421 protein-coding genes, 1 other RNA gene, 5 pseudogenes and 3 riboswitches (1 of these 430 only partly in view) are annotated in these 444,313 nt (G+C 35.0%); of the genes and pseudogenes, 199 read left to right on the top strand and 228 right to left on the bottom strand.

The window, feature by feature from the left end; genetic code table 11:
• Nucleotides 1–235 precede the first annotated feature (235 nt).
• The 8 genes and pseudogenes from DFQ03_RS10540 (at nucleotide 236) to DFQ03_RS10505 (ending at nucleotide 6,930) form a co-directional block, all read left to right on the top strand.
• A complete protein-coding gene (locus DFQ03_RS10540) occupies nucleotides 236–1,015 on the top strand; it encodes a hypothetical protein (protein ID WP_133673123.1) in 780 nt (259 codons plus the stop codon).
• Nucleotides 1,016–1,281: 266 nt separating this feature from the next.
• On the top strand, nucleotides 1,282–2,148 hold the full coding sequence (locus DFQ03_RS10535) for an SDR family oxidoreductase (RefSeq protein WP_133673122.1): 867 nt from the start codon (nucleotides 1,282–1,284) through the stop codon (nucleotides 2,146–2,148).
• A gap of 10 nt (nucleotides 2,149–2,158) precedes the next feature.
• Nucleotides 2,159–2,923, top strand: coding sequence for an SDR family NAD(P)-dependent oxidoreductase (locus tag DFQ03_RS10530; RefSeq protein ID WP_133673121.1), 765 nt, complete (start codon nucleotides 2,159–2,161; stop codon nucleotides 2,921–2,923).
• Nucleotides 2,924–2,932: 9 nt separating this feature from the next.
• Nucleotides 2,933–3,844, top strand: coding sequence for a helix-turn-helix domain-containing protein (locus DFQ03_RS10525; RefSeq protein WP_133673120.1), 912 nt, complete (start codon nucleotides 2,933–2,935; stop codon nucleotides 3,842–3,844).
• Nucleotides 3,845–4,009: 165 nt separating this feature from the next.
• Nucleotides 4,010–4,855, top strand: coding sequence for an SDR family oxidoreductase (locus DFQ03_RS10520; RefSeq protein WP_133673119.1), 846 nt, complete (start codon nucleotides 4,010–4,012; stop codon nucleotides 4,853–4,855).
• A 111-nt stretch (nucleotides 4,856–4,966) separates the two neighbouring features.
• Nucleotides 4,967–5,116, top strand: a pseudogene (locus DFQ03_RS19255) (Atu4866 domain-containing protein); the annotation flags it as partial.
• A 16-nt stretch (nucleotides 5,117–5,132) separates the two neighbouring features.
• Nucleotides 5,133–6,047, top strand: a complete 915-nt coding sequence (locus DFQ03_RS10510; RefSeq protein ID WP_133673118.1) for a helix-turn-helix domain-containing protein — start codon at nucleotides 5,133–5,135, stop codon at nucleotides 6,045–6,047.
• A gap of 262 nt (nucleotides 6,048–6,309) precedes the next feature.
• The gene (locus DFQ03_RS10505; protein WP_133673117.1) at nucleotides 6,310–6,930 is read left to right on the top strand and encodes an SRPBCC domain-containing protein; all 621 of its coding nucleotides are present in this window, start codon (nucleotides 6,310–6,312) and stop codon (nucleotides 6,928–6,930) included.
• Nucleotides 6,931–7,071: 141 nt separating this feature from the next.
• Here the strand turns inward: DFQ03_RS10505 and DFQ03_RS19075 are convergent.
• Nucleotides 7,072–7,176: pseudogene (locus DFQ03_RS19075) on the bottom strand (IS110 family transposase); the annotation flags it as partial.
• Nucleotides 7,177–7,185: 9 nt separating this feature from the next.
• Between DFQ03_RS19075 and DFQ03_RS10495 the strand changes: the two are divergent.
• From DFQ03_RS10495 to DFQ03_RS10470, 6 genes are all read left to right on the top strand, one after another.
• Entirely contained in the window at nucleotides 7,186–7,386 is a 201-nt protein-coding gene (locus DFQ03_RS10495; protein ID WP_133673116.1) for a hypothetical protein, read from the top strand.
• A 195-nt stretch (nucleotides 7,387–7,581) separates the two neighbouring features.
• A complete protein-coding gene (locus DFQ03_RS10490; protein ID WP_133673115.1) occupies nucleotides 7,582–8,622 on the top strand; it encodes an alkane 1-monooxygenase in 1,041 nt (346 codons plus the stop codon).
• A gap of 312 nt (nucleotides 8,623–8,934) precedes the next feature.
• Nucleotides 8,935–10,068: an amidohydrolase gene (locus tag DFQ03_RS10485; RefSeq protein WP_133673114.1), complete on the top strand. Its 1,134-nt coding sequence runs from the start codon at nucleotides 8,935–8,937 to the stop codon at nucleotides 10,066–10,068.
• A gap of 33 nt (nucleotides 10,069–10,101) precedes the next feature.
• Nucleotides 10,102–11,664: an arylsulfatase gene (locus DFQ03_RS10480; RefSeq protein ID WP_133673113.1), complete on the top strand. Its 1,563-nt coding sequence runs from the start codon at nucleotides 10,102–10,104 to the stop codon at nucleotides 11,662–11,664.
• Between the two features lie 226 nt (nucleotides 11,665–11,890).
• Complete coding sequence (locus tag DFQ03_RS10475; RefSeq protein ID WP_133673112.1) at nucleotides 11,891–15,082, top strand: glycoside hydrolase family 2 TIM barrel-domain containing protein; 3,192 nt, start codon at nucleotides 11,891–11,893, stop codon at nucleotides 15,080–15,082.
• A 49-nt stretch (nucleotides 15,083–15,131) separates the two neighbouring features.
• A complete protein-coding gene (locus DFQ03_RS10470; RefSeq protein WP_208295905.1) occupies nucleotides 15,132–16,265 on the top strand; it encodes a formylglycine-generating enzyme family protein in 1,134 nt (377 codons plus the stop codon).
• A 12-nt stretch (nucleotides 16,266–16,277) separates the two neighbouring features.
• Here DFQ03_RS10470 and DFQ03_RS10465 read toward each other — a convergent pair whose 3' ends face one another.
• Entirely contained in the window at nucleotides 16,278–16,973 is a 696-nt protein-coding gene (locus DFQ03_RS10465; RefSeq protein ID WP_133673111.1) for a LytR/AlgR family response regulator transcription factor, read from the bottom strand.
• 221 nt (nucleotides 16,974–17,194) lie between these two features.
• Here DFQ03_RS10465 and trxB point away from each other — a divergent pair, with 221 nt between their 5' ends.
• Entirely contained in the window at nucleotides 17,195–18,172 is a 978-nt protein-coding gene (trxB, locus tag DFQ03_RS10460) for a thioredoxin-disulfide reductase (RefSeq protein WP_133673110.1), read from the top strand.
• A 71-nt stretch (nucleotides 18,173–18,243) separates the two neighbouring features.
• Here the strand turns inward: trxB and DFQ03_RS10455 are convergent, their stop codons facing one another.
• The 7 genes from DFQ03_RS10455 to DFQ03_RS10425 all read right to left on the bottom strand — a co-directional run bounded on the left by DFQ03_RS10455 (nucleotide 18,244) and on the right by DFQ03_RS10425 (nucleotide 24,606).
• Complete coding sequence (locus DFQ03_RS10455; protein WP_133673109.1) at nucleotides 18,244–18,690, bottom strand: hypothetical protein; 447 nt, start codon at nucleotides 18,688–18,690, stop codon at nucleotides 18,244–18,246.
• Between the two features lie 131 nt (nucleotides 18,691–18,821).
• Complete coding sequence (locus DFQ03_RS10450) at nucleotides 18,822–19,862, bottom strand: aminotransferase class I/II-fold pyridoxal phosphate-dependent enzyme (protein WP_133673108.1); 1,041 nt, start codon at nucleotides 19,860–19,862, stop codon at nucleotides 18,822–18,824.
• Nucleotides 19,862–20,875, bottom strand: a complete 1,014-nt coding sequence (locus DFQ03_RS10445; protein WP_133673107.1) for a dipeptide epimerase — start codon at nucleotides 20,873–20,875, stop codon at nucleotides 19,862–19,864. The genes DFQ03_RS10450 and DFQ03_RS10445 overlap by 1 nt, the downstream gene beginning before the upstream one ends.
• Before the next feature lie 90 nt (nucleotides 20,876–20,965).
• Entirely contained in the window at nucleotides 20,966–21,697 is a 732-nt protein-coding gene (locus tag DFQ03_RS10440; RefSeq protein ID WP_133673106.1) for a head GIN domain-containing protein, read from the bottom strand.
• Between the two features lie 113 nt (nucleotides 21,698–21,810).
• Nucleotides 21,811–23,601, bottom strand: a complete 1,791-nt coding sequence (locus tag DFQ03_RS10435) for a PspC domain-containing protein (RefSeq protein ID WP_133673105.1) — start codon at nucleotides 23,599–23,601, stop codon at nucleotides 21,811–21,813.
• Nucleotides 23,602–23,603: 2 nt separating this feature from the next.
• Nucleotides 23,604–23,939, bottom strand: coding sequence for a PadR family transcriptional regulator (locus DFQ03_RS10430; RefSeq protein ID WP_076550581.1), 336 nt, complete (start codon nucleotides 23,937–23,939; stop codon nucleotides 23,604–23,606).
• 184 nt (nucleotides 23,940–24,123) lie between these two features.
• Nucleotides 24,124–24,606, bottom strand: coding sequence for a DUF4870 domain-containing protein (locus DFQ03_RS10425; RefSeq protein WP_133673104.1), 483 nt, complete (start codon nucleotides 24,604–24,606; stop codon nucleotides 24,124–24,126).
• 194 nt (nucleotides 24,607–24,800) lie between these two features.
• Between DFQ03_RS10425 and DFQ03_RS10420 the strand changes: the two genes are divergently transcribed.
• The 4 genes from DFQ03_RS10420 (at nucleotide 24,801) to DFQ03_RS10405 (ending at nucleotide 27,519) form a co-directional block, all read left to right on the top strand.
• On the top strand, nucleotides 24,801–25,262 hold the full coding sequence (locus DFQ03_RS10420) for a DUF4442 domain-containing protein (RefSeq protein WP_133673103.1): 462 nt from the start codon (nucleotides 24,801–24,803) through the stop codon (nucleotides 25,260–25,262).
• Nucleotides 25,263–25,267: 5 nt separating this feature from the next.
• Entirely contained in the window at nucleotides 25,268–25,777 is a 510-nt protein-coding gene (locus DFQ03_RS10415; protein WP_133673102.1) for a hypothetical protein, read from the top strand.
• Between the two features lie 67 nt (nucleotides 25,778–25,844).
• A complete protein-coding gene (locus DFQ03_RS10410) occupies nucleotides 25,845–26,642 on the top strand; it encodes a TIGR00266 family protein (protein WP_133673101.1) in 798 nt (265 codons plus the stop codon).
• Between the two features lie 223 nt (nucleotides 26,643–26,865).
• Nucleotides 26,866–27,519, top strand: coding sequence for a DUF2461 domain-containing protein (locus tag DFQ03_RS10405; RefSeq protein WP_133673100.1), 654 nt, complete (start codon nucleotides 26,866–26,868; stop codon nucleotides 27,517–27,519).
• Here DFQ03_RS10405 and DFQ03_RS19070 read toward each other — a convergent pair whose 3' ends face one another.
• Together DFQ03_RS19070 and DFQ03_RS19065 are read right to left on the bottom strand one after the other, a co-directional pair.
• Complete coding sequence (locus tag DFQ03_RS19070) at nucleotides 27,520–28,110, bottom strand: MlrC C-terminal domain-containing protein (protein WP_243834477.1); 591 nt, start codon at nucleotides 28,108–28,110, stop codon at nucleotides 27,520–27,522.
• A 96-nt stretch (nucleotides 28,111–28,206) separates the two neighbouring features.
• Nucleotides 28,207–28,976 (bottom strand): annotated as a pseudogene (locus DFQ03_RS19065) (M81 family metallopeptidase); the annotation flags it as partial.
• Nucleotides 28,977–29,414: 438 nt separating this feature from the next.
• Between DFQ03_RS19065 and DFQ03_RS10395 the strand changes: the two are divergent.
• From DFQ03_RS10395 to DFQ03_RS10380, 4 genes are all read left to right on the top strand, one after another.
• Nucleotides 29,415–31,115: a GMC oxidoreductase gene (locus DFQ03_RS10395; RefSeq protein WP_133673099.1), complete on the top strand. Its 1,701-nt coding sequence runs from the start codon at nucleotides 29,415–29,417 to the stop codon at nucleotides 31,113–31,115.
• 3 nt (nucleotides 31,116–31,118) lie between these two features.
• Nucleotides 31,119–31,712 carry a gluconate 2-dehydrogenase subunit 3 family protein gene (locus tag DFQ03_RS10390; RefSeq protein ID WP_133673098.1) on the top strand — a complete coding sequence of 198 codons (594 nt, stop codon included), beginning with the start codon at nucleotides 31,119–31,121 and terminating at the stop codon, nucleotides 31,710–31,712.
• A gap of 119 nt (nucleotides 31,713–31,831) precedes the next feature.
• Nucleotides 31,832–32,413: a GDP-mannose pyrophosphatase NudK gene (gene nudK / locus DFQ03_RS10385; protein ID WP_133673097.1), complete on the top strand. Its 582-nt coding sequence runs from the start codon at nucleotides 31,832–31,834 to the stop codon at nucleotides 32,411–32,413.
• A gap of 24 nt (nucleotides 32,414–32,437) precedes the next feature.
• On the top strand, nucleotides 32,438–32,938 hold the full coding sequence (locus DFQ03_RS10380; RefSeq protein WP_133673096.1) for a peptide-methionine (S)-S-oxide reductase: 501 nt from the start codon (nucleotides 32,438–32,440) through the stop codon (nucleotides 32,936–32,938).
• On the opposite strand, the gene DFQ03_RS10375 is transcribed toward DFQ03_RS10380, so the two are convergent.
• The gene (locus DFQ03_RS10375) at nucleotides 32,939–34,207 is read right to left on the bottom strand and encodes a D-alanyl-D-alanine carboxypeptidase/D-alanyl-D-alanine-endopeptidase (protein WP_133673095.1); all 1,269 of its coding nucleotides are present in this window, start codon (nucleotides 34,205–34,207) and stop codon (nucleotides 32,939–32,941) included.
• 144 nt (nucleotides 34,208–34,351) lie between these two features.
• On the opposite strand from DFQ03_RS10375, the gene DFQ03_RS10370 reads away from it, so the two are divergent.
• Together DFQ03_RS10370 and DFQ03_RS10365 are read left to right on the top strand one after the other, a co-directional pair.
• Nucleotides 34,352–34,549: a hypothetical protein gene (locus tag DFQ03_RS10370; RefSeq protein WP_133673094.1), complete on the top strand. Its 198-nt coding sequence runs from the start codon at nucleotides 34,352–34,354 to the stop codon at nucleotides 34,547–34,549.
• 76 nt (nucleotides 34,550–34,625) lie between these two features.
• The gene (locus DFQ03_RS10365) at nucleotides 34,626–35,045 is read left to right on the top strand and encodes a hypothetical protein (RefSeq protein WP_133673093.1); all 420 of its coding nucleotides are present in this window, start codon (nucleotides 34,626–34,628) and stop codon (nucleotides 35,043–35,045) included.
• A 4-nt stretch (nucleotides 35,046–35,049) separates the two neighbouring features.
• Here DFQ03_RS10365 and DFQ03_RS10360 read toward each other — a convergent pair whose 3' ends face one another.
• The 3 genes from DFQ03_RS10360 to DFQ03_RS10350 all read right to left on the bottom strand — a co-directional run bounded on the left by DFQ03_RS10360 (nucleotide 35,050) and on the right by DFQ03_RS10350 (nucleotide 37,128).
• Nucleotides 35,050–35,985, bottom strand: coding sequence for a LysR substrate-binding domain-containing protein (locus DFQ03_RS10360; RefSeq protein WP_133673092.1), 936 nt, complete (start codon nucleotides 35,983–35,985; stop codon nucleotides 35,050–35,052).
• A gap of 81 nt (nucleotides 35,986–36,066) precedes the next feature.
• A complete protein-coding gene (locus DFQ03_RS10355; protein ID WP_133673091.1) occupies nucleotides 36,067–36,486 on the bottom strand; it encodes a DUF2141 domain-containing protein in 420 nt (139 codons plus the stop codon).
• A gap of 156 nt (nucleotides 36,487–36,642) precedes the next feature.
• Entirely contained in the window at nucleotides 36,643–37,128 is a 486-nt protein-coding gene (locus DFQ03_RS10350) for a DoxX family membrane protein (RefSeq protein ID WP_133673090.1), read from the bottom strand.
• A gap of 233 nt (nucleotides 37,129–37,361) precedes the next feature.
• Here DFQ03_RS10350 and DFQ03_RS10345 point away from each other — a divergent pair, with 233 nt between their 5' ends.
• Nucleotides 37,362–38,414 (top strand): NAD(P)-dependent alcohol dehydrogenase, encoded by a 1,053-nt coding sequence (locus DFQ03_RS10345; protein ID WP_133673089.1) that lies wholly within the window; start codon nucleotides 37,362–37,364, stop codon nucleotides 38,412–38,414.
• A 48-nt stretch (nucleotides 38,415–38,462) separates the two neighbouring features.
• On the opposite strand, the gene DFQ03_RS10340 is transcribed toward DFQ03_RS10345, so the two are convergent.
• Together DFQ03_RS10340 and DFQ03_RS10335 are read right to left on the bottom strand one after the other, a co-directional pair.
• The gene (locus DFQ03_RS10340; protein ID WP_133673088.1) at nucleotides 38,463–38,957 is read right to left on the bottom strand and encodes a CIA30 family protein; all 495 of its coding nucleotides are present in this window, start codon (nucleotides 38,955–38,957) and stop codon (nucleotides 38,463–38,465) included.
• A gap of 103 nt (nucleotides 38,958–39,060) precedes the next feature.
• Nucleotides 39,061–39,669, bottom strand: coding sequence for an FMN-binding negative transcriptional regulator (locus DFQ03_RS10335; protein ID WP_133673087.1), 609 nt, complete (start codon nucleotides 39,667–39,669; stop codon nucleotides 39,061–39,063).
• 126 nt (nucleotides 39,670–39,795) lie between these two features.
• Between DFQ03_RS10335 and DFQ03_RS10330 the strand changes: the two genes are divergently transcribed.
• Nucleotides 39,796–40,629 (top strand): alpha/beta fold hydrolase, encoded by an 834-nt coding sequence (locus DFQ03_RS10330; RefSeq protein WP_133673086.1) that lies wholly within the window; start codon nucleotides 39,796–39,798, stop codon nucleotides 40,627–40,629.
• An 87-nt stretch (nucleotides 40,630–40,716) separates the two neighbouring features.
• Here DFQ03_RS10330 and DFQ03_RS10325 read toward each other — a convergent pair whose 3' ends face one another.
• Nucleotides 40,717–41,553 carry an endonuclease/exonuclease/phosphatase family protein gene (locus DFQ03_RS10325; protein WP_243834475.1) on the bottom strand — a complete coding sequence of 279 codons (837 nt, stop codon included), beginning with the start codon at nucleotides 41,551–41,553 and terminating at the stop codon, nucleotides 40,717–40,719.
• Between the two features lies 1 nt (nucleotide 41,554).
• Nucleotides 41,555–43,582, bottom strand: a complete 2,028-nt coding sequence (locus DFQ03_RS10320; protein WP_133673085.1) for a S9 family peptidase — start codon at nucleotides 43,580–43,582, stop codon at nucleotides 41,555–41,557.
• 139 nt (nucleotides 43,583–43,721) lie between these two features.
• Between DFQ03_RS10320 and DFQ03_RS10315 the strand changes: the two genes are divergently transcribed.
• Nucleotides 43,722–44,102 carry a glyoxalase superfamily protein gene (locus tag DFQ03_RS10315; protein WP_116769432.1) on the top strand — a complete coding sequence of 127 codons (381 nt, stop codon included), beginning with the start codon at nucleotides 43,722–43,724 and terminating at the stop codon, nucleotides 44,100–44,102.
• A gap of 38 nt (nucleotides 44,103–44,140) precedes the next feature.
• A complete protein-coding gene (locus DFQ03_RS10310; protein WP_133673084.1) occupies nucleotides 44,141–45,124 on the top strand; it encodes an SDR family oxidoreductase in 984 nt (327 codons plus the stop codon).
• Nucleotides 45,125–46,377: 1,253 nt separating this feature from the next.
• Here DFQ03_RS10310 and DFQ03_RS10305 read toward each other — a convergent pair.
• The 9 genes from DFQ03_RS10305 to DFQ03_RS10265 all read right to left on the bottom strand — a co-directional run bounded on the left by DFQ03_RS10305 (nucleotide 46,378) and on the right by DFQ03_RS10265 (nucleotide 60,416).
• A complete protein-coding gene (locus DFQ03_RS10305) occupies nucleotides 46,378–47,883 on the bottom strand; it encodes a M28 family peptidase (protein WP_133673083.1) in 1,506 nt (501 codons plus the stop codon).
• A 54-nt stretch (nucleotides 47,884–47,937) separates the two neighbouring features.
• A complete protein-coding gene (locus tag DFQ03_RS10300; protein ID WP_243834474.1) occupies nucleotides 47,938–48,564 on the bottom strand; it encodes a Pycsar system effector family protein in 627 nt (208 codons plus the stop codon).
• Nucleotides 48,565–48,706: 142 nt separating this feature from the next.
• A complete protein-coding gene (locus DFQ03_RS10295) occupies nucleotides 48,707–50,551 on the bottom strand; it encodes a DUF885 domain-containing protein (protein WP_133673082.1) in 1,845 nt (614 codons plus the stop codon).
• 43 nt (nucleotides 50,552–50,594) lie between these two features.
• Nucleotides 50,595–51,635, bottom strand: a complete 1,041-nt coding sequence (locus DFQ03_RS10290; protein ID WP_133673081.1) for an adenylate/guanylate cyclase domain-containing response regulator — start codon at nucleotides 51,633–51,635, stop codon at nucleotides 50,595–50,597.
• Between the two features lie 4 nt (nucleotides 51,636–51,639).
• Nucleotides 51,640–52,014: a response regulator gene (locus DFQ03_RS10285; RefSeq protein ID WP_133673080.1), complete on the bottom strand. Its 375-nt coding sequence runs from the start codon at nucleotides 52,012–52,014 to the stop codon at nucleotides 51,640–51,642.
• 39 nt (nucleotides 52,015–52,053) lie between these two features.
• Nucleotides 52,054–55,707, bottom strand: a complete 3,654-nt coding sequence (locus DFQ03_RS10280) for an ATP-binding protein (protein WP_133673079.1) — start codon at nucleotides 55,705–55,707, stop codon at nucleotides 52,054–52,056.
• Between the two features lie 6 nt (nucleotides 55,708–55,713).
• Nucleotides 55,714–57,873, bottom strand: coding sequence for an ATP-binding protein (locus tag DFQ03_RS19060; RefSeq protein WP_243834473.1), 2,160 nt, complete (start codon nucleotides 57,871–57,873; stop codon nucleotides 55,714–55,716).
• 492 nt (nucleotides 57,874–58,365) lie between these two features.
• Nucleotides 58,366–59,058, bottom strand: a complete 693-nt coding sequence (locus DFQ03_RS10270; protein WP_133673078.1) for a Type 1 glutamine amidotransferase-like domain-containing protein — start codon at nucleotides 59,056–59,058, stop codon at nucleotides 58,366–58,368.
• Between the two features lie 50 nt (nucleotides 59,059–59,108).
• On the bottom strand, nucleotides 59,109–60,416 hold the full coding sequence (locus DFQ03_RS10265) for a DEAD/DEAH box helicase (RefSeq protein ID WP_133673077.1): 1,308 nt from the start codon (nucleotides 60,414–60,416) through the stop codon (nucleotides 59,109–59,111).
• A gap of 444 nt (nucleotides 60,417–60,860) precedes the next feature.
• On the opposite strand from DFQ03_RS10265, the gene DFQ03_RS10260 reads away from it, so the two are divergent.
• Nucleotides 60,861–61,097 carry a hypothetical protein gene (locus DFQ03_RS10260; RefSeq protein ID WP_133673076.1) on the top strand — a complete coding sequence of 79 codons (237 nt, stop codon included), beginning with the start codon at nucleotides 60,861–60,863 and terminating at the stop codon, nucleotides 61,095–61,097.
• A 195-nt stretch (nucleotides 61,098–61,292) separates the two neighbouring features.
• On the opposite strand, the gene DFQ03_RS10250 is transcribed toward DFQ03_RS10260, so the two are convergent.
• From DFQ03_RS10250 to DFQ03_RS10230, 5 genes are all read right to left on the bottom strand, one after another.
• Nucleotides 61,293–62,843, bottom strand: coding sequence for an NAD(P)/FAD-dependent oxidoreductase (locus DFQ03_RS10250; RefSeq protein WP_133673074.1), 1,551 nt, complete (start codon nucleotides 62,841–62,843; stop codon nucleotides 61,293–61,295).
• A 70-nt stretch (nucleotides 62,844–62,913) separates the two neighbouring features.
• Nucleotides 62,914–63,525 (bottom strand): alpha-ketoglutarate-dependent dioxygenase AlkB family protein, encoded by a 612-nt coding sequence (locus DFQ03_RS10245; RefSeq protein WP_133673073.1) that lies wholly within the window; start codon nucleotides 63,523–63,525, stop codon nucleotides 62,914–62,916.
• A 125-nt stretch (nucleotides 63,526–63,650) separates the two neighbouring features.
• On the bottom strand, nucleotides 63,651–64,130 hold the full coding sequence (locus DFQ03_RS10240; protein WP_133673072.1) for a hypothetical protein: 480 nt from the start codon (nucleotides 64,128–64,130) through the stop codon (nucleotides 63,651–63,653).
• Nucleotides 64,131–64,237: 107 nt separating this feature from the next.
• Nucleotides 64,238–64,612 carry a hypothetical protein gene (locus DFQ03_RS10235; RefSeq protein WP_133673071.1) on the bottom strand — a complete coding sequence of 125 codons (375 nt, stop codon included), beginning with the start codon at nucleotides 64,610–64,612 and terminating at the stop codon, nucleotides 64,238–64,240.
• Between the two features lies 1 nt (nucleotide 64,613).
• Entirely contained in the window at nucleotides 64,614–66,086 is a 1,473-nt protein-coding gene (locus DFQ03_RS10230; RefSeq protein WP_133673070.1) for a potassium/proton antiporter, read from the bottom strand.
• Nucleotides 66,087–66,768: 682 nt separating this feature from the next.
• Here DFQ03_RS10230 and DFQ03_RS10225 point away from each other — a divergent pair.
• Nucleotides 66,769–67,038 (top strand): ArsR/SmtB family transcription factor, encoded by a 270-nt coding sequence (locus tag DFQ03_RS10225; RefSeq protein WP_116769419.1) that lies wholly within the window; start codon nucleotides 66,769–66,771, stop codon nucleotides 67,036–67,038.
• Between the two features lie 45 nt (nucleotides 67,039–67,083).
• Nucleotides 67,084–68,100, top strand: a complete 1,017-nt coding sequence (locus DFQ03_RS10220) for an LLM class flavin-dependent oxidoreductase (RefSeq protein WP_133673069.1) — start codon at nucleotides 67,084–67,086, stop codon at nucleotides 68,098–68,100.
• A gap of 12 nt (nucleotides 68,101–68,112) precedes the next feature.
• Here the strand turns inward: DFQ03_RS10220 and DFQ03_RS10215 are convergent, their stop codons facing one another.
• On the bottom strand, nucleotides 68,113–69,087 hold the full coding sequence (locus DFQ03_RS10215; protein WP_133673068.1) for a carbon-nitrogen hydrolase family protein: 975 nt from the start codon (nucleotides 69,085–69,087) through the stop codon (nucleotides 68,113–68,115).
• 143 nt (nucleotides 69,088–69,230) lie between these two features.
• Entirely contained in the window at nucleotides 69,231–70,100 is an 870-nt protein-coding gene (locus DFQ03_RS10210) for an AraC family transcriptional regulator (protein WP_133673067.1), read from the bottom strand.
• Nucleotides 70,101–70,271: 171 nt separating this feature from the next.
• Here DFQ03_RS10210 and DFQ03_RS10205 point away from each other — a divergent pair, with 171 nt between their 5' ends.
• From DFQ03_RS10205 to DFQ03_RS10160, 10 genes are all read left to right on the top strand, one after another.
• The gene (locus tag DFQ03_RS10205; protein WP_133673066.1) at nucleotides 70,272–73,763 is read left to right on the top strand and encodes a PVC-type heme-binding CxxCH protein; all 3,492 of its coding nucleotides are present in this window, start codon (nucleotides 70,272–70,274) and stop codon (nucleotides 73,761–73,763) included.
• Between the two features lie 14 nt (nucleotides 73,764–73,777).
• Nucleotides 73,778–74,638, top strand: coding sequence for a sugar phosphate isomerase/epimerase family protein (locus DFQ03_RS10200; protein WP_133673065.1), 861 nt, complete (start codon nucleotides 73,778–73,780; stop codon nucleotides 74,636–74,638).
• A gap of 20 nt (nucleotides 74,639–74,658) precedes the next feature.
• Nucleotides 74,659–75,780, top strand: a complete 1,122-nt coding sequence (locus DFQ03_RS10195) for a Gfo/Idh/MocA family protein (RefSeq protein WP_133673064.1) — start codon at nucleotides 74,659–74,661, stop codon at nucleotides 75,778–75,780.
• Between the two features lie 193 nt (nucleotides 75,781–75,973).
• Nucleotides 75,974–77,296 (top strand): 2TM domain-containing protein, encoded by a 1,323-nt coding sequence (locus DFQ03_RS10190; RefSeq protein WP_133673063.1) that lies wholly within the window; start codon nucleotides 75,974–75,976, stop codon nucleotides 77,294–77,296.
• A 22-nt stretch (nucleotides 77,297–77,318) separates the two neighbouring features.
• Nucleotides 77,319–77,771 carry a pyridoxamine 5'-phosphate oxidase family protein gene (locus DFQ03_RS10185; RefSeq protein ID WP_133673062.1) on the top strand — a complete coding sequence of 151 codons (453 nt, stop codon included), beginning with the start codon at nucleotides 77,319–77,321 and terminating at the stop codon, nucleotides 77,769–77,771.
• 143 nt (nucleotides 77,772–77,914) lie between these two features.
• The gene (locus tag DFQ03_RS10180) at nucleotides 77,915–78,199 is read left to right on the top strand and encodes a 2TM domain-containing protein (protein ID WP_133673061.1); all 285 of its coding nucleotides are present in this window, start codon (nucleotides 77,915–77,917) and stop codon (nucleotides 78,197–78,199) included.
• An 18-nt stretch (nucleotides 78,200–78,217) separates the two neighbouring features.
• Nucleotides 78,218–78,508: a 2TM domain-containing protein gene (locus DFQ03_RS10175; protein WP_133673060.1), complete on the top strand. Its 291-nt coding sequence runs from the start codon at nucleotides 78,218–78,220 to the stop codon at nucleotides 78,506–78,508.
• On the top strand, nucleotides 78,499–78,837 hold the full coding sequence (locus tag DFQ03_RS10170; RefSeq protein WP_133673059.1) for a 2TM domain-containing protein: 339 nt from the start codon (nucleotides 78,499–78,501) through the stop codon (nucleotides 78,835–78,837). The genes DFQ03_RS10175 and DFQ03_RS10170 overlap by 10 nt, the downstream gene beginning before the upstream one ends.
• Entirely contained in the window at nucleotides 78,818–79,204 is a 387-nt protein-coding gene (locus DFQ03_RS10165; protein ID WP_166637459.1) for a 2TM domain-containing protein, read from the top strand. Before DFQ03_RS10170 ends, DFQ03_RS10165 begins: the two co-directional genes overlap by 20 nt.
• A gap of 35 nt (nucleotides 79,205–79,239) precedes the next feature.
• Nucleotides 79,240–80,004, top strand: coding sequence for a LytR/AlgR family response regulator transcription factor (locus DFQ03_RS10160; RefSeq protein WP_133673057.1), 765 nt, complete (start codon nucleotides 79,240–79,242; stop codon nucleotides 80,002–80,004).
• A gap of 24 nt (nucleotides 80,005–80,028) precedes the next feature.
• Here the strand turns inward: DFQ03_RS10160 and DFQ03_RS10155 are convergent, their stop codons facing one another.
• Complete coding sequence (locus DFQ03_RS10155; protein WP_133673056.1) at nucleotides 80,029–81,234, bottom strand: LETM1-related biofilm-associated protein; 1,206 nt, start codon at nucleotides 81,232–81,234, stop codon at nucleotides 80,029–80,031.
• Between the two features lie 201 nt (nucleotides 81,235–81,435).
• On the opposite strand from DFQ03_RS10155, the gene DFQ03_RS10150 reads away from it, so the two are divergent.
• The 3 genes from DFQ03_RS10150 (at nucleotide 81,436) to DFQ03_RS10140 (ending at nucleotide 84,348) form a co-directional block, all read left to right on the top strand.
• A complete protein-coding gene (locus tag DFQ03_RS10150; protein WP_133673055.1) occupies nucleotides 81,436–82,146 on the top strand; it encodes a DUF4331 family protein in 711 nt (236 codons plus the stop codon).
• 21 nt (nucleotides 82,147–82,167) lie between these two features.
• Nucleotides 82,168–82,938: a DUF4331 family protein gene (locus DFQ03_RS10145; protein WP_133673054.1), complete on the top strand. Its 771-nt coding sequence runs from the start codon at nucleotides 82,168–82,170 to the stop codon at nucleotides 82,936–82,938.
• 132 nt (nucleotides 82,939–83,070) lie between these two features.
• Nucleotides 83,071–84,348, top strand: coding sequence for a tetratricopeptide repeat protein (locus DFQ03_RS10140; RefSeq protein ID WP_133673053.1), 1,278 nt, complete (start codon nucleotides 83,071–83,073; stop codon nucleotides 84,346–84,348).
• Between the two features lie 340 nt (nucleotides 84,349–84,688).
• Here the strand turns inward: DFQ03_RS10140 and DFQ03_RS10135 are convergent, their stop codons facing one another.
• Nucleotides 84,689–86,932, bottom strand: a complete 2,244-nt coding sequence (locus tag DFQ03_RS10135; protein ID WP_133673052.1) for an efflux RND transporter permease subunit — start codon at nucleotides 86,930–86,932, stop codon at nucleotides 84,689–84,691.
• Between the two features lie 142 nt (nucleotides 86,933–87,074).
• Nucleotides 87,075–87,863, bottom strand: a complete 789-nt coding sequence (locus DFQ03_RS10130; RefSeq protein ID WP_133673051.1) for a DUF547 domain-containing protein — start codon at nucleotides 87,861–87,863, stop codon at nucleotides 87,075–87,077.
• Between the two features lie 212 nt (nucleotides 87,864–88,075).
• Here DFQ03_RS10130 and DFQ03_RS10125 point away from each other — a divergent pair, with 212 nt between their 5' ends.
• Together DFQ03_RS10125 and DFQ03_RS10120 are read left to right on the top strand one after the other, a co-directional pair.
• The gene (locus DFQ03_RS10125; RefSeq protein ID WP_133673050.1) at nucleotides 88,076–88,780 is read left to right on the top strand and encodes a glycosyltransferase; all 705 of its coding nucleotides are present in this window, start codon (nucleotides 88,076–88,078) and stop codon (nucleotides 88,778–88,780) included.
• Nucleotides 88,773–89,819 carry a VOC family protein gene (locus DFQ03_RS10120; protein ID WP_133673049.1) on the top strand — a complete coding sequence of 349 codons (1,047 nt, stop codon included), beginning with the start codon at nucleotides 88,773–88,775 and terminating at the stop codon, nucleotides 89,817–89,819. The genes DFQ03_RS10125 and DFQ03_RS10120 overlap by 8 nt, the downstream gene beginning before the upstream one ends.
• A 19-nt stretch (nucleotides 89,820–89,838) precedes the next feature.
• On the opposite strand, the gene DFQ03_RS10115 is transcribed toward DFQ03_RS10120, so the two are convergent.
• The 9 genes from DFQ03_RS10115 to DFQ03_RS10075 form a co-directional block, all read right to left on the bottom strand.
• Nucleotides 89,839–90,021, bottom strand: a complete 183-nt coding sequence (locus tag DFQ03_RS10115; RefSeq protein WP_133673048.1) for a hypothetical protein — start codon at nucleotides 90,019–90,021, stop codon at nucleotides 89,839–89,841.
• 68 nt (nucleotides 90,022–90,089) lie between these two features.
• Nucleotides 90,090–90,884 carry an anti-sigma factor gene (locus DFQ03_RS10110; RefSeq protein ID WP_133673047.1) on the bottom strand — a complete coding sequence of 265 codons (795 nt, stop codon included), beginning with the start codon at nucleotides 90,882–90,884 and terminating at the stop codon, nucleotides 90,090–90,092.
• Between the two features lies 1 nt (nucleotide 90,885).
• Nucleotides 90,886–91,422, bottom strand: a complete 537-nt coding sequence (locus tag DFQ03_RS10105) for an RNA polymerase sigma factor (RefSeq protein WP_133673046.1) — start codon at nucleotides 91,420–91,422, stop codon at nucleotides 90,886–90,888.
• Between the two features lie 74 nt (nucleotides 91,423–91,496).
• Nucleotides 91,497–92,093, bottom strand: a complete 597-nt coding sequence (locus DFQ03_RS10100) for a superoxide dismutase family protein (RefSeq protein WP_133673045.1) — start codon at nucleotides 92,091–92,093, stop codon at nucleotides 91,497–91,499.
• 152 nt (nucleotides 92,094–92,245) lie between these two features.
• Complete coding sequence (locus tag DFQ03_RS10095; RefSeq protein WP_133673044.1) at nucleotides 92,246–92,881, bottom strand: YceI family protein; 636 nt, start codon at nucleotides 92,879–92,881, stop codon at nucleotides 92,246–92,248.
• A gap of 28 nt (nucleotides 92,882–92,909) precedes the next feature.
• Nucleotides 92,910–93,635, bottom strand: coding sequence for a DUF2490 domain-containing protein (locus tag DFQ03_RS10090; RefSeq protein WP_133673043.1), 726 nt, complete (start codon nucleotides 93,633–93,635; stop codon nucleotides 92,910–92,912).
• A gap of 34 nt (nucleotides 93,636–93,669) precedes the next feature.
• Nucleotides 93,670–95,589 carry a S9 family peptidase gene (locus DFQ03_RS10085; RefSeq protein ID WP_133673042.1) on the bottom strand — a complete coding sequence of 640 codons (1,920 nt, stop codon included), beginning with the start codon at nucleotides 95,587–95,589 and terminating at the stop codon, nucleotides 93,670–93,672.
• Between the two features lie 33 nt (nucleotides 95,590–95,622).
• Nucleotides 95,623–98,859, bottom strand: coding sequence for a VPS10 domain-containing protein (locus DFQ03_RS10080; protein ID WP_243834472.1), 3,237 nt, complete (start codon nucleotides 98,857–98,859; stop codon nucleotides 95,623–95,625).
• Nucleotides 98,860–99,505: 646 nt separating this feature from the next.
• Nucleotides 99,506–100,099, bottom strand: coding sequence for a methyltransferase domain-containing protein (locus tag DFQ03_RS10075; protein WP_133673041.1), 594 nt, complete (start codon nucleotides 100,097–100,099; stop codon nucleotides 99,506–99,508).
• Between the two features lie 154 nt (nucleotides 100,100–100,253).
• Between DFQ03_RS10075 and DFQ03_RS10070 the strand changes: the two genes are divergently transcribed.
• The 7 genes from DFQ03_RS10070 (at nucleotide 100,254) to DFQ03_RS10040 (ending at nucleotide 109,866) form a co-directional block, all read left to right on the top strand.
• A complete protein-coding gene (locus DFQ03_RS10070; RefSeq protein WP_133673040.1) occupies nucleotides 100,254–103,484 on the top strand; it encodes a S41 family peptidase in 3,231 nt (1,076 codons plus the stop codon).
• Between the two features lie 160 nt (nucleotides 103,485–103,644).
• Entirely contained in the window at nucleotides 103,645–105,360 is a 1,716-nt protein-coding gene (locus tag DFQ03_RS10065; RefSeq protein WP_133673039.1) for an amidohydrolase, read from the top strand.
• Nucleotides 105,361–105,707: 347 nt separating this feature from the next.
• Nucleotides 105,708–106,817 (top strand): alpha/beta fold hydrolase, encoded by a 1,110-nt coding sequence (locus DFQ03_RS10060; protein ID WP_133673038.1) that lies wholly within the window; start codon nucleotides 105,708–105,710, stop codon nucleotides 106,815–106,817.
• 153 nt (nucleotides 106,818–106,970) lie between these two features.
• Nucleotides 106,971–107,489 carry a RidA family protein gene (locus DFQ03_RS10055; protein WP_133673037.1) on the top strand — a complete coding sequence of 173 codons (519 nt, stop codon included), beginning with the start codon at nucleotides 106,971–106,973 and terminating at the stop codon, nucleotides 107,487–107,489.
• Nucleotides 107,490–107,649: 160 nt separating this feature from the next.
• Nucleotides 107,650–108,585: a hypothetical protein gene (locus tag DFQ03_RS10050; protein ID WP_133673036.1), complete on the top strand. Its 936-nt coding sequence runs from the start codon at nucleotides 107,650–107,652 to the stop codon at nucleotides 108,583–108,585.
• Nucleotides 108,586–108,903: 318 nt separating this feature from the next.
• A complete protein-coding gene (locus DFQ03_RS10045; RefSeq protein ID WP_133673035.1) occupies nucleotides 108,904–109,446 on the top strand; it encodes a pyridoxamine 5'-phosphate oxidase family protein in 543 nt (180 codons plus the stop codon).
• Nucleotides 109,447–109,470: 24 nt separating this feature from the next.
• On the top strand, nucleotides 109,471–109,866 hold the full coding sequence (locus DFQ03_RS10040) for a VOC family protein (protein WP_133673034.1): 396 nt from the start codon (nucleotides 109,471–109,473) through the stop codon (nucleotides 109,864–109,866).
• Nucleotides 109,867–110,096: 230 nt separating this feature from the next.
• Here DFQ03_RS10040 and DFQ03_RS10035 read toward each other — a convergent pair whose 3' ends face one another.
• Nucleotides 110,097–110,573: a Dps family protein gene (locus tag DFQ03_RS10035; protein ID WP_133673033.1), complete on the bottom strand. Its 477-nt coding sequence runs from the start codon at nucleotides 110,571–110,573 to the stop codon at nucleotides 110,097–110,099.
• Between the two features lie 198 nt (nucleotides 110,574–110,771).
• Between DFQ03_RS10035 and DFQ03_RS10030 the strand changes: the two genes are divergently transcribed.
• From DFQ03_RS10030 to DFQ03_RS10020, 3 genes are all read left to right on the top strand, one after another.
• The gene (locus DFQ03_RS10030) at nucleotides 110,772–111,674 is read left to right on the top strand and encodes a sterol desaturase family protein (RefSeq protein ID WP_133673032.1); all 903 of its coding nucleotides are present in this window, start codon (nucleotides 110,772–110,774) and stop codon (nucleotides 111,672–111,674) included.
• A gap of 135 nt (nucleotides 111,675–111,809) precedes the next feature.
• On the top strand, nucleotides 111,810–113,075 hold the full coding sequence (locus DFQ03_RS10025) for an NAD(P)/FAD-dependent oxidoreductase (RefSeq protein ID WP_133673031.1): 1,266 nt from the start codon (nucleotides 111,810–111,812) through the stop codon (nucleotides 113,073–113,075).
• Nucleotides 113,076–113,142: 67 nt separating this feature from the next.
• Nucleotides 113,143–113,766 carry a DUF998 domain-containing protein gene (locus DFQ03_RS10020; RefSeq protein WP_133673030.1) on the top strand — a complete coding sequence of 208 codons (624 nt, stop codon included), beginning with the start codon at nucleotides 113,143–113,145 and terminating at the stop codon, nucleotides 113,764–113,766.
• 165 nt (nucleotides 113,767–113,931) lie between these two features.
• Here DFQ03_RS10020 and DFQ03_RS10015 read toward each other — a convergent pair whose 3' ends face one another.
• The 4 genes from DFQ03_RS10015 to DFQ03_RS10000 form a co-directional block, all read right to left on the bottom strand.
• On the bottom strand, nucleotides 113,932–115,176 hold the full coding sequence (locus DFQ03_RS10015; RefSeq protein ID WP_133673029.1) for a metal-dependent hydrolase family protein: 1,245 nt from the start codon (nucleotides 115,174–115,176) through the stop codon (nucleotides 113,932–113,934).
• Between the two features lie 13 nt (nucleotides 115,177–115,189).
• The gene (locus DFQ03_RS10010; RefSeq protein ID WP_133673028.1) at nucleotides 115,190–116,620 is read right to left on the bottom strand and encodes an amidohydrolase family protein; all 1,431 of its coding nucleotides are present in this window, start codon (nucleotides 116,618–116,620) and stop codon (nucleotides 115,190–115,192) included.
• A gap of 34 nt (nucleotides 116,621–116,654) precedes the next feature.
• Nucleotides 116,655–117,422 carry a CDP-alcohol phosphatidyltransferase family protein gene (locus DFQ03_RS10005; RefSeq protein WP_133673145.1) on the bottom strand — a complete coding sequence of 256 codons (768 nt, stop codon included), beginning with the start codon at nucleotides 117,420–117,422 and terminating at the stop codon, nucleotides 116,655–116,657.
• Nucleotides 117,423–117,558: 136 nt separating this feature from the next.
• Nucleotides 117,559–118,140: a YdeI/OmpD-associated family protein gene (locus DFQ03_RS10000; protein ID WP_133673027.1), complete on the bottom strand. Its 582-nt coding sequence runs from the start codon at nucleotides 118,138–118,140 to the stop codon at nucleotides 117,559–117,561.
• Nucleotides 118,141–118,266: 126 nt separating this feature from the next.
• Here DFQ03_RS10000 and DFQ03_RS09995 point away from each other — a divergent pair, with 126 nt between their 5' ends.
• Nucleotides 118,267–121,662, top strand: coding sequence for a ThuA domain-containing protein (locus DFQ03_RS09995; RefSeq protein ID WP_133673026.1), 3,396 nt, complete (start codon nucleotides 118,267–118,269; stop codon nucleotides 121,660–121,662).
• A gap of 69 nt (nucleotides 121,663–121,731) precedes the next feature.
• On the opposite strand, the gene DFQ03_RS09990 is transcribed toward DFQ03_RS09995, so the two are convergent.
• The 9 genes from DFQ03_RS09990 to DFQ03_RS09950 form a co-directional block, all read right to left on the bottom strand.
• Nucleotides 121,732–122,199 (bottom strand): GAF domain-containing protein, encoded by a 468-nt coding sequence (locus DFQ03_RS09990; protein ID WP_133673025.1) that lies wholly within the window; start codon nucleotides 122,197–122,199, stop codon nucleotides 121,732–121,734.
• A gap of 11 nt (nucleotides 122,200–122,210) precedes the next feature.
• Complete coding sequence (locus tag DFQ03_RS09985; protein ID WP_133673024.1) at nucleotides 122,211–122,846, bottom strand: YqiA/YcfP family alpha/beta fold hydrolase; 636 nt, start codon at nucleotides 122,844–122,846, stop codon at nucleotides 122,211–122,213.
• A gap of 107 nt (nucleotides 122,847–122,953) precedes the next feature.
• Nucleotides 122,954–123,559, bottom strand: coding sequence for a YkgJ family cysteine cluster protein (locus DFQ03_RS09980; protein ID WP_133673023.1), 606 nt, complete (start codon nucleotides 123,557–123,559; stop codon nucleotides 122,954–122,956).
• Nucleotides 123,560–123,704: 145 nt separating this feature from the next.
• A complete protein-coding gene (locus DFQ03_RS09975) occupies nucleotides 123,705–124,820 on the bottom strand; it encodes a DUF2914 domain-containing protein (protein WP_133673022.1) in 1,116 nt (371 codons plus the stop codon).
• A gap of 106 nt (nucleotides 124,821–124,926) precedes the next feature.
• Nucleotides 124,927–126,534: a M1 family metallopeptidase gene (locus tag DFQ03_RS09970; RefSeq protein WP_133673021.1), complete on the bottom strand. Its 1,608-nt coding sequence runs from the start codon at nucleotides 126,532–126,534 to the stop codon at nucleotides 124,927–124,929.
• An 18-nt stretch (nucleotides 126,535–126,552) separates the two neighbouring features.
• The gene (locus DFQ03_RS09965; protein WP_133673020.1) at nucleotides 126,553–127,884 is read right to left on the bottom strand and encodes a M28 family peptidase; all 1,332 of its coding nucleotides are present in this window, start codon (nucleotides 127,882–127,884) and stop codon (nucleotides 126,553–126,555) included.
• Nucleotides 127,885–128,039: 155 nt separating this feature from the next.
• Nucleotides 128,040–129,224: an MFS transporter gene (locus tag DFQ03_RS09960; RefSeq protein ID WP_133673019.1), complete on the bottom strand. Its 1,185-nt coding sequence runs from the start codon at nucleotides 129,222–129,224 to the stop codon at nucleotides 128,040–128,042.
• A 4-nt stretch (nucleotides 129,225–129,228) separates the two neighbouring features.
• A complete protein-coding gene (locus DFQ03_RS09955; protein ID WP_133673018.1) occupies nucleotides 129,229–130,752 on the bottom strand; it encodes a nuclear transport factor 2 family protein in 1,524 nt (507 codons plus the stop codon).
• A gap of 27 nt (nucleotides 130,753–130,779) precedes the next feature.
• Complete coding sequence (locus DFQ03_RS09950) at nucleotides 130,780–132,993, bottom strand: bifunctional alpha,alpha-trehalose-phosphate synthase (UDP-forming)/trehalose-phosphatase (protein ID WP_133673017.1); 2,214 nt, start codon at nucleotides 132,991–132,993, stop codon at nucleotides 130,780–130,782.
• A gap of 103 nt (nucleotides 132,994–133,096) precedes the next feature.
• On the opposite strand from DFQ03_RS09950, the gene DFQ03_RS09945 reads away from it, so the two are divergent.
• On the top strand, nucleotides 133,097–134,899 hold the full coding sequence (locus DFQ03_RS09945) for a glycoside hydrolase family 15 protein (RefSeq protein WP_133673016.1): 1,803 nt from the start codon (nucleotides 133,097–133,099) through the stop codon (nucleotides 134,897–134,899).
• Here DFQ03_RS09945 and DFQ03_RS09940 read toward each other — a convergent pair.
• The 6 genes from DFQ03_RS09940 to DFQ03_RS09915 form a co-directional block, all read right to left on the bottom strand.
• Nucleotides 134,888–136,324, bottom strand: a complete 1,437-nt coding sequence (locus DFQ03_RS09940; RefSeq protein ID WP_133673015.1) for a pyridoxal phosphate-dependent decarboxylase family protein — start codon at nucleotides 136,322–136,324, stop codon at nucleotides 134,888–134,890. The genes DFQ03_RS09945 and DFQ03_RS09940 overlap by 12 nt on opposite strands.
• Before the next feature lie 100 nt (nucleotides 136,325–136,424).
• Entirely contained in the window at nucleotides 136,425–138,236 is a 1,812-nt protein-coding gene (locus tag DFQ03_RS09935) for an acyl-CoA dehydrogenase family protein (RefSeq protein ID WP_133673014.1), read from the bottom strand.
• A gap of 76 nt (nucleotides 138,237–138,312) precedes the next feature.
• Nucleotides 138,313–139,503 carry an acetyl-CoA C-acyltransferase gene (locus DFQ03_RS09930; protein ID WP_133673013.1) on the bottom strand — a complete coding sequence of 397 codons (1,191 nt, stop codon included), beginning with the start codon at nucleotides 139,501–139,503 and terminating at the stop codon, nucleotides 138,313–138,315.
• A gap of 100 nt (nucleotides 139,504–139,603) precedes the next feature.
• Nucleotides 139,604–142,009 (bottom strand): 3-hydroxyacyl-CoA dehydrogenase/enoyl-CoA hydratase family protein, encoded by a 2,406-nt coding sequence (locus DFQ03_RS09925; protein WP_133673012.1) that lies wholly within the window; start codon nucleotides 142,007–142,009, stop codon nucleotides 139,604–139,606.
• 33 nt (nucleotides 142,010–142,042) lie between these two features.
• Nucleotides 142,043–142,474 carry a MarR family winged helix-turn-helix transcriptional regulator gene (locus DFQ03_RS09920; RefSeq protein ID WP_133673011.1) on the bottom strand — a complete coding sequence of 144 codons (432 nt, stop codon included), beginning with the start codon at nucleotides 142,472–142,474 and terminating at the stop codon, nucleotides 142,043–142,045.
• Nucleotides 142,475–142,775: 301 nt separating this feature from the next.
• Nucleotides 142,776–144,548: an AMP-dependent synthetase/ligase gene (locus DFQ03_RS09915; protein ID WP_133673010.1), complete on the bottom strand. Its 1,773-nt coding sequence runs from the start codon at nucleotides 144,546–144,548 to the stop codon at nucleotides 142,776–142,778.
• A gap of 254 nt (nucleotides 144,549–144,802) precedes the next feature.
• Here DFQ03_RS09915 and DFQ03_RS09910 point away from each other — a divergent pair, with 254 nt between their 5' ends.
• Nucleotides 144,803–147,400, top strand: coding sequence for a DUF6923 family protein (locus DFQ03_RS09910; protein ID WP_133673009.1), 2,598 nt, complete (start codon nucleotides 144,803–144,805; stop codon nucleotides 147,398–147,400).
• A gap of 79 nt (nucleotides 147,401–147,479) precedes the next feature.
• On the opposite strand, the gene purL is transcribed toward DFQ03_RS09910, so the two are convergent.
• Nucleotides 147,480–151,202: a phosphoribosylformylglycinamidine synthase gene (gene purL / locus DFQ03_RS09905; RefSeq protein WP_133673008.1), complete on the bottom strand. Its 3,723-nt coding sequence runs from the start codon at nucleotides 151,200–151,202 to the stop codon at nucleotides 147,480–147,482.
• A 276-nt stretch (nucleotides 151,203–151,478) separates the two neighbouring features.
• Between purL and DFQ03_RS09900 the strand changes: the two genes are divergently transcribed.
• Entirely contained in the window at nucleotides 151,479–151,853 is a 375-nt protein-coding gene (locus tag DFQ03_RS09900; protein ID WP_133673007.1) for a winged helix-turn-helix transcriptional regulator, read from the top strand.
• 170 nt (nucleotides 151,854–152,023) lie between these two features.
• Complete coding sequence (locus DFQ03_RS09895) at nucleotides 152,024–153,616, top strand: amidohydrolase (RefSeq protein ID WP_133673006.1); 1,593 nt, start codon at nucleotides 152,024–152,026, stop codon at nucleotides 153,614–153,616.
• A 76-nt stretch (nucleotides 153,617–153,692) separates the two neighbouring features.
• On the opposite strand, the gene DFQ03_RS09890 is transcribed toward DFQ03_RS09895, so the two are convergent.
• Entirely contained in the window at nucleotides 153,693–154,907 is a 1,215-nt protein-coding gene (locus tag DFQ03_RS09890) for an RsmB/NOP family class I SAM-dependent RNA methyltransferase (RefSeq protein ID WP_133673005.1), read from the bottom strand.
• Nucleotides 154,908–155,064: 157 nt separating this feature from the next.
• On the opposite strand from DFQ03_RS09890, the gene DFQ03_RS09885 reads away from it, so the two are divergent.
• Nucleotides 155,065–156,087 carry a WD40/YVTN/BNR-like repeat-containing protein gene (locus tag DFQ03_RS09885; protein WP_133673004.1) on the top strand — a complete coding sequence of 341 codons (1,023 nt, stop codon included), beginning with the start codon at nucleotides 155,065–155,067 and terminating at the stop codon, nucleotides 156,085–156,087.
• Here the strand turns inward: DFQ03_RS09885 and DFQ03_RS09880 are convergent, their stop codons facing one another.
• The 3 genes from DFQ03_RS09880 to DFQ03_RS09870 are packed head-to-tail and all read right to left on the bottom strand — an operon-like array spanning nucleotide 156,088 to nucleotide 157,600.
• Nucleotides 156,088–156,525 carry a hypothetical protein gene (locus DFQ03_RS09880; protein ID WP_133673003.1) on the bottom strand — a complete coding sequence of 146 codons (438 nt, stop codon included), beginning with the start codon at nucleotides 156,523–156,525 and terminating at the stop codon, nucleotides 156,088–156,090.
• Nucleotides 156,518–157,024: a hypothetical protein gene (locus DFQ03_RS09875; protein WP_133673002.1), complete on the bottom strand. Its 507-nt coding sequence runs from the start codon at nucleotides 157,022–157,024 to the stop codon at nucleotides 156,518–156,520. The genes DFQ03_RS09880 and DFQ03_RS09875 overlap by 8 nt, the downstream gene beginning before the upstream one ends.
• A gap of 33 nt (nucleotides 157,025–157,057) precedes the next feature.
• Nucleotides 157,058–157,600: an RNA polymerase sigma factor gene (locus DFQ03_RS09870; protein ID WP_133673001.1), complete on the bottom strand. Its 543-nt coding sequence runs from the start codon at nucleotides 157,598–157,600 to the stop codon at nucleotides 157,058–157,060.
• A 140-nt stretch (nucleotides 157,601–157,740) separates the two neighbouring features.
• On the opposite strand from DFQ03_RS09870, the gene DFQ03_RS09865 reads away from it, so the two are divergent.
• Nucleotides 157,741–158,415: a hypothetical protein gene (locus tag DFQ03_RS09865; protein ID WP_133673000.1), complete on the top strand. Its 675-nt coding sequence runs from the start codon at nucleotides 157,741–157,743 to the stop codon at nucleotides 158,413–158,415.
• A gap of 85 nt (nucleotides 158,416–158,500) precedes the next feature.
• Here DFQ03_RS09865 and DFQ03_RS09860 read toward each other — a convergent pair whose 3' ends face one another.
• The 4 genes from DFQ03_RS09860 to DFQ03_RS09845 are packed head-to-tail and all read right to left on the bottom strand — an operon-like array spanning nucleotide 158,501 to nucleotide 163,606.
• A complete protein-coding gene (locus DFQ03_RS09860; RefSeq protein WP_133672999.1) occupies nucleotides 158,501–160,327 on the bottom strand; it encodes an ABC transporter ATP-binding protein in 1,827 nt (608 codons plus the stop codon).
• Nucleotides 160,327–162,036, bottom strand: a complete 1,710-nt coding sequence (locus DFQ03_RS09855; RefSeq protein WP_133672998.1) for a phospho-sugar mutase — start codon at nucleotides 162,034–162,036, stop codon at nucleotides 160,327–160,329. Before DFQ03_RS09855 ends, DFQ03_RS09860 begins: the two co-directional genes overlap by 1 nt.
• Before the next feature lie 42 nt (nucleotides 162,037–162,078).
• Nucleotides 162,079–163,038 (bottom strand): glycosyltransferase family 2 protein, encoded by a 960-nt coding sequence (locus DFQ03_RS09850; RefSeq protein WP_133672997.1) that lies wholly within the window; start codon nucleotides 163,036–163,038, stop codon nucleotides 162,079–162,081.
• Nucleotides 163,039–163,084: 46 nt separating this feature from the next.
• Nucleotides 163,085–163,606 (bottom strand): DUF4199 domain-containing protein, encoded by a 522-nt coding sequence (locus tag DFQ03_RS09845; RefSeq protein WP_133672996.1) that lies wholly within the window; start codon nucleotides 163,604–163,606, stop codon nucleotides 163,085–163,087.
• 179 nt (nucleotides 163,607–163,785) lie between these two features.
• On the opposite strand from DFQ03_RS09845, the gene DFQ03_RS09840 reads away from it, so the two are divergent.
• From DFQ03_RS09840 to mtaB, 3 genes are all read left to right on the top strand, one after another.
• Nucleotides 163,786–164,058: a type B 50S ribosomal protein L31 gene (locus DFQ03_RS09840; protein ID WP_133672995.1), complete on the top strand. Its 273-nt coding sequence runs from the start codon at nucleotides 163,786–163,788 to the stop codon at nucleotides 164,056–164,058.
• A 142-nt stretch (nucleotides 164,059–164,200) separates the two neighbouring features.
• Nucleotides 164,201–165,376, top strand: coding sequence for a GlmU family protein (locus tag DFQ03_RS09835; protein ID WP_133672994.1), 1,176 nt, complete (start codon nucleotides 164,201–164,203; stop codon nucleotides 165,374–165,376).
• Between the two features lie 84 nt (nucleotides 165,377–165,460).
• Complete coding sequence (mtaB, locus tag DFQ03_RS09830) at nucleotides 165,461–166,789, top strand: tRNA (N(6)-L-threonylcarbamoyladenosine(37)-C(2))-methylthiotransferase MtaB (RefSeq protein WP_133672993.1); 1,329 nt, start codon at nucleotides 165,461–165,463, stop codon at nucleotides 166,787–166,789.
• 34 nt (nucleotides 166,790–166,823) lie between these two features.
• Here the strand turns inward: mtaB and DFQ03_RS09825 are convergent, their stop codons facing one another.
• On the bottom strand, nucleotides 166,824–167,120 hold the full coding sequence (locus DFQ03_RS09825; RefSeq protein WP_133672992.1) for a GNAT family N-acetyltransferase: 297 nt from the start codon (nucleotides 167,118–167,120) through the stop codon (nucleotides 166,824–166,826).
• A 177-nt stretch (nucleotides 167,121–167,297) separates the two neighbouring features.
• Here DFQ03_RS09825 and DFQ03_RS09820 point away from each other — a divergent pair, with 177 nt between their 5' ends.
• Nucleotides 167,298–167,960, top strand: coding sequence for an alpha/beta hydrolase (locus DFQ03_RS09820; protein ID WP_133672991.1), 663 nt, complete (start codon nucleotides 167,298–167,300; stop codon nucleotides 167,958–167,960).
• A gap of 65 nt (nucleotides 167,961–168,025) precedes the next feature.
• Nucleotides 168,026–168,982 carry a lytic transglycosylase domain-containing protein gene (locus tag DFQ03_RS09815; RefSeq protein ID WP_133672990.1) on the top strand — a complete coding sequence of 319 codons (957 nt, stop codon included), beginning with the start codon at nucleotides 168,026–168,028 and terminating at the stop codon, nucleotides 168,980–168,982.
• Nucleotides 168,983–168,984: 2 nt separating this feature from the next.
• Here the strand turns inward: DFQ03_RS09815 and DFQ03_RS09810 are convergent, their stop codons facing one another.
• Nucleotides 168,985–169,500: a DUF2892 domain-containing protein gene (locus DFQ03_RS09810; protein ID WP_133672989.1), complete on the bottom strand. Its 516-nt coding sequence runs from the start codon at nucleotides 169,498–169,500 to the stop codon at nucleotides 168,985–168,987.
• 253 nt (nucleotides 169,501–169,753) lie between these two features.
• On the opposite strand from DFQ03_RS09810, the gene rpmH reads away from it, so the two are divergent.
• Together rpmH and carB are read left to right on the top strand one after the other, a co-directional pair.
• Entirely contained in the window at nucleotides 169,754–169,921 is a 168-nt protein-coding gene (gene rpmH, locus DFQ03_RS09805) for a 50S ribosomal protein L34 (RefSeq protein WP_027067351.1), read from the top strand.
• 89 nt (nucleotides 169,922–170,010) lie between these two features.
• Nucleotides 170,011–172,863: a carbamoyl-phosphate synthase large subunit gene (gene carB / locus DFQ03_RS09800; protein ID WP_133672988.1), complete on the top strand. Its 2,853-nt coding sequence runs from the start codon at nucleotides 170,011–170,013 to the stop codon at nucleotides 172,861–172,863.
• Nucleotides 172,864–172,910: 47 nt separating this feature from the next.
• Here the strand turns inward: carB and DFQ03_RS09795 are convergent, their stop codons facing one another.
• A complete protein-coding gene (locus tag DFQ03_RS09795; RefSeq protein WP_133672987.1) occupies nucleotides 172,911–174,536 on the bottom strand; it encodes a long-chain fatty acid--CoA ligase in 1,626 nt (541 codons plus the stop codon).
• A 215-nt stretch (nucleotides 174,537–174,751) separates the two neighbouring features.
• Between DFQ03_RS09795 and DFQ03_RS09790 the strand changes: the two genes are divergently transcribed.
• A complete protein-coding gene (locus tag DFQ03_RS09790; RefSeq protein ID WP_243834471.1) occupies nucleotides 174,752–176,029 on the top strand; it encodes a hypothetical protein in 1,278 nt (425 codons plus the stop codon).
• A gap of 67 nt (nucleotides 176,030–176,096) precedes the next feature.
• Entirely contained in the window at nucleotides 176,097–177,317 is a 1,221-nt protein-coding gene (locus tag DFQ03_RS09785; protein ID WP_133672986.1) for a Pycsar system effector family protein, read from the top strand.
• Between the two features lie 5 nt (nucleotides 177,318–177,322).
• On the opposite strand, the gene DFQ03_RS09780 is transcribed toward DFQ03_RS09785, so the two are convergent.
• From DFQ03_RS09780 to gndA, 3 genes are all read right to left on the bottom strand, one after another.
• The gene (locus DFQ03_RS09780; protein WP_133672985.1) at nucleotides 177,323–177,661 is read right to left on the bottom strand and encodes a GIY-YIG nuclease family protein; all 339 of its coding nucleotides are present in this window, start codon (nucleotides 177,659–177,661) and stop codon (nucleotides 177,323–177,325) included.
• A 65-nt stretch (nucleotides 177,662–177,726) separates the two neighbouring features.
• On the bottom strand, nucleotides 177,727–178,266 hold the full coding sequence (locus DFQ03_RS09775; protein ID WP_208295904.1) for a DUF3124 domain-containing protein: 540 nt from the start codon (nucleotides 178,264–178,266) through the stop codon (nucleotides 177,727–177,729).
• A gap of 10 nt (nucleotides 178,267–178,276) precedes the next feature.
• Nucleotides 178,277–179,677, bottom strand: a complete 1,401-nt coding sequence (gene gndA / locus DFQ03_RS09770) for an NADP-dependent phosphogluconate dehydrogenase (protein ID WP_133672984.1) — start codon at nucleotides 179,675–179,677, stop codon at nucleotides 178,277–178,279.
• A 185-nt stretch (nucleotides 179,678–179,862) separates the two neighbouring features.
• Between gndA and zwf the strand changes: the two genes are divergently transcribed.
• Together zwf and pgl are read left to right on the top strand one after the other, a co-directional pair.
• Nucleotides 179,863–181,395: a glucose-6-phosphate dehydrogenase gene (gene zwf / locus DFQ03_RS09765; protein ID WP_133673142.1), complete on the top strand. Its 1,533-nt coding sequence runs from the start codon at nucleotides 179,863–179,865 to the stop codon at nucleotides 181,393–181,395.
• A gap of 30 nt (nucleotides 181,396–181,425) precedes the next feature.
• Nucleotides 181,426–182,151: a 6-phosphogluconolactonase gene (gene pgl, locus DFQ03_RS09760; RefSeq protein WP_133672983.1), complete on the top strand. Its 726-nt coding sequence runs from the start codon at nucleotides 181,426–181,428 to the stop codon at nucleotides 182,149–182,151.
• Here the strand turns inward: pgl and DFQ03_RS09755 are convergent.
• The 6 genes from DFQ03_RS09755 to DFQ03_RS09730 form a co-directional block, all read right to left on the bottom strand.
• A complete protein-coding gene (locus DFQ03_RS09755) occupies nucleotides 182,132–182,677 on the bottom strand; it encodes an acyl-CoA thioesterase (RefSeq protein WP_133672982.1) in 546 nt (181 codons plus the stop codon). The genes pgl and DFQ03_RS09755 overlap by 20 nt on opposite strands.
• Before the next feature lie 29 nt (nucleotides 182,678–182,706).
• The gene (locus DFQ03_RS09750; RefSeq protein WP_133672981.1) at nucleotides 182,707–183,072 is read right to left on the bottom strand and encodes a 6-phosphogluconate dehydrogenase; all 366 of its coding nucleotides are present in this window, start codon (nucleotides 183,070–183,072) and stop codon (nucleotides 182,707–182,709) included.
• A 35-nt stretch (nucleotides 183,073–183,107) separates the two neighbouring features.
• Nucleotides 183,108–184,457: a DNA recombination protein RmuC gene (gene rmuC, locus DFQ03_RS09745; protein ID WP_133673141.1), complete on the bottom strand. Its 1,350-nt coding sequence runs from the start codon at nucleotides 184,455–184,457 to the stop codon at nucleotides 183,108–183,110.
• Nucleotides 184,458–184,568: 111 nt separating this feature from the next.
• Nucleotides 184,569–185,288 carry an ABC transporter ATP-binding protein gene (locus tag DFQ03_RS09740; RefSeq protein WP_133672980.1) on the bottom strand — a complete coding sequence of 240 codons (720 nt, stop codon included), beginning with the start codon at nucleotides 185,286–185,288 and terminating at the stop codon, nucleotides 184,569–184,571.
• Nucleotides 185,289–185,367: 79 nt separating this feature from the next.
• Entirely contained in the window at nucleotides 185,368–186,399 is a 1,032-nt protein-coding gene (locus DFQ03_RS09735) for a FecCD family ABC transporter permease (RefSeq protein ID WP_133672979.1), read from the bottom strand.
• Nucleotides 186,400–187,548, bottom strand: coding sequence for an ABC transporter substrate-binding protein (locus DFQ03_RS09730; RefSeq protein WP_133672978.1), 1,149 nt, complete (start codon nucleotides 187,546–187,548; stop codon nucleotides 186,400–186,402).
• A gap of 70 nt (nucleotides 187,549–187,618) precedes the next feature.
• Nucleotides 187,619–187,875: riboswitch (cobalamin riboswitch) on the top strand.
• A gap of 71 nt (nucleotides 187,876–187,946) precedes the next feature.
• Between DFQ03_RS09730 and DFQ03_RS09725 the strand changes: the two genes are divergently transcribed.
• Nucleotides 187,947–189,818, top strand: coding sequence for a TonB-dependent receptor plug domain-containing protein (locus DFQ03_RS09725; RefSeq protein WP_133672977.1), 1,872 nt, complete (start codon nucleotides 187,947–187,949; stop codon nucleotides 189,816–189,818).
• 57 nt (nucleotides 189,819–189,875) lie between these two features.
• Here DFQ03_RS09725 and DFQ03_RS09720 read toward each other — a convergent pair whose 3' ends face one another.
• Together DFQ03_RS09720 and DFQ03_RS09715 are read right to left on the bottom strand one after the other, a co-directional pair.
• Nucleotides 189,876–191,345, bottom strand: coding sequence for a S41 family peptidase (locus DFQ03_RS09720; protein ID WP_133672976.1), 1,470 nt, complete (start codon nucleotides 191,343–191,345; stop codon nucleotides 189,876–189,878).
• 27 nt (nucleotides 191,346–191,372) lie between these two features.
• Entirely contained in the window at nucleotides 191,373–192,905 is a 1,533-nt protein-coding gene (locus DFQ03_RS09715; protein ID WP_133672975.1) for a S41 family peptidase, read from the bottom strand.
• A 220-nt stretch (nucleotides 192,906–193,125) separates the two neighbouring features.
• Here DFQ03_RS09715 and DFQ03_RS09710 point away from each other — a divergent pair, with 220 nt between their 5' ends.
• From DFQ03_RS09710 to DFQ03_RS09685, 6 genes are all read left to right on the top strand, one after another.
• Nucleotides 193,126–193,635 (top strand): RNA polymerase sigma factor, encoded by a 510-nt coding sequence (locus DFQ03_RS09710; protein WP_133672974.1) that lies wholly within the window; start codon nucleotides 193,126–193,128, stop codon nucleotides 193,633–193,635.
• Nucleotides 193,622–194,059 (top strand): hypothetical protein, encoded by a 438-nt coding sequence (locus tag DFQ03_RS09705; protein ID WP_133672973.1) that lies wholly within the window; start codon nucleotides 193,622–193,624, stop codon nucleotides 194,057–194,059. Before DFQ03_RS09710 ends, DFQ03_RS09705 begins: the two co-directional genes overlap by 14 nt.
• A gap of 1 nt (nucleotide 194,060) precedes the next feature.
• Complete coding sequence (locus DFQ03_RS09700) at nucleotides 194,061–194,615, top strand: DUF4252 domain-containing protein (protein WP_133672972.1); 555 nt, start codon at nucleotides 194,061–194,063, stop codon at nucleotides 194,613–194,615.
• Nucleotides 194,616–194,728: 113 nt separating this feature from the next.
• Nucleotides 194,729–195,271, top strand: a complete 543-nt coding sequence (locus DFQ03_RS09695) for a DUF4252 domain-containing protein (RefSeq protein ID WP_133672971.1) — start codon at nucleotides 194,729–194,731, stop codon at nucleotides 195,269–195,271.
• Nucleotides 195,272–195,334: 63 nt separating this feature from the next.
• Nucleotides 195,335–195,874 carry a DUF4252 domain-containing protein gene (locus tag DFQ03_RS09690; protein ID WP_133672970.1) on the top strand — a complete coding sequence of 180 codons (540 nt, stop codon included), beginning with the start codon at nucleotides 195,335–195,337 and terminating at the stop codon, nucleotides 195,872–195,874.
• Nucleotides 195,875–196,037: 163 nt separating this feature from the next.
• Entirely contained in the window at nucleotides 196,038–196,847 is an 810-nt protein-coding gene (locus DFQ03_RS09685; protein WP_133672969.1) for a mechanosensitive ion channel family protein, read from the top strand.
• 108 nt (nucleotides 196,848–196,955) lie between these two features.
• Here the strand turns inward: DFQ03_RS09685 and DFQ03_RS09680 are convergent, their stop codons facing one another.
• The 3 genes from DFQ03_RS09680 to DFQ03_RS09670 all read right to left on the bottom strand — a co-directional run bounded on the left by DFQ03_RS09680 (nucleotide 196,956) and on the right by DFQ03_RS09670 (nucleotide 199,999).
• The gene (locus tag DFQ03_RS09680) at nucleotides 196,956–197,837 is read right to left on the bottom strand and encodes a mechanosensitive ion channel family protein (RefSeq protein WP_133672968.1); all 882 of its coding nucleotides are present in this window, start codon (nucleotides 197,835–197,837) and stop codon (nucleotides 196,956–196,958) included.
• A gap of 126 nt (nucleotides 197,838–197,963) precedes the next feature.
• Complete coding sequence (gene purB / locus DFQ03_RS09675) at nucleotides 197,964–199,307, bottom strand: adenylosuccinate lyase (protein ID WP_133672967.1); 1,344 nt, start codon at nucleotides 199,305–199,307, stop codon at nucleotides 197,964–197,966.
• A 125-nt stretch (nucleotides 199,308–199,432) separates the two neighbouring features.
• Nucleotides 199,433–199,999 carry an adenylosuccinate lyase gene (locus tag DFQ03_RS09670; RefSeq protein ID WP_133672966.1) on the bottom strand — a complete coding sequence of 189 codons (567 nt, stop codon included), beginning with the start codon at nucleotides 199,997–199,999 and terminating at the stop codon, nucleotides 199,433–199,435.
• A 34-nt stretch (nucleotides 200,000–200,033) separates the two neighbouring features.
• On the opposite strand from DFQ03_RS09670, the gene DFQ03_RS09665 reads away from it, so the two are divergent.
• Nucleotides 200,034–200,507: a heme-binding domain-containing protein gene (locus DFQ03_RS09665; protein WP_133672965.1), complete on the top strand. Its 474-nt coding sequence runs from the start codon at nucleotides 200,034–200,036 to the stop codon at nucleotides 200,505–200,507.
• On the opposite strand, the gene DFQ03_RS09660 is transcribed toward DFQ03_RS09665, so the two are convergent.
• Nucleotides 200,476–201,162 carry an SIR2 family NAD-dependent protein deacylase gene (locus DFQ03_RS09660; protein WP_133672964.1) on the bottom strand — a complete coding sequence of 229 codons (687 nt, stop codon included), beginning with the start codon at nucleotides 201,160–201,162 and terminating at the stop codon, nucleotides 200,476–200,478. The two genes, DFQ03_RS09665 and DFQ03_RS09660, sit on opposite strands and share 32 nt — an antisense overlap.
• A gap of 48 nt (nucleotides 201,163–201,210) precedes the next feature.
• Between DFQ03_RS09660 and DFQ03_RS09655 the strand changes: the two genes are divergently transcribed.
• The 3 genes from DFQ03_RS09655 to DFQ03_RS09645 are packed head-to-tail and all read left to right on the top strand — an operon-like array spanning nucleotide 201,211 to nucleotide 202,804.
• Entirely contained in the window at nucleotides 201,211–201,867 is a 657-nt protein-coding gene (locus DFQ03_RS09655; RefSeq protein ID WP_133672963.1) for a TrmH family RNA methyltransferase, read from the top strand.
• A 41-nt stretch (nucleotides 201,868–201,908) separates the two neighbouring features.
• Nucleotides 201,909–202,436, top strand: a complete 528-nt coding sequence (locus DFQ03_RS09650) for an SRPBCC family protein (protein WP_133672962.1) — start codon at nucleotides 201,909–201,911, stop codon at nucleotides 202,434–202,436.
• Nucleotides 202,437–202,438: 2 nt separating this feature from the next.
• The gene (locus tag DFQ03_RS09645) at nucleotides 202,439–202,804 is read left to right on the top strand and encodes a VOC family protein (RefSeq protein ID WP_133672961.1); all 366 of its coding nucleotides are present in this window, start codon (nucleotides 202,439–202,441) and stop codon (nucleotides 202,802–202,804) included.
• A 14-nt stretch (nucleotides 202,805–202,818) separates the two neighbouring features.
• Here DFQ03_RS09645 and DFQ03_RS09640 read toward each other — a convergent pair whose 3' ends face one another.
• From DFQ03_RS09640 to DFQ03_RS09620, 5 genes are all read right to left on the bottom strand, one after another.
• Entirely contained in the window at nucleotides 202,819–204,510 is a 1,692-nt protein-coding gene (locus tag DFQ03_RS09640; protein ID WP_133672960.1) for an alpha-amylase family glycosyl hydrolase, read from the bottom strand.
• Nucleotides 204,511–204,561: 51 nt separating this feature from the next.
• Nucleotides 204,562–205,332, bottom strand: a complete 771-nt coding sequence (locus tag DFQ03_RS09635) for a carboxypeptidase-like regulatory domain-containing protein (protein WP_133672959.1) — start codon at nucleotides 205,330–205,332, stop codon at nucleotides 204,562–204,564.
• Between the two features lie 74 nt (nucleotides 205,333–205,406).
• Nucleotides 205,407–207,230: a DEAD/DEAH box helicase gene (locus tag DFQ03_RS09630; protein WP_133672958.1), complete on the bottom strand. Its 1,824-nt coding sequence runs from the start codon at nucleotides 207,228–207,230 to the stop codon at nucleotides 205,407–205,409.
• 159 nt (nucleotides 207,231–207,389) lie between these two features.
• On the bottom strand, nucleotides 207,390–208,034 hold the full coding sequence (locus DFQ03_RS09625) for a DUF4337 domain-containing protein (RefSeq protein ID WP_133672957.1): 645 nt from the start codon (nucleotides 208,032–208,034) through the stop codon (nucleotides 207,390–207,392).
• On the bottom strand, nucleotides 208,024–208,608 hold the full coding sequence (locus DFQ03_RS09620; RefSeq protein WP_133672956.1) for a non-canonical purine NTP diphosphatase: 585 nt from the start codon (nucleotides 208,606–208,608) through the stop codon (nucleotides 208,024–208,026). The genes DFQ03_RS09625 and DFQ03_RS09620 overlap by 11 nt, the downstream gene beginning before the upstream one ends.
• 59 nt (nucleotides 208,609–208,667) lie before the next feature.
• Here DFQ03_RS09620 and DFQ03_RS09615 point away from each other — a divergent pair, with 59 nt between their 5' ends.
• The 6 genes from DFQ03_RS09615 (at nucleotide 208,668) to DFQ03_RS09590 (ending at nucleotide 214,344) form a co-directional block, all read left to right on the top strand.
• Nucleotides 208,668–209,120: a methyltransferase family protein gene (locus DFQ03_RS09615; RefSeq protein ID WP_133672955.1), complete on the top strand. Its 453-nt coding sequence runs from the start codon at nucleotides 208,668–208,670 to the stop codon at nucleotides 209,118–209,120.
• 97 nt (nucleotides 209,121–209,217) lie between these two features.
• On the top strand, nucleotides 209,218–209,823 hold the full coding sequence (locus tag DFQ03_RS09610) for a SatD family protein (protein ID WP_133672954.1): 606 nt from the start codon (nucleotides 209,218–209,220) through the stop codon (nucleotides 209,821–209,823).
• Nucleotides 209,824–209,825: 2 nt separating this feature from the next.
• The gene (locus tag DFQ03_RS09605) at nucleotides 209,826–210,521 is read left to right on the top strand and encodes a DUF3307 domain-containing protein (protein WP_133672953.1); all 696 of its coding nucleotides are present in this window, start codon (nucleotides 209,826–209,828) and stop codon (nucleotides 210,519–210,521) included.
• Nucleotides 210,522–210,532: 11 nt separating this feature from the next.
• On the top strand, nucleotides 210,533–211,321 hold the full coding sequence (locus DFQ03_RS09600; protein WP_133672952.1) for an alpha/beta fold hydrolase: 789 nt from the start codon (nucleotides 210,533–210,535) through the stop codon (nucleotides 211,319–211,321).
• A gap of 140 nt (nucleotides 211,322–211,461) precedes the next feature.
• On the top strand, nucleotides 211,462–213,354 hold the full coding sequence (gene serA, locus DFQ03_RS09595; RefSeq protein ID WP_133672951.1) for a phosphoglycerate dehydrogenase: 1,893 nt from the start codon (nucleotides 211,462–211,464) through the stop codon (nucleotides 213,352–213,354).
• Nucleotides 213,355–213,525: 171 nt separating this feature from the next.
• On the top strand, nucleotides 213,526–214,344 hold the full coding sequence (locus tag DFQ03_RS09590) for a type IV pili methyl-accepting chemotaxis transducer N-terminal domain-containing protein (RefSeq protein WP_133672950.1): 819 nt from the start codon (nucleotides 213,526–213,528) through the stop codon (nucleotides 214,342–214,344).
• 24 nt (nucleotides 214,345–214,368) lie between these two features.
• Here the strand turns inward: DFQ03_RS09590 and rlmH are convergent, their stop codons facing one another.
• A complete protein-coding gene (gene rlmH / locus DFQ03_RS09585) occupies nucleotides 214,369–214,842 on the bottom strand; it encodes a 23S rRNA (pseudouridine(1915)-N(3))-methyltransferase RlmH (protein ID WP_133672949.1) in 474 nt (157 codons plus the stop codon).
• A gap of 65 nt (nucleotides 214,843–214,907) precedes the next feature.
• On the opposite strand from rlmH, the gene nadC reads away from it, so the two are divergent.
• From nadC to priA, 4 genes are read left to right on the top strand one after another with little or no spacing between them, the layout of a single operon-like run.
• Nucleotides 214,908–215,765, top strand: coding sequence for a carboxylating nicotinate-nucleotide diphosphorylase (nadC, locus tag DFQ03_RS09580; RefSeq protein WP_133672948.1), 858 nt, complete (start codon nucleotides 214,908–214,910; stop codon nucleotides 215,763–215,765).
• The gene (locus DFQ03_RS09575; protein ID WP_133672947.1) at nucleotides 215,766–216,734 is read left to right on the top strand and encodes a YihY/virulence factor BrkB family protein; all 969 of its coding nucleotides are present in this window, start codon (nucleotides 215,766–215,768) and stop codon (nucleotides 216,732–216,734) included. It abuts the gene before it with no gap.
• Nucleotides 216,735–216,781: 47 nt separating this feature from the next.
• Complete coding sequence (locus DFQ03_RS09570; RefSeq protein ID WP_243834470.1) at nucleotides 216,782–217,171, top strand: DUF2147 domain-containing protein; 390 nt, start codon at nucleotides 216,782–216,784, stop codon at nucleotides 217,169–217,171.
• 2 nt (nucleotides 217,172–217,173) lie between these two features.
• Entirely contained in the window at nucleotides 217,174–219,630 is a 2,457-nt protein-coding gene (gene priA / locus DFQ03_RS09565; protein WP_133672945.1) for a replication restart helicase PriA, read from the top strand.
• A 55-nt stretch (nucleotides 219,631–219,685) separates the two neighbouring features.
• On the opposite strand, the gene DFQ03_RS09560 is transcribed toward priA, so the two are convergent.
• Entirely contained in the window at nucleotides 219,686–220,378 is a 693-nt protein-coding gene (locus tag DFQ03_RS09560; RefSeq protein WP_027067302.1) for a LytR/AlgR family response regulator transcription factor, read from the bottom strand.
• A gap of 231 nt (nucleotides 220,379–220,609) precedes the next feature.
• Between DFQ03_RS09560 and rpsF the strand changes: the two genes are divergently transcribed.
• From rpsF to DFQ03_RS09520, 8 genes are all read left to right on the top strand, one after another.
• Entirely contained in the window at nucleotides 220,610–220,951 is a 342-nt protein-coding gene (gene rpsF / locus DFQ03_RS09555; protein WP_027067301.1) for a 30S ribosomal protein S6, read from the top strand.
• Between the two features lie 5 nt (nucleotides 220,952–220,956).
• Nucleotides 220,957–221,253, top strand: a complete 297-nt coding sequence (gene rpsR, locus DFQ03_RS09550; RefSeq protein WP_027067300.1) for a 30S ribosomal protein S18 — start codon at nucleotides 220,957–220,959, stop codon at nucleotides 221,251–221,253.
• Between the two features lie 14 nt (nucleotides 221,254–221,267).
• Entirely contained in the window at nucleotides 221,268–221,720 is a 453-nt protein-coding gene (gene rplI / locus DFQ03_RS09545) for a 50S ribosomal protein L9 (protein WP_133672944.1), read from the top strand.
• Nucleotides 221,721–221,823: 103 nt separating this feature from the next.
• Entirely contained in the window at nucleotides 221,824–224,931 is a 3,108-nt protein-coding gene (locus DFQ03_RS09540; RefSeq protein WP_133672943.1) for a TonB-dependent receptor, read from the top strand.
• A gap of 61 nt (nucleotides 224,932–224,992) precedes the next feature.
• Nucleotides 224,993–225,469, top strand: a complete 477-nt coding sequence (locus DFQ03_RS09535) for a DUF6495 family protein (RefSeq protein ID WP_133672942.1) — start codon at nucleotides 224,993–224,995, stop codon at nucleotides 225,467–225,469.
• An 82-nt stretch (nucleotides 225,470–225,551) separates the two neighbouring features.
• Nucleotides 225,552–226,931, top strand: a complete 1,380-nt coding sequence (hisS, locus tag DFQ03_RS09530; protein WP_133672941.1) for a histidine--tRNA ligase — start codon at nucleotides 225,552–225,554, stop codon at nucleotides 226,929–226,931.
• Between the two features lie 137 nt (nucleotides 226,932–227,068).
• Nucleotides 227,069–227,839, top strand: a complete 771-nt coding sequence (locus tag DFQ03_RS09525; protein ID WP_133672940.1) for an SDR family NAD(P)-dependent oxidoreductase — start codon at nucleotides 227,069–227,071, stop codon at nucleotides 227,837–227,839.
• A 77-nt stretch (nucleotides 227,840–227,916) separates the two neighbouring features.
• Entirely contained in the window at nucleotides 227,917–228,351 is a 435-nt protein-coding gene (locus tag DFQ03_RS09520) for an RbsD/FucU domain-containing protein (RefSeq protein ID WP_133672939.1), read from the top strand.
• Between the two features lie 31 nt (nucleotides 228,352–228,382).
• On the opposite strand, the gene DFQ03_RS09515 is transcribed toward DFQ03_RS09520, so the two are convergent.
• Both DFQ03_RS09515 and DFQ03_RS09510 read right to left on the bottom strand, forming a co-directional pair.
• The gene (locus DFQ03_RS09515) at nucleotides 228,383–228,937 is read right to left on the bottom strand and encodes an NUDIX hydrolase (protein ID WP_133672938.1); all 555 of its coding nucleotides are present in this window, start codon (nucleotides 228,935–228,937) and stop codon (nucleotides 228,383–228,385) included.
• A 42-nt stretch (nucleotides 228,938–228,979) separates the two neighbouring features.
• Entirely contained in the window at nucleotides 228,980–230,068 is a 1,089-nt protein-coding gene (locus DFQ03_RS09510; RefSeq protein ID WP_133672937.1) for a M42 family metallopeptidase, read from the bottom strand.
• A gap of 104 nt (nucleotides 230,069–230,172) precedes the next feature.
• Here DFQ03_RS09510 and DFQ03_RS09505 point away from each other — a divergent pair, with 104 nt between their 5' ends.
• Entirely contained in the window at nucleotides 230,173–230,865 is a 693-nt protein-coding gene (locus tag DFQ03_RS09505; protein ID WP_133672936.1) for a DUF4294 domain-containing protein, read from the top strand.
• Here the strand turns inward: DFQ03_RS09505 and DFQ03_RS09500 are convergent.
• The 10 genes from DFQ03_RS09500 to DFQ03_RS09455 form a co-directional block, all read right to left on the bottom strand.
• Nucleotides 230,862–231,101 (bottom strand): DUF6095 family protein, encoded by a 240-nt coding sequence (locus DFQ03_RS09500; RefSeq protein WP_133672935.1) that lies wholly within the window; start codon nucleotides 231,099–231,101, stop codon nucleotides 230,862–230,864. The two genes, DFQ03_RS09505 and DFQ03_RS09500, sit on opposite strands and share 4 nt — an antisense overlap.
• Complete coding sequence (locus DFQ03_RS09495) at nucleotides 231,088–232,008, bottom strand: DUF4249 family protein (RefSeq protein WP_133672934.1); 921 nt, start codon at nucleotides 232,006–232,008, stop codon at nucleotides 231,088–231,090. The genes DFQ03_RS09500 and DFQ03_RS09495 overlap by 14 nt, the downstream gene beginning before the upstream one ends.
• 3 nt (nucleotides 232,009–232,011) lie before the next feature.
• Nucleotides 232,012–234,411, bottom strand: coding sequence for a TonB-dependent receptor (locus DFQ03_RS09490; RefSeq protein ID WP_133672933.1), 2,400 nt, complete (start codon nucleotides 234,409–234,411; stop codon nucleotides 232,012–232,014).
• A 194-nt stretch (nucleotides 234,412–234,605) separates the two neighbouring features.
• On the bottom strand, nucleotides 234,606–236,822 hold the full coding sequence (locus tag DFQ03_RS09485) for an NADP-dependent isocitrate dehydrogenase (protein ID WP_133672932.1): 2,217 nt from the start codon (nucleotides 236,820–236,822) through the stop codon (nucleotides 234,606–234,608).
• Between the two features lie 642 nt (nucleotides 236,823–237,464).
• Entirely contained in the window at nucleotides 237,465–237,815 is a 351-nt protein-coding gene (rplS, locus tag DFQ03_RS09480; RefSeq protein ID WP_133672931.1) for a 50S ribosomal protein L19, read from the bottom strand.
• Nucleotides 237,816–237,951: 136 nt separating this feature from the next.
• Entirely contained in the window at nucleotides 237,952–238,626 is a 675-nt protein-coding gene (gene trmD, locus DFQ03_RS09475) for a tRNA (guanosine(37)-N1)-methyltransferase TrmD (RefSeq protein ID WP_133672930.1), read from the bottom strand.
• Between the two features lie 17 nt (nucleotides 238,627–238,643).
• Entirely contained in the window at nucleotides 238,644–239,108 is a 465-nt protein-coding gene (locus DFQ03_RS09470; protein WP_243834469.1) for a GNAT family N-acetyltransferase, read from the bottom strand.
• A gap of 14 nt (nucleotides 239,109–239,122) precedes the next feature.
• Nucleotides 239,123–239,746: a tRNA (guanine-N1)-methyltransferase gene (locus DFQ03_RS09465; RefSeq protein ID WP_133672929.1), complete on the bottom strand. Its 624-nt coding sequence runs from the start codon at nucleotides 239,744–239,746 to the stop codon at nucleotides 239,123–239,125.
• Nucleotides 239,747–239,891: 145 nt separating this feature from the next.
• Nucleotides 239,892–241,340 carry a glyceraldehyde-3-phosphate dehydrogenase gene (locus DFQ03_RS09460; RefSeq protein WP_133672928.1) on the bottom strand — a complete coding sequence of 483 codons (1,449 nt, stop codon included), beginning with the start codon at nucleotides 241,338–241,340 and terminating at the stop codon, nucleotides 239,892–239,894.
• A 117-nt stretch (nucleotides 241,341–241,457) separates the two neighbouring features.
• Nucleotides 241,458–242,849 carry a S1C family serine protease gene (locus DFQ03_RS09455; protein ID WP_133672927.1) on the bottom strand — a complete coding sequence of 464 codons (1,392 nt, stop codon included), beginning with the start codon at nucleotides 242,847–242,849 and terminating at the stop codon, nucleotides 241,458–241,460.
• Nucleotides 242,850–242,976: 127 nt separating this feature from the next.
• On the opposite strand from DFQ03_RS09455, the gene dapF reads away from it, so the two are divergent.
• The 4 genes from dapF (at nucleotide 242,977) to DFQ03_RS09435 (ending at nucleotide 246,091) form a co-directional block, all read left to right on the top strand.
• A complete protein-coding gene (dapF, locus tag DFQ03_RS09450; protein WP_133672926.1) occupies nucleotides 242,977–243,753 on the top strand; it encodes a diaminopimelate epimerase in 777 nt (258 codons plus the stop codon).
• On the top strand, nucleotides 243,747–244,271 hold the full coding sequence (locus DFQ03_RS09445; RefSeq protein WP_133672925.1) for a GNAT family N-acetyltransferase: 525 nt from the start codon (nucleotides 243,747–243,749) through the stop codon (nucleotides 244,269–244,271). The genes dapF and DFQ03_RS09445 overlap by 7 nt, the downstream gene beginning before the upstream one ends.
• Nucleotides 244,271–245,314, top strand: coding sequence for an endolytic transglycosylase MltG (gene mltG / locus DFQ03_RS09440; protein ID WP_133672924.1), 1,044 nt, complete (start codon nucleotides 244,271–244,273; stop codon nucleotides 245,312–245,314). The genes DFQ03_RS09445 and mltG overlap by 1 nt, the downstream gene beginning before the upstream one ends.
• 147 nt (nucleotides 245,315–245,461) lie before the next feature.
• Nucleotides 245,462–246,091 (top strand): hypothetical protein, encoded by a 630-nt coding sequence (locus tag DFQ03_RS09435; protein WP_133672923.1) that lies wholly within the window; start codon nucleotides 245,462–245,464, stop codon nucleotides 246,089–246,091.
• Between the two features lie 57 nt (nucleotides 246,092–246,148).
• On the opposite strand, the gene DFQ03_RS09430 is transcribed toward DFQ03_RS09435, so the two are convergent.
• The 3 genes from DFQ03_RS09430 to dnaA are packed head-to-tail and all read right to left on the bottom strand — an operon-like array spanning nucleotide 246,149 to nucleotide 248,761.
• Complete coding sequence (locus tag DFQ03_RS09430) at nucleotides 246,149–246,871, bottom strand: SAM-dependent methyltransferase (protein ID WP_133672922.1); 723 nt, start codon at nucleotides 246,869–246,871, stop codon at nucleotides 246,149–246,151.
• Nucleotides 246,872–247,324, bottom strand: coding sequence for a low molecular weight protein-tyrosine-phosphatase (locus tag DFQ03_RS09425; protein WP_133672921.1), 453 nt, complete (start codon nucleotides 247,322–247,324; stop codon nucleotides 246,872–246,874). It abuts the gene before it with no gap.
• 12 nt (nucleotides 247,325–247,336) lie between these two features.
• On the bottom strand, nucleotides 247,337–248,761 hold the full coding sequence (dnaA, locus tag DFQ03_RS09420) for a chromosomal replication initiator protein DnaA (RefSeq protein ID WP_133672920.1): 1,425 nt from the start codon (nucleotides 248,759–248,761) through the stop codon (nucleotides 247,337–247,339).
• A 202-nt stretch (nucleotides 248,762–248,963) separates the two neighbouring features.
• Between dnaA and DFQ03_RS09415 the strand changes: the two genes are divergently transcribed.
• Complete coding sequence (locus DFQ03_RS09415; protein WP_133672919.1) at nucleotides 248,964–249,362, top strand: acyl-CoA thioesterase; 399 nt, start codon at nucleotides 248,964–248,966, stop codon at nucleotides 249,360–249,362.
• A 3-nt stretch (nucleotides 249,363–249,365) separates the two neighbouring features.
• On the opposite strand, the gene DFQ03_RS09410 is transcribed toward DFQ03_RS09415, so the two are convergent.
• From DFQ03_RS09410 to ribD, 4 genes are read right to left on the bottom strand one after another with little or no spacing between them, the layout of a single operon-like run.
• Nucleotides 249,366–249,968 carry an IMPACT family protein gene (locus tag DFQ03_RS09410; RefSeq protein WP_133672918.1) on the bottom strand — a complete coding sequence of 201 codons (603 nt, stop codon included), beginning with the start codon at nucleotides 249,966–249,968 and terminating at the stop codon, nucleotides 249,366–249,368.
• 17 nt (nucleotides 249,969–249,985) lie between these two features.
• Nucleotides 249,986–250,870 carry a DMT family transporter gene (locus tag DFQ03_RS09405; protein WP_133672917.1) on the bottom strand — a complete coding sequence of 295 codons (885 nt, stop codon included), beginning with the start codon at nucleotides 250,868–250,870 and terminating at the stop codon, nucleotides 249,986–249,988.
• Nucleotides 250,871–251,473, bottom strand: a complete 603-nt coding sequence (locus DFQ03_RS09400) for an HAD family hydrolase (RefSeq protein ID WP_133672916.1) — start codon at nucleotides 251,471–251,473, stop codon at nucleotides 250,871–250,873.
• Nucleotides 251,466–252,572 (bottom strand): bifunctional diaminohydroxyphosphoribosylaminopyrimidine deaminase/5-amino-6-(5-phosphoribosylamino)uracil reductase RibD, encoded by a 1,107-nt coding sequence (gene ribD / locus DFQ03_RS09395; protein ID WP_317128171.1) that lies wholly within the window; start codon nucleotides 252,570–252,572, stop codon nucleotides 251,466–251,468. Before ribD ends, DFQ03_RS09400 begins: the two co-directional genes overlap by 8 nt.
• Nucleotides 252,573–252,649: 77 nt before the next feature.
• On the opposite strand from ribD, the gene DFQ03_RS09390 reads away from it, so the two are divergent.
• Genes DFQ03_RS09390 through DFQ03_RS09365 form a run of 6 tightly spaced genes read left to right on the top strand, consistent with a single transcriptional unit; the run spans nucleotide 252,650 to nucleotide 258,129 of the window.
• Entirely contained in the window at nucleotides 252,650–253,135 is a 486-nt protein-coding gene (locus tag DFQ03_RS09390) for a GNAT family N-acetyltransferase (protein WP_133672915.1), read from the top strand.
• A 2-nt stretch (nucleotides 253,136–253,137) separates the two neighbouring features.
• Complete coding sequence (gene prmC, locus DFQ03_RS09385; RefSeq protein ID WP_133672914.1) at nucleotides 253,138–254,007, top strand: peptide chain release factor N(5)-glutamine methyltransferase; 870 nt, start codon at nucleotides 253,138–253,140, stop codon at nucleotides 254,005–254,007.
• Nucleotides 254,004–254,585, top strand: coding sequence for an LOG family protein (locus tag DFQ03_RS09380; RefSeq protein WP_133672913.1), 582 nt, complete (start codon nucleotides 254,004–254,006; stop codon nucleotides 254,583–254,585). The genes prmC and DFQ03_RS09380 overlap by 4 nt, the downstream gene beginning before the upstream one ends.
• A gap of 5 nt (nucleotides 254,586–254,590) precedes the next feature.
• Nucleotides 254,591–256,582 (top strand): NAD-dependent DNA ligase LigA, encoded by a 1,992-nt coding sequence (ligA, locus tag DFQ03_RS09375; RefSeq protein ID WP_133672912.1) that lies wholly within the window; start codon nucleotides 254,591–254,593, stop codon nucleotides 256,580–256,582.
• Nucleotides 256,583–256,588: 6 nt separating this feature from the next.
• Complete coding sequence (locus DFQ03_RS09370; RefSeq protein WP_133672911.1) at nucleotides 256,589–257,827, top strand: cation:proton antiporter; 1,239 nt, start codon at nucleotides 256,589–256,591, stop codon at nucleotides 257,825–257,827.
• Nucleotides 257,824–258,129: a hypothetical protein gene (locus DFQ03_RS09365; protein WP_133672910.1), complete on the top strand. Its 306-nt coding sequence runs from the start codon at nucleotides 257,824–257,826 to the stop codon at nucleotides 258,127–258,129. Before DFQ03_RS09370 ends, DFQ03_RS09365 begins: the two co-directional genes overlap by 4 nt.
• Nucleotides 258,130–258,137: 8 nt before the next feature.
• On the opposite strand, the gene DFQ03_RS09360 is transcribed toward DFQ03_RS09365, so the two are convergent.
• The 8 genes from DFQ03_RS09360 to DFQ03_RS09330 form a co-directional block, all read right to left on the bottom strand.
• Nucleotides 258,138–259,037, bottom strand: a complete 900-nt coding sequence (locus DFQ03_RS09360) for a helix-turn-helix domain-containing protein (RefSeq protein ID WP_133672909.1) — start codon at nucleotides 259,035–259,037, stop codon at nucleotides 258,138–258,140.
• Between the two features lie 446 nt (nucleotides 259,038–259,483).
• Nucleotides 259,484–260,098 (bottom strand): fumarylacetoacetate hydrolase family protein, encoded by a 615-nt coding sequence (locus tag DFQ03_RS09355; protein ID WP_133672908.1) that lies wholly within the window; start codon nucleotides 260,096–260,098, stop codon nucleotides 259,484–259,486.
• A 122-nt stretch (nucleotides 260,099–260,220) separates the two neighbouring features.
• Entirely contained in the window at nucleotides 260,221–261,063 is an 843-nt protein-coding gene (gene blaOXA / locus DFQ03_RS09350) for a class D beta-lactamase (protein WP_133672907.1), read from the bottom strand.
• Between the two features lie 86 nt (nucleotides 261,064–261,149).
• Nucleotides 261,150–262,400 carry a hypothetical protein gene (locus tag DFQ03_RS09345; RefSeq protein WP_133672906.1) on the bottom strand — a complete coding sequence of 417 codons (1,251 nt, stop codon included), beginning with the start codon at nucleotides 262,398–262,400 and terminating at the stop codon, nucleotides 261,150–261,152.
• Between the two features lie 104 nt (nucleotides 262,401–262,504).
• Nucleotides 262,505–262,645 (bottom strand): hypothetical protein, encoded by a 141-nt coding sequence (locus DFQ03_RS18810; protein WP_166637458.1) that lies wholly within the window; start codon nucleotides 262,643–262,645, stop codon nucleotides 262,505–262,507.
• Between the two features lie 216 nt (nucleotides 262,646–262,861).
• Nucleotides 262,862–263,311 (bottom strand): GNAT family N-acetyltransferase, encoded by a 450-nt coding sequence (locus DFQ03_RS09340; RefSeq protein ID WP_133672905.1) that lies wholly within the window; start codon nucleotides 263,309–263,311, stop codon nucleotides 262,862–262,864.
• A 14-nt stretch (nucleotides 263,312–263,325) separates the two neighbouring features.
• Complete coding sequence (locus DFQ03_RS09335; protein ID WP_133672904.1) at nucleotides 263,326–264,231, bottom strand: bifunctional metallophosphatase/5'-nucleotidase; 906 nt, start codon at nucleotides 264,229–264,231, stop codon at nucleotides 263,326–263,328.
• A 1-nt stretch (nucleotide 264,232) separates the two neighbouring features.
• Complete coding sequence (locus tag DFQ03_RS09330; RefSeq protein WP_133672903.1) at nucleotides 264,233–265,018, bottom strand: 5'-nucleotidase C-terminal domain-containing protein; 786 nt, start codon at nucleotides 265,016–265,018, stop codon at nucleotides 264,233–264,235.
• 45 nt (nucleotides 265,019–265,063) lie between these two features.
• Between DFQ03_RS09330 and DFQ03_RS09325 the strand changes: the two genes are divergently transcribed.
• The 13 genes from DFQ03_RS09325 to DFQ03_RS09265 all read left to right on the top strand — a co-directional run bounded on the left by DFQ03_RS09325 (nucleotide 265,064) and on the right by DFQ03_RS09265 (nucleotide 277,565).
• Nucleotides 265,064–265,597, top strand: a complete 534-nt coding sequence (locus DFQ03_RS09325; protein ID WP_133672902.1) for a DUF6913 domain-containing protein — start codon at nucleotides 265,064–265,066, stop codon at nucleotides 265,595–265,597.
• Nucleotides 265,598–265,599: 2 nt separating this feature from the next.
• Complete coding sequence (gene dapA / locus DFQ03_RS09320) at nucleotides 265,600–266,490, top strand: 4-hydroxy-tetrahydrodipicolinate synthase (protein WP_133672901.1); 891 nt, start codon at nucleotides 265,600–265,602, stop codon at nucleotides 266,488–266,490.
• 119 nt (nucleotides 266,491–266,609) lie between these two features.
• Nucleotides 266,610–267,437: an outer membrane protein assembly factor BamD gene (locus DFQ03_RS09315; RefSeq protein WP_243834468.1), complete on the top strand. Its 828-nt coding sequence runs from the start codon at nucleotides 266,610–266,612 to the stop codon at nucleotides 267,435–267,437.
• Between the two features lie 17 nt (nucleotides 267,438–267,454).
• Complete coding sequence (locus DFQ03_RS09310) at nucleotides 267,455–267,781, top strand: DNA-directed RNA polymerase subunit omega (protein WP_133672899.1); 327 nt, start codon at nucleotides 267,455–267,457, stop codon at nucleotides 267,779–267,781.
• A 5-nt stretch (nucleotides 267,782–267,786) separates the two neighbouring features.
• Nucleotides 267,787–268,992: a bifunctional phosphopantothenoylcysteine decarboxylase/phosphopantothenate--cysteine ligase CoaBC gene (gene coaBC / locus DFQ03_RS09305; protein ID WP_133672898.1), complete on the top strand. Its 1,206-nt coding sequence runs from the start codon at nucleotides 267,787–267,789 to the stop codon at nucleotides 268,990–268,992.
• Entirely contained in the window at nucleotides 268,985–269,878 is an 894-nt protein-coding gene (gene porD / locus DFQ03_RS09300) for a type IX secretion system protein PorD (protein ID WP_133673138.1), read from the top strand. The genes coaBC and porD overlap by 8 nt, the downstream gene beginning before the upstream one ends.
• Nucleotides 269,879–269,933: 55 nt before the next feature.
• Nucleotides 269,934–271,601 carry a DNA repair protein RecN gene (recN, locus tag DFQ03_RS09295; RefSeq protein ID WP_133672897.1) on the top strand — a complete coding sequence of 556 codons (1,668 nt, stop codon included), beginning with the start codon at nucleotides 269,934–269,936 and terminating at the stop codon, nucleotides 271,599–271,601.
• Nucleotides 271,602–271,762: 161 nt separating this feature from the next.
• Entirely contained in the window at nucleotides 271,763–272,569 is an 807-nt protein-coding gene (locus tag DFQ03_RS09290) for an enoyl-ACP reductase FabI (protein ID WP_133672896.1), read from the top strand.
• A 55-nt stretch (nucleotides 272,570–272,624) separates the two neighbouring features.
• Complete coding sequence (locus DFQ03_RS09285; RefSeq protein WP_133672895.1) at nucleotides 272,625–273,632, top strand: glycosyltransferase; 1,008 nt, start codon at nucleotides 272,625–272,627, stop codon at nucleotides 273,630–273,632.
• A complete protein-coding gene (locus tag DFQ03_RS09280; protein ID WP_133672894.1) occupies nucleotides 273,632–274,597 on the top strand; it encodes a CdaR family protein in 966 nt (321 codons plus the stop codon). Before DFQ03_RS09285 ends, DFQ03_RS09280 begins: the two co-directional genes overlap by 1 nt.
• Nucleotides 274,594–275,178, top strand: coding sequence for a dephospho-CoA kinase (gene coaE / locus DFQ03_RS09275; protein ID WP_133672893.1), 585 nt, complete (start codon nucleotides 274,594–274,596; stop codon nucleotides 275,176–275,178). The genes DFQ03_RS09280 and coaE overlap by 4 nt, the downstream gene beginning before the upstream one ends.
• Before the next feature lie 83 nt (nucleotides 275,179–275,261).
• Nucleotides 275,262–276,845 carry a sensor histidine kinase gene (locus DFQ03_RS09270; protein WP_133672892.1) on the top strand — a complete coding sequence of 528 codons (1,584 nt, stop codon included), beginning with the start codon at nucleotides 275,262–275,264 and terminating at the stop codon, nucleotides 276,843–276,845.
• A 6-nt stretch (nucleotides 276,846–276,851) separates the two neighbouring features.
• Nucleotides 276,852–277,565 carry a response regulator transcription factor gene (locus DFQ03_RS09265; RefSeq protein WP_133672891.1) on the top strand — a complete coding sequence of 238 codons (714 nt, stop codon included), beginning with the start codon at nucleotides 276,852–276,854 and terminating at the stop codon, nucleotides 277,563–277,565.
• A 52-nt stretch (nucleotides 277,566–277,617) separates the two neighbouring features.
• Here the strand turns inward: DFQ03_RS09265 and DFQ03_RS09260 are convergent, their stop codons facing one another.
• The 7 genes from DFQ03_RS09260 to DFQ03_RS09230 are packed head-to-tail and all read right to left on the bottom strand — an operon-like array spanning nucleotide 277,618 to nucleotide 283,818.
• On the bottom strand, nucleotides 277,618–278,106 hold the full coding sequence (locus DFQ03_RS09260; protein WP_133672890.1) for a gluconokinase: 489 nt from the start codon (nucleotides 278,104–278,106) through the stop codon (nucleotides 277,618–277,620).
• Nucleotides 278,099–279,019, bottom strand: a complete 921-nt coding sequence (gene miaA, locus DFQ03_RS09255) for a tRNA (adenosine(37)-N6)-dimethylallyltransferase MiaA (RefSeq protein ID WP_133672889.1) — start codon at nucleotides 279,017–279,019, stop codon at nucleotides 278,099–278,101. The genes DFQ03_RS09260 and miaA overlap by 8 nt, the downstream gene beginning before the upstream one ends.
• Nucleotides 279,012–279,869 carry an ion transporter gene (locus DFQ03_RS09250; RefSeq protein WP_243834467.1) on the bottom strand — a complete coding sequence of 286 codons (858 nt, stop codon included), beginning with the start codon at nucleotides 279,867–279,869 and terminating at the stop codon, nucleotides 279,012–279,014. Before DFQ03_RS09250 ends, miaA begins: the two co-directional genes overlap by 8 nt.
• A 1-nt stretch (nucleotide 279,870) precedes the next feature.
• Entirely contained in the window at nucleotides 279,871–281,238 is a 1,368-nt protein-coding gene (locus DFQ03_RS09245) for a 3'-5' exonuclease (RefSeq protein ID WP_133672888.1), read from the bottom strand.
• A 40-nt stretch (nucleotides 281,239–281,278) separates the two neighbouring features.
• Nucleotides 281,279–281,932, bottom strand: a complete 654-nt coding sequence (locus DFQ03_RS09240; protein ID WP_133672887.1) for a YggS family pyridoxal phosphate-dependent enzyme — start codon at nucleotides 281,930–281,932, stop codon at nucleotides 281,279–281,281.
• 24 nt (nucleotides 281,933–281,956) lie between these two features.
• A complete protein-coding gene (locus tag DFQ03_RS09235) occupies nucleotides 281,957–282,847 on the bottom strand; it encodes a 3-hydroxybutyryl-CoA dehydrogenase (RefSeq protein WP_133672886.1) in 891 nt (296 codons plus the stop codon).
• Nucleotides 282,844–283,818, bottom strand: coding sequence for a Gfo/Idh/MocA family protein (locus DFQ03_RS09230; RefSeq protein ID WP_133673136.1), 975 nt, complete (start codon nucleotides 283,816–283,818; stop codon nucleotides 282,844–282,846). The genes DFQ03_RS09235 and DFQ03_RS09230 overlap by 4 nt, the downstream gene beginning before the upstream one ends.
• A gap of 146 nt (nucleotides 283,819–283,964) precedes the next feature.
• Here DFQ03_RS09230 and DFQ03_RS09225 point away from each other — a divergent pair, with 146 nt between their 5' ends.
• A complete protein-coding gene (locus tag DFQ03_RS09225) occupies nucleotides 283,965–284,606 on the top strand; it encodes a protein-L-isoaspartate(D-aspartate) O-methyltransferase (protein ID WP_133672885.1) in 642 nt (213 codons plus the stop codon).
• On the opposite strand, the gene smpB is transcribed toward DFQ03_RS09225, so the two are convergent.
• Both smpB and DFQ03_RS09215 read right to left on the bottom strand, forming a co-directional pair.
• On the bottom strand, nucleotides 284,603–285,064 hold the full coding sequence (smpB, locus tag DFQ03_RS09220) for an SsrA-binding protein SmpB (protein WP_133672884.1): 462 nt from the start codon (nucleotides 285,062–285,064) through the stop codon (nucleotides 284,603–284,605). The two genes, DFQ03_RS09225 and smpB, sit on opposite strands and share 4 nt — an antisense overlap.
• An 80-nt stretch (nucleotides 285,065–285,144) precedes the next feature.
• Nucleotides 285,145–285,687, bottom strand: a complete 543-nt coding sequence (locus tag DFQ03_RS09215; RefSeq protein WP_133672883.1) for a SixA phosphatase family protein — start codon at nucleotides 285,685–285,687, stop codon at nucleotides 285,145–285,147.
• An 84-nt stretch (nucleotides 285,688–285,771) separates the two neighbouring features.
• Here DFQ03_RS09215 and DFQ03_RS09210 point away from each other — a divergent pair, with 84 nt between their 5' ends.
• Nucleotides 285,772–287,409 carry a PorP/SprF family type IX secretion system membrane protein gene (locus DFQ03_RS09210; RefSeq protein WP_133672882.1) on the top strand — a complete coding sequence of 546 codons (1,638 nt, stop codon included), beginning with the start codon at nucleotides 285,772–285,774 and terminating at the stop codon, nucleotides 287,407–287,409.
• Between the two features lie 58 nt (nucleotides 287,410–287,467).
• Here the strand turns inward: DFQ03_RS09210 and DFQ03_RS09205 are convergent, their stop codons facing one another.
• The gene (locus DFQ03_RS09205; protein ID WP_133672881.1) at nucleotides 287,468–288,061 is read right to left on the bottom strand and encodes a TetR/AcrR family transcriptional regulator; all 594 of its coding nucleotides are present in this window, start codon (nucleotides 288,059–288,061) and stop codon (nucleotides 287,468–287,470) included.
• 111 nt (nucleotides 288,062–288,172) lie between these two features.
• Nucleotides 288,173–290,773: an ATP-dependent chaperone ClpB gene (gene clpB / locus DFQ03_RS09200; RefSeq protein WP_133672880.1), complete on the bottom strand. Its 2,601-nt coding sequence runs from the start codon at nucleotides 290,771–290,773 to the stop codon at nucleotides 288,173–288,175.
• Nucleotides 290,774–290,931: 158 nt separating this feature from the next.
• Here clpB and ytxJ point away from each other — a divergent pair, with 158 nt between their 5' ends.
• A complete protein-coding gene (gene ytxJ, locus DFQ03_RS09195; protein WP_133672879.1) occupies nucleotides 290,932–291,327 on the top strand; it encodes a bacillithiol system redox-active protein YtxJ in 396 nt (131 codons plus the stop codon).
• Between the two features lie 29 nt (nucleotides 291,328–291,356).
• Here ytxJ and DFQ03_RS09190 read toward each other — a convergent pair whose 3' ends face one another.
• A complete protein-coding gene (locus DFQ03_RS09190) occupies nucleotides 291,357–292,541 on the bottom strand; it encodes a hypothetical protein (protein ID WP_133672878.1) in 1,185 nt (394 codons plus the stop codon).
• Nucleotides 292,542–292,789: 248 nt separating this feature from the next.
• Between DFQ03_RS09190 and glyA the strand changes: the two genes are divergently transcribed.
• Nucleotides 292,790–294,064: a serine hydroxymethyltransferase gene (gene glyA, locus DFQ03_RS09185; RefSeq protein WP_133672877.1), complete on the top strand. Its 1,275-nt coding sequence runs from the start codon at nucleotides 292,790–292,792 to the stop codon at nucleotides 294,062–294,064.
• A 28-nt stretch (nucleotides 294,065–294,092) separates the two neighbouring features.
• Here the strand turns inward: glyA and DFQ03_RS09180 are convergent, their stop codons facing one another.
• The 8 genes from DFQ03_RS09180 to DFQ03_RS09150 form a co-directional block, all read right to left on the bottom strand.
• Entirely contained in the window at nucleotides 294,093–294,731 is a 639-nt protein-coding gene (locus tag DFQ03_RS09180; RefSeq protein ID WP_133672876.1) for a hypothetical protein, read from the bottom strand.
• Nucleotides 294,732–294,888: 157 nt separating this feature from the next.
• Entirely contained in the window at nucleotides 294,889–295,557 is a 669-nt protein-coding gene (locus DFQ03_RS09175; RefSeq protein WP_133672875.1) for a response regulator, read from the bottom strand.
• A 39-nt stretch (nucleotides 295,558–295,596) separates the two neighbouring features.
• Entirely contained in the window at nucleotides 295,597–297,672 is a 2,076-nt protein-coding gene (locus DFQ03_RS09170; RefSeq protein ID WP_133672874.1) for an ATP-binding protein, read from the bottom strand.
• Nucleotides 297,673–297,762: 90 nt separating this feature from the next.
• Nucleotides 297,763–297,939 (bottom strand): hypothetical protein, encoded by a 177-nt coding sequence (locus DFQ03_RS18805; RefSeq protein WP_166637457.1) that lies wholly within the window; start codon nucleotides 297,937–297,939, stop codon nucleotides 297,763–297,765.
• A 139-nt stretch (nucleotides 297,940–298,078) separates the two neighbouring features.
• The gene (locus tag DFQ03_RS09165) at nucleotides 298,079–298,810 is read right to left on the bottom strand and encodes a LytR/AlgR family response regulator transcription factor (RefSeq protein ID WP_133672873.1); all 732 of its coding nucleotides are present in this window, start codon (nucleotides 298,808–298,810) and stop codon (nucleotides 298,079–298,081) included.
• Nucleotides 298,811–298,954: 144 nt separating this feature from the next.
• Complete coding sequence (locus tag DFQ03_RS09160) at nucleotides 298,955–300,499, bottom strand: hypothetical protein (RefSeq protein ID WP_133672872.1); 1,545 nt, start codon at nucleotides 300,497–300,499, stop codon at nucleotides 298,955–298,957.
• 25 nt (nucleotides 300,500–300,524) lie between these two features.
• Nucleotides 300,525–300,911 (bottom strand): acyl-CoA thioesterase, encoded by a 387-nt coding sequence (locus DFQ03_RS09155; protein ID WP_133672871.1) that lies wholly within the window; start codon nucleotides 300,909–300,911, stop codon nucleotides 300,525–300,527.
• Nucleotides 300,912–300,915: 4 nt separating this feature from the next.
• The gene (locus DFQ03_RS09150) at nucleotides 300,916–301,971 is read right to left on the bottom strand and encodes a glutaminyl-peptide cyclotransferase (RefSeq protein WP_133672870.1); all 1,056 of its coding nucleotides are present in this window, start codon (nucleotides 301,969–301,971) and stop codon (nucleotides 300,916–300,918) included.
• 133 nt (nucleotides 301,972–302,104) lie between these two features.
• Between DFQ03_RS09150 and ffs the strand changes: the two genes are divergently transcribed.
• Both ffs and DFQ03_RS09140 read left to right on the top strand, forming a co-directional pair.
• Nucleotides 302,105–302,203, top strand: an RNA gene (gene ffs, locus DFQ03_RS09145) — signal recognition particle sRNA small type.
• A gap of 89 nt (nucleotides 302,204–302,292) precedes the next feature.
• A complete protein-coding gene (locus DFQ03_RS09140; protein ID WP_133672869.1) occupies nucleotides 302,293–303,099 on the top strand; it encodes an SDR family oxidoreductase in 807 nt (268 codons plus the stop codon).
• 14 nt (nucleotides 303,100–303,113) lie between these two features.
• Here DFQ03_RS09140 and DFQ03_RS09135 read toward each other — a convergent pair whose 3' ends face one another.
• The gene (locus DFQ03_RS09135; RefSeq protein ID WP_133672868.1) at nucleotides 303,114–304,496 is read right to left on the bottom strand and encodes a transaldolase; all 1,383 of its coding nucleotides are present in this window, start codon (nucleotides 304,494–304,496) and stop codon (nucleotides 303,114–303,116) included.
• Between the two features lie 179 nt (nucleotides 304,497–304,675).
• On the opposite strand from DFQ03_RS09135, the gene DFQ03_RS09130 reads away from it, so the two are divergent.
• The gene (locus DFQ03_RS09130; RefSeq protein WP_133672867.1) at nucleotides 304,676–306,298 is read left to right on the top strand and encodes an ABC-F family ATP-binding cassette domain-containing protein; all 1,623 of its coding nucleotides are present in this window, start codon (nucleotides 304,676–304,678) and stop codon (nucleotides 306,296–306,298) included.
• Between the two features lie 32 nt (nucleotides 306,299–306,330).
• The gene (locus DFQ03_RS09125; RefSeq protein ID WP_133672866.1) at nucleotides 306,331–307,455 is read left to right on the top strand and encodes a hypothetical protein; all 1,125 of its coding nucleotides are present in this window, start codon (nucleotides 306,331–306,333) and stop codon (nucleotides 307,453–307,455) included.
• An 11-nt stretch (nucleotides 307,456–307,466) separates the two neighbouring features.
• Here DFQ03_RS09125 and DFQ03_RS09120 read toward each other — a convergent pair whose 3' ends face one another.
• Nucleotides 307,467–308,189: a hypothetical protein gene (locus DFQ03_RS09120; protein WP_133672865.1), complete on the bottom strand. Its 723-nt coding sequence runs from the start codon at nucleotides 308,187–308,189 to the stop codon at nucleotides 307,467–307,469.
• 206 nt (nucleotides 308,190–308,395) lie between these two features.
• Between DFQ03_RS09120 and DFQ03_RS09115 the strand changes: the two genes are divergently transcribed.
• On the top strand, nucleotides 308,396–308,968 hold the full coding sequence (locus tag DFQ03_RS09115; RefSeq protein WP_133672864.1) for a fasciclin domain-containing protein: 573 nt from the start codon (nucleotides 308,396–308,398) through the stop codon (nucleotides 308,966–308,968).
• Here the strand turns inward: DFQ03_RS09115 and pheT are convergent, their stop codons facing one another.
• The gene (pheT, locus tag DFQ03_RS09110) at nucleotides 308,969–311,398 is read right to left on the bottom strand and encodes a phenylalanine--tRNA ligase subunit beta (RefSeq protein WP_133672863.1); all 2,430 of its coding nucleotides are present in this window, start codon (nucleotides 311,396–311,398) and stop codon (nucleotides 308,969–308,971) included.
• A 127-nt stretch (nucleotides 311,399–311,525) separates the two neighbouring features.
• Here pheT and DFQ03_RS09105 point away from each other — a divergent pair, with 127 nt between their 5' ends.
• On the top strand, nucleotides 311,526–312,749 hold the full coding sequence (locus tag DFQ03_RS09105) for a TlpA family protein disulfide reductase (protein ID WP_133672862.1): 1,224 nt from the start codon (nucleotides 311,526–311,528) through the stop codon (nucleotides 312,747–312,749).
• Between the two features lies 1 nt (nucleotide 312,750).
• Here DFQ03_RS09105 and leuB read toward each other — a convergent pair whose 3' ends face one another.
• Together leuB and DFQ03_RS09095 are read right to left on the bottom strand one after the other, a co-directional pair.
• Nucleotides 312,751–313,869: a 3-isopropylmalate dehydrogenase gene (gene leuB / locus DFQ03_RS09100; RefSeq protein WP_133672861.1), complete on the bottom strand. Its 1,119-nt coding sequence runs from the start codon at nucleotides 313,867–313,869 to the stop codon at nucleotides 312,751–312,753.
• A 2-nt stretch (nucleotides 313,870–313,871) separates the two neighbouring features.
• Nucleotides 313,872–315,044, bottom strand: a complete 1,173-nt coding sequence (locus tag DFQ03_RS09095) for a 2-isopropylmalate synthase (protein ID WP_133672860.1) — start codon at nucleotides 315,042–315,044, stop codon at nucleotides 313,872–313,874.
• Nucleotides 315,045–315,189: 145 nt separating this feature from the next.
• On the opposite strand from DFQ03_RS09095, the gene DFQ03_RS09090 reads away from it, so the two are divergent.
• On the top strand, nucleotides 315,190–316,734 hold the full coding sequence (locus DFQ03_RS09090) for a hypothetical protein (RefSeq protein ID WP_133672859.1): 1,545 nt from the start codon (nucleotides 315,190–315,192) through the stop codon (nucleotides 316,732–316,734).
• A 15-nt stretch (nucleotides 316,735–316,749) separates the two neighbouring features.
• Nucleotides 316,750–317,610: a DMT family transporter gene (locus tag DFQ03_RS09085; protein WP_243834466.1), complete on the top strand. Its 861-nt coding sequence runs from the start codon at nucleotides 316,750–316,752 to the stop codon at nucleotides 317,608–317,610.
• 9 nt (nucleotides 317,611–317,619) lie between these two features.
• Here the strand turns inward: DFQ03_RS09085 and DFQ03_RS09080 are convergent, their stop codons facing one another.
• From DFQ03_RS09080 to panB, 4 genes are read right to left on the bottom strand one after another with little or no spacing between them, the layout of a single operon-like run.
• Nucleotides 317,620–318,150 carry a DUF4252 domain-containing protein gene (locus tag DFQ03_RS09080; protein WP_133672858.1) on the bottom strand — a complete coding sequence of 177 codons (531 nt, stop codon included), beginning with the start codon at nucleotides 318,148–318,150 and terminating at the stop codon, nucleotides 317,620–317,622.
• 30 nt (nucleotides 318,151–318,180) lie between these two features.
• Entirely contained in the window at nucleotides 318,181–318,879 is a 699-nt protein-coding gene (locus DFQ03_RS09075) for an RluA family pseudouridine synthase (protein ID WP_133672857.1), read from the bottom strand.
• Nucleotides 318,880–318,912: 33 nt separating this feature from the next.
• Nucleotides 318,913–319,410: a signal peptidase II gene (gene lspA, locus DFQ03_RS09070; protein WP_243834465.1), complete on the bottom strand. Its 498-nt coding sequence runs from the start codon at nucleotides 319,408–319,410 to the stop codon at nucleotides 318,913–318,915.
• Between the two features lie 14 nt (nucleotides 319,411–319,424).
• Entirely contained in the window at nucleotides 319,425–320,243 is an 819-nt protein-coding gene (panB, locus tag DFQ03_RS09065) for a 3-methyl-2-oxobutanoate hydroxymethyltransferase (protein WP_133672856.1), read from the bottom strand.
• Nucleotides 320,244–320,378: 135 nt separating this feature from the next.
• Between panB and DFQ03_RS09060 the strand changes: the two genes are divergently transcribed.
• Entirely contained in the window at nucleotides 320,379–320,846 is a 468-nt protein-coding gene (locus DFQ03_RS09060) for a nuclear transport factor 2 family protein (RefSeq protein ID WP_133672855.1), read from the top strand.
• Nucleotides 320,847–320,857: 11 nt separating this feature from the next.
• Here the strand turns inward: DFQ03_RS09060 and DFQ03_RS09055 are convergent, their stop codons facing one another.
• On the bottom strand, nucleotides 320,858–321,901 hold the full coding sequence (locus DFQ03_RS09055) for a ThuA domain-containing protein (RefSeq protein ID WP_133672854.1): 1,044 nt from the start codon (nucleotides 321,899–321,901) through the stop codon (nucleotides 320,858–320,860).
• A gap of 160 nt (nucleotides 321,902–322,061) precedes the next feature.
• Here DFQ03_RS09055 and DFQ03_RS09050 point away from each other — a divergent pair, with 160 nt between their 5' ends.
• Nucleotides 322,062–322,592 (top strand): hypothetical protein, encoded by a 531-nt coding sequence (locus tag DFQ03_RS09050; RefSeq protein ID WP_133672853.1) that lies wholly within the window; start codon nucleotides 322,062–322,064, stop codon nucleotides 322,590–322,592.
• 15 nt (nucleotides 322,593–322,607) lie between these two features.
• Here DFQ03_RS09050 and DFQ03_RS09045 read toward each other — a convergent pair whose 3' ends face one another.
• Entirely contained in the window at nucleotides 322,608–323,648 is a 1,041-nt protein-coding gene (locus tag DFQ03_RS09045; RefSeq protein ID WP_166637456.1) for an alpha/beta fold hydrolase, read from the bottom strand.
• A gap of 317 nt (nucleotides 323,649–323,965) precedes the next feature.
• Here DFQ03_RS09045 and DFQ03_RS09040 point away from each other — a divergent pair, with 317 nt between their 5' ends.
• Entirely contained in the window at nucleotides 323,966–324,970 is a 1,005-nt protein-coding gene (locus DFQ03_RS09040) for a sugar kinase (protein ID WP_133672851.1), read from the top strand.
• 45 nt (nucleotides 324,971–325,015) lie between these two features.
• Here the strand turns inward: DFQ03_RS09040 and DFQ03_RS09035 are convergent, their stop codons facing one another.
• The 3 genes from DFQ03_RS09035 to DFQ03_RS09025 all read right to left on the bottom strand — a co-directional run bounded on the left by DFQ03_RS09035 (nucleotide 325,016) and on the right by DFQ03_RS09025 (nucleotide 328,143).
• A complete protein-coding gene (locus DFQ03_RS09035; RefSeq protein WP_133672850.1) occupies nucleotides 325,016–325,426 on the bottom strand; it encodes an OsmC family protein in 411 nt (136 codons plus the stop codon).
• 471 nt (nucleotides 325,427–325,897) lie between these two features.
• Entirely contained in the window at nucleotides 325,898–326,674 is a 777-nt protein-coding gene (locus DFQ03_RS09030; RefSeq protein WP_133672849.1) for a TIGR03915 family putative DNA repair protein, read from the bottom strand.
• Between the two features lie 209 nt (nucleotides 326,675–326,883).
• A complete protein-coding gene (locus DFQ03_RS09025; protein WP_133672848.1) occupies nucleotides 326,884–328,143 on the bottom strand; it encodes a putative DNA modification/repair radical SAM protein in 1,260 nt (419 codons plus the stop codon).
• A gap of 139 nt (nucleotides 328,144–328,282) precedes the next feature.
• Here DFQ03_RS09025 and DFQ03_RS09020 point away from each other — a divergent pair, with 139 nt between their 5' ends.
• A complete protein-coding gene (locus tag DFQ03_RS09020) occupies nucleotides 328,283–329,050 on the top strand; it encodes an XRE family transcriptional regulator (protein WP_133672847.1) in 768 nt (255 codons plus the stop codon).
• A gap of 9 nt (nucleotides 329,051–329,059) precedes the next feature.
• On the opposite strand, the gene DFQ03_RS09015 is transcribed toward DFQ03_RS09020, so the two are convergent.
• Entirely contained in the window at nucleotides 329,060–329,485 is a 426-nt protein-coding gene (locus DFQ03_RS09015; protein ID WP_133672846.1) for a GNAT family N-acetyltransferase, read from the bottom strand.
• A 111-nt stretch (nucleotides 329,486–329,596) separates the two neighbouring features.
• Between DFQ03_RS09015 and DFQ03_RS09010 the strand changes: the two genes are divergently transcribed.
• On the top strand, nucleotides 329,597–330,667 hold the full coding sequence (locus DFQ03_RS09010; protein ID WP_133672845.1) for a transporter substrate-binding domain-containing protein: 1,071 nt from the start codon (nucleotides 329,597–329,599) through the stop codon (nucleotides 330,665–330,667).
• On the opposite strand, the gene DFQ03_RS09005 is transcribed toward DFQ03_RS09010, so the two are convergent.
• From DFQ03_RS09005 to DFQ03_RS08990, 4 genes are all read right to left on the bottom strand, one after another.
• The gene (locus DFQ03_RS09005; protein ID WP_133672844.1) at nucleotides 330,664–331,260 is read right to left on the bottom strand and encodes an LURP-one-related/scramblase family protein; all 597 of its coding nucleotides are present in this window, start codon (nucleotides 331,258–331,260) and stop codon (nucleotides 330,664–330,666) included. The genes DFQ03_RS09010 and DFQ03_RS09005 overlap by 4 nt on opposite strands.
• 51 nt (nucleotides 331,261–331,311) lie before the next feature.
• Complete coding sequence (locus DFQ03_RS09000) at nucleotides 331,312–332,013, bottom strand: hypothetical protein (protein WP_133672843.1); 702 nt, start codon at nucleotides 332,011–332,013, stop codon at nucleotides 331,312–331,314.
• 74 nt (nucleotides 332,014–332,087) lie between these two features.
• Nucleotides 332,088–333,779, bottom strand: a complete 1,692-nt coding sequence (gene ggt / locus DFQ03_RS08995) for a gamma-glutamyltransferase (protein ID WP_133672842.1) — start codon at nucleotides 333,777–333,779, stop codon at nucleotides 332,088–332,090.
• Nucleotides 333,780–333,841: 62 nt separating this feature from the next.
• Nucleotides 333,842–334,438: an acyl carrier protein phosphodiesterase gene (locus DFQ03_RS08990; RefSeq protein WP_133672841.1), complete on the bottom strand. Its 597-nt coding sequence runs from the start codon at nucleotides 334,436–334,438 to the stop codon at nucleotides 333,842–333,844.
• 95 nt (nucleotides 334,439–334,533) lie between these two features.
• On the opposite strand from DFQ03_RS08990, the gene glmM reads away from it, so the two are divergent.
• Nucleotides 334,534–335,922: a phosphoglucosamine mutase gene (gene glmM / locus DFQ03_RS08985; RefSeq protein ID WP_133672840.1), complete on the top strand. Its 1,389-nt coding sequence runs from the start codon at nucleotides 334,534–334,536 to the stop codon at nucleotides 335,920–335,922.
• 69 nt (nucleotides 335,923–335,991) lie between these two features.
• Here glmM and DFQ03_RS08980 read toward each other — a convergent pair whose 3' ends face one another.
• A complete protein-coding gene (locus DFQ03_RS08980; RefSeq protein ID WP_133672839.1) occupies nucleotides 335,992–336,888 on the bottom strand; it encodes a lysophospholipid acyltransferase family protein in 897 nt (298 codons plus the stop codon).
• Between the two features lie 57 nt (nucleotides 336,889–336,945).
• Here DFQ03_RS08980 and DFQ03_RS08975 point away from each other — a divergent pair, with 57 nt between their 5' ends.
• Entirely contained in the window at nucleotides 336,946–337,596 is a 651-nt protein-coding gene (locus tag DFQ03_RS08975; protein ID WP_133672838.1) for a rhomboid family intramembrane serine protease, read from the top strand.
• Nucleotides 337,597–337,723: 127 nt separating this feature from the next.
• The gene (locus tag DFQ03_RS08970) at nucleotides 337,724–339,379 is read left to right on the top strand and encodes an LVIVD repeat-containing protein (protein WP_133672837.1); all 1,656 of its coding nucleotides are present in this window, start codon (nucleotides 337,724–337,726) and stop codon (nucleotides 339,377–339,379) included.
• 67 nt (nucleotides 339,380–339,446) lie between these two features.
• On the opposite strand, the gene DFQ03_RS08965 is transcribed toward DFQ03_RS08970, so the two are convergent.
• On the bottom strand, nucleotides 339,447–340,565 hold the full coding sequence (locus DFQ03_RS08965; protein ID WP_133672836.1) for a TlpA disulfide reductase family protein: 1,119 nt from the start codon (nucleotides 340,563–340,565) through the stop codon (nucleotides 339,447–339,449).
• Between the two features lie 103 nt (nucleotides 340,566–340,668).
• On the bottom strand, nucleotides 340,669–341,148 hold the full coding sequence (locus tag DFQ03_RS08960; protein WP_133672835.1) for a hypothetical protein: 480 nt from the start codon (nucleotides 341,146–341,148) through the stop codon (nucleotides 340,669–340,671).
• Between the two features lie 90 nt (nucleotides 341,149–341,238).
• Here DFQ03_RS08960 and DFQ03_RS08955 point away from each other — a divergent pair, with 90 nt between their 5' ends.
• Complete coding sequence (locus DFQ03_RS08955) at nucleotides 341,239–344,154, top strand: FAD-binding and (Fe-S)-binding domain-containing protein (protein WP_133672834.1); 2,916 nt, start codon at nucleotides 341,239–341,241, stop codon at nucleotides 344,152–344,154.
• Between the two features lie 3 nt (nucleotides 344,155–344,157).
• Here the strand turns inward: DFQ03_RS08955 and DFQ03_RS08950 are convergent, their stop codons facing one another.
• The gene (locus DFQ03_RS08950) at nucleotides 344,158–345,027 is read right to left on the bottom strand and encodes a UDP-2,3-diacylglucosamine diphosphatase (RefSeq protein WP_133672833.1); all 870 of its coding nucleotides are present in this window, start codon (nucleotides 345,025–345,027) and stop codon (nucleotides 344,158–344,160) included.
• 228 nt (nucleotides 345,028–345,255) lie between these two features.
• On the opposite strand from DFQ03_RS08950, the gene aroC reads away from it, so the two are divergent.
• A complete protein-coding gene (aroC, locus tag DFQ03_RS08945; RefSeq protein WP_133672832.1) occupies nucleotides 345,256–346,320 on the top strand; it encodes a chorismate synthase in 1,065 nt (354 codons plus the stop codon).
• Between the two features lie 61 nt (nucleotides 346,321–346,381).
• Complete coding sequence (locus DFQ03_RS08940; protein ID WP_133672831.1) at nucleotides 346,382–347,683, top strand: dicarboxylate/amino acid:cation symporter; 1,302 nt, start codon at nucleotides 346,382–346,384, stop codon at nucleotides 347,681–347,683.
• A gap of 6 nt (nucleotides 347,684–347,689) precedes the next feature.
• Here DFQ03_RS08940 and DFQ03_RS08935 read toward each other — a convergent pair whose 3' ends face one another.
• From DFQ03_RS08935 to DFQ03_RS08920, 4 genes are all read right to left on the bottom strand, one after another.
• Nucleotides 347,690–348,481 carry a DUF1206 domain-containing protein gene (locus DFQ03_RS08935; RefSeq protein WP_166637455.1) on the bottom strand — a complete coding sequence of 264 codons (792 nt, stop codon included), beginning with the start codon at nucleotides 348,479–348,481 and terminating at the stop codon, nucleotides 347,690–347,692.
• Nucleotides 348,482–348,491: 10 nt separating this feature from the next.
• Nucleotides 348,492–349,577, bottom strand: a complete 1,086-nt coding sequence (locus DFQ03_RS08930) for a DUF748 domain-containing protein (protein ID WP_317128169.1) — start codon at nucleotides 349,575–349,577, stop codon at nucleotides 348,492–348,494.
• A gap of 139 nt (nucleotides 349,578–349,716) precedes the next feature.
• Entirely contained in the window at nucleotides 349,717–350,121 is a 405-nt protein-coding gene (locus DFQ03_RS08925; protein ID WP_133672828.1) for a thiol-disulfide oxidoreductase DCC family protein, read from the bottom strand.
• 158 nt (nucleotides 350,122–350,279) lie between these two features.
• Nucleotides 350,280–352,451, bottom strand: coding sequence for an endonuclease MutS2 (locus DFQ03_RS08920; RefSeq protein ID WP_133672827.1), 2,172 nt, complete (start codon nucleotides 352,449–352,451; stop codon nucleotides 350,280–350,282).
• A gap of 195 nt (nucleotides 352,452–352,646) precedes the next feature.
• Here DFQ03_RS08920 and DFQ03_RS08915 point away from each other — a divergent pair, with 195 nt between their 5' ends.
• Entirely contained in the window at nucleotides 352,647–353,312 is a 666-nt protein-coding gene (locus tag DFQ03_RS08915; RefSeq protein WP_133672826.1) for a uracil-DNA glycosylase, read from the top strand.
• A gap of 80 nt (nucleotides 353,313–353,392) precedes the next feature.
• Complete coding sequence (locus DFQ03_RS08910) at nucleotides 353,393–353,821, top strand: response regulator (protein ID WP_133672825.1); 429 nt, start codon at nucleotides 353,393–353,395, stop codon at nucleotides 353,819–353,821.
• A 1-nt stretch (nucleotide 353,822) separates the two neighbouring features.
• Here the strand turns inward: DFQ03_RS08910 and DFQ03_RS08905 are convergent, their stop codons facing one another.
• The 6 genes from DFQ03_RS08905 to DFQ03_RS08880 form a co-directional block, all read right to left on the bottom strand.
• Entirely contained in the window at nucleotides 353,823–354,668 is an 846-nt protein-coding gene (locus tag DFQ03_RS08905) for a substrate-binding domain-containing protein (protein WP_133672824.1), read from the bottom strand.
• A complete protein-coding gene (ppk1, locus tag DFQ03_RS08900) occupies nucleotides 354,655–356,691 on the bottom strand; it encodes a polyphosphate kinase 1 (protein ID WP_133672823.1) in 2,037 nt (678 codons plus the stop codon). Before ppk1 ends, DFQ03_RS08905 begins: the two co-directional genes overlap by 14 nt.
• 54 nt (nucleotides 356,692–356,745) lie before the next feature.
• Nucleotides 356,746–357,612 carry a nucleoside phosphorylase gene (locus DFQ03_RS08895; protein ID WP_133672822.1) on the bottom strand — a complete coding sequence of 289 codons (867 nt, stop codon included), beginning with the start codon at nucleotides 357,610–357,612 and terminating at the stop codon, nucleotides 356,746–356,748.
• 1 nt (nucleotide 357,613) lies between these two features.
• Complete coding sequence (locus tag DFQ03_RS08890; RefSeq protein ID WP_133672821.1) at nucleotides 357,614–358,546, bottom strand: DUF1835 domain-containing protein; 933 nt, start codon at nucleotides 358,544–358,546, stop codon at nucleotides 357,614–357,616.
• A gap of 109 nt (nucleotides 358,547–358,655) precedes the next feature.
• Nucleotides 358,656–358,985: a translation initiation factor gene (locus tag DFQ03_RS08885; protein WP_133672820.1), complete on the bottom strand. Its 330-nt coding sequence runs from the start codon at nucleotides 358,983–358,985 to the stop codon at nucleotides 358,656–358,658.
• Nucleotides 358,986–358,990: 5 nt separating this feature from the next.
• Complete coding sequence (locus DFQ03_RS08880) at nucleotides 358,991–359,941, bottom strand: isopenicillin N synthase family dioxygenase (protein ID WP_133672819.1); 951 nt, start codon at nucleotides 359,939–359,941, stop codon at nucleotides 358,991–358,993.
• 122 nt (nucleotides 359,942–360,063) lie between these two features.
• On the opposite strand from DFQ03_RS08880, the gene DFQ03_RS08875 reads away from it, so the two are divergent.
• The 10 genes from DFQ03_RS08875 (at nucleotide 360,064) to DFQ03_RS08830 (ending at nucleotide 369,212) form a co-directional block, all read left to right on the top strand.
• Complete coding sequence (locus tag DFQ03_RS08875) at nucleotides 360,064–362,040, top strand: alpha-ketoacid dehydrogenase subunit alpha/beta (RefSeq protein WP_243834464.1); 1,977 nt, start codon at nucleotides 360,064–360,066, stop codon at nucleotides 362,038–362,040.
• A gap of 147 nt (nucleotides 362,041–362,187) precedes the next feature.
• On the top strand, nucleotides 362,188–362,667 hold the full coding sequence (locus DFQ03_RS08870; protein WP_133672818.1) for a membrane lipoprotein lipid attachment site-containing protein: 480 nt from the start codon (nucleotides 362,188–362,190) through the stop codon (nucleotides 362,665–362,667).
• A 27-nt stretch (nucleotides 362,668–362,694) separates the two neighbouring features.
• Nucleotides 362,695–363,387 (top strand): OmpA family protein, encoded by a 693-nt coding sequence (locus DFQ03_RS08865; RefSeq protein WP_133672817.1) that lies wholly within the window; start codon nucleotides 362,695–362,697, stop codon nucleotides 363,385–363,387.
• A gap of 81 nt (nucleotides 363,388–363,468) precedes the next feature.
• The gene (locus DFQ03_RS08860) at nucleotides 363,469–364,590 is read left to right on the top strand and encodes an NAD(P)/FAD-dependent oxidoreductase (protein ID WP_133672816.1); all 1,122 of its coding nucleotides are present in this window, start codon (nucleotides 363,469–363,471) and stop codon (nucleotides 364,588–364,590) included.
• Nucleotides 364,590–365,297: a methyltransferase domain-containing protein gene (locus DFQ03_RS08855; RefSeq protein WP_133672815.1), complete on the top strand. Its 708-nt coding sequence runs from the start codon at nucleotides 364,590–364,592 to the stop codon at nucleotides 365,295–365,297. Before DFQ03_RS08860 ends, DFQ03_RS08855 begins: the two co-directional genes overlap by 1 nt.
• A 24-nt stretch (nucleotides 365,298–365,321) precedes the next feature.
• Nucleotides 365,322–366,377, top strand: coding sequence for a type III polyketide synthase (locus DFQ03_RS08850; protein WP_133672814.1), 1,056 nt, complete (start codon nucleotides 365,322–365,324; stop codon nucleotides 366,375–366,377).
• Between the two features lie 18 nt (nucleotides 366,378–366,395).
• Entirely contained in the window at nucleotides 366,396–367,178 is a 783-nt protein-coding gene (locus DFQ03_RS08845) for an SDR family oxidoreductase (RefSeq protein ID WP_133672813.1), read from the top strand.
• A 12-nt stretch (nucleotides 367,179–367,190) separates the two neighbouring features.
• Nucleotides 367,191–367,640, top strand: a complete 450-nt coding sequence (locus tag DFQ03_RS08840; RefSeq protein ID WP_133672812.1) for a 3-hydroxyacyl-ACP dehydratase FabZ family protein — start codon at nucleotides 367,191–367,193, stop codon at nucleotides 367,638–367,640.
• On the top strand, nucleotides 367,633–368,910 hold the full coding sequence (locus DFQ03_RS08835; protein ID WP_133672811.1) for a beta-ketoacyl-[acyl-carrier-protein] synthase family protein: 1,278 nt from the start codon (nucleotides 367,633–367,635) through the stop codon (nucleotides 368,908–368,910). Before DFQ03_RS08840 ends, DFQ03_RS08835 begins: the two co-directional genes overlap by 8 nt.
• A gap of 47 nt (nucleotides 368,911–368,957) precedes the next feature.
• Nucleotides 368,958–369,212, top strand: coding sequence for an acyl carrier protein (locus DFQ03_RS08830; protein WP_133672810.1), 255 nt, complete (start codon nucleotides 368,958–368,960; stop codon nucleotides 369,210–369,212).
• 24 nt (nucleotides 369,213–369,236) lie between these two features.
• Here the strand turns inward: DFQ03_RS08830 and DFQ03_RS08825 are convergent, their stop codons facing one another.
• Entirely contained in the window at nucleotides 369,237–370,175 is a 939-nt protein-coding gene (locus DFQ03_RS08825; protein ID WP_133672809.1) for a TerC family protein, read from the bottom strand.
• Nucleotides 370,176–370,599: 424 nt separating this feature from the next.
• On the opposite strand from DFQ03_RS08825, the gene DFQ03_RS08820 reads away from it, so the two are divergent.
• Nucleotides 370,600–370,941: a hypothetical protein gene (locus DFQ03_RS08820; RefSeq protein ID WP_133672808.1), complete on the top strand. Its 342-nt coding sequence runs from the start codon at nucleotides 370,600–370,602 to the stop codon at nucleotides 370,939–370,941.
• 12 nt (nucleotides 370,942–370,953) lie between these two features.
• Here the strand turns inward: DFQ03_RS08820 and hpf are convergent, their stop codons facing one another.
• The gene (gene hpf / locus DFQ03_RS08815) at nucleotides 370,954–371,256 is read right to left on the bottom strand and encodes a ribosome hibernation-promoting factor, HPF/YfiA family (protein ID WP_133672807.1); all 303 of its coding nucleotides are present in this window, start codon (nucleotides 371,254–371,256) and stop codon (nucleotides 370,954–370,956) included.
• A 233-nt stretch (nucleotides 371,257–371,489) separates the two neighbouring features.
• On the opposite strand from hpf, the gene DFQ03_RS08810 reads away from it, so the two are divergent.
• From DFQ03_RS08810 to DFQ03_RS08800, 3 genes are all read left to right on the top strand, one after another.
• A complete protein-coding gene (locus DFQ03_RS08810) occupies nucleotides 371,490–371,822 on the top strand; it encodes a hypothetical protein (RefSeq protein WP_133672806.1) in 333 nt (110 codons plus the stop codon).
• A 117-nt stretch (nucleotides 371,823–371,939) separates the two neighbouring features.
• On the top strand, nucleotides 371,940–372,266 hold the full coding sequence (locus DFQ03_RS08805; RefSeq protein WP_133672805.1) for a hypothetical protein: 327 nt from the start codon (nucleotides 371,940–371,942) through the stop codon (nucleotides 372,264–372,266).
• Between the two features lie 55 nt (nucleotides 372,267–372,321).
• The gene (locus tag DFQ03_RS08800; RefSeq protein WP_133672804.1) at nucleotides 372,322–372,864 is read left to right on the top strand and encodes a DUF4251 domain-containing protein; all 543 of its coding nucleotides are present in this window, start codon (nucleotides 372,322–372,324) and stop codon (nucleotides 372,862–372,864) included.
• Nucleotides 372,865–372,894: 30 nt separating this feature from the next.
• On the opposite strand, the gene DFQ03_RS08795 is transcribed toward DFQ03_RS08800, so the two are convergent.
• Entirely contained in the window at nucleotides 372,895–374,403 is a 1,509-nt protein-coding gene (locus DFQ03_RS08795; RefSeq protein WP_133672803.1) for a TolB family protein, read from the bottom strand.
• A 252-nt stretch (nucleotides 374,404–374,655) separates the two neighbouring features.
• Here DFQ03_RS08795 and DFQ03_RS08790 point away from each other — a divergent pair, with 252 nt between their 5' ends.
• From DFQ03_RS08790 to DFQ03_RS08780, 3 genes are all read left to right on the top strand, one after another.
• Nucleotides 374,656–375,084, top strand: coding sequence for an FKBP-type peptidyl-prolyl cis-trans isomerase (locus tag DFQ03_RS08790; RefSeq protein ID WP_133672802.1), 429 nt, complete (start codon nucleotides 374,656–374,658; stop codon nucleotides 375,082–375,084).
• 91 nt (nucleotides 375,085–375,175) lie between these two features.
• Complete coding sequence (locus DFQ03_RS08785; RefSeq protein WP_133672801.1) at nucleotides 375,176–375,682, top strand: peroxiredoxin family protein; 507 nt, start codon at nucleotides 375,176–375,178, stop codon at nucleotides 375,680–375,682.
• 20 nt (nucleotides 375,683–375,702) lie between these two features.
• On the top strand, nucleotides 375,703–376,923 hold the full coding sequence (locus DFQ03_RS08780; RefSeq protein WP_243834463.1) for a hypothetical protein: 1,221 nt from the start codon (nucleotides 375,703–375,705) through the stop codon (nucleotides 376,921–376,923).
• On the opposite strand, the gene DFQ03_RS08775 is transcribed toward DFQ03_RS08780, so the two are convergent.
• Complete coding sequence (locus DFQ03_RS08775; protein WP_133672799.1) at nucleotides 376,916–377,380, bottom strand: FKBP-type peptidyl-prolyl cis-trans isomerase; 465 nt, start codon at nucleotides 377,378–377,380, stop codon at nucleotides 376,916–376,918. The two genes, DFQ03_RS08780 and DFQ03_RS08775, sit on opposite strands and share 8 nt — an antisense overlap.
• Nucleotides 377,381–377,906: 526 nt before the next feature.
• Here DFQ03_RS08775 and DFQ03_RS08765 point away from each other — a divergent pair.
• Nucleotides 377,907–378,101 (top strand): cold-shock protein, encoded by a 195-nt coding sequence (locus DFQ03_RS08765; RefSeq protein ID WP_133672798.1) that lies wholly within the window; start codon nucleotides 377,907–377,909, stop codon nucleotides 378,099–378,101.
• Nucleotides 378,102–378,412: 311 nt separating this feature from the next.
• On the opposite strand, the gene DFQ03_RS19250 is transcribed toward DFQ03_RS08765, so the two are convergent.
• The 11 genes from DFQ03_RS19250 to DFQ03_RS08715 all read right to left on the bottom strand — a co-directional run bounded on the left by DFQ03_RS19250 (nucleotide 378,413) and on the right by DFQ03_RS08715 (nucleotide 386,692).
• Nucleotides 378,413–378,568: a helix-turn-helix domain-containing protein gene (locus tag DFQ03_RS19250; protein WP_133672797.1), complete on the bottom strand. Its 156-nt coding sequence runs from the start codon at nucleotides 378,566–378,568 to the stop codon at nucleotides 378,413–378,415.
• 192 nt (nucleotides 378,569–378,760) lie between these two features.
• Entirely contained in the window at nucleotides 378,761–379,360 is a 600-nt protein-coding gene (locus DFQ03_RS08755) for a DUF6642 family protein (RefSeq protein WP_133672796.1), read from the bottom strand.
• Nucleotides 379,361–379,490: 130 nt separating this feature from the next.
• Nucleotides 379,491–380,066: a hypothetical protein gene (locus tag DFQ03_RS08750; RefSeq protein ID WP_133672795.1), complete on the bottom strand. Its 576-nt coding sequence runs from the start codon at nucleotides 380,064–380,066 to the stop codon at nucleotides 379,491–379,493.
• A 20-nt stretch (nucleotides 380,067–380,086) separates the two neighbouring features.
• A complete protein-coding gene (locus DFQ03_RS08745) occupies nucleotides 380,087–380,818 on the bottom strand; it encodes an NAD(P)-dependent oxidoreductase (RefSeq protein ID WP_133672794.1) in 732 nt (243 codons plus the stop codon).
• A 127-nt stretch (nucleotides 380,819–380,945) separates the two neighbouring features.
• Nucleotides 380,946–381,995 carry a serine hydrolase domain-containing protein gene (locus tag DFQ03_RS08740; RefSeq protein WP_133672793.1) on the bottom strand — a complete coding sequence of 350 codons (1,050 nt, stop codon included), beginning with the start codon at nucleotides 381,993–381,995 and terminating at the stop codon, nucleotides 380,946–380,948.
• Nucleotides 381,982–382,125 carry a hypothetical protein gene (locus DFQ03_RS18800; RefSeq protein WP_166637454.1) on the bottom strand — a complete coding sequence of 48 codons (144 nt, stop codon included), beginning with the start codon at nucleotides 382,123–382,125 and terminating at the stop codon, nucleotides 381,982–381,984. The genes DFQ03_RS08740 and DFQ03_RS18800 overlap by 14 nt, the downstream gene beginning before the upstream one ends.
• A 109-nt stretch (nucleotides 382,126–382,234) precedes the next feature.
• Nucleotides 382,235–382,999 (bottom strand): phosphoribosyltransferase family protein, encoded by a 765-nt coding sequence (locus tag DFQ03_RS08735; protein ID WP_133672792.1) that lies wholly within the window; start codon nucleotides 382,997–382,999, stop codon nucleotides 382,235–382,237.
• 3 nt (nucleotides 383,000–383,002) lie between these two features.
• The gene (locus tag DFQ03_RS08730) at nucleotides 383,003–384,004 is read right to left on the bottom strand and encodes a hypothetical protein (protein WP_243834462.1); all 1,002 of its coding nucleotides are present in this window, start codon (nucleotides 384,002–384,004) and stop codon (nucleotides 383,003–383,005) included.
• A gap of 12 nt (nucleotides 384,005–384,016) precedes the next feature.
• Nucleotides 384,017–385,471, bottom strand: coding sequence for a nicotinate phosphoribosyltransferase (locus DFQ03_RS08725; protein WP_133672791.1), 1,455 nt, complete (start codon nucleotides 385,469–385,471; stop codon nucleotides 384,017–384,019).
• A gap of 10 nt (nucleotides 385,472–385,481) precedes the next feature.
• Entirely contained in the window at nucleotides 385,482–385,919 is a 438-nt protein-coding gene (locus DFQ03_RS08720; RefSeq protein ID WP_133672790.1) for a nucleoside 2-deoxyribosyltransferase domain-containing protein, read from the bottom strand.
• A gap of 98 nt (nucleotides 385,920–386,017) precedes the next feature.
• A complete protein-coding gene (locus DFQ03_RS08715; RefSeq protein ID WP_133672789.1) occupies nucleotides 386,018–386,692 on the bottom strand; it encodes an NUDIX hydrolase in 675 nt (224 codons plus the stop codon).
• A gap of 203 nt (nucleotides 386,693–386,895) precedes the next feature.
• Nucleotides 386,896–386,989, top strand: a riboswitch (TPP riboswitch).
• Between the two features lie 105 nt (nucleotides 386,990–387,094).
• Between DFQ03_RS08715 and thiS the strand changes: the two genes are divergently transcribed.
• Genes thiS through thiH form a run of 5 tightly spaced genes read left to right on the top strand, consistent with a single transcriptional unit; the run spans nucleotide 387,095 to nucleotide 390,529 of the window.
• Nucleotides 387,095–387,298, top strand: coding sequence for a sulfur carrier protein ThiS (gene thiS, locus DFQ03_RS08710; RefSeq protein ID WP_036158226.1), 204 nt, complete (start codon nucleotides 387,095–387,097; stop codon nucleotides 387,296–387,298).
• 36 nt (nucleotides 387,299–387,334) lie between these two features.
• Entirely contained in the window at nucleotides 387,335–387,976 is a 642-nt protein-coding gene (locus tag DFQ03_RS08705; RefSeq protein WP_133672788.1) for a thiamine phosphate synthase, read from the top strand.
• Nucleotides 387,977–387,990: 14 nt separating this feature from the next.
• Nucleotides 387,991–388,644, top strand: a complete 654-nt coding sequence (gene thiE / locus DFQ03_RS08700) for a thiamine phosphate synthase (protein WP_133672787.1) — start codon at nucleotides 387,991–387,993, stop codon at nucleotides 388,642–388,644.
• Nucleotides 388,592–389,410 carry a thiazole synthase gene (locus DFQ03_RS08695; protein WP_394346265.1) on the top strand — a complete coding sequence of 273 codons (819 nt, stop codon included), beginning with the start codon at nucleotides 388,592–388,594 and terminating at the stop codon, nucleotides 389,408–389,410. The genes thiE and DFQ03_RS08695 overlap by 53 nt, the downstream gene beginning before the upstream one ends.
• A gap of 6 nt (nucleotides 389,411–389,416) precedes the next feature.
• Nucleotides 389,417–390,529 carry a 2-iminoacetate synthase ThiH gene (thiH, locus tag DFQ03_RS08690; RefSeq protein WP_133672785.1) on the top strand — a complete coding sequence of 371 codons (1,113 nt, stop codon included), beginning with the start codon at nucleotides 389,417–389,419 and terminating at the stop codon, nucleotides 390,527–390,529.
• Nucleotides 390,530–390,539: 10 nt separating this feature from the next.
• Here thiH and DFQ03_RS08685 read toward each other — a convergent pair whose 3' ends face one another.
• The 5 genes from DFQ03_RS08685 to DFQ03_RS08665 are packed head-to-tail and all read right to left on the bottom strand — an operon-like array spanning nucleotide 390,540 to nucleotide 394,185.
• On the bottom strand, nucleotides 390,540–391,004 hold the full coding sequence (locus tag DFQ03_RS08685) for a cupin domain-containing protein (protein WP_133672784.1): 465 nt from the start codon (nucleotides 391,002–391,004) through the stop codon (nucleotides 390,540–390,542).
• A 7-nt stretch (nucleotides 391,005–391,011) separates the two neighbouring features.
• Nucleotides 391,012–391,749, bottom strand: a complete 738-nt coding sequence (locus DFQ03_RS08680) for a carboxymuconolactone decarboxylase family protein (protein ID WP_133672783.1) — start codon at nucleotides 391,747–391,749, stop codon at nucleotides 391,012–391,014.
• A gap of 27 nt (nucleotides 391,750–391,776) precedes the next feature.
• Nucleotides 391,777–392,250: a cupin domain-containing protein gene (locus tag DFQ03_RS08675; protein ID WP_133672782.1), complete on the bottom strand. Its 474-nt coding sequence runs from the start codon at nucleotides 392,248–392,250 to the stop codon at nucleotides 391,777–391,779.
• 11 nt (nucleotides 392,251–392,261) lie between these two features.
• The gene (locus DFQ03_RS08670) at nucleotides 392,262–393,374 is read right to left on the bottom strand and encodes an alpha/beta hydrolase (protein ID WP_133672781.1); all 1,113 of its coding nucleotides are present in this window, start codon (nucleotides 393,372–393,374) and stop codon (nucleotides 392,262–392,264) included.
• A gap of 49 nt (nucleotides 393,375–393,423) precedes the next feature.
• Nucleotides 393,424–394,185, bottom strand: a complete 762-nt coding sequence (locus tag DFQ03_RS08665; RefSeq protein WP_133672780.1) for a hypothetical protein — start codon at nucleotides 394,183–394,185, stop codon at nucleotides 393,424–393,426.
• Nucleotides 394,186–394,335: 150 nt separating this feature from the next.
• Here DFQ03_RS08665 and DFQ03_RS08660 point away from each other — a divergent pair, with 150 nt between their 5' ends.
• On the top strand, nucleotides 394,336–395,250 hold the full coding sequence (locus DFQ03_RS08660) for a helix-turn-helix domain-containing protein (RefSeq protein ID WP_133672779.1): 915 nt from the start codon (nucleotides 394,336–394,338) through the stop codon (nucleotides 395,248–395,250).
• Nucleotides 395,251–395,280: 30 nt separating this feature from the next.
• On the opposite strand, the gene DFQ03_RS08655 is transcribed toward DFQ03_RS08660, so the two are convergent.
• From DFQ03_RS08655 to DFQ03_RS08635, 5 genes are all read right to left on the bottom strand, one after another.
• Nucleotides 395,281–396,531, bottom strand: coding sequence for an NAD(P)/FAD-dependent oxidoreductase (locus tag DFQ03_RS08655; protein WP_133672778.1), 1,251 nt, complete (start codon nucleotides 396,529–396,531; stop codon nucleotides 395,281–395,283).
• A 47-nt stretch (nucleotides 396,532–396,578) separates the two neighbouring features.
• Complete coding sequence (locus DFQ03_RS08650; protein WP_133672777.1) at nucleotides 396,579–396,743, bottom strand: Lacal_2735 family protein; 165 nt, start codon at nucleotides 396,741–396,743, stop codon at nucleotides 396,579–396,581.
• A gap of 239 nt (nucleotides 396,744–396,982) precedes the next feature.
• The gene (locus tag DFQ03_RS08645; RefSeq protein ID WP_133672776.1) at nucleotides 396,983–397,759 is read right to left on the bottom strand and encodes a hypothetical protein; all 777 of its coding nucleotides are present in this window, start codon (nucleotides 397,757–397,759) and stop codon (nucleotides 396,983–396,985) included.
• Between the two features lie 103 nt (nucleotides 397,760–397,862).
• Nucleotides 397,863–398,759 (bottom strand): hypothetical protein, encoded by an 897-nt coding sequence (locus DFQ03_RS08640; protein ID WP_133672775.1) that lies wholly within the window; start codon nucleotides 398,757–398,759, stop codon nucleotides 397,863–397,865.
• A gap of 179 nt (nucleotides 398,760–398,938) precedes the next feature.
• Complete coding sequence (locus DFQ03_RS08635) at nucleotides 398,939–399,676, bottom strand: DUF5995 family protein (protein WP_262711560.1); 738 nt, start codon at nucleotides 399,674–399,676, stop codon at nucleotides 398,939–398,941.
• 416 nt (nucleotides 399,677–400,092) lie between these two features.
• Between DFQ03_RS08635 and DFQ03_RS08630 the strand changes: the two genes are divergently transcribed.
• The 5 genes and pseudogenes from DFQ03_RS08630 to DFQ03_RS08610 all read left to right on the top strand — a co-directional run bounded on the left by DFQ03_RS08630 (nucleotide 400,093) and on the right by DFQ03_RS08610 (nucleotide 406,106).
• Nucleotides 400,093–400,470: a response regulator gene (locus DFQ03_RS08630; RefSeq protein ID WP_133672773.1), complete on the top strand. Its 378-nt coding sequence runs from the start codon at nucleotides 400,093–400,095 to the stop codon at nucleotides 400,468–400,470.
• Between the two features lie 727 nt (nucleotides 400,471–401,197).
• Nucleotides 401,198–401,301, top strand: a riboswitch (SAM-I-IV-variant riboswitch).
• Nucleotides 401,276–401,590: pseudogene (locus DFQ03_RS19055) on the top strand (Na+/H+ antiporter NhaC family protein); the annotation flags it as partial. (Overlaps the previous riboswitch by 26 nt.)
• 311 nt (nucleotides 401,591–401,901) lie before the next feature.
• Nucleotides 401,902–402,762: an outer membrane beta-barrel protein gene (locus tag DFQ03_RS08620; protein ID WP_133672772.1), complete on the top strand. Its 861-nt coding sequence runs from the start codon at nucleotides 401,902–401,904 to the stop codon at nucleotides 402,760–402,762.
• Between the two features lie 258 nt (nucleotides 402,763–403,020).
• Nucleotides 403,021–405,048: an NADPH-dependent 2,4-dienoyl-CoA reductase gene (locus DFQ03_RS08615; RefSeq protein WP_133672771.1), complete on the top strand. Its 2,028-nt coding sequence runs from the start codon at nucleotides 403,021–403,023 to the stop codon at nucleotides 405,046–405,048.
• Nucleotides 405,049–405,413: 365 nt separating this feature from the next.
• Nucleotides 405,414–406,106, top strand: a complete 693-nt coding sequence (locus DFQ03_RS08610) for a nitroreductase family protein (protein WP_133672770.1) — start codon at nucleotides 405,414–405,416, stop codon at nucleotides 406,104–406,106.
• Between the two features lie 174 nt (nucleotides 406,107–406,280).
• On the opposite strand, the gene hxlA is transcribed toward DFQ03_RS08610, so the two are convergent.
• Both hxlA and hxlB read right to left on the bottom strand, forming a co-directional pair.
• Nucleotides 406,281–406,910 carry a 3-hexulose-6-phosphate synthase gene (hxlA, locus tag DFQ03_RS08605; RefSeq protein WP_133672769.1) on the bottom strand — a complete coding sequence of 210 codons (630 nt, stop codon included), beginning with the start codon at nucleotides 406,908–406,910 and terminating at the stop codon, nucleotides 406,281–406,283.
• Between the two features lie 50 nt (nucleotides 406,911–406,960).
• Entirely contained in the window at nucleotides 406,961–407,545 is a 585-nt protein-coding gene (gene hxlB, locus DFQ03_RS08600) for a 6-phospho-3-hexuloisomerase (protein WP_133672768.1), read from the bottom strand.
• A gap of 226 nt (nucleotides 407,546–407,771) precedes the next feature.
• Here hxlB and DFQ03_RS08595 point away from each other — a divergent pair, with 226 nt between their 5' ends.
• From DFQ03_RS08595 to DFQ03_RS08580, 4 genes are all read left to right on the top strand, one after another.
• Nucleotides 407,772–408,614, top strand: a complete 843-nt coding sequence (locus DFQ03_RS08595) for a helix-turn-helix domain-containing protein (protein ID WP_133672767.1) — start codon at nucleotides 407,772–407,774, stop codon at nucleotides 408,612–408,614.
• 425 nt (nucleotides 408,615–409,039) lie between these two features.
• Nucleotides 409,040–409,900: a sigma-70 family RNA polymerase sigma factor gene (locus tag DFQ03_RS08590; protein ID WP_133672766.1), complete on the top strand. Its 861-nt coding sequence runs from the start codon at nucleotides 409,040–409,042 to the stop codon at nucleotides 409,898–409,900.
• A 471-nt stretch (nucleotides 409,901–410,371) separates the two neighbouring features.
• Nucleotides 410,372–413,002 (top strand): PAS domain-containing sensor histidine kinase, encoded by a 2,631-nt coding sequence (locus DFQ03_RS08585; RefSeq protein ID WP_133672765.1) that lies wholly within the window; start codon nucleotides 410,372–410,374, stop codon nucleotides 413,000–413,002.
• 16 nt (nucleotides 413,003–413,018) lie between these two features.
• On the top strand, nucleotides 413,019–413,417 hold the full coding sequence (locus DFQ03_RS08580) for a response regulator (RefSeq protein ID WP_133672764.1): 399 nt from the start codon (nucleotides 413,019–413,021) through the stop codon (nucleotides 413,415–413,417).
• 294 nt (nucleotides 413,418–413,711) lie between these two features.
• Here DFQ03_RS08580 and DFQ03_RS08575 read toward each other — a convergent pair whose 3' ends face one another.
• The 3 genes from DFQ03_RS08575 to DFQ03_RS08565 form a co-directional block, all read right to left on the bottom strand.
• Nucleotides 413,712–415,043: a DEAD/DEAH box helicase gene (locus tag DFQ03_RS08575; protein WP_133672763.1), complete on the bottom strand. Its 1,332-nt coding sequence runs from the start codon at nucleotides 415,041–415,043 to the stop codon at nucleotides 413,712–413,714.
• A gap of 206 nt (nucleotides 415,044–415,249) precedes the next feature.
• On the bottom strand, nucleotides 415,250–416,290 hold the full coding sequence (locus tag DFQ03_RS08570; RefSeq protein ID WP_166637453.1) for a leishmanolysin-related zinc metalloendopeptidase: 1,041 nt from the start codon (nucleotides 416,288–416,290) through the stop codon (nucleotides 415,250–415,252).
• Nucleotides 416,291–416,420: 130 nt separating this feature from the next.
• Nucleotides 416,421–417,629, bottom strand: a complete 1,209-nt coding sequence (locus tag DFQ03_RS08565; protein WP_133672761.1) for a patatin-like phospholipase family protein — start codon at nucleotides 417,627–417,629, stop codon at nucleotides 416,421–416,423.
• A 244-nt stretch (nucleotides 417,630–417,873) separates the two neighbouring features.
• Here DFQ03_RS08565 and DFQ03_RS08560 point away from each other — a divergent pair, with 244 nt between their 5' ends.
• The 6 genes from DFQ03_RS08560 to DFQ03_RS08535 all read left to right on the top strand — a co-directional run bounded on the left by DFQ03_RS08560 (nucleotide 417,874) and on the right by DFQ03_RS08535 (nucleotide 422,760).
• Nucleotides 417,874–418,458, top strand: a complete 585-nt coding sequence (locus DFQ03_RS08560; protein ID WP_133672760.1) for a TetR/AcrR family transcriptional regulator — start codon at nucleotides 417,874–417,876, stop codon at nucleotides 418,456–418,458.
• A 1-nt stretch (nucleotide 418,459) separates the two neighbouring features.
• Complete coding sequence (locus tag DFQ03_RS08555) at nucleotides 418,460–419,131, top strand: NAD(P)H-binding protein (protein ID WP_133672759.1); 672 nt, start codon at nucleotides 418,460–418,462, stop codon at nucleotides 419,129–419,131.
• A 10-nt stretch (nucleotides 419,132–419,141) separates the two neighbouring features.
• Nucleotides 419,142–419,774, top strand: a complete 633-nt coding sequence (locus DFQ03_RS08550) for a nitroreductase family protein (protein WP_133672758.1) — start codon at nucleotides 419,142–419,144, stop codon at nucleotides 419,772–419,774.
• 50 nt (nucleotides 419,775–419,824) lie between these two features.
• On the top strand, nucleotides 419,825–420,982 hold the full coding sequence (locus DFQ03_RS08545; RefSeq protein WP_133672757.1) for an iron-containing alcohol dehydrogenase: 1,158 nt from the start codon (nucleotides 419,825–419,827) through the stop codon (nucleotides 420,980–420,982).
• A gap of 144 nt (nucleotides 420,983–421,126) precedes the next feature.
• Nucleotides 421,127–422,026 carry a DMT family transporter gene (locus DFQ03_RS08540; RefSeq protein ID WP_133672756.1) on the top strand — a complete coding sequence of 300 codons (900 nt, stop codon included), beginning with the start codon at nucleotides 421,127–421,129 and terminating at the stop codon, nucleotides 422,024–422,026.
• Between the two features lie 122 nt (nucleotides 422,027–422,148).
• Entirely contained in the window at nucleotides 422,149–422,760 is a 612-nt protein-coding gene (locus DFQ03_RS08535; protein WP_133672755.1) for a DEAD/DEAH box helicase, read from the top strand.
• Between the two features lie 17 nt (nucleotides 422,761–422,777).
• Here the strand turns inward: DFQ03_RS08535 and DFQ03_RS08530 are convergent, their stop codons facing one another.
• From DFQ03_RS08530 to DFQ03_RS08475, 12 genes and pseudogenes are all read right to left on the bottom strand, one after another.
• Nucleotides 422,778–423,539 (bottom strand): patatin-like phospholipase family protein, encoded by a 762-nt coding sequence (locus tag DFQ03_RS08530; protein ID WP_133672754.1) that lies wholly within the window; start codon nucleotides 423,537–423,539, stop codon nucleotides 422,778–422,780.
• Nucleotides 423,540–423,569: 30 nt separating this feature from the next.
• Nucleotides 423,570–424,154 (bottom strand): DUF6134 family protein, encoded by a 585-nt coding sequence (locus DFQ03_RS08525; RefSeq protein WP_133672753.1) that lies wholly within the window; start codon nucleotides 424,152–424,154, stop codon nucleotides 423,570–423,572.
• A gap of 195 nt (nucleotides 424,155–424,349) precedes the next feature.
• Nucleotides 424,350–424,940, bottom strand: coding sequence for a DUF6515 family protein (locus tag DFQ03_RS08520; protein ID WP_133672752.1), 591 nt, complete (start codon nucleotides 424,938–424,940; stop codon nucleotides 424,350–424,352).
• 181 nt (nucleotides 424,941–425,121) lie between these two features.
• Nucleotides 425,122–427,026, bottom strand: a complete 1,905-nt coding sequence (locus DFQ03_RS08515; RefSeq protein ID WP_133672751.1) for a monovalent cation:proton antiporter-2 (CPA2) family protein — start codon at nucleotides 427,024–427,026, stop codon at nucleotides 425,122–425,124.
• A gap of 61 nt (nucleotides 427,027–427,087) precedes the next feature.
• On the bottom strand, nucleotides 427,088–427,618 hold the full coding sequence (locus DFQ03_RS08510; protein WP_133672750.1) for an NAD(P)H-dependent oxidoreductase: 531 nt from the start codon (nucleotides 427,616–427,618) through the stop codon (nucleotides 427,088–427,090).
• 44 nt (nucleotides 427,619–427,662) lie between these two features.
• A complete protein-coding gene (locus DFQ03_RS08505; RefSeq protein WP_133672749.1) occupies nucleotides 427,663–428,286 on the bottom strand; it encodes a MarC family protein in 624 nt (207 codons plus the stop codon).
• 203 nt (nucleotides 428,287–428,489) lie between these two features.
• Complete coding sequence (locus tag DFQ03_RS08500) at nucleotides 428,490–429,608, bottom strand: esterase-like activity of phytase family protein (RefSeq protein WP_133672748.1); 1,119 nt, start codon at nucleotides 429,606–429,608, stop codon at nucleotides 428,490–428,492.
• A 156-nt stretch (nucleotides 429,609–429,764) separates the two neighbouring features.
• Nucleotides 429,765–431,411: an FAD-dependent oxidoreductase gene (locus DFQ03_RS08495; RefSeq protein ID WP_133672747.1), complete on the bottom strand. Its 1,647-nt coding sequence runs from the start codon at nucleotides 431,409–431,411 to the stop codon at nucleotides 429,765–429,767.
• Between the two features lie 140 nt (nucleotides 431,412–431,551).
• A pseudogene (locus tag DFQ03_RS08490) lies at nucleotides 431,552–432,385 on the bottom strand (DUF4437 domain-containing protein).
• 92 nt (nucleotides 432,386–432,477) lie between these two features.
• Nucleotides 432,478–433,152: an NAD(P)H-dependent oxidoreductase gene (locus DFQ03_RS08485; RefSeq protein ID WP_133673131.1), complete on the bottom strand. Its 675-nt coding sequence runs from the start codon at nucleotides 433,150–433,152 to the stop codon at nucleotides 432,478–432,480.
• Between the two features lie 209 nt (nucleotides 433,153–433,361).
• On the bottom strand, nucleotides 433,362–433,661 hold the full coding sequence (locus DFQ03_RS08480) for a putative quinol monooxygenase (RefSeq protein ID WP_133672746.1): 300 nt from the start codon (nucleotides 433,659–433,661) through the stop codon (nucleotides 433,362–433,364).
• A 61-nt stretch (nucleotides 433,662–433,722) separates the two neighbouring features.
• On the bottom strand, nucleotides 433,723–434,013 hold the full coding sequence (locus DFQ03_RS08475; RefSeq protein ID WP_243834461.1) for an alpha-ketoglutarate-dependent dioxygenase AlkB: 291 nt from the start codon (nucleotides 434,011–434,013) through the stop codon (nucleotides 433,723–433,725).
• A gap of 127 nt (nucleotides 434,014–434,140) precedes the next feature.
• Here DFQ03_RS08475 and DFQ03_RS08470 point away from each other — a divergent pair, with 127 nt between their 5' ends.
• Nucleotides 434,141–435,037, top strand: coding sequence for an AraC family transcriptional regulator (locus DFQ03_RS08470; protein WP_133672745.1), 897 nt, complete (start codon nucleotides 434,141–434,143; stop codon nucleotides 435,035–435,037).
• On the opposite strand, the gene DFQ03_RS08465 is transcribed toward DFQ03_RS08470, so the two are convergent.
• On the bottom strand, nucleotides 435,034–435,789 hold the full coding sequence (locus tag DFQ03_RS08465) for an aspartate/glutamate racemase family protein (protein WP_243834460.1): 756 nt from the start codon (nucleotides 435,787–435,789) through the stop codon (nucleotides 435,034–435,036). The genes DFQ03_RS08470 and DFQ03_RS08465 overlap by 4 nt on opposite strands.
• Nucleotides 435,790–436,028: 239 nt before the next feature.
• Between DFQ03_RS08465 and DFQ03_RS08460 the strand changes: the two genes are divergently transcribed.
• From DFQ03_RS08460 to DFQ03_RS08445, 4 genes are all read left to right on the top strand, one after another.
• Nucleotides 436,029–436,769, top strand: coding sequence for an SDR family oxidoreductase (locus DFQ03_RS08460; RefSeq protein ID WP_133672744.1), 741 nt, complete (start codon nucleotides 436,029–436,031; stop codon nucleotides 436,767–436,769).
• Between the two features lie 23 nt (nucleotides 436,770–436,792).
• Complete coding sequence (locus tag DFQ03_RS08455) at nucleotides 436,793–438,187, top strand: NAD-dependent succinate-semialdehyde dehydrogenase (RefSeq protein WP_133672743.1); 1,395 nt, start codon at nucleotides 436,793–436,795, stop codon at nucleotides 438,185–438,187.
• Between the two features lie 232 nt (nucleotides 438,188–438,419).
• Nucleotides 438,420–439,418, top strand: a complete 999-nt coding sequence (locus tag DFQ03_RS08450; protein WP_133672742.1) for an NADP-dependent oxidoreductase — start codon at nucleotides 438,420–438,422, stop codon at nucleotides 439,416–439,418.
• Nucleotides 439,419–439,459: 41 nt separating this feature from the next.
• A complete protein-coding gene (locus tag DFQ03_RS08445; protein ID WP_133672741.1) occupies nucleotides 439,460–440,137 on the top strand; it encodes a type 1 glutamine amidotransferase domain-containing protein in 678 nt (225 codons plus the stop codon).
• Nucleotides 440,138–440,209: 72 nt separating this feature from the next.
• Here the strand turns inward: DFQ03_RS08445 and DFQ03_RS08440 are convergent, their stop codons facing one another.
• On the bottom strand, nucleotides 440,210–440,752 hold the full coding sequence (locus DFQ03_RS08440) for a dihydrofolate reductase family protein (RefSeq protein WP_133672740.1): 543 nt from the start codon (nucleotides 440,750–440,752) through the stop codon (nucleotides 440,210–440,212).
• Nucleotides 440,753–440,896: 144 nt separating this feature from the next.
• Here DFQ03_RS08440 and DFQ03_RS08435 point away from each other — a divergent pair, with 144 nt between their 5' ends.
• A complete protein-coding gene (locus DFQ03_RS08435) occupies nucleotides 440,897–442,423 on the top strand; it encodes a tetratricopeptide repeat protein (RefSeq protein WP_133672739.1) in 1,527 nt (508 codons plus the stop codon).
• A gap of 67 nt (nucleotides 442,424–442,490) precedes the next feature.
• On the opposite strand, the gene DFQ03_RS08430 is transcribed toward DFQ03_RS08435, so the two are convergent.
• The 3 genes in view from DFQ03_RS08430 to DFQ03_RS08420 are tightly spaced (at most 2 nt apart) and all read right to left on the bottom strand, a layout consistent with a single transcriptional unit that may run on beyond the window.
• Entirely contained in the window at nucleotides 442,491–443,165 is a 675-nt protein-coding gene (locus DFQ03_RS08430) for an SCO family protein (RefSeq protein WP_133672738.1), read from the bottom strand.
• Nucleotides 443,162–443,782, bottom strand: coding sequence for a toxin-antitoxin system YwqK family antitoxin (locus DFQ03_RS08425; protein ID WP_133672737.1), 621 nt, complete (start codon nucleotides 443,780–443,782; stop codon nucleotides 443,162–443,164). The genes DFQ03_RS08430 and DFQ03_RS08425 overlap by 4 nt, the downstream gene beginning before the upstream one ends.
• Nucleotides 443,783–443,784: 2 nt before the next feature.
• Nucleotides 443,785–444,313, bottom strand: partial view of a YHYH protein gene (locus DFQ03_RS08420; protein ID WP_133672736.1) — the 3' portion only. 266 nt of this gene lie beyond the right edge of the window; the window shows 529 of its 795 coding nt (coding positions 267–795); its start codon lies beyond the right edge, outside the window — the gene reads right to left on this strand; its stop codon occupies nucleotides 443,785–443,787.

Genomic DNA, 444,313 nt, shown 5'->3' with positions numbered 1-444,313 from the left:
TGTCGAAGTCTGAAGCTTCACCGTATATAGTAACCTTAATTCTCTCTTTTGTTCTTTCTGATTTATATCCTAAAAGTTAGGGAATCAAACTTAAGACGTATATAAAAAATAGCGGTTTAATCGCTTAATCGAAAGAAAATGAATATATTAAAGGTTAGTTATAATCCGAAAAGTTAGTGCTTAAAATCCGCTACTTTTCATATACAAGACCGTTGCCATTAATTTGAACCAAACAATGAAAATATCGATTTTAGCAATATTATTTCTTTCAATTAATTCTGTTTTTGGACAAAATAAAGAAGTTGAATACAATGAAATAATTCCAGAATATATAATTGCTGTTTGGGAAAATAACGGAAAATCAAATAATTCGGAATTTAATGCACCTGAATTAAATCAGATTAAAGATTTTTTTGTCGAATTAAGCAAAAGAAAAAACAACATAACCTCAAATCAGTTTTTAAGAAAACCGACTGACAATACTCTCGTTGCTCATTATCTGAATACTAAACTTAAATGGAATTCATTTAATGGACCACACGTTGGACTAAAAAAACTATCAACCAAAAAGGTCGTTAAGAACTCAATAAAAGACTTACCGACAAGGAATGAACTTCTAGCATTTTATTACAGTTCGATTTTCATTGATGTTCTGAATAAACGAAAACCTATGGATTTAGCGGAAAATAATATTGATTTGGAAAATCTAAATCTTGATAGCGATACGGAAAAAGCAATACTTTTTTTAACTGCAATGCGACACGTTGGAAATCAAGTAACTTCTTATTCAACAACTCGATTCCCGAATAACTGCTTCAGAGCAAAAGAATATGTGGAAAATATGCCAAAGTTTAATGGAAAAGCATTTCATGAGTTTGACTTGCCAAAATTCGAGGATTTTAAAATAGAAGTTGATAAACGAAAACCAAAAATGAGCTTTAAAGAAAGATACGTTCCCGAATTTGAAAATGCGAAACTGGGAATGGAAAAATGTTTAGCGGAAGAAAAAAACTAATGGCAACACCGTATATAATTTATTGCTAGTTCTAGCCTACTTACGAAAATCCTCGCAGATTTTCTATTAGGTTTGTATTTGCTAAATTAGGTGCTTAAAACACGCAACAAACCATATACAAACACGTTAGCTGTAATGCAAAAAAAACTTGCTGCCAATTAACAAAATTCAGTCATTTATCCGATTTGGCTGATACAAAGATAGATTTGACTACATAACTATTGTTTAGCTATTTGACCTTTGTACTTCACTTAAAAAATTGGAAAATGAAACAAATATTAGTTACTGGTGCAACTGGAGAATTGGGCACTACAGTTGTTGAAACTTTACTAAAAACTATGAAAGCCGAAAATATTTCGGTTCTCACAAGAAAGGAAGAAAGTAAAACCGAATTCGAACAAAAAGGATTAAAAGCTTTTATTGGACAATATAGCGATGTTGAATCGCTTGAAAAAGCGATGGACAATGTAAATACTGTTTTGCTTATTTCTTCGGGAGACCAAGGCGACAGAATGCAAGAACATAAAAACGTAATCAATACCGCAAAAAAGAAAGGCGTTAAAAACATTGCTTACACAAGTCGTTCCTTAAAGGACAAAAACACGTTAGTAAATAAACTAATGATGGAGCATTTCTTAACCGAAGATTATATTAAAGAAAGCGGATTGAAATATATCATTTTCAGAAATGCTTTGTATATGGATGTATTACCACTTTTTGTTGGCAAACACGTTTTTGAGAAAGGCATATTACAACCTGCTGAAAATGGTAAAGTGGCTTATGTTTTGAAAGCTGAACAAGCAGAGGCAATGGCTAATGTTTTAATGAACGAAAATTTCGAAAATCAAACGTTTAACTTTACGGGTTCTGATGCATTTTCCTTTTATGATGTTGCGTCTGTACTTACAGACCTTTCGGGCAAAGAAGTAATTTACAAAACCATAGAAGTTGAGCCATTTAAAAAAATAATGCTTAACAATGGAATTCCTGAACCAATGGTGAAAAAAATAGTTGATTTTAACCTTGATATTAAAAACGGACAGGAATCAACAGTCACAAATGAATTGCAACATTATTTAGGACGTAAACCCAAAGACCTGAAAGAAGGTTTGAAATTATTGTTCAATTTATAAAAACAAAGAAATGACAAACAAAATAAAAATTGCTTTAGTAACTGGTGGAAGCCGTGGATTAGGGAAAAACATGGCTTTGGAATTAGCAAAAAAAGGACTTCATATAATTCTAACTTATAACAACAACGAAGAAAAAGCTAAAGAGGTTATCAAAGAAATTGAGCGTTTAGGACCACAAGCAATTGCGGTTCAATTAGACATAGAAGACTTCCAAAATTTCGAAGAATTCTTTGATACTCTTAAAAGGTCTATTAAATCCAAATTTGGAGTTGAGAAAATTGACTATCTCATAAATAATGCAGGTATTGGAATAAATTCACCATTTGTTAAAACAACTGAAGAACAATTAGATACAATTTATAATATTCAGTTTAAAGGTACTTATTTATTAACCCAAAGTGCATTGAACCTTCTAAATGACGGTGGAGGAATTGTTAATGTATCAACGGGGCTCACTCGTTTTACCATAAACGGATTTTCAGTTTATGCATCTATGAAAAGTGCTATTGAAACATTAACAAAGTATCAAGCAAAAGAATTAGGCGAAAGAAAAATTCGGTCAAATGTAATCGCACCAGGTGCTATTGAAACTGATTTTGGTGGTGGAGCTGTAAGGGATAATGAAAAAATGAATAGTTTTATTGCGTCAAACACTGTTTTGGGACGTGTAGGATTACCAGATGATATCGGAAGTGTTGCTGCCTTTTTATGCACCGATGATGCAAAATGGATAAATGCACAACGCATAGAAGTCTCTGGCGGACAAATGATTTAAAACAAACTAATGTCTATACTTCACATTAAAAATATCACCGAATATCATAGATTAATGCAGTTGCCAAAACCACAGCATCCTTTGGTTAGCGTAGTTAATTTTGCAGATATTAAAAGAAAAGAAAATATAACGGTTTCAAGTTTTACTCACGGTTTTTATTCTATTGCCTTAAAACAGGTGTTTAATGGAAAGATGAAATATGGACAACAGGAATACGACTTTGACGAAGGTGTGTTGGCTTTCATCGCCCCAAATCAAGTAATGCGTATTGAAGTAGAAGATGAACAAAAACTAAATCATTCGGGAAGGTTGCTTATTTTTCATCCCGATTTTCTTTGGAATACATCTTTAGCGCAAAAAATAAAGCAGTATGACTTTTTTGGTTATGAATTAACAGAAGCATTGCATCTTTCGGACAAGGAACAAAATACGTTAACCGATTTGATGCAAAATATTAATCAAGAATATAATTCCAATATTGATAAATTCAGTCAAGATGTTCTCATTTCACAATTGGAATTATTACTCACGTATTCAGAACGGTTTTATCATCGTCAATTTATCACTCGAAAAAAATCAAACCATAGAATTCTTGAACAATTCGAAACACTTTTAAATAATTATTTTAAAAGCAAAGACCTACAAGAAAATGGATTGCCAACAGTTAATTATCTGTCTGCTTCATTGAACTTATCATCCAATTATTTAAGCAGATTATTAAAAACAATAACAGGCAAAAGTCCCCAAGAATATATTCACGAAAAACTAATGCAATTAGCTAAAGAGAAACTCTCGACTACCGAGTTAACCGTAAATGAAATTGCTTACAGTTTAGGATTTGAACACCCACAATCATTTGGGAAATTATTCAAGAAAAAAACGGAACTGACACCATTGGAATTCAGGAAATTATATAATTAAACAGTATTTCGGAACACTACAGCTAACAATTGATCTAAAAACGTTAGCGGTAATACGACCAAAAATCATCGCATAAAGTAGATTTGACTATACCTTTCTCAGATTTGGAAAAGCGAAAAACTCTTAAATGAGCCAATTTTGTATCATAATCTCAATTCAAAGAATATGAACACAAAAAAAGTATGGTTTATTACAGGAGCATCGAAAGGTTTAGGATTAATCTTAACCAAAAAGCTTCTTTTACAAGGCTGTAATGTTGCCTCTACCTCAAGGAACAAACAATCCTTAATTAAAGAAATCGGAGAAGAAAATGAAAATTTCTTACCAATCGAAATGGATTTAACAGAAAATGAAAATGTTAAGAAAGCTATTGAAACTACAATTAGTCATTTTGGTAGAATTGATGTTTTAGTTAATAACGCAGGCTACAGTCAAATTGGAACTTTAGAAGAGCTTTCAGAAAAAGAAGTGGAAGACAATTTTAAAGTAAATGTGTTTGGTTCTTTAAACGTAATTAGAAATGCTACACAATATTTACGTAAACAAAAATCTGGACACATATTTAATATTTCTTCTATTGGCGGTTATACAGGTAATTTTGCAGGTTTTGGTATTTATTGTTCTACAAAATTTGCTGTTGCAGGTTTTACAGAGGCTATAGCCGAAGAAATGAAATCATTTGGAGTATATACAACCTTAGTATATCCAGGTTATTTTAGAACCAATTTTTTATCAGAAGGTTCTGTCAAAACCCCTAATAATCCAATTGAAGGGTATAAAACAGCTCGTGAAATGGAACAAGTACATTTAAAGGATATAGATGGTAATCAACCTAATGACCCAGAAAAAGGAGCAGCAGTATTAATCGCTTTAAGTAAACAAGAAAATCCACCAGTACATTTTTTTATGGGTAAAGATGCATACCACTATGCAAACCTTAAAATAGAGACGATACAGAAAGCTATGAAAGAAAATATAGCTTTGGGAACATCTACAGGGTTTAAAAAATAAATTTTAAATCAAATGACAATAGGAGAATCAAAACAATATACTGGAATGTGGATGACAGTAGATGGAAATATCCATCACGAATTACTTCCAAACAATTGATATGACGAAGCGAGAGGAAATCAAAAAAGTGCTTATCAAGGAAGTTATCAAGTAACAGGAAATCAAATTGATTATAAAGATGATACAGGATTCACAGCAGATGGAGAGTTCAGAAATGGAATCCTTTATCACGCAGGAATGGTATTATTTAAAGAAAATTAATTCTTAATTTAAAAGAATGAAAGAAATCCATCGATTTAAATCTATATGTGAATTTCATAACTATAGTAATTTACCTAAGTCAGAACATCCACTTATTAGTTTAGTAGACTATAGTAAAGTAAATTATGCAACTGATTCAGATAAAATTAAATGGATACAGGACTTTTATTCTATTGGTTTAAAAAGAAATGTAAGTGAGAAATTTAATTATGGACAACAAAAATATGATTTTGACGAGGGTATATTTTCATTTGTTGCACCAAAACAAATATTAACGATTACAATAAATCAGAACATAAAAGTAAATCCGTCTGGATGGCTACTTCTTATCCATCCAGACTTTTTATGGAATACACCTTTAGCTAAATCTATTAAAAATTATGATTTTTTTGGTTATGATGTGAATGAAGCTCTTTTCCTTTCTGAAAAAGAAGAAAACATTATTGTAGAACTCTTAAAAAATATAGAAAGAGAATATCAATCTAATATTGATAAATTCAGTCAGAATATTATCATTTCACAAATTGAATTATTGCTCAATTATGCTGAACGTTATTATGAAAGACAATTTATTACAAGAAAAATCAGTAATCATCAAATTCTTATAAAACTGGAACAAACTTTAAACAACTATTTTAATAATAGAGAAACACTTATTAATGGAGTTCCTTCTGTTGCTCAAATTTCAAATGATTTAAATTTGTCTCCTAATTACCTAAGTAACATATTAAAAATAATTACTGGACAAAGTACCCAACAGCATATTCAGAACAGAGTAATTGATAAAGCCAAAGAGAAATTATCAACTACGGAATTAAGTGTGAGTGAAATTGCTTATGAATTAGGCTTTGAATATCCTACTTCATTTAGTAAACTATTTAAGAATAAAACTAATATTTCACCTATTGCATTTAGGCAATCTTTTAATTGAATAAAAAGTACTAGAGCTAACAAAGATGTATAAAAAACATAGGCAATTGTGTTAACTCCAAAAGGTCTGAGAATACTCGAAAAGTCCGCTAAATATAAAATTTAGCGTTTATAGCAGAAAAGATAAAAGCAAAATATTAATTTTTAGCTAAGTAATAAACCGAAACGACAGTGCTTATCACTTGCCCTATGTCTCTTAACGAACATGCAGGAAAAGAAAATAAATCAAAAACCATTAGCTTAACTTTAAAATCATTAGTAAAATGAATTGTGAGACATCATATTTAAATATAAAGAAATTTACCCTTCTTCAGAGTTTGTCATTTATAGTTATTCTACCCTTTATATTTATGGGGTGTGGTAGTAAAGTCAAAACAGAAAGTACCTCTAATACATCAATCAAACCTATCGAAGAAGTATCAATAAAGGAAATTGATGAGAATCATTATTCTTTAGTTACATCAATAACAATTGATGCGGCTACAAGTGAAGTTTGGGAGGTATTGACAGACTTTGAGAACATGTCCAATTGGAGCTCTACACTTCAAAAAATTGATGGAATTAAGATAGAGAATGGGCAAGATGTAAATATAGTCTACAAAGTAGATGGGCAAAATCAGATAATCCCACATAATCTCATCTATTCTGAAAATAAATATTACGGTTGGTCTGATACTATTGCCGTATTACCTGGAGTAATTGACAGGCACTTATATGAGATTCGGAAAAATGGAAAATCCCGCACGAAATTTATTCAGTCAGATGAATTTAGAGGATATAACCCTAACAGAAGCAATATCGATTTAGCGAGATTTGTACTTCCACAATACTTGACTTTTAATAGAGAACTTAAAGCTGAAGTAGAGCGAAGAACTAATAATTGAACAAGAAGTAAAGCACGACATACAACAAAGAACTGAGGTAAAAAACAAACAAATTCTTCTTTAATCTGAGACAATATTATTCTAGGCTCATGGATTCTAAAATCAGATTCTTGAGCTTTTTTTATTCAATTTATCCGCTATTTATCTAGGCAATACAGAAACGTAGGTTTCATCATATGGTCTGCCAGATTTTGCGATAGCAAAAGACTGTTTGAGTAGTTTATTGGCAACTGCTATCAATGCCAGATAGAAAAAATGGAAAAGAAGAATACATTAGAAATCATCGGATTCACACTTATCATAATTGGAGCCTTATTTTTCATATCAAAAAATTACTATATAATTGAAGCGTTAAGTTCAGTTTACGAATCTCGCGATATTATATTACCCTTGGGTCTATTTATTTGGGATATTGGTTACATGAAAAAGGCAAAGGAAATGAAAGCTGAATTTTAGTTTTAATAAGTACGACGAACTTTTCTAGATATTTTTTGCATTAATGAATGGTCTTCCAAAAGGGGATTATCGTAAAAATTTATTTTTTCAAACTTAATTACTTAATTTTAGTACGCTGTGGTTTTGTTAATTACAGTTTAAAATGAAAATCATTTTAAGTTGTATTTTTTAAATGAAATAAAAGATTATCCCCCTATGAAAGACTTGAAATATCTAGCAGCATTTTCATTACCCTTAGTTACTTTTATTGGTTTATTCTTTAAAGAAATTTTTACTTTTCTAACGCCTTTTTATGCATTTGTAATTATACCTATATTAGAGCTTTTACTACCAGTAGAAACTTCCAATTTAGATGAAAACGAGGTAGAAGATAAGTTAAAACGAAAAGTTTTTGATTGGCTTCTCTATCTCAATTTACCAGTTATTATTGGGTTGTTACTTTGGAGTTTTTACACCGTGTATACTCAAAACCTAGCTACTTATGAGTTTATAGGCTTAATTTTCTCCGTAGGTATTGTTTTGGGTACTAACGGAATAAATGTAGCCCATGAACTTGGTCATCGACAAAGTACCAACGAACGTTTTATTGGTAAGGCTTTGCTATTACCTAGCTTTTACATGCATTTTTATATTGAACATAATTTTGGGCATCATTTGCATGCTGCAACACCCGAAGATCCAGCCACTGCCAGATATAACCAAAGCGTTTATTCTTTTTGGTTTACCTCAAGCATTCGTCAATATTTGAATGCCTGGAAAATTCAGAAAAGATTATTGAAGAGTCACAATCAAGGGTTTTTGTCTGTTAAAAATGATATGCTTTGGTATACTATATTCCAAATGATGTACTTAGGTGCTATTTTGTATTTCTTCGGTCCAACAGTACTACTATTCGGACTTTTAGCGGGTATCGTTGGTTTTATTATGCTAGAAACGGTAAATTATATCGAACATTACGGTTTATTACGGCATAAAACCAAATCTGGTCGATATGAGCGTGTTCGCGAAATGCACTCTTGGAACTCCAACCATGTAGTTGGGCGAATTGTTTTATATGAGTTAACTAGACACAGCGATCATCACTATAAATCTTCAAAAAAATATCAAATTTTAGATTGTCACGATGAGAGTCCGCAAATGGCTTATGGGTATCCAACATCTATGGTTTTGACTTTATGTCCGCCATTATGGTTTGCAATAATGAATAAGAGAATACCAAAAGATATGATAGTATGATAATATTGGTCTGCCGAACCTCTGAAATAAGGGGATAATTATTTTCGATATTAATACGAACAACTAATCTTATGGAGGTTAGCCCTAAAAAAGAAAAAAAATGAACATCAAACACATTTCTTTAACGGTAAGTCTTCTTGGGCTTTTAATACTAATTTGAACAATGGTTTTTTATCACCTTTAGGTATGGGATTATGCTCTGTTGCTCTTATATTATATGCTGTCTGCGAATTGAAAAATAACGGTAGGATTAAGCTTTAAAATGCAATTCGTTATTTCTAGTCTAGTAATAATCAAGCTATATTTATAGTTATGAATAAAACCTTGGTTCAACTTAGAAAAGAACTACACCAACACCCTGAACTCTCAGGGAAAGAATATACTACAGCAAAACGTATCATAGAATTTGTTAAGAAATATCATCCCACAGAAATTATAAAATATATAGCTGGGACAGGGGTAGCAGTTGTCTATGAATTTGAAGAAAGCGGACCAACCATTGCTATTCGTTGCGAGTTAGATGCCTTACCGATAATTGAAGAGAATACATTTTCGTATACATCTCATAATTACGGAGTGTCGCATAAATGTGGTCATGATGGTCATATGAGTATAGTAGCGGGTTTAGCTGAGTGGTTGTCAGTGGCTGAGTTCAATAAAGGAAAAGTGATTTTACTTTTTCAACCGGCAGAAGAAACAGGTAAAGGTGCTGCTAAGGTGTTAGAAGATGAGCGATTTCTAAACCTTGATCCTGATTATGTTTTTGCGCTTCATAATTTTCCTGGAGAAAAGATGCATTCTGTCATTGTAAAACCCGGTTTCTTTACAGCAACGGTTCAAAGCTTCAGAATTCAAATAAAAGGAAAGAAAGCTCATGCTTCTGAGCCAGAAAACGGAGTGAACCCTGCAATGGCGGTAGCAGAATTAATTCAAGTATTAAATGCGTTTGCAAACCCAAATTCTAACAGTAAAAATTTTGTGCTGCTGACGCCCATATGTATAGATTTAGGGGATAAGAACTACGGCATTTCTCCAGAAAATGCAGAATTACATTACACTATTCGCACATGGAGCGGCGAAGTAATGACTGTTTTAGAAGATAAAATAAAACAAGCCGTAAGTGAAATTTCCAGTGTACATCAATTAAAAGCAGAAATAGATTGGTTTGAGTTTTTTCCGGCTTCTGATAATAATAGCGAGTGTGTTGCTTTGATTGAAAAAGTAGCGAAGCAGCAGAGTATTGAGTTGGTTGGGCATCCAAGGTCATTAAAATTCGGAGAAGATTTTGGGTGGTATTCATCAAAATATAAAAGTGCCATTTTCGGATTAGGGGCAGGAGAACATCACCCAGCATTGCATCATTCCGATTACGACTTTCCCGATGAGCTCATAGATACAGGGCTTTTGATGTTTAAAGGTTTGGTTATCGATATTTTAGGAAAATAGGTATCTTTAAGACAACCATCCTATCCGACCAAAATGAAAAATATCTTCCTTTTACTTTTTGTAGCTATTCAGCTTTTTTCCTGTCAAGATGAAAAGAAAATTGAGGAGCCAAAACCACAAAAACCAAATATCATTTACATTCTGGCCGACGATTTAGGGTATGCTGAAATAGGTGCTTTTGGTCAAGAGAAAATAGAAACGCCAAACATTGATGCATTATCAAAACAAGGCATGATTTTTACACAGCATTACTCCAGTGCTCCCGTTTGCGCACCTGCCAGATATATGTTTTTGACCGGTAAGCATGCAGGAAACTCTTTTATTCGTGGTAACGATGAGTGGAACGACCGTGGCGATGTTTGGAACTATAAAGCAATGGCAAAAGATTCAACTTTAGAAGGGCAAAGACCTGTTCCAATAGGTACCAAGACCATTGCCAATTATTTAAAAGATGAAGGGTATAAGACGGGTTTAGTTGGTAAATGGGGATTAGGCGCTCCGCACACGCACTCCATACCCAATGAAATGGGATTTGATTTTTTCTACGGATTCAATTGTCAGCGACAGGCACATACGTACTATCCGTTGCATTTATATAAGAATAGAAACCGCGTGCATTTAGGGAATGATACCGTTGCGCCAAGTTCACCCTTCCCTAAAGGATTAGATCCAAATAACCCAGAAAGCTATAAAGAGTATACCCTAAAAGATTATGCTCCCGATTTAATGTTTAAAGAGCTTACGGGTTTTGTGGCAGAAAATAAAGACAGTTCGTTTTTCTTGTATTGGGCAACTCCAATTCCACATGTGGCATTGCAGGCACCACAGCGTTGGGTCGATTATTATATAGAGAAGTTCGGGGCTGAAGAGCCCTATTTATCTGGTAATGGAAACGGTTATTTTTCGCACCAAAATCCGCATGCGGCATATGCAGCCATGGTTTCTTATTTTGATGAGAATGTGGGTAAACTGATTAAGCAATTGAAAGATGAAGGTATTTATGAGAATACCTTAATTGTATTTACGTCAGATAACGGACCAAGTTATGCAGGGGGTGCAGATCCTATATTTTTTGAAAGTGCCAAACCGTTTGATGGAGTGTATGGTAGGGGTAAAGGATTTGTGTATGAAGGCGGAATTAGAGTACCTACATTCTTTACCTGGCCAGGCAAAATAAAGCCGGGGACAACAAGTGACCATGCTTCTGCACATTACGATATGTTGGCAACCTTTGCTGACATTATTGAAATAGAGGCACCCTCGGATACAGACGGAATTAGTTTTTTACCCACATTATTGGGTGAAGAGAACCAAGTAGGGCATGAGTTCATGTATTGGGAATTCCCCGAATATGGGGGACAAGTAGCTATTAGAATGGGCGATTGGAAAGTAGTTCGGCAGCATCTAAAAGATAACGAGCTACCAACTTTAGAGTTGTATAATTTAAAGGACGATCCTACAGAAAAGAACAATATAGCTTCAGATCATCCTGAGATTTTAGAAAAGGCGGCAGCAATATTCAAAAAAGAACACACCAGGCCAGAGACCGAGCGTTTTCAAATTCCGCTGTTAGAAAACGGATTATTAAGTGATTAGGATTATCGTACCTACTGGTTCATGATTTTATATGGTCTACAACTAATTTTACTTTTCAAATTCGCTAGTTTAATTGTATTTTGCAAAGATGGAATATTTGGTACTATCTTAATTATTTAGGTGCTAAAATGTGAATTTCCATAAACTATATCATTTGAAATGCGAAATCATTAGTACCTGAAGATTTTGTGTTAGTATAGAATTACCAATAAAGAACTATTTGAACATGAAAAACAGTATTAAATTTTGTCTTACGGGCTTCTTTTTATTCACGGTATTAGGTTACGCACAAGCACCAAAATGGGAAAATCCGGAGTGGGAGAATCCTGAAATATTTCAAATTAATCGCGAAGATCCAACAGCATCTTTATATCGTTATGAAAACGCAAAACTGGCTTTAGCAAATGAAAGTTGGGAAAATTCATCATTCTATCAGTCTTTAAACGGGGAGTGGGATTTTAATTATGCAGCAAGTGTACCACAACGCCCTACAACTTTTTTCAAAGCAGATTTCGATACATCAGGCTGGGATAAAATTACGGTACCATCTAATTGGGAACTCAAAGGTCATGGTACACCGATTTATACAAATGTAGTGTATCCTTTTCCGAAGAACCCACCATTTATTCCTCACGATATCAACTCCGTAGGAAGCTATAAGCGAATTTTTGAAACCCCTAAAAATTGGGATGGCAAAGAGGTGTATTTACATTTTGGCGGTGTAAGCGGTGCCATGTATGTATATATGAACGGACAAATGGTCGGGTATAGCGAAGGCAGTAAAACGCCTGCAGAGTTCAATATTTCGACATACCTGAAAGAAGGCAAAAATGACTTATCTGTTCAAGTATTACGTTGGTCGGATGCCAGCTATTTAGAAGATCAAGATTTTTGGCGTTTAAGCGGTATAGATAGAGATGTGTACTTATATACGACCAATAAGGCAACCATAAAAGATTATACGGTGGTGGCAGATTTAGATGATACATATACTAGGGGTAAATTCAGTTTAGACCTAAAACTGGCGAATACAGGCAAGAAGCAAAAAGGTGCTCAGATAGAAGTTACGATGTTAGATGGTGCTATAGAAGTATTTAAAGTAGACCAGAAAATAGATGTGGTAGAAGGCACAACTACGGTGAAATTCGCTCAAGAGATTCCCAATGTAAAAACATGGAATGCTGAAAAGCCGAATTTATACACGTTACTATTTACGTTCAAGGATAAAAAAGGAAGTACTACCGAAGCTATTAGTTCTAAAATCGGATTCAGGAAAATTGAAATCAAGAATAATCAGTTTTTAGTAAACGGTATGCCCGTATTAATAAAAGGGGTAAACCTTCATGACCACGACGAAGTAACCGGTCACGTTATTAGCGAAGAAGTTACCTTAAAAGATATGGAAGTAATGAAACAAAACAATATTAATTCCATACGCTGTAGTCACTATCCTAAAAATGAGTTTTTCTATAGAATGGCAGATAAGTACGGCTTTTATGTGGTTGATGAGGCAAACATTGAAATTCATGGTATGGGAGCTACAAACCAAGGTTTAGACGGTGATGAAGAAGCAATAGCCATACACCCTGCATATCGCCCAGAGTGGAGAGAAATGCATTTAGACAGAACTATCAGAATGTTCGAACGTGATAAAAATTATACCTCTATAGTTACTTGGTCATTAGGAAATGAAGCAGGTAACGGTCAAAATCTTTTTGATACATACGACTGGTTAAAGGCTCATGATACTACCAGACCTGTACAGTACGAAGGGGCAACTAATTTTTCGAATACAGATATACAAGCGCCTATGTATGCAAGAGTAGATCAGACAATTGCTTATGCTGAAAATAACCCTAATAGACCTTTGATTCAGTGTGAATATGCACATGCGATGGGAAACAGCGTTGGTAACCTTCAAGAGTATTGGGATGCTATCGAGAAGTATGATGTATTACAAGGCGGATTCATTTGGGATTGGGTGGACCAAGGTTTAAAAGCTACCAATGAAGACGGTGTGGAGTTTTATGCCTTCGGTGGTGATTTAGGCGGAGCGGAATTACAGAACGATAATAATTTCTGCTTGAACGGTTTGGTAAATCCTGATCGATCAGCGCATCCGGCTTTATATGAAGTAAAGAAGGTGTATCAATATGTAAAGTTTAGGGCTGAGGATCCGAAATCAGGAAAAATTAGTTTAAAGAACATGTATGATTTCACCAACTTATCTGAATATTCTTTTTCATGGAAATTATTAGAAAATGGGGTAGAAGTAGGGCAAGGTAATTTGGCAGATGTCGATATCGCCCCATATGAAACTAAAGAAGTTCAAATAGACTTGCCAAAACTAATAAATGAAGGCTCTGAATATCATTTGAATGTCTATATGACTACAAAAAATGAAAGTGCATTAATACCGAAGCACTACTTATTGGCTTATGAGCAGTTTCAATTGACAGAATTTAAACCATCTGTTTTTGAAGAAAATATTGAGGGCTTAAAGGTGACTAAAATTGATGAAACTATTATGGTAAAAGGTGATGGATTTGAAATCGGATTTAACAGTAAAGACGGTACCTTATCATCTATAGATTACGGTCAAGGCAATCTTTTACAAAAAGGACCGACCGTAAATTTCTGGAGAGCGCCAAACGATAATGATTATGGTTACAATATGCCTAATCTTTTAAAGAAATGGAAAGAAGCTACCGATACACAAAATATAATGAGTTTAGAAGTCAACTCAAATGAAGGAAAAAAAATTATAGATGCTGTAAAGCTAACTGCTAATCCGTTTAAAATCAGAAAAGATTTAAAGCTAAGTGCAGATTATGAATTACCTTCTGTCAAAGGTCAGGTAAATGTGACGTATACAATTAATAACAAGGGTGAAATTTTGGTGAGTAGCGAGTTAAAAGGTATCAGCAGCGATTTACCGATATTACCAAGATTCGGTAATAATTTAATTATTGATAACAGCTACGACCAAGTAGAATGGTATGGTAGAGGTGAGCATGAAAACTACCAAGATCGTAATACCTCTGCTTTGGTCGGTGTGTATGATGCCTATGTTTCCGATTTGTATTTCGAATATATTCGTCCGCAAGAGAACGGGAACAGAACAGATGTCAGAACCTTGTCATTCGAAAATAATAACGGAAAAGGAATTAAAATTACTGCTCCAGAATTATTTTCTTTCAGTGCGCACCATCAGTTGAACTCAGATTTTGATGAAGGCATGCAGAAAAGACAGCAGCACACCTATGATATACCTACAAGAGAGTTAATAAATATCAATATTGACCATAGCCAAATGGGTGTTGGCGGTGATAATAGCTGGGGATTACTTTCGATGGAGAAATATCAGATTCAGCCTGAAAACCTTTCTTTTGAATACGTAATAAGTCCTATTCGTTAAAATCTAGGCAATAGAGTAGAATTTAAAGAAGAGAAAGTATATTTAAAGCATGAATAAAAGTGTACAGTTTTTAAGTTTGGGTTTACTGATATCAGGAATGGTAAATTGTAAGTCAGATCCCAAAGAAAACAAAGCCCAAGATAAAGTTGTAGTAGAAGTTGAAGAAACTGCACAGGTAGTCGATCATACATTACTAAGCGAAAAACCGTTAGAAGTTTCTGCTCCCGATGGTATGGTTTGGGTTTCTGGGGCAACTTTTGAGCAAGGTGCGGTTAGTAGTGATGAAACCGCAATGCAGCATGAAAAGCCAGCAATTAATGTAACAGTTGACGGATTCTTCATGGATGCTACAGAAGTTACAAATGCCCAATTTGCGGCATTTGTGAAAGCAACAGATTATATAACGGTTGCCGAAAGGGGAATTGATTGGGAAGAACTTAAAAAACAAGTACCACCAGGTACCGAAAAACCGAACGATTCTATATTACAACCAGGATCATTGACGTTTAAGAAAGCGAAATCAACAGTCCCGAATCTATATGATTTTTCACAATGGTGGAACTGGACGATTGGTGCAGATTGGAAACACCCAAACGGACCTAAAAGTAGCATTAAAGGCAAAGACAATTACCCTGTAGTACAAGTATCTTATGAAGATGCATTAGCGTATTGCGAATGGGCAAATAGACGTTTACCAACAGAGGCAGAGTGGGAGCTGGCTTCTAGAGCAGGTTCTTACGGTACTATTTATAATTGGGGTGATGACGAGTCCGTTTTAAAGGAAAAAGCAAATACTTGGGAAGGTGAGTTTCCCGTAGAAAATACAATAGCAGATGGGTTCGAGTTACGTGCTCCTGTAAAATCATATCCTCCAAATGCATATGGGCTATACGATATGGCAGGCAATGTTTGGGAATGGACAAGCGATTGGTATAATACCAATTACTATAAAGAGATAAAGAATAGAAATACGATTTTGGTAAATCCTACAGGAGCAGCAGCTCCGTTTACACCAAATAATCCGCTTGCAAAAGAACGCGTAATAAAAGGCGGTTCTTTTTTATGTAGTGCATCGTATTGTGCTAGTTATCGTGTGTCTGCAAGAATGGGCTCTAGTATGGATTCCTCGTTAGAGCATACTGGCTTTAGAACCGTAGCAACTGTAGCTATGCTGAAAGAATAGATATCTACGATATTAATCCAAGCAGTTTAGTAGTTGGTCCAGTTCAGTAATTTTGGCTCGGCTAATAGGTATTTTCTTATTCTTGATTTCTATGAACTCGTGGTTATAGCGTTCGACCATTTTTAAATTAACGATGTACGATTTATGTATTCTAATGAATTTATCTGCCTCAAGTCTTTTATTGAAAGCACTCATGGTAGATAGAATAACGTAATTACGCTCGTCTGTCACCACTTTTACATAGTCGCCCAAAGCTTCGACGTATAAAATACCGTGTACATTAAGTTCAACTTGCTTCAGATTGTGTTTTACCACCAGTTTGCTTTCGGGTTGTTTCTTTTTTATCGATTTTACCTTGTCGATTGCTTTAGTAATGGCAGCTTCGAACCTACTATTGCTAAAGGGCTTTAAAAGAAAGTCTGTAACATTAAACTCAAAAGCGTCAAGGGCATATTTCTGATTCTGACTTGTAATAATTACCTGCGGATGAATTGTTAGTCCGGCTAAAAATTCGAATCCGTTCATGACGGGCATTTCAATATCAAGAAATAAGAAATCTATGTTCAAAGCATTTACCTCTGACAAGCTTTCAGTACTTGCGCTTGAAGAATGCAATAGTGTTAAGTTTTTATTTTTGTCAATAATTTGCTCAAGAAGTTTTCTTTGAGTGTTAGAATCTTCTATTATAGCACATTTAAAGGTTTTCATTCAATAATGATATAGGTTCTATTATACATACGTAAAGAATGGGGGAAAGTTCATTTTTCTTCATTTAATTCTAAACTTAAAGTTAGAAAAACTAACGAAAATTAGTAAATAGTTATCTTCATAGCTAATATTCGTATAAAAACTTTTGATAACTATATTGTAAGTTTTTAGCTCAAAAACCTACTTTTGTTATAGAGAATTTAATAGAACCACTTGATATTATGTCTGATAAAATAGAACGTGTAAAAACATTGATTATAGGATCTGGTCCTGCAGGGTATACAGCGGCAATTTATGCTGCCCGTGCAGATTTAAAACCTGTCATGTATACAGGTATGGAGCCAGGGGGTCAATTGACCACCACAACTGAAGTAGATAACTTTCCAGGATACCCAGAAGGTATCGACGGACCTACGATGATGGTACAATTGCAACAGCAAGCTGAACGTTTTGGTACCGAAGTTAGAATTGGTATGATTACATCGGTTGAGTTTTCAAAAGAAAAAGGAGGCATTCACAAAGTAGTTGCCGATGGTGAAAAGCAAATAGAAGCTGAAACTATTATAATTTCTACAGGAGCTTCTGCTAAATATTTAAATATACCTAGTGAGCAACGTTTACGTGGCGGCGGAGTATCTGCTTGTGCGGTTTGTGACGGCTTTTTCTATAAAGGACAAGATGTAGCTATTGTTGGTGCGGGTGATACTGCAGCAGAAGAAGCATCGTATTTGGCTAACATATGCAACAAGGTAACCATGTTGGTGCGTAGAGATGAAATGAGGGCTTCAAAAGCAATGCAACACAGAGTACATAGTCTTAAGAATATCGATGTACGTTATAATACTGAAGTTGATGAGATTCTTGGAGAACAAGTTGTTGAAGGTTTACGTATGGTAAACAATCAAACAGGCGAGAAAGAAGAAATTGCTATTACGGGTATATTTATTGCTATCGGACACAAACCGAATACAGATATATTCAAAGGTCAATTAGATATGGATGAAACAGGTTACCTTATTACTCAAGGTAAGTCTACTAAAACTAATTTACCAGGGGTCTTTGCTAGTGGAGATGCTCAAGATAAAGAGTATAGACAAGCGGTTACAGCTGCTGGGTCAGGTTGTATGGCTGCATTAGATGCAGAGCGTTACTTAGCATCAATTGGTTCTGTTGAAGAGGCAATTGCAGATAAATACTAGTATATAATAAAGAATAAAATACAAAAGCGCCCATTCGTAAGAATGGGCGCTTTTTTCTAACATGAATTGAGTTAATCTATTCTTACATAGTTTTCAGAGAATGTTCTGTTACCTTCTTCATCTAAACTTATTTGACTGAATCTGTTGTCGTTAAGTTGAAGTTCAAAAGTGAAAATCCGCATCGTATCCATGGCTTGAATCATTTCATTATCGCCATATTCTAGAGTTTCTATTAGTCTGTCGTCAGTAATATTGTAGCTTCCGTAGCCGAATCTGCCAACTTTATCTACTGGCACATATCTCGTCCACATAATTTTACCGTTATAATACATTTTCACCTGTCTATACCCATCGGCAGTTGGTACAGTGTCAATGACTTGTTGTCCGTCATAATTATAAAAACTTTCCAGTTCCCAGGTACCTTGAATAGTATGCATGTAATTCTCGTTGATCGAATTTGTTGAGGCAGCTGATACCAATATGAGCATCAACAATACCAATCCTATAATTTTTTTCATAGTGGTAAGGTGTTAGTTAATAAAAGAGTTGAATGTGTAGTAAAAAGATACGAATTAAATATTAGAATTTAACAAAAAACAAACTCTATAATTACGAATAATATAATGAAAACTAGATATTTACAATGTAACTATGATTTTATGGGGAAGGATTTGAGAATATTACAAAGCTTTAAAATGTCTTCTTTTGTATGGGAAGCGCTTATAACAATACGGCTCATTAAAGAATCATTTTCTGTAGGATACCTGAAATTAGTAACTAAAATTCTATTTTCTTCCAGATAATTAGCAAGTGGTTCATTTTGAAAATTGAAAGTAGGATGCCCTTGGACATAGACAAAAAGAGACCTGTTTGACAGGTTTTTCAAAAATAGATTCATATTTTTTGCTAATTGCATTCTTTTGGTTGCGATAAGAGAACTAGCATCTCTTAAGGTTGCTAAAGAAGCTGGCGTTGCGGGACTTGCACCGCCGAAAAACTTTGTGTCTTTTAGGTTCTTGATCATATTTTTGCTACCAAATATTGCACCGACTTGAATACCAAACCCTTTTCCTAAAGAGCAAGAAACCAATAATCCTTTAGGTGTAAAGGATTGTAAAACACTGAAACTACCCCTACCATCTTTTCCTATAATCCCAATTCCGTGAGAATCATCTACAACAAGTATAATTTTATGTAAAGGAAGTTTTTTTAGGAAACTATAATCAGGATAATTATCGCCGTGGAAATCAATACTATCTAAAAAGAGTACAGGTGTTTTGTTGGTATTAGTTTTAATCGCGTTTTCAAGCGCTGTCCAATTTTGAAATACTTTCTGTTGATTTCTATATAATGCAGAATGGGTATTTGGGGCATAAAATAATTGATAATCAGCATTACTGAAGTAATCACATATCAATTGTCCCGCGAGGTAACCAGAAGACATAGTAACACAAGCCTCACTACCAGCTATTTCTGCCAGGTGGGCATCTACTTCATCAAATATGGAAATTCTGATATTAGATTTGCGGGAAGCACTGTAAGCAGTACCATATTTCTTAATATTCTTGATGAACAATGATTGAAAATCGGCATCGGTCTGTAAACCTAAATAAGAAGTGCCGCCAAAGTAGAGGTGTTCTTTACCATCAATGGTAATGGTTCTATCGGGAAATTCATCAATAGTAAACATTAATCTAAAAGTTGAACACCGCTACCGGCAAGTTTAGGAAATATAACTTTTCCGTCAGGATCAATTTGTACTCCCGTTGCAATATCACTTTTCAATAACAAAGCACCGTCCATATCCACATAATCTAATTGCGGAATCAACTGAGCTATCGCAGAAATGCCCACTGTAGATTCGGTCATACAGCCAACCATAACACTTATGCCTAATTCTTTAGCTTTTTTTATCATGCGTAGGGCAGGGGTGAGTCCGCCGCACTTGGTCAATTTAATATTTATACCACTAAAATGAAGCGCACATTTTTCAACATCACTCTCTACAATACAACTTTCATCTGCGATTACCGGTAACACGCTATGGTGCATGACCTCTTCCATACCCGACCAATCATCTGCCTTTAATGGCTGTTCTAAAAATTCTACTCCCAATTCTTTTAAAAGTGGAGCATTGTGTATGGTCTCTTGTGCCGTCCAAGCGCAGTTGGCATCTATTCTAAAAATGGCATCGGTATGATTTCGTAGTTCACGAACAATAGCAACATCATCGCTAGTACCTAATTTTATTTTATAGATAGGCCATGGCATCTCTTGCATTTTAGCTAACATAATGTCAATAGAAGCAATACCAATAGTGTAATTTGTGGTTGGGTATTTCTCAATGCTGGTACCCCAAATTTCATATAACGGTTTACCTAGTAATTTTCCATAAAGATCATGGGCAGCCAAGTCTAAAGCACAAATGGCAAAATTTGATAAACCCTTACTTACTAAAAACGCGTGAAAAACTTCAGGTTTCGTGAATTCAAAATTTTCAATTTCAGACGATATGGCGTTGATTTCGTCCATCATGCTCTGAGTAGTGATATTGTAGTACGGGTTAGAGGTTGCCTCTCCATAACCTGTTTTTCCGTCTAAAGTTAAAGAAACAATCATTGTATCTTGAAAATCATGAGATTCTCTTGAGATGCTGAAGGTGTGCTTTAACGGTAATGTATATTTTTTTACTTGTACTTGCATACCACTAATATACAGATTAGGCAAAGACTACAAAATGAAAACCCACTGATATTTCAGTGGGTTTAAAAGTTGAATTGATTGATGTGATTTTTAGTATTTGTGCACGCTACCAGAAACTGATTTGTTCTTTTGTACAGATGGGTCACCTTTATATGAGATATTACCACCACTAGAAGCTTCTGCGGTTAAATTCTCGGTAACATCGATACTTATATTTGCACCACTACTGGCATCTGCCGTTGCTACTAGAGTTGATAAGTCTTTAGCTCTAATATTTGCACCGCTACTTGCGTCTACATACACTTCTTTTGCTGAACCTTCTAAAGATATATTTGCACCGCTACTGGCATCTATATCCATATTGGTTACAAATACATTTGCATTGATAATGGCACCGCTACTAGCATCGACCTCTAATTTATCTGACTGAATTTTATTTTCGGTAGTTAAGTGAGCACCGCTTGATGCAGACAATGAAGTTACATTAGGCATCGTTACATATATCTTTTTAGTAGAGCGACCAATGTTTTCGATACAGTGAATTCTTAATTTTCCATTTTTAATATCTGTACCAATTAGGTCAATGATGTTTTCATCTGCTTCAACTGCAATGTCAAAATCAGGACCTTGGGTTATGAAAACTTCTAAACCTTCAGAGCTAGAAACTTCTGTAAAATCGCCTGTGATCTCTCTGGTCTCTTCAACGACTACGCCATTACCTTTTTCGCCAGATCCAAAATCTCCGAAGTTGATATCAAAGCCACAAGATGAAAGTAATAGGGCTAATACGAGTGCTACTGTTATTCTTACTAATGTTGTCATGATTGTTCGTTTATTGATTGATTACTATTTTATGATGATGTAAAAATGATTGTTTTTAAATTCCTCTACGATTAATAAATACTGAATTGTCGTTTTAGATGTGTGAACTGTAATTAGTTGATACTATCGTTAGTATCCACCTTCACGCCATTTTGATCCAACTTCATTTTAAAAGATTCTCCATTATCATTAACGTCTATGTCAATTCCGTTTTCGTTGATGATGATTTTCCCTTTATCGCCATTATCATTAATATTGATATCGATACCATTTTCATTAATATTGATACGATTAGAGCTGTTATCCTCTTCATCGCTCATTTCAATGAACTCCGGACAATCTTGACATTCTAGCTCTCCGCTTTCGGTCATTTTCCAAATATATCCTTCTAGACCTTCAACATCTCTATCGGTATTAACGGTCGTAATCCAATCTCTAGAATTTGTCTGGTCGTAGGTTAAAATGGTACCAACTGGCAAAAATATATTTACGCGAACCTCTTGATCTTTGAACTTAGGCCCTTGTGTGGTCAAATAATCATCAAACGAAATGGTATTACCGTTTACTTCATATTCATAGATAATTTGACTAGCAATATCCTTTGCTTCTCTATTCGATGGTCCGTCAGCTTCTCTTCTAATTTGAACCCGAACTAAGGTATCTTTCGATTTACGAATACGAAATCTTACATCATCAGAAACCAAAACCTTGTTACCGGCTTCGTCATAAGAAATAAAGGTGTCGCCCATGTGCATATCCTTTTCATAATCGTACTCATCTGTAGAAACTAATCTAATATTCAAAGTATCTGATGGGATCACTGTAGTAATCTCTTGTTCAACAGATGTGCTACCAGTGTACGCATGTGCTGCAGCTTCTCTAATACCAAAGATGACCAAACATATAATTGAAATTAGCCATAAGCCTAACAAAGAGAATTTTGCAACGGTACCAATAGATTTCAAATTGTTTACCAATATTTTTAATCCTAAATACATTAAGAAGAAAAACGGAATACCGATGGCAAAAAATGCAAACAACGATACTACCCAAATCGGTAAGTTGGTAGAGTTGACCACATTATAAAAATCAATGCCAGGTACATGAATAATGTCTAAAATACCAACGGTAAACATACCCACAAAAAGCCCTATCAATGTTGCGGCACCAATGATAACTAAAAGAATACCAATGAATTTACCGAAGATTTTGAAAAGGAACATTACAATATCACCAAAGGTGTCAAAAATTGTTTTACCTCCTTTTTTGACGGTGTCTCCTACTTTTTCATAGTCCACACTTTTTACACGATCCGCTACGTCATCAAAACCCTCTTTAACCTTACGCTCAATATTACTGATATTGACCGTTTCGCCGCTCATATCCAATTTTTGAGCAGTAGTTTTTGCTTCAGGAATAAGAATCCAAAGTAATCCGTAAATGAAGATAAATCCTCCCCAAGTGAAAATGGTCAAGAAAATCCAAAGTAAGCGAATCCATAAAGGATCAATACCGAAATAGTGTGCTAAACCGGCAGATACGCCAGCAACATATTTCTTTTCTGTATCTCTGTATAATTTTTTTACTCTACCCTTAGTAGAAGAAGATTTAACTCTAGGTTCATCTTCAAATATGTCTTCGTCTACCATATAATCTTCAGGTTGCCCCATTATGGCGATAACTTCGTCTACTTCTTTTTGAGTGATTACCTGTCTTTCATTCTCTAGTTTGTCATGAAAAAGTTCGGCTATACGGGCTTCTATATCGGCAATGATTTCATCGCTGCCCGGTGTGTTGGCAAAAGAACGTTTTACAGATTCTAAATACCTACGCATTATGTTATATGCCTCTTCGTCGATATGGAAGAGCATGTTCGCTAAATTTATATTTACTGTCTTGTTCATGATTAGCTGTTTTTTGAGTTGGTTACCAGGTTGGTGGCTTTTCTTAATTCGTCCCAAGTGGTATCTAATTCTTTAAGGAATATTTTACCGGTCTCGGTTAATGTATAGTATTTTCTTGGTGGACCAGAAGTAGATTCTTCCCAACGGTAGTTTAGAAGTCCTGCATTCTTTAATCTGGTCAGCAGTGGATAAATGGTACCTTCCACTACAAGCATTTTTGCATCTTTCAGCGTTCCTAAGATTTCAGAAGCATATTTATCATGACCATTTAAAATGGACAGGATACAATACTCCAAAACCCCTTTACGCATTTGTGCTTTTGTATTTTCTACATTCATAATCTCTTTTTGCTTTTTATGCAGTCCCGCTTTCGGAGGGGATTGCTCCATCGTGTCTGTTGTCTGCATAGGTTAACTGTTCGTTTTTTGTTCGATGAATAAACATCCTGATTGATTTTTTTGATTGATAAATAAACTCTTAAGGGTGTGATGAATACCCGATATATAATGTAAACTGATAATTCTATTTAATAAATTTAATAGTGAAGGGATATTCAAAAACTTCACCTTCATTTGTTTTTATAGTTGCTAATATGGTGTACACGATATTGATAATAAATAAGGCAGATTGAGCCAGACCTAGTAACCCTACCGGTATCATCCATGGACCAAAAAAGTCGTCGGAATCAAAATTGAAATTAATATTGTTGAAACTGTGTACGTTTGAAAAACCAAAGTGATCAAAGTCAAATATATTAGGTAAAAATCCTCCTAAGAAAAAAGGGATACTTACCATACCTACAAGAATAGAGTAGAGTAGTATGCTAATTTGAAAGTTCAATGCTTGCTTTCCATTATGGTCTACGAATTCATATTCCTTTTTATTTGCAGTCCATAATACAAGAGGAATGATGAAGTTCCCGAACGGAATAAAGAATTTAGAAAACGTACTTGCATGTATAAGTGCAGAGAGATTTCTTTCGTGCTTTGTTACTGATTCTGTCATGATAGTTTCGTTGATGATGATGATTGATTTTATTACTATGTAAAAGCCAATTACGTTGATTACCTATTAACTTCCTATGCAAATATATGGCTAAAAAAAGGTACTATGTAACGCATAGTACTAATATTTAACAATATTTTAACATTTTAGTATGGTGTAAATAATAGCTACTTTTATCAAAATTATTATATAAGATGGCGGTAACACCTAGTAAAATCAACATGTTCTCATTTTTTAAACTACCGTCTGCATGGTGGTGCGGGGTACGTTTAAGAGAAATAGATAAAAACAGGTCTGTGGTAACGGTAAAGCATAGATGGTTTAATCAGAACCCGTTTAATTCTATGTTTTGGGCAGTGCAGGGAATGGCAGCAGAATTAACAACAGGGGCTTTAATGATAGACCAAATTGAAGCCACAGGGAAGAAGATTTCTATGCTGGTAGCAAATAATACTGCAAACTTTTCTAAGAAAGCTACAGGTAAAATCACGTTTACTTGTGAAGACGGACACTTAATTAAAGAAGCTTTAGATAAAACGATTGCTACAGGAGAAGGACAAACCATTTGGATGAAATCTGTGGGAGTAAATACAGATGGAGTAGTGGTAAGTACCTTTAAGTTTGAATGGACTGTGAGGTTGAAGAGACAAAAATAGTCAGCATGAAGGAAAGTCTACAGTTTAAAGAAACACAAAAATTCACACAATGGTGGTTGTGGTTGATTATACTGGCGCCAATAATTTTAACAGTTTTTAATATTTTAGGTAGTATTCTAAATGTATTTGGCGGTTACACTCCTGATGATTCAGGTAATGCAAGCATATCATGGATATCAGGTAGAATATCTATATTTCAATTTATATTCGTACTAATTTATATCCTTACCATTTTATTTTTGGCATTATCTAAACTTAAAGTTGTAGTGTTAAACAATGAAATTAGAATTCGTCATCTATTATTCTTTAAAAAAGTAATTAACCTAAGTGATATTAATGAGACTAAGAAAATCGATTATGATTTTGTGGGATACGGGATCAGAAAAACTAAAAAGTACGGTACGGTCTATAATGTAAAGGGTAAAAAAGGAGTTGCTTTAACTCTAACTAATGGTCAAAATTACCTTATTGGATCGCAAAAGCCGGAACAATTATTAAAATCTCTTTCAAAATAATAAAGCTTAGCTGTAACAAACCATTCCTTTAGTCAACTTATAAGCATCAATCAAAAACAAAATACACATGAACGCACACGAAATAGATTACGAGATTTTTGGAGAAGAAATGCAATACGTTGAAATTGAGCTAGACCCGCAAGAGGCAGTTGTTGCCGAAGCAGGTAGCTTTATGATGATGGATACCAATATTAAAATGAATACTATTTTCGGTGATGGAAGTAATCAAGATAATAGCGTTTTAGGTAAAATATTTTCTGCAGGGAAAAGAATGTTGACAGGCGAGAGTCTCTTCATGACAGCATTTTTAAATATAGGGCAAGGTAAAAAGAAAGTAAGTTTTGCCTCTCCATATCCAGGTAAAATTTTAGCAATTGATCTTTCTGAAATGGGCGGCCGCTTCATTTGCCAGAAAGATGCGTTTTTATGCGCTGCACAAGGGGTTTCGGTAGGTATAGAATTTTCGAAAAAACTAGGTCGTGGTTTGTTTGGTGGCGAAGGCTTTATCATGCAAAAGCTAGAAGGCGATGGTATGTCGTTTATACATGCTGGTGGAACCTTAGCTAAAAAGACCTTGGCTCCCGGTGAAGTCTTAAAAGTAGATACAGGCTGTATTGTTGGTTTCACCAAAGAAGTAGACTACGATATTGAATTTGTTGGCGGAATTAGAAATACTGTTTTCGGTGGAGAAGGATTGTTCTTCGCAACCCTAAGAGGACCAGGTACTGTTTACATTCAATCATTACCATTTAGTCGTTTAGCAGGTAGAGTTCTAGCTTCTATACCAAGAGGAGGAAAAGATAAAGGAGAAGGAAGTATTCTTGGTACTTTAGGAGATATTGTTGGTGGAGATAATCGATTTTAAGATATAAGTAAGTACAAAGTAGATAGTAAAAAGTATTAAGTAGAAAGTACTAAGTAATAAGAAAAAGAGTATAGACTAATTTTTGAGGGTATTTGGTAAAGTCATAAGTATTAAGTTTGAATAGGAAGACGAAGTACTAATTAGGAAGTACATTTGGACTTGACACTTGAACTTGAATTTGATTTATTCCAACAACCAACTACCGAGAAACAAGAACCAACGAATGAGTTTCAAAAACCAAATAGAATTCCTCAAAGAATTACAGAAAAACAATTCTAAAGAATGGATGGATGCCAATCGTAAATGGTACCACCAAGTACGCGATGAATATATCGATTGGCTTAATAGTATGAATACTAGATTGTCTTATATAGATGACGAATACTATGATACTCCCGGTAAAAAAGGCATTAATAGAATCAACAATAATTTAATGTTTCATCCGAATAAGCCCGTATATAAAGACCATTTTGGAGCGGGATTCGACAAGAAGCCAAAAACAGCGGATTTCTATTTTGAACTGGGCATAGACCGATGCATTTTTGCCGGCGGATTATGGAGACCAGAACCAAAAGTATTACGAAGCGTTCGTGATGCCATTGATTATGACGGAGAAGAATTAGTGAAAATTTTAAATAAAAAGTCCTTCAAAACTCGTTTTGGAGGACTATATGAAGACGTTAAGCTTACCAATGCACCAAAAGGATTTGCCAAAGACCACAAGCATATAGAATTACTTAAAAACAAAACCTTTGCCGTTTTTAATGAGTTTGATACTAAGGAAACTAACAAGGTCAATTTTGACGACGATTTAGTTAATGCCTACAAAGAAATGCTCCCTTTCAGACGTTACGTAAATAAGGCAATAACTGTATAATTATTTAGAATCGGCAGCAGGTATAAGTCTAGCTTTTAAGTTAGGTTGCGTCATAGCACTATCTATAGGAAACATAGGTCTATTGATTCTTTTATATCCTAATCTGTTCAGGTCTTGATCAACTCCTCCAGGAGTTAATGCCATAGTCCAATCGCCACGCATATCATACAATTCAGGAACTAAATATCCAATTTTAACCACCACAATGTCTGTGTTTTTAGGGTCTAATCCTAAATTGGTAAAATCGCTAAGGTGGTGGTAGGGCTTTCGTTTTTTGGTAACTATAACATCAATATTGCCCACTTTCACCACTACTTCAATCTCGGCATTTACATCGCCCTCTTTTATGGCGGTAATAGTCCCTTCTAAGGTTAAAGGACCGGCAAATCTATTATCAACGGTAGCTCCAGCTTCCGCTTTAATTTTTCCGCCAACACCGATTTCCATTGCTTTTTCAACAAATTCAGGTCCAGGTATAGAGGCATAGATTAGAGATTTGCCTTTCGTTGATTTAAACTCCGGTCTTGCCAATAATTCTTTTAAGGTCCAAGTAACATCACCAGCACCTCCAGCGGTAGGGTTATCTCCCATATCACTGATTATATAAGGTTTTTTATCACTCTCTAGAGCTAATTTTAAGCTTTCCTCCAGAGTTGTAGTAGGCGCTACGAATTCGAACTCATTACGTACATCCCAAAAGCTTTGCGCTAATTGCTCGGCACCTTTTTCAACCTTTTCTTTATTATCACCGGTAACCATTACAGCTGCATGGTTTCTAGGTTCGTCTGCCCAAGCATACCCAATCCAAACGGCAGCATCGATTACCCCTTCTTGGTCTGCCACGGTAGGTACTTTTGCATAAAGACTTTTGCCAGGTTCAAACGGGTACTCGTTTTTTCACCGGGCAGCAAAATCGGTACAGGAACCCATGCTTTAAATGCAGGTTTTCCTTTACCGCTTTCAAGCCGATCGATCAAATTGGTGACCGCTCTCTTTTTAGATTCAATAGCATCTTCATGTGGTGCCATACGGTAAGCCGTAATCAAATCGGTGTGTTTTGCCAATCTTTCAGATACATTGCCATGTAAATCCATCGATGTTGAAATTAGCACGTCATCTCCTATAACTTCACGAATGCGCATTATTAAATCACCTTCTGGGTCATCTAAGCCAACAACGCTCATTGCGCCATGAATATCAAAAAAAAGTCCGTCATACGGTTTGTTCTCTTCCAGCAGTTTCAAACTTTTAGTGACCAATAACTCATAGGCTTCGCGCGTTACCGTGCCGCCAGGTAAAGATTTACCTACTAGTGTTGGCACCCATTTAGCTCTCTTTCTGTTTAGGGAATCTGGCTGTAAAAATGGATATCTCGTAAACACCGAATCGCCTACTTTGGCGTGAAACGCCTCTTCTGTAGTAAGGGCAGGGGAGAACGTACTACTTTCAATACCCAAACCGGCAATGGCTATTTTGGGCAAATCTTTGATACTATTGGTGTTTTGGTCCTCTTTACAAGATGTAATTAGCGCTAGAAGTAAAATGAAGTAAATGTAAAATGGTTTCAAGGTAGTCGGTAGTTTAGAGTTCGTATCGAAAAGATAAATAAAAAGAATTTTAGATAGCAAGAGTTTTTGCTAGATGACCATTTTGAAGCTATTAATGATTGTGCTAATCAATTTTTTTTACTTTTTAACGAAAAGGCTTTCGAACTTTTATTATTTATTTAATTAAAATCTGAATCTTAAGTATTGCTTTTAAAATCAGTCTTTCGGAGATTATATAATAATTAGTTATGGTTAGTAAAATTTGTCATAATCTTAAGAATAATCGGTAATTATTAATTTTTGACCACTATTTAGTATTTTAGGAAGGAAACTAACGCAACATTTTTAATGGCAAATTTTAATATTAACGCTAAAAAAGAGGTAACCTATGATGCTATAGTTATAGGATCTGGAATTAGCGGTGGATGGGCAGCAAAAGAACTTTGTGAGAAAGGCTTAAAGACTTTGGTATTGGAACGAGGCCCAATTGTAGAGCATGTAGTTGATTATTCAACCATGAATTTAGATCCCTGGGATATGGAGCTAAGAGGTGGACTCACGCCAGAAGAAAAAGAGAAACATTACAAGAACATCCGCTCAGGATGGGTCGGTAAAGATACCGAACATTTTTGGGCAGATGATAAGGCTAATCCATATACCGAAAAGAAACCGTTTTTATGGTTACGTGGCCACCAAATGGGTGGAAAATCTCTGTTATGGGGAAAGCAAACCTACCGTTGGAGTGATTTGGACTTTGAGGCAAATGCGAAGGATGGGTATGGTGTTGACTGGCCTATTCGTTATAAAGACATTGAGCCGTGGTATACCTATGTAGAAAAGTTTGCTGGTATTAGTGGTGAAGCTTTAGGTTTACCGCAATTACCCGACAGTCATTTTCTACCGCCAATGGAGCTTAATTGTGTAGAGAAGCATGTTAAGGATAGAATTGAAAAGAAATTTAAGGGTAGAAATATGACCATTGGTAGGGTCGCACATCTAACTCAGCCTCATAACGGCAGAGGGCAATGTCAAAATAGAAATAGATGTAGTAGAGGCTGCCCCTATGGAGCATATTTTAGTAGTAATGCAGTAACCCTACCCGCTGCAAATGCAACAGGTAATTTAACCATAAGACCATACTCTATTGTTCAATCTTTAATGTACGATGATACCAAGGGTAAAGCTACTGGCGTTCGTATTATCGATGCAGAAACAAATGAGGACATTGAATATTCGGCTAAGATAATTTTTGTAAATGCATCTACTTTAAGTACCACCCAAATACTAATGAATTCTAAATCTAACCGTTTCGAAAATGGTTTAGGCAATGATAGTGGTGAGTTGGGGCATAACCTTATGGATCACACATACAGGGTTGGCGCAATTGGAAAGGTCGAAGGTTTTGATGATAAATATTATAAGGGTAGGCGACCCAATGGCATATATATTCCTAGGTATGTAAATATAGATGAGAAAAGTAAATCAGATAAATTTTTAAGAGGATTTGGATTTCAAGGAGGGGCATATAGAGGTGGTAATTCTGCGAATATTGAAGACTTTGGAGCAAACTTTAAAGAAAATATACTAAAACCTGGCGGCTGGGAAATGTTCATTACCGGTTTTGCAGAATGTTTACCTTATCACGATAATAAAATATCTTTAAATTCAGATGTTTTGGATAAATGGGGACAACCTACATTAACTATAGATGCAGAATTTAAAGAAAATGAAAAGGCGCTAAATAAGCAAATTCAGGAAGATGCAGTGGAAATGCTTACAAAAGCTGGCGTCAAAGACGTTTTAGGTTTTGATAAAGAACATCCACCAGGGTACGGTGTTCATGAGATGGGTACGGCAAGGATGGGGCGTGACCCAAAGACGTCCGTATTGAATGAATTTAATCAAGTTCATGCTGCCAAGAATGTTTTTGTAACAGATGGAGCTTGTATGACATCTTCGTCTTGTGTTAATCCGTCATTGACGTATATGGCATTAACAGCAAGAGCAGCAGACCATGCGGTGTCTGAACTTAAAAAATTAAATATCTAAGTTATGGATAGAAGAAAAGCATTGCAAAAAACCGGTTTATTTGCCGGCGCAACGATACTAATGCCTACCATGTTATCATTGTTTGAGTCATGTAAAACAGAAAACAGGCTAGAATGGACGCCTATATTTTTTAGTGAAAACGAAGCAAAAACTATTTCTAGCTTAGTCGACACAATTTTACCAAGTACGGATACTCCTGGAGCTTTAGATGTAAAAGTGGATATTTTTATAGACAAGGTAATTGCAGAAACTTATGATCAAAATGGTCAAGAACAAATGAGTTTCGAAATTTCTACCTTCAATGAAAAATGCATAAACAAATTTGGGAGAACGTTTTATGACTTAAAAGCCGATGAAAAAATTGAAATACTAAAAGAAGAAGAGAAAACCTCAGGTAAATTTAGTTCAGGTATTTGGGGTACGGCTGTAGGACCTCAAGAAGAAATAGGATTTTACAGAGCAATGAAATCGACTGCTATTTGGGCATATATGACCTCAGAAGAAATTGGTGAAAAAGTTTTAAGCTATGACCCTATACCAGGTGCTTATGAACCTTGTAAACCTTTATCGCAAGTTGGTAATCGGTGGAGCTTATAAATGTATTAAAATAATGGTTAGTGCATTTAAATCCGTAGAAGAGAATATTCTTTACTACGGATTTTCTTTTTGAAACTATTAACTGAACTATCTTTATACCACTTATAAAAAACAACAAATTGAAAAACGGAAGCATAAAAGACGTTGAGAAGAAGTTGTTATCTGATAACTGGTACAAACTTCATAAATATACATTCAAATACCAGAGACCAGATGGGAGCTGGGAAACACAAAATCGTGAAGCTTACGATAGAGGTAATGGTGCAGCTATTTTGTTGTATAACTCTAAAAAGAAGACCGTTGTACTTACTAGACAGTTCAGAATGCCGACATATGTGAACGGTAATGAAGACGGGATGATGATTGAAGTATGTGCGGGACTCCTAGATGGTGATGATCCTGCGGATTGTGTTCGTAAAGAAACGGAAGAAGAAACAGGTTATAAAATCAGTAACGTACAAAAGGTATTTCAAACATATATGTCGCCAGGTTCCGTGACCGAGATTTTATATCTTTTTGTTGGTGAATATGATGAAAGTATGAAGATTGGAGAAGGTGGTGGAGCAGAAGATGAAACCGAAAATATTGAGGTGTTGGAGTTAGATTTCAATGACGCAATGAAGATGGTAGCGAGCGGAGAAATTAAAGATGCAAAAACCATTATGTTGCTGCAATACGCAAAAATTAATGCGTTAGTTTAAAGAATGATAGCCGACTCTTAGAATATGAAAAATGTCAATAAAGTCGGATTTGGTGGTGGCTGTCATTGGTGTACAGAGGCTGTTTTTATGTCACTAAACGGAGTTATAAAAGTTGAACAAGGTTTTATTGCTCCAAAAGAACATCTTACATCTTTTTCTGAAGCTGTTATTGTAGATTATGATTCTAATGTTATTGAATTGAAAGATTTAGTTGCTATTCATTTAGACACACATAGAAGTACAGAAAATCATTCTATGCGTAATAAGTACCGTTCAGGCATTTATTTCTTTAAACAGGAAGACGAGCTTGTATTAAAGGAAATTATGACTGACGTACAGCAAGATTTTGAGACTCCGTTAATTACGGCAATCTTTCCTTTTGGGGCATTTAAATCATCTGAAGATCGATATCATAATTACTATTTTAAAGATACAGAGAAACCTTTTTGTAAAACACATATTTCACCTAAAATTAAAATGTTGAAAGAGAAATATGCCAAACATGTGTCAGCGAAAGTTCAATAATTAATAAGTATCCCTGAGTATTAAGAGCATTTGCTCAAGTCTACTTCGTTCTTCTGATGTAGACGCTCTAAAATGATTATTCATAAAACTGAAAATCAACACTTTTCCTGAGTTTGCAACTAAGTAGCCGCTAAGGCAGTAGTTATTACTCAGGCTTCCAGATTTTGCATAGATATATGGTTGTTCATCTCCTACAAATCTATTTTTTAAAGTACCTGATAATCCCCCGGCAGGGAAAATTGAAAATAAACGCTTTTTAGGTACTAGTGTATATAGTTGGTCTAAAACCGAGACCATGTTTTGCGGAGTAAACAAATTGTATCGTGAGAGTCCCGATCCATCGACCCACCGAGGTTCTTGTTTTAAATTTTTCAACTCATTTTCTAAAATATAATCTCTAATTAGTTTACCATTTAAGGTATCTGTAAGGACACCAGCAGATACGAGTAAAAGCTGTTCAGCTATGAAATTATCACTCTCGTGCATCATACGAACGTAAAGCGAATCGGCATTAGTACCGTACAATGTTTGCTTTTCATCTGAAGGCATTATTGAAGCAGTACCCACTTTTTTGAAAAGCAAATTTTCTAAAATTGACCTTGTAGTCTGGTCACTGGTGATAAACGGAGTTTCTACGGTATCATTTTTTGTTTGCGGATAATAGAACCTATTAGAAGTTTCATTTCTATTGTTCTTATGCCTTAATTCTAAGACACTGTCCTTGAAATAAGTAGGAGATACCATGAGTTCTGGATTCTTACAAATCATCACTACATTTCCATTTAAAGGTAATCCACTTTTCTCCGCAGAATAATACCATTGATAATCGTCCCAAGCCCAACCTGGTCCATATTTTTCATCTTGAAAGTTGTTGGATACAAATACGAGGTTACTATGTTTCTGAAGAAAATTTAAGGCAGTTGAGTCTTTTATATAAGGATGCAAAAACGAAGGGTCACCAGTACCTTCAAAATATAAGGTATCGTTTGTTTCAATATATTTTAAAGTTGGTATCTGAGTTGGTAGCGCTTTAAGCGCTGCGAAAAGTGTAAAAATCTTGGTGTTACTAGCAGGTATAAAATACTTATGACTGTTATTATTATATACGGTGTCTTTCGTAGCAGCGTCGATAACCAAAACACCAGTAAACTGATTTTTATAAAACGTCGATGATAACTGTTTTTCAAATGATTTAGAGATCAAAGATTTCTTTGAACTACAGGCAGAAACTAGCAAAAAAGTAAATGCTAAAAAAAGAAAATTCTTCATGAATTCGAAATTACAAAATTGCATACTTACGAATGCGATAAAAATTTAACAAGTAAGTAATTACTTTAACTTTTCATATACAATATTACAACTGTATTTCTGTTTAACTTTATACAACAACAAATCAATTAATCTAACAACAACATGTCTAAGTCTATGCTAGAGTATAGTAAAACAGTGCTTAAAAAGGTTAGTTTTGATACCTTACTATTTTGTAAGGAGTTGAAAAAAGCCTTAACGACGTTGCTACCAAATGAGGTGGAAGAGTTAAAAGTTTGGTTAGAAAGTTTTATAACTGATAAACCAGAATTACATCAAAGTTTAGTGTATTTAAAAACATAATAGAGAGCCACGTTAAGTGGCTTTTTTTTTTGGAAGCAACCATTAGTTATTTTTACATCTTATATTAAAATACACCATGGCTATTAAATATACTTTTGCGATATTTTTGTTGTTTTTAATGCAATGTCATAATGATGATATACCATTTGATGACATACCTGTTGACGATACTAGTTTGGTAGGCGAGTGGTTGTTAACTGAATCATATGTGAGTCCTGGTGGTACCGCAGAGTGGAAAAAAGTGGAAGAAGGCTACCGCTATTTCTTTGATGAATTCGGTAACTACGAAAGAACTGATTTTAGTAGAAAAATACTAGATATCGGAGCTTATAAAATAAAAGAAGAGGAGCTCTATCTATATTTTATTACCGAGGGACAAAAAGATACCTTAGGGTATTGGGCAGATTTCAATGATAGTAAATCACGATTAACTTTATCACCATCGTATCCATCTATATGTATAGAGGGTTGTTTGTATAGATTTGAAAAAGAATAAAATGCTACTTGTTTAGCGGACTTATAATTTTTACATCTTGAAAAGCGATAGCTCCACGAACAATACCCGTAATTACATCTCGTAAAGCTTCGGTAATCTGTACTTTCAGTTCTTTTTTATGGTAGATAAGACTTACTTCTCGTGCAGGCGATGGATCTTTAAAATACTTTAGATTCTTCTTTTTAACCTCGTCAAGTTCTAAAGTATTTAAATAGGGTAAAAGTGTCATTCCCAAACCTTCGTTAGAAAGATTTATAAGAGTTTCAAAGCTACCGCTTTGTAAACTAAAATGATCACCACCAATTTTTGGTGTTTTACAAAGATTCAAAACACCTTCTCTAAAACAATGTCCGTCTTGAAGCAGTAAAATATCTTCGATATCTAAATCATCGGGTGTTATCTGTGTACTATTTCCTAAACGATGTTCTTTTGGTACATAACCAACGAACGGTTCGTAATACAAAGGTCTTTCAGTTATGAAGTCTACCTCTAAAGGTGTTGCGGCGATGGCGGCATCTATATGCCCATCTTCAATATTTTGAATTAAGTTCTCTGTATTCTGTTCTTTAATAATTAGATTTACTTTCGGATATTTTTGTATAAAATTCTTCAGAAACATAGGTAATAAAGTGGGCATAATGGTAGGGATGATTCCCAAAACATAATCCCCACCGATATATCCTTTTTCTTGTTCTACGATATCTTTTATACGTGCCGCCTCGTTTACAATATTCTTTGCTTGCGCTACAATTTTTTTACCGACTTCAGTAATGGTAATTGGTTTTTTACTACGATCAAAAAGAAGTATATCTAATTCATCTTCAAGCTTTTGAACCTGCATGCTTAAAGTTGGTTGCGTTACAAAACTCTTCTCGGCAGCGAGTGTAAAATTCTTGTATTCGGCAACGGCAAGTACATATTGTAATTGGGTAATGGTCATGTATATAGTATAAGGCTATAAAATTACTAAAAACCATTATTATAACCTATTGACAATACTGATAGAGAAGTTAATTAACCCCTAAAATCGAAGGGTTAATTGCATATCTTCATTTTCTACAGTGAACTTGGCATCGTTAAATGTAGGTGGACCCATTGGCATAGAATTACCGCTCATGGCATAATCTTCCATTGGCATTCCGTTATTCTGAAAATCCATTGAATTATTATCATTGGCATCATGAAGAACAGAAAACGCGTATTTACCAGGTTGTACGTTTTCAAAAGTTAAGATCAATTCTCCTGCTTCCGCTTTATTATGTCTGGTTTCAAGTCCTTCAGCTTTCATAAAAGTAGCTTCATTATGTAATGCGCTTAATACGTGCCCTTCGTTGTTCAGTACATTTTCAATAACAACAGTTAGTGTAATGCCGTCTTTTTCTTGAGCATTCATAGTAATTGTCATTACAAATAAGGCAATTGTAAATAGTAACTTTTTCATTTTGTAAGGTTTTAAAGATTAATTGATACTTCAAAGATGTCTTATGAATACGCTTTTTGAAAAAGTGATTAACTCAATTGTAGAAATGCGTTACTGAATTGTTAAAGGAGTATGATAATACAAATCAACATGAAGTTAAAAAAGGGAATTACAGTATTATCTTCTTTTAGTAATGAAATAATCAAGTCCGAATTTACCCGAACCGAAGCCCATAAAAAAGAGACCTAAGCAGAAAAAAGTAAATGTTGGCATAATACTCCATGAATTATCCCAAGGCCTACATACTATGGTAGTAAACATAGTTATTGTAACGAAGAAGGCTGTTATACGCGTGTTCAAACCTAAAATTAATAATATTCCACCTAGAGCTTCGATAAGCCCTGCAGACCAAGCAAAAAATTCGGGCATATAAGAAAACGGTATTCCGAATTGCTTTACTAAAACAACAAACCAATCAGATACTTCTAAAAATCCTAGTCCTGCAGAATTTGGGGTCCATGGTGTTCCAAATTTATTAACTGCAAGAACAAAAGCAAGTAAGTATCCGGTAAATAATCTAGGAATTAGAATTAATATATTCGGCATTAAACCATCTATTCTGAAAGGGATAATCAACTTTTTTAAAGGTAGTAGTTGGTCCATAGCAGTAGGTTATTGTTACCTAAACTTAAACAAAAGAATTTATTTTAGGTATGATAATTATCATGAATTAATAATACTGTTTTAATTTTTAATTTTATAGATGGTTCATATCCTATTTAATTTTAACCTGATAAATCTAATTTATCGTAGTTCGTTAAAATTGGGTTAAAGCTTTTTAGAGTCAATAGTTTAGGGGGCTTAAGTGTACCTTTGGTTTTCAAAAAGAAATAATTATGACTAAGATAAAAGCTTACGCAGCAGATAACAAAGATGCAAGTTTGAAGCCGCTTGTAATAGAAAGAAGAGATACTTTAAAAGATGATGTAAAAATTGATATTCTGTATTGTGGAGTATGTCATAGCGATTTACATCAAGTACAAAACGATTGGAAAAATTCGGTATATCCAGTAGTTCCTGGTCATGAAATCATCGGTAAGGTTTTAGAAGTCGGTGCTGGCGTAACGAAGTTTAAAGTAGGAGATTTAGTTGGTGTTGGTTGTTTGGTAGATTCATGTCAAACTTGTAGCGCATGTAAAGATGACTTAGAACAATTTTGTGAGAATGGTGCAACGTTTACTTATAATAGTAAAGACAAACATTTAGGCGGTCATACTTTCGGTGGATATTCTGAAAGTGTAACAGTAAATAAAGATTTTGTATTAAAAGTTCCAGAAAATTTAGATCCAAAAGCAGCAGCCCCATTACTTTGTGCAGGTATAACCACCTATTCTCCATTAGCGCATTGGGGTGTAAAAGAAGGAGATAAAGTAGGTGTAATCGGTTTAGGTGGTCTAGGTCATATGGGTATTAAATTTGCACATGCCATGGGCGCACATACCGTTATGATAACTACTTCTCCATCGAAAAGTGAAGATGCCAAAAAATTGGGTGCAGATGAAGTTTTAATCTCTAAAGATGAGGCTCAGATGAAAGCGCATGCAAATTCATTCGATTTCTTATTGAATACAATTCCGGTAGGGCATGATATGAATCCGTATGCATCATTATTGAAAAGAGATGCCACTATGGTTATTGTAGGTGCAGTAGAACCTTTAGACCCATTACATGGCGGTAGTTTGATTATGGGAAGAAAGAGTATTGCAGGTTCTCTTATTGGTGGATTAAAAGAGACACAAGAAATGTTAGATTTCTGTGGTGAGCATAATGTCGTTTCAGATATAGAAATGATTGATATTCAGAATATTAACGAAGCTTATGATAGATTGAAAAAATCTGATGTAAAATACAGATTTGTTATTGATATGAAGTCTTTGAAAAACAGTTAAGTTATAGAAGTTGGTAATTGAAAAGAGCCATATTTATATGGCTCTTTTTTATTTTATATATATGCTCTCAATTTCGAGGGTAAAGTCTTCTTCAATACCGTTTTTAATGATGATGGCAATTTGTGCTAGAAAATCGCCATGATAGTTGGGCAGTTTTAATTCTTCACCCCTAAAGACAGCTTCCATCTCAGTAAACGGAATTTCTATAGTTTGCCATTTTTTACTAGACTTAAAATCATAGCTATATGTATGCCGTTGATGCTCGCCAGATTTGCAGCGGAAAGCATATTTTTTTCCATCTCCCTTAATTCGAATTACAAAAGCATAAAAAGCATCTACAGGTATGCGTTCTAAATCATGTCTAACAAGGCAAAATCCGCCATTGTTTTCTAAAGAAACATGTCCGCTGAAAACACCATTACCTTGTGGGTTGATTTGTATAAGCCCCATTGATAGACCGCCCATAACATCATCATTGACAATATGCCATTGTTTGATGTTGGACTTTTCATTGAATTCAAAAATAGATTTTAATTCGCTCATAATATATAGAGTTTATAGGGTATGCTAATGCGATTAATATTAGGGGTAAAGAAGGTAATCAAAACACTCTAACCATATTTATTTTAACTGATATGCGCAACAATTAAGGCATCCGTTTTTTCATCTCTTCTGCTACTGCTTTCTCAGACGAACCTTGTTTTTCTAGTTCAGATATAATTTTTGGATGGTCATGACTTCTGCCTTGTGACAGTTTGTTTACAGCCTGTATATCTTTGATTTCAATTTCGAATCCTGTGATACCATTTACTTGTCTCATCGTTTTTTTAGACATATCGTTTAATGAAATAGGATGTTCAGATTGTTGCTCATATTTATCTACTAAATCATGTAAAGCGGTCAGCAATTCTTCCGAAGTTTGAATTTTTACGGTACCATAAACATGAACAGCAATATAATTCCAGGTCGGGACTTCTTCATGTTGATACCAAGAGGAAGAAATATAACTGTGCGGACCATTAAAAATACACAATACCTCATCGCCATCTACCAAGTTTTTACTTTGCAAATTCGCCTTGGCAATATGCCCAACAAGTACATCTTTATTATCCGAATTCTTAGATAGTTCTAAAGGAATGTGTGTACCCCAAGGTTTCCCCTTAATAGTATTAATAAGTATACCGAAACTATTTTCTTTCAAGAAGTTATGAATCTCTTTAATGTCGTTGTTTTGATAATGCTCAGGAATAAACATGTTCTCTGGTTTTTAGGTAAATGTAAAGGTATTAAGTAATTATTTTTAGAACCAATTATTTAATGTTTAGTGCTACATAAATTATTAAATCCTTATTATCTTGAAAAGGAATTTTAAAATAAGAATATGCCCTTTATAACAAATACAAAAGCAAAAGAACAAGTAGATATATTCTACGAGGATTATGGAAGCGGACAACCGGTAATTTTAATTCACGGGTGGCCTTTAAGTCGTAAGTCTTGGGAACAACAAGTTTGGAAAATTGTCGAGGAAGGTTTTCGTTGTATATCATACGACCGTAGAGGTTTTGGAACATCATCTTCACCTTGGGATTCGTATGATTATTCTGCCTTAGCGAGTGATTTAAATGCAATCATCGAAGAGCTCGATTTGAAAGATGCGGTTATTGTCGGTTTTTCAATGGGAGGCGGAGAAGTAGTTCGTTATTTAACCGACTACGGTTCTAGTAGAATTGTCAAAGCAGCTTTAATTAGTTCAATAATACCACTGGTAAAACAGAAACCAGATAACCCAGCAGGAGTACCAGAAGAAGCGTTAGATGGTATTATTGATGCGCTGCAAAAAGATAGAGTTGGGTTCTTAAAAGAGTTTAGTAAAGGATTCTACAACTTTGAGGAAAATAAGGGAAAAAGAATAAGTCAGGCGCAATTAGATTATGATTTCACCATAGCTTCCTTTGCATCACCAAGAGCAACGATACAAGCTGCGCTAGCATGGATGCATACAGATTTTAGACCAGAGCTTAAAAACGTAACCATACCGACTTTAATAGTGCATGGAGATGCCGATGCAACCGTACCAATCGAAACTTCAGCAAAACAAGCACATGAGGGTATTAAATACAGTACCTATGAGGTTATTGAAGGTGCGCCACACGGACTAAATGTGACTCACCCAGATGAGTTAAATGAAATATTGATTTCATTTTTAAAGAAATAGATATAAAAGTTGTCTTGAAACAAAAAATCCCGATTGTAAAACACAATCGGGATTTTTTTTATGACTTCAGTAAAAATAGGCAAGCTACTATTTAGCTATAACCAATCGTGCAAATACAGGCAAATGATCAGAAATGTGTTTGTTGTTTTCCATTCTATCATCAATATGAATATATTCTAAAACTTCAAAATTCTCCACAAATATGTAGTCTATTCGGTTAGACAATACTCGGTTTTGGTCAAATCCGCTAAATGTTCCTGACGGTCCGTAGAACGGTTTTTTTGTACTACGTTGACCATCCGTTAGGGCATTCTGTAAGAATTGAATAGGTTTTGTGGAGGGATTTAAATTTAAATCTCCCATTAATACCACTGGAAGCTTATCGCTATTGACCTCGTTTATTTTGGAGATAATGAGTTCGGCAGATTTCTCACGAGTTACAGTGCCTATATGATCAAAATGCGTATTGAAAACCAAGAATTGTTTTTTAGTTGCTACATCTTCAAACAAACCGTACGTACAAATACGCTCCATAGAAGCGTCCCAACCAACCGATATTTCGTAAGGGGTCTCAGAAAGCCAAAATGTTTCACTCTGTAAGAGCTTAAATTTGTTAGCATTAAATAGAATAGGGGAGTACTCTCCTTTTTCTTTCCCATCATCACGCCCAACACCAATATGGTTATAGTCAGAAAGTTGTTCATCTAAATACGTCAATTGATGGTGTAGCACCTCTTGCATCCCGATAATACCTGGGTTGTAATGCTTTAAGAGTTTAACCATGTCAACTTTACGATCATTCCAATTATTCACCGTGTCATTAACATTGTCATATTTAATATTATAGGTCAAAACAGCTATTTCTTGACTATAAAGTATAGCTGTTGAGATGAAAAATGTTAGAACAAAAACCAATTTTTTCATGCTATTCTGCATCTTTATATTTTTCAAACCAAGCGAGAACACTTGCAATTTTAGCGACCAAATTACTAGGTCGGTTCGCAATACCGTGTCCCGCACCAGGTATACGAACCATAGCGGTTTCAACACCTTCTAACTTTAATGCGGTATAGAATTGTTCAGATTCCGCTATAGGTGTTCTGTAATCTTCTTCACCCGTTAACAGCATTGTTGGTGTAGTAACATTGGCAACATACATTAACGGAGAACGTCTAAAATAGTTTTCTGGGTCTTCCCAAGGTTTTTTACCGAACCAGTATTTTGAGAAAAATGCGGCACCATCGGCATATAGTACAAAACTTGTCCAGTTGATAACAGGTTTTGCAACTACGGCAGCTTTAAATCGGTCTGTTTTACCAACGATCCAAGCAGTTAATACTCCGCCGCCACTACCACCGGTGACATATAAATTATCGGTATCTACATACCCTTTTTCAATTACGGCATCAACACCGCTCATAAGATCTTCATAATCATGATTAGGGTAGTCGTGGTGAATAAGATTACCAAATTCCGCTCCGTAGCTGGTACTACCACGTGGGTTACTATAAAGAACTACATAGCCTGCCGCAGCGTATGCCTGTATTTCTGCACTATATACAGAACCGTAGCTAGTAAATGGTCCGCCATGAATTTCAAGAATAAATGGGTATTTCTTATTTGGGTCAAAGTTTGGCGGAGTCACCACCCAACCTTGAATTTTCTTCTGGTCAAAAGATGATTCCCACCAAATTTCTTCGGTTTTGCCTAAATCTCTAAATGAGAAAAGATCATCGTTTACAAAAGTCAGTCTTTTAGACCCTTTTTTATCGGCAGCTCCAAGGTCAGATGGGTGTTCAGTATTACCTAAAGTATAAGCAAATTTTGAATTGTTAGAAACCGTGAAATCTCCAGCGTTATATGGTCTGCCTAATGATAATCCGCCAAGTCCTTCAACAAGGGTAGTCACTTTTCCATTTAGTGTAATATGCCCTATTTTCGTAGCCCCTTCCGTATCATACTGAAAATAAAGACCTTTACCATCATTTGCCCATTGTACATTGGCAATATCTCGATCAAAATCTCCCGAAATTAACTTTGAGTTGCTACCATCCATATTCATCACATAAAGGTTTGTAATCTGGTACCCTTGCAACTTATCATCGGTACCGGTGTAGGCAATCATTTTTCCATCAGGAGATACTTTTGGGGAATTATCAGGTCCATATCTAGACGTTAAAGCCGAAACTTTGGCAGATGCTATATCTAAGGTATAAACCTCACTATTTGCAGGCTCAAAATCCTCATCGGGGTTAAAGTTTGCCGAGAAATAAAGCGATTTATCATCTTTGCTCCAAACAGGGGCGCCATGGTCAAACGATGTTGTCGTTAATTGTTTTGGAGTACCACCATCAATAGATAAGGTGAAAATTTGATCGTGTCCGCCTTTAATGTAACCTTGTCCGTCACCTCTATAATTTAGTTTGTCTATATAGGTTGGCGGTTTATTCCACTTTGCGCCTTCTGGTTTTGCCGGTAGTTTTACAATAGACTGTTCAGCCTCTGGTACAAAAATGGTAAAAGCTAAGTAACGGTCATCATTAGACCAACTTATAGCACCAGGTGTTTTTGGAGTATTGGTCAACGGGGCAATCTCCTTTGTGTCCATCCACATGAGATACAATTTCATTTTTTCATCTTCTTTGTTCGATTTAAAGATGATTTTTTTACCGTCATGCGACCAACGTGGGTAGTAGTCGTTCTGGTTACCGGTCGTTAAAGGTCTGTTTTGCGTACCGTCGAAATTTATGATCCAAAGATTCGATAAATTTCTATCGGTCATAATATCCTTAAAATTTCTAACGTAGATAATTTTACTTCCATCAGGAGAAATCTGAGGGTCAGAAACATATTCCATATTAAAAATATCGGTAAGCTCAAGGTTAGAAGATACTTGAGCAGTGCCCACTGTTGTAAACAGCAGAAAAATAAGCGTTTTCAAGAGAATTTTCATGGTGTTGTTTTTGGTTTGAAATGTAGGTATGAAGATAATGATAATAGTAGTAATTTAATAGCTTGATAAGCTAATTCGAACCCGTAGGAAATAACATTTTCTTAGAAGTTTTGCCTTAGACTTTTTGTATTTTCACAATATGGAAGAAAAAGGCTTTTTACATCAAATTCACCCTGTACTGCCGGTATGGGATGTTGTTGAGGCATTAGACTTTTATGTGAATAGATTGGGCTTTAGAATTGCTTTTGCCGATGATGCAAAGAACCCTAAATACGCAGGTATTTTAAGGGATGATATAGAAATTCATTTGCAATGGCATGATAAAAAAATGTGGGATGTAGAAATGGACAGACCATTGTTACGTATTGTTGCGCAAAATATCGAAGCCTTATACAATGAATTTTCTAGGGTAGATGTTTTTCATGCCCATACGTTATTACGGGAAACAGCTTGGGGCACGCGCGAGTTTGCTTTTTACGACCCATTCAAAAACGGATTAACATTTTACAGAGATGTGTAGCTTGTTATTTAATTGATTATCAGAATTAAAATATAAAAATGAAGGTATTATTTATAGGAGGAACAGGAAATATCAGTACACCAAGTAGTAGATTGGCTGTAGCCAAAGGAATGGATCTGTACCTATTGAATAGGGGAAAAGCCAAGGTTGAAATTGAAGGCGCGCATAGTATTATAGGAGATATCAATAAGCCTCATGAGCTAACGGAATTGAAAAAGCACGAGTGGGATGTGGTGGTGAACTGGATAGCTTTTACTCCCGATGATATAGAACGCGATATTGAGCTGTTTAAGGGGAAGACCAAGCAATACATCTTTATAAGTTCGGCATCGTGCTACCAAACGCCATTAAGTTATCCGGTGATTATCGAATCTACTCCGTTGCACAATAATCTTTGGGATTATTCACAAGGTAAAATTCAGTGTGAAGATCGATTACAGAAGGCGTATAGAGAAGAAGGATTCCCGATTACCATTGTGCGACCTTCCTTGACCTATGACACCGTTATACCGATTGCCATTGGCGGATTCAATAAATTCAATACTGCACAGCGAATCTTGGATGGTAAGGAAATTATAATACATGGCGATGGAACTTCATTATGGACAGTGACACATTCAGATGATTTTGCAAAAGGATTTGTGGGATTGTTAGGATTACAAACTGCTATAGGACACGCTTTTCATATCACATCTGATGAGGTGTTGACTTGGAATATGATTTATAAGATTTTGGCAGATGCTTTAGGGGAAGAAGCAAAAGTAGTGCATATAGCGTCTGATTTTATCTGTAAAATAGAACCCTCGTTTACAGGAACGTTATTAGCAGATAAGGCAGAAAGTGTTTTGTTCGATAATACTAAAATAAAAACCTTTGTACCCGGTTTCAAGGCCACTATTCCCTTTTCGGAAGGAATTAAAAGGACAATAAAGTGGTTATTAGAAAACCCTGAACATCAAAATATAGATGAAGAAACCGAAGCCAAAATAGAGAATGTGTTGAAGGTTTATAAGGGTTTGTAGGTTTGCGAGTAAACTAGTAGGTTGATTCACCATCCGTATTACCCACTCCTTAATCCCCTCATGGGAGGGGAGGTTTACGTTTTTGATTGCGAGCTTTTGTCGAATTTAGCTTTATAGGTTACCGAGTTGGTTTCCATGATAATGATTTGTCACAGGCACTTGCTATTCCCCTCTAGGGAGGGGAGAAATACTTGTTATTTGTGAGTTTCTAGTGTTTTTTAAGTCTTAAGTTACAAGAATCATTCTATGAAATGGGTCGAATAAAGCAACTAAATATTCCCCTCTTGGGAGGGGAGGTTTACGTTTTTGATTGCGAGCTTTTGTCGAATTTAGCTTTATAGGTTACCGAGTTGGTTTCCATGATAATGATTTGTCACAGGCACTTGCTATTCCCCTCTAGGGAGGGGAGAAATACTTGTTATTTGTGAGTTTCTAGTGTTTTTTAAGTCTTAAGTTACAAGAATCATTCTATGAAATGGGTCGAATAAAGCAATTAAACATTCCCCTCCTGGGAGGGGAGGTTTACGTTTTTGATTGTGAACTTTTGTTGAATTTAGCTTTATAGGTTACCGAGTTGGTTTCCATGATAATGATTTGTCATAGGCACTTGCTATTCCCCTCTAGGGAGGGGCTAGGGGTGGGTTTTTGCTTGTACTATTTCACATGTAATTGGTAACTAATTGAGGGTCAATCTCCAGTTGAACTTCAATAGTTTTTTACCTTTTTAGAGTAATTCACCATTCGTATTACCCACCCCTTAATCCCCTCCCGGGAGGGGAGAAATACGTGTTATTTGTGAGTTTCTAGTGTTTTTTAAGTCTTAAGTTACAAGAATCATTCTATGAAATGGGTCGAATAAAGCAACTAAATATTCCCCTCCTGGGAGGGGAGGAATACGTGTTGTTTGTGCGTATTTAGCGTTTTTTAAATATTAATTTACAAGAATCATTCTATGAATTGGTTCGAATAAAGCAACTACACATTCCCCTCCTTGGAGGGGAGGAATACGTGTTGTTTGTGCGTATTTAGCGTTTTTTAAATATTAATTTACAAGAATCATTCTATGAATTGGGTCGAATAAAGCAACTAAACATTCCCCTCCTTGGAGGGGATGGATACGTTTTTTTGCGAGCTTTTGTCGAATTTAGAATCTAATGTCACTGAGTTTGTTTCCTCAGTAATGATTTATCACACGCACTAACCATTCCCCTCCAGGGAGGGGTTAGGGGTGGGTTTTGTTTGTAGACTATATGCTAGTTTTTGATAGGTGATGTTTCAGAAACTATTTCATATAGAACATTTGCCGCAGCTTCATACTTATCACCTTTCACCCAAAAAGGTGTTTCGGGGTCATTGGCTATCAACCTACCTGAGAGCACATAGCCTTGGTAAAATTTCAATAGATAATCATAATCCAAACTATCTGACTCGTCACTAGGTTGATGGTAATATTTGTTAATTTCATCATCAAAGGCATAAAAACCAGTTGAATAAGTAGGAGCGGGAACACCCTTTCTTGCAAAGCTTACATTATCGCTACGATCAAATAGTCCTTGTTCAGGAGCAGGGTCATCAATGGCTTCTAGTCCAAAAGTAGCGGCACCTGCAACAATATGTTTTTGTGCTGTTGTTCTATTTAATCCAATTACGGTAGCCAATTTTGTATTGTTATACCCTCCACCATCGGTATTGAAACCATATACTATTTGCTTGAGTGGAAATATAGGATGCTCAACATAATATTGACTTCCTAATAAACCTTTTTCCTCACCCGTGAAAAAAATGAATATAGCTGATCGTTTGGTAGGAAACTTTCCAATATTCTCTGCCATACTTAAAACTGCGGTGGTACCTATAGCGTTATCTCTGGCTCCATTATAAATGCTATCTCCTGTGGCATCTGGTGTGCCAATACCCACATGGTCATAGTGCGCAGAATACATAATATACTCTTCCTTTAGTTTCGAATCAGTGCCTTCAAAGACTCCTATCACATTTTGAGTAATTAGGGTTTTCTCTTTCTTTCCATCAGTTTCAATTGAATACGATAATTTTGAATTAGTTAATACATCTAGTTTTTCTGGAGTCGTGTTTACCCAAAGATGAATAAAATCAGTTTTTGGATTTTGGTCATCCATAGCATCAGGAATCGTAACATTTTCTCCCATAAAGTGTGATATTCTTGACCACCAGTCTTCATCTAGCAAGGTCATTTCAATTAAACCAATAGCCCCATTTTTAAAAGCTAATTGTTGCTTTTCTTTATGTGAGCCATAAATAGCTCTGGCATCCGAGGCATCTGAAGAGCCCCCTTTAACTATGATTAATTTTCCTTTTACATCTATTCCTCTGTAATCTTCTTCACTTCCAAAACCAAGATATACTGCTTTTCCCGAAGGCGAAGCTGCTTTTGCTTTAACGGCAATGGTATGTGGATAGTTCTCGCCATCTATAGAGACTTTTAGCAGACTTGGTTGGGCTGTTTGTGAAAGTTTAAATGATTGATAGTAAGAATTAGTGGCAGGGTTCGGTTGTATTCCATACCCTCTTAAGGTATTTGCAAGATAAGATGCCGCAATCTTTAATTCTGGCGATCCTGTGGCACGACCATTCAAAGCATCATCTGCCAAAAAATAAATATGACCTTCAATATTATTTTTGTCTACCGTTTTTGTTGCTTTTTCTGTGTCGGTTTGCGCAGAAACTATTGTGTTTAAAGTCAAAGCTGAAAGTAGTAAAAAAAATTTCGATGTTTTCATAATCTCATTTTTAATAGGTTTATTCCGGTAATATTTATATCAATTTTACAATAGCTAAGCAATTTTAAGCACCCCGTAATAAATAGCGGTAATTAGTAACAAAATTAGACTAATGGCTAAAAAACGAATAGATCTTTGCACGTTTCTAAACTTCCATGCCGATATTTTAGAATTGATGTATATCTGTTCCCCTAATTGCTCAAAAACCTCTTTCTCATTAATACTTACATCATAAAATTTTTGAGAAAACTCTTTAATGGTACCGAACTTGGTAATAACATCCCCAAAATAAAATACGTTGTTGCTATAGTTACCTTCTAATTTCGGAATAAAGCAACGTACACTGTAAAAGATAGAGATTACGGTAGCTATAAACCAAAGCCCCATGAGTATATAGAACAAAATGGCATTTGAAACAGAATGCATTACTGGAGCTGCACTTTGGTAGATGAAGTTTAGAATAATACCGTAGAAAGAGAGTATAAGTCCCGCCTTCAATTCCGAAGCCTTTATTAGTCCCGATACATAATTAATGGTGCCCCAATAATGATCTACTAATTCTTCAGAATGTCCTTTAGATTGTAATTCATCTAATAGGTCTCGTTCAAATGCTGTTAAAGGATTTTCCTTTTCTATATTGTTTTTGGTCGTTTGTTTTTTATTTTCTATAGGTTTGGTCATGGCTTTTCATTTAATATCACAAGCTATTCTAACACATTGTATACGGTGAGCGGTTTTGATTTGTTTTTCATACTAATACTACCTAAGTTTTCACATTTAAAGGCCTCTTATACCTCTAATGTCATAATATTTAATTTTGATTTTATAGTTCTTTTGTTTGCTGTAAAATCCAATTATTCACATTGACTTCCAAAACATCCAAGGGAATAGTCCCACTTCCCAAAACCACATCATGAAATGCCCTAGTATCAAATTGATCTGTAAGAGCTGTCTCAGCTTTTTTCCTTAATTCTTTTATTTTTAATTCCCCAATTTTGTAAGCCAACGCCTGTCCTGGCATTGCAATATACCTGTCTATTTCTACAGTAATATCACCTATGCTTTTACCCGAATTCATTTTAAAATAGTCTATGGCTTCTTGCCTAGACCAACCGTAAGCGTGAATTCCCGTATCTACGACTAAGCGAATGGCACGCCACATCTCATACGTTAGTTGTCCATATTTGGAATAAGGGTCTTTGTAGAAACCCAATTCTGGACCTAAGCTTTCCGAATAAAGTCCCCAACCTTCGATAAAGGCGGTGAAATTCAGCATAGATCTAAATTCAGGAACGTCTTCAAGCTCTGAAGCTAGCGATATTTGTAGGTGATGACCGGGAACGGCTTCATGAATACTCAATGCTTCCATTTCCCATTTAGGTCTGGCATTTAAGTTATAGGTGTTTGCATAAAAATAACCAGGTATCCCAGATTGTAAAGAACCTGGGGAGTAATAAGCAGTTGTAGAAGCCTTTTCTGAGTAGGCGGGTACTTGCTTTACACCATAAGGTAATCTAGGTAACTTGCCAAAGAGTTTAGGTAAAACAGGGTCTATTCGCTTACAGATGTCACGGTAAGCTGTGAGCAGCTCTTCTGGTGTTTCAAAGAAAAATTGAGGGTCTTCTCTTAAGAAATCATTAAAGGCGGTAAGGTCTCCTTCGAAGCCAATATCCGACTTCAAATTTTCCATTTCTTTTTTAATTATTGTTACCTCAGATAGTCCCAATGTGTGCACTTCTTTGGCGGTCATATTGGTGGAGGTATGGTAGGTAATAAGTTTATTGTACCAAGCTTCGCCATTGGGCAACTGGTTAAGACCATAACTTTCACGTGCATTGGGTAAATATTCTTTCTCCATAAAATCGGTAAACTTTATGAGTGCAGGATTTATTTTAGTAGCAATAATCTTCTGCGCATAATCTGTTATGGATGCTCTTCCTTCTATAATAATTCCTTCTTTAAGATTGGCGAAGGGGGTATAAAAAACACTTTCTTCGGGAGTATTCGAGATGATTTGTTTTAATTGTTCGGGTACTTGAATGACCGTGTTTCGTGGCATCACGATTCCTTTTTCAATTCCTTCGGTCAAGGTACTTTGAGCCTGTTGCAATAATTTAGGTAGTCCTTCTAATCTGGACAAAATATTTTTCACTCCAGTTGAAGAATTGGTGGGCATCATTTGTATAATTGCAGGAAGATATATGTGGAACCCATCTATTTGATCAATAATTAAATACTTTTCAGGAAACTGACTTTCAAGAGAATATTGAGTACCTACAGCTGCGTTAAAAATATCTAAGTTCACGACCTCTTCTTCTGTCAATTCGTTGACATCAAACCACTTTTGAGCTTCATTGAACAATTTTAAATTAGCTAATTTAATTTTAACACCCTCAGTTGAAAGGTCATCCCATACATCATCATATCCAGGCTTACCATAAAAAGTTGCCATTGCTGGCGATTCCGCTATTTGGTTTTGCGCATAGGCTTCAAAAAAAGCTTTTAAACGTTCACTTTCATCTTCAAAATTAGACTTGTTTCCTATAAAGCTCAGTTGCTCTACAACTGATTGCTTTGTCCTTTGCTTGACATTCTCTTGCTGATACCCGAAAAAAGGAATCAATAAGGCAATCATAAGTACTATGTTGAAAAATTTGAATTTGTTCATTTGATTGTTTTTTTGGTCATGACTATTAATTTATTTTGGCTAGCTATTCTATCACATTGTACACGGTAAGCGGTTGCGATTTATTTTTCATACTGATACTACCTAAGTTTTCACATTTAAAGGCTTCTTTCACCTGCTCATAACAACTTTCACAGATAATAATTTGATTTTCTTTTGCCGCATCTTGCAACCTGGCGGCAGTATTTACCGAGTCTCCTATAACGGTGTAATCTAGACGCTTAAGAGTAGCGGAACCAATATTCCCAGAAATCATTTCACCACTTTTAATACCGATGGATACTTTGGGTTGGTACGTTTCTTTACCTTTTTCTTTAGGTAGGCTATTGACTTGATTTCTAATGGCCAATGCGGCATCAATGGCACGGTCTAAATGATATTCTCCTCTAAATACGGCCATAACGGCATCTCCAATAAATTTGTCGATAATACCGTCTTGCTCCATAATTTCCTTTACCATGGCATCGAAATAGGTGTTGAGCATTGAAACAACGATATCTGGACTCGTGGTTTCACTGATTTTTGTGAATCCGCAAACGTCTACGAACATTATGGTGCCTTCAATATTTTCATTTGCCATAATTTTTGACTCATATTCTTGACCTCCCATAAAATTGAGCACATTTTCATCAACATACATTTTAAGAATATTGTTTTCTTTAATGGCTTGCAGCGTTTTTCTAATTTCCATGGCATGCTTTAAAGTCTTTTCCAAGGTAATGGTAAGGTCTTCAAAATTTATGGGTTTGGTAATAAAATCGAAGGCACCTCTGTTCATGGCAACACGAATATTTTCCATATCCCCATAAGCGGAAACAATAACCGATTTAATCAACGGACTAGATTCATGTAACTCTGAGAGTAGGGTAAGACCGTCCATTTCGGGCATATTTATATCGCTCAAAACAATGTCTATACCGGGATTCTCACCAAGCTTTTCTAGCGCATCTCTACCATTTATAGCAAATACAAACTCGTATTCGTTCTGTCGTATTTGTTTTCTAAATTTTTGCTTGATGAGTATTTCTAAATCTGTCTCATCATCTACTACCATTATTTTTGCCATAGTCTTAGGTTAAGGTTATCAGCTTATTTTTTAATAGTGAAAAATCTAAAGGCTTGGTAAGAAAATCATCGGCACCCAAGTTTTTAGCCATTGTTCTATTCTCATCATCTCCATAGGCAGTAATCATCATGACCATTGGTGGCGGTTTTACGTAATTTTTTTTGATATTTTCCAACAATTCCAATCCGCTCATGCCAGGCATGTTAATATCGGATAATATCAACACGGCTTCATGTTCCATGGTTTTCATGACTTTTAATGCATCTTCCCCAGAAAAGGCAAAAACAAATTCAAGTTCTTCTTTACGTATCTCTTTTCGGAAACGTTGTTGAAATAGCACTTTTACATCTTGTTCGTCATCTACAACTAATATTTTCATAATGTCTTTTTTTTATTAATTACTTATAATGAGGGAACATTATTTCATTGGTAATGCGATAGTGAAGGTGGTACCCTCTCCTTGTATTGTGTCAACCGTTAGTTCACCTCCATGTACTTTAACAATATCATAGCTTAATGATAGTCCTAGTCCGGTACCTTCCCCAGATGGTTTTGTGGTGAAAAAGGGCTGAAAAATTTTATCTAGCACTTCTTTGGGTACACCGTTACCGTTATCGGACACTTTAATCAAAACCAAATTACCCTGCTTCTTTGTACTTACAGATACCGTTGGTTCATACCCTTTAGAATTTTGTTCTTTCTTCTTTTTTACCACATAAAAGGCATTGGTGATAAGATTAAGAATTACCCTGCCCATATCTTGAGCGACGATATTTAATTTACCGATGGAGTCATCAAAATCGGTATTTAACGTAGCATTGAAAGATTTGTCTTTTGCGCGTAGGCCATGATAGGCTAGGCGTAGATATTCATCTGATAAGGTATTGATATCGGTCATTTCTTTTTGACCGGTGCTGCTACGGCTATGTTGCAGCATTCCTTTTACGATACCATCGGCACGTTTGCCATGAAAGATAATTTTATCCTCATTGGCAGCTACATCTTTTGCCAATGCCTTAACTTCTTCATAATTAGCGTTATCTATTTCTTCTTCCAATTCTTCTAAAAGTTCTTTGTTTACTTCAGAAAAGTTGTTGACGAAATTTAGCGGATTCTGAATTTCATGCGCAATACCAGCGGTAAGTTCACCAAGGCTCGCCATTTTTTCTGATTGTATAAGCTTTGATTGTGTGGACTTTAATTCGTCAATTTTAGTTTTAAGCTGAACCGTTCTATGAGAAACACGTTCTTCTAAAATTCGATTCTCTTTAGTCAACTTACGAGCTCTAAAAACAATGTATGCCCTTAAAATACTAGCTGCAATTAAACCGAAGAGCAAGTATGCCCACCAAGTTTGCCACCATGGCGGCTTTATTTTAAATGAAAGTGTATCTGGTACGGACCAGCCGCTATTAGCACCTCTAACAGCCACTTTAAAGGTGTAATCTCCAGGTTTTAGATTGTAATAGTTTTTTGTTTTAGTAGTATAAGAGGCAAAGTTCCAATCTTCATCTTCACCATCTAGAATAAAACGATAGTTTAATTTATCCCTATTAAATATAGCATTACTTCCATAACTGAAACTAATACTGTTCTGGTCATAGGGAAGTGTAAGGCCTTCTGGAATATTATAAGGAGGTTTAACAGAATCCCAACTTATACTGTTGGTACTGACATAGGCTGAAGTTTGCACTTTTGTAGAATCTTTTCCAATATTTAAATCGAACCACGGGTTTTCATCCATGACGAACATGTTGTTAATTTTCACTGTTTCATTAGTACTATCTGGTTGAGGTTCGGAATTAAGAACAAGCAGTTTCCATTCATTGGAGGTACTAGTAACACCAGACCAAAACTGACCGTTTTTTAAAAATAGAGGTGAATTTTGTAAATAATCGTTCGATTTAAAACCGAGTCCACCATTAAAATTGTAGAAGCCTTTATCTGTTGTTTTTGCAGTGGCTTTTTCCATGGCAATTAAACCATTACCACTAGCAGCATACATCATTTTTCCTTTTTCAACCAGATCATAAAAATCTGTAGGGTATAGTCCGTTTTCTTTTTTTATTGGGGTAAGCGTATTTTGGTCTAAGTTAAGTATGTTAATACCATTTGTGGTAGCTAACCATAGCTCTCCTTCGTTAGATATTTTGGCTGTGGATACATTGTTATTGCTAAGACCTTGTTCTTCCCGAAGATAACTTACGGTGTTCGTTTTTAAATTTACCTTGGCTAGTCCGTTCATAGTGGGGATCCAAAGAATTTCTTTATCATAAAATAGTATGGACCCGCTTCCTGCTATTAGAATATCAGGGTCACTTTTGGAAACTACTTTTTTAAAGGTGTCGTTTTCAATATTATAGATATACAAACCAATATTAGTATATATAGCAAACGTATGCTCGTTTAAAATTGAAATACCTGCTCCGAAAATAGCAAGAGAATTGGCGTATGATGTCAATTTGTTTTTTTTCCTATCAAGAATAGAAAAGCCATCTCTAGTATTTATAAAATAAATATTAGGTGTAATCTCTTTAATAAAACTCAAAGTGGTTGGATTGCAATGTAATTGCTCAAAACTTAGGGTTTTTATAGAATTTTTATTCTGGTTGATAATATTGATTCCCGCAGCCGTTCCTAACCATATGTCACCATTTGAATCTTCTTCTATTTCCCATATTTCATTATTTACTAAGCCTCTTGTGTCATCAAAATATTCTGTCTTTAAAGTAAACTCATTGACAATGACTACTCCTTTATCATTTGTAGCAATCCAAATGGACCCATCTTTACGTTTTAAAGGGGTTGGTATTCTCAGAGAGCCTTGAAGAGTAGCGTTTAGAGCAATTGTTTTGGAAGCATCCCTATTTTTATTAAGTATAAAGGCCTCGGTCGATCCAAATATCCATAAGTTGCCTTGGGCATCTTCTTCTATTTTATCACCTGTAATGGTATATCCGCTTTCAGAACCTAAAACACTAACTATTTGCTTATCAATAGCTAATCTTAAAACACTGGAGGAAGTATTGGAATTGCCATTGGGCGTTGGAAAAGGATAACTTAACCAAATATTATTATTGGCATCTTCTTTAATATCCCAAACTATAGAGTTAAGTTCAATTTCGGCTATATTGGAAATTGTTCTAAATTCTTTTCTTGAGGGATCTAACACGCTCAAACCATCTTGATAACTGAGCCATAAATTATTTTTGCTGTCCTCAAATATTTTCCAAGGTTTATTGGAGCCTTCATTTTTAATCTTTCGTAAACTTTTCATTTCCGCATCCATTGCGTAGAATCCTTCAGTAAGGGAGTTCAGGTAGATCGTCCCTGTATGGTCGCAAAGAATATCGAAAGGTGTAAAATTGTCTGTCATAGTAATCTTATATGCCGTATCGTTCTTAAAATCCAATACTGTTAAAAAACGAGGACCCGGACTAACTAACCAAAGTTTACCTTGATGGTCAAAGGTCATTTTGTACACTCCTGGGTAATCGTATACAAAGGCGTTCTCACCATCATAGTAGGTTAGTGGTGTATTGGTCGCGGAAGACCCTATCCAAATACCACCATCCTCAGTTTCTAAAAAGGAGGTAATATCATTAGAGGGCAATCCTTCATTGGTAGAAAGTTGTAGAAGATTTACGTTCGTACCGGCCATATTTCCAGGGGGTTTCATTTTGGTAATGATCGGTTTTTTTATGGTAGATTTTGTGATAGTAAAGGATACAGAATCAAACGTTATATTTTCTGTCGGAAAACTGTCCCAGTCCAAATCGTATTCCTTCATTGGGGACTTTAGCGGTTTAAATGTGTTTAGTTCAAAAGGTTTGCTGGGCAAGGCATCTACGTTTAAATCATAAGTAACGGGAGTTGTCAGGGAATCATTGGTTATGGTTTCCCATTCAAAAGGCTCTGGTTCCGTAAATTGTAATGGAATGGTTTCTGGAACCTTAAAATCACCCACCGTAGTTTCATCTTCAGACTTGCTCTGTTTTTGGCAAGAAACAAGAAATAAACAGTAAATTATACTGAATATAAATATTGGTTTTTTTATTATTTTGTTCTTCATACTGGTCTAGTTATCGGTTGTATTTGGCAATTCTATAATGAATGTGGTTCCCTTGTCTGCTTCTGTTTTTACCAGCAATTCACCACCATGCCCCTTAGTAATAATATCGTAGCTCATGCTTAAGCCCAAGCCGGTACCTTGCCCAGTAGGTTTGGTGGTGAAAAAGGGTTGGAATATTTTCTCTTTGACTTTTTCAGGAATGCCATCACCATTATCAGAAACACTAATAATGATATGTTTATCCGTTTTTTTAGTGTTGACAGAAACGATGGGCTTGAAATTAACATTCTTTTGTTTTTTCTCGTTTACCGCGTAAAAGGCATTGGTAATCAAATTGAGAATTACCCGCCCCATGTCTTGTGGTACAATGTTTACTTTTCCAATGTTTTCATCAAAATTTGTAATGAGTTCTGCATTAAATGATTTATCCTTTGCTCGTAGACCATGATAGGCCAAGCGCAAATACTCATCTGCAAGGACATTGATATCAGTTGGTTCTTTAGTACCGCTGCTGCTTCTGGAATGTTGTAGCATACCTTTTACAATATTGTCCGCACGTTTGCCGTGATGGTTTATTTTTTCAAGGTTTTGTTTGATATCCAATGAAATAGCTTTCACTTCTTCAAGATCTCCTTTATCCAATTCCTCGTTCATTTCATCAACAAGTTCATTGCTTACTTCAGAGAAATTATTGACAAAGTTTAAAGGGTTTTGAATTTCATGCGCAATGCCGGCGGTAAGTTCACCAAGGCTCGCCATTTTTTCAGATTGGATAAGTTGAGATTGGGTGGCTTTTAATTCTTCTAATGATTGATTTAATTCTGATGTTCTTTCTTTTACTTTTAATTCTAACTTTTCATTTTGTGAAGTAATTAGCGCACTCTTTTCAGCTTCAACCTTTACAAGTTCCATTGCATTTTGACGCATATTCTCATTTTTCTCTCTCATGCGATAGGCTACAAATGCCAACATTCCAAGATAAAAAATTCCCTTACCTATTAAGTCGCTATTTACAAAAACTAATCTTAAACTAAGATGATCGCCAGAAGAGAACCATCTTATCATAAGACCAAGAAAAGATATAGTATACGATAAAAATAAACTAAACATGACTACCCGGACAGACACTACTTCTTTTCTGGATTTTAATGCGAAAATGAGTAAGAAAATGGCAATCCCAACTACAGTAATTAGGTAAAATTGAAAACTGTAATACATGCCTAAAGGTGCAACTAAACAAAATAGAATCAGCCATTTTTGAAGTTTTCCATATAGCATCCTATAGCCGAATAAAAGACATAATATAGGGAAGAATAAAAATAAAATATCACGGACATAATATAATGGAATCATGATGTTAGAAGGTAGGGTAAAGAATAAATTATCTCCACCATAGAATGCTGAACTAAAAAACTCTAGGAACATCACAGTAGTAAAAAGAGCAATTATGAGTAACTCCTTTTCATCTCTAATTAGAATATAGAGAAGCCAGAAAAGAATAGAGAAAATTAAAGAACTATAAATGTCAAATAAAGCTTTAAAGCTTAACAAACTCATATAGTCAAAATACTCGTTGGATACAATTCTGGTTGAACCCACTGGAACTACTTTGGAAATGTTTCCATAAGTACTATAGTCAACATAATGTATGGCTAATGTATGTACGGTGTCAGGTTCTAAAAATATTGGGGTTCTGATTTCAAAATCTTGAATATGTTCTTTAAAGGATGCTCGGTCTTTTCCTTTTTTGCCAAATTGGCGGAATAATTTTCCATTTAAATAAATATCCTCTGCAGCATGATCTTCTTTATCTAAATAGAGTGGAAGCTTTGCTATTGCACTATCAATAGTAAACTGCAATCTAAACCATCCTTCAAATTTTCCAGAACTATCTGCCATATCATTAGTTATCTGAGAAGGACTAAATCGTTCCCAACCCCCTAAATCAATCTCTACAGGATATGAATCTTGCTCATTGCCCGATTTAAAAATCCAACCTTCTCTATTTCTCAACGTTAAACCAAAAAGAGGATCAACATCTGCTTCGGTAAAATGTATAATCGTATCAAGAGCCAATCCATTTTTCTCTACAGGATTTTCTTGCCCACTTGCGGTAAATAGTATACAGAAAAATAGCGTGATGAATAGGAGGGATTGTTTAATCATGTATTCTTAAGTTATAGGTTGAACCTGGTTCAAAAATGGTGGTAAAGAAATTGGAGGTTGAAGAGATAATTAAAGATAACTTATTGACGGAAGTACCATTAAAACAAGTGTCATCATTGAAAATGTAAGTATGGGTTGTTAGGTAGACATTTATGTAACCAAGTTGCCATTTGGTATAGATTTCAAGGACTTGATTTTCCCTTTTTACAGCTAATTTCATGCACAAATTGGTGGTTGGTTTAAAAAAAATAGCACTGATTACAACTTCATCCTCGTATTTAATTTTTTGAATTAAACACAAGACAAATAAGGCTACACATCAGGGGGCGATGAGCAACATATTGTGAATCAGAAAATAAAGGGGAATTTTACACCCTTAAAGTACGTAATAACTTTTACTTTAAGAGTGTTTTATTAAGAATTTAGATGCAAGAGATGAACTAGAATCCTTAAAAAGGATATTAGCACGTAAAATATAGTTATAGATTGAAGTTATGTAATAATGGTACTCGGTATTAGTTCTTCCACAATTTCACCATCTTTTAAATAGACGTAGTACGAATGGTTTTCATCGTTTAAGGAAACTGAAGTATGAACTTCACCATCAATAAAATGAATAGCGGAACGGTCGTCACAGGCATAACCATCGGATAGTTTGCCGGTCTTTATGTTTTCAAAGTATAAAGGTCCTCGTGAAGTTTCAGAATTGTAATGCGGGCAGTGGCTCTTGTCTATAAATGACATGCCGCCAACAATACTTAATTCTTTTGGTCTAGAATCTGTAGTACCGCCATTAAACCAGCATAAAGAACCAGCGCTGCCACCACCCATAACTACGCCGTTGTCATAAGCTTTTTTAAGGGCAACATCAATGCCTTGCGCTTTCCAAATGGCGAGCATGTTCAACGTATTTCCACCACCAACGATTATGGCATCCATCCGGGAGATGATCTCATCGAACGATTCTTTTTGATCATAAGAATTAATCCAAACCGAAAGTACATGTGGGGTAACATATATCTGTGAGCACACCTCATAGAAAGAAGCAATATACTGAGCGTCTTCACCACTAGCTGTAGGAATAAAACACATATTCGGTTTTTCCTTGCCGGTAGCTTTGGCAATGTAGTTTAAGAAAGGTACGGTATGGCGTCCACTGCCGTAAATTACCATTTGCTTTTTCATAAAGACGATAAAATGTTTATGCTAAAGATAAAATGAATTTCTAACAGAAGCTATTCGCTTCTGCTAGAATCTGTTCGTTTTTTAGGTCTGCTCGAATTCCTATTATTCTTACCTCTAAAGTTGTTACCACCAGGCCTGTTTCTGTTTTTGTTTTTATTACGGGAGTTGCCTTGTTTTTTTTGTTGTTGTGCCGGTTGACTGCCCGTATCTTGCGGAGTATCTTCATCTACAAATTGATGCTCTGGCATGCGAGGTACAGATTGTTTAATCAATTTCTCGATATCACGTAAGTAGGGTCTTTCTTCTTTGTCACAAAAAGAAAGTGCCGTACCACTTGCATTTGCCCTACCTGTTCTGCCTATACGGTGAACATACGTTTCGGATACGTTTGGTAAATCATAATTTACAACCAATGAAAGGTCTTCTACATCAATTCCCCTTGCGGCAATATCGGTTGCAACCAAAACCTTAAGATCTCCTTCTTTAAAAGCACTTAGTGCCTTTTGTCTTGCAGTTTGCGATTTATTACCGTGTATGGCAGCAGAACGAATACCCGCTTGGTCTAATTTCTTTACAATCTTATTAGCGCCATGCTTAGTTCTTGAGAATACAATTAAGGTATTCGCAGGATTCTCATTAATAAGGTGAATCAGAAGTTTAGGCTTATTCGCCTTACTTACAAAATACACACCTTGTTCAACCTTTTCAGCGGTTGCTTGTTCAGGTTTTATGGTAACTCGTTCAAAATCACCTAGCATTTTACGAGAAAGCTCTACAATGTCTTTTGGCATAGTTGCCGAGAAGAACAGTGATTGTCTTTTAGGAGGCAATTTTGCGATGATTTTCTTGATATCGTGAATGAAACCCATATCCAACATTTGGTCGGCTTCATCTAAAACCACATGCTCTAAATCTCTAAAAGAAATAAAACCTTGATTCATTAAATCTAATAAACGACCGGGAGTAGCAATTAAAATATCGACTCCGCCTCTAAGGGCATTTACTTGTTTACCTTGTTTTACACCGCCAAAAATTACAGTGTTACGTAAGCCAGTGAATTTGCCGTAGGCGGTAAAACTTTCGCCAATTTGAATAGCAAGCTCACGGGTAGGGGTAACTACCAAAGCTTTTACCTTTCGTTTGCTTTGACTTAAACTAATGCCTTCATATAGTTGATGAAGTATTGGAATACCAAAAGCGGCAGTCTTACCAGTACCTGTTTGAGCTACACCTAGTAGGTCTTTGCCTTTAAGTAATATGGGAATTGATTGTTCTTGAATTGGAGTTGGGTGAGTATAACCTTCGGCTTCTAAGGCCTTTAGGATTGGTTCGGCTAGGCCGAGTTCTTTAAATGTCATAAAAATTTTAATAAGTTGCAAAGGTACGCTTTAATGTGGAAGGAACATTATAGTGAGGTTAAAGTAGAAAGTAGAAAGTACAAGGTAGTTCGAAATAAGAAAATAGAAAACAGAGTAAAGAGAATAGACTTTTTTGATTAGTTCCTAATCAAGTGTACTTAACAAAGCTAAATTTTATAATTTATTACAACTTACAACTTACAACTTAAAACTCATTCTGCACTTGAACTTGATTTTTTAGTTTGCCCTTGTATTTAAAACTTCGTTTGTCGGTTAACGACATCAATTATCGGTAAGGTGTTTTTGGGGGTGATGTCGTTTATCGATGCGATTTTACACTTTACCCGAACTTGTGTCAACTAACGAGAATTAAGGGTTTTTCAGCGATTCATCACCTAGTGAAACAAGGTCTGCGGCGTTCTATTATTGTAACAAACGCAAGTCATGAAAACAATAATCGCAACTATCTTCATTATCTTTTTAAGCTTCACTGCTCAAGCACAAAACAATACAGCAGATGTAAAAGTTGAAACTATTGAAATGACCATCGTTACCGAAACAACTTATGAGTTAAACGTAGAAGCGAAAACAGAAGTAGCTAGATTATACAAATTCAAAAACTCAAGAATTAAAAGAGATTTGAACTTCATTACTAAAGCTAACAAGCCTAAAATGGCTTAAGTTTCAGTATTCAGTTGCCGGTTACAGTTTACAGTATTAAATATTAGGTACAAAGTACGAAGTAGAAAAAAGAAAATAGAGTAGAGGGAAAAGATTTTTACTAATGAAAATTTAACTTTGCTAAATTTCCAACAGCCAACAGCCAACAGCCAACAGCCAACAGCCAACAGCCAACAGCCAACAGCCAACAGCCAACTAAAGTCCCACCATGGCAGCTTCGGCGCATCGTTCTCCGTCCATTGCCGCAGAAACGATACCACCAGCATAACCACCGCCTTCACCACATGGGAAAAGACCTTTAATAACAGGGTGTTCTAATTTTTCATTTCTAGGAATACTTACAGGAGACGAAGTTCTAGATTCTACTCCCACAATATTTGCTTCGGCAGTATAGTATCCATGCATTTTATCACCGAAGGCTTTAAACCCTTGGCGTAATCTGCTTCCTATCAATTTTGGCAGTAAAGAATGTAAAGGTGCAGAATTAAGACCAGGTTGATATGACGTTGGATTTAAGTCCGTAGAAAGATTTCCTTCTACAAAATCCGTCAATCTTTGGGCAGGAGCAGTTTGTGTTCTTCCACCAGATGTAAATGCTAATCGTTCTAGATCTTTCTGATATTCTAATCCTTTTAGCGACCCGAATTTCTCGTATTTAGGAATATCCTTATCTACGTTGATTTCAACTACGATTCCCGAATTGGCATACAGATTATTCCGTTTCGATGGAGACATACCATTTACAACGACCTCACCAGGTGAAGTTGCAGCGGGTACAATGAATCCGCCAGGGCACATACAGAATGAATACACGCCACGGTCTTTTACTTGTTCTACCAAGCTATAAGATGCAGCAGGTAATAATTCGCTACGTTCACCAGAACAGTGGTACTGAATACTATCTATAATATGCTGCGGATGCTCTACACGTACACCCATAGCAAATGACTTTGCTTCAAGTGTTATATCTTTTTTATGTAGTAAATCGAAAATGTCGCGAGCGGAATGCCCCGTTGCCAGGATTACTCGTTCAACAGCCATTTCATCATTCTCGTTTAAAACAATCGCCCTTAACGTGTTATCTTTAATAACGAAGTCGGTCACTTTAGTATTAAAATGAATTTCACCACCATGATGCTGAATTACTTCTCGAATATTCTGTACAATTTTAGGGAGTTTATTTGTCCCAATATGCGGATGGGCATCTACCAATATTTGTTCTGTAGCACCATGAAAAACCAAGCTTTCAAAAATGCGACGAACATCGCCACGTTTAAGGCTACGTGTATATAATTTTCCATCAGAATATGTACCGGCACCACCTTCTCCAAAGCAATAGTTACTTTCTGGGTTTACCAGATGGTCTTGGTTTATAGCTTTTAAATCTCGCCTACGATCTTTTACGTTATTACCACGTTCAATAACAATTGGTTTATAGCCCATTTCTAAACAACGAAGCGCAGCCCACATACCTGCAGGTCCGAAACCTATAATATGAATTGGTTTTGCGTTCGATACATCTTTATATTTAAAATTAAGAGTATCGCTGGGGGCAGGTTCATTGATATAAATTGCAAGTTTGTAATTAAAGAAAATTTTAGGCTTACGAGCATCTATAGACTTTCGGAGCACCTTAATTTTAAAGGTGCCATCTTCAAGTCCCAAGTACTTTGCTGTACGAATTTCTAATCCGTTAGGTGTGCCTTCTTCCTTTAATGTTAACCGCAACTGTACATTTCTGACCATGCTGCAAAATTAAAGTAAAAATTATGATGAGAACGCTAGCCAATCAAAAATGCTGAGGAGAATTGTAGTTTTATTTTTCTACAATAGTTCTAAAAGTCAAATTTACCCTTGGTAATTTGCTTTTGGTAGTTGGTGGCAACCTGTGCAGCCAATGGGTCTGTGTTTCATCTTTCATTATCAATAGGCTACCGTGTTCTAAAATAAGTTCAACCTTTTCTTTGGTATCTTTATGTTTAAAGGCAAATTTACGTTCAGCACCTAAACTTAAAGAAGCAATTGCTCCGTTCTTTTTTAAGTCCTTTTCCCCGTCGCTATGCCACGCCATACCTTCGCTACCATCATGGTATAAATTTAATAGGCAAGAGTTAAAAGTTTCTCCGGTTGCTTGCTCGGTTTTGGATTTTAGCTCAAGTAATTCCTGCGTCCAGGGTAGTGCTTGTTTGGTGGTTTTAGAATAGGTGTATTCAAAAGGCTTTTCACCGTACCAGGCTACCTTTCTTTTGGTAATGATTTTCTTCCCGAAAATGATAGCCTCATCGTTTTTCCAGGCAATTTGGTTCAATAAAGTATTGAGGTACGCTGTTGCTTTCGCTTCATTAAAAATTATGCCATGGTAATTCACCGTTCCTCCGTAGGGGAGTAGGTTCTTAGATGGATCAATGGCAATATTGAACAATTTCATAGTTTCTTTTTCACGTTAACCTTTGAACTAAAGTAATTGGTAATCCTATTAAAAACAAAAGCGAATGGTATTTCTTATCTCGGTCGACAAGAAAACCATTCGCTTTATGAATAAAATCATGTTTATTATGAGCTTTTATTCATAGTTTTAATCAGTTTGTTCCATTTTTCTATGGACTGAAATTCTCCACTCAATTGAAAATTTACCGCTGCGTTATAAAACTCAAAGACAACATCTTCGTTATTGGTGTTTTTAGGAAAAAGATTTAAAAGCAATTGCTCTGTAACCTTATCTTTTCTAGCATATGATTTACCGATATTGGCAATTTCACATGTTTTGATAGTAGATAAATCGGCATATTGCTGATTTAAAACTTCCCCTGATTTTGAAATGAAGAACACGAATTTTTTCTGTGCATCAACACCTATGGCGTAGTGACCAAAAATTTCATGTTCCGTAATTTGACAATTATGTTTGTTTGCGATGTCATTTAAAGATGACATCATTTCCTTTTCTTTCGTTTTTCTGCTTCTGCTAGTTACAACAAAAGGCATTGCACAAAGTGCAACAGATACTAAACCAATAGCGGCTATTCTTAATTCCATTTTATAATTTTCTAAATATGATATATTGATTTCTGTATGATGTTTTAAATAACATCATATCAAATAGTTACATGTGGTTATCAAAACGATAACCTTTAAAAAATGGATTACCAGAAACTATGAAAAGGGAAGATGAGGTCAGACTTTTTATGTCTGATCAATAAAGTATTGGCATACAGTTGATACTGCTTAAACCTTGCTACGAAACCTAATTCACTATAATTTATTTGTGAATTAAAACTTGTAAAAAGCAGCTTGTAATTTTGAGATGATATTTCGGCAACATCAGAAACTGAAATTTCAGATTGCTGTGCATGCGGAGATAAAGTTTTTGAAGATGCTGAGAAATAGGTTTTCGAATCATTATCTTGATGTAAAACTACCTCATTAGAAAACGGTAACGAATTGGCAGAACTATATATACCGAAACAATAAATTGTTACCAGTAAAAGCACTCTGAATATGTTATTCGTACTTTTCATATTATGCAATAACCGCTTGGTCGAGAATTACGTTCACTTCTTTCAAACTTTCTTCGTTATCTAATAGTAAAACTAATATGTCATTAGCTTCTATTATTGTCGATCCTCCCGGACGTACAAATTTACTGTCTCTTTTTATCATTACAATAAAAGCGGATCTCGGAAAGTGCAAATCGATAATACGCTTATCTACTGCAAAACTATTAGGCGTTACTATAACCTCTTCCATGGCAGATTTTGGTAAATTTAGAATATACCTGTCGTTCTCAGCAATAGGCTTTACCTCTTCTGGTAATGCTACATTTAACCATTTGGCAAAAATGGACAATGTGGTACCTTGTATCAATACGGAAGAAACCGATATAAAGAATACGATACTAAAAATAATGTTAGCCTTGTCAATGCCTGCCAAAAGGGGGTAGGTAGCAAATACAATTGGCACTGCGCCACGTAGACCAACCCATGAAATATAAAACCGTCTTCCAATTTTCATTTTAAAAAACATTAGGCTTAATAAAACACTAACCGGTCTCGCCACTAAAATAAGGAAAACCGAAATTAGTAATCCAATGCCTAAATAAGGAATAATTTGTGACGGAAATACTAATAATCCTAAGGTAAGGAACAGTACAATTTGCATTAACCACGCCATACCATCGAACATCTTTAAAATAGTAGATTTATGAATTAAATCTTGATTGCCTAAATACACGGCACAAATGTAAATTGCTAAGAATCCGTTACCACCAACGACATCTGTAGCCGAAAATGTAATGAACATTAAAGCGATGACCAATACCGGATACAAACCTTCAAAACCAAGTTTAATTTTATTGATGATAATCTCGCTTAGTTTTCCAAAAGCGAATCCGCCGATAGCCCCTAATATCATTTGTTGCAAAAACAAGGGGATAATAGAAAGAACACTTAAATCTTGATTAATAACCAAGGTTAGAAAAGCAAGTGTTAGTACATAGGCCATAGGATCGTTACTACCACTCTCAAGCTCTAAAGTTGGTCTAAGATTACTCTTAAGCGCCAAGTTCTTTGAACGAAGTATAGAGAATACCGCAGCGGCATCGGTCGATGAAACTATAGATCCCAGAAGCATACTTTCGTATATAGTGAAATCGGTAATGTAGTATACAAATGTACCTAGGGTAAGTGCGGTAAGTAAAACGCCTAAGGTAGATAGTACAAGACCTTCTTTTAGAATAGGTTTTACGGCTTTCCAATTGGTATCTAAACCACCAGAGAATAGAATGAAGTTTAAGGAAACTATACCAATAAACTGTGCAAGCTTAGGGTCATCAAATTTGATGCCTCCAATACCATCAGATCCAGCAAGCATACCAGTAGCCAAGAAAAGAATTAAGGTAGGTACCCCAAATTTATAAGATGTCTTACCTACGATAATGCTAATAAATAACAGAATAGAGCCTACAAGAAGTATATTTTCTATGGTAAGATTCATTGGTGGTTATTGCTCTTAATTTTAATGCACCAAAGTTAAATCATTTATCAATAAACCAATACAAATGTTGAGGTTTGGCAGAATGTTAACATGTAGAGAGCATCCATGTTTTAGTTTTAATATTTATTTGGATTTTGTTATCAGAGCTATAATAATATTGAAAAGATAAAGTAGTTGAATAAAAACCACTAAAGAAAAAATCCAAAAAGCGATAGTTTGAAATTTAAGTAGAGTTACAAAGTCATAAGAGGAACCTTCAGGTACTATGTTAAGTAGAAAAAACGGAATTAAGATAATTATAAGGAACCCAATGATTGTAATAATGGAATGAATAAGTGTCAACTTATTTACTAGCATTCCATTTAGCTTTATGACGACCCAATAGCCAAATCCTAAAACTGCAAAAATGATTGAAATAATTAAGGTAACGTGAATCAATCCAATAACATAATAGATGTCTTGGATGTTTACATAAAAAGTTTTATTAGGTCCCATTAGCCCTATTAATATTGTAATGGGAATCAGAATCCAGAACACAAAATGTGGTGCTTCAGTAATTTTCTTCATCTATAGTTGTAGTATTATTCTTAAGGTCAAGTTAATCATTATTAAGAGAATCACAATTCATGTTTAATCCAATATTTTATAAATACATTTGTATGTATCAATATATTAAATCATCATGGAGCTAAAACAAGTAGAGAAAATTTCTAAGGCATTAAGTGATGTAAATCGTTTAAAGATATTGCAGTATATGCAAAAGAATCAAGGTAAGGTAGAATGTACCAAAGCGTGTAACCTGCTCGATTTAAGTCAGCCTTCCATTAGTCATCATATTAAAAGGTTAGTTGAGGCAGAGTTAATCAACCAACATAAAATAGGACGTAATTATCACTATTCATTAAATCATGAAGTGTGGGATAATTATTTGCTGAGGTTACGGAACCTATAGTTTTTTATTAGATATATAGATACTTTTAAATGTATTAATGAAATTATTGAAATGAAAAATATTAAATATTCTATATTAGATTTAGCTATTGTATCTGAGGGTACTACGTTAAAAGATACCTTTGATCATTCATTGGCACTGGCACAAGCTGCCGAAGAAGTGGGTTATACCCGTTTTTGGTTGGCAGAGCATCATAATTCTGTAGCTATAGGAAGTAGTGCTACCTCTGTTTTAATAGGGAACATTGCAGAAGGAACTAAAAGGATTAGAGTGGGATCTGGCGGAATTATGTTGCCAAATCATTCTCCATTAATCATAGCGGAACAATTTGGGACATTAGGAATTCTATATCCGAACAGAATAGATTTGGGTCTAGGTCGCGCACCAGGAACAGATCAATTGACTGCACAGGCTATACGCTCCGATTTTTTTCAGGCAGCGCAGTCGTTTCCTTTAGAGGTTGAAAAAATTCAACGTTATTTCTCTACTGAAAATGCAGATGCAAAAGTACGGGCTACGTTGGCGGAAGGGGTGGATGTGCCCTTATATATTTTAGGATCAAGTACCGATAGTGCCCATTTAGCGGCTAAAAAGGGATTGCCCTACGCCTTTGCCAGTCATTTTGCGACGACACATTTAATGAATGCATTGCAAATTTATCATCAGGAGTTTCAGCCTTCTAAAGAATTGGAAAAACCATATACCATGGCTGGCGTAAATATTATCATTGCCGATACCGATGAAGAAGCAAATCGTATTTCTACATCGCTTTATAAAATGATCGTTGGTTTATTGACAGGAAATAGAGGCTTTATGCAGCCTCCGGTAGATATGACGGTCGAACTAAGAGAGTTAAGCAAAAACCCATCTGTTCAGCAAATGTTGAAGTATTCCTTTATTGGTAGCAAAGAGACGGTTAAGAAGCAAGTGCAACAATTTATAGCCGATACACAGGTAGATGAACTCATTGCGGTTACCAATATTTATGACGGTAAAGACCGTATAAAATCATACCAATTGTTTGCCGAAATCATGAAAGAATTGAATGGGGAGAAGAAATAATTTCTCTCCATTTTATTCTTTTATGTCCAATATAGATTGCCTTTCCCTGTTAACGGTAAGCTTGGTGACATCCGGTCTTGAATAGTGCCCAACAGGGTCAAAATTTTGACGCTCTTCAAGCACTCTATTAAAATTTATTGTTGTTGTAATGAGTCCCTCTTTATCGATTACTGGGGGCAATATCCATTCCCCGTCAGGTCCTGCAATACAAGAACCACCATTTGCTAAAGTATCTGGACAGTTTTCAAGTATAGCATTTAAGTGCGGAGTATCTTCAGGGAAATCGGTTTTGCTCATTAGGCTTGAAACTGAAACAACGAACGATCTAGATTCCCTGGCAATAAACCTTGTAATATCGGCAGTATTGTAATCGGAACCCGGCCACACGGCAATATGCAGATTTTCGCCTAAGCCATAAAGGGTGGTTCTGGCCATAGGCATCCAGTTCTCCCAACAGTTTAACCCGCCAACACTAAAATTCTTAAGATCATGAACTTGTAGGCCATTACCATCACCTGGCGACCATGTTAATCGTTCTTCATAAGTTGGTTGTAGTTTTCTGTGTACCGATTTAATTTGCCCTTCACTATTTATGTACGCCAGCGAACAATATAGGCTATGACCACCTCTGTTCTGGGCGCGTTCCATTAATCCTAAGTAAATGGCAATTTTATGTTGCTTCGCTAAAGCGCAAATATCATCTAATTCTCCCGCTTCAATTTGAATGGAATTCTTGATATAATGTGCGTGAATTTCTTTCTGTACCGAAGAATTGAATTGAGCACCATCGGTCATGGAAACCCAAAAAGGGTAACCTGGTAATAATGCCTCACCAAAAACCACCAATTCACAATCCTCATCACTAGCTTTTACAATATATTCCTTGATTTTAGTAATTGTAGCTTCTTTGTTCAACCAAACCGGTGAGATTTGGGCCATACCAATTTTAAGGTTGTTTTGATCAGGAGTGTCTATTATTTTGGGCATAGTAGATAATCTTATTAACTAGGTCATAGAAATTTATAGACCAACAAAAGTTCAAAAACTTTATTATATGAAATTCTGTCCGAAATTTAAGGAAATACTAACACTTACGGTAATAATTTAATGTGTACTGACAATGGATTGTTTTAATATACCTCGTACTTTTTTTTATAACCCAAAGGTGTACGATTAGTAATCGTTTTAAACTGTTTATTAAAGTTAGATAGCGTTTGAAATCCGCTTTCGTAGCAAGCTTGCGATACGTTCATTTTCTTTTCTATAAGTAGTTTACACGCATGTCCTATACGAATTTCACTCACAAAATCTGAAAATGATTTATTTGCATGTTGTTTAAAGTACCTGCTAAAAGAAGTTGGTGTCATATTAGTGAGTTTAGCCAAGTCTGCTAGAACCATTTTTCGTTTAAAATTTTTCATCACGTAGGCATATACTTTAAACATACGTTCGGTATCGGCTTCTCTTAATGTGTTAGTGTAACCTGGGCTGGCTAAAATTTGGTATTCTTTAGTGTTACTTATAAAATTTAGAATTTTTAAAAGGTGAAGAATGCCATCGAACCCATCCATCAGTAAAAGATCTAGCATTAACTTTTTTAGGGTTATGGCAGACTGTTCTGTAAATTCCATTCCTCTTAAACTTTTATGGAATACCTGTCGTAGACGAATAGCTTCATCACTGTGTAAAAGGTTCTCTCCTAAAAAGTCTTCATGAAAATAAATTACAACTCCTTCAGACCAAGCAATATTCTTTTCTTGTTCTTGTTCATTTTCACTACGCCACATGTGAGGTAGGTTTGGACCTGTAAATGTTATATCTCCTGCCTTATAGGGTTTTACACTATCACCTATAAATCGAGTGCCACTTCCTTTTAAAACTAAAAATAATTGATGTTCAGAATGAAAATGCCAATGTGGGTCAAAAATGGGCTCATTTAACGTATGTGCCAAGTAGGCACGAGTTTCTGGTATTGGTGATTTTTGAAGTGCAGATTTCATTGGTACTAGCTAAATGAAAGCATTTTGATATGAGCTTAAATATCAACTAATGTATCAAAATTTCATTAATTATGTAAATTGAATGATAAAATACAGTTAGTATGTGATAAGTAACAGTATTTTCTAAGTTATTTTTTAAAGTAATATTGAACTAAGAAAACTACACTCGATATGAAAACTCATTTTTCTTTTATTAAATATCTCTTAATTCTACTGTTTTTTGCTGCTTGTTCCCCCGCCAAAAAAGAGCGGTTAGATGATCAGCCAAGAAGAATAGAATTACTTTTTCTTGGGCATGAATTGGAACACCATAATTCAAGGGAGTATTTTCCGATTTTAGCATCTGCTTTAACCAAAGACGGAATCAACATCACTTACACAGAAAAACCATCAGATTTAAATGAAAAGAATCTGGGGTTGTATGACGGACTTATTATATATGCCAATCACGAAGAAATAGGTAAGAATGAAGAGGAAGCACTTTTAAACTTTGTAAAAGAGGGTAAAGCTTTTATTCCTATTCACTCCGCAAGTTTTTGTTTTAAGAATGCTCCTGAATATATCAATTTAGTTGGTGCTCAATTTATGAGCCATGAAACAGGAACCTTCACTGCCGAAATAGTGGATAAAGAACACCCTGTCACTAAAGATTTGTTAGCATTCGAAACTTGGGATGAAACCTATGTTCATGATAAAATAGCAGACGATATACATGTTTTGATGGAACGTGTGGAAGGAGATAAAAGAGAACCTTGGACCTGGGTCAAAGAAGTTGGGGAAGGCAAAGTTTTCTATACAGCCTATGGTCATGATGAGCGCACTTGGAATAATAAAGGTTTTCAAGAGCTAATTAAATCTGGAATTTTATGGGCAGTAGATGATAAGGTGAAGAAAAACTGGGAAGCCTTTATCAAAGATATACCGACCCTTAAATATGAAGAGAGAGCGAATATACCCAATTATGAAAAACGTGATCCAGCACCAAAATTTCAACTACCACTGTCTCCCGAAGAATCACAGAAATTAATACAAGTACCGGCAGGGTTCGATGTTCAGTTATTTGCTTCAGAGCCAGATATCATTAATCCCATTGCAATGAATTGGGATGAAAAGGGAAGACTCTGGGTCATTGAAACAGTAGATTACCCCAACACGGTTCGTAATGACAATAGTATTGGTGACGATAAGGTGAAAATCTTAGAAGATACTGATGGTGACGGTAAAGCAGATAAGGTTACTGTCTTTGCAGAAAAACTGAACATACCTACAAGTTTCGTTTTTTATGATGGTGGAATAGTGGTTTCTCAGGCTCCACATTTTATTTTCTTAAAAGATACCGATGGTGATGATAAGGCTGACCTTAAAGAAATTTTAATTGACGGGTGGGGAACTTTTGATACGCACGCAGGTCCTTCAAATTTACAATATGGTATAGATAACGATTTATATGGTGTAGTAGGTTATTCAGGATTTGAGGGAAATGCCTTTGGTCAAGATTTAAAGTTCAATCAGAATGTATATCGATTCAATCCGAAGCAAGAAACATTTGAAGTTTTAACAAATACCAGTAATAATACTTGGGGCTTAGGTATTACAGAAGACAACGCCATTTTCGCATCTACCGCAAATAATACACATAGTGTGTTTGTGGCTATACCCAATAAAAATTTAGAAGGAGTAAAAGGTATAGGTGCTGACGGTAGTGCTAAAATAGATGGGCATTATTATATGCAGCCAATTACGCCTAATGTAAGACAGGTAGATGTTTTTGGAGGTTTCACAGCAGCTGCGGGGCATCATTTTTATACCGCAAGAGCCTACCCACAATCGTATTGGAATAAAGTAGCATTTGTGTGTGAACCTACTGGTGGTTTGGTACACCAAGCGAGAATAGTGAAAGAGGGTTCAGGATATGCCGAGGAAGATGCAGGTAATCTATTTGCATCATCAGATGAATGGAGTTCACCTGTAGACGCAAAAACGGGTCCTGATGGTGCGGTTTGGGTGGCTGATTGGTATAATTTTATAGTTCAGCATAACCCAACACCAAATGAAGACAATGGAGGTTATAATGCAGAGAATGGAGAAGGTAATGCTTATGTGAATCCGCTTAGGGATAAAGGTCATGGTAGAATTTGGCGCGTAGTACCAAAAGATGATTACGAGTATGAACCTGTACAATTATCAAAAGACGATTCAGAGGGGTTATTAGAAGCTTTAAGTAGTAATAATCAATTTTGGAGGTTAACCGCACAACGACTTTTAGTAGAAAGAGGAGAAGACGATGTTTTAGACGATCTCTATAAGTTGGTAAATGCAAAACAGATAGATGAAAGTGGTTTAAACAATGCTGCTTTGCACGCTATTTGGGCAATCCATGGTCTAGATGGGTTAGATTTTGATAGTAATACCCATAATGTAATTAAGGGAGCTTTATATCATAAGGCAGCAGCACTAAGAAAAGCGGCTATTCAAATGTTGCCAAGAAATAATGATACAGATGCAGCTTTGTTCAAGGCAAATATGCTGAACGATAGAGATCCTAGCGTACAACTGGCGGCGCTACTATATTTTACAGAAAGACCATCTTCTAAGAAGGTAGGGAATCTGTTGTATGAACTAGCCCAAGATGATACCGTATTAAATGATTCATGGTTATACAGAGCTTTATATGCAAACGCTACTATACATATGAACGGATTTTTAGAAGCATTTCATAAGGCGAATCCTGATTATGAATTACCGGTAGAAACAAACATGAATATGAGTACCGCGAATTACGATGATAGCGATTGGCAAACTATGGAGATTCCGCAATTCATTGAAGATGCCGGGTTAGACATGGACGGTATTATTTGGTTTAGAAGAGAGGTCACAATACCTGCAAATATGGTAAAGGGTAGCACGATATCGTTAGGTCCGATCGATGATTCTGATATTACCTATATAAACGGCGTTGAGGTTGGTAGTATGGCATCTAGCTTTAGTTCTAATAGAAATTACGAAATTCCTGATGGTGTGCTAAAACCAGGTAAAAATACAATTGCTATTAGGGTCGAAGATACTGGTGGCGAAGGTGGTATTTATGGTAATTTTTGGCAGATGCATATAAAAGCTGGTGAATCGATGGTAAGGATTCATGGTACTTGGAAGTATAAGGTAGAAAAGAACTTTACCGATCAAGAGGAAAAATCTGCCACCATTTTCGATATGGTAGCACTTTTGACCAAATATTATGGCGATAAATCAGAAAATTTAGGTGCTGTAGTTACCGATAAAGTAAGCGATGTCAAAGTAATTAAGATCAAAACAATAACAAATGAAATGAAGTTCGATGTTACCCAGTTTACGGTCAAAGCTGGCGAGCAAGTGGAACTGGTATTGCAGAATCCTGATTTTATGCAGCATAATTTGATCATCACAAAACCGGGCAAAAAAGAGGCGGTAGGTAAAGCAGCAGATAAAATGGCGGCAGACCCAAATGCGGCAGAGCTTAATTATGTGCCACAAACGAGCGATGTGCTTTTTGCAACACCCATTTTAAATCCTGATCAAACATATTCGCTTAAGTTCAAGGCGCCGAGCATACCAGGCGAATACCCATTTATATGTACGTTTCCTGGGCATTGGAGAATTATGCAAGGTGTAATGATTGTTGAATAACTGAGAGTAATTACATGAAGAATAAGATAGATTTTGGTGTAAGTACATGGTTATGGCAATCACCTTTTACCACAAAAAGTATAGCATTGTTTCCAAAGATAAAGGCATTGGGTTATGACTTGGTTGAAATACCTGTAGAAGACCCCTTGTTGATCGATGGAAAAATGATTAATAAAGCGCTTGATGATAACGGTTTAATGGTATCTGTTTGTGGTGCATTTGGTCCAACTAAAGACCTTACGCATGAAGATGAAAAAGTCCACTTACAGTGTTTTAAGTATCTAGAACAATGTTTTGACTTATGCAATGAATTAGGTGTAAAGTTCTTTGCAGGCCCAATGTATTCAGCGGTAGGAAAAGCCCGTTTGGTTTCGTCGGAACAACGCAAGAAGGAATGGGATTTAGCAGTGTCCAATCTTAAAAAAGTTTGCAATATGGCTTATGCCCATGGCTTGTGCATAGGGTTGGAGCCTTTGAATAGGTTCGAATCTGATATGATCAATACAGCTGAAGATGTTATGCGTTTGGTTACGGATATCAATCATAATGCGGCAAGAGTGGCTTTAGACGGATTTCACATGACTATTGAAGAGAAAAATATCCGCAAAGCAATAAATATGGTTGGTGATAAACTGATACATCTTCAAGTTTCTGAAAATCACAGGGGAGTACCAGGTACGGGACTCACCCCATGGAACGATTTTAAACTAGGACTTCAAGATATAAACTATAATGGCGCATTGGTCATAGAAAGCTTTACACCAGAAATTAAAGAGTTAGCGGCTGCGGTGTGTATTTGGAAAACTATGGCCAATAGCCAAGATGAATTTGCATCGCAAGGGCTACAATTTTTGAAACAAACGTTTAACGATTGAAAACATTAAAAATGAGCGAGATGAAAATAAAAATAGCTATTGTAGGTTTAGGGTTTGGGGCAGAATTCATCCCTATTTATAAAAAACATCCCAATGCTGAGTTGGTTGCAGTTTGTCAACGTAATGAAGATAAATTAAATGAAATTGCAGATGCTTTTAATATTTCTAAGAGATATACATCCTATGAAGAATTATTAAAAGATGATGAAATAGATGCAGTTCATATAAATACTCCGATTCCGAATCATGGGGAACAATCTATAAAGGCATTAAAAGCAGGTAAACATGTAGCGTGTACCGTGCCTATGGCAACAACGGTAGAGGAGTGCAGAGAAATTGTTGAGCTAACCCAGAAAACGGGACTTACCTATATGATGATGGAAACCGTGGTGTATGCTAGGGAGTTTCTATACATGAAAGAGCTTTATGATAATGGAGAGTTAGGTAAAGTTCAATTTTTAAAGGCAAGCCATCAACAAGATATGGACGGTTGGCCTAATTATTGGCCAGGGTTGCCGCCAATGCACTATGCGACTCATTGTGTTGGTCCGGTTTTAGGGTTGACCCAAAACGAGGCGGAATATGTTTCTTGCTTTGGATCGGGTACCATTCGTGAAGAGTTGATTAAAGAATACAATTCACCATACGCCGTAGAGACTACTCATATAAAATTTAGGAACTCAGATTTAAGCGCTCAAGTTTATCGTTCGTTGTTTGATGTGGCCCGCCAATACAGAGAAAGTTTTGAGGTTTATGGTTCAAAGAAATCTGTTGAATGGCCCATAATAGAGGGGAAACCTTTGGTAGTACATACCGCTAAGAAACCAGAACCAGAAATACCAGAGGAAGTTGAATGTCCCGATTTTGCAAAATTGCTGCCTAAAGAAATTCAAGGGTTTACAACACATGGTGTATATGACGAAGGCGATAATCAACATTTGTCATTTACCCAAGGTGCAGGGCACGGTGGTTCGCACCCACATTTAGTACATGCCTTTGTCGACGGGTTAGTAAATGGCACTTCGCCTTACCCAAATGCAAAGCAATCGGCAAATATTACGTGTGTGGGTATACTATCTCACGAGTCTGCGATGAAAAAAGGGGAAATCATAAAGCTGCCCGATTTCACATTTACTAATTAGAACTATATCGACCTTTACATGTAAAATTACAGTTCGGAAGTCTTAATCGACAATTCGGACTGTAATTTTTTTTATTTAATTCAAAAGCCCTCAAGTTTGCTGTTTAATAGGGCAACTTAAGAAAGAATTATAGTTCTAACAGGAAATCCCTAATTTTAAAGAATTGAAAGCAGAACAGTAAAGCTTTAAGCGCATGGGTAGTTTTTTAAAGGTTTTAAGAGCAAGTATTATCATAACATTAGTTATGGTGATTTTTAATTTGCTGTTTTCTGATTTCGAGAATATAACACTGTATAGAATATTACAATTTGCGGGAATAAGTTTTATATATTCTTTCGTGCTTACATGTGTAAATGCCTATTACAATGATTTTATATCAAATATATATAGTTGGGAAAAGCAGACTCAAAAACGATTGTGGTACGGCGCTATAGGGTCTGTAGTGTTGACCGTTATTGCCTTTGGTGTGGTAAGGTGGTTTATCGAGGTTGTAATGTTCGGCGATAGTTTTGAGCATTTTATAGCAAACGAAAAATTAGAATATTACATATATGCTTTAGCCATTACGCTAGTGGTTTCGCTATTTTTACATGCATTTTACTTCTACAAAGCATTACAAGATACCAAGGTAAAAGAACAAAAAATTATTGCTGGTTCGGCATCTGCAAAGTTCGATGCTTTAAAAAACCAGTTAGACCCTCACTTTCTTTTTAATAGTCTCAACGTGCTTACCAGTCTAATTGAAGAAGATCCTATGCAGGCGCAAAAATTTACTACATCTTTATCTAAAGTGTATAGGTATGTATTGGAGCAGAAGAGTAAAAATCTAATTTCGGTAGATGAGGAACTTAAGTTTGCCCGAACCTATGTGCGACTTTTAAAAATGCGTTTTGAAGATAGTATCGTATTTGAAATTCCTGATGAGGCTACTGATCCCGAGGCTAAAATTGTACCGCTATCGTTACAATTATTATTAGAGAATGCGGTGAAGCACAATGTGGTAACCTCTTCAAAACCATTACATATTAAAATATATGAAGAAGACGGGTATTTGTATGTAGTTAACAACTTGCAAGAAAAACAAGTAGTTAAAAAGAGTAGTGGTGTAGGATTACAAAATATTCGTCAGCGCTATGCCATTCTTACCAAAAAGGAAATGCAGATTTTTAAGACCGCTAAAGAATTCAAAGTACGTTTACCTATGTTGACAAATACAATTTCATTTCGAGAAACCCAAGCCTCACATATAAGTGCCAAGCGTTATGAGAAAGCAAAAGAGCGTGTAGAGCTAATTAAAGGTTTCTATGGTAACCTTACTTCCTATTGTATTGTTATACCCGTACTCGCGTATATCAATTTTACGACGACAAGTTTTGTTTGGGTTATTTTCCCTGCCATTGGTTGGGGAATTGGCTTAATTGCCCACGGTTTAAAGGCATATGGTTATAATCCGTTATTTGGCAAAGGCTGGGAAGAAAGAAAAATAAAGGAATTCATGGAGAGAGAAAACTTTTAAATGAATTTTAAATGGAAACACTATGAAGCTAACAAAAGAGATAACAGCATCTATAAGCGATAGTGTATTGTGTTGGTTGGCAACATCTTCCTCCCATAACATGCCTAATGTATCACCCAAAGAGATATTCGGTTGTTTTGGAGACGATACGATTATAGTAGCAAATATAGCATCACCACAAACGGTTCAGAATATAAGAGCGAACAAAAATGTTTGTATAAGTTTTATAGATATTTTAAAGCAAAAAGGATTTCAATTGAAAGGTAAGGCTGAAATTATAGAGAAATCGTCTTCAGACTTCTCTAGCATGGAAAAAGTACTTCTTGTACTTACAAAAGGAAATTTTCCGTTTGCTACAATTACCAAGATTACCGTTACTAGTGCTAAGCCAATTATTGCGCCTAAATATCTACTGTATTCTAATACAACAGATCAAGAGCAAATTGAAAGTGCTAAGAAATCCTATGGTTTTTAAAGTGATTTAGCTCTTGCAAATACGGCTTTCTACAATTCAGTCGTAAAAAATTACAACTGGGTATTTCATTTTTTCAAAACCTGTACGATCTGCCGAAATTTGAAGTATAGAAATAAAATAGTAATCACCTAAAACTTTAAAAGATGGAAACAAATTTAACGAACGACAGAAATTATAAATACGAAAAAGCAAAAGAAAAAGTACAAGCTATAAAAAGCTTCTACGGCAATTTATTGGCATACTGTATTGTAATCCCATTTTTGGCATATATCAATTATAATACAACAAGTTTTCTTTGGTTCATTTTTCCGGCAATAGGCTGGGGGTTCGGGTTAGTGATGAACGGACTTTATGCCTTTGGATATAACCCTTTGTTCGGTAAGAATTGGGAAGAGCGTAAGATCAAAGAATTCATGCAAGAATCATAACCTAAAAGACTAAAGATCATGGAAAACACAAAATATACAAGAGCAAAAGCAAGAGTTGAAGAAATCAGAAAATTTTATGGTAAAGTAGCATCGGCTATCGTAACCATTTTAATAGTGGCATCAATCAATTATTACTTAAATGAATGGAGAAATGCCTGGTTTCTTTGGGTAGTATTTGGATTAAGCATTAGCTTATTTTTTAAAGCAAATAAAATCTTTAACTTGAATCCGTTTACGGGCAGAGACTGGGAAGAAAGAAAGTTACAAGAGTTTTTACAACAAGAAGAAAATACAAGAAGATGGAACTAAACGAATTTGAACAATCGGATAAATTGGCAAGAGCCCAAAAGAAAGTCAAAGAATTAAAAGGGTTTTATATTCATTTACTTGTTTATGTACTGGTAAATCTATTTCTAATGACTATTACGATAATGGGAATAATGTCTGGTGGAGCATCATTTACAGAGGCTTTGTTTAATATAGGTACTTTAACTACTCCGTTTTTCTGGGGAATAGGCTTGGCTTTTCATGCAGCTAAAGTATTTGGCTATAATCCTTTTTTTAGTAAAGATTGGGAACAGCGTCAAATCAGTAAATATGTAGAGAAAGATGAACGAGATGCCGAAAAATTTAGATAGTATGGTTACTGAACGAGCAAACGATAATTTTTTTGATGGAGAAGACAGTAGGTATGCTAAGTATGAAAGAGCTAAATCAAAAGTTGCGAGTATAAAGCGTTTCTATAATCATGTATTAGTTTTTCTCATAATAAATATCATTTTGTACTTCTTAAGACAAAAGTTCGTTTTCATTTTGGTGAATAAAGATGCATTCGGTAATCCTGATTTTTTAGATTGGATAAATTGGAATGTATACGGCACTACCATTGTTTGGGGACTTATACTGATTATTCATGGAATTACTGTTTTTGGTAATATTTCATGGTACATGAAGAAATGGGAAGAGCGTAAGATTCAGAAATACATAGATTTATATAACGACTAAAGCATACTATTCTATTAAAACCATAAATACAGACCATGAAGACCATTATAATTGAAGATGAAAAACCAGCAGCAAGACGGTTGGGAAGAATGTTAGAAAGTTTAGATTTAAACGTTTCTACCATGTTGCATTCTGTAGAAGAAGCTATTAATTGGTTTCAAGAGAATGAACATCCCGATTTAATATTCTTGGACATTCAATTATCTGACGGACTCTCATTTGAGATTTTTGATGTCATAGAAGTACATAGTGCAATTATATTCACTACCGCCTTTGATGAGTATGCATTAAAAGCTTTTAAATTGAATAGTATAGATTACTTGCTAAAACCAATAGATGACGAAGATCTAGAACAGGCGGTCAAAAAATACAGAAAACGGTTTGCATCTGCCGGTGAGCCTAACAAGATCGCTTTAGATTTTGATGATATTAAAAAGTTATTGGTGAATCCGTTAGAGCGGGAATATAAGAAACGTTTTACGGCAAAGGTTGGGCAGCATTTAAAAATCATCAATTCAGAAGATGTGGAGTGTTTCTATAGCGAAAACAAAGGCACATACGCGGCAACAAAAGATGGGCGCAATTATTTATTGGACACCACTTTAGAACAGTTAGAAGATGAACTGAAACCTCAAGTATTCTTTAGGGTAAGCAGAAAATTTTTCGTGAGTATAGATCATATTAAAGATATTGTTTCTTATACTAATTCTAGATTGCAGATTAAGCTAAATAACAATTCTGATCATGAAATTATAGTCAGTAGAGAGAAAGTAAAAGACTTTAAGCTTTGGTTAGAGTAGGATAATTAAAATATTGATATTAAGTTACTTACGGTATAAGTCTTCTTCTTCGTCAATTCTATTTTCATCAAAGGCAGACGGTAATAATTTCGGTATCAACTTAATAAATATCGGTAGCAAAATTGCTCCTCCAGGTAATATGAATATAGCCAAAGACGGAATACTTTTAAAAATATCTAAAAGTTGATTCTGTACCTTTTTCTTTTCTTCATTACTTAAATCCCTGACCGTAGATTTTGATAACAGACCAACTAGCTCTGCACTTTGCGAAAGCTCTTTAAGCAGGCGTTTACTATTCCTTAGAATCAATTTCTTTACAATTTTACCCATACTATCGTAAAATTGTTTTGCTAGGTTCTTTTCCTTTAAATAAGGAATGACATCAAAATTGAGTTTAAAGAATTCGGTAACGTCCGTAATAGAAGTTGAGATTATTGTTCTGTCAAACCCAAGATCTTTTCCTATTCCAAAAATAAACTCAGATTCGGTATAATCTAAAGAGTGATCTTCCCAAACGGTAAGACAGGCCATATCCAATAGGTAGCGATTTTCCCAATTTTCTTTGTTTAACAATAGTCTATCTCGATAAGAACCATCAAAATTGCTCTCAGCACAATTAATATAGGTTAACGAAGAAGCCAATAACTGAGAAAGCTTATTATCTGTTCTATCAAGTTCTTTTGAGCTAAGTGCGTGGTAGGTAATATTAATGGCCAAGTATTCAATTTCGGCCGCTTTCTCTTTTAAATCAGAATTGTTGTTTAAGTAATGTTTAAAAAGCAAAACATCTATAAATAGAAGGGAATTGGTAATAAGGCTATTAAAGGTTTTACTGATGATATTATCCTCAATATAAATTCTAGAAGTCATCAACTTTTCAAGCTTGGCAGATGTTTTACTGCCTGTAAACCACTTATCAAAGAATCCGGTTTTATTAATTTTCAGTATTTCGTAAAATTTAAATACTTCTTCAACAAAATTGGCGAAGTCATCACCGCTTTTAATTCTGTAGGTGAAGAACAACGCGTGTAATAAATTAATTTTTGCCTTTTCGTCTTCAGAAAGCGTATGTTCCAATTCAATAAATTCTGGTATGCCAGAATTTAGTCCATATACAAATCCGCTTTTTTTAAGCGTACCATATAAAGCTTCAAAAGTTGGGAAAGCGTTTTGGTGCCTTTGAACCACCGAACCATATTTCTCGATCCAACCAGAGGAAGACGGGTTCATATCTTAATTATTTAACACTGCAAAGTTAGCTAATTATTACTTCACTAATATCTATAAATGGTTACTTCTACGCTACAATAGGGTTTATTGAAGGTAGCCAATGGCAAGATTGAAAATAAAATTTAATTTTTTTTAAGAATAAATGAACCTTCCTTTTTTTACTGCGTAAGTAAGGGTGATTCTAATCTAAAAAAAAAGATAATGAAAAAATCAAAATTATTTATGGGACTTGGGGCTTTAGCCTTAGTAGGAGTTCTTTTAGTGGCAGCAGATCATATTGATGCGCCTAGCTCTATGGGAACCTCGGCAGATATTGCCGATTTTTATGCTTTTGAACCAACAGAAGGTTCAGACAATACCGTTTTTGCGGTAGATCTTCAATCTAATGTACTGCCAGATTTGGCTTACGGTACGTTCGATGAAAATGTATTATTAGAAATTAATATCGATACCAATAATGATTTGGTAGAAGATTTAGTAATACAAGCAATACCAAGAGATGGCAAAATGTATTTCTTCGGTCCGGTTGCACCAAGCGAAACAGGCTTAAACGGTTCAATTATGGTCGATGCCCCATTAGGGTCGGTAGATATTTCTGCTGATACTGCTATTGTGGAGACTACGGATAGCGGAGTTTCTTTATTTGCAGGTCCGAGACAAGATGCTTTTTTCTTTGATTTCTTTCAATTCAATGAAGTAATTGGTGGTACGGCTCCTTTAGGTTTTAAACCAGCTGGTGATCCAAATTCTACAGACGACGACGACGAAACTGCTGTTGATACTTTCGATGGTGCAAATACGATGTCTATAGTGGTAGAATTACCTAATAGTCTTTTAGGTACTACCACAGGTCAAAATGCGCTTGGTTTAGAAGTGTACAAAACATGGGTAACTACAAACTCAAAACAATAATAACCTTAAAAAAATATAACGATGAAATATAAAAATATAAAATATACGTTTTTGGCTCTTTTGGCAGTAGCAGCATTAGCTTCTTGTAGCGATGATGATGACAATACACCCATAGTAATTACACCAACATGTGATGATGGTATTATGAACGGTGATGAAACAGGAATTGATTGTGGTGGTACATGTATGCCTTGTGAAGTTGCTATGGAGCCAATGGCACCAGATTTTACAGGAACTTATGCCCAAGTAGATTTTATGGGTAGACCAGGTATCAATACCGTATTGAGTGCCGATGGTGATATTAAAGATGCACATAACATGTCTATTCCTTCAGAAATGGCAGCTAATTTTCAAGCTAATTTTGAAGCTAGGTTAGAAGCATATCATGATGTGTATGCTAATATATTAGGTGCTGATCCAGCCGCTGTAAACTATGAAAACAACATACTAGGTTTAGACGCCCCTACGTTAACAGGTTATTTAGCTGCCGATGTATTAGAGGTTGCACCGAATTTACCAACAACATACTTTAATCCAGGTACCGATGCAGATGATGATGGTAGAATATTGGTGCCAGATGGAGATGAAGTTGCTTTAACAGGTAGAACACCTCAAGACGATGTTATCGATGTTTCTTTGATATTATTATTCGGTGGTATGGAAGGTGATCGTTTTAGCGGTCAAGATACCGATGGTGATGGTGTTGCAGATTTACCAAGATTAACCTCAGATGGCGTTGGGCTAACCGCTACTGTAGGTACTACGTTCCCATATTTGGGAGCACCAGAATAAGAAGTTGCCTTAACCTTACTTATTGTTAGTGGTAGGTAAGATTGGCACATCCCTAAATTGTTTATGAAAGAGAAGGGAAAGGGGAGTTGAAAAACTCCCCTTATTTTAAACGATCCACAAAAAAACAACCTTATGAAATTATTGAAGCTTTTAATAGTGGTGATACTGGTATCATCATGTGATACAAAGAATCAGGACACAATTGCAAATAAAAAAGATTACAACAAGTTTTTAGTAGCTAAAGAGATTAAAACATCATCAAAATATTTTGACCTCTGGAATTCTAAAATAAGACCAGACAGTATGCAGCTTACCAGTTTTGGTGTGGTAGGTGGTGAGTACAACAGATACTTTCAGCAGACAGGCGATATTGAATTTTTAAAGAAGGCTGAAAAGAGTTTAAAAAAAGCAGTTGATATTGCAAATATCGGTAAGCCAGTTTTTTATAGGGCTTTAGCTAGAAATTATATCTCTCAACATCGCTTTAAAGAAGCATTACAATTAACAGATTCTGCAGCTGCAATTGGTGGAGATAAAAGTGAAACTCAAAGTTTGTATTTCGATGTTCATATGGAATTGGGTAATTATCAACTGGCAGAAACCTATTTAGATAGCTTAAAGAACATGTCAGATTTCGGTTATATGATTCGTTTGGCAAAATGGAACGATTATAAAGGCGATTTAGATACGACCATAAGTTTTATGGAGAAGGCTAGAACGAAAGCTGAAATAGCTAAGAATAAAGATTTAATGCTTTGGAGCTATACCAATTTAGGTGACTATTATGGTCATGCAGGTAGAATAGAAGATTCTTATCAGCAATATCTAAAAGCGTTAGAAATAGATAACAATAACGCCTATGCTAAAAAGGGAATTGCATGGATCGTTTTTTCAAATGATAAAAATTCTGAAGAGGCAATTCGCATTTTAGATTCAGTGACCAAAACCTATAATGCCCCAGATTATTTCTTGTTAAAAGCTGAAATAGCCGACTACATAAATGATGACTTGGTGCGTACAAAAAATTTAGACGAGTACTTTACAAGAGTAAAGAATACAGCATATGGTGATATGTACAATGCTTATAACTTAGGCTTATACATAGGCGAAACAAAACAATATGATAGTGCTTTAATTTTGGCACGGAGAGAAGTGGATAATAGACCCACGCCAGAATCTTATAGCTGGTTAAGCTACAGTCTTCTAAAAAACGGTGACAAAGCAAAAGCTATGGAAATTATGAACACCTACGTATACGGTAAAACATTTGAACCGGCTTTACTTTACCAAGCCGCTGAAGTTTATAAAGCGAACGGAGAACAAGAAAGAGTTAAAGAATTAAAAGGAGAATTAATAGGGGCTATTTATGAATTAGGTCCCGGTATGGAAAAGCAAGTCCATGATTTGTAATTGATTGCCCAATTATTTTCATTTCATGTTTGTTTTAGGTTGGATTGTTTTTTTCAACGCCACGATATAAAGTCGTGGCGTTGTTATTATTACGCATTTCATCGAAAATTTGGTTTTTTTTAACAGGCGTATAGATGAAATGTATATATTTATCGACCAAATACATTTAAAATGCCCCAGCATCTTAAATAGCGAACTAAAAGTAACCAAGTAAACCAATTAGTGTTATGGAATATCTACTCTTTACATTATGGATAAGCTTAATGATTTTAATGGTTGGCAAATCAATATTTGCCTATAGGTCTCTACAGAAAACATTAGACCGTACCAATAGAACTAACTAAATCAATTTTCTTAGTAGTACCGGTAGTAATAGCAAATCTAGTATCAATGCTGTTACCAAGGTTACACTTATAATCAACCCTATAGTTACACTAGGTTGATGAATAGAAAATAGCATCACCATAAATCCGAAGAAAAGAATAATGGTTGTAATAACCAATGCTCTACCTGTTTGTGCAAATGTTTTTTCAAGTGCGGCCTCTTTATCCAATCCTTGGCTAATACCTAATTTGTATTTACCTAAAAAGTGAATGGTGTCATCAACGGCAATACCGAAGACGATAGCAAAAACTACCGAAAGTGAGGCTTCTAATGGTATACCCAAGAAACCTAACATACCACCTGCAAATAGTATTGGTAGCACATTTGGCACTAATGATATTAGAAAGATTTTAATGTCACGAAAAACAAAAGCCATAATTACTCCGATTAGTAATAATCCGTACAGCAGTCCTTCTAACAAACTACTTCTAATATATTCAGAGTTTTTGTCCAACAAAATACTCTTACCGGTCACTTTTATGCTAACTAACGAAGTGTCTAATTTCGTGTTGGCAAAATGATCTATATCGCTGTAAACGACTTTAAGTTTATCGGTGCCAATGTCTTGCAATCTACCATTTATACGGGCAATAGTTTCATCGGCGTTTATAAATTTAGCAAGTTGCTTACGTGCCAGTTTACGAGTGTCTTTTTGGTACTTTAAAAACGTTTTCTCGTCGGTAGGTAAGGTAAAATATGCAGCACTATTTAAGTTGTTCGCTTTATTAAAAATCTTATAAGGCAGGTTGGCAGATTGCACATTGCCTATACTTTTAAATGTTTTTAGATACGTTAATAGTTTTTCAATTTCTTGGGCAACTTTAAAATCGGTTACCTTATTGCCATCACTACTCATTACAGCAATTTCTAAAGGTCTGAAACCAGAATAATTTTGTTGAAAATAATCGAAATCTTTTGCTATTTTACTTTCTGCAGGTAATGTGTTCTTTAGTTCTTGATTAGTCTGCACTATGTAAATACCAACAACGCAAAGTATGGTAAAGACCACAGTACCAAATATGATAGACTTAGGATTGTTTTTTGTAAATGTATTTAATTTTAAAAGGTATTTCACCCAATTTTCAGAGATACTTTTTCGTCCGATCAATGATTTTTCGGGTAAAAAAATCAGTAAAGAGCCCGTTAAGAAAATAACCGTTATATAAGCGACCAGAACACCTATTGCAGCGTTTATTCCGAATTCTTGAATACTAACCAATCTAGAAGAAAGTAGTGTCACAAAACCAACGGCAGTGGTTATTGAGGTAAGTAAGGTAGTCATACCCACTTCTCTCAGTGAAGATTTAATTGCCTTATATCTTGGAATGCCTGTTTGTAGTTTTCTTATATAACTGTCAGTAAGGTGTATTACATCAGAAGTGCCTACAATAAGCATAAGAACCGGGTAGAATGCAGCCATAGCGTTCAATTCTTTGCCCAACCATCCTAATAGCCCCATAAACAGTAACAAGGACAATGCTATAGAAAAAACTGAAATTAAAACCACCGGCAAACTCCTGTAGACCAGCAATAGAATAATAAAAACTAATATAGAAGCTACAATAGTGGTCGTAAGTACTTCGCTCTTCTGCATTTCAACAATAGCTTCATAAAAGAATGCCCTTCCTAAAATATGATAATCGGGTAAGTTATGTGCTTTTAAAGAAGTTCTAATACTATTTAAAAGAAGTTCTGATTGCTTGTAATCTAAGTTATCTTCGGTTTGTAATGCTAATACAAAAGAGGTTTTGTTTTTGTCGACAAGTACATTTATAAAAAGGGAATCTTCCTTTATTTTCCTCCAATCTTTCTGATACTGAGAAGAATCGTCAACATGTATGATTGGTAAAGTGGTATAACCGAAAGAAGTTTTAAGAGGGTATGAGAGCGAGGTTAAAGAACTACTTTCAAGAACGTGTATAAAACTTTTACTTTCTTCTGAAAATGCCTTAAATCTATTTAGAAAATCTTGTTGAAATACATCAGGATCGTTCTTTACCGCAATTAGTAAAAAGTTGTCATCTGTGCCAAATTCTTCTACATATTTGTCATAAAAGGCTAAATCTGGATCTTCCTCAGGGAAAAACTGACTAAAATCGAAAGAAAACTGCAGCTCATCTAACTTAGAAGCCGCTAATACGCCCAATAGGACAAAAAGAAAAATGAAAAGCTTTTTGAGAAAGCTAAAGTTAACCTTCATAGAAAATATAAAATCTATTTCGGTTGCAAATTTACCACTCTACATTTTAATCGTGGTAAAAACAATTGAATAAGAATGTAATAGATGAAATAATGCTCATGCATTTACTTTTAAGAATACTAAATGCATGAGTTAAACCTATTTATAGTTCAATAAAATTATCGAGATATAATGTCCAGTCATAATTGCTGTATTCAATCTCAATCCCTTTGGTAGTTGGTATAATTTTATTAGCTTTCAAAATTTTCTTGATACCGCCTTTTCCTCCAAAATCACCTCTAAACCAACTAAATAGAGAAGTAACTTTCACCACATTGGTTTCGCTATTGTATTCACTTGTTTTCTCTAAATGTCTTTTGGTACCAATTTGTAATTGCTCTTGTAGACGCTGCCATTTGTAGATTGCTACTGGCGGGCAATCTTTAGCTCCGCAATTCAATGCAAAATGGACATTAAAGACAGGCTTATCTACTCTCAATTTACGTTCAAATTTGTTTGGGAACCACTTACGTATATATCCCAAACCATATTCCCATTGAGATTTTCTAATGAGTCCGTGTTCTATTTTAGCGAACGAAACCATTTCACCTGCAATTTTAATTTGCTCTAACTTAAAAAAGCTGCCACGGTCATCATACAATTCCGGATTTTTTTGAAGAATAACCTGAATGTAGGCATTATAAATATTCAGCCAAAAAGCCAATCGCTTCTCATTGGTATCTAATGCTCTATCTAATGCTTCAATAGTCGTATTCCCTAAAAAATCTTGTATTTCTTGTGTATCTTGGTCATTGATAATTCGTTGTAAAAAGGTTTCAGATAATTCGTTAAAATCTGTATTTGAATTGGTTTCAACCTGAGCTTGAACATCTGTTTTTGCCATAAAAAATATAGCCAACATAGTTATAAGAAAAGAGATTTTTAATTTCATAGTATTCTTTTAAATTACCCTATCTACGTAATAGTAGCTAAAAGGTTCGTGAATCTTTGGTCGAACTTTTATTAAATTGATTACGTTAACCTTTATTATAAAAAAATGACATGTTTTAAAACTATTATTCCCAACTTACGTAGGTAAGTCATGAATAGAAATATGATATATAAACAATTTGTTATTTCTAAATACTAAGACTTCACCATTTTATGATCAGTATAATTATACCCGTACATAATGAATATAAAAATCTACAACGACTCTTCAATGTTGCTTGTTTTTTAAGTCATGAACAGCTTTTAGAAATTATTATTGCGGTATCTCCGGTTAATTCAGATGCTATTGAAAAGCTAGAATGTGATCAAAAAATAAAATTTTTACATTGTAAAAATAAGGGCAGGGCGGCTCAAATGAACGAAGCTTCTCAAATTGCTTTAGGAAATACCTTTGTTTTTTTACATGCGGATGTAGTACCACCAACGGATTTCATCGATGATATTTTAAATAGTTTACAGAACGGATATGAAGCAGGATTCTTTTCATACAAGTTTGATAAAGATACATGGTACTTACGCGTAAATGCTTCGTTTACGGCTAAATACGGATTATTTACCGGTGGTGGTGATCAATGTCTGTTCATTAGAAAAGATGCTTTTGATAAACTCGGTAAATTTAATGAGGAGCAGGTATTGATGGAAGATTTTGAGTTTTTCCGTCGCATGAAAAAGGAGAATGTACCATATACTATCGTTAAAAATGACCTGATAGTTTCTGCACGTAAATATGAGTCTAACTCCTATTTACGCGTAAATCTTTCTAACTTTCTTTTGGTGGTTCTTTTTAAATTCGGATACCCGGGAAATAAATTAAAATCACTACATAATAAGTTAATACGTACTCCATACAATGGTTGAGATTATAAACGGAATTCAACAAATTGGGATAGGAGTTCTTGATGTTAAAAAGGTTTTCAATTGGTACAGGGAACATTTAGGTTTTGATATTTTACTGTTCGAAGATGAGGCGGTTGCGTCGTTAATGAAGAAATATACTAATGGTAAGGAGGAAAAACGAGAAGCTTATTTATCATTAAATATGACTGGTGGTGGTGGCTTAGAAATTTGGCAGTTCAAAGACCGGACTCCTATGGCTGCTAAAAATCAAATTCAATTCGGAGACCTAGGAATTTATGCGATGAAAATAAGATGTAAAAATCTGACTGAAATGCATTCGTATTTAAAAGGTATTGGAGTATCTCTTCTTTCAGAAATCAATCAATCATATTCTTACAATTTCTATTTTACCGATCCTTTTGGTAATCGGGTGCAAATGATTGAAGATCATTATGTTTTTTGTCATCAATCATCAATAAATGGGGGAGTGCTAGGTGCTGTAATTGGCGTAAGTAATATGGAAACTTCAATCGACTTTTATAGTTCAATGTTAGGGTATTCAGTTATAGAGTACGATAGTATTGAAACACTTGAAAGCGATAATACAAAAGGAAAATATAGAAGGGTAATTATTTCTCAAGAGCGAAAGTCCGTCGGCGGATTCGGAGATCTTCTAGGTCCCACACAGTTAGAGCTTATTCAGGTTTTAGATAGAAAACCCGTAAAGATTTTTGAAAATAGATTGTGGGGAGATTTGGGTTATATACACCTATGTTTCGATGTATCTGGTATGAACTCCATTAGAGCAAAGGCAAAATTAAATGGTCATGCTTTTACCGTTGACAGTGCTAATAGTTTTGATATGGGCGATGCTGCCGGTCACTTCAGTTATATGGAGGACCCAGATGGTACATTGATAGAATTGGTTGAAACCCATAAAGTTCCTATTCTAAAATCATTAGGATTATATCTAAACCTAAAAAAGAGAAATCCACATAAAACTTTACCAAAGTGGTTGGTAAAAAGCCTTGGTTTTCACCGTGTAAATAAAGACAGATAAGCTTTACCTTTTTTGATTTTTAACCCTTACTGGTATTTCTTATCAATCCTATACCAGAGAAAAAAAAGATAGCTCCTAAGACACCAAAAACAATAAGCTGTTTGGTGGTGCCAGTACTATTTCCAAATAAAATTGCAGTGTAAACAAGTCCGCCAATACCTAACAAGGTTAAAACGGTTCCGAAAAGTTTCTTTAAATCCATGGTGGAAAAATAGTAAAAAAAATGGGCAGTTTTTAAAAACTGCCCATTTTCCTTTAGATTTTAATTTATTATGAAGTTGCTACTACACCTAGTGTGTATAGTTGCTCTAAATTTGGTGATTCACTACCACCTGCTGGTTCAAGCGTAATACCGAATGCTTCAGATTCGTTCGGGTTGTTCAATGCAAATACCTTGTTTTCATCCGTTGCAAAATCTTCTAGCAGACCCATACTGGTAGGGGTAAGGGGCGAAAGTTTTAAAGACCATACTTGATATACAAAACCATCTGGTGGTTCAGGTAGACCTTTGGCATCTATAAAAACTTTTTTATTTTCCTTGTTCCAATAAGCCTTAGCGTATGAAGTCGGTGAAACTTCTTGACCACCTAAAGAAATAACACTAATATTCTTATCACGAAGAGTATTCAATAAATCTTGTGTCTGTTCTAATGATGAATCTGTATCTGCAATTTGTTGCTCTAAATCAACATTTTGTTTCTCGACAACTTGAATATTAGATTTTAAATCTTGATTCTGCTGATACAACCAGAAAAGACCAACGGCCAGTAGAACAGATGCTGCCCAGCCAATATATGATAAGAATGGAGAGCTGCGCTTTTCATTAATATCGATTACTTTGACCTCACCGTTAATTCTATCCATTAATGATTTAAATGAATAGTTATATCCTGGTGATGCTTTTCTTGACAACGCTAATATTGAAGCTTCAATAGCTTCTATTTCTTTTTGAATTTCTGGATATTCTTTAGCATAATTGGCAATCTCCAGATTTTCTTTTTCTGAAAGTATGCCAGCTATGTAAAGCTCCAAAATTCCCGATGCTATGTATTTTTCTACATCCATACTATCTTACGTCCATATTTTCCCTTAATTGGGAAATGCAACTTCTGTTTCTTGTTTTTACAGTACCTATCGGAATATCCAATTCTTCTGCAGCATCTTTTTGAGTGTACCCTCTAAAGTATAACAGTTCAATGATCTGAACACATTTTTCCTTTAAATTCTTTACTAGATTTCTCAAACCCTTAGTATCTACAGAAGAACTTTCCTCTTCTTCCTTGTTCTGTAAAATACCTACGAAGTAATCTGCGGAAAGGTTCTTTTTATCATTTTTATACGACCTACTGCGTATTTCATCGATAGCAGCATTTCTGGCAATGTTCAAGATCCATGTAAAGAATCTCCCCTTAGATGAATTATAACTTTCACAGTTATTCCAAATCTTTATAAAAACGTCCTGACAAATTTCTTGGGAAAGGGCATCGTTTTTGACGATAGTATTTATAACGCCACAAATGTTTTCGCTATACATGCCATATAGCTTTTCAAAGGCCGAGGGGTCTTTCTTTTTAAACTGATCAACCAACAGGTCTAGTTGCATAAGTAAATTTTTAAATCGGTTAAAAATAGAAAAAGCTGTTCCAAGAACAGCTTTTATTATATTTATTATTAACTCTATTCAATAATACCAGCACAACTTACACGTGCCCCTGCAGCACCACTAGGTTGCGAAGTATAATCATCAACACCTTGGTGTACAATTACTCCTTTGCCCAATATATTTTTATTTTCATCATCACAGCCAATACACCATTCATCTGTTTCAAATTCAACTTTTGCATTTCCATCTGCATCTGCGGTAAAGTTACCAATATCACCTTTGTGATATCCTTCGGAAGCACCCCATTTACCATGTGGTTCATTAGTTGGGTTCCAATGTCCGCCAGCAGAAGATCCGTCAGCGGCTGTACAATCTGCAGTTTGGTGAATATGAATGGCATGCTCGCCTTCAGATAAACCAGATAACATAGCTATCATTTCTACCTCGTCATCATCTTGGGTGAAAATTACTTCACCTTTTACATTACTATCACTTTTAGGCTCTAGCATAAATTTGACAACGGTCTCATCTTCATCCATTTCATTTTCTGCTTCGTCCATTAATTCTTCAACTTCTTCTTTTGCTTCAGAAGCCTCTTTTTTTACCTCGTTGCAGCTAAAGACAGCTAGTAGTGTCAATAGTGCTATTTCCATTTTAAGTATTTTCATCATGTCCTATTTTTATTATTCGATGTTAAATTACTTATTAAATAGTATAATATCAAAGACTTAGATGCATAGAGCAATCCTTTTAATCTTTAGGAACAAAAAAAATGAGGTACCCTTGAGTACCTCATTTTTACGTATGTATAATATCGGTTTTATTATTTGGTCAATAGCACTTCTGCTTTTACGGCAACCTCGCTCCATGTCTTGCTAACACCATCTTTACCAGTATGTAAAATTTCACATGCTTTGTTAATAGAAGCAACAGCATTCATGGCATTCCAGTTTTCTAACTCCATAACACCATTGAAGACGATTTTGTTATCACCATTCATTTCGTATGCAAGCGGAATATTTTGTGTTTCTCCGTTTAAGGTAACATCCATAGAGCTTTTATCGCCTTCAACTTTAAAAACACCAGAAATTAATTCTGTATCCTTCAATACGCCAAAGAAAAACTCCAAAAGTTTTGGGTCTCTAGTACCGGTTGGGTCATTAGTAAATAAGCTGCTAACAGGAATACTGAATTCAGTTCCATTTAAAGCTTCCATTGCAGTTTCACCACTATTTGTTTTCGTGAAGTTGATTTTTTTGAACATTCCACCAACAGGAACTTTGTCCGTTGTTTTGTAAGCGGTAAAACTAACTTTTGTTGAATCTTGAACCAAACTATATATTTCGGTTGCTTCGCTTGTAGCGTCAACACTTTTAGATTCCTCACCTTTTTTAGCCTCTTTACAACTTGAAAAAACGATTAATAGGGCACTGACGAATGTAAATGCTATTTTCTTCATGATAATGTATTTTATTTATAGTATAAATTTACTTTTTCTTTTTAAAAATGCCACGTAAATCTGTGTTATAAAATACCCCAATTTGCAGGCGGTCGAAGTTAGCCCCTGTAAAGTGATTTTTTAGGTACCCGAACTGCATGCTCAAATCTTCGGTAACATTAACCCCAAGTGCAGCATATGCACGGTTTTGACCAAAGGCACTGTCTTGTAGGTTTATGAATATTTCGTCATAAAAGTTCAAGAAAAATATATCGGTAAGGGGCAAGGTCATTTGTATTCTATACCGTGCCCTGTGCAATGTGCTGCTTTCACCTGTATAATTATTTTGCACGAAGCGTTGCTCCAATCGGTAACGGTGCTCAAACTTAAATTCCCAAACCTTGTTTTTAAGAATGAACTGCTCAAATATGCGATGCTCGGAAATTGAATTGTTTTCGACTAAAGTATTTACACCAAGTTCATCAAACTCCGTAAAAGTAGGGTCGGTTTCAATAAATCCGTAACCTAAAGTGGCAATAGCATCAGGGTTAATGTGATAGTTGATACCTGTACGCAGCAACAACTGGTTAAAGTTCGATGCCATTTCATAATATCTGAATTGTGCCTCGGTATGTATGCTCCACTTATCGGCTATTTTGTTCGTTCCAAAATACATGAACCAACTACCAAAATCGTCTTCACCGGTAACTTCGTTTTGGGCATTTATTTGATTAATAGTTGCTAATAATACTAGTAATGTAAAAACTTTCTTCATTCTTTAATTTAATATGAAACTTAAAATTTTGGCTTTACTTATCGCCTTCTTCAATAGGTGTTGCTTTATCCTTCTTCAAATACAAATCTAAAAAATCTAAAACCCTACTATACGCTTCGATCTGATTTTCTTTTTTTACAAAACCATGACCTTCATCTTCAAAGAGCACGTATTCTACGGGAACACCGTTCTTTTTTACACCTGCAACAATTTCGTCAGATTCTACTTGTAATACTCTAGGGTCTTGTGAACCTTGTAAAACAATTAGAGGTTTGGTCACCTTATCGGTATGAAACAAAGGGGAAATCTCTTTTAACCGAACGGAATCTGCACTGTATGGGTCTCCTAATTCTTTATATAAAGCATCTTTAAAAGACTCCCACCATGGCGGTATACTTTTTAATGTTCGTACCCAATTGGTTACGCCAAACAAATTTACCCCAACGGCAAACTCTTCTGGGGTATAGGTCAATGCCGCCATAGTCATGTAACCACCGTAAGAGCCGCCAATGATTCCAATTTTATTAGCATCTATTTCTGGCTGTTGGGCAAGCCAATTTTTACCTTCTACACAATCTTTTAAATCCTTATCGCCATGGTTTAAATCATCCATTTGATAAAAAGTTTTACCATAACCGCTACTACCTCGATTATTAACGGCTAATACGGCATAACCATGATTGGTCAAATATTGAATAAATGAGCTAAAGTTCTGTCTACTTTGTCCGCCCGGTCCGCCATGAACCCAAACCAATGCAGGTACTTTGGTGTCCGCACTTGCCTGGTGGGGCTTGTAATAAATGGCAGGAATTTCAACCCCATCAAAAGACTTGTAACGTATTACTTCTGCGTTCACCAAGTCTTCACCATTTATTTCGTTATTTAAAACATTGGTCAACTGGGTCTGTTCTTTGGTTTCTAAATTATAAACGAACAAATTAGAAGGGGTGTGTGACCCACCAGCATAAAAACGCATTAGTTTTTCATCATCTGAGAAATCTACACTGGTTACGTCCAAACCATCCAAAGAAGGAAGAGCAATATTTTCACCGGTGCTAACATTCTTAATTTCAATGACATTCTTGGCGTCTTCGTTAATATACGTCACTTGATAGGTACCGTTTTCCGTAAAATAGGTGCCCCATATATCCCAATTTTTCTGCATCACCTTTTCTCTGTTGCCCGTGGCAATATCGTACTTCATTAAATATGAGAATTCCTCTCCATCATCTGTGGTATAATACAAGGATGAACCATCATTGGAAAATCCAGAGCTACTGTTGGCGCTTTGATTTTCATTGATTTTGGTCAGCTTTTCGTCTGACAAAGTGTAAATAAATAAGTCGGAATCATTAGTATTGATCGGTTTCCCTAAGGTAAGGTACTTCATGTTTTCAGAAATTCCATTAATGCTATAACCTTCGGTATTCTCATAAACTAAGCTAGGCTCTAAAGTTTCCAGATTCATTTGGTACACATCATCATTTCTTGGGTTTCTTTCGTTCGATGTATAATAGAAACTTTGGTCATCTTCTGCCCATCCGTAGAACGAAGCTCGGGCACCTTTTGTAGGAGTTAGGTCAGTTTGTTTACCGTCTATATCTCTCATATAAATATGATAGATTTCATCGCCATTACCGTCCATTCTAAATAACATACGTTCGTCTTTTGGAAAGTAAGAAATAGCAAATACCGAAGAACTGTCCGAAGCCGTAACGGGAGTCAACTCTCCGCCACTTATAGGCACTGTGTACATATTGTAAATACCAGATCTATTACTTGAAATTAGCAATTTAGAATTATCAGGGGAAAAACTACCACCACTAATGGCTTCGTTATCCATCATTTGTTTGATGGTATAGGTCTTCATAGTTTCTGCAATTGAAGGTTTTTTAGGTTCTTCATTACAGCTCAGAATAAGCGTAAACACAAAGCAAGCCATTAGATACTTCATAATAGTAGTTTTTGATTATTAGACTTTTACATATTAATTCAAATTAAATACTTCTGTTTCTTTAAAGGGTGATAAATCTAAGCTTTTCATATTGTTTTGGTAATCTACCCATTCTTTTGCGAAGAAAGCGTTTGTTTTTTGTAGCGCAGCTTCTAGGTCGTCTTTAGCAAATTGCATCAGTTGTTTTTCTGTAGCTGTCATGCCCGTTTTTCTTGATCCTACGTAGCGTCTCGCTACTTGTATACGCTGCATTACCGTCATTTCTTTACTACGTGTAATACCTTGTCGTTTATCTACCTTACCTAAATAAATAGCGGTTAGAGAATCTATTTGTTTAATGATATCTTTAGAAGCTTTTATCTGCTCCTTGTACTTTTTATCATCTTCTTTTTTAAGGTCCTTTTGAAATTTTTCAGCAGTTTCTTTGCTCTTGGCCAATTGCTGTACGGCATCTGCTGCAGTTTGCATGTAAGATTCCAATACTTTGCCATTGGCATAGGCTTCATTGATCGCTATCTGAGATACTTCTAAGCGTGGATCTGATTTTACCGTAATTTTAGTTTCTTCTTCCAAATCACCATAAAGCATCTTTATCGTGTACGTACCAGGTTTTACATCTAACCCGCCAGACTCTCTCTTTTTGGTCTGTACTTTTCTAGAAGGTCTATCGGCGCCTTTTTCATCCATTCCCCAGTAAATTCTATGGAATCCGGCTTTTTCTGGAGTCTTGTATTTTAAAGTACGTATCAATCGTTCTCCATCATAAAAATCGAACTGGACGGAGTCTTTCTTTTGAACTCCCGTTAGTTCTATACTATCCTTCTTTTCTTCTATTTTTTCTTCGGATGCGTCTTCCTTTTTACCTTTTGCCGCCTTATCCTTTTTCATAGCTTTTTTACCTTCTTTTAAATAGTACGTAATCATAGCTCCGGATTTTCTATTCTCACCTTGGTACAGGGCATCTGCCCCAAAACGACTTCCTGTAGGTTGTTGATATGAAGCTTGATATGTTGTTGGCGGAGTAAATAATTCTATTTCCTTGTTTAGAATAGAAGCATCTGATGCTAAAGCACGTAACGGACGAATATCATCTAACACCCATGCAGCCCTACCAAATGTGCCGATTACCAAATCATGCTCCCTTGGGTGAATGGCTAAATCTTTTGTGGATACCGTTGGGAAACCTTCGGTCCATTTTTGCCATTTATCTCCTGCATTTAACGAAACATATAATCCGTCATCGGTACCTAAAAACATTAAATTAGGATTCTCTGGATCTTCAATAATAGATAAGGTGTAGCTCTCAACATCTGTGGCATCAACAATTCTTGTCCAGCTTTTACCGTAATCTTTAGTGCGGTATGCATACGGAGTGTAATTGAATCTTCTATAATCATTAGCGATTAAAAGTGCTTCCCCTTTATTGCGGGTAGATGCTTTAATTTGTGGAATCCAACTTCCTTTTGGTAAGCCTTTAATATTTGAGGTTACCTCTGTCCATGTTCCGCCACCGTTTTGAGTGTAATGAACTCTGCCATCATCGGTACCTACCCAAAGCATATCTTTTTCAACTTTAGACGGTTCTATTACCAATATAGTTGTATGATTTTCTGCGCCTGTAGCATCCATAGATAATCCGCCACTTTCGCTTTGTTTTTGCTTTTCTGGATCGTTGGTAGTTAAATCTGGAGAGATTACCTTCCAAGTTAAGGCCTTATCTGTACTCTTGTGTACAAACTGGCTACCAAAGTATACGGTAATGGTATCAAAAGGGTCTTGGCTAATTGCCGAGTTCCAATTAAAACGTAGTTCTGTTGTAGCATCGGGTGGGGTAGGGCGTACAATATAATTGTTACCTGTTACATGGTCAAAACGTTGCACATTACCTTGTTGGCTCATGGTATATCCATATCTAGAATCTACAGGGTCGGGAACGACATCAAATCCGTCTCCAAAACTAATTTCTTGCCAGTAGCTATTGCGAATTCCCTGAGCTTTCCAAACATAGGCAGGACCTCTCCAGCTTCCATTATCTTGCATACCACCATACACTTTATAAGGATACTCGTTATCTACTGCAATATGATAAAATTGCGCAACGGGTAAATTACCAACAAAACGCCATGTTTTACCACCATCTTTAGAGATATTGAGTCCGCCATCATTACCGTCCATCATAAATTGCCCGTTTTCTGGGTGAATCCAAAATGCATGGTGATCTGGATGCACTCCATTGTCCACTCCATAAGCTGGCATTAGTTGATTAAAATTTTTACCGCCGTCTTCAGAAACATTTACATAGGTAAACACAGAAAATACCCTATTTTCATTATCCGGGTCAACATATATTTCTGAATAATAGAAAGGTCTATTGCCAATATCGTTCTTGTCATTGATTTTCTTCCATTTAAATCCGCCATCTTCAGATTTGTATAGCGCGTTCTTTTTAGCTTCCACCAAAGCATAAATAATATCAGGCTTTCCAGGAGCAATGGCTACACCAATTCTACCTAAATCACCCGCAGGCAGACCATCTTCTTCAGTCAGTTTTTTCCAATTCTTACCACCATCATGGGTCATATATAAACCACTACCAGAACCACCGGAATTAAAGAACCAAGGTTCACGCTTGTGTTCCCACATGGCAGCGATTAATTTATTTGGGTTGGTAGGATCCATAATAAGATCCGCCACTCCCGTTTTATTATTTACGAAAAGCACTTTCTCCCAAGTCTCACCACCATCGGTAGTTTTAAACACTCCGCGTTCTGGGTGCTCGCCCCAAGGAGAGCCAATGGCACCAACATAAACCGTATTCGGATTCATTGGGTCAATTTTGATTCTATGGATATGTCTCGTTTTTTCAAGACCCATAGATTTCCAAGTCTTACCGCCATCAAGAGATTTGTAAACTCCATAGCCACCATTAAGACTATTACGAGGGTTTCCTTCTCCAGTACCGGCCCAAATTACGGACGGGTTACTTTGCTGAATAGCAACCGCACCGATGGAAGCAGTGACTTCCTTATCAAAAATAGGTTCCCATTTTACCCCGCCGGATGTAGATTTCCACAATCCGCCAGAAGCGGTACCCACATACATAATATCGGGATTGTCATTAACGACATCAATGGCAGTTACACGACCGCTCATACCACCAGGACCGATGTTACGGGGTTTAAGGTCTTGAGCTAAGTCCATTTTGAATTCTTGTGCAGTAACGAAAACAGATGCGAAAAGCATCAACAGGGAGAGTAATCTTCTTGTCATTTGAGTGGTTTGTTAGTTATGTGTTTAAAAATAGCGGAAAAGAAAGGGAAGTATTCTTAAAAGGATGTTAACAGTTTTGGTTTTTAAGAATCCACAATCCTTTAACAGTTTTGCGGTTCAGTGTTCAGTTGGCAGTTTCAGTAGGCAGTAACAGTATTCAGTAAACTGAAACAACTTTCAGTTCGTCATTGCGAGGCGCTTTGCGCGACTTGGCAATCTGTTGAATTCGTGTACCAGTCCCTTCGACTGCGCTCAGGATGACAATTCGTTTACAAGAATGTCAGTTCGAGTGGCTTTTTAGTTGTAGCATAGCGGAAACTACAAAGTTGTATCGAGAACCATTGGAACACATAAAGGTTCTCGATACTAATTTCTCGTACCTCGAAATTCACTCGAACTGACAAAAGTGGTATTGGTCACAGAGCGTATTTCAGTAGACAGTATCAGTAGACATTATCAGTTGGCAGTTTCAGTTCTTAGTGTTAAGTTTTCAATTTTTATTCGTTTTTGCGACGTGGCAATCTGTCAATATCGAACACCAATAGTTCTCGACTGTGCTCGAACGGTCAAAAATACTAAACAGGTCACTGAGCGAAGCCGAAGTGACCGGACAACGTACAACGGACAAGGGACAACGGACAACCAATCAAAGAACCTCAAAAATCCCAAACAACTCCTTCCCCTGTCTAGGTGTTATCGAATTATAACAGGGATCGAAAGTGATCGTTTTAAAATATGGAGATAAGTATTTGATATATAGTTCTTTGTTTCCTCCAAAAGGGCGCTTTTCCATGTCGTCGGTAAGTGGAAAATTGAACCAGAGTCCGGCTAATTTTCCGTTAGGTTTTAGTAGGCTTGCCATTTGCTTGGCATAGGCACTCCTATTTTCATCAATCGGTACAAAAGAGCAGAAAAAGGTTTGTTCTATAATTAAATCGAACTGTCCGCTGAATTCAAAAAAATCAGATTGATGCATGTTCTCCTCCAGAAAATCAGGATTTCTTTTTTTAAATTCTTGCAGCGGAATTTCCGAAATATCAAGAATATGGGTATTGACAAATCCTGCTTTCCAAAGGTACTCGGCTTCGTAAGCATTGCCGGCACCCGGTATTAAAATCTGAATTGATTTAGCCGTTAATTGATCGGCATATGCTTTAATTGGGGTAGACGGGTAACCAATATCCCAACCTGTATTATTATTCTTATACCGTTCTGTCCAATAAAGCTCTTCTTCTTTCAAGGTAAAATAGTATTTGCTGGTACAGTAAATTTAATCCAATTTTACCAATTTCTACCATCTATGTAGAATTGAATACCATTGATCATAGATTCATTGCCGTAGATAAATCAAATACTTATCTTTCGTATCTACTAAATACCAACTACTTAAACACATGAAATACTCTTTTTTATCGGTAATGGCAGTATGCTTTACGTATGTATGTTCTGCACAGACACAACCAAAGTGGGCACGTTACCCGGCTATTTCTCCCAACGGCGAAACCATTGCGTTTACTTATAAAGGCAACCTATTTTCGGTACCTGCAGATGGTGGTGTGGCAAAGCAGTTAACCTATCATTCTTCACATGATTATGCACCAGTTTGGAGCAAAAACGGAAAAAAGATAGCTTTTGCATCGAACAGATATGGCAATTTTGATGTGTATGTTATGGATGCCAAGGGCGGACCAGCAACAAGATTGACCTATCATAGTAACGATGAAAAGCCATTTAGCTTTTCGGCAGATGATCAAGAAGTTTTGTTTGGTACCATGAGGTTAGACGCTGCCGAGCATCGACAATACCCTACGGGATCACAGCCAGAGTTGTACAATGTTCCTGTAACAGGTGGCAGGGTTGGTCAAGTGCTGACCGTTCCGGCAGAAGATGTGCAAGTAAATGCAGACGGTACAAAAATGGTATTTCATGATAGAAAAGGCTACGAAGACGCTTTTAGAAAGCATCATACATCTGCCATAACCAGAGATATTTGGCTGTATGATCCATCAACAGGAAAGCACAAGCAGCTAACTACTTTCGGCGGAGAAGACCGTAATCCGGTATTTTCTAAAGATGGCAGTGCTATTTATTATTTAAGCGAGCAAGAAGGTTCTTTTAATGTCTTTTCCATGTCGTTGACGGGAGCACCTGAAATTGCTGCACATACCAGTTTTAAGACACATCCGGTACGCTCATTAAGTATTGGTGACAATACTTTGGCATTTGGTTATGATGGAGAAATTTATACGCTAAAAGCCGGTGAAAGTGCTAAGAAGGTAGAAATAATAGTTAGAACGCAAGAAGACAGCAATGCCATTTCTTATAAATCGGTGAACGGTGGCGTTCAAGAAATGGATGTAGCACCTAACGGTAAAGAAATTGCATTTATAAGTCGTGGTGAAGTATTCGTGACCTCGGTAGATGGATCTTTGACCAAGCGTATTACCAACACACCAGAACAAGAACGCTTTGTAAAATTTATGCCCGATGGTAAATCCGTTGCCTATTCAAGCGAACGCAATGGCAAGTGGAGTATTTTCAAATCATCAAAAGTACGTTCAGAAGAACCTTATTTCTTTGCATCTACCTTAATTAAAGAAGATACTTTGGTGACTTCGAAAAATGATATCTACCTGCCAGAATTTTCTCCTGATAGTACTCATGTGGCATACATGGAAGACCGACGAACGTTGAAGGTCAAGAACCTAAAGACCAAAGAGGTGACTACGTTATTGACACCGGATGAAGTTATACATATGCGAGACGGAGACCAGTATTATCAGTGGAGTCCTGATAGCAAGTGGCTGTTGGTAGATTGGAGCGTTTCGTTGAATAATACAGAGCTATTATTAATTTCTAAAGATGGTAAGCAACGTAAAAATTTAACCCAGAGCGGGTATTATGATTTTTCACCTAAGTGGGTGAATGACGGTAGCCAAATCATCTATTTTTCGAATCGTGACGGACTTAAAAGTTACGCTACCAGTGGTTCTTTTGAAACAGATGTCTATACCATGTTTTTAACGCAAGAGTCTTGGGATAAATTCAATAATACAAAAGAAGAATATGACCTGTTGAAAATGATAGAAGAGGCGGCAAAAGAGGAGAAGGAAGAAGATGATGCCGACGATAAAAAGAAGAAAAACAAAAAGAAAAAAGAGCCGGAAGTAAAATCGGTTACCTTCGATTTGGAAGTTGTAGAACGCAGAAAAGCTCGGTTAACCATACACTCCTCTAAGCTATCTGATGCCGTACTTTCAAAGGATGGGGAAAAATTGTTTTACCTAACCAAGTTTGAAAAAGGCTTGAACCTTTGGGAAACCGAAATACGTACCAAGAGCACCAAAATGTTGATAGCCTTAGATGCAAAATCGGGAAGTTTACAGTGGGATGCCAAGAAGGAAAATCTATTTCTTTTGGCAGATGGTAGTATGGTCAAAGTGGACATTGATGGCAGCAAGACCGAACCGGTAAAACTAAAGGCAGAAATGGTTTTGGATGCCGATGCCGAACGTAAATTTATGTTCGATCACATATGGCTTAAGACTAATGGTATTTTTTACACCTCTACCTTTCATGGTATAGATTGGGATGCTATGCGTACCGAATATGAAAAATACTTACCACATATTGGCAATGACTATGAATTCTCAGAAATGATTTCAGAAATGTTGGGCGAGCTGAATGTGAGTCACGCCGGAGGTCGTTTCTCCGATAATATCGAGAACGGTGACCAGACAGCCTCTTTAGGCATTTTCATGGATTACGATCATAAAGGTGATGGCATAAGAATTACCGAAGTCATCAAAGGCGGACCGTTAGATAAAGCAGGATTTGATGTTGAGCCGGGTATGATCATTCAAAAAATTAACGGAGAAACCATTGGAAACACAGTAGATGCAGCCTTTTATTTAAATCGTCTGGTTGGTGATTTTACATTGCTTGAAATTGTTGATGAAAAAGGAAAGAAAAAAGAACTAACCGTAAAGCCAATTTTACTTAGGGAAGAAGGTCGCCTTTTGTATGACCGTTGGGTAAAGAACAACGAAAAAGAAGTATTGGCAAAAAGTAACGGTACCTTGGGTTATGTGCATATACCGGGCATGAGCGACGAACCATACCGTACCATTTATGAAGAAATGCTGGGTAAGTTCAATGATAAAAAAGCGGTTATTATAGATACCCGCTTTAATGGTGGCGGAGATCTAGTGGCAGATTTGGCTATGTTCTTTACCGGTATACCCTTTTTGTCTTATGAAACCGAAGATAGGGTAGTAGGTGGCGAGCCAACCTCTCGTTGGACAAAGCCGACCTTGGCGATGTTCAACGAATCTATGTATAGCGATGGCTCATGTTTTGCAAGTGGCTATGTAGATTTAAAAATCGGAAAAACGGTAGGTATGCCCGTACCGGGTACCTGTAGTTTTGCAGGTTGGGAGCGTTTACCCAATGGTGGCGTTTGGGGAGTAGTACCTGTAAGTGCTAAAAATAAGGCGGGCGAGTGGATGGAAAACAACGAAACCGATCCGGAAATCATTGTGAAAAACCAACCTGATGTCATTGCAAACGGTATTGATCAGCAATTGGAGAAGTCAATTGAGGTATTGATGAAAGAGGTGGAGTAGCCTTAGATTTAAATAATAACAGACGATTACTATTGACAAATATTTTTATAATTAGTGATATGGACAATTATGCACATACACAATTGTTAGGCACAATTGAAAAACCTTTAACGAAACTCTAAACAAATCTAATAATCTTGGACTCCAAAATAAACCCACAATGAAACAGACACAATTAATTATTTTCTTTTTACTGATCACCGTAATCTCAAAAGCACAAACTAGTGAACTTAGCACATTAGCAGATCAAATTTATTTTAATGGAGAGATTTATACAATGGACGATAACCGGCCAATGGTGGAGGCTGTTGCTGTAAGAGCCGATTCAATACTTTCTGTAGGAAGTAAGGAACTTGTCATGAAGTTAAAAGGGGATAAAACCCAACTCTTTGATTTAAAGGGCAAGACCATGATTCCTGGTTTAATAGAGGGGCATGCCCATTTGTATTATGTTGGATTAAATTTATTGGAAGTTGACTTGGTCGGGGCTAAAAGTTATGATGAAGCTATTGAAAGAGTCGCAGAAAAAGCAAAAAACACTCCGAAAGGAGAATGGATTTTAGCAAACGGATGGCATCATGATAAGTGGGATACACAACCTACATTAGTTAATGGGTTTCCCACAAATAAGTTACTATCTACTGCTGTACCAGATCACCCTGTTATTCTTATACATGCTTCTGGACATATCATAATTATAAATCAAAAAGCTATGGATATAGCGGGTATTAATTCAAAGACACCTCAACCAGATGGCGGCGAAATAATTATAGATATTAATGGTGAACCAACCGGAATTCTTAATGAAACTGCAGGAGAATTAGTGTTCAAGTTTGTACCTGAACCTACAAAGGAAGATGTAAAAGAAGCAGTAACTTTAGCTTTAGAAGAGTGCTTTAAAAATGGTATCACCGGATTTCATGATGCAGGTTCTGATGACTACATGATAAACCTTTTTGAAGAAATGGCATCACAAAACCTAATTAAACTAAGGCTGTATGTTATGCTTCGCGGAACAGATTCTGAACTTCTAGAATATTATTTTAAGGAAGGTATTCAATTGAACTTATATGACAATCAACTAACCATCCGGTCTATTAAACTAATGGCAGATGGGGCTTTAGGCTCAAGAGGCGCCTGGTTATTGGAAGAATATACGGATGCACCCGGAGAGCATGGTCATAATTTTACACCGTTAGAGGATATTGATAAAATTGTCAATAAAGCTTACAAAAATGGTTTTCAAGTAGGTATACATGCCATAGGAGACAGAGCAACTCGTGAGGTTTTGGATATTTATGAGAGCACATTTAAGACTAAATCTACAAATAGTTCAAAAGACGCAAGATTTAGAATAGAACACGCCCAACATTTCAATCCAGCAGACATTCTTAGGGTTGCTGAATTAGATGTTATTCTAGCAATGCAGGCTATTCATATGTCTTCAGATAGACCTTGGGTCATTGACCGCATAGGAGAGAAACGTATTACGGAAGGTGCCTATATATGGCAGTCCTTTTTAAAGTCTGGAGCAAAGATTGTGAACGGAACCGATGCACCTGTAGAACCCATTAATCCTATTGCTGGCTTTTATGCTTCAGTATCCAGAAAAACTTTAAAAGGCATGCCTGATGGTGGTTATGAACCCCTACAGAAAATGACAAGGAATCAAGCACTCAGATCTTATACATTGGATGCCGCCTATGCAGCGTTTCAAGAAAATGACAAAGGAAGTATAGAAGTTGGTAAATGGGCAGATTTCACCATACTGGACAGAAATATTATGACAATTCCAGAAAATCAAATATTAGAAACTAAGGTCGCTATGACTATTATTGGAGGAGAAGTAGTTTTTGATAATAAAAAAACTGATTAAACATTCTCTCATCAATATTGTAGGTTGATTATTATGGATTGGTTTGAAAGTAGAAACCTAAGATAATGTAAATTAGAAATCGATATTTTCAAATTATACACAATGAAAACCTGACTGGACATTATTCTTGGGAAACGTAAAACGAAAGGGCTATTAAGAAAAAATGAAATTATTAAATATGCCTAACAACGTATTTAAAAAAATAGCGGTTTTAGTGCTTATACGAAAGATAAATAATAAAATAGAGGTCAATTATAATCCGAAAAGTTAGTGTCTTTTTACACGCTACGTTCCATACATAAGACCGTTGGTAGCAATAAGAAAACCGCCAAACTAATTAAGAACATATGAAAATAGTAAAGAAAATAGGGAAGTGGTTTTTGATTTTACTGGGAGCAATTGTTATGTTTATTTTAGTTGTATTGCTAATAATTAGAATCAACAGTTCTGGAGAAGAAGAACCTTTTTTAGACGAAAAGGGTAATGTACTACCAAATAGTATTGCCATGCACGAGGACATGACAATAAACGGAGTAAAACAACGAATTACAATTAGGGGAAAAGACAAGAATAATCCCGTGCTACTAATAGTTCACGGAGGACCGGGTGCACCAATTTTACCAGTAATTTACAAACTCACGGGAGTTGATTTGGAAGATATATTTACAGTATGTTATTGGGATCAAAGAGGGTCTGGACTAGCCTATAATGATAGTATACCTGATTCTTCCATTACTTTAAACCAAATAGTGGATGATGGTTTGCAACTATCAGAACATTTAAAAGAGACTTTTAAAAAGGATAAGATTTACATCGAAGGTTTATCGTGGGGAACTGCTGTAGCTGCTTATATGGTTCAAAAACAGCCAGAATTATATCACGCCTATATTGGTAGTGGTCTAATGGCGAATCTATCACTTTCAGAAGAATTATCTTATGAATTTGCACTATCGGAATCGCAAAAGCACAATGATACCATTTCAGTCAATCTATTAAAACAAATTGGAAAACCACCTTATGTTGAAAACTCAAAAAATTCAGTAGCTCAAGCCTTTGAAATAGAACGACAAATTGTGATGAAGTATGCACCGATAAAATTAGAAACCGATTTTAATTTTATTAAAAGTATGTTTTTAGATAATGGTTTAACGTTTAGCGAAAAATTTACGGATATGATCAATAGTCCAGAATCTTACTATCCTGCAGCCAAGATTTTGCAACCTACTGCAATCAATATGAATTTAATGCGTGATATCACAGAATTTAAAGTACCCGTATATATATTACAAGGAGACAATGACCATTTTACCGAAACGTCTGTAGCAAAGATGTATTTTGATTCCATTATTGCACCTTCTAAAAAATGGTTTTTATTTGAAAATGGAACACACGGAGTACAAGTTGAATATCCAGAAAAATATCGTTCAATATATATTAATGAAATATTGAAAAAATAGTTATTAGCTCGTGTATAATCCGAAACGAAAGCGTCTTTTAATCAGCTTCGTTTGAAATACGGAGATCGTTGTGTTTTATACTGAAAAACGTAAGGGATAATAAAGAGGGGAAAGCCGAAAACCGATCAATGTAGGCACTAAACTATCAGAATTATGAAAAAACGAACCAACCGATTGATTTTACTCGCAACACTTTTTGCATTCGCTTTTGTATTCCAAAGTTGTGAACAAACACAAAAGGAGGAAATTAAAGAAGTGGAAAAAGAAGTAGTTGTTGCACCCGAAAAACCTGAATATTTTCTATTGCGTCCAGAAGTAGAAAAAGCATACGGATATTCACACGTCGTAAAAATTGGGAATAGCATTAAAATTTCTGGAGCAGTTAGTATGGACAATGAAGGAAACCCAACTGCTATCGGTGATATTGAACAACAGATGAAAAACTGTTATGCTGATTTGGAAAAAATATTAAAACACTTTGACTGCACATTTGACGATGTTGTAAAAGAAGACATTTTCACAACTGATATGACACTAATGTTGGAAAAATCAGCATATCGAGCTGAAATTTATAAAAACCGATTTCCAACTGGCTCTTGGCTTGAAGTAAAAGGATTAGCATTGCCTGAATTTATGGTTGAAATTGAACTTGAATTACATAAATCGGAATAAAAAGATTGAACGCACAACAATGAATTACCGCATTTGCAGCAGATTCGACTACATCCAAATCCACTCAGTATTGCTAACGTCTCTGCTACATAGAAAATTAACCCATATTAACCCGTAACTGATGGTTATACGAAGCCGTTAGCTATCATAACATGAATGTATGAAACACGTAATCACTTTAGTATTCTTTATTCTGTTATTTTCAGGTAATCAGAAACCCTCGGATTGGATTAATAGATCTAAGCATGAGGGGCTTTACAAGCAAGACATGTCGAATGAATTTGAAGTTTACTCATCTGTCGAACATCCGGGAGATATTAAAAATACAGTAGAAGTTCTTGAGTTAGCAAAGAAATATTACGACAGAATTTTTGATGAAAATCTTAATTTCGCAGTACTTTTTATTGATAACAAAAACTGGAACAAATATGCCTTTTCACCACCTCCGGGTATGCCTCAAGCATACAATAAAGGAAATATCGTTTTAGGTTTAGGAAAGTCAGTAATTGCAAGTAATGCTGAAAATGGAATTAAACAAGCTCCTCCGCCAGTTAAAGAGCTCTTAAAACAACATTTTGGTGAAAATATAGACCTTGATTACTTTTACAGAGATGCGCTGTCGCTCCACGAATTGGGTCACCTATATCAATTCTACAGAACAGGTAAAAGCTCACAACGCAGGTGGCTAAATGAGCTTTTCGGAAATCTCTGTCAAGTTGGTGCAGCCCGCAGTTTCGACACCCAAATTGTACTTGATCAAATGGATGTTTTACAAACTACCATGATTCGAGGAAATCAATGGGGTGAGCTTAAGTTCAAAACTTTAGATCAATTTGAAACGGAGTATTTACAAATAATGCAACAAGGACAGAACTACGGCTGGTATCAAACTCAGTTCTACTTTAAAGCAAGGGAATTACACTCAAACTTCGGTGATGATTTCCTCAGGTTGTTTAGAGATTTTTTGATTGACACAAATCCTGACATAATTGGCGAATTGGACAATGCGGAATTAAATCAGAACATACTAGAAACTTTTGGAAGGGAAGCAGCTAAAATTATGAAATGGAAATATGATAACTGGCAATATAAATAACTTCCATTCAGTCGCTGTGTTTAAAATACGGTGACCGTTATAATACCTAACAAAAGACCATTAAACATCGATGAAAGTTTACGGAAAATGTCTTAAGTGTAGTAATGAAATAGCATATGCAACGAGTGCAAATACTCGAGTAGAATTTGCAATGCAAGATGGGAAGATTATAAAATTGACTTGCAAAAATTGCGGGAAAATAAATGAATTTCATGTTGACAAATTACACGCAAAACAATCAAACTTTGCAAAAATTGGTGCTGGCGTTTCTAAATGAAAAGTCGGCAATACATAATCAAAACCTACCAAACTATAACTATGGGAAAAAAACTAGAATCCATCACTCCCGATTTAAAGAAATTCATAGAAAAGCAAAAGATATTTTTTGTGGGTACGGCTGCTGCTGAGGGGAATGTAAATGTATCCCCAAAGGGAACGGACTCATTTCGGGTTATAGATAAGAATAAAATTGTTTGGTTGAATCTCACCGGTAGCGGTAACGAAACTGCGGCACATTTGATCAAGAACAACCGTATGACCGTTATGTTCTGTGCTTTTGAAGGAAAACCTATAATTTTACGATTGTATGGTACTGCAGGTATATACCATAAAAGAGATCAAGAGTTCGCAAAATATATAGACTTATTTCCTGCGAATACAGGCGCTAGACAAATCATTGAAATGCATGTCGACTTGGTACAAACGTCTTGCGGTTTTGCCGTTCCGTTCATGGATTTTAAGGAAGAACGCACAACCTTGAACGATTGGTCTTCAAAACAAGGAGAAGATAAAATCAAAGAATATTGGAAAAATAAGAACACCAAGAGTGTTGATGGATTCGAAACCAATATTCTAGGATAGTAACTAGTTAAAATCAATTACATATTGAAACAAAGCATAGCACGTATTGCATTAGTAGTCGATGATTACGATAAAGCCATTGAATTTTACACCAATAAACTAGATTTTTTACTTGTAGAAGATACCGACCTGGGCTATGGTAAACGTTGGGTTATTGTGGCTCCACAAGGTTCAAGTGAATGTTCTTTGGTTTTAGCAAAGGCAGATAATGAAGATCAAGCTTCACGTGTAGGTAACCAAACTGGTAATCGTGTTTTTCTATTTTTGTATACAGACGATTTCTGGAGAGACTATTATAAAATTGTAGAAAGGGGAGTCAAGATTGATCGAGAACCAGAAAAAATGCCTTATGGTATGGTGGCTGTATTTAAAAATCTTTACGGTAATAAGTGGGATTTATTAGAGCCAGTGCTACAGTAATAGTTGATTTAATATCATTTTTAATACAAATAATAAAATATCTAAAAAGTATATTCAATTGCAAAGCTCAGATGCCTTTGACAGGCTTCGGTACTTCTGAGAGCATTTTTAAATTGAAAAAGCTCCACAGCTTAAATTAGTTTAGTACTATTAGCTCATGTAAATTCATTAAAAAAAGGGCAAAAATCAGTTATGACATTTGCCCTTTTTTATCGCTATAAAAGTAAGTTCTATTTTAAAGTAGATTTAAGCATCCAAATTAATTTTTCTTGTCCTGTGATTAAATCACTAACTAAAGTAGCTGTACCTTCATCATTATTGTCAGAAGAAAATTCTAAAATTTCTCGCTCTTGAATCAATAACTCGTTCAAGTTGTTAATTAGCAACGAAATTCCTGTAGCTCCATCAGATACCTCTTTGATGATTCTAATTGTTTTATTTTCTAGGTAATCTTCAAATGTGTGTAAGGGTTGTTGATCTAAGGTTAAAATACGTTCTGCAATTTCATCAACGGTTTCCGTAGCTTCAGTATATAACTCTTCGAATTTCTCATGTAATAGAAAGAAATTGCTCCCTTTTACATTCCAATGCATGCCTCTCAAGTTCATATAATGAATTTGATAATCAGCTAAAAGAATGTTTAATTTATTGCTGATGGTAATGTTGTAATCTTGGTCTAATCCCACGTTTTTATTTAAAGTTTCCATAATCCTGTTGTTTTAATTTCTTACTGTAAAATTACGTATGATCACCCTGTATTACGGTAACAAAGGTTACATAAACAATACGTTTTACCTATACACTAATCGAAATTAAATAATGATAAAAGTTGTCTTTTAAAGCAATTGTAGTTCACAAAATAGATTCGTAAATTAGGAAGGCAAAAAAAAAGACAACTTAAACGTATGCAAATTCCAGAGATCCCCAATCTAATACACTACGCCATTCCTTTTTTTACGATAACCGTAATCTTAGAAGTCATTTTATCGGTTAAAGTTAAACTCCATGACTACGAGTTTAAAGATGCCGGCACTTCTATAGTTATGGGTTTAGGTAATGTGGCGATAGGGTTGGTTACAAAAGGTATTGCATTGGGGTTTTTCTATTTATTGTATAATTTTTATCATTTATTTGAAATACCGTTTGCTTGGTGGTCGTGGATCATATTACTTTTTGCAGAAGATTTCTGTTATTACTGGTTTCATAGAATAAGTCATGAAAGCAGATTCTTTTGGGCGAGTCATGTGGTGCATCACTCCTCTAAAAACTATAATTTAAGCACTGCTTTACGACAGTCGTGGTCTGGCGGATTTTACACTTTTATATTTTGGACTCCGTTAGTGCTTATCGGTTTTCACCCGGTTATGATTCTGGTACAGATGTCGGTCAGTTTGATCTATCAATATTGGATACATACAGAAATGATTAAAAAAATGCCCAAGTGGTTCGAAGCTATTTTTAATACACCGAGTCACCATAGAGTGCATCATGCCACGAATCCGCAGTACTTAGATAGAAATCATGCCGGAGTATTTATTATTTGGGATAGGTTGTTCGGTACCTTCGAACCTGAAGTTGAAAAGCCCGTTTATGGTTTGGTAGCGAATATTAATACCTATAACCCTATTAAAATTGCCTTTGCAGAATGGTATAAGATGCTGGTCGATTTTTTTACATCAAAAACCACATTGGTAAATAAGTTCAAGTACCTAATAAAACCACCAGGTTGGCGCCATGATGGCAACAGCATTCTTTCTACCGATTTAAGGAAATCATGGGAAGAGAATAACAAATCTGATACATTATAAGTAGTCGATTTTGTGTTATTTATAATTTTTTAACATTCAATGAATATAATAATAATGCTTGTGCTGAAAAGGCTGGAGTTAAGCATTAACTACCTTTCTTAATCGAATTATAAAATCTTTATAAAATCAACGATTATGCAAGAAAAACTAACTATTGCAATTTGCGGAGCTGGTATTGCAGGGGTAGCAACTGCCTACTATATTTTAAAAAAAAGAAAAGATTGTAATGTAATCTTGATTGATAAAAATCAACCACTTTCGTTCACCACAAGTAAGTCTGGCGAAAACTTTAGGGACTATTGGCCCGAAAAAAATATGCGCCAATTTGTTAGTGATAGTATTGAGTTAATGAAAGAGCTTAAAACTCAATATGGAGAGAACTCTTTTGAAATGAAGAATTCGGGCTACAACTTTATTAGTCATGATGTTGATAATCCAATATTTGGATCTGGTGACAAAGAAAATTCTACTAGTTATCTAGAAGAGTTCACGAATACGTCAGCAATTCAGAAGGACTTCCCGTATCTCGACAAAAAAATAGAGAAGGTCGTACGAATAAAAAATGCAGGTAAAATTGATGTATACGATTTGGGTACTTTATTGCTGAAAGAAGCAAAGAACATGGGGCTTACGTTTATTGAAGGTGAGATCGTGCGTATTGAAAAAAGTGGTACTAAATTTCAGATTGTTTTAGATTCAGAAGAGTTAATTGATGCTGATAAAGTAGTAATCGCCACTGGTCCTTTTTTAAACAAGATTGCGACTATGTTCGGTTTTCAATTTCCTATATCGAACACTTTACAGCGAAAATTCATCATACCAGATCCCAATAAGATCATACCTAAAAACATGCCATTTACTATTTATGCAGACAAGCAATATTTAGATTGGTCTACAGATGAGTTGGAGTTCTTTAAATCGGATGAGAAATACAAATGGTTGTTGAACGAATTTCCTGGCGGACTCCATATAAAACCAGAAACAGAAGGCATAAAACTTGGTTGGGCATTTCAAACGGAAAAAAGTGAACCATCATTTGATATACCGGGTTTCGAGTTTTTTCCGCAAGAGGTATTAAAAGGGGCCAGCCGTTTTATTCCTGAACTATCTGCTTATGAAAATGATATTCCAACGCCCTTAATTGAATATGCGGGCTATTATACAAGAACAAAAGAGAACTGGCCGCTTATAGGGCAGACCGAAGTAAACAATGTTTATGTAGTAGGTGCGCTTGCCGGTTACGGTACAATGAGCGCTTGCGCAGCAGGAAAATTATGTGCTAATTACATATTTGATAAACCCGATTTACCTGAGTATGCTGCTTATTTTGACCCTTTAAGATATGAAAATGAAGAAATTGTTAAGGCAATGAATGAGCTGGATAGTGATGGACAGCTCTAGAATATATTTAAAGTAGTGTAACATTATATAACTTCTGTAGTCGAACATGTAACCAATCAATAACAGAATGAACAATAAATTAGTAGCGTATATAGGTATTTTAGGAGTTAGCTTGTTCGCAATTGCGGCAATCGTTGGTCCTTTATTAATTGATGATTACAGTATAGTAAGTCAATATATTAGTGAATCTTTTGCTTCTGATACCGAATATGGTTGGTATTTACAGTACTTCGGATATGTACCTAGCGGAATTCTCATTACCATTTTCTGTTTTAGTGCACCCAAAAAACTACCAAGTTCCAAATTGATCGTAGCCGGTTTTTTCGGTTTGGCGCTTTTCTACGGATTGGGAACGGTATTGGTAGGATTATTTCCGTGTGACGCAGGGTGCCCAACAGATGTAATAGACTCAAGTCTTGCTCAACTCATACACAATGCAGTGGCATCTTTGACGTATATATTTTTTCCTATTTGTTTAATAAGTATCGGGTTGGGGTTAAAAAAGTTTGAGAACTATGGTCGTTTATCTCAAATTGCTATCGTTATAGGAATCATTAGCGGAATTTTTATCTTCTCACTATTCTCCGATCCCAATTCAGGTTACCGTGGGATTTTACAGCGAATTATAGAAACCTCGTTTTTTGTTTTTATCGTTTCGAGTGCATTGAGAATTAGGAAAAGTAAAGGTTGAATTAGTACTCAGTGTAAGTATTAGGTAAAGAATATTAATTACAAAATACAACATAAGCAATTTATAGGTCACTGAGCGTAGCCGAAGTGACCGAAGTGACCGAAGTGAACGTGTTCCAAAAGAACAGATAGCCGCGCTTTGCTCGCTATGACGAACAACCAACAACTACTCTTTATAAATCAATCCATCTTTCATTACAAACGAAACATTTTTAATCACAGAAATATCCTGAACCGGATTTCCCTTTACGGCAATAATATCAGCTAGAAACCCTTTTTTTAAGCTTCCTAATTGATTTAAATGAAACATACTTGCATTGCCAGATGTTGCAGATTTTAAGACCGATAAAGGCTTCATTCCGTAATCTACCATCAGTTCCATTTCACGATAGTTTTCACCGTGTGTAAAAACACCAACATCACCACCAAAAACAATTTTTACACCAGAATCCAAAGCTAATTTAAAAGACTTACGCTTTTGCTGAATACGTTCAGGTTCTGGGTCGGTCGCTTTGTTCCAACCTCTATACTGGGTAATAGCATCGCCCGCAGCTAGGGTAGGGCATAAGCCAACACCTTTTTCTTTCATCATCTTAAAAATCTCAGGTGTACCACCGTCACCGTGTTCAATGGTTTCCACTCCGCCAAGTATTGCTCTTTTCATACCTTCGGGAGTGCTGGCGTGGGCAACTACATATTTACCTGCAGTAGTTGCAGTGGCTACCATGGCATTAATTTCTTCTTGTAAAAAAGTAGGTTTGGAAGCAGCACCTGGTGTCCAACGGTAATCGGCATATATTTTTATTAAATCGGCACCGTTACCCATTTGTCTACGAACCGTTTCAATACATTCGTCAACTCCACTTGCAGGTTCAGCACCTAAAGGCACCGTTACGCCATCATGAAACCCTTTTGGTCCATATGCACCCGTTGCCACAATTGCGGGTCCTGCAACCAATAATCGTGGTCCGTCTATAATTCCGTCTTCAATAGTTTTCTTCAAATACACATCTGTATAACCGGCACCTTCAGCACCCAAATCTCTCATGGTAGTTACACCTGCCATTAAAGAATTCTTTATATGAACGGTACCTCTAACGGCACGTTCAACAGGGGATTCTTTTAAAACTTGATCATTCCAATCCGTTTCATTGTAGGGGTGTAATAATACATGAGAGTGACCTTCAATAATACCGGGCATAAGGGTAGAGCCAGCCAAATTTATTTCTGTGGTGTTATTAGGTAGCGAAACTCCATTCGCATTTCCTACGTAAGTAATTTGATTTCCTTCAACCAACACCACCCAATTGGTATGTAATTCGGTGCCGTCAAATACTTGGTCTGGTTTTAAGAGTGTTTGAGCAAAACATAGGCTTGTGGAGAATAGAAATAAATATAGTATTGATTTCATAAAAGTAATTTGTTTAGTTGACAATGGCAGAATTTAATAAATTGTCTAAGTCAGCTTTAGAATGTTGCATTCCATTAGAAAGTACCATAAAGATGTCTTTGGTATTTTTAATATCTTCTAACGGATTGGTATTTAGTAAAACAATATCAGCAATTTTACCTTCAGAAATAGTTCCGTAGTCTGTATCTTGCTTTAAAAATTTAGCTCCGTTATAGGCTGAAGCTTTTAATGCGTCAAGCGGAGTAATTCCGGTAGCGACCATTGCTTCTAGTTCTTTATGTAGAGATATACCAGGGTAGGTGAAGCTATTGTAAGCTCCACTATCTGATCCCGCCAAAAGAGATACTCCGTTTACATTCAGTTTAAAAGCAAGTGCACCAAAAAAATCATCTAAAGCCTTACGGTCTGTAACTTGCTTTTCAGTGGCATATTTTACACGGTCAATTCTACCTTTATAGGTTTTCTGAATACCGTCGCTCATATATTTTAAATAGTTGTCTTGGCTGTGGTCAACTTCGTCTAAATAACTTAGTACTCTGCCTATGTGGAGTGTAGGTACCACAAATACGTTTTTCGATTTTAAATGTTCGAATGTTCTTAAAGCAGTCGAGTCAGAAAATGAAGATTGGAGTAAAGGCATAGCATCCCAAAATCCGATTTCCTTGTCCACCATCTGTTGAGTGATTTCTTCTTCTTTGCTTGAGCATCCTTTCATAATATAATAAAGGTGTTCTACTGCATCAATACCAGCGTCAATAGTGGGGTCAAGTTCGACGGTAAAAGGCATATGTCCAGAAGTTATTAGGTTTCTCTTTTCTGCTTCTTCTATCACCTTTAGATAATTCTCACCCGAAATACGGCTATCATAAATTTTTACAAAGTCCGACGGTATCGATTGTAAAGAATCTAACGCGTTATTAATATCTGCATCATTGTCCACTTCCAAAGAACCAGCCCATGTACCACCAGGACCATCAATTTTTGGTCCCGATGTAAAAATGGTTGGTCCTACAAGTTCATTGTTCGCAATTGTCTTTCGCCATTCTAAAACCGCAGAGGTAAGGTCACCACCGGCATCACGCACTGTAGTAATACCATTTGCAATAAACAGTTTTAAGAAGTTTTTATTAGCACTGATTAAAGAATCGCCACCTCTAAAATGGGTATGGTTATCCCAAAAGCCTGGTACGATAAATTTACCTTTGGCATCAATTACCGATTTAGCTTTTATGGTCTTAATATTAGAATCGGTAGTAATTTTTATAATTCTATTATTGGTAATTAGTATGTTCGAAACAGAAACCGACCCATCTTCAATATTAATAAGATTACCATTTTTTATGATTACATCATAGGTGATTTGTGGTTCAGATTTACATGATAAAAGAATTGTTAAACAGCATAAGCTTAGACAAATCTGTTTTAATTTAATTGAAATATTCATGTTATTTTTGGTTGGTTTAGTAAGGTAAAAATAATTACCTATTTAATAATTGTCTGATCAAGATAAATACAAAAATGAAAAGACTATAACCTATAAAAAAGGGAATAATGAATGCTTTTAAATCCAATACTAAAAAGAGTCCTATAAGCAATAATTGAAAACCTAGCCCAAATGTAGACACTGCTGTCATTAACCATTTAGGTTGATTTATACCTTTAATGGCATTTTTGTCAAGACCATAAATAATTCGATCATAAGGTCCATAGCAAAATGAATATATACGGTATAGTAGGTCTACGGTTTGTTGATTTTCGCCTTTTAGGGCGATAGGTGTTTTATTTTCAAATACTCTACTTGTGGTATCGCCATCATGCCTATTTCTTAAAATTACATAGTAATAATTATATAGTGTGCCTTGTAATTGAAGTCCGACGAAAGCTACCAGTGCAAAGAAAATAGTACTGTCGGTAATGTACCAAATTGAAAGTATGAACAACAGATTAAGTATGAAATCTGAAATAGAATCAAAGTATCGACCAATGTGCGAAGGTATATTCTTTATACGGGCCAGTTCACCGTCTGCTGCATCAAGAATTGATTTTAAAATGAGAAAAAGTAATGCTGACCAATAAAAGCCTTCTAAGATAAAAACAATAGCTAGAAGTCCGCAGACAGTAAATGCCAGCGTAACATGAATTGGTGTAAATATTGTTGTTTTTAATTGATTGGCGATAAAGAAGGCAAAGGGCCTACCGTAATCTGATAAGTCTAAGAACTGATGTTCTTTCGGTAATTTAGGCATTTTAAATACATCTTCGGGAAAACCAATAACGGAAACACGTTGGCTTGGTACACCACAAAAGTGAATGTAAAAATAAGGTTTAATTAACAATTAGGTAATACTGTTAGTCTACAAATGAAGTCATTAGTGTTCTATTTTATCGTCCGCCACCATCACGATACTTAATGTTTTCGGCAGCGTGATAAATTATTCCTTCAATTCTTTTATTCCTAGTTTCTTCACGCTTTGCTTGATTTAGCCAATAGAGGTAACTTTTACGTTGACTATGAGTAAAGTTTTTAAAGTTGGCAAAAGCAATAGGGTTTTTATCGAATGCTAATTGTAATTCTTCTGGTATTACTCCGTTTTCCACATCATCTAAAGAAGTCCAAGAGCCATTTTCTTTAGCAATTTTTATAGAAGCCAATCCTGCGGCATGCATTCTACCATTAGCTATAAGTTGTTTTATGTAGTTCTTATTGACCTTGCTCCAAACGCTTTTTGGTTTTCGTCGGCAAAAATATTGCCTTCGCTTGCCGTCGCCCAAGCTTTTGACCGTACTATCTATCCATCCATAGCAAAGTGCTACTTGAACAGCTTCTTCCCATCGCATGCTTTCGTTTTCATGTGCTACGGAGTAGAAAATGAGATGAACTCCCGAGTGGTCAGAATGATTATTGTGCAACCAATTTTTAAATTCACTATCATTTTTAAAATATATCTCGGGTTTGTTTATCATAATTCTATTAAATCGGTATTAATTTATCATAAATGTACAATGATTAATACAGAAAGTATTGGTTAATACAGATTCACGCCCTATTTTTATGCTTTCTAAAAACAACTAAACAACAACAATTTACGTATGAAAAAAATCTTCATTGCGCTGCTTTTGGGCTTTGCGCTTATTATTGTCTCATGTGGTGGCAATAAACGAGAGGGAGAACCTAAGGTTTTGGTTTTCTCAAAAACAATGGCTTTTAAACATGCTTCGATACCTGCGGGCGTTGCGGCAATTCAAAAGTTAGGATTAGAAAATGGATTCGCTGTAGATACTACCAAGAATGCAGAACTCTTTACAGATGAAAACCTAAAACAATATTCGGCTATTATCTTTTTAAGTACAACCGGTAATGTTTTAGACCAGTACCAAGAAGCTGCTTTTGAGCGCTACATTCAAGCTGGAGGTGGTTATGTAGGAGTACATGCAGCAGTAGATACAGAATATGACTGGGGCTGGTACAATAAGTTGGCAGGAGCACAATTTTTAAGTCACCCAAGGGGTATGCCAACTGCAGATTTCATTATAAAGGATAAGAATTTTATAGCTACTCAGTTTTTCACGGATTCTGTTTGGACCAGAAAAGACGAATTGTACAACTACAAAAACATCAATCCAGATGTAAACGTAGTTATGACTTTGGACGAATCTAGTTATGAAGGTGGTAAGAATGGAGATTTTCATCCTATCGCTTGGTATCATGATTTTGATGGCGGACGTGCATTTTACACAGGTGGGGGCCACGCAGATGCTAGTTTTTCTGAAGATTTATTTTTAAAGCATTTGTTAGGCGGAATTCAATATGCCATCGGTGAAAACCTAAATCTAGATTATTCAAAAGTAAGTTCTCAAATACCACCTGAGGATGACCGTTTTTCAAAAATCACCTTAATTGAAGGTCAGTTTTTTGAACCTACCGAAATGACGGTATTGCCAAACGAAGATGTCTTAGTGGCACAACGTAGGGGAGAGGTGATGTTATATAACAATGAAACGCAAGAGCTTAGTGAAGTATTGAAGCTAGATGTTTATAGCAAAACATTGAATACTCCCGGGGTAAATGCAGAAGAAGGACTAATGGGCTTGCAAAAAGATCCTGATTATGCGAACAATCATTGGATTTATCTATACTACGCGCCAACAGGAGATGAGTGGATAAACCGTCTATCACGTTTTAAATTTGAAAATGGCAAGTTCGATACAGCATCTGAACAAGTTATTTTAGATGTTGATAGTCAGCGTGAAATATGCTGTCATACAGGTGGTTCCATTGCTTTTGGACCAGATAACTTACTATATCTTTCAACAGGTGATAACTCAACACCATTTAATGAGAAAGATGAAAAATATGTTAATAACGGGTTTGCACCTTTGAACGACACGCCTGGTCATGAGCAATTTGATGCTCGCCGTTCTTCAGGAAACACGAATGATTTACGTGGTAAAATACTTAGAATAAAAGTAAAGGAAGATGGTACATATGACATTCCTGAAGGAAACTTATTCCCGGTAGGTACAGATAAAACGAGACCTGAAATTTATACTATGGGTCATAGAAATCCGTATAGAATATCTGTAGATATGAAAAGAGGATATGTGTACTGGGGCGATGTTGGTCCTGATGCTCGAGCAGATAGCTTAGGTACTAGAGGTCCAAGAGGATATGACGAAATGAACCAAGCTAAAAAAGCAGGTAACTTTGGTTGGCCATTGTTTATAGGTAACAATTTCGCGTATAATGCCTATAATTACGAGACAGGTGAAAGCGGACCCGAATATGATCCTGCCAAACCAATGAATACCTCTCGCAATAATACGGGGTTAACCGAATTACCACCAGCTATGCCGGCTTATGTGTATTATTCTTATGATGATTCTCAAGATTTTCCGCAAACGGCAACAGGAGGTAGAAATGCTATGGCAGGACCTACCTATTATTCAGATATGTTTCAAGGTGATGAGAAACTTCCAAGTTATTATGACGGTAAGGTGATTATTTATGACTGGATGCGTGGATGGATGTTCGCCGTGCATTTAGATGAAAACGGAGATTTCAGTAAAATGGAGCCCTTTGCACCTAATGTAAAAGTGAATAATCTAATTGACATGGAAGTTGGTCCTAACGGTAAAATATACCTGCTAGAATACGGTAGTGGTTGGTTCTCGCAAAATTCGAATTCAGGTTTAGGATATATTGAATATAATGGGGGTAATAGACCGCCGTTAATCAATGAAGTAACGGTTAGTGAAACAGCAGGAAAAACTCCGTTGACCGTTAATGCAACAGTAGAAGCAAGTGATCGCGAAGATGATGCCATTGTGTATATATGGGATTTTGGTAACGGTGACATCAAAGAAACAACCGAACCTAACGTAAGTTACAGTTATGCAGGTGCAGGGGTATATAAATTAAATGTAACTGTTGCAGATGATAAAGGTGAAGAAGCGGTGAGCGAAAGTACTAGTATTATTGTAGGTAACTCTAGACCGGAAGTTGAGATTTCTTTAGGCGGAAGTACTCCAGCATTTTACTTACCGGGACAAAAAATTGCATACGATGTATCGGTAACAGATCCAGATGGTACTGAAATTGATGCGAGCAATATTTTTGTAAGTGTTGATTATTTAGAGGGAATGGATAAGGTAGCCATGAATATGGGTCACCAACAAGTATCTTCTGCCGTAACAGGTAAAGCGTTAACACAGGCTATGGATTGTAAAACATGCCATAAAGAGGCAGAAGCATCCATAGGGCCTAATTACAAAGATGTAGCTGCGAAATATAAAGAACGTCGTGATGCATTAAACTACTTACAAGGTAAAATTGTAACCGGTGGTAACGGCGTATGGGGAGAAGTGACCATGCCTGCACACCCTAATGTTACATCAGATGAATCTAGACAGATAGCACTTTATATCCTTGCCTTAAATGGTGATGATAAGAAAGAAAAATCGTTGCCAGCGAAAGGCACAATAACGGCCGAATCGTCTGCGCCAGGTAATATGTTGGTCATAACGGCTAGTTATACCGATGCCGGAGCAGAAGGGACCATTCCGCTAACAGGTTCTAAATCTGTGGTAATACCTAGTAGCACAGTTAAGTTCAATGACAAAATGAAATTGGACGGAATGCAAGCGGTACAGTTCGGTGGTATGGATCTATTGTTGATCAACAAATCAGCAGGGTGGTTTATGTTGGAGAACATGTCTTTAAAAGGAGTAAATTCTGTTTCTCTAACCGCAGGGTGGCAAGCACCACCAACCATGTACTTTGATTTTGAAATACATGAAAATGCGGTTGACGGACCAATAGTTGGTATAGGTAAATTAACAGCCCAGCCAGAAGGTTCTCAAGGTACTATGATTACTATTCCAATAACGGGAACAGTTTCTGGTGATGGACCATATTATGTAACTTTTAAAGGTGAAGAAGGTAAAGAGCTTTCTCAAGTAGCCTTAACAGGTGCTATCTTTAAATAGAACCCAAATACATTGAAATGAAAAGCCCGCTAAGTAGCGGGCTTTTTTATATGTAAAAGGTGAAAAATGTTAGCTTAATTTTTTGCTTATCAGTTTACCAATTTCCATTAGTAAATCCATTTCAGATTCAGTAAAATCGTAAGGTACTGGTTTAGCAATACCAATAGTGCCATAAAGCTTTTCATTATGCATTAATGGCGCTGCCAATGAACCTTCTACTTTAGTATCTTTTGCTGAGGGTCTAGCTACTCCTGAATCATCTGTTTGTAGATTACACATTTCAACAGGTTTTCTGCGCTCTGCAGCAATACCGGCCATACCTTTACCTATAGGAATAGTAGATAATTTCGGAATCAAAAACTCAGGAATACCTACCTGCGATTGAAGCTGTAGTAAAGCGTCTTTATCTAAAAAATGAAGTGTACCTGTAGAGCATTCAAAATGCGCCAAGGTTACTTTTAAAAGATCGTCCCAGTTGGGGGCTTCCTTTATCAATTCGGCTTTAATCTTAGCTAAAATTTCTTTAGAGTTGTCCATATTATAGTTTACTAAGTATTTTTCAATTCAAAATTAATGATTTCGCTGATTTCATTTGCTCTATCTACAATCATAAAGTGTTCTCCACCTTCAATAAGTTTCATTCTTGTGTTACCTTTAGGCGGAATCAATTTATCTTTTGTGCCATTTATTTTGATAACTTTTGTTGATTGATTTGTATTCTTCCAAGTGGTAAATTCTTGCAGTGCCCATTTTACAAAGCATAGATTAGTATCATCTAATATTTCAAAAAATAGTTTAGAATTATGAGCTCCCATGATGTACTTGGCAACAAACTTAGGAGGATTTAATAGAGAAGCGGGTATAAGCTTCAAAATTCTAGAATTACCTACCCATTTATAAATTAGTCTTAATTCGCTTTTTGTTTGTGCAGAAGAAATAAGAATTACTTTCTTGGCATTAAGTATTTGGTTGATCTCTGTGGCTATTAATCCGCCAAAGCTAACACCTATAAGGGCAAAATCTTTGCTTGCATCAATTACGGCACTCAGTCTTTTAGAATAACTTTTAATAGATTCGTTGCTATAAGGTGTTATCGAATCAATGGGTATTATCTCAATGTCTAAGGTCAAATGTTCAAAGACCCTTTTGTCAGCAACTAAACCACTAACTCCGTATACGTTCAAAATAGGTTGTTTAAAATCATACAATGCACTAACCAAAATAGTATTTTGGTCGATTGCTTACGCAATTATAAAGGTACGTTTTAATCTCTTTTTGAAAGATAATCGAGCTATGCGACTTTACTTTTTTTTGGTGGTTTACGGTACGCGTAATAGCCTAGTACGGTATTTATAGCTTTTTCAATAGCAATCCTTATAGGAAACATTTCTTCTCCTAACGATTCATCTATAGAACGCAGTTGCATATAGTAGTTACTGATCAAGGGATAATTGTTTTTTGTAGCAAGATGAACTTCAGCGTTAGCAACAGCTTCTGGCTTTTGTTCTTTAATAGGTTTACAAGTTACCAAAGTAGGTTTGTTGTTTTTATGTAGCATGGCAGAAAACCCAAACAACCTACAAATGAGTCCGCGGTGGGCATAATCAGAGCAAAATCCTTTTGAACCAGGCGCAATAATTTTATTTAAAATTGGGCAAAGTTTGTTTTCGCTATCACTTTGTAACTGTTCTAACCATTCTTCAGCTTCACCATTTTTTAAAAGGTGGTAGGCTAGGGGTAAAAACTCCAATGCAGTAGCATTGATGTCCGGTTTTAGACAACAGAGTCCGCAATTGGATACACAGCCTAAACCGGTAGAATTTTGAAAGGAGCCCAAGTCCTTATCCAATTGGTTGAAAATACGATCAACCGCTTGAACTTTTTGATATATTGTCACTTATGTATTTAAGGTCGTGCGAAGGTAGACTATGTTTTAATGCGATAAACAAATTAAATAATAAATAATTTACAGTAATTATCGATATTAGACGAGAGGTTAAGGTGTTGAAATTTAATTATTTAAATGTGGTAATGAAATCAAATTAGAATTTTGAGGTCTTCAGACGCAATGGTTTTTGGTTTGTATTAAGATTAATATGAAAACCGATGACACCTAAAACTTGTTCTTCTTCAGTTAGTACTTGAACTTCCCATTCGCCCGGGGTTACATTGGTTTTGTAGGTGTAACCCCTAAAACCACCATCTCTACCTCCCGTAATATCATAACCAATATCTTCTACGTTCACCCATTCTTTAGTTTCATCATTATATCTTCTCCATCGATGAAAAATAGATTTTTTTAAATCTGTAGGGGCAAAAATTGAAGAAAATATATAAACACGTTGATCTGGAGTATAGCTGTAATCTAGTTTGTGTTTTCTCCAGAAAACGAACGATTCTTCAGATTCATAAGTAACTTCATAATTACCGTTTTTTAACACAATATCGTGGGCAACCATACCCTTGTCTAAGGCTAATGGAACCGGTGGTATTAATCTTAGAAAGTAAAAAAGATTTATGATACCATAAATAGCTAAGATTATGGCAATCATTTTACCAAGTTTTATTTCTTTGCGCGTACTAGGACTTTTACTATAGATAAAGGTGAGTAGAACCAAAGTACTAACTAAGCTAACCGCACCTGAAATTAAAAATACGTTGGTGTTTAATTCCTTTAAGAATACAGGAATCATAAAAGTGAAAAATGTAAAACTAATAAAGTAGTATACCCCAAATTGTAAATATTTATTAGAGATTCTTTTTTTTAGAAATTCATTGGCAATCAATAATAACACAAGAATTATAAAAAATGATGCAGTTTTAGATAAGGAAACACTTCTAGAGAAGTAGATGACATAAGCACTTGATAATCCGCCGAAAAAGAATTGAATAGCCAATGGCAAATATTCTTCAAATCGTTCTAAGAAAGTATTTTTCCATTTGTCATCATCAGCTAGATTATAGAGATAGAGTACAATAGATAATGAGGTCATGTGCAGACATAAAACCGTTAGATCATAGGTGCGATCAATACGACCTAATGTTAGGGTGTCAAAAATGAATCCTCCAATAAAAAATAGTATTGGTGCATATTTAGAATGTCTTCTAATAAAAGATCTAAAGGCACTATTTCGATATATCGCGAGCGTTTTTTTCATGGAAACCTAACAAATTGCTGCGGCAAAAATACCTTAATTTAAAAAGGAAATTAACCCTATTTAATTTATGATGAACGCTAAAAATAAATATGTTATTAAGTGAACTTTACGGGTTGATTTCGATATAGAAATTTGGGTCTACACGTAAGGTTTTAGGATTACCTTTCATTTTTTTAGATTGCCATTCCATACTTGGTTCAAGCCAAACTGGTGTGTCATCGATATATACTTTAATAGGCAGACTAAAATTATCTACCGTATTGATAAAGCGATAAGATACTTTTTTACCTTTCACCTTATATTCGAAAACCGGAATTTTGGTCGTTCGTAAGTACTGGTCAAAGAACGGTTTTAAATCGCGCTTCATTTTTATCCCGATTACCTTCTCAATTTCGTCGGTAGTAACTGTTTTATGATAGAATTCAGAATTAAGACCACGTAGAATAGTTCTCCATTTTCTATCATCATTTACCACCTGTCGCAATGTGTGAAGAATATTAGAACCCTTATAATACATATCGCCACTACCTTCATGATTTACATTGTAGATGCCGATAATAGGTTTGTCATTTCTAATATTATTTCGAATACCCTGAACATATGCATTTGCTGCTTCGGTACCATAATGGTAGTCTAAAAATAGGCTTTCAGAATAGCAGGTAAAGCCTTCGTGAACCCACATATCTGCAGCATCTTTATAGGTAATATTATTTGCAAACCATTCGTGCCCGGCTTCATGAATAATAATAAAATCGAATTTTAATCCCCAACCGGTACCTGATAAATCTCTGCCTAAATATCCTTTTTTATATTGATTGCCATAGGTAACAGAGCTTTGGTGTTCCATGCCCAAATAAGGTACTTCTACCAATTTAAATGAGTCCTCGTAAAAAGGGTAGGGCCCGAACCAGTATTCAAAGGCTTGCATCATTTTAGGGGCATCTTTAAAATGTACTTCAGCTTTCTCTAGATTATCTTTTAAAACATAATAATCCATGTCAAGTACACCTTTTTCGCCTTGATATATTTCATCGAAATGTATGTAATCACCAATGTTTACATTAACACCATAGTTGTTAATAGGATTAGAAACAAACCAATTACTGGTATTAGTTTCCTTGTCAATACTTCTAAGGCGGCCGTTAGAGATGTTCATAAGTCCCTTTGGAGCTTTTACACTGATTAACATGCTATCAACCTCGTCGTACATATGGTCTTTATTTGGCCACCAAACACTTGCGCCTAGCCCTTGGCAAGAAGTAGCGACGAAATCTTTACCGTTTGCATCTTTCTTCCATGAAAATCCTCCATCCCATGGGGCTCTAACCGCTTCTTTTGGATGTCCGGAATATGTTACGATTACCTCATTGAAATCACCTACTTGCTGAGGTTTGGTAAGTTGTATGAAATGAGCATTTATGTTATGTGTCACTTCAAGTTCAACTCCATCTTGAGTCACTTTTTCAATACGTAATGGCGGTTGCAAATCTACTTGTAGTACTTGATGAGGTTTCAGCACTTCGTAGCTAATTGTATTGCTTCCGTTGATAAACTTATCAGTAGGATTAACATCAATATCTAGGTGATAATAATTTAGGTCCCACCATTCACGTTCAGGGGTAATACTACCTCTAAGTGTATCTTGTTCGGTAAAGGTCTGGGCTTGCGAAAAAGTAAATATCCCAAGGGTAAAAGCAACTAGTAGTTTGTTCATGTCTAATATAGATTAAGTCTATCTAAAAATTCCATTAGGAAAAACAACCGGGCTCTCGAATCCGTCTTCGCCAACAGCTGATACTCCGAAGAAAAAATTATCGATAACAATGCCTTCTAAAACAAATTCAGAAACGTCACCAACATATCTACTATGGTCCCAAGTTGGCGATGTAGTATCTCTCCAGTATATTTTATATCCTTTTGCACCATCTACCTTACTCCATTGAAATTTAGCGGCAGGTTCAACAATACCGCCTATTTTAACGGTTTTTGGAGCAGGTGGTGCCCAAGCAATAGATGCCAAGTTAATTGCGTTTACAGCTGTTAATTTAGCTGCATATTTAAAGTTAACATGTTTTAAGACATCGCCGTAAGCAATACCGTCTTCAACACGAATATCTTGATGTTGTTGCGTGTAGTTCTCATGAGCTTCCATAATACGAATACCCGGGAAACCTGCATCATTAAAAGGTCTATGGTGCCCACCACGACCAAAACGATCCAAACGATAAATCATCATTGGGTTCATTTCTGGCATGTACTGTTTCACATTTTTATGCACATAGCGCGCGAGTTGTCTAGATACACCATCAACTTCACCACCATAAAAACGTCTTGCTTTACGTTGTGCTTCGGTTTCGGTCGGTGGTACAGGTTCTGAGAAAATTCTAAAATCTACATTGCTTACCGTACCATCGACACCAGTAATATTACCGATCATATCATTATTGAAAATGCCAATAACTTCCCAGCCTTTATCTTTAGCGTATTGGGCAATACCACCACCGCCAAAAAGACCTTGCTCTTCACCAGAAAGACCCATATAGATAATGCTGTTCTCGAATTTATATTTAGAAAGCACACGGGCAGCCTCAAGTGTACCTGCCATACCACTGGCATTGTCATTCGCACCGGGGGAATCATCGGTAAAATTAGTAGGGTCACTTATACGAGAATCGATATCGCCACTCATAATTATATAGCGATTTGGATATTTTGTTCCCTTTTGAATAGCCAGTACATTAACAACTTCTACATCTTTTATAATACGATCGTTAGCACCTTTTTTTACTAAATCTTTTTGAAAGAAAACATTTAAACACCCGTTACATTCAGCTGAAGTTTTTTCGAAATCACTTTTTATCCAACGTCTAGCGGCACCAATTCCCCTTGTTGTTGAGACCGTATCGCTTAACGTATGTCTAGTACCAAAATTTGCAAGTCTGGTAACATCGTTTTCTATTCGTTCGGCAGAAACGGCATCGATAATATCATAAATACGTTGGTCGGTTTGCGCTGTTAACGTCATAGTCGAAGTTAATAAAGTGAAGAGTAACAATTTTTTCATTTCAAGTATTTTTTGAGTAAAGTTAGTTTGGGCAATAGGTTTCTAAAATTAAGTAAAATATAGGGTTGAGCATAATTTCATGTATAAAAGTATAGGAGCTTATGGTATTATTTTGATAGGATAAAAAGGTAGTGCTATTTAAACAGAGAATGGTATCAACTTTTTGAACTACCGCTGTTTTTTTTATTAATATTTAAATTATATACACCAAGCAACGGGCCAATAGCTAAAGGAATAAATAAAAGATAGGTAGGCACTATTGATTGAAGTGATCCTAGAAGTTGAATACTTACAATGGTAATGGCAAAACCAATACAATTTACCAATGTAAGTGCGGTTCCTTTTAGTTCGGGTGCAACAGCCGATGCTACCAAGTTTGAGAATTGAGGAGAATCAGCGGTAATTGCAATGCCCCATAGACACCAGCCTGTTAAAAATAGATATATAGGAAGTGAAAACAGCAAAGGAGAAACTAAACATAGAAATCCTGATGCTACCAATGCTATTAGAGCTACCTTTTTACTGCCTATTCGTTGTGAAATAATGCCGCCGTAGGCACAGGATAATCCACCAAGGGCAATAACGATTCCCGACCAAAGGGATACAGAAATATTATGACCAGATTGTATGGCGTACCATTGTATTGCAACAGGTGTAAATGCCCAAAAAGCATAGAGTTCCCACATATGTCCGAAATACCCGAAAGCAGCTTTTTTAAATTCAAAATTTTTAAAAAGCTTTGGTCCCGCATCAAATTTCAAACCCGTACTTGCCACTCTGTACGGACCATTGGGCACCAGTAAAAAGAGTAATAGTCCGCCCAAAGCTGTAATGCCAGATGTCAACAAAATAACCTTATCTGGATGACTTGCTAAAGGGCTCCCTTTAATTAAAAACGGAAAAGCAGTACCTAAAACTAATGCTCCTACCAAAAATCCCAATGCTTTGCCGAGTCCTTTTTCATAATAATCTGCGGCAATTTTCATTCCCACGGGATAAATACCTGCTAAAAAGAAACCTGTACTAAATCTCGCGAGTAGTAAACCACCCAGGTTCAATTCTGGATAGATTAATGTCAAATTAGAAACAGATGCTAGAAAGGCACAAATCATAAAAACCTTTGATGGAGAAAACCGATCTGCAATCATTAAAACTCCGAATATTAGCGTTCCAACGATAAATCCGAATTGTACCGAAGAGATTACGTAACTAATAATATCTGGACCAAAATCTAACTTTTTAGTTAGTGATTCTATAATAGCATTTCCTGCAAACCAAGTAGAGGTACAGGCAAATTGCGATAGAATAATGATGGGAAGAATATGTAGCTTTTGTTTCAATAGATTAATTGACAAATGTGACTTTAGCTATCTCATTATTTTCGACTTCATAAATAGCTACGCCTTTAAAAGTTTTGCCATTTGCAGTTATTGACTCTTCATCGATAACGGTATTTCCAATAACAATTCTATTGAGAATTTCGCAATGTAGATCAGGGGCAGAATTAAAGAATTCGGTATAGCCAGTACGCATTGCATCTGTGCCTTCAGATCTTAATTCTCCTGGGTAGTTATAAATTTTTGCTTGTTTAGAATACGTGGCTAAAAAACTTTCGATATCTCTATTATTATAAGCTTCAAGTTGCCTTTGAACAATGACCTCTGGGTCAAAAGTTGTTTTTTCATCGCTAATAAAAGTCATGCTTTTTATGAGTCCGGCAGTTTCATAAATAGCCACTTGCTGTTTCTGTTTATCACCAATAGAAACAAATTCTTGGTCAATTACAGTAGCACCAATTACAATTCTTGAAGATACTTTAACTTCTATAGCAGGTGTTCTTTTATAAAAAGCTTTGTAGTTCTCTTTTAATTGTTGTCTACCTGTGTATAAAATATCTGAGGGAAAATTTTTCACTACAACATCTTCTAAATAACAATTTGCGAATGCTTCTAAATCTCGTGCATTAAAAGTATCTACTTGCTTTTGTACAATTTTATCTGGAGCATCTTTAGATACCAAAGAAATATACTTTCCGTTGGGACTAATTGCTAGTCTTGATAATCCATGAATATCAGTTTGTTGAAATTTGAAAAATAAATTCCATTCTTTGTCAAGTGATGGCTTAAAGGTTAAAAGGTTACTATTATTAGCAGTTATTAAGCTTCCATCAGCAGTCCAACAAACATCTTCGATATCTCCTAAAAGTGGAATAATCTCTTTCGTTTCTCTAGAACTTGGGTGTAGTGATTTTATAATACTCTTCTCTACATCTTTTGAAATAAAGCTAATGAGTTCAGAATTAGGAATTTTATGCAACGACCTACCTACATTTTTCTGAGCAGTGTAATTGGTATTTTCTTTTAGGTTATACACCACTAAATCCATACTGTTTTCAACTAAAACCGTACACACGATAATGTCACTGGAATACCAAACATGATAACCCACTTTTAAATTGGGTAATAAAACCTTTGATTCACCTGTCTTTAAACTATACTCATATAAACGTTGTAAGCCATCTTCATCTAAGCGCACGGCTGAAATAGCCTCTTTTTCAGGAATTTTTAAAGGAGAATATTCACTGCCATTGGGTGTATGTGAAAGCCAAGTTGATTTTTTATCGTTTATATCATATAGAATAATATCTGTTTGACTATTTCTAGTTGAAGCAAAAAGAATTTTGTCATCAGAAAAAAATGAAGGCTGATTGTCATAACCTTCGTTTTGAGATATGTTTATAACCCTATTAATTTTCAAACTGTCATTACCCAAATCTAAATTCGCTAAATAAACTTCTGTGCCTTGTTGGGCATAAGTAGTAAGGCTGCAAAAAACACTTACGAATGTAAGGGTGTAAATTTGTTTCATATTAATGAGAGTGGCTAGTATGTAAACTTATTTTTTGTTGGCGAATCTTTTTAAAATTGTACGAACATTTTTAGTGTTGTCAACAAAATATCTTGCTTGTGTTTTTTGACGTCCCACTTTTACGGTAATAGATTCCTCTGGTAGTTCTTGAAACATAAATTCATCGGTCCAATCATCACCAATTGCGAAAACAAAATCGTAATCATGTTCGGTATACACACGCATAGAAGCTCGCCCTTTGTTTACGTTACTACTTTTAATTTCCATTACCTTATTACCATTTAAAACGCTTAAGTCGTCATTGGCAATAAGACTGGTAAGTACCGTATTTAGTTCAACAGAACGCTTTTGACCAAAGTCAGGATCTGTTTTTCTATAATGCCATGCCAAAGAGTAATTTTTCTCTTCAATAAAACTACCAGGTGTTCTGTCAACAAAAGATTCTAACACTGGTAAAATTTTCTCCATCCAGTCTTTCTTAACATTTTCCAGCATTCTAAATTCTTCACCACCTTGAGAAATCCACACACCATGCTCAACAATCATGTTGTATTTTTTAGGTAAGAACCATTTGGTAAACGTTTCCTTGTCCCTACCGCTAATCAAATACATATCTGTATTTGGCTGCGAAGAAATCTCGTCTAAAAGTTTGTACAATTCTTCATCAGGCGATGCCTTTTGAGGATCGGTATGAAAACCAGCCAATGTACCGTCATAGTCTAAGAATACTAGTCTTCTTTTAGCTTTATTGTACTTATCCATTACCGTATTCATAAGGTCGGTCGATAATTTTTTCGACTTATAGGTCTGGTCTTTTTCTTTTTGACCTACTAAAGAATTCATGAAGTCGTTCGCCCATTTCTCTACGTTATAGCGCTCCAATCTTTTTTGCAATAACGTGTTTCTAGAAATTTGTTCTTCTTTTGGCATGTTGATAGCCTCAAAAAGTGCATCTGCTATTTGTTCAAAGTTATTAGGGTTAATTAATAATGATTCATTCATTTCATTGGCAGAACCGGCCATTTCACTAAGGATTAGCACACCTGTTTTATCCGTTCTAGTAGCAATGTATTCTTTGGCTACCAAATTCATACCATCCCTAATAGGCGTTAACCAAGCAATATCTGAAGATGTGTACAGGTCAATTAAATTATCAAAAGGCATAGATCTATAGAAATACCAAATAGGTGTCCAGCTTACGGTAGATAATTCTCCATTTATGCGACCAACCAATTCATCAACCTCACGTTTTAGTAATTGATATTGTGGAACGTTAGAACGCGAAGGAACAGCAAGAATAATAAGTCTTACTTTTTCTTTATACTGCGGGTATTTATTTAAGAAATACTCAAAGGCATTTAATCGCTTCGCAATACCTTTGGTATAATCTAATCGGTCAATAGATAAAAAGAATTTAGCATCTGGTGCCGATTTCTTATGGGTATCCAATCTTTTTTGTAATTCAGACTTTTCGTCTTCGCTTCGCTGAGAATGCTCTTTAGCTGCATCGCTAAATTTCTTGTAGTCGATTCCCATGGGAAAAGAGTCTACTTTTATAACCCTATCGTCAAGGTAGATATCGTTAAAACTTACCTCTAAGCCTAATAGTCTTCGAACAGAGCTTAAAAAGTGACGTTCGTAATCGTAAGTATGAAAACCAATTAAGTCTGAACCTAATAGACCTTGTAGCACCTCTTGTCGCCAAGGTAGTGTTCTAAATATTTCATAAGAAGGAAAAGGAATGTGTAAAAAGAAGCCAATAGAAATCTCTGGTCTTTCAGCACGTACCATTTGTGGTACTAACATTAGTTGGTAATCGTGAATCCAAATAGTATCTTCATTATCTGCTTTTTCTAGAATGGCATCGGCAAATTTTTGATTCACGGCTTTATAAATTTCCCAACTTTCAAGTTCAAACTCAGAATATTCTAAAAAGTAATGGAACAGTGGCCATATAGTTCTATTACTGAATCCGTAGTAAAAACCGTCCACTTCTTTTTCTGTAAGATTTACTTTAGAAGATCCATGTTCGGCTAATGCGCTATCAATTTTAGGAATCAGTTCTTCAGGTATTTCCTCATCTGTTAATCCGCTCCAACCAATCCAAAGACTATCGCCGCCAGTGTGTACAGATTTCATACCAGTGGCTAATCCACCGACACTTGGCACAGCAGTAATGTCTCCATTGCTAATTTGTAATTGTACAGGTAGTCTATTTGAGATAATGATAGTTTTCGCCATAAAAGAGTTTTTTTTGCTACTTCTTGATAATTATTTCTCTAAATTTCGGGAAAAAGGAGGGCAATAGCAATTGAAACCTCATATGAATCAAGATTTTTATTGAATGGATAATTTAGACTACGGAATAATAGGGAATTGTAGAAGTGCAGCATTAATTTCAAAGACAGGAGGTATCGACTGGTGTTGTTTGCCAGAATTTGATAGTCCATCGGTTTTTGCCAAATTGTTAGATGAAAAAATTGGTGGCAGTTTTGAAATAAATGTTGATGATAGTTATGAAATCACCCAGAAATACGAACAATACACTAGTATTTTGATTACTTCATTTAAGTCTGGTAGTAATCATTTTGAAATTCATGATTTTATGCCGAGATATCGAAAAGAGGAGAAAAAATATCATTCTCCACCAGAATTGGTGCGATATTTTAAGTATATATCCGGCAAGCCTTGTTTTTCGGTATTGTATGACCCAAAGTTGGAATATGCGATGGGGAAAACGGAAACCTTTATTAAAAAAGACTTTATAGCAAGTTTAACCCACGATGTAAAGTTCGATACCGTTTTCTTATACACGTCATTTGATAAAGAATCTGTTGTAAATAGTGCTGAAGTAGAGCTGACTCAAGATGAGTATATGCTTATGGGCTACAACGAGAAGTTGTTATTACCAACTACAGAAAGAGCCTATTTAGAGTTGCAGAATACAAAGGTATATTGGTTGAACTGGTCTAATCTAACACCGACCTACAAGAAATATAATGAAGAGATTTCTAGAAGTGCACTGACGCTAAAGCTTTTAAGTTATGATAAGACCGGTGCCGTATTAGCGGCAGCAACGACATCTTTGCCTGAAACTATTGGCGAAGTACGTAATTGGGATTATCGATTCTGTTGGATCCGTGATGCATCTATGGTGATTAAGGTCGTATCTGAATTGGGGCATAAAAATGTTGCAAAACGCTATTTACAGTTCATTATTGATTTGATACCAGATAAGGCAGAGAAGTTACAAATCATGTATGGTATCAACAAAGAGAAGAAACTGACCGAAGAAACACTAGAACACTTAGCGGGTTATAAAGGATCTAAACCAGTACGTATAGGTAATGCGGCATATCACCAAAAACAGAATGATATTTATGGTATTCTGATGGATGTGATATATGAACAGATGGTGAAATTCAGCATAGATATAGAAAATGGTGAAGATCTTTGGGCAATAACAAAAGGAATCGTTTGGATCGTAAGTAACAACTGGAAGGATGCCGATAAGGGTATCTGGGAGTTCAGAACAGAAGATCGACATTTTACCTTTTCAAAAGTATTATGTTGGACAGCTTTAGATCGTGCGATAAAAGTGGCAGAAATGTTAGGTAAGAAACATAAAATTGAAAAATGGGAGCCTATTAGAGCAGAAATTTGGAAAGACATCTATGACAACGCATGGAACGAAGAAGTTGGAGCATACACGCAATCTTACGGGTCAAAAGAGTTAGATGCCTCTGTGTTATTGATGGAATCTTACGGATGCGTGAAAGCTAAAGACGAACGCTATATTAAAACAGTTAACGCCATAGGTAAGGAGTTAAACAATGACGGATTGCTGTATCGTTATAAAAATGAAGATGATTTTGGTTTACCTTCATCATCATTTACAGTATGTACTTTTTGGTATATAAATAGCTTGTTTAAAATTGGAGAACGTAAGAAAGCACAAGAGTATTTTGAACGCTTATTAAGTTATAGCAATCATTTAGGTCTCTTTAGTGAAGATATTGATTTTAAGACAAAGAGATTGTTAGGAAACTTTCCGCAAGCCTACTCACATTTAGCATTGATAGAGTGCGCAATCAATTTCTCTAAAAAAGAAAGTGAAGATCAAATGTTAGAGTCTTTAAGAGAATAATCTGCTTGTTGAAAAAGCTTTGATTTTATCGATCAGGGCTTTAAAATGTTGCTCGGTGGAAAACGGATTCATAACCGTAATACGCATATAATGTGATCCTTTTAGCTTCGTTTGTACAATATAAAATTCGCCGTCTTCTAATAAGAATTGGCGAATTTTTGCATTTAAGGCATTTAATTCTTCTGTATCTAACCCTGGTGAATAGTATCTAAAACATACAATGTTGGACATTGGTTGAAGTGCCAATTCCAAATTTGGCTCTTGCTCAATTAAACTTGCAAATAGCGCGCCCATATCATAGAGTAGGGTAACATTGGCGTCAAAGACTTCTTCTCCGTATAATTTTAGAAGTGTGAACCAATGAATTGCCATCATATTTTTGGTGCATTCAAACGTTCGTTTACCAGAGTTGTACCAATCTTCATACTCAGAATCTGATAATAAATAATCAGCTTTTTGGCTAAAAGTTGCTTTGGCATTTTTTACATCTTTATAGACAAGGGCAGTTGTCAGCGCTGGCATCATCATCATCTTGTGACCGTCGATAACAACGGAATCTGCAAGTTCAATACCTTTAATAGTGTGTTTGTATTTTTTTGAAAAAATTCCCGCTCCACCATGTGCGCCATCAACATGAAACCAAATGTTTTGTTTTTTAGCAAATTCTCCAATCACTTCTAAGTCATCAAAAATACCAGTAGCAGTAGAAGGGGCACTACCAATAATAGCGAATATTTCAATTCCCTTTTCTTGAGCTTCTTTGAATTTAGATTCCATTAAATCCGTATCCATTCTAAATTCTTTGGTTACAGGAACTTTAATAATTCCCTGCTCACCTAAACCCATAATTCTAGCCGCACGATCAACGCAATAATGCGCTTCTTCGCTTACCATAATGCCTAATTGGTTTTGGTTGCCCTTATTCCAAATATCTCTTTTTGTAATTGCTTTACGTGCACTTAAAAGTGCTGTGAGATTTGCTAATGTCCCTCCAGAGGTTAAGAATCCTCCAGAAGTTTCAGCGAAACCTATTTTTTTACATACCAGCTCAATGATAATTCGCTCTATTGCATTTGAGGACATGCCCATTTCATACACAGCAGTACCATTATTTATTAGGGAACTAATTAAGCCTGTTAATGCTGTAATTGGCGCTGGCGGACTCACTTGATGACCCATGTAATGAGGGTGGTGTATATGTGTGGTTCTCTTAGTAATTTCTTTGAACAAATCATTACTATCACCATCCGATAAAAAATTCTTCCAGAATTCAAGTTCCTTTTCAGGTTCGTTCCAGTTAATTGCATTACGAGAAGAAGCATTGAGTTTATCCTCTAAATGAGAAGTCAATTGGTCGATTAAAAGGTGACCATTTGAATTAAAATCAGAAGTTTTGTAAACCTGTTCTAGTAGTTTTTTATGCATGGTTTAAAAGTAGTCGCAATATGAATGTTTACCAAACAAAAAACCGCCCCAATTGGGACGGTTTCGATTCAACTTACCAAACAACAAAAGGTAATCTGAATTAGTCAAACGTATAACCGTTATCTGCAGCAACCTTATCGGCAATTTGTGTGCGTAAGGCAACTACATTAGGGTAATTTGTATATTTCGTGAAACGTTTAAGTCCCATTAACATCATTCTTTGCTCATCACCTTCAGCAAAAGAAACGATAGCTTCTTTTCCTTTATTAATAATAGTTTCAGTAGCATTGAACAAGTATAGTCTAGACATCGCTATTTGTGTAGCTTGTGCTTCTTCTCCAAATCGTTTTGCATTTTTCTCAGTACGTAATAAAGCAGATTCTGCCATGTATACTTCAATAAGAATATCAGAGGCAGCCAACATTAATTGTTGGTGATTCTCTAAATCTGCTCCGTATTTCTGTACTGCAGATCCAGCAACCATTAAGAAAACTTTTTTAAGTCTTTTCAAGATATCTTTTTCTTCAGCGAATAGTTCAGAAAAATCTGGAGTATCAAAAGAAGGAATACCCATTAACTCTTCACCAACAGCAGTAGCAGGACCCAAAAGATCAACATGACCTTTCATAGCTTTTTTAACAAGCATACCTACCGCTAACATTCTATTAATTTCGTTGGTACCTTCATAAATACGTGCAATTCTAGAATCTCTCCAAGCAGATTCCATAGGAGTATCGGCGCTAAAGCCCATACCACCGAAAATTTGGATTCCTTCATCTGTAGTATTTTGACAATCTTCAGAAACAGCTACTTTAAGAATAGAACATTCAATAGCATATTCTTCGACACCTTTAAGTTCAGCCTCTTGGTGCGAATTACCTTCAGCTTCACGAATAGCTATTCGATCTTCTATATTTTTAGCAGCACGGTAACTTGCAGATTCATCAACATAAACGCTAGTTGCCATCTCGGCAATTTTAGATTTGATAGCGCCAAAGTTCATAATCGGAGTTTTGAACTGAATACGCTCATTTGCATATTTAGTAGCTTCACCGATAACTCTTCTTTGAGCATCTAAACAAGCAGCCGCTAATTTAATACGACCAACATTTAAAGCGTTCATTGCAATTTTAAATCCGTTTCCTCTAGTAGAAAGCATATTCTCTACAGAAACTTTTGTTTCATTAAAGAACACCTGACGAGTAGAAGAGGAGTGAATACCCAATTTCTTTTCTTCATCACCTAAAGTAATACCGTTACTTGGGTCATTTTCAACAATAAAACCGGTAATGTTTTTATCATCTTCAATACGAGCAAATACGATAAACATATTACAGAAACCTGCGTTAGAAATCCACATTTTCTGACCAGTAATACTGTATGATTTACCATCTTCAGAAAGAACAGCTTTCGTTTTTCCTGAATTTGCATCAGAACCAGCACCTGGCTCAGTAAGGCAATAAGCGCCGAACCATTCTCCAGAAGCTAATCTTGGCACATATTTTTGTTTTTGCTCCTCAGATCCATATAGGGTAATTGGCATTGTACCAATACCGGTATGTGCACCAAAAGCAGTACTAAAAGAACCAGTAGCACCAGAAATGTAATCACAAACCAACATGGTTGATACAAAACCCATTCCCATACCACCGTAAGATTCTGGTACAGCAACACTTAATAACCCTAATTCACCAGCTTTACGCATAGTTTCTTCGGTAAAAGCGTAATCTTTATTTTCAAAACGCTCCCAATGTGCCCAAAGTTCTCTGTCTACGAATTCTTTGGTGCTTTCACGCATCATGCGTTGCTCTTCATTCAAATCTTCTAATGTGAAAATATCTTCACAATTGGTTTCTTTGACAAGGAACTGTCCTCCTCTAAGAATATCTTTTTTTGCTGTATCTGTACTCATGATGTTAATAGTATTTAGTATAAAGTAATTAGTATTAAGTATTCAGTAAATACTTTTATAGTAATCAGTAAAATTGTTAATTTAAAAATTCAAATATTCCTGCAGCACCTTGACCTGTACCTACGCACATGGTAACCATACCGTATTTGCCTTGCATATCTCTTTTGCGCATTTCATCAAATAACTGTACAGATAATTTTGCTCCGGTACATCCTAACGGATGACCAAGGGCAATAGCGCCACCATTTACGTTAACGATATCTTGATTGATATTCAATTCGCGCATTACTGCCAAAGATTGAGAAGCGAAGGCTTCGTTTAATTCTATTAAATCAATATCATTTAACTTTAAACCTGCTTGCTTTAATGCTTTTGGAATAGCGGCAATAGGACCAATACCCATTATTCTTGGTGGCACACCTGCAGCAGCATAATTTACCAATCTAGCAATAGGTTCAAGGTTTAATTCTTTCACCATTTCTTCACTCATTATCAAAACGAATGCTGCACCATCGCTCATTTGAGATGAGTTACCTGCAGTTACGCTTCCGCCAGCAGCAAAAACTGGACGAAGTTTATTTAATACCTCTACAGAAGTTCCTTTTCTGGGACCTTCATCTTTGGTGACCGTATATTTACGATGAGCTTTTTTTCCGTTGGCGTCTAAATAAGTTTCTTCAACTTCAATAGGTGCTATCTGACTCTGAAAACGGTCTTCTGCTTGTGCTTTTAAAGCTTTCATATGAGAGTTGTAGGCAAAATTATCTTGATCTTCCCGAGATACTTTGTATTCATTTGCTACAGCTTCGGCAGTATTACCCATTCCCCAGTAATAATCTTCATGACCTGAACTTGCTAAGTCATAATTTAGCTCTGGTTTATTACCTGTCATTGGAACAGAACTCATACTTTCTGCACCACCGGCAATAATACAATCGGCCATACCAGCTTGAATTTTAGCTGCGGCAACACCGATAGTTTCTAAACCTGATGCGCAGAATCTATTTACCGTTACACCTGGTACATCAACAATGTCCAATCCCATCAAAGAAATTAGTCTTGCCATGTTTAAACCCTGAGAACCTTCAGGCATTGCATTACCTACGATTACATCATCAATACGTTTTTTATCGAATTGTGGCAATTCCTTCATCATATATTCAATGGTTTCGGCAGCCAATTCATCTGTTCGCTTGAAACGGAAAACACCTTTTGGAGCTTTTCCAACAGCAGTTCTATATCCTTTTACTATATATGCAGTTTTCATTTTTTATGCTTTAGGCTATTAGCTTTTAGCTATTAGCATTTAATTGTTGTTTTAAAATAGGCCCATAGCTAATTGCTATTGGCTAACAGCTACGTAATTTTTAGTTACGTAATGGCTTACCCGTTTTCAACATATGCTGAATACGTTCCAAAGTTTTTCTCTCGGTACATAGCGATAAGAAAGCTTCACGCTCTATATCCAAAAGATATTGCTCAGATACTAACGTAGGTTCTGATAAATCACCACCCGCCATTACATAAGCAAGCTTATTTGCAATTTTCTTATCATGTTCGCTAATATAGTGGCTAGCTTCCATAGCATCTGTACCTACCACGAACATACCTAAAGCCTGTTTACCTAGTACTTTAATATCTTTGCGAGCTGGTGGTTGTGTATACCCAGAATCTGCCATTAAAATAGCATGAGCTTTTGCAGTCGCTATTTGACGGTCTTTGTTAACTACTACAACATCTTTACCTTTTTGAAGCAATCCTAAATCAAAAGCTTCGTAGGCTGAAGTAGATACTTTTGCCATACCTATGGTCAAGAAGTATTCTTGTAATACGTTTAATTCAACATCACCTTTCTTAAAAGTGTCTTGAGCACGTAACGCCATCTCTTTAGAGCCACCTCCACCAGGAAGAACACCAACTCCAAATTCTACAAGTCCCATATAAGTTTCAGCTGCCGCAACAACCTTATCTGCATGTAGTGAAATCTCACAGCCACCACCTAACGCCATACCATGAGGGGCAGAAATTGTCGGAATAGAGGAGTAACGCATGCGCATCATAGTATCTTGGAACATTTTAATAGCCATGTTCAGCTCGTCATATTCTTGCTCGACTGCCATCATGAAAATCATGCCTATGTTTGCTCCAACAGAGAAATTCGGTGCTTGGTTACCAACGACCAAACCTTGAAAATCTTTTTCAGCCATGTCAATTGCTTTATTCAAGCCACTTAAAACATCACCACCTATGGTATTCATTTTAGATTGAAATTCTACATTCAAAATTCCATCGCCTAAATCTTCAACAACAACACCGGCATTTTTAAATACTTCTTTAGATTTTCTAATGTTATCTAAGATGATAAATGAATCTTGCCCAGGAATTTTTTCCATGGATTTTTTCGGAATATCATAAAAATAAGAGCTTCCTTCTTTTACCGAGTAAAAAGAATCTTTACCGGTAGCTTTCATTTCTTGAACCCAAGCAGCAGCATCTAAACCTTCAGCCTTAATAAACTCAAGACCTTTATCTAGACCAACGGCATCCCAAATTTGGAAAGGACCATGTTCCCAGCCAAAACCAGCTTTCATAGCATCATCTATCTTATAAAGCTCATCTGTAATTTCAGGTATTCTATGAGAAACGTAGGCAAATAATTGTCCGAAACTCTTACGATAGAATTCACCTGCTTTATCTTTTCCGCCACAAAGTACTGTAAAGCGATCAACAACTTTATCAACCGTTTTTGTTAATTCTAACGTGGCAAATTTTGCACTCTTTTTAGAACGATAATCCATCGTTTCTAAATTAAGTGTTAATATTTCGGTTTTACCTTTTGCATCTTTAGATTTCTTATAGAAACCTTGCCCTGTTTTACTACCCAACCATTTATTTTCCATCATGGTATTGATGAAACCTGGTAGTTTAAATAAATCGTGACGCTCATCATCTTTACAATTATCATAAATACCATTGGCAACGTGTACCAAAGTATCTAAACCAACAACGTCAACAGTTCTAAATGTAGCAGATTTTGGTCTGCCGATAACAGGACCGGTAAGCTTATCAACTTCTTCAACTGTCATATCCATTTCCTTGACCATATGGAAAAGGCTTTGAATACTAAAAATTCCAATTCTATTACCTATAAATGCCGGGGTATCTTTGGCAACTACAGAAGTCTTACCTAAAAACTTTTCTCCGTATCCATTTAAAAAACTTAATACATCAGCATCTGTTTTTGGACCAGGAATGATCTCAAAAAGTTTTAAGTAACGTGCAGGGTTAAAAAAGTGGGTACCACAAAAATGTTTTTGAAAGTCATCACTTCTACCTTCTGACATAAATTTGATAGGAATACCAGAAGTGTTCGAAGTAATTAAAGTACCCGGAGTACGGTACTTTTCAATATTTTCAAATACTTGTTTTTTAATATCTAATCGTTCAACAACAACCTCAATAATCCAATCGACTTTAGATATTTTTGAAATATCATCTTCCATATTACCCGTAGTAATACGGTTGGCAAATTTTTGATGATAAATAGGTGATGGCTTTGATTTTAACGCCGCTGTTAAAGAATCATTTACCATTCTATTGCGAACTACTTTGTCTTGCAAGGTTAAACCTTTTGCTTTCTCTTTATCGTTCAGTTCTCTAGGAACAATATCTAACAATAAAACCTCTACGCCAATATTTGCAAAATGACAGGCGATACCGCTACCCATAATTCCTGAGCCAATGACCGCTACTTTTTTAATGTGCTTGTTCATGTACTTTATGCTGTATTAATTTGATATGTTGAATTAAAATAATTTTTTGTCTGCAATGAGTTTATTGATGGCATCTGTAACTTCAAAAAAACTTTCTAATTTTTCATCTGTCACTTCATTTTTTACTGCCTCATTAAATCTAAGAACTGTATTTTTAGAATCATTCCTTTTCTCAAGTCCGAAGTCTGTTAGATAAATAAGAACACCTCTGCCATCTTTAGGGTTAGGTTTTCTTAAGATAAGACCTTTTTGTTCCATACTTTTCAGAATCCTAGATAGGCTAGTCGCTTCCATTCCCATTTTTGGACCTAGGGAAGTAGATGGTGTGCCCGTTTTTGGATCAATACTTAGTAATGTAAAACCAACAGCCATAGTAGAATCAAAATTCTTTGCTTCTTCATTATACATTCTTGCTACTGCTTGCCATGTAGCTCTCAACGCATAATCTATCGTTGCTTCCTTCATACTTCTTTAGTTGGTTCCCAAATATAAGAAAATTTATTATGCATGCATAATAAATTTAGTTTAAATTTTGGTTAAGAAGTGATGTTAGAGAAATATGAGCCTATAATTATTTCTACTAATATTTTGTCATTTAAATAATGTAGAAGTGTGTCTATTAACTATATAGGATTAAAATGAAGTATTCATTATGTGATAATACGATTAATGTAATCACTCATAAAACTATAAACACCCAACTAATTATCATTTTTGAGTCTTAGTTGGGTGTTGTGTTTTACTAGTAAATAGCTATTAAATACTATTAGTGTTCATAGATATCATTATACAGCGCCATATATTTCTGCTTAATAATCTTTCTTTTCAATTTCATTGTAGGGGTAAGGTGGCCACCTTCCATACTCCATGCGTCTGGTGTAAGTCTGAACTGTTTTACCTTTTCCCATTTAGCAAATTTTTCATTTGCTTCATCAATTTCTTGTTGGTAACGTTCCAATACTTTTTCATTCTCTATAAGGCTAGAATTTTCTGGAACATTAATGTTATGTAGAGATGCCCATTCTTTTAAGAATTCAAAATCTGGTTGTATCAGTGCAGCAGGCATTTTCTCGCCTTCACCAACTACCATAATTTGTTCGATAAATCTAGATTGCTTAAAACGATTTTCTAATAATTGAGGTGCTACATATTTACCTCCAGAGGTTTTAAACATTTCTTTTTTACGGTCGGTAACTTTTAAGAATCCGTCGCTATCCAATTCTCCAATATCTCCAGTTAAGAAATACCCATCGACAATTACCTCTTTGGTTTTTTCTTCATCTTTATAATACCCAAGCATTACTTGCGGGCCTTTAATACAAATCTCTCCGTCAGAAGCAATTTTAACTTCGGTTCTATCTATAGGCTTACCAACGGTTCCAATTTTGAATCCGCCTTCGCGCATATCATTAACCGAAATTACAGGTGAAGTTTCAGATAATCCGTACCCTTCCATAAGTCCAAATTCCGCAGCATTAAATATTCGCGATAATCGTGGTTGTAAAGCCGCGCTACCAGAAGCGATTAAACCTAGGTTGCCACCTAAACCTTCTTTCCATTTACTGAAAATTAATTTTCTAGCAATAGAAAGTTGTGTTTCGTACCACCATCCATTTTGACCATAAGGTTCATATTTTAGACCTAGTTCTACGGCCCAAAAGAATAATTTCTTTTTTATTCCGGTCAGCTCGGTTCCTTTAGCATATATTTTATCATATACCTTTTCTAAAAGTCTAGGTACCGCTGTCATAACATGCGGACTAGTTTCTTTCAAATTGTCGCTAATTTTATCAAGTGACTCTGCGTAGTAAATAGAAACACCTCTATATTGATAAAGGTATATCAGCATTCTCTCGTATACATGACACAGGGGTAGGAAGCTTAATGCCTTTGTTTTTCCGTCTTCGATAGGGAAGCGCTTAGAACTTTCAATGGCATTACTGACCAAATTATTATGCGATAGCATAACACCTTTAGGTCTGCCTGTTGTACCCGAGGTATATATTAATGTTGCCAAATCATCGGGAGTAACGGCATGCATTAATTTTTCAACTTCATCTTGATTTGACTTGTCTGAACCTAATTCTAAAACCTTTCCCCAGTTGTCACAATTAGTAAGCTCATCAAAAGAATAGACATTTTCTAAGCTTTTGACCTGATCTTTAATTGAAACTACTTTTTCATAAACTTCATGACAAGAAACAAAACAGTATTTAGCCTCAGAATGATTTAGAACATAAGCATAATCTTCTTCAGAAATGGTCGGGTAAATAGGTACGTTTTGTGCGCCAAGTTGAAGAATACCAATATCCATAATATTCCACTCTGTCCTATTGGTAAGTGATATTACGGCAATCTTGTCGTTAGGTTTAACCCCAAGGCGTAAAAGTCCTCGGCTGATGGCATTTGCTTTATCAATATATTCTTGAGTAGATGTTTTTATCCACTCTCCATTTTTTTTTGACACCAATGCCTCTTTTAAGGCATGCTTTTCAAGCTGATAATATGGAAAGTCAAAAAGACGGGTAACTTTTTGCATACTTAATTTCTAATAAGAATTGCAAAATAGTGAAAGAACTCGATATTTTAAAATTGTATTGTTAAATAAATATGCATCTCATTACAATATTCTTAATAAGAGCTCATTAGCTTGTAATGTGACGAATTTAACTGTTCATCTACAATAAATTGTATTTGAGCGTGTTATGTATACATCTCAAATGTTTGTAAGAAATTTCCTTAATAATTTATTTTAGATTTGAGAAGAAATATTTATTTCAAATAGTAGAAATTATGGAAAAAAACTACATAACTACATTCTCTTATAAGCTAATAGCAATCATTATTTATGTTATGCTATCCTTAAATATGAGCGCTCAATCAGAACCGTTCAACTGCGATTATAATGCATATTTATTTCAATATAATGACATTTATGCACTAGATCTTGCATCTGGTAGTTCTTATTTGGTTGCAGAAAATATAACTCCTGGAAATGTAAATGGAGTGGGTTATAATGCAACGGACGGTTATTTATGGGGATATTTATCAACCCCATCTAGTACTATAGTACGAATAGGTAAAGATTATACCGTAGATCAATATACGATTCCAGAATTGCCAACTGGCAATAAATACGTGGGAGATATTTCTCCTGATGGTGTTTATTTTTTCAAAGCAGGTGGTTCTTCCTATTTTAAGGTAGATATTAACCCTGAGTCAGCTACATATCTAGAGTATTTAGGAGCTTTTAAACTAAGTCAAAGCTTAGGTATTGCCGATTGGGCTTTCAATGCCGCTGATGGTATGTTGTATACGGTAGAAGGTAGAACCAGAAAATTATTTAAAATTGATCCTGAAACTGGTAAGGTATATAATTTGGGAGAAGTACCTATTCTTGAGGGTTTAAGCTACACATTTGGTGCGGTTTATTTTGACGTAGATGGTAATTTTTATATTTCTGCCAACCAGACTGGATCGGTATATAAAATTGAGCAAGTACAGAATATTACTGATGGCAATATGAATTCAAATATTTTTGCTTTCGGTCCGGCTGCATCAAGTAATGATGGTGCTCGGTGCCCAACCGCTCCTGTACCACAAGAAGATTGTTTGAACGGAGTAGATGATGATGGTGACGGCTTGGTAGATTGTGATGACCCTTCATGTTCCGGTGTTGCTTCTTGTCCTGTAATTGTTACTACCTCTAGTGCAAATAAAGGGGGATTGGAAAGTAATGACAGATTGGCGAATTTAATTAGTAAAAGAAATTTCAATAGGGCAAAATCTAATTATGTATTTGATAAGTCAACGGCAAAAAAGCTAGTAAAAAATGCATTTTATGGTCTCAGCTCTAAAACAGCAATTAATGAAATTCCTTTAAATAGTTTGGTTCCTTTGGGTGTAGTTGGTGAAACAAGTACAATAGAATCGTCACCGAGCGATTTATTAGATTTGACCAATGCTTCAGATATTTATTCGGTAGATTATTTAAATGGGTCTGAAAACTTAGGGTCTTTAATGGTTATTAAAACCGATGATAAAGTTTATGAGCATAGCAAGTTTATTTGCGACAGATTTTTAGGAGCTCAGTTACTATCGGTCTCAAACATTCAATTACGTGAAAAAGATTTTATAAAGTCGATAATAAAACAACCGGACGGAAGTCTTGAGTTTGCCTTAACTTTTTCTGCAAGGGTAAATGCAGATGATAATTTTACCATAGAATCGCACTGGAATATAGATGCATATGTAAGTGATACGGCTTATTATAATTTTCAAATATGGTCAAATTCTGTAGATGATTTATTACTGTTAGCCGATGAAATTTTAAACTTATTAGAAGTTAATGCAGATATCACCCAGTATAATGGATCAACTCCTCCGCCAGTATTTGTAAAGTCTGCCAGTTATAAAAACGGCGAAGTATTGTTGAATTTAGTGAACAATAATAATTCTGAAAGTATAAATCTGGAAGGAGGTTTAAAACTTACCGAAACTAGCGATACTGAGGTATTGGGAGTAACAGCGGATATTGATGGATATTTAGATTCTGTAGCTTTAAAAACAGGAACTTTGTTCGATTTGGGATTTAGAATAAGTGCAGGTTTGGGTACAACGCCAGATGATTTATTTGTTGCCGATGCTCCATGGGGCTTAGATGATTCTGCCGAAGAGACCATTGTAGCGACATATGAAGTGTTACCTGCAGATGGACCGTATGTTGGTGAAGGTTACCCTATTGAAAGAAATATAAAATTAGAAGGTAGTACTAGTAATTATTTAGGGGTGTATCGTGCTTTAAGTCCGAGGTTTGCAGCTGTCGATTTAAGTGAGTATGGCAAAGTGAGTTTTGAGGCAAAAGGAACAGGTAATTTAGATGTACAATTGATTAAAGGTGATGGTTCAATCTATAAAACCACTATCAGTTTAGTAAGTGAAATGGATGATTATACGTTATCTGCAACCGATTTTAAAAATGATTCAGATGTGGGTACTGATTTCTCTGATATAAAAGTGCTTTCATTTAATCTAGTTGCCGAAAATGGGTATGCAGAAGAGAAGTCGATGACCTTACAGAATATAGATTTTCATAATCGTGAGCTGGGTCAAGAATTCGTAGACTCTGATTTAAATAAATCAGTTGTTTATCCGAATCCTATGATTGAAAGTTCAAGCTTATTCTTCTATGAAGAAAAGGCAGATACTTATCAATTAGATATTTATTCTTTGAGCGGTAGACTTTTAGGAAATCACCATATGGAAGGTGAAAGTATAGCAGGGCAAAATGAAATAGTTGTAGAAAGAAAAGATTTAGCTCCTGGGTTATACCTCTATAAGTTGAAAAACTCCAATGAGAAAATATGGAGCGGTAGATTGTTAGTTAGATAATACGTTTTGGTTGTAAAAAAAGCTGTGTACCCCAGACTTGGGTGTGCACAGCTTTTGATTTTATATGAATTTTAAATATTTATTTTTGATTATCTACCCATGCTTTAGCATTTTTAAAAGCTTCTAGCCACGGGGAAACTTCATCGTTTCTATCCGTTGGGTAATGTGCCCAGTTCCATGGAAAAATAGAACGTTCAATATGTGGCATAGTTACTAAATGCCTACCTGTTTTATCACAAAGCATAGCGGTATTGAAATCACTACCATTTGGGTTTGCCGGATAACCTTCATAACCATATTTAGCAACAATATCATAATTCTCTTCAGTTTGCGGTAAATCGAATTTACCCTCGCCATGAGAAATCCAAACTCCAAGCTTACTACCTTCTAAAGAAGAAAGCATTACAGAGTTGTTCTTCTGTATTTCTACAGAGGTAAAGTTGCTCTCGTGCTTATGAGAATCATTATATGTCATTTTACCATGAACTTCGTGCTCCGGATTGATTAAGTCTAATTCCATGAACAACTGACATCCGTTACATATACCTACAGATAAGGTATCTGGTCTTGCAAAGAAGTTTTTAATGACAGTATTAGCTTTTTCGTTGTATTTAATGGCACCTGCCCATCCTTTAGCACTTCCTAGTACATCAGAATTTGAGAATCCGCCAACGGCACCTAAGAATTGAATATCTTCAAGATTCTCACGACCTGAAATCAAATCGGTCATATGAACGTCCTTTACATCAAACCCTGCTAAATACATAGCATTTGCCATTTCACGCTCAGAATTACTTCCTTTTTCACGAAGAATCGCTGCTTTTGGTCTCGCTTCGTTTCCGTTTAGACTTCGACTTGGAAGCTGTATAGGTGTTGTAGAAGGGAAATTATATTGTAAAGGTTGATTTTTGTAATTGTCAAATCTATCTTTTGCTAAACCATTGGCTGTTTGCTGATTATCTAGCAGGTAAGATGTTTTATACCAAGTATCACGAAGGGTTTCAATATTAAGTCCCATTTCCATACCGTTATTTTTAACAGTAAGAGTGGCTTCATTGGTAGCCGTACCTATTTTCTTAGCTTCAATATTTTTAGATGCGAAAATTGATTCAATACTATCATCTTTTGCCTGTAGAACAATACCTGTATTTTCAGAAAACAAAACTTTAATTGTATCAGCTTCTCCTAAATCCGTTAGGTCAAGATTAGCACCTAAATTAGTATCTGCAAAACATAACTCTAAAAGAGTGGTTATCAATCCGCCAGAAGCGACATCATGACCGGCTACTATTTTATCGGCTTTAATTAAAGATTGAATGGTATTGAAAACAGTTTTAAAGTATGCTGAATCAATAATTGTAGGTGTTTCGTTACCGATACTATTTCTAGTCTGTGCGAAAGATGACCCGCCTAATTTAAAATTATCTTTAGATAGGTTGATGTAATATATAGCACCTGCATTTTTCTGTAAAACCGGCTCAACAACCTTTGTAATATCGCTACAATTGCCAGCAGCTGAAATTACTACCGTACCAGGCGAAATGACATCACCATCTTTATATTTTTGTTTCATGGAAAGAGAATCCTTTCCTGTAGGAACGTTGATTCCTAAATCAATAGCAAAATCGGAAACCGCTTGTACCGCCTTGTATAGACGAGCATCTTCACCTTCATTTTTGCAAGGCCACATCCAGTTAGCGGAAAGAGAGACAGAAGCCAATCCGTCTTTCAACGGAGCCCAAACTAAATTGGTCAATGATTCTGCAATACTATTTTTACTACCTGCTGCAGGATTGATCAATGCAGAAATGGGGGAGTGTCCGATACTTGTCGCAATTCCTTCTTTTCCCTTGAAATCCAGCGCCATTACTCCGCAGTTGTTCAATGGCAATTGTAACGGACCAACACATTGTTGTTTTGCTACACGACCACCTACACAACGGTCCACTTTATTCGTTAGCCAATCTTTACTCGCAACAGCTTCAAGCTGAAGCACTGCATCTAAATAATCGTGGAAAAACTCTAATGAATATTCTGCATTCGTATAATCACGAATAACCGTCTTATCTGTCATTACGGTTTTAGGAGAACTACCGAACATATCAGACAAATCTAGATCCATCGGCTTAGCACCATTGGTTTTAGATTCAAATGTAAAACGGTCGTCACCAGTAACATCACCAACCTCGTACATTGGCGAACGCTCACGATCAGCGATACGTTTTAGAAGGTCGATATCCTTTTTACCGATAACAAGACCCATACGTTCTTGAGATTCGTTACCTATAATTTCTTTGGCAGATAGGGTTGGGTCACCAACAGGTAACTTATCTAAATCTATTTTACCACCAGTTTCTTCAACTAGTTCAGATAGACAATTTAGGTGTCCGCCAGCACCATGGTCATGAATAGATACAATCGTATTTTCATCACTTTCTACCATACCACGAATAGCATTGGCAGCTCTTTTTTGCATTTCAGGATTAGAGCGTTGTACAGCGTTAAGTTCAATAGCCGAGCTAAATTGGCCCGTATCTGCACTAGAAACCGCAGCGCCACCCATACCAATTCGGTAATTGTCGCCACCTAAAATTACTATTTTATTACCTGTTTCAGGCTTGTCTTTTATTGCTTGTTCAATTTTACCATATCCGATACCACCGGCTTGCATGATCACTTTATCATACCCTAATTTACGTTTGGTTTCTGTTGAAGAACTTGTCTTTTCTTCAGAAGATTCAAACGGAGTAGAAGCTTCATCATATTCAAATGTAAGAACAGAACCAGTAATTAATGGCTGACCAAATTTGTTGCCAAAATCTGAAGCACCGTTAGAAGCCTTTATAAGGATGTCCATAGGAGTTTGATATAACCAATCTCTTTCCTGCATTCCTTTTTCCCAAGGTCTTTCCTTTTCTAAGCGAGAGTAGGCGGTCATGTAAACCGCAGTCCCAGCAAGAGGTAAAGAACCTTTTCCACCAGCTAAACGATCTCTTATTTCTCCACCAGCACCAGTTGCCGCACCATTAAAAGGCTCTACAGTGGTAGGGAAGTTATGTGTTTCTGCTTTAATAGAAATTACGGAATCAAACTCCTTCTCTTGATAGAAATCTGGCTTGTCTGCTGTTTTAGGAGCAAATTGCATTACTCTAGGTCCTTTTACAAAGGCAACATTGTCTTTATAGGCAGATACGATATCATTAGGAAACTCTTGAGAAGTTTTCTTAATCAATTTAAATAGCGAAGAAGGCATTTCTTCACCGTCAATAACAAAAGTGCCGTTGAATATTTTATGTCTACAATGCTCAGAATTTACTTGACTAAAACCGAATACTTCAGAATCGGTAAGTTTTCGACCAAGTTTTTTACTGAGGTTCTCAAGGTAGTCTACTTCTTCATCATTGAGAGCTAAGCCTTCTTGTTTGTTGAAAGCAGCAATATCTTCAATATTTAAGATAGGTTTTGGCTCTATAAGAATATCAAATACTTGTTGAGTAAGAGAGCTATATTTCTGGGAAATCATAGGATCGAAACCTGTAAATTTTTCTTCTACAGTATTGAATTCTTCAATTCGTATAATTCCAGAAACACCCATGTTTTGAGTAATCTCAGTGGCATTGGTGCTCCAAGGTGTAATCATTGCGGCTCTAGGACCAACAAAAAAGGCGTCAAGAGACGCCGCATTTATTTTAGGTTGGTTGCCGAACAGCCATATAAGTTTACTTGTATCTTCAGATGAAAGTTCCTTAGCGGTCTGTACCGCAAAAACCTTTTTGCTAGGTTCCCCAAAAAAGTGAATCATTGTAGTGTGTCTGGTATTGATTTTTGAATTACAAAATTAAGACTTTACTTGCTAAGATTTACGGGAATGTGAAACACTTTTAAACAGTAATTGTTAATGAAATTAGTGAGATTTTGTTTTACCTTTATCAACTATAATTATCAATATCATAAAGTTTTGCTTTATCGTATGAAAATTAGATTTTTAATTTAAATAGAGTAATAGTATGTTTATTAGACTTCTTATTAAAGCTATCTATATACGGTAGAATAAAGTTTGATGGTAAAAATAATTAGCATGGCGAAGCAAAATAATAAAACACAGGCACTTGAATATTGTACGGATATGATAGGCGGAAAATGGAAGCCCATAATTTTGTATCATATTAATAAAGGCACCAATCGATTTAATAAGCTTTTTGCAGAAATTGAGGGAATAAATCGCCAAATGCTAAGCAAGCAATTAAAGTCTTTAGAGCGGTCGGGTATTCTTGATCGTACATTGTATGGTGAAATTCCGCCACGAGTAGAATATACGTTGACGCCGTTAGGTAGATCATTACTTCCGGTGGTGCAGGCAATGACTCGTTGGGGACAAAAACAAAAAGCAGTGAAGATTGAGGCACCCGATATTCAAGAAGCCCCTCAAAATCAACAATTACCTCTTTTTTAAAATCATTTTACAATATTTACTAAGGTTTTGGAAAATGAATTTTAATGCCCTGAAAAATCCTATTACTTTAAAATAGATTACTCTGGTTTTGAATTAGATAAAAATTAGTTGTTTCCGCACGCATAACAATCAATTTATGTAACTTCTAGCAGCTAATTCAAATAACCATCATGAAACAAAGAACTACACTATGTGCATTCGCATGTTGTGTATTCGCCTTAAGTGGCGTGTACGCACAAAAGAAAAGATCAAACAAACAAATTGAAAAATTAAAAACTGAAGTCGCCACTATTGTTGAGGAGAATAAAAAACAATCTCAGGTAATGGTAGATAAGATTTTTAGTTTTTCAGAATTAGGATTCCAAGAGGTGGAATCTTCGAAGTATCTAACCGGAATTTTAGCAGAAAACGGATTCGAGATTGAAAATTCTATTTCAGGGATTCCTACCGCGTGGTTTGCCACTTGGAGTAATGGTGAAGGACCTACAATTGCTTTGGGTAGTGATGTAGATTGTATTCCCAAGGCATCCCAATATCCAGGTGTTGCATATCACAAACCAATAGTAGAAGGAGCTCCAGGGCATGGCGAAGGACATAATTCTGGTATTCCGATGAATATTTCTTCCGCCTTAGCGGTTAAAAAAATAATGGAGCGTGAAAATATTGGCGGTACTCTTCTAGTTTGGCCAGGTATCGCAGAAGAGCTCGTGGCTGCCAAAGCTTGGTATGTACGAGATGGTCGTTTTGATGATATTGATATGTGCATTTTCACTCACGTTGGAAACAACCTTGGAGTTTCATACGGACCAACAAGAGGTACGGGGTTAATATCAGTGGAATATGCCTTTGATGGTGAAGCGGCTCATTCCGCAGGTTCTCCGTGGAGGGGGAAAAGTGCTTTAGATGCTGCAGAGTTAATGAATATCGCCTGGAATTATAAGAGAGAACATCTGCATCCTTTAAAACGTTCACATTCTATTTTTACGGACTCAGGTGATCAACCAAATGTGGTGCCTTCTAAAGCAGCGATCTGGTTCTATTTTAGAGATATAAAATATGAGGGAATCATGGAGATGTACGCCATGGCAAACGATATGGCTAAGGGAGCAGCTTTAATGACAGGTACAACCATGACTTCTAAAGTTTTGGGTACTGCATGGCCAAGACATTACAATAAGGTAATAGCAGAAACCATGTATTCTAATATTAAAGAAGTCGGACTGCCAGAATGGTCAGATGCTGATCAACAGTTGGCAAAAGCTGTACAAACTGAAGTAAATTCCGAGAAAATAGAAGGTTTGCCTGTAAAACTAGATGAATTGGGGCTCCCGGTGATTGAGCCTATTAGTGGTGGTTCTGACGATATAGGCGATATTTCTTGGAAAGTGCCTACGGTAACATTGAGGTATCCATCAAACATACCAGGGTTACAAGGGCATCATTGGAGTAATGCTATTGCCATGGCAACACCAATTGCTCATAAAGGCGTCGTAGCAGGAGCAAAGGTAGAGGCAATGACGATTATTGACTTTTTATTAAAACCAGATTTAATGAAAGGTGCCTGGGATTATTTTAATAATGAGCAGCAAAAAGAAACTAAATACCAACCTATGATTTCTGAAAGTGATATGCCGCCAATTTATTTAAACAAAGACAAGCAAGATCAATTTAGACCAGAATTAGAAAAGTTCTATTACGATGAATCAAAGTATGACACATACTTAGAGCAGTTGGGTATTGAATACCCAACGTTGAAAGAATAGGCGCTTGAATACTATCCATCAAAAAAGCCTTTCAATTATAAAAATTGAAAGGCTTTTTAATTTTTAGAAACTAGTATTAAATACTCTTCTCTAACAATGCCATATAAAATCCGTCAAAGCCACTTTTAGAAGCATATATTTTTTTGTCTTTTACCAAAGTGAAATCTTTACCTTCTTCAGATTTTAAGAAAGACTGAACTTGATGGCTATTTTCTTGAGGTAAAATTGAACAGGTAGCGTAAACCATTTTTCCGCCTGGTTTTACTATTTTACTGTAATTTCTAATGATTTCATGTTGGGTCTTTACTATTTTGTCAAGAAACTCCGGTTGCATTTTCCATTTAGAATCTGGGTTTCTTCGCAGAACTCCCAATCCTGTACATGGGGCGTCAATAAGAACTCTATCGGCACTACCATACAGTTTCTTGTATACTTTGGTAGAATCAATTTCGCGAACCTCAATATTATGAGCTCCATTACGTCTGGCACGTCTTTTTAATTCCTTCAATTTACTCCCATAAATATCCATAGAAATCAATTGACCTTTGTTTTCCATTAACGCTGCTAAATGTAAAGATTTACCGCCGGCACCGGCACAAGTATCTACAACACGTTGCCCAGGTTCAACATCTAAAAACTCGGCAACTAATTGAGATGAGGCATCTTGTACTTCGAACATTCCGTTTTTAAAAGCTTGAGTAACAAATACATTTGCTCTCTCAACCAATTTCAATGCAGAAGGGTGACCTTTTATAGGCTCAGCTACGATATTCTCATCTAAAAGTGCTTTACGCAATTCTTCTTTTGTAGTTCTTAAGGTGTTGGTACGCAAAATAACATCTGCAGGTACATTAAGTTTTGCTAGCTCTTCGGTCCATAATTTTTCACCTAAAGCCTTTACGCATAACTCATCGATCCAATCTGGCACAGCCTCTCTATATTTTCTTATTTGAGAAAGCTCATCGAATTTACCTTTAATTCTTCGTTCAGGGGTTGGTTCTATCTGTTTCCAATCTGGTAAACTAATACCTTTCAATACTGCCCAAACTGCCCACATACGAAATAGGTCTGGTCTACTAAAAGGAGCTTTTACTTCGGCTATTTCAGTGTATAAACGCTTGTAACGTACCATTTCATAGGTAGTTTCGGCAATAAAGCCACGGTCACGAGCGCCCCAGCGTTTGTCGTAACGCAATACTTTTTGAACTACCTTATCGGCATATTCGTTTTCGTTAAATATAAGGTTTAAGGCGTCGATCACGGCAAACACCAAATTTCTGTGTAATTTCATTAGAAGTGCTATTATTTTACATGGTCAGAAGATTTGAAGCCGTCATTGTAATGATTATCGTTTAGATAGGCTTTAGTCCTCCAAAAAATTATGGCTGCAAAGGTATTGTTTTAGAAGCGATTCCATTTATTTTTGAGCAACTTTATACCATAATCCTATGCGTTATACTTTTCTTTTGATTGTTATAATGATTTCATGTTCAGAAAGTGTGCAGCCAATTACTTTTAGTTCGGTGAATATTGAAACAGTATATTCAGATTCTTTAAGTATTAGAGCTATTGAGCTTATGGGGAATAGCTTGGCTTTCGGAGCTAATAAAGGCACTTTAGGCACTATTGATTTAACTACCGGTAAAGTGCGCACTAATATTGAAAAATATCATACAAGTGTACCGGCATTCAGAGCAGTGGCACATACATCTACCGATTTTTTTATGCTTTCAATCGAGTCACCTGCACTGCTTTATAAAACTGGAGATAATGGGCGAATGGAATTGGTGTATAAAGAGGAGGGAGAAGTCGTGTTTTATGATGCCATGACCTTTTTAAATGATAAAGACGGAATAGCAATAGGAGATTCTATTCACGGATGTTTAAGTGTTATAATAACTTCGGATGGAGGAAAAACGTGGACTAAATTGCCATGTTCTCAATTACCAGAAGGAATAGAGGGGGAAGGAGCTTTTGCTGCAAGTAATACGAATATTAAAACAATTGATGATACTATTTGGGTAGCAACCACATCTGGACGAATTTTGTTTTCTTCGGATAAAGGCCAGTCATGGGAAACTTATCAAACTCCAATTACCAATGCCGAGCCAACAGAAGGCATTTATTCCATTGATTTCTATGATAAGAATTTAGGTTTTGCAATTGGAGGCGATTATACCAATCCAAATAATTTTAAGGCTAACAAAGCAATTACAAAAGATGGCGGAAAAACTTGGCGTTTGGTAGCTGACGGTAATGAACCTGGTTATAAAAGTTGTGTTCAATTTATACCTGGAACTAACGGAACCGGACTAGTTGTTGTAGGGTTTACAGGAATAACGTACTCTTCTGATATGGGTGAAAGTTGGAAAGAATTATCTAAAGAATCTTTCTATACCATACGCTTTCAGAATGATTCTATTGCCTATGCAGCCGGTAAGAATCGTATTTCTAAACTAGTTTTTAAGTAATTATCGACCGCCTTTATTTTGACGATACTGCTTCATTAGTTGACGTTTAAACTCTTCTTCTGAGCGCAATAGCAATAGTGTTTTTTTAGAAGAAATTACTTTGCTAACATTTTTAAGAAAATTATTATCCAACACTTCTTCCTCTGCTTCAATTTGCATGTGAAGTGCTAACAGTTTTTCAGCCTCTTTTTCGGTAAGGGCATCGGCATCTTTCATTTTACCTCTAATCTGCTCATGACTTTTTCTACGTAAAATATTTCTCTTTTCCTGATACTCATTATATACAGGCCAGAACTCTTGAGCCTCTTTAGTGTTTAATGAAAGCTTTTCAGTAATGAAAGCTATTTTTAATGTATTTATCTTATCCCAATCTTGGTTTCTTTGCCCAAATGAAAGGGTAGTTACAAATAGAAATATGATTATTATGTATTTATTCATTGTCTTCAATATTTAGTTCATCAAAATCACTTACATTTTCATTTAAGTAATCTAGTAGGTTATCGCCTTCAATAGGCGAACTTAAAAAATCTGAATATTCAGTATTGGTTACTGGTAGCACCTCTGCGATTTCATAAGGAGATAACTCAAAATCATTATTCTCGAAATATGCTTCAATATCGGTATTTGCTAAATCGTTGAAACCTAATTCGCTTGAAGAGTTCCAGTTATACCCTAAAGCTATAAGTGCAATAGCAGCAATTGAAGCAGCTACGGACATTATTTTATTTATAGGAAAAAGCGGAATTACCTTTGGTTCATTATCAAGCTTTCCTTTAAGAGATTCATTAAACGATTCAAAATAATTATCAGGCACCTTAAAAGCGCTATCTTTTGGGATAGTACTTTCGGTTTTAGATAATTTATCCATTAGCTTATCCTCAAAGCTATCGAAATAGCCTTCTGGAGTTTTAAACGGAATTTTCTTGTTTTTGTTCATGATATTAGTTTGACAATCAATTGTATAAAAGGTTTAATCTTCTTTTAAATACTGCTTTAATTTTTTTATTGCTAAATGATAAGAGGCTTTTAAACCACCTACAGACGTATTCAATATTTCTGAAATCTCTTCGTATTTCATCTCCTGAAAATATTTCATATTGAATACCAGTTTTTGCTTTTCAGGGAGTGTTGCAATGGCTTTTTGTAGTTGAAGCTGAATTTCATCTCCCTCAAAATAAACATCAGCTTCTAAATTAGATAACAATTTATCTTGATAGTCAGTATCAGATACTCCTTGCAATTTTGCTCGTTGCTTAATAAAATTTAAAGCCTCATTAGTTGCAATGCGGTACATCCAAGAAAAGAGTTTGCTATCTCCATTAAAACCGTCTATATTTTTATAAACTTTAATAAAAGTATTCTGTAAAACATCATTAGCATCATCATGGCTTAGTACAATACTACGTATTTGCCAATACAAACGTTCTTTGTAAGTATTCACTAATACCTCAAAAGCTACTGCTTGCTTGCTTTTAGTTTTTAAATCTAATACTAATGTATCCTCTTCGATCACCTATAAATGAGGTTTGTTCACTGTTGGACTCCGAAATTAGAAAAAGGTTTAATCATTACATTAGGTATTTGATACTTTTTAATTGGTATTCCAATAATTAAATTTTCTATTCGTTATCAAACAAACCAAAATATATTTATATGATTTTAAAGAAAAATTATCTTTTAGTATGCTATTTAATGGCATCAATTACAATTATTTCATGTAGTGACGATAACGAAGATGTAATAATCGAGGACTTAACTGAACAAGCTGATGAAGAGGATGAAATAGTAGAAGAAGAAACCGAGAACGAAGAAGAGGCTGAGGAGGAAACAGGAGAAGAAACAGAAGAGGAAGCTGAAGAATTATCCAGCTATGTTTTATATGAAAATATTGAATTTATAGTTGATACTGATGGTTTGGATACAAAGCGTTTCTTTTCTTCAAGCACAGGAAATTTATACACATACAATGAGATTGATGCAGAAATAGCACTAACTATTGATTTAGCTTGGTATGATATGAGTCCGTCAAATCCCGGATTCTTATTTTGGATGAGTCCTGATGATTTGTTCCAAGATGAGCAAATAGAAGGCGGTACCACAACTAAAATGGAAAATACAGCAGATCAAATGACGGTTGCGGAATTTGATGCTATAACCGACGAAAGTGCACTTATTGACTTAGTTATTGAGAATGAAGATGAGGCAATGGGACCACAAGATTACCCTACTATTGTTTTGTTTGAGAATGCAGCAGGACATAAAGGTGCTATTAAAATGAAGAGTAACGACGGTCAAATTATGATTGTTGATATTAAGGTGGCTAGATAGTTAAACACTTTATATAAAAACTAAAGCCATCTGAAAAGATGGCTTTTTTAATTTATAATTTTTAGGAATAACTAGGTATAAAAATTTATACCAAAGATTGCATCTGTACAAGTTTCTTGTACGTACCATTCAGCTCTAATAGCTCTGCATGAGTGCCTTGCTCAACAATTTCTCCTTTTTGAAGTACAACAATAGTATCTGCATTTTGTATAGTAGAAAGTCGGTGAGCAATAACAATAGAAGTTCTGTTCTTCATCATCTTTTCAAGAGCATCCTGTACCAAGCGCTCGCTTTCGGTATCTAAAGCAGAGGTAGCTTCGTCCAAAATCATAATTGGTGGATTTTTTAAAACTGCTCTAGAAATGGACAAGCGCTGTTTTTGACCACCACTTAATTTATTACCGCTATCACCAATGTTAGTATCGTAACCATTAGGTAAATCCATGATGAAATCGTGCGCATTTGCAATTTTGGCAGCCTCTATTATTTCTTCTTCGGTCGCGTTTTCTTTTCCTAATCCGATGTTGTTTTTAACGGTATCATTAAATAAGATAGAATCTTGAGTAACCAATCCTAACAAACCACGAAGCGATTTTTTACTTAGATTTTTGATGTTGTTTCCATCAATGCTAATATCACCTTCGTTAACATCATAAAAACGTGTTACAAGATTGGCAATGGTACTTTTTCCGCTACCAGATTGCCCAACTAGGGCAACGGTTTTTCCTTTTTCAACTGTTAGGTTGAATTTTTTTAATACATAATCATCTTCGTATTTAAAAGAGATATTGTTAATGTGTACAGCTGTATCAAATGTTTCTTGATGGATAGGATTGTCAATCTCTGAAATCGGATTTTCTGTTTCTAAAATCTCTAAAACACGTTCTGCAGCTGCATTGCCCTTTTTAACACCGTAAGAAGCTTTACTTATGGCTTTTGCAGGTGTTAGTATTTGATATGACAATGCCATATAGGTAATAAAGAGTTCAGCTTCAAGTGTTTTATCTACCAGCACCATTTGCCCTCCATACCAAAGAATGACTCCGATAGCAGCAATACCAAAAAATTCACTTGTAGGTGAAGCCAAGTTTTGTCTATTAAGTAAGCTATTTGAGAAATTAAAAAATCTTTTAGTGGAAGCTTGAAATTTATTAGCAAAGACCGATTCGGCATTGAATGCTTTGATGACTCGTAAGCCACCTAATGTTTCTTCTAAAATAGAAAGGAAGTAGCCTTGTTCATTTTGAACCTTGTCAGATTTTCGTTTTAAAGATTTACCGATCAATGAAATTAAAAATCCTGAAACTGGAAGAAATAGAAAAACAAATAAGGTTAATTTCGGACTAATAGCTAACATGGCTATAATCGTAAAAATGATTGTAAGTGGTTCTCTTACAACTAGTTCTAAAATAGATAAAAAGGAATGTTGTATTTCTAATACATCAGATGTTATGCGGGCAATAGTGTCACCTTTCCTTTTTTCAGAATAATATGATATGGGTAGTTCTATAGTTTTGTCATAGAGTTCATTACGCAAATCTTTAAGAACACCATTACGAAGAAATGTAATGAAGTACATAGCTAGGTAATTAAAAAGATTCTTTAGAAGAAACATCGTAATTATTAATCCTACCATTATCATAAGCACTTCACCTGGATCGCTATGCTCGCTTCGTTCGGTAACATAAAAGTTTAAAGAGTCGGTAACAAAATCTTTTAAATCAGAAATACCCTTCCATTTTGGTTTGGTGTATATTTTTTCTGTTTGATTAAATAGCACATTCAACATTGGAAACAATGAAATCATCGCCAATGTTGAAAACAGTGCATAAAAGATGTTAGATATAATATTTAAAATAGCATATATCTTGTAAGGCTTCGCAAAGCGAAGAATCTTTTTGAAATAGTTCATTAAGCTAAATTAAGCTCAGCAAGAATGCTCTTGACCTTATTGTCAAGTTCTGCTGCTACTTTTTTATAATCTTCAGTTTTTTCTAATGTCGTATTTGTGCTAATGTAAAACTTCACCTTAGGCTCGGTACCACTTGGTCTTGCTGCTATTCTAGTTCCATCCTCAGTTTCGTAGATTAATACGTTAGATTTTGGAATATCAATAGTTTTTTCTTCATCGGTCAATACATTTTTAGCAATTGAAGTGTTGTAATCTTCAATCCACTTTACTTTAGATCCAGCAACAGATTCCACCGGATTTTCTTTAAAGTCCTTCAGCATCTGCTTAATTTCCTCGGCACCGCTAATTCCTTTTTTAGTGATGGAAACTAAATGCTCTTTATAAAAGCCATAGTCAACATAACATTGAATTAAGTCTTTGTAAAAAGAACTGCCATTGGCTTTCGCTTGGCTAGCAATTTCACAAGCCAATAGGGTAGAAGTAACCGCATCTTTATCACGTACAAAATCACCAACCATGTAACCAAAGCTTTCTTCGCCACCACCAATAAAATCTGACTCAGGGAAATCTTTGATCATTTTACCAATCCATTTAAATCCGGTCAAAGAAGTTTTAAATTCTACACCGTAAGCTTTCGCCATAGCTTCCATCATTGGGGTAGAAACTATAGTACTAGCAATAAATTCATTGCCTTTAAATCCTTTTTCTTTTCTTTTTTCTAGAAGAAATTTTGTCATTAAAACCATAGCTTGGTTTCCGTTAACAATTTCCATCTCTCCATCAAGGTTACGAACCGCGATACCTAGACGGTCACTATCGGGATCTGTACCTACAACCATATCAGCACCAATTTCTTCAGCCTTTTTAACAGCCATTGAAAGCGCTTCTGATTCTTCAGGATTCGGAGATTTAACCGTAGGGAAATTTCCATCTGGCTTAGCTTGTTCTTCTATAATAGTCACATTTTCATACCCACCGCGTTTCAATACTTCTGGTATAGCAGTAATTGAAGTTCCGTGTAGTGATGTAAAAACAATTTTAAAGTCATCTTTTCCTTCTGCATTAAAATTTCCTGCTTCGACAGACTGAGCAATAAAAGCTTCATCAACCTCTTTGTCGATTACATGAATAAGGCTATCATTTGCATCAAACTTTATATCTTCAAAATCAAGAGAATTTATTTCTGCAATAATAGCTCCGTCTTGTGGGGGTACAATTTGTCCGCCGTCTGTCCAATATACTTTATACCCATTATATTCAGGTGGATTGTGAGATGCTGTTAGTACAATACCAGCATGGCAATTTAAATGTCTTACTGCAAACGATAGTTCTGGTGTGGTACGCAAATCAGAGAAAAGGTATACCTTAATATTATTAGCAGAAAATACTTCAGCTACGGTTCTAGCGAGCGTATCACTATTATGTCGGCAATCAAAAGCGATAACCACTTTGATTTCTTCGCCTCTATATACTTTATTTAAGTAATTGCTAAGTCCCTGTGTGCTTTTACCCAAAGTATACTTATTTATACGATTGGTACCCACGCCCATAACGCCTCTCATACCACCTGTACCGAACTCCATATTTTTATAGAAACGATCGTTCAGTTCTTCTTTGTCGTTGGCGATAAGATGTTCAATTTCTTTTTTAACAGCTGGGTCGAAAAAATCGGTAAGCCAGGTTTTAGCAGTTTCAAGGATGTTATCCATTTGGTTTTAGTTTTATGTGCAATTAAGTTAGTAAGAATTTTACTATTCTAAAAGTACGGTGTTTATTTCTTCAGAGACAATATATCTTTTTTCTTCTTTCTTAGAACGTATTAATATTTCGCCGATGAATCCGGCAAGGAACAACTGAGTTCCTATAACCATGGCTATCAGTGAAATGTAAAATTGTGGACGGTCTGTAATTAATCTTCCAAACTTGTTTATGAATAATTTATCTATACCTAAATAGATAGCAAATCCGAATCCGATTAAAAACATTAAAACGCCCAACGCTCCAAAAAGGTGCATAGGTCGTTTACCAAATCTAGATACGAACCAAATGGTTAGTAAATCTAGAAATCCATTAATGAAACGTTCCATTCCGAATTTTGTTTTACCGTATTTACGAGCTTGGTGTTGAACTACTTTTTCGCCAATTTTAGAAAAACCAGCATTTTTCGCAAGTACAGGTATATATCTATGCATTTCACCAGATACCTCAATGTTTTTTACAACATCTTTCGCGTAGGCTTTTAGTCCACAATTAAAATCATGCAATCTAACACCAGATGTTCTTCTGGCTGCCCAATTAAATAATTTTGATGGAGTGTTTTTGAAGACGATAGAATCGTAGCGTTTCTTTTTCCAGCCAGATACCAGTTCGTAATCTTCGTTGGTAATCATATTGTATAACTCAGGAATTTCTTCTGGGTTATCTTGTAAATCAGCATCCATCGTAATGATAACATCACCGCTTACTGCTTTGAAACCGGCATGTAGTGCTTGTGATTTACCGAAATTGCGTAAAAAATGAATTCCCTTAACAGCAGGGTTTTTCTCGGATAGTTCTGTGATAATTTTCCATGAGGCGTCAGTACTGCCATCATCAACAAATAGTATTTCATAAGAAAAATGATTGGCTTGCATCACAGATACAACCCAATCATGAAGTTCTTTAAGTGATTCTTCTTCGTTAAGTAAAGGAATTACTATTGATAATTGCATGCGCGACTTCTGGTATTGTCCCCAAAAATACTACAATTACTTAGCATTAATAAGCAGCTTCTTCTTTTTTCAAGATTAATCCGGTGATCAGACCTATTATTAGTCCGATTAGCACATTTATTATTATTAAAACGGGGTAGGATATCCATGCAAAGCTTTTTTGCATTTCTATACCCTGATCAATTTGTTCTTCCGTAAGGCTTGGATTGTCTGCCATTGCTTTGATTTTTCCAATTTCAAATACTTTGTCCATATAACCAGGCTCAATAACGTTAGATAATATAAAGAAATATAATAATCCAACAATTGCAGCTATAAGTGCTACTCCAGCTCCAACTTTTAAAGCATTGGAAAGACTTAAAAATCCGCCGCCAGCTTTTTTAAATTGAACTATTGCTAGAATTATACCCGCAGCTAAAATTAAGGTTTGTGTTATTTGTATTGAGGCTCCTTGTTCGTAATGCATTTCCATTACAAAGAGCATAATGCCAAATATAACACCGATAAGACCGGTTAGCAGCCCGTAGTTCAATGCAAATTTTCCAGTTTTAGGTTGATTTTCTTCCATGATTATAGTGATTATAGGTTGTTTGGTATATTAGTATGATAAATATATCTTTTGTTACAAAAGTGAAAAAATTAAATTTAATATTTTTTTGGTTTTGTAATTGTCTGTTTGTAGAATTTCACTATTTTTGCAGCCTTAAAATGAGTGCCCGTCGGAATGGGTGCGTTAAAGTTTTTAAAATGAAAAAAGATATACACCCAGAAAATTATAGGATAGTGGCCTTTAAGGACATGTCTAATGAAGAAGTATTTTTGACTAAATCAACAGCTGACACTAAAGAGACTTTAGATGTAGATGGTGTTGAGTATCCATTGGTAAAATTGGAAATTTCAAGAACTTCTCACCCGTTTTACACTGGTAAAGCTAAATTCTTGGATACAGCAGGTCGTATCGACAAGTTCAAGAACAAATACAAGAAATTTTCTAAAGAGGAGAAAAAAGAAGAGGAATAGTATTTTTATTTCTTTAATAAATATAACGCCTTCGAAATTTTCGAAGGCGTTTCTTTTGCATTTAACTTTTAAATAAAGGAAGTTGTCTATTATTTATAGATGCTCTACGGATATTTGTTAATTTTGAAAAAAATCATCTTGTATGAACTTTATACTTTTTGATGGTCCTCGAAGGCATCATCTTTTACCCTTCACATTTACTCGTCCCGTTTCAGAAATTCGAGTAGGTATTATGACCTTGAAAGAGCGTTGGGAGGCATTTTTAAAGGTTTCGGTTACATCTTTGACCGAAGAGTATTTAAGTGTAAAATACCCTGTAAATTTAGAAGATTCTAATGTTTTTATAGATGCATCGATATTACCTTCTAACGAGTTGTTAAAAGCGGTGAAGGCTTTGCAATCTGGTGAGGTGTTAATGTCGGGCGAATTGATTATAGCTTATTTAGCTGAAGTTTCTAAAAGTGCAGATGAATTAAGTAATTTCAGTACGGTTGAATTTAAGGATGATATTGTTCAGATCAACAATACTTGGGATATTTTTGATAAAAATGCAGATATCTTACAGTTCGATTTTGATTTTATTACAAAAGGTCGAAAAAGTCAACCGATATCGAGTACCAATCAATTAATTCACCCAGAGCGTATATTTCTTGAAGAAGGAGCAAAGGTTGAGTTTAGTATTCTAAATGCTACTGACGGACCTATTTACTTGGGAAAGAATTCTGAAATTTGGGAAGGTAGTTTAATACGTGGTGGTTTGGCACTTTGTAATAATGCTATCATAAAAATGGGAGGTAAGCTTTATGGAGCGAATACTATTGGTCCGTATAGCAAGGTATGTGGAGAAGTAAGTAACTCGGTTATTTTTGGATATTCAAGCAAAGGCCATGAAGGATATTTGGGTAATGCCGTGTTGGGGGAATGGTGTAATATAGGTGCGGATTCCAATAACTCGAACCTAAAAAATAATTATGCGAAAGTCCGTCTGTGGAATTATGCTACCGAGAGTTTCGAACAAACCGGATTGCAGTTTTGCGGTTTAATGATGGGTGATCATAGTAAAACCGCTATTAATACAATGTTTAATACAGGTACAGTAATAGGGGTGAATTCCAATATCTATGTTCCTGGGTTTCCAAGAAATTTTGTACCAAGTTTTAGTTGGGGTGGAGCATCTGGGTTTACGGCATATCAACCTGCAAAAGCATTTGATGCTGCTAAAGTAATGATGGCTAGAAGAGGGGTGGAGTTTGATGAAGTTGAAGCCAATATTCTAACCCATGTTTTTGAAATAACAAAAAAATGGAGAAAGTATTAAGTATTTAGAATTGAAATTCAACTACTTAGCTTACAACAGCTAATTGAAGTTTAAGTATTTTTACACGCTCAAAGAGATTATTAGATGAAGAAGAAAGTGGCTTTTTACACTTTAGGATGTAAGTTGAACTTTTCAGAAACATCTACCATAGCCCGAAGCTTTGCAGACGAGGGATTCGATAGGGTAGATTTTTCCGAAAAAGCAGATATGTATGTTATAAATACATGCTCTGTAACCGATAATGCCGATAAAAAATTTAAGACTATAGTTAAAAAAGCGCAGAAGATAAATCCCGATGCTTTTGTTGCGGCTGTAGGTTGTTATGCTCAGTTAAAGCCAGAAGAACTTGCGGATGTTGATGGAGTTGATTTGGTTTTAGGAGCTACCGAAAAATTCAAGATTACCGATTATATAAATGATTTAACCAAAAATGATCACGGAAAAGTTCATTCTTGTGAAATAGCAGATGCTGATTTTTATGTAGGCAGTTATGCAATTGGCGATAGAACAAGAGCTTTTTTAAAGGTCCAAGATGGCTGTGATTATAAATGTACCTACTGCACAATTCCTTTGGCACGAGGTATTTCTCGAAGCGATACCTTAGAAAATGTTTTAATGAACGCGGCAGATATATCTGAGCAAGGTATTAAGGAAATTGTTCTAACGGGAGTAAATATTGGAGATTACGGTAAAGGGGAGTTCGGTAATAAAAAGCATGAGCATACTTTTTTAGACCTTGTTACGGCTTTAGACGATGTCGATGGAATACATCGGTTGAGAATTTCATCTATTGAGCCAAATCTTTTAAAGAATGAAACAATAGAGTTTGTTTCTCAAAGCAAAACTTTTGTACCTCATTTTCATATACCCTTGCAAAGTGGTAGTGATGATCTTCTGAAATTAATGAAGCGTCGTTATATGACGAATCTCTACAGGGAACGGGTAGCGAAGATTAGAGAGGTAATGCCAAACTGCTGTATTGGGGTTGATGTTATTGTAGGTTTTCCTGGTGAGACCGAAGAACACTTTTTAGAGACGTATCACTTTTTGAATGATTTAGATATTTCTTATTTACATGTTTTTACATATTCAGAGAGAGATAATACGCCAGCTGCTACAATGGATGGTGTGGTGCCTAATAAAGTAAGAGGTAAAAGGAGTAAAATGTTACGTGGATTGTCTGTAAAGAAGAGAAGAGCGTTTTATGAGAGTCAGTTAGGAAATGATTTAACTGTGTTGTTCGAAGGTGAGAATAAAGAAGGATATATTCACGGATTTACTGAAAATTACGTGAAAGTAAAATCTCCTTGGAATCCTGAATTGGTAAATACATTACATCAGGTTAATCTGACTGAAATTGACAAGGATGGTTTGGTTAGGTTTGATTTTGTAAGCGAAAAAGTAGAAGCATAAAAAAAGCCTTTCAATTGAAAGGCTTTTTAATTTATTAGATACGAATGCCGATAGGTAGCATTTCTTTATACTGTCTTCTATTCTTTCGCAGAAATCCTGCTATATGAGGACTTGTAGGTACAACTCTAAGGTTTCTTTCTTGAATAATACTTAGAACGGCTTTGATGAAGTTTTCTCTAAAATCTTCATTTGTAATTTCTTCTGGAACAACTAATTTGGTAAGGAATACCTTTCGTTCTTGAGAAGAATATTCAATTCTGGCAAGATGACCATCTACAGTAGTTTCAAATTGTCGCAGAAAAGAATTGTCATTAATGATAACATCGTTCATATAGAAAATTTTAGTGTTGTTGTTAGACAAAAAAATTACGATGTTCTCATATCGTAATTTATCATTAGGGAATACTGCATAAAATATAACATATCAAATTGTATATGTTTTTCGTATTCTCTTACAAAAGTAGTTAAAAAATACTTAATTTCCTAGTTTTTACTACGCTTCGTGCCTATGACAGATAATGTAATTCATGTGTATTGTATGCCGGGTATGGCGGCAAGTCCTGCTATTTTCGAGTATATAAAACTACCTAAAGAAAGCTTTGAACTTCATTTTTTAGAATGGAGTATTCCTGTAAAAGGTATTTCATTTGATGATTATGCAAAAAACATGTGTAGTAAAATACAACACGAAAATGTGGTGTTGTTGGGGGTTTCGTTAGGCGGACTACTAGTTCAAGAAATGTCTAAATATCTTGGGGTAAGAAAAGTAATAATTGTGTCAAGTGTAAAAACTAGATATGAGCTGCCAAAGCGTATGATGTTTGCTAGGTATACAAGTGTTCATAAACTGCTTCCTACAGGTTTGGTCAACAATGTAGAATTATTGGCTAAATATGCATTTGGTGAAAGTGTAACGAGACGTCTTTCGTTGTATGAAAAATATTTATCAGTTAGAGATAAAAGCTATATAGATTGGTGTATAAACGAGCTGGTAAATTGGAAACAAGAGGAACCATACGAGAAATTGGTGCATATACAGGGTGAAAAGGATACTGTATTTCCAATAACAAATATTAGCAATTGTTTACATGTGCCGAATGGAACCCATACTATGATAATACATAGGGCAAAGTGGTTTAACGAGAACTTGCCAACAATTATTTTGGAATAAGATAGTTCTATATATACCTTTGGTAGACTAAAGTATTGGTAGAAATAATTTAAAATATAAAATTCATGAAAACTATTAAGAATATATTGATGTTGTTAGGTGTTGTATTCGTTGCGGGTACATTGATATTTGCTGTTGGAAACACTGATGGTATTGTTAGCAACGATAGGGTGGTTGCAAATGATAGTGTTCAAACAAACGTATCTAAGTCTTATAGGATTTCATCAATTGACATACCTGCCGATTTGAATTTTGCAGGAGAAATTGTTCCTCAGGCAGATCCTGAAATCATGGAGCGTATAGATCGCGAATTTTTAGTGAATACCTATTGGCAGTCAAATGCCGTATTACTTATTAAAAGAGCAAATAAGTATTTTCCTATAATTGAGCCAATTTTAGCTAAAAATGGAATTCCTGATGATTTTAAATATTTAGCTGTAGCTGAAAGCGGATTGACAAATGTGGTTTCGCCAGCAGGTGCAACTGGTTTTTGGCAGATAATGAGAGAAACAGGTAGGGAGTATGGTTTAGAGGTGAATTCAAATGTCGATGAACGTTACCACTTAGAAAAGTCTACAGAGGTTGCTTGTAAGTACTTGAACAGATGGAAAGACAAATATGGTAGTTGGGCATTAACTGCAGCTGCTTATAATGCAGGTCCAGGTGCTATCAATAAATACATGGGCATTCAACAAGTAGATAATTACTGGGATCTATTACTTGGTAGTGAAACAGGTAGGTATGTATTCAGAATTATGGCAATCAAAGAAATCCTTTCCAATCCAGAAAAGTATGGTTTTCATATCGAGAAAGAAGATATGTACGAAGCGGTACCGACATTTACTGTGGAAATAGATGAGCCAGTAAGTGATTTTGCTAATTTTGCGCAAGAATACGAAATCAACTATAAAATATTAAAGCGCCACAATCCTTGGCTGAGAGAGGCACATTTAAATAATAATTCTCGTAAGAAGTATACAGTGGAAATTCCAAATAAAGGATACTATAGAGAGGCTAAATAAGATTAGATTTTCTTCAATTGTTGTTGCATCATTTTAATTTGATCCGTCAACATATTGTTTTTATCTAATTTCTTGGCTTCGTTAAGTAGCATTGTAGCTTCTCTTTTACGACGTTTTTGCATAGAAATACCTGCTAGGCTCAATTTAGCCATAGCAACATCATAATCCATAGTTAAGCCAAGCTTTAGTGCTTTTTTAAAGTATTTCTCAGCTTGGGTTAAATTCGTTTGAGAGAATATAATACCGTGTAGGTAATTATAGTAACCTTGTTGCTTAACCGTTAGTGCCCCTTCAGGATTTTTAATTTTATCCAGCCAATTCTTTGTTCCGGTTAAATCTTGCTTACGCATTCTTAAAAACGCCAAAAGAATAATTTCATTTCTAAAATAAAGAAAGATAAATATTAAGGATAGTAGAATTAAAAATATGCCATTTCCGATATTGCCTTCTATAAATTGGTATACGGAAAAAGCAATTATAAGTCCTGCAATGATTAATTTTAAATTTTTATTGAACATATTTTAAGTTTTTATATCTCGGTGATTGTTTGGTCGATATTTTGAAATGAATTGTAACCCTATTAAAATAAAGCGATTTCGGCGTTAAATTTCGATTCGGGCAAAATTAATCAAAAGCTTCGTTTTGTGACGTACGGATTTATAAAAATATTTTTTTTCATATCACTTGTTAAAGAAAAAACTCTTTGTATATTTGCGCCCAGTTTCACAGAGAATTCTGAATAATTCAAATTAAATAGAAAAGGTTTAAGAGATGCCCGGACAAAAAAGAACATATCAGCCGTCAAAAAGAAAGAGAAAGAACAAACATGGTTTTCGCGAGCGTATGGCTTCCGTAAACGGTAGAAAAGTTCTTGCAAGAAGAAGAGCAAAAGGAAGAAAAAAATTGACTGTTTCCTCTGAAACTAGACATAAGAAATAATGATTGTATAGTTTTTATAATATATAGGTGTTACTTTTCCGAAAGTAGCACCTTTTTTTTGTCCAATTCCCAAAATACTAAACTCAAAAATGCCAAAAAGAAAAGATTTAAACTCAATTTTATTAATAGGATCAGGTCCTATTGTTATCGGTCAAGCATGTGAATTTGATTACGCAGGTAGTCAATCTTTACGTTCGTTACGTGAAGATGGTATTGAAACTATTTTGATAAATAGTAACCCTGCAACTATAATGACGGATCCAACCATGGCGGATCATGTTTATTTGAAACCGTTAACTACAAAATCTATAATAGAGATTTTGAAAGAACACCCTCAGATAGATGCGGTTTTGCCAACTATGGGGGGGCAGACAGCTTTGAATCTTTGTATAGAAGCAGATAAAAAAGGAATTTGGGAAGATTTCGGCGTAGAATTAATAGGTGTTGATATCGATGCCATTAATATTACCGAAGATAGAGAGCAGTTTAGAGAGCTAATGTTGAAGATTGGTGTTGGTATGGCACCACAGGCTACAGCAACGTCTTTCTTAAAAGGTAAAGAAATCGCTCAAGAGTTTGGTTTTCCATTAGTAATACGAGCCTCGTATACACTTGGTGGTGCGGGAGCATCGATAGTTTATAAGCCAGAAGATTTTGACGAGCAATTAAGTTATGGTTTGGAGATTTCTCCAATTCATGAGGTAATGATTGATAAAGCCCTAATGGGTTGGAAAGAATATGAACTTGAGCTTCTAAGAGATAAAAATGATAACGTTGTTATTATATGTGCTATAGAGAATATGGATCCCATGGGTATCCATACCGGAGATTCTATAACTGTAGCGCCTGCAATGACCCTTTCAGATAGAACATATCAGAAAATGCGTGATATGGCGATACATATGATGCGTAGCATAGGTGATTTTGAAGGTGGCTGTAATGTACAGTTTGCTGTTAGTCCTGATGAGAAGGAAGATATCATAGCAATTGAAATAAACCCGAGAGTATCTAGATCATCGGCGCTGGCTTCAAAAGCAACTGGTTATCCAATAGCAAAAGTAGCAACCAAATTGGCAATAGGCTATACGTTAGATGAATTAGATAATCAAATTACGAAATCTACATCGGCATTATTTGAGCCGACATTAGATTATGTCATCGTAAAAATACCGCGTTGGAACTTCGATAAGTTTGAAGGTTCTGACCGTACCTTAGGTCTGCAGATGAAATCTGTAGGAGAAGTAATGGGTATCGGGCGATCGTTTCAAGAAGCATTGCATAAAGCGACCCAATCTTTAGAAATTAAACGTAATGGTTTGGGTGCCGATGGAAAAGGTTATAAGAATTATGATCAAATAATAAGCAAGCTTACCATACCGAGTTGGGATCGTGTATTTGTAATTTATGATGCAATTCAAATGGGTATTCCGCTAAGTCGCATACACGAGATTACAAAAATCGATATGTGGTTCTTGAAGCAGTATGAGGAGTTGTATTTTTTAGAAAAAGAAATAACAAAGTATACGATTGCTACGCTATCAAAAGACCTGTTGTTAGAAGCCAAGCAAAAAGGTTTTGCAGACAGACAAATAGCACATATGTTAGATTGTTATGAAAGTGAAGTGTATAATAAGCGAACAGAGCTGAATATTAATAGAGTTTATAAACTTGTTGATACTTGTGCCGCAGAGTTTAAGGCGATGACACCATATTATTATTCAACTTTTGAAGCTGAGATAGAGAAACCTGATGGTACGCGTTATGTAGAAAACGATAGTGTTGTAACCTATAAGAAGAAAATTGTAGTTCTTGGTTCAGGACCTAACAGAATAGGTCAAGGTATTGAATTTGATTATTGTTGTGTTCATGGAGTTTTAGCTGCAGCTGAATGTGGTTATGAAACTATTATGATTAACTGTAATCCTGAGACGGTATCGACAGATTTTGATACGGCAGATAAACTTTACTTTGAACCAGTTTTTTGGGAACATATATATGATATAATTCGTCATGAAAAACCTGAGGGAGTAATTGTTCAATTAGGTGGTCAAACAGCTCTTAAACTAGCTGAGAAATTATCTAAATATGGTATAAAAATAATTGGAACGAGTTTTGAATCCTTAGATTTAGCAGAGGACAGAGGTAGTTTTTCTGAGTTATTACAAAGGAATGATATTCCTTTCCCGCAATTCGGAGTAGCAGAAACTGCAGATGAGGCATTGGCACTGTCAGATGAATTAGATTTTCCCTTATTAGTGAGACCTTCATACGTTTTAGGTGGTCAGGGAATGAAAATTGTTATTAATAAAGAAGAACTAGAAGAGCATGTTGTTGATCTTCTTAGAAAAATACCGAATAACAAATTACTATTAGATCATTATTTAGATGGAGCTATAGAAGCAGAAGCAGATGCTATTTGCGATGGTGAAGATGTATATATCATCGGTATAATGGAGCATATAGAACCTTGTGGTATTCATTCAGGAGATTCAAATGCTACACTACCACCATTTAATCTTGGTGAATTGGTAATGCAGCAAATTAAAGATCACACAAAGAAAATTGCGCTAGCTTTAAATACAGTTGGTCTCATAAATATTCAATTTGCTATAAAGGACGAGGTAGTTTATATCATTGAAGCTAACCCTAGAGCATCGCGTACGGTACCTTTTATTGCAAAAGCATATAAGGAACCTTATGTAAATTATGCTACTAAAGTCATGTTAGGTGAGAAGAAGGTTAAAGATTTCAAATTTAATCCGCAATTAGAAGGCTTTGCAATTAAGCAACCGGTATTCTCTTTCAACAAATTCCCGAATGTAAATAAGAATTTGGGTCCTGAGATGAAGAGTACAGGTGAAAGCATTTTATTCATTGATAGTCTAAAAGACGATGAATTTTACAACCTTTACGCAAGACGTAAAATGTACTTAAGTAAGTAGTCTTATTGTTAGACTTATAATATAGTAGAAGGGGAACTTTGATTTATTTAAAGTTTCCCTTCTGCATATAGTCTTCTAATTTCTTTCTTGTCAAATTTACCGACACTTGTTTTTGGTACTTCATCGATAACAACGTAATTATCGGGAATTTGGTAACTGGCAAAGTCTTTGGCTAAAAATTCTTTCAATTCCTCGCTTGATATATTTTTATCCTTATCTGCTAAAACTAATGTAGCTAAAGGTCTTTCTGACCATTTTTCATCAGGTATTGCAATAACGGCAGCTTCTCTAATATTAACATGCGACATCAGTGCTAATTCGAGTGCAACACTAGATATCCACTCGCCACCACTTTTTATTAAGTCTTTGGTGCGATCGGTAATTTCCATATAGCCATTTGCATCGATTGTGCTTACATCGCCTGTTCTAAACCAACCATCTTTTGTAAAGTTATCGCGGCTATTAGTCTTAAAATAAGACTTAATGACCCAAGCTCCTTTGACCTGTAGTTCCCCCATTGTTTTTCCATCGCGCGGGGCTACTTTTCCGTCATCGCCAATAATTCGCATTTCTATTCCTGGAAATTCAATTCCTTGTTTTGCACGTACTTTAATTTGCTCCTTATAGCTAAGGCTTTCGTGCTTTTTTTGAAGTCTACTGGCTGTGCCAAGTGGAGAAGTTTCAGTCATACCCCATGCTTGAACTCCCTTAATACCGAAATCCTTTTCAAAATTTTCTATAAGACTACCAGACAATGCAGAGCCACCTACTAAATACTCTTCTAAAGCAAGTTTTGTTTTCGGCGGATTCTTTTTCATTTCTTCATACACACCTCTCCAAATAGACGGTACTCCGTTAGCTTTGTTTATTTTTTCACTTTCAAGAATTCTAATAATGGCATCTGGGCGCAGATGCAACGAAGGCATTACCATATCTGAGCCGGTCAATAGGCACATATATGGAAAGCCCCAAGCCATAACATGAAATTGAGGTACAACTAATAAAACGATATCGTTATTACTATAGTTACCCGCATTAGGAGAGAGAATGGTCATAGCGTGTAAGTACGTTGATCTATGGCTGTATAAAACTCCTTTAGGCATACCGGTTGTACCACTTGTGTAGCACATGCCGCTTGCGTCATTTTCATTTATGGTCGGCCAGTCTATAGTTTCTAATTGTTCTCCAATTAAATCTTCGTAATGTATAGTGTTAAGTAGGGTACTGGTAAAGCCTTTTGGGGCATTGATGATTATATACTTTTCTACAGTCTCTAGTTTAGGAGCAATTTTTTCTAATAGGGGAACCAAAGTAGCATCAACAAAAATGACTTTATCTTCAGAATGGTTAATAATGAACTCCGTTTGTTGAGATGATAATCTAATATTGATAGTATGGCAAACAGCCCCTATACCTGGTATTCCGTAATATAATTCCACATGTTGATAATGGTTCCAAGCAAATGTACCGACCATATCGCCTTTAGTTATTCCTAATTTATTTTTTAGGGCATTAGCAAGCTGGCAACAACGCTTATACAATTTCCCGTAGGTATATTCATGCCTGCTTCCGTCGGGTAAGTATGAAATTAATTTTTTATCAGGAAAAGCGCTATTCGCATAATTTAAGATTGTATTTGTGGTAAGCGGGTAATCCATTATTAATCCGTTCATAAAAACATACTTTAAATTGAAATAATTGCTTGACCCTTAAATTTAATCAATTTATAATGAGATATCATCACAATTTTAACATTTGATGATGTAAATAAATGTAGTTGTCTCATAATCGGAATAATCCCTTTTTAAGGTTAAAAAATTATTTTATCCGGTACTTCAATTTTACTCTTTATTGCTAATCTTGTTTTGTTAATGCAAAATTATTAAGGTTGAAAAAAGTTGTACTCATTATGGTTTTTTTAGTGGCGCTATTTGCATCATTTACATACTGGTCATTGTCTAGTACCGACAAAACATTTGATACTTGTGAGATTATAGGGCTCTCTGATGTCAATGAGATAGATTTTAAAAAGTATGACTCCGTTATAGTGGCCGCAAGCACTTTATATGAAGCCAATAGTATTAAAAATGTAATGCAGGGCGAGCAGTATAGAAAAGCTTGGTCTACACCTGTAAAAGTGCCTATATTATATTTAAACGATTTAAATGGTAATGTAAATATTTTAGAAGAAGGTGGTGGTCAACAAACGCATTCCTTAAAATTAAAGAAAGATGACGGTACTTTGATGACGCTGCGCAGTGTTTCTAAAGACCCTTCGCCATTAGTACCGAAAATTGCCCATACTTTAGGGATAGAAAATATAGTAGTCGATGGTATTTCTGCTCAACATCCTTATGCGGCATTAGTAGTTTCTGAACTTTCAAAAAAAGTAAAAATTCTTAATACCATTCCTAAGTTGGTATTCTTACCAAAACAAGGGAAACTTTCAGATTATAACGTTAAATATGGGAATCGGCTATTTCTTTTAGAATATGAAACAGAAGGAAACGCTGATTGGTTAGGCCTTAAGAATGTTGATTCGTTGATTGATACAGATGACCTACAAAAGCTCAAAATTAAAAACACAAGCAAAGTTGGCATAAATGTAAATATATTGGTTAGAGCGCGTCTATTTGATTTGTTAATAGGTGATTGGGATCGGCATGCAAAACAATGGGGCTGGGCTATTGAAAATATTGGGGATTCAATTAATGCAGTTCCTTTACCGTGCGATAGAGATAACGCATTTTTCAATCTAGAAGGTGTGTTGCCGACTTTGATATCTAACAATACTTTTCTTCCAGAAGTGCAAAGTTTTGAATCTGAAATTGAATTTTTACCAGGTTTAATATCTCCGTTCGATGTTTATTTTATGAGAGATATTCCTCGGTCTGTTTTTGAGCAAGAAGCTAAACAATTACAATTGTTACTAACAGATAAAGCTATTGAGTCATCTTTTGACGTATGGACTGATGAAATTTTTGAGTTGGATGGAAAGGAGCTAATTGCAAAAATTAAAAATAGACGAGATGACCTTAAGGAATATGCACTTCAATTTCATCAAGAGTTGACCAATAGTGAAGAATTGACCGAAACGCTAAAAGGGTCTGAAGATATTGAAATGACTAAAGGGCAGATGTCATGTTTTAATTGTGTAAATAAATAATTTGAATTAGAAATTAAGGGAGAATTGAAAAGTGCCGTAATGAATATTAAGAATCAAACTTGAAATTATGAATAAGTCTATAACAGCAAAAGCTGAAAAATATATTAAAAATTTAATGGCAGATCAAATGAACAAGAATTTTCTTTTTCATAGCCAGAGCTTTTCTAATAAGACAATTGATAAGTCGAAAAAAATATTAGAAGCTTCAAGTAATTTAGATGTTGATGTAGATAAGGTATTGATAGGTGTTTGGTTTATTCATGCTGGTTTTGCGGTAGATTATGATAACCATTTGAATGAAAGTGTACGATTGGTCTCCCAATTTTTAAAAGACAATAGCTGTTCTTCAAATGAAATAGAGGCAATCGTTGAACTCATTAAAAGTGCCTGGCAAAATGATGAACCTAAAAATGATTCGGAAAAAATCTTAAAAGATGTAAGCACCTGGTTTTATGCATCTAAAGATTTTGAAGAGATGCTTCAATTATTGAGAATGGAGTTGGAAAATTTTAAGGCATCTATACCCGATTTAGATACTTGGCGATTAAGCTATCTAGAGAAACTTCGCCTACAGCACAAATATTATACAGACTTTGCGAAAGAAAACTGGCAAGAGCAAAAAGAAGAAAATATTCTTGATTTAATTTCTAAATTACAAAAGGCTGAAAAAACCGAAAAGAAAGAAGTTTTAAAAGCGAAGTTGAAAGATGAAAGTCCGCAGCGCGCAATTCAGTCCTTATATCGTATAGAACTTAGAAACCATATTAAACTGAGTGATATTGCAGATACTAAAGCGAATATTCTACTTTCTGTAAATGCTATTATTATTTCGCTTCTTATTGCTAATTTGATACCTAAGTTAGATTCCCCGTCAAATTCTTATTTAATATACCCGACCGTAATATTTGTTCTCTTTAGTATTGCTTCGATGATTATGTCCGTTTTGGCTACACGACCAAAAGTGAGCAATACCGATGTAGTAGATGAAGATATTAAGAAGAAGGATACCAATTTTTTGTTCTTCGGAAATTTTCATACTATGGAATTGGATGACTTTAAATCTAAATTAAGAGATATCATAAAGAGCAAAGAATCTATTTACGATTCATTAAGTATGGATCTGTATTATTTAGGAAAGGTTTTACAAGAAAAATATAGACTTTTAAGATGGACTTACACCGTGTTTCTTATTGGCATAATTCTCTCTGTTGTAGCATTCGGCTTTGCCTTGAAATATTACGGTATGGAAGATGAACTTTTAGATGCTGTAACGCCATTGCCTAAATAAGAACTTTAGTTAAACCAAACAGCATATTTTTTTCGTCTAAGTTCAAGTGCCAATTGCTCTTCCATTTTTAAAGCTTCGGTTTTTGACTTTATTTTATCAATATGATTAAAAAGACTGCCGCGTAGATACAAACCGTATTTCTTTACAATTTTTGAAGATATATTATGTCCTTTTTTGCTTAAGGTTCCGTTTTTATGTTGGTCAAAACGTTCTTTAGGTGTTTTGCTGGTCATACCAACATAAAGACATTCTAACACACCATTAAATTGCGGATTCGCTTCTCTGAACTTTCTATTCTCAGAAAACACTTTTTTAGATAATTCGATAACGTATATAGAATACATAATTCAAGTATGATATAAAGACTTAAGCATATTTTATTGACAGTAATGAAGAATGTAATTACTCTTTACTCTTCGGTAATTTCGATTCCTTCCGTAGTAAAAGAAAACGCTTGTGCTCCTAGTCCGCCAACCATCACTGCTTGAAACAACGGGTTCAGTTGTTTCTTCGAGTACCAATCAATCAAAAAATTAGCGCCACTACCACCAGAAGTATCTTGTTGTTCAATAACGTAATCAATAGACTCCATTGGGGTGAGATAAATAGGGGAGTCGATATAACTTCTAACCAAATCGCCTTCTGTATTATAGTAATCGATCTTACTTACGAATAAGCTATCCTTCAAGCTAGTATTTCTAATGCTTAAGGTAGCGGTAAGTAAAGTTCTAGTATCTCTTGTTTGATTATAAATGTCAGAATAAATAGGAACATAAACCTGCCTAACAAGAGAATCTATTAAAATAGCATTTGCCTTTCTATCAAGAGTATGATTGTCAAGAACTTCAACCGGAACTTCTTCTTTAGAAACTTCTTTACACGAAATAATTGTCGTTGCCACCATCAGTGAAAGGCAAATACTATTTAAAACAGTTTTATATTTTTTCAAATGTTGATTTTTAATCTTCCCATTCTGTATGGAAAATACCTTCACGGTCTAAACGTTCATAAGTGTGAGAACCAAAATAGTCGCGTTGCGCCTGAATTAGGTTTAGAGGTAATTTGCTAGAAGTATACGCATCAAAATACGTAAGTGAATTTGATAGCCCGGGTAGCGGAATTCCGTTTTGTGCACCAAAAGCAACCAATTCTCTCGCAGCACCAACCGTTTCTTTTACTTTACTAACAAAATTTGGCGAAAGTAAAAGGTTAGGCAAATTAGGTTCAGCTTTAAAAGCTTCAGCAATATCAGCTAACAAACCGGCACGGATTATACAGCCAGCTCGCCATATTTTAGCAATTTCAGAGATATTTAAATCATAACCATATTCTTTAGAAGCATCTGCTAATTGGTGTAACCCTTGCGAATAAGTAATGATAAATGAAAAGTATAAAGCTTTTTCAGTAAGCGTTTCTAACTTCTCTTTATCCATATGTGCTACCGAAGGTCTGTCATATAAGGCATCGGCTTTTATTCTTTCATCTTTTAAAGCAGAAATTTCACGCATGCTAACAGCAACATCAATTGACGGTACAGGTATACCTAGATCCATTGCGTTTTGGCTTGTCCATTTACCGGTTCCTTTTTGTTTTGCCTTATCTAAAATTTGATCCACTAAGCGTCCTTTAACTAAGTCATCTTCTTGCTCGAATATTTCAGAGGTAATTTCTACTAAGAACGATTGCAATCTACCGGCATTCCATTTTGCGAAAGTGCTATGTAATTCATCATTATCAAAGTCACCACCTTTTTTTAGAACATCGTAAATTTCAGAAGTCAGCTGCATCAATCCGTATTCAATACCATTGTGCACCATTTTTACGTAGTTACCTGCAGATTTAGGTCCTAAATAAGCAACACAAGGTTCCCCATTATATTTTGCAGATACTGCTTCAAAAATTGGTTTAATATGTTCGTAAGCAGATTTTGAACCACCTGGCATAATACTCGGACCTTTACGGGCACCTTTTGCACCGCCAGAAACTCCTGCTCCAAAAAAGTTAAAGCCTTTCTGTTGTAAATAAGCTTCTCTTCTGTCGGTATCGGTAAAAAAAGAGTTTCCTCCGTCAATAATGATATCACCTTTGTCAATATGTGGCAAAAGAGACTCTATAACACCGTCTACAATTTTACCGGCAGGCACCAATAACATTATTTTACGTGGTTGCTTTAAGTTTTTAACAAAGGTTTTTATATTGCTAGAGGCACTTACTTTATCTAAATCTCCACCTAAAGTCTTTAAAGTCTCTACCTTTTCATCATCTAAATCATATCCGTAAGTAGAAAATCCGTTATCAGCTACATTTAAGATAAAATTCTGTCCCATTACTCCAAGACCTACTAAGCCAAAATCATACATAAATTGATTGTTTTTTAATTAAAATACACAAATATATTACAACACTCTATTTATATATTGTTAGTAACATAATATCAATCAAAAATAATTTAAAATATTGACTTTAATTCCAAATTCCGTCTTAAAGAAGACCAATAATGGCTAAGATTTTAGGATATTTGAACAATAAAGAATATCAACCCATAATGAAAAAGACAGAAAATCAAATGCTCGTAATTTTTGGAGCATCTGGAGATTTAACAGCAAGAAAATTAATACCCGCAATTTTTAATTTATATAAAGGCAATGACCTTCCTGATAATTTTGTGGTTCTTGGTGTGAGTAGGAGTGATTTGGGCGATTTACAATTTAGAAGTAAAGTAGTTCTAGAAAGCACTTATTTAGAAAAAGAAAGAGAGGAGTTTGATGAAGATTATATTCAGAAATTTGCAGATAAGCTTTTTTACGAAGATTTAGGTTCAGATTATGATACATCATATGAGCGTTTAGAAAAGCGTATTTCAGATTTGGATCAGAAATATGGTACTGGGGGCAATCATATGTTCTATTTATCTACACCACCTAGTTTGTATGAGCCAATTGCCAAAAACTTATCGGATCAAGGATTAAATAATGAATCTACAGGCTGGAGAAGAATTATTGTTGAGAAACCATTCGGATACAGTTTGGAGTCTGCCAAAGAATTAAACGATGGTTTACATACCTATTTTAAAGAAGGGCAAATATTCAGAATAGACCATTATTTAGGAAAGGAAACGGTACAAAACCTATTGGTAACACGTTTTGCCAATAGTATTTTTGAGCCACTTTGGAACAGAAATTATATTCACCATGTAGAGATTACAAATGCTGAAAGTGTTGGTGTTGAAAAAAGAGGTGGATATTATGACAAATCTGGCGCATTGAGAGATATGTTTCAGAGCCATTTATTACAAATTGTTGCTTTAATTGTTATGGAGCCGCCATTGAGTGCCGATGCAGAAGAAATTCGTAATGAGAAGCTGAAAGCATTAAAGTCGCTTAGGATTATGAATGACGATAAGACCCTTTTTGAAAATACAATTAGAGCACAATATGTGTCTTCAAAAATTGACGGACAAGAAGTTAAGGGTTATAGAGAAGAGGAGGGAGTTGATAAAAATTCAACTACCGAAACCTTTGCGGCTGTTAAATTCTTTGTAGATAATTGGCGTTGGGCAGATGTTCCTTTCTATGTTAGAACGGCAAAACGTATGCCTACAAAAGTTACCGAGGTGGTAATACATTTCAAAACTCCACATCATCAAATATTTAAAGAATCTGGTATAAGTAATAAGGATAATAAATTGGTTATTCGTATTCAGCCAGATGAAGGTATTTTGATAAAATTCGGAGTAAAAGTGCCTGGACAAGGTTTTGAGGTGGAACGCGCAAATATGGATTTCTACTATTCAAGCTTAACCGAAACTCACGTGATGGAAGCTTACGAGCGTTTACTTTTAGATGCTATGCAAGGTGATGCTACATTATACGCAAGAGCCGATGAGGTTGAGGCAGCTTGGGCATTTGTAGATCCTATTTTAGATTATTGGAAAAAAGGAAAGGATGTAAAAATGTATGGCTATGCAGCCGGAGTTTGGGGTCCTGAGAATGCCAATGAACTTATAGAAGGAGTTGGAGAATGGCGTAACCCAAGTGAGAATTTAGCAGATGAATCAGGATACTGTGTTATTTGCTAAGAAATAGGATATTTAAAGTTTGTATTTAAAATGGAAATAAAAGTTTATCAAAATAAAGTAAAGGTTGCAGAAGAGTTTTCTAAGTATTTGATTGAAAAATCAGGTACTCAGAAGGCTTTTCATATAGCCTTATCTGGTGGTAGTACACCTAAAATTGTATTCGATGTTCTAGCGGAGGAATTTGCTAATGATGTAGATTGGAATAATATTCATTTATATTGGGGCGATGAAAGATGTGTTGCTCCAGATGATGCTGAGAGTAATTATAAAATGACTGTAGATCATTTAATATCTAAAGTTGATATACCTGAGCAAAACATTCATAGAATAAAAGGTGAAAATAATCCTAAAGATGAAGCCCAGCGTTATGGAGAGTTGTTGGATAAAGAATTGCCAAAAGAATTAGGTCTACCTCAATTCGATTTAGTGATTCTTGGTATGGGAGATGACGGGCACACGGCATCAATTTTTCCACATGAAATTAATCTTTGGGTTTCACCAGATAATTGTGAGGTGGCTATTCACCCAGAATCTGGTCAACGAAGGGTTTCGCTAACAGGTAGAATAATCAATAATGCAAAAACCGTTGCTTTTTTGGTAACTGGCGAAAGCAAGGCAGAAAAGGTAAAGATTATTATTGATAGAGAAGAAGGCTATTTAGAATACCCTGCAAGTCACGTAGCACCTAAAACAAAAGACTTAGTCTGGTTTTTAGATGCTGCTGCAGCAAAGCTTCTTACTTCATCTCAATCTTAATATTTTCAGATTCCAATTCTTTAATATATTCTTCTGAATTAAAGGTTTTAGATTCAAATTTAGTGTCTCTTTCTTGAGCTTCTAATTTGCGGTATTTGCTACGTGCAAATCTTCTAATACCTTGGTCATCAGAAATTATTAATCCAGGTACGGGAACATTTTTACCATCTGTTCCCTTAGCTACCATGGTAAAGTAAGAGGAGTTACAGTGCTTTTTAGTGCCCGATGTAATATTTTCAGACTCCACACGAACACCAACCACCATTGAGGTACGACCTGTGTAATTAATACTTGCTTTTAAGGTCACCAATTCACCTACTTCAATAGGATTCAAGAAATTTACACGATTAACAGAAGCGGTTACACAGTACTGTTGCGAATGTTTAGAAGCACACGCAAAGGCAATTTGATCCATTAAGTTTAATATATATCCGCCATGTACTTTTCCTCCAAAATTAGAATGGGAGGGAAGCATTAATTCAGTGATAGATACTCTAGATTCTCTGACGCTTTTAAACTTTTCCATATGGTTGTGGTAATTTTTTAAAGTAATATCTAATTTCTAAAATGTGGTGATTGTTCGGCTTGTACTTCGGTGATAAAATATTTTGAATCGCCTAACCAAAAGAACGTAGCATATCTTTCAACGTAACTTACTTTTACATATTGACCTTGGTATTCTTGAAGTTTATCAATAACCTCTTTATCCTTATCCAACACAGAAAAAGAGAATATTTGAGCGCCTGAAATTCCTTGGCTAATTTCACCTTCCCAAGTTTTAACTAAGACACCTTTGTGGCTAATTTTTATGAGTTCTCCAGAACGTACACCTTCACTGAAGGTAACAAAGTATATAAAGGCGTAATACAGCGAACCAATAACGACTACGCTTAATAAAAGTAATGATACTATTTTTTTCATGTGTTTAGTTTAAATATTAAATTAATGGTTTTTTATTATAGTTTTAATTTCGGTTCTTCGTCAAAATCATCATCTTCAAAAGCTCTGTTTAATAGTGGTTCAGGAATTGATTTTTTTGCTTTCGCACCCATTTTTTTTAGTTTTTCGATGCTCGTGATAATATTACCGCGACCGTCGACTAATTTATTCATTGCCCCACGATATTCTCCTTTTGCTTCGTCCATTTTTTTACCCACTTTTGTTAGGTCGCTTACAAAGCCTTCAAATTTATCATAAAGTGCACCCGCTTGACGTGCAATTTCAATGGCATTACGTTGTTGCTTCTCATTATTCCACATGCTATCAATAGTACGCAAAGTAGCAAGAAGAGTAGAAGGAGTAACAATTATAATATTTTGCTCAAAAGCTTTGTTGTATAAAGAACTATCTTGATTGATAGCTATGGCAAATGCGGGTTCAATGGGGATGAACATCAATACGAAATCTGGACTCTCCATTTCATACAAATCTTCATATTTTTTCGCAGATAATTGGTCTACATGTCTTCTGAGCGAGTTGATATGGTCTTTTAAAAACTTTTCTTTTAACTCCTCTTCGGCATTTACAAAGCGTTCATAATCGGTTAATGAAACCTTAGAGTCAACTATCATTTTTTTACCATCAGGTAGGTTGATAATTACATCTGGCAATACTCGACTGCCATCTACACGGGTAAAACTTTGTTGAACGGTATATTCTCGGTCTTTCTCTAATCCAGATTTTTCTAAAACACGCTCCAATACAAGTTCACCCCAATTACCTTGCATTTTGCTGTCACCTTTTAATGCTTTGGTCAAGTTCTCTGCTTCTTGGGTAATTTTTATATTTTGGGTCTGTAGATTTAGTAATTGTTCTCTTAGGGCAGAATGTATACTGATGTTTTCTTTCTGACTTTCTTCGACTTTCTTTTCAAAAAGCAAAATTTTCTCATTTAGAGGAGTAAGAATGTTTTTGATGTTCTTCTCATTTCGCTCCGTAAATTTTAAGCTTTTTTCTTCAAGAATTTTATTGGCAAGGTTCTCAAATTCTTTAGAAAATTTTTCCTGAAGCTTTTCTACTTCTTCTTTCTGCTCACCATTTTTTTTCTGCAAGTTTTCTAAATCTGCCTGATATCTGACAATTTGATTACCAAGTTGCTCTTTTTCAGATTGTAGTTGTTGTTTGTGTGTTTCACTTTCTTTCAACCGATCTTGAAAAACAGAAAGGTTATTTAGCATTTGCTGTTCACGTTCTTCTAATGTGCTTTGACGGGATTTTGTTTTTAGAAGCTGAATATAGTTACCAAGAAAATATCCTATGGCAAGACAAAGGATTCCTACTAAGAAATAAATATAAATTTCGTTCATCGGTGTACTAACGTAATCGGGTAAAGATACTTGATTGCATAGTAAAGTGTAAAAGTGAGGATCTATTTTAATTAACATACCATATCTAAAATCTTAAATATGTTGAAATTTCTACTTCTTAATCCTAAAAGAACCGGTATTTGAGTCAAAAGAAATGGTGTCAGTAGGGAAGAGAGTATCAAAATTTTTGTTCTCTATTAATTTACAAGGCTCATTAAATGCATTCTCTCTTCCATCTAAAATCAACATTTTATCGCATAATTGTATAGCGAGTTCAATTTCATGACTTGTAAATAAAATAGTTTTGTTCGTTTCGTGGGCAATAGATTTTAAAAGTTTTAAAATCTGAACTTTATGGTATAGATCTAAATGTGTTGTTGGCTCATCAAGTAGTATAATGTCGGTATCTTGAATTAAAGCTCTTGCGATAAGCACACGTTGTAATTGTCCATCGCTTAATTGAAAGCATTTTTTATCTAAGAAAGGTTCTAGTTCTAATAAGGCAATACTTTTATTGATTATGGAGACATCGGTATCAGCCAATTTACCTAACCAATTTGTATAGGGTTGTCTCCCTAATGCTAATAACTCATAAACTGATAGATTTTTAGAAGCGATAGATTCTGTAAGTACCACACTTATTTTAGAAGCCATTTGTAGATAATCATAAGTCGATAACTCTTTTCCTTCAATTTTTATTGATCCAGAAATTATAGGTTGAAACCTACCTAAAGTTTTTAATAGCGTCGATTTACCAATACCATTGATACCCACAATAGCAGCAAGTTCACCCTTCTTTAATTGAAAAGAGATTGCAGAAGCAATAACCATTTTATCGTAGCCAATGGAAAGGTCTTCTATATTTAATACGCTATTTATATTATTCGAATCGATGTCTCTGGCTTTACAATTAAAATATCATTTTTCGTTTACGTACCAATAGCCATATTACCACCGGAGCACCTAATATACTGGTTATAGCGTTAATCGGTAAAACACTTACAGAGCCTGGTAGTTGGGCAATGGTATCACATATTAACATTAAAGTTGCCCCACAACAAAGTACAGCAGGTATTTGAATTTTATGATCAGTAGTATGAATTAATTGTTTAGTGATATGTGGTACGGCTAACCCGACAAAAGCAATAGGACCCGCAAAAGCAGTAATGGATCCGGCAAGTAATCCTGTGGCTACTATGATAATGTACCGCGATTTTTGTAAACCAATACCTAAACTCTTAGCGTAATTCTCGCCGAGTAAAAAAGCATTTAACGGTTTAATGGAGATGATGCTTAGAAAAATTCCTATCATCGTACATAGCGCAACTATTAGTAATTGTACCCATGATAAATTGCCCAAGCTACCAAATGACCAAAAAATATACCGCTGTAATTTTTCAGCTTTGGTGAAATAAGAAAGCACGCTTACAATAGCAGCGGTAATGCTGCCAAACATAAGCCCTATAATCAATAGTGCCATGGTATCTTTTACTTTCGCCGCAACTACTAGAACTAATGATAGTACAAAAAATGAACCTAGACTAGATGCAATAGCAAGTGTAATGTCGTTAAAGGCAGAAAAGGTGAGTGCACCAGAAAATAACGAAGTTCCCATTATTAATAGCGCAGCACCTAAACTAGCTCCGGAGCTTATACCTAATACGTAGGGTCCTGCCAGAGGATTTCTGAAAAGGGTTTGCATGAGCAGTCCACTAAGTGAGAGTCCGCCACCTACTAGTATAGCTGTTATAGCTTTAGGCAATCGGTATTGCCAAATGATATATGTATTAGAGTCATTTTCAGATACTGACCCAAACAATATTTTAAGTGTATCTATAAATGAAATAGTAACAGAGCCTAAACAAATATTGATTACAAAACATATGAGTAATACAATCAGTAGCCCGATAAAATGAAAGCTATATGTAGATTGGTTCGTCAATTAAAGCAGCGGTTTAAAAAAGTAAGGTTCGTAGTTAGGTAATAACCCTGGATGCAAAATATAAATTAAATCTTTTAAAACAAGGTCTGGTCTTTGCGGTCCAAGTTCATAGTATAAGGTACCACCAGTTTCACCTAACGTATTTGCGGTACTGAATATTTTATTGTTTTGGAAAGCATCAAACTGTGCGTAATGTGGACTAGATGATTTCAATTCTTGGTAAGAAGCGAATTGCGCCGGACCGATCCAATATTCGGCATGTTGACCAACGTCAAGAACACTTTCCCAACTTAAAGAAAGGCTACCGTTTTCATCCGTAGCACTCCAAAGGTAATCTGCATTGGCATCTTCTAGAAAATTCGCTGACCAACTTTTTCCGCCAGGTAAATACCATACATCTTTAAACATTGATCCACTAATTACAGTAGGTTTGTTTTTAGCTTTAGAAGCTAATGCTTTGGCTTCTAAATAAGATTCTTCAATTCTATTAAAAATAGCATCTGCTTCTTTTGTTTTATTGAAAAAAGGAGCAAAGAATTTAATCCACTCCGCTTTCCCTAAAGGGGTTTCTTCAACCCAATCGCCATTATAAACAACAGGTATGTTAGCACGTTGAATGGTTTCGTAGGTGCTGTTACCGTCATTAATGGCAAAGCCGAAAATGAGGTCTGGTCGTAAATTTAATATTGCTTCGGTATTCAAACTTTCATTGACTCCTAATTCTGTAATTTTTCCAGAATTGATTCTTTTTCTTGCAGCTTTAGATGAGATGTATTTGGTATCGGGAAAACCAATGAGGTGGTCTAATATGCCTAATTCTTCTAAAGCAGGTATATGAGTAGTTGAGGTCACAACAATGTTCTCTACAGGGGTAGCGATTATTGCGTTATATTCACTTTTGTTTAATGTTACTATGGCTTGAATTTCTTTCGGAACCAACGCATACGTATAAGTGGTTTCTGCATTCACCCAAGGTTTCAGAACTTTAATAATAGTAATTCCGTTAGCCTGCGATTCAATAGTAAAACCATTGGCGTAGCGTATAGTTGTACTATTATCATTGATTTTATTGGATGTTTTATCTTTTTTCTGCTGCTTGCATCCGCATAACAAAAGAAGACAACTTATAAAAAGTAATCGTTTAAACATGGTGGGTTTACATTTAGTTTTCAAATGTAGTATTATAAAAGTTTACTTAGAAAGATTAAACTAAATGTTTACTTTCGCCGTGAATTTTGGTTTTCGTTGCTTAAGGTAATGAGATTAAAAGGGAATCCGGTGAAAATCCGGAACTGTTCCCGCAACTGTAAGTTTATTTCAAACAAATCTATTGGAGAATAGATTTTGTTAGTTACTTCTTTTGAGAAGGTGCTGTTTACTTCAAAGCCACTTTGAAATCTGAACCGGTTCAGATTTCATGGGAAGGCAAAATAGTATTAAACAAGTCAGGAGACCTGCCTTCTTCAAAAAGACAATGTTAAACTTTCGGGATAAAGGTTTTCGTATGGGTACAGACATACTACACTCCCGTTTATGAATTTAAACGAATGAAAAATTATTTAATGTGGCCTGTGGTCACTGTATTGTTATGTGCAAAAGTAGGAGCACAGCAAGAGCAAGATTCTACGGCAACGTTGCAACTAGATGAGGTGGTCGTGAGTGATTCGCGTTTTGAATTAAAGCGTGAAAATTCGGGTAAAACCGTAATTTCGATTTCTCAAAAAGAATTGGAACAAAATCAAGGACGTTCGGTCGCTGAAATTATCAACACAAAAAGTGGAATTGAAATTAACGGAACCAGAAGTTATGCAGGTCAGAACCTTTCTACTTTTGTTAGGGGAGGTAATAATCGCCAAGTTTTGGTCATTATTGATGGTATTCAAGTATCTGATCCATCGGGTACAAGCGCAGAGTATGATTTGAGATTACTGAATATGTCACAAATTGAAAGTATTGAAATCTTAAAAGGTGCGGCGAGTACACTTTACGGAAACTCAGCAGCAACCGCAGTTATTAATATTACGACCAAGAAAGCTAAGAAAGAAGGTCTTGCGTTAGGTGTTATCTCTAGCTACGGCACAAACCAGACCGAAGGGGATCAGAATTATAATATTTCCGATATTTCCAATACGGTGAATTTGACAGCTAAATATGGAAAATTATCTATTCTAGCTTCTGGTGGACATCAAAACACGGACGGATTATCAGCTGCTATCGGAACGGAATCAGATGAAGTTTCTAGAATAGATGGTAATTTTAAAGTGGGGTATCAATTTTCTGAACGCTTTGATTTTAACGTATCTGCTTTTTATAATAAATTGAATAGCGATTACGATAATGGATTTCCGATAGAAGATGCAGATTTCTACTTTACCAGTGAACAGTCAAGATTTGGTTTGAGTTCTGCATACAAGTATGAAAACGGAAGTATTAATGTAAATGCTGCATTTAATCAAATTACGAGGGCTTTTGAATCTAGTTTTCCTGCTAGTTATGATTCACAATCATATGTGTTGGATGTTTTTAATAAGTACACGTTTTCAGATAATATTCATACCATAGTTGGGATAAATTATATAGACAATAAGACCTTGTTCTTTGAGGAATATAACTCTAATACTGTTGATCCTTATTTAAATGCTGTATATGTTGGTGAGCAGGGAATTAATGTGAATGCAGGTGTACGATTAAACAATCATAGTGAATACGGTTCTAACTTCATTTATAATATTAATCCCTCATACAGGATTAGTATTAAGGACGGATATTTAAGGTTTATGGGTAGTTATGCAACTTCATACATTGCGCCTAATTTATCTCAGTTATATGGACCGTTTGGTGCAAACCCTGATCTAAATCCAGAAGAAGATACAACTTTAGAGGGAGGTATGGAGTTTAAGGTATCAGATGCTTTTACTATTAATGTAGTTTATTTTAATAGAACCGAAGATGATAGAATACTATATGAAACTATTGATCCAGTTACTTTTGAGAGTCAGTACAGAAACTCTGCTGAAACAGCACATTTTGATGGAGTGGAAGTAGGCTTAAATTCAGAACTGGCAAAAGGACTTACGTTTGATGCCAATTACACCTATACCAATTCTAAGGAAGGTTTGGCTTTAAGAGTGCCTAAAAGTAAGATTAATGCATCTTTAGGTTATGTAATAAAAGACAGAACATATGTTGGATTGGCATATCAATTTGTGTCGGATAGAACAGATACCGATTTTGCTACTTTTTCAGAAGTGACATTAGATAGTTTTAGCCTAGCTAATTTACAATTGAGGCATCAATTCTGTAGTAATCTATCTGCATTCTTGGCAGTCGATAATCTTTTAAATGAAACATATACAGAGTTAGTTTCGTATACCACTAAAGGACGAAACGTTCGCATAGGTTTTAAGCTAAGTTTGTAATCAAATAAAAAGGACAGCCAATCGGCTGTCCTTTTTATATTAGTATTTTAATACGTTTTAGAATTCTAAATCGTAAACTGTATCATCTACCATTCTATCGCTCATAAGGCTTTTCTCTTTAGAGCTGCTTATTATGTTGATAGGATATTTAACGGTAAAATCGCGTTTACCCGTAGCACCAGTTATCACTTCAATGGCTTTTGCCAGTAATGGCTCGTTTTCTTCACCTAAAATTCCAAGGTTACTATAATCTTCTTTCAACTCGTAATCTGGCTGTAAACCGCTTGTAAAGTCAAAGAAACCATCAGCATTTTCATTTCTACCTATTAAGGGTTGAATAGCCCACTGGTTATCTGGATTAATATTGTTTACTCTCGATGGAGTGTACAAGTAAGAATTATCGCGATCATCTACTAGGGTAGTAGAGAATTCATTTTTTCCTCTTGTTACATCGCCAATCTGTATAACATCCATATAAGGCTCTAAGCTATTGATCAACAACTCACTTGCTGAAGCAGAACTTGAGGATGTTAACACATATACCTTGTTCAACCCTAAAGAATTGATGTTATTGCCATTTACCTTATCGGTAAAATAAATTTCTAATTGGCTGTCATTAAATTGCTCTTGAAGCTTATCGTTGTATCTCTTTCTTAAGAATAAATCAGAAGTATTGGTGCCATAGATCATACTGGCCAATAGCCTTGTAGTATTAACAGAACCGCCTGGGTTATAACGTAAATCCATTACAAGATTAGTGATTCCTGCAGACCTCAAATCTTCTACAGCTGAATATAAATCATCATCATATTCATTTGTAAACTGGTTGTACATAATATAGCCAATATTTTCACCTGCAATTGTAAAAGACTTGGCTATAAATACCGGGTTTTCCGCAAGACCATCTTGTTTGGTAAGCGAAACTTCAATGTCATTCGGTGTTATATTACCATTATCAAAATCTGCCATATTCAAAGTGTAGGTATCATTCTCACCAAAAAGTAAATCGATATAATTAGATGTGGTTAATGTTTGACCATCAACACCTGTAAAAAGATCACCACGCTGAATTTCTACTGTGCTGGCATTTGAGTTTGGTACAATGTAACGAACGAAACCAAAAATATCTTCACTGTCTTGAAAGCGTACGAGTCCGAATTCTAATCCGTTACTTTTTGAAATACCCGCAAGAGAATTTGTAAGCTCTCTGTAATCTTCGTTATAAAAACTAAAACGATCTTCTATATACTGCAATTTACTATCAAAGAAAGCGGCAGGATCGTCGGCAGAATCTAAAAAAGCAGTGTACTCAGCTCTACCTTCTTCGGTACTTTCAAAACGGTCGTCTGCTAAATCATCTATATTTGCCTGCCAGAAATACCAAAAGTTCATGGCCTTCCACATAAAATCTTGAACCTCTACATCTGCAGAGCCATCTGGATCAACTGTGTTCGGTAAAGACAAATCATCATCTTTAGAACACGAGAATGTAACTGCAACAACTAATAATGCTAATATCTTCTTCATAAATAGGGAAACTGAAATATTTTAGATTTATTTCTTTTCAGCAACAGGAATTTCATTTACAGGAATACTATTGTTTAACAACAGAACAGTATTTCTAGGATTATAAAGTTTAGAACTAGAAACCACGTTTGCAGGCATAAGTACGTCGAAATTTCTTTTACCGCTGATACCTGTAATTTCTTGAATAGCTCTAGCAAATAAAGGTTCGTCGGCATTACCAAGAACACCAAGGTTCGTAACATCTTCAGAAAGTTCAATATCAGGAACTAAACCATCTACATAATCGGTAAACCCAGCGCTATTTTCAACTTGACTTATAATTGGCTGTAATCCCCATTGTACATTTGGATTGATGTTATCAACTCTTTCAGCATCATAAACATTACCACCTTCTGGATCATCGACAAATAGAACCGATCCTTGATTTTTACCAACAGTAGTGCCACCGATATGAACAACATTCATATATGGTGCTAAACCGACCATTACTAACTCACTAGCAGAAGCAGAACCTTCTGTAGCAATGATATAAACGGTGCTAAGGTTTAAGGTGTTTAAAGGTGCATCAGAATTTCCGTCAAAAGCTCCTGTAGTATTTACAAAATAATTTTCAGTAGAACTACCGAACTCTGCTTGTAATTTTGCGTTATACACAGTTTTATAAAGTAAGTCTGAAGTATTTGTACCTCTGATTAAACTGGCAAGAACAGCAGCTGTAGAACCTCTACCACCTGGGTTATACCTTAAATCTAATACCAAATCATTTACACCTTGCGCAATAAAATCTGCAAATATGGCATTTAAGGCATCTTCAGAACCAGAAACGAATTGATTGTACATTAAATAACCTATTTTTTTATCACCAGAAGTAATAACATTACTCACATGAATAGGATCTTCAACCAAGCCTTCAGATTTGGTCAATGTTACTTTTCTGTCACTAGGACTAATACCGCCATCTACAATTTCGGCCATATTTAAAGAGTACGTATCATTATCGCCAAAAAGCAAATCTAAATTATTGTCTTCTGGGTTTTCTCTGTTAGAAAATAAAGTCTGGCCGTCAACGCCAATAAATAAATCTCCCCTTTTAATATCTTGTCCAGATGCATTAGAATTTTTAACGATGTATTCTACAAAACCAAATACTTCATCAGTACCTGAAATACGTCCTAAACCAAATTGTAGTCCGTTACTTTTAGAAACACCGGCAGAACTATTTACTAATTCAGTATAATCATCGCTGTAAAAAGTGAATCTGTCTTCAGAGAATAATAATTTATTTTCTAAAAGGTCTATCGGCTCAGCGTTTTCGGTTAAATATTCTTCATAGGCAGTCTGCGTATCAAAACGATCATCCGCTAAATCTGGCACATCACCTTGCCAGAAATAATAAAGATTTAATGTTTGCCAAAAAAAGTTCTGGACTTCAATATCTACAACAGGTACTTCTTCTTCGGGTGTTTCAACAACTTCTTCTTCAATAACAGTATCGTCATCATTATTACAAGAGGTAACAACAAATCCTAAACATAGGAGGGACAAGAAAAATTTTTTCATAGCTTCTTTTTAAATTATAATTTGTGTTTTTAACATTCAAGTGATAGAATGCTCATAGGTACACGGAAAATAAACCTTTACGTAAGTACGTATATAATTAGTATAAGGATGTTAAATTTACTTACAACTCATTAAAATAAAAATTAATTGTAACAAAAATCGTTCTACATCGTCTTCTTTTTGTAAACCGATAAGAAAGTTTACGAACAGCCAAACCAGAATGAAACAAACGGAGTTTTTAAATATTGTGTTACCCTTTAAGGATAAGTTATTCCGGATGGCCAAAAGATTATTGGTGTCTACGGAAGAAGCTGAAGATGCAACGCAAGAGATTTTAATAAAGTTATGGTCCAAGAAGAATAAAATGGATAGCTATAACAATGTAGAAGCTTTTGCTATGACAATGACCAAAAACTTTTGTTTAGATAGGTTGAAATCTAAACAGGCCGGTAACTTGAAATTGGTACATACTAATTATACAGATTCTAATACTTCGTTGCAAAGCGAATTAGAGGCAAAAGATAGTATCAGTTGGGTAGAACGCATAATGGCAGAATTGCCCGAACAGCAAAAGATGGTATTACAATTGCGAGATGTAGAACAATACGAATATGAAGAAATAGAGAAATTACTGGATATGAAACCTACAGCCATACGGGTAGCCTTATCTAGAGCTAGAAAAACCGTAAGGGAAAAATTAATGGAAAAGCATAATTATGGAATTGCATAACATAGAAAAATTAATAGAAAAATATTTTGAGGCGACCACTACGGTTGCCGAAGAAGAAATACTTAAAAAGTATTTTTCAGAGGATAAAGTAGCTCCTCATTTAGAGCAGTATACACCTTTGTTCAATTACTTTACGATAGCAAAAGAAGAGCGCTTTACAAAGCAGGTACCATTAAAACCTAGAAGAAATTATTTGAAATGGGTATCCGTTGCCGCGATAGCAGTCTTTATGTTTGGGCTTTATTTTTATCAGCCTATACCGCCTCCCGTTACTTTAGCAGATGAGTATACGCCAGAGGAAATAGAATCTGCAAAAGAGGCTTTTGCCTTATTAGCAATGAATTTTAATAAAGGTACAGAGCAACTATACCATTTAGATGAATTTGAAAAAACAACGAATAAATTTTTAACGAAAAACAACTAAAATGAAAAAGATACTTGTATTAACGCTTTTGGTGTTAGCCCCCGTAATAATCAATGCTCAAGATATTTTTGAGAAGTATGAAGATAATGATAAGGTAACCTTTGTTGCCATGCAGCCAAAAATGTTTCAAATGTTGGGTAAAATGAGCGTAAGTTCAGATGATCCCGAAGCAAAAGAGTTTTTTGAGTTGGTTAATTCTATTACCAGTTTTAAGGTGATTACCACTGAAGACGCAGCAATTTCTAAAGATGTAGATAGCTGGGTGACAAACAGACTCAATAGCTCTTCTTTTGAAGAACTAATGAGGGTGCGTGATGGCAGCTCTAATGTAAAGTTTTATGTAAAAGAGGGTAAAGATAGCGACCATGTAAAAGAACTATTAATGTTTGTAACCGGTATGAAAGATATGGACATAGACATCAATGGTAAGAAATTGGAAACTGTTCTTTTGTCATTGACCGGAGATATTAATTTACGATCAGTATCGAAATTGACAGATAAAATGGATTTACCTGGAGGAGACCAATTAGGTAAAGCAGGGAAGAAGGGGAACTAAAAAGTATTTAGAAGTGTTGACCCCTTAATTTCAGCACTTTTTCGAAAACAAACATTCATCATTTCATCAATCGCCAAAACCTAAATAGGGTAGCGGCATTAAAAACAACAATCATGAAAAAAGTAGCAGTAGTAATTTTAATGGCAATTTTACCCGTATTGGGTTTTTCACAATCTGTATTTGATAAATATGAAAATATGGATAATGTAGGGTCTGTAATTGTAAACAAAGGTATGATCGACCTAGTTTCTAAATTAGGCGGCATGAGTGACGACGCCGAGGCGAAGGAGTTTATGGAAATAGCCAGCGGACTCAGAAATGTAAAGGTGTTCATGACCGAAGATGCCTCGGTAACGGCAGATATGACATCAACCGTAAAGAAATATCTTAAGTCTTCGAAGCTAGAAGAGTTAATGCGAGTAAAAGATCAAGATGTCAACGTAAAGTTTTATGTGAAAGACGGAAAAAAGAAAGACCATGTATCAGAATTATTGATGTTCGTTAGTGGTTTAGAAAATGTAGACGTAGGGCATAATGGACGTAAACTTGAAACGGTTTTAGTTAGTCTTACCGGTGACATAGATTTAAATAAGATAGGAACTTTGACCAATAAAATGGATTTGCCTAAAGATTTGAATAAAGCATCGGGTAAATAAAAAATATTTGAAAAAGGTCTTCCATTTAATGGAAGACCTTTTTTGTAATTTAAAAAGAATAGTATGAAAAAAGTATATTTTATGATGATGTTGGTACTAGGTTTTGCCATTTCATCATGCTCGTCAGAACAGAGCTTGCAAGAGTTTTATATTTCAAGTGCAGAGAATCCTAATTTTATGTCTTTTGATTTGCCTTCTAGTCTCTTAGATTTAGAAAAAGCAAATTTGAGTGATTCAGAGATGGAAGCGGCTTCGTCACTTAAAAAGTTGAATGTATTAGCGTTTCAGAAGAAGGCTGATAACGAAGCAGATTATCAAGCTCAAAAAGCAACGATTAAATCGATTTTAAAAGCCGATGATTATAGTGAGCTCATTAAAATGAACACGTCAATGGGTAAAGCGACATTACAGTTAAAGGGAGATGATGATAGTATTGATGAGTTAGTAATTTATGGCGATAATGATGAAAAAGGATTAATTCTTGTTCGTGTTCTCGGAGATGATATGAACCCCGCAAGTTTTGTTCAATTAATTCAAGCTATGGAAAAATCTGATTTAAATGGCAAGGGTCTCGAAAAACTCGGAAATTTAATTAAAGGATAAATTCATAATCTAATTGTATTATAAACAGCCCATTACATAATTGTAATGGGTTTTTTATTTGTTCTAATTCCGGTTGACCTCTATTTTTAATGTGACCAATCAATAAAATTGGTGTCCTAATAAGTGAGAATAATATACAAACAACCTAAACAAACATTTTAAAATGGAAAACGCACAAGTATGGATTGACAAAGGAATTGGAATGGCAATGGAATATGGACCAAAGGTTCTTTTGGCTATTGTTATTTATATCATTGGTTCTTGGGTTATAAAAAAGTTAATTGGTGTCACTAGAAAAGGGATGACCAAGCAGGATTACGATGAATCATTGCAGAAGTTCTTGTTAAGTTTAGTGAAATGGACACTTACAATATTTCTGATTATTACGGTTATTTCAACCTTAGGTGTTGAAACTACTAGCTTTGCAGCGGTTATTGCAGCAGCTGGTTTAGCTATCGGTTTAGCATTACAAGGGTCTCTTTCTAATTTCGCTGGTGGCGTACTGCTAATAATTTTCAAACCTTATAAAATTGGAGATTTAATAGAAGCACAAGGTGTATTAGGTAATGTAAAAGAGATTGAAATTTTTACAACTAAGTTGGTTACACCAGAAAATAAGTTGGCGATTGTGCCGAATGGTGCAATGGCAAACGGTAACATAGTAAACTACACCGCAGAAGGTAAAATTAGAGTTGATACTACAGTTGGTGTAGATTACGGTTCTGATTTACAAAAAACAAAAGATGTGTTATTGGCAATGTTGAAGGCAAATCCTCAAGTATTACAAGATCCAGCTCCTTCAGTTAATGTATCTGAATTGGCAGATAGTTCTGTAAATCTTGCAGTGCGTCCTTTCTGTAAGCCAGAAGATTTTTGGGATGTTTACTTTGCAACAATTGAAGGTACTAAGAAAGCATTAGATACTGCAGGTATTGAAATTCCTTACCCGCACGAAGTTCAAATAAATAAATAATATTTAGTCTAGTTAGTTAGTAAAAGCCCTTTGAACTTGCTCAACGGGCTTTTTTAATTTTACTCGATAATCGAAATATAAATACTCTGATGCTTTCCTCGAAATATTTTACTCTTTTACAATCTGTAGATTGTTTTTTCCAAAGTCTAATGTTCGAATAGGGAACGGAATATTGATATCGCGATCATCAAAGTGTTTCTTAATGATTTTAATGGCTTTATGTCGTGCGGCATGTTCTTGTTTCACATTAACACAGTCTGTCCAAAAACGGACCATAAAGTTGATAGAGCTATCGCCGAACTCAGTAAAAAAGAATTCCACGTTTTCGTCATCATTCTGCTTAAAATTATCTGATATAATTTTTACGGTTAAATCTTCTACCATCTGTAAGTCACTTTCATAACCCACACCACAATTCACAAAAATTCTGTTTCTGTCGTTCATAGAATAATTAGTGAATGATCCGTCTATAAATTTAGAATTGGGTATAACCACTACATTATTATCTGGTTTTTTAAGAATAATGTTTCTGAGACTTATTTCGGTAACAAAGCCAGATACACCATCAGCAGAGATAAAATCATTGATTTTAAGCTGCGGCATAAAAGATAGTATAAGTCCGCCAAATGTGTTGCTTAGCGTTCCTTGAAGTGCCAAACCGATTGCTAGACCAACAACACCTGCTCCAGCTAATATACTTGTTAATACCTTGTCAAGGTCTAAAACACCTAAGGCTATAAAAAACCCGATTAGTATAATAACGACAAATACTACTTTGGCTATTATTTCTTGAATGGAAACTTGAGATATTTTTCTCAAAATCGTTCTTTTAAGAACTTTACGTATTCCTCTGGCTAGAAAGTAAAATAAGAACATTACCAAAACAGCCATAGCTAGGTTTGGTAATTTTAAGATGATTGATTCTAGCCAGCCATCTAATTTATCCCATAAATTACTTACTGATTCTTCAACTGAGAAATTTGTTTGCATACAATTTTAGTTTTTTGTTCAAGTGAAATATATGCGTTACGAACCACAATCTAAAATACATATCGCCCGAAACGGGCGATATGGTGTATATGAACAAAAGAAATTTTTTAATGCATTAAAACTGGCTTAAATACCAGTGTAATTACTAGGAGATATTTGTTTTAACTCGTTCTTAATTTCGTTAGATACCTCTAAAGTGTCTATGAAGTTTGCTATAGAATCTTTATTGATTTTCTCGTTGGTACGTGTAAGTCCTTTTAAAGCTTCATAAGGATTAGGGTAATTTTCACGTCTTAGAATTGTTTGAATTGCTTCAGCCACTACGGCCCAGTTATTCTCTAGATCTTGCTCAAGTTTTTGTTTGTTTAAAAGTAATTTGTTCAAGCCCTTTAGAGTAGATTGAAAAGCGATAATAGTATGAGCAAAAGGAACACCTACGTTTCTTAATACGGTACTATCGGTTAAATCTCTTTGCAATCTAGAAACTGGAAGCTTAGCTGATAAATGTTCAAAAATAGCATTGGCAATACCAAGGTTACCTTCAGAATTTTCGAAATCTATAGGGTTCACCTTGTGTGGCATAGCTGATGATCCAACTTCACCTGCCTTGATTTTTTGTTTAAAATAATCCATCGAAACGTACGTCCAAAAATCGCGATCAAGATCGAGAATTATAGTGTTTATACGTTTAAGACCATCAAATAATGCGGCTAAGTGGTCATAATGTTCAATTTGAGTTGTTGGGAACGAATGTTGAAGTCCTAATTTCTCTTGCACGAATTCTTGACCAAAGGTTCTCCAATCTATCGTAGGGTAGGCCACTAGATGAGCGTTGAAATTACCAGTAGCACCTCCAAATTTTGCAGCACTTGGTATATCGTTCAATAAATTGAATTGTTCTTTTAAACGAACTACGAAAACCATAATTTCTTTTCCTAATCGTGTAGGCGAAGCAGGTTGCCCGTGTGTTCTTGCCAACATAGGTATGTCTGACCATTCTAAGGTCAATACATCTAATTTTTCAAGTAACTCAAAATATTGAGGAACATATACTTCGTTCATTGCTTCTTTAATAGAAAGCGGAATAGCGGTATTATTGATATCTTGAGAAGTTAACCCGAAATGGATAAATTCTTTAAATTCAGAAATGCCTAAAGAGTCGAATGCCTTTTTAATAAAGTATTCGACAGCCTTAACATCATGATTGGTAGTTCTCTCAATCTCTTTAATTTCTTCAGCATCTTCAGTAGAAAAATCAAGGTAAATTTTTCTAAGGGTATCAAACTTTGACGTATCAAATGAAGAAAGTTGCGGTAATGGAATTTCGCAAAGTGCAATAAAGTACTCTATTTCTACTCTAACTCTATATTTTATTAATGCTTCTTCAGAAAAGTAAGCTGATAAAGATTTGGTTTTAGAGCTATAACGACCGTCAATAGGTGAAATGGCATTTAATGCATTAAGAGACATAATGAATGGTTAAATTAATAAGGGGCAAATATACCTAATCGTATCAAAGTTTAAAACCATATGTGCTTTAAGTTATGGTCAAATGGATTTATTTAATGAACAATTTTAGATGGTTTATTAATACACTACTTTTTTTCTAGAACTTTTAAGGTCATTCTGGCTCTTGCCTTATATGCAGCACTTCCGCTTTCATAGTTTTGCTTAAGTATTTGTTGTAATTCTGGATGAATCCATGTTATTCTTCTTCCTATTAATAAAAGTGTGGTCATTGAGTATGCTTTTGGGGCAACTTTATAATCACCGATTAGCCAATCAAAAGCAGCTTCTGTAATGGCATTTAAATGATATGTGGTTAAATTTTGTTTTAGTTTTTCAGACTTTTTTGAAAATTCGTTTATTACTAATAACTGACAAATTTTTGAAGCAGGACGAACAGACGATTCTAGTGAAATATGTTTTAACGAATCGATGAATACATCAAGGTTCGTTATAATTGGGGTTAAATTTATTTGTGCAACACTTTCTAAAACCCAACCAGCCTTACATGATATGGGGTCTACATCGTCTTTAATTATCTCAATAAGAATAGGGATTAAATGTAGATTGTCTTCAATTCTAGATACCATTTTACCACGGCTTTCTCTTGAAGCGTTAACATAATTCAAAGCTTCATAAAGTTTTTCCTTATTCATAAAATTGTATCTTTAATTTTCATTTCCCCCAAATATGAAATTACTAAAAAAAATTAGCCTAGGAGTCCTAGTGGTGTTCGTGGCCATGCAATTTTTCAGTCCAACAAAAAATACATCCGCAGGTAAGCATACCGAAGCTTTTATAAAGCAAACGAATCCTTCGCCAGAACTTAAAACTTCATTTGAAACTTCTTGTTACGATTGTCATAGCAACAATACAGAATACCCTTGGTATAATAATATAGCTCCTATTTCATATTTATTGGCAGGTCATGTGAAAGACGGTAAAGAACATTTGAATTTTTCTGAATGGGAAAATTATTCGTTAGATAAAAAGGATCGTTTATTAACGGAGATAGAAGAGCAAGTAGTCAATGGTAAAATGCCTTTATCTCAATACACGCTATTTCATAAAAACACAGAACTTACTACTAGCGAAGTTAATAAATTGGTCGAGTGGGTAAGACAAACTAGAATTATTTATCAATTAGGGAAGCAACCAAAGTAGGAGTTCCGGTTACTGCAGTTTCAGCAATAATAGTTAGATTGTTTTTTTTAGATTTTGTTATAGCAGGCTTTGGGTCAATGAAATATATTGGCGTCGAAAAGTTGACAAAATCTATTAAGCTTGCAGCTGGGTATACCTGCATAGATGTGCCAATAATAATTAAATAATCTGCTTTTTCGGAAATAGCAATTGCTTCTTCAAATAATGGTACAGCCTCGCCAAACCAAACGATATGTGGTCTAAGTTGAAATCCGTTTTTACAGGTATCGCCCAGTAAAATATCTTGCTTACATTCAAATATTTCATTAGTTGAATTTATATTTCGTGCTTTTAATAATTCGCCATGAAGATGTAGTACTCGAGAACTGCCGGCACGCTCATGTAGATCATCTACATTTTGGGTGATAATATGAACATTAAAATATGCTTCTAGCGTAACCAACGCCTTATGTGCTGCGTTGGGTTCGACGGTTAGCAATTGCCTTCTTCTTTGATTGTAAAACTCCAACACCAATTCCGGATTATTCTGAAATCCTTCTGGTGTGGCAACCTCCATAACATCATGACCCTCCCATAAGCCATTAGCATCTCTAAACGTTTTTAATCCGCTTTCAGCAGAAATTCCGGCACCTGTTAATACAACAATGTTTTTCATGGGTTCTAAATAATATTTATAAAAATATACTTTTCTTATCTTGGGGGCATGATCGATTTGAAGCTTTTATCGTATTTAGAAGAATTTATTTCAGAAAATAGAAAACAGCGTTTTGTTGAGATATTAGCTGAACGCACTAATTATTTGACCGTTGCGGTAGAAGATGTATTTCAAATGCACAATACTAGCGCAGTGGTTAGAAGTTGCGAATCATTCGGTGTACAGACTGCTCATTTGATAGAGGATAGAAATGGCCAACATTTGGATGAAGAGATTGCCATGGGAGCGCAGAAATGGGTAGATATAAAACGGTATCAAAATTCAAAACAAGTAATAGATTCGTTACGAGAAAAAGGATATAAAATTGTAGCTACTAGTCCGCATGCAGATAGTTCGTTATTGCAAGATTTTAAACTAGATAGTAAAACGGCTTTGTTTTTTGGTACGGAGAAGAATGGATTAAGCGATTATGTTCTAGAAAACTCAGACGCCTATTTAAAAATACCCATGGTAGGTTTTACAGAAAGTCTAAATATTTCTGTTTCTGCAGCAATAATACTTCAGCATTTAACGACCCAATTAAAAGCTTCTGATGCAGATTGGGAATTGACAGAAGAACAAATATTTGAAACACGATTAGACTGGACCAAAAAGTCAATAAAGAGTATCGACGACATTCTAGAAAGATATAAATCTGATAATTAAATTTTAACTAACTTGTTAATCAACAATTAATTAACCAGCCGATGTATACCGTATTTATAATTATTACAATAGTAGTAACCTTGGTAATTATTTTAGCGCTTATTGCGCCAAAAGGTTATGAGGTTTCGAGAAGTATAGAATTAGATCATTCGCCAGAAAAAGTTTGGCAGCATTTAAAATTTTTAAAGAAGCAGCAAGAATGGTCCCCATGGGCTAGAAAGGATCTAAATATGGACCTTACGTTTACAGGTGTCGATGGTGAAATAGGGGCAACGAGCCATTGGAGCGGAAATAAAGATGTAGGTGAAGGGGAACAGGAGATAACGAGAATTGTGGAAGGTGAGCGTATTGAACAAGATTTACGATTTTTGAAGCCCTATAAGTCTCAATCTGATTGCTATATGACGCTTGAAGAGTATGAAGTAAATAAAAGTAAAGTTACATGGGGGTTTACCGGCAAGAATAAATTCCCAATGAGCATTATGATGCTTTTTATGTCAATGGATAAAATGGTTGGTAAAGATTTTGAACAAGGACTGCAGAATCTAAAACATAATTTAAATAATTAATCATGATAGCATGGTATGAAATTCCCGTAGCAAATATGGTGCGAGCACAGAAGTTCTATGAATCCATCTTAGATGTAACCATAACAGTTAATAATTTCGGAGAATTTGTAATGGGTCTATTTCCAGATAAACAGGTTATAGGTCAGGCTAATGGCGCCTTAGTGCAGCATGATCAATATATGCCTAGTTTAGAGGCTGGGGTACTGGTTTATTTAGCATGTGACGATGCAGCCATAGTTTTGGGTAAGGTTAAGGCAGCCGGCGGACTAGTTTTACAACCCAAAACCGAAATTGGTGAGGAACACGGATTTATGGGGCTTTTTAAAGATACCGAAGGCAATAGAATTGCGGTGCATTCTAATGCCTGATTTAAATTGATGTCTTAATTACTAATTTCTAACAAGATAACTTCATAATCATTATCTAACATCACTTTGTTTTTGTTAACCGTTACTTCAGTTTCAGAAAAACGGTCGTATAATTTTGTTCCATCCCCAAAAATTCCTTTTACTGAAATAGATTTTTTTCCTTTAGGTACATCTAAAGCGATAACTACTTTATCGACATAATCATCTTTAGTGAAGTATCTGCTAAATACATACGGGGCTTTAGAAATTCTTTTATGAATACCAGCACCTATCGCAGGGTGATCATTTCTAAAGGTTCCTAATTTCTGCCAATAGTTTAAGGTTTCTTTTGTTTGTGCTAAACTGTCCAGTTCGTTCCAATTCATAAACGAACGTAACGTAGCATCGCCTTGAGTACCTTCAACTACTAGACTACGCGCCGTTTCATCACCATAATAGATTTGAGAAGCTCCAGGAGTAAGTAATAATACATTTGCAGCTCTCTTAGGGTCTGCTCTTTCTTGATCGAAAGGTTGACCATCATCATGAGAAGTAAGGTAATTTAAAACACTCTTGCCTTTGAAAGTGGTGTGCAGTAATTTGCTATACTTGGTAAAAATAGTTTCGTAGTCTTTTGTAGCATCAGTCTTTAATTCAAAATTGATAAGACTCTTAAATCCGTTATCAAAGTAGTTTACTTTTTTATCACCCAGGTCAAATTCTTTTCCGCCAGAAATTCCGTAATTATAAACTTCACCGACCATGTAAAAAGGGTTGTCGTCTAATACCTTGTTGCTATTCTTCTTTTTCCAAAGCTCGAAAGCAGTAGAAGCTTCTTTGTATAGTTCTGCCCATGAATTTTCATTGGCATGTTTAACAGTATCTACACGAAACCCATCGACTCCGTATTTGTTTACGTAATCGGTAAGCCATTTAATAATATAAAAGCGAGGTGCTCTAGGGTAACCTGTACGGTCAAAAAACAATTCTAATTCATCTAGCTCTTCACTTAGTCTACCTTCAGTTTTCCACTTTGCAAGGAGGGCATCTGGTAAATTTACGGCAGCATCAGATTCGGTCAAAATATCTGGTAGATTCGCAACCAGTGTACAAGCGGTAGTATTCTCGTAAGTAGTGAATTCGCAAGTAGGGGAGGTGCGCACCCATTCTTCTGGCCAAACAGGATCTTCTTCTGTTATTGGACCAGTGTGATTCAAAACAACATCCAATAAAATTCGAATTCCATTTTCATGGGCCGTTTTTATTAGTGTATCTAAATCATTATCGGTTCCGAAATTAGGATCAAGAGCTGTCCAGTCTTTTGCCCAATAACCATGATACCCATACGTATTGCCTGTACCTTCATCTGTAGCGCCATGAATTTGTTCTACAACGGGAGTAAACCAAATAGCATTTACGCCAAGGTCTGTGAAATATCCATCTTTAATTTTCTCTGTAATACCTTGAATGTCTCCGCCTAAAAAACCTCTGAGTTCTCCGGTTTCTTCATCGCGTTCAAAATTTAAATCGTTATCTGTATTACCGTTATTGAATCGGTCGGTAAGAAGAAAATAGACGGTAGCTGCTTCCCATTGAAAATTGGGATTCTTTTTTGGGATTTCAACTGAATCTTTAACTATACCAATAGTTTCTGATTTTTCTTTGCTCTTTGGTTGGCAAGAAATCAATGCTATAGATAGTAGCCCTAGTAAAAACACGTTTTTCATTTCCCTGTTATTTGCAATAAAACTATAACAAGGATTCCGTTTTAAAAAATATTATTTCTTTCTATTTAAAACTTTATATTCTTCATAACAGCTGCTAATGGCGTCAAGTATCTGAAGATCATTGGCTGTAGTGATAAAAGATTTAGAGTAATTACAGTTATTTAAAATATCTTGAATGTCAACTTTTTCTAATTGAAGGAATTCTGTAAGTGTTTCCCTATCGAATTTAGAAGCGAGCAGGTTACGAATATCATCGTCTTCTCTCATTTGTCTAAGCTTACGCATTTGCGCAGGTTTTTTACCAAAGAGGTTACGTAATAAATCTGCGGGGTTTAGAATGGCGCCCAATACCTTTGTAACGGCACTAGGGTTTTTGTTACCGCCTTCATAGCTTACACCTAAGCCCGAAATACTGTATTGATAAGCATTGTTGATAGGAAGGTTCTTTACGTCGATTTCTAAGTAACCGGTTAGTTGATATGGTCTAACAATAACTTCTTCTAGAGCATAAGCAAGCTCTGTTAATGCTATTTCGGTATTTTCAAATTTGAACATATCGTTGGTCACCCTAATTTTCTGTGATTTGAAACCAAGAAAAGAAAAATATAAGGTGTCATTTACTGCTGCGGTAATTGAAAACTCACCCTTTTCATTAGTAATTGTTCCAAAAACCTGGTTCAAGTTAACAACGTGTACGCTCTCAAGAGGTTCGTCGCTTTGGGCATTAATAACAACTGCGCTTAGGCGTTGACCATCTTCTGTTTCTTGTGCGAAACCTATTAGAGAAATAAAAATAAGTATAAGCGATAAAAAGTATTTCATTGTACGAACAGCGTAATTAGGTTGCAAACAAAACAAAAAAAATACGCCGAAGCGTATTTTTAATATACAATTAACTAAAAGAAATCTCCCTTTCTTTTGGTGCTACGTCTTTTTCCGGAGTTAGGACTGCTAGATTCGCTGCGTTCGCGTCTTCTGCCTTTAAAATCGCCGCCACTATCTTTTCTGCCTCTTCCGCCACGATCATCATCTCTTCTGCCGCCGCTTCTTTTTCCTCTGAAGCCACCGCCGCTTCTGCGATTTCCACCACCGCCACCGCCGGGGTTTTTAGAAACTTCTACATTAACAAATCTTCCATCAACTTTAAACTCAGTGAATTTTTCAAGAATTTGTTGGGTAGATTCACTTTCCGTATTAAAAAACGAAAAACTTTCTTTTACATCGACTTTAAAGACGTCTTCTTGTCCAAGTCCTACTGTATCTCTAATAAAATCTTTAAGAGACATCCAGTCATAACCATCTTTTTCACCAACGTTTATGAAATAACGAACAGCACCGCTAGTTGGTATTTCACCACCTCTTCGACCATTACTTCGCTCTCTATCTCTACCGCCGTCAGAAGAATTTAAATCTTTTGACTTATTATAGTAGTTAGAGAACCTTGTAAATTCGGCTGAAATTAATTTCTTTATTAATTCTTCACGATCGATACCTTCTAAAATCTCATTGATTTCAGGTAAATAGGAGTCAACATCAGAATTTGTCTCAGTATCTTTTATTTTATTTGCTAAGTGATGTAATTGAATACCACAAATTTCCATTCCCGAAGGAACTTTTTTCAAATCAAATTTTTGATTGATTTTGTTTTCTATAGCTCTAATCTTACGTTGTTCGCTACGAGTAACAAGAACCATAGAGATACCAGATTTACCAGCTCTACCAGTTCTACCACTACGGTGGGTATATGTTTCAATTTCATCTGGTAATTGGTAATTGATAACGTGTGTTATGTCATCAACATCAATACCACGAGCAGCAACATCAGTAGCTACAAGCATTTGAATTTGTCTTTTACGAAAAGAGTTCATTACCAAATCTCTTTGGTTCTGACTTAAATCTCCGTGTAAAGCTCCTGCATTGTAACCATCTTCAATTAAATTTTCGGCAACCTTTTGTGTATCACGTTTTGTTCTACAGAAAATAACTGAAAATATATCTGGGTTTGTATCTGCCAATCTTTTTAAAGCAGGGTAGCGATCTCTACCACCAACAACATAATACTCATGCTGTACAGTTGATGCTCCAGAATTTTTGGCACCTACCGTAATTTCTTGTGGCGAATGCATGAATTTTTTGGCAATGGTAGCTACTTCTTTTGGCATAGTTGCAGAGAACAACCATGTAGATTTTTCGTTAGGCGTTCCAGAAAGAATATCTTTTATATCTTCCATGAAACCCATGTTCAGCATTTCATCAGCCTCATCAAGAATACAATAGTCTATGCTAGAGATATCGACAAGACGTCTACTGATCATATCTTTCATTCGACCAGGGGTAGCAACAATAATTTGTGCACCACGTTTAATTTGTCTTGCTTGGTCTGTAATACTTGCACCACCATATATAGCGACTACATTGATATTACGTTCGTATTTTGAATACGCTTGCATTTCTTTCGTAATCTGCAAGCAAAGTTCACGAGTAGGTGATAATATTAAACCTTGTGTGGTTCTACTATTACTATCAATTTTTTGAATTAATGGAAAACCGAATGCGGCAGTTTTACCTGTACCTGTTTGCGCTAGGGCGACTAGATCGGTTTCACTTTCCAATAAAATTGGGATTGCTTTTTCTTGAACTTCTGATGGGGTTTCAAAACCCATATCAGTAATAGCATCTAATAAGGACTTCTGCAGTCCCAGTGCTTCAAATTTTGTCATAAATATGTTATACTAAATCGCAAATATGAATGTTGCATAGAGCGATTATCGTATATAACCTATTTAGACTCAGGGCAACACATGCTATACCAGCGGCGTTAATTAAGCTGCAAAGGTACTGCTAATAATTGAATCAGTATAATTTATTAGAAAGTAATACTACGGAGCTAGCGTATAGCCATATATAGATAGGAAAGTGCCTGTAATACCAAAGATAATCATAAGCACAATTAACCCTTTTTGTAGTGTTGGACTGTCATAAATAATGATACATACGGCACCAAGTACTATACAAATTTGAAAAAATAGTAGTGCATAGTCGAATTTTTTGGTCGCGTAATCATAGGTTTGAGTCAATTTTTCCCATTGTTTAACTCCGGTAATAATACCCATTTCTCCCTCAATGTCCTGTACCCAGTTTTCTTTACCCACTTGGTCAGATCCTAATAGAATTTCTGTTTTTTCTGATTTGTACTTTACTATTTTATCTTTTACAATAGTAATTTTTTCTTCTATTACCGGTCTATTTTCCTCTATTACAATACCGCTTTCAATTAAAGTACTTAAATAGTCAAGTTCACTTTCTTTCAAACTTTCTTTAATACTTTTAGACTGGTACCAACTAGAATAACTTACCACATTGTTATGGGCAATCATCATTTCTTCTTCTAATTCGCCGTTTACCATTTGTGATATTGCCATAAGTGCGGCAAATAAAGCGATTAGTACACCACCAATAGCTTCAGCTCTTTCCGATGCAACTGAAACTACTACTGTTTCGCCGTTGTCTTTTTTATTTATCATTAATGCTATTTAAATAGGTAGTCAATTTTTTAAACGCTAGCGCTCTATGGCTTATTTCATTTTTAATAGATAATGGTAATTGCGCAAAAGTTTCTTCATAACCGTTTGGTTGAAAGATAGGGTCATAACCAAATCCGTTATTTCCTTTTTTTGTTTCTATAATCTTGCCATCTATTCTACCTTCAAATATATGGGTTTTACCATTTAAGTTTAAGGCAATTACGGTGTTGAAGTAAGCATCTCGATTCTTTTTGTTTCTTAAATTAACTAATAGTTTGTCCATGTTAGCGTTTGAATCGTTTTCTAGACCTGCATATCTTGCTGAATATACACCTGGCTCACCGTTTAAAGAATCTAATATGAGCCCCGTGTCATCTGCAAAGCAAGGCAGCTGATACGTGTTTGTTATAAAATTTGCTTTAATTTTTGCGTTACCCTCTAAGGTAATAGCGGTTTCGGGTATATCGGTCGTACAACCAATCATATCTAAACTGACCAGTTCGATATATGGCGGTACCAACTGCTGAATTTCTTTTAATTTACTGGGGTTGTGGGTGGCGAATACAAGCTTCATGGGAACATTTTGAAATCTAGTTTGTCAATTTACATCAGCAAAAGTAGTAATTTTATAAAATGGAATTAAAAGTGCCGCCGGCTTTAGTGTTTTTGTGTTTCGGATTGATGATGTACCTATTGGCAGAATTTTTACCGATTGGTTATTTTGATTTTTATGGAAGGATGTTGCTTACCAAAATTTTAGCGGTTATGGGTATTGTAATAGCCTTATTGGCATTGATTCAGTTTAAAATGGCAAAAACAACTATAGATCCAACAAAACCAGATAAAGCTTCAAATTTGGTGGTAGACGGAATTTTTAAATTTTCTCGCAATCCTATGTATTTGGCGCTACTTGTTATACTGTTGGCTCTAGGAGTTTTTTTAGGTAATGCTTTCAATACACTGGTCGCTGCTGGGTTTGTAGGTTATATGAATCGTTTTCAAATTATACCAGAAGAACGAATTCTCTTAGATAAATTTGGGCGTTCCTTCAAAGATTATTGTATATTAACAAGGCGTTGGTTTTAAGCGAGCTTTATACATCTACATTAATAACAACGTTAATAATACTAAATATTAATTAATTAGCTTATAATTTAATATATTAGCGTTTTAACTAATAACAATGATAGCCATAATTACCGGAGATATAATTAATTCTGAAAATCATCCTAGCTCGCAATGGATCGATTTATTGAAGAATTATTTCAACCAATTTGGTGCATCGCCAATGAATTGGGAGATTTATCGTGGTGATGAATTTCAGTTAAAGGTTACCGATAAAAATGCACTGTTCACAGCAATTCGTATAAAAGCAATGCTAAAAACCATTAAAGGTTTAGATGTAAGAATGGGGATTGGTGTAGGTTTAGAAACATATGTAGGTACAGGAGTAACTGAATCTAACGGTCCGGCATACCAGCGATCAGGACGCAATTTTGAAACACTTAAAGAGAGTAAAATAAACCTTAGTATTGCAACTGGCGACACTAAAAATGATCGTACATTAAATTTGATGCTACGCTTAGCACTAGATTTTATGGATGATTGGAGTGTTGTTTCTGCAGAAATTGTAACAATGTCACTAGATTATCCTCATTATTCACAAAAAGAAATTGCACAACAATTAGGTATAAAACAATCTGCCGTTAGTCAGCGTTTAAAAAGAGCAAGATTAGATTTGGTTTTAGATGTATTGTCATATTATAAAGAATTAATTACCAGTAAATAAATATGTTGATTTTCATAAAACTAGTATTGGCTCATTTAATCGGAGACTTTATTTTACAACCTACAAGGTGGGTTCTTCACAAACAATCGAATAAGATAAAATCTAAATTTCTATACCTGCATGTACTATTGCATTTTGCTTTATACATGCTTTTTCTTTGGGATTTATCTTTGTGGAAAATTGCATTAATAGTAGCTATAGCTCATTTTGTAATTGATGTACTAAAACTATATTCAAATAATTCATTTAAGAATAAAAGTATTCCGTTTTTTATAGATCAAATCTTACATATATTGGTCGTATATAGCTGTGCTTTTTACACAGATCTATATACTCATACTTTGTCATTATTTGAAAATTTAGACTGGTATTTAGTCACAGCAATTGTATTTGTGACCTATCCGGCAGCAATTATAATGGGGATGATTTTAGAGGGGATGTCTAATCAAATCGAGACGGATCATAAATCGCTGCCAAATGCAGGTAAGTATATTGGTATTATAGAACGACTATTTGTTCTGATATTCATAGTAATAGGTAGGTGGGAAGTTATTGGTTTGTTGATAGCCGCGAAATCTGTTTTTAGATTCAATGATCTTAAAGAACGCAATAATAGAAAACTAACAGAGTATATATTAATAGGAACTTTAGTAAGTTTTGGTTTGGCAATCTTAGCAGGTCTTCTTTATATCTCTTAAATAAAAGCATAATGTCTTCAAAGAATGTTTTATTCTGTTTATTGTTAATAGCCTTTTCTCAAGCAGTAATTTCTCAATCAAACAAATTAAAATCATTTGACGGCGTACAGATTGCTTATACCGATGAGGGAAGTGGAGAAGCGATACTATTGCTACACGGATTTATAAATTCTAAAAAATCTTGGGGTAAAACGGCTTTAAAGAAAGATTTGCTAAATGCCGGTTATCGTGTAATTATTCCTGATTTACGCGGTAATGGAGACTCGGACAAACCTCAAAATGAAGAAGAGTATCAAGACAATGCCGAAGTAAAAGATGTGGTCTTATTGATGAATCATTTAAATATTGAGAAGTATAAAGCTGTCGGTTATTCAAGGGGAAGCATTGTTTTGGCAAAATTACTGACAAAAGACGATAGAATAGCAAAAGCGGTTTTAGGCGGAATGGGTATCGATTTTACAAATGCCGATTGGGATAGAAGAATCATGTTCGCTAAAGCCTTTGATGGCGATGTAAATGAGATGACCAAAGGCGCGGTAGACTATGCAAAATCTATTCATGCAGATTTACGTTCGTTGCATTTACAGCAAAAGTTTCAACCTGTAACCTCTATTAGTGAATTAAATAAAATAGAGATCGATGTTTTGGTAATTTGTGGGGATCAAGATTCGGATAATGGAAATGCAGAAGAATTAAGTAAAACCTTTAAAAATGGTAGTTTAAAAATAGTACCCGGTGACCATAACGGTACGTATAAGACTGTAGGCTTCTCATTATCTGTTCTTCAATTTTTAGACTAAAAGATTGTCATTTTGTCAAATTACATCATAACATAACATTTTTGTTTTATTTACAGGATAACATTTATCAGGATAAATTAAATTTTTACTTTTGCTACTTATTTTAATAACAAAAATTCTTATCCAACCAAAAGAGAATAATGGTAGAAGTTAGTAGAAAATACGTTTTTGATTTTGATAGTACGTTGACCAGGGTAGAAGCATTAGATGTTCTTGCTGAAATGACTTTAGAAGGAAAATCTAACAAAGACGAGGTTATTAAAGAAATACAGAAAATTACCAATTTAGGTATAGATGGTGATATTTCGTTTACCGAGTCTTTAGAGCGTAGAATTAAGTTATTACATGCCAAAAAGGAAGATTTAGACGGATTGGTTGACAATCTTAAAAATAAAATATCTAAGTCCATTGCTGCCAATAAAGAATTTTTTGAAAAGTATGCGGATGATATTTATGTAATATCTTGCGGTTTTAAAGAGTTTATTGATCCTATTGTAAAAGAATACAATATACCATCTGATCGAGTGTATGCAAATACATTTAAATTCGACGAAGAAGGTAATATCATCGGTTTCGATGAAAAGAATGTGCTATCTCAGCATAATGGCAAAATTGATTGCTTGAAGCAAATGAATTTGGACGGAGAAGTTCAGGTGATTGGAGATGGTTACAGTGATTATGTAATGCGCGAAGCAGGTATTGCAGATAAGTTTTTTGCATATACCGAAAACGTGCATAGAGAAAAAGCCGCAAGTAATGCGGATTATGTTACACCAAGTTTAGATGAATTTTTATTTGTGAACAAGTTGCCAAGAAATATCTCGTACCCAAAGAATAGAATTAAGGTTCTATTATTAGAAAATGTGCACACAGCTGCATTCGATAATTTATCTGAAGACGGTTTTTCCGTTGAATTGATTAAACATAGTTTATCTGAAGAAGAACTGCTAGAAAAAATTAAGGGCGTTCACGTGCTTGGTATCCGCTCTAAAACACAGGTTACCCAAACTGTTTTAGATGCTGCCGATAAGTTATTGGTAGTAGGTGCTTTTTGTATCGGTACTACCCAAATAGATTTAGAGACTGCCAAAAAGAAAGGTGTTGTAGTTTTCAATGCTCCATACAGTAATACAAGATCTGTTGTAGAATTGGCTATAGGAGAGATTATTATGTTAATGCGTAGTGTGTTTGATCGTAGCAGAGAAATTCATGAAGGGCAATGGCAAAAAACAGCTGCTGGATCAAGAGAAGTTCGTGGTAAAAACTTGGGTATTGTAGGTTATGGTAATATTGGTAAACAATTATCGGTTTTGGCAGAAGCTATGGGTATGCGTGTTTATTACTATGATGTAGATGATAAATTAGCTTTAGGTAATGCGGTGAAATGTAATACGTTAGAAGATTTATTAAATGTATCTGATGTAGTTACACTGCACATAGATGATAATAAGGCAAACAAAAACTTCATCGGTGAGCGTGAAATAAAGCAAATGAAGAAAGGTGCCATGTTAATTAACCTTTCTAGAGGTTTTGTGGTTGATATTGATGCACTTGCCGAAGGATTAAAAGATGGTCATATTGGTGGTGCGGCAATAGATGTTTATCCTGATGAGCCTGCTAGTAATGGAGATTTCCATACAAAATTACAAGGCTTTGCCAATGTAATTCTTACTCCGCATGTTGGTGGTAGTACAGAAGAGGCCCAGCGAGATATTGCTGATTTTGTTCCTAATAAAATAATGGATTATATTAATTCTGGTAATACTGTAGATGCCGTTAACTTCCCGAATATTCGTTTGCCAAAACAGAATAAGTCGCACCGATTCTTGCATATACATAAGAATGTTCCGGGTATAATGGCTAAAATAAATAAAGTATTGGCAGAATATGAATTGAATATCTCTAGCCAATATCTTTCAACTGATAATGAAGTTGGTTATGTTATTACAGATTTAGATAAAGAGTATAATAAAGATGTAATCAAAGCTTTGAGAAAAGTTGAAAACACCATCAAATTTAGAGTGCTTTACTAGTTTACAATAATTGAATAAGAATTAATAATAATAGGATTCTTTTATATCTGAAGTGCAAGTTGAAAAATTTGCACTTTTTTTTATCCAATAATCACCATTTGTCACAACATTTTTAATTCTTATAGGTTATGGTAATAATACAATTATAGATTGTAGGAAATATCTTTAAGTATGTGGAAAAAGATTTTATCAAAATTAAAATCCGGTAAAAGTTTCAATAACTATTATCTGTTGGTTTTTACTGTAATTGTATTAACGATAGTAATACAGTCAATAATACAGTATTCACTAGCTAGACAGCGACAAGATGGATTGAGAATAAATGTTGCAGGTAGACAGAGAATGTTGTCTCAGTCTATTGTAAAAAGTGTTTACGAATGCAGGTATGGTACCTGTGATTATGGTCAATTACGTTTAGCAATGGCTAAATTTTCTAATGCGAACAGAGCTTTGCAAAAAGGTAATGATGCAACAGGAATTCCAGAACTTGATAATGATGAAATTCAAAAAAACTTTGATAGGTTGCAGCCACATCTAAATTTCATTTTAGAATCAACAAATGACTTCAATAAACTAGAATTGGTTGATTTAGAAAGATTATCCGCTGAAGCAGATAATTTTCTCATAATTATGGATATTGTCGTGGGTCAATTTCAAAAAGCTTCAGAAGAAGATATTAGTACATTGATGATTATAGAATTAGAACTCGCCGTTTTTTCTTTATTGATTTTAATAGCGGAGATTTTCTTTTTCATTAACCCGTCGATAAAAAAGATGTCAATTCAGAATCAGAAATTGAAAGAAATCGCATGGCATCAAACACATGCTTTTAATTCTCACATGAAAAATATTAAGAACTACAATCATGTGCTTAAGATTGAGAAAAATGTGGAGCATAAAGAAGAACTTATCTCTTTTCTAATGGAAGAACTTGCTGATTTGGAGGGTGTATCTGAAAATATGGTAAAATCGCTTGAAAAGCAGGCTTAACAGGTGTTAAAGGTTCTTGTTGTTTTATTGATGATGATAAGGTTCGTTTTTTAAAATAGTATATCCCCTATAAATTTGCTCGGTTATAAATAAGCGTACCATTTGGTGAGAAAAAGTCATTTTAGATAAGCTTATTTTTCCAGACGCCTTTGAATAGATTTCATTACTAAATCCGTAAGGTCCTCCAATTAAAAAAACCAATTGTTTAATGCCTGAGTTCATCTTCTTTTGTAAAAAAGTAGAAAATTCTATAGACGTATACTGTTTTCCTTTTTCATCAAAGAGAATTAAAACATCTGTAGGAGCTAATCTTTTAAGAATTAGTTCGCCTTCTTTATCTTTCTGCTGGTCTTCAGATAAGTTTTTGGTCTTTTTTAGATCAGGTATGAGCTCTATTTCAAAATTGATATAATGCTGTAATCGTTTTTGATATACCTCAATGAGTTCTTGTAGTTGAGGGCTATCGGTTTTACCAATGGCTAAAAGTTTTATAGTCATATGTCAAAAGTAAATCAATTTCGCAAATGGATTTGTAAATTAGCAATACAATAGATTTAATACTTATGATTCCAGAAAAACAATTTAAAGAAGAAATTACATTAATTATAGCAAATGCCATTCGTGAAGATGTTGGTGATGGTGATCATAGTTCGTTGGCATGCATTCCCGATACCGCTACCGGTAAAGCAAAATTATTGGTAAAAGATGAAGGAATCATTGCCGGAGTAGATTTTGCAGAGCTTGTTTTTTATTTTGTTGATCCTAATTTAAAAATAGAAGTGCTAATTAAAGATGGTGCGCCTGTAAGTCACGGTGATATCGTTTTTTATGTTGAAGGTAGTTCTCAAAGTATATTAAAAGCAGAGCGTTTGGTATTAAATGCGATGCAAAGAATGAGTGCAATTGCAACCAAGACCCATATGTTCGTCAATTTATTAAAAGGTACGGGTACAAAGATTTTAGATACAAGAAAAACCACACCAGGCATACGAGCATTAGAAAAGTGGGCAGTAAAAATTGGTGGCGGCGAAAATCATAGATTTGCGTTGTATGATATGATTATGCTAAAGGATAACCATATTGATTTTGCCGGTGGAATTACAAGAGCAATAGATAAGACTAAAAACTACTTAAAAGAAACGGGTCGTGATTTAAAGATTATCGTTGAGGCAAGAAACTTAGACGAAATCAAAGAAATTTTAGAGTCAGAGGGTGTTTATCGAATATTGATAGATAATTTCAATTATGAAGACACGCGTACGGCCGTTAAATTAATTGGTTCTACCTGCTTAACCGAATCTTCGGGTGGTATCAATGAAAAAACGATTAGGGATTATGCTGAATGTGGTGTCGATTATATTTCTTCGGGAGCACTAACACATTCGGTTTATAATTTAGATTTGAGTTTAAAAGCGGTTTAGATGTCTTTAGAGGTCGAAGAAAAGCTAGAAAAAATTCCTATTGTAAATTGGTTCGTCAGATTTTTAAAACAAATCAGGCTACCCGGTTTTGAGGGGCTTTCTGTTTATGATCTTATAGAAATGTATGTACTTGGTATTCTAAGGGGTACACTATCTACACGTGCTAGTGCTATTGCCTTTAGCTTATTTATGGCGTTGTTTCCCTTGATTATTTTTATGGTGACTTTGGTGCCTTTTTTAGTGTCTTATATAAGTATTGAACATGGCGATTTTGATGTACAGTTCCAGTTGTTTCTAGAATCTTTTTTGCCGAGTGCAACCGGCGATTATTTTGGTGAAGTGTTTCAGCAGATAAAAGATCAAAAACGTGGTGGCCTACTATCATCTGCATTTTTGCTTTCAATTTTTCTAATTGCAAACGGTGTAAACTCCATCTTTGGAGGTTTCGAAACATCGTATCATATCGACCTAACACGACATTTCTTTAGACAATATTTATATGCTTTGATGGTAGGTTTGATTTTGGCAATATTAATTATAGTAGGGTTTGTAGCGTATATATACTTTGAATTTTATGTGTTGGGATATTTGTCTGAGTTTGCTGCTAAGCAAGGTGGATATATTTTGGGTGAAGATGAAGTAATTGGTGTACAAATTGCAAAAGTGTTGTTCTTTATAATTCTATCTTATTTTACTACTGCAATTCTGTATTATTTTGGAACACGAGAGGGCAAGCAAGCAAAGTTTTTTTCTTTTGGTGCTTTAATGACAACGACATTGTTTTTGTTAACATCATATCTCTTCGGAATTTATGTTGAAAAGTTCGCGAGATACAATGAATTATATGGAGCATTAGGAGGATTATTGATTTTAATGGTCTACATATGGTTAAATTCTAATATATTGCTACTTGGGTTTGAGCTGAACGCTTCTCTAAATACATTACGTAAAATCACTAAAAAAGAATGATAAACAAAACCATACAGTTAAGTTTTTTATTTACAATATTTATTACAATGAGCGTTTCTGCACAGTCTGTTTTTGGCATGTGGAAAACAATTGATGATCGAACAGGTTTACCTAAAGGCGTGATTGAAATTTATAAGAAAGAAGGAAAAATGTATGGCAAGGTCGTTAAGATTTTGGAAGAAGGGCAAGAAGGTAGGGTTTGTGATAAATGCGATGGAGAATTAAAGGATAGGCCTGTAACCGGTATGGAAATTATTACGGGAGGTGAACGTCATGATGATGGGGAGTGGAAGGGAAAGAGACTATTTGATCCAGAACAAGCGATGACTTTCAGATTTAAGATATGGTTAAATCCAGAAAATTCAAATGAGTTGAAAGTCCGTGGATATTTGGCATTTATCTACAGAACCCAAACATGGATACGTGTGGAGGGATAACTATGGCGAACTTTATTAATGTAATATTACCTATTCCGCTAGAGAAAAGTTTTACGTACAGTATAACTGAAGAAGAGGCGGCATTGCTACAACCAGGTATGCGTGTAGCGGTACCATTTGGTAAGTCTAAAATATACACTGGTTTAGTTCAAAGCATTCACAATAATCCGCCAGAAGTATACGAAGCAAAGGAAATTCATGAGTTATTAGACGATTATCCAATTGTAAATCTGACCCAACTTAAGCATTGGGAATGGATAGCTTCCTATTACATGTGTACATTAGGTGAAGTTGTGCGTAGTGCGCTTCCTAGTGCTTTCTTGCTGGAAAGTGAAACATTAGTTCTTAGAAATACGGAATACGAAATAGATGAAAACGAACTTTTAGATGATGAGTTTTTAGTATTTGAAGCGTTACAGCATCAATCTATACTAAAGGTTCAAGAAGTTTCTGCAATTATAGAGCGTAAAAATGTACTGCCCATTCTTCAACGATTATTAGAGAAAAAAGTAATTGTTATAAAAGAAGAAGTATACGAACAGTACAAGCCAAAGTTGGTCAGGTTTGTAAAATTGGGTGCAGAGCATACAACAGATGAAAAGTTAGAAGAGCTACTAAAATCATTGACCAGGGCACCTAAGCAGAGTCAAGTAGTACTATCGTTATTTCAATTACAGGGAAAAAGTCAGAACCCTATAAAAGTTTCCGAGCTTGAAGCATCTAGTAATACCTCTAAAGCAGTAATAAAATCACTGGTCGACAAGGGAATTTTAGAAGAGTATTTTATTAAGACTGATCGAGTCAGTTATGATGGTGATCCCGATAATTCTGACACTAAAGAATTAAACGAATATCAAGAGGCTGCTTTAGTTGATATAAAATCTTCTTTCGATGAAGGGAAAGTAACATTATTAAAAGGGGTGACCTCTTCGGGTAAGACTGAAGTTTATGTAAAGCTGATAGAAGAATGTTTGGAAAAAGGACTGCAGGTATTGTATTTATTGCCAGAAATAGCTTTAACAACGCAGCTTATAGGTAGATTACAAGAATATTTTGGAGAAAGAATAGCTATTTACCATTCTAAATATAATGTTCAAGAACGTGTAGAAGTTTGGCAAAACGTTTTGCAAGCAAAACCTAAGGCGCAATTGGTTATTGGTGCGAGATCAGCAATGTATTTGCCTTTTAATAGGTTGGGGTTGGTAATTGTAGATGAGGAACATGAAAGTTCTTTTAAACAATTTGATCCGGCACCAAGATATCATGCTAGAGATGCTGCAATAGTTTTAGGTCATTTGCATAAGGCAAATATTCTATTAGGTTCGGCAACACCAAGTGTTGAAAGTTATTATAATGTGCAAACGGGTAAATATGGTTATGCAGAAATAACAAGACGCTATGGTAATGTGCTAATGCCAGAAATGGAGTTGGTTGATATTAAAGAAGCTTCTAGAAAAAGAAAGATGAAAGGTCATTTCTCTGAGCGTCTTTTTATGGAAATGGAAGAAACCTTAAAAGAAGGTGCGCAAATCATACTTTTTCAGAATAGACGTGGTTTTGCCCCGTTAATGGAATGCTTAACATGTGGTCATACTCCACAATGCCCAAATTGCGATGTAAGTTTAACTTATCATCAATATAGAAATCAATTACGTTGCCATTACTGTGGTCATCATACTGCATTGCCAGAGATTTGTTTTGCATGCGGCAGTCCAGATTTAGATACAAAAGGTTTTGGTACCGAGCAAATAGAGAAAGAGGTTTCGGGGCTATTCCCAGAAGCTAAGGTTGGTCGAATGGATTTGGATACTACGCGAGGTAAGCATGGTTATGAAAAAATAATTACAGCTTTTGAACAACAAGAATTAGATATTTTGGTGGGGACCCAAATGTTAACTAAAGGACTAGATTTTAGAAACGTGAATTTGGTGGGTGTAATGAATGCAGATTCATTATTGAACTTTCCTGATTATCGTGCTCATGAAAGAACCTATCAATTATTAACACAAGTATCGGGTAGGGCAGGGCGAACCAAAAAAAGAGGACGTGTAGTTATACAGACCTATAATCCCTATCATCAAATATTAAAGCAAGTAACCACAAGTGATTATGAAGGCATGTATACAGAGCAGTTATATGAAAGGGAGCAGTTTAAGTATCCACCGGTAAATAGAATTATTAAAGTAACGTTCAAGCATAAAAATTACAATGTTCTAAATGAAGCTGCAGATTGGTTTGCAGGGGCATTACGAACTAATTTTGGTGATACTGTTTTAGGGCCGGAATATCCGCCCGTGGCAAGAATTAGAAATCAGTATTTAAAACATATCGTAATTAAAGTTCGTAAAGTACATTCTTTGGCACAGACAAAAGCAAATATTAGGCGAATAGAAAAATCGTTTAAAGCTGTGGCAATGTATAGAAGTGTTAGGGTGATATATAATGTAGACCATATATAAACTAAAAAAGACCGCTAAGTAGCGGTCTTTTTTGAAAGTAAAATTATACCATATATTATACGTTACTTAGCGCTTCGGCTAGTTCTGTCTTTTTATTTCTACTTAGAGGTATTGATCTACCACTAACTTCAACGTTTTTACTATTGAATTTTTCAACCTTTTCTAGGTTAATGATATATGATTTGTGAATTCTTAAAAACTTATCTTCTGGCAATTGCTTTTCAAAAGACTTCATTGTTGATAAGATTACGATATTAGCTTCGTCGGTTACTAATTTTATATAGTCACCAAGTGCTTCGATCCACTTAATATCATTTAAAATAACCTTTCTTTTCTTTAGGTTGCTCTTTACGAAAATGTGCTCTTCGTCTTCATTGACTCTGTGCAATTGTTCGTAGTTCGCAACAGCTCTTTTAACAGAAGCATCAAAACGTGCCATGGTAATCGGTTTATGTAAATAATCCGTTACGTCATAGTCAAATGCTTTAAGTGCATAATCTGGTTTACCGGTAATCAAAATTACCTGAGGACTGTTTTCTAGTGACTCGAGTAGGTCAAATCCTGTAATAATTGGCATCTCAACATCAAGAAATATAAGATCTATCTCATGGTTCTTGATTCCGTTTTTAGCCTCGATAGCATTACTGTATTCAGCTACCATAGTCAAATTCGGATGATTGTTTACCAACTTGGCAACGGCCATCCTTTGCATAGATGAGTCGTCAACGATGATACTTCTTAACTTCATAAGGGTTGATTTGTGGGGTTAAATCATCGACAAAGAACCGAAAAAACATGCTGAACTGCAACAAAAGATGTGAACAATGCACTGTTGATCGTGTATTTGGTAATGATGATATGTTTAAGATTTGGTTTATTTTTAAATGTTGTTACCATCTAATAACGAAGAATATTCGTATTTCTTATAATTATTTTAAAAAAAATATCTATTTTTGCACTCTTTAAAAACAAATATAATATGAACCATTACGAAACTGTTTTCATTTTGAATCCCGTTCTATCTGATGTTCAGATAGAGGAAACAGTTAAGAAATTCGAAGATTTCTTAATTAACAATGGCGCCAAAATGGTAGCTAAAGAGAATTGGGGGCTAAAGAAATTAGCTTATCCTATTCAAAACAAAAAGAGTGGATTTTACCACTTGTTTGAATTTACTAACACTGGTGAGGTAGTTACACCTTACGAGCAGGAGTTTAGAAGAGATGAACGTGTTATGCGTTTCTTGACCGTTAAGTTGGACAAGCACGCCGTTGCATGGGCAGAAAAAAGAAGAACAAGAAACAAAACCGCTAAAGCTTAAGTATTATGGCAACATTACAACAACAGGCAAAAGGAAAGAAAGATGGAGAGATCAGGTATCTTACTCCACTAAACATTGAAACCAACACTAAGAAGAAGTATTGTCGTTTTAAAAAATCTGGTATTAAGTACGTAGATTATAAAGATGCTGATTTTTTATTAAAGTTGGTAAACGAGCAAGGTAAATTGTTACCTAGAAGACTTACTGGAACTTCATTGAAGTATCAAAGAAAAGTTGCACAAGCAGTAAAAAGAGCTCGTCATTTGGCATTAATGCCATATGTTGCTGATTTATTAAAATAATAAGACAAAGAATCATGGAGCTTATATTAAAAGAAGACGTACAAAATTTAGGTTTTAAAGACGACGTAGTAAACGTTAAGAATGGTTACGGAAGAAACTTCCTTATACCTAAAGGCTTAGCTACTATGGCTACTGTTTCTGCTAAAAAAGTTTTAGCTGAGAACTTAAAGCAAAGAGCACATAAAGATAAAAAAGTTGTTGATGCTGCTAAGAAAGTAGAAGAAGCATTAAAAGCTTTAGAATTGAAGATTACCGCTAAGACAGGTGCTGCCGATAAATTATTCGGTTCTGTTACTAATGGTGATTTAGCTGATGCAATTGAAAAAGAAGGTCATTCAATTGACAAAAAATTCATTAGTATTCAAGGTGGTGCAGTTAAAAGAACTGGACCTTACAATGCACAAATTAGATTACACCGCGAGGTAATTGTTGATTTTGGTTTCGAAGTAGTAGCGGAACAAAAATAATTAACTATCTAAGTTGATAAATTTAAAAGAGCTGTGCGTGCATAGCTCTTTTTTTATTGGTATTTTTGTTAAAGAACTCATAAATAACTCAAAACCAATAAAAATGAAAAACAACTTGTTTTTTCAATTGCTGTTGCTACTTTTTGTAAGTGCAACTTACGGTCAGGTTACTACCTCTAATATTAGAGGTTTGGTAATGGACGATCTAGACCAACCACTTTTTGGCGCAAACATTGTCGCTGTTCACACCCCAACAGGTACAAAGTATGGTTCAATTACCAATGAGGATGGAAGATTCAATCTTTTGAATCTTCGTGTTGGTGGTCCTTATACGGTTGAAATTTCTTATATAGGCTTTAAGCCATATTTACTTACAGATGTCGATTTATCATTAGGTCAAACTTTCAATGTTGAAATTAAATTGGCAAGTGAAAGTCAAGCCTTGGATGAAGTTACTGTAGTTTCTGATCGTTCAGGTACTTTTAGTAGCGATCGTACCGGTGCAGAAACTAGTGTAGGTAGAAGAGAATTAACTCGTTTGCCAACAATTTCACGTTCGGCACAAGATTTTACACGTTTAGAGCCAACAGCTAGCGGAAATTCATTTGGGGGTAGAAATGATCAATTCAATAACTTTTCTTTGGATGGGGCTATTTTCAACAATCCTTTCGGATTAGATGCTGCAACACCAGGTGGGCAAACAGATTCTCAGCCCATATCTTTAGATGCAATTGAACAAATCCAAGTTTCAACTGCACCTTATGATGTAACACAATCAGGATTTACAGGAGCTTCTGTAAATGCAGTTACTAAGAGTGGTTCTAACGAATTTCATGGTACGGTATACGGTTTTTTCAGAAATGAAGATATGACCGGTGGTAAAATTAAAGGTGATGAAATCGTTAAGCCTAAATTAGATCAAAGTCAATACGGAGTTAGTATTGGTGGTCCAATTATTAAAAATAAACTATTCTTTTTTGCCAATTTTGAAAGAGACGAACGTACAGATTTAGGTACTAATGGATGGGTGCCAAATACAGGTTCAGGAGCCATCAACGAATCTAGAGTATTAGAAAGTGATTTAATTAATGTGCAAAATCAGTTATTGGCGGCAGGTTATGATCCAGGTGCCTATGAAGGTTTTACGCATGATGCAGAGTCTACTAAAGGTCTTTTCAAGTTAGATTGGAATATTAACGATAATAACCGTTTAGCGGTTATTTATAACTTTTTGAATGCATCTAAGCAAAAGCCAGCTCACCCATCGGCAATACAGTTTAGAGGTCCTAATGCAAACACATTGCAGTTTCAGAATTCAGGATATGAAATAAACAATGAGCTTAAGTCTATTCAAGTGGAATTAAACTCAACCTTGTCAGAAACAGCTTCTAACAAGTTGCAGGTTGGTTATACTCATTTTAATGATTTTAGAAATCCGTTTTCTACACCGGCTCCTTCTATAAACATAACAAAAGATGGTTCTAATTATATTATTGCAGGTCATGAACCATTCTCTGCGAATAATAGATTAGATCAAAAAGTAATTCAAATTACCAACAACCTTAATTTTTATAAAGGTGATCATACGTATACAGTAGGTTTTTCATTAGAGAAATTTATGTTTGACAACTCTTTTAACCTAACCGCTTATGGTTTTGATTTATTTGGTGGTGTAGATATTGCGGATTTTGATGCATCATCTTATGATTTTGCTGGTCCACAAGCAACATTTAATGCAAATAATGCTGTTCCAGATGGTGAAGGATGGGCATTGGCAGAAACTAATGTAGGTCAATTGGCTTTTTATGTTCAAGATGAATGGAATGTAAATGAGAAATTCAAATTAACATATGGTGTTCGCTTCGATAAGCCGTTGTTCTTTGATTCTGCAACAAAAGCACAAGATGTAATCGATAGAGGTTTTGTAATTGCAGATCAGCCATACCAAAATCCGAATACAGGTGAAACAGTATTTATAGACAATACTCAAATGCCTTCTAATGATTGGTTGATATCTCCAAGAGTTGGTTTTAACTATGATGTGTATGGCGATAGATCATTGCAATTACGTGGTGGTTCTGGATTATTTACAGGTCGTTTCCCATTTGTATGGTTAGGAAATCAAATTTCATCACCAGATGTATTTTTCTTACAAGCTGTAGATCCAGATTATAAGTTTCCTCAAGTATGGAGAACAAACTTAGGCGCTGATAAGCGTTTAGATAATGGTATGGTACTTACGGCAGATGTTTCTTATACTAAAGATATAAATGGTCCTCATGTTCAAAACTGGGCATTGACTTCACCTTCAGGTAATTTATCTGGAGTTGATACAAGAGCAACGTATACGTCAGGAGATTTGTTGAATAGCTTTGGTTTAGGTGCAGGACCTTACGTTTTTACAAACTCTAATAAAGGTAGAATTTGGAACGCTTCATTTAAAGCACAAAAAACATTCGATAAAGGTTTGTATACGATGTTGGCATATAGCTATTTAGATGCTAAAGATGTAAACTCTATTGAAGCAGAGATTACATCAGATGCTTTCGTTGGTAACCCAGTTGTAAACGATGCGAATGCTGATGTTTTGGCGCCATCCAAATATGGAGATAAGCACAGGTTCATTGGTGTAGCTAGTAAAAATTGGGTATACGGTAATGGTAAATGGGGTAGTACACTTTCTACCTTCTTCGAGTATGCTCAAGGTGGTAGATTTAACTATACCTATGGTGGTGATATTAATGGAGATGGGTCAGGCCTTAATGACCTTATTTATGTACCAACATCTGCTGAAATTGGTCAAATGCAATTTGCAGGAGCTGGTCAAGGTGTTGCTTTTGATGCCTATATTGCTCAAGATGATTATTTAAGTGGTCGTAGAGGGCAGTACGCAGAGCGTTACGGAGCCTTATCACCATGGAGAGGGCGTTGGGACGTTAAGTTCTTACAAGATTATAAAATCACTGTTTCTGAAGGGAAAACAAATACTATTCAATTTAGTGTTGATGTGTTGAATATTGGTAATATGATTAGTTCTGAATGGGGCTTAGTTCAACAACCAAACAACATTCAACCAGTTGGTGTAACAGTTGATCCAGATTCAAGTATTCCGACATATACGTTTAATCCAGAATTGACAGAAACGTTTGGATACGATGCTAGCTTGTTATCTAGATGGCAAGCACAAGTAGGATTGAGATATATCTTCTAAGTTTTTAAAATTAAGTTGTAAAAGCCCTAACAAATATGTTAGGGCTTTTTATTTTTGCAAAATGAAATACACGAGGCTAACAAAAGAGCAATTAGAGGAATTGCATCAAGAATTCATTAATTTTCTGGCAACACAATCTATTACGGGCGATGAGTGGGATGCCATAAAAAGAGATAAACCAAAAGTAGCAGAAGAAGAGCTAGATGTTTTTAGCGATTTGGTTTGGGAAGGAGTATTGAGTAAAATTTCTTATTTAGAAAATATTTCAGACAAGCAAATGCATCTTTTTCATTTAACTGAAAAAGAAATGAAATTGATTTCGGTAAAAGTGATGAATCCAGAAATAGATTTAACTACAACCGTTGGTTTCGATTGGTTCAAGAGAAATTGGCAGTCAGATTTTGTAGAGTATTTAACCGCTGCAAAAGCATATACAGATGATAAAAATGTAGACAAATTTTTATTGCTACAGCAAGGTGCGGTAATTACAAAAGGTGATTTGTACAAGTGGTTCGAAAAAGTAATCGTTACCAAGTAAAACAATAATAATCTAGTATTCATACTGTTTAAATATTGCCTTAGTTTTTTGAGGGCTATATTTGTAATACAATAAAAAATTAATGGCACAGAAACCATCTATACCAAAAGGAACCCGCGATTTTAATCCATCTGAAATTGCAAAGCGTAATTATATATTTGACATCATTAAAAGGAATTTTCAAACATATGGTTTTCAGCCAATTGAAACACCTTCTTTTGAGAATTCAGACACGTTATTGGGTAAGTATGGGGAAGAAGGTGATCGTTTAATTTTTAAGATATTAAATTCTGGAGATTTTATAAGTAAGGTGGATGATGCTACTTATGCTGATAAAAATTCAGCTACAATAGCGCCTAGAATTACGGAGAAGGCATTGAGATACGACTTAACAGTGCCTTTTGCACGTTATGTAGTAATGCATCAAAATGAGTTGGATTTCCCTTTTAAGCGCTATCAAATTCAACCGGTATGGAGAGCTGATAGACCTCAAAAAGGTAGGTTTAGAGAATTTTTTCAATGCGATGCCGATGTTGTAGGGTCAGATTCTTTATTGCAAGAAGTAGAGTTGATTCAATTATATGATGCCGTATTTTCAGAATTAAAATTAGATGGTACAAGGATAAAGATGAACAATAGAAAAATCTTAGCAGGTATAGCCGAAGTTATTGGAGCTAAAGATTTATTGATAGATTTTACCGTTGCCTTAGATAAGCTAGATAAAATAGGGGAGGACGGCGTTAAAAAAGAAATGCTTGCTAAAGGAATTTCTGAGGAAGCTATAGAACAAGCTTCTCCATTATTTTTACCTCAAGGAAACAATGATGAGCAATTAGAACGTTTAGATGCACTATTAAAAGACTCTGAAGAAGGTAAAAAAGGATTGGAAGAGCTTCGTTTTATTTTAAATACAATTGCTACGTTAGGCTTGGAATCTGCTAATTTATCCATAGACGTAACACTTGCACGCGGTTTAAATTATTATACTGGAGCCATTTTTGAAGTTGCGGCACCAAAAGGTGTAAAAATGGGATCAATTGGCGGTGGTGGTCGTTATGATGACTTGACCGGTATTTTCGGATTAAAAGATGTAAGCGGGGTAGGTATTTCATTTGGTCTAGACCGTATTTATTTGGTATTAGAAGATTTAAATCTTTTCCCCGAAGCAATTGACCAATCCTTACAAGTATTATGCGTCAATTTTGGAGAGAAAGAAGCAATGGCTGCCCTAAAATTAGTAAGTCAATTACGTAAGTCTGGGGTTAAAGCTGATATCTACCCTTCTAGCGCCAAGATGCAAAAGCAGATGAAATATGCCAATAATCGCAATGTACCTTATGTCATTTTAATAGGGGAGCAAGAGTTGGATAAGAATACTTTTGTGGTTAAGAACATGAAAGAAGGCTCACAAAAAGAATATAGCTTAAGTAAGGTTTCAGATTTTCTAGAGCACATGCGCTAAGTACTTTAAAATCAGATAAAAAATTACTGCGTCATTTTTGATTATATTTGGTTAACCAATCTGGTTGTGCAATTTTATACTGTATGACTGATATGGATTTAAATCAAAGTAAAATCAAGTTTTATAATTACAACATCATGACGAATAGGAACAAATTATCTGGAAAAAATATACTTATTACTGCTGGTGCACAAGGAATTGGAGAAGCAATTACCAAACATTTTATTGATAGTGGCTCCAATGTTGCTATTCATTATTTTTCTAGTGCAGATACTGCAAATGAATTAGTAAAGTACGCGACCGATAAGGGTTTAAAAGCAATTGCTATATCTGGAGATTTAACAAAAGAACAAGACGCCAATGCATTAGTAAAGAAAACAGTTGAAGCATTAGGAGGTCTAAATATTCTTGTAAATAATGCCGGGTCTTTAGTGGCTAGAAAGTTGCTAAGCGAAATGGAAACAGAATTTTGGCACAAGGTGATGGATATTAATTTGACTTCAATGATGTTCGTTACACGAGCAGCAGCACCATATTTGGCAAAGAATGAAAATAGTAGCATTGTCAACTTGGCATCTTTAGCTGGGCGTAAAGGTGGTCACCCTGGATCATTGGTGTACTCTACTAGTAAAGGAGCTATTTTAACCTATACAAGGGCACTTGCATCAGAATTGGGGCCTCAGGGAACAAGAGTTAATGCGGTTGCACCAGGACTTATCTTAGGTACTTCATTTCACAATACACATACAACTAAAGAATCTGCAGCAGAAACTACAAAAGGTATTCCTATTCAAAGAGCAGGTAATGCTGATGATGTTGCCAGAGCTGTGCTGTATTTAGCCTCTGAATATGATGGCTTTATTACTGGAGCTACGCTTGATATAAATGGCGGAGTTTACAACATGTAAAATTCGATAAAATCATTGTAAAACTAGTCGCTTTAGGGTGACTAGTTTTTTATTCTCATACTTATAAAAATATAATTATGCTTAAGACTCCGGTTATACACCCTACAATTATGGAAGCGCTAGGGCGTTCAGGTCATTTTGCTCAAGTAGTCATTGCAGATGGTAATTTACCTGTAGGTGCGATGTCTGGTCCGGATTCTACAACAGTACACCTTAATTTCAAACCAGGTCTATTAGATGCCCTAACAGTTCTTGAGGGTATTTTAGAAGTTTGCCCGGTACAAGGAGCTATAGTAATGGAAAAGCCTGCAGAAGCCAATGCAGAAATTCATGATGCCTATAAAAATTTGTTGGGAGATGTGACTTGGGATGAAATGGAACGTTGGGCGTTTTATGATAAAATTAGAGATCAAAATACAACCTTGATAATCCAGACGGGCGAGCAGCGCCGTTTTGCTAATTTAATTTTAATCGTTGGTGTAGTTAAGATGGCAGAAGAATCCGGATTTTAATTAACTCATTTTTTATAGTCGTATACAGGTTCTATTTACTATTTACTCTATTGGAAATTTCTCTATAAATGTTTTTATAATATGAAATTTCATGAGGTACGTATTTGAATGTCGATATATTTTTTATTGCTTTACCGAACTGTTTTATTGAAACTAATTCTAAGGATTCAACCTCACTTTCCTGCTTTTTTAGAGAGCTAAAGGGTGATTTTAGCTCTGCTATAAATGTGTGGTGAAATTCATAGTCTTTTAATGTTTCTGAATGATTATGAATGGATTTAAAGACGCCTATTTTTTTTAAATCTGAAGGACTAATGTGTAATCCTATTTCTTCTTGTACTTCTCGTATGGCAGATGTTATAATTGATTCACCTGCACCAATATGTCCAGCAGCGGAAACATCCCATAATAAAGGATATACATCTTTTTCTTTGCCACGTTGCTGCATTAAAATTTTTCCGTCAGAAGTATAGAACCAAATATGAACCGTTTGGTGAAACCATCCATTTTTGTGCGCTTCAGACTTCATGGCAGTCGTATTCGTCATGTTTCCATCAGCATCTAAAATGTCAATTAATTCATCCATAGAATAAAAAAATCCCTCCGATTAAAGAGGGATTATAAAAATTTAATCAAAGTAGCTAAAAGTTTCCCCTTCTTTAATTGTTAAGAGTGTTTCATAAATTAAACGAATAACGTTTTCTACATCGTCTTTATGAACCGTTTCTACTGTCGTGTGCATGTAGCGTAATGGTAAAGATATTAATGCAGAAGCAACGCCGCCATTACTATACGCAAAAGCATCTGTATCTGTACCAGTTGATCTAGAGGCTGCCATTCGTTGAAATGGTATCTTATTATCTTCTGCGGTTTTAATGATGCGTTCACGTAATTTATTTTGTACCGCTGGGGCATAAGAAATTACAGGTCCGGCACCAATTTCTGTATGACCTTGTACCTCTTTTTTTATCATAGGGGTTGTAGTATCATGACAAACATCTGTAACAATGGCAATGTTTGGCTGAATAGTTTGGGTAATCATTTCAGCACCACGCAATCCAATTTCTTCTTGTACAGAGTTGGTAATGTAAAGTCCGAAAGGCAACTTAACTTTATTTTCATGAAGTAAACGAGCAACTTCGGCAATCATAAACCCACCAGCACGATTATCTATCGCTCTACAAACATATTTGTTCTTGTTAAGAATTTGAAATTCATCTGGGTAAGTGATTACACAACCTACATGTACCCCAAGTTTTTCAACTTCCTCTTTTGTAGTGGCGCCAACATCAACGGTGATATTCTCAATTTTTGGTGTTTCTTCTTTGTCTCCTTTCCGTGTATGAATAGCTGGCCAGCCAAAAATACCTTTTACAATACCTTTATTTGTGTGAATGTTAACCCATTTTGAAGGTGCTATTTGATGGTCACTACCACCGTTTCTAATAACATGAATAAGACCATTGTCTGTGATATAATTTACATACCAAGAGATTTCATCTGAATGCCCTTCAATTACTACTTTATATTTTGCATCAGGATTTATAACTCCAACTGCAGTACCGTAAGTATCTGTAATGAATGTATCTACATATGGTTTTAGGTAGTCCATCCATATTTTTTGCCCTTCCCACTCATATCCTGTTGGGGCAGCATTATTTAAGTATTTTTCAAAAAAGTCCTCAGACTTTTTAGTAATTATTTTTTTATTAGCCATCAAAATAAATTTAGAATACAAACTTAAGAATATTAGCGTTGTATTAGTAATATCCTTCTTTAATAATCGTTAATTTTGGCAAGACTTTTGCTTAGCCTATGGTAATGAAATATAACATTTTACTACTTTTTTTACTCTTCTGCGGAATTTCTATTTGTAATGCCCAAGTTGAAGAGCAGGAACTTGATTCTATTACGGAAAAGATGATTATAGTAGCTGGTGATTCTTTGGTTCAAAGTTCAATAGCCTTAGAGGAAGCTTATGTATTTGGCAAGCTTAAATTTTCATCTTACGATGAAAAATTGAGGTATTACATTTTGCGTAGAAAGACGCAAAAAGTATATCCATATGCAAAAATGGCTGCGGAACGTTTGGTAGAGTTGAACGATAGTTTGGCTGATATGAAGAATAATAGAAAGCGAAAGAAATACACCAAAAAAGTACAGAAGTTTATTGAAGAAGAGTTTTCTGAAGAGTTGAAAAAGTTGACACGTACCGAAGGTCAGATATTAGTAAAATTAATATACAGACAAACAGGTACAACCGCTTTTGATTTGGTAAAAGACTTAAGAAATGGATGGCGCGCTTTTTGGTATAACACGACAGCGAAGCTTTTTAGCATTAGTATAAAGGAAGAATTTCACCCCGATTTAATAGAAGAAGATTATTTAATAGAAGATATATTACAACGAGCCTTCTCTGCAGGTAAATTAGAGCGTCAAGAAACCGTTCTCGATTATGATTATGATAAGTTGTATAATAAATGGAAGAGAACTACAAAAGTGCCTAAAGATTAACGCGATTTAGTTTTCTTTCCGAAGACGGAGTCTACAATGGTCATAATGCCTTTGAAACCCATAAATACGGCAAAAAAGGCTGTTATTATACCTAATATACAAACCGGCCAGAACAAAAAATGTTCTTGGTTTTTAAATGCTTGCCACAGAATAAGTGGTGCGGTAAACATTAATACGACCGTTATAGCTAAGCGTTTTAGACCAGTTACTAGTAAATCTTTATCAGTTCGTCTCATTGTCTGTAATTACAATACTATCCTTATATTCTTCTACAATGGCAAAATAACCCAGTGCAAAATTATCTGAACGTTCTACATTATCAAAAACCTCGTCATTATCGATACCTGTAATATTTATAATATTTCCACGAACAGTGGCTGCAGGTGTTTGAAACGGACCTTGGTCACCACCAGACTGAACAATGATTTGGTTCATGTAGTTATAAAATGATTCATCTACACCTAAAAGGCTTATATCTACTACAGAGGATGTATCTAGCTCTAAATCGTTATCATAGAAGTATGAAAATACAAAAGTTTGTCCTTGATAAAATTCATCTTCGGTTACCAGAAATTCTCCGAAGTCCAAGTCTAAAAGATAAAAATCATCACTATCGCCAGGGTCTGTAAATGCTACGATAACTTCTGTTTCATCTCCTGAAAATAGTGTTTCATCACCTTGCTCTAAAGAGTCTATTGGCACAGATTTTACATACGTGGTGGTTGCGAAATAGCGCTCTTCGTCGGTTTCTATGGTAAGTTGAAAAACATCACCTTCATTTATGCTACTAACTCTAATTCTTTGATCACTGTCAAATGTTGGGTCTGGGACCCATATTCCAGTTCCCGGTTCTAGTTCTACTAAATTAGATACGCCGCCACCCTCTAGTATCTCAGGAGCATCTGGATTTGGTGTACCATAATAAATGATGGCACTGTTGATGGAGGCAATAGTGTTCTCTTCAAAGAACGAACTACTTTCAGAAACGACTATTTCTATAGGTAGATATTCTTGTGTTTCGTCAACCCTAATAATACCGTTCACGATAAGTCTAGTTTCGTTTTCAGGGAGCTCTATATCGATAACGTCTTCACAAGAAATGAATGACGTAAGAGTTAACAATAATAACAAATAACGTTTCATAGCTTATAGTTTAAAGTTATAGGTAACAGCAGGTACAATACCAAAAATTGAAGTACGAACAGCTTCGTTGACACCGGTATCATCATTTTGTCTAAAGCTAATAGAGGCTGCATTTCTTCGGTTGTATACATTGTATAAGCTAAAGACCCATTCTCCTTTTATTTTTTTATTCTTATTCTTTCTGGGTGTTAATGTTGCTGACAGATCAAGACGATTATATGCTGGTAATCTTTGTGTATTTCGAAGTCCGTAGTAAGGTACTGTCAAATCTTGAAATTCAAATTGACCTATAGGGTAATTGGTCGGCTGCCCAGTTTGGTAAGTGAAGTTACTGCTGACACTCCATTTTTCATTTACATCATAATTTACGAATAGAGACACATCATGCGTTTTGTCGTAAGGTGTGTTGTACCAATTGCCAAAGTTAATACCAGATTCTAAATTACTTCGGCCATCATCTGCGGCAGACGCTCTACCAGGTGTACGTTGCTCAGATTTAGATAATGTATATGCCAACCAGCCTTGTAATTTACCTTCGTTTTTACGTAACAAAAACTCCAAACCGTAAGCACGGGCTTCTCCGTTTAAAATTACCTGCTCTATGGCATTGTTTGCAATTAAATTAGCACCATCGATGTAATCTATTCTGTTTTGAACGTCTTTATAGAAAACCTCCGTTTCAACCGAGTAATCTCCATCCTTTAAATTTTTAAAATATCCGAAGGCATATTGATCTAATAACTGAGGTTTTGTAAACGGTCCGCTTGGTGTCCAAACATCTAAAGGAGTGGGGGAGCTTGTGTTTGATAATAGATGTAGGTATTGTGCTAATCTTGTATAACTAGCTTTTACGGAGCTTGTCTCGTTTAAAGTATACGATAATGATACTCTCGGTTCGAAATTACTAAAGTTCGATAGTGTAGTTCCTCTACCGGGATTTATGACATCAATAGGTTCTGCCTCTTTATAAATTAGCAAGAAAGGATCAAACTCAACAGGGTTGTTATTGGCGTAGACGTTCAATTCATCTTGACCAAGTCTCATAAAATGACTAAAACGTAGTCCGTAACCTAAGCTTAAATTATCGGTAATTCGGTGTTCAAAATCAACATAGGCTGCAAATTCGTTAGCGTATTTTTGAATTAGTTGTTCTTCAATAATTCCTGATTCAGCATTACTAGGTTCTATTTTACCAGGATTAAATTGATAATACACATTATTGATGCCGTAGTTTACCTGTAATTTATCTGTAGCGTAATGTTTTAGATCATATTTGATGTTGAAATTACGGATGCCCGAATTCCAGTTAAATCCTACAAAATCTAATTTTAATCCGTAATAGTAATCCGAATAAATCAGCGATAGGTTTGAGAAAAGCTTGTCAGAGAACAAATGGTTCCATCTAAAATTACCAACGGTATTTCCGTAGGTATTAACAAAACTATCATTGATGCCGAAAACATCTCTGCCAAAATAACCAGATAGAAAAATATTGTTTTTATCGTTCAACCTATAATTCAATTTGGTATTCAGATCATAGAAATATGCTGTATTGTCAACATCAAAAAGAGGAAGAAAAAGATGGGCGTACGAAGCTCTACCACCAATAAGAAATGCAGCTTTGTCTTTTTTGATAGGCCCTTCAACCAAAAGTCTGCTTGCCACGGCACCAATACCGCCGTTCATTTTAAATTCCTTACTATTTCCTTCTTTTTGAAAAATATCTAAAACGGAAGACACTCTGCCACCATAACGAGCGGGAATGCCACCTTTGTAGAGTTTTACATCTTTTATGGCATCAGGGTTAAATACAGAAAAGAACCCGAATAAGTGTGATGAATTAAAAATGATAGCTTCATCCAAAAGAATAAGATTTTGATCGGCAGCACCACCACGAACATTAAAACCTGATGCACCTTCGCCGGCATTTGTAACCCCAGGAAGCAATAAAATAGATTTTATAACATCAGCTTCACCCAGAATTACCGGTATTTTTTTAATGGTACCAACCGATAGTGTGTTGACGCTCATTTGTGGTTTTCTAATATCCATCTTTTCCACATTTTCTGTAACGACAACTTCTTCTAACTGTTCAGCTTCTTCTTCAAGCAAATAATCAATACGTCTATTTTCAGTAAGAATTATTTCTTGTAGGATATCTTCAAAGCCAAGATAACTAATGAGAATAGTATATGTGCCTTCTGGTAATGTAATGGAATAGAAACCATATTCATTGGTGGTAACACCAGTGCCTAATTCAGGGATAGCGACAGTAACTCCGATAAGTGTTTCATTACTGCGAGATTCGGCTATAGAGCCACTTAAGGTAAATTTCTGTTGCCCCCATGATGAAAAAGAGAAGCATAGCAGTGAGATAAGAATAAACGGTAAATATCCTTTCATCAATTTTTTTTGTAAAAATACTTAGAAATAAGTGACACTCCTAAAGCAAATGTAATTCTATAATCGATATTAACCTTAAAGAGAGTTGTTTGATGTTATATGCTTGTATAGTTCAAGAAATTTGAATGAAATTAGTTTGTAAAAAAAAAACACCCTAAATAAATGAGGGTGTTTTCTAAACTAAGATTATAAAATTAAATGGATTTTAAAATACCATTTAAGGTTGTGCTTGGTCTCATAGCTTTTTCAACTAGAATAGGGTCTGGTTTGTAATAACCGCCTATTTCTTGTTTAGAACCTTGAGCATCTATTAATTCAGTAAGAATCTGAGATTCATTTTCATTAATTTCAGAACTTACTTTTGAAAATATCGATTTCAATTCAGCATTTTCATCTTGTAATGCTAATTCTTCTGCCCAATATTTAGCTAAGAAGAAATGACTACCTCTTGTATCTATTTCCTTTACCTTTCTTGAAGGTGACTTATCATTTAGTAAAAATTTCTCAGTAGCACTATCTAGTGTATCACCAAGAATTTTAGCAGCTGCATTTTTATTTTTCTCACCATAAAATTCAAGTGAAACACCTAAAGCTAAGAACTCACCTAAAGAATCCCATCTAAGGTGACCTTCTTCGGTAAATTGCTCTACGTGCTTTGGAGCAGAACCGCCGGCACCTGTTTCAAAAAGTCCGCCGCCATTCATTAAAGGAACGATTGACAACATTTTCGCACTAGTACCTACTTCTAAAATAGGAAATAGGTCAGTTAAGTAATCACGTAATACGTTACCAGATACAGAAATGGTATCCTTACCAGCTTTCATTCTTTTTAAAGTAAATTCAGTAGCCTTAATAGGTGACATTATTTGAATGTCTAAATCTTTAGTATCTTCTTGAGCTAAGTAAATATTTACTTTTTTAATTAACTCTGCATCGTGTGCTCTATTTTCGTCTAACCAAAATATAGCAGGGTCATTTGTAGCCTTAGCTCTTGATACAGCTAATTTTACCCAGTCTTGAATAGGAGCATCTTTCACTTGGCACATACGCCAAATATCTCCTTCGCTTACTGGGTGCTCTATTAAAACCTTACCAGTTTCTTGGTCAATAACTTGAACTTTTCCACTTTGTTTTATTTCAAAAGTCTTGTCATGAGAACCATATTCTTCAGCTTTTTGAGCCATAAGACCAACATTTGGTACCGTTCCCATAGTTGTAGGGTCAAAAGCACCATGCTCTTTACAGAAATCTATAGTAGCAGAATAAATACCTGCATAACTACTATCTGGTATAACGGCTTTAGTATCTTGAGCTTTACCTTCTGCATTCCACATTTGACCAGAATTTCTGATCATTGCCGGCATAGAGGCATCGATAATAATATCGCTGGGTACATGAAGATTGGTAATTCCTTTATCAGAATTTACCATAGCCAAACCAGGTCCGTTGGCAAATGCTTCATCTAAATCTTTATTGATAGCATCCTTTTCACTTGTAGGAAGTTTTTCAATTTTCTGATATAAACTGGCTAAACCGTCATTAGGGCTAATACCTAATTTATCAAATGTATCTGCGTATTTTTCAAAAACAGACTTTAAGAAAGTTTCTACAACATGCCCAAAAATAATTGGATCAGAAACTTTCATCATTGTAGCTTTTAAATGCACAGAGAAAAGTACTCCTTGATTTTTAGCATCTGTAATTTCTTTTCGTAAGAAATCAAGTAAAGCTGTTTTGCTCATTACAGTGGCGTCAATAATTTCACCCTTTAATAAAGCTAATTTATCTTTTAAGATAGTTTCAGAGTCTACTGAAACTAATTTTATTTGAACAGATGTAGCATTGTTCAATGTCAACGATTTTTCATTGGCTTGAAAATCACCGTCGCCCATCGTTGCAACATGAGTTTTAGAGCTAGAGTTCCAAGCACCCATACTGTGCGGATTCTGTTTTGCGTAATTCTTTACAGCTCTAGGTGCTCTACGGTCAGAGTTACCTTCACGTAGTACAGGGTTTACTGCACTACCTTTTATTTTGTCATATTTCGCCTTAATTTCTCTCTCTTTGTCATTCTTAGGCTCATCTGGGTAGCTAGGTAGTTTATAACCTTTTGACTGTAGTTCTTGTATAGCTTCATTCAATTGAGGAACAGAAGCACTGATGTTAGGTAATTTGATAATGTTCGCTTCTGGCTGTTTTGCCATATTGCCCAATTCTTCCAAATCGTTGGACACCTGTTGTTCTTTCGTTAAAAATTCGGGAAAAGTAGCAGCTATTCTACCAGCTAAAGAGATATCTTTAGTTTCAATTTCAATTCCTGAAGATTTAGTGAAAGCTTTTACAATAGGTAAAAAAGACGCTGTAGCCAATGCAGGCGCTTCGTCTGTTTTCGTATAAAAAATTTTGGACATTTGCGGTTTGTTTTAATTTAAGCGCAACAAATATACGATTTTCTAAAAGTTTGAAAGCGGGGAGTGGTCTTAATATTTAAGACTGTGAAGGAAGAATTGTTAAATAACAAAAGCCATATCAATGTACGCATACAATGATATGGCTTTTTAGAAAAAGTTTACGGACAGTTTGTTCTAATTTTTCATTAAAACGGCAACCCTTGATTGCACCCGCTTCACTGATTCAACGTTTAAAATGTTTTTCGATTCTCAGGTACGTAACCTAACATCTACACATCATTTCTTTTTTATTGTCTTCATTGAAGATTAAAAAGCTAATATATAGTCTTTTTAAAAATCAATTAATTTTTAGTTTATAAGCGACAGCCAATAATCTTAAAATTTACCTCATTTAATAATCATTAAATGCATTGGTCAAACAATAATACGATAGAACGTAAACTTCGTAGTGGCAATTAAATGAACGTTTTCTCATTTCCATTTCTTAACCACATTCTAATTTACGAAAAAAAGTAATTCAAACCATATTTTTGTAAACTTTTATTAATCAACACATTATGAACATAGGTTATTCACTTATGTTCATAAAAAAAGCACTGTATCAAAATGATACAGTGCTATATATAATTTAGGAAGAGAAATTTATCCTCTAATCTCTTTAATTCTAGCTTTCTTACCAGTTAATTCACGGAAGTAGTAAATTCTAGATCTACGTACTTTACCACGCTTGTTAACTTCGATTTTTTGAAGTGCAGGTAAGTTAACAGGGAAGATACGCTCAACACCTACTGTACCTGACATTTTACGGATAGTAAAAGTTTCTGTTGAACCAGAACCTCTACGTTGTATTACAACTCCTTTAAAGAACTGAGTTCTCGTTTTTTCACCTTCCTTAATTTCGTAGTACACAGTAATTGTGTCACCAGAAGAAAACTTTGGAAATTCTTTTTTAGTTACGAACTCGTCTTGTACAAATTTTATTAATGATTCCATTGTATAGTTAATTGGAATTAAATTAAAGCAACATTCACGATTATCGTCAGAGGTTATTCTAACAGGGTGCAAAAATAATATTTAAATTAAAATATACAAGCATTTATATGGTTTTTCTTTAATATTAAAAATTAGGTTATTTAAGTAAGTCCGGACGAAGTTTTTTTGTGCGCTCATACGCTTTATCTTCTCGCCATTCTTCAATCTTGCCAAAGTTTCCGCTTAATAGAATATCGGGTACATTCATACCTTTGTATTCCGCTGGTCTAGTATAGACAGGTGGAGCTAATAATCCGTCTTGAAAAGTATCTGTCAATGCCGAAGTTTCATCGTTCAATACACCGGGTAATAATCTAATGATAGAATCGCAAAGTACCGCTGCACCTAACTCACCGCCAGAAAGCACATAATCTCCTATAGAAATTTCTTTGGTAATAAAAGCATCTCTTACACGCTGGTCAACACCTTTATAATGACCGCAGAGGATAATGATGTTTTCTGCCATTGACATGGTGTTAGCTATTTTTTGATTTAATGTAGTGCCATCGGGAGTCATATATATAACCTCATCATATTCGCGTTGTGATTTTAGATCGGTAATACATTTGTCTATTGGTTCTATCATGAGTACCATTCCGGCACCGCCACCAAATTGATAATCATCAACATTTCGGTATTTCGTTTCGGTATAATCTCTAAGATTATGAAAGTGGACCTCTACCAATCCTTTTTCTATAGCTCTTTTTAATATAGAGGCTTCAAATGGGCTAGTGAGTAACTCGGGTAATACGGTAATAATATCTATTCGCATCTTTTGATTTTACATCATCATTTAACCTGCCAAAAGTAATGAAAAGCGTGGTAATCTTTCACCCATCCTAATTTCTCATACAATTTTTGAGCGGGATTGTCAATGGCGGTTTCTAAGGCGAGACCTTTATATCTATTCTTCTTGCAACAAAATTCTTGTGCTTTCAGCAGTAATTGTTCTCCAGTAGATGCTCCTCTAAACTTAGCATCAACAAACAAATCATTTAAAATAAGAGACTTTTGTAAGGATACAGAAGAGAAAGTATAAAAGAGTTGTACAAAACCGATAGCCTTGTCACCTTCATAGGCTGCGAATATGATGGATTCTTCTTTCGTGATTCTATCTTTTAGAAATTTGGCGGCAGCATTAATATCTGACTCCATCTTATAGAATACTCTATATGCATCAAAAAGAGGAATAATATCGGTAATTTCTGCTTCTGTAATTCTACGTATACTTTTCATATCAAAAAAAAGCTCCATTAAGGAGCTTTTAATTATTTAGTTTTCTTCTGTTTATTTATCTCATCTTGTAGTTGTCTACTAACTTTTTGCTCTCGCTCAAGTGATCTTCTTCTGTGATCTTCGTATTCGACCTCTAGTTCAGAAAGATTTTGTTTTGCCTCTTGAGTTAAAATATTACTATTTCTAAACTTGTAGATGAACAAACCAAGGGTTAGAAACAAGCCGCCGATAATCGTCCAAAGAACAAAATTGTATGTTCCTTTAGAAACAGGTATACCTAGAAAAGACATACTATCTTTTTCTTTGGTTACCGCACCTAAATTAGTGGTAGTTTCTTCTAGTTTATTGTTTAAAGAAGTAATGGTAGTCTCATGTTCTGCAATCGTAGCTTTCAGCTCGCCAGTCTTTTTGTTCATGGCTGCTATAGAATCTAAAACATTCTTACGAATCTTAAAAAGATTAGTTTCTTTAACCACTTCATATCTAACGCCATCGGCTCTATAATTACCAGAGCGTTTAGCAATAAAATCGAATTGATTGCTAATAGGACCTTCATCTAGAGATAGTTTATCTTTCTCCTCTTCAGCGTTTTGCGCAAATTGTACATTACTAGCTAAAAGTAATGCCAGTAGTAAAAGTATTCTATAGAATTTCATGTAATAGATTCTTAGGTTAATTTGAATAATTTAGAGTTGACTAAAGTACTTTATAATTGTTGAATTATAAAATAAAGAACAAAGCTAAAAAACCTTTATTTAACTACGTAGCATATCCATGAATGGATGTTATACTTTAAAAAAATTAATAATACGTAAAACGACGAACTTTCGCGATATATTTTGCTAAGCGAATAACCTGATGCGAATAACCATATTCATTGTCATACCATATATAAAGGATAATATTTTTTCCTGAATCTGATACGATTGTCGCCATACTATCATAAATAGATGGAGCAGAGGTACCTATGATATCGGAGGATACCAATTCTTTGTCCAATGAATATTTAATCTGTTCTACCAAATCACCTTCGAGAGCGTATTTTTTAATCATGGTGTTAACACCTTCAAGAGAGGTTTTTTGATTTACATCAAGATTTAAAATAGCTAAAGAACCATTAGGTACAGGAACTCGAATAGCGTTAGAAGTTAGTTTTCCCTTTAAAGATGGTAGCGCTTTTGTAACTGCTTTTCCAGCTCCGGTTTCGGTAATAACCATATTTAGACCTGCTGCACGACCTCTTCTGTATTTACCGTGCATATTATCGACCAAATTCTGGTCGTTGGTATATGCGTGTATAGTTTCTAGGTGACCTTTTTCGATTCCTAAAGTTTCTTCTATCGCTTTTAAAATTGGCGTAATCGCATTCGTTGTACAAGAAGCTGCTGAAAAAACTTCAGTATCATCTGGGTCGTATTCTAAATGATTGACACCATGAACAATATTTGCAACCTCTTTGCCTGGTGCAGTCAATAATACTTTTGAAGCGCCTTTTGCCTGTAAATGTCTTTCTAGTTGCTCTTTAGTTCTGAATGCACCGGTATTATCAATCACCAAAGCATTTTTTATACCGTAATCGGTATAATCTATTTCCTCTGGCATGTTGGCATAAATAACATGTACAGTAGTTCCGTTTATTATAAGTTTTAGGTTAGCGTAATCAACCTTTACACTACCATTAAAAATACCATGAACAGAATCTGTTCTAAGTAAACTGGCTCTTTTTTCAAGATTTTCGATACTTGGTTTACCTCTTACTACAATAGCTCTTAAACGTAGTTGGTTTCCTTTGCCGGTTTTAGACATTAGCTCTCTGGCAACTAATCTACCAATTCGACCAAATCCGTATAAAACAACATCTTTGGGTTCTATGTTCTTAAAATCTTGGGCAAGTTGTAATTTATCGATTACAAAAGACTTTACGGTGTTTAAGATGTTGGTGTCAGAGTGGTATTCGTAGGTTAACTTACCAATATCTAATTTAGAAGGTGGTAATGTCATGTCGGCTATAGAGCGAAGAATTTCTGCCGAATCAAAAATAGATATCGGTTTCTGTACAAATTCGCCAGCGTATTCGTGTAGGTGAATAATGTCACTTACATTTTTGTCAATAACCTGATTTTTAAAAAGGACAATTTCAATAGATTTATCATACCATAAATCACTTACGATTTTAATGAATTCAGTCGTAGCTTTTCTACGATCTGCTTGAAATGCCAGCTCTTTTTCAAATGTGGTCTGTGGAGCCATAATTAGTTGATTATTTTTATAATTCGCACAAAACTAGAAAAATTAACCACTTAAAATAAATATTTTTCAAAAAAAAGCCTTCGTTTTTGCGAAGGCTGTATTTTCTATACTATATTTTTATTGAAAGATTAGTCGGTCTCGTTCTCCGTTTGAGCCTACCATAAAGATAACTGTTTTTCCGTATTTAGAAATTCCTCCAAATGCAGTATAGGCATCATCGATATTTCCAATTTCATGGTCGTCTATCTTAACGATTACTTTTTCAGATAAGCCATAACCTCTGTATCGTTCGGGTACTCCTATAATTTTTACTCCAGAATTGGTTTTATATACTTTCTTATCGTGCTCTGTAAGATTTTTTACTTCTAAGCCCATTTCAGGAACAACCAAAGATTGTCTTTCTTTCAAAATTAAAGGTAGAGTTAATAATTCTTTATCTCTATCTACAACTAAAGCCAAGGTATCTCCCGGTCTTTTAGTAGAAAGATATCCGGTTAAATCAGGATATTTATGAACGTCAATTTCATCGACTTTTTTAATAATATCACCAACTACAATGCCTGCTTCTTGTGCTGCAGATTCATCTTCGACCAATTCTATATATACTCCGTCAATATTATTGATACCTTTTTCTATGGCATCTCTAGTATTTACCGGAGCAGGACTAATACCCATAAATCCTGTTTGAACATTACCATATTCTAAAATATCTTGAACTACTTTTTTCGCAATATTACTAGGTACTGCAAAAGAATAGCCTACGTACGATCCTGTTTGTGATGTAATAGCGGTATTAATACCTACTAAATCACCGTTCGTGTTTACTAAAGCACCACCTGAGTTACCAGGATTTACAGCGGCATCTGTTTGTATAAAAGATTGGTTTTTTCCAAGGTTACGAGCTTTAGCACTTACGATACCTGCGGTAACAGTTGAAGTTAGATTAAAAGGGTTACCAACAGCTAAAACCCACTCGCCAATTTTGGTATGATCAGAATCACCAAAAGCCAAATAAGGTAATTTTTCGTTTGTATCAATTTTTATCAATGCAATATCAGAATTTGGGTCTGTACCAATTAGCTCTGCATTATATGTTCTGTTATTATTTAAAGTAACCTGTAATTGAGTTGCTTTATTAATAACATGATTATTGGTTACAATATATCCGTCTGAAGAAATGATAACTCCTGATCCGGTACCAACCTGTGGTACTGCAGTACCCCCTGTACCATAAAAAACATCAAAAATAGTTTTCGGTCCTTTACTAAGAGTAATGTTCTTAACGTGTACTACGGCATTAACCGTATTTTCTGCGGCAGTTGTAAAGTCAACTTCATTTATGCCAGAACCTCTTGCTGACGTTGGGGTGTAGCTTGCATTTACAACACCGCCATTATTTTCTTGACTGATAATGGTGAAATTTTCTTTCTCGAAAAACAGCTTGTAAGCACCCAATGTAATTGCACCGGCAAAAACAGATACTAACAAGAGACTTGCTAATCTTTTCATATTCAATAAAGTTTTAACGTATTCTACACAAAATTACTTGTTTTTATGCTATTCCATAAGCGTTTAACTACTTTTTAACTACCACACAAAACCTAATTATGTGCTATCTTTGAGTCTTTATTATCCTATGGAAAATACATTTTATAAATATCAAGGTACAGGTAACGATTTTGTGATGATCGATAATCGCAACGGGCAATTCCCAAAAAACGATACCAAATTAATCGCTAAAATCTGTCATAGGAGATTCGGAGTAGGTTCTGACGGACTTATTTTGTTAGAGAATGATAAGGCTACCGACTTTAGAATGGTCTATTTTAATGCCGATGGAAATGAAGGTAGCATGTGTGGTAATGGTGGTAGATGTATTGTAGCTTTTGCTCATTTTCTTGATATTATAAAAAGGGATACTGTTTTTATTGCTGTAGATGGTTTACATGAAGCAACAATTATTGGTGATGTAGTAAGCCTTAAAATGACAGACGTTAGTGAAATAAAAGAGAAATCTAGTGCCCTCTTTATGAATACGGGATCACCACACCATGTTCAAATGGTGAAGGAATTAAAGTCTTTTGATGTTGCCAAAGAAGGAGCGCGTATGCGTTATGGTATTTATGGTGAAAAAGGTAGTAATATCAATTTTGTGGAAGCAAATGCCGAAGGTGGATTTGATATTAGAACTTACGAACGTGGCGTTGAAGATGAAACCTTATCATGTGGTACAGGGGTAACGGCAGTTGCTTTGAGTATGTATCATTTAGGTAAAACAAAAAATAAAACTATTGCAGTAAATGCACTTGGGGGTAATCTTGAGGTTACTTTTGAAGAAGAGCAAGGTTTTTATAATAATATCTATTTAAAGGGAGAAGCGAAGCAAGTATTTAAAGGAGAACTAACGTGGTAACATTAAAAGGAAATCAGATTTATTTAAGGGCTTTAGAACAAAAAGACCTCGATTTCCTGTATGCGCTTGAGAATGATACCGATGTTTGGGAGGTAAGCGGTACGGTTACTCCGTATTCTAAAGACGTGTTACAGCTTTATTTAGATAGTGCTCACCGAGATATTTACGATGTAAAGCAATTGCGTTTGGTCATATGTTCTCAAGATCACCAAACTTTAGGTTTAATAGATGTTTTTGACTTTGAGCCTAATCATCATCGTGCAGGTATAGGTATAGTTATACTTGATAAAAATCAAAGAAATAAAGGAGTAGGAGCAGAAGCAATAACGTTGCTGTGTAATTACTTGTTTGAAGTTTTAGGTTTAAGGCAAGTTTACGCTAATATTTTAGAGGAAAATGCCCCGAGTTTATATTTGTTTAAAAAGTTGGGTTTTCAAGAAATAGGAATTAAAAAAGATTGGGTACGATTTAAGGATACTTATAAGAATGAAATATTATTACAAAAAATAATTAGTTAATGAGCATCAAACGAATTTTATTGGGTGTAGTACTCTTGGGTATAATTGGAGGAGGAATTTTTGGGTACATGGCTTACGGTACTTTTTTTACTCCAAATACTAATTTTAGTAATGAAGAGGAAATCGTATTTATTCCTACCAATGCTACCATTGATGATTTAAAAGAACGACTTTCCCCTGTTTTGGAAGATTTTGATTCTTTTGAATCTGCAGCAGATAGAAAAGGGTATTTAACCAATATAAAAGCAGGTAGGTATAAGATTGGTAAAGGAATGAATAACAATGAGATTGTAAACTCATTGCGAAGTGGAAATTTACCAGTAAAGGTATCTTTTAATAACCAGGAAAATATAAATGATTTAGCGGGAAGAATTGCAAGTCAGATCGAGGCCGATAGTATTTCATTGGTCGCAGCATTCAATGACAAAGAATTTTTAAAGGTAAACGGATTTGATGATGCCAATAAAATATCATTGTATATTCCTAATAGTTATGAATTCTTTTGGAATACATCTGCAGAATCATTTAGAAGTAGAATGTTGAAAGAATATAATCGTTTTTGGACAGCTACCCGTAAAGAGAAAGCAAGTGCGCTTGGTTTAAAACCTAACGAAGTCATTGCTTTAGCGTCTATTGTTCATAAGGAGACAGCAAAAGTAGATGAAAGACCAACGGTCGCTGGGGTGTATTTGAATAGATTAAGAAAGAGAATGTTGTTGCAGGCAGACCCTACTGTAATTTATGCCATAAAGAAAGAAACCGGAAATTTCGATACCGTAATAAAAAGAGTCCTGTATAAAGATTTAGAGATGGATTCTCCTTATAATACTTACAAATACGCAGGCTTGCCTCCAGGGCCTATCGCAATGCCCGATATTACGGCAATAGATGCTGTTTTGAATCCGAAAAAGCATAATTATTACTACTTTGTAGCGAATGTTGAAAAGTTCGGTTATCATATGTTTGCAGAGAATTTAACGCAGCACAACCGAAATAAAGCGCAGTACATCCGATGGATTAACGCTCAGAAAATCAATAGGTAAGCTTTCATCCGAATTTTAGAACTTCTTAACTAAATCTGTATTCTTTTAACAGAACCTTCTTAAACTTATATAATTTCAGGTCTACCTTTGCCTCAGAAATTTAAGCAAGCAAATAGTAGTCGCCGTAAGTCTTAAGAAATATATGATATGAGAAGATGGATATTAGCAAGTTGTCCTCTTGTTGTGATGTTTATTTTATCTGGTTATGGGTTCAAGCCTTTTACGGTTGAAGTGCCTAAGCAGTTAAAAGTGAAGGAATCATTTTTGGTTTCTTATCCTCAAGAAGAGGCTATATTGGCAAATTATCAAATCGCTCCCCCCTTTCTTGGTAGTCAATTTATAGGCTTTAAAGAAGCGTTAGCTTTTAAAGAATCTCAAGGCAATTATTTTGTTACTAATACCTACGGGTATTTAGGAAAATATCAATTTGGGCTAGGTACGCTAGAACTGGTTGGTGTTTATGACGGTAATGGGTTTTTGAAAAATCCTGTGTTACAAGAAAAAGTATTTCACGTTAACACATCTCGAAACAAGTGGATTTTAAGAAAAGATATTAAGCGTTACGTTGGTGTGAAAATGAACGGAATTCAGGTAACAGAATCTGGTATTCTGGCAGCGGCACACTTAGCCGGACCTGGAAATGTAAAACTATATCTAAGGTCTCACGGTAGAATGGAGATTTCAGATGGTTATGGTACTAGTATTTCGAATTATATGAAAAAATTTGCGGGTTATGATGTCTCTATGGTAGAGGCAAAACGAAATCCGAGAATTTAAGAATTTACTTAGATATGAAAATGGGAAACCTTGGCATTTGTTTGTCAAGGTTTTTTTTTATGCCTGAATAATAAAAATAGCAGGTCTTTTATGTAGATCTACATTTTCTCTTTTCCAATTTATGGCAGTTTTTGTTTTAATGTATTCGGTTGGCAATGTAATGTCTGCCGCCACGCATATTCTTGTACTCGGAGCTAAGGTTTTAATAAGCTCTTCAAGCATTTTATTGTTACGGTACGGGGTTTCAATAAACACCTGTGACTGGTTGTCTTCTTTCGATTTACGTTCTAAGCCTTTGATATATTTTTTCCGCTCAGAACCATCTATAGGTAGGTAGCCATTAAAAGCAAAATTTTGACCGTTCATGCCACTTGCCATTAATGCCAGTAGAATAGAAGACGGACCTACTAATGGAACTACCTGAATATTCTTGTCATGGGCTATTTTAACCACGGCAGCACCAGGATCTGCAATACCTGGGCAACCAGCTTCAGAAAGTATACCTACATCAAAACCTTCTAAACAAGGATTCAGAAAACTAGGAATCTCTGCTGCTTCGGTAAACTTGTTTAAGACAAATAGTTTTAAGCTAGGTTGAGATTTTCTAGGACTTATTTTTTTTATGAAATGTCGAGCGGTCTTTTCATTCTCAACGACATAGTGGTCTAATTTTTCAATTGTTTGCTTAATTGAAATTGGTAAAACCTCTAAAGGGGGCATATCACCTAATGTTGTAGGTATTAAATATACTTTTCCTATTTTTCCGTTTTGCACGCTCATTTATTTACTTTGTAATCTTGCGGCTATACTATCGCAAGCTTGGTCAATCATTTGAAAAACTTGTTCAAATCCGTCTTCGGCATCATAATATGGATCTGGAACTTCTTTATCTGAAGAACTAATTTCATTCAAAATTAGCTTCACTTTTACTACATCGTCATTATTTCTTGCTAGACCTATGATATTATTGTAGTTACTTTTGTCCATGGCATAAATGACATCAAAAGAATCAAAATCAGAAACGGCAAATTTTCTGCAAACTTGAGCGCTTATGTCCAATCCATGTTCATAAGCTACCTTAATTGATCTTGGGTCGGGAGCATTGCCAATATGGTAACCACCTGTACCTGCGGAATCAACATAAATTTTGGCAGCATCAACTTTACTTTTTAGAATGCCTTCTGCTAATGGAGACCTGCATATATTACCTAGGCAAACCATCAACACCTTCATGAAACGTAAGTTTTAAGAAAATTTCTTAGTTAAGTCATCTATGTATTTGCGAAACTGCTTATCGGTTTCGGCAAGGTTATCAACTGTTTTACATGCGTGTAAAACAGTGGCATGATCTCTTTTGCCTATTTGTGAACCAATACTTGCTAATGAAGCTTTCGTAAACTTCTTCGCAAAGAACATAGCTAATTGTCTTGCCTGTACTATGTGTCTCTTTCTAGTTTTAGACTGTAAAGTAGCGACATCCATTTCAAAGTAATCAGAAACCACTTTTTGTATGTAATCAATAGAAACTTCGCGTTTGGTATTCTTTACGAACTTTTCTACAACCTGTTGAGCAAGTTCAATCGTAACCTCTCTTTTGTTCAAAGTAGACTGCGCGATCAGAGAAATAATGGCGCCTTCTAATTCTCTAATATTCGTTTTAATATGTTTAGCAACATATTCTATAATGTCTTCAGGTATTTCAACACCATCTCTATATAACTTGTTCTTTAAGATAGAGATTCTTGTTTCGTAATCTGGACTCTGCAATTCTGCCGATAATCCCCATTTAAAACGAGAAAGTAAACGTTGTTCAATGTCCTGCATATCTACAGGTGCTTTATCTGAAGTAAGTATTACTTGTTTTCCATTTTGATGCAAATGGTTAAAAATATGGAAGAATACATCTTGCGTACCAGATTTACCTGATAAGAATTGTACATCGTCAATAATCAATACATCTATTAATTGATAGAAATGAATAAAATCATTTCTGGTATTTTTCTTAACAGACTCTATATACTGTTGCGTAAATTTCTCTGCAGAAATATATAAAACGGTACGTTCTGGATATTTATCTTTTATTTCAACACCAATAGCATGTGCCAAGTGCGTTTTACCAAGACCAACGCCACCAAAAACCAATAACGGATTGAAAGATGTGCCACCTGGTTTGTTAGCAACCGCCATACCGGCAGATCTTGCTAAACGGTTAGAGTCACCTTCTAAGAAGTTATCAAAATTGTAATTAGGATTTAACTGTGATTCTATCTTTATATTTCTAATCCCTGGAATTACAAACGGATTACGTAATTCTGGATTTTTAGATTTAATAGGAACATCCATTTCTTGAGCCGCCATGGCACCTCTGTTCGAACTCGGAATTTTTTCTGTAAAAGGTTCTTTGTTGCCATAGGTGTTTTCCATTCTAATGATGTACACCAACTTTGCAGATTCTCCTAATTCTTTTGTAAGAGCAACTTTCAAAAGTTTAACATAATGTTCTTCTAACCACTCGTAAAAAAATTTACTAGGTACTTGAATACTTAATGCGTTCTCAGAAAGCTTTATCGGTTTAATAGGTTCAAACCAAGTTTTGAATGCCTGCGGTTGGATATTATCCTTAATAAAAGCCAAACAGTTTTTCCATACGGAATTTGCAGTAACACTCATAATAAATTTTACACTTTTAATGGTTAGCGTTGAGCTATAGGCGATTATAAAAAATCAATATAGGTTCTCTTTCAACTTGGGCAAATATGTGAACAAATTATTGAAAAAAAAAATCGATTGTCATTGAATTTGACCTTTTTTTTTCTCATGTTCGTTTACTCAAAAGGGGAGCTTTTAAATATATACTTTTTACTTGAAATAAATGCGAACAAACGAAATTTCTTTTCGAATTAGATATAGTGAAACCGACCAGATGGGCGTTGTCTATCATGGCAACTATGCTCAATACTTAGAATTGGCAAGAGTTGAATGGTTAAGGTCGTTAGGTATTTCTTACAAAAGTATGGAGGAAGGCGGAATTATGCTTCCGGTGATAAGTTTATCAATAAAATATTTAAAGCCTGCATTGTATGATGATTTAATTACGGTTAAGGTTATTTTGAAAAAAAAACCTGCTGTTCGAATAGAATTTGATTATGAAATAACCAATGAAGCAGGTGATTTATTGGTTACCGCGAATACTGTTTTAGTTTTTATGGATATGAAACGTAATAGACCAACTAAATGTCCCCAATTACTTTTAGATAAACTGGAGTATTAGAATCTATTCAATTTCTTTTATTTCTAATTTATGATGCGCCTTCAAAAGTTTCATTGTTTTTTTGAAATCACTTTTATTAATAGATAGTATCATTTTACATTTAAGATGTAAATCTTGCGATACAATATTCAGTTGGTGTTTTTTTACTAAACGCATAACAATATCCATCTCTGAATATTCAAACGTCACCGATAGTTGTTGTTGTAAAACTCTGGTTACTATTTTGGCATTTTCTAAAGCTAACTTTGCCGCTTCTTTGTAAGCACTTATCAATCCGCCTACACCTAATTTAGTTCCGCCGAAAATACGAACAACGGCAACTAATGTGTTCGTCAAATCAAATGACTGTAACTGACCATAAATTGGCATACCGGCAGAGTTGTTTGGTTCGCCATCGTCATTAGCACGATATGATTTTGTTTCAATACCCATTTGCCAAGCGTAACACACATGGTTTGCCGTTGGGTATTCTTTTTTAAGTGCCTCTATATGTTCTTTAACGCTATCTTCGTCAGAAACCGGAAAGCAATACCCGTAAAACTTACTCTTTCGCTCTTTGAACATAATAGGTTCAGATGGTTTAGAGATTGTTTTATAGGCGTCCATAGGGTTAATTAGTAATTTTACATGAAATTTGTTAGTTGCTGGCCAAAAGCGACTAAAATAATGCTAAATATAGCCAATCCTATTCCGAACCAGTTTTTAACTGTTAGGCGCTCTCTAAATAGTATAATACCCAATAAGGTAGAAAACATTACAATTGCCACATTGTTAATAGTGAAAACAGAAGCACTATTCCAGGTAGGGTGTTGTAACGCTTTTAGTAAAAAATAAATAGAGAAGTAGTTTGGAACTCCCAAGCAAATACCGCCAATAATGTTTTTGAAATTTACTTTTAGTTGCTGTTGAGTAGATTTGAATCCGATGAAAAGTAATCCGAAGAAACCTGCAGAAGCAAAAACGGTTGCAGAAAACAACGCATATTCTTCTTCGGGCATATGTGCATCTTGAAAATATTTTATGCTAGTGTCTATGGTTCCCGAGCCAATAAATACTAAAACAGGTAATGCAAAAGCCCATTTTTCAGCTTTTATTTTATGTTCTTTTAAAGAGGTGAAATATACAGCTAACAAGGCAAAAACAATTCCTATAATTTCTAATGCCCCGAGGGTCTCTTTATAGAAGAAAACACCAAATAAAACCGGTATGGTAAGCGACATTTTAGTAGCTACCGATGCAACCGAGACTCCGAGCTTCTGAGAAGTCGCTGCCATTAGGTTAAATATTAGTATAAAAAGAAGACCTAAGGCAATACTTCCCCAAAACCAACTTTTCTGTGGTATTTCAGCTAGGTGTATAGGTTTATCATAATAAATAACACCTACAGTACAAGCGATAAAATAATTAGTAATTATTGCATATATGGTTTGAACCTGATATTTGGCATATAATTTAAAAATGACGAAAATTAAGCTTGAAAATAGAATGCTAAAGGCTAAATATATCATTTAGAGATGGCTTAAGGTTTCAAGAACATCTTCTTTGCCTACTTGAAGATTCCAGCAATGTATACCTAGTTTAGAAGCGCTATCCGTATTTTCTTTAGTATCATCTAAAAAGAAAGTCTCATTGGGTTTTAGGTTATTTTCTTTTAAAACAAACTCGTAAATATCTGCATTAGGTTTACGCATTTTCATTTCTTGTGATAGGTAGAAAACCTCAAAACAGTTTTTGAACCTGTTAAAACGATCCATTCCCATAGATTCTTTCACTTTGTCTATATGTAGATCATTGGTATTACTCAGTAAAAATAAGCGGAATTGATTATCGCTCTTTAATTTTTCAATGAACTTTAATCGTTCTTCAGGGAAATCTAAAATAATAGAATTCCATGCATCTTTAATTTGTTGTTTAGATGCATTGGTGAAAATACCCTGTAGTCGATTAACAAATTCATAGGATTCCATTAAGCCCATTTCATATTCTTTAAAAATGGTATCTAATTTAGGTGTCAGTTCCGTGAATCCGAATTTTGCCATTTCTAATAAAGGAGCTTGCTTATCTAGATTAATGAAGATATCTCCAAAATCAAATATGATGTTTTTAATCATTACGTATTATGGTTAGTTGGTCGGTTAAAATTTGAATTTGTTTTAGTTTGCGTCCTGATATTTTCGGTGCGGCAATACCTTTAGAGAACCTGTTTGTTCCTTTAAAAATTCGTGCTTCATCCCAAAGGTTAGCGTCAATAAAACTTTGTAATGTTTGTGCACCACCTTCGATAATGACACTTTGTATCTGCTCCTCGTACATTAAAGTAAATAACTGTTGTGGTAGATTGGCAATAAAATTTAAGACTTTATAAGTTACCCCGTCTATATAATTATTGCGATCAGTTATTTCGGTACAGATGATGGTATTTTGTTTTCCGTCAAGAACATGAAAATCTTTTGTGATTTTTAATCTTCTATCTATAACAATACGAGTAGGTGCTTTGCCAGCCCAATCTCTAAGATTTAATTGCGGATTGTCAGCCAATACTGTATTTGTACCTACTAATATACCAGCCTCTTCACTACGCCATTTATGTACTAATTGTCGCGATTTAGTATTGGTGATCCAATAGGGTTTTTTTTCCTCTCCACGTTTTATAGGTTCTGGAGCAATGAATCCGTCAGCTGTTTCTGCCCATTTTAAAATTAAGTATGGTCGCTTTTTCGTAAAAAAAGTGAGAAAGCGTTTATGGTGTTCTTCACATTCTTTTTGTAGAATACCAACTTTAACAATACATCCCGCTGCTTCTAATTTTTTGATTCCGTTACCAGCAACTTTTTCATGTGGGTCTTTTAAACCTATGACAACTTTAGGTATTCCCATTTTAATAATCAAATCTGCACAAGGCGGAGTTTTACCGTGATGGGAACAAGGTTCTAAGGTCACATATATGGTTGATGATTTTAAAAGAGAAGCATCAGTAACAGAGTTGATAGCATTTACCTCGGCATGAGAGCCACCGTAGGCACTTGTAAATCCTTCACCAATAATTTTATCATTATGCACAATTACGGCACCTACCATTGGGTTGGGTGCAGTAGTTCCTAATCCGTTCTTTGCAATTTGTAAACAGCGAAGCATATATGTTTCATCGGTAGAAAGCGCATCTAAATGTAACGGCATTGAATTATTGGGATCTAGATTATTAATGGACATCAAACTTTAACATTGTACGCATATCACGTATCTTCACACCTCAAAAATAGTACTTTAAAACCTATTGCCTTATTGATATGGAAAATGTCGTAATTCGCGAAATAAGAAAGGAAGATAACCCGCAAGTAGCCAAAGTTATACGGCAAGTGTTGATAGACTTAGGTGTGCCAAAAGTAGGTACGGCTTATGAGGATCCCTCATTAGATCAAATGTTCGAGCATTATGAGAAACCTAAGGCTACCTATTTTGTTGTTGAGAATAATGGTTCTATTTTAGGTTGTGCCGGTGTTGCTCAGTTAGACAATTATGAAGGCAATGTATGCGAGCTTCAGAAAATGTATTTTTTAGAAGAGGCGAGAGGTAAGGGTGTAGGTCACAAAATGATAACGGTATGTTTAGAACGTGCCAAAGAATATGGTTTTGATGCCTGCTATTTAGAGACGATGCCAAATATGGAGGCTGCCCAAAAATTATATAAGAAAATGGGGTTTGAATATATAGATGCCAGAATGGGAGATACAGGTCATTATTCTTGTCCTGTTTTTATGCTTAAAACATTTTAACTGTGCTTTTAAGAGAAATCAAAAATATATATCACTCAGAATTAGATGCTATCTACGGTAAAGAAGAAGTCAATAGTTTCTTCTATTTACTTATAGAGCATTATTTTGATTTAGAACGTTTCGTATTGGCAATTCAGCCAGATCTGGTTATTGATAAAAAACAGGAGACTATTATATTTCAAGCTTTATCTGAATTAAAATTAGAGAAGCCAATTCAACATATTATCGGTATTGCATATTTTATGGACCTAGAGTTTAAGGTGAATGAAGATGTATTGATTCCAAGACCAGAAACCGAAGAATTAGTTCGTTGGATTTTAGATGACTTTAAGGATACGGCAAAAAATTTGACCATTTTAGATATGGGCACAGGTAGTGGTTGTATTCCTATTTCTTTGTATAAAAACCTGACGGATGCAAAAGTATTCGGATTAGATATTTCTGCTGATGCTTTGAAAGTAGCTGAGGAAAATAACAGATTGCTTGGTGCTAGTGTAAAGTTTTTTCAAGCAGATATGTTGTCTTTGATGTCTGAAACCTCAACGAAAGAATTAGAACAAAAATTTGACGTAATTATTTCTAATCCGCCATATGTGCGAGAATTAGAAAAAGCAGATATGCGAAATAATGTAATAGACCACGAACCAAGTTTGGCACTTTTTGTTCCGGATGAAGATCCATTAAAGTTTTATAACACAGTGGTTAATTTTGCAGCTGAACATTTAAATGAAAATGGTTGTTTGTATTTAGAGATTAATCAGTATTTGGGTAAAGAAACAAAACAATTACTAGAAAAATCTAATTTTAAGACTATTGAGTTGAGAAAAGATATGTTTGGCTATGACCGTATGATAAAAGGAATTAGAAAATGAAAAGTATTGTAGTGTTTTGCGGTAGTTGTGAAGGTGTTGATTCTGTGTATGGTTCGAAAGCATATGAATTGGGAGAGACTTTCGCTAAGAAAGATATTCAGTTAGTGTATGGTGGTGCTAAAATCGGCATCATGGGTAAAGTTACCGAAGGAGTATTGAACAATGGTGGAAAGGTAGTGGGCGTTATTCCCGTATTCTTGAGAAAAAAAGAAGTAGTTCATGAAGGTTTAACCGAGTTAATCGTTACCCAAAACATGCATGAACGTAAATTGAAAATGCATGACCTGTCTGACGGAATTCTAATGTTACCTGGAGGATTTGGGACACTAGAAGAATTTTTTGAAATGTTGACTTGGTCGCAATTGGGGCTGCATCAATATCCGATAGGAATATTAAATACAAATGGCTTTTATGATGCTCTCTTAAAGATGATGCATGACATGGTCAAAGAAGGGTTTGTAAAACAAGAACATATAAGTACTATTTTGGTAGACGATGATATAGATTCGTTGTTAGGGAAAATGGAAAATTATATTCCGTTACCGACACCAAAATGGATTAATAAAGAGCAGCTATAAAAACTATGGAAGCGAGAATACAAGAGTTAAGAGCAGAATTACGCGAGCATAATTATAATTATTACGTTTTGGATAATCCTACGATTTCCGATTTCGAGTTTGATATGAAATTGAAGGAATTACAAGATTTAGAAGCCAAGCATCCAGAATTCTATGATGCCAGTTCTCCTTCTCTAAGGGTAGGTGGTATGATTACCAAAAATTTTGCGACTGTCGTTCATGAGCATCGCATGTACTCTTTAGACAACTCCTATTCTAAAGAAGATTTAGAAGATTGGGAGAAACGTATACAGCGTAACCTAGGCGATGTGCCTGTTGCATTTACCTGCGAATTAAAGTACGATGGTGCATCTATCAGTATTACCTATGAAAAAGGGAAGTTGGTAAAAGCGGTTACACGTGGTGACGGAATTCAAGGTGATGATGTTACCAATAACATTAAAACCATTAAATCGGTTCCGCTACAGCTTATGGGTGATTACCCAGAGAAATTCGATATACGTGGAGAGATTGTATTACCGTTCGAGGGTTTCATGAAAATGAACGAAGAGCGCGTAGCAAATGGCGAAGATCCATACATGAACCCTAGAAATACCGCATCGGGTAGCTTAAAGCTTCAAGATAGTAGTGCTGTTGCGGAAAGACCGTTGGAGTGTTTGTTGTATAGTATCGTTGGTAGAAACCTGAATATAGACTCTCAGTTTCATATGTTAGAGAAAGCCCGTGAATGGGGCTTTAAAGTGCCAACAGTGGCAAAGCTTTGTCAAACGACTGATGAAGTAATGGCATTTGTTGAGGAATGGGATGTGAAACGACATGAATTGCCTTATGAAACCGACGGTGTAGTTATCAAAGTAAATAGTCTTCAAAATCAAGAAGAGCTAGGGTTTACCTCAAAATCGCCACGTTGGGCAATGGCATATAAATTTAAGGCAGAGCAAGTATTTACTACGCTTAATGAAATAACCTATCAAGTTGGGCGCACTGGGGCTATCACACCCGTTGCTAATTTAGAGCCTGTGTTATTGGCAGGTACAACGGTAAAAAGAGCTTCATTGCACAATGCTGATCAGATAGCGAAATTAGATGTTAGAGTAGGTGATACCGTATTTGTAGAAAAGGGAGGGGAAATTATACCAAAAATTATAGCTGTCGACTTCACTAAAAGACCTGCAGATTCAAAACCTACGGAGTATATACATAAATGCCCCGAATGCGGAACAGAACTTACCCGTACAGAGGGTGATGCCAAACATTACTGTCCGAACGAGTATGGTTGTCCTCCACAGATAACGGGTCGTATTCAGCATTTTATTTCAAGAAAGGCAATGGATATAGAAGGCTTAGGTGGTGAGACTGTTGAATTACTGTTTAAAGAAGGATTAATAGATGATTATGCCGATTTGTATAAACTCACCAAAGAAGATGTGTTGCCTTTGGAGCGAATGGCTGAGAAGTCCGCAGAGAATCTAATCAAAGGCGTATCAGAATCGGTACAAGTACCTTTTGAACGTGTATTGTTCGCTTTGGGTATTCGCTTTGTTGGGGAGACGGTAGCAAAGAAATTGGCAAAAGCATATAAGAATATCGATGCCTTAAAAGAAGCTACTCTTGAGCATTTGACTTCGGTAGATGAAATAGGGGAGCGTATTGCACAAAGTGTTATTGACTTTTTTGCAAATGAGAAGAATATCAATGCTATAGAGAGATTGCGTAGTTACGGGGTGCAATTAGCAATATCTGCAGAGAAGTTAGAAAACCAGACCGATTTGTTAGCGGGTAAAACTTTTGTAGTGTCGGGAGTTTTTGAGATTCTAAGTAGAGACGATCTTAAAAAGAAAATAGAAGATAATGGAGGTAAGGTGGGTTCTTCGATATCATCAAAGACTAGTTTTTTGGTTGCAGGTGATAAAATGGGACCTAGTAAGCGTACCAAGGCAGAGAAGCTAGAAATACCTATTATCAGTGAGCAAGATTTTATAAAAATGTTAGCATAAACAACTATGGATATTTTTACAATAATTTCAGTTTTGGTATTTCTATCTGCAATATTCGGCTATATAAATGCGCGTTTTCTAAAACTACCTAACAGTATTGGTTTAATGCTGATTACTATTCTGTTTACCTTGGTAGTTTTTTTAATTGGTTATATTGATGATACCTTAATTAATGCGGAACGATACATTATTACCCAGATAGATTTTAAATCTGTTCTGCTTGATATTATGTTGAGTTTTCTTCTATTCGCAGGAGCATTGCACACCAATTTCGAACAATTAAAAGTACAGCGTTGGCCAATACTGGTATTCTCGACTTTGGGTGTATTGGTATCGACGTTTTTAGTTGGTACGAGTATGTATTATTTATTACAGGTTTTAGGAATGGAAATTTCCTTTATTTACTGCTTATTATTCGGGTCATTAATATCACCTACCGATCCAATAGCCGTATTGGGAATATTGAAGAAGGCGGGAGCGCCAAAGCAGTTAGAAACTAAAATTGTGGGTGAATCATTGTTTAATGATGGGGTAGGAGTGGTTGTTTTCTTAACCATTTTTCAATTAGCATCGGCAACTGAAGTAGCGGTTAGTCCATTAGATATCTTAGAACTTTTTGGTGTTGAGGTTATAGGTGGGCTAGCACTAGGTCTAGCTTTAGGTTGGGGAACATGGAAACTTATGAAATCAATAGATGACTATGATATAGAAGTAATTATAACCTTGGCAACTGTAATGGTAGGTACTTTAATAGCTCAGAAGTTTCATTTATCTGCCCCTTTGGCAATGGTGGCAGCAGGTCTGGTAGTAGGTAATGATACGGTTCGTAATTCGGCCATGTCAAAAACAACAGAGACCTATGTAGATAAATTTTGGGAGCTGTTGGATATCCTTTTAAATACACTCCTATTTGTTTTAATTGGGATGGAAATGCTCGTATTATCTTTTAAAACAGAATATGTAATTGCCGGATTATTGGCAATTCCGTTAGTTTTGATTTGTCGTTACTTATCGCTTTTGATACCGATAAAGTTCTTTGAGAAGAGGTTGGACTTTGTGCCGAGAACCAATTTGGTAATGACCTGGGGCGGATTGCGTGGTGGTATATCCATAGCATTGGCATTAGGCTTATCTGATGATATGCATAGAGATGCGTTTTTAGTAATAACATACATAGTAGTAGTATTCTCTATTATCGGACAAGGATTAACGGTTGAGAAGCTTATAAAACAAGTTGTGAAATGATGCCCAAGACCTATCTTGAATTTGAAAAAAGTTTAGAATTTTCCACTGTTCCAAAAGAGTGGTCAGACGGACTAAAATCGATATGGTACGATGCCAAAGGAGATTGGGAGGCTTCACACAATATTGCCCAAGACATGCATAATACTTTAGGCAGTTGGTTGCATGCGTATTTACATCGTAAAGAAGGTGATCGGTTTAATGCAGGTTATTGGTATCGTTTGGCTAAAAAAGAATATCCCACAATTACCTTAGATGAAGAACTAAAGGTAATTGTGGAATATATCATAACAAATAATACCTAGTATTTACATTATCTCAATTGATAACCTTTGTAATTGGTAGTTTTCATTCTTTCAAAAGTCTCTTCGAAATCACTCTTACTGCTAAAACCGCAGGCAGAAATTAGGGTATTAAGGTCATTTGATTCTAAGAAACCAGAATCAATAAGCTGTTTTGCTTTTTTTACTCTAATCTTGTTTCGGTAGGTTGTAAAGCTAATGCCTTTCGTCTGATAGAAAAAATAAGCGTCATGATAAGGCGGCACATGTAAAAGTTTGGCACAAGCTTTTAGATTGAAACCTTGTTTTAAGAATGCTCCTTGTTGTTCTATAATTGTTAGTGAATTGTTTAATTCCTGATTATCTAATCCGTATATCCGTTCTCTTGAATTGATGTCATTTGAAATAGATGATGAAACCAGTAATTGATTTTTTGGAAATCCGTAAAGTATAGAAGGGAAGTATAAAGGGGCAATACTTATTACCAATAAAACAAGTAATAATATTAGGTTTAGGTTTTGCAAACTAAGCTTCTTTATATTTAAAGTATTTAAGCCTAATAGCCGTTCTACTCCAAAAAATAATGTGATAAATGCCATTATGCTCAGTGCTGAATAAAACAAAAGCAACCATCTATTAAGTGTAACTTTTAGACTATCATTTGGGTTTATGGCCAAGAATCTCTTTAGTAATGGCAGTAGAGATAATACATATACAAATTGCCATAAATGACGTAAGCTAAAGTGTTCATTTAAGCTAAACAGTCCGTATTGTGCACTAAAACGTTCTTTTGGGAAGGCAATAGCATTTTCTACTATTTGATTATAATACGTTGCCGGTTTAGAAAAAACAATGGCGACATCAATAAGGCTTATAATAAATGGAACAAAAAGTAAGAGGTAATGCCATTTCCATGTAAACTTATCATCCATAATTGTTTTAAAATAGAAGTATACAGGTACGGTTATGATGCTATAAAGAAGCAAAGGTCAAAAGTAGAACCATTTAAATTGCGTTAACAAACCTTCTGTAATAATATAGGTTTGAAGACAGTATACAGAATAAATAAAATAAAACAAAGCAAGAAATTGCTGAGGTAATTTATTTACATTCTTCTTTAGAAGTAGTAAAACAGTTAAGAAGAATCCGAAGATTGCAACTAACAGGAAAACAAAATTCATTCAATAACTTTTATAAAAAGTACAATAAAGCGTACGAATTTACAATATTAGGTAATAAAATATATTTTCAGTTATAATTTATAAACGTCTATTATCATAGGTAAATGAGTGTTGTGATAGGTTGGTTAGTTATAAAACCTAAAAAACCCGGACACCATAAGGTAATCCGGGTTTTGTGTGAATTTATTAAAAAAGGTTTAAATCATTTTAAAGTCAAGCAATAACTCTCCTTCTATGGAAGCTTGTAAGTGGTCTCCTTTAAATGTTTCACCTGCACCTATGGCAGGAGTTCCTGTAAATATCATATCGCCAGGATTCAATGTCATAAATGTAGAAACAAAGCTGATAATTTCGGCAAAGTTATAAATGATATAGCTCGTGTTGCCCACTTGTTTCTTTTCACCGTTTATAACCAAATCAAAATTTATATTATCTAACTGTGGAAAGTCTACTACTGGTTTGAAACCTGCAATAGGTGAGGCGCCATCAAAACCTTTTGCCAAAGCCCAAGGGCCTTTTTTCTCTCTACTTGCGGTAAGTACATCTTTTGCAGTATAATCAATACCGATACCTATTTCAGAAATGTATGAGTCTGCCTCTTCTACAGTAACATTTTTAGCCGTTTTACCAATTTTAACCACCAATTCAACTTCATATATCAACTGATTGGTAATAGCAGGGAATACAACATCTTTACTATCTGTAACCAGAGTAGAATCGGGCTTTGTGAAAATGAGTTGTACATCGTTCTTTAAACCTTCTATTTCAGATTTGTCAACAACGTAATTCTTTCCTATACCTAGTATTTTCATGATTGTTGTGTAAGTGTGTTATTCAGTTTAAGTAGTAAAATTAATCATTATACTAAGTATGGTATTGTGTTTAGTTTTAAATTACATTACTACTGCTTTTTGTTTTAACACTTTAGAGTACATTATTCGATAACCTTCATCTCTTTTAAAGCGGATAGTGTAACTTCTTTTCTTTTTTTGATGAAGTCTTGTAGGTTGGTTTCATTAGTTTTTGGTTCTAGATTAGTAGCAAAGAAATAAATATTATCACCAACTTCTATAAAACCTACATACCAGCCATTATATTGGTCATTGCTATTAGATAATCCGGTTTTTCCGCTGAGTTTATAATTCTTTGTTTCCTCGGCAAGCATGACATCTCGCATTATCTTTTTTGTTCTTACTGATATGGGTAGCTGTTTGTTGTAAAAACGTTTTAGAAAATCTATCTGTTGCATTTGGCTAATGCGAGATTCACCCTCTAACCAAAAATTTGTAATGTTGTCTGAGTCGATTTTTAATGATCCGTATTGTATCTTATCTACATATTCGTTCATTCGTTGAGGTCCTATTTTGGCTGCTACTTGTTGGTAACAGGGAACACATGAAAATTGAAAGGCCTCATGTAATACTAAATCTTGTTCCCAAAGGTCTAGCCATTTCTCGTCACCATCCCATTTAAAAATGGTGCTATCACTTTCAATTACTCCCGATTCTAAACCAATTATGGTGTTGGCAATTTTAAAGGTAGATGCTGGTAATTTTCCTTGCTTTGTCCATTCAAAATCATTTGAATAGAAAATATTTTTGTGAAGGTCATAAATCAAAATTGCTCCATTAACATTTGCAGAATCAATAATAGTTTGAAATTCAGACTTTAAAACTATGTTGTCTTCAGATTTTAAGGCTACTGGTAAATTAGTTTTATGTTGTTGCCTACAAGAAGAAATAGATAAGATTAAAAATAGTAGGTAATAGGTTTTCATAGTCTAGTACATGATTTCTTTTAAAAAGGTTACGGTATCAGTAAATTTTAAAGGTAATTATTTGTAGTTGAAACACTTTGATATGGTTATTTCATTTCTTCAATTGGTGTGCTGGCGCCTGAATTAGAAATTAAGATAGCATAGTCAATAAATTCTGTGGTAGATTTTCCTTTTACGGCTTCTCCATTGGAAGTATCATCTTGCATAACGACTTCAATTAAATTTGGTATTCCGTCACTATACGGTGTGTTGGTAGCATTTAACTTGAATAAGGTCATGTCAGATAGTTTGGACTTTTTTAAATCTTCAATACCTAGAAAATATTCTTTGTCATAATCACCAATACCGTAGCCGCCCTCTGTAGTAAACGTTTGGTAATCGCCATTTTCATCATATACATGGTCCCATAAAACTCGGCTATCGGTAAAATAGCCAATGATGGATACTACTTTGTCTCTTGTATAAATGTTGTTCTCAATAAGACGTGTAAAGAATGAGGGATTGTTCCCTTCTCGGTTTTTTTCCAAATGGAAGAATCCAAATCTTACAAATTGTGGATGATTTTTAAAATCGTATAAGGAATCTAGGTGTATATAATTATTGTAAATCACCTCTTCTCGGTTGACTTTTGGGTTGAAGGAATATTTTATGTCTTGAATGATATGCTTAAAAGCAAATTGGTTTTTAATATTTTTTGAGAACAGTGTAGTGTTGGCTTCATAGTGTGCTACAAACATTTTCATGATTTTTTTAGAATAACTATCATAGTACGGTGAGTAATCGGTCGTGTCAAGCTCAACCATTTCTGCTAATTTTTGTATCGCAGCATCCTGATGGTTGTCTGTATCCAAAAGCTCTAAAAGGTGCTTGGAGGTATATTTGTATGTAACCAGTTGATCAATTCCAACTACTATAATTTTATCTTGTTCAGGAAGCTTGTCATTTAATTTTTTTAAGTCTTTCCATTTTTGGTAAGTTTCAATACTGCGCTCTTGTGGCACTCTAGCACCATAGTTGCTGACTAAATCTTTTAATAATAGGGTATCTCCTGTTTGCAGGTATTCATTAAAGAAATGCCCCAAGCTATAATCGGTCTCCGGTAAGTAGAAATCAATAGTTCCTTTTTTGGTCAAAGAGGTAAGTAGGGCGCGTTCAGCTTCTTCTGTTTTTATGCTGCCGTGGTATGCGCCAAAACCAATAATATTAAAATCTTGTTGAGGAAAATTGAACTCAATATTCGTTATATCAATGCGGTTATTTTTTAAATAATCCACTTTTAATTGAGCATAGTTGTATACCGATAGTAATGTAAAAAAGGCTGTAAAGATTTTTTTCATGGTTTGGTTTTCAATAGAGAGAACCAAATTTTAAAATTGTTACAGCAATCCATTCAGAAAATTGTTTTCTGATGTTATTTACAGCATATTCTCTATTAAAGAAATTAGTAGAGGCTACCCATTACCTGAGTGTTCTTTTTGAAAAACAGTTCATTTCCATTTTTCAATTCATTTTGCTTTTCCAAAGCATTCAATTGGATGTTGTTTTTGATAGAATACTTTTCCTGTAAAATGTCTAATTGCATAATATTGAGTTTAGATGAATTTCTAAGATAAAAATTAATCATCTGAAAATCATTTAAATACATGGAAATAGTGTAGGGTTTGGTAAGAAATGCGAATATGATTTTTTCACATAGCTTAAATTATCTATCTCATTATTTTAGCCCGTAAATTTTGCGCTGTTCAATATCGAAGTATCTCAGAATTTTAAATTTTTAAGCTTAATAATCAAATAGTATTTATAACACCTTCTTAAAACAAACACTATTTGCCATTAACTCGTACGGAGGGTAATTTTCGATAATTGTGTAATTATTCTTTTTATAAAGTGCAATGGCTTCCGGCTGGCGTAATCCTGTTTCTAATACAGCGTAGGAATAGTTTAGTTCTTTTGCCCACTCTTCTAATACAACTAATGTTTTTGAAGCAATACCTTTACCACGAAAACTTGGTCGTACATACAAACGTTTAATCTCAACGGAATCTTTATTGAATTCCTTAAAAGCACCGCATGCAACAGGAGTTTCATCAGAATAAAAAACTACACAATTTTTTAACGCATCAATACCGTTAAACTGTGCGTAAAAAGTATTCTCGTCTCCATCTCGTAGTGCCAAATCAGCATCAAGTAAGGCAACTAATGATTTGAAGTTTTCGTTATCGCTAGCGCAACGTTTGTAGTAAAGCATAAGAGGTCTCTTTTTTAGACTTTAATTGTATATCCATTAGTATCAACAGTACTGTTATCAAAATAAAAATCAATTCTACCAAGATTTACTCCAAAACAGCCTACTTGATTTACCAATACATCCCGTTCTGCGGCGTTGGTAACTACTGTTGGTTTATCTAAAAATGTATGGGTATGCCCGCCAATAATTAAATCGGTATATTTTGTTCTCTTGGCAAGTTTTAAATCATCTGGTTTTTGGCTACGGTATTCATATCCCAAGTGAGAAAGGCATACAACCAAATCGCACTTTTTTTCCTTCTTAAGTTTAGTTTCCATATCTATCGCCATTTCATACGGGTCAAGAAATACGGTTTCTTTATAAAGTTGTTTGGTCACCAATCCGTCCAGCTGAATCCCTAATCCGTAGACACCCACTTTAATTCCGTCTTTCTCATAAATTTTATACGGCTGTGTTAATCCGTCTAAAACCGTATTTGAAAAGTCGTAATTGGCACTTATAAAATTAAATTTAGCGTAGGGCATTTGCGCTAAGAGTCCGTCAATACCATTATCAAAATCATGATTGCCAATGGTGGTAGCATCATAATTAAGCATGCTCATTAGCTTGAATTCTAGTTCACCACCATAAAAATTGAAGTAGGGGGTGCCTTGAAAAATATCGCCGGCATCAAAAAGAAAGGTATTTGGGTTCTCTTTTCTAATGCTATCTACCAAACCCGCTCTACGAGCTAAACCTCCCAATCCAGGAAAATCTGCATGGTCGTTAGGGAAAGCATCTACATGACTATGTACATCGTTGGTATGTAAAATGGTAATGTGTTTCTTTTTAGATACGTTGCAAGAATTTAAGCCCAAACCACCAAGGGTTAAAAGACTAGAGGATGCAGCAGTATTTCGTATAAATTTTCTTCTTTCCATCTTACTGTAATTGATAATATCTTAAATCTACTTTTGGTTCAAGGGTATCCACTTTAGAAAAGAAATCTATCATGGCATTACGTATTTTATAATCCGTTTCTGTTTTAGAAAGTGCTTCTTTAAAGAAGGTCATATTATCGCCACCAGTAACTAGATAGTCAGAAGTAGCAACGTAATAAGACTTGTTTTTGTCTACAGGTTTTCCGTTAATCGTAAAGGTATTGACCGTATTATCTTTATTAAGTATGAGCTGTATACCGGCAACAGGGTGTGCTCTTTTAGATTGTATTAGGTAGTCGACCATCTTTAATAGAGCTTCGCCTTTAAGTTCTACAACGACCACCGAATTTTCAAAGGGCATTACTTCGTAGGCAGTTCTGGAAGTGACATTACCTTTAGATATAATAGATCGAATGCCGCCATGGTTCAATAATACCAAATCAATAGTTTGCCCTGTACGTTTTTTGAATATCGGGTTGGTTTCGCTCAATACTATATCTGCCATTAAATTACCCGCTGTGGTATTGAATTTGCCATCGTTTTTAGTGATTACAAAAGGTGCATATGCCAAAGTACTATCTAAAATACTTTCAACGCGATCATGGTAAGGCTGAATAAATTTCTGTATACTATCAATAGAAGTAAAACTAGTGTCGATAGGTATCTGCTTGCCAGTCAGCTCTTTTAGCTGTTCAGGGCTATATTTGCAGGATGCTAAATTTAACAATGTTAAAAATATAACAAAATGTTTTATTTTTAAAATACCAAAGTGTTTTAACTTCGCCATAGAGTTGTAGGGATATTATTTACATTTGTCTAAATGTAAAAATACATGTTTTTAAAAGGAATTAAGGACAAGTTTAAACGGAAATCTGGCCGTAAGATATTAAAACAATTGGTGGCAACACCAGTTGCTGTAACGCGTGAGAGTAAGGGAATACGTTCTGTAGGTTGTATTGTGGATTTGGATAAGTTTGAGAAATCTGAAGTGTTTTTTCAGTTTCAAGAAGAACTATCGTTGCATCCGAATGCAGTAAAAATTATTGGATATAAGCGTTTTTATGATAAAAACTCGCCATATGCCACTCCTGTTTTTTCAGATAAGGATTTAGGATGGAACGGCGATATCGAAAACAGTTATGCCCTTGAGTTTTTAGGACGAGAATATGACCTTTTAGTAAATTATTATAATGAGGATAGCCTGTTGTTGAATTTAATGTCGATGAAGGCAACGGCTCGTTTAAGAGTCGGGTTCAAAGAAGTAGGACCTACTTACAATGATTTAATGTTAGATACGCCGTTAAAGGACTTTCAGATATTTAAAAAAGAACTGAAAAAGTACTTGGGCATTTTTAAAGAGATTTAATTATGAAAGATTTAAGGGGAGCAGGAGTAGCGTTAATAACGCCTTTTAAAGAAGATGGATCAGTAGATGTAGAGGCTCTTAAAAAAGTTGTAGCCTTTAATATTGAAGGCAATATAGATTATTTGGTAGTATTAGGTACTACTGCAGAATCGGTGACCCTTTCAAAAGCAGAAAAGCAATTGGTTATGCGTACCGTTGAAGAAGCCAATCAAGGTGCTTTACCTTTAGTTATTGGTATTGGTGGTAATAATACTGCTGCATTGGTAGAAGAATTTCAAACTACCGATTTATCAGCGTATGATGCCATTTTATCAGTTTCTCCATATTACAATAGACCCACTCAAGAAGGTATTTATCAACACTTCGCAGCACTTTCGCAAGCATCACCATTACCGATCATTTTATATAACGTTCCAGGTCGTACCGGTAGTAATATGTTGCCAGAAACCGTAGTTCGCCTAGCAAAAAAATTCGATAATATTGTAGCGGTAAAAGAAGCTTGTGGCGATATGACACAGGTACAAGAACAAATATCAAAAAGACCAGAAGGGTTTTTAGTGCTTTCTGGGGATGATATTACGGCACTGCCAACCATAGTTGCGGGCGGTGACGGAGTAATTTCTGTTATCGGTCAAGGTTTGCCAGAAGAATTTTCTAAAATGGTACACGAAGGTTTAGACGGTAACACCGAAGTAGCGTATAGCTATCATTATAGAATGCAAGACGGTATGAAGTTGATTTTTGAAGAAGGAAATCCGGCTGGTATTAAAGCTATTTTTGAATATTTAGGACTTGCCAAACCTTTTGTAAGATTGCCATTGATTACTGCGAGTGATGCCTTAAAGCATAGAATTGTTTCATTTATGGAATCGATGATACGCATAACGGCATAAATTTTCGTTAAAACTTCATATAGTAGGACATTCGTGTGCTGTAAAGCCTGTATTTTTATTGGTTTAAAATGTTTTTTAAATCCATTGATAATCACTAATTTTGCAAAATGTTTTTTAAAATGAGGAGAGTTTTCCCAATACTATTGATTGCCATTGCTTTACAATCGTGTAGCGAGTACCAAAAAGTACTTAAGAACGATGATGTAAAAGCGAAATATGATATGGCCGAAACTTTCTATGAAGAAGGTGACTTTAGAAGAGCTAACAGATTGCTTGAGCAAATAGCACCTAAATATGTAGGTAAACCTCAAGGTGAGCGCGTTATGTTCTTTTTATCTAACAGCTACTTTCAGCGAGAAGATTACAACATGGCGGGCTATCAGTTTGAGCGTTTTGTAAAATCATATCCAAAAAGTGATAAGGCGGTTGAAGCTACTTTTTTAGGCGCTAAAAGTTTCTACAAGTTATCTCCAGAATATTCTTTAGATCAGACCGATACAGATAAGGCATTATTGAAATTACAGAATTTCATTAACACGCATTCTGAATCTGAGTTTTATGCCGAAGCCAATACTATGGCGCAAGAGCTAACAACAAAAAAGCAAAAAAAGGCGTTTGAGATATTAAAGCAGTATAACAAATTGGGCGAGTTCAATTATGATATGCTTAAATCTGCAGTGGCTGCCAGTGATAACTTTGTATCAGATAACCCAGGTTCTCCTTTTAGAGAAGAAGCAATGTTTATTAAGGTTGAAGCGTTAACGCATATGGCTGTAAATAGTTTTGAGCAATTAAAAGAAGAGCGTTTAAAGAATGCAAAGTCTGCTCATGCTGCAATGCAAAAACAGTTTCCTGAATCTAAATTCGATAAGGAAGCTACAGATTTAATTGAAAAAATTGATAAAGAATTACAACGTATGCAAGCGCAGGTCGTTGAATCAAAATAAATAATTTAATTATGAATATGAACGATTTAAAAAACTCTAAGGCATCGGTATCTACGGTAACTATTAACCGTAATGAGTTCGATGCACCTACTGAAAATATCTATGAGGCTATTTCAATCGCTGCAAAGCGTGCTGTTCAAATCAATTCTGAAATCAAGAAAGAACTTTTAGAGAAATTAGAAGAGTTTGCTACTTATAGCGATAGTTTAGAAGAAGTTTTTGAAAACAAAGAACAAATAGAAGTTTCTAAGTTTTACGAAAAATTACCTAAGCCACACGCAATGGCAGTAGAAGAGTGGTTGATGGATAAAATCTACCATAGAAATACAGAAAAAGACGCTTAAGATATATGTTGAACGGCAAAAATATTCTTTTAGGAATTACAGGAGGAATTGCCGCCTACAAAACAACATTCTTAGTTCGTTTATTTATAAAAGCTGGTGCTAGCGTTAAGGTCATTCTTACTGATAGCGCCAGTTCTTTTGTTTCCCCACTTACCTTGGCCACTTTAGCTAAAAACCCTGTAGTGCTTGATTTTGTAAAGACAGAAGACAATACCGTCGACTGGAACAATCATGTAGAAATGGGGCTGTGGGCAGACTTAATGATCATTGCACCGGCTACTGCGAATACCATGTCTAAAATGGCAGCCGGTAACTGCGATAATATTTTAATGGCTACCTATTTATCGGCTAAATGTCCGGTTTTCATTGCTCCGGCTATGGATCTTGATATGTACAAACATCCAAGTACAAAAAGTTCTTTAGATGCGCTTGCTTCGTTTGGTAACATGATTATACCGGCAACAAGTGGCGAACTTGCGAGTGGCTTACATGGAGAAGGTAGAATGGCAGAGCCAGAAGATATTGTAAGCTTTATTAAAAAGCAGTTATCAGATGGATTACCATTATCAGGTAAAAAAGTGTTAATTACCGCAGGACCCACCTATGAAGCAATTGACCCTGTCCGTTTTATAGGAAATCATTCCTCTGGATTAATGGGTTTTGAACTCGCTAAAACAGCGGCAAGTCTAGGTGCAGAAGTCTATCTGGTTACCGGTCCTACACATTTATCTGTTACTCACGACAATATTCATGTTGTCAATGTAGTGTCTGCAGATGATATGTATCATAGTGCGCAAATGTATTATGAAACTTCAGATATCGTAATTTGTGCAGCAGCTGTAGCGGATTATAGACCTAAGACCGTTGCAGGTCAGAAGATTAAAAAATCCGAAGAAAACTTCACTATTGAATTGGTGAAGAATAAAGACATTTTGAAAACCTTCGGTAATCATAAAAAAAATCAATTCTTGGTCGGTTTCGCTTTAGAAACTGAAAACGAAATTGAAAACGCAAAAGGTAAACTAAAACGCAAAAATTTAGACGCCATCGTATTGAATTCTATGCGAGATAAAGGTGCTGGTTTTGGCGGTGTTACCAATAAAGTTTCATTTATAGATACCATTTCTAACATTACTACGTTTGAACTAAAGACCAAGGCAGAAGTTGCCGTGGATATCTTCAATGAAATTATTAAAAGACGGTATGCGTAAGGCTGTATTTCTATTACTTTTTTTCTTTTTTGGTTTAGTTGCAAATGCTCAAGAATTAACTTGTGCGGTTACGCTCAATTCTGACCAACTATCTCGAGGTGATCAGCAGGTTTTTAAGACATTAGAACGTTCGTTGAATGATTTTATAAATAAAACCAAGTGGACTAATAGGGTTTATAAAGAGAATGAAAGGGTAAATGCACAAATGTTTATAACCATTACTTCTTACGAGTCTAATAGTTTTAGCGGTAATATACAAATACAATCATCGAGACCAGTTTATAATACGTCATATTCAACTCCGGTTTTTAATTATAAAGACAATGCGTTCAATTTTCAATACATTGAATTTCAACCGTTGATTTTTAATGAGAATCAGTTCGAATCTAACTTGGTAAGCGTAATGGCATATTATGTTTACGTGATTTTAGGTTTAGATGCAGATACTTTTTCTTTGGAAGGAGGAACCGAGTTTTATAGAAAAGCACAGAATATTGTTACTCAGGCACAAGGTAGTAATTCTGCCGGATGGAGTCAGTCTGCCGATTCTAACAGAAGTAGATTTGAATTAATAGATAACCTTTTGTCAAATACCTATAGAGAGTACCGTATTGCGATGTATAACTATCATAGAAAAGGACTTGATATATTACCAGATAACAATAGTACGGGCAAGCAAGTAATTGCAGGTACGATGAATCTGTTTCAAACGATGATCAATAGAAGACCAAATGCATTTTTGATTTCAACTTTCTTTGATGCAAAATCTGAAGAAATAAAAAATATTTTTTCTGACGGACCGAAAGTAGATATCGTGAAGCTTAAAGAAACCCTGAATAAAATAGCACCTTTATACGCAACTACCTGGAACGATATTAAATATTGAACCTTTTTACAAAACGGAATTATAGATTACCTTTGTGAATCTAAAATTCTAACGCGTGCTCTCAACCCTTTCCATTTCTAATTACGCATTAATTGATAGTCTAGAAGTAGACTTTAATAAAGGTTTTACGGTTATTACCGGTGAAACAGGTGCTGGTAAGTCTATTTTACTTGGCGGATTATCCTTAGTGCTTGGTAAACGTGCAGATTTAAGCTCGTTACGAGTTAAGGATCAAAAATGTATTATAGAGGGAACTTTTAAAATTGACACATACGGACTCCAAAATTTCTTTGAAGAAAATGATTTGGACTATGATGATAGTACGGTCATTAGGCGTGAGATTTTACCAAGTGGTAAGTCTAGGGCATTTGTAAACGATACTCCTGTTACGTTAGGGGTCTTATCTACATTGGGTGAAAACCTAATAGATATTCATTCTCAGCATCAGACTATGCAACTAATTGAAAATGATTTTCAGTTAAAATTAGTAGATGCGCTGGCAAACAATCAAAAAAGATTAACGGCATATAGAAAAGATTTAAAAACTTATCGTAAAGCGCAGAAGGAATTAGAGAAACTTATTGAACTTCAAAGCACAGCGAACAAAGAACAAGATTACAATACTTTTTTGCTGGAAGAATTAGAAAAAGCACCGTTAAAAGCAGGAATTATTGAAGAGCTGGAAGAAGAATATGAACAGCTGAACAATGTGGAGTTGATTATGGAGCAGTTGTCTAAAGGAGACCAATTGTTCAATGATGAGCAAATAGGAGTTTTGCCTTTAGTAACAGAAATGCGCCAATCACTTTCAAAACTGATAGATTTTGGGTCTAGCTACAAAGATTTGTTTGAGCGTGTAAAATCTGTAATGATAGAACTAGATGATGTGAGTTCAGAATTGCAGCGTCTTCAAGAAGGGGTGGAGGCGAACCCTGATCAGCTAGAACAGGTGAATAATAAATTACAGCTGCTGTATAATTTACAGAAAAAGCATAATGTCAGCGATATAGCTGAGTTGATTAGCATTAAGAACGACCTTGCTGATAAAGTTTTTGAAACTGCCAATTTAGATGATAAAATTGCATCTAGAACAAAGGAAATCGAAGAGATGGAAGCTGTCTTGGAATCAAAGGCTATTCTGTTACGAGAAAAAAGAAACTTGGTAATTCCACAACTTAAGAAAAAATTGGAGTCCGATTTGGGATTGTTAGGTATGCCAAGTGCATCGTTCGAAATAAAATTAAGCGCTGCCGAGGCGTTTACAGTTACCGGTAAAGATGAGCTTTCATTTTTATTTACCGCCAATAGAGGTGGTAGTTATGGCGAATTAAAGAAAGTAGCATCTGGTGGGGAATTGTCTAGAATAATGTTGGTGATCAAATCCATACTTGCCAAGTATGAAAAGTTACCAACTATAATGTTCGATGAAATAGATACTGGTGTGTCAGGGGAAATATCTGACCGCATGGCAGATATTATGAAAGATATGAGTACGGATTTACAGGTGTTTTCTATTACGCATTTACCGCAAGTAGCATCAAAAGGAAACAACCATTTCAAAGTCTTTAAAACCGAAGGTAAAGAGCGTACGATGACCAATTTAAAGCAATTGACCAATGATGAAAGAGTGGTAGAGTTGGCTCATATGCTAAGCGGTAAAGATCTTTCTGATTCTGCATTGGCCCATGCAAAAGAACTTTTAAGTGCATCTTCAAGTATATAAAACATTACATTTTTGAAAAATGTGATTGGTCTTGTGTCAATTGAGATTTTATGCTACTACATTAAGACTGTTGTTTTAGGGTTTTTAAGTAGTACTTCAATTCTCTATTAACATATTTTGGATATCTTTGAATTTTAAATCTAACTATAGAATCAACCATCATGGGATATAACTTATTAAAAGGTAAAAGGGGAATTATTTTTGGAGCATTAGACGAAAATTCTATTGCGTGGAAAACAGCTCAAACGGTACACGCAGAAGGTGGTACTTTTGTTTTGACAAACGCCCCAATTGCTATGAGAATGGGTCAGATAGACCAATTGGCAAAAGAAACAGGTTCAGAAATTATACCTGCAGATGCTACAAGTGTTGAAGACTTGGATAATTTAGTAGCAAAGGCAGTTGAAATTTTAGGAGGAAAAATAGATTTCGTATTACATTCAATCGGCATGTCTGTTAACGTACGTAAAGGTCGTGCTTACACAGATGAAAAATATGATTTTACGGCTAAAGGATGGGATGTTTCAGCCCTTTCTTTTCATAAAGTATTACAATCGCTTTACAAAGCAGATGCCATGAATGAATGGGGTAGTGTTGTAGCATTGACTTATATGGCAGCACAAAGAACTTTCCCAGATTATAATGATATGGCAGACAACAAAGCATATTTAGAGTCTGTTGCCCGTAGCTTTGGTTACTTCTTTGGTAAAGAGAAAAATGTACGTGTAAATACAATTTCTCAGTCACCTACTGCAACTACTGCAGGACAAGGGGTAAAAGGCTTTGATGGTTTTATCAGCTATGCTGAAAAAATGTCACCGTTAGGTAATGCTTCAGCTCAAGACTGTGCAGATTATACCATAACATTGTTCTCTGACCTTACAAGAAAAGTAACTATGCAGAACTTGTTTCATGACGGTGGTTTCTCTAACACAGGGGTTAGTCAAGAAGTTATAGAGAAGTTTTAATCATAATTTTATTTTTTCAATTTTGTTGGAGCCTATTCATTAAAGGAGAGTAATAATGGACTTATCGTTTTCTTTTATCATTCCCGTATACAATAGACCCAACGAAATTAAAGAACTGTTGGACAGTCTACGTTTACAAACCTATGACAAAACTTTTGAGGTGGTTATCGTCGAAGACGGCTCTACTATTTCATCGGAAGAAGTCATAGGTGAGTATGTAGACGCTCTGGCAATTTCATATTATAAGAAGCCTAATTCTGGTCCTGGTGATTCTCGTAATTACGGAATGTCTAGGGCAAAGGGTAACTACTTCATCGTATTGGATTCCGACTGTATTTTGCCGCCACAATACCTTGTGGAAGCGGAAAAGAGTTTACAAGAAGATTATGTGCATTGCTATGGAGGTCCAGATGCGGCACATGAATCTTTTTCTACCGTTCAAAAAGCAATTAATTATGCCATGACCTCTTTTTTAACCACTGGAGGAATTCGTGGTGGAAAAAAAGCGGTAGATAAGTTTCAGCCCAGAAGTTTTAATATGGGTATTTCAAAGGAAGCTTTTGAAAAAGTAGGCGGGTACGGAAATATTCATCCGGGTGAAGATCCAGACCTTACGATACGTATTTGGAATAAGGGTTATAAAACAAAATTGATTTCAGAAGCATTTGTATTTCATAAGAGGCGAATAGACTGGAATAAGTTTTATACTCAGGTGAATAAATTTGGTATGGTGCGTCCTATATTGAATAAGTGGCATCCAGAGACCAAAAAGATTACCTATTGGTTTCCGACCGTTTTTTGCTTAGGTCTATTGATTTCGTTTGTATTGGCAATAGCTGGGTTTATGATACCCTTATACGTTTATTCCCTATACTTTCTATTGCTATTTGTAGATGCCCTTCGTAAAACTGGTAATTTAAAAGTTGCCTTTCTATCTTTATTGGCAACAGCGATACAATTTATTGGATATGGGTACGGATTTTTAAAATCAACTCTGTATATTAATTCCTCAGGTAAGAAACCAGAGGAAATTTTTCCGAAATTATTTTTTAGAGTTAACTGATGGAGCGTTTAATAGAGTGGATTAAGACAGGACTAAAGAAAAGGAAGGTAAAAGTCTTTCTAGTGTTCTTGTTATGTGCTTCTCTAGCTTGGCTAATTAATAAGTTGTCACTTACCTATACGAGCAATACTACTTTTCAAGTAGAGTATATTAATGTTCCTGAAGAATTTTTATTGGCAAATACTCCCAAAGATGAAATTCAAGTGCGGCTACAAGCAGCAGGATTCCAGTTTTTAGGATACGAACTGAAACCTAAGCATATTCAGTTAGATGTCAGTAAAGTGATGTATAAAGATGATAGCTATTATCTAACATCAGACCAAATTAGAATACAACTAGAATCTCAACTTAATAATTATAGTACGCTTACCGATTTTGAAAGCGATGCAATTTATTTCGATTTTACATCTTTAGAGACTAAAATAGTACCTGTAAAGGCATTAGTGGAACTGACTTTTGCGACCAATCATATTCTTGAAGGTGATATTAAGGTAAAGCCAGATTCTATTCAAATATCAGGGCCTAAAAGCCAAATAGATTCTATTAGCCAAATTAGAACGGTCTTGTTAAAAAAGAATAATCTAAATAGTTCATTTTCAAATGAAATTGCCTTGCAATTACCTGAGCAATTGAAAGGCACGACATTTTCGAGTCAAAACGTTGTAGTCTCGGGTAATGTGGTAAAATTTTCAGAACAGGTGATTAAAGTCCCGGTTCATGTAATTAATTTACCTGAAAATGTAAGGGTTCGTACATTTCCAGAAATAGTTGAAGTTCGTTGTCAAGGTACATTAGAGCATTTGAAAGAACTAGAAATAGAAGATTTTTCAGTAGAAGCAGATTACGCCAAAGTGTCTAAGGAAACGGAAAATAGATTATCAGTGAAATTGGTGAAATATCCAAGAACTTTGAATAATGCCGTTATAAGTACAAATGAAGTCGAATTTATACTTCGAAGAGAATGATAGTAATTGGTCTTACAGGAGGTATAGGAAGTGGTAAGTCTACCGTAGCGGCTATGTTTCAAGAATTGGGTGTTCCAGTTTATGACTCAGACAAACGCGCAAAATTTTTAATGAATACTTCTGAGATAATCAATAAACAATTGGTTGAGTTGTTAGGGAAAGAAGCTTATGTAAAAGGAAAGCTGAATAGATCCTATATAGCAGAGAAAGTATTTAACGATTCAGAATTATTGGCAAAACTCAATAATATAGTTCACCCAGTAGTTAGGCAAGACTTTATAGATTGGACAAAAAATCAAGAATCCTGTTATGTAATTCAAGAAACAGCATTATTGTTTGAAAACAAATCGCAAGGGTTATACGATGACGTAATTTTGGTAACTGCCCCAAAAGAAGTTCGTATAGAGCGAGTATTGGATAGAGATAATAGCACAAGAGAACAAGTTGAAGCCCGTATGACTAATCAACTTGATGATGAGATAAAATTAGAATTAGCAAATTTCATTATCGAAAATACTGATCTAGAAAGAACTAGAGAAAAAGTTCTACAAGTACACGCATCAATCCTTACTGACTGCTAGTAAAATAGCAATTTTAACATTTTTGTTAAGGTTAGGTTAAACGTACTAACCTCTAACTGTTAAATCTTTAATTTTAACATCCAATGAACAAAAAGTTATTTGTGCTCTTAGTGGTTTTAATGAGCCTTTCACTTATTGGTCTGATTTTCGTTCAAAGTTTCTGGATTAGTAAATCTATAGATAGCGGAGAAGAACAATTCTCTAGTAGCGTTTCCGAAGCGTTGAACAGTGTCACCAATAAGATTACCGAAAGAGAATCTAAGAACTACTTCGACAGGTATTTGCAAGCAAAGGATAGTGCGGGAGGAGAGCTAAAAGGTACTCAGCTTACTAATTTTTTCTTTATTGATAGAGATGTCAATTCTAATGAAATATTACTGTACGAACATGGTATTTTAGAAGAAGATTACGGAATATCGTCTACGTTCTTTGATAGTAGTGATGGTGCAGATACAACCATCATTAAAAGTTATACCAGTAAGCGTACTACTTCAATTTTTAGAGCAGATGTCGACTTAGAAGGAAACATACCACGTTTAAATCCTATTCAAAGATTTGAAAAAATCGGAGGACTTAATAAAATGGAGAAAGCTGCCATGGAAGATGTATTTATGGTGTATGCCAAACGTGTTCCTATTCATAAGCGTGTTTCTAAACAAGAAATTGAGTTGCTTTTACAACGAGAGTTGGAAAATAGAGGAGTTGATATTGCATTTGAATATGGGGTCTATAGCAATGGTTTACCGACCAAAGTGAAGTCATCCAAATTTAAATATGCAGAGGTGAATATTTATAGGTCACCCATGTTCGTAGATTATGAAGGAGTTTCAAATTTCGATTTGTTAATTTCCTTTCCGAAGAAAAAAAGATTCTTGGTACAATCTATTTTAGGTCTGGCAATGCTTTCGTTATTGTTTACCTTAATTATTGTGGTAGCTTATGCAGGGGCAATTTATCAGTTAATTCGTCAAAAACAGATATCTGAAATAAAAACAGATTTCATAAATAATATGACGCATGAGTTTAAAACTCCGATTGCGACCATAAATCTTGCTGTTGAGGCGATAAGAAATCCGAAGATAATTACGGATCAAGAAAAGGTTTTAAGGTATTTACAGATGATTCGCGATGAGAACAAAAGAATGCATGCTCAAGTTGAAAATGTATTGAGAATCTCTAAGCTTGAGAAAAATCAGCTTGATATTAGTAAGGATAGGGTTAATGTGCACGACATAATAGAAGACGCTATTACTCACGTAGAATTAATAGTAGATGACAGAGGAGGATATATTCATACGCATTTAGATGCAGAGCGTTGTGAAGTTTTAGCTAATGAAATGCATTTTACCAATGTAATCGTCAATATGTTGGATAATGCTATTAAGTACTCTGATGAGGCACCTAAAATAGATGTGTTTACAGAAAGGGCTAAAAATTATATCATTATAAAAGTACAAGATCAAGGTGCTGGTATGAGTAAAGGTGTAGTTAAGAAAGTATTTGAAAAATTCTATCGAGAGCATACCGGAGACATACATAACGTGAAAGGACATGGATTAGGATTATCTTACGTTAAAAAAATAGTAGAAGATCACCAAGGCGAAGTTTATGCCGAAAGTGAAAAAGGAAAAGGAAGTACATTTTACATAAAACTGCCGTTAATATAAAAATATATGGAAACAATAAACAAGAAAATACTTTTAGTAGAGGATGACCCGAATTTTGGGATAGTATTGAAGGATTATTTGTCAATGAATGACTTTGATGTTACTTTGGCGAAGAATGGAATGGAAGGTTTTGAGAAGTTCAAAAAAGATAATTATGACATTTGTATATTAGATGTTATGATGCCTTACAAGGATGGTTTCACGTTAGCGAAAGAAATTCGTGAGAAGAATGAGAATGTTCCAATTGTTTTTTTAACGGCAAAAACAATGAAGGAAGATGTTCTTAAAGGATATAAAGCTGGTGCAGATGATTATTTGAACAAGCCATTTGATTCTGAAGTATTACTAATGAAATTAAAAGCAATTCTTCAAAGAAAAGCTTCTAACGTATTAGCTGATAGCAAGAAATTTGAATTTACAATTGGTGGTTTCCACTTAAATTCTAAATTGAGATTCTTAAAATATAAAGATAACGAGCCAATTAAACTTTCCCCAAAAGAGAATGATTTATTGCGCTTATTGGCTTTACATGAAAATGATTTAATGCCAAGAGAATTAGCATTAACGAAAATATGGAGAGACGACAACTACTTTACATCTCGTAGTATGGATGTTTATATTGCTAAATTACGTAAGTATCTAAAAGTTGATGATACCGTAGAAATATTGAACATTCACGGTGAAGGATTCCGTTTGGTAGTAAAGACTGAAGGAGAATAATTTCAACAAGAATTAGTATAAAAAAAGCATCCGTAAGGATGCTTTTTTGTTTTTATAACTTTTCGATAATATCGTTTACTATCTCCTCGGGAGTTTGGTCTATAGATACTATTAAAGCTTCATCAGGAAATTCAAGTATATCAAATTGAGATTGTAATAGTCCCGCAGGCATATAATGATTCTTTCGTTGACTTAATCGAGCATTGATGAGCTCAAAGCTACCTTCTAAATAAACGAACTGATGTTTGTTTTCTAAGTTTTGCCCAAGAATGGTTCGGTACTTTTTTTTGAGCGAAGAGCAAACAATTACCGCTCCCGTAGAGATATTGTCTTTACCAACTTCATTTAACTTCTCTAGCCAACCTTGGCGATCATCATCGTTTAATGGGTGACCTTCCTTCATTTTCTTAACGTTGGCTTCTGGATGAAAACTATCACCGTCAAAAAAAGGAATCTGTAATTTATCTGCTAGTAGTTTACCAATCGTAGATTTTCCACTACCGGAAACTCCCATTACAAATAAGATTTGTTTTTTAACCATCTTTTAAATTTACAATAAGATTATCAATTTCAGGTAAAAGCTTTTTAGGATCGTAATCGTATTCAACCCAATGAGTATCTTTATTTTTAAAAAACCAAGTAAGTTGTCTTTTGGCGAATCTTCGGGTGTTTTTCTTAATTTCAGATATAGCGAACTCTAAAGTCCATTCACCATCAAAATATTTAAAAAGCTCTTTGTAGCCAACCGTTTGCAAGGCATTATATTCTTTATAAAATAACAGATCTTTGGCTTCATCTAAGAGTCCGGCTTCGACCATAAGATCAACACGTTTGTTTATTCGCTCATATATTAACGGGCGTTCAGCTTTCAAGCCTACAGATAAAACTTTGAACTCTCTTTCTACTTTTGGTTTGTTTAAAAATGAAGAATAGGGAGTGTCACTACCAATGGTCACTTCTAATGCTCTAATAACGCGCTGAGGATTATAGATATCTACCTTATCAAAATATGTAGGGTCTAATTGTTTTAACTTCATTTGTAAAGCTTCAATACCTTTTTCTGCTAATTCGGTATTTAAATCTTCACGAATTGATGGGTCTACAGTAGGGAAGTTGTTTAGTCCGTCTGTAACGGCATTTACATACAGACCACTACCGCCAACCATAATTACGACATCATGTACTTTAAATAGGTCGGATAGTTTTTGAATAGCCTCTCGCTCAAAATCACCAACAGTATATTGTTCAGTAATGCTTTTATGCTGTATAAAATGATGATTAGCTTGGGCTAGCTCTTCTGAACTAGGTACTGCGGTACCAATATTCATTTCTTTGAAAAATTGTCTAGAATCGGCTGATATGATTTCAGTTTTATAATACTGGGCTAAAAGTATAGCCAATTTGGTCTTGCCAATGGCTGTAGGACCTACTACCGATATAAGTTTTTTATTCATTTAATATTGATCCGCAATTATAACAGTGTTTTGCATCATCTCTATGACCTTCTTTACTACAAGTTGGACAGCATTGTGTGTTGATGTGAACATAACTTCCAGATGTCTTAAGGCTTGAACTATCTTTACTCTGTTTTGAAAATTCAGCAGTGACCATACCTGTTGGTACAGCGATGATGCCATAACCTAAGAGCATAATTATTGTTGCAATTGCTTGTCCTTGTGGGGTAATGGGTGCAATATCTCCATACCCGACCGTAGTAAGTGTAACGATGGTCCAGTAGATACTTGTGGGTATACTAGTAAAACCTGCTTCATCACCTTCTACCAAATACATTAGGGTTCCCATCATAACAGATGCGATTAGTACAGCAAATAGAAATACGGTAATTTTTGCCCTACTTGCTTTTAAAGCTCTTTTTAATTGCGAGGCTTCACCAAGAAAACGAGCAAGTTTTAATATACGAAATACACGTAATAATCTAAATGCACGAACAGCTAAAAGGACTTGTGATCCTGCAAAAATATAAGATATGTATAATGGAATTGTAGATAAGAAATCTATAATTCCGTAAAAACTAAAGATATAATGACTTGGTTTTTTAATAGAGATTATACGAGCAATATATTCAACGGTAAAAAATATGGTAACTATCCATTCTAATACAAAGAGAACCTCGTGATATTCTGCATCGATAGCTTTAACACTTTCAAGCATGATAAGGATTACACTGAAAATGATAATAATGAAGAGAATAATATCGAACAATTTACCCATAGGGGTATCTGCTTCATAAATTATTTCATGAATTTTATGTTTCCAAGGTGATAGTTTTTCGTCTTCCTTCAAACTAATCGTTTATTTCTACTATTTTGAGTACTCTCTTTTTTCTTAAATAGGATTCAATAAGATAATTAGCATCGCGAGTACCGTTCATAGGTGTAATTATACTTTCTAAGATATGAATATTATTTATTTGATAGTTCAAATCATAGAATCCAAAACCAACTAAAGAGCCATTTTTGATTAAAATAGCACTTTGCTCCCCAATTTCTCGACCTTTATCAACCACAACAACCTTATTGCCGTTGATACTATTTTTAGTAGTTGCCGCAATAACACGTTTATTGTATTCTTCAACGTCTTCTTTAACTATACAAGCGCCTTTACAATTACCATCATCATAACCAGAGCAATTGTTTCGAGCTTCACTGATACCGTTTACTTTCTCGCACAGTTCAAACTCCTTTGTAATTTTATACAAATAATTCTTAGCACTGAATACACCGTTAAAAAGCCCTAATGGCTCTTTGCATTCTCTATAAGGTTTAATGTCTAAAGAAAAATAACCATTTTCGTTTACGCTTTTGCAAATAGCGTGGCTATACATTCTTTTTTTAGGAATGACACTATATTTTGGTCTGAGCTTCAATAGCTCTTCATATTCTTTTAGTATGGCAACTAGCTCATTTCCGGTTAATTCGAAAGTTACCTTTTTGGTGTCTTTCGCTAGCTTTCTAGATTTATCATTAGTTTTTGTGAAGATTTGATTGACCTTCTTTTTAATATCGCTTGTTTTACTAAGGTGAATAATATCTCCATCCTTATTGTGCATATAAAAGACGCCCGTTTTATTTGGTAAGTCCCGAACAATATCTAGTTGTTTTTCAGAGAGCTCACCTTGGGTTTCTTTTCTAATAGTGTCTTTAATGATAATTTTTTCAGAATCTTTGGCAAGTAAAAGTTTAAAGAGTTTTATCGTTGCCAAGGCATCGCCATTAGCCCTATGGCGATCACTTACTGGTATGCCTAATGATCTTACCAATTTACCTAAGCTGTAAGAATCAGCATCGGGTAATAATAATTTAGAAAGATCTACGGTACAAAGGGTTTTACGTTCAAAATTATAACCTAAACGTCTAAATTCTGTTCTTAAAATTCTATAATCGAATTGAGCATTATGCGCTACGATGACAGTATCTTCTGTAATTTCGATAATGCGCTTAGCTACCTCGTAAAATTTAGGAGCCGTTCTAAGCATTTTACTGTTGATACCAGTAAGTTTGACTACAAAAGGTTGTATTTCCCTTTCAGGATTTACCAGGCTTATAAATTTGTCAATTACTTTTTGACCATCAAATTTGTGAATAGCAATTTCAGTGATTCCCTCTTCATTAAATTTTCCTCCTGTAGTTTCAATATCTAAAATTGCGTACATGTATTATAATATAATTTATGGGGTGGTAGTGTTTTAGATATTAATTTCTTGACCCAAAGATACTACTTCCTATACGTACCATGGTGCTGCCTTCTTCTATTGCGATATTGTAATCACCACTCATACCCATTGAAAGAATAGTAAAATCTGCATAATTACTTTTAAATTTTGTGAATAGCGTTTTAAGACTGGCAAATTCTCTACGTACTTGATCCATGTTATCGGTAAAGGTTGCCATACCCATTAATCCTACAATTTTTACGTTCTTAAAAGCTTTAAATTCTTCGTTAGCTACTAAATCAAGTAGCTCTTCTTCATTAAATCCGAATTTCGTATCCTCTTCTGCAATGTGTACTTGTAATAAACACGAAATAACTCTGTTGTGTTTTTCTGCTTGTTTGTTTATTTCTGCCAATAATCTAGGGCTATCAACACCGTGTACCAAAGAAACGTATTCAGCCATGTATTTGACTTTGTTACGCTGTAAATGTCCGATCATATGCCATTCAATATCTTTAGGCAAGCTCTCCCACTTCTCGGTCATTTCTTGAACCCTGTTTTCCCCAAAAACTCGTTGCCCTTCATCATACGCTTCTTGAATGCATGACATTGGTTTTGTTTTAGAAACAGCAACTAAAGTTACCGTGTCGGGAATGTTTTTTTTGATGGCTAATAGATTTTCTTTTATAGACATATAATTATGAATTCTTAGCTGCTTCTAGTTTGTAAATTGGCTTGATACTACTTCGGCTTTTCTACTTTCGGCGTAATCATAAAAGCCTTCTCCAGATTTTACTCCCTTTTTACCTGCCATAACCATGTTTACAAGTAAAGGTGATGGTGCGTATTTCGGATTTTTGAATCCGTCGTGCATTACATTTAAAATAGAAAGGCAAACATCTAGCCCTATAAAATCTGCTAATTGTAACGGACCCATTGGGTGTGCCATACCTAACTTCATTACAGTATCTATTTCTTGAACACCAGCAACCCCATGATGTAAGGTTTCAATAGCCTCATTGATCATGGGCATTAAAATTCTATTGGCTACGAAGCCAGGGTAGTCATTAACCTCGGTCGGAGTCTTGCCTAGTTTTTTAGAAAGCTCCATGATGGCAGTGGTTGTTTCATTAGAAGTACTGTAACCTCTAATAATCTCTACCAATTTCATGATCGGAACAGGATTCATAAAATGCATACCAATAACTTTTTCAGGTCTACTAGTGGCTGCGGCAATCTGGGTAATGGAGATAGAAGAAGTGTTTGAGGCTAAAATGGTAGTTGCATCGCAAACCTCATCTAATTCTTTAAAAATCTTTAGCTTGATAGTCATATTTTCTGTGGCAGCTTCAATAGCAAGATCAACTTTTGACACACCAGCTTTCAGTTCTGTAAAAGATTTGATATTTGCTAGTGTATTGTCTTTATCCGTTTCGCTTATTTTTTCTTTAGCCACCATACGATCTAGATTCTTTGCTATAGTAGCAAGACCTCTATCTAATGCTTCTTTGGAAACATCTATTAAGTGAACTTGAAATCCGTTTTGAGCAAATACGTGGGCTATACCGTTACCCATTGTACCTGCACCTATAACTGCTATTATATTCATAATTTCTTTGGATTAAACGCTGCAATAATTTGTAAGGCAACTTTTAGAGCTTGCGTACCTTGTGTTAAACTTACTACCGGGGTTGTATTGTTGTTGATAGCTTCGGCAAAAGATTCAAGCTCATCTAATATGGCATTATTGGTCTCGATAGAAGGGTTTTCAAAATATATCTGCTTTTTGATACCTTCGGCATTTTGTAGGATCATATCGAAATCGCCCGGCTCTTCTGGGGCATCTTTCATTTTTACAACTTCAACCTTCTTCTCAAGAAAATCTACCGATATATAGGCATCTTTTTGAAAGAAGCGAGATTTTCTCATATTCTTTAAAGATATTCTACTTGCGGTTAAATTCGCTACACAACCATTTTTAAACTCCAACCTCGCGTTTGCAATATCTGGTGATTGACTGATCACTGATACTCCGCTAGCATTGACTTGTGTTACTTCAGAATTTACAACACTTAAAATAGCATCGATATCATGAATCATTAAATCTAAAACTACAGGTACATCAGTACCTCTAGGGTTAAATTCAGCCAATCTATGTGATTCGATGAACATTGGTTCTTTAATAGCGTGCTTTACAGAAGTAAAAGCAGGGTTAAAACGTTCTACATGCCCTACTTGTCCTTTTACTCCGTACTCTTTTTCTAATGCAAGAAGTGCATTAGCCTCTTCTAAAGTATGGGTAATAGGTTTTTCAATGAATATATGCTTACTTTTTTCAATAGCTTTTTTTGCACAATCGTAATGAGAAAGGGTAGGGGTTACAATATCAACAACATCTACGGCATCGATTAAATCATCGAGATTATTGAAATAAGTATATCCAAATTCAGAACTCACTTTTTCTCCGTTTGAACTATCGGCATCGTGAAACCCTATCAGTTCATATTTTTTAGATTCGTTTAGAAGTCTAAGGTGGATTTTTCCTAGATGCCCAGCTCCTAAAACACCAACTTTTAGCATTTGTTTCGTTTTCCCCAAAAATACGCATAGTTAGGTACTTTTATCCTATGGGTTATTTCAATTTTATAAAAAATGAAGATTAGTTTTCTTTGCTTCTTCCGTCGTTTGAAGAACTTTGTTAACTTTGAAGGACAAACCGACTACCATTGAAAGATACCTTAAAACACAGGGGCATGCGCAACCACTTAGCGCAAGTATTGATAGACAAAGGAATAGCTGATAAAAAAGTGCTAGATGCCGTTAGAGAGATACCTAGACATTTATTTATTGACAGTAGTTTTGAGGGGCATGCCTATCAAAACAAAGCGTTTCCTATTGCTGCAAACCAAACAATTTCGCATCCATACACCGTTGCTTTTCAAACGGAATTATTAGAAATCGAACCCGGACAAAAAGTATTAGAAATTGGTACCGGTAGTGGGTATCAAACTGCCGTTCTTTTAAAACTAAAGGTTAAAGTGTATACTGTTGAAAGACAGCTAGAATTATTCAAGAAAACAAATCTCTTTTTTAAGAAGATGGGTTACAGGCCTAAACAAGTAATTTTTGGAGATGGTTATAAAGGATTACCTAAAGAAGCACCTTTTGATCGTATAATCGTAACTGCCGGTGCGCCAGAAGTGCCTAGAGCTTTATTGTCGCAGTTAAAAGTAGGGGGTAGGTTAGTGATACCAATTGGTTTTGAAGAACAAATAATGACCTTGTTTGTTAGAACTACTGATAAAGAGTTCTCAAAAACAGAGTACGGTTCTTTTAGATTTGTGCCTTTACTAGAAAATAAAAACTAATTATTGAAATTCTTTTTAATACGATCAAGGTCTCTTTTATTATCACGATCCTTAATAGACTCTCTTTTATCGTAGAGTTTTTTACCCTTAGCTAATGCAATCTGCATTTTTGCAAAACCTCTTTCGTTTACAAATACACGAAGTGGTACAATTGTTAAACCAGACGTGTTTACCTCTTTACTGAGTTTTTTAAGCTCTCTTTTTTGTAAAAGTAATTTACGCTCCGCTTTTGGTTTGTGGTTAAAATGTGATGCATGAGAATATTCATCAATCTGCATGTTGATAACAAACAGCTCATCTCTATTGTTAAATTCACAAAAACTTTCTGAGATAGAAGCTCGACCTTCTCGAATAGCCTTAATCTCGGTACCCGCTAGAACAATACCTGCCGTATATTTATCTAAAAGCTCATATTCAAAACGAGCTCTTTTATTTTTAATGTTTATTGTATTCTGCATCTTAGGCAAAAGTAAGAACATTTCAAAGAATGTCTTAGCCTTTTAAAACTAATTACTGTTGTTATTAAAAGAAGGAAATATTAATCGGGACAGTTACAATTGAATATGAGTTTTTCTACTGAAGATATTCCATTGATGATTTTGACAATAAATAAGGTTCCGTTCTCGCTATCGTCGATATCAAAATACTTTTGCTCATCAATTAACTTGTTTACAAACTCTGGAGTAGTGTTGCTGTGACCAACGATTAAAACATTGTTATTTAAATGGTCAGCTTTAAATTGAGAAATATCAATAGTGCTGGGGTCATAATACTGCACATCAATATTTTGCTTTACCGAAGTAGGTGCTGCTGTCATAGCGGTTCTATTATAATCAGTAGAATAAATAGCATTTAATTCCGTGTCCGCAAGAATTTCTGCCCAATGCATTGCTCTACCTAATCCTTTTTGATTTAACTCTGGGTCAGCATCATCAGGATTATTTCTGTCCTTTTCGGCATGTCTAATAAGGTAAAATGTCGAAATTGAAGTTTGTTCTTGAAATCTATCAATTACTGGTTCATCTTTGCAAGAAAGATTGATTGCTAGCAAAATAAAAAGAACAATTTTGAATGCTTTCATGAAATTATGTTTGGTGTATTAAATTAATAACTAAAATTACTTCAAAATAGTACTATAAATAGTCTATTTTTTGTTTTTTTGCATATGAAAAAATTTTGTGGGGCACTTCTTATCGGATTTGTAGTTCTAGGTCTTAAGGCTCAAGAAGTCGTTTTACCTACAGATTTTAGGCAACAAAACCTCACGGAGTATAACGGGAGTTTGATAAATCCTGCTTATAGTTTAGACCGTAATAATCCTTCTTCAGTAGCTTTATGGGCTAGGTGGCAATGGCAATCATATGATGGTGACCCAACTTCATTATTTTTAAATTATACAGCAAGGCTCAATGATGTTTCTGCAGCTGGTGTTGGTTTCTTTCAGCATAATACAGGAATTTTCTTGAATACAGGAGCAGTTCTTAATTATGCTCATACCATAGAATTAAGTGAAGGTGTTATTTTAGGTGTTGGTTTGAACGTATTTGCCTTTCAACAGAAGTTAGCAGACGAACGCTTTTTTGTGCCTAACCCAATACAGACTACAGCAGAAAATGATTTTATTCTACAAATGGCACCTGGTATTAATTTAAACATAGATAGATTCAATATAGGCTTAGTTTCAGAAAACCTATTCGATTATAATTTTACTTCTAATGAACGCAATACGAGTCCTGAGGATAGAATGTTTCAGGCATTGGTGAGTTATGATTTCCCTGTTAATGTGTTAAGTACAGATGATAGTTCGGTTTTAAGACCTATGTTGTATTACAAGACGATACCGGGTTTAGATAACCAAGTAGGCTTGACTACCTTGCTTACGACTAATAAGTATTGGGCGCAGGCAGGTTATAATAGTTTTTACGGGTTCTCAGGTGGTATTGGAGGTCGTTTCTTTAAGCGATTATCTTTTGGTGCGTTAATCGAAATTGGTACTAGTTCAGACTTAAAAGGTCAAGATCCTTCTTTTGAATTGGTAACATCATATAAACTGGGTACACTACAATCACCAGAAGAAAAACTAAGAGAGCAATTATTAGCTGAAGAGGAAAAGCAAAAAGAAGATGCTCTTGTTGAGCAAGAAGAAAAAGCAGTGGTTTCTAATGAATTAACCAAAGCAGAAAAGTTGGCTCTAAAGCGTGAATCTAAAAAACAAGAGCGCTTAGCACTTATTGAAAGTAATAGAATTAAAGATTCAATTCAGCTCGCTTCACGAAAATCTGATTTGGTAGTAAAAGAATCAAAGAGAAATATCAGAAGAAAAAGAGATTCTATAGAAAGTGCAAAGGCGGCTCAAGCACTCGCTTCTGCAAATGCCTTAAAACAGCAAAGGCAACAAGATTCTATAGCTGCGGTTATGAAAAAAGAAGCAGCTGCAGTAGCGTTGGCTCAACAACAAAGACAAGATTCTATTGCTCAAAGTGAAGCTTTGGCAATGAAAAATGAAGTTGTAAAAGTTAAAGCTGGTGAGAAGTATGAAGAAGTAACAAAAGAGGGCTCTTTAGAGCCAGGTTATTACTTAATTGCCAATGTATTCGGTACTAAGAAGTATTTAGACGCTTTCTTGGCAGATATGCAGAAACGAGGAATCAATGCAAAATCATTCTTTAGACAAAAGAATAAATATAATTATGTTTATCTAGCCAAGTACAACTTTATTAAAGACGCTAGAGAAGCAAGAGACTCCAAATTAGGAGGGAAGTACACTGATAAAATCTGGATATTTAGAGTAACGGGCGAGTAGTTAATCTAATCGATGTTTGATTGTATTGGTTGGAAGGTGTATGGTTGAATTGAAGGGCTTATTTAAGTTCTCTTTTAATTAACACATCTAAATACGTTACTGTATTTAATAGGTATTTACGGTCAGTTGTAATCGTTGCCATTGCAATAGCTCCTTGAATAATAGTGAATAATTGTTTAGAGAATTGTAATGGAGTAACAGGAAGTTTGAATTCTCCATTGTTTATGCCGTTTTCAAAAGCTAAGGCAATTTTTCCTTCAATGTCCTTTATAGTTTCTTTTGCTGCAGCCGCAAGAAGTTTGTTATTGTGTTGCGCATCTATACCAACGTTTAATACGGGGCAACCACCCATATTCATAGTAAATATATCATACTTCTTGTAGAACTCGATAAGATTCTCAATTTTATCCAAGGCCTTACCTTCAATTGCTAAATGTTCGTCAATCGCAGTAAGTAATAAGTTTCTGTTATATTCGAAAGCAGCTAAAGCTAGCGCTTCTTTATTTTCGAAATTACCGTATAGCGCACCTTTGGTTAAGTTAGTGGCATCGGTTAAATCGCTCATGCTTGTGCCTACATACCCATGTTTATTAAAAACTGGTGCGACAGTCTCAATAATATAAGCTGTAGTTCTTTCGGCTTTGGTTGACATAATAGACTGTTTTATGCGAATATAAATAATCTATACTGCATGGTATATATTGTTGATAAAAAAAAGCGTCCATATATTTAATATGAACGCTTTTCTGTCAAATTTTTAAAATTAGACTGTAATTTCTTCTTGATTCCTAAAAACTAAACCATTATCAGAGGCGTCAAGTAAAACAACGCTGTCAGCTTTAATTTCACCGCTTAGTAGTGCCTTGGACATGTTGTTTAGAACTTCTTTTTGAATAGTTCTTTTAACTGGTCTTGCACCAAATTGAGGGTCGTAACCTTTCTCTGCTAAATAATCGATAGCCTCTTCTGTGGCATCTAAAGTAATTTGTTGCTTATCTAACATTTTCTTTAAATTTTCCAATTGAAGTCTTACGATTTCTTTGATGTTATCTTTGGTTAAAGGTGTAAACATGACAATGTCATCAATTCTATTGATAAACTCAGGTCGAACTGTTTTCTTTAAAAGACCCAGAACTTCAACTCTTGCAGTCTCTGCTGCACTATAAACATCTACTGCATTTTCAAATGTTTCTTGAATAATATCGCTACCCATGTTACTGGTCATGATAATAATCGTATTCTTAAAATCTGCAACGCGACCTTTATTATCGGTTAATCTACCTTCGTCCAATACTTGTAATAAGATGTTGAAAGTATCTGGGTGTGCTTTTTCAATTTCATCTAAAAGAACAACAGAATAAGGTCTTCTACGAACCGCTTCGGTCAATTGTCCGCCTTCATCATAACCCACATATCCTGGAGGTGCACCTACAAGTCTACTAACCGAATGTCTTTCTTGATATTCACTCATGTCTATTCTTGACATAGCGTTCTCATCATCGAATAAATACGATGCCAAGGTTTTCGCAAGCTCTGTTTTACCAACACCAGTTGTTCCTAAGAAAAGAAACGAACCAATAGGCTTTTTAGAATCTTGGAGTCCGGCTCTACTTCTGCGTATGGCATCAGAAACTGCTTCAATAGCTTCTTCTTGACCTACCACGCGTTTGTGCAGCACTTCTTCAAGTTTTAATAGCTTTTCGCGTTCACTTTGCAACATTTTAGTAACAGGTATGCCAGTCCATTTTGCAACTACTTCTGCAATATCATCACTGGTAACTTCCTCTTTAATTAAAGTGCCCGCATGTTGTTGCTCTGCTAAGTCATCTTGTAACTTTGTTAAGCTTTCTTGTGCTTCTTTAATTTTTCCGTATCTAATTTCTGCCACTTTACCATAGTCGCCATTTCGTTCGGCACGTTCAGCTTCAGCTTTGAAGTTTTCAATATCGAGTTTTGTCTGTTGAATATTATCAACTACAGATTTTTCACTTTCCCATTGCGCAAAAATTTCGTTTCGCTCTTCTTTTATATTCGCTAAATCTAGATTTAATACCTGAAGCTTTTGCTTATCATCTTCACGTTTAATCGCTTCGATTTCAATTTCGATTTGCATAATTTTACGATCAAGTACATCAAGCTCCTCAGGTTTAGAATTAATTTCCATTCTAAGTTTAGATGCAGCCTCATCCATAAGGTCAATTGCTTTATCTGGCAAAAATCGATTGGTTATATACCGCTGCGATAACTCTACGGCAGAAATAACCGCTTCATCTTTAATACGTACTTTATGGTGTGCTTCATATTTTTCTTTAATACCTCTAAGTATAGAAATAGCACTTTCTGTATCTGGTTGGTCTACAACCACTTTTTGAAATCTTCTTTCAAGAGCTTTGTCTTTTTCAAAATACTTTTGATATTCATCTAAAGTAGTTGCACCAATTGATCTTAACTCACCTCTTGCAAGAGCTGGCTTTAGAATATTAGCAGCATCCATAGCACCTTGTCCGCCACCTGCACCAACAAGGGTGTGTATCTCATCAATGAATAAGATGATATTACCATCTGCACTGACAACCTCTTTGATAACGGCTTTTAGCCGCTCTTCAAATTCACCTTTGTATTTGGCGCCAGCAATTAAAGCACCCATGTCCAAAGAATAAATTACTTTATCCTTTAGATTTTCAGGAATATCACCCTGTATAATTCTATGCGCTAAACCTTCAACTATAGCGGTTTTACCAACACCAGGTTCACCTACAAGAATAGGGTTGTTTTTAGTACGTCTTGATAAAATTTGTAGAATTCTACGTATTTCTTCGTCACGCCCAATTACCGGGTCTAGTTTACCGCTATCTGCTAATTCATTAAGGTTTTTAGCATATTTATTAAGCGAGTTGTAATTATCTTCGGCACTTTGAGAAGTAACCTTTTCGCCATTACGTAGTTCGCCGATTGCAGCCATTAAGTCTTTCTCGGTTGCTCCTTGATCTTTTAAGATCTGTGCTATTTTACTTTTAGATTTTAAGATGGCTAAAAATAGATGCTCAATAGAAACATAATCATCTTCCATTTTTTTGGCGATGATACTAGCTTCGTTTAAAGTCTTACCGGCTTCTCTAGAAAATTGTAAGTCTCCGCCTTCTACTTTTGGAAAGCTTAAAAGTTCTTTTTCTAAAATCTGTTGAACAAGTGAAAAATTAATCCCTAATTTCTTGATTAAAAAGGGCATTACATTTTCTTCAACTTCGGTAAGTGCTTTAAATATATGTTCATTTTCAATTTGCTGATGTCCGTTATTTTGGGCAATCAGCTGGGCTTGTTGAATAGCTTCCTGTGATTTTATAGTGAAATTATTTATATTCATATTCTTTAAGTTTTAGTTAATTGTGATACTTTTGATAGCTAATATTCAACAATCTTACCAATTAGGTTTATAGGACAAAATGACTGTAAATCGAAAAAATATACTGACAATTAGTCAGTTTGGTTCTGTTGAAATGACAATATTAAATTAATAGTTTTATGGGAATATTTGGTGGTTTATTTGGAGGTTCTAAAAGTGATGATGGAAATAATTCATCTGGCATACCATGGATACCTCTTAACTCTGTGACTCAATTAAATGATATTAAAGAAGTGTCTAGTAGTAGACCACAGGTGATATTCAAACATTCGACATCTTGTGGAATCAGTAGAATGGTGCTAAATATGTTTAAAAGTAGTTACAGGCTAGAAAATGGGCAAATGGATCTTTACTTTTTGGATCTGTTGGCGAATAGAGATGTATCTAATGCGGTTGCATCTGAGTTTGGTGTTATGCATCAATCTCCTCAATTATTAATAGTAAAGAATGGGGTAGTGGTGGTGCATGATTCGCACAATGCAATATCTGATATTAAGTTAGAGCAATATATATAATTAAAAAGCCCCTAGTAACGGGGCTTTTTTTAATTAAAACTTTGATTGTTCAATATATTTTTAAGATTATTCTTTAAATCTTCACCGGCATCATAAACCATTTGTTCGTTGCTGGGAAATGGTACTCTTGCGAGTTGTAAAAGAGAAACTAAGTCATTATCTAGCGCTCTTTTATCGCCATCATAATTAGCATAAATATGTTCGAATATGAATTGACTTGTTAATGGGTATTGATTTATTTTTTGTTGTTTCTTTAAGTCGATAAAATTTACTACACCAGTTACCTGTGCGCTTTTAAACTGTGTAAACTGGTAAAAATTACATCGTACCGTTTTAAATTTATCAACTTTAATACTATTGCCTAAACTGTCAGAAACTACATTGCCATTACCGTCTTCAACAAAAGTATATCCATCTTTGATTTGTCTCTCCTTGCTAATTTGTTTCTCCCTAATTTGTTCAGGAGAGATGTTTATATCTTGAAAGGAAACTTCCATTTGATAGTCATACACTTGATTTTGTATCCTGTTGGTGTGGTATTCTGTCCAATTAGAATTTAAGCCGTAAGTATTTAGATTTAAAAGCTCGTCTTCTAATCTTTTTGGTATAATCTGATTCGTATTGTTTGTCATATCCACAATAACATAATCTAACCCTTTTTGATATGCTTCATCTATTTTAGATATAACATCTTTATAGTTAGGGTTTATTTCTTGTAAATAATTTAAGTCATTGTACGCATTTCTGTAATCCATTTTATAGTTAGCGTCTTTTAAAAGCGTGTTTGCTTTATTATATAAAAACTCAGATAAATTAGATTTTGCGGCAATGATATCATCATCATAATTCTTAAAGCTGAATTGCGCTCTTCTACCTTCATCTTGTATTTGTAATGGAAGTAACGGGCGAATTCGCTCTTGAATAGATTTTAATCTACCGTAAGTATTGAAAATCTCCTCATAGTTTGCGGCATTGCCATCCTTTTTGAGGAATTTAATGTGTTGCAATTCTCTTTCGGTATTTTTTTTATACCCTTCTTCGAGAAGAACTATATATTGCTGATTGCTTTTTTTGGTCTTGTTCTCTGCGATATTCATTACTGCCTTATTAATTGCAGCCTCGTAATTACCAGAGTTCAGAGCCTCCTGCGTTTTTTTAACACCACTACAAGAAAGTAGCAGCCCGATAAAACTAAATAGTAGAAATTTTTTCATGTCTATTATTTTTTATGATTTATAATAGCTATTCAACAGCCGTGCCATAAAAGGGTTGTTATTAAACGTAATAGGACGAGAAATAGTATATTTTCGATGAGATGTATGAATTCATTCTTATTTAAATAAGCAATAACAGTAGAGTTATTAACTAATTTTAATAAATAAGTTATGTGTTTGTGCTCTTTTTTATATTTCAATAGACACGCTATTTGTATTTTTGCAACTTATTTAAAAGAAATATCTACATGCAACGCGACACGACTATTTTTAATTTAATTGAAGAAGAGAGACAACGTCAAATTAACGGCATTGAATTAATTGCCTCTGAGAATTTCACTAGTCCTCAGGTAATGGAAGCTCAAGGGTCAGTACTTACAAATAAGTATGCTGAAGGGTATCCTGGTAAAAGATATTACGGCGGTTGTGAAGTAGTTGATAAAGTAGAACAATTAGCTATTGATAGGGCAAAAGAGCTATTTGGTGCGGCATATGCAAATGTACAACCTCACTCTGGTTCTCAGGCAAATGCAGCTGTGTATCATGCATGTCTTCAGCCAGGTGATAAAATTTTAGGATTTGATTTATCTCATGGTGGTCACCTAACACATGGTTCGCCTGTTAATTTTTCGGGTAGATTGTATAATCCTGTGTTTTACGGGGTAGATAAAGAAACCGGAAGGTTAGATTATGACAAAATTCAAGAAGTTGCTACAAAAGAACAGCCAAAGCTTATTATAGCTGGAGCTTCTGCATATTCTAGAGATATTGATTTTGAGCGTTTTCGTAAGATTGCAGATAGTGTAAATGCTATTTTATTAGCAGATATTTCTCACCCTGCAGGATTGATTGCGAAGGGTCTTTTAAATAACCCAATTCCTCATTGTCATATCGTTACAACAACAACCCATAAAACATTGAGAGGACCAAGGGGGGGATTGATATTGATGGGAACTGATTTTGAAAATCCTTTCGGTATCAAACTTAAAAACGGAAATCTTAGAAAAATGTCTGCTTTATTAGATTTAGCCGTTTTTCCAGGAAATCAAGGTGGTCCATTAGAACATGTTATCGCTGGTAAGGCAATTGCTTTCGGTGAAGCGTTAACAGAGTCGTACGCAACGTATATAGCTCAGGTAAAGACAAATGCCGATGCAATGGCTAAATCTTTTGTTAAACGAGGTTACAATATCATTTCTGATGGTACTGATAATCACATGATGCTTATCGATCTAAGAAATAAAGATATTTCGGGTAAAGATGCTGAGAAAGCATTGGTTTTAGCAGATATTACCGCAAATAAGAATATGGTACCTTTTGATGATAAATCTCCATTTGTAACGTCTGGTATTCGTTTTGGAACAGCAGCAATAACAACACGAGGTTTAGTTGAAAGCGATATGGAAAAAGTAGTAGATTTTATTGATCAGGTAATTACCAATCCTGAAAATGAAGCTATTATAAAAGAAGTGAAAGAGAAGGTTAATGCAATGATGAATACAAGACCAATTTTTAATGCATAATTAAAAGTTAGTAATTGATTTAGAGTTTTTATTCTGATAAAAACTCTAAATCACCACTAACATAAGTATTTTTATTTACGTCGTAAATAGAAGCCTCATCGTCTTTATCTAAGTAAATTCCCCAAAATTCAGAATAAGATTTTGGAGCCATATTTAATTGCTCATCATCTGCTTCAATATTCTCGATATAATCTTCGAATATGGGAACAAAAATTTCGTAAGGTTTTTGAGTAAGTCCCCTTGTTAAAAACACATAATTAAACGCTATTTGTTTAAAAATATCATTTACTTGCGTTGATATACTTCGGTTATAAATTCTTTTTATAACAATACTTGTATCATTTAAGAAGAATGTAAGTTCTTCAATGTCAATGTTACATTGATTTTTTAAATCAAGATTCTCTAAAGCTATATGTAATGGAGAATCTTCTTTTCCACTATTTCCCCATCTACCCGTATTAAAGTGAGCAAGTAATTCAAGTAAATTTAAATTACACGAAACCTCTAAAACCAAACTAATAGAATTAAAGGTAATATGCTTATTGTTAAGCTTTACACTAGAAAAATAATGAAAATCAATAGCACTTAGAAATTCATCGATACCCGTAATTTCTTTGGTGTACTCTAGTTTCGAATTATTAATGAAATTTTCGTAGTTAAACGGCATAAAGGTAAAAATTTATAGCATTCTTTTACATAAAGATACTTTTCTAACCTTGTATTTTGACTTATGAAAACCTTAGAATTTCGGAGGATATTATGATAAAATGATTTAATTAAACATAATAAACTGATAATCAGAAAGTTGTGATTTTATGTCTAATTTATAGAAAACCACGTGTTTTTGCTTCATTTATTAAAGCAAGATCATTACCATTTTTAACATCGAATAAAGCTTTTAACTGTCTTTTTCTAGCTTCTACCGTAGTGTTTGCAGAACCAATTAATGGAGCTATGTCTCTAGTGTGTATACCTTGTGAAAGATGATATAGAATCTTTTGATCTTGTTCATCGATAACTATATTGGTAGACATTCTGCGACGTATTGCAGATAAAGCACTTGCTGTGTAATAAGGAGATTCATTAACAATAGTTTCAACCATTGTTTTAAGTGACATTTCGTCTATTTCAGATTTAACCATATATCCGTCAGGATTTACAGTTTTGAAAATATTATTTATTCTATAGTTGTCACTATATGAGGACATGAATACCACCTTTGAATTAGGCACTTCGTTTCTGGCTACAATGCCTAAATCAATACCTGTTCTGGGGTCTTTAGATTCTGGTGAGAATAATTGAATATCTAAAAGAATAATGTCGTAAGGTACCGCTCGCTTTGAAGTTTCAATCTTAGTTTTCCCTTTTTCGAAACTTGTAGCTATTTCTACCTTAACATTAAAGTCGGCAAATTCAGAATCCTCAAGAATATATTTATATCCAAGAGCAGTCATTTCGTGATCATCTACCGCTAAAATTCGTACAGTGTTCATAAATTACGATTCAATTGTAATTTACTAAACGTTTTTATATTAGGTATTATTATTGGTATTTTTTTTAATGTCAATATTTATGGGAATATTTAAAGAAATCGTAGTGCCTTGCCCTTCAGATGAGTCAATATGAAAAGTACCATTTAACTTATTTATTCTAGAGGTGATATTTCTAATACCGATACCTTTTTTACCTTTATTTATATTATAGCCAATTCCATTATCACTCATTATAACATTGAATTGATCGTCGTTTCTATAAAAAGTTACTTCGAAGTATGTGCATTTAGAGTGTTTAATGGCATTTTGAAAAGTTTCTTGAATAATACGATATACATTAATTTTAATATCACCAGCCAGGCTATCCCAATTTTCATCTTCATTAAAATGAAAGATAGTTTTAATATTTACATTTTTGTTATTGGCAAGAAGTGTTTCTACTGAATCGGTAAAATTATTGATATTTTGATAGGCACTATGGCTTAACTCGTGCGAAATGGACCTAATCTCATTCTCAATTTCTTGCAATGAACCAAGAGCCTTAGACTTTTCATGAATTGCTTCGTCTGTAGTTCGTTTGTTTAAACCGGTAAGAATCATGCGGGCACCAAGCATTTTACCTAGCACTCCATCATGTAGTTCTTCTGAAATTCGTTTTTGTTCAAGTCGTTTAACTTCGTCGACTTTTTGTTTTTGGGTTAACATGAGGTTGAATATCTCTTGGTTGTTAGCCTGTTGTTGCTGATCAAAGCGTAGCTTTTGGTTTTTTGCACGCTGATTAATTATAATGTAGATGGATAGACCAAGAAGAAAGAAGCCGGTTGCTATACCGATCCAAATTTGCTTTTGTTTAGAAAGAATTTCTTTCTCGCTTTCAAGCTCTATGTTTTCTGCTATGAATTCATCGGTTTCAAAGCGTATACGTGCAAATTTATTTTGTTGCTTACGGTCTTCACGTTGAAGGCTATCATTAAGTTTTGTATATTTTTGAAAATAGTAAGGTGCCTTTTCTTTATCTAGGTTGGCTAATAAAATATAGGTTACTAACAATCGTTCATTGTTGTTGCTTTCAAGTGATAAGTCTAAGGCTTTTATGGCATTATTAAGAGCAGATATGCTATCTTTTTTATAGATATTATATTCTGATAAACTATAGTAGCTTGATGCCAAACTAGCTATATCATTTTCTTTCTGTTTAATATCAATAGATTTGGTAAATAAGCTGTGTATGCCAAAAGTATCTTTATTGTATAATTTGGTTGTGGCAAGATTACTTAAAGCTTTTGCATATAAGCTTGGGTTTTTTACGAATAAGTTACTGGTGTTTATAACTTTTTCAAAGTTCTCGATGGCTTTGGTGTATTGTTTAGAATTTCGATAGACTATTCCAATATTATTAATTATGCTTGCTTCGCCAAATTGGATATTTTCTGACTTTCTTAAATAATAAAGAGCTTCATTATAATAAGATAAAGATTTTTCAAATTCACTTATATCTTCTAAAAGAATGCCGAGTAGGTTGTAGCATCGGTATAATCGCACGTTATTATTTGTTATTTTAAAATTTTCAATAGCTTTTATAGTATTTGCTTCACTAGCGGTATAATCTTTAATCTCCATTTGTATACTAGCCATATGCAAATACATTTCTCCAGAGTTCGATGTATCTCCGATGTCATCAAAAATTTCTAGTGCTTCTGAGTAATAGTAAAAGGCGCTATCCTTAACAAATTTCTTTTTCAAGAAATAGCCCAAATCCCAATAGGCATTGCCTAATGCAGAAGAATCGTTGATTTTTTTATTAGTGCTTATAGCTCTATTATTTATTTTACGAAATAATGAACTGTCAGTTATAAAGTTTTGACTGTAGGAAAGCGAAGAAAATTTGTTGGCTTTTAAAGAGTCATTACTTAAATTATCAGCAAAATCAAATGCTTTCAATTGCAGCTTTAATTTTTCTTCCTGTGAGGTGTTGGGTTTTTGACTTTCTGTTACCCAGATAGAAATACTATCATTTTCAAATGTAGCTGTGCTAGTTTCTGAGGAAGATTTTGTTCTTATACAACTGGTACATATAATAATTAGTACTAATATTGAAATATTATATTTATTCAAAAAAGATTATTTGGAGATTAAAAACCAAGGTATAAAAAAATAGCCTTTAACATGATGGTTAAAGGCTATTTTTGTTTTTATAGATTTTATTTATGCAATCCCTTTTGGCGGTTTTCTATCTCCTAATGGAGCGTCACAATCATCACAGGTTAAAGCGTTAGAAATATCGTTAATAAAGTCAAATTCACTAGCTGTGTTTTGAATAATTGATGTTGCCATACCTATTGTCATCATTGCAACGGCTAAAATACTTGTAACTTTTTTCATATTGTCTCTTTTTATTAGGGGTTTTTGGTTTATGATATAGCTAAAGTAATAGTGTTCATTGAGCAAAGAATGCTAAATTTTAGGTCTTAAGTAGATGACCTAATTCTGCTAGTATACGAACCAGTTGTGAGAGAATTCTTTAATTTAAGGAGGAAAAGGTGTTTTTTGAAAGAATATTCTTGAGGTTGTTCATATTCTCTCTGTATGTTTTTGAAAAAGGAATGTTCTCTTTTACCGCTTTAATTGCGCAGATAGATTTTCCGAAGTTGATACGAGAAACATAACTCGTGTTTACAATATAACTTTGGTGAACACGTATAAAATTATCGGGCAAAGTATTTTCAAAAGTCTTTAACGTCTTATAGGCGTTTATAATTGTACCGTCTTTCATGAAAAACTCGGTTGTATTGTTATCTGCCTTTAAATAAAGAATATCGTAGGTATTGAGGTATTGAAAATCGTTGTATGATTTAAGACATATTGTAACGGGGGCTTTTTCTTTTGGCATCCGTTTTTGTAATTTCAATAATGATTTGCGAATATCGAACTCATTAAATGGTTGTAGCCAATAATCGAAGAACCCATTTTTTATGGCATCGTACGCATAACTCTTTGTAGATGCAATACCAATTAAGATAGGTAACTGATTCATGTATTGATGAATTTCAGTAACCATTAAAAATACAGAAGAATAGTCATTGTTAAGATTGATAAAAACAATATCAGGAGAGTACTTTAATATATCATTTAATCCGTTGGAAGGATTGTTAGTGGTATTTATACACTCAAAGTCACCATATTCTTCCAAAAATGCATGTAACTGCAAATTTGAAACAGCATCAGAGTCGATTATGGTATAAGTATAATTCAAATGAAATAGCGTATACTACGAAATTAAACATAGGTAAGAAAAGGTAGACCTAGAATGTCCTTATAAAAAGTGAGGATATATTGATAAAATCAGTATTCACGGGGCTTGTGAGAGAAAAATCTTTCATTTATTCTCGTAATATGATCAAAATTCCTTCTCGATGGCTTGATATGCACCCAAATCTGGATTAGGTATTCTTGTTGTTTCAATGATATCTAAAGGCGCAGAATTCGCAGTATTTAAATCACCTTTATTTATAACTTCAGAATCTAGCCCTATTCTAAAATCATTATCGAATGGTTTAAAATAATCTAATTCTCCATTTAATATAACATTAGGGTAGTGGACGTCGCTTTCAAAATCATAAAATATATTATTCTCTGTAGAAGATTGATTTTCATTGAATTTGATATAACAATTTTGAAAACTAAAGTTGAAAGAATTTTGATTATTGCTCTGAAGCGAAATTTCATTAGAGCTATTACCGTCAATGATACAGTTTTTAAAATCAGCAGCCAATAAATCAAATCCGCTATTTGGAACAGTAATCGATGAATTGCTTATAACCAAACTGGCGTTAAATCGAAAGCCTTTGTTCCAGTAGTTTGCAATAGTGGCATGTGTAAATAAATAGTGGCCGCCATTCTCAATAAAAAGTGAAGAATTGCCTGCACCGCCTAATATAATATTGGTAGCAATTACGTTGGCGTTTTTAGTCCAGAGGTTATATGTTGCGCTGTTGAAAATGCGACTGTTTGTTATGGTCAAAGTTTCTTCTGCTTCGTTCTCTTGCCCTTCTACGAATAAACCTATTTCAGCGTTCTTAATGGTTAAATGATTGATTGCATTGTTTTTGCTTCCGGCACTTATCCAAATAGTTCCCCATTGACCAGTAATATCCTCAAATTCAGGTTCTAATCGATCTCCTTCAAATATAACTTCATTTTCTAAAAGCTCAACATCAGTACTCAATCTACCATTTATTGTAATCGTTGATTCATCTTGTACTAAAATACCTGAGTTTTGGTGAAAATATACTCGAGCTCCTTGGTCAATTATAAGTTCTTTGCCTTTGGGAATAATAGCATATCCGTAGACTATATATGACTTCTCTTTTTTAAAATTTAAATGATTATCAGGTATTAAGAAGCCTGCTATCTCAATGGGGTTGCCAGATTCATCATTATATAAAGTAATAGTCTCAGCTTCAATTTCATTGGTGTCGCTGGGATATAAGAATATAGCATCTTTAGCTAGAGTCACCAATTCAACCGATTGTTGAAAGGGTTCGCTGTCAAATTGAATAGCATCTGTATACAGTAATTCGTTGAGTGAATCGTCGCTAATATCAATCGTTGTTTCTATTAAAACAAAAAGACTGTCTTCTGCGTAAAGGGGAATGTTCTCGAATTCTTTGCCCGCAACACCGTCAACATTTAATCTGTAAAAACTATTAACGCCGTTTTTAAGAGAAATAGTAGGTATGATAATATCATCTTTAGTATCGTTATACACTTTTAAAGTATACGTACTGCTCCCAATATTTGAGAAAACCGTGTCTAGGTAAACGGTATCTTTAGAAAACGAAAGATGTCCGTTACTTGAAGCGTACTCAAAATCTTTTCTACACGAGGCGCTCCAAAGAATAGTGAATAAAATAGTGAGTATAGTTAAGATTCTAAGGCGCACGATAAAAGGTTTTACTTCATCTAAGTTAAAGGAAAATTTCTTTGATCTCTTCAGGAATTCGTATCGGTCTATAAGACTTACTATCAAGAAGACACCATTCTGTACTTGACCTAACCAGTAATTTGTTGGTCTTGCCGTGTTTCATCTCAACAATTCTAACACATTTGGCACCAGAACTAGATTCTATATGCGTTGATACAACAATTAGATCATCTAATACTGCTGCCCGCTTATATTCTATATGATGAGTTAATACTACCCAAATAACATCTTGCTGCATTTTTGCGGTTGCAACTGTTTGCCAGTGTTCTTTAGAAATATCCTGTATCCACTGTACATAGCGCACATTGTTTACGTGGTTTAAATCGTCTAAATCGTCATGCGAAACAACAATCTCTTTTTGAAATGCCATATTTCTATTTTTTCTCTATTTGCACTTCAAACATTTTGTCCCAGAACTTACCCGTAACAAAAAATGTTTTACGTTCTGGGTGATACGCTATACCGTTAAGTACATAATTTGTTTTATCCCAATTTTCAGTTTTAGTAATGATATCACTTAAGCCACTAAAATTGATAACTCCTTCAATTGCACCTGTTTTACTGTCAATAATCATGACACTAGGTTTTTGATAAACGTTGGCATAAATTTTACCATTAACGTATTCTAGTTCATTGGCCGAATTAAATATAGATGAATTGGTGACCGTTTCTATGTAGCCTTCTTCGGTCATAGTATTCGGATTCACAAACCATATTTTTTCTGTCCCATCGCTTTTGAAAATTTTAGAACCATCGTTTGTTAATCCCCAGCCTTCACGACTTTTTCCGTACTGAAAATTGTCCAACTTTTTAAAAGAGTTTAAGTCGTATATAAAACCTAGACCGCTTTGCCACGTAAGCTGATAGATTTTATTGTTTAATATAGTTATACCTTCTCCAAAATAAGTTTCGTCCAAATCTATTTGTTCAAAAACTTCTCCAGTTTTAAAATCTAATTTTCTCAAGAAAGATTGTCCCTTTTTACCTGTAGACTCATATAAGGTGTCATTATAAAATTCTAGTCCTTGTGTATAAGCTTTAGTATCGTGTGGGTATTCATTGATAATAGTGTAGGTGTAAATTTCAGGAGCCTTCTCAGAAAGTACTTTTAGGTTTTTGTTGATGTCGACAGTTTCACCATCAAAAGTAATTTTCGCAGTTAGAATTTTGTTTCCTAATGTGGGTAAATCAATTTTAATTTTATCATTATTGACCGGAATTTTGTTGCCATCAATGCTATATTCAACACTTTCTATCTGTTTTTCCTTTTTATTTTTAATACTAATGCCTATTTCTTGGTTCAAATTAACTTGGCTTGCATTTTTTTCTAAGCTAATTTCGAATAGGGAAGATGGTTTTTGATTGCCACTGCCGCAAGCGTTAAACAAACTGGTAATAAGAGCGATACAGAAAAAATTTACAATTTTCATTAAGAAAATGGGTATTTAAGTTTATGTAATACGTGAGTGCAAGAAGAGTTTCTTGTTATTAATAGGCAATTTAATTCATAAAAATTAGAAACTAAAGGATTGTCAAAGTTTTAAAAGATTGTATATTTGCACCTGGCAAGTCCTACACGACCAGCTCCTGTAGAATCCCCCAGGGTGGGAACGCAGCAAGGGTATACGGTCGTAGCGGTGCGATGTAGGTAGCTTGCCTTTTTTTGTGCCTTAAAGTGAAATTTTTAAATTTAAGGTAACATATTCAAAACCAATTCGGTATAATATTTAGCATCGCTTATTTTCTATAAAATGAAAACAAAAGTAGTACTAATTACAGGTGGATCTTCAGGTATTGGCAAAGCAATAGGCATACATTTAAAAGAAAAAGAGTATATAGTTTACGGTACCACACGTAACAAGAGTAAATATCCGTCATTTTCTGATTTTCCACTTCTAGAGATGGATGTTAGAAAAGAAGAGACTATTAAAGGTTGTATTGCATCATTACTTGAGCTTGAACATAGAATTGATGTATTGATAAATAATGCAGGTGTAGGTATTACCGGACCTATGGAAGAAACTCCACATGAAGAAGTTTTAAAAGCCTTTGCAACAAATTTCAACGGACCATTAAATGTGATGAATACTGTTTTGCCAGTTATGCGAGAGCAGAAAAAAGGTCTTATCATTAATATAACCTCTATTGCAGGGTATATGGGCTTACCATTTAGAGGAATCTATTCCGCTTCGAAAGGAGCATTAGAAATTGTGACCGAGAGTTACAGAATGGAAACCAAAGCTTTTGGCGTGAAGCTAACAACATTGGCGCCTGGCGATTTTGCAACTAACATAGCTTCGGGTAGATATCATACCCCGGTATATGAAAATTCAGCATACAGAAGTGCCTATAAGGATACATTAGAAGCGATAGATGCAGATGTAGATAGTGGTGGTGATCCAGCTGATGTGGCTAAGAAGATTGTTAAGATCATAGAAACTAAAAACCCTAAACCTCATTACAAAGTAGGTTCATTTATTCAAAAATTCTCCTTAACGCTCAAGAGTTTATTACCAGGTCTTTGGTTTGAGAAATTGCTTGAAGGGCATAGTTCTTAATTACTAATACTTTTTTATTTCTTGTATATATTAGAAAATCCATCTACTATTACTGCATTATCTGTAATAATAGCTTTATTCATTGGGTAAAGCACTAGTTTCTCAGTAAGCTCTTTGAAATCGTTGCTGTGGTATTGTAATGAAGAATCTACACCAAGGGTGGCAATTATAGTTTTCCACTGATCAAAATCGGTTTTAATATTAATACCTATTAATTCGTGGTCTGGTCTTTTTTCTTTTAGAACTGCAATTCTTTTAAAAATCTCTAAGTATTGTTTTTTGTTAGTACCAGACCAGAAATAAAACATGACTTTTTTATCTGCCGCTATTTCAGTTAGCGTTTTACTTTCATTATTAAATGTAATAACATCTAAATCTGGAATTACTTTTGTTGGTTGAAGATTTGCAATACCTTGATACAAGTTTTCAATTTCTTCAATATGCATATTGTTTTTTGAGACTTTCTTAAATTCGGTTAAGAATATTTCTGTGTTTTCAGGGGCATCCTTTTTCTTTAATAAATAATCAAATGCTACATTTCTAAAAAGATTATCTCTTAACTCTTTCTCAATAACAAGACTGTCGATTAAGTGTAATTTATGTTTCTTATAATGTAATTGTTTGTTTTCGTCACCATGAGCATTGTTGCACTCATTTTTACAGCTCATGTAAGATAAGTTACCAAAATGAGCTTTCATAAAATCGTAATACGGTCTTAAATATGTAAGTGTATGGTCATCGTAATTTATTTTATCTCTGTACGAGTAGAAATTTTTAGGTAGACTATGAAAATTTTCTTCGGCAGTTTTTCTTTTATGTTGAAATGGATAAATTTCTTTGTATCTGTTATACGTGTAATTTATACTACCGTTTAATAACTTGATTGCTTCTTCAGAAATTAAATTTTCAGAATTTAACTCGTTTAGTTTAGCAACTTTATCTTGTCTTAAATTTTCTATTTTATCTACGAAGTCTGCCGGTTCTAATTCGTAGTATTCAGAATACATAGAAGAATCTTCTTCTTCAGTGGCTAAAAATAGTTCTAATAGAAAATTATTGGTTTCTTCATTACTACCAGAAAAAACTAAAGACTCATCAAAATAAATGGTGTTAAGTCTAACCATAAGACTATCACCTTTTTCTAAATAAACATATTGATGTTCTGGAGCCAAATTAAAGTGGTACAAACCATTTTCAATAGAAGAAAGCTTAAACTTGAAACGGTTTTTGTCATCAATCTTAGCAGAATCAACCTTTACGCCGCCTTTTAATAAAATAACTTGGTCACTAGTGGGGTTCACTATCTCACCAGCAAACAGTACTGTTTCAGAATCTTTTTTTGTGGAGGAACAACCCACTAATAAGGCTACGCAGGTAGAGAGTAAAATTCTTATCATATAGTATATGGGACTGGTGATAGTCAAAAATAACAAACCTAATCACCAGATGTTGTTAATAGCTAGTTAAATGTTGTCAACCGCTAACTTAATAATCTTTTGTTGAATTTGATGGTAAACTAGGCAGTGTAAGCCTAGAAATTCAGTATTTTTGCACGGATTTTTAAAATTTTGTTTCTATGTTATCTGTTTCTAATCTTTCTGTTCAATTTGGAAAACGAGTATTGTTCGATGAAGTAAACGTTGCTTTTACCCAAGGTAATTGCTATGGTATTATTGGTGCCAATGGTGCCGGTAAATCTACTTTTTTGAAGATTCTTGCTGGGCAAATGGATCCTACTTCTGGTCATGTTCATTTAGAGCCTGGTAAGAGAATGTCAATATTAGAACAGAACCATAACTCAGCTGATGATTTTACTGTATTAGAAGCGGTGGTAATGGGTAACAAGCCTTTATATGAGATTAAAAAGGAAATCGATGCACTTTATGCTGATTACGATGATAAAAATGCAGATAGAATAGGGGAGCTGCAGGTGAAGTTTGAAGAAATGAACGGTTGGAACGCCGATAGCAACGCAGCTGCATTACTTTCGAATTTAGGTATTAGTGCAGATTTGCATTCTACTTTAATGTCTGAGCTTGATTCTAAATTAAAGGTACGTGTACTTTTGGCACAAGCGTTATTCGGTAATCCTGATGTATTGATTATGGATGAACCTACCAACGACTTGGATTATGAAACGATCAGTTGGTTAGAGAATTTCTTGGCAGATTATGAAAATACGGTTATAGTAGTAAGTCATGACCGTCACTTTTTGGATACGGTATGTACTGACATAGGTGATATTGATTTCGGAAAACTGAATTTATATTCTGGTAACTATACATTTTGGTACGAGAGTAGTCAGTTAGCAGCTCGTCAACGTGCGCAACAGAATAAGAAGGCTGAAGAAAAAGCAAAAGAATTACAAGAATTTATTGCTCGTTTTAGTGCAAACGTCGCAAAAAGTAAGCAAGCTACTTCTCGTAAAAAAATGCTTTCTAAATTAAAAGTTGATGATATTAAACCATCAAGCCGTAGGTATCCTGCAATTATTTTTGATCGAGAGCGTGAAGCTGGTGATCAGATTTTGAATGTAGAAGGACTTTCTGCTTCAACCGACGAGGGTGAGCTATTATTCAGCAATGTAAACATCAACTTGGCAAAAGGCGATAAGATTGCTATAATCTCAAGAGACTCCAGAGCTACATCAGCATTTTATGATATCATCAATGGAAACAAAAAAGCAGATAAAGGTACTTTTCAGTGGGGTATAACTACTACACAATCGTATTTGCCTGCAGACAATTCAGACTTCTTTACCGGTAATATTAACTTGGTAGATTGGTTACGCCAATATGCTAAAACAGAAGAAGAGCGCGAAGAAGTTTACATTCGCGGTTTCTTAGGTAAAATGTTATTTAGTGGAGAAGAAGCACTTAAAAAATGTACAGTACTATCTGGAGGAGAAAAAGTACGTTGTATGTTAAGTAGAATGATGTTGATGCGTGCTAACGTATTAATGTTAGATGAACCAACTAACCACTTGGATCTAGAAAGCATTACGGCGTTTAATAATTCTCTTAAGAATTTTAAGGGTACTGTAATGTTGACTACACATGATCATGAGTTTGCACAAACCGTTGCAAATAGAATCATAGAATTAACTCCTAAAGGCAACATTGATAGGTATTCAACGTTTGATGAGTATATGTCTGACAAGGCATTAAAAGATCAGCGTAACAAAATGTACGCTAATTAAGCATAGAATAGATTAACCCAAATCGATGTTTTATGAAAACCTACAAATATGTGGCTTGCTTTGTGCTGGCCTTTAGTTTCTTTGCATGTGAAAAATCTTCTGAACCAGTTGAAGAAGAAATCGCTACTAGTGCACAAGTTGACTACACAGTTTTTTTACAAAATAACAATCAATTAAATGGTGTTGTTGTAGCATCTGCTAATGAGGAATTTACTGTAAAAAGCAACGTTAACTTATTTAGCAATGTTCCGTCTAATGCTCTAAAATATCGTACATCAAACGATTTAGGCTATTATTCTTCAACTAATTGTCAGGCAACATTTCAGTGGTTTAATGCAGAAAATTCCGCTTCTCAATCAGTAGCCTTATTTAGCGATATAGATGTATGTTCTATAAATGTACTTACAATGGCATTTTCAAATGAGCTTGCCGCAGTTGCTTATGAAAGAGAGTTATTAGGGAAGGATAAGCAATTTATTGTTCGTATAAATCAGCTTATTCAAGGATCAGTTAGTCCAGAGGAAATTTCTTTGGATAAGAAACCAATGGAAATCGTTATATCATCAAATCGATTATTTGTATTGACGTTAAATGAATTTGTAAGTGATGAATTTCATTTATCGGTAATTGATCTCGATAATAGTGAAGTTTTAATGGAATTGGATTTAGGTTTAGATGCACAGCGTTTATTTACCAACAATTCTGGGGAAGTAATTATTAGTTATCCGGAGTATCATACTACTTTAAATCCCAAAACTTTAGATAAGTTGTACACGACTTATGGTGAGGATACCGAACCTGGCTTCATAACAACAAATGATTTTTTCATTGATAGTGCTGGTAAATTTTATTTTCATAAAAAAATGCCAAATGCTGAAATTGAAGAGGTGCCTGCAATATATGACTTTGAAAAAAATAGTACTGTAGTGTATCTGTTTGAAAATTTCTTAACTGAAGCTGAATTGAATATCAAATACAGCATAGCACAAACAACATCAATAGCGTATGATGAGAAAAACAATTATGTTTTAATAGGCTATCAGAAAAAAGGACATATAGACAAAGGTGGAATTCTAAGAATCACTCCAGCTCCCGATTTCAAATTAATTGATAATATAGATTTAGAGGGCGTTCCAAAAACCATATTTGTCAAATAAATTGACCTCAATTAACTGTTGAAGTATTTACTGTTCCAAATAGCTGGATTAAAGTTTTTGCCCATCGCAAATCCATAGAAAATTACAACAGAAGCAATACACTTGAACATAAAGAAGTTTAGAATCCAAAATTGAGCATTTGAATTCGATTTGGAGAATAGTCCGTCTGGTATCATCATTGTTGTAATGAAACTCATTAATAAAACTAAAATGGCAAGATTTACAATGCTCTTAAAGGGCCACATTAAAAACTTACGTAAAGGGTGAAGGTCATTTCCCCATTGATGTATTAAATAATGATAACCATTTCCGATGGGGGCAAATAGCAAAGGATCATCTTTATCTTCAAGTTTAAAGAGCTTAGAAGGCGCTATAATTTTGAATCCTTTTATTTCTAGGTTATGTTCTTTTTCTAGACTTTTAATTTTTGACAACGCTTCTGCAGGGATTGATCCTTTAAAATATGAAGTATCTAAAAAACGTAATCGATAATCTATACAAATTTGTTTGATTTCGTCAATGTGATAAATTTTAGAACTTTCTAATATTTCAAAATTAAATTTATTAATAGGTACACCCTTACTTGTTGTTACGTTTTGCTCAATTCTATCAAATTCAGCGTCTAGATTTGAAAGAATATTATGCACCTCTTTCATTCTTTCATCTTCTGATAAAATCTGTCCATTTCTAACTTTGGTCAGCTTTTCTTCAATGTTTGTTTTAGATAGCAACATGTTCTTTTTTTTAGCAATACACTCAAAGTTAATCAATTAGTGATTTTATCAAAATCTTGTTTAACTTAATTAAAAGTTAATAAAATGTTAAAACCCACTTATGTCATAATTTATGCTAGGTGTCAAAGACATCTAATTGTATATTGACGACGAAATCGAACCGTTTATCGATTTTTAGAACATTTGCCCCTTAAGAACCGACTATTATGAAAAAATGGACATCCCTCGTGTCCCTGTGTGCCCTATTTTTAGGAGTTCAGACCTATGCACAGGACAATTTGATTGATTTTAAATTTGAAAACTTAATATCAACTATTCAATCGGAAAAGTCTATTATTGAACGCACGGCAACCTTCGAAAATCATTCTTCATTATTGAACGCACTTCAAGCTACAAATCTAGACAAGGTTTTAGGTTATACGGGAGAATTTACTGTTTTTGCACCATCGAACCTTGCATTCGAAAAGCTATCAAAAGCTACTATTGATAAGTTATTTGATCCAGAAAATAAGAAAGCATTAAAGGCTATGCTTTCTTATCATATAATAGCAGATAAATTATCGGCTTCTAGTATTTTAAAAGCAATGTGTAGAGGTAATGGTATCGCAAAATTCACTACTATTCAAGGTGAAAAAATAACGGCGACCATGAAAGGTATAGACATTGTACTTACCGATAAATCTGGTAACAGTGCCATAATTACGACGGCAGATTCTAATCAATCTAACGGCATCATTCATGAAGTTGACACCGTTTTTGTTCCAGAAAAAATGCTGTAATTAACGAAGTGTCGCTCCTAAATTACGTTCGTAAGTACTTTGTAATTTAGACATAATTTTTTCTATTTGCTTTTCGGTCAAAGTGCTTTTATCATCTTGTAAAGTAAAGCTCACTGCATACGACTTCTTGCCTTCTGGTAAATTTTCACCTTCATATACATCAAAAAGAGTCATATCCTTTAAATATTTACGCTCTGTACCAAAAGCAAGGTCATGCAGTTCACGATAAGTTGCTTTATTATCTAATAATAAAGCAAAATCTCTTTTTACTTCTGGGTGCTTGGGTATTTCTTTAAAAGTGATCGGTGCTATCGAAATTTGCTTTAAAACAGCTCCCCAATCAAAATCGGCAAATAATATATCTTGTTTTATATCAAAATGTTTTAAAATAGATTTTTTAATCAATCCGAAAGAAACCAATTGTTTTTTCTTGTTCGTAAATGTTAAGCCTTCTGAGAAAATTGTAGAAGTGGTAGGCTCACTTTTCAAATCGGACAAGCCAAGTCTTAATAATACCGACATAACAATAGACTTTAATTCAAAAAAGTTCGCTGGCACAGCTTTTGTCGTCCAGTTATCATGAACGGAATTTCCTGTTAATAAAATACTTAGATATTTTGGTTCTATTCGTTTATCACCTTTGGAGTAGTATGTTTTGCCAAATTCGAAAAGTTTTAAACTACTTCTTCTTCTGTTAATGTTATAGCTGGCAGTTTCTAAAGCAGAGAACAAAGAGGTTCTACGCAATACAGAAAGATCACCACTTAATGGATTGATAATTTCTATAGACCTACGTTCTTCATCCTTATCGTCTAATAGTGTGGTATAATCAGGGTTAGTTAAACTATTGGTTAAGATTTCAAAATAACCTTTCGCTGCAAGCGAGTTACCAATAGTGTTTTGTATGGTGTGGTCTGCCGTTGCTTCAGTGATTGCAATAGAGGCATTCAGCTTTTGGCTAAAAGCTACATTATTGTAACCATAAACTCTTAAAATCTCTTCTATAACATCTACTTGGCGTTGCACATCAACACGGTAAGAAGGTACTTCAAGACCCATACCAGATTCTGTAACATTTTTAACCTTGATTTCAAGAGATGCCAATATAGATTTAATAGTGTCTTGTGGTATTTCTTGACCTATTAATTTGTTTATTTTTTCAAATGCAAGAAAGACCTCAAAATTAGGATGCTTTTTAGGGTATAGGTCATAAATGTCAGATGTTATTTCGCCACCTGCAATTTCTTTAATTAATAACGCTGCACGTTTTAAACTGTACTCTACATTTTCAATATCAATACCACGTTCAAATCTAAATGAAGCATCTGTATTCAAACCATGCCTTTTGGCTGACTTTCTAATAGAAACCGGATTAAAGTATGCGCTCTCTAAAAATATAGATGTAGTTTCTTCAGTTACTCCGGATCCTAACCCGCCAAATACACCTGCTAAACACAAAGGTTTTTCGGTGTCACAAATCATTAAGTCATCTTCATGCAAGGTTCTTTCAATACCATCTAGCGTTGTAAATTTGGTGCCTTTCGGTAAAGTCTGAACCAAAATTTTATTTCCCTTTATTTTACTGGCATCGAAAGCGTGTAGTGGTTGCCCAAGTTCGTGCAGTACATAATTTGTAGCATCTACGACGTTGTTCTTTGGCGTAAGACCTATAGATTTAAGTCTATTTTGAAGCCAGGTAGGCGAGGGTTGAACAATTAAATTACTTAAAGTAACGCCGCAGTAACGCGGAGCCAATTCAGTTTTTAATACATCAACATCAATTTTAAGCGATCTATCGTTAATATTAAAATGACTTGTAGAAGGAGTAATCAGTTCTTTGGTGATTTCCTTTTGTTTAAGTCCTGCTTTTAAATCTCTTGCTACACCAAAATGACTCATGGCATCTGCACGGTTTGGCGTTAAGCCAATTTCAAAAACTTCATCTTCTTCAATTTCAAAAACTTCTGAACATGGAGTTCCGACTTTTAAATATTTATCAAGCACCATTATACCATCGTGACTGCTACCAAGACCCAATTCGTCTTCGGCACAGATCATCCCAAAGCTTTCTTCTCCTCTTATCTTTCCTTTTTTAATGGTCCAAGCTTCACCTTCGGCAGTGTATAATGTTGTGCCAATTGTAGCTACAGGTACTTTTTGTCCGGCGGCAACATTCTTAGCTCCACAAACAATTTGTACAGGCGCTTCTAAGCCAATATCTACCATTGTGACATTTAACTTGTCGGCATTTGTGTGTTTTTCGCAACTTAATACGTGACCCACAACGATACCTTTTAATCCGCCTTTAACAGATTCAAATTTTTCAACACCTTCAACCTCTAAACCTAAATCGGTTAAAAGTTCACTGGTTTTTTGTGATTCCCAATCTATTTGTATGAACTGTTTAAGCCAGTTATATGATATTTTCATTCAAAAAATTTATAGGTTGCAAAGATAAAACAATGCCCGTATACATTCAATAAGCTATGAAGTCTTTATTTTAATTTTTAATTCTGCCATTTTAATTGTTTATTAGAAGTTAAATTAAAAATGAACTATGAGATGTAGTATTGTAGTACTATCCATTTTAATGTTATTGATTGGATGTAAAGAGAATAGACAAAATTTAAATTTATCTGAGGGTATTTGGCTTGTTGAGTTAGATGTAATGGATAGCCAAGTATTACCTTTTAATTTAAAAGTCAATAAAAAGGACGATGGCATTTATGCAATGCAAATTTTTAATGCGGAAGAGGTAATTGATGTAGATGAAATTGAAATTAAGGGTGATTCTATCATTATGCAGACACCTGTCTTCGAAGGATATTTGGCGGGTACTTTCACCGAAAATTCAATACAAGGTCAGTTTATAAAAGAAAGTTTAGATAGAATAGTGCCATTCAAGGCTATATTTGGTTCAGAAGATAGGTTTAAAGCTAAGAATGAGAGTACTAACCGTAATGTAACCGGTATTTGGGAAACATATTTTAGTCCAGATTTAAAAGAGGAATATGTGGGTAAGGGTATTTTCTTGCAAGAAGATAATCGAGTTACAGGTACTTTTAGAACTACAACAGGAGATTATAGATATTTAGATGGTATACTTGATGGAGATTCGTTAAAATTATCTGCTTTTGATGGTGCCCACGCATTTCTATTTAATGCAAGAGTTACCGATTCTACCATGAATGGAGTTTTTTACTCTGGCAATCATTTTAAAGAGCCTTTTGTTGCTACAAGAAATGACGGATTTGAATTGCCTAATCCTGATTCACTAACTTTTTTAAACGACGGATATGATAAATTGGCATTCACTTTCCCAGATGTAGAAGGAAATCTGATTTCTTTAAGTGATGATACTTATCAAGATAAGGTGGTGGTTGTTCAGCTAATGGGTACATGGTGCCCAAATTGCTTAGATGAAACTAAATTTTTGGTAGATTATCTAGAAGAAAACAATGATATTGAAGTTATTGGTTTGGCTTTTGAATCGGCAAAAACCAAAGAAATTGCAATAGAAGGTATTGAGCGATTAAAAGAAAGAATAGGGGTAGATTATCCTATTTTATTGGCGCAGTATGGTACTTATGATAAACAAAAAGCACAAGAAAAATTACCGATGCTGAACCATGTACTTTCTTACCCAACCACCATATTTGTTGATAAAAAGGGGAATGTTCGAAAAATTCACACAGGATTTAACGGTCCTGCAACAGGTGAGAAATTTATTGAATTCAAAAAAGATTTTAACGAATTAATGACCGAGTTGCTTAGTGAATAATTTAGATAATAGTAGATTTACCTAAGCCTATATTTTCATCGTTAATACTAAAATTACCATCTAGCTCCATGATATTGTCGGCTATAAAGTCACCTACATAGTTGGTGCCATATTTAGAACTTCCTAAAATATCTGGCGTCACAATTTTCTTAGAAAAGGATTTTAAAACTGCGGCTACAACGGCATTGGACTCTTCGTTCATTTTGAAATGTTGCAAAAGCATAGCCATACTTAAAATAGAAGCTACTGGGTTTGCAATGTTTTTTCCTGCAGCATCTGGGTAAGAACCATGAATTGGTTCAAACATAGCATACTTGAGTCCGACAGAGGCCGATGGTAAAAGTCCTATAGAACCTGCAATGACACTACCTTGGTCAGAAAGAATGTCCCCGAACATATTGTCAGTTAAAATAACATCAAATTGAGACGGATTTAAAACCATCTGTACTGCGGCGTTATCAATAAATTGACAGTTAAGTGTTACATCTGGATAACTATCAGATATCGATCCAACAACACGTCTCCATAAACGAGAAGTTTCAAGCACATTGGCTTTGTCAACAAGTGTAACTTTCTTTTTTCTTGAGCGAGCAGATTTGAAAGCTAAATGCGCAATTCTGCTAATTTCAGATTCGGTATAGGTACAAATATCTGTTGCAGAATTTTTCTCCTCGTCAATGGTTTTCTCTCCATAGTATATTCCTCCAGATAATTCTCTGAAGATTACTAAGTCTGTATTTTGTACTTGAGCCTTTGAAAGGGGAGATTGCTTTACTAAAGACGGAAATACTTTAACGGGTCTAATATTAGCAAATAAGCCTAATTCCTTACGCAATTTTAATAGTCCTTGTTCGGGCCAAACCTTTGCTTTTGGGTTGTCGTCAAATTCGGGTAGTCCTAATGCTCCAAATAAGGTAGCATCGGTGCTTTTACAAAGTTTAAGAGTTTCCTTTGGCAATGGGCTACCGGTCTCCTTAATTGCAGCAGCACCAATGAGTCCTTTTTGAAAGGTAAAACTATGGCCAAAAGTTTCTTCAACAGAACGTAAGCACTTAATAGATTGTGCTACGACCTCAGGTCCAATTCCGTCTCCTTCTAAAACAGCAATGTTTAAATGCATAATTAGCTTATACTATGTATATCTATATTTGAGGTTTCAATAATTTGATGAATATCATCATCTTTTACTTCTTTTCTTGTATCGGCATACTTTAAAAACTCTTGATAAACATCATCTAATTGAGTTTTAGTCAACTCGTAACCTACAATTTTAGCTCTATAAGCTAGGGCGGCTCTACCACTTCTGGCAGTTAAAACAATAGAAGACTCGGTGACACCTACATCTGCAGGGTCAATGATTTCATATGTTTCTCTATTTTTTATAACACCGTCTTGGTGTATTCCAGAACTATGTGCGAATGCATTTGCTCCGACAATTGCTTTATTAGGTTGTACCATCATTCCCATTTTTCTAGATACCATTAAACTGGTATCATAAAGTAATTTGCTATTAATGGTAGTATCATAATTTAAATCTGGGTGTTGGCGTAAAATCATTACAACCTCTTCCAATGATGTGTTACCTGCACGTTCACCAATACCGTTAATGGTACATTCAATTTGTCTTGCGCCATTTATGACACCAGAAATCGAATTTGCTGTAGCCAAACCTAAATCATTATGGCAATGACAAGATAAAATGGCTTTTTCGATGCCTTTTACATTTTCACGTAAATATTTTATTTTGGCGCCATATTCGTCTGGCAAGCAATACCCGGTAGTATCAGGAATATTCAAAACGGTTGCACCTGCTTTTATAACCGCTTCGCAAACACGAGCTAAAAACTCATTATCTGTACGACCGGCATCTTCGGCATAAAATTCAACATCTTCAACAAAAGTCTTTGCATATTTAACTGCATCGACGGCCCGTTCTATAATAGCATCTCTGTTAGAATTGAATTTATATTTAATATGAGAGTCAGATGTACCAATACCAGTATGAATTCTTGGAATTTTAGCATATTTCAGAGCTTCGGCGGCAACTTCAATATCATTTTTGACCGCACGGGTCAATCCACAGACTGTAGCATTTTTAACGAGCTTTGCTATGGCTTCGACAGATTGAAAATCTCCCGGGCTAGAAACAGGAAAACCGGCTTCGATCACATTAACACCCAGTAAATCTAGGCGCTCAGCGATGACCAATTTTTGTTCCCGGTCTAATTTACAGCCCGGTACTTGCTCTCCATCTCTTAAAGTAGTGTCAAATATTTGTACTATCTCTTTACTCATTATATTTACGTAATTTTACTCGTCAAACGAATATATAACCTAAAATACAAGTTACTTGAAAGTTGTTATCTTGTTTACAACGTTAAGTCAGTTTTTTAGGTATGTAAGACATTGAATAACAATTACTTAAACTCTTATTATTACGATGACAAATGCGCATAAAGATGCTTTGTTCGTTTTGGTTAAATCACTTTCTAAATCAGAAAAGCGTCAATTCAAGCTTTACGTTGGTAGATTAGGTGTAAATACAGATGCCAAATTCTTGGCACTCTTCAATTTATTAGATAAAATTAAGCAATACGACGAAAAGACCATATTAGAAAGTGGTATTGTTAAGAAAGCTCAGCTTTCTAACCTTAAAGCACACTTATACAAGCAGATATTAGTTAGTCTAAGATTAAATCCTGTTAACCAAAATATAAGGGTTCAGATACGAGAACAACTAGATTTTGCCACAATACTATATCAGAAAGGACTTTATAAACAAAGTTTAAAAATATTGGATAAGGTAAAAGGAATTGCCATTGAGAATGAAGAGAAGAATATAGCGTATGAGATTGTTGAACTAGAGAAAATAATTGAAACACAGTATATTACAAGGAGTATTCCTGATCGTGCCGATGAACTTGCTATACAGGCAAAAGAATTGTCTGGGCATAATGTAATGACCAGTAAGCTCTCGAATCTTTCTTTACAGCTTTACGGAATGATGCTAAAAGTAGGGTATGTACGAAGTGATGAAGATTATCAAAAAGTGAAAACTTATTTTAATGATCATCTACCGCTGTATAATATTGAGGATTTAGGTTTTCGAGAAAAATTATGGTTATATAAAGCCTATTTGTGGTACAGTTTTCTTACTCAAGATTTCTTGTCGTGTTTTAAATATGCCAGTAAATGGGTTGATTTATTCTATGATCATAAAGACATGATCTATTTGAATCCTGTTTTCTTTTTAAAAGGAAATCACTATTTGCTAGAATCTCTTTTTTATGTGCAATATAGTTCGCAGTTTAAAGAAGTTTTAGAGCGTTTAGAATCGACCATCAAAGAAAAAGATTTTCCTGATAACGATAATATTAACTCGCTGGTATTTATGTATTTAAATGCCAATAAATTGAACCTTCATTTTCTTGAAGGTACTTTCGAAAAAGGCTTGTACTTGGTGAAGATTATTGAATACGGCATTAATAAGCATAGGGATAGAATTGATGTGCATCATGTAATGGTTCTTTATTATAAAATTGCTTGTCTGTATTTTGGTGTTGGAGATAATAAAACCTGTATTCAATATCTAAAAAAAATCATCGATAATAAGAATTTGAAGATGCGTGAAGACTTAATGTGTTTTGCACGTGTTTTAAGTTTAGTAGCTCACTATGAGGCAGGTATGGACTATCATTTAGAAGTTCAATTGAAAAGTACATATAAGTTTCTTTTGAAAATGAATGATATGCATGCAGTGCAAAAAGAGATGATCAAGTTTCTAAGAAGTTTAGGTGGTATTTATCCAAATCAACTAAAGGCAGAGTTTCAAAAACTGTATACTGAACTTAAAAAGTATGAAGATCATCCATATGAAAAAAGAGCTTTCTTGTATTTGGATATATTATCATGGTTAGAGAGTCATTTACAGAACAAACCGGTTTCTCAAATTATGAGAGAAAAAGCCCTGGCCAAAATACGCTAACCGTAATTGATGTAGATGAAAAGTAATCACCTTCAGCATTTGTTAGAAATTAATCTTGCAATGCTTTTTGTAGCTACTTCTGGGGCATTAGGGCGTTATGTTCAGCTACCAGTTCCGGTCGCAATTGGTTCAAGGGCAATATTAGCTTTTGTGGCACTATTTATATATTGCAAATGGAAGGGTTTTAGTTTAAATGTTGATAAAAAAGATATTCCGGTAATATTGCTCAGTGGGGTATTAATGGGAGTTCATTGGATTGCCTATTTCTATGCTTTAAAGCTGTCTAATGTGGCTATTGGTATGCTTTCTATTTTTACATACCCGGTGATTACGGCATTTTTAGAACCTATTCTTCTGAAAACTAAGTTTCAATTGGTGCATTTGCTTCTTGCTTTTTTAGTACTTACGGGAATGTATTTTTTGAGTCCTACCTTAGATTTTGAGAATTCATATACTATAGCCATTGGTTTTGGGGTATTTTCAGCTCTTGCATATGCCCTAAGAAATATTCTTTTGAAAAAGAAAGTGGCGAAATATAATGGGTCTATGTTAATGACCTATCAAACCGCTATTGTAGGTGTTATTCTGTTCCCATTTTTATTTATTGTTTCAGCAGATACCATTATAGGCCAGTGGGAAGTTCTTGTTGCGCTCGCTGTTTTAACTACAGCAATTGGTCATACGATGTTTTTAATGACATTCAAGCATTTTAATATTACTACAGTAAGTATTTTAAGCAGTGTACAGCCGGTTTATGGTATTATAATCGGAGCTATATTTTTATCTGAAATACCTAAGGGAACTACTATTTTAGGCGGAATACTAATTTTGAGTTCTGTTGTAATTGAAAGCATCCGTTCTAAAAGACCAACATAAATGGTCGTTTTAATTTTGAGAGTTTATACCAGGTGTACTAGATCCAAACTGACTAATTATATTTTCTCCGAATTTAGTAAACTGCTCATTTTTTGCCATTTCTCGAACTTTTGCAGGGTCAAAATTACCATTGAAATATAAAAAAGAACCTGTTTGACTATTGTTATTGTAAATAAGAATTTCTTTGACCAGATTTTTCTTCTCTCTTACAGAAACTACACTACGTTTTAAATCGTCATTTTTTCTAAAAACTTCAATAAATGAATTACCGGTAATTCCATTCATTTGTTGATTTAGAAATTGAGTTTTACTCGATGTTGTACTCGGAAACTGCATATATCTCAAATCTTTGGCATTACCGACCATAGCCTTCATTTCTGGTGAAATTTCACTAATCATTGATAACATAAATTGGGGAATACGAACAGCGGTTACCTGATTATCATTTTTATGGGCATTGTAAAAGGTGTCAATAGAGTTGTAACTACCACATGAGGTAATTACTAAGAATAAACTTAAGGCACAAATTTTCTTTAACATGGTTATAGTGTTTCTCTAAAAGTAGTAAAATTAAAGACATGCATTCCAAATAGGGTCATTTGGTGGAGGAGCAATAATTTCTAAAGGTTCTTTTTTTACCGGATGCATTAAACGCAGTTTTCTAGCATGTAAATGTATACTTCCGTCAGCATTGCTTCTGTCGAATCCGTATTTTAAATCTCCTTTAATAGGGCAGCCTATTGCCGTTAGTTGCGAGCGAATTTGATGATGGCGACCTGTTTCTAAATCAACTTCTAAAAGAAAATAACGGTCTAACTTTTTTAAGGTTTTATACGTTAAAATGGCTTTTTTACTATCAGGGACCTCCTTAATCTTGGCGTAAGATTTATTTTGTTTGGTGTTACGCTTCATCCAATGAACTAATCTTTTCTCAGGCTCTGCAGGACTATTCTTTACAATTGCCAAATAGGTTTTTTTTGCATCTTTTTCTGCAAACATTTTGTTCAACCTAGGCAATGCTTTTGAGGTCTTTGCAAATACCACAATACCCGATGTTGGGCGATCTAGACGATGCACGACCCCTAGATAAACATTACCGGGTTTGTCGTACTTTTTCTTTAGAAAAGCCTTTACGGTGTCGCTCAATGGCTGATCACCGGTTTTATCACCTTGTACAATATCACCAGGACGTTTATTAATGACAATTAAGTGATTATCTTCAAATAATACCTGAAGGTTATCTACTGTAGAGTGTTCTTTTTTTGACAAAATGGAGTCTTAATTATTTGATTGTTGAACTTCTTAAATTGCAATTTTTTTTCCTCTAACTATTAAAAAAATAAACATAAATAGACCAAGGGTAACAGCAACATCTGCCATATTGAAAATTCCTGTTCGAAAAAAACCTAATCTAATTTGAAAGAAATCTGTAACTGAGCCATATGCTATTCTATCTATTAAATTTCCTAATCCGCCACCGATAACCAGTGCAAAGGCGATAATAACCAATAAGTTTAAATTAGGTTTACCCATTATTCTGTAGAGCAGTATCAATAACAATAACTTTGGCAACAACTGCAAAAGAAATCTTTTTAAAATAGGAGGGAAGTCTTGTCCGAATCCGAGGATTGCACCAGTATTTTCAACATTGGTAAGAATCAAATGATTCTTAAGTATAGGTATAAAAGCTTTTGGGTCAACTTTTTGGCGTGTGATTTCTTTAGATACCTGATCACAACCAACTGTCATTAAAACAATGATTAGAATCAAGAATTTACCAAAATATTTAGAACGACTCAAAAAGTATATATTAATTAATATTGCTCATCATCATTAGGGAAATCTTGACTTTTTACATCGCTTACATAATTGGAAATGGCATTGCCCATTTCTTCATAAAGGTTCATATATCTGCGTAAAAAACGAGGGTTGAATTCATGTGTCATTCCTAAAAGATCATGCACTACTAAAACTTGTCCGTCAGCATGTTTTCCACCTCCAATACCGATTGTTGGTATGGTTAAACTTTCAGAAACTTTTTTAGTTAGTTCCGCGGGTATTTTTTCCAGCACCAGACCAAAACAGCCTAATTTTTCCAGTAATTTGGCATCTTCCATTAATTTTTCCGCTTCTTCCTCTTCTTTTGCACGAACAGTATAGGTTCCAAATTTATAAATGGACTGCGGAGTTAGACCTAAATGGCCCATAACAGGAATACCTGCGGCAAGAATTCTTTTTACCGATTCCTTTATTTCCGCACCACCTTCTAATTTTACGGCATGTGCACCACTTTCTTTCATAATTCTAATTGCAGAACGCAAAGCTTCTTTAGGGTCGCTTTGGTAGCTGCCAAAAGGTAAATCAACTACAACCAATGCTCTGTCTATAGCTCTAATAACAGAAGATGCATGATATATCATTTGATCTAAGGTTATAGGTAATGTGGTTTCATGACCGGCCATTACATTACTGGCAGAATCACCTACCAAAATTACGTCGACCTTAGCGGCATCAACAATTTTGGCCATTGAATAGTCATAAGCAGTAAGCATAGAGATTTTCTCTCCATTCTTCTTCATATCTACTAATGATTTTACCGTGACCCTTTTGTATTCTTTTTTAGCTACTGACATATTCTAATATTGATTAAGAGCCATAAAAGTAAGGAGTTTTCCTGAGATTAAGCACTCCCTAAATAGAATCCATCTGAAGTGTACATTCAGAATTTACTTATTTTTAACGCGAACAACTTTTTAAAAGGTAACCCTATGAAATATTTCTCTTTACTATTGACAGTTTTATTGGTAAACTTGATAAATGCACAAATAGAAGAAGAAGTAAAAGTTAAGTATGCAGTAGAGACTTTTTTTTATGCTTTTAATGGCAAAAATGAATTTGCCATGAAACGTGTTGTGGATACAGATGTTATAATGCAAACGGTAAAATTAAATATGCTAGGTAATATGATCGTTGAAAAAACTAATTTTAATGATTTAATTAACTTCATGATTACCACGCCCGATTCTATAAGTTTTCATGAAAAAATACTCGATTATAAAATAGAAATAGATGGTGGTATGGCTCATGTTTGGGCGCCGTATGAATTTTGGTACAAAGGTGAATTCAGTCATTGTGGGGTTAACTCGTTTCAGTTATTTAAAGATGAACATGCATGGAAAATTATTTACCTAGTTGATTCCAGAAGAAAAGAAGATTGCAATCCGGTTTCAGAGTAAATGATAGTATGCTATTTCCAAGGTCTTGAGTTTGATGCATCGGCCCCAGGGAAATCATTTGGAATTTCTTGCGTAACATCTCCTGTAGCTGCCCATTCTGTTCCCCTTTGTAATGTGGTGATAAAACCTACACATTCCATTGAATAGTCAAAATGCCCTAATGTAGAATGAAAAACACGTCCCTTACCATAGTTGATAGCCATTAATTGTGGTACGTTTTGTCCTAAGCCAGTAATGTTTGGATCCCATGGTGGAGCATTTTTTTCAACATCGGCAAAAGCCGTGGCTAAAATAGTTGCATTTTCAAACGGTCCTCTCATACGCTCGTACATTTCATCTGGTGTATGTAACCATTTTTCTGGTATGCCTTTCATTATAGGGTGTTCTGGTGTCCTGGTGGTTAATTCAAATTCATATTCAGGTCCGTGAGATCCACAAACACCTTCAGAAGGGTCTTTTATTAGTTCACCTGCATCGTTATAATATACATACGGTCCAGATTTTTCATCTCGACCACCCCAAGCACCTAATCCGATCATTTTATTAAATTCATCCCATTCACCCCAGGCATTGTCAGCAGCATGAACTACTACTAAGCCACCACCATTATTCATATAGGTTTCAAAATCTTTTCTGGTTTGCTCTGGCCATAAGGGAGAATCTGAACCTAGGTTAGAAATAATAACATCAAAATCATTAAAATTGAATTTGAAATCTGATGTTTGTATGGGGCTCTCGGAAATATGATAGGCCTTATCTGATAATGGGTAAGTTTCTATAAATGAATGGTACGCCTCTGGTCTATCCTTATTGTATTTTATGCCTAACCAAACAGAGTCCATTCTTTGGACATCTACCGTAAATAAATCGGTCTGTTCTAGATAATCTTTCATCATCATAGTAGTTTTTGGCCAAATGTAATGGTTGTTCTGTCCGTCAATAATTAAAGCTTTCAGTTTAGCTGGTGCGTGAACTTGCGCTGCTATTTCCTTCTTTTTCTCTCCACAAGCAGAAAGTAATAAGCTTATTAAAACAACTGCCATTAAATTTTTCATGTTGATGGTTTATGGTTACATTCTATTGTTGACTTTAAATGTACATGAAGAAGTTTAGATGACAAAAACTTGATGGAAATAACTAAGGAACAAAAGTAAATTTCTTTTTGCTGAAGATAAAAACTGATCTTAAATTAGCATGAAACAAAAGTTGAATACAATGAAAATATTAGGAATAGGGTCTAGAATATTACATACAGAATATGGCAAAGGAGTAATTACCAATGTGTCTAGCAGTATGTATTGGGTTACGTTCGTGGATAAAGGATTGGAAACTATTGAAATTGATGCTGATTTTGAAGTAATTGAAGCTATTGATAATGAAGTGGATGCCGTAAGCTTTTTTGATGTAGAAAGTTCATTGGTAGCTATTCTGCAAAAATGGAGCGATGCTACCCAACGTGTAGCCATTGCCGACAAATGGAAGGGTGGTAATTTAATACTAGAACCTGGTGAAGCAGGTATGAGTGCTAAAGAAATTCCCATCAATACCTTCTTTCACAAAATTGTAATGGTACGTGACCGTATTCGTGTAATGGAACAGAAAATAAATTCGAGCAAGAATTTAGATGATCAAGAAAAGGTTGATTTACAACAATATATTACGCGTATTTACGGTAGCTTAACAACATTTAATGTACTTTTTAAAGCTAAAGGCGATCAATTTATTGGAGAAAAAGGAGGGAAGTAAATTTCTTACGACATTTTAATTTTGAACTTTAAGAGCTTTAGCAATTTCATATTGCTTATCAATTATAGCTTGATTATAACCATGGGCTGCATTAGAAACAGTGAAATATTCTTTTCTAGGGGCCCTAATTTTTTCAAAATATGGTTTGTTCAGGTCTGCAGAGCATAAGATATCATACTTGCCCTGAATCATAATAATAGGCAATCTAAAGACGACTGCAGTATGCTCAAAGTTGATATTGCTAACCATTGATTTTATACCCATTTCATCATCGCCAACGAGATTTAAAAAAGAGTAATCATCACCATTATATCTATCTCTACTATCTTCATTATTCTCATATGCTGCTGCCACTTTATACCAAGAAGAAGGCGCTGGAGTAGCATTTTCTCTTTCGTATTGTTTAATGACACGTAACAATTGTCCGTAAGTTTTAGCTTTTTTATATGGTGGTGCACCCAAATTATTCAATTTATCCAATATAGTTTTTTCATCATTAAGCTCTGCCATTTTTTTCACCCCGAAATATGCATTTTCAATATTGCTAGAAAAGTTTATAAATTGTGCATGACTGATATACGCATGGTATAAATCAGGATTCTTTTGAGCCATTTCCGTAGCCAGTATTGAGCCCCAAGAGGTTCCTATTAGTATTACTTTTTTCTTATTTAATTGCTTTAAAAGATATTGTGTTACCAAAATACCGTCATTGGTCATTTCGTTAATTGTCAACGGATTATTCAAATAAAACTCATTATTAATATCCTTCGGGCAGTTTTTTCCAAAAGTTTTACCGGCACCTCTTTGGTCCCAGTGAACTATAGTGAATTCTTTCTTCCAATCTTCGTAAACATCATCTTTGAAGTGGCTCATAGTGCTTCCTGGTCCACCATGTATGATAAGTACAATAGGGTTGTTAACGTCATCACCTTTAATTGTTACCCACTGTTCAATACCCCCGATTGTTATAAACTTTTCTTCAGCAATTTTTTTTTGAGCAATAGTTGCATGCGTAATACATATAAGTAATATAAAAAAGGTAGACTTTAAATGCATTATGAAAACTTTTTGAAGATGAAAATAAAAGATACGAAGATATCGTGCATTGTACAACTTATTACTACCACTTAAATACATTAATTAATATTCACTTTTTATATATTCTATAAACGTTTACTGCAACAATTAAAATAGAAGAACTGTTTTTATTCGTTTAACGTATCCTACAAATAAGGAGATTAAATGTTCTTATAAATTTTAATCTTTTAAGTATCTCGGTATGATAATAATTCATTTCATTCTGATGTTGATATATTTTTTAACAACTATGGTTTTTACTTTTTCATTAACTATTTTAGGTTTAAAATTATATTATGGGCAAGATTATAACATTCGGTGAAGTTTTAATGCGCATTTCTCCACGTGGTAACAAAAAATTCGTTCAATCGAATATTGTTGAATTTTATTTTGGAGGTACAGAATTGAATGTGGGTATTTCCATTTCTAATTTTGGAGGAAATGTAAAACATATAAGTGCAATTTCTGATGATTTTATTGGAGATACCGCAATGACCTATATTCAAAAGTTTGGTGTAGACACATCTTCTATCGTAAAATCTAAAAGACCTTTGGGAGTCTATTTTCTGGAAGTAGGCGCAGTTATTAGACCAAGTATGATTTCTTATAACCGATCCCACTCCGCATTTTCTGAAATAGAACCATCTAAAGTGAATTGGGAAAATGCATTAGAAGATGGAGAGTGGATGCATTGGACGGGAATTACACCGGCCTTGTCTCAAGGAGCTTTTGACGTATTAAAAGAGGGTTTAAAATTAGCCAGGGAAAAAGGTTTAGCTGTTTCTGCTGATCCTACGTACCGTAGCGGATTATGGAAATATGGTCAAGATCCTAAACAAGCACTAATTGAACTCTTACATTATTCTACGATTTTTATCGGCGGTGTCAATGAAATTAATGAGGTGTTAGGTACAAATTTTGGCTATAGCAATGAAGATTTTATTGAAGCTAGTAAACAGTTAATAGCTCAGTTTCCGTCTATTGAAAAAGTTTTCGATAAAATTAGAACTTCATTGAATTCTTCATGGCATAAAATTCGAGCTAGAATGTGGAACGGTGTCGAATTTAAAGAAACCGAAGATATCGACATTACCCATGTTGTTGACCGTATTGGAACAGGTGACGCCTTTGCTGCAGGATTAATTTATGGTTTACAACAGTATGACGATTATAAAGCATTAGAGTTTGCTAGCGCGGCATGTGCCTTAAAACATACATATGAAGGCGATGTAAATTTTGCTACGGTTACTGAAGTCAACAATATAATTGCCGGTAATATCACGGGTAGATTAGTACGATAGGTAAAATTTCTAAAGCTTGATGTTTAGTTCTTGAAGTACTTGAACTTAATTAATGTTTGAAAATGTCTTAATACTGCCAGATATCGCGCATGAAAGTTTAACGGTATTATAGATGGTACCGTGTTTTTCAATATTCTTTTTCAAAAGCGAGGTGTTTAATTTTTCGTCATCGCTGTAAATGGTCAAGTTGTAAATAATGTTATCCATTCTTGGTGGATTATCTAGTCGTTCTGCTTTGACTTCTAATGTGGTTCTTTCATATTTAAACTTCATCATTTTAGAAAAGCGTTCTACATTTTTAAGCATGCAAGCGGCAAAAGAGCCTAAGAACACTTCTGCAGGGTTGGGCAACACTTCAGATGTTTCGGTAGTAGTTCCAAAATCTATATTAGATTCTTTTATATGAATTACAGCATCACTATGGTAAGTGGAAGAAGCTTCTATTTGATAACTCATAATTTTACATTTTATAATTACTGGAGGTCAGATTGCATTTCTAATAAGCAAATTAAGAAAAGGATTAAATCTCTTTCATAAAGATTCGCCAAAATACTATGGATGGTAAAACTTCATTTTAAGATTTCAATGGTAAAGCTACGATGGGTGTATTTCATGAAATATGACCAATGTCATAATCGGCTATTTATTGACAAATCAAATTGTTTAGTAGAAAAAGTATTGAATAAGGTATTTGTGTAAAAACTAATGAAGTTATTCATTAGCCATTTATTTAAATTTGGTTCATTCTCCTATACTTTTAATGTAATTCTGAGGCGGAAATCTTGGAAGATGAAAGAGCACTGATTTAAGAGGATATTTCTCATCTAATTTTAAAATTCAACTATTTATTGAAGCAAACAATTGTCTTAATAATCAAAATTGTTAAGTACAATTGAAATACATTTCAATATAATATGACGTTAAATATTATACTGCTTCTTTCTTCTCAGATAAATATTTCCAATAACGCTTTGGTACATGTTGAACATGTAGCTTGTTATTAATACGAGATTTTATAGTTGTGCTTTTAAAATAATTATTCCAAAGGTCTTGATATTCATACTCAGCATCTGTAAATGCAAAACTTTTCTCAATACTATTAGTGTGAATATCTGATAAATCTAATGAAATGATTTCAACAGTATACAAATCATAGAATAGTCCGTATTTACGTTTGAGATCATAAATAATCCATTGTTGGTCAGCGTAACGATTTCTAAAATGCTTGGAGATTAAAGGTAGTACATCAAAATCGGGTTCTATATTCGCAAAATAAACATCATCTTTTGTTAATTGAAATCGTACAAAAGCTTCCATACGATGCTTTTCTCTTCCAACCTTATGTGCAAGTTGATTTATTTTTAAAACTCCATCATCACTAAAGTCAGTTGCTCCCTTATATTTACTTCCCATCAATTTTTGAATGTAACGGTAGATTAGAGCTTCCATATTATTCTGTTCGCTCAAGAAGGCAAAATAAATATTTTTTATAGCAGAATTACTTTTATTTCGAACACCGTTCCAAACCCTTTGTGCTTTTTCAATATTGGTGAAAATTGTTTCCGTTTCAGCAAAAAGTCCACTTTGTAATTGTCCTTGTTTTTGAATATCGGCATGCGTAAGCTTTTGTTCAAAGCCTATGAATACAGCAGTTAAAAAACCATTAAAACTACCATCGTAAACTAAAGTTTTTGAAGCATTCATATAACAAGTTTTAGAAGTTGAAGAAAAAGATTCGTGATACAATTTTTAGCCTTTTTTTAATTTTAGTCTTTAATAATACCATATGGTATCCTATCGCTAATATTTGACTCTGACTACGGTCAATAACGCTGTTTGAAATTGAAATATTTGTCGAGTTCAAGGTGTTATTCATATTTTCCATAGTCTTTGGTTTTAATTAAATTATTAGTTTAGTTAAATAACGATAATTGATTGTTATACTGATTTTTGAATTTGCTATTTTGAGATTGAAGAATCATTCCTTTTATGCTAGCTGCGTCTAAATCTCTTCGTTCCCAATCAGTGGAGTTACAGATAATGAAATACTTTGCTCGATTAAGAGCAATCCCCATTTTTTTTAGATGTTCCCAGTTTAAACTACGGTACTTTCTTCCGCTAATAATTTTATGAACTGAGCCCATTCCTATACCTGGAATTCTTGCCAACATTCGTGGTTCTGCTTTATTGATATCAACTGGAAAATGGTTTAAATTTCGAAGTGCCCACATCAATTTAGGATCAATATCCATATCTAAATTCGGATTATCGGCGTCTAGAATTTCATTGACGCTAAACCCATAAAATCGAAGTAGCCAATCTGTTTGATATAATCGGTTCTCACGTAGCATTGGAACTTCAGAACCCAAAGAGGGTAATCTGCTATCTGTAGATATAGGCACATAACCAGAGTAATACACACGTTTCATCTGGAAGTTCTTGTAAAAATGAGTAGCAGAATACATGATATCTTTATCACTTTCGCCCGTTGCACCAACAATCATTTGGGTGCTTTGACCTGCGGGAGCATATTTTGCGGTGCTTTTGATAATTTTACGCTCCTCTTTATATCGAATGATTTCATTCTTCACCTTTAACATTGGTTTAATGAAATCTTCATGTTTTTTATCTGGAGCTAAAAGTTTAAGGCCGGAAATAGTGGGGATTTCAATGTTGACCGATAAACGATCAGCATATAAACCGGCCTCATACATTAATTCATCACTTGCGCCAGGTATAGATTTAAGATGAATATATCCGTTGAAGTTTTCTTCTTCTCTAAGCTTTTTAGCAACGGCAATTAGTCTTTCCATAGTGTGGTCTGCACTTTTGAAAATCCCCGAACTTAAGAACAGTCCTTCAATATAATTTCTTCTGTAGAAATTGATAGTTAAATCAACTACCTCTTGAATTTTAAATGCAGCTCTTTGAATGTCGTTGCTTTTTCGGGTAACACAATAAGCACAATCAAAAATGCAATGATTGGTCAGAAGAATCTTTAATAGAGAAACACAACGACCATCTTCGGTATAGGTATGGCAAATACCATTACCGGTGTCACCTAAGCCATTATTCTTGTTTTTACGGTTACTGCCACTACTTGAGCAAGACACATCGTATTTGGCCGCATCTGCCAATATATTTAATTTTTCTTTTATTCGATTAAAATCCATAGCAATTGGTAATTAATCCAAAATTATGGAAATAATCCTAATTATGGAAATAATCCAAATAATATTTTGGATATAATCCATAATCATTATATTTGAAGTATAAAGAGGTATTAAAATTTTTATTGAAGCGGAAAAGATTATGGAAAACGAACTGACATTAAAGCGATTTACCGATTTAAGAAGGGAGCTAGGCTTCACTCAAGCTGATTTTGCAGCACTTATTGGTGTTTCTAATACTACAGCAGATATTGAGCGTGGTAGAACTAAACTTTCGGGTAAAGTAGTTTTAGAGTTGCTGAAACAGTTTAAAATTAATCCGCTTTGGTTATTTGGTGAAAGTGATGAACAGTATTTAGAAACTTCAAGAACCAGTGTCATACCTAAAGTGGTAACCGTCGATTCTGCAAATCGTGAAAATATGGTTCTTGTTAATGCAAAAGCGGCTGCTGGTTATCCTCAGAATATATCAGATACCAGTTGGTATCAACAATTACCTGCATTTGATTTACCAATTCCAGAATTTAGAAATGCAACCTATCGAGGTTTTCAGGTGGAGGGTGATAGTATGTTGCCCAATCTACATCCGGGTGAGTGGGTTTTGGCAAGGGCTATAGAGCATATAGATTATGTGAGTGCAAATAAAATGTACGTTGTTGTATTACAAGATTCCATCATGGTTAAGAAAGTAGAAAAGCGACCGAACTCTAATAATATAACGCTAATATCTTTAAACGAAACCTATCCGCCTTATGATATTAAACCATTTCAGATTCAGGAAATATGGGAGGTAAGTAGTAAGATTACTTTTAATGTAGATGCCACTACAGATAACGGATTATTACGTCAATTGCAAGAATCGATGAAAGAGTTGAAAGATCAATTACAACATGTTAAGAAGGTTAATTAAAGTATAACTTTAATATTTTTTAATATACATACCGCTCTCTTTTAATTTAAATCCTAAGCTTTTGTACAAGGAAATTGCTGCAGTTCTGTGATGACCACTAAATAATAGAACATCGTCAAGTTTGGATTTTTCTGCTTTCTCTAAAAGTTTCTCCATTAGCTTTCTGCCAATACCTTGACCCCTATAATCAGAAGATACCACAACATCTTCAATCATTCCTTTGTGTCCAGAAACTACTTTGTATTTTGCCATCATGGCAATACCAACTAATTTATCATCATCCATACAGATTACAACATCTGTGGTATTATAATCTGAAAGTGCGGTTGCCAGATCTAATTGTGTTAACTCAGCATTCAATTGTTTATAGAGTTCAGTAAGTTGAGATTGCAGATCTGCGGTTACTTCGTTAAAAGTTATTAGTTTAATATTCATACCAATAATTGCTTTAAGTAGTTAAACTTACTTCATTTTTCCTGATTATTATAATCTGCCTAGACTTTCTAAAATGATTATATTTAAAAGAATGTAAACCCGACCGTGTATATGAGAACTCTTATAATTGTAATTGTATTATTAATTTCAATCTCAGTAACCAGTCAAATTGATGACAGAAAATTACGTATCGGCTACACTGCCGCCGCGCCTTTTATAGTTGACAACGGTGATTATGCAGATGGGCTCAATTTCTGGTTATGGAAAAGGGTTGCCAAAGACTTGAATATTGAATATGACATGATACCTATGGAGTTTCCAACATTGTTAGATTCTTTGCGTACTGGAGGTATTGATATAAGTATTAATCCGTTGACCATTACCAGTCAGCGTAGTAAAGAGATGGAGTTTACACATTCTTTTTATGCTTCTAATGCTACCATAGCTATTGCCGAGATATCTTCTTTTGATAGATTAAAGTCGTTTATAGGCAGTTTTTTAAATTTCGAATTTCTAAGTGGGTTGCTCATATTGCTATTTATCATATTTTTATTTGGAGTTTTAGGATGGCTATTTGAGCGTAGAAAGAATCCTGATGTATTTAGACCTGGCGGTAGGGGTTTGTGGGACGGTATGTGGTGGTCTGCTGTAACTTTGACTACTGTGGGTTATGGCGATAAGGTGCCTGTTACCAAATCTGGAAAGATAACAGCGTTGGTTCTAATGTTTGGCGGACTACTATTTATTTCTGGATTGACAGCGAGTATTGCATCTAGTTTAACAGTAAATCAGTTAACCAACAATCCTGATGGGTTTAACGAATTTAAAGATAGGGCAGTAGGTACCATTGGGAACTCGGGTACCGAAAATTTTTTATCAGAACATTTCTTTAAGGATCTTCATTCATATCCCAATGTACCGACTGGTTTAAAAGAGTTGAATGAAGGTAAAATTAAGGCTTTTATATACGATGAGCCTATTTTAAAATATGCAATTCAACGAGATTCTACTTTACATAATTTAAAGCTCTTACCAGTAAAATTTGATATTCAGTTCTATGCCTTTGCACTCCCAAAAACACATGTAGAATTGGAACAACGCTTCACCCAACGAATTCTTGAAATAATGGAAACCGAAGAATGGGATATCGTTTTAAATGAATATGGTTTGGCAGAATTCTAGCCTTTACGACGTTCTAATAATACCATCATCATTAAGCTTAAAATGATGATATCGTCATCATTTCCGTTTAGTTTCTTTACTTCACTAACCTTAAAACGACGACCAACCAATGATTTTTCTTTGGACAGTCGAACTACAGTTTCATTGTTTCCGTTGATTACCAAATATGCTGGATTCAAAAATAGTCCCGTAAAAAGGTTAATGATAGGTATTTGACCAACTAGACCATCCATTACCTTTACCCAAGCGTTCTCTTCTCTAATAGTGTATTTTAGTTGTTTGTTTTGGTCAAAAACTTCATAATGTGCTTTCCATAAAGATGCCCATCCTTTGCGACCAATTTTTCCAAATTCCTTTCCTGTTGTATCAGAGAAGGAGTAACATGCAGAAAAGTCAATCCACCTGTCAGCTTTGATATTGTATAGTAAATTAGATTTACTATCATTTTCATAAACACCAACATTTTCCTTGAACTTGAAAAGTTTTTGTTTTACGTAGGCCACCATTTTACCGTTGGCATCTACAGCTGAAAAATCGTTTGATAGTGTACCGATATGGAAAGTAAAATCTAATGGAAACTTATAATCTTGCATAAAAGGGCTTTCTTAGGTGAAATAATAAAATTTTTATTGAATTATTAATTGTTAATAGGTTCCCTTAACATCTCCCATTGATATTGAAAGGGGACCAAGTTTGTGTTGAGTAGGTAAGAAAACACCACTTTCTGTTTTGATCCAATCTTCCCAAGTAGCTTCTAAACCACCTATTGGGATGATTTTTGTCCAAAGTTTAAAACTTTTAGGTCTTCCGCTAGGTTCTATAATCCAAAGATATGAATCACCGGGTGTATCGCCACCTTGGGTGTATGTTACAAGAAGCGCTTCAGAACCATCTTCCATGTCTACTAAATATCGCTCGGTGCCTCGGTCAAAAGCTTTGAAAGGTGCCACAAGCCAAAAAGAATCGTTATTGAAATAGCTTTGGGCGTCTTCAATAAGGTCTTGTGTTTTTTCATAAGACGCAGGCTCGTTATTGATTGTAGCGGTACTTGAGTGCGGAGTGATCAAATCTAAGTTAACAACGACGTCATCATAACTTACCACAACTATTTGTTTTTCTTTATCCCATTTATAGGTGTGGTCACCTCGAAAAGACCATTCTAATACTTTAGTATTATTGAAATTTTTGTAATTAAGGGCATCGAAAATTCTGTACGCCAAGGCATCAGCTTCGGGTCCAGATTCGCCAGTAGGTACGGGTTCATTATAGAGGTAATATAAGACACCATAACCTATTACTGAAAGTAAAATGACAATACCAATTAACTTAAATAATTTCTTTAGCATAACGTATTCAAATATTTCATTGATAAATATTTATATTTAAAATGCAATCGACTTAAAATTTAATTTAGAATAGTCTAAAATCCGACGGCAGCATCATCTCCACGTTTATCGGCACCCCCTTCAAGTTTACCATTTGCTAAAACGCGAATAGCATCAACTTTACCAATAATTGGGGTTCTTTCTTCATTGATAATATATCCTTTAGATTTTAATTCTTCTTTTAGTTCAGCAGAGAATCCGTCTGGTTCAAAGATGACCATATCTGGCAACCATTGGTGATGAAAACGCGGAGCATTTACAGCATTTTGCATACTCATTTTAAACTCATATCCATTCAATATGGTTTGTGCAACTGCAGTTATGATGGTAGAGCCACCAGGCGTACCTAGAACCATCCATAACTTACCATCGCGTTCAACGATAGTAGGGGTCATGCTGCTTAACATTCTTTTTTCTGCCGCTATGCTATTAGCTTCTGCACCAACCAGCCCGAACATATTGGGTACACCAGCTTTAGCGCTGAAATCATCCATTTCATTATTCAAGAAGAAGCCTAACTCATCTGAATATAGTTTAGAGCCATACGCACCATTTAATGTTGTTGTTACAGAGACGGCATTACCTTCTTGATCTACAATAGAGTAGTGGGTAGTTTCCATACTTTCTACTATCTCAATATTTCCATGTTCAACTTCAGAAGATTTAGTGGCCTTGTCAAAAGAAAAATTAGCCATTCTTTCAGTAAGGTATTCGTCACTCAATAATCTATCATATGGTATTTCAACAAAGTCAGGATCGCCTAAAAAGTAGTTCCTATCGGCATAAGCCCTTCTCGATGCTTCTGTAAATAATTGTACCATTTTGGGGGAGTTATGACCGAGTTTGGCTACATCGTGCTTTTCCATCATTTTGAATATCTGATTGATGGTAACACCGCCACTGCTAGGCGGACTCATAGAAATGATGTGCAAGTCTTTATAGTCAAATGAGATTGGGTCTCTCCATACCGCCTGGTATTTTTCTAAATCTTCTTCTGTAACATATCCCCCTTTTTCTTGAATGAAAGTGGCGAGTTTCTTAGCTACTTCACCTTTGTAGAATCCGTCTCTACCATACGTGGCTATACTTCTAAAAGTATTTGCCAGTGCAGGATATTTAATGGTGTCATTAGTTTTGAATACAGTAGCAAATTTAGTGCTGTCAGTGTTTACCTCTATAAATTTATCTCGTTGACTAGCCAATCGTTTTTCTTGATTAGCGGTAACTACAACACCACGTTCTGCTAGAGCAATAACCGGAGTCATAATCTCTTCTAATGGAAGTGATCCAAACTTTTTGTGAACCTCAATAATACCGGCAACGGTACCGGGTACGCCAACAGCAGTGGCACCTAAAGTGCTTTTACCGGGAATCACGTTACCTAAAGAATCTAGGTACATATCTTTGTGTGCAGATAATGGTGCTTTTTCTCTATAATCTAAAGCACCAACTTCACCATCTGCTTTTCTGTATACCATGAATCCGCCGCCACCAAGATTTCCTGCAAATGGGTAAGCGACAACAAGAGCCATTTCAGTAGCAACCATGGCATCAAAAGCGTTACCGCCTTTTTCCATAATATCACTACCTATTTTAGAGGCTTCTTCGCGAGCAGATACTACCATTGCTTTTTCGGTAACTGTGCCTGTTGGTGTCGCAGGATTCTCTTTGCAACTGGCTAAAATTACGAATGCAGTTAGCATTAATATTAATTTAAGTTGGTTCATAGTTAGTTTAATTTTTTAGTTTAAGTAATTCAAATTAAATTTTTGTATATCAAAGTATTATATTATTTTTTATTTACTATTGATGTAAATTTATCTTTCGAGAAAGTAATAAGTTCTTCAAAGAACTCAGTAAATTCTTCTTCAAAAGCATCATAATGTTCTTCAAGGTCTATGATGGCAAAATTCATTTTAGATTTATTATTCGTTCTACGGTTCATACCGTTCAGTACACGAGCAATTCCATCCATTTTTGAATAGTTGAAAATCCAATTATCAGAAATCATATAGGGCATCATTTTTTTTATCCCGATGGGCAAAATTTCGTAATTATCTTCTAAAAGATCATAGAAGTCATCTACAAAAACATCCAACGGAATATCAGAATATGTAGACCAGTTTTTTGCTAAAAAGTGATCATAGTAGATATCTACGATAACTCGGCTGTAATGACTGTAGTTTGCATGTAGTCTTTTGCTGCTAATTTTTGGTATCGCATGGCTATCGGTATATGTATCTATATGGCGGTGAAGTTTTATGCCTTTCTGTACTTTTGTTGGTAGGTGGTCAAATTTATTGGCGCGAATGCTATCCGCTATAAAATTGCCTATGGTAATTTCTTTGTCGTTAAAAGACAGGAATATATGAGCTAAAAAATTCATTCGCCTAAATTATGCTTAGTAGTTCGAATTTACAAAGAAGGGCAATAGTGATAAGTATGATACGTTTATATTTGCAAAAAACTTATTAAGATTATATGACACTAATAAAATCTATTTCAGGAATACGAGGAACAATTGGAGGTAAACCAGGAGACAATCTTACACCTATTGATGCAGTAAAGTTTGCTGCTTCTTACGGCATCTGGTTGAAAGACTATTCTAAAAAGGACAAGTTAAAAGTTGTTATTGGTCGCGATGCCCGTCTTTCTGGGGAGATGATACAGAACCTTGTAGTTTCTACTTTAATAGGTTTAGGTATCGATGTTGTTGATTTAGATTTATCTACAACACCAACTGTAGAGATAGCCGTACCAATGGAGAATGCCGATGGGGGAATTATATTAACAGCAAGTCATAATCCAAAACAATGGAATGCCTTAAAGTTGTTAAATGAAAAAGGAGAATTCTTAGATGCTGCACAAGGAGCTAAAATTTTGGAAATCGCAGAAAAAGAAGATTTTGATTTTTCTGATGTTGATGATCTTGGGGTCATAAATAAAAATGATAGTTATATCGATATACATATAGATGAAGTTTTAAACCTTTCTTTAGTAGATGCCGAAGTAGTTAAAAAAGCTAAATTCAAAGTAGTAGTTGACGGTGTAAATTCTACCGGTGGCATAGCTATACCAAAGCTTTTAAAGGAATTCGGAGTAGAAGTGGTGGAGTTGTATTGTAAACCAACTGGTCATTTTCCACATAATCCGGAGCCATTAAAAGAGCATTTAAAAGATATTTGCGATTTAGTAGTTAAAGAAAAAGCTGATTTCGGTATCGTAGTAGATCCAGATGTAGATCGTTTGGCGTTTATTAGTAATGATGGTGAAATGTTCGGTGAAGAATATACCTTGGTCGCTTGTGCTGATTATGTTTTAGGTAAAACAAAAGGAAATACGGTTTCTAACCTATCATCTTCTCGTGCATTGCGCGACATTACTCAAAAACATGGCGGAACATATGAAGCCGCAGCTGTTGGCGAAGTAAATGTAGTTACCAAAATGAAAGCGAATAATGCTATTATTGGCGGTGAAGGTAATGGAGGTATCATATATCCTGAAAGTCATTACGGTAGAGATTCATTAGTAGGTACAGCTTTGTTTTTAATGTTGATGGCTGAAAAAGGTGGTACAGTAGCAGAATTAAGAGCTAGTTACCCAAGTTACTACATGAGTAAAAAGAAAATTCAATTGACACCTGGTTTAGATGTGGATGGTATTTTAAAATCTATGGCAGAAAAGTATGCAAATGAAGAGTTGTCTACAATTGATGGTGTAAAAATTGATTTTGCTGAAAACTGGGTGCATCTTAGAAAATCAAATACAGAGCCAATTATTAGAATATATACAGAAGCTAAAAGTCAGATAGAAGCAGATGATTTAGCGGACAGAATTATTGGAGAGATAAAGTCTATAGCAGGTTTATAATTTCAATATCTGTTATTAAATAAGAAACCGGAAGCAGTTCAACTGCTTCCGGTTTTTCTTTTATTGAAATTACCCAACTTCGGCAAATGCCGCAGGTTGTTTTCCTCTGTGTTTCCAGCGTTTGTGGGTCCATAGGTAATATTCTGGTTTTTCTCGAATTTGTTCTTCGGTAAATCTTAAAAATCTGTTTGTAATTTCGTGTTCTTTAGTTTCCTTACTATTAATGGCTATAGGAATAAACTCTGCTTTGTAGTGACCGCGTTTTACCTTACTTACTTTTAAAAATACTGTAGCTAATCCTGTTTTACGGGCTAATGCTTCTCCGCCGTTGAAAATAGGAACGGTAATACCCATGAAATCCGTCCAATAGTGTGCTCTGTGCGCTTGTGGAGATTGATCACTGACCATTCCATAAGTTGACCGCACATTATTTCTGTAATTCTGAATAACCGTTTTAGCGGTTTGGGCTTGTGTAATTAAGGTTGTGTTCCAGCGCGCTCTTACTTTTCTGATGAAATTATCAAAATAAGAGTTGTTTATTTTTTGGTAAACTGCATACCCTTTGGAGTTGACGTAATTATTAATACTTACATTCCATTCCCAATTGGCATAGTGTGCGCATAAAATAATAATGCTTCGTTCTTTTTCGATCTCCAGTAAAACTTCTGGATTTACAATGTGGTATTTTTTGGCAACAGCCTCTTTGCTAAGATTCATGGTTTTGACCATTTCTAAAAACATATCACAAAGGTGTTTGTAGAATTCTTTCTCGATACGATGAATTTCATCTGCAGACTTATCAGGAAAGACTAAATTCAAGTTCTCTTGAACCACTTTTCTTCTATACCCGAATACACGGTAAATAAAAAAACAGGCAATATCAGATAAACCATAAAATAAGCGATGTGGCAAAATAGAAACAACCCATAAAAATGGATAGATTAAAACAAAGGCCAGTAGTTGCATTTTCAAAAAAATTATGGGCAAATATAGTTATATTTGACGCCAAATAAATGGCAGGTAATGTACAACATTGATATAGCGACCATAGCAATAATAGCGGCAAATGTATTAGTGTCAATGAAGGGATTCAATGATACTACTTTTTTTGAACGCTACAAATTTAGTATTGGGGCAATTAAAGCAGGTCAGAAAGAACGTATGGCAACATCGGGTTTTTTGCATGTAGATATTTCACATTTATTGTTTAATATGCTTACACTTTATTTCTTCGCAGGTGTAGTGATTAATTGGTTTGGTACAACTCAGTTTTTAATTATTTATGCCGTAAGTCTTATTGGTGGTAGTTTATTGGCATTAAGCTTTCATAAAGATGAGCCTTATTATTCGGCGGTGGGAGCAAGTGGTGCTGTAACCGGTATTTTATATTCAGCTATTCTATTGCAGCCAAATATGCAATTAGGTATTATGTTTATTCCAATTCCTGTACCGGCCTACGTTGTAGGTATTGGTTATTTATTATACTCAATTTATGGTATGAAAAAGCGATTAGGCAATATTGGGCATACCGCTCATTTTGGAGGAGCGATTGGGGGGTATGCTTGTACCTTATTGTTCATGCCTAGCTTGTTGCAAACAGAAACCCTAATGGTTGGTTTACTGGCATTACCTATACTTCTGTTGTTAGTACTTGAAAAAATGGGTAAGATTTAGATTGCTTTTTTAATTATTTTAGGATAAAGTGTATTAATCACCTAAATTATGTGCATTTCATCGTATTTCTCTGTATATAGACAACAATAGGGCAACTCGGGTCGTTAATGCAAAAACCCCGATTATAATGAAATCAAACCTATCTGTAAGAAAAGTATGGATTTTGTCAATTCTTGCTTCGTTTTTTGTAGCAAGTTGTAGTGATGAGACCACGGTTTTTGAAAACCCAGAGGATAATTTAGTATCTGAAACCGATCAATCTAAACTTGATAATAGTATTAGTTTTGATCGTGCTGGAGTGTTGGATATTTATGAAGATCCAATTAACAGTGCCAAAAGATCAAGTTTAACAGGAAAAGAAGAAGCTGGCGACTACCCACTTACCTTAATCGCTCAAATAGCACCTCCATCATTTAGTAATGGTGAAAACCTAGCTGCCACACACGTAGTTTTAGATGGTGATTATGGTTATGTATCCTACAATACTGTCGGTATGGATTATGTAGGTGCCATTGACGTTATCGATATCAGTGATCCTAATAATCCTGAAGTTACTTCTAGAGTATATTATACCAATGCAGATTTAAATTCTATAGCCTATGATAATGGCTATATATATGTGGTAGGTGGTGTAGATGCAGAACAGTCCGTTACGGCAACTGCTAATTCCTTAGTGGCTAAAATAGCTGTAAGTAGCGGTAGAATGAATACTTCTAATATTTCGTATGGCTTTCAAGAAGGCTTTAATGCCACAGATATACGTGTTGTTGATAACAATGTCGTCGTTACCAGCGGTCAAGATGGTTTTGTAGTTGTATACGATAAAAATGATTTAAGTGTAATAAGTGAAGCTGCTTTTGCAGATTTACGTTCTGTCGCTTATAATGGTAGCGAAATAGCTGTATTGGACGCTGCTACTGGAGTAAGCTTTTTAGATGCAGCTTTGAATGAGGTGAGAAGTATTAATATAGATTCTGATTTTGGTGTAGATGCCAAGAGGACTCTAGATTTCTCAAATGATAAAATAATTGTGTCTGAAGGTAGTAAAGGTGCTGGTATTTACAACGCGACCTCAGGTAACCTTATAGAATACTTGCCTATACTTACAAGTCCTGAGAATGCAGAACCTGGTGAGATTGTTACCAATGGTGTTGCAGTTAACGAAGATATATTGTTAATGGCCAATGGGGCAGGTGGTTTGAGTCTATCTGAGAACATTGATAGCGATGCATCTGCTGTAGGTGTAATCGAATTAACAGGTTCAATCAACTATGTGGCATCTAAAGGTGATTATATCTTTGCAGCGTCAGGAAGATCAGGTTTTCAGATTATTAAATTGAATAGACCAACGGAAAGTTTAGTGAGTAGCTGTGAGAATTTAGAATCTTTTAATGGAAGCTCTAATTATACCGTAGCGCAAGGTAGTGAAGAAGCGTTTTCAGGCTCTAAGAGATTTAATTCAATCACGGTAAATGGCTCTTTATTGTTATGTGGTTCTTGGACCGTTAAAAATGATTTAACGATAAATGAAAACGGTTTATTCGAAATGAACGGAACTATTGTGATAGGTAGAGTTAATCGTCAAAGAGATATCGTTGTAAAAGCTGGAGCGACACTTCGAGTTGAGGGAACGATGGCTGTATATGGAGATTTAATTTTAGAGGAAGGAGCAACGTTAGAGTTTTTAGGCGATAATCCTATTGCTGCTATTTGGGGTTCCGTTACAAAAGCAAACGGCGCAACTATTACCGGAACATTTAATGATTATTATGGTAAGTTCTAAGTCGAATATGCAATAAAAAAACCCTCAAGGTAGCTACCTTGAGGGTTTTTTTATTTTTAATTATATCTTAATTCAGTAGCTCGGCAACTTTTGCTTCAAGTGCAGGACCTCTTAAATTTTTGGCAACAATGATTCCGTTTTCATCTAATAAGAATGCAGCAGGTATTGCATCTACATTATATAATTTAGCAATTTTATCATCGAAATAAGCGATGTTTGAAATATGGTTCCAAACCAATCCGTCTTCCGCGATTGCTTTTTTCCAAGCTTCATCGGTTCTATCTAAAGAAACACCTAGAACGTTTAATCCTTTGTCGTGATACTTATTATAAACAGCAACGATATTAGGGTTCTCAGCTCTGCAAGGTCTGCACCATCCTGCCCAAAAATCGATCAAGGTTACTTTTCCCATTACATCTTTTAAAGCAAGTTCTGTTCCATCTGGACTCGGACCTGAGAATTCAGGAGCTTTAGCACCAATACTAGAATTTTTGCCTGCAGCTTCAGATACCTTTAGTTTTTCAATACCTTCTAAAATTTGCTTCCCTGGTTTAGAGCTTTTAATTTCTTCAGATAACGTGTTGTAAATTACTTCTGCTTCTTCTAATTCAACTGCTTTTGTAGCAAGTGCTCTATCTAGAACCAACGCAGATATTAGGGCGTTAGGGTGACCTTTTACATAATCCAATTCAAAGGTTTTATACTCTTCTTGTAACTCCTTCATTTCGTCTTGCAAAGCTAATGCAGCCTCACCCGATGCAGCTTTCATATCTTGTTGTATAGATTGCGCTTGCATTGAAATTTCTCTCGATTGTTCCATATAGTCTGCGAAAGCGTCATTTTGGAAAGTTCCGCTTATATCAGCGAAGCCCATACTATCTCTTTGAGCACTAAATTGTATTTCTCCGTTTTCAAGAATTACAGCAGTGTAGCCAGGTAGTTGTTCAACAAAGATGTAGTGTAGTTCGGGAATATCAGATTTTCCGGTAAAGGTAAACTCACCATTTGTTGTGGTAGCGGTATCAACTTCCATTGGTTGATTATTTTCTCCTATTTTCTTCAAGAAAACACGAGTGCCATCAGTCATTTCGCCTCTAAGTTTTCCATTAAGGGTAAAGCTTTCAGGCTTTGAGTTGCAGCTAAAAAATAAGACTCCTGCAAGCAGTATTAAAATACTATTTTTCATAAATTTCACTTAGGTTAAGTTACAAATGTACTTATATATGGGATATAAAAAAAGACCTCTAACACAATGGTTAGAGGTCTTAATAATAAATTGTTATTTGCAATTAAAATTGGTATCTAATACCTAGTCCAATGTCAAAATCGAAGTTATCTGAGAAGCCGTCGTAACCGACAACTCCTAATTCAGGTCTAAAATCTAAAGAAAGAATCAATGGAATGTCAAAATTGTATTCGATACCGATATCACCAGCGGCAAAAACGAATAGACCGCCATCATCACCAGGAAAATCCACATTTCCTAATCCGCCACCAACACCGTAGTACCATTGAAAATCACCTTCAATTGGTCGCACCCACTGGTAAAGCCCCGCTATTTTAAACGCATTAAAATTTCTACTATCCCTCCATCCAAGGTCAAATTCGACCCTAGTGTCTCGTGTAAGAGATTTTTGATAACTGACTTCAGCCCCGAATCCGTCACTATCTCCTAATCGTAATCCTAATGCATGATCTGAAATTTCTTGTGCAGAAAGTGTACAAGTTGCCATAAATAGTAATACGCCAATACCTTTTAAAATCTTCATATAGTTATTCTTTTTTGTGATTAAAAATGAGTCCATTTGTAATGTACCTCACACAATAAAACTTAATTTAGCATTCAAAATTGTGTTAAGTTGGATAATAATTCGCTGTCAAAGTTACAACAAGAAATAGAGGGAGATGTACGATTTGATAATCTTACCAAGACCATTTACGCTACAGATGCGTCTGTATATAGAAAAATACCATTAGGTGCCGCTTTTCCAAAAAGCGTCGATGATATCAAAAAAATTATAAGGTTTGCCAACGATGAAAATATTGGTCTTATACCTAGAACCGCAGGTACTTCTTTAGCAGGGCAATGTGTAGGTGACGGTTTAGTCGTTGATGTGTCAAAGCATTTCACAGAAATACTAAGTTTAGATCAAGAAAAGAAGCAGGTAACCGTTCAGCCGGGCGTTATAAGAGATGAGTTAAATCAATATCTAAAACCCTTCGGATTGTTCTTTGGTCCCAATACATCAACTTCAAATAGATGTATGATCGGTGGTATGGTCGGTAATAATTCATCGGGTACCACATCAATTCAATATGGGGTAACGAGAGATAAGGTTATCTCAATGAAAACCATCTTATCAGATGGTAGTGAAGCTGAATTTGGAAGAATAACAGCGGCAGAATTCAAACAAAAGCAGCAAGAAAACACATTTGAAGCATCACTTTATAAAGGCATATTTAAAGAACTCGATAATAAAGATATAGCTTCTGAAATTATAGAGAACTTTCCGAAGCCAGAAATACATAGGAGAAATACGGGTTATGCTGTCGACGAGTTATTGAAGTCCGATGTATTCGGTGGTGATTTACCTTACTTCAATATGTCAGAATTGCTATGCGGTAGCGAAGGTACTTTAGCTTTTACAACAGAAATTACGGTTCAATTAAATGATTTGCCACCAGCGTTATCGGCAATGGTCGTTACGCATTATACGTCTTTAGAAGATTGTCTAATGGATGTGGTACCTGTTATGGAACACCCATTGCAATTGTGCGAAATGATGGATAAGGTCATTTTAGATTGCACAAAGAATAACCGTGCGCAATTGGCTAATCGTTTTTTTGTAGAAGGTGATCCTGCGGCACTATTAATGTTACAAGTATCGGCACATACAGAAGCTGAATTGAATGAGGCTATAGCATCGTTACAAAAGACTATAGCCCAGTCGGGACTCAGTTACTCGAACCCTGTACTATACGGAGATCAAATCCCTAAAGCGATAGAGCTACGTAAAGCAGGCTTAGGTTTGCTGGGAAATATAGTTGGTGATATGAAAGCTGTGGCGTGTATTGAAGATACTGCAGTTGCATTACCGGATCTTAAAGATTTTATAGCAGAGTTTTCTGTGATTATGAAGGGTTATGGTCAGAGTGCGGTGTATTATGCACATGCAGGGGCGGGCGAATTGCATTTACGACCTATTCTAAACTTAAAGAAATCAACCGATGTTGGGTTGTTTAGAGATATTACAACCGACGTTGCCAAGCTTACCAAAAAGTATAAAGGTTCGTTTAGTGGTGAGCATGGCGATGGTATTGTACGTGCCGAGTTTATACCCATAATGATCGGTGAAAAGAACTATGAACTGTTAAGAAGAATCAAATCTTATTTTGATCCAAAAGGCATATTCAATCCGGGTAAAATTGTAGATGCCTACCCTATGGATAAATCTTTTCGATATGAGGTGGATCGCATAGAACCAGAGATTAAGACTTTATTGGATTTTTCTGATAGTGAAGGTATACTTAAGGCGGCAGAAAAATGTAATGGTAGTGGTGACTGCAGAAAGACCCATCATATGAACGGTGGTATGTGCCCTAGTTATCATGCAACCAAAAACGAAAAAGATACTACCAGAGGTAGAGCAAATACTTTAAGAGAGTTTTTAACTAATCCTGATAGTGCGGCAAAGAATAGTTTCGATAGTCCTGAGATTAAAGAGGCTTTTGATCTTTGTTTAAGTTGTAAGGCCTGTGCAAGTGAATGTCCAAGTAATGTAGATGTTGCTACTTTAAAAGCCGAATTTTTATACCAATATCAAGAAGCGAATGGGTATTCTTTACGAGGAAAATTGTTTGCCTATAACACCAAGCTAAACGGCTTGGGAAGCAAAGTTTCTGGTCTTACAAATACTATTTATGATTCTAAATTTCTTGGCGGATTGTTGAAAAAAACGAGCGGAGTAGCAAAAGAACGTACTTTGCCCAAGGTTTATAGTTTTAATTTCGATAAATACCTTCAAAAATTTGGTAATCAAAATAGTAAGTCAAAACAAAAAGTGATTTTATTTATTGATGAATTTACCAAATACTTAGATATTGAAGTTGGTAAAGATGCTATTGAGCTATTAACGAAACTTGGCTACGATGTTAATTTGTATTATGCCGAAAGCGGAAGAACATTTCTTTCAAAAGGCTTTTTAAAACAGGCTCAAAAACTGGCAGTTAAGAACACCCAAGAATTAAAGAAGTTCGCAGATGCTGGTTTACCGGTTTTAGGTTTAGAGCCTTCGGCAATACTATCTTTTAGAGATGAATATAAGCGTATGACATCTAATAAAGAGATAGCACAAAAAATAGCTGATAACTCATTTTTGATAGAAGAGTTCTTGGCAAAAGAAATAGCAGATGGCAATTTAAATTCGTCTGATTTTACAGAAGAAACTAGAGATATAAAAATTCACAATCATTGTCATCAAAAAGCGTTGAGTAATCAGAAAGTAACTTTTGATGTATTGAATCTACCAACAAATTATAAGGTTACCATTATAGCATCTGGGTGTTGTGGTATGGCAGGTTCTTTTGGGTATGAAGAAGAGCATTATGAAACTAGTATGAAAATTGGCGGATTAAAATTATTCCCTGCAGTTAATAAATCAACTCCAGAGACAATTATCGCAGCCAATGGTACAAGTTGTAGACATCAAATTTTTGATGGTACAAAGAGAATAGCACAGCATCCGGTTAGTATATTGAAAGAAGCTTTGGTGTAGTGACTAACTTTCAAGTCCGTCTTTCTCTTTTTGATTATGTCTTTCTCTAGCCTTTCGTTGTGTAATTGTTTCAATAAGCTCATTCATATTCATAGACTTTAGTTCTTCGTCCATATAAAAAGAAGCAAGTTTATCATTTTCGTAACGGTACAGTTTCCAGCGTTTAAAAGAGTATTCAAGGGCGGTCATGTGTTTTACCCAATCTCCAGAGTTAAGGTAAAGACATTCTCCTTTTTTTGTTTCAAATAGTTGCTTGTTTGGAGCATGGCTATGACCACAAATTATGGTATCATAATGTTGTTTAATAGCCATTTTTGCTACGTTTTTCTCAAAAAGTGCAATTTGAATAGGGTCACGTTCTCCATATTCCAATTCCGGATTTGAAAAAGGTTTATTTTTCTTTCCGAAAAGACGCATTGTTTTTGTCTTAAACTTTGCAAGTTTTAAAAGCAGGTCAAAACCTGTTCCTCCGAAATTCAAAAGCCATTGCGAGTGTCGAAACGAAAAATCGAAAATGTCTCCGTGAAAAAAAAGCGTATTTTTCCCATTAAGTTTTAGTATCAATCTATTGGAAACTTGTATTGCTCCCATATAAATCTCATCAATTTTACGAAAAGGTTCGTCGCGGTTACCGGTAATGAAGTGCACATCGGTACCTTTTGAGGCTAACGAAAATATTTTCTTGACTACTTGTAAATGGGAGGGAGGAAAGTAATTGTTACGCATTTTCTTTGCGTCTAATATATCGCCATTCAGAATTAAGATCTTTGGGTCAATGCTAGATAGGTATGTTAGTAATTCTTCTGCATGGCATGCGTAAGAACCCAAGTGAATGTCAGAAAGCACAGCTATTTCCAGTCGGCGTTTTTTCAAGGAGATAATTTTTAGGGCAAAATTAAACCTAATTGTATAGGCGGCAGTTACTTACTTGGTCAATAATTTCTAATCATAAGGTTAACTAATCATTATCACAAATAAGTAATGTTAAGCTAATATTATGCGCTTTTTAAATTTTTCATTCCAGCATTTAACATTTACCTTTGAAGTCGGTTGATTTGTAAGTTTTACAATCAGTATTACATCATTAAGAACGCATTTATTATGGCTGGAAATACCTTTGGAAACATATTTAGGGTAAGCACTTTTGGAGAATCTCACGGAAAAGCAATTGGAGGAGTTATTGATGGCTGTCCGTCCGAAATAGAATTAGATTTCGACGCCATACAAAATGACCTTAATCGTCGTAAACCAGGTCAATCGGCTATTGTTACCCAAAGAAAAGAGCCAGATGAAGTAGAATTTTATTCTGGAATATTTGAAGGTAAAACTACGGGGACACCAATTGGCTTTGCTATTCATAATACCAATCAAAAATCTAAAGATTACGGACATATAAAAGATTCGTACCGACCTTCACATGCAGATTACGTTTATGATAAGAAGTATGGCTTTAGAGATTACCGTGGCGGTGGTAGAAGTTCAGCACGTGAAACGGCAAGTAGAGTAGTAGCAGGCGCTATCGCAAAGCAGTTTTTAAAAGGAATAGAAATTCAAGCTTTTGTATCTCAAGTAGGAGATATGAGTTTAGGTAAGCATTACACCGAATTAGATTTATCGTTAACAGAAAGTAATGACGTACGTTGTCCTGATCCGGAAATGGCAGGAAAGATGGAAGAATATATCAAGTCTATTAAAAAAGACGGCGATACCATTGGAGGTATTATTACCTGTGTAGCCAAAAATGTACCGATTGGTTTAGGAGAGCCTGTTTTCGATAAACTTCATGCCGAATTAGGCAAGGCCATGTTATCGATAAACGCTGTTAAAGGCTTTGAATATGGTAGCGGTTTTGAAGGTGTGAAGATGAAAGGTAGTCAACACAACGATCAATTTAATAATGATGGTTCTACAAAAACCAACTATAGTGGCGGTATTCAGGGCGGAATAAGTAACGGAATGGACATTTATTTCAATGTCGCTTTTAAGCCAGTAGCAACTGTAATTCAAGGCTACGAAACAATTGATAAAGAGGGGAATACCATTAAAACACAGGGTAAAGGTAGGCATGACCCTTGTGTAGTTCCAAGGGCTGTACCAATTGTTGAGGCTATGACCGCATTGGTTTTAGCAGATTACACCTTATTGAACAGGACCATCAAATTATAGGTTCCGTTTTTAGCACTTTTCCTTGCAAAATACTATCTTACTTCCCTAAACTAATTTATATATGAGGAAGCTTGAGTTGCATTGGCAAATTCTAATAGGAATGTTAGCAGGAGTTTTATTTGCTTTAGCCATGGTTCAATTAGATTGGGGACCAAAAATTATTTCAGATTGGATCAAACCTTTTGGTAATATTTTCATCAACTCATTAAAGTTAATTGCCGTTCCTCTAATACTAGGTTCATTGATAAAAGGAGTATCTGATTTAAAGGATATTTCTAAACTTTCTCAAATGGGCGGTCGTACTATCGGTATTTATATCGCTACTACCGTTATTGCCGTTACTATCGGTTTGGGTGTTGTAAACATTGTAAAACCGGGTGCTTCAATAACAGAGGCAACCAGAACAGAACTTGTAGAAAATTACAAAGGTGATGCTGATGCTATTAAAAGTAAGGCAGATAAGCAAAAGGAAGCCGGACCATTACAAGCGTTGGAAGATTTAGTGCCAAGTAATATTTTTGCGGCAGCTTCTGACAATGGTAATATGTTGCAAGTAATATTCTTCGCTATTTTTTTTGGTATTGGACTCATACTTATACCTGAAGAACAAGCCTCACCTGTTAAAAAATTCTTTGACGGATTCAATGAGGTTATTTTAAAGCTGATAGATTTAATAATGCTCGCAGCACCATATGGTGTATTTGCCCTGTTGGCGGCATTAATTGTAGAATCACCAAGTTTAGATTTATTTAAGGCATTGGCATGGTATGCATTCTGCGTTGTTTTAGGATTGTCATTAATGTTAGGTGTATATCTTATTTTGGTGTGGGTTTTTACAAAAACGTCGCCGAGTACATTTATGAAGGGTATGTCACCAGCTCAATTACTAGCGTTTTCAACGAGTTCAAGCGCAGCTACCTTACCTGTGACTATGGAAAGGGTAGAAGAACATTTGGGTGTAGATGAAGAAGTGACAAGTTTTGTATTGCCTATAGGCGCCACAATTAATATGGATGGTACTAGTTTGTATCAAGCGATTGCCGCTGTATTTATTGCACAAGCTTTTGGAATGGATTTAAGTTTATCGGCGCAACTAGGAATTATTGTTACCGCAACCTTGGCTTCAATAGGAAGTGCTGCCGTACCAGGAGCCGGTATGGTCATGTTAGTCATCGTTCTTGCTCAGGCAGGTATACCAGAGGCTGGTTTGGCATTAATATTTGCGGTGGATAGACCATTAGATATGTGCAGAACCGTTATTAATGTTTCAGGAGATGCGTCTGTTTCAATGATGGTGGCGAAATCTGTAGGTAAATTAAATGAACCTAAAATCAAGAATTGGGATGATAACTATAAAAAATAAGCTCATTTAGTTATTATACTTGCGGTAAGCAGCTGTACTGAACATAAACAACCCATAACAAACTAAACCCAAGGCAACAATTCCTAAAAGCCATCTGCCGTATACTTGTTCTTGGATGAATGAAAAAGCTTCTGAAGTGCCTTTTAGTTTTTGAGAGCTTGTTCCTCTAAGGTTCATACCGGCTGTTATAAAGAAATACGAGACAATGCTCGTGACAATTCCTCTGGAAATTAGTCCGGCATAGCCAATTTTTTTGATATATTTTCTTTTGTTAATAGATGAAATTGACCCTATTTGAAACTTTTCAAGGAAGTCTCCTTTATACGCTTTTATAAATTGGTACGTACCTTTTAAGGCTAATCCGGTTCCGATAATTACAAATATTATAGACCCGCTAGTGCCCGAAAGTATAGAAGATTTTGAATTTCCGTTACCAGTCAAAAGAATAATATCCAAAGCATCAATGATTGCAATCAATCCCAAACCTGCGTAGATAATTCCACTAATTGTAAAACCAATTCGCTTTACTATGTTTTTGGGTTCGGTCCCTATATTTTCAGGGTCCATGATGCCTTGTAATAATCGCCATAATGCATAACATAGTAATCCGAGTCCTAATACTATGACAATAGATGCACCAAAACTTTGTTCTTCTAAATAGTCAATAGTTGATAATTTACCCGCTTTTTGGCCACCCATATTAATAGTTGTTAAGAAGGTCAGTACACCGGTCATTGCGTATACAACTCCTTTTGCGGAATAACCTATTAAAGCGACTTTCTTTATTTTATTGTTCATGGCTTGTTCTCTATTTAAGCTTATCTGCACCTTCAGTGGCATCTTGATAGTTAAGATCATCATCTACTACATCCTTATAAGCTTGAATCCATGCATTTCTAAATATTCTTGTTACGGTAGGCCAAACCTTTGTTTTTACATTATTTAAGTCGCCCTCAACCGGTATTTTAGTGGCAAGTGTATCTTGTTTGTGGTTTTTTAGAACAAACTTAAAAAAGCCTACAAATCCTTCCCAGAGGGTTTTTAGAAATCCGTCGTCCTTACCTATTAGTTTTGCGTTCTTTAAAATGGGCTTGAAAGAGCCTTTCAAGTAACCGTCGGCAATAGCTAGTTCCGCAAATAAATCGAACGAGCCCTCATCAAAATCGATACCCGCAAAATGGTTGGTGAAATCGTTAAGCGCTTTAGCATTAGCGTTTTTTAAACTAAAAGCCACATCCATATCAGGAATTTCTTTTACTAAATTCATATCCCCATCTAATACCACATTCCCATTACCAATTGAAGTTGCTGTGGCATGAATGTTAGAAGGTAGTGTTCTTGATTCTTCTATAACATTTCTAAGGTTAGAAGCAGATAGTTGTACGTTAGATAGATGTAGGTCTATATTTGGGTCTGCCTGTAATTGTAAAAAAGCAAATTTTCCATTTTTTATAGTGAATTGGTTAATATCAATAGGGACTAAACCGGTAAGTGCTTTTGACCAGTCTTCTGTATTGGCTTGACCTGTGGTGTCTTGTTGATCCTCAAATACATAAATTACAGTAGGTTCGGTCATTTCAATTTCACTAACAATTTTACCATGAAAAAGTGCATTCCATTCTATAGAAATGTCGGTTTTTTTTAAATCTAAGAAAGGGATTTCAGTATTGGCATTTACGGTATTCAAGTACATATCATGAATAGTGTAAGCCCCACGAATAATGGATAGATCTATATCTTTAACTTGACCGTAATAACCAGGTATGTCTGCAAGAACATTGTTTACATAGTTCTTTATAAAATAGGGGAGGGATAGCCGAATAATAATGAGCAGTACTATAAGTGCAACTGGTAACATATACCTTTTTTTCTTATAACGTTTTCTTTTTGCCATACTCATTTAATTCAATGTTTTATGTAACATCGAAAAGATAAGTCATAAAATTGCAAACGACTGAAGTTACGAGTAATAGGAATAAAAGAATTACTGTTAGGATTAAAAAACGCTAAGAAGAGAAGCGCTTGTTTAATTTTTATATGAATTTGCTCTTTAATTCTTCGGTAGGAATCATACAGGCGTCTTTTTTACCATACCACTTGTATCTATTAGCGGCAATAAAATCGTATACGATATTCCTAAAAGACTCTGGTAGCCATAGTAATATAGAAGAAACAGTACGAATGCCTTTTAAATCTTTACCGATTTCGAGAGCCGCGGTTGATTTGGTGTAATAGGCGATATTCGGTTCTATTAAAATAATAGAATCAATCTCATCGGTATCAATATTGCGCTCGGCCAATAACTTTTTGCCCGTTTCACTTTGTATGGCAGCGTACCTGAAAATATCATGTTCATCTCGTTTTATAGCAAACTGAACACTGCTGTTGCATAAGTTGCAAACACCATCAAAAAGAATGATTTTTTTATTTGAATTCACACTGTAAAATTAAAACAATATTTAATCAATTTTTCACAACAATTCCATAATATTCAAACGAGAAATAATTGATCTTAACCTAAACTATTCAATATAATTAAAGTTTCAAATTGTTATAAAATCGTATACGATATTTTGTAACTAATTGATATAGAGGTTTATTTTTTCCTTTCGACCATTTCAAGCTGGTCTACACTTACGTTTGTCGTAAATATGCCGTAGTTTACAATAGCCTTACCTTTTTCAAGAGAATCAATACTACCAACTGCTTTACCGTCTAACATACGAACACGGTCACCTATGTTAAAAACGGGTCTTGGTTTATTCTTTTCCTTAAAGACGGCTTTTTTCTTTTCCACCTTCTTTTTTTCTCGAATTACCTTCACTTCTTTTTGAACTTCTTCAGCGACTTTCGCTTTTTTAACACGTTCTGCCTTGGCTTGATTAGCGGTTTTCTTTTTTCTTTTGCTATTCTCTGTCTCGACGATTCTCAATAGCTCAGAAACTAAAGGACGTTTTTTGTTATCCTGAAAATACTTATCGGCAGCAACATTTACTTTGTTGCCCAACTGTATCATACGTTGGTCATGGTCGTATAGCTCTTGGTAGTTTTCAAGTTTAGATTTGATTTTAGCGTTTAGCTTTTCTAATCTTTCGTTTTCTTCTCTCGCTTTAGTTTCCTCTTCTTTTAGTCTTGAACCTGTTTGAGCCATTTTACTGCGCTCTTTCTGTAGTTTTGCAATGGTAGCGTCGAAACGAACTTTGCCACGCTCTATTTTCTTCTTCGCTTTATTAATAAGCGAGTAGGGGATTCCGTTCTTTTGGGCCACCTCGAAGGTAAATGAACTACCGGCTTGTCCTAAAATCAGTTGAAAAGTAGGTTCTAATGTTTTACCATCGAAAAGCATATTGGCGTTAGTGACATGTGGTAATTCATTGGCCAAAGCTTTAAGATTTGCATAGTGTGTTGTAATAACGCCGTATGAGCCTCTTTCATAAAAGACTTCTAGAAAGGCTTCAGCCAAAGCACCACCCAATTCTGGATCACTACCTGTACCAAATTCATCGATTAGAAACAGGGTGTTATGGTCGCAACGCTTCAAAAATTGGTTCATGTTCTTTAAGCGATAACTGTACGTACTTAGATGATTTTCAATACTTTGGTTATCACCAATATCTGTCAAAATCTTTTTAAAGAAACAAACTTCACTTCTTTCATGAACAGGTATCAGCATTCCGCTTTGAAGCATTACTTGAAGTAAACCAATGGTTTTTAGTGTAATACTTTTACCGCCGGCATTAGGTCCGGAAATAACTATAATTCTATTTTCTTGATGTAGTTCGATAGTTTGCGGATAGGTCTTTTCATTCTTACGCTTATTGTTCAAAAACAACAGCGGATGGTATGCATCTCGCAAAAACAATTTATTATCGGAATTGATTTTAGGCAATAGAGCATCAATATCTTCTGCGTGCTTGGCTTTCGCCGCTATAACATCCACTTGAGTCAGAAAATCTTGATAATCGCTTAAAAGCGCCCTAAATGGTCTTATTTGATTTGTTAGTTGCTTAAGAATACGCTGAACTTCTTCCTTTTCTTCAAACTCTAGGTTATTGAGCTCTCGGCTGTATTTTAATGCGGCTTCAGGCTCTATGTAAACGATACTTCCGGTTTTTGATGTACCCATAACCGCACCCTTTACTTTCTTGCGGTACATTGCCTTAACTGCTAAAACACGCCTGTTTTCAACGACAGATTCCCTAATTTCATCTAAATAATCAGATGCTTGGTAGGTATTCAGTGCAGAGCCAAAACTTTGACTGATTTTACCACGAACCATGTTTATTTGCCTTCTAATACTAAATAATTCATCCGATGCGTTGTCTTTTACTTCACCAAAACGGTCAATGACATTGTTGATTAAAATCGGAATTTCAGCGTTCTGCTCCAGTTTCAAGGCGAAATCATGGAAAAGGGGATAATATTCTTTAAATTTTTTAAAGAATTTTTGGTGCTGTGCCACAGTGGTACAAATGCTGGCAATTCTCTTGAAGCCTTGTAATTCTAAAGTTGTGTTTTCAATCTTTAGAAGCTTCAGGTCGGCATTTATTGCATCGAAACCATGATTAGGAATTCGGTTTTCACTGATAAGAGAAGATAAATATTCGGCTGTTTTGCCAAGTTCTACCTTAATTACCTCGTCAGTGATAAATGGTGCAATTTCTAATGCAGCTTCTTTACCCAATTCCGTATGGCAACGCGCAGAAACTTGTTTTAATACAGAAGGAAATTCTAAGTCTTGTAATGTTTTGGAATGTATGTTAGCCACGTTATGTTTTAATGAGTTGCAAAGGTACGCATTGACAATGAAATTTTATAAATGAGATCGTGTCGACTCATAAAATAAAGTGTAAACAAAAATTACTAATTTATGTCGGGTGAAATAGAACACGGTCTGATGAATTTGGGTATTGTCCAACAGCAGGGTTAACAGTAACTTTGATGCTATAAAAAATTAAGCGCCATGGATATGGATTTGGTAAAGAGTTGGAAAGATCAGTTGCAGCCAGAATTTGACAAACCCTATTTCAAAGATTTAATGCAATTCGTACAACGCGAATACAACGAGCATAATTGTTATCCAGAGTATGCCGATATATTTTCTGCTTTTAATTACTGTAAATTTGAAGATACAAAAGTCGTTATTATTGGTCAAGACCCTTATCATGGTCATGATCAAGCAAACGGATTATGTTTTTCGGTCAAAGAAGGTATTAAGCATCCACCTTCATTAATCAATATTTTTAAAGAAATTGAGAGTGATTTAGGTAATCCTTACCCCGAAAGTGGCAATCTTGAACATTGGGCTAATCAGGGTGTTCTCTTATTAAATGCTACGCTTACGGTAAGAGCTCATGAAGCCGGAAGCCATCAAAAAAAGGGTTGGGAGGTTTTTACGGATGCTGTAATTTCAAAACTCTCAGAGAGTAATGAGCATATTGTTTTTTTGCTTTGGGGTGGTTATGCAAAGAAAAAGGCAAAACTTATCGATGCAGATAGGCATTACTTGTTGACATCTGGTCATCCATCACCTTTAAGTGCCAATCGAGGATATTGGTTTGGAAACAAGCATTTTTCATCTTGCAATAAAATACTAGAAGATTTAGGCAATAAAAATATAGCGTGGTAAGTTAGATACTTATTAAATGTTTTAAATTTAGATTGTACTTTGGGGTACAATTGTAATTAACAACTTAAATAACAGCTCAAATGAATAATTTAGAAAGGTTGAATACTATTTTACTGGTAGATGATGATGATGCAAGCAACTTCTTACATTCCATCTTTATCAATAAATTGGATATGGATGTGAATATTAATTCTGCCCTAAACGGTCAAGAAGCCATTGATTTTATTCTTGGTAAAGGTCAAGAGCAGTTAGAATTGCCATGTATGGTCATGTTAGACCTAAGAATGCCGGTAATGGACGGATGGCAGTTTATGAACGCTTATGAAGAATTAGTGCCTAAAAAATTAAAGGAGCAGATAACTATTGTTCTTGTGACTATCAGTGATAACAAAGAAGATAAAGAACGTGCAGTAAACAATAAGTACATTGCCGATTTTGCCCAGAAACCACTTTCAGATGAGACGTTTAAAGCGTTGATTCAAAAGCATTATAGTTTAGCGGCAATCTAAATTACTTTAGAATTTCATTTACAGGAATTACTTTATCTATCAAATTGAGTTCCTTCAGTGTATTCTGAACTTTGATTAATGTAGCCTCAGGTATTTGTTTCTGGCTCCATTCGGTAATTTGTAGCCATTCTTGTATGTCTTCTAGTTTTTGATGGTATCGGTTTGCTAACGTGCTATCGATTCTCGGAATTTGTTTGAACTCAACCGTATACATGTTGATGATTTCGAGAATATGGTTCAATATACCCTCATTTTCCTTTAAAAATGAATCAGTACCTACCAAGACAAAACACGGCCATGGTGTGGGGCAGTTTCCTAAATGCTTAAATACACCGCTATCTACAAGCGGTTTTGTGGTAAAACGCTCCCACATAAAATAATCTGCCGTACCAGAAGATAGACTCTCAACTGCTCCATCAAGATTATGTATTAAATTGAATTTCAAATTTTCAGTGTCCCAGCCCATATTTGTAGCTTGAACGTAAGACATTAAGTGGCTACCACTACCATAACGGCTAATAGCAGCTGTGGTGTCCTTTAAATCATTTAGAGAGCTATATGAACTATTGCCGTTCACATGAATTCCCCAAAGTAGGGGCGAGGCAATGTATTCTTGAATAATTTTAACCTCATTACCTTCCGTTATACTTTTTACTATTCCTTCGGTTAAGATGATAGCTAGGTCGGTCTCCTTATTTTTAAGCATTTCGCTCATTCTGCCAGTACCTTCGGGCACTTCTGTCCATTCTAAGTTGATGCCTCTTTCTTCAAAAGCACCTTCTTCGATAGCTAAATGCCACGGAAGGTTAAAATGTTCTGGTACACCAATAATCTTAACGGTTTTCATCTAATTTATTTTTAAGGTAATCGTAAATGGCATATTGAGAACGTATATCTTCTTGACCTGGAGCCTGAGCAACCTTTTCATTAGAATTTTCTAAATCTAATACACGTGCTTTTTGGTTGTCATTTAGCTGTAGCGTTAGAATATGTTTCAACTCATCAAAAATATCTGGGTCTAGAATGGGAGTCAACACTTCTATTCGTCTATCTAAGTTTCGGGTCATCCAATCTGCAGAACCAATATACATAAGTTCATCTCCACCGTTTTCAAAAAGGTAAATTCTACCATGTTCTAAATAACGGTCTATGATACTTGTAATGTAAATATTGTCCTTCATTCCCTCTTTAGGATCTTCGTTAGCTGTTAAGTAGCAGCAAAACCCCCTGACAATAAGGCGAACATCAACACCGGCATTAACTGCTCTGTATAAAGCCTTAATCATATCAGAGTCTTCAAGACTGTTCATTTTAGCGGTGATGGCAGCTTTTCTGCCTTCGCGAGCAGCATTGATTTCGTTCTGAATAAGATTTAAAAAGGTAATTCTAGTCGTAAAAGGTGAAACCATTAGGCGTTTCAACTTTGGTACTATAATTTTTCTTTCCAATACTTGAAATACTTGACCTAAGTCTTTAGTAATTTTTTTATTAGCGGTAAAGAGACCATGATCACAATATATTTTAGAGGTTTTGGCATTGAAATTACCAGTACCGATGTAGGCATAACGTTTTACCTTATCTTCTTCGGTACGATAGACCATTGCTATTTTAGAATGTACCTTTACTTGTGGGATACTAAAAATGACTTTAGCACCTTTTTCCTCGAAAATACGTCCCCATTTAATATTATTGGCCTCATCGAATCGAGCTTGGGCTTCAACAAATAGGGTGACTTGTTTATTGTTATCTAATGCCGTTAAAATAGCATCTGCAAGAGAAGACGACTTTGCAATACGATAAATAGTCATTTTTATAGCATTTACCTGAGGATCGGTAGCTGCCGTGGTCAAAAATTCTTCAACAACCTTAAAGTCTTGATACGGAAAATGTACCAATTGGTCTTTTGTTGAAATGCTTTCAAAGATATTTTCGGCATAGGATAGTTCTGGATGTGGTAATGCCGGTTTAACTTGGTATTGTAAGTGTTCTGTACCTTCCGGAATGGGAAAAGAAAAGAAGTCGGATAAATTGTGATACTTTCCGCCAGGCGATAAATCAACCGAACCTAAATTGAAGTCCGTTTTTAAAGCATCAATTAACCAACTAGGCATAGTTTCGTCGTAAAGAAGCCTAGTAGCTTGTCCTGATAAACGTTTATCTAATGAATTATAAATTTTTTCTACTAATTCAATATCAGAATAATCATCTTCTAAATATAATTCGGCATCCCTAGAAATTTTGATGGAATAACAGGCATCAATATCTTTGTTGGGCAGTAATTTTTGAATATTCAGCCTAATAGCATCATCTAAATAACAAAATTGATGACCGTCGCCCGGTAAAGCTATAAATCGATCTTGATTTTCTGTCGGTATCGCTACAATGCTATATTTATGGTCAGAATGTGTAACCGCCAAATATAGTGCCCCATCGGTTAATTCTAAGTTTTCTTTATGTACCGAGCAAAATTCTTTAATGCTGTCATCGAATAACGATGCTAAAAATTGTTTTTGCTCGTTTGTAAAGTTTGATGTGTTGCGAACATAAATATTATGTTCTTCAAGTTCTGAAAGTGTCGCTTTTATTACATTTCCAAATTCGATTTGCTGCTCGTTTATGGTTTTTAAAATTTGTTGTAAGGTGCTATTCGCCTTAAACATTAGTTTCTTTCGAAACTTTTTGTCTAGATGCTTAATTTGGCGAAGTTGAGAAACACGCACTTTAAAGTATTCATCTAAATTAGAAGAAAAAATAGCCAAGAATTTTAATCGCTCCAACAAAGGCGTGTCGATACTTTTAGCTTCAAGCAAAACACGTTCATTAAAATAGAGCCAATTAATATCTCTATGCTTCAGGTTGTCTTTTTTCATGATAAGATTTGCGCAAAAATAAGAAGTACAATAGTAAAAAATTGTAAAAGAATGTTAAGCCAATCGTTTCAAGCAAAATTCAATGAGCTTATCGACAGATTCGGTAGGCGTAATAGAAAATTCGCCGGTTGATCTATTGGCCAAAATACAATTTAGAGATACGGCTTCATGACCAAGAAGTTGAGCTAGTGCATATATGCCTGAAGTTTCCATTTCTAGGTTGGTCAATTTTAAGTCTTTGTAACTGAAGGTCGATAATTTCTCCATGAGTTCCATTTGGCTGGGCTTAATTCTCAGTTGACGTTGTTGTGGTCCATAGAACCCCGTATTTGTTCCTGTGAAGCCTAATCGTATACGATTATCGCTGAACAATTCCCCAAGCTTTTCGGAGTAGGATAATACATATGGTCTCGCTTTGTAAGCATCCCACGATGTATGAGCTATAAACTCATCTTCTATCTCAGGATAGTTGATTTTATCATGCTCGTAGAAGTGTAACAAACCATCAAAACCAATTGAATATTTACTGATCAAGAAAGAATCAATGGGAATATCTGGTTGTATGGCACCAGTAGTTCCAATTCTTATAATATTTAAAGAAGTATGATTTTCTTTAAGCGTTCTTGTCTTGAAATCGATATTTACCAAGGCATCTAACTCGTTTAAAACGATATCGATGTTGTCTGTTCCGATTCCCGTAGAGATAACTGAAATACGCTTACCGTTCAAATGACCGGTATGTGTGTGAAATTCACGCTTACCCTTTTTAACCTCTATAGTATCAAAATGTTTAGATACTTGATGTACCCTATCTGGATCGCCAACTGTTATAATGGTAGTTGAAATATCTTCTGGTAATAAATTGAGATGATAAATGCTACCATCTTCATTGATGATAAGCTCAGCAGGCTTTAGTTGCATGCTATAATTTTAATATTCGGTTTGTATTAGTGTTATAAAGGAAATTGTACTTTAAAGCACCGCCTAAATACACATCATTGTCTTGAATACAAGAATAATAACTGGTTCGACCGTCTAAAATCTCTTTTCCTTTTTTAGAAAGGCGAACAGGGTTTAGACTAGTGATTAATGGTTTTAACCTAGTTAGTGCGCGGTCGTACTGCGTGTTCGAAAAACCTAGGTTGCCCTGATTTCTGAGTAAAACATCCATGTACTCCGTTTTGGACTTAGGTTTTTTATCAATTGCAAGCTGTAAAATAGTGTTTTCCATTTCATTTAAGCCATTATTGATACTAGGGAAACGTTTTAAGTGAGACTTTACGGCATCACCAAGATAATCGAATTGATAATCATTAAAGTCGGTAAGGTTTTCTAATCGAATCGGATTATTGCTACAATATAATTGCCAAACATAATCGGCATACTCGGTATCATCCTGTGTTAATACCTTCTTATTCTTGTAGAGACCTAATAATTGTTCATCGGTAAGCTCATTAAGGCTGTACATCTTATCGGTAGCATCTTCTTTGCCACTGCAGACTAAAGATATTTGAGCATATTTTCTGTGTGTTAATAGCCAGCTAATAACCGCAAGCATATTAACCTGACAAAAAAGATCATACTCGAACCAAAGAACGATATGATCTTGTTGTTTGTGGTTACATAGCGACCGATATTCTTTAAGGGTCTTTTCAATAAACCAAGATTTTGAAACTTTATAGTTTTTATGGAGAAACTCAAAACGAGCTTTCCAGAAGGTTTCTGAACCAACATTAGGTAGTGTTTGTCCTTCACATAGCATTTCGCGCCAAGTGATGACATCGCCATCTAAGTTTAATTTTTTAAGACGTTCGGTGAAAACATCTCCATTGGTAATGTGCAAGAGAGAACTCATACCAGGATTGATTTTAGTTAGATTAGAATAAAAATAATACTAATAACAACGTTAAAAAATAATTTAACAGAAAACAAATTTAGCTTTCAAGGTAGCGATTTTTACTTAATTATCCGCCTACACGTTTAACAGAGAAGCCTTTGTCTTTCAATATTACCATAATTTTATCTCTGTAATCTCCCTGAATAATTATTTTACCATCCTTAAAACTACCACCAACACTTAGTTTTGTCTTTAATTCTTTGGCTAATTTCTTAAAATCTTCATCGGCACCAGTATACCCTTCTAGAATTGTAATTGGTTTGCCTTTTCGTTTTTCGTATTTGCAAATAATGGGGTCGGCTTGAAGCCAGATAGGATTTTCCGCTGTTTTTTCAACGGGAGTTTCTTCAGGTTGATGCTCTGGGAATAAATTTTTTAATTGGTCTTTCAAATCCATGTCGGCTACTTTTTAATTAATCCTAAATCGATTAATCTTTCATGTAAAAATTCACCTGCAGTAATGTCTGCATATAGTTTCGGGTGTTCATCATCAATACAGTTATCTAAACAATTCAAAGACATTTCACTTACCGGATGCATAAAGAACGGAACTGAATATCTAGATGTGCCCCATAATTCTCTAGGAGGATTAACTACTTGGTGTATTGTAGATAGTAACTTGTTATTGGTGAGGCGAGATAGCATATCACCCACGTTAATCATTAACTGATCAGGTCTTGCAATAGCATCAACCCATTCGCCATCATGGTTTTGAACCTGAAGTCCTTTACCATGGGCTCCCATTAATAATGTAATTAAATTGATATCGCCATGAGCTGCGGCTCGTACCGCATTTTTAGGTTCTGAAGTTATAGGTGGGTAATGTATAGGTCGTAAAATTGAATTTCCGTTTTTGATATAATTATCAAAATAGAATTCATCTAAGTTTAAATGTAAAGCCAATGCGCGTAAAACGTACTTCGCTGTTTTCTCTAACATTTTATAGGTTTCTTTACCTACTCTATTAAATTCAGGTAATTCTTTTACAATGACATTGGCAGGGTATTCTTTTTCCAGTTCGTCATTATCTTCTACATACTGTCCGAAATGCCAAAACTCCTTTAAATCGCCCTCTTTTCTTCCTTTAGCATGTTCTTTACCGAAAGACGTATAGCCACGTTGACCCCCGATACCTTCAATCTGGTATCTGTCTTTTACATTTTCTGGTAAATCAAAGAATTTCTTAATTTCATCATATAATGTATCCACTAATTCTTCAGACAAAAAATGTCCGCTTAAAGCAACAAATCCTATTTCTTCAAATGCTTTTCCAATTTCATTAATAAACTTTTGCTTCCTTTTTGGGTCTTCCGAAAGAAAATCCGACAAATCAACACTAGGTACTAAGCTCATAATTTTAAAGATTTTAAGTAAAATTAATAATTATTGTCGATTTATAAGCGTTGTTGTAATCTATACTTGCTATATACATTTTTGTTACATTTATATATTAATTGCCAAAATTACCTTTATCAATGAATTACACCGATTTTAAAGTAGCTCAAGACGTTAAGTTAAAGCTTTATAAATCAATGCTAAAACCTCGTATGATAGAGGAAAAAATGTTGATTCTATTACGACAAGGTAAAATCTCTAAATGGTTTAGCGGCATTGGTCAAGAGGCAATTTCTATTGGCGTTACTTCTGCGTTAAGTAGTGATGAGTATATACTGCCTATGCATAGAAACTTAGGAGTGTTCACTACTAGAGAGATACCGTTATATCGATTGTTTGCACAGTGGCAGGGAAAGGCAAGCGGATTTACGCAAGGTCGTGATCGTAGTTTTCATTTTGGAACCCAAGACTTTAAGATTGTAGGTATGATATCTCATTTGGGTCCGCAATTGGGTGTGGCAGATGGTATCGCACTAGCCCATAAATTAAAAAACGAAAAAATGGTAACCGCCGTTTTTTCAGGAGAAGGAGCAACGAGCGAAGGTGATTTTCATGAAGCATTAAATGTCGCTTCGGTTTGGGATTTGCCAGTTCTTTTCTGTATAGAAAATAATGGTTACGGGTTGTCGACACCAACTAACGAGCAATTTAAATGTGAGAATATCGCAGATAAGGGTGTGGGTTACGGAATGGAATCTCATATTATAGATGGAAATAATATTCTTGAAGTATATTTTAAAGTATCTCATTTGGTAAGGGATATGAGAATAAACCCGAGACCCGTCTTATTAGAATTCAAAACTTTTCGCATGCGTGGACACGAAGAAGCCAGCGGAACAAAATATGTACCACAAGAACTTTTAGATACCTGGGCAGAGAAAGATCCATTAGAAAATTTTACGAAATATCTAATGAGTGAAAAGCTACTTACCGACGAGAGTATGGCGAATTATAAAGCAGATATTCAAGCAGAAATCGATGAGCATTTACGAATAGCTTTCAGCGAAGATGCCATTACCCCTAATGAAAGTAAAGAATTAAATGAGGTATATCAAAAATTTGATTTAAAGGAGATAAGACCAAGTAGGTTTGTTACCAATATACGTTTAGTCGATGCTATTTCTGAAGGATTAAGGCAGTCTATGAAGAAATTTGATAACCTGGTTATCATGGGACAAGATGTAGCCGAGTATGGTGGTGTTTTTAAGATAACAGATGGTTTTGTAAATGATTTTGGTAAAGAGCGTGTACGTAATACACCTATATGTGAGTCGGCAATTGTATCTGCAGCAATGGGTCTATCCATTAACGGAATGAAAGCTGTTATGGAAATGCAATTTGCAGATTTTGCAAGTAGTGGCTTTAACCCTATAGTAAATTATTTAGCTAAAAGTTTTTATAGATGGGGAGAGAATGCAGATGTAGTTATTCGTATGCCTTGTGGTGGCGGAGTCTCTGCTGGTCCGTTTCATTCACAGACGAATGAAGCTTGGTTTACCAAAACTCCCGGTTTAAAAGTAGTATATCCAGCATTTCCATATGATGCAAAAGGCTTGTTGGCAACTTCGATAGAAGACCCTAATCCGGTTTTATTTTTTGAACATAAAGGGCTGTATAGAAGTTTATACCAAGAAGTGCCTGTTGATTATTACACATTGCCATTAGGGAAAGCGAGTCTTTTAAAGCAAGGTGACCAAATAACAATTGTAACCTATGGTGCCGGCGTGCATTGGGCTTTAGAAACCTTAGCGAAGAATACAGACATACGTGCAGACTTATTGGATCTACGCACGTTACAACCTTTAGATGCCAAAGCGATTTATGATTCTGTTGTACGCACAGGTAAGCTAATTATATTACAGGAAGACAGCCTTTTTGGAGGAATTGCCAGTGATATTTCAGCTATGGTTATGGAGAACTGTTTTGAGTATTTAGATGGTCCCATTAAAAGGGTAGGTAGTTTAGAAACTCCGATTCCTTTTAACACTAAGCTAGAAGAGCAATATCTTGCTAAGTCTAGGTTTGAATCTGATTTAAAGGAACTTATCGCATATTAAGTAAATCGGTTAAGAAATTTGTTAAAAGAGGTAAGAGGTATTCTTATTTAGCAGCATCTTTGCAGTGTTATTTGGTCGAATAAATATTAATTAACCGTCCAAAAAATGACAAGCAACGTATATAGATCAAACCTAAATAATTTACTTATGAAAAAAATAATTTTACTTTTTAGTATCGTACTTTTTGTAACCTCATGTTCAGTATCTAAAGATGCAAGGGCAAAACGAAATCTATTAAGTGGTACCTGGACTTTAAATGATGTTTCCTTTGAAGGTAATACTGGTAATGTAAAGGCAGTATTATTCAATGACGTAGAAGATATATGTTTAGAAGGTAGCGAGTGGTTCTTTAGAGATAACAATAGTACTGGTAGATATACTATTGATCAATCTACATTTTGTACTGGTGGTGACCGATATATTAGATGGTCTGTTGTTGAACGTGAAGAGAACTACACTAGTCAGTTACAATTTAAATTCATAAACGAAAAAAATCAAGATATTTCAGGAGGTGCCGGTTATCGATTAAACATCGAAAACCTTACCGAATCGGCTATGACATTAAAATCTAATGTTATGGTAGAAGGTTCACCAATAAATGTTGTTTACCAATTCAGTAAAAAATAAACCTACTTAAAAATTTAAAATAAGCATATGAAAACAATGATATTACGTAGAACTAGTTACATTCTTGCTCTTGCCTTGGTAATGAGCTGTAGTACTGTAAAAAACGCAAATAAAACACAAAAAGGAGCAGTAATCGGTGCTTCTGGAGGAGCTGTAATCGGTGGAATCTTAGGAAACAATGTTGGTAGTGGTAATAATACGGCTCTTGGAGCCATATTAGGAGCTGCAATAGGTGGTGCTGCCGGTGGTTATATCGGTAACAGAATGGACCGTCAAGCAGAACGTATTGAAGAAGAAATACCTGGTGCAGAAGTAAAGCGTGTTGGTGAAGGTATCAACGTAACTTTCAATGAAGATGCGGGTGTATATTTCGATACAAACAAATCTAATGTTCAAGGTACATCTGCAGTTACTTTAGATAAACTAGTAGGTATTTTTAAAGAATATCCGCAATCTAATATTTTAGTCGAAGGTCATACCGATAGCGCCGGTGCAGACGAATATAATTTGAACTTATCAAAGCAAAGAGCAGAATCTGTAACTAACTATTTAATTAGTCAAGGTATAGACGCAAGTCGTTTTGATACGAAATGGTATGGTGAAACACAACCTGTAGGTGATAATACAACTACAGCCGGTAAAGCTAAGAACAGACGTGTAGAGTTAGCCATTGTTGCAAGTGAGTCTTTAAAACAAGAAGCACAGACACAAACGAACTAAGATTTACAATATTTAGTATTGAGTTAAAATAAAAGCCCTGCACTTGCAGGGCTTTTTTGTTTTTGGTGTAACTTCCATGCAGTGAAAGAACACGGCATACTTATTATTGGAGGTGGATTGGCAGGTTTGACTGCTGCAATTCATTTAGCTTTGGAAGGATTGGATGTTGCTGTGATTGAAATGCAACAATATCCGCATCATAAGGTATGTGGAGAATATGTATCTAAAGAAATAGATCCGTATTTAAAGAGATTAGGCGTTGACCTAAAGACTGAAGGGGCAAAAGATATTTCACAATTTCAAATAAGTACACAAGACGGATTTATCATTGAGACCGATCTACCCATGGGCGGATTCGGTATAAGTAGATACGCTCTAGATAATTTGTTATTTGAACGTGCAAAAAAGCTAGGGGTCATTTTTTACTTCGAGAAGGTCGTTGCAACGGTGTTTAAGGCTGATTTTTTCACTATTTCTACCAAGTCCAATAGCTATTCTTCTAAAATAGCCATTGGAGCTTACGGTAAGCGTTCTGTACTAGACAAAAACTTAGAAAGGGCGTTCAGTAAAAAGAAGCAATCTTGGTTAGCAGTGAAGGCACATTACAAACTTGAAGATTTTCAAGAAGACATAGTGGCTTTGCATAACTTCAATGGTGGTTACGGCGGATTGTCAAAAACGGAAACCGGAGCGGTGAATTTCTGTTACCTCGCTAATTATGAAAGCTTTAAAAAATATAAAGATATTCAGAGTTTCAATACTGCAGTAGTTGCAAAAAATCCATTTTTAAAACATTTTTTATCAAATGCAACTGCTGTTTTTGAACAACCTATGACCATTGCCCAAATAGCCTTTGACGAAAAAGATAATGTAGTTGATCATATGCTTATGTGTGGCGATACTGCTGGGTTAATTCATCCACTTTGTGGTAATGGAATGGCAATGGCTATTCATAGCGCTAAAATTGCTTCAGAATTAATATCAAAATATGTTAACGAATCAGATTATAAACGCAGTGACTTGGAGCTCGATTATAAAAAGGCATGGTCAAAAGCTTTTAGTACCCGTTTGTGGTTTGGCAGAAAATTACAATCCGTCTTAATGAATAAAAGATTAGTTTCGATGGGAATTAAATCCGTCGGAAAATCAAAATCAATATTGAAATTTATTATTTCTAAAACCCATGGAGAATTAATATCGTAATGGTAGATTTTACAGAAAGAAGTAGTGAAGTTGAGATTATGGATACCTTTTCTGGTACAACTTATGAGCTAGAAACGATACTGCAAGATATCAATAGGGTAAATAAGTTACTTGGTGGGTATAGTATTACCTTAGATTCTGTTTTTAAGGTGATTGCGAGAAAAGAACAAGAATCGTATACGATTTTAGATATGGGTTGTGCCGAAGGTACCATGCTGAGAAAGCTGGCATTAGCTGCTAGAAAGAAGAAAATGAAACTCAATTTGATCGGCGTCGATTTTAATAAACAAGGATTACAATTAGCACAGCAATACTCAACTGATTACCCTGAGATTAGTTATCTGAATACTGATATTTTAAAAACCGATTTTTCTGAATGGAATGTTGATGTGGTAATGACGACATTGACCTTACATCATTTTACGGATGAAGGAGTAGTTGAGTTTGTAAATCGTTTTGTAGAAATAGCAAAGTTGGGTGTGGTCATAAATGATTTGGAACGGAGTCCTGTTGCGTACAATTTGTTCAAGGCATTTAGTTTGTTTTTTATCAGAACCGAAATTGCTAAGAAAGACGGACTGTTATCTATACGTAGGGCATTTAAAAAGGAAGAGTTACAGCGTTTTGCCAGCCAGGTTGACAACGTATCGCATTATATAAAATGGAAATGGGCTTTTAGATACGTATGGGTTTTACAAAAGAAATAGGTAGATTGAAGATCAAGAATAGCTATGAATCATACAAGAATTGTTAGTGTTACGAAAGAATTACCACCGTATTCAAAAGATACCAAGGATATCATTCCCCTTGTTGAATTTTGGTTGAGCGGACAAGAAGAGCGTTTTTCACGTAAGGTCGTTAAGATTTTTGAAGGGGCTGCGGTTGACAAGCGGTATTCTATTATGCCGCCCGAAGATGTGTTTGTAACGACTTCTTTTGAGGATAAAAACAAGATTTATAGCGAAGAAGCCAAACGTATGGGGACTAATGTTCTTCGAAACGCGCTACATAAAAGTAATTGGGATGCTTCCTCAATCGATTATATCATTACGGTAAGTTGTACTGGTATTATGATACCTTCTTTAGATGCTTATTTGATTAATGAATTAGGGTTGCGTCAAGATGTGGTAAGGCTACCGGTAACTGAAATGGGTTGTGCAGCAGGAGTATCTGGGCTTATATATGCCCACAACTTTCTGAAATCGAATCCAGGCAAGCGTATTGCTTTGGTTGCTGTTGAGAGTCCCACGGCAACTTTTCAACTGCAAGATTATTCCATGGCCAACATGGTAAGTGCAGCGATTTTTGGAGATGGTGCGGCTTGTGTGTTGCTATCGTCAGAACAAGATGCCGTCGGTCCTAAAATAATAGGGGAAGAAATGTATCATTTTAAAGATGCAACTGAGATGATGGGTTTTGATTTAACCAATCACGGATTAAAAATGATTCTTGATCCGGCAGTACCCGAAACGATATCTAATCACTTTGGTGATATTGTACATCCTTTTCTAGAAAAATATGGAAGTAATATGGAGAAGGTCGATCATTTAATTTTCCATCCCGGAGGAAAAAAAATAGTTCAGACCGTAGAATCACTTTTTGGAGCGTTAGGTAAGAATATAGATGATACAAGAGAAGTGCTGCGACTGTACGGTAATATGAGTAGTGCCACTGTTTTATACGTTTTAGAGCGTTTTTTAGAAAAAGATATAGTAGAAGGTGAACAAGGTTTAGTATTGAGTTTTGGTCCCGGTTTTTCTGCGCAACGAGTATTAATAGAATGGTAACACAATCGAATAACAATTATGAATAGTAATTATTGGGCTTTGATTTTAGGAGGAAGTAGTGGGCTAGGGCTAGCAACGGCAAAGAAATTGGCTAGTCACGGTTATCATATTTTAATTTTGCACCGAGATCGACGTTCGGCTATGGATGAGATTGAAAAGGGATTCGATGAGATTCGAGCTTTTGGAAATCAATTGATGGCAATGAATGTAGATGTTTTGAATGCTGAAAAACGAACAGATATCATTTCGAATATTCAGAATCAATTACCAGAAGGGCATCAAATAAAAGTATTGATACATAGTGTAGCTAAAGGAACGCTTAAGCCTATGTATTCTGAAAGTAAACCAACCTTGGTCGATACCGATTTTAAAATAACTTTCGATGCCATGGCCTTAAGTTTGTATGATTGGACCAAAGCCTTGGTTCAAGCAGGTTTGTTTGCAGGTGATTCTCGCATCATATCATTTACAAGTGAAGGAAATACAAAGGCATTACCTAATTACAGCGCTGTTTCAGTGGCTAAAGTAGCTTTAGAGGCGCTAACCAGAAGCATTGCGTTAGAGTTTGCACCTATTGGTGTAAAGGCAAATTGTATACAGGCAGGTATCACCATGACTAAATCGTTATCTATGATTCCCGGGTATGAGCAGATTAAAGAAAATGCATTGAAGAGAAATCCGCAGAAAAGACTGACATTGCCCGAAGACGTAGCAAATGCGGTGTATTTGTTAACTATGGATGAAGCAAAATGGATTACGGGAACCGTTATAAAAGTTGATGGCGGCGAAAGTTTGATGTAATATTTAAAGGTGATGAAAGAATCTTATAATTGGATAATGAATCAACTGCCCTATACAGCGCCATTTCTGTTTGTTGATGAGATTCAGTATGTAAATGACAAAGGCGTTGAAGGTAGTTATCGTTTTTCGCCAGATGCAGATTTTTACAAAGGGCATTTTAAGAATAATCCCGTAACACCGGGAGTGATATTAACCGAATGCTGTGCGCAAATTGGTCTGGTTTGTTTGGGTATTTATCTATTAGGTCAAAAGACTGCATTAGAAAATTTAGGCATTGGTATGAGCAGCTCTGAAATGGAATTTCTGTTGCCTGTATTTCCAGGTGAACGCGTTACCGTGGTTTCTGAGCTTGCCTACTTTCGATTTCAGAAACTAAAATGTGAAGTAAAAATGTATAACAAAGATGATAAATTGGTCTGTAAAGGGGTTTTAGCAGGCATGATAGGTGTTGTAAATGAATAGACGTGTAGTTATTACAGGCTTAGGGGTATGTGCTCCAAATGGCGTAGGTCTCACCGATTTTACATCTGCTTTGCTGGAAGGCAAAAGCGGACTACGGCATCAGCCAAATCTTGAGAAGCTAGGTTTTGGTTGTCAGGTTGCTGGTGAGCCATTGGTGAAAGACAATCTTATCGATAACTATTTTACCCCATTAGAGCGCAGAGGCTTAAATGCTACGGGAATTGTATATGGAGTAATTGCGGGAGTAGATGCATGGAAAGATGCTGGTTTAGAAAAGAATACGACCGATGAACCAAGCTGGGACCGGGGAATTATTTTTGGTACGGGTATACTCGGCGTCGATAAATTTAGAGAAGCCATTCATTTAATAGATGAAGGTAATGTTCGTAGACTTGGTAGTACTTCGGTAATACAAACCATGGCAAGCGGCATAAGTGCCTATTTAGGCGGTTTATTAGGCTGCGGAAATCAAGTAACCACAAATTCCGCAGCATGCACCACGGGTACTGAGGGAATTATCATGGCATATGAACGTATACGTCAAGGTAAAGCCGAAATTATGCTAACCGGTAGTTGTAGTGATAGTGGTCCCTATGTATGGGGCGGTTTTGATGCCATGCGTATATTACCTAGAGCGTATAATGACAATCCTACCAAGGCAAGTAGACCTATGAGTGCCACTGCAGCGGGATTCATTCCTGGTAGTGGTGCAGGAGCATTGGTGCTGGAGTCCTTAGGAAGTGCCCAAAAACGAGGTGCACATATTTATGCCGAAGTACTTGGAGGTGAAATTAATAGCGGCGGACAAATAGGAGAAGGCTCTATGACTGCACCCAATAGTATTGCAGTGCAACGTTGCATACGAAATGCAATGACTAATGCAGGTGTTGAAGCTTCGGACATTGATGTTATTAATGGTCATTTAACGGCAACAACGAAAGACGGATTAGAAATTGAAAACTGGAGTATGGCGCTTGGTAGAAAGTATGATAATTTTCCGTATATCAATTCATTTAAGGGTTCGGTAGGTCATTGTTTGGCAGCAGCAGGTAGCATTGAAAGCGTTGCCACAGTATTGCAGTTTAAGGAGCAAGTTGTTTTTAAAAACATGAACTGTGACGATATACATCCTGAGATTTCCAAGTTGATTTCTGATTCCTGTATTCCGAGGGAAACAACAAATCATGCTCCGAAAGTAATCGCAAAAGCAAGTTTCGGATTCGGAGATGTAAATGCTTGTGTTATATTTAAGGCGATTTCAAAAGAATAATTTAAAAAGTATAATAATACCAAAAGGTATTTTAATTGAATTTGTATATGCTTAACGAGGAAAAATACCAGAAACTAAAAGAAATAATAAAAATCTATCTTCCCGAAGACGTAGCGGTTACTGACATTGATCAAGATAGTCACTTCATGAACAACTTAAATATCAATTCTGCAAATCTTGTAGATATTGTATTAGATGTAGAAGATGCCTTTGATATTCGCCTTGAAAATGATGACATGGATCAAATGCAAACAGTCAATGATGCCATGGCGATTATCGACGCCAAACTAGCAGAGAAGTAACATCTAAAAATAACAACTTAAGAACTACTCTTTGTCCTTAATTAATATTGAAGCTAAAATTCCCGATACCAACGCTACTGAAATAACAGTTAAAGAAACCCATTCCGGTAAATGTATGTAATGGGAGAATAACATTTTTAGTCCTACAAAAGCAAGAATAACTACTAAACTGTAATTGATATACTTAAATTTTTCTAGCATTCTAGAAATTAAAAAATACATAGAACGCAGTCCTAAGATAGCTAAGATATTAGAGGTGAACACTATAAAAGGATCTGCTGTAATTGCTAAAATTGCAGGTATACTATCTAGAGCGAATAGAATATCGGTAAGTTCAATAACAATTAGTGCTACAAATAGGGGAGTAGCCGCATTGAGTCCCATTCTTTTTACAAAAAAATCATGACCGTGCATGGTAGAGGTTACTGGGTATATTTTCTTGATCTGTTTAAATACGAAAGAGTTTTGAGGATCAAAGTCATCATCATCACCTTTAAGCATATTAAATGCGGTGTACAATAAAAACACACCGAACACATAAATAATCCACTCAAATTTAGTGATAAGGGCAACTCCGAAAAATATCATTAAAGCCCTGAAAACGATAGCTCCAAGAATACCCCAAAACAAAACGCGGTGTTGGTATAATGGCGGTATCTTAAATGATGAGAATATTACGGCGATTACAAAAACGTTGTCTACACTTAGTGAAAGCTCAATAAGATACCCTGTAATATATTTTAGAACGGCATCGTTTGGCGTTAGTCCCGTTGGGTTGGCAATAATTTCTGCACTGAACAACCAATAGATAACACCACTAAAGGCAAATGCGACGGATACAAAAATAGCCGTCCAGATTCCTGCTTCTTTAGATTTAATTACATGTTCATCTTTATGAAAAACACCTAAATCTAATGCAAGAAATATAAGTACAAAAGCAATAAAGACAATCCAGACTATCATAAAGAATTTTTCAAGATGCAAAGGTATTAAAAATTGACTTTACCTATTTCAATTCTTTGAAATGTTGTTGAATTGGCAATCAATTTACTAGTGAATTCTTTTTATAATGCAAATTTGTATCATTATCCCTTTATAGTTGGATGTTTTAGCTCAAAATAGTAACCTAAAAAAATGGAATATGAAATTAGCGTGCATCCCTGTTTAAAAACAGAGGTTGACAACATTATTAAAATAAAAGGGTAATGGCGTATTTGATTTTAAAATTTGTGATACCCTGAAAATCAATATAGTTGTGTGCCAATTTTTGGCTTATTGTATAAAATAGATAAAAAAGTATTTTTATCCGATGAACTACTTTTTAATTTAATAATTAAGAGAATATCTAATTTTTTGTTTTAATTTTAAAGTAGAACAAGCTATTAAAATGAAAAATCTAACCCTTTTTTGTGGGTTTTTGTTATGCTTTATTTTGAGCATACCAACAATCCAAGCACAAGATTCTTTGAAATTAGAGGCTAAAGTAAAGCAGCGAATGCTTTTAAATCAGTTTGAATCTGATTATGTCTTGACAGCTTCTGAACGCATTGCGTTAAAGCAAAGTCGTATCACATATCAATATAGAATGAAAGCGTTGTTAGATTCTATCGATATATCTGATGCTAAAAGAAAACGTATATTACAAGAATTGAAGAAGAACCCTTTTTCTGAGCGGGTTCAAACCGTGATTGCCAATCACACGGTTTCTGATGATAATATAAAACAATAAAAAAAATGCAGTCTAATGAGACTGCATTTTTGCTTTTCTTTTTTCCAATTGTCGTTGTAAATCTTCTATAGATGAAGCAATTGCAGCTTCAAAACTACTAGAAGACGACTGCGCAAACAGGCGAGGACCTGGTGCACTTAAGCGTATGTTACACACCATACCCGAATCGGGGGAAGAGGTATTCTCCTTTTTAAAGAAAACATCGGATCTAACTATAAAATCGAATTTATCCAATAGTTTCTCTAATTTCTCAGCAGCCATTATCTCTAATCGATTGCTAGCTTTTACATCGTCGTATTCAAAATTGATATTCATAGGCTAAAAGTTTAGTTTAAGATACTCATTTCAATGATGCATTACAATTAAAAAAATCTTAATACTTATAGTTCTCTGAGTTAAGGTTGTTTAATCGTTTTGTTTCCATACCGTTAGCTAAAATGAGCTTATTTAAAAGTAAAGTTAAACTTACACAAACATAGTTCAAAAATGCCATGATTTTTTTAACTTGAGGTAAAATTCCCACATTTTTATTTTTAAATTCTACTGGTATGGAAAATGTAAAGGATAAATCTACTTGTTTAGGAAAATTGGAACGGTGTAAAAACACTATTCAACATTTTAAAATTAGAGTAGATTCTTATTTATATGAACCTACTACTGTCGCTTTGTTTGAAACTAAAGTGTTTTTAAAAAATAAAATTTCTAAACTTTCTGAGGCCAATAAGAAATTATTGGAATACTTAAGGTCGACAAAAGAAGTATTACCTGAGCAATACAAAATGGTCAATTTTCATATTCGGGAAACGTCTGAACTGGAATTTGATTTTATGGAGTATACCTTAAAATTTAGAAAACCGGTCAATGTAAGACAACCCGTTTAAATACCTATTTCTTAGGTAATTGGTAAAAGTCGGTATTATTTCTCTATAACATTCATGTATATAAATCATTTCAAAAAAATGTTACTATTTTAGACATAGAACATTAATGAATTTGACATGAAAATTTTTACGCGGCTAGCTATTTGCTGCACCTTTTTCTGTACAGCTATGTTGTACTCACAATCCAAAGAATCTACTGTTACAAAACCGAATGAAGAAGATGAAGGTCCGGTAATGTTTCAATTTGAACCTAATTATGAAACAGCAGTGATGCTTCAAAGAGCTGCCTTACAAGAAAAAATTAGAGGGTTGGACACCCTAGATATTTCTGACCGTAAACGTCATCGATTAATCAAGGCATTATACAAAGAATCTAGAAACGTCAACTTTAAAAAGTCAGTATTAGTAAATACCGAATTTGAAGAAGAAGAGTTTGATGATTAAACTTCATTTTTTGGCATAGATTTCGTAGCTTATTAGGTGATTAAAAATAGCACCTATGAGAACTTCACTTATCATTATATTTGCATTCAGTGTTTTGCTAGGTTGTTCCTCTTCAAAAACGGCAATTAGCGATTCGCATGCTATACACGGTTTGGTAGCATCAAAACAAATAGAATTTACGGCAACATCTGCCAACCCCACCGTCACTCAAAGTTTAAATTCAATTGCGAATAGCGGTCTTTTACCGCCTGGTAGTAACATTTCACGAATAGACCTAACTGGTAACAATAATTATTTGAAGATTTTTGGAGATAGCGTTTCGGCCAACTTACCTTATTATGGAGAACGCCAATTTGGTGGTGGTTATGGTTCTGCTACAGGCATTGAGTTTAACGGACTACCAGATAACTATACGCAAGAGTTCAATAGCAATAAGCAAAAGTATACCATAAGTTTTCAGATTTCTGATACCTCTGATCAGTATACTGTTTATATGGATATTTTTCCCAACCGATCGAGTAACGTTTCTGTTAATATGGCAAATAGAAATGCTATTCAGTTTAGTGGAACTATAAGCTCTTTAACTATTGACAACTAAAGTTCTTCATAACCTAAGTTGATTTATTGTTTAATAACTACCTGTATTGGTTATAAATGCTATTTTCTTGCTATCTGGTGACCAGCTTGGTACATTAATACTTCCTTGACCACCATAAATATGTGCAATAACTTTTGGTTTTCCTCCATTAATGGGCATAATGCGTAACATACAATGCTTGTAGAAAGGATGCTCATTCGGATTGATATCTTTCGGAAATGAAATAAAGACAATCCATTTTTGATCCGGACTCACATGAGGAAACCAATCATTATATTCATCAAAAGTTAATTGCGTTTGCTTTTTACCATTGACCTTCATTCTATACAATTGCATAGTGCCAGATCGAACGGAATTGAAAAAGATAAACTTACCGTTCTTGGTATATTCTGCACCATCATCTAAAGTTTCGAAATCCGTTAACTGTTCTTCTTTTCCTGACTTTACATTGACGGAAAATATGTTATATGCTCCATTTCTTTCTCCTGTAAATAACATCTCCTTGTTGTTTGGAGACCATCCGTGAAGGTATGAGGCGCCTACACTTGGTTTGGTAACCATTGTCGGATTAGAGCTTCCATCGGCAGGTAGATAATATAAGGCAGAAGAACCGTTGTCTTTTTGGTTGTGATGGCTAATTCCTAAAAGTTTACCATCAAAAGTTAAAACATGGTCATTATTATTTTTTACTGCAAAACCGGTATTAAGCGGAGTAATGAAGTTTGTTGTCAAATCATAATTATACAAATGACCTTTAGAATTGTAAATCAATTTTTTTCCATCGACCGTCCAATTGGGAGCTTGTATAGAGTGTGAAGAATGATGAATTATCTCTCGCTCACCAGACGCTACATCCATCAATTCTAAATTACTGCCAATGTAATCTCTATATGGTTTATAGTCATCTTTAACCGGTTTTATGATTCGTACATTACTAAAAGTGGCACTTTCTAGCACCTTTGGGTTATGAGAACATACATATAGACCTACATACACCTCATTATCCAGATCCATATCCGTTAATTGTATGCTCGTAAGCTCCTCACCAAATTTAGCCGTAGACATAATATAGGTGGTCCCTCTGCGCTCTAACTGAATAATGGTTGGTGAGTTGTCAGGTGATTTGATTTCTTCTGTAAGCCCGTCTACAGTTTTACGATACTGTAATGATGTTAATCCGTCACCATGTGTACTTGCGTTTACATGGGCAGCGTTATCATCGAGATTATTTTTAATTATCCATCCGGCTTTTCGGTGAGGATCAGCCCCTTTTCCATCAAAATGCACCGTTGTCCGCAATATAAAATCTCCTTGAATAGTGGTCCAAACATAATTGAATTCATCTGAGCTGAACCACATATTGGTGCCAGCTCCGCTAATACTATAGGTTTGCTCATCAGAATTAAAAGTTGCTGTGCCTTTGACTTTAGGATCGCCAATATTTGTATTTGCATCAAAAATACCTATCGTGTGTTGCGCGTTTAATGGAATGGTCAAAAATGTTAGAAGAACTGTAATGAAGAGAGAATGTGCTTTCATGTTGCGAAGTTGAAAAGTTGATGGTTTGCTAAATATTAGATAAGGTGGTTTTATTGATTCATCTTAAATGATAGCAATTAAGGTACTAATTTTTGGCTTCAGTAGGTTGAGATCAAATGGTTTGCACATAAATACTTGAATATTATGTTAACAAGAGGCTAAAATGGGAAGGTTTTGTCATAATCTTCGTTATTCCCTATTGAGAATAATACCTTTGCGGCTTAATTAAGTGAAATAGTAGAAATCAATAGCATGAGTAAAGTAAAAGCAGATAGTCAGGTAAAAGTACATTACACAGGTAAATTAAGTAATGGTCAAATATTTGATAGTTCAGTAGATAGAGAGCCTTTAGATGTAAAATTAGGACAAGGTAGTTTGATACCAGGTTTTGAAAAGGGATTGTTGGACATGGAAGCAAACGATAAGAAGACTATCGTTATCGCTAAAGAAGATGCCTATGGTGAAAAGCAAAAAGAGCTTTTTCAAACTGTACAAAAATCAGATTTACCACAAGATATGGAGCCAAAAGTAGATATGGCACTTATGGCAACAAATGCTGATGGTAGTGAAAGACAATTACGTGTTGCAGAAGTAAACGAAAATGATATCGTTGTAGATGCGAACCACCCATTAGCTGGTGAAGATTTAACCTTCGAATTAGAATTGGTTGAAGTTCAATAAGACGTAAGTTAGTATATAGAAAACCGCTTAATAGGCGGTTTTTTTATGTCTAAGAATGTCGGTTTCATGGTACTTAATATTATATTTGAATATGCATTTAAGAATAGTATATATATTGATTTTAGGGCTTGTATTTGTTGGTTGTAAAGAAGAAAAAACCAAGACAGTTACACCCGTAGTCATCGAATCTGTTGTCGAAAAAGTTGCTACTTCAACCTATGAAGATTTAAAAGGTAATCCCATAGAATTAAGCGATTACAAGGGTAAACGTGTGTTATTGAGCTATTGGGCTACCTGGTGCAGGCCGTGCATCGAAGAAATGCCAGATATGGAGAAAGCACAAACTATTCTAGAAAAAGAAAACTATGTATTTCTATTTGCATCTGATCAGTCGGTAAAGAAGATAATGGCTTTTAAAGAAGCACGCGGTTTTCAGTTAGATTTTATAAAATTCAATGGCATGTATGCCGAAAAAAATGTGAGTGCCTTGCCGGCAACATTTATATATAATGAAGTAGGGGAGCAGGTATTACGTTTTGATGGCGGATTGAAGTGGGATAGTCCTGAAATGATTGAAAAACTTAGAGCGGTACAATAATGGGTTTAAATTCTAATTTCTTGTTACTTGTAATAGCATGTAGCGTGATGCTAAGTTGCAAAGAAACACCTAAAAGTATAAAGTCGGAAGCACCGGTGAGCGTAGTCGAGAATATGATTTCTCCTGCAGACGCTTCAAGTGCATTACCACATTTGATGTCGAATAAAGATGTTGCTTTACTTTCATGGGTAGAAACCCTAAATGATACCGTGGCAACAATGCGATTTTCCCAATTGATTGATGGCGAATGGCAAGAAGCACAACATATTTTGAGTGGCACGGATTGGTTTGTGAATTGGGCAGATTACTCTATGATTACCGAGAACAATGGTAACTTATGGTCTCACGTTTTAAAAAAATCTACCGAGGGTACATATTCGTATGATGTAAAAATGAACGTAAAACCTAAGGGTGCAGCGAATTGGACAGCCGATTTGGATCTGCATACCGATGGTACGCCGACCGAACATGGCTTTGTAAGTGTAGTGCCTTATACTAACAATTTCTTTGTCAATTGGCTAGATGGTAGAAATACCGTAGAAAATGAAGCAGGAGAACGCGGAGCGATGACCTTACGTGGCGCTGTGATATCTACTACAGGCGAATTGTTAGAAGAATATGAACTGGATAATAGCACTTGCGATTGCTGCCAAACCACTGGGGCAATAACAGATAACGGTCCGGTTGTGATCTATCGAGACCGATCAGACGATGAAGTTCGCGATATTAGTATTGTGCGCCAAGTAGAAGGGGAGTGGACGGCACCTAAAGTAATACATGAAGATGATTGGCAGATTAAAGGGTGTCCGGTAAACGGACCAAAAGTAGAGGCTTTGGGTAATAATTTGGTGGTAGCATGGTTTACAGGAGCCTCGAATAAACAAAAGGTACAAATCGCTTTTTCTTCAGATGGGGGAGCGGAATTCTCTGATCCGGTTTTAGTTGCCGAAGGTTCAATTATGGGACGTGTAGATGTGCTATGGATGGATGAAGATCAAGCTGTTGTAAGTTGGATGGAAGCCAATAATAAAATCGCTTTATTCAAGGCGATGGTTGTACATAAAGATGGAACAATTTCCAATGAACAATTGATTACCGAAATGTCAGATTCACGAAAATCGGGATTCCCTCAAATGGAAATAGTGGAAGAAACCCTATATTTTGCATGGACCGAGCAAGTTGGTGCAGTTACGCAAGTACAAACAGCAAAGATGTCGGTCGATGCGTTTTCGATTAATTAACCGAAATCAATTCAATATCAAAAACCAACACAGAACCACCAGGTATACCATTAAAATCAAAACTACCATAAGCTAAGTGAGAAGGAATCAATAATACGCCATTTCCTCCTTCATTGAACAGGGGAATACCTTCTGTCCAACCGGCGATAACCTGATCAAGACCAATAGATAGTCCGTCAGTGCTTTGGTCAAAAACGGTACCATTTAAAAAATATCCTCTGTAAGCAACTGTAACATTAGAAGAAGCAGATGGTTTTGCACCGTCACCTTGGTTTTCAATAATGTAATGTAAACCAGAAGCTGTGGTTTGCGACTCGAGTTCGTTAGCAGTTAAATATGCATTTATCTCTTCTTCATTGATAGCGGTATAATCAATAGCTTCAAGAGGTGTTGTTTTATCATCAGAACCACAAGAAATCATAGTAGTTACAAGAAGAAGTAAGGTAATGTATTTCATTATATTTTTTTTGGAAAGATAGTTTTTGCTCAAGAAACATGCAGCTATTTAAGATGCATTTAACCATTGTAATGAATAATAGGGTATATCAATTATGCGATAAAGGTGTTAACCGAAAAACGGACGCTACAATTTTTGTAAAGGTATTTTTGAAATTTTATGGCATGAGATTGCGATTCAAAAATAACGGCTTCTGTAATGCTGTTCGCTAAAACAAGATGCCCAATAAGGTATTCTACGTAGTAGGTATTGTTTTCAGAAAGAAGAACAAAATTTGGTTTGGTCGTCACACTAGTTATTTTACGATACTAAAATAAAGCATTTATTTATGTGATCCTAATTTTTTTGAGTTTCCTTGTTAAATGGGTGTTCTATTGCGTTTGTTGATTTTCTTTTTGCCATTCAGCAAGCAGGTTAGATTACCTTGATGGTGTTTTTATTTGGAATAGAATTATACTAGTTTCAATTCTTGGCATCATAGTTGCTTCTCATATAGTAATTATTAATATCAAATTATATTACATTTATGAGTACAGGAACAGTAAAATTCTTCAACGATGCTAAAGGCTTCGGATTTATTACAGAAGAAGGTTCAACGAGCGATCATTTCGTTCACATTTCAGGATTAGTTGACGAGATTCGCGAAGGCGATGAAGTTGAATTCGAACTAACCCAAGGAAAAAAAGGTTTAAACGCAGTTAACGTTAGAGTTATAGAATAAACTTCAGAAAGTCCGTCAGCAATGACGGACTTTTTTTTTGGTAATGGCTTCATACAAACCATTCTAATAAAATCTAATTATTAAACAAAGAACCGCTCAGAAATGAGCGGTTTTTTTGTTCTCTAGGCTTTGTTCTTTGGATGATTTTAAATTTATGCAAGACGAAGTGATAGTGGAGTATTAAAAAGTCTATTTTACATAATATAAATTATGATTCAGAATTAGAATCATAATTTGACGTTATATCAAATAGCGAAAAGTTATTAAATAATTCCTTTCAAAATGTGCTAGTATAAACAGGAAATTTATGATTAGATGAATATTTTTCGAAACTCGCGTGGTGTACAATTGTTAATTCGCTTAAATGCTAAATTGAAACGACTTATAGAGTTGAAGCCACATTCATAAGAAATATTGGTTGTGCTTTTATCGGTTGAAATCAATTTACGCTGAGCTTGGGTAATCATTGGGTCGATGACCTGGGCGGCTTAACCATATCTAAATGGAAAAACGACTTTCAAGCGGAATTTAAAATTCGAGCAGACTGGTGTGTTGAGTATTTTTTACCGTTTGATATGTCTAATAGAAGTATACATTGAAATCTTGATAAATAATATAATCAGACTCTTGGTAATTATTCTTCCTATTTCATTTTTGTTTTAATAATACAACCTAAAATCAAGTAATTTACAGACATTGTAATGTCTTTGGTGTAGCTCTTCTACGACCTCAAACATATCATCATCTTCTTTAAATAAATTAAAGAACGCTTTGTCAAGATTTGCGCTGCTTACTCCGTTATATGCATTACCGTACCCAGAGACGGCTTTGGCGTTGGTAATATCTAGAAAATATTGGGCTTCATCTTCGTCTAAATCAAGAATTTTAGCATTGGAAAAATGTAGGATCTTTCCTTTTAAGCGACCTTCAAAAATTTCGGCAATTTCTTGTAACGTATAGTAGTAGTCGTTTAAACAGATGCTATTTGCTTCGCCATGCATTACTAAATAAATAATCTCATAATCCTTAAAATTATGGTCATCTAATACCAGTGCATTAAGGCTATCTTCTAATCCTTCGATGGTATCACAAGTTTTATAGATACTTGCAATGCCATATTTCATAACTAGTTGCTCCAAGCTTTGCTGTGCCTCGGTTAACTGTTCAGTTTCTATGTCATCAACCCCTTCTAAACAGTATATGAAATGGTCTTCATCCGTTAATTGTTCTTGGGGTAATTGTCGTCTTTTTTCTAGCAAGTTTTTGAATTATTTGGGGTGCATGAATTACAAAATTACAGTAATGTACTTACTCTTTTTAGCGTTTTCGGGTTAAATATGGTTTGTAATAAATAGTGCTTCCCTCCTACTGATAGCCATTGGGGTTTTGTTATTGCTGAAAATTTTTGCTATTAGATTTCAGCTTTCGAAAACCCAATACAACCAAGACGACTATTAAAACTAAAAAATAAATACTGGTAGCACTACTTTTAATAACTGAAAATAAGCTTGTGATATGTACAGAAGTCTCTGTAACGGTTGGGAAGGCATTCAGCATAGTAACAATACCAATGTTTTCAATATAATCTGCTATACCGGCAATTATAGGCAATAGACACAGATATAAATAATTAGGGTTTAGTTTGGGTAGTTTCGTGAGGAAATAAGCCAGTACTGCTGCATAAGAAATACCAAAGAGTAATGGGTAAATCATATCTACAGGAATTTGTTTGGTAAGATACGTTTGGCGGCCGATATGGCCTAGTGTATGAAAAAGGTTGTTTACATACTCTAAATCATATCCTGCGGGCATCATATCTAATAATTGCAATCCGTTCGAGAAGGCCATCGTTTCCGGAATGGTAACTAAAAGCATATACGCATAAACGATATTGGTGAGTAGAAAAAGCACTAGAACCTTCTTTCCGGAATGTTGTTTTTCTAACTGTTTTATGAATCTTTCCATCTTACTATTATGCTATTTAATTAATTGTCTTGCGATGAACTATAGATAACCGGCATTTGCCCCTTCCACTTATCCCATAGGTTATCGTCATTAATGAGATCAGCCATAAAATGGGCAACATTAATACGGCTTACTTTACCGGCATTAAATATGGCGCTACGTGTAGGTGAAGGATAAATTTTATAATCGCTAACCTGGTCTTCATTTATTAATCCGTCTGGTCTAACAGCTACCCATTCAATGGCTTTATTGTTTTGACCAATTTGTATTCTTAAATAATCTGCCGCCTTTTCATTATCTACATGAGGAGGAAGTAATAAGCGAAGCAGACCTATGACACATTTTTGTGCAAAAGAAATACGTTCGTCCAAATCACGATTTCGATTCCCGGTCGTATTCATTAGAACAAACTTTGTAGTGCGTTCTAATTTATTAGATTTTATGGCATTGCATAGGCGTTTTGTAGCATCGGTAACCAGTTTTCTGGGTTGACCATAGATACCCTTCCAGGTTAAATTATGCCCTAGGCACGATGCTACTGCATCGCAATCATTTACTATTACCCTCATTTCATTTTCGCTTAGGTCAAGAATGCTAGCTACAATAATTTGTAGATGATCATTGTTCTTCCATGATTCAGGTAGCTTATGGGGAGAACGTACAACAACTTTTACGAAGTGTTGTTTCAAAAGAAGTTGCGCTACCAATTGACTACCTGTGGCACCACTGGCGCCGACTACTAAAACTTTCATACTGATTTGATTGATTGATTGATTGATTGATTGATTGATGGTTTGCCTGTAAGACGACGTAAAACTATACTTGTTACAGAATTGTATGTCTATATATTTAATTTTAAGTTAGTTATAATATTTTTGGCTATTTTCCTTTACGTAGTATTTTAACCACTCTGCTATGGGTTATTTCTAATAAGTTCCATTGATAGCCTTCAAAATCTGTCGTATTCATAAATTGCACGATCACGGCATCAATATCTTTATGGTATTCTGCCAAACATTGGTAACCAGCAGCTAAGCCTCCATGATTAAATTCATAAAGTGAGGTGTAGATTTCCATTTCTTGTTCATTGAGTAAAGAGCCGTCGTTCAATGCTCTTACGAATTTACCAACATCTTCTGCGGTAGCCAACATCATACCGTAATCTTCATTTTTAAAATCTTTATCTATTCCTACATAATAACCACTCATAACATCTTCAATATTTACTTCGTTGATAGATCCGTAAGTATTGTTAAGTCCTAGCGGTATTAAGATTTCCTTTTTGAAATAATCTTGTCGGCTTCCACCAGTAACTTTTTCTATAATTCGGGAGAGTAGTAAGTAATTGGTATTGGAGTAGCCATAATCTTTGTTGGGTTCAAAGTTAGCTGGTAAATCCAATGCATATTTAAGCACATCTACATCGGTGTTCGGTTGGTTTTTCCAATACTCAGGATTATCCGTGAAATTGGGAATACCGCTTCGGTGCTGTACCATCATTCTCAACGTAATTTTACCGGCATTTTCAACTCTATCCGAAAGCTCAGGAAAATAATCGGTAAGCGGTTTATCTAAAGATATTCGGTTTTCATTGGCTAATCTTGTAATAGCAACAGCAACATATAACTTACTTATACTTGCAATTTTGAATAAAGCGTTTGGTTTGGCAGGTATTAGTTTTGCGCTATCGTGGTAACCGGCGGTATAGATAGCCGGTGGCTTACCAGCTTCATCAACGTAGACAATGACACCATCAAATCCGTATCCTAAGGTTTGATCTACTTGCTCTTGTACCGTATTCGGTAATGGTAAAATCCATGCTTTCACTAAGATCCACGGTACAAACCATAAAGAAATGAAGGTACTAGCAAATAATATGATTCTGAAAATCTGTTTTTTCTTACTGGTTTTTGGTTTAGTATTTTCCATTTTTCTGTCCCGTTGATGTAATTGATGATGCAAACTTATATGGAATCAAGATAACATTAAATTGAGGATTACCGAATTGTAATTTATTGAGGATGAATTGAACAATGTTTGCTTCATTATAGTTCATCATACTCTTGAACTTTGCAATTAAAAGTGGGAAGCATCAATGCGATTCAAAACCTTCATGAATAAAAAATAGCGCGGTAATGCGCTATTTTTTATTTACTGTATTCAATTTTTTACAAGCCCTCTAACTTGAACTGCGTTACAAAATCATCATCAATATCTTTGTAGCTATTGGTGCAATATATATGGTCAATCGATTCTTTTAATTCATCAAATCCATAGTTGAATTGGGCGTGGGTAACATATAAATAAACCTTTGCGGCACCTTGTTTTTTTAATGCTTCCGCCAAAAATTTGAATGTTCTGCCTCCATCGGCTAGATCATCAACAATAAGGCATTGTTTGTCCTTTACATCACCTTGTATACTAATCACCGGAGCGCCATCTACCCGTACTTTATTGGACGGTACTAAATCGGCATTCAGCTTTTCGGCAATTTCATGGGTTGTTTTATACGCACCGGCATCGGGACTCACCAAAACCGGATTTCCAATTTCGTTAAAAGCTTTTTCAACATAATCCACATGCGATATTTTCTCGGCATTATGTATTAGCGCCAATGAAATAGGACTATGAGGGTGTAAGATGGCAACGGAGTCAAACTTCATGTCATTGATAAACTTGCAAATGATTTTTAAATCGAACGACTCTCCTTTATTGAATCGCCTATCTGATCGTTGCCCAATAAGGCAAAATATAGTCAGTTTGGCTGTGGCTGTTTTGTTGGTTGAATTTTCAGCATCCCAAGCTTCTTTAATGGCAGCAGCTCTGAACAAATCTTCATAACTGTTCCCTCTTATTTTAATATGAATATCTCCGCTTTCGGTAATTTTAGCGGCTACTTGTCCGTCTTTAAATTTTTTAATTTCGTATTTCATATTCTAATTCTTAATGTTGAAATTATGTATTTCTTGTTTCAATATCTCATTCGAGCTTCCGTAACTGACTATACTCAGATCTAAAGGAGTATTTCTGAATTTCTCTAGTGTTTTAAACAGTGATTCTAATATCCAATCTAAATCATTACCAAAAGCCCCACCTCCTACTAAAGTTAAAAATACCTTATTTGACTTGTTGTTTTTAAGATTTAACATTGCCGTGTATAAAGTGGCTTCATAGGTAGCTTCCAAAATAATTCTGGCAAAATTCTCCCAATAATAGGATTCGATATGCGAATAAGCTACAGGCAATGCAGAGCAATATATTTGAGATACAATTTGTTTTTCATCCGTTAGGGTTACTTCAGTATTCCATTGTATTCCCACCTTTAATTTACCTTTTAAATACTCTCTTTGAGTATCTGTAAAGCTTCCTATTTGTTTATTAATGGCAAGCAAGCCTTTTTGACTTAATACCGCATAACCGTTGGTCATACTCCATAGCTGAAGCTCTTGATTATGAAGTTCTTTACCTATAGCATCTAAACAATCAATCTGATATGCACCTGTTTGTCCGATTTGACCCCCAATAGGCACAAAATAGTTTCTGTATATGGTACCTGCACCACAAGCTATGGCACATGCGGGACCTTGGGTAAAGTCATTTTCGTAAATGCCAACTCCCGCTTTAGGCGAAACCTCAGGACCGACCATTTCTAAAAGATTAAATTGAGAGGCGGCTTGAAAAAGAGCATTTGCATTATTTTGGTTACAATGTACCTCTTGAATATCGGCTACCAGTTCTGAGACCTTTAATTCATCAGAAATGTCCAAAGGTATATCCTGCTCTCTTAATTCTTCTAAAGAAGAAATATCTAGTTTTCCGAATTGATAGGATCTATTATTGATTTTTGAAATCAAATACTGTCCGTGAATGATGATATTATCACGTACATTTTTAGGAGATAACTCTGCAAACCCTGTCAATTCTTCAAACCACATCATATTCAGCTACTTTTAAAGATTCGTATTAATACGTTCTCGTATCTCCTGTATATTTACTTGGTTCACAAATTGTCCATCTTCGTAGATAACTTGTAGCTCGCCCGTGTTTTCCTCTTTAGGCGTCACTTGGTCTACCAATACATATTCGCCGTTTTGTAATTCTACTTTTACCAATCCTTTAGCAGATTTTTTAACTCCGTCATCGGTAATAGGATCTTTAAAAATTTCTCTTCGTTCACCATTTACCACTACAGAAGTTGCTTTCATAGCAAAACCAAAAGTATCTCTTGTATTGAACTGATAGGTAAATGAACCAATGCCAAGCACCACGTTAGTAGTAGCAAAGCCTTTATCGCTTAAGCGTTGACATATAGCCTCTGCCCTTTCTGTGGTTATACTGTCACCATAAATAGCACCTATGTGACTATCCAATACTTTGTACCCCTGTTCGTTTACGGTACCTCCAAAAATATCCCAAAGTAGCTCCACTACCCCTTTATCTTTAGGCGTGTTACTACCAAGCTCACGAGACTCGCCACAAATGATATCAACAGGATCTCCGCTATCTGGTCTGATCACTAATTTACCATCTCTTGATAATACCTCTTCTTTAAGTTTAGGAAGGTAATCTGTCAGTACTTTCCATAAATCCCAAGTATCGCTAACTACAGATAAAATTCCCGTTGGGTATGTATCCATTAAAGCTCTAAACGTACCTATTTCATCATCTTTAGTGCCGGCACACATAACCGAGTGTTCTGTAGCATTTACAGAACCAACTACAAAACCTTCAGCCTTGTAATAGTTACGTAGGCTACTGATAACAGGTAAAGTATCTGAACCTAAGAATACAGATGCATGCCCCATACCCGATGAAATGGCACTTTGCAAACCACCCATACCTCTCATGGAGAAATCGTGCCCTTGAAAATCGATAAAAGCCAAATTTTCCTTATCGGTCTGTAAGGTCCATTTTTTAAAAATTCTTTTGTAACATAAAGCAATAGAAGCCGATGTCATAGGTTGCCATAGCATGGTAGATAAAATGGTTTCTAAGAAATTAGTAATCCAGTAGAATTTTTTATCTGTGTTTACTACGGTTACCATAGGTGCTCTAATAGGAACTTCTACCCCTTCTACTATTGATTTTACTTTAATAGGCAAGTATTGAAGGTCATGCAATTCTTCATAATGAGTAACATCATAATCTGTACCTAAATAAAGTGATAACTCTTCTTTCAATTCATTACAAACCTGAGCTTTTGGCTTAGAAAAGAAGTTGTCCTGAAAGTAATCATGCAACCATTGAAAAACATATTGCTGCCCAAAAGAAACTACTTTGTCGCATCCTTTTGGTGCATATTTATTACTCCTTGGGGTCCAGTTAGAATAAACTTCTTCTGTTCCCTTTGGGTATTGTTGGTGGTGTCCTGTTTTATATCCGTCTGTTAGTAGTAATCCGTTCATAATCTTTAATTTATAGGCTGTTTATCAACAGTGTTTTCGCTTCTGTGATGTTATTAAATATTGGAGTGTTATACTTTTCGCATAAAGTATGTATATAACCACTTTTGTAAAATTCTTTCGGACAAATAACAATGAGCTTGTTAGAGGTTACATACATACCCAGTTCTACTAAAGAAATAGGTGATTGCGCATTGGGCAGAAAATTAAGTAAAATTATATCCGATAGTTCTAAGGCATCTAACTCCCAAGTTACATGATGCTTCATTTGTTCACTATTTAGATTATCATGATTCATGTTTGTTGGGTCAAAGATGTCCATTGCTCTAAACTCGGCAATAGCTTTTGTTCTCCAACTCCCCTCTTGTTTAGGATCCATACTACCTGCTAGAAAAATAGAACGTTGGTTACGTTTATTTATTGGTAGTATGTCGTTAGGTGTATACATCATATAAATCAATTTGCGTAATTATAACGCAAATATAAAATATAATTTGAGTATATAAAGAATTATTTGTGTTTATTTTACACAAACTATAAATTAGAACTTTAAATTTCGAAGATGATACCCTCTTTTTTTAGCTTGAAGTACCTGTTTTTATTAAACATAAAGAGGTTTGCAGGTCTGCCAGAACCTTTAGAAACTTTTTCATCTAATTCATCCAAAACATTTAAACCCAGCATTTTTTTTCGAAAGTTACGCCTGTCGATCTCCCTCCCTAAAACAGCAGCATACAATTTTTCTAAATCAGAAAACGGAAATTTGGTGTCCAATAATTCAAAGCCGATAGGTTCATACGTGATTTTTGCCTGTAATCTAGTAATGGCAAGTTTTAGAATTTCGGCATGGTCAAAAGAAAGTTCTGGGAGTTTGTTAATGGTAAACCATTGCGCCTCTTCTGCATCGGTAGAAGCAGCAAGTTTAAAAGCACTTGGTTTTATTAATCCGAAATATGCAACGGATACTACTCTATTTCTAGGGTCTCTTTCTGGATTCCCAAAGGTATATAGTTGTTCTAAGTAATTAATTTTAATACCTGTTTCTTCCTTTAGCTCCCTCTCTACTGCTTCTTCCAACGACTCTGAGTCTAAAACGAATCCGCCGGGTATTGCCCATTTTCCTTTAAAAGGGTCATATTTTCTCCTGATGAGTAACACGGATATGGTTTCAGATTCATACCCAAAAACTACGGCGTCTACAGAAAGCTTGATCGATTGTTGCATACAATGCGTATATTTTACGCTAATATATGAAAGTTTGTAGAATTAGAATGAAGTATTTTATGTGGATCACACTACCCTATTCAATAATCTTATCAGGATAGGTCTTGTTCTTAGACTTTGTTCAATGTGGACGACAGAAAATAAAATAATCAATCAATACTACTTTCAGAATCATATCTCACGTCAAATTATTAATTTAGCGATGTAAACTTTAGGAGTAGCTATTTCATAGTTTGAGAAATATCCTTAGAACCTGATTTGATTAAGATCAACGTAGGGAAAAGTTAACAGGATCACCCCCCTGAACTTTCCGTTTTTCAATCCATTAGATCAATTCTTTCTGTTTACACCGAAACCCATATCAATGTTGCGTTTTGCATTTTTGATCAATTAATGAAGCAGATGATACACATAAAAGTAAACGACGCCCCTAAGAAAATAGCAGAAACTACTACGCTAGAGGAAATCATTAAAGAACTGGACATTTCTGTGAACGGTATAGCAGTTGCCGTAAATGAAAACATCGTCTCTAAAGCAACATGGGGAAATAAAACGTTAACCGAAAATGATGAGGTACTGATTATTAGGGCTACACAAGGAGGTTAAAGAAAATAGAACTGCTAACCGTACAAACCAAAACAAATGATTGTAGTAATAGCACCGGAAAAAGATATACCCAATGAGATAGCTATTTTACATGAGCTGTTTCAAGAGGGCTTGGAGTATTATCATTTGAGGAAACCATTTAAAGACTATCAAGAACATTGTGATTACTTAGATGGTATCGATAAAAAATACCATGATAGAATTGTGGTGCACTTACATCATACACTGATAAATAGTTACAATCTAAAAGGATTGCATTTTCAAGAGCAAAAGCGAATAGATCATATTGATAACCCTGGGCAGTATTTTAAAAAGTTCGATATGTATGGTAAAACCATAAGCTCCTCTTTTCACAATCCAAAAGTATTGGAAGCATGCGAGTTCGAATTTGATTACCATTTGCTGAGTCCTGTATTTTCATCTATCTCTAAAAAAGGATATGAAGGGAAAGGTTTCGACGTCAACGCTATTGACAAATTCATAGTGGGTATGGGCGGTATTACCGATAAGACCATACCGGAAACCTTGCAATTAGGTTTTAAGGGTATTGGCATTTTAGGCGGAATTTGGAATATGGAAAATCCGATAAAAAGCTTTTTGGAAATACAGAAACAATATGAACGATCATGGAACGAACAGCGAAAAACATCGCTAAGAAATACAACAAAAGACATTTAAGTTAAAGAAATTATATGATTCCAACATTACATTATATATCACAGGGGAAAACACCAGAAGAGCATTTATATCATATACAAAAAGCCTGTACGGCCGGAGCGGAATTGGTACAACTACGCCTTAAAAAGTTACCTGGTAAGGTGGTATGGGAAACGGCAAAAAAAGCAAGGGAAATCACTGAGAAATATCAAACTAGATTGATAATCAACGATTTTTATAAGATTGCTGCAGCGGTAAAAGCCGATGGTGTTCATTTGGGTAAAACAGATACGTGCCCCACTGTAGCTAGAAAAGAACTTTCTTCTTGGCAGATTATAGGTGGCACTGCCAATACCCTCGAAGATTGTGAAACTTTAATCGATAAGAAAGTGGATTATATAGGTCTGGGTCCTTTTCGATTTACGGAGACCAAAGAAAATTTGAGTCCTGTTTTGGGCTTAAACGGTTACTTGAGCATATTGGAAGAACTGAAAGCAGAAATACCTGTAATTGCCATAGGTGGCATTGTTATGGACGATGTTACAGAAATAATGAAAACCGGTGTTCATGGTATTGCCGTATCGGGTGAAATAACAAGGAATTTCAATACAATATCAGAATTTAAAAAATTGATTAATGGAGGTCCACTTGACGAGCAGCGTTGGATATCCGAAGAAAAAAGAAAATAATATGTTTCAGATAGCGGACAAAAAGTTTAACTCCAGATTGTTTACGGGAACGGGAAAATTCAGTTCATCTATCGTAATGAAAGAAGCTATATTGGCTTCTGAGAGCGAGTTGGTAACAGTGGCATTAAAACGGGTAGATGTTGAAGATAGTCAAGATGATATTTTACGGCATTTAGACCATGCGCATATCAATTTGTTGCCCAATACATCGGGAGTGCGAACGGCAAAAGAAGCGGTATTTGCAGCGCAGTTATCTCGTGAGGCTTTAGAGACCAACTGGGTGAAATTGGAAATTCATCCGGATCCAAAATACCTACTCCCCGACCCTATTGAAACACTTAAAGCGGCTGAGGAACTTGTAAAATTAGGATTTGTTGTTATGCCCTATATACATGCCGATCCCGTTTTATGTAAACGTCTCGAAGAAGTGGGAACACAATGTGTAATGCCATTAGGTGCTCCTATAGGAAGTAACAAAGGCTTAAAAACGCAAGAGTTTTTAGAGATTATCATTGACCAAAGCAATGTGCCCGTAATTGTAGATGCCGGTATTGGTGCGCCATCACATGCTGCCTATGCGATGGAATTAGGTGCAGATGCTGTGTTGGTAAATACGGCGATAGCTGTTTCCCAGAATCCCGTTGAAATGGGCAAAGCGTTTAAAATGGCGGTAGCCGCGGGAAGATTAGCGTATGAAGCAAAGTTGGCGCCGGTAGTCCACAAAAAAGCGGAAGCCAGTAGTCCGTTAACCAGTTTTTTGAATTAAAGTAATATGGGCAGTTTTAAAGACATTTTCGATACCTATAATTGGGACCAAACCATAGAGAGCATTTTCTCTAAAACGGAGCACGATGTATTGCGGGCTTTGGGCAATACGAAAAGAGACTTAGAGGATTTTAAAGCATTGATATCACCTGCCGCCACACCGTATTTGGAGCAAATGGCACAGTTAAGCCGTCAATTGACAAAAAAGAGATTTGGCAATACCATACAAATGTATTCGCCCATGTACTTGAGCAATGAGTGCCAGAATATTTGTACCTATTGCGGCTTTAGCATGACGAACAAAATTCCAAGAAGAACCCTAACGGATGACGAAATCTTAAAGGAAGTAGCTTATATAAAATCTAAAGGTTATGATCATATTTTATTAGTAACTGGGGAGGCAAATAGAACAGTTGGCGTTGATTATATAGATAATGCCTTACAATTGATTCGTTCGCAGTTTGCTAATATCACCATAGAGGTACAACCATTGTTGCAAGATGAATATGAGCAATTGATAGAGAGCGGACTCTATGCAGTTTTGGTTTATCAAGAAACTTATCATAGAGATGAGTATAAAAAACACCATCCGAAGGGCAAAAAATCCAATTTTGATTTTAGACTGGATACTCCCGATCGATTAGGTAAAGCAGGCATTCATAAAATTGGTTTAGGAGCTTTATTTGGGTTGGAAGATTGGCGAGCCGATAGCTTTTTTACAGCCTTGCACTTAAAGTATTTACAGAAGACTTATTGGAAGACGAAATATTCCGTTTCTTTTCCAAGATTACGACCACATTCCGTTGGATTGGAACCGAAGGTAGAAATGACCGATCCTGATCTGGTGCAACTAATCTGTGCATTTAGGTTATTAGATGAAGATGTAGAACTATCCATTTCTACCCGTGAAAGCGAAATCTTTAGAAATAACATTGTCAATTTAGGAATAACCTCAATAAGTGCGGAGTCCAAAACCAATCCCGGTGGGTATTCAGTTGCACCTGAATCTTTAGAACAGTTTGAAATATCTGATGAAAGACCAACAGAAGAAATCACCGCTATGCTAAAATCGCAAGGACTTGATGTGGTTTGGAAAGATTGGGCTAATAATTGGGAATAGACAGCTTACGTTATTTATGATATTCATCATCCGTAACGGGTTGAAACCATTCCGCAGCACCTTGATGACGGTCAGATATGGCAATATGTGCAAACTGGGAATTTGCAGCGGCACCATGCCAGTGTTTTATATTCGGTAAACACTTTACCGTCTCTCCTATGCGTAATATACGTTTGGGTTTTCCTTCCTCCTGATAATAACCTTCACCTTGGGTTACGATTAGTATTTGCCCTGCCGGATGTGAATGCCAATTGGTACGTGCAGCGGGTTCAAAAGTAACCAAACCGGCATACATGGTATTTAAACTGTCCGGCGCTGCCAACATATTTAACCACGCGGTACCTGTAAAATTCGAATTTTCTATTTTAGTCCCTCTTTCAAAAAGTTCAGCTTCTTTTTTACTTTCTTTTGGCGTGTTGCAGGCGGACAAAAATATCAGTAACATGGCAATAGTAAGGTATCCGGAATTTTTCATGGCTGTTTTATTCGGTTCTACTTTTCAATACTTCTTTTAGAATTGTTTTTGTTGCAAGAACATTATCTTCAGTTGTGGTAACCACTAAGGTTTCGGTAAACTCTTTTAATTGTTCGGCTTGCCAGCCCACGTTCAATGATAGGTTTAAGTGGCTTCTTAGCATAGGCTCTAAACTTCCCAAACTTGCAATGACGGAAATGGTCACCAATTCACGTTGTTTATAGGTAAGTACATCGCGCTCAAAAATATCCGCAAATAAATGCTCTTTAAGAAATTTGTCCATTTCAGGTGAAAATTTTTGATACGCTGGTTTTCCATCCAACGGTCGTCCAACCAATTCTTCCAAAATAGCCTTTCCTCGTTCATATTTACTGCTGGAATCGTCAATAGTTGTGGCTTTTGGTCCCCACTCATCTTGTATACCTTTAGCTGTTCTTTCTTCCAGCACTTCTAAAAGTGTTTGCAAACCGCGTATACTTCTTGGGAACCCTGCATAGGCGTACAAGTGAACCAACACCTCTTTAGCTTCATTTACGGTGAGCTTATGATCTAATCCTTCATGGAGAACATCTTTGAGCTGAGATAAATTACCTTGGGCAGTGTGACTTGCAATTTTGATTATACTTTTCTCCTGATCGGATAAAGCATTATCTGATGTTCCTTGTTGCGCTGTAGATTTACAACTAATCAATACTACCACCCAAACCAAAACTGTCGCCGTGCTAAGAATACTTTTTAAATGCATGATAACTTTAATTTCATTATTAATGAATTAGTCCTTCAGTTGATCGGCAACACTATCATAATATTCTTGTGTTACCACTTCGGTCCATGTAGTAGGTTGCCCTCCTCCATAAATCGCTAAATATGTAACATCGCTGTCTTTTGTTGAAGCGTGCCAATGCTCTGTTTCTTTATCACATTTAATGACATCGCCTGCTTTAAGTATCACTGGGGCTTTTCCTCTTTCTTGATAATAGCCTTCACCGTCTACGTAAATAAGAACTTGAGATGTTGAATGTTTATGCCAGTCCAACGTAGAATTTGCCTTAAAAGTGGCTTTGGTAATATTAAAGTCGGTTTCATCATCTGCCTGTAATACACCGTTCAACCAAGCTTCGCCAATATAATGCGTATTTGGTGCCTTAAAGCCCTCGTCTTTGTATGAAGACACTTTGTAGTCCGTATTTTGGGCAAAAATGCAAATAGGAAGCATAAACAGTACTGTTGTAAATAGATTTTTCATTTCTTTTATTTTTAATTTAATTTCTTTTCTTCTAGCCAATTGTACATCACATCGGCAATTTCTTGATTGTTTAAATCGGACATGGGAAAGTGTGTATTTCCCTTGATTCCTATTTCCGGTAACACTACTAAAGTAACGTCACCACCAGCGTCGTTTACGGTTTTTGTCCATTTACGTGCCATGGAAAGGGCGGCACGCCATTGTTCTTGACCAGGGTTTTCAACTTCAGTTTCAGGTATATAATCCCCATAATAAATTACAATAGGAATCTTGGTCAGTTTTTGAAACTCTTCCATAGCAACACCTTTAGCACGTAATATTCCGCCCACATAAGAAATAGGCTCAGGAATGTCTTCTTCTGGAAATACAAAATTACTACCAGGTTCGTACGCTACTATAGCTTTTATACGATCGGTCTTTAGAGCGGCACTCCAACCTTGTCCCCCACTATGGGAATGGGTAACAAGGATTCCGTCGCCAATTTTTCCGAATAATTGAGAAACGGCGTCAACATTAAGATTGATGTTTAAAGGTCCCGTATCTGGAGTACTACGACGGAAGAATTGATTTAAAGCTTCATGGTCCTTAGAAAACTGAACATTCGGATAAAAACGTGTACCCTCGCCCATTCTGAATATGCCGAACCACAGTTGGTCTTCAGTTTTAGCTTCCAATGTTTTTGGTTCTAAGCTTTGTCCTGCCAAACCCCTTCTGGGTTGATCTAATAAATAGACAGGATACCTTTTTTTAAGGAATATACTTTGAAACCCTTCCCTGCCATCTGGAGTGCTTTGCCAAGTTCGCATGGACTGACCGTAGCCGTGCCAAAACACTAGCGGAAGCTTACGCGGTTCTGTAGGAATTTGATAAAATATCGATGCGTGGTCACCATGTAAGGTCTGTCCTTCGGTACTTTGATTTGAAGGATTAAAAGCACCATGGGCAATAGGGTCGAAAGTTCCAGGGCTTTGCTTAACCGAACCACCAACGGCAAAAGTCCCTTGTTTTTGAATAGAAATAATCTCATTCGACTCAACAGGTGTATTTGCGATCTGCTTGTTTTGTTCATTACAGCCAATACATAAAAGTATGCTTGCAAGTACAAATGTATATTTTAGCTTCATGTATCACTTTGTTTATGTAGTCATTTTGATAAGGGTTACACCTTTTTTTTTAAATCTTTCTTTTTGTTGGAAAGCTATAGTTCAATAGTACGCTCCAAGTGAAATCATCATCGGGCAATATTTGGGTGCTTATGCCTTTATTTATAACACCTGTCAACGAAAATGGACATTGCTTTTTACCAATGGTCAAGAACGCTGAGGTATAATATCCAGTTAAATCGTCAGAGGTAAGATAGTAAACTTGTGGTGTAAAATTGATAAAAAACGATTCTGAAATGGGAATTTGACTAAAGGCAGCATTGAGCACCAAAAAATTAGTTTCTTTTACCCCAGCATCAAAGCCGCGACCATATAGATAATACATACCAATACTCGTATGCTTTGATAATTTAAAACTGGGTACCACTTCGGCACCTAAATACCTTCTAGATTCTAAAAGTTCTTCGGTATTGCCGTTTCTAATTACATTTACGGTTCTAAAATTCAGCCCGGGATGCGCCCCTACCCTCAGTGAAAACTTTTCTTTTTCAATCGCCTTATAGCGAAACCAAAAGAGCATAGTCCACGGTTTAGCATCTAGAGAAAAACGCATGTCCGGCTCAAAACTTAACTTCTTTTTGGTAAATTTTAAATCGAACAGCAAAGCGGGATCACCCAAGGAAAAAGAAGGAACCAATGAAACGCCATTATGGGTGATGCTAGCACTTCCTCTAAAATCATCTAAAAACCTATAGTTTTCATCTTTTGCATTTTCCTGTGCATTAGCGGTACTGAATAACAGCAATAACATTAAAGTTACTATCTTTTTCATTCTATGTGATTATAATGTCAAAATTAGACTAAGAAAAAGGGTAGTATACTACCCAAATAACGGATGTTTATACCAAAATTACAGATAATACCTATGTAGCTTGATGATGTGACCGGCAATAGGTTATCTTTATTTTAAATACAATGAGTCGTGAAGAATATTTTAGAAATTAAAACTATTGCAGACTACTTTAAATTAAGAAATTACGAAGTTCTGCATCCTTTGGTAGGTATTGTCGATTTTAAAAAGGTAAACCAATCCGGATATACCAATAAATCGTACGACGGATTTCATTACAGCTGTTATGCTATTTTTTTGAAAGATGCAGTGGGTTGTAAACTTAAGTATGGCGGTAACTCATATGACTATGACGAAGGTACCTTGGTTTTTATGGCGCCCAACCAGACTATTGAACTTGGCGGCTATGAACCGGGTTTTGTACCCAAAGGCTATGCTTTGCTTTTTCACCCAGACCTATTGCTGGGTACAAGTTTGGCAAATAAGATTCACGAATTTAATTTCTTTGCCTATTCAAGTAATGAAGCTTTGCATTTATCCGCAAAAGAGCGAAAACTCATTTTAAGTTTATTGGAAAAAATTCAGTTTGAATTGGAACAGTCAATTGATAAACATAGCAAGAAGCTGATCGTGACGAATATTGAACTATTTTTAGATTACTGCCTTCGTTTTTATGACAGGCAATTCATTACACGTGAAGTGGTGAATAAAGGTGCTTTAGAGAAGTTTGATCATCTACTTTCTCAATATTTTTCATCGGATAAGCCAAAGATTAATGGTTTACCTTCGGTAGCTTATTTTGCGGATGAGTTGCATTTATCATCCAATTATTTTGGGGACTTGGTTAAAAAGGAAACCGGTAAATCTGCCCAAGAATATATTCAAGCTAAATTGATAGATGTAGCTAAGGAAAAAGTATTCGACCCTAACAAATCAGTAAGTGAAATTGCCTATGAACTCGGCTTTAAATATCCACAACATTTTAGCCGTTTGTTCAAACAAAAAGTAGGGCATTCACCAAAGGAATTTAGGGCGACGTTGAATTAAACAGATTAAAAACTATAAGTTTGAAAATCACTATTTAAACAAACCTTCTAAGTTTTCCAGCACTCCTAGTGCAGCATTTTCGCCAGATAGCATTGCGGCATTTAAAGAGCCGTTTAGCTGTAGATCCCCGGCTAAATAAATGGTTTCGGTCAAGCGTGTTTCAGAAGGCGGTACTTCGTATTGCAGTTGGCTCAATTTAGGTAGTGACTTATGTAAGCTGTAGTGTTTTATTAATGTACCAGAAATACCACAAAATTCTTTTAGCTCCTTTTGTATTTGTTCAACAAGGGCTTTTCCAGATAAACGCTGATTATTCACTACCGTTACCGAAAGCAACTCCTTAGCGCCGCTTAACTTGGTTTCAAGACTTGTAAGGTAAAAAATGTTATTGATTAACGAATTGGTTTCTGGAAGAAGACCGATTAATTTTTTATTGATTTTTCTGTTATCGGTTTCAAAATATAAGGTATCGCAACTGCGCCATTCCGTAGCTTGATTCTTTAGATTTCTGATTAATTGACTAGGTTCCGTAGCAACAATCGTAAAATCGCTTTCCAATTTAGTTCCGTTGGCAAGCAGTATTTCTTTTTCGTTAATTGAAGTTACGGCGGTATTGTATTGTATAGAAGTGTTTTGTAACTGACGGACTAATTGCTTGGGAATTTCTTCCATCCCTCCTTTTGGTACTGCCGCATCACCTTCGCCGAACATTTTATAAACAAACTCGAACATTCTACTTGATGTTTCTAGCTGGTCTTCAAGAAAAATTCCACCGAAGAAAGGCTTAAAAAAGTCCCTTATCATATCAGCTGAAAAGCCAAAATTCTTCAAATAAGCAAGGGTGGATTGCTCTTTGGTGGCAAAAATCTCTGAAAGGGATTTATTTTTAAGTTTTGTGTTTAATTGTAAAATTTTCAGTTTGTCGGAAACTGTTCCGATATTTGCGAAAAGCGTTGAGAATATAAGGCTTATATCTCTTAGCGGGTCGCCTATAATGTGCTGTTTTTTATTCTTGAAAATTGCCGCGCCAGGTAAAAATCGTTGTAGTTCTAAAGATTTGAAATTGAGATATTTTTGAGCGGCAGGATAAGCCGTAAGTAGCACTTGAAACCCTTGGTCTAATTGATAACCGTTTATAATATCCGTTTTTACCCTACCTCCTGCTCTTTCAGTTGCTTCAAGAATTATGGGAGAAAATCCGTTTTGTTCTAAAACAGTTGCAGCTATCAATCCGCTAACACCGGCACCAACAATATGTATTTTATAATCCTGCTTATCCATATTTTCGTCCTACGCTTTATTGCTATTCCTAATTTGAAAACGTAAAATTAAGGAAGCTTTTCAATCTTTTTCATTATTTCATCAGCTTCAAAAGCTTTTTGATCACTCATTTTTCTGTTTGTGGTCGATAAGCTATGAGCTTCTTTCAATAATTTTTCATATTGACTTCGCAATTTTTCTTTTTCTGATTTTTTTTTAAATAGTCCGAACATATTTTTTATGTATTAGTGAAGTATGTATCTAGTAATAGATTATACTGTAAAGATACAGAATGTTTAATTATTTTCGTATTTAATTAAACAAAAGTATTATTATGATATGTAGCTAAATACATGTAGTTGCTAATCTACTATGTAAAACTATAGTACGGATTAGCTTAAAATGTGGATACTTAATATGTTTTTGAATTGAACAACATGGATCCGTATTTTAGCAAGTGCTGTATTATCCTTTAAATTACTGTGCCATTGTCTAACCAACGTTGTAACAAACCATCGTTATGGGAAATCGCTACAAGATGAAATATTGTAAAACGTTTAAATACTCTTGATTCTTTTAAAGTTTCCATACAAACTGATACAGGATTGAGGTAGTTGGAATGTATTAGAAATAACTCTCCATTACGTTTTAGCAGGTAACCCACATGTCCCTCATCAAAACCTATAAAATAAAGTCCCTCTTGGGTTAATGCATCTATTTCTTCAAACGCCTTTTCATGAGTTTCTTGTTGCACTTGGCTTATTACCGCGCCACAACTAATCATTTTAGCCTCGTCAATAGGTGATTTTTGAGCCAATTTATATCGATTAATATTTACACCCATATCTCGCAGTGTAGTAGAAATAAAATAACCACATGCAATTTTACCTTCATTAGGCGTAGCTGTATGTCCGCCAAAACTCCAAGGAGTACCATACCAATGAGGTATTATTTTATCTACTAATTGATTGGCAAAAGCTGTTTTAATATGGTCTAAAGAAATAGTACCTAACCTAAGGTCTTCTTTTAATCGCAAACGAAGTTGATCGGTATTTTCTTTAGTACTGGCATAAGAGGCAACAATAGAATCTGATGAAGTATTAAGTAAACATATTTCTTCACCAAAATTCTTAGATTTTTTTACTGACGAAAATATTTGAGTAGTGATATAACTATCCTTCACCTTGTCATCATTAGGTGGTATCTCATTCGAAAAGCCTAAAGAAAGTAGAAGTGAAAAAAGAAGCATAGGTTAGTGTAGATTTAAGTATAAGGCGTTATTATTAGAACGTGTTAATTATGAGTAAATTACATATAAAAAGTTAAAGTTTTATCAAGCTTTTAAGAGAGAATTAGACACTTAAATTTACAGCCCACCATACATCATAATCTCTAGGCACAAGTGGTCTATAACTCTGAAAACCTTGATCTGCAATTCTAAGTCCGCTAATCACACCTTTCTCATCAAATACATAGCTTATGAAAATAAATGAATGTCCGTATGGATCTAGTTTTTTAACGTCGGTACCCTTTACAACCTCTTTATAATCTTCTCTGTAGCGCCAAACTTGCATGAGTGCGCCAGGTTTTAATTTTCCATTCCAAATACCTGTTGAATCGACCAATGTTCCCATACCGGCGTAAGTAATAGCACCGGCATTACCTTTGCCCCTATATGCTTCAGGTAGAGATTGCCAGCTTTCATTTGGTTTTGAAGCAGTAACATAAAGCAAATTAAATACCTGTTTAGAAGTGTATGTAGCAGTGGCCATGCTGTCGGGTAGGTCTTGATAAGGTAAATGACCGTGCACTTCTTTGTACGCGTTTTCAAAACGATTTTTACTTACCGAAAGACAATGACCGCCTGGCTCTTTAATTGGGCTATTGAGATAATTTTGAACTATTCTATTGGCTACTGGGCTATTGTTGGGCAAATTAGACGATATCGCATTCTTCTCTTTTTCTCTAACGGTTTTTTTAAAATCCAATGAATCCTTAGGGTTCGTTGTTGTAAATATATCGGTTGGTTTTAGACTGATATATGAATGGTCATCAAGACCATAATTTTGAATATTAAGTATATCTTTAGCTAAATTATCTTGAACGTGAGCGGCACTATTATCGACTCTTATTATCTCTTCATGCTGATTGTAGTTTTTAGTCGGAGCACAGCCCCAGACAATTAAACCAATTAAAGCATTGTATGTAATTAAGTTTCTTGAAAAAATTTTTAAACTGAAGTGCCTCATCTTACACCTTTTTGAGAATAAGATTTATTAAAGAAATAGTTGTTTGACCTCGTAATATAATTGATTGAGCATAGCTATAAAGATATGCAAATTACACTCTTGCTACTAAGTTAAATAATTGATTAAAATGATAAATTTTAATAGTTCAACATTTTTATTTCACCCAGTATTAAAAACATTTAATCGTCTCGCAATCTAGAAATTACCTTACCTACATTCTTTTCCTCGAACTTTCCAATAAACTTAAGGGTATAGGTTATAAAAGTTGATTTTGGAGATTTGATGAATTCTCCCAATTGTAAAACCGCTAAATCCATATTGCGTATCGCATCATCTTGGTGCCCTACTCCTAAGCCCCAAAGCAAATTGGCATTGTACCATGAAAGCGCTCTGGCTTTACCTAAACTAAAATTGATAATTTCTTCGTCGGTATTTTTTCCGGCAAGATCTAAGAGAAAAAGTAAGGGGGAAACACGGCTAAGGCGGTCTTGCATTTCATTTACAATATTGCCTAAAATAGTATTTACGGTATTGAAATCATTTTCGATTTCCAAAATATCCGTTTGCTGCATTACCATACTGGCAGCCAAACCCAAATCTAGATTTATATGGGTGTTAATACCAAGCATTATATGCTGTAAAATAGTTAACGGTTCATCTTTGGAACCAAAGGCAAATTGCCACGATTTACTGATTGGCGCCTGCTTTTTATACCCGTTATATGCATCAATATAATAGTTGGCAAAGGCAACATCAAAAATTTCCATCCGGGCATTGTCCTCAAAGTTGCCCAACACTATTTCATTTTGAATTTCAGCGGTAACCCTTCTATAGAGATAGGTAAAATAACCAATACGGCTATTTGTTTCAATGGCATCATAAATAAAGATATCCAATTGATCTAGTACTTGCTGTATGGTAGTTGGTCGGCTAATGGTTTTGTATTTTTTACAACACTAAGCTCTTATTTAATTGTAAGAACTTATAATAGTTCTAATTTATTCATTTTAGATCTTTTATGAAGAGATACTATAATTAATTTTCGATTTAACTTATCAAGTATAATAGCGTTTAAGCGTTTTAATAGCTTTTATCTAAAGAACAATAGTAGAAACCAAGAAGGGGTATTTAGCGGAATAGATAATGAGAATATATAGATAAATGGGTCTTTAAATATTTATTTTATTGAGGCCTAATGAATTAAAAAGTTATTTTAGAGGGGTATTTATATGTACCGTAAAAAGCATATTTAAAGACTCTTTCACACCTTTCAACAGAATTAATTTTTCGTTTAGAGACAATAGAATACTTTTCCCCTCTAAACTCAAATAGTATGAAACTCGAACTTGTTATTGTTGATGACTCGCACCTTTGGTTGTCGTTAGCAGAAAAGCTAGCAAAAAATCATCCTTTAGTACATAGTGTACTCACTTTTGAAGATTCTTATGATGCATGGGTACATATACAAATAGCAAAACCACAAGTTGTCATGTCAGATATTGAAATGCCTGGTATGAACGGACTTTCTTTTCTAGAAATGTTCGCAGACCGTTTGCCATTTATATCAAGTTCTACCAAACAAGAATTTGAAGTTGTTGCTAGAGAACTTGGCTGTGTTGATTTTGTAGCCCAACCATTTAGCAAAAGTGAACTTCACCACGCTATAGATTCAGTTTATCATAAAATCTATGGGAAGAAAGTGAGCGCATAACTCTGCAAAATAACTACCTTACAAAATAATACTCAGCCCAAAAATCTTTCGATATGGGTAATATATACTATGTTTAATAAATAAGGGGTTATTACAGTCTCTGCCATAGAGATATATAGATACTGTAAACGAATCACCACTACCGGACTCTTATCATTCTGAAGGTCGCGAATAGGTATATATTAATTCAGAAATATTTGTACCTATAACCATCCCGATAACCGATTCAGACGACCATGATAAGAATATAGCAGTTGTAATTTCTGATTACACACTTACTGTTTCTGATTTTGAAGAAGGAATAAATGTTGATATAGGTTGAGAGATAACAACTGAAGTTCAAAATTCATCTAAAAGTACATCCGAAGAAAAAATAGCTAAAAAGGGTAGCATCAGTTATAGAAACAAAAGCAACTGAAATTCCAATAGCCAAGAAAGCCGAGCTACTACCGGAAACTACTAAAAATCTAGCTGTAGCTATTACAAGTTTTCCTTTACATTGTATTGCGATGTTGGGCGTTTTTAAAGACCCTAATAACAAAAATACAATTGTATAAAAGCTTAAGACTTTGGGCTATCGCAACGAAGCTATGACAATATCATTGTTAACAAACATAAGGTTTTGTTTCTAATGTTAAATATGCTGTTGATTGTTAGTACCCAATCATTTTCAGGAAATTCCCAATAATTTAGTAGAAGGATTTGTAGACTACATTTGCCGCCTTAAAATTGTTATCAAGAATCTCAAAAAAGGAGATAGCAACCTGCAATAACAAGCAAGGTGCTAAATAGATAAGCCAGTCATGCCACCTTGGTAAGTACTATCAATATGGCGATTGCAAATAATAAGGTATCGATCATCATTGCAGGTCCCATTGCTAAAACGATAAATGATGAGTACCATTTAGACAATAAAAATACAGCGTAAATCTTAGATATTTTTGCATGTATAATTCAAGGGCTACTTCCCTACGGTGCTCAGGTTTTAATGATTTTAAGCTTCTCAGATGGGAAAATCGATTATTTAGATTTGGTAAGTAATACGTGGTATCTACTGCTTTTATTTGTTTATACGTTATTGTTTATCGGTCTTAAGTACCAAAAAAGAGCTAGATATTAAACTAAAAATGAATTATCAATTCCCAATAAATTGCATTAAAATCCGCACTGAGGTTCTTGGGTTGATTAATTAGCAATACCTAGGGTAAAATAAAGTATAGATTTCAAACAGAGTGTTAAACAATACGCATAGATAAAAGAATTTTCCTTAAAAAAGTAATTTTGATAAACTTATTAAAATCACACACTAAAATTTTTAGTAAAATACATTATATATCATGTAATGTTTTGATTGTCAGTATTTAATGTGGTTTTGATTTTAATCTAAGTAATAGTAGTTTTAATCAATTATCAAATTTTACATCATTTATTATGAAACATTTAAGCGCTGTTTGTGCAGCTGTTTTATTTAGCACGATATCTTATGGTCAATTGCAGGTTTCTGCAAGTTCAGGATTAGCAATTGGTAGTGCAACCATGAAATTAGGAGAACGAGTTAATGCTTCTGACACCGAGAACTCATACGGTAGTTATGGGGAAGGCGTAAATTTTCAATTAAGAGGGACCTATTTTTTTGATGAATCTTTTGGTGTTGATTTAGGTGTTGGTTACTTAAAAGGTACAGACCAAGACGTATCAATTGTTGATTTACCAAGTAAAGAAGTAAATGCAATAGCAAGAGCACGTGCATTCGGTGCTTCAGCTTCTATGGTATATAAGTTTACCAATAATATTTATGGTCGTTTTGGAGCATTATTAAAATTAGGAGGAAAAACTGAGGGAGTTATCTACCAAAAATCTGTTTTCTCTGAAGCTGAGGCAGAAGCTTTTGGTGTTCCAAATGGTTCGTATTCTGAGACAAATTACAAAGAAGATTTTCACGGACATTTTCCTTTAGGTTTCGTAGGTGCACTTGGTTATAAGTATGATTTAGATTCTAATTTCAGTCTTTTTGCAGAAGTAGAGTATTATGGTATTAGTTTAAAGCGTAAAGATTCTGAAATTTCAGAATTTAATACCGATGTTAAACTTCCTGATGGAACTGTTGCTGTTAGTGGTTTATATACTATTGATAATTTACCAGAAGGCATAAATAGAAATACTACATATGTAGACGAGTTATCTAATACTAATACGGATACTACTCAAGAACTATCTCAAAAAGTACCTTATTCTTCATTTGGTTTAAACATTGGTGTTACCTATAAATTTGCAAAGGCAAATAAAGAGTAATCTTTTAGTTATTTAAAAATTTAACCCCTATTGAAACAATAGTTTCAATAGGGGTTTTTTATAGCAGTTAAGTAATGATCATATACCATTTAATTCAACTGAATATAATATGTCACAGTTGTTCGTCCAGTTTTTATTTTGGAAGACCCTGTAGTGCTTTATGGTAAAAAATAATATCAACTAAAGAGTTGTTCAATTTTTTAAACGTATCTTGAACTATTATGCATGCATAGTAAATTCACTTAAATAATTAGTAAGATGACCAAGTACAAGCATATTTTTGAGCCTTTGGATTTAGGATTTACCACCCTTAAGAATCGAATTTTAATGGGTTCAATGCATACCGGATTAGAAGAGGAAAAAAATGGTATAGATAAAATAGCGACGTATTATGCCGAACGCGCTAAGGGCGGAGTCGGATTAATTGTAACCGGTGGAATAGCGCCCAATGTACAGGGTTGGACAGGTCCTTTTTCTGCACGTATGAGTACTAAAAAACATGCGAAACACCATAAGATCATTACTGATGCCGTACACAAAGAAGGTGGTAAAATTTGTATGCAGATACTACATGCTGGTCGTTATGGCTATCACCCTTTTGCAGTGGCACCATCTGCTATAAAGTCCCCCATCTCCCCTTTTAAACCATTTAAGCTCAACCAATCTGGTATTAATCGTACCATACGTGATTTTGTGAATTCTGCCAAACTTTCTAAACTAGCTGGTTATGACGGGGTAGAGATTATGGGATCTGAAGGCTATTTGATTAATCAATTTATTACAGAAAGAACAAATAAACGTACCGATACTTATGGTGGTAGCTATGAAAATCGAATGCGTTTACCTATAGAATTGGTGCGCCAAACACGTGAAGCCGTCGGTAATGAGTTTATTATTATCTATCGCTTGTCAATGCTAGATTTGGTAGAAAAAGGTAGCTCTTGGCAAGAAGTGGTTGCATTAGGTAAAGAAATTGAAAAAGCGGGAGCAACAATCATAAATACAGGTATTGGCTGGCATGAGGCACGCATACCAACTATTGCAACATCGGTACCTAGAGCGGCATTTACTTGGGTGACCAAAAAGATGAAAGAAGAATTAACGATTCCGTTAATTACCTCTAATAGAATAAATATGCCCGAAACTGCTGAAAAAGTTTTAGCGGAGGGTCAGGCAGACATGGTTTCAATGGCAAGACCATTTTTAGCAGATCCAGAGTGGGTAAATAAGGCTAAGGCAAATAAGGCAGATGAGATAAATACCTGTATTGGTTGCAATCAAGCCTGTTTAGACCATGTTTTTGAACGTAAAGTTGCAAGTTGTTTGGTTAATCCGCGTGCATGTCATGAAACCGAACTTAATTATAAACTGACAGAAACAAAGAAAAGAATAGCCGTTGTAGGTGCTGGTCCGGCAGGTTTGGCAGCTTCAACAATAGCAGCACAACGTGGTCATGATGTTACACTTTTTGATAGCGAAGAAGAAACTGGCGGACAATTTAACCTAGCTAAGCAAATACCAGGTAAAGAAGAATTTTACGAAACAATTCGCTATTTTAATAAGCAACTAGAGCTGCATAATGTAACTGTAAAATTGAAAACTAGAGTAACTGCAGAAGACTTGAAAAATGGCAATTTTGATGAAGTTATAGTTGCGACTGGAATAAAACCAAGAACTCCGAAAATTGAGGGTATTGACCACCCAAAAGTCCTCAATTATATAGATGTATTAAAATTAAGAAAACCGGTTGGTAAGCGTGTTGCTGTTATTGGTGCAGGCGGAATCGGTTTTGACGTCTCTGAATATTTAGCCCATGAAGGAGAAAGTACAGCTCTAAATATTGATGCTTGGCTTAAAGAATGGGGAATTGATAAGACTTTAGAAGCTCGTAGTGGCATTGAGAATATACAGGCAGAAGTACATCCGTCACCAAGAGAGATTTTCATGTTTAAGCGTAGCAAAGGTAAGTTTGGAGGCAATCTTGGCAAAACCACTGGTTGGATCCATCGATCTACATTAAAAAAGAAAAATGTACAGTTTATTAATGAAGTGCAGTATACCAAGATTGATGATGAAGGTTTGCATTATAGCCAAAATGACGAGCAAAAAATACTAGAAGTAGATACTATTATTATTTGTGCAGGGCAGTTACCCTTTAAAGAGCTGTTAGAGCCATTACAGGCAAAAGGGATAAAAGTACATGTAATTGGTGGTGCAGATGTTGCGGCAGAATTAGATGCTAAACGAGCCATAAATCAAGCTTGTAGATTAGCCGCCGAAATTTGATGTATTTTAAACATCCGAAGGTGCTAAATTATAATGAATTAAGTGTCACAATTGCTAGCGCATAACGCTGTATTGACTGATTTGAACTTTTGAATGAAATCAGGTAACCAAAAATGTTTGCGGATTTTGGGTGTGCCTATCAATAATTGACGATGCATATATCTGCAGTTATATATTGAGAATCTAAAATGGATTAAATGTCTATGATAGTAAACAGAATTATGAAATTTAAAATAGCATTTAACCTTTTTGAAAAAAGAATATAAATACAGTGTTGCTCTCCTGCATTCTAAACCAATACTATTGATACTTTAAAAAAACAATATCTTTATGAGTAAAATTATTAATTAACATAATACTTGAAAATGGGCGCCGAATCTCATATATCTGTAAACGGACATAACCATGTCCTTTATAAAGAAAATGCATTGTCTAAAGAAGAACTCATTTCTAAAAGTGATGCCTTTTATAAACATTTAGATGAAAGAAGGTCAGTAAGAGAATATGCAGATGCCCCTGTGCCGAAAGAAGTGGTCGAAACTATAATAAAAACGGCATCAACAGCCCCGTCAGGTGCACATAAACAACCTTGGACTTTCTGTGCTGTTTCTAATACTGCATTAAAGGTAAAGATCAGAGAGGCTGCCGAAGCAGAAGAAAAGGAAAGTTATGAAAGTAGAATGAGCGACCGTTGGTTAAAAGATCTTGAGCCGATGGGTACAAATATGTACAAGCCCTTTTTAGAAGATGCACCTTGGCTTATTATCATTTTTAAGAAAGTACATGATTTAGATAGCGATGGTAAAAAGGTAAATAATTACTACGTTAATGAATCTGTAGGTATTGCCGCAGGTATGTTAATAACTGCTATACACAATGCAGGTTTGGTTACATTAACACATACTCCGAGTCCGATGAACTTTTTAGCAAAGTTATTAAATCGTCCAAGTAATGAACGTGCATTTTTGTTGTTACCGGTAGGCTACCCAAAAACACCAACGTATGTGCCAGATATTGAAAGAAAACCATTGGAAGCTATTTCAAAGTTCTATGAGTAATACTTTAAGTAATGATACTTTAACTATTAATTAATAATGTCTTAAATAGAATTTATTGCTTTTACTATCTGTGTATTAAACAGCTTTAATTACTGTGGTATAAAACAACAAATCCCCATAAAACTAATGAGGATTTGTGTTGCTGTAAAAGTGTAACTATCGCCTTCTACTTGCTTAAGCCATTGCCAATTCTTGTAATTCTTTGGCAGCTTTAGCAGGATCTTCTGCGCCATAGATAGCTGCACCGGCTACTGCAACCGTAACTCCAGAGTTTTTAACCGCGGTTATACTGCTTAAATTAACACCACCGGCAATTGAAACTGCCACTCCTGCTCTTGTTGCTTCATCAATTAATACTTGAATAGAGTACCCGTCTTCAGCTTGCTCATCTAAACCAGCATGCAATTCTACGAACTCAGCACCTAAAGCAATAGCTTCTTGTGCACGTTTAACTCTATCCTTTACTCCAATAGTATCTACAACTACACTTTTACCATGTGCTTTTGCTGACTTTACTGCACCTGCAATTGTTGAATCGCCAGTTGCACCTAAAACTGTTATATAATCTGCACCAGCACCGAAAGCCATATTAGCCTCTAGTTCACCTGCATCTGCAGTTTTAAAATCAGCTAATACCAATTTATCAGGAAAAGCATCTTTCATCTTCCTAATACCTGCTAAACCTTCACTTTTAATAAGTGGTGTACCTAACTCAATAATATCTATATACGGAGCAACTTTTGTTGCTAATGCAATAGCGTCATCAATGTTTAATAAATCTATTGCTACTTGTAATTTTGCCATAATATTCTATTTTAAATGTTATTTTTTTATATCTATTTTTCTATTTGTAATTATTCCATATTCGCATGACGTTTCCATAATTCAGAAGCAGTACTACCGTCAAGATCCCAAAGTGTTTGTATCAAAGCATCGAAAACCAAAAGCAACGATTGTTCAAAAAGGCTACCTGCATATTGTTTAGAAACATTTTCATCACGCTCTTGTTTTTGAGCAGCAGGTATAAGTACCGTTTGTATTGACAACTCAGCCAATGGTGAACTGCTATTGGTTGTTATACAAACTACATCTGCACCAACTTTCTTCGCAGTTTTTGCAGCGTTTACAATTCCGTTAGTAGTACCAGATCCAGAACCTGCAATGAATAAATCACCTTCACCTATAGCCGGTGCCGTAGTTTCACCAACGACATGAACGTTATACCCTAAATGCATTAAACGCATAGCAGCAGCTTTCATCATCAATCCTGTTCTACCGGCACCCATTATAAAAATATGCTTGGCATTATTTATAATTGGAATTAGCGCTGCTACATCATCATATTTTAAAGTGTGCACTAATTTTATGTGCTCATTTATAATGATGTTGATAGCACTTTCAACCAATTGGGAATTTTTATTTTTAAGTAAATTTTTCATAGTTACTACAATATTTATTACAGCTTCATCAATTCGTGTACAAAGTTATAGTGGTAATTACCGAAAGAGTTATACTATTTGATAGATGTGTGGTACAATTTGCCCATACCACAAAAATCGTTAGTATTATTTTCTATTTTTGTGGTACAATTTGGAAACAATAGCGTTTTAGGTTGAATTTAAGCTGAATTGGAATCGATTATAGAAGTACAAAAAAGATAGAATTATGCTGAGTGATCAAGTATTATATATTAAAGATTTAGGTAACTGTCCCCCAGCCTATTTAAATGACCCTGCCAGAAGAGATTTCTATGAGATTGTATGGTTGGTTAATGAGGATGCGCTTCATGAGCCACAACATGATTTTCAAACTTTAAAAGGGGATTGGATTTATTTGATTCCCCCTCACAGGGTTCATCAATTGAATAAAGCAGGAAAAAATGGAGTGCTTATTTCTTTTAAGCAAGAATTGTTGGAAGGTGATTTAAAGGAGTTTTTATTAGATGTTTTTAGAATTTTTAATATACAAGGAGAGTTTTCTTGTTTACAGGTAAATGAAGAGACCAGTAAAGGATTGGCGACCGTTCTGCAATTGTTAAAAGATGATTACAATAAAGAGACTGTAAACTTAATTATGGTGAAAGCACTTTTAAAAGTCTTTTTATTGAAGTTGATTCATTTAAAAGAACAACATTTTACGCTTCAAGATATTAATGAAAAGCGTGTTTATGAGTTTATGCTTTTGCTTGAAAATAATTATAAGGAAGAGCGTAATGCCAAGTTCTATGCAGAGCAATTGGGTATCAGCGCAAAACGACTGAACCAAATTTTAAAAGAAAAGCTAGATAAAACCGGAGTACAATTAATTCATGACCGATTAATTCTAGAAGCCAAAAGGCAGATTATACATAGTGAGAGTACGATAAAGGAAATTGCGTATAATCTAGACTTTAAAGACCACTCTTATTTTAGTCGTTTCTTTAAGCAACACGCAGAACAAACCCCGCAAGAGTTCCAGAAAAAGGTGAAAGAACATGTAATATCGCATGATAATACCTTGTATAGCTAATATATTTTAAACTTGTTTGTGTGCTAGGTTTTACCTTTTCAAACGATGACCTTGTTTTTGCCTGAACTCTTAATGACCAATTAACAAGACTCATTATTATTCGTTTTTAAGTAATAAGATTTAATTACTCATATGTTATAAAACAAATATTACTTATTTCGGTAAAATAATGGGGACAATTAATTGAAAAAGCATACAATTAAAACATCATAATACCTTTAGGTCTTCACGGTTTCTAAGTAGAACAATCATCCTATGTCTATCTATTATAGATTTGATAAAATAACATTGAATTACCGAAAAATATTATATTTTATTAATTGATTTTTAATATTTGTTAAAATAAAATCATCAAATATTCATATTCATTAGGATTTCATTAAAATATAGCTTATATTATAACAACAATAAAACAAAGATAATATATGAGGCAACTGAAGATCACTAAGCAAATTACAAACAGAGACACTAAATCATTAGAAAAGTACTTTCAAGAAATATCAAAAATTGATTTGATTACCGCAGATGAAGAAGTGGAGCTAACTAGAAGAATACGCGAAGGAGATCAAAATGCCCTAAATACCTTAGTAAATGCCAATCTACGTTTCGTAGTTTCTACGGCAAAACAATATCAAGGTAGCGGATTAAGACTTTCAGATTTAATCAACGAAGGAAATATTGGCTTGGTGAAAGCTGCAAAGCGTTTTGACGAAACAAGAGGTTTCAAGTTTATTTCCTATGCCGTTTGGTGGATCAGACAATCTATACTATCATCAATTTCTGAGCAATCGCGTATGGTACGTATTCCTCTGAATAAAATTGGTGAAATCAGTAAAATAAAAAAGGTGTACTCTTTTTTAGAACAATCTTTACAAAGACCACCTAGCACCATAGAAATAGCTAGAGAACTTGATATGAGTAGCACTCAAGTAAAGCTTGCTATGAAAAATTCTGGTAAACACTTATCGATGGATGCGCCTTTTCAAGAAGGAGAATCATCTAACTTATATGATGTAGTAAGCTCAAAAGATGCGAACAGACCAGATGCAGGTATGATGATGGATTCTCTTAAAACAGATCTTAATCAAGCATTAAATACACTGCCGAGTAGAGAAAGTGAAATAATTAAGCTCTATTATGGTATCGGTGAAAGTCACCCTAAAAGTTTAAGTGAGATCGGAGAACTTTTTGATTTAACTAGAGAGCGTGTTAGACAGCTTAGAGAGAAGGCTGTTCGCAAGCTTCGAAATAAATCTCAAAACGAAATGCTAAAAGCTTACTTGTAGAATACAGGTTTAAATTTATCAAACAAAAAGCCGACTTATTTAAGTCGGCTTTTTGTTTGATATAGAACTATACATAAATGGTGCTACCAAAAAATTATTTTTTAATATTTTATTGATTTATAATGGAACATATTTCTTTTGATGATTTGGGAGTTGTTAATTAATCTAACTGCAAATCTAGATAGTTGTTATTGTTTTTTTAAAGTATTCTTGAACAGAATAGTATGTTATTAAATATCCCCTTTACTTGTTCTTTTCTTTTTTGAAATTATATAATTAAACGTACTTTAAATCCAAGAAACAGTATCCGCTGTATACATGGTCATTCAAACCTAAAATAGTAATATTTTTCTGACAATACTATTTAGGCATCATATAGCGTTAGAGTAAGACAATTTAGCTATTATTTTAACTTAATAAATAATTTTTATTGGTTGAAATATTTCTTAAATTCATGTTAAAAGATGGTTTATGTATGTTGTTCTTTCTACTCTAATACTACTGTTAATAGTTTCTACGTGTATCCTTCTTTTATTCAATTTAAGAAATAGATTAGGTTTAGCTCCATTATATATATTACTTGGTGGCGTTCAGTATTTTCAAATTAACATTGAATATATAGAACCATATAAAATCTTGGGAGAATTTCCAGTATTTCCTCAATCTATTGTATTGTTTAGTGCTATGTTATTCGCCGTTTTATTACTTTATATAAAAGAGGGTGTCGTAAGTGCTAGAACACTCATTATTGCAATTCTTATTTCAAGTTTATTTATTATAGGTTTGTTTGAAATCTCAGCTCTTCAAGATTATTTTATAAGAAATGCCAATAGAACTGAGGATATTAATTTCACTTTATTCCCCAATTTAAATTTTAAAATATTTTTCATTGGAACATTTCTATTATTTTTTGATTTTGTCTTACTCACTAGTATTTATCAATTTTTGATTTCTAAGATTCATAAAGAACATTACTTTTTAATTCTTTTTTTATCACTTTGGTTAGTTCTCATTTTTGATGCGTTTACATTCCATACAGTTCTTTTTGTTGGTACTTCGAAATACACAGCTTCTTTAATAGGTAATTTTATTGCAAAAACATTATCTGCAATAATCTTTTCATTAATACTTTATATTTATTTGAAATACATAGATAAAGTATTCGAAACTACTTCATTTATAGCCAATCAAAACCGCGAAGTTCTTTCAATTTTAAATTACAAAAAAAAATATCTTGACCTTAAAATTGAAAAGGAAATTAGTGAAAAAAAGATCAGTGCTCAGTATGAGAAGACCTTAACCAGTATCTCTGATGGTATCACTACTTTAGATTCAAATTGGTGCTATACCTATGTTAATAAGCAAGCAGGTAAATTTTTGGGTAGAACCCCTGAAAGTTTGAAGGGTAAACATATATGGACCGAATTTCCTAATGTAGTCAGCCTATCATTTTATAATGCCTGTATAAATGCCTTTAAATCTCAAGAAGCGAATATTTCAGTAGAATACTTTTCTTCTTATGGTAAATGGTTTGAAAATAGGATATATCCTACCCCTGATGGGTTGACCATTTACTTTACAGATATTACTGAGAAAAAAGAAATAGAGAAAGCCTTGGTTGAAAGCGAAGCCTTTAATAAGGGTATTCTATCATCACTAACGGCTCATATTGCTGTAATTGATAAAACTGGCGAAGTTTTGGCCGTGAATAAAGCTTGGAATGATTATTCTGTAAAAAATGGAGGGCACAATTATGAAAGTAGTTCTGTTGGAAGCAATTATATAGAAGTATGTCAAAAAAGTATATCGGAAGGAGACCAATTATCACAAAATATATTGGATGGATTAAGGTCTGTTCTCAACCAAGAGACTAACCATTTTGAAATAGAATACCCATGTCATTATAAAGATGAAAAACATTGGTTTTCAATGCATGTAGAACCTTTTGGTACTGAATCGGACAAACTGGTTATATCACATAACAACATAACCCAACTTAAAATTGCTGAAGAGAAGTTAGAACGTACTAATTTAAAATTAAAGGAAGCCCAAAGAATGGCTAAACTTGGTAATTGGGAATATAACCCTGTAACCAAAGAAATCTTTTTCTCAGATGAAATTTATCAAATTTTTGAATTGGATAAGAATTCATCACAAGATTTATATGCAAGTTATAAATCAAAATGTATTCCAAAAGATCAAGATGCTCTTGATAAATTGGTATCAAATGCAATTAAAAATGAAACAGGATACACTATTGGTTATTATATTAAGTCAAATAAAATTGGACAAAAATATATTCAGGAAGTTGGTGAAATAGTAAAAGATGAAAACAGTAATGTGTTTTTAAAAGGCACAATACAAGATATTACCAAAGATAAATTGATAAGTGATGAATTAACTCAAAGCAACGAAGAATTACTTAAAATCAATACTGAACTAGATCGTTTTGTGTATAGCGCATCTCACGATTTAAGATCTCCATTAACCTCATTACAAGGATTAATACAAGTTCTTGAAATGCAAATAGATACTTCTGCAAAAGTTGATAAAGAACCCATTAAGTTAATGTCCCAAACCATAGATAAAATGGATAAGTTCATAGCTGATATTTTAGATTATTCATTAAATACAAGAAAAGAATTAACACATGAGAAAATTAATTTTGAAGCGCTCATAAAATCTAGTTGGGAAGACTTAAAGTACATGGATCTCGATTACAGACCAAAGCTTACTTTGGATATAAACCAAACTGTAGATTTCCTTTCTGATCCAAAACGTGTATCAATAATATTAAACAACCTTATATCAAATGCTTTTAAATACCATGACAAGAACAAAACAAATCATTTTATAAATATCTTTATTGTAGTAGATGGTGAAAAAGTTGTCATCGATATTGAAGATAACGGTATTGGTATCAAAGAAGAGTATGTTGATAAAATATTTGATATGTTTCATAGAGCCACTACATTATCTACAGGCTCTGGAATGGGACTATATATTGTAAAAGAAACGATAGAGAAACTAAAAGGGTCTATACATGTAGAATCTAAATTTGAAAAAGGAACTAAATTCAGTATCAAAATACCTAATTCCTAATAATAATAAATTTACTATGAAGCTAAAGGAGATAATGTTAGTAGATGATAATTCTATAGATAATTATGTTTCAAAAATTGTTGTTGAAAAAGAAAATTTTACAGAGACCATCACTGTAAAATCTTCAGCAATAGAGGCTTTGGATTATTTGAAAGCTAAAACCGATAATTTCCCTGAACTTATATTTCTGGACATTAAAATGCCCATTATGGATGGGTTTGAATTTTTACTTGAATTTTCAAAATTTACAGTCGATAAAAAAGAAAACTCAGCTATTGTAATGCTAAGCTCTTCTATAAATAATGCAGATATGGAAGCAGCTAGTAATGAACAACATGTAATTGATTATTTGTCAAAACCTCTTAGTAAAGATAAATTAGCTAAAGTGTTTGATATACTAATTCAAAAAAAATAATATTAAGAAGTTTTATTGGTCTTTCAGATTTTCGAAAAGCTATCTGCGATACAATTTTTATAGAATTTTAATGAAGAAATTAGATGAGCATTCTCCAAATTTGTACAATTAAAAAGTAACTACTAACCAATATTTACAGGTAGTATAGCCACTATATAAGCTATTTAAATAACTCCGTTCAGCTTCTAAAGAATCTAATGATGAAATTAACTAAGCAGCCAAACGTTCGTCACCCAAATAAAAATATGAGGTTAGACAGATTACATCATAATCGGGTGCTTCAAAACTTATCGATCATGGTTGTTTAGAATCCTTAGATTTTGAATTCGTAGTTGTAGTTTGAGCTATGTGATTGGCTAATATCTTCTCTACCAATTCGTCTTTGGTCAAGTGGTGAAAAATGGTTTTTACTTTAGTTTTAAATTCCTCAGATACTTCGCGATTAGGCTTGGTCTTAAAGATTTTTTTAGCCCAAAGTAGCGTATTATTTTCTTCAATACTCTGCGCATCTGCCTTTTGGTACTTTGAAAATGAAATACCTAATTCTTTTTCAAAATCAAAGACTTCGGCAATTTCTTCTTTTTGTAAAATAGTTAACGAAAGTCCCTTCTCCCCTGCTCTGGCAGTTCTTCCGCTGCGGTGAACATAGGCATCGAAAGTATCTGGTAAATGATAATTAACCACATAACCCAGTTCTTTTACATCGATACCACGCGCAGCTAAATCTGTTGCAACTAGTATATCTATATGGCCCTCTCTAAACTGACCCATTATACGATCACGAATACCTTGAGATAAACTACCATGCAAAGCACCCGATGAAAATTTATTTATAGCTAGGTTTTTCGCCAGCTTATTGACTGCAGCTTTTGTTTTACAGAAAATAATGCCACGCTGTCCCTCTTTTGTATTTAAGAAGTGCATAAGCACATCTAATTTTTCAATAGGCTCTACAACAACATATTTATGATCAATACCTTGATGACCAACGGTAGACATATCTGCTTCTAAATGTATCACATGTTTAGACATGTAATTTTGAACCAACTGTTTTATTGCTCCAGACATGGTAGCGGTAAACAATAATGTACGTCTAGCCTTTGGTATGCCTGCTATTATAGTATCTAAATCTTCTTTTAAGGCTGTAACCATTTCATCGGCTTCATCTAAAACCAAAAACTTTAGTTTTTTAATATTAATAGCCTCACGTTTTACCAAATCGACCAAGCGACCAGGTGTAGCAACTACAATATGAGTTGTTGTTTTTAAACGCTCTATTTGAGGTTTTATGGGAATACCGCCACATACCGTTGCTATTGATATAGCAGGACTATGTTTCGCATACGAAATTAGGTTGGCATGAATCTGTTGTGCCAATTCTCTGGTCGGTGCCAATATCACAGCTTGTACAGCGGTGTTCTCTGTATTGATTAATTGTAGTAACGGTAAACCAAAAGCTGCGGTTTTTCCAGTTCCGGTTTTTGCTAAAGCAACAAGGTCATCTTTTTTATTTAAGACAACAGGTATACATTTCTTCTGAATATCTGTTGGAACAGTAATCTGTAACTCTTCTAAACTTTGTACTATTTCTTTAGTAATTCCTAAATCTGAAAACTGATTTGACATAAAATAATTTTCGGCAAAGATAGGTACAGTTTTATTAGGCAACCGTATAAAGGGCTAAAGCTTACAATTAAAGTTCATTGGCTGTTTACGTTTTAATGGCATATTAAAATGAACATAACAAAAAAACTTGCACCATATTTTAATGATGCAAGCTTTAGAAATTTGAGTTGTTTTTAGGGTTTTGATATCCTAAATAAACATGAAGATTATTTTTTAACGTTTACAAAACCTCTTAAAGGAACTAATTCTTCCATTTTAGCAATATTTAAGCCAGGATTTTCAGCAGTACCTTCATCGCCTAAATCGCTAAGGTCAACACCTTCTGTACCACGTGGTAAATCATAAGATTCTCCAACTGATGCAGAACCATAACCAAGGTCTCTCATAGAACCGGCAGTAATTCTACTTAAAGGATTTTCTCCAAGATTTAAGAATCCGGTCATTAGTTCGTTATTAAGTGTAGCTTCTCTCCAATGGCCTAAAGCGGTACCTGGACCACCAAAGTTTTCTACAGGTAATTCATTAGTTCCGCCTTCTGCATTCCAAAATACATTTGCTTTTTTACCAGTGAAGTAAGGGTTGGTATCAGGACCAGCTCTCAATGTTCTGTCAAAACCAAAAGGAGCTGTATTCCAAAGTGTACCTACACCTAAAACATGACCCATTTCATGAACGATAACTTCTTCGAACAAATCGATTTCTTCAAGAAAATCTAAATCTTCAACATCAAAAAACATAACGCCTGTCAAAGATAGAAAGTCATCTGTTCTTACGAATTGTGGACCTGCCTGACCAAGAATTCCTCCTGGTCCATCAATTGGAGCTAACGCTACCTCTATAACCAAATCATCAATTGAATCAATATCAGGAAAACCATTGAAAGCAGAAGGAATTGGCCCTGCAACATCTGGTACATCTTTGATGATAATTCTTTCCCAGCGTGCTGCTGCAGCTTCAAATACCTCTACTTGTCTTTCTGTAGGTGGTAGTAAATACTTTAAGGTAATATTGTAACGGCCTTTTTCTGCGTTGCCGGACTTTGCTGTTTCTAAATTGGTAACGCCTAAATCATTAATGATTATTGGGGTACTAGTGGGGGCTTTTAAGGCAATTTCTAGCGATTTACTTTCTTGCGTAATTTCAATTTCAGAATCTAATTTTTCTTCTGTGCAAGATGTCATAAAAAATGCACTCATAGCGCATCCCATTGCTAAAAATTTACCTGTCTTTTGTAAAGTGTTCTTCATAAAAAAAATAGTGTTAAGTGTAATTATTAAATGTTTATTATTAATTGACTGTATTAAACATATCAATTTTGTTAAAATTAACATAATAAATTTTTTTGTGCAATTCTGTTTAACAATTTTGATTTCTATTTTATGTTGTCAAATCTCTCCATCGTCTCATTCCATATTCATACAACTTATCACCTTGTAAAATCGAAAGATTATTGTTGCGCTCTACTTTAAACTCTATCGGCTGATTATATAATTGTCCGGCTTTCCATGCGCTAAAGCATTTTATAAGAGTCTCTATTTCTTCATCTTTGGTAACGTCCATATCTAATTTATATAAATCTTGCACTAGCGGTATCAATTCTTTAACTGTATGCTCATCGTAGTGTATTAGTGGTGATAGGCGTATTATTTGTTCGTTAAGCGGTTTCCCTGTTGATGCCTTTAAGAACATCATGGCAATGTAGTTAGCGGTATCTGGTGGTTGATATAAAATGGTTTTGGCCTGGTGTAAAACTGTTTCTTTAAAAAAGTTTAATTGTGGTTTCCATTTAGAAAAGGCAAATTTCTTTGTTCTAAAAATCAACGCAATCTGTTTCCAATCCCAAAAGTCTTTCTTGGCATCGGCAGACATTAGCGTATTACTAGTGCCCAGAGATATGACCTGTATTGTTTTTAAATCAATACCTAGCTTATACGCTTCAATAATTCCTGCTAAAATTGGGTTATTGAATCCGCCTAAAGCACCATCCCATAACTCATAAAAAACTTCGCTCTTCTTAGCTTTAAATCGTGCGGGAAAATCAAAATATTGAACAGGTGCATTAGACGAACCGTTTATAGCTTGGGTTAATCTAACGGAGTCATAGCCTTCAGGATTTGTTGAGAATGATTTAAAGAATTTTGCCCTGTTGTTTAAAGCATCATACGTGGCAATAACTATTTTGAGGGATTCTTTACCAATCAGTATGGGTATTTGATCCATCTGAATTTTATCAATTTCAGGAAAAAGATATTCAAAAGCTTCTTTTTTACTCTTTGAGCTATATTTAGGACCAAAACCGGCATTGAACAAACCAAGATAGTCAACTGGAAAATATCTATCCTTAAAGGAGTTTTTATGAAAAATTAATTCTCTGTTTTTCTTTTCTTTAAAAAGAGAAATAGCTTTGTCTATAGTATAATTTTCAGCCAACGCAGCTAAGACAATACTGCCGCCTGAATTGGCAATTACGAGATCAAATTTCTTTAAAATATCGTGACCCGTTAGATTGCCATATCTATCTTTTAAGGTAAGTAGTTGAATAATAGCCCAACTGCCACCGCCATCTAGAGATAGAATTTTATACATTTTCAAAAATAATTTGGGATATTAACGTAATGTCTTCAATTTGAAATTAAAAAAACGAGGGAACTACCTATAATTTACTTTCTAAAATTAGAGAAATATGAAATAAGTTGTTTATAGAATGTTGTTAGAATATATAAGGACATTATGTTTTTCTATCGTCTTTTCATCCTGTTCAAATTAAAGTTCTGTTAATAAAAAAGAATGAACGTTCATTTTCTGTAACTTTGAAACACAAATAATAAGTATGGCAGCATTACAGAAAAGCATAGATAAACGAAACGCATTAATAAATGCCACTATAGAGTTGGTGAACAATGATGGTTTTCATGCGACACCGATGAGTAAGATTGCAAAAATGGCTTGTGTATCTCCCGCCACCATATATCTCTATTTTGAAAACAAACAAGATTTGGTAAATAAAACCTACATAGAGGTTAAGGCTAACTACACTGCTTATGCCTTTGCCACATATTACGAAACTATGCCAGTTGAAGAAGGTTTTAAGGTGATTTGGCACCGTATAGCAGAGTTTAAATTGAAAGAAAGTGCCGATGCCATGTTTCTTGCACAATGTGATAATACACCGATGATAGATGAAGCAAGCAGACAAGAAGGTATTAAGCACTTACAACCCCTACTAGATTTATGGGCACGTGGTAAAAAAGAAGGTATTATAAAACCATTGTCAGATTATATGCTATATGCCTATGCAATTAATCCGCTTTCTTTTTTAATGATCGCCCAAAATAGAGGTTCGGTAAAATTAGATAAGGAGCAATTGGAGCAAGCTTATGAAGCGGCATGGAGCAGCATAAAAACTTGTAAGTAATATGAAAAAAACAGCTATAATATTAGGAGCTTCGGGTTTAACAGGTGGTCTGTTATTAGAGAAGTTAATTGATGACGATAGGTACGACACTATAAAATTATTTTCTAGATCACGAATTGAAGGATTACCTAATAAAGTGCATCAGCATATTGGAAACTTATTAGAGCTTGACCAATTTGAAAAAGAATTCACGGCAGACGAAGTGTATTGTTGTATAGGTACTACTGCAAAGAAAACTCCAGATAAAAAACGCTACAAAGACATTGATTACGGTATACCTGTTGCTGCGGCAAAATTGGCGAAAGAAAATGGAATCTCTACCTACTTAGTGGTATCTGCAATGGGGGCAAATAAAAAAAGTAAAGTGTTCTATAATAGAACAAAGGGAGAAATGGAGCAAGATGTTTTCAACCAAGGCATACCCAATACATCAATTTTAAGACCCTCATTAATTGGTGGGGAAAGAGATGAACAACGGATGCTTGAAAAAATAGTATTAGTAGTATTTAAAGCCATTCAGCCTCTATTTTTTGGTCCGTTGAAAAAGTACAAAATCATAAATGCAGAAACCATAGCTCAAGCAATGGTGAATTTAGCGAATACTAAAAGCAATAGCGATGTTATCATAACATCTAACGATATAGAACAATTAGCAAAACGCAACTTAAAATAGAAAGATTAAAATGGAATTATTAGATAAATTAAATTGGAGATATGCCGCTAAGGCTATGAACGGTAAAAAAGTAGCCGAAGATAAAGTAGAACGTATTTTAGAAGCAGCTCGTTTAGCACCAACATCTAGCGGATTACAGCCTTTTGAAATTATAGTGGTCAAGAACCAAGACATTAAGGAACAGATCAGACCCGTAGCTTGGAACCAATCTATGATTACAGATTGCTCGCACCTACTTGTTTTTGCAGCTTGGGATACTTATACCGAAGATAGAATAAATTATATGTTCGATTTAACCAATGAAATAAGAGGTTTTAAAAACGAAGGATGGGAAAATTATCGTAAGATGTTGCTAGATTCTTATCCACAGAAAGATGAAGAAGAGAACTTTAATCATGCAGCAAAGCAAGCATATATTGCTTTTTCGCAAGCTATTGCAGCAGCAGCTTTTGAAGAAGTGGATGCTACCCCTATTGAAGGGTTTGATCCGGCTGCGGTAGACAAAATTTTAGGATTACGAGAAAAAGGATTGCGTAGTGCAGTTTTATTGCCATTGGGGTATAGAAATGAAAGTGAAGATTGGTTGGTGAATCTAGTAAAGGTGAGAAAACCAATGAAAGACTTGGTAACGGTTATCGAGTAATCGTTTATTAAACTATAAGAATAGATTATAAATTAAAAAGAAGAGAGAAAATGAACAATTTTGAATTTAAGAATCCGACCAAAATTATTTTTGGAAAGGATACCATAGCGAAATTAGAAAGTGAAATTCCCGCAGATGCTAAAGTACTACTGCTTTACGGTGGCGGAAGTATAAAGAAAAACGGTATTTACGAACAAGTTACCAAAGCATTGTCTAAGGTAGATGTAACTGAGTTTGGTGGTATACCTGCAAATCCTGAATATGCCGTGCTGATGGAAGCATTAGAGGTAATAAAAGATAAAAAGATTACCTATTTATTGGCAGTTGGTGGAGGATCAGTAATAGACGGAACAAAATTTTTATCTGCCGCATCGATATATGATGGAGATTCTCCTTGGGATATCTTGACAAAGAATATCAGATCTAAAGAAGGAATGCCTTTTGGTACCGTTTTAACCTTACCGGCAACAGGTTCAGAAATGAATTCAGGTGCGGTAATTACAAGAGCGGAAACCAAAGAGAAATTAGCCATGGGCGGACCAGGATTGTTTCCTGAGTTTTCAATTTTAGACCCACAGGTAATTAAATCAATACCTGAGCGTCAATTAGCAAATGGTATTACTGATGCTTTTACACATGTACTGGAACAATACATGACCTACCCTATAGGTGCATCTTTACAAGATAGATTTGCAGAAAGTATTTTGCAGACTTTGATAGAAGTTGCTCCAAAAGTATTGAAGGATCCAACAGACTATAAACCGGCTGCAGATTTTATGTGGAGCTGTACAATGGCATTGAACGGATTAATTCAAAAGGGAGTGCCAGGTGATTGGGCAGTGCATATGATGGGTCATGAATTAACGGCGTTGTTCGGTATTGATCATGCACGTACACTAGCCATTATAGCGCCAAGTCACTATAAGTACAATTTCGAAGCTAAAAAAGAAAAATTAGCACAGTACGGCGAACGAGTTTGGAATGTAACCGAAGGTAGTATTGATGATAAGGCTTATGCAGCCATTGAAAAAACCGAGGCATTCTTTCATCAGTTAGGTATCGATACCAAGTTATCTGATTACACTAAAGATTATGAAGGTACTGCCGAAGAAATTTCTAAGCGATTTACAGATCGTGGTTGGAAATTAGGAGAACGTCAAGCTTTATTGCCAGAAGACGCTCAGAAAATTGTTAAAATGGCTTACTAAGTACGTCAAACATTATATTTCTTGGAAAGAGCTGCCCTTTATAAGGCGGCTCTTTTTATTTAATTAAATTGTGAATTTATAATAGTAGATGATTTTCAAATCTATACTTCAGAAAAACTAAAAACCAATATCTTCGCGCGCATTATGTGGATGTACCTCGGACTTTTAGCAGCGCTTTTTTTAGGATTACACAACTTATGTAAAAAACATGCCGTACAAGGTAATGATGCCTTTTCTGTTCTTTTAGGTACTTTAATCGCTGGTTTTTTATTGTTTTTGCCACTGTTAATCGGTTCAAAATACTATCCTGAAGAACTTCAGGCAATTGATTTATTTGTATCTGATATTTCCTTAAAAACACATGGGTTCATTATCATAAAAGCCATGATTATGGCTTCTTCATGGGTATTGGCATATCAAGCTTTGAAACATTTACCTATTACGATTGTAACACCCATACGTTCTGCAGGTCCGTTTTTTACTTTTATTGGTGCAATTTTTATTTATCAAGAACGCCCTAATTTTTGGCAGTGGATCGGTTTCTTCTTAATTATATTTTCCGTTTTCCTATATTCTAAAATCGGAAAAAAAGAAGGTATAAACTTTAAGAACAATAAATGGATATTCGCCATTATAGGAGCCACATTTTTAGGTGCTTCAAGCGGATTGTACGATAAGTTTTTGATACAGAGTTTAGAATTAAATCCCCCTACCCTACAGTTTTGGTTCTGCACATACACCATGTTGATTATTGGGATGGTAGTTCTTATTACACGATCTACTAATCCGAATTTAAAAGGCACTTTCAAATGGCGATGGACGATACCTATGGTGGGTATTCTCTTGCAAACTGCGGACTATTTTTATTTTAAGGCATTACAAGACCCGGAGGCGTTGATTATGTTACTTTCTGCTATTAAACGTAGTCAAATATTGATAGCCGTAGTTGTGGGTGGTTTTATATTTAAGGAGCAGAACAAGCGTAAAAAACTTATACCGCTAGCAGGTATTATGCTTGGTGTCTTTCTAATATTATATTCATAAGAAATGGTGTTGCCTTCTTGTAATAAGAAAATAGAGCCCTATAATATCGTTAGCCCGTAAGTAGGCTGTATCTTTGCAAAATTATATATTCTTAATAAACGTAGAATTTTATAAAACATATTATGTCTTTTAAAAAACTGAACCCATACATACTTGAAACTTTAGAAGAATTTTCTATAGATGAGCCAACACCGTTTCAAAAGAAAAGTATTCCTATCATTAAAAGTGGTGCGAATGTATATTGTACAGCAGCAAAAGACAATGGTAAAACAACAACTTTAATACTTACCACTTTACAAAAATTAAAATGTAAAGCAGAAGGTAATGCACCTAGAGCCGTTGTAGTGGTTCAGAACAAAGAAAAAGTACTAGAACTTTATGAAGAGTTTTTAAGATACACTAAGTACTGTTCATTACGAGTGTATGCTAGTTATAAAGAGCTGCATATAGATATTCAGAAATCAGAAATATTTGAAGGAATAGATATTTTGATTACGACCCCTACTACCCTACACAAGTTGTTTTTGTTAAATGGTGTTAGTACATCTCAATTAAAAATATGTAGTATTGATGATGGTGATTTCTTAATCCAAAAATCAGACTATACAGCAATGATTACGGTTGCGCAGAGTATTATGAAATGCCAGTATGTAATATATTCAGAGAAAATGCATCCAAAATTAGAACGATTTGAAGATTACTTTATGGAACGTGCTAACCATGTAAAGCTATAAAATTCACTTTCTTATTACTATAAATATCCTTGTTCTTTTAACGTATTTACAGCGCTATTATACCCAATTTCAAAAATGGCATCTATCGATCTCATATCAAATGTGCCATAGTCACAAAGCTCTTCGGGTGAAATAACGAGTTCACATTCTGAAAATTTTGCAATAGATTCAGAGGCAGATTTTATTTTGTAAGCTCTGTCCAATACATTATAAGAATGTTTTAAGTCCTTTATTTTAATAGCCTTTAGCGCATTCACGTAGCTACCGATTATTTTGTCGCAAGAAGGTTTCAATGGCTCAATTGGAAAATTGTTTAATACACCACCATCTACATAAAATGAGCCATCAATATTAATAGGGGAAAAAACACCAGGAAAAGTTGCCGATGCAAGTATCGGTTTAATTAATTCTCCTTCATCAAAAATCTTTAATTCTCCTTTAATAATATCGGTAGCAGTTATAAAAAGCGCTTTCGGAAGTGATTCGAACGTGTCATCTGGAAAGAACTTTTTGAATTCATCATAAAATTTCTCGGTATCTAAAAAACCAGGTTTTTTAAGAGCAAATCTATTGGCATGAAAAATAGGGATTACTTTAAAAAATTCAAGTATATCTGCCCAATTTATACCACCGGCATATAAAGCGCCGACAATGGCACCTGCACTTGTACCAGAGATATGAGTAGGATAGATATCGTGTTCTTCTAATGCTTTTATCACTCCGATATGTGCTACTCCCCTAATACCTCCGCCTGATAGTACTAATCCCGTATTTGTCATAATTAATATGCTGAATATGCTTTAAAATAATCATTTTTGAGCAACAATGTCAAACTTCACCAATCCCCCATTAATTTCTGCTTTTTCTAAAAAGCCATTTTTATAGTAGTAAATGTTCTCATGGTTTTTAGAATTTATCTTTTTATATGAATGATTGCCCAAGACTTCAATGGTATTAAAGCTTCCGTCTTGTTCAGAATAACATCGCTTTACATTTATTGGTTCATTAAAATAAAGCAATATGGTGGCGTAGTTGATTTCCTCTTCGACCACCAATTCTTTTTTGTCATTCTTTGAAATTTGGTAATAATCTATTTCCCAATTGGTAAGAATGTCTGCGTAAGGTTTATCATTCACATCTATAAGTACGTTTGCCCTCATTAATTTTTTGTCCTCATAGGTAACGTTGAACATATAGTTCACATCTATTTCCTTAATAATTCTTGTGCTTATTGAAGTTACACTATGGTAATGAGCTTTAGAATCTTTAATTGTTTTTGAAGCCTTTAAGCTGCCGATAACTTTTTCTTTGTGTATAATATCAAATAAAAGTGAGTTTTTAACAGGCTTTGCATCTTTGGATATAGCACCCGAAGGACCTAAAAAAATGAGCATACAAATTATAATGAATTGATTTATTGATAACATACTCTAAGTATAAAAAGGTTTTGAATCCTAATCTAGTTACTTGGGTAAAATTAAGAAATTCAGATTCTTCTAAACCTAACCAAAATCATGTTTAAAAGAGTGAAATAAAAAAAGGGCTTACGAATTTTTTTGTAAGCCCTTTTTTTTAAAATTTATATGTAACTATTCCATATCAATAATACCAACAACCTCGTAGGCTCTAGAGCCGTCTATTTGTATTTTTTCATACAGTATGTTAGCGTACTCGTAATAGGTAAAACCATCAATGGTCGCTTTTTCATATCCATCTGGTAATTCATAAACTATAGTTCCGATTTCAGGATCTACAACTTCATATCCTGAATTTGCCTCAATATAAAAGGTGCCACCAACATTAAAGTACAAATTGTTGTTGAAACGAACCCTAGCATAGTTTGGAGGTAAAGTGTTTATTCTAAACCCTACCTTAGGTGCAATGGCGATATATCTACCCCGAGATGCGGTATAATATCTATTATTAGAATAGTAATAATTTTGACCATTATGTTTTACTACAGTTTTATTAGGTACATTTCTAACCGATACTACTTTCTTTGTAGGTGTTCTATACTGAACTCTTTTACTTGAAACTCTACCTGGAGTTTTAGTAACAGTTGTAGTTCTCGTAGTCGTTGTTTTTGTTGCCGTTCTTTTACGGGTTTGAGCTGTACTTGGTAAAGCAAATGCTATTAGAAATAAACCTAGTACTACGTATGTTTTAGTATTTGTTTTCATCGTTTTAAATTTAAAAGGTTAAACTTTTATTTTACATTCAATACTTTGACATGTAGATGAAATAATGGTTTAATCTAAAACCTCATAAATAAATTATAAATAGTAGAGCAGGCAATTTTTCTATGAACCTTTAATCTTTTTTAGAAGTTAAAAATTTAATATTTCGATAGAAAAAGGGAAATTAGGTGGAAGTCGGATTATTATCTTGTTGCGTCTCTAATATTTTTCTGATAGATTCACTATCCCAATGATTATCGTATTCAACAATACCTCTTTTAAAATCTTCTTCTAATAATCGTTGTTGCTCCTCTAATTCTTTACGAGCTTTAAAAATATAGTTTTCTTCTCCTTTTGGTTCAGCGGCCAACCTTCTTAAACTTGTTTCATCGTATTTAATGAAATTCTGTACCTGTTGATTTAAAGTGTATTTTCTAAAGCCAAGTTTGCTTAAAACATCTTTTGCTAATGAAAGTGAAGTATCTAGAGATTCTCGATAAATATTCTCCATACCCATATTCAACAATTCGTAGGCATCATATCTATTTTGAGCCCGTATCATAAGTTCTACATGAGGGTATTTTTCTTTGACCATTTTGGTAATTTCTTTTGTAACACTTGGGTTGTCTATGGCACAGATTAATATTTTGGCTTGTGCAATACCTGCAGATTCTAATAGATCAATACGTGTGGCATCGCCATAATACACCTCAAATCCCATTTTACGAAGAAAGTCGACTCGATTAGAATCTTGGTCCAATACTGTTGGTTCAATACCATGCGACCTTAAAAAACGACCAACTGTACTACCAAAATGACCGAAGCCTACAAGAATAACATTTTGCGATTTTGCAATGTGGTCCATAGGTCTTTTTATAGATTCTTTGGTTCCAATATTCGGAAGAATCAATCGTTCGTTTACAATACTTACAATTGGTGTAATAGACATGCTCAAGGCAGTAATTACCAATAAAATATCCATTTGTTCTTGTTCTAGAATATTCAATTGAAATGCAAACGAGAGTAGTACGAAGGCAAATTCACCAATTTGTGCCAGTCCGAAGGTTAATAATAGTTTCTGGTCAAGCTTCATTATAAACACCGTTCCGGTAATGAACAGAACCAAGGCTTTAATCAATATTACAGCTATTAAAATTCCGCCGATGGTCAACGGCATTTTTGCAATAACCACAAAGTTTATCGAAGCCCCAACAGCAATAAAGAAGAGACCTAGTAACAGATTTTTAAAGGGTTCTAAGGTGCTTTCTAGCTCATGTTTATATTCACTGTTAGATAGTACTACCCCACCTAAGAAAGCTCCTAAGGCTGGTGAGAGCCCTACATATTCCATTAAAAAAGAAATACTAAATACGATTAAAAGAGCAGACGCAATTAATAATTCTCGAACACCGGTTTGAGCTACTTTTCTTAACATCGGAACTATTAAATACTGCCCCGCAACTATGATTAATGCCACAGATAGAATAATGGCAAGGGTCTGGTATCCCATAGGTAGTCCATCTAAAAGATTGCTACCGGCTTCATGATTGTCAGTAGTAGATGCTACATCTGTATTTGAAAGCAACGGAATAGCACCTAACATTATAATCACAATGATATCTTGAAACAATAGTATAGAAAAGGCAGAATTGCCAAATGTGGTTTCCAATAGTCCCTTTTCTTTAATGGTCTGCATGGCTATTGCGGTAGATGATAGGGCTACTGCCATAGAAATGACAAGCGAAACTTTCCAATCATAATCTAATAGTATAAAAAAGATGTACGCTAATAACATGGTGCCCCCAACTTGTAATCCACCCATTCCAGCAATGGTTTTACGCATATTCCAGAAATTCTTTGGCTCAATTTCAAGTCCAATCAAGAATAGCATTACCACAACTCCGAATTCAGCAAAATGAAGAATATCTTCCCCTTCTTCCCCTATAAATCCTAATACATAGGGACCTATAATTACCCCGGCCATTAGGTAGCCCAATACAGAGCTAAGTCCTAATTTTTTAGCTATAGAAACACAAATGATTGCTCCCAACAGGAAAACAATTGCATCAAAAAGTAAGCTGCCGGTCATAATGGTTGGTTTATTTGTAATGCTGTTATTTCGGCATTATTTAGATATTTAAATAGTGATTTTAAGTTTGTAATTCGTCAATAAATGAACTGTACTGCGCTCCATAAACCTCTAGTTCATCATCTGTTAACCTGTAAGTTCCCATCACGGTAAACGGTTTATGATAGTTCATTAAACACAAATTAGCAGTTTGCTCAAAAGGTCTTAAAAATTCTGTTATCGTATAACTATTTGTTCCTTGGGTGCAGTATAGTTCTTTACTACCACCAGTGGTAATAGCGTTTAAACAAATTTTAGAGGATAAAGCTGTTCCATTCGGTCCGTACGCCCAATTAAATTCTAGCACCATGTCTATCCATTGTTTTAAAAGCGGAGGACAACTATACCAATACATGGGGTGATGCCATATTATGACATCATGCTCTTCTAACAACTTTTTCTCGAAGGGTACGTCTATATGAAAATCTGGGTACTTTTCATACAAATCATGAAAAGTAACACCTTCTTTACCTTTTATATGATTTACTAAAACCATATTCGCTCTAGATTTTTCGTACTTAGGATGCGCAAATAATACTAGTACTTTCTTCATGTTCCATTAATTTAAGGAAAACAAGTGGTTATCGGTATGGGCAGTTATTTAGTTATAAGATTAAAAGAAATTTTTATTCCTTCGATAATCATACCTGTACCAATAATGGCTATGATTAAACCCATAATTTTACCAATTACCGAAATAACATTGTAGCCTACTAGTCTAACAATTAAATTACTCAATCTAAAAGTAAAATAAGTTAATAAACTCATGAAAGCAAAAATCGCAATTACTATGGTAATATGAACAGGTTGTGCGCTTGAAACAAAGTTCATTGCGGTAACAATAGTTCCAGGACCAGCTAAAATTGGAATTGCCAATGGGGAAACAGCAATATTTTCATCAATATTTACATGTTTAATATTCTTTACATTAGATTGTTTGGATTGCAGCATGTCAAAACCGATATAGAATATTAAAATACCACCTGTAATTTTAAATGCAGGAATGCTAATATTAAATAATTCGAATATATATTTTCCTAAAAGAACAAATACCAATACAATGATAAAGGCAATAATATTTGCCCTTTTATTGATATCGGCTTTGGTTTTTTCATCAGCCCCTTGGGTTAACGACAAAAAAACGGTCATGTTAGATATTGGGTTTGTTATGGCAAAAAAACCGGTAAAAACAGCAATAGAAAACGTTATTAAATCATCCATTATTTTAAGCGAAATTTAATCGTGCAAGAACTTGATTTCTTGCTAAAATTCCTAGGAAATTTTGAATCTTTTGGGAATTATTAGATTATAAGAAAAGCCGATAAAATGTTACATAAATCTCGGCATATTACATGTTGGATAAAATATTTTAGACTATTTAATGTTCGAAGCTTTAAATAAATTTTTTAATATGTTTTACAGTTTTATTTCTTTACTTCAAACAAGATAAATTGATTGAGCTGTGGACCATAAAGACTAAAATTATTATCGGCCACTACTACTAAAGAGCGATTACCATTTTCAAAATCCGGACCAAAAGAGATTCCTTCAATATTATCAACAATATCGTTGGTAAGTTCTTTACGAATATCCTCAAAATTGAACAATAGTTGTTTGGTTGCTTTGGTATAAACAGCCCCTTTAAGACTATCAATACTACTTACATCAGTCGCTTTTGTAGCATCAACATCATATATTTTAACTGTATTACCACCGTCATCATATCCCATAGAATAAGAACGTTCTAAAACAAAAAATCTATTGGTGTCGTATTCTAGAATCTCAACAATACCATTTAGTTTAAATGTAGCTCCGTCAACTGCAGGACGGGAAACTTTGTCCAATTCATACACTATTTCCTTTTCGGAATGCCCTGTTTCTTTATTAATATATACTATTCTTACAGGTGAGTCTGTTTCTTCTAAAGTAGGTTCAACTCCGTCTTCTTTTAAAGGAAGCTCCATGGCAACCCAATACCCTTTTTTATGTTTACTTAAAGATATTCCTTCAAAAACACCGTTATGTCGAGGTCCCAAATCTTGATTGTCATTAGGCAAATAGCGATTCGCAAGATTCATTTCTTTAACAAAATTTCCTACTGAATCTGAAACGCGAACAAAAGGCTTTAACCCATTCTTTATATTTCCTTCACTGGTCCAAATAAAACAACCGTCATCATATCTAATAGATTCGGGATCGACAATTCCCATAGATATCTCTTTTCCATTTGAATCCTTAAAATGAGTAGCAGATGTTATTTCAATCGAATCAAATCCGTTTATATCATAAGAAATATTTACTTTATAAAACCTCGGAGAATCACTATCATCACTTATAGCATACCAGTTGCCATTTGCATAATCTATACCAGATAAGCCACCTACTTTAGTTTTTTTAAATTTGGTTTCGTCGGGTAAAACATATTCATCTACAAAACGTAAATTAAGGCTGCTATCAGTCTTTTCGGTGGCTTTTGTATTACCGCATGAAAATACAGTCATAAATAGTGTAAATACAAATAACGTGCATGCTACTTTACTCATTTAATTAAATTTTAAATACCAGTATCAACGATTGTAAAATTACTCTTAATCAATTGAGTGATTATATAAACAAATGAAATGGGGCATATTTTAGAGCTTAAAATTCAAAACTTAGACAAGGTTTTAGATAATGCTAAGAGACATCGATTATTAGTACTAACTATTAGTTATGAACTGATGTTCTTGAGCTAAATACTTATGAATATCACTTACCACAATAGAGCCTTCACCAACGGCGGAAGCTACCCGTTTTACCGAACCTGAGCGTACGTCACCAACTGCAAATAATCCTGGTAAACTGGTTTCAAAAGAATACGGCTTCCTCTGGCTAAACTCAAATTCACTATTTAAAGCATTGTCACAAATGGTAAGCCCCGTATGTACAAAACCTTTGGCATCGGTATCAATAATAGTATCTAACCATTCCGTGCACGGTTTTGCTCCTACAAAAGTGAACAGGTAATTGATGTTATTCTCAATCAACGTATCATTCTTTTTGATTTCAACCTTTTCTAAATACGTATCCCCGTCAACTTTAACCACGTTACTACTGGTCAATACTTCAATATTTTCACAAGCAATTATACGTTGCACCAAATAATCGCTCATTTTGGCACCAATATTCTCATTTCTGATGATTACATAAACTTTGCGTGCATAATTAGCTAAAAATAATGCTGCTTGACCCGCAGAATTACCACCGCCAACAATACCAATTTCACTATTCTTGCACATATTGGCATGCATAGATGTGGCGCTATAGTAAATACCAGAGCCTTCAAATTTTTCAATTCCCTTTAAAGGGAGTCTTCTATATGCAGCGCCGGTGGCAGCAATTACTGTTTTAGCTTTTAAGATTGAAGTGTTGTTAGAGTTGATTTCATAGTAACCTTCTTTACGTTCAATGCCTTCCACTCTATGCGGTACCGAAATAGTACAGCCAAACTTTTGAGCTTGAATGTAGCCGTTGTTGGCTAAATCCCGACCTGAAATACCTGTAGGAAACCCAAGGTAATTTTCAATCTTGGAGCTCTTACCAGCTTGTCCGCCAGGAGAATTACTATCAATGGTCAATACATTTAACCCTTCTGAAGATGCATATACGCTAGCAGCCAAACCGGCAGGACCAGCGCCTATGACCAAAACATCATAGATTTCATCATCTAGTTCTAATCGAACTCCCGTACACATACCAATTTCATCAATCGATGGGCGAACAGAAATCTTATTCTGACTATTGATCAATACCGGTAAATCTGATTCCTTTAAGTTGAAAGTATCTAACATCTGTACCAATCCGTCCTCCTTATCAGAATCTATAAAATTGTACCAGATATCATTTTTATCCATGAAATCTCGGATAGCGTACGTTTCATTAGAATGCTCAGAACCTATTAGTTTTATGCCCTGAACGTTGTTTTTAAGAGCGTTTTCCCGCAATAAAAAGGCATTTAAGAGTGCATCACTAATATCGCTGAATTTAGCAATGGCACTTTTTAGCTTTTCGGGACTAATTCGTATTAGTTGTGTATTTTCTAAGGTTTCACCACATACACCAATCGTTCTATGAGATAAAATACTACTTGATCCAGAAAATTGATGCCTTCGGTGAATGGTAAGACTGTCATTTTTTTTAACAGGATCAATGATTCTTATTCCACCAGTGAGTACAACAAAAAAATCGTAGTGTTGATCACCAAAGTCCAACACCACGGTGGGCTCTTTATAAAATTCGATTTCACCGTAAGATTTAAGCTTCTCTACTTGCAGATCGGTAAGTTCTGGATATTTAGGATCAATCATAGTTTTTGGTTTAGTAAGTTATAAAAGCTTCATCAGCATAGTATTGAAACATGACATGTACGTTTTTTGAATGGTCACCATAAGAGCCTTATTCTTTACAATTTCGTAAATGTTTGCTTAATGCATGAAGCTTATCATAGTTATTTTATCTCAAAGTTACCGTTACTTCTTATGTAAATCACCGTTTCTTTAGCTGCTGAAATGATTGATGTTGCATTTTCTTCAGCTCCAAAATAAGAACCTGGTTGCAACTCGTTTTTAGCATCCTTTTTAGAAAATTGATGGATTAATCCACCAGAAATAACTACAGCTCTAAAATTCGGACTTAAATTTTTAATGCTTCCGCTAAAACCTGCAGGTAATTTTAAAAGTGTAGCACGTAATTTGTTTTCCTCGTGACTACCTCATAAAAATGCGGTTTGCACATTACTCTTTGCAGAAACCCATTCAATATCGTTAGCATTTAGCCAAACCATATTGGTTTTGTCTACATTAATTGGTCTTTCGCCATTGTCAAAGGCTTCAGATGTTGGTTGTACCAAATATGGTCCTTCTTGAATGTCTAAAAAAGCCATGTTTTCATTATCATCAGCAGCCGTAATGTGGGCTTCTCCTGCTGGTTGTTGCCAATAAGATCCTGCTGGCAACCACTGTTTTTCCGCGTTTTCATCATCATTATGTAATAAACCTTGTATTACTACACCTCTATAAGTGATGTTGTGAATGTGTGGAGGCGAAGAAAATCCTTTTTTAAACTTTACTAAAAATCCTGCAGGTTCATTTTTTGTACGATCTCCCCAAAGTTTTCCTGCAGCCGGACTTTTGTCCCCACGTAACGGATTTAACCAACCCCATTCTACGTTGTCTGCCGTTACAACCTCATTTACAGATTTGGCAGGATCCGTTGTTGGTGTTTGTGCACTTGTATATGCCGTTGTAGCTATTGCTAATGCAAGTAGTATTGTTTTTTTCATTTTGATGTTTTAATTCTTAAACTTAAAAAGTTCCAAAGTTTTAGAAGATTTGGAACTTTTTCTATTTTATCATTCTTAGCAATTGTAATTTCTTATTTCCAAGTGACTATTTCATTAAATTCTCTTCTGATTTTTGGATGTACTGGATCCGCTTTTCTATGTCCAAATGCAGCCATAAAAGCTAAACCGTATTTATCTGTATCTACATCAAATTTCTCTTTAAGCAATGCCTCTGCTTTTTCTTGGTGAAAACCTTCTATGGGGCAAGAATCTATTCCTGTAAGTGCAGCAGCAGTCATCATATTTCCTAAAGCGATATAAGTCTGCTTTGATGACCAATCAAATAACTTCTTGTCTGAATCTAAATTAAAATCACGCTCCTGAAACTCTCTATAAAATTTAGAGTACATTTCTACAACCTCCGCAGGCATTTGTTTTACCTCTTTCATCATATGTTCAATATATGGCGCATCATGCTTTACCATAGGGGCTTTCATTGCCAGGCCTAGAATAAAGTGACTAGCAGTTTCTAATTTTACTGGAGCGCCCCAAGCTACTGGCTTTAAAAGCTCGCGTAGTTCTTTATCTTGAACAACGATAAAATGCCAAGGTTCAAAACCAAATGAACTTGGAGATAAATTGGCTGTTTTTAAAATGAAATTGATTTGCTCATCGGTTAATGTTTTTGACGCATCAAATTCTTTGGTGGCATGTCTGTAATTAAATGCTTTTAAAATATCTTCTTGTGCAATGTTTGGTATATTCATCATTATGTCTTTTTATAATTGATAGATTTATCGATCACAAAGATAATTGTAACATGCACCTTAAGTAAGGTAAAAAAAAAGGAGAATAAGGTATAAATGGAGGTTTTTAAGTGGGAATTTCTTAAAATATTGCCAAAATGAGCTTTTAACAGGTAAAATTATCAGTTTTTAATACTTTAATTTAATGTTAATCCTTTATTAGTACAATTCTAATTGGTAAGCTCTGTCATTTTATAAGCAGAAACATTCTCTAGTTTATCTTTAGATGAAAGCCTATAGGCAGCAATGTGGTCACTTTGTGAATGTTTATTCAAATAATCTTGATTCACCCATTTCTCGTGGAATAAAAACAGATTCGGGTTATCGTTATCTTGATGTAAGTCGTAAGCAATACAACCTTCTTCTCCTCTAGTGGGACTAATAAGTTTTAGCAATTCGGCTTTTATTTCTTCTCTAAATTCTTCTTTTACTAAAATGTGTACCACTAAGGTTAAATAAGATTTTTTCATAAGATGCTTTAAATTGGTTCTAAAATTAGAACTATAAAAGTAAAGATTGATGCCGGATAAATTAACCGACCCACCTGAATGTTAGGTTAATTCTTGGGGAAATTTGTTTTAGGGTCTTCGGTATTTTATGTTTCCAGTTTTCTTGGGTGGCGCTTTGCATCAATAAAAGACTGCCATTTGCTAATGGAATATCTACACGTTTTAAATCTGCTCTTGATACATGTTTTAATTGAAAGGGTCTAGTTGCCCCAAAGGTAACTGAAGCAATAACCGTATTTTTTCGTTGTTCCCTCTGCCCGTCTACGCTATCTTTTCCTTCGCGATAATAACTGAGATTACTTATTTCTTGCAAAGATACTGGCTTTGACAGTACTATGAAGTAGTTACAGAGGTTTAAATTGTATAAATAAAGGTTAATATTTGTAACGAGTATTTGTTTTATAGTATTTTCGTTCATATATCCCTTAACTATCCTAAAAATGCAAGTATTAGAAGCGTATAAACCTTTTGAAATACAAGAAATTGAACTGACGGATTGGAAACAACGCCCCGTTAAGAATAATTTTTTTGAGCTGGTTTTAATAAAGGATGGAGAAGGTACGCAGTGTATCAACTACAATGATTATGCCTACGGCAAGAATAGTATGTTTCTGTTACCACCTTTAAAATGTCATTCTTTTACCATTGAAAAACCGACACGTTTTGTCTTTTTAAAGTTTACCGATTCTTTCTTTAAAAATGCGAATAGAATCACTATAGATAGAAATGAGTGGTTTAAAGAGGCATCGTACATCTTGTCCAATTACAATCAGTTGCCGGGTGATATAATTAAGAACGAATTAGACCGTAATTATCTTGAAAACCTTATTGAAATGATACTTCAAGAGTCTAGAAATTATGGGGAAGAGTCTATAAATTTAGTGACTAGTTTAATGACTAGCATATTGGAAATTCTGATCCGGAATATTAAAAAGAGCAGCTATTTTGAATTAGCGAAAAATAATTCAGATGATAGAATTACTAAAATGCTTACCTATATCAATACCAATATAGACAAAACGGAATTGCTTAAAGTTGAAAATTTAGCCGAAGTTTTTCAGATGTCGCCTACCTACGTAAGCGAGTATTTTAAAAAGCAGGTGAATATGTCTTTACGCGAATATATTATAAAGGGTAAGCTTAAATTGGTAGAAATTCGTTTATTGAATTCCGACTTCCGTTTAAATGAAATAGCCGATGAATTGGGTTTTACAGACGTAAGTCACTTGTCCAAAACCTTTAAACGCTATACCGGTACATCAATACGAGAGTTTAAGAATAATGGTGAATATATGTTATTGAAAAGAGCATCTTGCACACCAACGCCAAGTGCTTAGGCGATCTTTTCCATTTTTTTGGATTCTCTAATTAACGCGCTAGCTAAAACGGTAGTGGCATCAATAATCAAGCTATCCTCTATTTTCTCATACTGTATAGCAAGCGGAATCTCGGTGCAGCCTAAAATTACGGCTTGGGCACCTTTTCTTGATAAGTACGTCGCTGCCATACCCAAATTTTCTTTCGCTTTTTGATTTACAGGATTTGAAAAAGCCTTTATACCATATGATGTATCGTAAATAGAAGGGTGTACAAATAAATCTTGAATATCTTCAGATGGTTGTATTACTTCAATATTGTACTTGGACAATACTTCTGGGTACACCTTGGCAAGAATAGTACCTGTAGTACCTAAAACCCCTACCCTAGTAATTTCCGGATGCTTTTCAGAGATATTTTTGCCTACTTCTTCAATAAGGTTGACCAAAACACACGATTCTGGTATACTTTTCTCAATTAAGCTTAATATTGGTTTAGCATGTGCCGTGTTACATGGAATGCCAATAATACTTGCTCCGCTAGCGATTAAAGAAGCAATTATTTCAGATATGGCTATACCTGGGTTAATTTCTGTTTCACCCAAAAGGTATTTGGTACGGTCAATGATCTTATGAGGAACAGAGAGCATAGATACCGGTAAATGATCTTGATCAGAACTCGCTTCGGTAAGGTCGTAGACCTTTTTAATTAAATCGATACCAGCGTAACTACCCACACCACCAACTATGCCTATCATTTTATTTGTCATCATAATCTAATCTTTAGCTAGAAAAAGAAATAAGGCACCAAATTAAGAGCATTTAAATCAGTAATGGTCTTAATAAATCTATAATTTCTAGTATATCCTTTGATCAGTTGTAATTACCACCGTTTTTTTGACTTGAATAGGTGAAAATGTAGCGCAATACTATATCCGTCAATAGTTAAATTCTTATGGTCAATACTAGCCGATTATAGCTTCTATATTGTGATAAATCAAATAAAAACACAATGAAAATAGAAGATAGCGTAATAATTATAACTGGTGCATCTAGCGGAATTGGTAGAGCAACAGCAATCAAGCTGGCGGATAACGGTGCCAAGGTAGTATTAATGGCCAGAAGCGAAGATGAATTGAACGATCTAAAGTCCGAAATCACTAAAAAAGGTGGAGAAGCCATTGTAGTGACAGGTGACGTGACCAAGAAAGAAGATTTTGAAAAGGTTGTTTCGAAAACAAAAAATGAATACGGCAAAATATCTGGTCTTATTAACAATGCAGGTTTAATGCCGCTTTCATTCGTAGAAAAATTAAAAACAGATGAATGGGATAAGATGGTAGATGTCAATATTAAAGGAGTACTTAATGGGGTTGCAGCAGTGCTACCAGCCTTAAAAGAAAATAAAGGCGGTAATGTCATCAACATTTCTTCAATGGCTGCGAATAGGTATTTTCCTGGTGGTGCAGTGTATTGCGCTACAAAATCTGCTGTAAAAATGTTTTCGGAAGGATTACGTCAAGAATTGGCGCCTAAATATGGAATCAATATTACATCTATAGAACCAGGTGCAGTAGCAACTAATTTAACGAGTACCATTTCTGATGAGGATATTCAAGAGGAGATTAAAGAAATGCAGAAAATGGAAACATTAGAAGCAGAAGATATTGCAAATTCCATTTACTATGTATTAACTCAGCCTGCAAGAGTTAATATCAATGATGTTTACTTAGTGCCAAGTGAACAACAATAATATTAATTTTAATAGCATAATATATGTCAACGACAACAAAACAAAATACATTCAAAACAATAAATCCTGCTACGGGTAAAGAGATTACCTCTCATACTTATATGACAGATGACCAAGTAAAGGAAAGCATACAACAATCTCATAAGGCGTTTTTAAAATGGAAAATGAAATCTATTGAAGAGCGCGGCGAGATTATAAAGTCTATTGGTAAAGAACTTCAAAATTATAAGAAAGAACTTGCTGAGTTAATGACCGATGAAATGGGTAAACTACTTTCTCAAAGTGAGCATGAAGTTGACCTATGTTCATCGATTTGTGAATACTCTGCAGATAACGCCCCGGAATTTTTAAAGAACGAAAAACGAGATTTACCTAGCGGAGGAAAAGGAATTATAACCTATTCTCCAATAGGCATTATATATGGTATTCAACCTTGGAACTACCCAAGTTATCAAGTACTACGTTACACTATTGTAAATCTAATGGCTGGTAATAGTATTTTGCTAAAACATGCTTCTAATGTAACTGGTACAGCCAAGTTATTGAAAACTATATTTGATACCGCTGGTTTACCTGCCGGACTCTTTAACGTAATGGTTATTGAGCACGAACAGTCTAATGCGATAATAGAGCATAAATTAGTTAGAGGGGTAACTTTAACCGGTAGCCCAGTTGCAGGAGAGAAAATAGGAGAAAAAGCAGGTGCGCAACTAAAGAAAACGGTACTTGAATTAGGTAGTAACGATGCTTACTTGGTTTTAGAAGATGCAGATATAGATTTAGCCGTAGAAAAAAGCGTTATGGGCCGTATCTACAATAATGGAGAAACTTGTATTGCGGCAAAACGATTTATTGCTACTGAGAAAGTTTATGACGAATTCAAAGAGAAATTCGTAAAGGCTATGGATGCCTTAAAAGTTGGAGATCCCAAAAAAGAGGAAACTGAATTAGGACCTATGGCTCGTGAAGATTTAAGAGAAAAAATTCACGATCAAGTTCAGGAAAGTGTGGATAAGGGAGCCGAAATTTTATGTGGTGGAAAAATACCAAATGGAGAAGGCTACTTCTACCCTGCTACAGTCTTAGGTAATGTTTCACCAGGTCAGCCAGCGTATGATGATGAATTATTCGGTCCTGTTGCTTCTTTGATAAAAGCGAAAGACGACGAAGATGCTATGCGCATAGCGAATGATAGTAGATTTGGTCTAGGTGGAGGAATTTTTTCTAAGAATATTGAGAAAGCTACCGAACTAGCCGAGAAACATTTTGACACGGGAATGGTATTTATAAATTCCTTCGGATTGGCAGAACCAAGTATGCCTTTTGGCGGAGTAAAAGATTCCGGTTATGGACGCGAACATGGAGGATTTGGTATGAAAGAATTTGTCAATGTGAAGTCCATCATGATTATGGATTAACTATTTGAATATTAAAAAGCACCTAAACAGGTGCTTTTTTTTAGACCGTAATTATGGTTCATTCTATAAACCTATGTTAAAAAATGAATGTTCATTCTTTTTTTGAATACCTTTGAACTGTAGTTATAGTCAAACATAAATACAAAGGAATTTTCAATAGATCAATACCTTATTTAATGAGGGTTGACCAAAATTTCAGCTAGAAATTATTATAAAAATTAAAACATAACTTATGAGCAAGTCAATTAATTTAAAACAACGTCCGGTAGGTACTCCTACCCTGTCCGATTTTGAATTTAAAGAGTTGGACAATGATTTAACCGTCTCTGAAGGTGAAGTCTTGTTAGAGGCAAAATATATATCGGTAGACCCTTATTTACGTGGTAGAATGAGCGATGCTAAATCTTACGTACCACCATTTAAAGTTGGTGAGCCAATCAGTTCGGGTATCGTAGCAGAAGTATTGGAATCTAAACATGAAGATTATAAGAAAGGGGAATTCGTATCCGGATTATTGGAATGGAAAGAACAACAAATTTCGAACGGAGAAGGCTTACAGAAAGTGGATAAAAGTAAGGCTCCTTTAAGTGCTTTTTTAGGTATAGTAGGTATGACCGGCTTAACAGCTTATTTAGGTCTTCATGAAATTGGAAAACCTAAAAAAGGTGAAACTCTAGTAGTATCTGGCGCAGCAGGTGCGGTTGGTAGTGTTGTAGGACAGATCGGGAAAATTCTCGAATTGAACGTTATAGGAATAGCCGGAACAGATGAAAAAATTGATATGCTAAAATTGGAATTCGGTTTTGATCACGGTATCAATTATAAAACTACTGACGATATGAAAGCGGCAATTGAAGAAGCTGCACCTAACGGAGTAGATATTTATTTTGATAATGTTGGCGGACCAATATCTGATGCCGTATTGTTCAACATAAATCAGTTTGCACGAATAATTATATGTGGAGCAATTTCAGTGTATAACAAAACCGAAATACCAATGGCGGTTGCCGTTCAACCTTTCTTGGTAAAGAACAGTGCATTGATGCAAGGGTTTATTGTAAGTAACTATGCCGACAAATTTCCACAGGCAATGAAACAATTATCTACATGGTTAGGTGAAGGTAAATTAACGTACAAAGAAACCATAGTAGAAGGATTTGAGAATACGCCACAAGCATTTTTGGATATGATGGATGGTAAAAATAAAGGAAAAATGATAGTTAAGGTCTAGTTTAAAGACCAACTATTAATCAATAACTAAAAACAAAAAACATGAAAATATTATTTGTATTAACGTCTCATGATGAATTAGGGAACACAGGAAAAAAAACAGGATTTTGGGTTGAGGAGTTTGCTGCTCCCTATTATGCCCTGTTAGACAAAGGAGCTACAATTACTGTAGCAACACCAAAAGGTGGTCAAGCACCGATTGACCCTAGTAGTGATACTGAGGACGCTCAAACAAAAGATACAAAGCGTTATAAAGAAGATAAAGCGGCACAAGATGTAATTGCGAACACAAAAGTACTTTCAGATTTAGATGCGAGTGATTTTGATGCGGTTTTCTACCCTGGTGGCCACGGTCCTTTATGGGATTTGGCTAATGATGTTACTTCTGTAAAGCTAATAGAAACATTTAACGAACAAGAAAAGCCTATCGCTTTTGTTTGTCATGCACCTGCAGCGCTTAAAAGAGTTTCTGGTACAGACGGTAATTCTTTGGTAAAAGGCAAAAAAGTTACCGGTTTTACCAATTCAGAGGAAGAAGCCGTTCAGTTAACGAATGTTGTTCCTTTCTTGGTAGAAGACATGTTACAGGAAAATGGAGGTATCTATTCTAAAAAAGAAGATTGGGCAGCATATGCGGTTCAAGATGGTAATTTAATTACAGGTCAAAATCCTGCATCATCTGAATTGGTGGCAGAGAAGTTATTGGCAGCACTGAAATAAGAAGTTTAGTTTGGTTGTTAGGTAATAGTCCAGAAAATCACTTGGTTTTCTGGACTATTTTGTTTTAAAATATTACGAATTATAATTTATAGAATACGTATTAAATACCAGTCCGCCATCATAAGATTCGGTGTCCGTGAGTACTAATTGATAACCAGATGTAGATTCCCCAAATAATCGTACACCAGCTCCTAAAATCAAGGGGTTGATTTTAACCTTAATGACGTCTATAAGTTGATTATCGAAAAGCCATCCGGCAAAAACGCCACCTCCGCATAAGTAAATATCTGTGGTTGAGTTTTGTTTCAGTTCTTTAATCTTGTCTAAGTCGTAATCAGAAATAATATGTACTTGATCACTTTTACTATCGAACTGTAAAGATTTAGAGAAAATATAATGCTGCATGTGCGCATACGCTGGCTGCCCAGGTTTTAATCCGTAGGCATATCCAAATTCATAGGTGTCTTTACCCATGATCGTAGTTTCAAATCCCTTTAAATCTGACATATATTTTGTGACCCCACTACCCTCACCTACAAATCCGCTGATATCACCATCGAGTCCACAGATAAATCCGTCAATAGAAATAGCTACGTAATAAACTATCTTGTTCATTGTTATTGTTTATTTCTTCATAATTTACAATATAGGTTTTATATTTTGATATTTTAGTTAGGTTAACTTATTGCATATTAATATATTAACTGTAACAAAATTAAAAATAAAACATCTTTACTGGCGAATGCTAATCGAAGAATCATGCGGTTTACTATATTATTCCTTTATCTTTTTTTTACCATTTTATTTTATGGACAAACTTCTTTGAAAGATATTAATTTTGACAATGGAATGTTTACTGTGGGATTTAAACATTATAATGCTATTGATAGTACAAGAACCTTTAGAGTACATAATGGCTTTAACAATCAATATATCAACAGACCTATTCCAATTAGTATTTGGTATCCCGCAACAATTGAAAAAAAATCAGACTCGTTAATTGTTTTAGATTATCTAAAAGTCTTAAAAGAAGAAGAAGAGTGGAAAAACTTACCAGATGAATTTTTATTGGATTGGTTTCCGTATTTATGGAATACACCAGAAAACAAATTGCATTTAATGGAAAATGTTAGCGCTTTTTCTAACGCTAAGTTTTTAAAGGGGAAATTTCCCGTCATTGTGTATGCACCTAGTTATCAAGCTTCATCAATAGAAAATTTTGCCATGTTCGAATATTTGGCTAGTAATGGTTTTGTCGTGATCTCTAGTCCTTCAAGAGGAACGGAGACCAGGTACCTAGAAGGTGGAACTACAAAGGATATGGAAACTCAATCTAGGGATGTGGAGTTTCTTTTAAAGGAAATAAATAAATATGAGAATATTGATGTGGAAAGAATAGCACTTATGGGTTTTAGCTTTGGCGGATTATCAAATGCTATAACGGTTATGAAAAATCAGCGTATAAAGGCTTTGGTTAGTTTAGATGGTACTGAAAGATATAATTATTCTGTTCTTGAAAAATCAGCTTATTTTAACTTAGATGATTTCAATGTTCCTTATATTCATTTTGCCCAAAAAGAAATTCCAAAAGAAGTATTGATTAGCGATAAAATTTCTGCAAATGTAAATTATGAGTATATATTATTTGACTCTTTGCGGTACAGTACTATTTACAGCTATAGATTTCACGATTTAACCCATTCCTATTTCAGTACTTTTGGTGTTTTGTTTACGAATAGAGATAAAAGACAGGATAAAAGTGATGATAAAATTATGGCTTCCTATAAATTATTATCCGAACATACTTTGAATTTTCTAGCTATGACTTTAAAAGATAAAAAAACAGGCACAGAGTTTATTGAAAACATCATAAAAGAAAATGGCTTTTCTGAAACGTTGGTTTCAAAAAAAAGTAAACCTGCTGAAATAAGAGAGTTCAATTATCAGGATTTTATTGATTTGGCACTTAACCAAGGTTATCAAGATTTAATTTCGTTATTTCAAAAAACTACTGTTATACATCCAAAGTTAGAACTTAAAGAAGGAATGCTCAACACTCTAGGTTTACGATTATCCTTTAATCCTAAAACAGCACAACAGGGCGTTAATGTTTTTTTATTAGCATTACATTTATATCCTAAATCAGCTAACTTATATGATAGTTTAGGCGAAGCTTATTTTTATAATAATGATTATAAAAGTGCTATTAATAGTTATAAGAAATCGTTGGAATTAAATCCTTCAAATCAAAACGCAATAGATAGATTAAAACAACTCCGTAAATAATTCCACCATCGGGGAACAATTAAGTTCATGCCTTCAAAATAAGCTAAACTTAGCCCGCCATGTATTTTTAACTCTTTTCTAGCAAAGCATCCACATCAGTTATCAATTGCGCTATTGAGGCACGGTTGAGTCCGTTGTAAATGCCACGTATGTGCCTGTTTTTATCAATAAGTAGAAAATTCTCTGTATGCAGAAAATCATTTATGTCCTTTGGAATTCCTAAGTCGTTTTCCACAAAATATTCATTTCTGCCTAAGTTGTAAATTTCAGTTTTATCGCCGGTAACCAAGTGCCATTTAGAATCAATAACTCCGTTCTTTTCAGCATATGTCTTCAATACAGAAACGGAATCGATTGACGGGGTTACGGAGTGCGATAAAATAGCAACCTCAGGGTTGTCTAAGAATGCCTCTTGTACCTTGGTCATATTATTTGTCATTTTAAGACAAATACCAGGGCAAGTAGTAAAAAAGAAATCAGTTATATAAATTTGGTTTTCGAAAGACTTCTGGGTCAATGTATCTCCTAACTGATCAACCAGCTTAAAATCAGGAATTTTGTGAAATTGTTTTTCTTCTTCAGTATTTGGGGTTAACCAATGTGGAGTAAAAGACTCATCATTATAATAAGGCAAGTACTCTACCCTACTAGTCTCATTAACCTGTATGTTCTCTTTTTTTACTGTCTGTTTGCAAGCAGAAAAAAGAATTAAGGTAGCTATATATAATATGGTCTTTTTCATAATGCTTCATTTTCTGATTTAACCACAACTTCATCTTCTAATTGGTAACAAGAATTTGCTCTTCGTAACCCGAATATACGTCCGTTTTTAGCTTCATAATTGACATATAATGTACCGTTTTGTAGCCAAGCTTTTTGTAGCCCCTCTTCCTTACCGTTGACCAATTGTCTTTCTTTCGCCAATTGACCGTTTGCATACCATTTTTTCTCTACACCATGCATCTTGCCATTAACATAATTGGCTTCTTGTGCTAATTGTCCGTTTTCCCACCAAGTTTTATAAGAACCTTCAAGGCGATTGTTTTTATAATGGTATTCAACGCGAAGTACTTCATTAGCTGACCATCTTTTGGCAACTCCTTCTCTCTTTCCATTTATAAAACCCACCTTTTCCGCCAAAGAACCATTTTCATGTAAGGTTAAAGCATAACCATCATAAGGTGAGTTTTTGTAATACCAAGTACCTTCTAATTGATTGAGTGTCAATTCTTCCTTAAATTTTGTTTCCTGTTTTATGGTCACAGGTTCTATTGTTTTGGCTTCAGTTTTGGGTGTAGTATTACAGCCCAGTTGTAAAACCAGAACAAACAAAATAATATGGAAGTTGAGGATTCTCATTTTTAATATCCTTGAAAAGGACCTGCAAATGCTAAATAAGATCCAGTGGTTGAATATACTTCGTTAATAATGTGATAGTGATATTCTTCTTCACCATCTGAATATTGAGTTATAGAAGTATGACCGCCGGAAGCGTCTAAATCCGTAGGATAATCTCCGGTAGCACTACATTTTCTTCCGTAGAGAAATACTCCGTCCAATAATATACCTACTAGGTTATCGTCATCATTGGTAAAAGCCTTTGGCTCTAGGTGATAATGATACACACCCGGACCAATATGTGCTCCTGTCCAATCTAAACTTGCCGCAGCTTGATCCAATGCGCCACCACCTTCTTGGTCGTTAAATAAAGAAGATCCGCTAACCGCAATACCAATGGTGCCTAATTCTGTTTGTACCGTACTACCTGTCAAATTTGGGGTAGCATCAACACGAATGGTTGTAGCATTGTTATTACTGGACATAATACTTGGTGTAAGGGCTACATCTGGCTCTTCTTTATAAAGAGAGTTTCCTTCTCCCCAATAAATT

Source organism: Maribacter caenipelagi, from assembly GCF_004364175.1.
In the GTDB taxonomy this organism is placed as follows: Bacteria; Bacteroidota; Bacteroidia; order Flavobacteriales; family Flavobacteriaceae; genus Maribacter; species Maribacter caenipelagi.
The sequence above is the reverse complement of the archived record's forward strand: the minus strand, read 5'-3'. Positions and strand labels throughout refer to the sequence as shown.

What these genes read in the sequence shown, in the direction of transcription:
- DFQ03_RS10540 (WP_133673123.1), top strand. Translation starts at nt 236, where the DNA reads ATGAAAATATCGATTTTAGCAATATTATTTCTTTCAATTAATTCTGTT.
- DFQ03_RS10535 (WP_133673122.1), top strand. Translation starts at nt 1,282, where the DNA reads ATGAAACAAATATTAGTTACTGGTGCAACTGGAGAATTGGGCACTACA.
- DFQ03_RS10530 (WP_133673121.1), top strand. Translation starts at nt 2,159, where the DNA reads ATGACAAACAAAATAAAAATTGCTTTAGTAACTGGTGGAAGCCGTGGA.
- DFQ03_RS10525 (WP_133673120.1), top strand. Translation starts at nt 2,933, where the DNA reads ATGTCTATACTTCACATTAAAAATATCACCGAATATCATAGATTAATG.
- DFQ03_RS10520 (WP_133673119.1), top strand. Translation starts at nt 4,010, where the DNA reads ATGAACACAAAAAAAGTATGGTTTATTACAGGAGCATCGAAAGGTTTA.
- DFQ03_RS10510 (WP_133673118.1), top strand. Translation starts at nt 5,133, where the DNA reads ATGAAAGAAATCCATCGATTTAAATCTATATGTGAATTTCATAACTAT.
- DFQ03_RS10505 (WP_133673117.1), top strand. Translation starts at nt 6,310, where the DNA reads ATGAATTGTGAGACATCATATTTAAATATAAAGAAATTTACCCTTCTT.
- DFQ03_RS10495 (WP_133673116.1), top strand. Translation starts at nt 7,186, where the DNA reads ATGGAAAAGAAGAATACATTAGAAATCATCGGATTCACACTTATCATA.
- DFQ03_RS10490 (WP_133673115.1), top strand. Translation starts at nt 7,582, where the DNA reads ATGAAAGACTTGAAATATCTAGCAGCATTTTCATTACCCTTAGTTACT.
- DFQ03_RS10485 (WP_133673114.1), top strand. Translation starts at nt 8,935, where the DNA reads ATGAATAAAACCTTGGTTCAACTTAGAAAAGAACTACACCAACACCCT.
- DFQ03_RS10480 (WP_133673113.1), top strand. Translation starts at nt 10,102, where the DNA reads ATGAAAAATATCTTCCTTTTACTTTTTGTAGCTATTCAGCTTTTTTCC.
- DFQ03_RS10475 (WP_133673112.1), top strand. Translation starts at nt 11,891, where the DNA reads ATGAAAAACAGTATTAAATTTTGTCTTACGGGCTTCTTTTTATTCACG.
- DFQ03_RS10470 (WP_208295905.1), top strand. Translation starts at nt 15,132, where the DNA reads ATGAATAAAAGTGTACAGTTTTTAAGTTTGGGTTTACTGATATCAGGA.
- DFQ03_RS10465 (WP_133673111.1), bottom strand. Translation starts at nt 16,973, where the DNA reads ATGAAAACCTTTAAATGTGCTATAATAGAAGATTCTAACACTCAAAGA.
- trxB (WP_133673110.1), top strand. Translation starts at nt 17,195, where the DNA reads ATGTCTGATAAAATAGAACGTGTAAAAACATTGATTATAGGATCTGGT.
- DFQ03_RS10455 (WP_133673109.1), bottom strand. Translation starts at nt 18,690, where the DNA reads ATGAAAAAAATTATAGGATTGGTATTGTTGATGCTCATATTGGTATCA.
- DFQ03_RS10450 (WP_133673108.1), bottom strand. Translation starts at nt 19,862, where the DNA reads ATGTTTACTATTGATGAATTTCCCGATAGAACCATTACCATTGATGGT.
- DFQ03_RS10445 (WP_133673107.1), bottom strand. Translation starts at nt 20,875, where the DNA reads ATGCAAGTACAAGTAAAAAAATATACATTACCGTTAAAGCACACCTTC.
- DFQ03_RS10440 (WP_133673106.1), bottom strand. Translation starts at nt 21,697, where the DNA reads ATGACAACATTAGTAAGAATAACAGTAGCACTCGTATTAGCCCTATTA.
- DFQ03_RS10435 (WP_133673105.1), bottom strand. Translation starts at nt 23,601, where the DNA reads ATGAACAAGACAGTAAATATAAATTTAGCGAACATGCTCTTCCATATC.
- DFQ03_RS10430 (WP_076550581.1), bottom strand. Translation starts at nt 23,939, where the DNA reads ATGAATGTAGAAAATACAAAAGCACAAATGCGTAAAGGGGTTTTGGAG.
- DFQ03_RS10425 (WP_133673104.1), bottom strand. Translation starts at nt 24,606, where the DNA reads ATGACAGAATCAGTAACAAAGCACGAAAGAAATCTCTCTGCACTTATA.
- DFQ03_RS10420 (WP_133673103.1), top strand. Translation starts at nt 24,801, where the DNA reads ATGGCGGTAACACCTAGTAAAATCAACATGTTCTCATTTTTTAAACTA.
- DFQ03_RS10415 (WP_133673102.1), top strand. Translation starts at nt 25,268, where the DNA reads ATGAAGGAAAGTCTACAGTTTAAAGAAACACAAAAATTCACACAATGG.
- DFQ03_RS10410 (WP_133673101.1), top strand. Translation starts at nt 25,845, where the DNA reads ATGAACGCACACGAAATAGATTACGAGATTTTTGGAGAAGAAATGCAA.
- DFQ03_RS10405 (WP_133673100.1), top strand. Translation starts at nt 26,866, where the DNA reads ATGAGTTTCAAAAACCAAATAGAATTCCTCAAAGAATTACAGAAAAAC.
- DFQ03_RS19070 (WP_243834477.1), bottom strand. Translation starts at nt 28,110, where the DNA reads ATGGGAGATAACCCTACCGCTGGAGGTGCTGGTGATGTTACTTGGACC.
- DFQ03_RS10395 (WP_133673099.1), top strand. Translation starts at nt 29,415, where the DNA reads ATGGCAAATTTTAATATTAACGCTAAAAAAGAGGTAACCTATGATGCT.
- DFQ03_RS10390 (WP_133673098.1), top strand. Translation starts at nt 31,119, where the DNA reads ATGGATAGAAGAAAAGCATTGCAAAAAACCGGTTTATTTGCCGGCGCA.
- DFQ03_RS10380 (WP_133673096.1), top strand. Translation starts at nt 32,438, where the DNA reads ATGAAAAATGTCAATAAAGTCGGATTTGGTGGTGGCTGTCATTGGTGT.
- DFQ03_RS10375 (WP_133673095.1), bottom strand. Translation starts at nt 34,207, where the DNA reads ATGAAGAATTTTCTTTTTTTAGCATTTACTTTTTTGCTAGTTTCTGCC.
- DFQ03_RS10370 (WP_133673094.1), top strand. Translation starts at nt 34,352, where the DNA reads ATGTCTAAGTCTATGCTAGAGTATAGTAAAACAGTGCTTAAAAAGGTT.
- DFQ03_RS10365 (WP_133673093.1), top strand. Translation starts at nt 34,626, where the DNA reads ATGGCTATTAAATATACTTTTGCGATATTTTTGTTGTTTTTAATGCAA.
- DFQ03_RS10360 (WP_133673092.1), bottom strand. Translation starts at nt 35,985, where the DNA reads ATGACCATTACCCAATTACAATATGTACTTGCCGTTGCCGAATACAAG.
- DFQ03_RS10355 (WP_133673091.1), bottom strand. Translation starts at nt 36,486, where the DNA reads ATGAAAAAGTTACTATTTACAATTGCCTTATTTGTAATGACAATTACT.
- DFQ03_RS10350 (WP_133673090.1), bottom strand. Translation starts at nt 37,128, where the DNA reads ATGGACCAACTACTACCTTTAAAAAAGTTGATTATCCCTTTCAGAATA.
- DFQ03_RS10345 (WP_133673089.1), top strand. Translation starts at nt 37,362, where the DNA reads ATGACTAAGATAAAAGCTTACGCAGCAGATAACAAAGATGCAAGTTTG.
- DFQ03_RS10340 (WP_133673088.1), bottom strand. Translation starts at nt 38,957, where the DNA reads ATGAGCGAATTAAAATCTATTTTTGAATTCAATGAAAAGTCCAACATC.
- DFQ03_RS10335 (WP_133673087.1), bottom strand. Translation starts at nt 39,669, where the DNA reads ATGTTTATTCCTGAGCATTATCAAAACAACGACATTAAAGAGATTCAT.
- DFQ03_RS10330 (WP_133673086.1), top strand. Translation starts at nt 39,796, where the DNA reads ATGCCCTTTATAACAAATACAAAAGCAAAAGAACAAGTAGATATATTC.
- DFQ03_RS10325 (WP_243834475.1), bottom strand. Translation starts at nt 41,553, where the DNA reads ATGAAAAAATTGGTTTTTGTTCTAACATTTTTCATCTCAACAGCTATA.
- DFQ03_RS10320 (WP_133673085.1), bottom strand. Translation starts at nt 43,582, where the DNA reads ATGAAAATTCTCTTGAAAACGCTTATTTTTCTGCTGTTTACAACAGTG.
- DFQ03_RS10315 (WP_116769432.1), top strand. Translation starts at nt 43,722, where the DNA reads ATGGAAGAAAAAGGCTTTTTACATCAAATTCACCCTGTACTGCCGGTA.
- DFQ03_RS10310 (WP_133673084.1), top strand. Translation starts at nt 44,141, where the DNA reads ATGAAGGTATTATTTATAGGAGGAACAGGAAATATCAGTACACCAAGT.
- DFQ03_RS10305 (WP_133673083.1), bottom strand. Translation starts at nt 47,883, where the DNA reads ATGAAAACATCGAAATTTTTTTTACTACTTTCAGCTTTGACTTTAAAC.
- DFQ03_RS10300 (WP_243834474.1), bottom strand. Translation starts at nt 48,564, where the DNA reads ATGACCAAACCTATAGAAAATAAAAAACAAACGACCAAAAACAATATA.
- DFQ03_RS10295 (WP_133673082.1), bottom strand. Translation starts at nt 50,551, where the DNA reads ATGAACAAATTCAAATTTTTCAACATAGTACTTATGATTGCCTTATTG.
- DFQ03_RS10290 (WP_133673081.1), bottom strand. Translation starts at nt 51,635, where the DNA reads ATGGCAAAAATAATGGTAGTAGATGATGAGACAGATTTAGAAATACTC.
- DFQ03_RS10285 (WP_133673080.1), bottom strand. Translation starts at nt 52,014, where the DNA reads ATGAAAATATTAGTTGTAGATGACGAACAAGATGTAAAAGTGCTATTT.
- DFQ03_RS10280 (WP_133673079.1), bottom strand. Translation starts at nt 55,707, where the DNA reads ATGAAGAACAAAATAATAAAAAAACCAATATTTATATTCAGTATAATT.
- DFQ03_RS19060 (WP_243834473.1), bottom strand. Translation starts at nt 57,873, where the DNA reads ATGATTAAACAATCCCTCCTATTCATCACGCTATTTTTCTGTATACTA.
- DFQ03_RS10270 (WP_133673078.1), bottom strand. Translation starts at nt 59,058, where the DNA reads ATGAAAAAGCAAATGGTAATTTACGGCAGTGGACGCCATACCGTACCT.
- DFQ03_RS10265 (WP_133673077.1), bottom strand. Translation starts at nt 60,416, where the DNA reads ATGACATTTAAAGAACTCGGCCTAGCCGAACCAATCCTAAAGGCCTTA.
- DFQ03_RS10260 (WP_133673076.1), top strand. Translation starts at nt 60,861, where the DNA reads ATGAAAACAATAATCGCAACTATCTTCATTATCTTTTTAAGCTTCACT.
- DFQ03_RS10250 (WP_133673074.1), bottom strand. Translation starts at nt 62,843, where the DNA reads ATGGTCAGAAATGTACAGTTGCGGTTAACATTAAAGGAAGAAGGCACA.
- DFQ03_RS10245 (WP_133673073.1), bottom strand. Translation starts at nt 63,525, where the DNA reads ATGAAATTGTTCAATATTGCCATTGATCCATCTAAGAACCTACTCCCC.
- DFQ03_RS10240 (WP_133673072.1), bottom strand. Translation starts at nt 64,130, where the DNA reads ATGGAATTAAGAATAGCCGCTATTGGTTTAGTATCTGTTGCACTTTGT.
- DFQ03_RS10235 (WP_133673071.1), bottom strand. Translation starts at nt 64,612, where the DNA reads ATGAAAAGTACGAATAACATATTCAGAGTGCTTTTACTGGTAACAATT.
- DFQ03_RS10230 (WP_133673070.1), bottom strand. Translation starts at nt 66,086, where the DNA reads ATGAATCTTACCATAGAAAATATACTTCTTGTAGGCTCTATTCTGTTA.
- DFQ03_RS10225 (WP_116769419.1), top strand. Translation starts at nt 66,769, where the DNA reads ATGGAGCTAAAACAAGTAGAGAAAATTTCTAAGGCATTAAGTGATGTA.
- DFQ03_RS10215 (WP_133673068.1), bottom strand. Translation starts at nt 69,087, where the DNA reads ATGCCCAAAATAATAGACACTCCTGATCAAAACAACCTTAAAATTGGT.
- DFQ03_RS10210 (WP_133673067.1), bottom strand. Translation starts at nt 70,100, where the DNA reads ATGAAATCTGCACTTCAAAAATCACCAATACCAGAAACTCGTGCCTAC.
- DFQ03_RS10205 (WP_133673066.1), top strand. Translation starts at nt 70,272, where the DNA reads ATGAAAACTCATTTTTCTTTTATTAAATATCTCTTAATTCTACTGTTT.
- DFQ03_RS10200 (WP_133673065.1), top strand. Translation starts at nt 73,778, where the DNA reads ATGAAGAATAAGATAGATTTTGGTGTAAGTACATGGTTATGGCAATCA.
- DFQ03_RS10195 (WP_133673064.1), top strand. Translation starts at nt 74,659, where the DNA reads ATGAAAATAAAAATAGCTATTGTAGGTTTAGGGTTTGGGGCAGAATTC.
- DFQ03_RS10190 (WP_133673063.1), top strand. Translation starts at nt 75,974, where the DNA reads ATGGGTAGTTTTTTAAAGGTTTTAAGAGCAAGTATTATCATAACATTA.
- DFQ03_RS10185 (WP_133673062.1), top strand. Translation starts at nt 77,319, where the DNA reads ATGAAGCTAACAAAAGAGATAACAGCATCTATAAGCGATAGTGTATTG.
- DFQ03_RS10180 (WP_133673061.1), top strand. Translation starts at nt 77,915, where the DNA reads ATGGAAACAAATTTAACGAACGACAGAAATTATAAATACGAAAAAGCA.
- DFQ03_RS10175 (WP_133673060.1), top strand. Translation starts at nt 78,218, where the DNA reads ATGGAAAACACAAAATATACAAGAGCAAAAGCAAGAGTTGAAGAAATC.
- DFQ03_RS10170 (WP_133673059.1), top strand. Translation starts at nt 78,499, where the DNA reads ATGGAACTAAACGAATTTGAACAATCGGATAAATTGGCAAGAGCCCAA.
- DFQ03_RS10165 (WP_166637459.1), top strand. Translation starts at nt 78,818, where the DNA reads ATGCCGAAAAATTTAGATAGTATGGTTACTGAACGAGCAAACGATAAT.
- DFQ03_RS10160 (WP_133673057.1), top strand. Translation starts at nt 79,240, where the DNA reads ATGAAGACCATTATAATTGAAGATGAAAAACCAGCAGCAAGACGGTTG.
- DFQ03_RS10155 (WP_133673056.1), bottom strand. Translation starts at nt 81,234, where the DNA reads ATGAACCCGTCTTCCTCTGGTTGGATCGAGAAATATGGTTCGGTGGTT.
- DFQ03_RS10150 (WP_133673055.1), top strand. Translation starts at nt 81,436, where the DNA reads ATGAAAAAATCAAAATTATTTATGGGACTTGGGGCTTTAGCCTTAGTA.
- DFQ03_RS10145 (WP_133673054.1), top strand. Translation starts at nt 82,168, where the DNA reads ATGAAATATAAAAATATAAAATATACGTTTTTGGCTCTTTTGGCAGTA.
- DFQ03_RS10140 (WP_133673053.1), top strand. Translation starts at nt 83,071, where the DNA reads ATGAAATTATTGAAGCTTTTAATAGTGGTGATACTGGTATCATCATGT.
- DFQ03_RS10135 (WP_133673052.1), bottom strand. Translation starts at nt 86,932, where the DNA reads ATGAAGGTTAACTTTAGCTTTCTCAAAAAGCTTTTCATTTTTCTTTTT.
- DFQ03_RS10130 (WP_133673051.1), bottom strand. Translation starts at nt 87,863, where the DNA reads ATGAAATTAAAAATCTCTTTTCTTATAACTATGTTGGCTATATTTTTT.
- DFQ03_RS10125 (WP_133673050.1), top strand. Translation starts at nt 88,076, where the DNA reads ATGATCAGTATAATTATACCCGTACATAATGAATATAAAAATCTACAA.
- DFQ03_RS10120 (WP_133673049.1), top strand. Translation starts at nt 88,773, where the DNA reads ATGGTTGAGATTATAAACGGAATTCAACAAATTGGGATAGGAGTTCTT.
- DFQ03_RS10115 (WP_133673048.1), bottom strand. Translation starts at nt 90,021, where the DNA reads ATGGATTTAAAGAAACTTTTCGGAACCGTTTTAACCTTGTTAGGTATT.
- DFQ03_RS10110 (WP_133673047.1), bottom strand. Translation starts at nt 90,884, where the DNA reads ATGGATGTAGAAAAATACATAGCATCGGGAATTTTGGAGCTTTACATA.
- DFQ03_RS10105 (WP_133673046.1), bottom strand. Translation starts at nt 91,422, where the DNA reads ATGCAACTAGACCTGTTGGTTGATCAGTTTAAAAAGAAAGACCCCTCG.
- DFQ03_RS10100 (WP_133673045.1), bottom strand. Translation starts at nt 92,093, where the DNA reads ATGATGAAAATACTTAAAATGGAAATAGCACTATTGACACTACTAGCT.
- DFQ03_RS10095 (WP_133673044.1), bottom strand. Translation starts at nt 92,881, where the DNA reads ATGAAGAAAATAGCATTTACATTCGTCAGTGCCCTATTAATCGTTTTT.
- DFQ03_RS10090 (WP_133673043.1), bottom strand. Translation starts at nt 93,635, where the DNA reads ATGAAGAAAGTTTTTACATTACTAGTATTATTAGCAACTATTAATCAA.
- DFQ03_RS10085 (WP_133673042.1), bottom strand. Translation starts at nt 95,589, where the DNA reads ATGAAGTATCTAATGGCTTGCTTTGTGTTTACGCTTATTCTGAGCTGT.
- DFQ03_RS10080 (WP_243834472.1), bottom strand. Translation starts at nt 98,859, where the DNA reads ATGACAAGAAGATTACTCTCCCTGTTGATGCTTTTCGCATCTGTTTTC.
- DFQ03_RS10070 (WP_133673040.1), top strand. Translation starts at nt 100,254, where the DNA reads ATGAAATACTCTTTTTTATCGGTAATGGCAGTATGCTTTACGTATGTA.
- DFQ03_RS10065 (WP_133673039.1), top strand. Translation starts at nt 103,645, where the DNA reads ATGAAACAGACACAATTAATTATTTTCTTTTTACTGATCACCGTAATC.
- DFQ03_RS10060 (WP_133673038.1), top strand. Translation starts at nt 105,708, where the DNA reads ATGAAAATAGTAAAGAAAATAGGGAAGTGGTTTTTGATTTTACTGGGA.
- DFQ03_RS10055 (WP_133673037.1), top strand. Translation starts at nt 106,971, where the DNA reads ATGAAAAAACGAACCAACCGATTGATTTTACTCGCAACACTTTTTGCA.
- DFQ03_RS10050 (WP_133673036.1), top strand. Translation starts at nt 107,650, where the DNA reads ATGAAACACGTAATCACTTTAGTATTCTTTATTCTGTTATTTTCAGGT.
- DFQ03_RS10045 (WP_133673035.1), top strand. Translation starts at nt 108,904, where the DNA reads ATGGGAAAAAAACTAGAATCCATCACTCCCGATTTAAAGAAATTCATA.
- DFQ03_RS10035 (WP_133673033.1), bottom strand. Translation starts at nt 110,573, where the DNA reads ATGGAAACTTTAAATAAAAACGTGGGATTAGACCAAGATTACAACATT.
- DFQ03_RS10030 (WP_133673032.1), top strand. Translation starts at nt 110,772, where the DNA reads ATGCAAATTCCAGAGATCCCCAATCTAATACACTACGCCATTCCTTTT.
- DFQ03_RS10025 (WP_133673031.1), top strand. Translation starts at nt 111,810, where the DNA reads ATGCAAGAAAAACTAACTATTGCAATTTGCGGAGCTGGTATTGCAGGG.
- DFQ03_RS10020 (WP_133673030.1), top strand. Translation starts at nt 113,143, where the DNA reads ATGAACAATAAATTAGTAGCGTATATAGGTATTTTAGGAGTTAGCTTG.
- DFQ03_RS10015 (WP_133673029.1), bottom strand. Translation starts at nt 115,176, where the DNA reads ATGAAATCAATACTATATTTATTTCTATTCTCCACAAGCCTATGTTTT.
- DFQ03_RS10010 (WP_133673028.1), bottom strand. Translation starts at nt 116,620, where the DNA reads ATGAATATTTCAATTAAATTAAAACAGATTTGTCTAAGCTTATGCTGT.
- DFQ03_RS10005 (WP_133673145.1), bottom strand. Translation starts at nt 117,422, where the DNA reads ATGCCTAAATTACCGAAAGAACATCAGTTCTTAGACTTATCAGATTAC.
- DFQ03_RS10000 (WP_133673027.1), bottom strand. Translation starts at nt 118,140, where the DNA reads ATGATAAACAAACCCGAGATATATTTTAAAAATGATAGTGAATTTAAA.
- DFQ03_RS09995 (WP_133673026.1), top strand. Translation starts at nt 118,267, where the DNA reads ATGAAAAAAATCTTCATTGCGCTGCTTTTGGGCTTTGCGCTTATTATT.
- DFQ03_RS09990 (WP_133673025.1), bottom strand. Translation starts at nt 122,199, where the DNA reads ATGGACAACTCTAAAGAAATTTTAGCTAAGATTAAAGCCGAATTGATA.
- DFQ03_RS09975 (WP_133673022.1), bottom strand. Translation starts at nt 124,820, where the DNA reads ATGAAAAAAACGCTCGCGATATATCGAAATAGTGCCTTTAGATCTTTT.
- DFQ03_RS09970 (WP_133673021.1), bottom strand. Translation starts at nt 126,534, where the DNA reads ATGAACAAACTACTAGTTGCTTTTACCCTTGGGATATTTACTTTTTCG.
- DFQ03_RS09965 (WP_133673020.1), bottom strand. Translation starts at nt 127,884, where the DNA reads ATGAAAAAATTGTTACTCTTCACTTTATTAACTTCGACTATGACGTTA.
- DFQ03_RS09955 (WP_133673018.1), bottom strand. Translation starts at nt 130,752, where the DNA reads ATGAAACAAATTTACACCCTTACATTCGTAAGTGTTTTTTGCAGCCTT.
- DFQ03_RS09950 (WP_133673017.1), bottom strand. Translation starts at nt 132,993, where the DNA reads ATGGCGAAAACTATCATTATCTCAAATAGACTACCTGTACAATTACAA.
- DFQ03_RS09945 (WP_133673016.1), top strand. Translation starts at nt 133,097, where the DNA reads ATGGATAATTTAGACTACGGAATAATAGGGAATTGTAGAAGTGCAGCA.
- DFQ03_RS09940 (WP_133673015.1), bottom strand. Translation starts at nt 136,324, where the DNA reads ATGCATAAAAAACTACTAGAACAGGTTTACAAAACTTCTGATTTTAAT.
- DFQ03_RS09935 (WP_133673014.1), bottom strand. Translation starts at nt 138,236, where the DNA reads ATGAGTACAGATACAGCAAAAAAAGATATTCTTAGAGGAGGACAGTTC.
- DFQ03_RS09930 (WP_133673013.1), bottom strand. Translation starts at nt 139,503, where the DNA reads ATGAAAACTGCATATATAGTAAAAGGATATAGAACTGCTGTTGGAAAA.
- DFQ03_RS09925 (WP_133673012.1), bottom strand. Translation starts at nt 142,009, where the DNA reads ATGAACAAGCACATTAAAAAAGTAGCGGTCATTGGCTCAGGAATTATG.
- DFQ03_RS09920 (WP_133673011.1), bottom strand. Translation starts at nt 142,474, where the DNA reads ATGAAGGAAGCAACGATAGATTATGCGTTGAGAGCTACATGGCAAGCA.
- DFQ03_RS09915 (WP_133673010.1), bottom strand. Translation starts at nt 144,548, where the DNA reads ATGCAAAAAGTTACCCGTCTTTTTGACTTTCCATATTATCAGCTTGAA.
- DFQ03_RS09910 (WP_133673009.1), top strand. Translation starts at nt 144,803, where the DNA reads ATGGAAAAAAACTACATAACTACATTCTCTTATAAGCTAATAGCAATC.
- purL (WP_133673008.1), bottom strand. Translation starts at nt 151,202, where the DNA reads ATGATTCACTTTTTTGGGGAACCTAGCAAAAAGGTTTTTGCGGTACAG.
- DFQ03_RS09900 (WP_133673007.1), top strand. Translation starts at nt 151,479, where the DNA reads ATGGCGAAGCAAAATAATAAAACACAGGCACTTGAATATTGTACGGAT.
- DFQ03_RS09895 (WP_133673006.1), top strand. Translation starts at nt 152,024, where the DNA reads ATGAAACAAAGAACTACACTATGTGCATTCGCATGTTGTGTATTCGCC.
- DFQ03_RS09890 (WP_133673005.1), bottom strand. Translation starts at nt 154,907, where the DNA reads ATGAAATTACACAGAAATTTGGTGTTTGCCGTGATCGACGCCTTAAAC.
- DFQ03_RS09885 (WP_133673004.1), top strand. Translation starts at nt 155,065, where the DNA reads ATGCGTTATACTTTTCTTTTGATTGTTATAATGATTTCATGTTCAGAA.
- DFQ03_RS09880 (WP_133673003.1), bottom strand. Translation starts at nt 156,525, where the DNA reads ATGAATAAATACATAATAATCATATTTCTATTTGTAACTACCCTTTCA.
- DFQ03_RS09875 (WP_133673002.1), bottom strand. Translation starts at nt 157,024, where the DNA reads ATGAACAAAAACAAGAAAATTCCGTTTAAAACTCCAGAAGGCTATTTC.
- DFQ03_RS09865 (WP_133673000.1), top strand. Translation starts at nt 157,741, where the DNA reads ATGATTTTAAAGAAAAATTATCTTTTAGTATGCTATTTAATGGCATCA.
- DFQ03_RS09860 (WP_133672999.1), bottom strand. Translation starts at nt 160,327, where the DNA reads ATGAACTATTTCAAAAAGATTCTTCGCTTTGCGAAGCCTTACAAGATA.
- DFQ03_RS09855 (WP_133672998.1), bottom strand. Translation starts at nt 162,036, where the DNA reads ATGGATAACATCCTTGAAACTGCTAAAACCTGGCTTACCGATTTTTTC.
- DFQ03_RS09850 (WP_133672997.1), bottom strand. Translation starts at nt 163,038, where the DNA reads ATGCAATTATCAATAGTAATTCCTTTACTTAACGAAGAAGAATCACTT.
- DFQ03_RS09845 (WP_133672996.1), bottom strand. Translation starts at nt 163,606, where the DNA reads ATGGAAGAAAATCAACCTAAAACTGGAAAATTTGCATTGAACTACGGG.
- DFQ03_RS09840 (WP_133672995.1), top strand. Translation starts at nt 163,786, where the DNA reads ATGAAAAAAGATATACACCCAGAAAATTATAGGATAGTGGCCTTTAAG.
- DFQ03_RS09835 (WP_133672994.1), top strand. Translation starts at nt 164,201, where the DNA reads ATGAACTTTATACTTTTTGATGGTCCTCGAAGGCATCATCTTTTACCC.
- mtaB (WP_133672993.1), top strand. Translation starts at nt 165,461, where the DNA reads ATGAAGAAGAAAGTGGCTTTTTACACTTTAGGATGTAAGTTGAACTTT.
- DFQ03_RS09825 (WP_133672992.1), bottom strand. Translation starts at nt 167,120, where the DNA reads ATGAACGATGTTATCATTAATGACAATTCTTTTCTGCGACAATTTGAA.
- DFQ03_RS09820 (WP_133672991.1), top strand. Translation starts at nt 167,298, where the DNA reads ATGACAGATAATGTAATTCATGTGTATTGTATGCCGGGTATGGCGGCA.
- DFQ03_RS09815 (WP_133672990.1), top strand. Translation starts at nt 168,026, where the DNA reads ATGAAAACTATTAAGAATATATTGATGTTGTTAGGTGTTGTATTCGTT.
- DFQ03_RS09810 (WP_133672989.1), bottom strand. Translation starts at nt 169,500, where the DNA reads ATGTTCAATAAAAATTTAAAATTAATCATTGCAGGACTTATAATTGCT.
- rpmH (WP_027067351.1), top strand. Translation starts at nt 169,754, where the DNA reads ATGCCCGGACAAAAAAGAACATATCAGCCGTCAAAAAGAAAGAGAAAG.
- carB (WP_133672988.1), top strand. Translation starts at nt 170,011, where the DNA reads ATGCCAAAAAGAAAAGATTTAAACTCAATTTTATTAATAGGATCAGGT.
- DFQ03_RS09795 (WP_133672987.1), bottom strand. Translation starts at nt 174,536, where the DNA reads ATGAACGGATTAATAATGGATTACCCGCTTACCACAAATACAATCTTA.
- DFQ03_RS09785 (WP_133672986.1), top strand. Translation starts at nt 176,097, where the DNA reads ATGAATAAGTCTATAACAGCAAAAGCTGAAAAATATATTAAAAATTTA.
- DFQ03_RS09780 (WP_133672985.1), bottom strand. Translation starts at nt 177,661, where the DNA reads ATGTATTCTATATACGTTATCGAATTATCTAAAAAAGTGTTTTCTGAG.
- gndA (WP_133672984.1), bottom strand. Translation starts at nt 179,677, where the DNA reads ATGTATGATTTTGGCTTAGTAGGTCTTGGAGTAATGGGACAGAATTTT.
- zwf (WP_133673142.1), top strand. Translation starts at nt 179,863, where the DNA reads ATGAAAAAGACAGAAAATCAAATGCTCGTAATTTTTGGAGCATCTGGA.
- pgl (WP_133672983.1), top strand. Translation starts at nt 181,426, where the DNA reads ATGGAAATAAAAGTTTATCAAAATAAAGTAAAGGTTGCAGAAGAGTTT.
- DFQ03_RS09755 (WP_133672982.1), bottom strand. Translation starts at nt 182,677, where the DNA reads ATGGAAAAGTTTAAAAGCGTCAGAGAATCTAGAGTATCTATCACTGAA.
- DFQ03_RS09750 (WP_133672981.1), bottom strand. Translation starts at nt 183,072, where the DNA reads ATGAAAAAAATAGTATCATTACTTTTATTAAGCGTAGTCGTTATTGGT.
- rmuC (WP_133673141.1), bottom strand. Translation starts at nt 184,457, where the DNA reads ATGAACGAAATTTATATTTATTTCTTAGTAGGAATCCTTTGTCTTGCC.
- DFQ03_RS09740 (WP_133672980.1), bottom strand. Translation starts at nt 185,288, where the DNA reads ATGGTTATTGCTTCTGCAATCTCTTTTCAATTAAAGAAGGGTGAACTT.
- DFQ03_RS09730 (WP_133672978.1), bottom strand. Translation starts at nt 187,548, where the DNA reads ATGTTTAAACGATTACTTTTTATAAGTTGTCTTCTTTTGTTATGCGGA.
- DFQ03_RS09725 (WP_133672977.1), top strand. Translation starts at nt 187,947, where the DNA reads ATGAAAAATTATTTAATGTGGCCTGTGGTCACTGTATTGTTATGTGCA.
- DFQ03_RS09720 (WP_133672976.1), bottom strand. Translation starts at nt 191,345, where the DNA reads ATGAAGAAGATATTAGCATTATTAGTTGTTGCAGTTACATTCTCGTGT.
- DFQ03_RS09715 (WP_133672975.1), bottom strand. Translation starts at nt 192,905, where the DNA reads ATGAAAAAATTTTTCTTGTCCCTCCTATGTTTAGGATTTGTTGTTACC.
- DFQ03_RS09710 (WP_133672974.1), top strand. Translation starts at nt 193,126, where the DNA reads ATGAAACAAACGGAGTTTTTAAATATTGTGTTACCCTTTAAGGATAAG.
- DFQ03_RS09705 (WP_133672973.1), top strand. Translation starts at nt 193,622, where the DNA reads ATGGAATTGCATAACATAGAAAAATTAATAGAAAAATATTTTGAGGCG.
- DFQ03_RS09700 (WP_133672972.1), top strand. Translation starts at nt 194,061, where the DNA reads ATGAAAAAGATACTTGTATTAACGCTTTTGGTGTTAGCCCCCGTAATA.
- DFQ03_RS09695 (WP_133672971.1), top strand. Translation starts at nt 194,729, where the DNA reads ATGAAAAAAGTAGCAGTAGTAATTTTAATGGCAATTTTACCCGTATTG.
- DFQ03_RS09690 (WP_133672970.1), top strand. Translation starts at nt 195,335, where the DNA reads ATGAAAAAAGTATATTTTATGATGATGTTGGTACTAGGTTTTGCCATT.
- DFQ03_RS09685 (WP_133672969.1), top strand. Translation starts at nt 196,038, where the DNA reads ATGGAAAACGCACAAGTATGGATTGACAAAGGAATTGGAATGGCAATG.
- DFQ03_RS09680 (WP_133672968.1), bottom strand. Translation starts at nt 197,837, where the DNA reads ATGCAAACAAATTTCTCAGTTGAAGAATCAGTAAGTAATTTATGGGAT.
- purB (WP_133672967.1), bottom strand. Translation starts at nt 199,307, where the DNA reads ATGTCTCTTAATGCATTAAATGCCATTTCACCTATTGACGGTCGTTAT.
- DFQ03_RS09670 (WP_133672966.1), bottom strand. Translation starts at nt 199,999, where the DNA reads ATGAATAAGGAAAAACTTTATGAAGCTTTGAATTATGTTAACGCTTCA.
- DFQ03_RS09665 (WP_133672965.1), top strand. Translation starts at nt 200,034, where the DNA reads ATGAAATTACTAAAAAAAATTAGCCTAGGAGTCCTAGTGGTGTTCGTG.
- DFQ03_RS09660 (WP_133672964.1), bottom strand. Translation starts at nt 201,162, where the DNA reads ATGAAAAACATTGTTGTATTAACAGGTGCCGGAATTTCTGCTGAAAGC.
- DFQ03_RS09655 (WP_133672963.1), top strand. Translation starts at nt 201,211, where the DNA reads ATGATCGATTTGAAGCTTTTATCGTATTTAGAAGAATTTATTTCAGAA.
- DFQ03_RS09650 (WP_133672962.1), top strand. Translation starts at nt 201,909, where the DNA reads ATGTATACCGTATTTATAATTATTACAATAGTAGTAACCTTGGTAATT.
- DFQ03_RS09645 (WP_133672961.1), top strand. Translation starts at nt 202,439, where the DNA reads ATGATAGCATGGTATGAAATTCCCGTAGCAAATATGGTGCGAGCACAG.
- DFQ03_RS09640 (WP_133672960.1), bottom strand. Translation starts at nt 204,510, where the DNA reads ATGAAAAACGTGTTTTTACTAGGGCTACTATCTATAGCATTGATTTCT.
- DFQ03_RS09635 (WP_133672959.1), bottom strand. Translation starts at nt 205,332, where the DNA reads ATGAAATACTTTTTATCGCTTATACTTATTTTTATTTCTCTAATAGGT.
- DFQ03_RS09630 (WP_133672958.1), bottom strand. Translation starts at nt 207,230, where the DNA reads ATGACAAAATTTGAAGCACTGGGACTGCAGAAGTCCTTATTAGATGCT.
- DFQ03_RS09625 (WP_133672957.1), bottom strand. Translation starts at nt 208,034, where the DNA reads ATGATAAATAAAAAAGACAACGGCGAAACAGTAGTAGTTTCAGTTGCA.
- DFQ03_RS09620 (WP_133672956.1), bottom strand. Translation starts at nt 208,608, where the DNA reads ATGAAGCTTGTATTCGCCACCCACAACCCCAGTAAATTAAAAGAAATT.
- DFQ03_RS09615 (WP_133672955.1), top strand. Translation starts at nt 208,668, where the DNA reads ATGGAATTAAAAGTGCCGCCGGCTTTAGTGTTTTTGTGTTTCGGATTG.
- DFQ03_RS09610 (WP_133672954.1), top strand. Translation starts at nt 209,218, where the DNA reads ATGATAGCCATAATTACCGGAGATATAATTAATTCTGAAAATCATCCT.
- DFQ03_RS09605 (WP_133672953.1), top strand. Translation starts at nt 209,826, where the DNA reads ATGTTGATTTTCATAAAACTAGTATTGGCTCATTTAATCGGAGACTTT.
- DFQ03_RS09600 (WP_133672952.1), top strand. Translation starts at nt 210,533, where the DNA reads ATGTCTTCAAAGAATGTTTTATTCTGTTTATTGTTAATAGCCTTTTCT.
- serA (WP_133672951.1), top strand. Translation starts at nt 211,462, where the DNA reads ATGGTAGAAGTTAGTAGAAAATACGTTTTTGATTTTGATAGTACGTTG.
- DFQ03_RS09590 (WP_133672950.1), top strand. Translation starts at nt 213,526, where the DNA reads ATGTGGAAAAAGATTTTATCAAAATTAAAATCCGGTAAAAGTTTCAAT.
- rlmH (WP_133672949.1), bottom strand. Translation starts at nt 214,842, where the DNA reads ATGACTATAAAACTTTTAGCCATTGGTAAAACCGATAGCCCTCAACTA.
- nadC (WP_133672948.1), top strand. Translation starts at nt 214,908, where the DNA reads ATGATTCCAGAAAAACAATTTAAAGAAGAAATTACATTAATTATAGCA.
- DFQ03_RS09575 (WP_133672947.1), top strand. Translation starts at nt 215,766, where the DNA reads ATGTCTTTAGAGGTCGAAGAAAAGCTAGAAAAAATTCCTATTGTAAAT.
- DFQ03_RS09570 (WP_243834470.1), top strand. Translation starts at nt 216,782, where the DNA reads ATGAGCGTTTCTGCACAGTCTGTTTTTGGCATGTGGAAAACAATTGAT.
- priA (WP_133672945.1), top strand. Translation starts at nt 217,174, where the DNA reads ATGGCGAACTTTATTAATGTAATATTACCTATTCCGCTAGAGAAAAGT.
- DFQ03_RS09560 (WP_027067302.1), bottom strand. Translation starts at nt 220,378, where the DNA reads ATGAAGTTAAGAAGTATCATCGTTGACGACTCATCTATGCAAAGGATG.
- rpsF (WP_027067301.1), top strand. Translation starts at nt 220,610, where the DNA reads ATGAACCATTACGAAACTGTTTTCATTTTGAATCCCGTTCTATCTGAT.
- rpsR (WP_027067300.1), top strand. Translation starts at nt 220,957, where the DNA reads ATGGCAACATTACAACAACAGGCAAAAGGAAAGAAAGATGGAGAGATC.
- rplI (WP_133672944.1), top strand. Translation starts at nt 221,268, where the DNA reads ATGGAGCTTATATTAAAAGAAGACGTACAAAATTTAGGTTTTAAAGAC.
- DFQ03_RS09540 (WP_133672943.1), top strand. Translation starts at nt 221,824, where the DNA reads ATGAAAAACAACTTGTTTTTTCAATTGCTGTTGCTACTTTTTGTAAGT.
- DFQ03_RS09535 (WP_133672942.1), top strand. Translation starts at nt 224,993, where the DNA reads ATGAAATACACGAGGCTAACAAAAGAGCAATTAGAGGAATTGCATCAA.
- hisS (WP_133672941.1), top strand. Translation starts at nt 225,552, where the DNA reads ATGGCACAGAAACCATCTATACCAAAAGGAACCCGCGATTTTAATCCA.
- DFQ03_RS09525 (WP_133672940.1), top strand. Translation starts at nt 227,069, where the DNA reads ATGACGAATAGGAACAAATTATCTGGAAAAAATATACTTATTACTGCT.
- DFQ03_RS09520 (WP_133672939.1), top strand. Translation starts at nt 227,917, where the DNA reads ATGCTTAAGACTCCGGTTATACACCCTACAATTATGGAAGCGCTAGGG.
- DFQ03_RS09515 (WP_133672938.1), bottom strand. Translation starts at nt 228,937, where the DNA reads ATGGATGAATTAATTGACATTTTAGATGCTGATGGAAACATGACGAAT.
- DFQ03_RS09510 (WP_133672937.1), bottom strand. Translation starts at nt 230,068, where the DNA reads ATGGCTAATAAAAAAATAATTACTAAAAAGTCTGAGGACTTTTTTGAA.
- DFQ03_RS09505 (WP_133672936.1), top strand. Translation starts at nt 230,173, where the DNA reads ATGAAATATAACATTTTACTACTTTTTTTACTCTTCTGCGGAATTTCT.
- DFQ03_RS09500 (WP_133672935.1), bottom strand. Translation starts at nt 231,101, where the DNA reads ATGAGACGAACTGATAAAGATTTACTAGTAACTGGTCTAAAACGCTTA.
- DFQ03_RS09495 (WP_133672934.1), bottom strand. Translation starts at nt 232,008, where the DNA reads ATGAAACGTTATTTGTTATTATTGTTAACTCTTACGTCATTCATTTCT.
- DFQ03_RS09490 (WP_133672933.1), bottom strand. Translation starts at nt 234,411, where the DNA reads ATGAAAGGATATTTACCGTTTATTCTTATCTCACTGCTATGCTTCTCT.
- DFQ03_RS09485 (WP_133672932.1), bottom strand. Translation starts at nt 236,822, where the DNA reads ATGTCCAAAATTTTTTATACGAAAACAGACGAAGCGCCTGCATTGGCT.
- rplS (WP_133672931.1), bottom strand. Translation starts at nt 237,815, where the DNA reads ATGGAATCATTAATAAAATTTGTACAAGACGAGTTCGTAACTAAAAAA.
- trmD (WP_133672930.1), bottom strand. Translation starts at nt 238,626, where the DNA reads ATGCGAATAGATATTATTACCGTATTACCCGAGTTACTCACTAGCCCA.
- DFQ03_RS09470 (WP_243834469.1), bottom strand. Translation starts at nt 239,108, where the DNA reads ATGGAGCTTTTTTTTGATATGAAAAGTATACGTAGAATTACAGAAGCA.
- DFQ03_RS09465 (WP_133672929.1), bottom strand. Translation starts at nt 239,746, where the DNA reads ATGAAATTCTATAGAATACTTTTACTACTGGCATTACTTTTAGCTAGT.
- DFQ03_RS09460 (WP_133672928.1), bottom strand. Translation starts at nt 241,340, where the DNA reads ATGGCTCCACAGACCACATTTGAAAAAGAGCTGGCATTTCAAGCAGAT.
- DFQ03_RS09455 (WP_133672927.1), bottom strand. Translation starts at nt 242,849, where the DNA reads ATGAAAAGATTAGCAAGTCTCTTGTTAGTATCTGTTTTTGCCGGTGCA.
- dapF (WP_133672926.1), top strand. Translation starts at nt 242,977, where the DNA reads ATGGAAAATACATTTTATAAATATCAAGGTACAGGTAACGATTTTGTG.
- mltG (WP_133672924.1), top strand. Translation starts at nt 244,271, where the DNA reads ATGAGCATCAAACGAATTTTATTGGGTGTAGTACTCTTGGGTATAATT.
- DFQ03_RS09435 (WP_133672923.1), top strand. Translation starts at nt 245,462, where the DNA reads ATGAGAAGATGGATATTAGCAAGTTGTCCTCTTGTTGTGATGTTTATT.
- DFQ03_RS09430 (WP_133672922.1), bottom strand. Translation starts at nt 246,871, where the DNA reads ATGAGCGTGCAAAACGGAAAAATAGGAAAAGTATATTTAATACCTACA.
- DFQ03_RS09425 (WP_133672921.1), bottom strand. Translation starts at nt 247,324, where the DNA reads ATGAAGGTGTTGATGGTTTGCCTAGGTAATATATGCAGGTCTCCATTA.
- dnaA (WP_133672920.1), bottom strand. Translation starts at nt 248,761, where the DNA reads ATGAGTGTTACTGCAAATTCCGTATGGAAAAACTGTTTGGCTTTTATT.
- DFQ03_RS09415 (WP_133672919.1), top strand. Translation starts at nt 248,964, where the DNA reads ATGCGAACAAACGAAATTTCTTTTCGAATTAGATATAGTGAAACCGAC.
- DFQ03_RS09410 (WP_133672918.1), bottom strand. Translation starts at nt 249,968, where the DNA reads ATGGACGCCTATAAAACAATCTCTAAACCATCTGAACCTATTATGTTC.
- DFQ03_RS09405 (WP_133672917.1), bottom strand. Translation starts at nt 250,870, where the DNA reads ATGATATATTTAGCCTTTAGCATTCTATTTTCAAGCTTAATTTTCGTC.
- DFQ03_RS09400 (WP_133672916.1), bottom strand. Translation starts at nt 251,473, where the DNA reads ATGATTAAAAACATCATATTTGATTTTGGAGATATCTTCATTAATCTA.
- ribD (WP_317128171.1), bottom strand. Translation starts at nt 252,572, where the DNA reads ATGTCCATTAATAATCTAGATCCCAATAATTCAATGCCGTTACATTTA.
- DFQ03_RS09390 (WP_133672915.1), top strand. Translation starts at nt 252,650, where the DNA reads ATGGAAAATGTCGTAATTCGCGAAATAAGAAAGGAAGATAACCCGCAA.
- DFQ03_RS09380 (WP_133672913.1), top strand. Translation starts at nt 254,004, where the DNA reads ATGAAAAGTATTGTAGTGTTTTGCGGTAGTTGTGAAGGTGTTGATTCT.
- ligA (WP_133672912.1), top strand. Translation starts at nt 254,591, where the DNA reads ATGGAAGCGAGAATACAAGAGTTAAGAGCAGAATTACGCGAGCATAAT.
- DFQ03_RS09370 (WP_133672911.1), top strand. Translation starts at nt 256,589, where the DNA reads ATGGATATTTTTACAATAATTTCAGTTTTGGTATTTCTATCTGCAATA.
- DFQ03_RS09365 (WP_133672910.1), top strand. Translation starts at nt 257,824, where the DNA reads ATGATGCCCAAGACCTATCTTGAATTTGAAAAAAGTTTAGAATTTTCC.
- DFQ03_RS09360 (WP_133672909.1), bottom strand. Translation starts at nt 259,037, where the DNA reads ATGGATGATAAGTTTACATGGAAATGGCATTACCTCTTACTTTTTGTT.
- DFQ03_RS09355 (WP_133672908.1), bottom strand. Translation starts at nt 260,098, where the DNA reads ATGAAAATACTAGGTATAGGAAAGAATTACGTTGTTGACAAATCTGAA.
- blaOXA (WP_133672907.1), bottom strand. Translation starts at nt 261,063, where the DNA reads ATGAAAACCTATTACCTACTATTTTTAATCTTATCTATTTCTTCTTGT.
- DFQ03_RS09345 (WP_133672906.1), bottom strand. Translation starts at nt 262,400, where the DNA reads ATGAAAAAAATCTTTACAGCCTTTTTTACATTACTATCGGTATACAAC.
- DFQ03_RS18810 (WP_166637458.1), bottom strand. Translation starts at nt 262,645, where the DNA reads ATGCAATTAGACATTTTACAGGAAAAGTATTCTATCAAAAACAACATC.
- DFQ03_RS09340 (WP_133672905.1), bottom strand. Translation starts at nt 263,311, where the DNA reads ATGCTTTACTACAAACGTTGCGCTAGCGATAACGAAAACTTCAAATCA.
- DFQ03_RS09335 (WP_133672904.1), bottom strand. Translation starts at nt 264,231, where the DNA reads ATGGAAAGAAGAAAATTTATACGAAATACTGCTGCATCCTCTAGTCTT.
- DFQ03_RS09330 (WP_133672903.1), bottom strand. Translation starts at nt 265,018, where the DNA reads ATGGCGAAGTTAAAACACTTTGGTATTTTAAAAATAAAACATTTTGTT.
- DFQ03_RS09325 (WP_133672902.1), top strand. Translation starts at nt 265,064, where the DNA reads ATGTTTTTAAAAGGAATTAAGGACAAGTTTAAACGGAAATCTGGCCGT.
- dapA (WP_133672901.1), top strand. Translation starts at nt 265,600, where the DNA reads ATGAAAGATTTAAGGGGAGCAGGAGTAGCGTTAATAACGCCTTTTAAA.
- DFQ03_RS09315 (WP_243834468.1), top strand. Translation starts at nt 266,610, where the DNA reads ATGAGGAGAGTTTTCCCAATACTATTGATTGCCATTGCTTTACAATCG.
- DFQ03_RS09310 (WP_133672899.1), top strand. Translation starts at nt 267,455, where the DNA reads ATGAACGATTTAAAAAACTCTAAGGCATCGGTATCTACGGTAACTATT.
- coaBC (WP_133672898.1), top strand. Translation starts at nt 267,787, where the DNA reads ATGTTGAACGGCAAAAATATTCTTTTAGGAATTACAGGAGGAATTGCC.
- porD (WP_133673138.1), top strand. Translation starts at nt 268,985, where the DNA reads ATGCGTAAGGCTGTATTTCTATTACTTTTTTTCTTTTTTGGTTTAGTT.
- DFQ03_RS09290 (WP_133672896.1), top strand. Translation starts at nt 271,763, where the DNA reads ATGGGATATAACTTATTAAAAGGTAAAAGGGGAATTATTTTTGGAGCA.
- DFQ03_RS09285 (WP_133672895.1), top strand. Translation starts at nt 272,625, where the DNA reads ATGGACTTATCGTTTTCTTTTATCATTCCCGTATACAATAGACCCAAC.
- DFQ03_RS09280 (WP_133672894.1), top strand. Translation starts at nt 273,632, where the DNA reads ATGGAGCGTTTAATAGAGTGGATTAAGACAGGACTAAAGAAAAGGAAG.
- coaE (WP_133672893.1), top strand. Translation starts at nt 274,594, where the DNA reads ATGATAGTAATTGGTCTTACAGGAGGTATAGGAAGTGGTAAGTCTACC.
- DFQ03_RS09270 (WP_133672892.1), top strand. Translation starts at nt 275,262, where the DNA reads ATGAACAAAAAGTTATTTGTGCTCTTAGTGGTTTTAATGAGCCTTTCA.
- DFQ03_RS09265 (WP_133672891.1), top strand. Translation starts at nt 276,852, where the DNA reads ATGGAAACAATAAACAAGAAAATACTTTTAGTAGAGGATGACCCGAAT.
- DFQ03_RS09260 (WP_133672890.1), bottom strand. Translation starts at nt 278,106, where the DNA reads ATGGTTAAAAAACAAATCTTATTTGTAATGGGAGTTTCCGGTAGTGGA.
- miaA (WP_133672889.1), bottom strand. Translation starts at nt 279,019, where the DNA reads ATGAATAAAAAACTTATATCGGTAGTAGGTCCTACAGCCATTGGCAAG.
- DFQ03_RS09245 (WP_133672888.1), bottom strand. Translation starts at nt 281,238, where the DNA reads ATGTACGCAATTTTAGATATTGAAACTACAGGAGGAAAATTTAATGAA.
- DFQ03_RS09240 (WP_133672887.1), bottom strand. Translation starts at nt 281,932, where the DNA reads ATGTCTATAAAAGAAAATCTATTAGCCATCAAAAAAAACATTCCCGAC.
- DFQ03_RS09235 (WP_133672886.1), bottom strand. Translation starts at nt 282,847, where the DNA reads ATGAATATAATAGCAGTTATAGGTGCAGGTACAATGGGTAACGGTATA.
- DFQ03_RS09230 (WP_133673136.1), bottom strand. Translation starts at nt 283,818, where the DNA reads ATGCTAAAAGTTGGTGTTTTAGGAGCTGGGCATCTAGGAAAAATCCAC.
- smpB (WP_133672884.1), bottom strand. Translation starts at nt 285,064, where the DNA reads ATGCAGAATACAATAAACATTAAAAATAAAAGAGCTCGTTTTGAATAT.
- DFQ03_RS09215 (WP_133672883.1), bottom strand. Translation starts at nt 285,687, where the DNA reads ATGAAAGCATTCAAAATTGTTCTTTTTATTTTGCTAGCAATCAATCTT.
- DFQ03_RS09210 (WP_133672882.1), top strand. Translation starts at nt 285,772, where the DNA reads ATGAAAAAATTTTGTGGGGCACTTCTTATCGGATTTGTAGTTCTAGGT.
- DFQ03_RS09205 (WP_133672881.1), bottom strand. Translation starts at nt 288,061, where the DNA reads ATGTCAACCAAAGCCGAAAGAACTACAGCTTATATTATTGAGACTGTC.
- clpB (WP_133672880.1), bottom strand. Translation starts at nt 290,773, where the DNA reads ATGAATATAAATAATTTCACTATAAAATCACAGGAAGCTATTCAACAA.
- ytxJ (WP_133672879.1), top strand. Translation starts at nt 290,932, where the DNA reads ATGGGAATATTTGGTGGTTTATTTGGAGGTTCTAAAAGTGATGATGGA.
- DFQ03_RS09190 (WP_133672878.1), bottom strand. Translation starts at nt 292,541, where the DNA reads ATGAAAAAATTTCTACTATTTAGTTTTATCGGGCTGCTACTTTCTTGT.
- glyA (WP_133672877.1), top strand. Translation starts at nt 292,790, where the DNA reads ATGCAACGCGACACGACTATTTTTAATTTAATTGAAGAAGAGAGACAA.
- DFQ03_RS09180 (WP_133672876.1), bottom strand. Translation starts at nt 294,731, where the DNA reads ATGCCGTTTAACTACGAAAATTTCATTAATAATTCGAAACTAGAGTAC.
- DFQ03_RS09175 (WP_133672875.1), bottom strand. Translation starts at nt 295,557, where the DNA reads ATGAACACTGTACGAATTTTAGCGGTAGATGATCACGAAATGACTGCT.
- DFQ03_RS18805 (WP_166637457.1), bottom strand. Translation starts at nt 297,939, where the DNA reads ATGAAAAAAGTTACAAGTATTTTAGCCGTTGCAATGATGACAATAGGT.
- DFQ03_RS09155 (WP_133672871.1), bottom strand. Translation starts at nt 300,911, where the DNA reads ATGGCATTTCAAAAAGAGATTGTTGTTTCGCATGACGATTTAGACGAT.
- DFQ03_RS09150 (WP_133672870.1), bottom strand. Translation starts at nt 301,971, where the DNA reads ATGAAAATTGTAAATTTTTTCTGTATCGCTCTTATTACCAGTTTGTTT.
- DFQ03_RS09140 (WP_133672869.1), top strand. Translation starts at nt 302,293, where the DNA reads ATGAAAACAAAAGTAGTACTAATTACAGGTGGATCTTCAGGTATTGGC.
- DFQ03_RS09135 (WP_133672868.1), bottom strand. Translation starts at nt 304,496, where the DNA reads ATGATAAGAATTTTACTCTCTACCTGCGTAGCCTTATTAGTGGGTTGT.
- DFQ03_RS09130 (WP_133672867.1), top strand. Translation starts at nt 304,676, where the DNA reads ATGTTATCTGTTTCTAATCTTTCTGTTCAATTTGGAAAACGAGTATTG.
- DFQ03_RS09125 (WP_133672866.1), top strand. Translation starts at nt 306,331, where the DNA reads ATGAAAACCTACAAATATGTGGCTTGCTTTGTGCTGGCCTTTAGTTTC.
- DFQ03_RS09120 (WP_133672865.1), bottom strand. Translation starts at nt 308,189, where the DNA reads ATGTTGCTATCTAAAACAAACATTGAAGAAAAGCTGACCAAAGTTAGA.
- DFQ03_RS09115 (WP_133672864.1), top strand. Translation starts at nt 308,396, where the DNA reads ATGAAAAAATGGACATCCCTCGTGTCCCTGTGTGCCCTATTTTTAGGA.
- pheT (WP_133672863.1), bottom strand. Translation starts at nt 311,398, where the DNA reads ATGAAAATATCATATAACTGGCTTAAACAGTTCATACAAATAGATTGG.
- DFQ03_RS09105 (WP_133672862.1), top strand. Translation starts at nt 311,526, where the DNA reads ATGAGATGTAGTATTGTAGTACTATCCATTTTAATGTTATTGATTGGA.
- leuB (WP_133672861.1), bottom strand. Translation starts at nt 313,869, where the DNA reads ATGCATTTAAACATTGCTGTTTTAGAAGGAGACGGAATTGGACCTGAG.
- DFQ03_RS09095 (WP_133672860.1), bottom strand. Translation starts at nt 315,044, where the DNA reads ATGAGTAAAGAGATAGTACAAATATTTGACACTACTTTAAGAGATGGA.
- DFQ03_RS09090 (WP_133672859.1), top strand. Translation starts at nt 315,190, where the DNA reads ATGACAAATGCGCATAAAGATGCTTTGTTCGTTTTGGTTAAATCACTT.
- DFQ03_RS09085 (WP_243834466.1), top strand. Translation starts at nt 316,750, where the DNA reads ATGAAAAGTAATCACCTTCAGCATTTGTTAGAAATTAATCTTGCAATG.
- DFQ03_RS09080 (WP_133672858.1), bottom strand. Translation starts at nt 318,150, where the DNA reads ATGTTAAAGAAAATTTGTGCCTTAAGTTTATTCTTAGTAATTACCTCA.
- panB (WP_133672856.1), bottom strand. Translation starts at nt 320,243, where the DNA reads ATGTCAGTAGCTAAAAAAGAATACAAAAGGGTCACGGTAAAATCATTA.
- DFQ03_RS09060 (WP_133672855.1), top strand. Translation starts at nt 320,379, where the DNA reads ATGAAATATTTCTCTTTACTATTGACAGTTTTATTGGTAAACTTGATA.
- DFQ03_RS09055 (WP_133672854.1), bottom strand. Translation starts at nt 321,901, where the DNA reads ATGAAAAATTTAATGGCAGTTGTTTTAATAAGCTTATTACTTTCTGCT.
- DFQ03_RS09050 (WP_133672853.1), top strand. Translation starts at nt 322,062, where the DNA reads ATGAAAATATTAGGAATAGGGTCTAGAATATTACATACAGAATATGGC.
- DFQ03_RS09045 (WP_166637456.1), bottom strand. Translation starts at nt 323,648, where the DNA reads ATGCATTTAAAGTCTACCTTTTTTATATTACTTATATGTATTACGCAT.
- DFQ03_RS09040 (WP_133672851.1), top strand. Translation starts at nt 323,966, where the DNA reads ATGGGCAAGATTATAACATTCGGTGAAGTTTTAATGCGCATTTCTCCA.
- DFQ03_RS09035 (WP_133672850.1), bottom strand. Translation starts at nt 325,426, where the DNA reads ATGAGTTATCAAATAGAAGCTTCTTCCACTTACCATAGTGATGCTGTA.
- DFQ03_RS09030 (WP_133672849.1), bottom strand. Translation starts at nt 326,674, where the DNA reads ATGAATGCTTCAAAAACTTTAGTTTACGATGGTAGTTTTAATGGTTTT.
- DFQ03_RS09025 (WP_133672848.1), bottom strand. Translation starts at nt 328,143, where the DNA reads ATGGATTTTAATCGAATAAAAGAAAAATTAAATATATTGGCAGATGCG.
- DFQ03_RS09020 (WP_133672847.1), top strand. Translation starts at nt 328,283, where the DNA reads ATGGAAAACGAACTGACATTAAAGCGATTTACCGATTTAAGAAGGGAG.
- DFQ03_RS09015 (WP_133672846.1), bottom strand. Translation starts at nt 329,485, where the DNA reads ATGAATATTAAACTAATAACTTTTAACGAAGTAACCGCAGATCTGCAA.
- DFQ03_RS09010 (WP_133672845.1), top strand. Translation starts at nt 329,597, where the DNA reads ATGAGAACTCTTATAATTGTAATTGTATTATTAATTTCAATCTCAGTA.
- DFQ03_RS09005 (WP_133672844.1), bottom strand. Translation starts at nt 331,260, where the DNA reads ATGCAAGATTATAAGTTTCCATTAGATTTTACTTTCCATATCGGTACA.
- DFQ03_RS09000 (WP_133672843.1), bottom strand. Translation starts at nt 332,013, where the DNA reads ATGCTAAAGAAATTATTTAAGTTAATTGGTATTGTCATTTTACTTTCA.
- ggt (WP_133672842.1), bottom strand. Translation starts at nt 333,779, where the DNA reads ATGAACCAACTTAAATTAATATTAATGCTAACTGCATTCGTAATTTTA.
- DFQ03_RS08990 (WP_133672841.1), bottom strand. Translation starts at nt 334,438, where the DNA reads ATGAATTTTTTAGCTCATATATTCCTGTCTTTTAACGACAAAGAAATT.
- glmM (WP_133672840.1), top strand. Translation starts at nt 334,534, where the DNA reads ATGACACTAATAAAATCTATTTCAGGAATACGAGGAACAATTGGAGGT.
- DFQ03_RS08980 (WP_133672839.1), bottom strand. Translation starts at nt 336,888, where the DNA reads ATGCAACTACTGGCCTTTGTTTTAATCTATCCATTTTTATGGGTTGTT.
- DFQ03_RS08975 (WP_133672838.1), top strand. Translation starts at nt 336,946, where the DNA reads ATGTACAACATTGATATAGCGACCATAGCAATAATAGCGGCAAATGTA.
- DFQ03_RS08970 (WP_133672837.1), top strand. Translation starts at nt 337,724, where the DNA reads ATGAAATCAAACCTATCTGTAAGAAAAGTATGGATTTTGTCAATTCTT.
- DFQ03_RS08965 (WP_133672836.1), bottom strand. Translation starts at nt 340,565, where the DNA reads ATGAAAAATAGTATTTTAATACTGCTTGCAGGAGTCTTATTTTTTAGC.
- DFQ03_RS08960 (WP_133672835.1), bottom strand. Translation starts at nt 341,148, where the DNA reads ATGAAGATTTTAAAAGGTATTGGCGTATTACTATTTATGGCAACTTGT.
- aroC (WP_133672832.1), top strand. Translation starts at nt 345,256, where the DNA reads ATGGCTGGAAATACCTTTGGAAACATATTTAGGGTAAGCACTTTTGGA.
- DFQ03_RS08940 (WP_133672831.1), top strand. Translation starts at nt 346,382, where the DNA reads ATGAGGAAGCTTGAGTTGCATTGGCAAATTCTAATAGGAATGTTAGCA.
- DFQ03_RS08935 (WP_166637455.1), bottom strand. Translation starts at nt 348,481, where the DNA reads ATGAACAATAAAATAAAGAAAGTCGCTTTAATAGGTTATTCCGCAAAA.
- DFQ03_RS08930 (WP_317128169.1), bottom strand. Translation starts at nt 349,577, where the DNA reads ATGGCAAAAAGAAAACGTTATAAGAAAAAAAGGTATATGTTACCAGTT.
- DFQ03_RS08915 (WP_133672826.1), top strand. Translation starts at nt 352,647, where the DNA reads ATGGATATGGATTTGGTAAAGAGTTGGAAAGATCAGTTGCAGCCAGAA.
- DFQ03_RS08910 (WP_133672825.1), top strand. Translation starts at nt 353,393, where the DNA reads ATGAATAATTTAGAAAGGTTGAATACTATTTTACTGGTAGATGATGAT.
- DFQ03_RS08905 (WP_133672824.1), bottom strand. Translation starts at nt 354,668, where the DNA reads ATGAAAACCGTTAAGATTATTGGTGTACCAGAACATTTTAACCTTCCG.
- ppk1 (WP_133672823.1), bottom strand. Translation starts at nt 356,691, where the DNA reads ATGAAAAAAGACAACCTGAAGCATAGAGATATTAATTGGCTCTATTTT.
- DFQ03_RS08895 (WP_133672822.1), bottom strand. Translation starts at nt 357,612, where the DNA reads ATGCAACTAAAGCCTGCTGAGCTTATCATCAATGAAGATGGTAGCATT.
- DFQ03_RS08890 (WP_133672821.1), bottom strand. Translation starts at nt 358,546, where the DNA reads ATGAGTTCTCTCTTGCACATTACCAATGGAGATGTTTTCACCGAACGT.
- DFQ03_RS08885 (WP_133672820.1), bottom strand. Translation starts at nt 358,985, where the DNA reads ATGGATTTGAAAGACCAATTAAAAAATTTATTCCCAGAGCATCAACCT.
- DFQ03_RS08880 (WP_133672819.1), bottom strand. Translation starts at nt 359,941, where the DNA reads ATGAGCTTAGTACCTAGTGTTGATTTGTCGGATTTTCTTTCGGAAGAC.
- DFQ03_RS08875 (WP_243834464.1), top strand. Translation starts at nt 360,064, where the DNA reads ATGAATTACACCGATTTTAAAGTAGCTCAAGACGTTAAGTTAAAGCTT.
- DFQ03_RS08870 (WP_133672818.1), top strand. Translation starts at nt 362,188, where the DNA reads ATGAAAAAAATAATTTTACTTTTTAGTATCGTACTTTTTGTAACCTCA.
- DFQ03_RS08865 (WP_133672817.1), top strand. Translation starts at nt 362,695, where the DNA reads ATGAAAACAATGATATTACGTAGAACTAGTTACATTCTTGCTCTTGCC.
- DFQ03_RS08855 (WP_133672815.1), top strand. Translation starts at nt 364,590, where the DNA reads ATGGTAGATTTTACAGAAAGAAGTAGTGAAGTTGAGATTATGGATACC.
- DFQ03_RS08850 (WP_133672814.1), top strand. Translation starts at nt 365,322, where the DNA reads ATGAATCATACAAGAATTGTTAGTGTTACGAAAGAATTACCACCGTAT.
- DFQ03_RS08845 (WP_133672813.1), top strand. Translation starts at nt 366,396, where the DNA reads ATGAATAGTAATTATTGGGCTTTGATTTTAGGAGGAAGTAGTGGGCTA.
- DFQ03_RS08840 (WP_133672812.1), top strand. Translation starts at nt 367,191, where the DNA reads ATGAAAGAATCTTATAATTGGATAATGAATCAACTGCCCTATACAGCG.
- DFQ03_RS08835 (WP_133672811.1), top strand. Translation starts at nt 367,633, where the DNA reads ATGAATAGACGTGTAGTTATTACAGGCTTAGGGGTATGTGCTCCAAAT.
- DFQ03_RS08830 (WP_133672810.1), top strand. Translation starts at nt 368,958, where the DNA reads ATGCTTAACGAGGAAAAATACCAGAAACTAAAAGAAATAATAAAAATC.
- DFQ03_RS08825 (WP_133672809.1), bottom strand. Translation starts at nt 370,175, where the DNA reads ATGATAGTCTGGATTGTCTTTATTGCTTTTGTACTTATATTTCTTGCA.
- DFQ03_RS08820 (WP_133672808.1), top strand. Translation starts at nt 370,600, where the DNA reads ATGAAAAATCTAACCCTTTTTTGTGGGTTTTTGTTATGCTTTATTTTG.
- hpf (WP_133672807.1), bottom strand. Translation starts at nt 371,256, where the DNA reads ATGAATATCAATTTTGAATACGACGATGTAAAAGCTAGCAATCGATTA.
- DFQ03_RS08810 (WP_133672806.1), top strand. Translation starts at nt 371,490, where the DNA reads ATGGAAAATGTAAAGGATAAATCTACTTGTTTAGGAAAATTGGAACGG.
- DFQ03_RS08805 (WP_133672805.1), top strand. Translation starts at nt 371,940, where the DNA reads ATGAAAATTTTTACGCGGCTAGCTATTTGCTGCACCTTTTTCTGTACA.
- DFQ03_RS08800 (WP_133672804.1), top strand. Translation starts at nt 372,322, where the DNA reads ATGAGAACTTCACTTATCATTATATTTGCATTCAGTGTTTTGCTAGGT.
- DFQ03_RS08795 (WP_133672803.1), bottom strand. Translation starts at nt 374,403, where the DNA reads ATGAAAGCACATTCTCTCTTCATTACAGTTCTTCTAACATTTTTGACC.
- DFQ03_RS08790 (WP_133672802.1), top strand. Translation starts at nt 374,656, where the DNA reads ATGAGTAAAGTAAAAGCAGATAGTCAGGTAAAAGTACATTACACAGGT.
- DFQ03_RS08785 (WP_133672801.1), top strand. Translation starts at nt 375,176, where the DNA reads ATGCATTTAAGAATAGTATATATATTGATTTTAGGGCTTGTATTTGTT.
- DFQ03_RS08775 (WP_133672799.1), bottom strand. Translation starts at nt 377,380, where the DNA reads ATGAAATACATTACCTTACTTCTTCTTGTAACTACTATGATTTCTTGT.
- DFQ03_RS08765 (WP_133672798.1), top strand. Translation starts at nt 377,907, where the DNA reads ATGAGTACAGGAACAGTAAAATTCTTCAACGATGCTAAAGGCTTCGGA.
- DFQ03_RS19250 (WP_133672797.1), bottom strand. Translation starts at nt 378,568, where the DNA reads ATGATTACCCAAGCTCAGCGTAAATTGATTTCAACCGATAAAAGCACA.
- DFQ03_RS08750 (WP_133672795.1), bottom strand. Translation starts at nt 380,066, where the DNA reads ATGGAAAGATTCATAAAACAGTTAGAAAAACAACATTCCGGAAAGAAG.
- DFQ03_RS08745 (WP_133672794.1), bottom strand. Translation starts at nt 380,818, where the DNA reads ATGAAAGTTTTAGTAGTCGGCGCCAGTGGTGCCACAGGTAGTCAATTG.
- DFQ03_RS08740 (WP_133672793.1), bottom strand. Translation starts at nt 381,995, where the DNA reads ATGGAAAATACTAAACCAAAAACCAGTAAGAAAAAACAGATTTTCAGA.
- DFQ03_RS18800 (WP_166637454.1), bottom strand. Translation starts at nt 382,125, where the DNA reads ATGATGAACTATAATGAAGCAAACATTGTTCAATTCATCCTCAATAAA.
- DFQ03_RS08735 (WP_133672792.1), bottom strand. Translation starts at nt 382,999, where the DNA reads ATGAAATACGAAATTAAAAAATTTAAAGACGGACAAGTAGCCGCTAAA.
- DFQ03_RS08730 (WP_243834462.1), bottom strand. Translation starts at nt 384,004, where the DNA reads ATGATGTGGTTTGAAGAATTGACAGGGTTTGCAGAGTTATCTCCTAAA.
- DFQ03_RS08725 (WP_133672791.1), bottom strand. Translation starts at nt 385,471, where the DNA reads ATGAACGGATTACTACTAACAGACGGATATAAAACAGGACACCACCAA.
- DFQ03_RS08720 (WP_133672790.1), bottom strand. Translation starts at nt 385,919, where the DNA reads ATGATGTATACACCTAACGACATACTACCAATAAATAAACGTAACCAA.
- DFQ03_RS08715 (WP_133672789.1), bottom strand. Translation starts at nt 386,692, where the DNA reads ATGCAACAATCGATCAAGCTTTCTGTAGACGCCGTAGTTTTTGGGTAT.
- thiS (WP_036158226.1), top strand. Translation starts at nt 387,095, where the DNA reads ATGATACACATAAAAGTAAACGACGCCCCTAAGAAAATAGCAGAAACT.
- DFQ03_RS08705 (WP_133672788.1), top strand. Translation starts at nt 387,335, where the DNA reads ATGATTGTAGTAATAGCACCGGAAAAAGATATACCCAATGAGATAGCT.
- thiE (WP_133672787.1), top strand. Translation starts at nt 387,991, where the DNA reads ATGATTCCAACATTACATTATATATCACAGGGGAAAACACCAGAAGAG.
- DFQ03_RS08695 (WP_394346265.1), top strand. Translation starts at nt 388,592, where the DNA reads ATGGAGGTCCACTTGACGAGCAGCGTTGGATATCCGAAGAAAAAAGAA.
- thiH (WP_133672785.1), top strand. Translation starts at nt 389,417, where the DNA reads ATGGGCAGTTTTAAAGACATTTTCGATACCTATAATTGGGACCAAACC.
- DFQ03_RS08685 (WP_133672784.1), bottom strand. Translation starts at nt 391,004, where the DNA reads ATGAAAAATTCCGGATACCTTACTATTGCCATGTTACTGATATTTTTG.
- DFQ03_RS08680 (WP_133672783.1), bottom strand. Translation starts at nt 391,749, where the DNA reads ATGCATTTAAAAAGTATTCTTAGCACGGCGACAGTTTTGGTTTGGGTG.
- DFQ03_RS08675 (WP_133672782.1), bottom strand. Translation starts at nt 392,250, where the DNA reads ATGAAAAATCTATTTACAACAGTACTGTTTATGCTTCCTATTTGCATT.
- DFQ03_RS08670 (WP_133672781.1), bottom strand. Translation starts at nt 393,374, where the DNA reads ATGAAGCTAAAATATACATTTGTACTTGCAAGCATACTTTTATGTATT.
- DFQ03_RS08665 (WP_133672780.1), bottom strand. Translation starts at nt 394,185, where the DNA reads ATGAAAAAGATAGTAACTTTAATGTTATTGCTGTTATTCAGTACCGCT.
- DFQ03_RS08655 (WP_133672778.1), bottom strand. Translation starts at nt 396,531, where the DNA reads ATGGATAAGCAGGATTATAAAATACATATTGTTGGTGCCGGTGTTAGC.
- DFQ03_RS08650 (WP_133672777.1), bottom strand. Translation starts at nt 396,743, where the DNA reads ATGTTCGGACTATTTAAAAAAAAATCAGAAAAAGAAAAATTGCGAAGT.
- DFQ03_RS08645 (WP_133672776.1), bottom strand. Translation starts at nt 397,759, where the DNA reads ATGCTTCTTTTTTCACTTCTACTTTCTTTAGGCTTTTCGAATGAGATA.
- DFQ03_RS08640 (WP_133672775.1), bottom strand. Translation starts at nt 398,759, where the DNA reads ATGAGGCACTTCAGTTTAAAAATTTTTTCAAGAAACTTAATTACATAC.
- DFQ03_RS08630 (WP_133672773.1), top strand. Translation starts at nt 400,093, where the DNA reads ATGAAACTCGAACTTGTTATTGTTGATGACTCGCACCTTTGGTTGTCG.
- DFQ03_RS08620 (WP_133672772.1), top strand. Translation starts at nt 401,902, where the DNA reads ATGAAACATTTAAGCGCTGTTTGTGCAGCTGTTTTATTTAGCACGATA.
- DFQ03_RS08615 (WP_133672771.1), top strand. Translation starts at nt 403,021, where the DNA reads ATGACCAAGTACAAGCATATTTTTGAGCCTTTGGATTTAGGATTTACC.
- DFQ03_RS08610 (WP_133672770.1), top strand. Translation starts at nt 405,414, where the DNA reads ATGGGCGCCGAATCTCATATATCTGTAAACGGACATAACCATGTCCTT.
- hxlA (WP_133672769.1), bottom strand. Translation starts at nt 406,910, where the DNA reads ATGGCAAAATTACAAGTAGCAATAGATTTATTAAACATTGATGACGCT.
- hxlB (WP_133672768.1), bottom strand. Translation starts at nt 407,545, where the DNA reads ATGAAAAATTTACTTAAAAATAAAAATTCCCAATTGGTTGAAAGTGCT.
- DFQ03_RS08595 (WP_133672767.1), top strand. Translation starts at nt 407,772, where the DNA reads ATGCTGAGTGATCAAGTATTATATATTAAAGATTTAGGTAACTGTCCC.
- DFQ03_RS08590 (WP_133672766.1), top strand. Translation starts at nt 409,040, where the DNA reads ATGAGGCAACTGAAGATCACTAAGCAAATTACAAACAGAGACACTAAA.
- DFQ03_RS08585 (WP_133672765.1), top strand. Translation starts at nt 410,372, where the DNA reads ATGTATGTTGTTCTTTCTACTCTAATACTACTGTTAATAGTTTCTACG.
- DFQ03_RS08580 (WP_133672764.1), top strand. Translation starts at nt 413,019, where the DNA reads ATGAAGCTAAAGGAGATAATGTTAGTAGATGATAATTCTATAGATAAT.
- DFQ03_RS08575 (WP_133672763.1), bottom strand. Translation starts at nt 415,043, where the DNA reads ATGTCAAATCAGTTTTCAGATTTAGGAATTACTAAAGAAATAGTACAA.
- DFQ03_RS08570 (WP_166637453.1), bottom strand. Translation starts at nt 416,290, where the DNA reads ATGAAGAACACTTTACAAAAGACAGGTAAATTTTTAGCAATGGGATGC.
- DFQ03_RS08565 (WP_133672761.1), bottom strand. Translation starts at nt 417,629, where the DNA reads ATGTATAAAATTCTATCTCTAGATGGCGGTGGCAGTTGGGCTATTATT.
- DFQ03_RS08560 (WP_133672760.1), top strand. Translation starts at nt 417,874, where the DNA reads ATGGCAGCATTACAGAAAAGCATAGATAAACGAAACGCATTAATAAAT.
- DFQ03_RS08555 (WP_133672759.1), top strand. Translation starts at nt 418,460, where the DNA reads ATGAAAAAAACAGCTATAATATTAGGAGCTTCGGGTTTAACAGGTGGT.
- DFQ03_RS08550 (WP_133672758.1), top strand. Translation starts at nt 419,142, where the DNA reads ATGGAATTATTAGATAAATTAAATTGGAGATATGCCGCTAAGGCTATG.
- DFQ03_RS08545 (WP_133672757.1), top strand. Translation starts at nt 419,825, where the DNA reads ATGAACAATTTTGAATTTAAGAATCCGACCAAAATTATTTTTGGAAAG.
- DFQ03_RS08540 (WP_133672756.1), top strand. Translation starts at nt 421,127, where the DNA reads ATGTGGATGTACCTCGGACTTTTAGCAGCGCTTTTTTTAGGATTACAC.
- DFQ03_RS08535 (WP_133672755.1), top strand. Translation starts at nt 422,149, where the DNA reads ATGTCTTTTAAAAAACTGAACCCATACATACTTGAAACTTTAGAAGAA.
- DFQ03_RS08530 (WP_133672754.1), bottom strand. Translation starts at nt 423,539, where the DNA reads ATGACAAATACGGGATTAGTACTATCAGGCGGAGGTATTAGGGGAGTA.
- DFQ03_RS08525 (WP_133672753.1), bottom strand. Translation starts at nt 424,154, where the DNA reads ATGCTCATTTTTTTAGGTCCTTCGGGTGCTATATCCAAAGATGCAAAG.
- DFQ03_RS08520 (WP_133672752.1), bottom strand. Translation starts at nt 424,940, where the DNA reads ATGAAAACAAATACTAAAACATACGTAGTACTAGGTTTATTTCTAATA.
- DFQ03_RS08515 (WP_133672751.1), bottom strand. Translation starts at nt 427,026, where the DNA reads ATGACCGGCAGCTTACTTTTTGATGCAATTGTTTTCCTGTTGGGAGCA.
- DFQ03_RS08510 (WP_133672750.1), bottom strand. Translation starts at nt 427,618, where the DNA reads ATGAAGAAAGTACTAGTATTATTTGCGCATCCTAAGTACGAAAAATCT.
- DFQ03_RS08505 (WP_133672749.1), bottom strand. Translation starts at nt 428,286, where the DNA reads ATGGATGATTTAATAACGTTTTCTATTGCTGTTTTTACCGGTTTTTTT.
- DFQ03_RS08500 (WP_133672748.1), bottom strand. Translation starts at nt 429,608, where the DNA reads ATGAGTAAAGTAGCATGCACGTTATTTGTATTTACACTATTTATGACT.
- DFQ03_RS08495 (WP_133672747.1), bottom strand. Translation starts at nt 431,411, where the DNA reads ATGATTGATCCTAAATATCCAGAACTTACCGATCTGCAAGTAGAGAAG.
- DFQ03_RS08485 (WP_133673131.1), bottom strand. Translation starts at nt 433,152, where the DNA reads ATGAATATACCAAACATTGCACAAGAAGATATTTTAAAAGCATTTAAT.
- DFQ03_RS08480 (WP_133672746.1), bottom strand. Translation starts at nt 433,661, where the DNA reads ATGAAAAAATCTTATTTAACCTTAGTGGTACACATTTTAGTAAAAGAA.
- DFQ03_RS08470 (WP_133672745.1), top strand. Translation starts at nt 434,141, where the DNA reads ATGCAAGTATTAGAAGCGTATAAACCTTTTGAAATACAAGAAATTGAA.
- DFQ03_RS08465 (WP_243834460.1), bottom strand. Translation starts at nt 435,789, where the DNA reads ATGATGACAAATAAAATGATAGGCATAGTTGGTGGTGTGGGTAGTTAC.
- DFQ03_RS08460 (WP_133672744.1), top strand. Translation starts at nt 436,029, where the DNA reads ATGAAAATAGAAGATAGCGTAATAATTATAACTGGTGCATCTAGCGGA.
- DFQ03_RS08455 (WP_133672743.1), top strand. Translation starts at nt 436,793, where the DNA reads ATGTCAACGACAACAAAACAAAATACATTCAAAACAATAAATCCTGCT.
- DFQ03_RS08450 (WP_133672742.1), top strand. Translation starts at nt 438,420, where the DNA reads ATGAGCAAGTCAATTAATTTAAAACAACGTCCGGTAGGTACTCCTACC.
- DFQ03_RS08445 (WP_133672741.1), top strand. Translation starts at nt 439,460, where the DNA reads ATGAAAATATTATTTGTATTAACGTCTCATGATGAATTAGGGAACACA.
- DFQ03_RS08440 (WP_133672740.1), bottom strand. Translation starts at nt 440,752, where the DNA reads ATGAACAAGATAGTTTATTACGTAGCTATTTCTATTGACGGATTTATC.
- DFQ03_RS08435 (WP_133672739.1), top strand. Translation starts at nt 440,897, where the DNA reads ATGCGGTTTACTATATTATTCCTTTATCTTTTTTTTACCATTTTATTT.
- DFQ03_RS08430 (WP_133672738.1), bottom strand. Translation starts at nt 443,165, where the DNA reads ATGAAAAAGACCATATTATATATAGCTACCTTAATTCTTTTTTCTGCT.
- DFQ03_RS08425 (WP_133672737.1), bottom strand. Translation starts at nt 443,782, where the DNA reads ATGAGAATCCTCAACTTCCATATTATTTTGTTTGTTCTGGTTTTACAA.